The sequence below is a fragment of the Sinomicrobium weinanense genome (genome assembly GCF_018863395.1).
Taxonomy (GTDB): domain Bacteria; phylum Bacteroidota; class Bacteroidia; order Flavobacteriales; family Flavobacteriaceae; genus Sinomicrobium; species Sinomicrobium weinanense.
Map to the genome: position 1 here is coordinate 230,686 of NZ_JAHKRR010000002.1, position 429,502 is coordinate 660,187.

A 429,502-nucleotide genomic window follows, 5' to 3' on the forward strand; every position below is an offset into this window, starting at 1 on the left:
TGCCACTGTCATTGAAAAAGGGACTTCCAGGGGTACTTCTACCGACTTTGACGGTAATTTTACCATAACACCGTCCACACCTGATGCCATTTTGCAAATATCCTATATGGGATACACCACCCGGGAAGAACCCCTTAACGGCCGTACTTCCCTGACCATTGCCCTGCAATCGAACAACGAACTGCTGGACGAAGTAGTGGTTATCGGTTACGGACAACAGGAAAGGCGGGAAGTGACCAGCGCCATATCTTCCTTTAAGCCTACCGAGGAAAACGCACGCCCCGTATTGGGGCCCGACCAGATCATGCAGGGCAGGATGCCCGGTGTACATATCGGCGCCGGAGCAGGAACGCCGGGGAGTAATGTAAGGGTAAGTATACGGGGCATCGGTTCCCTGAGCGGACAGAACGAGCCCCTCTATGTCATTGATGGTATCCCCCTGGTCAAACACAACGCCGCCATGTACGACATGGGCGAAGGTATGAACCCGCTGGCCGAACTCAACCCCAACGACATTGAGTCTATTGAAGTCCTTAAAGATGCAGCCTCCGCAGCCATCTACGGCTCAAGGGCCACCAACGGAGTAGTGATCATCACCACGAAATCGGGCAAGGCGGGGCAATCCAAACTGGATATCAGCATGCGTTCCGGTGTGCAGTACCTGCCTGAGCTGGACAAATTGAAAATGGCCGATTCGGACCTTTATCTCGAAGTACTGAACGAAGCCGTGAATAACTACAACCAACAATACGGCTATGTCCCCGGAGACAACAATTTTGTGCGGTATTACGAAAATCCTTATCCCGGCCTGCCCGATACCGACTGGCTGGACCTCGTATTGCGACATGCCTTCGTAACCGATCTCAACCTCTCTTTTTCCGGCGGTACCGAAAAGACCAGGATCTACCTTTCCGGCGGATACCTCAACCAGGAAGGCGTGGTAAAGACCAACAAGTTCCGGAAATATACGGCCAAGGTCAATGTTACCCACAAACCGCTGGACTGGCTGGAAGTAGGAACAAAGTCCACCATGAGCTATACCCGGAACAACAGGATCCCCAACGGGGAATTCGGTTCGGCCATTATGCTCCGGAGTGTAGGGCAAAGGCCTTTTGACCGTCCATACAAACCCAATGGCGACTATTATGTGGGGGGTACGGAAGAACTCCGGTATCACAACAACCTGCAGATCCTCAATGAACAGGACGCGCAGCTCGATAACTACCGCTACCTGGGAAATTTCTATGCCGATTTTAAATTCAGCCCCGCCTTTCACCTGAAAAGTTCAGCAGGGGCCGACATCATCCATACGGAGGATTTTCTCTACTACACAGAAACACATCCCTATGGAGCAGGAGAAGGAAGAATACTGGACCGGAGAAGGACCATTAAAAACCTCCTCGTGGAAAACACGCTCTATTTTGACAAGACTTTCGGAAAACTGAAGGTCAACGCGCTTGCCGGGCACTCCTTTCAGAAGGTGACCTCCAGTACCTCTTATATCGACGGCCGGGGGTTCCCCTCCCCTTCTTTTGATGTGATTTCGGTAGCAAGTGAAATAGCAGATGCTTCCACAGGCTACGGGGAAAGCGCACTGGAATCTTATTACAGCCGGGTTAACCTGTCGTGGGCAGACAAATACCTCCTTTCCATGTCTATCCGGGCCGACGGTTCTTCCAAATTCTCCGCCAAAAAACGCTACGGGGCTTTCCCGTCCGTATCCGCAGGGTGGAACGTATCTGAAGAATCGTTCTGGGCATCCGAACAAACAGATCTGAAACTGAGAACCAGTTTCGGGGCTACGGGGAACCAGGACGGTATAGGAAGTTATGCGTTCCAGGCACTCATGAGCGGGGGCAGGAATTATTCCAATAACAGTGGAATTGCCATTTCTTCCTATGGAAACCCCGACCTTACCTGGGAAACTGCCGAGCAGTTCAACGCAGGTGCAGACCTTTCCTTTTTCCGTGGAAAACTCAATTTTACGGCCGATTATTTTATCAAAAACACCAAAAACCTGCTCTACAGTATGCCCATTCATGCCACCAGCGGGTTTTCCAGTATTACCAGCAATATCGGCTCCATGCGTAACAACGGGCTGGAACTCTCGTTCAACCTTAACCATTCCCTGGGCCCTGTTGAATGGACAAGTGACTTCAACATTTCCTTTATCAGGAACAAACTCACCTCGCTCCTGGGCGATGAGGCCCTTCTTATCGGTGCCAACAGAACATTGCAGGTGGGCGAAGAAGTGGGGAGTTTTTATATGTACAAGATGCTCGGTATTTTCCAGTCGGATGACGAAGTGCCCGAACAGCTTTATGAACAGGGAGTCCGCGCAGGTGATGTACGCTACGAAGACGTCAATGATGACGGTATTATTAATGTAGATGACCGCCAGATCATCGGTTCTTCCAATCCGGATTATTTCGGAGGATGGTCCAATATGTTCCGTTACCGGGGATTTGACCTGAATGTCTTTTTCACTTATTCCTACGGCAACGATGTCTATGCCACCTGGAGAAAGACAACTGACAGGATTGGCTACGGTGACCAGGGATTCCGCGAAGAAGTGGCCCTGGAACGGTGGACCGGCCCCGGAACCAGCAATAAAGTGCCCCGGGCCATACACGGCAACAATCATAACCTCGACAACTCCAGCCGCTTTCTGGAAGACGGTTCCTTTATCCGTTTAAGATCGCTAACGCTGGGCTATTCCCTGCCCAAACCCCTGCTGGAAAAGCTGAACCTGTCCCGGTTAAGGCTCTACCTTCAGGGCGACAACCTCCACCTCTGGACCAATTATTCAGGGATAGACCCCGAGGTATCCAAGAACTACGACGCGAGATTCATGTCTGATGACAACATGAACCTTCCGCAGCCCCGTACGATCAGTTTCGGTATCAATGCCACATTTTAATCCAAAGCAAAAACGATCATGAAATGCCCATTAATCAAAACGACAAACGAGTCGATAACGACCCTAAGGCATTCCATCTGACCTATTAAAACAAATAAAAAACAACAGATGAAATCATACGCAAAGCTATTCTTTATACTGACCGTCTTTTTTTCCGTTTCGTGCAGTAATGAGCTCGACCTGCATTCCAGATCTGCCGTCTCCGCAGGTACGGAATTGACGGAAAAAGACGTGGAAACCTTTTTAATAGGAGTATATAATTCCGTCCAGAACGATCCGCGACGGGAATCTTACATTCTCGGGGACCTTCTCGGAGGCGACCTCAACAGTGGCGGGTCTACCAACGGCGGAGGGACCAATGCCTTTATCAGCAATATCCTCCGGCCCGAACATTCTGCGGTAAACAATACCTGGTCCGGCTATTTTGCAGCGCTCTACCAGGTTAACACCCTTCTTCAAAGCCTTGAACTCCTTCCCATGGACGAGCGCCTCGAAGAAGTAAAGGCTACGGCACACTATTTCCGCGGTTACCTGTATTACAATCTCGTCACCAAATACGGCGGGGTACCCATTCTCCCGGAAAATACCCTCGAAAAACCGTCCAGGAATTCCGAAGCAGAGGTATGGCAATTTGTCGAAGAGGAACTCGAAGCGGCCATAGCCGGGGCACCATCATTCGGGCAGGGGCTCGGAGGGGACTTTTATTTTGTCTCTTCTGAAGCGGCCACCGCTCTTATGGCCAGGGTTAAACTGGCACAGGGAAAAATGGATGAGGCCGCATCACTGGCGGAACAACTGATCACCTCACCGATCTTTAAGCTGGATGATTTTAACAAAATATTCCGCAAGCAGGACAACTCCGAAGTGATCTTCGCCTTTGAAAACCTTACCGAAGAGTCCAGTATCACACTTTCCACCCTGTTCTACACCTATGCCCATCCTCAAAGCGGGTCTTATGTCTATAAACCCAATCCCGCGGCCATGAACATGTTTGAAAGCGGGGACCTCAGGGCAGGTATTTCGGTTGACATCTACGAAGGGCTGAACGTAGTGAACAAATATTACAGCGGACAAACGGGGACAGACCCGGTGATTATCAGCAGGCTGGGCGAACTCTACCTCATCAGTGCCGAAGCACAGGGCCTGCAAGGCATAAACAGGCTCAACGAACTCCGGGAAGCAAGGGGGCTGGGCCCGGTAAACGCCTCGTCAGAAGATGAATATCTCAATCTCATCCTCGAAGAACGCAGAAGGGAACTGTTTGCAGAGGGCTTCCGCTGGTACGACCTTGTTCGCACCGGAAAAGCACAATCCGTGATCGGCATTATGGACAGGGAAACCCTGTTGCCTCTTCCGGAAACAGAACTCCTGCTCAATGAAAATCTCACTCAAAATCCCGGTTACTAATCCAACAAATAAAAAAATATAAGTCATGAATACCAATATAAAACATTACCTCTCCTTATTCCTGGCCCTTTTCCTGATGCTGTCCACAGCAAGCTGCCAGAACGATGACGATACTTCCACGATTGTCGCCAAAGAATATGCCCCGATCACCAGGGCCCTTACGGAAAATACCGAACTGGTAAGCCAGGTGTTTACAGACACCACTTTTATTGTGGCCCCCGGTGTGGAAGAGACCGACATTCATTACCTGTCCATGAAAGGGCTTACCATGCGCCTTTTTATCCTCAAAGCAGACCTGGAACACGAAGGGGTATCGCTTGCCCCCCTCACTCCCTACGGAAGCACCGGTTATGCCATGCAGACCGTCCCCGAGATGCTGAAATGGCCGGACGAACCGGGACAAAAAGCCGTAGCGGCCGTCAATGCCGATTTCTTTAATATGGAAACAGGAGAGCCACGGGGGATTGTTCATATTAACGGAGAAGCTATCCGCACCACTCCCCTGCCCGGCAGGTCCTTTTTCGGGACAACCACAGACGGTGAGATCATTATTGCGCATACGGACGATTACCCGGAAATGCAGGATAAACTCCGGAATGCCCTGGGCGGCGGTGACCTGTTGATCAAAGATCATACCCGTACGTCCATTACCAACAAAGACGTACATCCCCGGACCGCTGTGGGCATCACGGACGACAATGTATTGTATTTCATCGCTGTGGACGGAAGGCAATTCGACTATTCCAACGGCATGACATTATCTGAAGTTACCGATATATTTGAAGCACTCGGGGCCAAAGATGCTGCCAACCTTGACGGTGGTGGCTCCACTACTTTCGTTACGCTCCATTCACGGGCCGATGTATATCACATACGCAACAGGCCATCTGACGGAACACCCCGGCCTGTGGGTAACGGATGGGCTATTACGGTCACTGAACAATAGTCTGTTAATTCCAAAAACGAGAACATGAAAAACATATATATTTTTCTCCTGGTGCTCGCCGTTATATGCAGCGCCTGCAATTCTGACGATGACACTCCGGGAAGGGACCTGTCTCCAATGGTCATGTCTGTTTCTCCCGGTCAGGGAAAGGCAAATGACGTCATAACGATCTACGGCCGCAATTTCAGCACGGCAAGGGATCACAATAAAGTTACTTTTAACGAGGTCGAAGCCACGGTACTGGAAGCCACAAAAACCCGGCTGGAAGTTGTAGTGCCCGAAGGCGAGGGACAAGGTGAGATCGGTGTTGTTGTACAAGGCCAGCCAGCTACCGGCTCCTTACCGGCATTTAACTATATCGCCCCACAGGAAGTCTATATGGTAGCTACCCTGGCCGGAAGCCTTGAATACGGCTTGGTGGACGGGCAGGGAACATCCGCCCGGTTCCGGAACCCTGAAGGCGTGGCCATGGCCCCGGACGGAAACATTGTAGTGACGGACAGGTTTAACAACAGCATCCGCCTGCTCACTCCCGAAGGTATGGTGACCACCATCACCGGGAATGGCACCAAAGGACACACAGACGGCCCGGCAGATCAGGCCCTGCTCAACTATCCCTGGCGTTCCTGTGTGGACAGGGAAGGAAATATCTATGTCGCCGACCGCGATAATCACGCCATCCGGAAAATAAGTACCGATGGTATTGTCAGTACGGTGGCCGGGGGACCCCGGGGCTTTAAGGACGGCCCCGTACCGGAAGCACAGTTTAACCAGCCCATCGATGTGGATGTCGATGACCAGGGTAATCTCTACGTGGCGGACAACAATAACCACCGTATCCGAAAGATCTCACCAGACGGCATGGTAAGCACTGTAAGCGGTTCGGTTTCCGGGTTTAAGGACGGAAACGCATCCGAAGCCCTCTTTGCCAATCCTTCCGGTATCAGTCTCGATGTTGAAGGAAATATCTATGTAGCCGACCGTTTTAATCACCGGATACGAAAAATAAGTACGAATGGTGAAGTGACCTCCATAGCCGGACAGGGAGATGTCGGGGCCCTTGACGGTGATGCTTTGAGTGCCCAGTTCAATAACCCTTATGGCCTTGATGTGGCAGAAAATGGCGATATTGTGGTCGCAGACCTGTCCAACCACAAGATACGGTTGGTCTCCGAAGGTGCGGTGACCACTATCGCCGGTACTTCTTCAGGCTTTCTTGACGGAGCCGGCTTTACTGCAAGGTTTTACAACCCCACGGATGTTGCCATTGCAGGAGAAGTCATTTACGTGGCCGACCTGGGCAATCATTTGATACGGAAAATTACCAGAGAGTAATTTTTTTAAGTAGTTACATAGCTGTCACCCCGGGTCCTTTGACAAGCTCAGGACAGCCGAAGGGCTCTCAATGACGTATTTTTATAAAATATTTAATATCAAACACATGCAATAACTGTCACGTCGATCGTAATCGAGACGCCTTAGCCAGCCCGAAACCCTTCGACTTTAGCCTGTCCTGAGCTTGTCAAAGGGTTCGGGGTGACAGTTCGATTTTAAAGATCAACTTTTAATCCCATTTTTATGAAAGTTACTCTTTTACATTTCAAAAATATTTTCAGTATTGCTCTTTTGCTATTTATAACCCCGTATTCCATGACGGGACAGGAAGAACTGGTCAAATACGTTAACGGGAATGAACTGACTGTTTCCGGAATTTCAAAAGCCGGTGACCCCGCTTCCTTTTACCGGGTGGATTCCACGCTGCTCAACGGCCTCCCTGCCACTGTAAAAAAACTGGCCAAAAACCCTGCGGGGGCCGCTATCCTGTTTAAAACAGACTCGCGGTCCATCAAAGTGAAATGGGAACTGGAAAAATATAAAATATGGTGGAACATGAGCCCGCTGACGGTTAACGGAATGGACCTGTATGGCTGGAATGGCAGTTCCTGGCAATATGTGGCTTCGGCCAGGCCCTCGGGCACGGAAAACAAAGCTACGATCATTGACCACATGGACGGGCAGATGCGCCATTATATGATGTACCTCCCGCTGTATTCCACCCTGAGATCTGTAAGCATAGGCGTTGAAAAAGATGCCACCATCCGGAAGGCTGATCCGCAGTTCCTTCCGAAGCGCAGCATAGCCATCTACGGCTCGAGCATTACCCAGGGGGCTTCGGCCTCACGTCCGGGAATGGCTTATCCGTCTATAATAGGCAGGGCAATGCAGGCCGAGGTCTATAACTTCGGTTTCAGCGGGTCGGGAAAGATGGAATTGGGTGCAGCCGATTTTGTCAGGGAATCGGATGCGGATGTTTATATTCTGGATTGTGTTCCGAACCCTTCGCCCGAACAGATCGCATTCAGAACGGTCCCTTTTGTTAAAAGGCTTCGCAAATCACATCCGGATACTCCCGTGATCATGGTGGAAAGTTTATTCCGCGAACACGGCCACTGGGACTTGAAAACCGGAAAACGCGTAACAGCACAGTGCCGCGCATTCCGGGATGCTTACAAACAGCTTGTGGAAAGCGGAGAGAAAGACATCTTCTACATTTCCAACAGCAAATTGATCGGGGACGACCACGAAGCTACGAGCGACGGAACACATCTTTCGGACATAGGACATCATCGTATAGCCCAGCGTTTGATAAAAATATTGCGGGAGTCAATACAGCTACCGGACTGATATTTCTATCGCACCGTAAGCCATGTGTATCCTCCGGGTGGAATAGTTACCCTGATACGGATATTGCCCTTGTTATCCATGTCATAGGATGCGGTCTTACCCTCTTCCATACTTATTTCAGCACTTCCCTGTAAACCGGTATAGTAAAGCGGAAGTGTAATCTCCCGGGTTATTTCCTTATTCAACGGGTTATAGAGCATCGCCAATCCTTTGACCTCCCCGTCGGGATCTACATGTAATATCCCGTCCCAGTCCCTTCCGTCGGGGCGACGCAGGTGAATAATATCCGCATTCAGTATGCTGCGGTATTTCCTGTACCAGTCAATAACTTCTATGACCGTATTTTTAGTCTTTTCGGTATCGTACAGTCTCGGGCCTCTGTAACAAGCCTGTACACCAGCCCCGTAATACTGCATCATCAATTGTCTGTAATCGGACAAATGCTCATCAAGGGGTTCCAGCACAGCTTCGGGGCCACCTCCGTGATAGGCTGTTAACGGCACAAAACCCCAGCCCATCGACGGCGTTTTTTCCCAGGTACCGTCATATATATTCTGGCGGTTCAATAGCATCTGGCGCTCACGGGGAAGAGCAAAATTTACCTCGCGGTATCCCAGGCCTATTTTATGTGAGCCATCCAGAAAATACCAGTCGGGAGCATTGATATAGATCCCTCTTTTATTCATCCAGTGATACAGTTCTTTTTGCAACTCCATCTGCACCCATTGCGAGTCTTCCAGTCCCCTGTGCCCTTCATGTGAGGTTGAGGCACAGACATCCCCCGGGTAAGGGCCGTCATTCTCAAAAATGTCAAAGCCGGTCTGTTCAAAAAAATATTTGATCTTCTTCAGGTAATCAAGTCCCCATTCGCTGGCAAGGCAGGGGGCATTGTTAAAAAAAGCCCTTCCCGGTTTTTTCGTTTCCGGATCAATGACATCCGTTTCCGGGCCGATACTCCTGCTGGAAAACAGGGAATATCCACCCAACAGCACCTCTTTGCCATGCGCATAGTCTGCCAGTTCCTTAAACTTTTTGATATTTTCGGGGGAAGTGTCTTCCATATTCAGTCCGCTGCCAAAACTGAGGATCACACCTTCATAGCCGGTTTCGGCACACTGGTCGATGATCGTTCTTACCTGTTCGGGATCGGTACTCACCAGGTGCATAAAGATCGGGTTCTGCGTGGTCCAGGGGGCCAGGGTACGGTACATCTTTCGCCGGGCAAGCCCGTTCCGTTCCCGGTCATAGCTGTCCCGGGCCAGCTCGTAGGTACGTATGGACTTAAAATCCGTTCCCGGTTCCAGGACGATGCCGATACCACGGTCCGGATAGACCTCGAGAAGAACCGGAGTTTGCAGATCGTAATTTACCTGGGAGGTATAGGTGGAATCGGTTTTCCAGTGGGCCGTCTGGTCACTGAGTTCCGCTTTCATGGCATTGTTAAAAGCATAATTGCTCTCGAGATACAGATGATGGGGCTTTTTTATTTTATCAGGGCTTCCTACCACGGCAGATTCTTCTTCGGGCATAGCCAGGATCTCATGGACCACCTGGTCGATCTTAACGGGGTCATCACTTTTATTTTCGACCGTAAGGTATTTGCCTGTCAGGGGGATGTTGTCATACAGCTCGTAGTGGATATGTACCGTTAACCCTTCAATATCGGCATGTTCGAAATCAAGTACCAGTTGTTTTCCTTTGGGGAGTTCTTTATGCCCTGTCCACACTGATGATCTCCATAGAAAATGTGGTTCAATCTCTTTTATCTTATGTCCGGTATACTGAAAATCATCTGTTCCCGGGGTCATTTTATCCAGCCATTCCGGTTTAAAATACGCTTTTTCTTCCTGTCCGTAAAGCCCTCCTATCTTATATTCTTTTCCGTTAAGGCTGATCCTGGCCTCCGGCATTACGGCCCGGACAAGCTGTTCCCCGGTAACGAGGTTTACATAATCGTAACAAGCTACGTTGGGAGAAGTCACAAAACGCCTTTGTACCAAACCATTGGACAGGGTTATTTGTCCTCCTTCCTCTTCAATGACTTCTGCGGGACGGGATATGCCATCTATGAGCCAGTCTTCGGGTTGTTGAACTTTTTTATTAGTACATGCCGAAAAAATAACCGCTACCCATACGAATATCACACTTTTTATAGCCAACGGGAACGACCTGTACTGTCTTAATTTTGCCATTATACTTTTTCTGCGTTATGCAATTATACAAATATACTGCTTTGGTACCCCATACCAGATGAAGCACCGTGATGCAAGGACTACATACAGCAACATGATGCAGCCCTGGTAAAACAAGATCAAAGGACGGTTAACGATGCGCCAACCGTCCCTTAGTTCCGGTTAAGGCAAGGCAGGGTTACAACTGACTAACCCAAACCAAATGCTGTAAAAAGATCACCACCCCGGGTTCTGGGGTTCCAATGCCGGGTTCAGGGTTAATTCCTGTGTGGGAATAGGATATAAATACATTTTATCGTCCCATTCACGGTGATTTACACCGGGATATACCCGGATATAGCCGTTTTCGTCCAGCACGATCCCACTGATCTGGCCAGGGTCATATTGTGCTTTTACATCCGGATGAAGTTTCATGCCGAGTATGGACTCCGGATCATTGATCAATTCCCCTGCTTTCCAGCGCTGCAGATCATCGAACCGCATTCCTTCGGCGGCGAGTTCTATTCTTCGCTCTCTACGTATCTCATCTATAAGCACCGGAAGATCGGGAAAAGGGGATTCGGGATCTTTTCGCAGTTGCCCCATAACCATAGGGGGCATATCTACTCTTTGGCGTATCTTATTGATGGTATTGTCTAGTACCAATTGATCGGCCTCTCCCAATTCTGCCTTGGCTTCAGCATAATTCAGCAATACTTCGGCATAGCGGAAAATAAAACGGTCGAGTGTAGACCTGTTGGCGTTCCACTGGGCAATGTCGGGCGACCGTCCCTTGATGATCTGGTAACCTGTGGTAGTAACGCTGGTCCCTATCCTGGGTAGGCCTATCACATCGGGGGTACCATCTGTTCCTACCTGGAACACAAAGCCCGGGGTGGCAATAAGCTGTTTAAACCTGGGGTCCCTGTCGGCTATTTCGGCCTGAATGGAATCGTCTTCCTGGTAAAGCGGGCTTAGCGAGGCAGGCAGGCCATCGGTACAGAGAAAAGACCTGACAAAACTCTTGCTGAAACCGGTACCGCTTTCGCCGAGTTGCCTGGTGACATTGTGCATAAGTTCGTCCTGGATATATCTCTTGGCCATAATTGTTTCGGGATTGCCCTCGAGTTCTTCCTGGATAAAGAGTTCGTAATAGTCTTTTTCAGGGTTCCCGGTGGAATAGATATCATAATTCCCGGAATTCATGACCAACTCCGATGCTTCGGCAGCTTCGCGGAGAAACCCGGCCTCATCGCCCAGGCCGTGGTATTTTCTATAGGTACCTTCCCAAAGACATATCCTCGATTTTAGGGCTGCAGCAGCATCTCTATGCAGTCGCCCCCGGGCAGCTCCTCCGGCAAGAGGCAGATGATCTACGGAAAAGTTCAGGTCCGCTAAAACGGAGTCCATGACCTGCTTATGCGGTAATTTAGTGTCGTAAAGTTCTTCGGAAGTTTCATCGAGGTCTTTGCTCAACCAGGGAATATCTCCGTATTTTTTTACCATATTCCAGTAAAACAATGCCCTGAAAAACTTCGCTTCGGCGGCATATCGGGCTTTTATCTCATCACTTTCTTCCGCTCTTTGATAGCGTTGCAAAAAGTAATTGACCGCCCTGATATTTTCCCAGTTCCAGTCTTCGCCTCCCGAAGCCACGGGCACCACGTAGGTCCCTCCCAGGAAGGTATTGATATTAGACGGTACATGATTGTCCGATCGATTGTCATCGTTAGCAGGATGCGCCACGGGCAAAACCGTGTAAAAGCGGTTTACATACAATTTCAGGTCTGCTTCATTCTTAAAGAATGTCGGTTCGCTGAGATCACTTTCCGGGAGACGTTCCAGGAAGTCGTCTTTCATACAGGAGGTCATGGCCATCCCGATTAGTATATATAATACGGGTATTCTTATTCGTTTTCTCATTTTACGCAATTTAAAGATTTACAGCCCTACTTGTATTCCGAATGAAACGCCCCGGTTTAGGGGGTACTCCCTCGGCTCGAAGATCTCGGGGTCAAAGGCCTTGTGAAGCTGTGTGATTTCAAACAGATTCTGTCCGGTTACATAGAGCCTCAGCTTATACAACCCGATCTTATCGAGTACTTCTCCTGGTAAGCTGTATCCCAGGGTGATGCTCTTTAACCTTCCGTAAGCAGCATTCTGTATGTATTTGGTTTGTGCCTCAAAGTTCCCGCCGCCTCCAAATCTCAGTCTCGGATAATAGGCATCGGGGTTTTCCGGTGTCCAGTAATCCTTGTGATGTTGCATGGGCACATGCCATTCACTGAGGAATCCCCAGAAGGTATTGTCTCCTACTACCACATCTCTTTTCCCTACTCCCTGGAACAAGAAACCGAAATCGAAATTTTTATAGTTTGAAGAGAAGTTAAGGCCAAACTGGTATCTCGGAGTTCTATTCCCTATAACAGAACGGTCTCCGGGGTTGTCCAGGGTATTGTCGCCAAAATCGATTATGCCGTCACCGTTAAGGTCCTTATATTGTATATCTCCTGCCATCCAGGTCCCGCCCCATATCCGGCTTTGGTCGGCCTGCGCGGCCGCGTCGTCGGATTGAAAGAAACCTTCGGTGGTATAGCCCCAGATCTCTCCCCGTTTTTGCCCTTCATACCGATCGCTCAGGATACTCTCAGGGTTCAGGTCATATTTTGTAATGGTAGACATATAGTCGGACAAAGCCAGACCAACGTTATATGAAAAATCTTCACCTATACCACCGCTCCACGCCACGCTGAGTTCCCAACCCTTGGTCCTCATATCGGCAGCATTCCTCACGGGAGGAGGTGTACCGAGTATGGCGGGCAAGGGGAATGCACCTATAATCATATCGCGCGTATCGCGGATAAACCAGTCGAAATTAATGTGCATCCGATTTTTAAAGGCAGAGACATCCAATCCGAAATTATGTGTCGACACTTTTTCCCAGGTAAAGCCCGAGCTTACAAGGCCGGGAGGGTTTACAAATACCTCGCGCTGGTTGTCAAAGATATGCCCCCCTCTCGACGTCCCCATAACCGGTATGTACGGATAATTGCCGAAACTGTCCTCAATATCCTGGTTTCCCAGCATGCCGTAGGAATAACGTATTTTGAGTTCATTGACCTTTTCTTTCAAGGGTTCGAAAAAGGTTTCATTAGATATTCTCCACCCCGCCGAAACGGAGGGGAAGAATACAAAACGGTTGTCTTTGGGAAAGCGGGAACTCCCGTCATACCGGCCGCTGACCTGCAGTAAATAACGTTCGTCATAAACGTAATTCGCCCGGAAAAAGGCCCCGCTTATGGCCCATTCGCTCTGCCGGCCGCCAACACCGGGGCGATCGTCATTGTTGAGATTAATGGCCGGCTTTTCCTGGTCGATCAGGTTTCTTGCCGTGGCGCTGAACGACTTGACCTGTTTCAGCTCCTGGTTGTATCCTATCATCCCTTTTACATAGTGTTTGCCAAAGGTATTTTCATATTCCATAAAGCTGTTCAGCGCGGTGTAATAATCATTGCTGTTCTCCTCCCTTACGCTGCTTGGGGTTGTCCACGGAAATGTGCCAAGGAGGATCCCGTCCACGCCATACTCCGGGTATTCCTTGTAATGCCGCATATCATTGTAGTTGTAGTTGTTCCAGGTAAAATCGGTGGTCCACCTGAAATTTTTAAAAGGTTTAAGTACAAAACCTCCCGTAAGCCACAGGTCATTTTCAGTAGTTTCCCAGCGCCCATTCAATTTTGCCATGGCTACCATATTGGTAAAGCTCCCCTGCCCGGAATAATTTCCGTCGGGGTGATATACAGGCATGATGGGCCTCAGGTCACCGCTGATCCACCCGCTGGAGGTTCCGCCATGACTGGCCGTATTGGGACGGTTATTGTCTGTATAATTCAGGGACATACTGAAGTTCAGATCCAGCCAGTCCGTAGCTTCCGTGCTTACTTTCAGGCCGGCATTATAGCGTTCGAAGTTATCATCGGCCACTTTTAAGAGCCCTTTCTGGTTCATATACCCCAGGGAGGCTATATAAGACGTTTTTTCTGACCCTCCCGATACGGACAGCTTGTGTTCCTGCATGGGGGCCGTTCCGGGGTACATGACATCTATCCAGTCGGTATTTCCCACATACCTGTAGCGTGACGGGTTTGCAGGGTCTACGTATACCGGTGAATTATTTACGGGGTCGTTAAAATAAGCGGTGGCCAGTTCAAGGTCGCGTTCCGTGAACGGTGTGGAAGCGGTAGACCCCCCGGATATCTGCCCGTTCCTGTCGGCCTCCCTGTGCATTTTTATATAATCTACGGAGTTCAGGTAATCTGGCATACGGGTGGGGCGTGTTACCGTGTAAGAGGAAGAATAATTTATCTGTACCGGGGTATTCTTCTGCCCTCTTTTTGTGGTGATCAGTATCACTCCCGAAGCTGCCCTTGCCCCGTAAATAGAGGCTGAAGCCGCATCTTTCAGTACGGTTACGCTTTCTACATCAGAAGGGTTGATCAGGTTAGGATCCATCACCACACCGTCTACCAGTACCAATGGCGAACTGGCATTAATGGAGGTGTTTCCCCTAATGTTGAAGGTGGCCCCTTCTCCCGGGCGACCGTTCTGCAGATTGACATTAAGGTTAGGGATCAGCCCCTGAAGCCCCTGCCCGAGGTTAACCAAAGGCCTGCTCTCCAGTTTTTCACTGCTGATGGTGGAGACCGCCCCGGTAAGGTCGGCTTTTTTCTGGGTGCCGTAACCTACCATGACCACCCCTTCCAGGGCCTGGGCATCTTCCCGTAAAACAATGTTATAATGTGCAGCTTCCCCTATCGCAACCTCTATAGTTTTGTATCCTATGAAACTTACTCTTATTTTCGGATGATCTGCAGTTAATTTCAGGGTGAAATTTCCGTCAAAATCAGTTGCCGTACCTGCAGAAGTCCCTATTTCTACCACATTGGCGCCGGGAACGGGGATCCCTTCCGGATCGGTCACCACTCCGGTAATGGTCCGTTCCTGGAACTCATTCCCTGTGAGGCGCACATGGTTCAACCTGATAACATTGATCACATTGTTCACCTTCCTGAATTCCAGATGAGCTGTGTTTCCGATATAATCCAGGATTTCCTCAAGTCCCACCCTGTTAAAGTTCTTATTCAGCCTTATTTTTTTGTCCAGGTCGTTCCTGTCGTACGAAAACCTCAGATCCGTATGCTTTTCAATAAGACCAAAGGCTTCTTCAATCCCCCTGTCCTTTAATTGTAAGGTGATCCCACTTTTTCTTCCCCCTGTATCGCTCCCCTGCGTTCCCGGTCCTTTGGCATAGGAAGAGAAAACAAGGAAAAATACGGCACACTTAAGAAAATGCACTGCCCGAAGGCGGTAATTCTGCGAACGTATTCTCATAATTCATTTGGTTTTGGTTAATTTTCGGTTTTATTTTTAAAAGATGATCACGGTTGTTCCTTCCAGCCTGAAATGAAATTTTTTTACCATACCGATACTTTTTAAAACATTTTCAAGGGATTCATTGTGAAAACTCCCGGAATAACTCCATCCCGCCATTGTTTCCGGGGATTTTTCCACCTGTATCTCCACGCCATACCAGCTTTCCAGTTTTTCGAATATTTCCCTGCTCTCTTCGTGTTTAAAGAATAAAACCCCGATGGTCCAGGCCAGTACTTCATTACGATCGAAATTCCGTTTTTCGGCACTAAGGCCTTCTTCGGTATCTATGATCAATTGTTCTCCGGGATCCAATATTTCATTGTAATTGAATTCCTTCTGAGCCACAGACACTTTTCCCGTAACCAGCGAAACCTGTACTTCTTTTCCCTTTTGATCAATATTAAAAGAAGTACCCAGTGCCTGGGTCACCGTGCCGTTTGCATCGACCAGGAAAGGGCGCGAAGTATCTTTGGCGACCTCAAAAAATGCCTCCCCTGTTAGATGCACCATTCTCAGGGTATTATTGAATTTTTCCTCAAAAGTGATCTCGCTGTTACTATTGAGCATCACCTTGGTTCCATCACTGAGAAAAACGGTAAGTTTTTGTCCCTTATCGGTTTTTCTTACTACAAAATCTGAAGGGGCTTCGAGCTTGTCTTTTTCTGCAAAAAAATCCGTGAGAAGAGAGCCTACCACTATAAAAGTGGCAATCATCGACGCCACCAGCCAATACTGTTTTTTGGATTTGTTCCGAGCCGCCCCCGCTGTCCTTTTGCTCAGGGAAAACACCTTGCCCTTCCTTTCTTTTGCAGAAAATTCTTCGGTTTTAAAACGGATGCGCTTTTTTAAATCTTCTATCCGGCTTTCGTCATAAGACCGCTGCTCAAACTTCAAACCCGAGATCATATTTTTTGCTTCTTCGGAAAATGGGACCAGGTGGGGGTATTTATCCAACATTCCGGCCCAGTCCGTGGTTGAAGTATTCTTTTGTACCCAGGAGATAAAGGATTCATCGGTAAGGAAGTCTTCCGTTTTATAATCTTTATATGGTTTACCGGTTTTTTTCAAAATATTTACAGGTTGTCCTTTACCTGATAAATCCCGGAAAGTGGTATTTTACTCCCGTATTTTTGAAAAAATTTTAAAAATGTACCTGAAATCGGTTGTCAGGAGCTCGTTGAAGAAATATTTTTTCTAAGAGATAACATGGCCTTCGACAAGGCATTGTAAACCGCCTTTTTATCCAGTTGCATAACCTCACTGATCTCGTCAAAACTCAACTGGTTGTAGTATTTCAGGTAAATGATCTCTTTTTGCCGGGGACTGAGCTGGGCAAAACCTCCTTTGAGCCGGTTCAGGTCCCTGAGCCTGGTCTCTTCTTCTACCATTGCTGTTTCCAGGGAAACTTCAAAACCGGGCAGGGAAGAAGGCAATATCCAGGATCTCCAGAAATTCTTCTTTTGTTCTTTTTTAAGGGCTTTAAAGAGTTCTTTGCGAAAAGCAGCCATAAGATAAAAACGGATATTATCTGTATCCTTTAATGTATCCCGTCTGACCCATATTCTGCAAAACAGTTCCTGAGCGCAGTCTTCTAACAGGTCGAGATCGCCTGTAAAACTTCTGCCATAATTTAACAGATAGGCCATATGCTCATTAAAAACCCGATCAAAAGCCTCCTTGCTTCCCCGTTTCATATCCGACCATATTCTGCTGTCTTTTTCTTTGCGGTATGAGAGTCTTAAAATAGACATGGATCAGTAATTTAGGTCGATGAAGAATTAGCTATTCTTTGGGAATCTTGTATTAAATTTTATGTTATCGAACACATTTCTATGCCTGCATTTGGGGAATTTAGGTTCAGGTCCCTTATTGACCTGCTTCAACATGACCTGTTTTTATCAAAAACTGAAGGCTAATATATGATAATTTAACATACTTCAAAAAGAGTACACATAGCTTTTCCGCCCCACTAAATGCTTTTATAACAAAAATGTATTGATTTGAAATAAAAAGAAAGCTGTCTCAAAAGCAACATTCTGTCAACCTCAACCCCTATGTATCGGGACAGACTTTGTTTCAGATTCCCATAACGATTGTAAATCTGCGTGATGGGATGCTGAAACAAATCAGCATGATGGAATATTGCCTTTGAGACAGCCTCGTAAATTCCTGTAAACGCAGGTTAATATAAATTTTATTCTATGGACTTGATCACTGCTTTCGGAGCTTCTTTCCGGCTTCCGTCAAAACCATCCACACCACTTACGGTTGTGTATTTCATCACGTATTTTTTGCCGGGGTTGACGATCTGGAAAGCGCTCTGGCACATCAGGGTGGCTTCGTGAAACCCGCACAGGATGAGTTTCAGTTTTCCCGGGTAGGTATTCACATCGCCTATGGCGAAAATTCCGGGAATATTGGTCTGGTAATCCAGGGCATTGTTCACTTTTATAGCGTTCTTTTCGATCTCGAGCCCCCAGTTTGCCATGGGGCCGAGTTTCGGTGCGAGGCCGAAGAGCGGGATAAAATGGTCGGTTTCCAGCCTTTCTTCAATCCCGTTGCGGCTTACCGTAAGGGCTTCCAGCTTTTCATCACCATGCAGTTCGGTTACTTCGGCAGGTGTAATGAGGTTGATCTTTCCGAGTTTCCTGAGTTCCTGGGCCTTTTCTACGGAATCCAATGCGCCCCGGAATTCGTTCCTTCGGTGTATCAGGGTCACTTCTGAAGCCACATCGGCCAGGTATATGGTCCAGTCCAGGGCAGAGTCTCCTCCCCCGGCAATGACCACTTTTTTATCGCGATATATTTCCGGGTTCTTGATAAAATAAGCAATTCCTTTGTCCTCGTACAGGTCTATGTTGTTTAACGGGGGTTTTCTCGGTTCAAAGCTCCCCAGTCCGCCTGCAATGGCTATGACGGGGGCGTGGTGTTTGGTCCCTTTATTGGTGGTGACGATAAAACTGCCATCGTCCAGCTTTTCGATGGTTTCTGCCCGTTCGCCCAGGGTAAAACCGGGTTCAAAAGCCTTGATCTGGTTCATCAGGTTATCCACAAGGCCCCCGGCAAGAACTTCCGGGAATCCGGGAATATCGTATATGGGTTTCTTGGGATATATTTCCGACAACTGTCCGCCGGGTTGCGGCAGGGCATCGATAATATGGCATTTGAGTTTTAGCAGGCCCGCTTCGAAGACCGCGAACAATCCCGTAGGGCCGGCACCGATGATAAGTATATCTGTTTTGATCATTTTTTTGAATTATACGCTTAGATTCTATGCTTTAAGGGCTGTTTACTTTTATGGACGCGACGAATACACTAATTATTTTCAGCCTTGTAACGCACTCCCCAATGGTGTGAAAAACAATCGGAATTTACAGGCAATACAAATCCTTTCCCCCGGTTCGCAATGAACAGGGAGAGCATCGAAAGAGCCCTATAAGACCTTAACTCACACCAACAACCTGTTCTATCTGGGGAGCGTATTTCTTGATCGTGGTCTCCACCCCTGCCTTGAGTGTCATGTGATTTACATGGCAATCCGTGCAGGCACCTTCCAGACGTACCCTGACCAGCTTGCCGTCATCTATGGAAACTAAGGATATGTTACCGCCGTCACTTTCCAGGAACGGGCGGATCTCTTCCAAGGCTTTTTCTACGTTAATTTGCAATTCTTCTTTTGTCATTTTTTCTATTGGGTTATGCATCGGACATATGGGTTAAGCATTGGCAGTGACCGGATTTCAGCCCCTATAACACTTAACACGGCTCCCGACTACTTTCTTCATTTCTTTTTAACGGCCGAACAACCGGCCATAGTGGTTATTTTTATAGCTTCGGTAGGTGGCAGGTTTTCATTCCGGTCTACCACTTCCTGTACTATATTCCTGGTAAGTTCTTCAAAGGCCTCTTCCAGCGGAGTTGCGGTTTGCAATGCTGCGGGCCGGCCTACGTCACCGGCTTCCCGGATGCTCTGTATCAGCGGTATTTCTCCCAGGAAGGGCACATCGAGGTCTTCCGAAAGGTTTTTCGCGCCTTCCTTGCCAAAAATATAATATTTGTTTTCCGGCAATTCTTCGGGGGTAAAGTAAGCCATGTTTTCTATGATACCCAGTACGGGCACCCGGATGCTTTCCTGCTGGAACATGGCCACACCTTTCCGGGCATCGGCCAGGGCCACATTTTGCGGAGTACTTACCACCACTGCCCCGGTTACGGGCAGGGATTGCATAATACTCAGGTGTATATCCCCGGTTCCCGGAGGAAGGTCTACCAGCAGAAAATCGAGCTCACCCCAGGCGGCATCGAAGATCATCTGGTTCAATGCCTTGGAAGCCATAGGCCCCCTCCATATCACGGCCTGGTTGGGCTGCGTAAAGAAACCGATAGACAGTACCTTGACCCCATAGTTTTCCACGGGTTTCATTTTCGATTTGCCATCTACTTTCACGGCCAGTGGTCTTTCCCTTTCCACATCGAGCATTATCGGCGCCGACGGACCGTAAATATCGGCATCGAGCAGGCCTACATTAAATCCCATTTTGGCCAGTGTAACGGCCAGGTTTACCGTAATGGTAGACTTTCCTACACCCCCTTTTCCCGAAGCTACCGCGATGATATTCTTTATGCCGGGAATGGCCTTTCCCTTGATCTGAGGTTTTTTCTCCGGGGCATCTACATTGATATTCACCTTTATCTTTGCCTTTTCATACACTTCGTTGTGAATGGCTTTCAGGATCTCCACCTCGGTTTTCTTCCGGGCCTGCAGGCTGGGGTTCTTTATAGTGACGTCTACCACAACTTCGTCGCCAAAGGTCATTACATTGGTGACAGCCCCGCTCTCTACCATGTTTTTGCCTTCTCCGGGTACGGTTATGGTTTCCAGTGCCTTTAATATTTCCTTTTTATCTAACTTCATGTAGTATAGATTCGTTCTAAATTAAATTCATTCTAAATTACAAAGATAAGGTTTCGCTTCCATATTTTAAAACCCTTGGATAGAAATGCTCAATCACGGGATAGGGATTCCTTATTTTCTGAGATGATGTTTTTGGGAACGGTCCCCCTCTGCCTTCGGCATCTCCCCCGAAGAGGGGGAGAAAGTTATCTTTTAAATATTGTTATCTACTTTATTTATTCTCCATTGTGGTATAAAAGAATAAAACCTCTCCCCTTAGGGGAGATGCCAAAGGCAGAGGGGACTACAATTTTATCAATCCCAGAACTACAACGCTTTGGAAGGGTCCCAGAACAGCTTGTCAAAATCGAGAATACGGTTGTCTTTTACTTTTACCCCTTCGCTTTCCAGGAGCTGCTGCATGAGGTTGGTTCCGCTGAAGTGGTGTTTTCCGGTAAGTAGTCCCTGGCGGTTGACCACGCGGTGTGCGGGTACATCTTCGCGCCCGCCGCAGGCATTCATGGCCCAACCTACCATCCGTGCGGACCGTGCTGCGCCGAGATAACGGGCTATGGCTCCGTAGGAAGTAACTCTCCCGTAGGGTATTTCCCGGGCTACGGCGTATACTTTTTCAAAAAAATTCTGATTTTCGGGTTTTGGGTTCAAAGTTTAAGATTCAAGGTTTAAAGTTTAATGTTCAAGGTTGCAGGGTTTTGGTCCCTGAGCAGAGCCGAAGGGCAGGTTTCAGTTTTTTTTGGTTTATGAACTTTTCAGCTCCCCCTAAGAGGGAAATCCTTTTTTAATAACGTAACAGCTCCCCCCTTGAGGGGGGCAGGGGGGTGTCCCTTCAACACAATTCCATCAACCTCTCCCCAATTCGCTGTAAAAGATGCGAATCAGGGTGATGATCACCAGGACCAGCATTAATGCGCTGAGTATGTAATCGGAATACTTGGTAAACCTTTCCGTTTTGTCCTGCATTTTGTTAAAATACACCACATAGATATACAGTGTGGTAAAGGTGCCGAGCCCGGCAGCGAGGATAAAGATAAGGATATCGGTCAATTCGAACTTTATCCAGCCAGAAACATTCCAGGCGGCATTGATCCCGCAAAAATACGGTATGGGCAACATATTAAGTGCGGAGAGCAGCATTCCCTTGAAAAAACTCTTTCGCTTGCTCACATAGACCGAACGCATTTTCTTTTCTTTCCTTTTTCTGCCTGCCACAAAAAAATAAATAGCAAAAAAGGCAAAGACGATCACAGCGATCTTCAGTAAAATATCGATGATGTGGGTATTTCTGTACAGGTATTTGGATATCAGCACCCCTATATAGGCCTGTCCGATCACCACCAGGGAGGCCCCAATAGCAAACAATATACCGTTTGTTCTCCCTTTCTGGGCACTGGTCTTTGCGGCCGTCATATTCACCAATCCCGGGAGCAGAACGCCCATCGTGGCTGCCGAAAAGGTGGCAAAGAACAGTATCACTACATGTGTCATTTCCGGTTGGTTATACAGGCTTACGGCCTGAATTTTATATAGGTTATCGGTTTTTGTTGCTCAAGATACTGTTTTTCGTAGAAAGTCTGGATACCTGTCACTTCTTCCGGAGAATATTCATTGCCGTATACATCGTGATGGGCATAGAGCACTTCACAACCAAGTCCGTGCAGCAATCCCAGGGTATAACCGTGCATAAACTCACTGTCGGTCTTGAGATGAACCACACCGTCTTCTTTCAGTATCTTTTTATATTTGGTGAGAAAACCGGCATTGGTAAGCCGATGTTTGGTTCTCTTGTATTTGATCTGCGGGTCGGGAAAGGTGATCCATATTTCATCAACCTCATCTTTTTCGAAAAAGAGATCGATAAGTTCTATCTGGGTACGTAAAAAGGCCACATTGTCCAGATTTTCTTCCAGGGCGGTCTTGGCCCCTCTCCAGAAACGGGCGCCCTTGATGTCTACCCCGATAAAATTTTTGTCCGGATGTTTCCGGGCCAGGTTTACGGCATATTCGCCCTTGCCACATCCGAGTTCGAGTACAACGGGGTTATTGTTCTTAAAAAAATCCGTTCTCCACCTGCCCCTGAGAATGAACCCTCCCGAAATGACTTCGTCCCGTTCCGGTTGAATAACATTGGAAAAAGTTTCGTTCTCCCGAAACCGCTTTAGCTTGTTTTTGCTACCCACAACAATTATTTAATTTTTTGGCAAAATTAAGGAAATATTTATCTGTTAAAGAAATTCTTATTTTGCAAGCATGAATTACCGGATACTCGTCGCCCCCCTGAACTGGGGCTTGGGTCATGCCACCAGGTGTATTCCTGTGATACGGGCCCTTCAGGAAAACGGCTTTAGCCCTGTTATTGCCTCCGATGGTATTGCCTTGGAACTGCTGAAAAAGGAGTTTCCCGGGGTGGAAAGCATCTACCTGCCTTCTTACCAGATCGAATATGCCAGGGAAGGAAAGTATTTCAAACTGAAAATGATATGGGACTCCCCAAAAATGATCAAGGCCATCAGGCGCGAAAAAAGGCTGATCAAAAAGATCGTAAAGGAACGGCAGATCGACGGTATTATCTCTGATAACCGGCTGGGTGTATACCACAAGAAAATACCTTCGGTATTCATTACGCATCAACTCAATGTCCTTACCGGGAGTACTTCCTGGCTCAGTTCAAAGGTTCACCGGAAATTCATCCGGAAATTCGACCAGTGCTGGATCCCCGATGCCGAAGGAAAACCCAACCTGAGCGGAAAACTGGGACACCTGAAAAAGGAAAATATTCCGGTAAAATACATCGGGCCCCTGAGCCGTTTGCAAAAAAAGGAGTTGGAAATCGTCTACGACCTGGCCATCATCCTGTCGGGGCCGGAACCGCAACGGACCCTGTTGGAAAACAAGATCTTAAAGGAAATACAAAACTACCATGGCACTATCCTTTTTGTAAGAGGAGAGATCGAAAACACCCAGAATATTCAGAAAAAAGGCAATACCACCATCTATAACTTTATGCGTTCGGAAGAACTGGAAACCGCACTGAACCAAAGTGCCCTGGTATTGTCCAGGTCGGGCTATACGACCATTATGGACCTGGTCAACCTCCGGAAAAAGGCCTTTTTTATCCCTACACCGGGACAATACGAACAGGAATACCTGGCCAAACGCCTGAAGAAAAACGGCATGTTGCCCTATGTCCCTCAGAAGGATTTTCGTATTCAGATGCTGTCGGAGGTAGAAAACTATGAGGGGCTACCGGAAATTCCGGTCAACCGGTTTAATTTTGAGGAATTGTTTGAAGTGTTCCGGGCACCACAGGAAAGTCCGGAAGTTTTATAGAAACGATCCCCCTCTGCCTTCGGCATCTCCCCCGAGGGGGGAGAAAGTTATCTTTTAAACATTATTACATTTACACTCTCCCGGTGTAAAAAGATTAAAATTCTCCCCTTTGGGGAGATGCCGCAGGCAGAGGGGACTACCTTATGGCCTCACTATCTTCCACCTTTTCCAGGGTAAAGGAAAATTCAGATCCTATGCCGTAAACGCTTTCCACATATATCTTTTCGTTATGCGCTTCTATGATGTGCTTTACGATGGAGAGTCCCAGCCCGGAGCCTCCTTCTTTTCTGCTACCGCTCTTGTCTACCCGGAAAAAGCGTTCGAACAGGCGGGAAATATGTTGTTTTTCGATGCCTTCCCCATTGTCTGTAACCCTGACAATGACCTTGTTCTTTATCAGGTTTTCGATACTAACTTCCGTAGTACCGTCCAACTTGCCGTATTTTATCGAGTTGACCACAAGGTTGGTCACTACCTGCTGTATACGTTCTTTATCGGCCCGGACCATAATGGGGGCTTCATAGGCCATATCGAAAGTTAAAGTAATGTTCTTTTTCGCGGCTTTCATTTCCAGCAGGTCAAAAGAATTTTCGACGACTTCCACGATGTTGAACTCTTCGTGGTCCAGGTGAAGGTCCCCTACTTCCAGTTTGGTGATCATATCGAGGTCGCGGACAATATAGATCAGCCTTTCCACCCCTTTAGCCGCCCGTTGCAGGTATTTTTTTCGTACGGCCTTGTCCTTGATGGCGCCGTCCAGCAGTGTAAGGATATAACCCTGCACGGTAAACAACGGGGTTTTCAGTTCGTGCGATACGTTGCCCAAAAACTCCTTCCGGTAGGTTTCCCGTACTTTCAGGGTCTCGATCTCCAGTTTTTTATCCTGGGCAAATTTCTCTATTTCACGGGTAAGTGTCGCCATATCGGTAGTGATAGGGTGCTGGTGAAAGGAAGTGGATTCCAGCAGGGAAACATCGTCATAGATCTTTTTCACCCTTTTATAGATAAACCGCTCCACACGGAACTGGATGATAAAAAAACAGAGGGCAAAATTCACCACGGCAAAGACCGGCAATACCTTCCAGTATATCTCTATCGGTGCCAGAGCGGAAAACAAATACAATAACAGTATGACAAAAGTCCCGGAAATTATGGTGATATACAGCGAAGAACGCAGTGCGAACTTATAGGATTTTTTCAGTTTTGCAGGCATCTCAAAGAATTGTTCGTTTCTTCCCCGCAAAGAAACGGAAAAAATATGGTTTAAAGCCGGTTTCGAGGGGCCTGTTCTCGGTGGGGAAAGGGGATCTCTGTGTGATGTTCAAGTAATATAAAATGTTAGTGAGACTGCCCGGAAGGTCCCCTTCTGCCTTCGGCATCTCCCCCTAAGGGGGAGAAATTATTCGTTTTTTGACTTCGATCTTTAATGCATTATGGCATTAAAATTACAGGACAAACTTATACCCCACTCCTTTTACCGTATTGAAGTGGTCGTCACCGATCTTTTCGCGGAGTTTCCGGATGTGAACGTCTATGGTACGGCCGCCTACAATGACCTCGTTCCCCCAGACCTTGTCCAGTATCTCTTCGCGCTTAAAGACCTTTCCGGGCCTGGAAGCAAGCAGGGACAACAGTTCGAATTCCTTCCGGGGCAGTATGATCTCATTGCCTTTTTGCACGATCTTATACTCGTCCCGGTTTATGGTAATATCCCCCACTTTTACCACGGTTTCTTCGGGTTCCTGCTGGTCTTTCAACCTGCGAAGAAGGGCTTTGACCTTGCTGAGAAGTACCTTGGGCTTTATGGGCTTGGTTATATAGTCGTCCGCCCCCGCATCAAAACCTGCTACCTGTGAATAGTCTTCGCCCCGGGCAGTCAAAAAGGTAATGACGGTGTTGGAGAGTTCCGGCACCTTGCGAAGTTGCTCGCAGGCCTCTATGCCGTCCATTTCGGGCATCATTACGTCGAGGATCACCAGGTGCGGACGTTCCTTTTTGGCTTTGGCAATAGCCTCTATACCGTTGCCCGCTGTAGATACGTTATACCCTTCGGCAGAAAGGTTATAGCCAACGATTTCCAGAATATCCGGTTCATCGTCTACCAATAAAATCCGGATGTCTCGTTTTTTCATCTCAATGTTAATTTATGTGGTGTTATTCATGCCAAAAGTAAAGATAATATTAAAAAGTTAAAGCGGTTAACATTCTTTTAATGTGGTAACATAAAAGTAACATCAAGGTTACGTACATTTAATTTGTAAGTAACACCATCTTTACAATGCCCCCCTTTCTTTGCGGCAGAACAAATCAAAACACATACCGAAAACAATTGTTTCGAAAAGCGCAAAAAAATCAATTAAACTAAAATTAAGATGAAGAAAATCAATTTTTTACCAATTATTGCTTTGTTAGCAGTGTTTATCACGGCATGTTCTGGTGATGACAACAATAATGGACCAATAGATGATGATAATGGAGACGATGGAAACAGCGTTGAAAAAAGTGGTATTCTTACAGAAGATGAGCACTGGACTGCCGATAAGGTATACCTGCTGGAAGGTAAAGTGGTGGTAGATGAGGGTGTAACCCTTACCATAGACCCCGGTACCATTATAAAAGGTAAGCCCGGCCAGGAATCCCAGGCCTCTGCACTGGTCGTGGACCAGGGAGGAAAACTGATGGCCGAAGGTACTGCAAACGATCCTATTATCTTCACTGCCGAAGCCGACAACATCCAGCCCGGCGAATTGAGCGGCTCCAACCTGGATCAAAACGATATAGGGCTCTGGGGTGGTGTTATCGTCCTGGGGAAAGCGCCTATTTCTTTCTCCGGTGATTCCCAAACCGGTCAGATAGAAGGTATTCCGCCTTCCGAAACTTTCGGTAAGTACGGAGGTACTGATCCCGAAGATAATTCTGGTTCACTTAAGTATATCTCCATTCGTCATGGTGGTATTACTATCGGGCAGGACAACGAAATAAACGGTCTTACCCTCGGTGGCGTAGGTAGTGGCACCACAATAGAAAACATAGAAGTAGTGGCCAACCAGGACGATGGTATCGAATGGTTCGGAGGAACTGTAAATGTAACCAATGCCCTGGTCTGGGCCCAGGGAGATGACGGTTTTGATACCGACGAAGGCTGGAGCGGAACCCTGGACAACGGAGTAGTGATCATGGGCTCCGAATCCGGAACCGGACTTGAAATGGACGGACCTGCCGGAACAACCAAGCATCCGAACCCTGCCCAACAGCACACCCTCAAAAACATTACTCTGGTAGGTGCCGGCACATCCAGCAAGTATGCAGATCTAAGAGATGGCCTGCTGGTTAATCTCGAAAATGTATTTGCTTACGGTTTTGGAGAGAGCGCTACTGTTAAGATCAACGGTGAAGACTCCCGTGACGAATTGGCCAATGACAATATTATTTTCTCTAACTGGGAAATAGTATTGCCCGAAGGAGCGGCCATAGCAGATATTATTGTAGGTAAAAAACCAGATCCCAACGATCCTGATAAGGAAATCGATATGGAAATAACCGCAGAGAAATTCACTGACAACGCCAAGGGTGTTGAAACAGGAACTGTGGGAGCCAACACTTCTGTATTTGACTGGACATATGCTTCTGGTATGGGAGTTGAGTTCTAAAAAAACAAACCGAATACTGAAAATCTAAGTGTTCAGTACGGAATGTCCAAGGGGTATATATTCTCCCTTGGGCATTTTGTTTAATTAAAGAAAAACCATAATTACCTTTTGACACGATGTTAAAGAAATTTTTTTTAGTAGTTATTATTTCTGTTACAGGGCAATTTTTATTTGCCCAATCAGATACGGGTACGGTTACCGGAAAAATAATGGATGGTGAATTTAATGATGTGCTGCCTTTTGCCAATGTTGTATTAAAGGGTACCACTAATGGAGCTACTTCCGATTTTGACGGACTTTATTCCCTGGAGATCGAAGCAGGGACCCAGACTTTGGTATTTTCATTTTTAGGCTATGAAACCAAGGAAATTACCGGGATTGAGGTAACTCCAGGCCAAACTGTGGAACTGAACATTACCCTAAAACCATCTTCGACCAGCCTGGACGAGGTGGTAGTAACCACAACAACCCGGAAAAACACCGAGGCTTCGGTGCTCAATCTTCAGAAGAACTCCGTGACCCTTTTGGACGGACTTTCCTCGGAAGGGATCAAAAAAACCGGGGCCAGCGATATTGCATCGGCCGTAAAACGGGTTCCCGGTGTATCGGTACAGGATGGTAAGTATGTATATGTACGTGGTTTGGGCGACCGTTATACGAAATCCATCCTCAACGGAATGGATATCCCCGGGCTCGACCCGGACAAAAACACGGTACAAATGGACATTTTTCCTACCAATATCCTGGAAAACCTTATCGTGTTGAAATCGGCCTCTGCCGAACTTCCGGCCGACTTTACCGGAGGAGTGGTAAACATCGTTACCAAAGATTTTCCTTCGTCCAAACAAATGTCCTTTTCCGTATCGGGCGGTTTTAATCCCGATATGCATTTTAAGGACAATTACCTGAGCTACGAAGGTGGAGGAACAGATTTTTTGGGCTTTGACGATGGTACCCGGAAATTACCCATTTCATCAACGGCCAATGTGCCGTTACCTCCTTCCGATAACGGTACTCTGGAAGGCATTACCCGCTCCTTCGATCCCAATATGGCCGCACAGCGGAAAAATTCAATGCCTAATTTTAGTCTCAGTTTCAGCTACGGGAATCAGTTTGACGTAGGAAGTAACGGCAATAAATTAGGTCTTATCGCCTCATTGGATTATAAAAACACAACTTCTTTTTATGAAGGTTTTGACGAAGGCGTATATCAAAAATGGAGCGAGCCGGATAAGTATGAATTGCGATACGACCGCAGAAGAATAGGCGACCTGGGAATAAACAATGTATTGCTTTCCGGATTGGCCGGACTTTCCTATAAAACAGAAAAGTCTAAATACCGTTTTAACATCCTGCACCTTCAAAACGGTGAAAGCCAGGCCTCTTTCTATGATCAGAGCACACAGGTTTCTAACTCCATCAATGTGTTTAAGCATTATCTGGAATACAAGCAACGTTCAGTAACCAACTTGCTGTTTTCCGGTAAGCATTCAAATGAAGATGCATCGTTTATCACCGAATGGAGCGTGTCTCCCACCCGGGCCAACGTTCAGGACAAAGACGCAAGGCTTACCACTTTTATTGTCAATAACGACGATACTTACAGTATAAGTTCTGATGCGGGTTATCCGGTACGGCTTTGGAGGGACCTGGTGGAAACAAATATTGTGGGAAAAGTGGATTTCACGAAGAACTTTTCCCTGTTCGACAGGAAGTCCGTCTTAAAGTTCGGAGGGCTTTACAGCTACAAACAGCGCGAGTACAGTATTTACAGTTATGATATCGGATTCCGGGCCATCAACACAGTTGATTTTAACGGTGACCCCGATGCCATACTGGCTCCCGAAAACATCTGGACACCCGAAACCAATTCAGGTTCTTTTATCCGGGGGAACTTTCAGCCGGCCAACACTTTTGATGCCAATCAAAACACGGCAGCTTTTTATGTTTCGGGAGAGTTTAAGCCCTTTGAAAAGCTCAGGGCCGTTATTGGGCTAAGAGGGGAATATTTTACTCATTTTTTTACCGGGGAAAACAACAATGGCACAAGGAAACTGGATGATGAAAAAGTACTGGACGCTTTTGACCTGTTCCCTTCAGCCAACCTGGTTTATGAGTTAAAGGATAATATGAACCTGCGCGGATCATATTCCAGGACTATTGCTCGTCCAAGCTTTAAGGAAAAATCGCTCGTTGAGATCTCTGACCTCCTTACAGGGTTGGTGTTTATCGGAAATTTGGATTTAGCTCCTACTGAAATAGACAACATAGACCTGAGGTGGGAGTTGTTTGGCGACGACGCCCAGATGTTTGCTGTCAGCGGGTTTTACAAGTACTTTAAAAACCCCATAGAGATCGTGGCCTACGACAATACGGCACCGACCAATTTTACTCCCCGGAACTCACCTTCTGCCGAAGTATTCGGGGTGGAACTGGAAGCCCGTAAACACCTTGGATTTATTACTGAAGGATTGAAAAACCTGTCCGTAAACCTGAATGTTACTTTGATAGATTCAAAGATCGATATGGCCCCGCAGGAATACGAAGCCCGTAATAACTTCCTGAAAGAAGGCGAGACCATCGATGAAAAAAGAGAGCTACAGGGACAGTCGCCCTATTTGATCAACGCTGGACTTAATTATAAAAGTGAAGAAACAGGCCTGGAAACCGGTCTCTTTTACAACGTTCAGGGCAAAACCCTGGAAGTGGTAGGCTCAGCCGGGCTAAATCCCGATGTTTACACAATGCCGTTCAACAGCCTTAATTTTAATTTCTCTAAGACCTTAGGCGAAGAACAACGCTCTAAAATAAGCCTTAAGGTAAACAACCTGCTGGATGACGACAGGCAAAGCCAGTACGAATCTTTCCGGGCCCAAAACCAAAACTTCTCGTTCCGTGCACCGGGAAGGGAGTTTTCTATAGGATATAGCTATAGGTTTTAACAAACAGTTTTTTACATATGAATCCGGTTTGAGGCTGTCTTCAAAAAAGGCAGCCTCTTTCTATTTACATCGTTTTGGGTATTGTTCTGAAAAAACCGCCCGGATCATACTTTTCATCGCACCGACCAACACTAAATTCTGAAAATCACATCTTCTTTACTTTACTCCTTGCCAGGATCTTCTTTTTACATTATATGTGGCTAAAAAACAGATTGAAAGTAAAATAACCCCTTACAGATAAAACGTATGAGATGTTTACTTACGTAATTGATATTTACTAAAATCACCTGGAAATTTCGTTCAATATTTCTTTAAGTAAGATTAACCTCACCTTAACTTTAATAATATTCATTAACCCTACCTTGGTAAGATCAATTTTAAAACTTACCATGAAAACAAAATTCATTATATATCTTACCATTCTTCAAATATCCCTTGGATTTGTCGGATGTTCCAATGATGATGAACCAAATGAAATTGAAGCACCTGCTTCCAACAATGAGGCTATCTTATATAAATTTGACAATCAAACATTTACCCACAAACTGAATTTGCAATTATCTGTATCCGACAAGGCAGAGGATTCTCTTAATCTACTGGACAGGCTTACTTTAGTATATTTTAACTCTACCCTGGAAGAATCGGAAATATGGTATTTTGCTTCCGGTGAAGGATCGGATAATAAGTACAGAATAAACTGGTCTCTGGGACAGAACGAAGCTGATGTCAACACATATGACTTTGAAATAGTGACTCTAAAGATTGGTAGTGACGAACCTTACGAAACTTCTGTAAGTTACAGGCAAATTAAAGTTATATCTGTTGAATTCTCGGCCATCAGGAAGTTAACTCCACAGGATTTAAATATAAGGGATTATCACGAAGTCGTAAAATATTTTGGACTAAAGGACAACTAACGGCCTGCTACCCCAAATCTTCCAAATAAAGTGTTTTTAGAATTTTCTTAATTATCTCCTACTAAACCGTCATTACCGGCCCGGTAATGACGGTTTTTTTTCAAAGCCGTTTATTCTGGCACGAAAATCGATACTTAAATCTTGTAGAAATTCACAAATTGCATCATTTTTTTGTGAATAAAATCCTATGCCATTAACAAAATATTAGTAACAGAAACATATTTTTTTAATAACTTTGTACAAACATGCGGCCAATGAAAAAATTTTACCTCCTTATTCTAGCACTTGGTTTTATATCCCTGGGATACGCCCAGGAAAAAGATTCTTCTGCCCCGAGAAATCCGAATTACAGAGCATTGGTATCCAGGCCTTCACAAAAAGTAAAACACAAAAAAGATATCGAAGACTTCCGCCTGTTCCCCAACCCGGTCACCGATGGTATCGTGGCCATACATACCCGTAAAAACCTCCCCAAGGCCATTTCCATTTATGACGTATTGGGAAAAGAAGTGCTTCGCACCAAAATAACAGGAAAAACACTCAATGTCTCCATATTGAATTCCGGCATATATATTATCAAGGTCACAGAGACCGATAATACATCCACCAGAAAACTTGTGGTCAAGTAGCCCGGAGTTATTCCGTAGACTTTCCAACAGCCTGTGCCTCCTGTTCTCGTGTAAATTTTATACACCAGCGGCTTTTGCGTACATTTTACACACTTTTTTTCTCCTTTTCTCCGACCTGTATCTTACCGTGTCTTAAATCCCTCCCTTTGAAAATTGCCGCTTTCGCAAGGATCAATTCCTGATACCAGAAATATTTTCCCATCAAACCTTCCGCATGTTTCGTATTATTTTACTACCGGATATTTTTGTTATATTTACCCTATCCCCACACCATTTTTCAAAAAAGTAACCACCGAAAACTTTAACCACAGATGAAAACACTTTTACTTCTGCTCTTCGTTCCCATAACCTTTTTACATGCACAACAAACCCTGAAGTGGCAGGAAAACACCATTCCCTCTAAAGCCGCACTGGCCGATGTGAGCTGGATTTCCGGTCACTGGAAAGGAGAAGCCCTGGGAGGAATTGCAGAAGAAATATGGAGCTCCCCGCTCGGGGATTCCATGATGGGTTCCTTTAAACTCGTAGCGGACAACAAAGTAAAATTTTACGAACTGTGCACCATAAACCAGACAGGACCTACCCTCCTCTTACGCATAAAACATTTTGACAACGACATGAAAGGCTGGGAAGAAAAAGACCAGTCCGAGGATTTCCGGTTGATAAAAATCGAAAAGAACAAAGCATTTTTTGATGGAATTACCTTTGAAAAAGTAAGTGACAACGAACTTAGCATACACGTGCTTTTTCAGGAATCGGGAGAAGAAGCGACATTCAATTACAAACGTGTAAAGTAATGGCCAGGGCTTGTTTGGAATGCAGGCAAAAAATCTCCGGCCGGGCCGATAAGAAATACTGCAGCGACCATTGCCGGAATGCCTACAACAACCGGCTGAACAAAGACAGCAAAAACCTTGTCCGCAATATCAATAACAAACTGCGGAAAAACTATCGCATACTGGCCGAACTCAATCCCAAGGGAAAAACGAAGACCACAAAGATGCGGCTACTCGAAAAAGGTTTCGATTTTGAATATATCACCCACTTATACACCACCAGGAGCGGCACCATATATTATTTTCTCTATGACCTCGGTTACCTCCCACTCGAAAATGACTCTTATATGATCGTTAAAAGAGATTAGTGTGAGAGGGCGAGAAAGTGAGAAGGTGAGATAAAGTAGAAATATTGTATCCCCATCTCTCACCTTCTCACTTTCTCACCTTATCGCCAGTGATGCCCACTGATCTTCAGGGCAGCGAGCATTACATCCTTACGGCTTATTTGCCCTATTAAAAACCCGTTTTCCACTACCGGGAAACGGCGGTGCCTTGTTTTGTAAAATCGCGTTGCAGCATCGAAAATATTGGCATCTCCATTGATGGTCAACACATCGGTTGACATATATTTTCCGACCGTCATATTGCCAATAGGCATATTGAAATAACGCCCTTCGGAGATCTGTTTCATACAATCACTGTCTGATATGATCCCGATCAACCTGCCTTTCTCATCTACCACAGGCGCTCCGGTGATCTTGTTTTTCATAAAGGTCTCCATCACTTCCAGAAGGGTCTGTTCCGCAGTGAACGTAATCAGTTTCTTCGTCATGTGGTCTGCTACGGCTATGGGGTGGTCGTAGCTTCTTTTTATTTCTTCTCTCGCCCCTTGAAAACTTTTTATTCCCATGGTTGTCTCATTTTTGGTTCTTTCTAAATTTAGTGATTTATAATTAATTAACATAATTTTGAAGGTAATTTTATCAACAAAGCCTTAAAAATAACATTTCATCAACACAGCAATATTCTCGCCCGATCCGGGAATAAAGTGCTTATTTCTCCATATCCGCGGATATTCGTATTTTGTAGCTGGAAATTCTGTACAAACTAAACCGCCAAACCCGGACTTCGGGCCTAAAAAACAAATTGATGAAACGCTATACCGTTACCCTGTCCCTCCTCTTTATTATAGGTATCGTTTACTGGTCGTTCTACGACATTATGCCGCATACCTACACCAAGGAAAATGCCCCGGAAAACACCTTCTCGGCAGAAAGAGCACTGATCCTCGTCCGTGCCATGTCCCGACAACCGCATTATGTAGGCTCGCCGGCCCATAAGGAAGTGAGGGAATACCTCCTTTCGGAACTGAAAAAACTGGGACTGGAACCCGAAGTACAGGAAGGATATACCGCCGGTAACTGGGGTAACCTGAGCAAAGCCCGAAATATTCTCGCCCGGATAAAGGGAAGCGGGGACGGAAATGCCCTGATGTTGCTTTCTCATTACGACAGCAGCCCGCACTCTTCTTTCGGTGCCAGTGATGCCGCCAGTGGAGTGGCCACTATCCTGGAGGGAATACGCGCCTTTCTGCCTGAAAATAAAACCCCGGAAAACGACATCATCATCCTGTTTTCCGATGCGGAAGAACTGGGGCTCAACGGGGCAAGACTCTTTGTCAACCAGCATCCCTGGGCGAAGGATGTTAAACTCGTTCTGAACTTCGAGGCCAGGGGCAGTGGCGGGCCTGGTTTTATGCTGGTAGAGACCAATGGCGGAAATTCCGGGCTGATACGGGAATTCACCAGGGCACAACCCCGATACCCGGTAAGCAATTCATTTATGTATAGCGTATATAAAATGCTGCCCAACGACACAGACCTCACTGTTTTTCGCGAAGACGGCAATATAGACGGTTTCAATTTTGCCTTTATCGATGATCATTACGACTATCACACAGCGCTGGACACAGAGCAGAGACTGGACCGTAATACCCTGGAACACCAGGGCAGCTACCTTATGCCCCTGCTGCACTATTTCAGCAATGCTGATATTACCAACCTCAAAAGCGACGAGGATTACGTGTTTTTCGACGGCCCGTTCACCTCGTTCATCTCCTATCCTTTTTCATGGATATGGCCCATGATGGGCATAGCGGCTGCGCTCTTCATTCTCCTCATCTTCTATGGCATCAGGAAAAAGAGCATTGTTCCGAAAGAAGTGTTCATCGGTATCATCCCTTTTGTTGTTTCTCTGCTTCTGTGCGGACTTATCGGGTATTACAGTTGGCCGGTTTTAAAAAAGGCCTATCCGGATTATGCCGATATCCTGCACGGATTTACCTATAACGGGTATTATTATATCGCAGCATTCACAGCCCTGAGCATTGCCATTTGTTTTTTTCTGTATCACAAATTCCACCATATCCGGCCGGTAAACCTGCTGATTTTTCCGGTTTTTCTATGGATCGTTATCTGTGGTTTACTGGGCGTTTACCTGAAAGGGGCTTCCTTTTTCATCATCCCGGTATATGCGGCCCTGCTCTCGCTGCTGATACTTATCCGGCAGGAAAGGCCAAACCTGTTGCTCCAGGCCATACTGACCGTTCCCGCCATCTGGATATTCGCTCCTTTTATACAGATGTTTCCCATAGGACTCGGGCTAAAAATGATGATCGCCTCTACGCTCTTTACCGTGCTCCTGTTCGGGCTGTTACTCCCCGTGTTCGGGTTTTACAGACAACAACACAAACTGGCCCTGTTTGCCGGAGTACTCACCGTGGCATTACTGATAGCGGCCCATATCCAATCCGGATTTACCGAAAACAGCCCCAAACCAGACAGCCTGTTATACGTTCTCAACACGGACACAGGCAAAGCATCCTGGGCCACATACGACCAGGTACCGGACGAATGGACCTCTGCCTATATCGGGCAGGACCCGCAAAAACCGGAAGACCTTTCCGCAACGACCATAGCCAGCAAATACAACACCGGTTTTTCCTATACGGCCGGGGCCACGGTAAAGCATATCCCACCTCCCCGGGTAGATATAGTGCACGACACTCTCAGGGGCACAGAACGGGAACTGGAAGTATGTATTACCCCGCAACGAAATGTCACCCGCCTGGAAGTGTTCTCCGATACGGAAAATATCATTTCCTGTAAAGTAAACGGCGTAGCACTTTCTCAAGAATACCTCCGGAATCCCAAAAGAAAGGACCGGCTCTTTTCTCATTACATCACGGACAATGCCTATACCGAAATACTCCTTCGTATCCCGGCAGATGAAAATCCGGAACTCACACTTTTCGAAGCCTCCAACGACCTGCTGGAAAACCCGCTGTTTACCGTTCCGCCCAGACCCAAAGACCGTATTCCCATGCCTTTTGTCCTCAACGATGCCATTGTCGTGAAAAAAACCGTTACTTTTGGAGAGGGTGAAAATGTGAGAAGGTGAGAAGGTGAGAGATTGGTATACAGTATTTCTACTTTCTCTCACTTTCTCACCTTCTCACATTCTCACTTTCTAAAAAAAGTCTATTCAAATGAAAATAGCTATTCTGGGCTGTGGATGGCTGGGATTTCCCCTGGCCAAAGCGTTGATCAAACACGGATATCAGGTACACGGTTCCACCACTTCACCGGGTAAAACCGAAGAACTTGCCTCCGCAGGTATCCGGCCTTTCCTGGTCCGGCTCGGTGAGGGTGGCATTGAAGGTAATATGAAGTCCTTCCTCAAAAATATGGAAACCGTTATTGTAAATATTCCTCCGAAATTGAGGGGCACAACCCCGGAAAGTTTTGTAAAGAAAACAGAACACCTCATCCCTGTCCTGGAAAATTCCGGCATACGCCATGTGCTCTTTATCAGCAGCACCGCCATTTATCCGGATGATAATTCCACGATCACAGAAGAAACCCTGCCCAGGCCCGAAACAGAAAGCGGAAAACAGTTGCTCGCCTCCGAAACCCTTTTACAGTCCTGCCCCGCATTCAGGACCACTATACTCCGTTTTGGCGGACTTATAGGACCTGACAGACACCCCGTGCATCACCTGGCCGGAAAGAAAGGGTTGAAGAACCCGGATGCTCCTGTAAACCTCATCCACCTGGACGACTGCATACGCATTATCCCGGAGATCATACGGCAGCAGAAATGGGGAAAAGTATACAATGCCGTCTTCCCATCCCACCCCAAAAGAAAAGTATATTACACCGAAAAAGCAGGCGAACTGGGACTGGTTCCGCCTCAATTCGTTGCACTTTCCGGTTCGAAGGGAAAAATCATTTCCCCGGAAAAACTCAGGAAAGAACTGGGATATACGTTCAAAGGCTTTATTTAAGTCTGTCCCCGTATCCCCAAACACCCGAAAACCCGAATACCGGGATACCCGGAAACCGGTTCCATTATTTAAAGTTAATTATACCATTTCTAATCCTAATTTTTTTTAGTTTTGAAAACCTTAAAAAAATACGTTCGAATAAAATGAAGAAATTTTTAATTCTGGCCATCTTCTCATCGGTGTTAACGGTGAACGGGCAAAGCGACCTTAAAAAGCACTACGAAGCATTCTACAAGCAAATGAGAACCCAGGGCGATATAAACGGTGCCATCAATGCACTTACACACCTGTATGTTATAGAGCCTTCTGCAGCCCGGAAAGATACGCTGGCTTATTTATATGCCAATTCAGGGCAATATATCCAGGCTGTAAACCTGCTGGGAACGGAAAAAGATGCTTCCGCCTCGGATATGGCAGTAGACGTCAAGGCCATTTCACTCAAATCCCTCGATCAGCCGCAACTGGCCGTACAACAATATGAGATCCTGTTCGACAGAAAACCGGATGCCCACCTTGCCTATGAGCTGGCAAACCTCAACCTTCAGATAGGGAAACTGGATGAAGCCAAAAAAAACATAGCTTACGGGCTTGAAAACGCCACAGACGAAATGAAAGTGCCTTTTTACGAAAGTAAACCTCCCTATGAAGTACCCCTGAAGGCTGCACTGACCTACGAAAAAGGCCTGCTTACCTATAACGAGGACAAAAGCAGGATAGACGAGGCCATACAACTCATCGACCAGGCCATAGTACTGGCTCCGAATTTTAACCTGGCCAAACAGATCAAACAGGCGCTTAACAATCAAAAGAAAAAAGGCGGGGAGAAAAAAGAAGAAGAAAAATAAGGTCGTATTGCTCCCGTCTTTGCCTCTCCTGCTCCCGGGGCACAAAGGGAGAGGATCGTTTTAAGCTCTGAGAGTTTCTTCTCCCGGCAGGATCATCAACCGGATTGCATAATAGTTTTTGCCGGTTGTACGTTATTAAAAAGAACCTGAGGTAAAATGGAATGTATCCGAATGAGACCAAAAACCGTTTTTTTACTACTTTTCCTCGTATTGGTTAGTTGTACCACCCCGAAGAAAACAAATTCCGATCTCATTTCCCGTATCCCCGAAAACGCTTCGGTCATTGTTAAGATCCCCAACCCGCAGGCTTTTTTTAACGCATTAAAGAACAACACTTTCTTACAGGAGAACGCCCTGCTCCCTCCCGCACTGTCCCGGAAACTGGAAGCCCTGCGATTCCTGGACAAAAAAAGCGAAGCCCTGCTTTGTGTGATCCGCACTTCCGACAGCCTTTACGATTTTACATATATCTCCCGGGATGTGGAGAACTACACCACACTCGACTCTTTAAAAGATGGTGATACGAAAAACTCGTCGCTTAACAAAACTGCCATAAAACAGTTCTCTTCCGGAAAACACAAACTCTTTAACACAGTGGTAGACAGTATGTTCATATCCTCTTCCTCCGAACCGCTTATAGAAGAGAGCATCCTTGGAAAAAGCGAGGTAGGCAGGGAAAATTTCAGAAAAATATTTGCCCTGGCCGATAAAGACAAGCAGGCATCCGTATTTTTGCGCAACCATCCGTTCCATCCCGAAGACATTACCCGTACCGACAGTACTACGGCCCGAAAGCGGAATGCCGCTCAGCAGGACCACTGGACCATGTTCGACTTATCACTGTCTCCCGGCGAGTTGCTCCTTAGCGGTATAATACCAAACACGGATTCCCTGCCCGCAAACACTTCGGCACAAATCGCCGAGAGAAAAACGATCGGGATCACCCCGGTTAATGCCCGGGGGGTACTTTCCTTTACTCCTGCTGATTTCAGCCGGGGAGACTCGCTGTCCGTATCCCCTGTGGGAGACCTTCTCGCATCTACCGACGAAGTAGGGATCATCTTCGGGGAAAAATACGATGCCGTGGTGTTTCACACTTTTGATGCCGGTGTCGCGGAAAAGGCATTTTCTTCTTCTGCCGTGCTGAACACTACATTCAGGGACCACAACATTTACCAGATCGATCCCGTAGGCCCCTTTTCGCAAACCCTGCCTCCCTTTGGGGAAGGAAAAGAACTGATGTTCTACACCGCGATAGAAAACCATATTGTCCTGGCCCATACCGTCGATGCACTTACGGATCTTATCGTACAATACCAAAGCAAGTCTACCTTGAACAAGCGCACTTCATATACAAAGATCGCAGAGGAACTCCCGGATGTTTCTTCTTTACTGGCCGTAGGGATGACTCCCGGGTTTAAGGAATTATTCCTGAAAAAACTATTCTCCGGCTACGGCAAAGACCTTTCCTTTTCGGTTTCAGACAATTTTCCGTATATGATCGTTCAGGGAGTCGCAGACCGTAATTACACTCATACCAACATCCTGCTCCGGAAACCCGGCTCCCGGAGATCGGCTTCGGGCATTTCCCAGAAATTCAATATTGCCCTCGATGCCGATGTGGCGATCCCCCCGCAACTGGTTACCAATCACCAGAACAAACAAAAGGAAGTCGTTGTGCAGGATGTAGAGCACAACCTCTACCTGATCTCCCGCGATGGAAAAGTCCTCTGGAAAAAGAAGTTGAACGGTAGGATCATAGGCCGGATAGCCCAGGTAGACATTTTCAGGAACGGAAGGCTACAACTGGCCTTTACCCTTTCCGACGGCCTTTATATTGTGGACAGGAATGGAAAAGACGTATCTCCCTTTCCGGTGAAGGTAAAAAGCCCCATTACCAAAGGTCTGGCCGTGTTTGACTATGACAAGAACAAAAAGTACCGGTTTTTCATCACTCAAAACAACATTATAGTCCCGTTCAATGCCCAGGGAAAACGGGTTAAAGGATTTGACTTCAAGGGCACTCAAAGCCCCATTATCAACCCTCCCGAGCACATCAGGACAGGTTCCCGCGATTATATTGCCGTCCAGGAAGAGAACGGCAACCTGCACCTTTTGCACCGTACAGGGAAAAAGAGGGTCAATGTCAAAGGGAAGATTGACTTTTCCGGAAACAAACTGTTCTTTTACAATGGCAAATTCACCACCTCCAACAGCTCCGGCGACCTCGTTCAGGTAGACAAACAGGGCAGGCTCAACAAAAGACAACTCGGTCTCGCCAAAGACCATCACATCGACGCTACTTCCAGGACACTGGCCACACTCTCCGACAATATCCTCACCATAAAACAAAACAAATACGAACTCGATTACGGCATTTATACCCAGCCGGAGATCTTCTATATTCACGATAAGATCTATGTGTCGGTAACAGATATACAGACCAAAAAGGTATATCTTTTTGACAGCAACGCCCTCCTGCTGGGCCATTTTCCGGTATACGGGACCTCCGCCATAGACCTGGCGGACCTGGACGGCAGAAGAAACCTCGGATTTGTAACCCAGGGGGAAAAGGATAAAGTCGTATTGTATGAAATTAAATAGGGGTTGCCGGTTGCGAGTTCGCCAGTTCTTTTACTACTTAGCGACTTGTAACCTGCAACCTGTAACTTTAAAACCATGGAACAACTATACTCCAAAATACTCGGACAGGGAAAGCCCCTTATCATCCTTCACGGATTCCTCGGAATGTCAGACAACTGGAAAACCCTGGGGAACCAATACGCTCAAAACGGTTTTGAAGTACACCTCATCGATCAGCGAAACCACGGAAGGAGCTTTCATTCCGATGCGTTCTCTTATGAACTCATGGTAGAAGACCTGCACCGGTATTGCCGGGAACATCAATTAAACCAAATAGATCTTATCGGGCATTCCATGGGAGGAAAAACCGCCATGCTGTTTGCCACCACCTACCCGGAAATGGTAGAAAAACTTATTGTTGCCGATATTTCTCCGAAGTATTATCCCGTACACCACCAAACCATACTCAACGGCCTGCTTTCTATCGATTTTAATGTGACTAAAAGTCGTAAAGAAGCCGATGAACAACTCTCCAGATATATCCCCGAGCTCGGGATACGCCAGTTCCTGCTCAAAAATATTTACTGGAAAGACAAAGAAGAACTGGCCTTCCGCTTTAACCTTACGGCACTCAATGACAATATCGAAGAAGTAGGCAAAGCACTTCCCGAAGATGCTGTCTTTAATAAAGAAACACTTTTCGTAAAGGGCGGCAAATCCGAATACATCACTCCACAGGACGAACCGCTCATTAAAAAACACTTTCCCGAAGCCGCTGTATCTACCATAGACAATGCGGGCCATTGGGTACAGGCAGAAAGCCCAAAAATGTTCTTCGAAACCACACTTCAATTCCTGAAATGTTAAATTTTAAGTCAAAAATACTATGCATGCATAATTTTTTGCTTTAAAAATTGCATATTTCATATTTTATCATAATTTTTGCTTATATCCCGGAATGACTAAAGGCCTGTATATGCTTTTACCTCATTCCCTATGTAAAATACAGGTGATATTTACCAGGACCTTCGGATGCAGAACCGGTGGAAACACAACACAGGTATCTACGCGGCAACCGAAAGCGATCGGAAAACTCCCCTACCGATGGGTACCGGGCCTGTACAATTTTAATGATTTAACAAGTAATATCGCATAAACTCTTAAATATCCGGACAACAAAAACAAAAAACAGAAATAGACAATGATGAAAAAAACTTACATTTTAGCAGTTGCGGTACTCATAACCACCTTCTCCTATGCCGGTGGTTACCGTGTTGCCTTACAGGGGCAGAAACAGCTTGCCATGGGGCATGCGGGCGTAGCGGTCATCAACAGTGCGGAATCAGTGTTCTTCAATCCCGGCGGTATAGCATTCCTGGACAAAAAGATCACCATAAGTGTGGGGGTAAGCCCCGTTTTTGCCAATATCAGCTTTCAAAACAGCGAATTTGGATGGAGTACGGAAGCAGATAACCCGGTAGCTACACCGTTTAATGTATATGCCGCCTACAAGATCAACGACTGGATGAGTGCTGGTATCGGCGTTTACACCCCTTACGGTAGCGGCGTGGAATATCCCGGGGATTGGGAAGGGTCTCATCTCGTTAATAAAATAGAACTGTCATCCATATACATCCAGCCTACCTTCTCCTTTAAAATAAATGATAAACTGAGTATTGGAGGCGGTCCCATAATCGCTATCGGAAGTGTCAACTTCAACAGGAACATTAACCGGTCCATGAGCAATGCTGCCGGCGAAAGGGCCAATGTTACCATAGACGACAGCGGTGTTACTGCCTGGGGCTATTCCCTGGGAATGGCATTCCGCCCCACCGATAAACTCACTCTCGGGCTCACTTATAAATCCGAGATGAAAATGAAAGCCAAAAACGGGGAAGCCGAATTCCGGAACCTTCCGGGCACAGCACCCGGTAACTTTGACAATGTAACCTTCAATGCCACCCTGCCCCTTCCGGCCGAGCTCGCCGTGGGAGCCTCCTATATGATCAATGACAAATGGCTTGTGGCATTCGACTACAACAGGGTATACTGGGATGCTTATGAGTCCCTGGATGTTTACTTCAGTAATGGTCAGGCTTCGCACAATCCCCGGAATTACAAGAATTCTTCCGTATACCGGTTCGGGCTGCAGTACATCGCCAGCGGGCGCTTTACACTCCGTGGAGGATATTATTACGACGAATCCCCCGTACAGGCCGGGTATTTTGCCCCGGAAACCCCGCGTAACGACTCCAATAACTTTACGGGAGGGCTTACCTTCAATATATCGGAAAGGTTTGCCATAGATGCGGCCTTCCTCTTTGTTCATTTTGACGAAGTGGATGCCTCCTATGACCACTACCAGGAGAACGGGCAGAATGTTTCCTTTGGCGGGACCTATAAGAACAATGCCTTTGTCCCCAGCCTGGGAGTATCGTATGCCTTTTAATCCGATTTGCGAACCGTATACATGAAAAACAGATGCAAGACGATAAGATGAAAGACATAAGACACAGAAGCTACATCGGCCATCCTATGTCTTATACCCTGAAATCCTGAGTCTAACCATCACAAAATATAGCGTATCATGAAAAAAAATATAAGACTTTTAGCACTTTTGGCCCTGGGCCTGGCGGCTTGCCAGCCGGAATTTGACAAACCCGTTGACGAATCCGGGTTCTATTCCGCAGGTGATGCCGATTTTTCCAATTATGTTGCCGTAGGAAACTCCCTGACCGCCGGTTTTGCCGATAATGCCCTTTACATACAGGGACAGGAGAATTCCTACCCCAATATCATGGCACAACAGTTTGCCCATGTCGGTGGGAGGGATTTCATCCAGCCTCTTATGAACGATAACATCGGTGGCCTGCTTGCAGGTGGTACTCAGATTGCCGACACCCGGATGGTCCTTAATGCCACGGATACAACTTTCGTTAACCTGGACGAACAACCGACTACCGATATAGCCAACACGCTCCAAGGCCCGTTTAACAATATGGGCGTACCGGGAGCAAAGATCTACCACCTTGTAGCTGAAGGATACGGCGATATTTCCGGAGTAGGAAGTACGGCCAATCCGTACTTTGTTCGTTTTGCTTCTTCAGCAGGCACTTCGGTCATAGCCGATGCTGCTGCCCAAACGCCTACGTTCTTTACCCTCTGGATAGGGAACAATGACATTCTGAGCTATGCCACTTCAGGAGGGGTTGGTGTTGACCGGACCGGCGATACCAATCTTGCCAATTACAGGAGCAATGACATTACCGACCCCAATGTCTTTGCAGCCGTATACGATCAGTTGTTAACAGCCCTTGCCGGCAGTGGGGCCAAAGGAGCTGTGGCCAATATCCCGGATGTTACGTCCATTCCTTACTTTACTACAGTACCCTATGCCCCGGTACCTATGGATGCCGGAACTGCGGCTTACGTAAATTCCCAATACCAGGATTACAACAATGCCATGCTTCAGTATGCAGCTTTGGGATTGATCACCCAGGAAGAAGCCCAAAGACGGCAGATAAACTTCCAGGAAGGGCAAAATCCGGTAGTTATTACTGATGAATACTTAACGGCGCTACCCAATCCTCAGGGTGGAGAAATGCCAAAAATAAGGCAAACCACACCCGAAGACCTGATTGTATTAACAGCACAGACACATATAGGGCAAGACCCGGATGATCCCTCCATCATTCATGGGGTTTCCGTACCCCTGGAAGATCAATGGGTCCTTACCCCCGAAGAACAACTACTGGTAAGCAATGCCCAGACTCAGTACAATGCAACAATAAAAGCCCTTGCAGGGCAATATGAACTGGCCTTTGTAGATGCACGGGCCATGATGGCGCAAGCTGCCGAAACCGGCATTCCCTATGACGGAGGTGTCCTCACCTCTGCCTATGCCACCGGGGGTGCATTCTCCCTCGATGGGGTCCATCCCACAGCCAAAGGATATGCCCTGGTAGCCAATGCCTTTATAGAAGCTATAAACGAAACCTATAATTCCACCATCCCCGGAGTGAATCCGGGAGCTTATCCCGATGTGTTTGTAAAATAGGTATTGTAAAAAATAAAGGAATATAAAAGGAAATATCTAAAAAGTCTTATACTCCGTCATGCTGAACTTGTTTCAGCATCCCATCGCATTGATCGGACGATCGGTATGGGACCCTGAAACAACCCTTCGACTTTAGTTTATCCTGAGCTTGCTGAAGGGCTCAGGGTGACAGTTCAGGGTGACGCTAAGACTACTTTTTAGATATTCCCTTTTTTATACAGCTAAAGATCACTCACAATCCCACCGGAAATTAGCCACCTTTCCATTGGAAGCACTGGTAAGGTTGTAATGCCACCACTCGGTGCGAATGGACCAGAAACCGTGTTTTTCCATGGTTTCCTTTAACAGTTTCCTGTTTTTTAACACCTCATCCGGATGCCCGGTATAATCGTGATGGGCTTCCTTTCCGAAAAAGTCAAACCCGGTGCCCATCTCCAGCTCATTGCCATCCGTATCCACAAGGGTAATATCTACTGCACCTCCCTTGTTGTGAATGGACCCCTTTGCCGGGTCAGCCACATATTGCGGGTTGGGAACTATTTTCCACATTTTCTTTTGTACATCGTGCGGCCGGTAACAATCAAAGAACTTGATCCGGTAGCCCTGCCCCATCAGTTCCTCATTTGCTGCGATCAGAGCCTTTGCAGTTTTGGCTCGTACATAACATTCCGCACAGTCATAAACCTTGGTCTTTAAAAAATTGTCATCCGTGGCATATTTCATATCGTATACAAAATCCCTGTTGTAATCGCGGAGCCTTACAAAAGTAGTGTCCGCTACATCATCCAGGGAGAGCAGGGCGGGTTCTTCCTCCAGGGCTTTTGTGAGCGTATCCTTTGGGGTCTCTACGGTTTTCTCCTCGGGGAAGGAGACTTCCCTTTTTTCGTTTTTCTCTTTACAGGCTGTAAAAAGAACAACCATTAATGGTAAAATGATCTTTTTCATATCACAAAATAAAAGAAAAATCCCCTAAGTTCCGGCCTGTTTTTCATATCTTGATGTCCCTGTTGCATATTGAGGTGATTTATTCTTTACATATATTTAGAGCATAAGATCAAAAAAACAGCAACCAGGTGTTCCCTGTAAAGAACATTTGCAGCCGGTCCCTGACCCCTTCGGTAAATACTATACTGAGTTTCCCCGTACTGAGCTTGCCTGCACTGAGCTTGTCAAAGTGTCAAAGTGTCGAAGTACTCAGGATAAACTAAAGCCGAAAGAAGGGAATTTTTGTGAGGTCGTTAACGTTTTTGACTTGGTTTCGTTAAATTTGCCAAAAATCCACACTGTTAATGCTTATAATAGGAATCGCCGGGGGAACGGGTTGCGGCAAAACCACCGTTGTAAACCAGATCATTGACCAATTGCCGGAAAATGAAGTAGGGGTTATTTCCCAGGACTCTTACTACAAGGACACCTCTCACCTTTCTTATGACGATCGTACCAAAATAAATTTCGATCACCCCAGGGCCATCGATTTCGACCTCCTGGTCAGTCACCTCAAAACACTCCGGGAAGGAAAGCCCGTACACCAGCCGGTATATTCGTTTGTAAAGCACAACCGTACCAGCGATACCATCCTCACCAACCCCAGGAAAGTGATGATCGTGGAAGGCATTCTTATCTTAACCCATGCGGAGATCAGGGATATGTTCGACATCAAGATATTTGTACATGCCGATTCCGATGAACGCCTTATCCGAAGGCTTAAGAGAGACATCAATGAAAGGGGCCGGGACCTGGACGAGGTGCTGACACGATACCAGACAACCCTGAAACCCATGCATCAGCAATTTATAGAACCCACAAAAGAATATGCGGATATTATTATACCGAACAATAAATATAACACCGTGGCAGTTGATATAGTGAGAACAATTATCAACGAAAAACTGGCCTGAAAAAAGCCGGAGAGCACCTTACTACCCCATAATACAACAGCAATGTCCCACCCAGGATCACGGGATATTATAAGTATGCCTTGAAAACGGGCAAAAATTTGGTAAGCAGGAAAAAAATTATTTATTCATACGGCAAAATGGGCTTCATAAAAAAAATAAGGCAGAACAAATGGTTTTCCTTCTTTAGCAATATATACGTTATAGTGCTTACGGTATTTGCGGTATGGATGATCTTTTTCGATACCAATTCGCTGATGACTCATGTGGAACTCGAAAAGGAGATCGACAAACTGCAAAAACAGAAAGAGTATTTGCGGAAAGAAATTGAAAAAGACAAGGAAATGATCCGGAACCTGGAAAATGACAATAACGTAGAAAAATTTGCCCGGGAAGAATATTACTTCAAGAAAGACAATGAAGAAATATACATCATAGAACACCAGGACAGTATAGATCAAAGTAAAAAGAAGGAGGAAAAGGAATAGCGGAAAATGATGGGGAGACCGGGGTGACGGGGTGTCCGGGAGATAATAAGAATTCCAGAACTGTAGATTGATGAAAATTGATTGAACTATCTTAAAGGGAACCAAAAAACTTTGAACTTTGAACCTGTCACCCTGAGCTTGCCTGCACTGAGCATGGCCGAAGTGTCGAAGGGTTGAACATTAAACCTGAAACCCAAAAGGTATGAGCAAACGACTATTTGACGAATTCCCTGAAGTTTCTGCGAAAATGTGGAAACAAAAGATCCAGTTCGACCTTAAGGGCGGTGATTATAACGCCCTGATATGGAACACCCCCGAAGGTATCGACGTAAAACCCTTTTATCATACAGATGAAATTGTTGCTTCTCCATCCCTCAGCCCCGGGCCGGCGCATTGGAAAATAACCCAGGCCATCTTTGCCGCCCGTGAAGAAAAGACCAATCAAAAGGTCAAAGACGTTCTGAACTGCGGAGCAGAAAGCATATGGCTGACCATCCCTTCAGAAGAAACCGGCCTCTCCCCCCTACTCGAAGGAATTGACCTCTCTTCCACGCCTTTCTATTTCGACACACATTTTCTGTCGCCCGGTTTCGTTAAAAAACTCAACCATTCCATTCCTTCCCTGAAAAACAGGCAGGTTCATATCCATACAGATATTATCGGCCATCTCGCCCGCAGTGGCAACTGGTTTTACAACCTGGAAAAAGACCACAACCTATTGCGCGAAATATGCACCCTTTCCGGGGAATTCAGCACTGTAATTTCTGTGGACCTTTCCCTCTACCAGAATGCCGGGGCCACTATGGTACAGCAACTGGCCTATGCCCTGGCCCATGCCAACGAGTACCTGAATTTTACGGAACAGGAAAAGCTGTCAACGTTGAAGCAGCAAAAGATCGTGTTCAAAACCGCAGTCGGATCCAATTACTTCTTTGAAATCGCCAAACTCCGGGCCCTGCGCCTGCTGTGGAGCACCCTGGCCAGCGAATACGATGCACTCCCCGAATGCCATATCCTGGTTCAACCCTCGCGCCGTAACAAAACCCTTTATGACTATAATGTAAATATGCTGCGCACCACCACCGAAAGCATGAGCGCCATACTGGGCGGCGCCGATGCCGTTTGCAACCTTCCGTATGATGCCATATACCACAAAGACAACGAATTTGCAGAACGCATAGCCCGTAACCAGTTGCTCATCCTGAAGCACGAAAGTTATTTTGACAAAGCCGCCAACCCGGCAGACGGAGCATACTACATAGAGGACATCACCACCCGCCTGGCCGAAAAGGCCCTCGACATCTTCAGGCAAATAGAAGCCGGCGGAGGTTTCCTGAAACAATTGAAAGACCACACCATCCAGAAAAAAATAAAAGAAAGCGCCCGTGCCGAACAACAGGAATTCGACAAAGGACAGGAAGTTCTGATAGGCACCAACAAATACCCCAACCCCGAAGACCGGATGAAAGAGAACCTTGAACTGTATCCTTTTGTCAAGACCCACACCAGGAAAACCCTTATAGAGCCTATCATCGAAAGAAGGTTGTCCGAACAGATAGAACAAGACCGACTAAAACAGGAATCCCATTAGATATATGGCCAGAAAAAATATTCAGCATATAGCCCTTCAAAATATAAAAACCGGGATTGCAGATAAAAACCCGGGGAAATTCCGGACTGCCGAAGGTATAGAGATCAAACCCGTTTTTTCCAGGAAAGACACGGAAAAAGCCGAACACCTGAATTTTGCCGCGGGCATCCCCCCCTATCTTCGGGGACCGTACAGCACCATGTACGCAACCCGCCCCTGGACCATCCGCCAGTACGCAGGCTTTTCCACGGCAGAGGAAAGCAACGCTTTCTACCGCCGTAATCTGGCTGCAGGCCAAAAGGGACTTTCCGTAGCCTTTGACCTTGCCACACACCGGGGCTATGACAGCGACCACGAACGCGTTGTCGGCGACGTAGGCAAGGCCGGAGTGGCCATCGACTCTGTGGAAGACATGAAAATACTCTTCGACCAGATACCCCTCGATAAAATGTCGGTCTCCATGACCATGAACGGGGCTGTACTTCCCGTTATGGCTTTTTATATCGTAGCTGCCAAAGAACAGGGCGTTTCTCCCGAACAACTGTCGGGTACCATACAAAACGATATCCTCAAGGAATTTATGGTAAGGAACACTTATATCTACCCGCCTACCCCTTCCATGAAGATCATTGCCGATATTTTTGCATACACCAGCAAAAACATGCCCAAGTTCAACAGCATCAGTATTTCGGGCTATCATATGCAGGAAGCCGGGGCCACAGCCGATATTGAGCTGGCCTATACCCTGGCTGACGGACTGGAATACATCAAAACAGGACTCAAGGCGGGAATGGACCTTGATAAATTTGCCCCCCGCCTCTCCTTTTTCTGGGCCATCGGAATGAACCACTTTATGGAGATCGCCAAAATGCGGGCCGGGCGTATGCTCTGGGCAAAACTGGTCAAACAATTTGGCCCTAAGAACGAAAAATCCCTGTCATTGCGTACCCATTGCCAGACCAGCGGATGGAGCCTTACGGAACAAGACCCGTTCAACAACGTGGCCCGTACCTGTATAGAAGCCGCAGCAGCAGCCTTCGGAGGTACACAGTCTTTACACACCAATGCCCTGGACGAAGCCATTGCCCTTCCCACCGATTTCTCTGCAAGGATAGCGCGTAACACCCAACTGTTCTTACAGGAAGAAACCAAAATAACCAAAACCGTCGATCCCTGGGCTGGAAGCTATTACGTAGAATACCTCACCCATGAGATCGTACAAAAAGCCTGGAAGCTCATACAGGAAGTGGAGGAGCTCGGCGGTATGACCAAAGCCATAGAAGCCGGTATCCCAAAAATGCGTATCGAAGAAGCGGCAGCCCGGAAACAGGCCCGTATCGATAGCGGACAGGACATCATCGTTGGTGTCAACAAGTATAAACTCGAAAAAGAAGATCCCCTGCAGATCCTGGAAGTCGATAACCAAAGCGTAAGAAAACAACAGATCAGGCGCCTGGAGGAGATCAAATCCCGAAGGGATGCCCAAAAAGTGGAAGAGGCGCTCCAAAAACTGTCCGAATGTGCCCGTACGGGTGAAGGAAATTTATTAGCTTTATCCGTCGAAGCTGCACGGCACAGGGCCACACTGGGTGAAATAAGCGATGCCCTCGGTGCGGTTTTCGGAAGGCATAAAGCAAAAATCCAATCATTTACCGGCGTGTATTCCAAAGAGATCAAAAACGACAAAAGTTTTGAAAAAGCCAGGCAACTGGCCGACAAATTCGCCGAGCTGGAAGGCCGCAGGCCCAGGATCATGATTGCTAAAATGGGACAGGACGGCCATGACCGCGGGGCCAAAGTAGTAGCCACAGGTTATGCCGACGTAGGCTTTGATGTAGATATAGGCCCCTTGTTCCAAACCCCGGAAGAAGCCGCCAAACAGGCTGTGGAAAACGATGTGCACATCCTTGGCGTTTCATCCCTGGCCGCCGGGCACAAAACCCTCGTTCCCCGGGTTATCGAGGCCCTGAAGGAATACGGCAGGGAAGATATCCTCGTCATTGTAGGAGGTGTTATCCCTTCACAGGATTACGAATTTCTTTTTGACGCCGGAGCTGTTGCCGTTTTTGGCCCGGGTACCAAAATCAGTGATGCAGCGATACAGATACTCGAGGTTTTGCTGGAAATTAGCGAATAAAACACAGAACGGTATCTTCAAATAACAGGTTCAATACATCCGGAACAATAAGGATAATCTTTTAACAGGACACTTATTATGCCTGCATAATATTTTATATCTTTACCAAAACAAGCATCCTATGTATACCGACAAAATGCTCCGTGACGACGCTCTTAAAGACAAAAACATTGTAGTGACCGGAGGCGGTAGCGGCCTGGGCAAGGCCATGACCCGCTACTTCCTCGAACTCGGCGCCAAAGTGGCCATTACTTCCCGTAATCTCGAAAAACTGGAAGACACGGCCAAAGAACTCGAGGATGAAACTGGAGGAACCTGTTTCCCCGTACAATGCGATGTCCGTCATTACGACCAGGTAGAAGCCATGCTCGGACAAGTGATTGATGCCTTTGGCCAAGTAGATGTACTCCTTAACAATGCCGCCGGGAACTTCATATCCCCTACCGAAAGGCTATCGGCCAACGCTTTTGATACCATCATTGATATTGTTCTCAAAGGAAGTAAAAACTGTACCCTGGCCTTTGGAAAACACTGGATTGAGAAAAAACAGCAAAATACTACCGTTTTAAATATCGTCACCACCTATGCCTGGACAGGATCTGCCTATGTGGTACCCAGTGCCACGGCAAAAGCCGGCGTATTGGCCATGACCCGAAGCCTTGCAGTAGAATGGGCCAAATACGGCATCCGCTTTAATGCCATTGCCCCCGGCCCCTTCCCTACCAAGGGCGCATGGGACAGGCTGTTGCCGGGCGACCTGAAAGAAAAGTTCGACCTGGCCAAAAAAGTACCGCTGAAACGCGTAGGCGAGCACCAGGAACTGGCCAATCTCGCCGCTTATCTCGTTTCTGATTTTTCTGCTTATCTCAATGGTGAGGTCATTACCATAGACGGCGGTGAGTGGTTGAAAGGTGCCGGGCAGTTTAACCTCCTGGAACAAATACCGGAGCAGATGTGGGATATGCTGGAAGAAATGATACGCAGTAAAAAAGGAAAGTGACGCTGATAAGGTCACGAGTCCTGAGACTCGCCATAGCGAAGTGAACTGACAAAATCGCGGGTCCCGGGCTTGCGACAACACAGGGATTCGCGATAGCGATTTGATATATATAATCCTTTTAATTCCAGGATTCCAGGACTCCAAAACCAAGAAACCCGAATACTCGCAACCCGCGCACCCGCAGGCTCGTGGCACTGTTAACAAATTTCATTTTCAAAACCCGGAAATAGTTGTATTTTTACCTGTCTAAATCCAATTAAAATTCATGGGTAAAATTATAGCAATTGCGAATCAAAAAGGCGGTGTAGGTAAGACGACTACCTCCGTAAACCTGGCTGCCTCTCTCGGTGTTCTGGAGAAGAAAGTTCTCCTCATCGATGCCGACCCGCAAGCCAATGCCACTTCCGGACTGGGACTGGATGTAGAGGAAATAGAAGTAGGCGCCTACCAGATCCTGGAGCATACCATGAAGGCCAGGGATGCCATTATCGGCACTGATTCTCCCAATGTGGATCTTATCCCTGCACATATAGACCTGGTTGCCATAGAGATCGAACTCGTGGACAAAGACAAAAGAGAATATATGCTTAAGGAGGCCCTTAGCGATCTCCGGGACGAATACGATTATATATTGATAGACTGCGCACCTTCGCTCGGACTCCTCACCCTCAACGCATTGACTGCAGCAGACTCTGTGATCATTCCGATCCAGTGCGAATATTTTGCCCTGGAAGGCCTTGGGAAACTGCTGAATACCATTAAAAGTGTACAAAAAATCCACAACCATAACCTGGATATAGAGGGATTGTTACTCACCATGTACGATTCCAGGCTGCGCCTTTCCAACCAGGTAGTGGAAGAAGTACAGAAACACTTCAACGACATGGTATTCGAAACCATTATCCAGCGGAATGTACGCCTCAGCGAGGCCCCAAGTTACGGGGAAAGTATCATTAATTACGATGCAAGCAGCAAAGGAGCTACAAATTACTTAAATTTGGCGCACGAAATCATCAAAAAGAACAAGCAAACGGTTTAATGGCAAAAGCAACAAAAAAACAAGCATTAGGACGAGGATTATCGGCATTGTTGAAAGACCCGGAGAACGACATCAAAACGGCTTCGGACAAAAATGCCGATAAAGTAGTAGGGAATATTGTTGAACTGGATATAGAATCCATCGAGGTCAATCCGTTTCAGCCACGTACCAATTTCAACGAGGATACGTTGCAGGAACTGGCCACTTCCATTAAGGAACTGGGGGTCATCCAGCCCATCACCGTACGAAAAATAGAATTTAACAAATATCAGCTCGTTTCCGGAGAGCGCCGGTTCCGGGCTTCCAGGCTCGTAGGATTAAAAACTGTCCCCGCCTATATCCGTATAGCCAATGACCAGGAATCCCTGGAAATGGCACTGGTTGAAAATATTCAGCGGCAGGACCTCGACCCCATAGAGATCGCACTTTCCTACCAGCGGCTTATCGATGAAATACAGCTCACCCAGGAGCAGCTTAGTGACCGGGTAGGTAAAAAGCGTTCTACCATAGCCAACTACCTCCGGCTCCTGAAACTGGACCCCATCATCCAGACCGGAATGCGCGACGGCTTCGTGAGTATGGGGCACGGAAGGGCCCTGATCAACCTGGACGACAAGGAAATACAACTCGCCATTTACGAAAAGATCATTTCCAGTGGCCTCTCCGTGAGGGAAACGGAAAAACTCGTGAAAAATCTCCAGGAAAAAGACAAAAAGACCACTTCAGACACTTCCAAAAACAAATTACCTTCCTATATCGATGATAAAATGGAGAACATCACCGAATACTTTTCCACTAAAGTAGACGTTAAGGTATCCAGGAACGGTAAAGGGAAGCTCATTATCCCCTTTCATTCCAGGGAAGATTTTATTCGCCTGACCAAACTCTTTAAGTAATGGTAGTCCGACTACTCCCGGTTCTTTTCGCCTGTCTCTTTTCGCTGGGATGCGGTAGCGTTTTTGCTCAGGAAAAAGAAGAACAGGATGCCGCCAGCGATTCCGCAAATGTGGAAAACCGCGTGGTCATAGATTCCATCATTCCCGAAAAACATACCATAGACCCCCTGTCTCCCAGTAAGGCTGCTTTTTATTCGGCCATACTGCCCGGACTGGGACAGATATACAACAAGAGATACTGGAAAGTCCCACTGGTTTATGGGGCCATAGGAACAGGACTTTATTTCTATGTCACCAACAAAGATCAATACCACAGGTACAGAAATGCCTATAAGCGAAGACTTGCCGGTTTTAATGATGATGAGTTTTATAATATTGACGGAACCCCCAATGAAGATGGAAGTCCCGATGTGAGTATGGATGCTCTCCGCAGGGCCCAGGAATATTACCAGCGTTACAAAGACCTCTCCCTGCTCATCACCATAGGCCTTTATGCCCTGAACATCATAGACGCCAATGTAGACGCACACCTCAAACAACATAATATAGGCGAAGACCTCACCCTCCGTCCCATGATCATCCCGAACGACTTCAATGCAAAGACTACGGTAGGCCTGTCGCTGAGTTTTGATTTTTGACCTATCTTTAGAGATGTGAGATGTGAGATGTGAGATAAAAGTAAAAAAATTCGGAAGAAAAAATTAAAAGATAAATTAAATTTCTCCCCGGAGGGATAACTTGTCCCGATGACAATGGGAATGCCAAAGGCATAGGGGCCTGAAACCTGCCCTTCGGCTTGGCTCAGGGACCAAAACCTGAAACCTGAAACCTGAAACCTGAAACCTGAAACCTGAAACCTGAAACCTGAAACCTGAAACCTGAAACCTGAAACAAAAATAAACAACAAATGAACATAGCTTTACTGGGATACGGCAAAATGGGAAAAATGATAGAACAGATAGCCCTTTCCCGGAATCATACGATCACCGCGCGGATCGATAGTGAATTTAGTGTAGAAGACCTCAAAGATACTGACGTGGCCATAGATTTCAGCATTCCTTCTGCCGCTTTTAAGAATATAACCACCTGCCTGGAAAACGACATCCCCGTAATTTCCGGTACCACCGGATGGCTGGACCGTTACGACGAAGCCGTGGAGCTTTGCAACAGGCGCAAGGGCGCCCTTATTTATGCCTCTAATTTTAGCCTGGGTGTAAATATATTTTTCCAGTTGAACGAATACCTGGCTAAAATGATGGCCAACCTCGGGGAATATGACATAAGCCTCGAAGAGATCCATCATACCCAAAAACTGGATGCTCCCAGCGGAACGGCTATTACCCTGGCCGAAGGCATTATAAAAAATAGCTCCAGGACAGGATGGAAACTGGACAATGCCGGGGAAAACGAGATCCCCATAACGGCAAAACGTATAGAGAACGTGCCCGGTACCCACAGCATACGCTATTCCGGAAATGTAGACGATATCGAGATCACCCATACCGCACACAGCCGGGAAGGATTTGCCCTCGGAGCGGTTATCGCGGCAGAATGGATCGTTGGGAAGACCGGGGTTTTCAGTATGAAAGACGTGTTAAACCTTGGTTAGCATATGGCGTTATACCCATAAAAACAACCAACATATAACCACAAAGGTTGCACAGAGGTTCACAGAGCGTAGCAAAGGCATTAAAGCAAACGATACAGAACATACAATACAATTACTATGACACTAACAGAATGGTTTATATTTTTCCTCGTCCTGCAACTGGTTCATTTTGCCGGGACCTGGAAACTGTACCAAAAAGCCGGAAGAAAAGCATGGGAAGCCTTGGTCCCCGTTTATAACGCTGTGATACTGATGAAGATCATCAACAGGCCCTGGTGGTGGATCATCCTGTTGTTTATCCCCATAGTAAACCTCATTATGTTCCCGGTGGTCTGGGTAGAAACGGCCCGGAGTTTCGGTAAAAATTCAGCAACAGACACCTGGCTTACCGTACTCACTCTCGGCCTGTACATCTATTACATCAATTATGCCCTCGATGTTACATATATAGCGGACAGGAGCCTTAAGCCCAAAACAGTCACAGGAGAATGGGTGAGCTCCATCCTTTTTGCCATCGTGGCCGCAACACTGGTACATACATACATTATGCAGCCTTATGTCATTCCCACTTCATCACTGGAAAAATCACTGCTGGTGGGCGACTTCCTCTTTGTAAGCAAGTTCCACTACGGTGCCAGGCCCCCAATGACGGCAATAGCTGCCCCCATGGTACACGACACCATCCCCGGGCTTAAGGTCAAATCCTATCTGAACAAGCCCCAGCTACCCTATTTCCGGTTCCCTGCCCTCCAAAAGATAAAACGGAATGACATTGTGGTCTTTAACTGGCCTACGGATACCGTGCGCTATTTTGGCGACTACAAAAGCCGGGGCATAAGAAAACCCATAGACAAAAAATCCAACTACGTTAAAAGATGTGTCGGCACCCCCGGGGATTCCCTGGAGATCAGGGATGGTTATGTTTATATCAACGGCAAAAGGACACAGTTACCCGACCGGGCAAAAACACAGTATTCCTATATTGTAAAAACCAACGGCGGTGAACTCACCCCTGCATATATGTACCAAAGATTTGGTGTCACCGACCCCTTCGGCAGAGCACAGGACGGTTCTTACCGTTTTACTTCACTCACCGAAGAAAGTGCTTCCCGCCTGGCCAAAACCCCTAATGTAACAAGCGTAACACGGATCATAAACCCCGGAGGGCGGCCCCATCCCGACATTTTTCCGAATATCAGGGACAACACCTGGAGCAGGGACAATTTCGGGCCGATATACATCCCGGAAGAAGGAAAAACAGTAAGTCTGACTCCCGAAACCCTCCCCTTTTACAAGCAGATCATAAAAGAATACGAAAACAATACACTTGAAGTAAAAGGAAACCAGATCCTTATCAACGGTAAACAGGCCAACTCTTACACCTTTAAGCAAAATTACTACTGGATGATGGGCGACAACCGCCACAATTCGGAAGACAGTAGGTACTGGGGCTACGTTCCGCACGACCATATCGTCGGCAAACCCGTGTTTATATGGATGAGCTGGGACAGCAACAGCGGAAAACCCCGGTGGGACCGTATCTTCACCACGGTCGGAGGTCCGGGAAAGCCCGTTTCCTATCTGAAATACTTCCTTATTGTTATCGCTGCATGGATCATTTTTAGTTTTATACGGAAGAAAAAGAAAAAATAACTAAAATTAACTACCGAAATATCCATCAGGGGTACTAACCCTCTATATTTTAAAAAGACCGGGAGCAGTATGATGAAAATCCTGGCATCGCTTAGTTTCATGGAACAAAAAATACTCATACATCCCACCTATTTCCCATCCGTAATGCATTTTGTGGCTATGGTCAGCCACCCGGTCATTATGGAAGCGGAAGACAATTTCCAGAAACAGACCTATCGCAACCGCATGTATGTCTACGGGCCGGGAGGCAAACAATTGCTTACAATCCCTGTAAAACATACAAAAACAGAGGGGCATCAGAAATATAAGGACATCAGGATAGAACACAACTTTCACTGGCGTAAACAACACTGGAAAACCCTGCAAACAGCTTACAGGACTTCCCCTTTCTTTGAATTTTACGAAGACGACCTGGGCCCGCTCTACGAGAAAAAACACAATTTTTTGATGGATCTCAACCTGGATACCATACAATTTATATTCGATATTTTACAAATAAACCCGGAGTTCGGAAAAACCCGGGCTTACGAAAAAGAAGTATCGGAATTTGCAGACTGCAGGTTTATGGTCAACGCCAAAGAAGAACCGTATTTCGCCCTTGAACCCTACACCCAGGTCTTTGGCGACAAACACGGTTTTATCGCAAACCTGAGCATCCTGGACCTGCTCTTTAACGAAGGACCCAACACCCTAGGCTATCTCGAAAGACAGGAGTTTCCCCTATGACATCCTGAAAAACAAAAGGGGCTGCCCGCATCGGGGAGAGCTTTTTGTCATAAACAAACAGAAACTCGCATTTTGTTAAACATCCGTTAACTTGCCGGAAAGCGTAACACTTTTATGTATTTTAACACGGTTAAAACATAAAACGAACCTAGCATTCCGAAAAGTATGACTCTAACAGGCTGGTTTCTCTTTTTTCTCATATTACAACTGATCCATTTTGCCGGGACCTGGAAACTGTACCAAAAAGCCGGAAGAAAAGCATGGGAGGCCCTCGTCCCCGTCTATAATGCCCTGGTCCTGATGAAGATTATCAACAGGCCCTGGTGGTGGGCGGTCCTGTTGTTCATCCCTATCGTAAACCTTATGATGCTCCTGGTGATCTGGGTAGAGACTGCCCGGAGTTTCGGTAAAAATTCCACATCAGATACCTGGTTAACGGTGTTGACCCTGGGGTTCTATATCTATTATATCAATTATGCCCTGGACGTCAAATACATCGAAAACAGAAGTCTTCATCCCAAGACCGCTTCCGGAGGATGGGTCAACTCCCTTCTTTTTGCTATCATAGCCGCAACGCTGGTGCACACCTATTTTATGCAACCTTATATCATTCCCTCCTCTTCTCTGGAAAAATCACTGCTGGTAGGCGATTTTCTCTTTGTGAGCAAGTTCCATTACGGAGCCAGGGCACCCATGACCACAATTGCCGCTCCCATGGTACACGACAGCCTTCCCGGACTGGGAATCAAATCGTATGTATTCAATGATAATATATCGAAAAAACATACTTCGTGGTTAAACAAATTCCAGCTACCCTATTTTCGCTTACCGGGACTTCAGAAGATAAAACGCAACGAGATCGTTGTTTTCGGACAGCCTGCGGACACCTTGCGGGACATGAATGATTTTCACCCCGACAGGAATTACTATAAACCCGTAGACAAAAAGACCAACCTGGTAAAACGATGTGTAGGTATTCCCGGAGATTCCCTGGAGATCAGGGATGGTTATGTTTATATCAATGGTAAAAGGCCCCAGCTGCCGGACCGGGCGGAAATACAGTATTCCTATATCGTAAAGACCAACGGCAGTGAACTCAACCGTCCGTATATGTACCAGAGGTTTGATGTTACCGATCCTTTTGGCAGAATGCAGGACGGTTCTTACCATTTTACCGCACTTACCGAAGAAAATGCCGCCCGCCTGGCAAAAACTCCCAATGTAGTAAGCGTAGAGCGGATCATAGAACCGGCAGGCAGTCCCAACCCTCGCATTTTTCCAAACACCCGGAACAACACCTGGAGCGGGGATAATTTCGGTCCCATTTACATCCCGGAAAAAGGAAAAACGGTGCCCCTTACCCCGCAAACCCTGCCGCTCTACAAAAGGATCATAAGGGAATATGAAAACAATACCCTGGAAACAAAGGAAGGGCAGATACTGATCAACGGAAAACAGGCCGATTCCTACACTTTTAAACAGGATTATTACTGGATGATGGGCGATAACCGCGACAATTCGATAGACAGCAGGTATTGGGGCTACGTTCCGTACAACCATGTTGTGGGCAAACCCGTCCTTATCTGGATGAGTTGGGACAAAGAAAGCAAAAGAATACGCTGGGACCGGGTCTTAAGCACCGTTCACGGCACAGGAAAACGGGTTTCCTACTTTCCGCATTTTGCCATTGTGCTGGCCGGATGGTTTGTTTACAGCTATATACGTAAAAGAAAAAAGAAGAAATAAATGTTACGGTTTATCGTCCATTACGGGCTGCACTTTATATTTCCGGTACTTATAGCCTATTGGTTTTATCGCCCCCAATTTATAAAGGTAAGTCTTATACTGTTATCGGGAATACTCATAGACATCGACCACCTTCTGGCCGACACGATCTTCGATGTCAATCGCTGCAGCATAGGCTTTCACCTGCTGCACGGATATATCCCCATAGTGCTGTATGTTCTCCTGTTTACCTATAAGCCCACCAGGATCATAGGCCTGGCCTTGTTACTGCACATTCTGGCAGACACGGCGGACTGCCTGCTGATGTCATTTAACTGGTGATGAAAAAGGAGAAATATCCCATAGGACGGCAATACAATACCCCGTGGGGGGGCAATGCATTACGCCCCAACATTATGTATTATCAATATGCCCTAATCCCCGGTCGGGGTTTATTTGGTCGCGAAGCCATTGTTTCAGTTGCTTGATCTCCGGAAAGCCGCCGTATTTTTTCCTGTCAAACAAAAGCTGGCCATCGACATAAATACGGTAAACCCCTGCGATTTCCCCCGGTTTAAGGCTTACACTTTCCAATTCGTCCTCGAAGGTGGACAGGAATTCCTGGGCCATATAGGCCGCCCGCAATAACCAGCGGCATTTCGGACAATATTCTATGGTAACAGACGGTTTCATCATACAGTTTAATTACATTGTTACTCCTCCTCTCCCGATCCAGGCAGTTTTAATGTGGCCATAACGGGATAGTGGTCGGACAACCTGTCTTCATAGTTCTTATGTGCCAGTATTTCTATATCCGGGTCCGTCAGGATAAAATCGATACGGAGCGGAAAATAGTCAAAATCGTAGGACCTGCCAAAACCGCTTCCCTCTTCGATAAATGTATCTTTCATTTCCCCCCTTATCCGTTTATACACATAAGAATAGGCTGTATTATTAAAATCCCCGGTCACGATAATTTTGTATTTGCACGCTTTGCGGTGGGCGTCAAATATTTCCACCTGGTCGTGCTGTAAAGCGAAAGCCTTGCCCATTCGCTTATACAGCACCTCCGGATCTTCTACTATAATGTGTTCTTTAGAAGGGACAATGTGCAGGGATTCCAGGTGAAGATTGTATATCCGCACCGTATCTTTTCCTTTGACAATATCTGCATAAAGGGCGTTGTTCCCCGTCTTCGGGAACTCCAGCGAACCCCTTGCCACTATAGGGTACCTGGAAAAAATGGCTTGTCCGGTCCTGTTGTTTTTCGTGGTATATTTTATAAACTGGTAGGGATAGTTTTTATTAAAGGCATCTTCCTGTTCGTGATAAAATTCCTGAACACAGAGCACATCCGGCGATTCTTTCTCTACAAGCGAAATGATCTTTCCGGGCACATCTTCATCCTTTAACCAGTCATAGGCATTGAATATCCGTACATTATAGGTCATGAGTTTCAATATCCCTTCTTCATCGCTTTCCGATCTGCCGGACAACCTGTACATGGCTCCGACATACTTATACCCCACCAAAAGGATAAGGAAAGACAACAGGAACTGCCGTTTAAGCTGCAGCAACCAATAGAGTATAAATACGGCATTTACAATGATAAATACGGGCACGGTAAGGCTCAGCACCGAGATCAGGGGGAATTTTCTGGGAAAAACATAGGGCAGTATATAAGACAGCAGCAGCAATACCGCAAAAAAGGTATTGATAACAAAAACAATCTTATTTATAAAACTCAGTTTTTTCACCGTTCTGAATTACCTGTGGTTAGATATTTTTTAGTTTTGGAGTTGATGAGTTTTTAAACTTAAAAAGATCTCTTTTTCTCCCCTTGAGAGGAGATGCCGCAGGCAGAGGGGTGTAACTCCCTAACTCCAGGACTCCCATACTCCTAAACTCCCCGACTACTCCTTCCCCGCCTGGAACAGGAAATCCTTTTCTTCCTTGGTAAGGCTTTCGTAGCCGCTTTTACTGATCTTGTCCAGTATATCATCGATCTTCTGCTGGTGGTCGCTTTTATCCGTATTAGGTCTCTTTACAGAAGTTGTTGCTTTTCTGTTTCTGTGCACTGTTTTCAGGGGAGCCTGGGGTTTTCTTTTAAACAGGTTTACCACAGCCGATACCATCTTTTCAAAACCGGAGCCTATGTCCTTGCCTTCATACAGTTTTCTGGCATATACATATCCCAGCAGCGCACCGCCCAGGTGAGCCAGGTGGCCTCCTGCATTGTTTATGGGGATCTGCACCAGGTCTATAAGCACCACAAATACGCCGATATACCACAGTTTTATATTGAAGAGAAAGAACAACCGCACTTCCTGGTTGGGCATATACGTGCAGATAAAGATCAGGATGGCCATAACTGCTGCGGAAGCCCCTATAAGAGAGGTGTTGATCCCGAGGAATGCCGGGAAAAGATTATAGCTCAGCATAAAAATAAACCCTCCCGCAATAGCGCCCAGGAAATAAACATTAAGGAACCGTCTTCCGCCAAACAGGTTCAGGAATATCCTGCCCGAAAAATAGAGCAGTATCATATTCCAGAAAATATGCGAAAAGCTACCGTGAAAAAAAGCATAAGTAACAATAGACCACGGCTGTACAATAAAATGATCCAGGCTTTTCGGCAATTCGAACCATCGCATAAAAAAATCGGGCGATAACTGAAACAGGAATATCAGCAATATATTGAGAATATACACCAATACATTGATCACGATCAGCTTTTCGCCTACGTTGAGCGTGGTGTATTTGTATTTTATATCGTTGCTTATACCCATTGCCTGTTTCTGGTTTACAGTTTCTGATTTGGTTGCTGGTTGCCGGTTGTAAGTTTATTTGGTGTGCTGGTTGATGAGTAAGGAATCACCATGTCTCCCCATCACCCCGCCATCTAATTCCACCGGTCATTCCTAAACTGGTTTTTCTTCCAGTACCACATCATGATAAATCCGAACAACGCCCCTCCCACATGGGCAAAATGCGCTATTCCTCCACCGAAAAGAGAATATCCCGTAAGCCCGGAAAAAAGGTCCAGTCCAATCAACACCGGGATAAAATACTTCGCCTTGATGGGGATAGGAACAAAAATAAGAAACAATTCCGCATTAGGGAACATCATAGCAAACGCTACCAGTATACCGTATATTGCCCCGGAGGCCCCCACAGCAGGCTGAATATACGAACTTAAAAAATTATCAATAGTGCTTTTGGGAGCAATCTCATACCAATAATTATTGTATTTCCCTTCCCTGAGCAGGGCAAATATATCTTCTTCCTTTATACCTGCATGCATCAACGCCTTAAGCCCTTCATTGAACTGATAATACCCTACCCCGGTATGGATCAGTGCCGCTCCGAGACCTGCGGAAAAATAGAAAAATAAAAATTTATTCCTTCCCCACATCTGTTCCAGGGGCGATCCGAAAGCCCACAGGGCATACATATTAAAGAAAATATGCATAAACCCGCCATGCATGAACATGTGCGAGACGATCTGCCACAGCCTGAAATGCTCATTCTTGGGGAACCACAACGAAAACAATTCCAGCATTTGATCGTGAAACAACTGTGTTGCCACAAAAAACAACACATTAACAATAAGCAGGTGCTTAACAGCCTCGGTTATTCTATACATCTATAAAAATTTTTTTTCAAGGTCTTCTACGGTTATGGTAATATAAGTGGGCCGGTTAAAGGGTGATCTCGTGGGTTCCTTACAGGCAAACAGGTTATTTACCAGGACTTCCTGCGAAGCTACATTGAGCGGCTCCCCGGTACGCACCGCGAGTGTTTTGCTGAGCGATTTGGCGAGCCTGTCGCTTTGTGAAAAACTGCTGTCCGGGATCTCGTCTTTAAAATCGGCTATAAGCTGCTCCAGGATCATGCTTACCTCGCTTTCCGAAATACTTGCCGGGATACCGGTGATCTCTATTTCCTCGCCTTGCAGCTTTGCAATGGCAAAACCGATAAACTCCAGCGTTTCCCGCAACTCCTTCAGCAGGGCCGTATCAGAAGGGGAATAGTGCAGCACAATAGGAAACAGCAATTGCTGGCTTATGCTTTCCTTTACGGTCATCTGCCGCAGGAACTGTTCGTACAGTACCCTCTGGTGCGCCCTGTGCTGGTCTATGATCACCATGCCAGACTTTATCGTGGTCACGATATATTTCTTGTGCAGTTGGTATGTGTTAAAAGAAGGCTCCCCGCTTTCCCTGTCGTCGAACAATCTTTCCGTCGGTTTTCCTTCTGTTCCGGCCACTTCGTCAGACTCTATTTCCACGGAACTGAAGTTATCGGGGCTATCCGGTTTATCTCCCAGCCCTACGTACAGACTCTCCCAATCGGCCCGTTTTTCCTGCCTGCTACTTCCCTGCCAGGAGGTTTTTCCTCCACGGTATGCTGTTTCTTTCTTTTCGGAACCGGAAATTTTCGTCTCTTCTTCGTCCCTGAAGGGATTGAAATCAGAATCCACCTCAATGGTCGGGACATGGATGGGCTTGTCTTTGTAGTCGTAAGGGGTTTCCAGTCCGGCATCCTTGTCGAAATCGAGGACCGGTGCTATATTGAACTGTCCCAGGCTGTGCTTTATGGCCGATCTCAATATGGCATAGAGCGTGTGCTCATCGTCGAACTTGATCTCGGTTTTAGTGGGATGGATATTGATATCTACCGTAGTAGGATCTACATCCAGATATAAAAAATACCCGGGATGGGTCTGTTCTTTGATCAGCCCTTCAAAAGCAGACAGCACGGCATGATGCAGGTAAGGGCTTTTGATAAAGCGGTTGTTCACGAAAAAGAATTGCTCTCCCCTGCTCTTCCTGGCATGCTGGGGCTTATAGACAAAACCGGACAGCTTCAGTACCTCCGTATTTTCCTCTACCGGAACCAGTTTTTCGTTGGTCTTGCTTCCGAATATGTTCACCACCCGTTGCCTGTAATTGGATGCCGGAAGCGAAAAGAGGTCATTGCCGTTGTGGTACATCTCGAACTGGATATCGGGGTGTGCCAGTGCCACGCGTTGGAACTCGTCGATCACATGACGGAGTTCCACCTGGTTAGACTTTAAAAAATTTCTTCTTGCGGGAATATTAAAAAACAGATTCTTAACAGCAATAGAGGTCCCTTCGGGGGTTACCGTCACTTCCTGGTCCACGATCTTTCCGCCTTCCATCCGTATACGGGTCCCCACTTCCTCTCCCTGTTGCCTTGTATTCATCTCCACATGGGCGATGGCGGCAATAGAAGCCAGGGCTTCCCCGCGGAATCCTTTGGTCCCCAGTCGAAAAAGGTCTTCGGCTGCGCGTATTTTGGAAGTGGCGTGGCGTTCAAAACTGAGACGGGCGTCCGTAGGGCTCATTCCTCCACCATTGTCTACTACCTGTATCAATGTTTTACCGGAATCCTTGGCGATGAGCTTTATTTCGGTCGCCCCCGCATCGACGGCGTTCTCGATCAATTCTTTCACCACAGAAGCCGGCCTTTGTACCACCTCTCCTGCCGCAATCTGGTTAGCAACATGATCCGGTAAAAGCTGTATGATATCTGCCATTATCTTTTAAAGGTGAATATACTTAGGTCAAAATCGATGATAAAAAGGAACAGGAGAAGTAAAATAATCACAATGACCAGTATAGTCCTGTTGGCGCGGCGGTCGGGGTTGGCTCTTAAATCGTCCATGGCGTTGGAAAATTTTTGCTTGATCCCCTTAGTATCCCCGCTGGCCTTACGGAATTTATCAAACCGCCTTTCCATTTGATAAGGACTACCTTCCTTGTCATTTTTGTAATAACGAGGGGTGTAATTATATCTCTTATTTTTACGTGTCTTAAATACTCCCATGATCCTTCACTCATCAAAATTACTGAAAATACTGCAAACATAGATGGAGACGGGGGGAAATTTTAATCTGGCGGGCGTTATCGGGTTATTGACAGATTGAAAGGATTGATTGAGATTGAGATCCCCTCTGCCTTTACTTCGGCTACGTTCAGCAACCGCGATATCTCCCCAAAGGGGAATTTTATCTTTTCTTTTTCTTTACCAGAATGAACTGTAAATAAGCCAAATAATAATGTTTAAAGGATAATTTTCTCCCCCTAAGGGGGAGATGCCAAAGGCAGAGGGGGACTGTCCATCAAAGTTCTATCCGACAACCAGCAGCTTGAACCTTCCCTTCAGCTCTGCTCAGGGACCAAAACCTTGAACTTTGAACATTAAACCTTACCTCCCCAGGGCTGTCATTTTTATCGCAGCTATGGCCGCTTCGGTCCCTTTATTACCGTGCTTGCCTCCACTTCGTTCTATGGCCTGCTGCATGTTGTTATCGGTAAGCACACAGAAGATCACCGGGCGGTCATATTTTACATTGAGGTCCTTAATCCCCTGTGCCGTGGCGCTGCATACAAAATCGAAGTGTTTGGTCTCTCCCTGGATAACGCTTCCTATGGCGATCACGGCATCCACCTTTTGCGTTTCCAGCATTTTTTTGCAGCCGAAAGTAAGTTCAAAACTGCCGGGTACATCCCAGCGAAGTATGTTTTCAGGGAGTGCTCCGCAATCGATCAAAGCCTCGCGGGCCCCGTTAAAAAGCCCTTCGGTGATCTCTTCGTTCCATTCAGAAACAACGATCCCAAACCGAAAGGATTTCGCATTTGGGATCGTTGTTTTATCGTAATGGGATAAATTCCTGTTTTCAGTAGCCATGCTTATTTAGAGCTTTCTATTTTCCCTATATAAATATCTATTGTCCTTCCTTCCTCAGAAGACGGGTATTCGTCCTTGATACGGTTAAAGTACTTCAGCGCCTTGTCTTTCTGGCTGAGTTCCTGGGCTGCGATCCCTGCTTTAAAGAGGAATTTGGGTGTTGTAAATTCGTTCTTGCCGAAAGCAAAGGCTTCTTCGTAATACCCCAGGGCCTCATCGGGCTGGTCGAGCTGCATAAAGGCATCGGCTATTCCCCCCTTGGCCAGGGCTCCCAGAATCGTATTTCCTGTGGAGAAATCCTGCAGGTATTTAACCGCCTCTTCGTATTTGTTCATATTCAGATAGGCCATCCCCGCACTGTAATTTGCCAGGTTGGCCGCGTCTGTCCCTTTATATTTTTCGATGATGTCCAGAAAACCGTATTTTCCTTCGGCTCCGTTGAGGGCCAGGGTATACAGTGAGTCCTTATTGGTACTGTTTACCGCTTCGTTAAAAAACTGTTGTGCAAAGAACGCCTCGTTTGAAGCCTCTATATTCTTTGGTTTTTTAACAAATTCCTGATACCCCAAAAAACCGAGCACTGCCACAACCACAACCCCGATACCCCCGAAGATGTATTTCTGGTTCTTCGCCACCCAGGCTTCTGTACGGGATGCACTCTCATCGAGCGTACCGAACACTTCGGCCGTGGTACTCTCCATTTCGTCCGCCTGCTTTTCTTCTTTCTTGTTTTTTGGTTTGTATCCTCGTTTCTTGTACGTTGCCATCTTAAGACTATGTTTGTGCCGCAAAAATAAAATTTTTATTGATATATGAAAGACTATTTATTCGATAAATTTCATTAGTTTAGGCATCTTTCAGGGTCAATCAGATCATTAAACAATGTGATTATTTGATAATTTAGCAATATTGTCATCGAATAATTTTTTATCCGTTGACCAATTTGACACATGGGCAAATTAACTCATTGGCACACTGGCGTATTGATCAATTGGCTAATTAACCAAAAAAAAGCATGTTTTTAAAAAAATTATCCTTAATAAACTATAAGAATTTCGGTTCGGGCGATTTTGAATTTGACGAGAAGATCAACTGTTTTGTAGGCCATAACGGTATTGGAAAGACCAACGTGCTGGATGCCATTTATCACCTTTCCTTCGGGAAGAGTTATTTTAACCCCATAGCGGTGCAAAACATAAAGCACGGCGAAGACTTTTTTGTGATTGACGGGGAATTTGAAAAGACAGGACATACGGAACACGTGATCTGCAGCCTGAAGAAAGGACAGAAAAAGGGGATAAAACGCAACGGCAAGACCTACGACAAGCTATCGGACCACATCGGGCTCCTGCCGCTGGTGATCATTTCACCGGCAGACCGTGACCTCATCATAGAAGGAAGTGAGACCCGGAGAAAATTTATAGACAGTGTCATTTCCCAGTCAGACAAGGAGTACCTTAACCACCTTATCCTCTACAACAGGGCACTGGTACAGCGCAATTCGCTGCTGAAATATTTTGCACTGAACTATACCTACGACCACGATACGCTTTCCATATACAACGACCAGTTGCACACACATGGCACGGAAGTGTTCAACGCGAGAAAGCAGTTCCTGGAAGAATTTATCCCCATCTTCCGCGAACGTTACCAGTCTATTGCCGCTAACGGGGAAAAGGTAGATATTACCTATAACAGCCAGCTCCTGGAGCAGCCGCTGGACGAACTGCTCAAGATAAGCGTCAACAAAGACAAGGCTGTGCAGCATACCAGTGCAGGGATACATAAGGACGACCTCAGTTTTGAGATCGAAGGGTTCCCGATCAAAAAATTCGGAAGCCAGGGACAGCAAAAATCCTTCCTCATCGCCCTGAAACTGGCACAGTTTGATTTTATCCGCCAGCAGGCCAAGGTACCGCCCATCCTTCTGCTGGATGATATTTTTGATAAGCTGGACGAAAACCGGGTGGCCCAGATCGTAAAGCTCATGGACGAAAATTTCGGGCAACTGTTCATCAGCGACACTCATCCAGACCGGACGGAAGCAGTAGTCCGGGATACACATCAATCGTATAAGATGTTTAAACTTTAGGATTTCAATGCTCAAAAATTTAGTATGAATTTATTCAGAATACGGCCTGTTTTCGCAATTTTATACCTTATCGTTTTTGCCACCTGGAGCTGTTCTACAAATCCTCCGGAGGAACAACTGCAGAATATCGCCGGCTATTGGGAGATCGAAAAAGTGGAACTACCGGACGGGCAGGTCAAAGAATATACCGTAAACACTACCGTAGACTATATAGAGGTCGGCCAGGACAGTACCGGCTTCCGGAAAAAACTGCACCCCAAACCGGACGGTAGTTTCTACGCCTCTGAAGACCAGGAAGACTTTAAGCTCTCGATACAGGGCAAACAACTTTCCCTTCAGTATCGCACTTCACTAAGCGAATGGGAGGAAAACGTAATCAAAGCGACAAAAGATCGTCTTATCCTCCGCAATACAGATAATTTAAAGTACTTTTACAAAAGATTTGAACCGGTGGATTTTGGTGATCGGTGAATGAAAACAAATCTGTTATCCTGTAATCGGGGGTTAACTAAGGTCGAAGGGTAGAAACAAAAATCACAATGGCAAAACGATACGGCGAACAGATGTCATTATCGGACGGATTAAAAGCCTTTATTGAGCAAAACAGACTACAATCCGGGATGGACAAGATCGATGTCCGGGAAGCCTGGAAACAGCTCATGGGCAACGGTATCAACACCTATACTTCAGATGTACAGTTAAAGGGCGATACTTTATATGTGAGCCTTACTTCATCTGTTCTCCGGGAAGAATTGAGTTACGGAAAACAGAAGATCATAAAAATGATCAATGACGAACTGGGGAAAGAACTGGTAAAAAACCTGATATTAAGATAACTACAATCCTGTCACATCGAGCCCTTCGATAAACTCAGGATAAACTAAAGTCGAAGGGCTCTGGGTGACAGTATAATTAGAATATCTCCCTTCCGGAAAAATGGAATGCGCTCTCTATTGCAGCATTTTCGTCGCTGTCCGAACCGTGTACGGCATTTTCTCCAATAGAAGTAGCATACAATTTACGGATAGTTCCTTCAGCTGCTTCCGCCGGATTCGTAGCTCCTATAAGTGCCCTGAAGTCGTCCACCGCATTTTCCTTTTCAAGAACGGCAGCCACGATCGGCCCCCTGGTCATAAATTCTACCAGCTCACCAAAGAAAGGGCGCTCCTTGTGAATGGCGTAAAACTCTTCAGCATCCCGCCTGCTCAGTTGCGTGTATTTCATAGCTACGATCTTAAAACCTGCGGCTGTGATCTTTTCTAAAATAGCCCCGATATGTCCGTTTTCCACTGCATCGGGTTTAATCATGGTAAATGTTCTGTTTGTTGCCATTTGCTTGTTTAAAATTTTGTGCAAATGTAGTTCTTTAGCCAGAAAGTACAAAGTTGGGGAGTTTTGGAGTTGGAGAGTCCCGGAGTCTTGGAGTTAAAAAGATTACTTCTCTCCCCTTGAGGGGAGATGCCGCAGGCAGAGGGGTGTAACTCCCCAACTCCAAAACTCCAGGGCTCCAAGACTTATTCAACCCATACTTCATCGCAGGCGATCATTGGTTTTTTCCGGTTATGATGGCGCCAGGCAGGCAGGCTTGCAGGAGGAACGGCCTTTATTTTGATAAACCGCACCGGCATTTCTTTTGGTAATGAAAAAGTGTGAGGCAGCATCCGGATGGAATAATTTTCTTCCGGACTCTCATTTTTCAATATTTTTATGTCCCGGTATGTCTTTCCGTCTTGGGAAACAGAAATTGTTACGGTCTCCGGCCGGAATATCCAGTGCCTGGGGTCTTCCAGGAAATTCATTTCCACGGAACGCACTTTTTTTGTCTTTTTTAAGTCTACAACAACCTCCATCGGCACACCGTAAAAGCACAGCCAGTTATAGCTGAAATCGTCATAGCCCGGCACTCCATCGGTCAATGTTCTCCTTTCTTTGGCGGGATATTCTTCCGCAGGCGGATATTTTATCTCCGTGATCTCTCCTCCCCTGGCCAGGTTGGGCCGTACTCCTTCTTTAAAAATAGCCGCCCACTCCTTTTTATATTCTCCAGGGCTCCGGCCTCCTTCCGAAAGCACTTCAACCCCTGCTTCTTCACAATCTTTCACAAAACGGCCTACCCGTTCCGGAAAACCGTCCCTCACTTTCCACCGGCCATTTTTATGTTCAAAAATCCCGTGCTTTTCCAGTCCGTACAAGCGGGCTTGTTGTAATACGGTATATTCATGGGTAAGGCGAAGCCTACGCACTCTTGCCTGGCGGGCGGAATCTCCTTCCACAGCCGCTTCCGCCCGGTTCATCAGGGTGCTGTAACGGTCTATTTTTTCGGGAGACAGATACGTATTATGGTCATTTACCGGGTTACCGTAAATACTCAGGTTTACCTTGTCTTTTACGATATCAGCCCGTATTTCCGCGAGGTATTTTTCTACAAGGGGGGCTGCCTGTCCGTAATAGCCTTTTAAAAAATCACGGGTCAGTTTGTCCACATCCGCCCCTGGGTTCCAGAGCAGTTTGGCCAGCAGGTAGCCCTTCAGTTCAGCCATATCGCTGTAAGTGCTTCCACTGCCTTGTGCAAAAACACCTTTTACTTCCTGATCTGAAAGGTATTGCACATTCGGCTCCAGTGTGGGAATATCAGGAAAAGGAGCCAGGTAATTGGTAAACTGGGTATAATAATCCCACACCATAATATGGCCCGTTTTCTGCTTCCAGCCCCTTAAATTATTCCGGAAACCTGCCGCTGATCTTTCAACGGAAAGGGCTTCTGTCCTGTATGCATCAATACTGCTCAACATGATATACACATTGTCTGCAGGAGCCGTATGCAGGGGTGGCCGGGCACTATAAGTATAGGCCAGCGTGGTGAATATTTTGTCGGGAAAACGCCTGGCCACCCTGTTCACAAACCGGATCAGAGAGCCCTGCGGCCCGCCCTCATGCTCATCCACGGCACGGCAACGGTCGCATTCGCAATAGCCTATGTCGTCATTCGGGCTTACGGACCAGTAAATGGCATACGGCTTTTGCTCCATGGTTTTCTTAAGCCTGTTCACGGTGATCTCCAGTACATCTTCATTGCTCAGGCAGAGTTGCACGGGTTTTCGTTCCCCGTTGACCAGGGCATAATATTCCGGGTGGTCCTTAAAATAGGCTGATGAAGGCACCAGCTTTTCGAAGGAATGCCCCCAGATCCCCCACAGGTCTGTAAAACGGTGCAGTTTATGCCATGCCAGGTATTCATCGTCCCATGAGCCCGGAAAGTACACTTCCCTGAACACAAAGGCCGGGGCTTCTTCTACCTCCGTATCTGCGGGGATTGTGAGTCTTTTTCTTTCAGGAACATACGGAGGTTCGCCTGCGTACCACTTCCGGCATCCCAGGAATTTTTCTACTAAGGTATAGACCCCGTACAGCAAGCCTTGCCCCGATCCGCCTTTTATGACAAGATCCCCGGCCTTTGCGGTAATACGAAAACTTTCCTGCCGGGGCTTTTTCAGTTCTGTTTCTCCTGCAAATCCGGTATTCCCGATGCTTATAACCCGGGACCTGCCCGTTTCTCTTTCCTTTTGTACGACAAGGCTGACCCCGGTGACCCTGTAAAAATAATCCTGAAGTACTTCGGCCGATCTCTTTTCCAGCTTTGAAGGATTTTCCGGGATAAGGATGGTATAAGCGGACCTTCCATTCTCTGCAAGGACCAAGTCTTGAGAGTATGTTTGCTGCACGGTCATAACACATAAAAGAAACAGGGGTATTCTGACTGGCGACGGATATATGAGAAGGAATTTCATAAGACAAATCCTTTGTTGCAGGCAGAGCTATTAAAAATTTCGGAACAGGGATATATACACATCATACTGGTTCAGGTAGCGGCTGTCCCCTATTTTCTGGTGATTCCAGACGGCATAGAGCGACAGGGTGGTCAGGTGCCCCAGGGTTTTCTGGTACCCCGCCCCTACGGATTGGGAAATAAAACTTCCCAGGGTATTGTACTGGAAGTTCCGGTTACGGTCGTCCGGTGAGGTCCCGGTCCCGAGGATCAGGGCTATATGGTCCTTTTTTTCATTGAGGTAATGCCGCCCTGTGAGGATATAGGCCTGATGCCAGTCATCGTCATCCTTTATGAGATACCCCCTTAAATTAAGCCAGTTATTCCCGAAATATTTTCCAACAGACCAGGTCCCGGAATAGGTGTTTATGCCTTCGGAACGCAGGTACCTCATTCCGAGTTCCCCTTCCCAGCCTTTGTTAAAGTTGCGATACAGGGAATATCCCAGCCTCCATTGCGGAAATACCTCACTGTCTGACCACCCGGCAAGGATGTAAGAATAATATTTTTTGCTGTGCATATAATAGGACTCCAGTTCGGCCTGGAACCCGTCACCGGACTGCCTGTTGGCATAGTTCAGGCGGCCCGTTAGGGTTGTTCCTCCCTGAAAATAACGCATGTATTGCAGCGAGGTGATGTTTGAGGTCCGTGTACCATTGTCGAAAAAAGACTGCAAATGGATCACTCCCAGCTGATTTTTCGATGCTTTTCTGCGAAGTGCTCCTGTATATTCCGCATACCTCTTTTCTTCCGGGTACAGGGCATCGTATTGTTTTGCACTGGCTATGGCTTCTTTGTAATGTTCCATTTTTTCCAGCGTTCCGGTCTTTTGCCTCAGGAACCAGGCATTTTCCGGGTATACATTCAGGGCTTTATCGGAGTATTTCAATACGGAGTCGTATTGTTCTTTTCTGTTATATCCGCCTACCAGCCCTTTAAGGGCCACGGTATCTCCGGGGGAGACTTCATAGACTTTCCCGTAGGTTGCCAGGGCCTCCGCCCACTGTTCTTCCTTTTCCTGTTCTTTAGCCTGGAGCAATCGCTGGTAGACATATACCTCCCTGTATTTTGCACTGTCCTTATAGGTGTCCATGAGTTGTTGGCTCAACGCCGCTGCTGCTGCATAATTACCTCCGGCTTCAAGCAGGCCTGATTTTTTAAAGAGATAGACCTGATTGTCCGGGTCCTGGTCCAGCAGTTTATCGTAAAAAGTTACAGCTTTTGAATATTCCTTTCGTTTCGTATAAATAGCAGCCAATCCTTTCAGGGCGTCCGTGTTTACCGGGGAAACGCTATTAACCTCCTTGTAGGTTTCCAGGGCCTCCGTCCATTGCCCTTCCTTTTCCTGTTCTTTAGCCTGAAGCAATCGCTGGTAGATATATACCTTCCTGTATTTTGCACTGTCCTTATAGGTGTCCATAAGCTGTTTGCTCAACGCTGCTGCTGCCGCATAATCACCTCCGGCTTCGAGCAGTCCCGATTTTTTAAAGCGGTATACCTGGTTGTCCGGGTCCTGATCCAACAGTTTATCGTAGAGGGCTATGGCCTTCGTATATTTTTCCTGGCCCGTATAGAGGGCAGCCAATCCTTTCAGAGCGGGAATATGACGGGGATCTTCAGCAAGTACGTAAGCAAACCGGTTTTCTGCTTCACCGGGCTTTCCGGTAAGCGTGTACAGCCTTCCGAGGAGCAAGTGAATGTCTATGTAGTCCGGGCTCAGCTCCAGGCCTTTCCGACAGAGTTCTATGGCTTTTTCGTAGTCCCGGTTTTCACGGGTTTCCTCCAGGGCCATCTGCAACAGTTGGTCCGAAGACAATCCACTTTTTTGCTGTGCTACGGCAACATGGAAACAAAGCAGGGTTATTACAACTATATATTTCACGTGTATATTTTTTATTTGCTTTTCAACGGTCACATGGAACACCCATATTTATGCTTATTTGTGTTAAAGGAAACTTCATCATAGGTGTTTCATCCGTTATCTACTATTTTTTCTTCTTCATTCGTTTTTCCGGGCTGGTATCGGGCCTTATCTATGCGGCCTGCCTTTTGAAGCCCCGGCGCTGCATATTGCCCCATTTATGTTTTCTTCCCAGCAAATGATTAAGGTATCCTTTTATGGAACTGAACAATATGAGGGGGTGGTACAAAAAGGGCTCGAAAAACGCCATACTGCACATCCCCAGTACTTCCTTCCAGCTCTTGTAGTGACGGAAAGTATACTGGTCCCACAAAACAGCTATGGAGGATATGAGTATGGAGTAGGTATACACAAAGATCAGGAGGATAATGGCAAAAGGCCAGTTTACCATCCCCATGACAATAAAGTAGATGTAGAGTAATATTCCCACAATTTCTACGACCGGGGCCAGCAGTTCAAAGAAAAAATTATAGGGGAATATCACCAGTCCCAGTTTTTTATATTTGGGATTGAACAATACATTGCGGTGTACGGCAAATAACTGCACAAGACCCCGCCCCCATCGAACCCGCTGGCGGGTAAACACTTTTAAGGTATGCGGGGCTTCGGTCCAGCACAGCGTCTGCGGGATATACCGAATGGCATAATCCTCTTTGGTTTCGCACATATATTTTCCCATTCGCACCAGGATGTCCATATCTTCGGCAAAGGACCTGGAATCGTATCCCCCGGCCTGAACGGCGATCTCTTTATCAAAAAGCCCTAAGCCGCCCGACACATTCGGAACCGCATTAATGGCCGACCACCCCATTTTTCCCATAATAAAGGAGCGCACATATTCCATTTCCTGGAACCGGGGCAATAATGCCCGGGGCGGCCTTACACGGGTAAGCATCCCTGCATCCACTTCGCAGGAATTGGCAATCCGCAAAGGGGCCCCCGCAGCGATAACCCGTTTTTCTTCATCCAAGAATGGCTGGATCAAAAACAACAGGGCATCATTGTCCAGGATACAATCCACATCTGTATTGAGAAAGTACGGAAAGGCTGCGGCATTGATCCCTGCATTCACGGCATCGGCCTTGGATTTTCCGTTTTCCTTATCTATAACCAGCAATTTCTTGTAGGCCTTATCGGTAGATTTGAAAAAGCGTTTCACGGGTTTTGACGGCAGGCGGGAATCATAAGCAAAATCGATCTCGGTGAGCCGGAACTCGGAAATGAGTTTTTTCAAAGTATCGTCCGTACTTCCGTCGTTTACTATGATCACCTCAAACCGGGGATAGTTCAGCGTCAACAGGGAACGGACATTGTCTATAATGGTAGCGGCCTCATTATAGGCCGGGGCTATTACCGATATTCCAGGAGTTAAAGGAGACTCTACCAGTATCTCCCTTTTCCTGAAGCTGTTTAAACGAATATTTTTACGGATGTTCCGGGCAGACAGTATCGTGAGCACGGCATACAGGGAAAATATGGTTATACAGTATATGAAAATAGCCCCTTCATAAAACCTTATCGTATAATACCAGATCGATTCTTCCATAATATCTTATTAATTTACAAGGCATTAAAGCCCTGTTCCTTTATTTTCCGGAGCCCCGGGATCATTCTCTTTCACTATCCTCATAGAGGAGTTTACCGGGAAACATACAGGGACATATATACCTTGCAGGTCTCCATCAGGTATTATGCTCCATGAGCACATCTTTGGTTGCGCTTCTTACGGAACCGGAACTAATATTTGATCAGGGGATTGGCCGCGTGTTGCAAAACGGTATGTTTGAGTCCGACGGCGCCTGCCTGCATTTCCCTTAACAGGTTTTCGGAAAGTGCACGGTGGTTTACAATAGATTTAGCAGCGTGTTTTACAAGAGGGATCTCCTGTTCTGTTTCGAACTTATCACGGAGAAAAACCAGCGAATTTCCGCTTCCTATTCTCCCCAATGCCTTCAGTATCTCCTGCTTACAGCTCCAGGGCTGATCGCAGTACATGGCAACGAGGCGGCTTTCGGCTTTTTCGACCATCAATTTTCCCAGGGCATTGATAAGCCTTGCCCGGAGTTTTTCGTTTTCTGTATCCAGCAGCTTCATCATGGCAGGTCCCGTTTCGAACTGCTGGTAATACACTGCCAGCTTTAGGCAGAAAGAAATAACAGAAGGATGGTATTCCGAAGAAATCCAGCGGGAAAAATCAGGTATTTCCACATCTTTTCTCTGGGTAATAATGCGGAACATTTCAATTTGTTCCCAATACAGCAATGGGGTGGATATTTTTTCAAGGAAAAAGAACGGCCGGTCTTCAGAAAGTTTTACGAAATAACACCTTGCTCCTTCTCTTACGTAGCGGTTTTCGTGGTCGAGCAGTGGCAACACTTTATCTTCGTTTACCGGTACTCCCATGGAGATCAACTCATTCAGGGCCGAAATGATCCCCTGAGTTCTTTTACAGGTAAGATTTTTTTCTGTAATGTGATGCAGGCCAAGGTCTGTGTACAAACGGGTTAGTAACTGTCTCGGTCTACCCGAAAAATTCCTCCTGTATTCCATGAGTTCTTCGACAAAAAACCGTCGGACATCTGCTTTACGGATACCCAGTTTCCGGAAGTCATCAAGAGGAAAGGTTACCGCTTCCAGGGGGACATCGCCTTTTGCCAGGATCACATGTTTTACAATAAGTTCGCGCATTTCGGGCAGCAACCTTGCTTTTTTCCTGTCGTTGATATATCCTTTCCTCCTCCATAACAATATAAAAAGGTATACCAATCCTCCTCCAATAACGGCTATTACCGAAACCGCAGCGGCTAATTTTATAAATACGGGCCATTGAAAATAGTCGTTGAAAATTTTGTCCATAAGCCCTCCCTATCCTAAATTTATCTTCATAATATCTGCTTTCCGGAACACTTACTTATTTATCGATAAGCCGGCTTACCCGCGACAGGAGCTCTCCCGGGGTAAAAGGCTTTTTGACATAATCATCCGCTCCGATTCCAAAACCATCCAGCACGGCTTCTTCATCATGTACGGCAGACAGAATGATCACCGGGATCTGACGTTGTTCGATATTTTCCTTGAGTTTGCCTATAATTTCGTAACCATTGGCATAAGGGAGCATCAGGTCCGTGAGTACCAGGTCGTAATGCTGTTCTTTCAGGGCCATAAGGGCCTCCTTCCCATTACGCGCCTCTACCACCTTGTAGCCTTGCTTATTAAGGATCAGGGTAAGGGTTCGCAACATCATAAGATTGTCTTCGATGACCAGTATTGTAGGTCGGGAGCCGTCAGGGCCTCCTTTTACACCTGAAAGAAGTGTGTTTTCATTGATCTCTGTCATTGCTTAAATGGTTTAGGTTATTGGATGTAGACGAGCACCGGCTCAGATCAAAATTATAACCTTATTTCCCTGTTAGTAGTATTGGGATTAAAACCTTACAAATTTTAGATCAATCGCAGATATTAACGGTAAAATGCATTTTTGTTAAAAGTACACTATATTCCGGAAGTTATTTTAATATATATTCAAATTAAAAAGATAATTTAAAAATATGATTTTTTATGTCGAACAAACGAAATAACAGGCTGGCATAATAGCTTATTCCTTGTTAACAATGATAAAAGCCGACCTCCTGTTGAGCTGGTGTTCTTCTTCGGTACAATCCACACCGTTAGCACAGTGGTTGAGCAGTTTTTTTTCACCGTAGCCGATAGCGCTTTCTATACGGTCTTTTGCAATACCCCTGGAATAGAGATAATCGCGGGTAGCTTTGGCCCTGTGATCCGAAAGTTTTTCGTTATAGGCATCATTTCCCCGTGAATCGGTATGCGATTCTATTTTGATAATCATTTCGGGATGAGCGTTCATGACGCTTACAATATGTTCCAGTTCGTATTCGGCATCGGAGCGGATATCCCACTTGTCGTAATCGAAATATATGGGTTTTATTACAATTTCATCTTCAATGATGAGTGGTGTAAGGGGCAGGTTTACTTTTGCTTCTTCTTTTCCTTTTACATCTACCTCTTTCTGATTTGAGCGGTAATCTTCCATTTCAGCCACCACGGTGTAGGAGGCATCCAGGCAATCTCCAGTAAGTTTGTACATGCCGTCTACATCCGTCAGCACATGGGCCACTACTCCGCCGCCCGGTTCTATAAGACGGACCGAAGCCTCTACCAGAGGCTCTTCCGTCCTGATGTCCGTAACTTTTCCGCTTATGATCACATTACAATCCCTGGCCGTAAAATGATAAATATCATCATCACCCTGGCCTCCCAGCCTGTTAGAGGACAGATAACCTTCGGTATTATCTTCATTTATCATAAAGGCAAAATCATCCAGGGCACTGTTGATCGGTACGCCGGGATTGGTCACATTGCCAAACTGCCCGTTTCGCAGTTCACTTTTTACAATATCCAGTCCGCCCAGGCCGGGATGGCCGTTGGACGAAAAGTAGAGTACCCCGTTCTTATCCATGAACGGAAACATCTCCCTTCCTCTTGTATTTATGGTATTTCCCAGGTTTTGCGGTGTTCCATAACTGCCATCGTCATAAATATCCACAACATAAATATCGGTCACACCATAACCTCCGGGCATATCGGACACAAAATACAGTTTTTTCTCATCCGGGCTCAGTGCCGGATGTCCAACGGAATAACTGACATCGTTAAAGGGAAGTGCCGTAATATTATCCCATTTCCCGGCATCATCAAGAGTGGCTTTATACAATTGCAAGTGGACCGTGCCCTCTTCATCTTCTTCGGATTTTTTCCCGTTGTCTGCATTATCCCGGGTAAAATACATGGTTTTACCATCTGAAGTAATGGCCAATGTGGCTTCGTGATATTTTGTGTTTACTTTTCCATCGAGTTTCTTTACCTCGTCTACCTCATTCCCTATCCTGTGCCCGGTATAAATATTCAAAAAAGGCTGTTTGTTCCAGTCATATATTTTATTCCTGCCGGCGGAAGGCCGGGTCGATGCAAAATAGAACCTGTCATCTAAAATAAATCCACCGAAATCAGAGTATTCCGTGTTTATGGCCAGGTTGTGCACATGGCCAAAAAGTTTAGCCCTGGGGTTGGTAAGCCGGGTATAATAGTCTCCTTCTTCCAGGAGTTTGAGTATTTCCGGGTCGCTTCCTCCCCTTTCGGCCGATACTTTCATCCATTTTACGGCCTCGTCATATTTCTGGTTTCCCTTTAATGCCTGCGCATAGCGAAAAAGATAATCGGGTTCTACTTCCTGTTCGTATTTGGATATCAATATACCATACCAGTTCTCAGCTTCCTTCATATCGGTATTGTAATAATAGGAATCGCCCAGACGGCTCAGTACATGCATAGAGGAATCGCCCTTCTTTACCATGTTCCTGTACAATGCTGCAGATTTCACATAGGCCAGTTTTTCAAAATACCTATCGGCAGTACTTCTTTGCTGACCATAAGCAATAGTTATTCCCAAAAAAGATAACAGTAGTAATAGTTTCCTCATAACTTCTCATTTTATCTTTCGGAATAAGACGGATAGCGGCAAATATTCTCCAAAAGACATATTTTACCCACTAATATACTACGAAAGTTTCAATTCGCGATTGATGTAAGAGGTTTTTTATAGTCGAAAAAGTCAAAACGAAAAGGGACGACAGAATAAACTACGGGGAATTAGAGTTTTAGAGGGTGGGAGGTTTAGTTGCAGGTTACAGGTTGCAGGTTGCGGGTTCCTAAGCCAAGCCGAAGGACAGGTTGCGGGTTGCCAGCTACAAATTAACTTGTAACTTTAAACCAAACAACTCCTCTTCAAAAAACAAAAGTTCAAACCAGTTTACTATTTTTGCAACCGCAATACAGAAATTTATGGATTTAGTTCAGGAGATCAGTAAAAGGAGGACTTTTGGTATCATATCGCACCCCGATGCGGGAAAAACCACGCTTACGGAAAAACTGCTGCTCTTCGGGGGGGCCATACAGGAAGCCGGCGCCGTAAAGAGCAACAAGATCAAGAAAGGGGCTACGAGCGACTTTATGGAGATCGAACGCCAGCGGGGGATATCGGTAGCCACTTCCGTACTGGCCTTTAACTATAAGGACAAAAAAATAAACATACTCGACACTCCGGGGCACAAGGACTTTGCGGAAGATACTTTCCGGACACTCACCGCGGTAGACAGCGTTATTGTGGTCATCGACGTAGCAAAAGGTGTGGAGGAACAGACGGAAAAACTGGTGGAAGTATGCCGTATGCGCAACATTCCCATGATCGTTTTTATCAACAAGCTCGACCGGGAAGGAAAAGATGCTTTTGACCTGCTGGACGAAGTGGAACAAAAACTCGGGCTGACCGTTACTCCGCTCAGCTTCCCTATCGGCATGGGATATGACTTTAAAGGCATTTACAACCTCTGGGAGAAAAACATCAATCTCTTTAGCGGGGACAGCAAAAAGAATATCGAGGAAACCATTGCTTTCGACAATATTGAGGACCCTGAACTGGATAATATCATCGGGAAGAAAGCTGCGGAAGACCTGCGGGAAAACCTGGAACTGGTACACGGTGTTTACCCGGGTTTTGACCGGGAGGCTTACCTCAGCGGAACACAGCAACCGGTCTTTTTCGGATCGGCCCTGAACAATTTCGGCGTACGCGAACTGCTGGACTGTTTTGTGGAGATAGCGCCCTTTCCCAGGCCGAAACAAAGTGAAGAACGCCTGGTCAAACCCGATGAAAGGACCTTTTCCGGTTTTGTTTTTAAGATCCACGCCAATATGGACCCAAAACACCGGGACCGCCTGGCTTTTATAAAAATAGTTTCCGGTACTTTTGAAAGAAATACGCCCTATCTGCACGTACGGAACAACAAAAAAATGAAATTCTCCAGTCCCAATGCGTTCTTTGCGGAGAAAAAGGAGATCGTGGACATTTCTTATGCCGGAGACATCGTTGGGCTTCACGATACGGGAAATTTTAAGATCGGGGACACACTTACCGAAGGAGAAATCCTCAACTTTAAAGGTATCCCCAGCTTTTCACCGGAGCATTTCCGCTATATCAACAACGCCGACCCCATGAAAGCCAAACAACTGCTCAAGGGGATCGACCAGTTGATGGACGAAGGTGTTGCCCAGTTGTTTACGCTGGAACTGAACGGCCGGAAGGTCATCGGTACGGTAGGCGCCCTGCAGTATGAAGTGATCCAGTATCGCCTGGAACACGAATACGGGGCCAAGTGCACCTATGAGAACTTCCCGGTACACAAGGCCTGCTGGGTTGAACCTGAAGACGAAAAAAGCGAGGAGTTTGCCGAATTTAAAAGGGTAAAGCAAAAGTTCTTCGCTACCGACAAACACGGCCAACTGGTATTTCTGGCAGATTCGGCCTTTTCCATACAAATGGCACAGCAGAAATACCCGTCGGTAAAACTGCATTTTTCTTCGGAATATTAGTAGCGGTGCAATGCATTGCACCGCTACTATATCATTCCGACCCGGAGCATCATGGGAAAAGTCACTTTTTTCTTTTCTCGGTTTCCCCAGCTTTCTTTTAACTCGTCACGGACAAGGTCTACAGGGTTTTCCCCGTTTTCCCGGATATAGTGGCGCATGGCAGACCAGGTTTCCAGATATCCTGTGAGTTGCTCCGACGTCCATTGGTATTCACTCTTAAAATCCGGGGCCTTTTCTTCCCGGAAAGGGAACGGAATGGTCTGGTACAATTCGTCGATATACCGTCTTTCTTTATCCCAATACCCGCCAAGAATATCTGAGTATAGCCTTTGGACAACACGATCCGTATCCGCATCTACTTTAAGCAAAGCATATCCCGTTACGGCAAATGCGCCATCTGCTTTTAATGTACGGTTCACTTCGCTGTAAAAAGCATCGAAATTAAACCAGTGAATAGCCTGTGCTACGGTAATTAAGTCAAACTGTCGATCGGAAAAACCAGATTTTTCGGCATTTTCTACTTTATAAATGACATTTTCTTTCTGCCGGGCATTCGCTATCTGATTTTTACTCAGATCCGTAGCATACACTTTTTGGAAATGCCCGGACAAAGCCACAGCGAGCTGACCGTTTCCCGTTCCGCAGTCCCACATACATTCGTGCCCGTTTGCGATAGAAGCCAGGTAAGTAATGAGTTCCGGGGGATAGCCCGGCCGGAATTGCGAATAGGCTTTGGAATGTTGAGAAAAGTTGTCTTTCATGGCAGGTTTTTAAAGTGTTTTGTTCTTAGTCTTGGAGTCCTGGAGTTTTGGAGTTCTTAGTGTTTGTTATTGCTTATTACGGCTAAAGGTCGGGAGGTATGCGGAACGGGGAGTTTAACCGGGCTCATGTCCTGGGATAATCCCTAAACTTTTGTGTTTTTCCTGTGGCTTGGGCTTTCAAACCCTCCGACCGGACTGAAGTCCGCCCACCTCCCTTCGTCTGAAGGGAGGAGTTTTTTTGGTTTCTTATGTTATAAGAACGTTGTGTTATATTTTGAATGATCCTCCAAACGATCTGTCTCCTTCCATAAAACAGAACACCCGTCTCCGGTCATCCGTCATCCATCCTCAACAACTAAACAACTCCGAACTCCAAAACTTCCTACCCCACAAAATTCTCCCTGTACCATTCCACCTGCTTCCGCAATCCTTCTTCAAAAGAAGTGGACGGATCGTATTCCAGCAATTTACGGGCCTTGTCGATAAGGGCAGTCGTACGGAGCTGGTCCCCTGGTCTGGGTGGGGTGACTTCTATTTGCGCCTTTTTCCCGATGATTTTTTCTATGAGTTCAATCCCTTCCTGTGTTGTGTATTCCTTATCCGATCCGATATTGATGATCTGGCCGTTAACGGCGTTTTCCCTGCCTATCACAGCAGAAACTCCTTTTATAATATCCCCGACATAGGTAAAACTCCGGGAATGTTTTTCACTTCCTTTGAAAAGCGGAAAAGCGGTTCCGTCAAAAATGGACTTGATCAGTTTTGTATAGAGTTTTTCAGGCCTTTCTCTGGGACCATACACCGAATACAACCGCAGGGAACAGGCGGGTAAGTTGTCTGAACGCTGCCTGCCCAGGACCAGTTGCTCGGCGGCCAGTTTTGTAGTGCCGTAAAAAGAGATCGGTTCCGGCGGGGCGGTTTCGGGTAATGTAGCTTCTTTTCCGTAAATGGAAGATGTAGCAATATTGACAAACAGTTTCAGCCCGCTGCTTTCCTGTTTCGCCCAGTCCAGGAGGTTTTGAGTGGCAAAAATGTTGTTTTGTACATATTCTTTGAGAGAGACATCCGGAGATATTCCGGGTTGGGCAGCATAGTGAAATATATAGTCCATATTCTCCGACAGCCTGCCCTGTAATCCGCCTGTCAGGTCAGCTTTCAGAAAAGTAACGCCTGCCGCTTCAATATCTTTTACATTTCTCTTTTTAAGGTCAATATCGTAATAATCCGAAAAATTGTCCACGCCATAAACTTCGTGGCCTGCTTTTGCAAAATATTCTGCGGTATGAGAACCGATAAATCCGGCTGCACCCGTGACAAGTATCCTATAATTCTCAGGCATTTTTTTCTCCTTTTACAATTCCATATGGTGTCCACGCACTTTTGCTATCTCTGGTATGTTGCCGGATCGCCTTGTTCTTGGCAATAGATTCGGGTGTCTTGTAGCCTCTGGCATGATCCAGGTGTACACAAATAGCGCTATATCGTATTTGTTTCCCTTTAATGCCATAGTTAAACAAACGTTCGCCGAGTTCCCGGTCCTGTCCGCCGTATTGCATACGTTCATCAAAACCGTTTACGGCGAGGATATCATCTTTCCATCCCGAGGAATTATGGCCGTTCCACGTAGCTCCCGTTGGTGTTACTGCATTCAGGAATTTCGCCTTTGCCCCCTTTGATGTCAGCTTATTATTCTTAAAGGAAGATTTCAGTCCGTGCTGTTTCAGCCATTTCAGGTCAAAGCAACGTCCGGATTTGATATCGTCTTTAGAGATCAGTTCAGAGATGGGCATGGAAAGTTTAAAATAACCGCCGGAAAGGAAATAGCCTTTTTCCTTATCCCTCTGATGCACTTCCAGGAAATCATTCCGGGGAATGCAATCGCCATCACTCATCACGATGTAATCTCCGGAACATTTTTCCAGTGCCTTGTTGAGTATTCTCGATTTCTGGAAACCGTCGTCCTCCTGCCATACGTGTACTATGGGATAAAAGACCTCTTTGCTCATACGGTCCAGGAGGTCCTTGGTATCCGATCCGGAGCCGTCATCGGCAATGACCATTTCAAAATCCTTAAAGGTCTGAGTATTATAGCCCCATAACACTTTTTCCAGCCAGGCTTCGGCATTGTACGTGCTTATTATTACAGAAAATGCAATTTTATCCATTCTGCTAATTTATCCAAATAAGGACAAAAGTATAAATACAGATATATATCTTTGCTTTTATTCTAAACTAAATTTTCCCGAAAGTGGCAAAACTTACCATTATCATACCCACACTCAACGAAGAAGAATTTATAGAACAAGCTATAAGATCGGCTTCTTTCGCCGATGAAATACTGATTATCGATTCTTATAGTGATGACCGGACCCTCGATATTGCAAAGGAACACCCGGTGACCATATACCAAAGACATTTCGACGATTTTTCCAGCCAGAAGAACTACGCCATAGACAAAGCCGTGAACGACTGGATCTTTATTCTCGATGCCGATGAAGTCATCTCCCCGGAGCTTCGTGAAGAGATCATAGGCGAACTGAAAAAAGACAACCCCTCCGAAGCCTATGAAGTAGGCATGACCCGTATGTTCATGGGGCAGCAAATGAAATACGGAACGGCGAGAAACGATTCCAAAACCCTGCTCTTTAACCGGAAACATTGCAGATTTGGCCAAAAACTGGTTCATGAAAACCTTGTGGTCAATGGTAAAACAGGAGTCTTGAAACACAAAGCTCTTCACTATACATACAGGGGTTTTGACCATTTTGCAGGCAAAAAGAACCACTATGCCTGGTTGCAGGCCAAAGAAAAGTTTGCCAAAGGGAAGAAACCCAACCTTTTTCATTTCCTGATAAAACCGTCATTTCGCTTCTTTAGCGAATACATTATAAAAAGAGGGTTTATGGACGGTTACCCGGGATTTTTTAATGCGTATATAAATTCCTATGGAGTAATGACCCGGTATATCAAATTGTGGTTGCTACACCATGACCAGAAATAACATGATCGAAGAAATAAACAACACCATCCCCATTCTCAAAGAAGGAGGCCTCCTCCTCTATCCTACCGATACGGTATGGGGCATAGGCTGCGACGCCACCAATGCCGATGCTGTGGCCAAAGTGTATCAATTAAAAAGGCGTCCGGATGCCAAAGCATTGATCTGCCTGGTATCTGACGTAGCCATGCTGGAAAGATATATCCCCGAAATCGCCGATGTAACTTACGATATCATAGACCTTGCCACCAAACCCACCACCATTGTTTATGACAACCCTGCCGGCATTGCCAAAAACCTGGTCGCCGAAGACAATACATTGGCCATAAGGGTAGCTTCCGATGAATTCTGCCGGAAACTCATCCGGAAATTCGGAAAACCCCTTGTTTCTACCTCTGCCAACATCAGCGGAATGCCCACTCCCCAATCTTATAAGGAAATAAGCGACGAAATTTTAAAAGGTGTAGACTATATAGTAAATTTGCACCGCGATAAAAAAGGCGGCCAGCCGTCTTCTATTATCAGGATAAGTAAAAATGGGGTTGTTAAGGTTATAAGGAAGTAATCTTGGTGATCAGTATTCAGTAAACAGTGATCGGAAGTGTTTTATCGATCAATAACAGGAAGATCAATCGAATACCGACCACTGATCACCGATTACCGATTACTGAATACCGATCACCGAATACCGAATACAGACCGCCGGAAACATCGAATACCAAAAAGCGTGGCAAAACAAAATTATAAAGAAGCATTACAACAGGATATATTCAGGATCATTTCGGAAGCTGCCAAAGAATTGGATGTCGACAGTTATGTCATAGGCGGCTTTGTCCGGGACTATCTCCTGCAACGCAATATACCAAAAGACATAGACATCGTAGCCGTAGGGAGCGGTATAGACCTTGCCCGAAAAGTGGCTGGAAAACTACCTAAAAAACCAAAGGTACAGATCTTTAAGAACTTCGGTACTGCCATGTTGCGATGGAATGATCTCGAAGTGGAATTTGTAGGCGCCCGCAAGGAAAGTTACCGCTCGGACAGCCGGAAACCCATCGTAGAGAACGGTACGCTCCAGGACGACCAGAACCGCCGTGACTTTACCATTAATGCGTTGGCCTTATCTCTCCGCCAGGAAAATTTTGGCGACCTGCTCGATCCTTTCGGCGGCGTGGACGATCTGAAACAAAAACTTATCCGCACTCCGTTGGACCCGGATATCACCTATTCAGACGACCCCTTGCGCATGCTCCGGGCCATCCGTTTTGCGGCACAGCTCAACTTTAAAATAGAACCCGCCTCCTTTGAAGCTATTTCGCGCAACAGTAACAGGATAAAGATCATTTCCAGGGAACGCACGGTCGATGAACTGCATAAAATACTGATGTGCGACAAGCCTTCGACAGGCTTCGGCCTCCTTTACAAAACAGGCTTACTGCATATTATCCTTCCGGAACTCACCAGGCTCCAGGGCATTGAGGAAAAGGAAGGGCAACGCCACAAGGACAACTTCTGGCACACCCTGGAGGTGGTAGATAATATTGCCGAAAATACCGACGACCTCTGGCTGCGTTGGGCTGCTCTCCTGCACGACATCGGGAAAGCCCCAACCAAGAGGTTCGACAAAAAAATAGGCTGGACCTTTCACGGGCACGAATTTGTAGGAAGCAAAATGGTATACAAGCTCTTTAAAAGACTGCGTATGCCCCTCAACGACAAGATGAAATTCGTACAGAAAATGGTGTTGATGAGTTCCCGCCCTATCGTCCTTGCCCAGGACATCGTTACCGACTCTGCCGTGCGCAGGCTTGTTTTCGATGCCGGGGACCATGTAGAAGACCTGATGACCCTCTGCGAGGCCGATATTACCACCAAAAATCCGAAAAAGTTTAAAAAATATCACAATAACTTTAAGGTCGTACGGCAAAAGATCGTGGAAGTCGAAGAACGCGACCACGTCCGGAATTTCCAGCCTCCCATTAGCGGTGAAGATATCATGAAAACCTTTAACCTGAAGCCTTCAAAGGAAATCGGTATCATCAAGGATGCGATAAAAGAAGCCATCCTCGAAGGAGAGATCCCGAACGAATATGAAGCTGCCCGTGAATTTATGCTGAAGAAGGGAAAAGAGCTGGGGTTGGAGTCCGGGGAGTGAGTTTTGGAGTTGAGGAGTTTTGGAGTTGAGGAGTTTGGGGGTTCGGAGTTATTGAGGGCGGGTGATGGAGGACCGGTGACGGATGTTTTCCTTATAATTGACCGAATGCAAGCAAATAAATAATTCAACCCCGAACCCAACGTTCTTATCAAACAAGAAATAAAAAAGCTCCTCCTGCTTCGACAAGCTCGGCACAGGCTTTGTGATGAAGGGAGGTGGTTCCGATCTCTGATCGGGAGCGGAGAGCCTGTCCCGAGATATCGGGAGTTAGAAAGCCCTGGCCACAGGGAAAATATAAATGTTCCGGGATTATCCCAGGACATGGGCCTGGTCAAACTCCCCGTCCCGCAAGCGGGACACCCCTACTTTGACAAGTGATATACTGAGCTTGCCGAAGTGCTCAGTACAGGCCTTCATCTGAAGAGGGGAGCCTTTAATACGGTCTGTGTAACACAAGGGAAGTTCCGGAGGAACAGCTTCAAAAAACATTAGTGTATTTGTGACTAACAAAAATTGGAACGTTTTAATCTTAAGAAGCAATAAGTTTCAATCGTTAAAACTCCAAAAACAATAAACTAAGAACTAAAAAAACCGTCATGCGTTCATGGCTTAAGAACAATTTCAGAACTATTACCAAAATAACATTGGTCCTTATCTATATGGTAATAGTAGCCGGTGCCCTCGTCCGGATGACAGGGAGCGGCATGGGCTGTCCGGACTGGCCCAAATGTTTCGGATATTACATCCCCCCTACCGAGGAATCACAGCTCCTCTGGCAGCCCGGCAGGTCATTTAAAAAAGGGCATATCATCATCCGGGAAGAAGCATTGCTGGTAGCTAAAGAAAATTTCACCACAACAGACAAATTCATCCCGGACCATTGGGAGCCCTACACCAGGCACGACTATGCCGTGTTCAATCCCTCCCACACCTGGACAGAATACATCAACCGCCTGTTCGGAGCGCTGGCCGGGTTTGCCACATTGTTTATGGCTATGGCCTCATTTACTTTCTGGAAAAAGAACAAGACTGTGACCCTGCTTTCCTGGCTGGCCGTGTTCGGCATGGGCTTCCAGGCATGGCTTGGGGCCACAGTGGTCTATTCTTTGCTAGCCCCTGTAAAGATCACTATTCACATGGTGATGGCATTGGCCATTGTGGCCCTGGTATTATACATTTTACATATCACAAGAAACAGGGAAAAAAGCTATAAGGTCAACACCCTGTTCACCAATCTCGTATGGCTGGCCCTTATCCTTACTGTGATACAAGTAGTACTGGGCACCCAGGTAAGACAGTTTGTCGACGACCAGGCCAAACTTCTGGGCGACACCGCACGTGCCATATGGCTCCATAATCCGGACCTCACATTTTACATCCACCGTTCGTTTTCCATATTGGTACTGGTCGTTAATGTATTTCTGTATATCCTCAACCGTAAAAGACAATTGCATTATTCGCGTTTAAACTGGGTGATGATCCTGATAGGAATTGAAATACTCAGCGGTATAGTCATGGCTTACTTTGATTTTCCGTTGGCTTCCCAGCCTGTTCACCTCGTTATTGCATCGGTGCTGTTCGGGGTACAGTTTTATCTGTTGCTCGATACCAGGCATGCCGCGAAATCTTTGTAACTTTACCCCCGGAAAAGGATGGGAAAAAGACACATCGCCACCCTGAACTTGTTTGGCTTCGCCGAATCTTCAATTTCAGGGCCTCATGGCGATTGTCCGATCACCGTAATGGGATGCTGAAACACTTCGATTGTACTCAGTACAGGCAAGTTCAGCATAACGTAAGGACTATTAAATACTATACAATACCAAGTAACACAATATGATTTATAAATTCCGAATAATACTGGATGCCGAGGAAGACGTCTTCAGGGATATCGAAATAGAAGCCGGGGACTCACTGGAGGAGTTTCACAATACCATCACGCAGGCCTTTGGTTTCGAAGGCTCCGAAATGGCTTCGTTCTACCTCAGTGATGACGAATGGAACCAGGGCGAAGAGATCTCTCTTTTCGACATGGGGGAAGGCCAGGACGATGCCGTACGCCTTATGAGCGAAACCACGCTCGAAGATGCCATAAACGAAGAAAGTACCAGGCTTATCTATATCTATGATTTTTTAAATATGTGGACTTTTTTCGTAGAACTGGCCGATATTGCCGAAAAAGAAGACGGCCGGGCCTATCCCAACCTGCTGTTCGCCCACGGACAGCTTCCGGAGTTCCCTCCCGAAAAGCAATTCGAAGCTGAAGAAGGTCTTTCCGAAGACTTTAATGACCTCGGAATGGACATCGACGACTACGACAATCTCGATTTTGACGAAAACTGGAATTGAGAGCGCAGTTAGTTTTGGAGTTGATGAGTTTGGGAGTTCGGAGTTATGGAGTTATTGGGGATGGATGACGGGAGACCGGGGACCGATGTTCTTTTAAATCGACTGAAATATAGTTCATAAAGATGTTTCGAAAGAACAACTCAAAACATTCGTGTATCTGTGGCAAAAGAAAACGACAAACCAACAACAAATAATTAAAAAACAACATACCACAAATACACCCACTCAAAAAACATTAGTGTATTCGTGGCCTAAAAACAGAACAAGATTTAAAACCATATGCTAAACCTTTATCCGTCACAAATAGAAAGCCTCTCTGTGCACCGTGTGGGCAACAAGAGCAGGAACGAAGACATTTTTTTATCGCGCGAGCCCTATCTCCTGAACGACGAGATCACGGCCATCCTTAAAGAATACTTCCTCAAACCCTTCCGGGAAAAGGAAGAAAACTATTTCCGCTTTGCCAACGAGGTCGATGTGGAGTTTCATCCGCTTTACGATATCATCTCAGACATGTTCACCAACCCGGCAAGCACCCATGAGAATTCTAAAAAAATCGCCACACATCTCTTCGACCAGTCCAACCATCCCCACATCAAGAGCGGAGAGGTCTACGTGACCTATTTCAGCGATATGGTCATGGACAATGAAAAGATCGATGCCATCGGTATCTTCAAAAGCGAGCTGAAGCACGATTTTCTCCAGTTCCGCGAAAGCGAGACCAACCTGGACATCGTTATCCAGCAAGGGGTGAACATTAACAAGCTGGACAAGGGTTGCCTCATCTTTAATGTACACAAAGAAGAAGGCTACAAAATACTCTCCGTAGACAGCAACCGTTACGATGCGAAATACTGGGTGGAAAACTTCCTCGGTGTGGATGCCCTTACCGATGAAAACTACTTCACCAAGAAATACCTCAAATTCTGCCAGGACTTTGCCAAGGACGTAGTGCTCCCGGCAGAAGACAAAAAACAGGAAGTGATGTTTATGAACCGCGCCGTAAACCACTTTGCCAAAAACGATGACTTCGAAGAGACCAATTTCCTCAACGAAGTAATGGACAATCCGGAACTGATCCCCGAGTTTAAGCACTACAAGGTAGAGAAAGGGCCAAAATATCATATCGAGGATGTTTCCAATTTCCCCATAGCCAACAAGGCCGTTTCCGAAGCACGGAAAAAGATCAAGAACGTCATCAACCTCGATACCAACATCCAGATCAAAATGGATTTTATAAATCCCGAATCTGCCGAGAAGTTTGTGGAAAAAGGCTGGGACGAGGAAAAACAGATGTACTATTACCTCGTATACTTCAATAAGGAAGAAAAGAGTTAGTCAGAGATGTGAGAGGGTGAGAAAGTGAGAGGGTGAGATTTTATTATTTTGATATTCCACCTCTCACCCTCTCACTTTCTCACCCCTAAGACCCGTTAAACAACCGCCTCGTACTGATATCTTCGTAATTCCGCTTTACAAAATCGAGGGCCGCTCCCAGGACCTCGCCCATGTTGCGGGCTTTTTTAAACTCTACATCCTGTACAAACTGTAAGATCTCCATCTTTAACTGCTCTACGTTTTCGGGTATGGAGATCGTATCGGTCCTGGCACAGTCCAGCAGTTCTTCCATACGTTCGTGACAACTGATCAGCCGTTTGGCCACGATAGACCGTTCCTCTACCTTGTACTGGTCTACCGAACTGCGCTGCAATTTATCGCGCACCAGGTTTACCATAATAATGTTTTCCTTAAAAAACTGCGGACGATACACTTTGAACTTTCCTTCATAACACTGCTGATCAAAATCTATGGCCCTGATCTTATAGACCACATGATCAAAATCGTGCGTAGGGACAATGACGTAGTTATACGACCGCATATCGCCCAACAGCCGTATCATACAGCGTTCGTTGAACTTTACAAACTCTTTGGCGATCTGTGATTTTTCCATTTCAGAACATATGGGCAACAATTCCTTCATAAAAACATCGCCGGGGATACCTGCTATATGTTCTTCGATCAGGGTATCCTTATAGACCAGGAAGTTCAGGTTATAGGGCGAAAGCATATGCTCCAGTTCCAGCCCGTAAATACGGGAGGCATCGGCTTTTTTGACGTAGAAATAGGTATAGTTGTCGTTTAACACGTTCCTCACCTTAATGCGGAAAGGCTTGGAATTGCCGAACGTACAGTAATCAATGGCATCTACATTGAGAAACTGCAAAATGGCATCGCTACCGTCCGAATGCAATATGGAATAGACCCTTTTCAGGCTCAGGTCTATCTCCTGGTCATCAAATTCGTTATAGTATACCCGTATCCAGAGTGTATCTTCATCATTTCTGTCATACACCACCGTAGAACCCGAAAAACGCAACAGATCATCATAAAAAATAGGGAACTTGATCGTTCGGTTATACTCTCTCAGGTACCCGTGCAGTTTTTTCGTCACCGGAAAGGCGGGTTTCTTTTTCGACATCAACTTTTCTTCTTCCATCTTCAGTGCAATAAAAGTGGTTTCTTTTTCAAACTTAAGCATTTTTTTACCGTAGCTATGAGCAGGCAGGCTAAAAATTACAACACCATACCTCGAATTCCCCTCTCCTTTGTGTATCTCTGTGAAAACTCCCGTGCACCTCTGTGGCATGACCAAAAACGCACTGTTATTAACCACAAAGGCCGCAAAGTTTTTCACAGAGGGCACAAAGCGGGCTTTCTTTAGAAGTAAATATGCGTATCACCATATACAAAAGCCTTCAGAGTTGAAAAACGAACCGCACCTCCGGGAATCGTTCAAAAAAATAATCGGCCAATTCGGCCAATAGTTTGTAACAAAATCGTATTTTTTTCGTCAGGTTATGTAAAATCGTTAAAAACGAATACTTTGGAAACCATTTTAAACATCCGGAACCTTACCAAGAAATTCGGTTACCTCACGGCAGTGAAAGACCTTTCCTTTTCCATCGAAAAAGGGAACGTTTACGGTATCCTGGGGCCTAACGGCAGCGGAAAATCCACCACACTCGGTATTGTGCTCAACGTAGTGAACAAAACCAAGGGCAGTTTTGAGTGGTTTGACGGGAAAGTCACGACCCATGACGCCCTGAAAAAAGTGGGGGCCATCATAGAACGGCCCAATTTCTACCCGTATATGTCCGCCGAAAAAAACCTGGACCTCGTATGCAAGATCAAGGGCGTACCCCGCGAAAAAATACAGGAAAAGCTGGAAGTGGTGGGCTTGTATGACCGTAAAGACAGTAAGTTCAAAAACTATTCCCTCGGAATGAAACAGCGCCTGGCCATTGCCTCTGCCCTGCTCAACGACCCCGAGATCCTGATCCTCGACGAACCCACCAACGGGCTCGACCCCCAGGGTATTCACCAGATCAGGGAGATCATCAAAAAGATCGCCTCCAACGGAACCACCATCCTCCTCGCCTCGCACCTGCTGGACGAAGTGGAGAAAGTATGCACCCATGTGGTGGTGCTCCGCAAAGGCGAAAAACTATATTCCGGAAGGGTAGACCAAATGGTGGCCAGCCACGGTTTCTTTGAACTCCGCTGCAAGGACCGCGATAAGGCCCTGTCACTGCTCCGGGAAAGCCATGCCTTTAAAGACCTCAAGGAGGAGAACAGCACCATCACCGCCTTCCTCAACGAACCCATGGAAGCGGAGGCCTTTAATAAACTGATGTTCGACAATGGCATTATACTCTCGCACCTCGTTAAGCGGAAGGAAAGCCTGGAAGAGCAGTTTTTGACGCTTACGGGGGATTGATAATGTGCCAGTTTGTTAATGAGATCATTTGATAATGAGAACACGGATCGTAGTTGAGGGAAGTCCCCTCTGCCTTCGGCATCTCCCCTTAGGGGAGAGTTTCGATCTTTTCTCTACCAAAGTGAACTAATTAACAAAGTTTAAAAGAAAACTTTCTCCCCCTCGGGGGGAGATGCCGAAGGCAGAGGGGGATCGTTCTCCAAAGCCCTATCCGGCAACCTTCGAATACAAACCTGAAACAATAAAAATATGCTTCGCTTATTACAGATAGAATCCATAAAACTGTGGAACAACCGGGCCAGTAAATTCCTTATTGTGGCCTATTTTGTACTGTTGTTGTCCATAGCGCTTATCGCCGCCGTTAGGTTCGATATCGGCCCTGTGAAATTTCACCTGGCCGAACAGGGTATTTTCAATTTTCCCTATATCTGGCACTTTAACACCTATGTCGCGGCTTTTTTTAAACTGTTCCTGGCCATAGTTATCGTATCCATGACGGCCAACGAATACAGCAACAAGACCATAAAGCAAAACCTCATCGACGGATTGAGCAAATGGGAGTTTATCTACTCCAAATTCCTTACCGTGCTCAGCTTTGCAGCCATTTCCACGGTATTTGTCTTTACGGTATCCCTGATCCTGGGGCTTTTCTATTCCGATTTTAACGAAATGTCCATTATCTTTTCGGACCTGCAATACCTCCTGGCCTTTTTTATAAAGCTGGTGAGCTTTTTCTCGTTCTGCCTGTTCCTGGGCATCCTGGTGAAACGGTCGGCCTTTGCGCTGGGCTTTCTCTTTTTGTGGCAGATCCTCGAAGGGCTGTTCTATATGGTCATCCGCTGGCAGTCAGACGGTGCTACTGCGGCAAGCATATCCCAGTTCTTCCCGCTCGATGCCATGAGCAACCTTATCAAAGAACCCTGGACACGGCTATCGGCCGTAAAGACCGTAGCAGGGCAAATAGGCGAAGACATCTCCCGCGATTATGCCGTGCATTGGTATTCCATAGCCATTGCACTCGCCTGGACCGCCCTGTTCATCTACTGGTCTTATGCGCTGCTGAAAAGGCGTGACCTGTAAAAAGAGAAGCATAAACATTACAACATACCGAAAAGGCACAAGGAAGGCTATGACCTGCGTTGTGCCTTTGTGCCTTTGTGTCTTCGTGCCCCCCTTACAAAAACAATCCGTGTTCAGGATAAAACAGGCCGTTCCCCGGTAAAAATAAGCCTCCTTCATTGTAAAATAGACGATCCCCGGTATCAAACAGGTATTCCCTGCGATAAAGCAGCCTTCCCGATACAAAGCTTTTTTCGAATATATCCGCAATATGGGCTACGACGGTAAACTATTCTATAAAAAACAGCCCCGGGGCCAAAGGCTATCCTTTACTTACCCGATGATTTACAGAATGTTGTATATTGTTGGGTGGAAATTTTTTAAACGGTCATTTATGGGCACACCTATTTAAAAACAATGATAAAAATGAAAAAACAAATATTATTTATACATGGAGGGGGCGAAGGCGGTTATAAAGCAGACACTAAATTAGCTGATTCCCTTAGAAAGGAATTGGGAGATGCCTATGAGGTATACAACCCTGAAATACATTTCAACGACACGCTTCCGGATTTCGGATGGCTTAAACAAATCGGGAAAGAGATTTCATTGACTGGTGAAAAGATCATTTTGGCGGGACACTCTTTCGGCGCTTCCATGCTTTTGAAATATTTGTCGGAAAACCGGGTACAGAAAAAAATTGACGGACTTTTTCTGGCCGCCCCACCCTATTGGAGTGGTGACGAAGATTGGAAACAAGGCATTAAGCTGCACAAGAATTTTGCAGATAGTATACCGAAGGATATTCCGATTTTTCTCTACCATTGCAAAGATGACGAAGAAGTACCGTTTACCCATCTCAAATTTTACACACAAAACCTGCCGCAGGCCACTGTTCGCAAAATAACCGGTGGAGGGCATCAATTTAATAACGACCTATCGTTTATGGCAAAAGATATGAAATCATTATAAAGATCAAAGCCCAGGCTGGCGCGAGCGGAGACATGAGAACAAAAAACAAACACTATGGACATACCGGTTTTAATAGCCAATATTCTGACTTTATTAGCCTTCTTCATTCATATGTTTACAGGTGATGGAGAACTGAAAATATTTGAGCCTGAAAATGACGAAAAGCATTTAAAACGAGAAAAATGGACCATGGTAAGATGTGGCTGGCATTGGGTTTCGTTTGACTTATTATTTGCCTCCATTGGACTTGGAATAATAAACTTTACTGACTTTTTAGAAAATGAAAAACTGCTGCTTCAAATATTAGCAATTTATTTTCTTGGTTATGGAATTGTGTTCTTAATAGTAATCACTATTTCCAGGAAATTTCCAAAGAACTATTTGAAATTGGGACAATGGATATTATTATGGCTAATAAGCGGATTACTTTATTGGGGATTAAACTAACATGAATAATGGATAAACTCTTTGAAATGAAGGCGCCTTAAACTGTAACCTTATTTGAATTTTTCTAAAAGGGTCCTCCCTTCAGACGAAGGGAGGTGGTCCCGATTGAGATCGGGATCGGAGAACCTGTCCCGAGATATCGGGAGTTTGAAAGCCCGGGCCATGGGAAAAATATAAAAATTCAGAGTTATACCTAACGTCTGGGCCCCGGTTGCTACCAGTTTCCAACTGAACGCCATCTCAAACCATTCCAAACACACAATACCTATTGTATAAACATGAAACTCCTCCTCACCTCCGCAGGCATAAGCAATACGAGCATCCAGAATGCACTTACTGACCTCCTGGGCAAACCGATTGCAGAGTCCAGTGCTCTTTTCATCCCCACCGCTATGTATGCCATAACCGATGGTGCTGACATTGCACGAAAGGTAATATGCGGAACGTTGGGCGACCCCTTTTGTAAATTGGGCTGGAAGTCGCTTGGAATATTGGAACTCACAACATTGCCCACTGTAAAGAAAGAACTTTGGGTGCCCATGCTTCAGGATACTGACGCCCTGCTGGTGGGAGGTGGCGACTGTCAATATCTGTGCTATTGGATGCAGCAGAGCGGACTGGCAAAGCTCTTTCCGTCACTGTTACACAAAACAGTCTACGTAGGCCTGAGTGCCGGGAGTATGATCATGACCCGCTATGGAACAACTTATGGCAATCATACACTCCCGGCAGAAACCGATAAATCACTGGGGTTGCTCGATTTTGCCCTGCATCCGCATCTCAATCATGAATGGTTTCCGGAAAACACTTTGGCAAACCTCGAAAAACTGGCTGCAACCCTCCCCGTGCCGTCATATGCCATTGACGACCAGACTGCCCTTAAAGTTACCGGCAATGCCATTGAAGTCGTATCAGAAGGTCAATGGAAGCTGTTTACTCCAGACAAAACAACGAATCACTAAACATTGTCACAGGATAATAACAGAAGAAAAACAATCGGATTTGGGTATAGCGAAAATTACTTGAATGAAATCCCAAAAAGACACTTCGAAATGAATAAAGAAATGTATTTAGAAAAGGGAATTGCTGAACCAAAATTATACCGAACGGAATAAACCCAGCGGGACTCGTTGCAAATAAGAGTTAGATGAGGCAGGATACTCCCGCCAACTTGGGCGTCTCTCATAAGTTTATAAAAAGTAGCTAATTTGGGACTTTGTTATTTATGAAGTGTATATAATTATAATACTAAAGGATACTAAATGAAAATACTTTTAGACACAAACATAATTATTCACAGAGAGACATCCAAAATAGTTGAATATGGTATAGGTCAACTATTTAATTTGGATAGACAATCTCCACTGGTGCTCGTTTGAGCAAAGCGGAAACGAGCACCCATCGTAAAAGCGTTTGTAACGCACTAAAAAAGACATTACAAATGTCAGAATACATTCTTATTCTTTGCAAACGAGCGCCAGATTGGAAATTTTTTATTGAAATAGATTCAATACTTCCGCACAAATGTTTTGGAACAACTTATTGGTATAATTTCTCTCCAAAAAAGTATCCGATTAATACTGAATTAAGAACAAAATGGGAATAATATAATTCCCGATCTCTACTAATCTTTTTTAAATTATGATCTAAGTACAAATCATTTAACACACCCCGCCATTAGGCGAGTGTTCCGGGATAGACAGGACATTGGAGGCGTAAGATGTCAATGGATTTTATCGATTTGGTTAAAGGGCTCCGGGGATTCGGGGCCTTTTTAGATGTTAGATATGAGGTTTTAGAGGTAGGACTGTTGATACTTTTTGAGGTTTGGGACTTATATTAAACGGAATAGGTAATTATGTATATTTATGTGTTGGCAACAAGCTGAAAAAAATCACGATAATGAACAAAATATTTGACACGTACCGACCAGAAGGATTTGGAACAGTAAGCGGATATTTATTTGTGGAAAACCCGAATGAACTGATTGATTTTCTTAAAAAAGCCTTCTATGCAGAAGAAATCAACCGATCAATGAATTCACAAAATGGTGATATTGCGAACGTAATTTTAAAAATAGGAAGTTCCTGCTTTATGATAAGTCAGGCAAGAGGACAATTTTTACATATGCGAACGGCATTTTACTTATATGTTGATGACGTTGACGAAATCCACAAAAGAGCGGCCGAATTCGGAGCCAAAGTTGAATTTGAACCAGCCGATATGGATTATCAAGACCGACAGTCAGGTATAATTGACCCGAGCGGAAATTATTGGTGGATTTCAAAACGACTTGTAGCAAAAGGTTATCATGAATAATATTGACAAAACGACAAAAATCATTTCAAGTCCCCCCATGCTGGTGCAAGCGGGAATGAATTATGATCTGATCGTAAATTTTCAGTAGCATTGTCGCGAGCATCCCGCTCCTTGCTTTAGTGGAACAGGCAGTTCTGGCCCGAAGCAAAAATACAATACGAACCACAGTACCCGCAATCAAACAATTTATAATCAGAAATCATATATTTCTCCTAATCCGGAAAACCGGTGAATAATCCGTATATTAAACCTTTTACTTTAATGACTGTTTAAAATGCTTTCCCTAAAAGATATACTGAAAAAACGGGGCAACGAAGACAGGAATACCATAGCTTTAACCCTTTAAACGGTCAAAGCCCTGATCGATTTTTTGAAGATCATATCTCAAATCATCCCTGTTATGCGGATGGATTCCGGTAAAATCAGTGATCCAGGTCACATTTTTTTATGAAACTATATGTCAAATACATGGTAAGTTTAAGATGTAAGCTCCTCGTTAAACAGGAGTTGGAAAAACTCGGGCTACATCATATCAGTATTGAGCTGGGCATGATAGAAATTAAAGAAGATATCACCGAAGCACAAAAACAGGAACTGAAATTAAACCTCGCTGCGTCGGGTCTGGAATTACTGGATGACAAAAAAAGTATTCTCGTCGATAAAATTAAGGGGGTCATTATAGAAATGATACACTATGCCGAAGAAATCCCCAAAGGGAACTATTCCGATTACATTAGTGAAAAGCTCGGCTATAATTACATCTACCTGTCCAATCTGTTTTCAGAGGTCAAAGGTATAACTATACAGCATTTTATCATTAAGCACAAAATAGAAAAAGCAAAAGAGCTTATACTTTACGACGAATTAAACCTTACCGAGATCTCGTACAGGTTACATTACAGCAGTGTGGCCCACCTGTCTAACCAATTCAAAAAAGTCACCGGGCATTCTCCTTCATTTTATAAAAGACTGGGCGAAAAAAGAAAGGATACCCTGGAAAACCTGTAACATGTGTAACCTTCCGTTTTAGTTGTGTAACATATTATATAGTATTAGTACTCACCTTTGTATCAGTACAATGAAGTACGCACAAAAACTACAATATCATGGAAAACAAGAATAAACAGGGAGAGCACAAAATGAGCGAACTTTTTAAGGTGCAGGGCGATTGGGCAAAACAATCCAATGCCTTAAAAGAAAAATACCCGAAACTTACCAGCGAAGATGTAAAGTTTGAAACCGGTAAAGAAACAGATTTATTTAAAAGAATCGAAACCCGGTTAGAAAAAAACCGCAACGAAGTGATTGACATTTTAAAAACAAACCACCAGGCTTGTTCTTAATACAGGCAAGATCAGTTAAAATCTAACTCAAATGAAAAGGACAGTCATTGAACAGGCTGTTCTTTTCTTGTTTTTCAGAACCTGTGATATATGTAAATTATAATATCAGTTCTGTAACAGAAGCCCCGCTATTTAACTTAACTTTCTCCAAAAGATCATTAACAGTTTAACAACGAAAATCATGTCAAAAGAGAGAAAAGGCAAACAAAAAGACAGTAAGACCCCGGCCTCGAAAACAGCAAAAGAAAAAAAGCAGGCCAAGGCAGAGAAAAAAAGAACTAAAAACTACGAATAAACTTCGTTCAACAAAAAGGTACAGGGGCCATGGAAAATCAAGAGTTTAAAAAATCAATTGCTTTCAGAATTACAGATAAGCTGAATTATGTATCAAACTCCATAGTCACAAAACATATTCTGAATGAAAAGACCGGGAATATCATGGCCCTGGCCATAGACTATGGCAAAGTTTATATTCCCAAGGCAACACCGTTTTCAACATTCATCCAGATCATTGAAGGAGAAGCCGAAGTCGTTATCAATGAACAATCCAAGTATTTACAAAATGGCGATTGTATGATCATTCCGGGGCACACCCCTCATAGCATAGAAGCCAATCAAAGGTTTAAAATGCTTTCCATCATTCTGAAAAGTGGTTATGATGAATTAGAGGTATAACCTAAAAACAAAAGCCATGAGCAACTTATTTAAAACAGGAGATATGGTCTGCGCCAAAGTAAACCCTACACGGCCCCTGGTCGTCAGGGTATTTGCAAGAGGAGTATACTATTGCGACGTAAAAAATCATCCTGAAGAAAAAGAACAGGTTTATTTTGAAAGGGAAATAATGACCTTCAACAAAACCGCTTAAAATTCATTGACTTGCCGCAGGCCCAAAGCCTGTCTTGTCACAGCTTATATTGAAGGGGTTAATTATGTATATTTGTATATCATCAGTAATGTGATTGATACAAAACCATGACCTTCTATCAAACAGAAATAAACCGGATCAGGGAAATTTGCTATTCCAATGACAAACAGGTTCAAACCGTCATCGCCACCAGGCGTTTTATTGACAATAATTTCGATAAAGAAGTGAACCTCGACCTGCTGTCTCACATCCGCTACACTTCAAAATTTCATCTGCTTCGGCTGTTTAAAAAATACTACGGGATCACGCCCAAGCAATACCTGACCTTCAGGCGTATTGAAGCATCAAAGCACTATTTAAAAAAGGGAATGAGCGTATCCGAAGCGTGCTACTGCGCAGGTTTTGAGACCCCCAGCTCATTCAGTACACTTTTTAAAAACAGGATAGGACTTCCCCCCGTTGAATATCAAAAAGAGCAATTTTTACAAAGTGAATTAAAAACCGATTCGGGAACTTGCACCCATTAATCTAAAAACATATAAAGATGAAAGTCAGAGTCATTAGCATTCCCGTTCTGGACCAGGACAAAGCACTGGCATTTTACACTGATAAACTGGGCTTCGTAAAAAAACACGATATCCCCCTGGGCGAAGGCGGCCGCTGGTTAACCGTAGTGGCCAAAGAAGAACAGGAAGGAACGGAGGTCTTACTGGAACCGTCCCCCCATGGTTTTGAACCGGCCAAAACCTATCAAAAAGCACTCTTCGATGCCGGAATTCCATACACACAATTCAATGTAGATGATGTCCGGGAAGAATATGAACGCCTGGTCAACCTCGGTGTAACGTTCAGTGTAAAGCCCACAGCAATGGGAACGGTGAAAATCGCCGTGTTCGATGATACCTGCGGAAATAATATTCAGATTGTAGAGCTGCTTTAAAGAACAGTTACCATAACCTTCTTCCCGGCAGTATTCCAGACTAAAACACAGAGCAACACCAATCCCATCCTGCACAGAACATCTCCTTTTTCATTAAATGGTTAATTATGTATTTTTGTGTATAAACTACAATACAAAACAGGATAGGAATGGAAAATATTGAAGTAAGAAAAGTAACCCTCCGCAATATCGAAGAATTGCAGAACATCGGAAAACAGACATTCGCTGAAACTTTTTCTTCAGGCAACAGTGAAGAAGACATGAAAGCCTATCTGGATAATTCATTTTCTATGGAAAAACTGCAAACAGAGCTATCCGACAAAAACTCCGAATTTTACTTTGCAGTGCTCGGCGATAACGTCATCGGGTATTTAAAGATCAATGTCGGGCAATCACAAACCGAAGTGAAGGACAAAAATGCCCTCGAGATTGAACGCATCTATGTGTTAAAGGAATTTCACGGAAAAAAGGTGGGGCAACTGCTTTATGAAAAGGCCATGGAGATCTCCAGACAAAAGGGCGTAGACTACGTATGGCTTGGTGTTTGGGAAGAAAACCCGAGAGCCATCCGGTTTTATAAGAAAAACGGTTTTGTAGAATTCGACAAGCATATTTTTAAACTGGGAGATGACGAACAAACGGACATCATGATGAAACTTCAGGTGAATTAAAAGAAAAAATTAAACCATGAACAACGAACTCATTGAACAAAAAAGCTGGTGGAAACGGAACCGGAAATGGTTTGTAACGATGTGCGGGATCATGGTAATTTTCATTGCCGCTTTCTTCTCATCCGGAATGGATGGAATGGCAACAGACCTGGTTCAGGCCTATGCCGATACCAAACTCTATGAAAATGCACTGGAAAAAGCAAAATCGGACGAACGGGTAACGGAATTACTTGGAGAGATCAAACCGATCGACAAAATGGCGATCATAGAAGGCCAGGTTAAATACAGCAATGATAACAGAACGGTTAACTCAACTATCCGGGTTAAAGGAACCAAAGGAAAAGCCAGAATGGATATCTCAGCCAACCGGATCAATAACACCTGGAACTACACCAGAATCAATATCCGAATTAAAAATCCGCCCGGGAAAAAACAGACCATTGAAATCGAAACAGGCATAAATTGACAGTAGCCCGTGAAACTGTAATTAAGAATTGTCCGTATCTTCATTGTTCCTTATCGATACTATCACAAACTCAAATAACTAAAAACCAGCAACCCTATAACCAATACCGTCAACAGCCATAACCATGTTTTTGATTGAAAAAACCCCGGCTGTTTTTTTGTGCTGCAAGTACCGGTACAACCCCTTGTATTTTTCGCGAAATAAGCCTTGTAATGACTATGACCTATCGATACTAAGGCCACGGTCATTAAATACGGTTTCATGGGCTGCAACCATGCCAGATAGCTCGCACTGCCAAACAGCGCGGCAATAGCCGGTGCCCAGCAACAAAGTTTCGTAGCCATCACGGCTAAGACAGAAGCACCGGCTGCCATACTGTTTTGGATGATCGACGGTTTCATCTTTGTGCTGTTTTTTTATTGACAACAGGATGATGCACCCCCGTTTTCATACTCGTCGTGGCGGCGCCAGCTTTCATTTTTGCGGCCTTGCGGAGCCATATCGAGCATCCGGAGCGTACTCATTATTTGTTCCACACCCCGGTCGTACGTAGAATAGGTATGATACACCATTCCGTCCTTAAGCGCAAAAGCGCTCATCCCCTCACGCTGTGGCTCAGGCTGCTCAACACGGCGGAAATTGTAATCCGCACCTTCCTTTTGCTGCTTCTCCGTGAAGGCGGCACCAAAATCGTACTTAAAGTCACTGCCCAGAGAGGAGATCCAGGGAAAATTCCAGCCCATTCGCCGTGCATAGGCGCGTAAAGGTTCGAGCGGAGCAATTGACTCGGCTACCAGGGTTATGTCGTGACCATTGAGGTGCTGAAGTGCCCCGTCGAAGTGATCAGCGACGAAAGAACAGCCCGTACATCCCGGATTGTCCTCATTGACCCGGAATCCGAAATCGAACATAAAGTGATAAACGAGGAGTTGTGATCGTCCGGCGAAAAGTTCTGCCAGGGTCTTTGGCCCCTTGTCGGTTTCGAAGGTATACTCTTTTTCGATACGTACCCACGGGAGTGCCAGCCTTTCCTCGGTAAGTTTGTCTCCCTGCCGCATGTGTTCTTTTTCCTTTTTGAGCAGTTGCAGTCGAGCCTTCAGCCACTCTTCCCGGGTTGCAATGTTGTGTGTACTCATAGTCTTTCTGTTTTGATTGTTAATAATTTACTCCCCAAAGATAACGTCTATACACCCCTTTTAAAAGGTGCAATTTAGACTTTATTGCGGGCTGATTTGGACAGGCATACCCTTATATACAGAATTTTCAAACAAGACGATGATATGTTTTTGTGATCTTTGGACTCAGATGACAGAAAGCTATCGTGAGATTTAAGGATTTTAAGTACTTTTAACAAGTCTTTATTGGGTTGGAAAAACATTCTCAGGAGAAAACTGATGGACATAAAACGAAACAAGACCACCAAACAAAAAAACAATCGAAAACTTTAAATCGATGAACAAAATAAAACTGTCCCTGATCTTTTTACTACTCCTTTCGCTGGAATGTTATAGTCAGCAAAACGGAGGTCCCGGCATAAAACAAACTATTACCAGGAATGGCATAGGACTCGGAAGCGCAATTGCCGTAGTTATTTCCTGGGATAGGAATAAATCGGTCCTGTATGCTGTCTTACACGGAATTTTTGGATGGCTTTACGTCATATACTTTGTAATCGTCCGGGAATATGAAAACAAAAACAAGTCCGAATGATACAGATCATAAAAGGAGATATCACCCAAATAAAAGCCGATGCCATAGTCAACGCCGCAAATAATTCACTCATGGGTGGCGGAGGCGTGGACGGAGCCATTCACAAGGCCGGGGGCCCGGCAATACTGGAAGATTGCAAAAAGATCTTAGCCAGGCAGGGAGGGTGCAGAACAGGCGAAGCCGTAATAACCACGGCCGGTAATTTACCCGCCGGATATGTAATCCATACCGTAGGGCCGGTCTGGAACGGGGGCAAAAACGGAGAACCGGAACTATTATATCATTGTTATCAGAATGCATTGAAACTGGCCCGCGACCATCAATGCAAGACCATAGCCTTTCCCAACATCAGCACGGGGGTTTACCGGTTTCCCAAACCATTGGCCGCAGAAACAGCACATAGGTCTATCCGGGATTTTCTCGAAAGTTCCGAACACCGGATCAGTGAAGTGATCATCGTTTGTTTTGACGATGAGAACTATCAGATCAACCGGGAAATAGTGTAAATCTATTCCAAATCCGGTACAATCCTACTGGTACTCGTTTGAGCAAAACGACAACGAGTAGCCATCGTAAAAAGCGTTTACTTCGATAAAGCTCAGTACAAGTGTAACGAACCCTGAAAAAACAACAATATCCTTGAAAAGGCCTAACGTTCCGGGAGAGAACAAGGAAATTAACGTTAATAAAATCAAAATGCTAATTTTCAAAACAATAGTCGGCATAAAATTTGGTTATCTTTAGTAGACGAAATCATCAGGATAATGCAATTAGCGTATTTGTGGTCTTTACGGTTAGGATTTTCTTCAAAACAAGCCGGGAAAATTAAAGAACAGGGCATTGAATCTTTTCTTCGAAGCGCTTACAATGCGCCATATCCCGATGTCGTCCCCGACTGCCTGTCCGATACCCCGAAAACACTTCCCGAACTACGGGAATTCCGAAAGCAACAAAGCGAAGCCTCTCCGGAAGAAAAACAGATGAACAGAAAAAAGGAGCGGAAAGTACATTTTCAACTCAAGGACTGGTGGATAGATCAAATGCGCCATAGCGATTTCCCCTTACGGGAAAAAATGACCTGTTTCTGGCACAATCACTTTGTTTCCACTTGGCAAAAAGTAAAGGACAACTATTGGGTCTATGAACACAGTATGATCTTGCGAAAAAATGCCTTTGGCAATTATAAAACATTGACAAAGCAGATCATCAGGTCCAATGCCATGCTCAAATACCTGGACAACAACAACAATAAAAACAAAAAGATCAACGAAAACCTGAGCCGTGAATTGCTGGAGCTGTTTGCCCTCGGCATCGGCCATTACAGTGAAGAGGATATTAAGAACGGGGCAAAGGCTTTGGCCGGGCTGAACTTCGGAGATCACGGAAAGGGAAGGTACCGAAAGAAAATTGAAAACAATGAGACGATCACCTTTTTAGGAAAAACGGGGAAATTTAAGGCCGATGACATCATTGACATCATTTTTGAACAGGAAAACACCCCCTATTTCATCACCGAAAAGATCCTGAAATGGTTTATCTATGATGAACCAGCCGATGAGCTTGTAAAATATTACGGTGATTATCTGAAAAGTGTAGATTTTGAAATAGAGCCCTTCTTTACCAAAATGGTGAAAGAGGAATACGATAAACCCAGCGCGGGAATGAAAATAAAAGACCCGCTGGTCTATATTTTACAACTCATAGAAGAACTGCATGCCGATGAAGTGAGCAATATCACTGTGGCCACGTTTATAAGCGGACAGGGCATGGACCTGTTTAACCAGCCCAATGTAAAGGGATGGGACGGCGGTAAGGCATGGCTGACCTCTCAATTATTTCTTTAGCGGAATAAAATAGCAGATGCCCTGTCTAACGGACGGTATCGTGAAGCGCATCCGATGTCCGGGAAAAAAACCGGGGTGCAAAACATTAAAGTACACCTGGACTGGAATAAGAACGATAACAACAAGCAGATCATCAAAGAGGTCACCGACCGAACGCTTTTTCAGGTCAGTGATACGCTGCAAAGTGACATGGAAAGTATTCTGACCTACGATTTTGACCCGCAGAACGCCAATGCAGAAAAGGCCGTGCTCCGCCTGTTCCGGTATATCGCAAAAACCCCGGAATATCAATTAATCTGAAAACAGGATATATCGAAAAAGGGTATATAAACTTTAAAAGTTCAAAAAAATGAATAGGCGAAATTTCTTAACGGTCACAGGAACATTAACGGGAGGCACATTACTCCTCCCCGACTTTCTCTTTTCCTACGGAGCTCAACCCCGTCTATCCATGGGAGAGCAATCCGTAGTTTTTATCCAGCTCAATGGAGGCAATGACGGCCTTAACACCTTTATTCCCATCGACGATCCCTTATACCACGAAGCAAGGCCTGCCATTGGCCTGCATAAGGATAAAGTCATCGGAAAGGACAAGGGCATGGCCTTTCATCCTGCATTAAAAGGTTTTGCCGATATCCAGCAGCAGGGAGACCTGACCGTGATCCAGAATGTAGGTTACCCACACCCCAACCGTTCACATTTCAGGAGCCGGGAGATCTGGCAAACGGCTACTCCCGAAGATCAGTATTTAAACGAAGGCTGGCTGGGCAGGTACCTGGAACTGCAATGTAAAGATCACAACCCCACAGCCGGGATTAATCTCGATAATACGGATAATCTGGCACTACTGGCCAATGAACCCAATTTTATTACCGTAAAGAACCCCAACCAGTTTAAGTATAAAAACACGAATGAACAGGCCGTAAAACTGTCCGACAACCCGCAACTGGATTTTGCCCGGAAAATCGCCAATTCGGTTACCGAAGGCTCGGAACAAATTCAGCAGGCTTTAAAAAAGGCAAAAAATTCCAATATGTACCCCAAAAGCGGGTTGGGCAGGAATTTACAGTGGATAGCCCGTTTAATAAAGGGAAACCTCAATACCAAAGTATATTATACCTCTCTCGGGGGGTTTGATACCCACAACAACCAATTGGGGCTGCACGCAAGACAACTTACCCAGCTCAACAATGTTGTGCATAGCTTTTATAAGGATCTTAAACAGGCAGGATTATTGCAAAACACCACAATAGTCATTTTTTCCGAATTCGGAAGAAGGGTGCGCGACAACGGCAAAGGCACCGACCACGGAACAGCCGCCCCGATGTTTATTATAGGAGGGAACAATAAGGGAACCGTAATAGGACAGAACCCCAACCTCGCCGACCTGGATCAGGGCGACCTGAAATACGAGACCGATTTTAGAAGTGTGTATGCCGCCCTGCTCAAAGAAAAGCTGGATTTTAACCATGCCGGTATTGGCATTAAAAACAAACCTCTGCAGGGCATCTTTTAAGATCTGTAAACCACTATCGTTCGTTGTTGCCCCACATGGGCCCGAGCGTCCGCACATAGTATAATATCCATTTGGTAAAGGTTCTGTCAGGAGCCTTTTTTCTTTTTAAGCACTTCCATACATGACACGATGATCAGATATAAGCTACGTACACACGCCATAAAATCTCATTTTAACGACCAGGAATGCCCGCATTACAATTATTTAACATATTTTTGAAGATATCAACACTCAAAATATTTATTTATGAAAAGAATATTACCATCCCTTATCCTATGTTTATGCTTTGCATACGGTTTTTCCCAGGACATCACTGTTTCCGGGAAAGTCACCGACGAATCCGGAGAACCTCTCGTAGGGGTCTCTATTACCGTTAAAGGGACCACTCAGGGAACCACAACAGATTTTGACGGAAACTATGCCATTGATGCCGCCATGGGCAATGTACTCCTGTTTTCCTATGTCGGATTTGAAAGCAAACAGGTCACCGTGAGCTCTGCCGGCCTGGATGTACAGCTCGAATCGGGTGTTGCCCTTGAGAACGTGGTAGTTGTCGGCTCCCGGAACCCGGCCAGGACCGCTACCGAAACAGCAGTGCCTGTTGACGTTATTGACATGAAGGAACTGACATCGCAGGGGCCTCAGGTCAACCTCAACCAGATACTCAATTACGTAGCCCCCTCCTTTTCTTCCAACACACAGACCATATCGGACGGAACGGACCACATAGACCCCGCTTCCCTCAGGGGACTGGGGCCGGACCAGGTACTGGTGCTCATCAACGGCAAGAGAAGGCATACTTCTTCCCTGATCAATGTCAACGGAACCTTCGGACGGGGTAACGTAGGCACCGACCTCAACGCCATTCCCGCTGCAGCCATCCAACGGATCGAAGTGCTTCGGGACGGAGCGGCCGCACAATACGGTTCTGATGCCATTGCAGGGGTAATAAACATTGTGCTCAACAAAAATGTCAATGAACTTACCGTAACCGCCACCACCGGCGCAAACTTCTCCAGAAATGCCGAAGAACAGACCGGGGGTATTGACGGTGCCACTACCAACATAAGCGCCAACTACGGGCTTGCCCTGGGAGATAAAGGTGGGTTTATAAACTTCACCGGGGACTTTGATTACCGCGACGATTATAACCGGATGAAAGAATGGGAAGGCGGTATTTTCAACGCCTATAACTCCATAGAATATGTAGCCAATGCCAACGGTTATGACATCAGTGACCTTTTTACCGATGTGGATGCCATTAAACAATACGGGGCGCAGGTTCCCTATTTTGATACGGATCTTAAAGCCCGGATCGCAGGAGCCAACAGCATAAACGATATGAGAAATGCTTTAAAAAACTACCAAAACCCCTATGATCCGGTAACAGAACAAAGCGATTACAACAGCTACTTCTATGATGTCACCGATGAAGAGCTGGCCGCCCGCGGTCTTCAAAGAACCGATTTTAACATGCGGGTGGGACAGTCCGCCCTGAGGGGAGGGCGCTTTATGGCCAATTTCTCCCTGCCGCTGGACGATAACGGCACCGAGCTCTACTCCTTTGCCGGGATCAGTTCCCGCGCCGGGAATTCTGCCGGGTTCTACCGCATGCCCGGTGAAGCAAGGACTTATACTCCGGCCTACATCAATGGCTTTTTGCCTGAGATCAACTCCAAGATCAAGGACCGCTCCCTTTCCGTGGGGATCAAGGGAAAAATAAACGAATGGAACGTAGATTTCAGCAATACTTACGGAAGGAACTCTTTTGATTATGAAATATCAAACACTTCCAACGCTTCCATGCTCAACGCTTCCCCCACCCGCTTCGATGCCGGAGGGTTCGCCTTTACGCAAAACACCACCAATCTGGACATCAACCGCTTTTACGAAGATGTTTTCGCCGGATTGAACATTGCATTCGGAGCGGAACATCGTTTTGAAAAATACGAGATCACCGAAGGCGAACAGGCTTCTTATGTTCAGTATGACGTAAACGGAATCCCCATCACCACGGATACCCAACAACCCCGGACAGATTTTTTCGGTAGCCCGAGACCGGGAGGTTCCCAGGTGTTTCCCGGTTTTTCCGAAACCAATGCCCTTGAACGCGACCGGACCAGTATAGCGGGATATTTTGACGTAGAAGCTGACTTAACCGAAAGATTCCTGGTCAGCCTGGCCTCCCGTTTCGAGAATTATTCCGATTTCGGGTCTACGATCAATTTTAAGGTAGCCACAAGAGTGAAGGCTACGGACAACCTTAACCTCCGGGCAGCACTCAATACAGGGTTCCGCGCCCCTTCCCTGCACCAGTTGTATTTCAATTCTACCTCTACTGTGTTTGACAATCAGGGCAATCCGCAGGAAGTAGGAACCTTCGCCAACGACAGTCGTGTAGCCAAATTGCTCGGCATTCCCGACCTGAAGGAAGAAACTTCAAAAAGTATAAGCGTAGGGTTTACGGCAAAACTCCCCGAGGCCAACATCACCTTTACTGTCGACGGTTACTTTGTGGCCATAGACGATCGCATTGTATATACCGGACAGTTTCAACCAGGTGATAACGAAGAACTGCAACTCCTGTTCAACCAGGCCAATGCCTCCAGGGCAGCCTTCTTCTCCAACGCTATTGATACCGAATCCAAAGGCCTGGACATGGTCATTACCCATAAAACCTACCTGAGCGATAATGTACAACTGAAAAACGACCTCTCCGCCACATTATCGCAAACCCGCAGGGTAGGCGATATCAAGGCTTCACAGGTACTGGAAGACGCCGGACTGGTAGAGACCTATTTCCCGGAAGAAAGCCGTATCTACCTCGAAGAAGCCGTGCCGAGAACAAAGGTTAACCTGACCAACAATCTGACCACGGACAGGTTTAACGTATTTCTCAGAAACGTGTTCTTCGGCAAAGTCACCGAGGCTACCAATGTTATAGAAAATCAACAGGAATTCGGTACCAAGATCGTAACCGACCTGTCGTTCGGCTATAAGGTTTCCGATGCCCTCACCCTGACCGTCGGGGCCAACAACCTGTTTGACATCTATCCCGACAGGGCATTTACAGGAGATTCTCAACCCGATGTTCCCGGTATTCAGAACAACAGGAGCAGCGGCCGTTTCGACTGGTCCAGAAGGGCACAGCAATTCGGAGTAGGCGGGCGCTTTCTCTTTGCCAGGCTGAGCTTTGTGTTAAAATAGTGAGAAGGTAAGAGTGTGAGAAAGTGAGAAGGTGAGAGAGAGAAAAAAAATCTTTCATTCACAAAATATCCATCAAAAAACTGCGTTACTCTTACATGATGCGCACAAAAAACAATGCGTATCTATTGATTTGTGTATTAAAGCAGGTTCTCATTTACTGAGATTATGTTTGATTTAGCCCCAAACTTCCACCCACTTCGGTGGGAGTTTGTTTTTTATGGCAACACATTATCAGTTCTCCGGTGATTATTACTAAAGAAAAATTCTGTTTTTTACTTCCGACTTCCGTCACCTGACTTCTAACTTTGTTTGCTATCTTTACATCATGAAATTCCAGGTAAAATCAGATTTTAAACCCACAGGAGACCAGCCCGAAGCCATACGGCAACTGGTTTCGGGGATCGTTAACGACGACAGGTATCAAACCCTTCTCGGGGTCACCGGCTCCGGAAAGACCTTTACCGTTGCCAATGTTATAGAGGAAGTGCAACGCCCCACTCTGGTGCTCGCCCATAACAAGACCCTGGCGGCACAGCTCTATTCGGAGTTTAAACAGTTTTTCCCCGACAATGCGGTAGAATACTTCGTATCCTATTACGATTACTACCAGCCCGAAGCCTATATCCCCGTAACGGGAACCTATATTGAAAAGGACCTCTCCATCAACGACGAAATAGAAAAACTCCGTCTCAGCACCACCTCTTCCCTGCTTTCGGGCCGGAGGGACGTGCTGGTAGTGGCTTCGGTATCCTGCCTCTACGGTATCGGGAACCCTTCGGAATTTCAAAAGAACGTCATCCCCATCGAGCGCGACCAGGTGATCTCCCGTACAAAATTCCTGCACAGGCTTGTACAGAGCCTCTATTCCCGGACCACAGGCGATTTTATTCGCGGAACCTTCCGGATTAAAGGCGATACTGTGGATGTGTTTCCCGGTTATGCCGATAACGCCTTCCGCATTCATTTCTTTGGTGATGAGATCGAAGATATCGAAGCCTTCGATCCGCAGACCAACCGTATCCAGGAAAAATATGAGAAACTGAACATCTATCCGGCCAATATATTCGTCACCTCTCCGGATGTCTTGCAAAATGCCATCAAACAGATCCAGGACGACCTGGTCAGGCAGGTAGACTTCTTCAAGGATGCAGGAAAGCACCTGGAAGCAAAACGCCTGGAGGAACGCACCAATTTTGACCTGGAGATGATCCGCGAGCTGGGGTACTGCTCCGGTATAGAAAACTATTCCCGCTACCTCGACGGCCGTGAGGCCGGAACAAGGCCTTTCTGCCTGCTCGACTACTTCCCGGACGACTATCTTATGGTCGTGGATGAAAGCCATGTGACCATCCCCCAGGTACACGCCATGTACGGTGGTGACCGCTCCCGGAAGGAAAACCTGGTGGAATACGGCTTCCGGCTCCCCGCAGCCATGGACAACCGTCCGCTGAAATTCGAGGAGTTCGAAGCCCTGCAAAACCAGGCGATCTACGTGAGCGCCACACCGGCAGACTACGAACTGCAAAAGAGCGACGGAATATACGTAGAACAGGTGATCCGCCCCACAGGCCTGCTCGATCCCGAGATCGAAGTACGCCCCAGCCAGAACCAGATCGATGACCTTGTAGAAGAAATACAGCTCCGGACAGATAAGGACGAACGCGTTCTGGTCACTACCCTGACCAAACGTATGGCCGAAGAACTGACCAAATACCTCAGCAGAATACAGATACGCTGCCGCTATATCCACAGTGATGTAGATACCCTGGAGCGGGTAGAGATCATGCAGGACCTTAGAAAAGGCCTGTTTGACGTACTTATCGGAGTAAACCTCCTCCGGGAAGGGCTGGACCTGCCGGAAGTATCGCTCGTGGCCATTCTCGATGCCGACAAGGAAGGCTTTCTGCGAAGTGCCCGGGCCCTCACACAAACCGTGGGAAGGGCAGCAAGGAACCTCAACGGAAAAGCCATTATGTATGCAGACAAGATCACGGACAGCATGCAGAAAACGATCGACGAGACCAATTACCGTCGGGAAAAGCAAATGGATTACAACAAGGCCAACAACATCACCCCGACGGCATTGAACAAAAAAATAGAGAGCAGCCTGGGCAAAAGCCCTATTGCCGAATATCCGTCCGGCAACGGCCTGGAAAACTATTTGAATGCCGCCGAACCGGAAATGGAATACCGCTCCAGGGATCAGGTAGAAAAAACCATCCGCGAAAAACGCAAAGCCATGGAAAAAGCTGCCAAAGACCTCGACTTTATGCAGGCTGCCAGGTTAAGGGATGAGATCAAAATGCTTCAGGAAAAGGTAAAGGAACTGTAACAGGTTCGCGCAAATCAGTCTCACACCGCCCTGATCTGAGCCCGAAGGCCCTTATTAGGATATCGAAGGATGGCCAATGATATCTTTACTTATGCAGGGCGCTCTTCTGCTTCCATAACTTTTCTGCCTTTAATGCTGAGTGCGATAAAAGCCCCGATGCCACACACCCCGCCTATAAGGACCATTGCCCATATAGGACCGGTTGTCTGTGATACGGAGCCATTCTCAACGATCAGCACCCGCAATACTTTCAGGTAATGTGTGAGGGGGATACAATTGGCTATAGCCTGTACCCATACGGGCATCTGGCTTAGGGGCCAGGTAAAACCGCTCAGGATAAAACTGGGGGTTGCCACCACCATCAACACCTCGGTAGCCTTGAGCTGACTGGGGATGAGTACACTGAACAATATACCGATAAAACTGACCGATGCGGTAAATATCCCGGTGATCAGCGTCAAGGATACCATATTCTCCTTCAACGGCATGCGAAACCACCATGCGAATAACATGTAAAGCCCCCATATACCGATACTCATCAGTAAATACGGCAGCACTTTCACCAGGATGAGTTTAAGCGTAGAAGGACATCTTTGGAGTAGTACCCGGAAGGTCCCGTTCTCATATTCCGCAGCAAATGACAGTGCCAAACCAAGCAGGAGCACCTGTTGCAATACCGTGGCCAACACCCCCGGCCATAAGAAGTACATATAATTGGTACTCCTGTTATATTTTTTAATGAATGTGGTCTGAAAAGGTTCGTACTGGGTCATGGCAATGCGTTCCGGGACTCCCTGTTTTTTTAAGGTTTCGATCTGGATCCCGGCCTTCATGGTCCCCAGGCAGAGCTGTATGGCCGTAGAAGCATAATTGGCCGTGAGTACGCTGGAAGTGTTGACTATGGTAGTAACTTCGGGGTGTTTTTTGGTAAACACCTTTTTTTCAAATCCCCTGGGAATGAGTACCACACAGGCTGCCTCATCTTCTATGGCATAAACTCCTATATTATTCTGGTCGAAGAGCAGTCGCGATACATTGAGAACCTCATTGTCTTCAAACATCTGTATGGCCTTACGGCTCAGATCGCTTTGGTCTTCGTCCACCACTATGACAGGCAGGTCGGTGACCTTTCCCTTGCTGTAGACATACCCGAGAAGCACCCCATAAAGTACGGGAGCCCCGATAAAGAGCAACCGCAACACCTTGTTCTTCCAGAACAGACGGAATTCCCGTTGCAAAAGTCCGAAAAAGTTTTTCATCTGCTTAAAAGGTTGTGGTTACGGTTGTCTGGGTAATAATATCCTCTGCTTCCTGTTCGCCAAGGGGCAATACCCTGATCTCATAGAGAGATTCCTGCATCTCATAATCGGGATAAGCAGTTGCGATATTCGCATAGCTTCCCAGTTTCTTAATTACAGAGACCTGCCCTTTTATTTCCTGTTTGTTGTAGGCCACCTGCAGCACCAGTTCCTGTCCCTTTTTCACATCGCTGAGCCTGCTTTCCGGCAATGTAAAGCGAAAATAAGTGCTTCGGGCCAGGTAACCGCTGAACAGGGCGTAACCGGGCAACGCCAGTTCCCCTTCGTTCAATGAGACCGTTTCGATACTCATATCCTGTGGCGCTATGATGTACCGCTCCTTATAGGCCGTATCCACTTCTTCGAGCGCCCCTTCCGCCCTTTCCTGCTGTCCCAATGCCATGGTCTGCTGTTCCTGTCGGGCGCCTGTTCTCGCTTCGTTCAGTTCGGCCTGAACCGCAATATACTGGGACCTTGCCCCCTGGTATTTGGTATAGGCTTCATCATAGGTCTGCTGGGGGACAAGAGAATCCTTTAGCATATTTCCGAGGCGGGTCACCGATTTTTCGGCAAATTCATATTGTTCCTTCAGAGCGTCGTGTTTGGCACGGAGTTGTTCCAGTTGTCCCCGGGTAGCTCCTTTTACGGCCATTTCGTATTGGGCCTTTGCCGAGGTCAGGGCACCCAGGGCCTGGTTTTTTTTGGCGTCTACTTCCGGGATGTCAAGAATGGCAAGAGTGTCTCCTTTTTTAACCATGTCTCCCTCGGCTACGAACACCTTAACGATCTTACCCGGGATCTTGGCCACTACGGCAAGGGATTCCCTTTCGGTCCTGCCCTGTATCACATTGTCGTATGGCCTTTTGCAGCCGGTCCATGCCAGTATGGCGCATAAAGCTATTATTCTCTTCATTGTCCTTGGTTTTATCTGGAAATAAAATGCATTAATTTTCCCGTTGCCAAAAGGGTTTCCAAAGTGGCCTGGCGCTGTTCGATGATAATGTTGACCCTGTTCATGGAAGACTTCAACAGGTCATTTTCCGACTCCAGCCTTTCCGAGATCCCGATCAGCCCTTGTTGGTACTGCTTTACCGAGATATTCACATTGTTCTGCGCTATTTTTTCCTGTTGGGAAGCGATCTCGATCTTCTCGTTCAGTACCCTGACATTGGCGTAGTTATTGTCCAGGAGCAATTGCAGTTTTTCCCTGGTGTCATCGATCTGGTCCTGCAGTTGCCGGACATTGATCTTAGCTTCCGATATCTTATGGTGCCGTTCAAACCCGCTGAAGATCTCCCACCTCAGTCCCAGGCCTATTAACCAGTTTGGTCCCAATGTTGCCTGGTTGAGCCCCAGGTTCAGGGAACGGTCCAGTAATGGAATGGTGGGCGTGGTAAAACTACCGTCAAACAAGCTCGAGTAGGTAAGCCCCCCGAATGCCCCTATGGTAGGGAAATAACTCCCTTTTTCCTTTTTAAGGAGGTACTCCTGGGCTTCCCTGAAAGATTCCAACGCCTTAATTTCCTGTTTCCCCGCTATGGAAAGTATTTTTTCGTCTGTGATCAGGTAGGGGGTTACCTTGTTTTGTACGTTTACGGCCTGTTCCCGGGAATAACCGGTCAGATAATGTATTTTTTGATAGAGCACGTCCCTTTTCCCCTTGAGTTCTGTCCTTCTCATTTTCAGTTCCAGTCTGGCCAGGCTTATTTTATCCCGGTCATACGGAATGGCGAGCCCCTGCTCTACAGCCCTTCCCACCCGGGAGGCCTCGGCAGCCAGCCGCTTTTCACTGCCATTGATAACCTTTTCCGCTTCATCCAGTAAGGTCAACTGATCGAAAGTATGGATGACTTCCCGGACGACCACATCCTTTCCGGCATCCAGCAGATGTTGCATTCCTTCCGTTTTGCGCTGTATGGCCTTAGCCCCGTTAACGATCTGAAAGCCACTGAAAATAACGGTTTTGGCCAGTATGCTCCCGTGAAAAATGTTCCCGTAGTTATCAAAACTCGTCTTTCCCTCAAAGAGCTGGATGTTTTCGGACGGTGTCGTCACTGTCGGGATATCCATGGTCAGCCTTCCGTCAAAATACGAGTATAACGCAGTCCCTTCCACTTTGGGCACATAGGTATTCCACACACTCTTTTCCTGAAGTTGAAGTTTTTCTATTTCCATCTGCCTGTGCCTGATCTCATTGCTCTTGTCCAGGGCGCTTTCGATAGCTTCGTACAATGAAGGCGAAATATCGATCTGGGCATACAGGAAGGGATAAACCGAAAATACCGCCCAGCATAAAAGTATTCTTTTTTTCACATATTTTGAGTTTTAGAACTCATCTTGAGTTCTTCATTAATATTTGAATCTTTTCCATGACCCCCAGGCAACCCCGAAAAAAATCCGCCCCTGCCTGATGGCTTTTATCACCGTCCGGATTGCCCCTTATAACCTTCCAGGTTATTAAAAATACGTTGAAATGTCTCCTTTAAATTACGGATTTTTTTTATATCCACCCTTTTAATGCAATCCCCATGGTTCCACCCAGTGTATTCATGACCTTGTCCTCCATGAACCTTCCCCGGCGGGTCAGGGTTCGGTTGAGTACCATAAAGCCCTCAACACCAAAATATTGTATAGGTCTTCCGTTTCTAATACAACGCGAGTTTCCATGACAATAGCAATTTATACAATTTCCAAATCATTTTGTTAAATAATGTTAATTCCTTATTTAAGTTGGAATAATTATATAATATTCGAAAAATTTCAATATTACCTTAATCAACTAAAACAAAATGTTTCGGAAACGAATATACGTCCCGCTCCTCATCACCGGGATTTCCATAGGGCTACTGGCCAGTATATCATGGACCTCCTACCCGCAAAAAGACAATTTTAAACCATATACTCAGAAAATATCCGGTACTTCCGTTACATTCGGTATGGCTCCCATCCCGGAAGGTACTTTTAAAATGGGAAGTGCAGCAAACAATTCCCCGCACCGGGAGGATGAAGTTCCACAACACAAAGTAAAAATAGCCCCTTTCTGGATGGGGACCCACGAAATTACATGGGATGTTTATGAAATGTTCCTGAACAAGGATTATGAGCAGTCGGTAAGTGACAGCCGGCTCACGGATGAAGTAGATGCCGTTTCACGCCCTACCACGCCCTACCTGGACATGACTTTCGGGATGGGTAAGGAAAACATGCCCGCCATCGGGATGACCCAATACAACGCTATACAATTCTGCAAATGGCTCTATGCAAAGACCGGGGTATTCTACCGCCTGCCCACCGAAGCAGAATGGGAATACGCCTGCCGTGCCGGAAGCACTTCTGACTATTTCTTCGGAAATTCCCCCGAAAAACTGGATCAATACGCGTGGTATGCCGCCAACAGCGAAGAAAAGACACATCAAACAGGGCAAAAGGAACCCAACCCCTGGGGGCTGTACGACATCCTCGGAAATGTCATGGAATGGACCATAGACCAGTACACCCCGGAAACCTACGGGCAACGCGGAAAGGTGACTGAGAACCCCGTAGTGAAAGCCACCGAGCTATACCCGAGGGCCATACGTGGCGGAAGCTATAAAAGTACCGCAGAAGACCTCCGCTCTGCCAGGCGTTTCGCCTCTACTCCGAACTGGAAAAAGATAGACCCGCAAATGCCGAAAAGCAACTGGTGGTTCCCCGAGGCCCCTTTCCTGGGAATACGGGTGGTACGCCCGCTGAACCCGCCTTCCGAAGAAGAGATCATAAGCTATTACAACCAGGAACCCATTGAAGATTATTAGAACCCGGAATACCAGATACCGGGGCCCGATACCAGGTTCCCTACTCAAAACACTAATATATAAACCTGATTTTCAACCGTTAACGTAAACATTATATAAAATATACTATTATGAAACCTTCCAATACCCGCAGAGATTTTATGAAAACAGCAAGCCTGGCGACAGCCGGTGCCACGATGTTAAGCCCTTTTTCCATTCCCGGAGCCTACGCAGCCGGGAGCGATATCATTAAAATTGCGCTTATCGGATGCGGTGGCCGGGGTACCGGGGCTACATTCCAGGCTTTTGGAACCGGGCACAACATTAAACTGGTGGCCATGGCCGATGCCTTTAAGGACCGCCTGGAAGACAGCTACTCCAAATTCCTCAAGAAGTTCGGGAAGGAAAAGGTGGATGTTCCCGAAGAACGGAAATTCACAGGGTTTGACGCTTACAAACACGCCATAAAGGAGGCTGATGTGGTGATCATCGCTACGCCCCCGGGATTCCGTCCGGATCATTTTGAAGAAGCCATCCGGCAGAACAAACAGGTATTTATGGAAAAACCCGTAGCTACGGACGCCACTGGTATCCGTAAGGTACTTGCCGTAGCCGAAAAAGCCAAGGCCAAAAAGCTGAATGTCGTTGTGGGCCTGCAAAGGAGGTATCAGGACAATTACCTGGAAACCGTAAAAAGGATACACGACGGCGCCATCGGGGATATCGTGGGCGGACAGGTTTTCTGGAACGGTGGCGGTGTATGGGTCAGGGAGCGCCAGCCCGGGCAGACGGAAATGGAATACCAGATGCGCAACTGGTATTACTTTAACTGGCTGTGTGGTGACCATATCGTAGAACAACATGTGCACAACATTGATGTAGCCAACTGGGTAAAAGGGAGCTACCCCGTAAAAGCCGAAGGCACCGGGGGGCGCATGGTAAGGACAGGAAAGGATCACGGGGAGATCTTTGACCATCACACGGTACTCTTTACCTATGATGACGGCACCGTGATACACAGCGAATGCCGGCATTTTCCCGGCTCCCACAACCGTGTTGATGAATCCTTCCAGGGCACTAAGGGGCGCTGTTTTATGCACGCCGGTAACCACGGCATGCTTTGGGACTCCAAAGGAAACGAACTTTATAAACACAACGGGGAAAACAATCCCAATCCCTACCAGAAAGAACACGATGAACTCTTTGGGGCTATCGTAAAGGGAGAATACAAATTTGCCGATGCAGAACACGCTGCCAAAAGCACCATGACAGCCATTATGGGCAGGTATGCCACCTATTCCGGGAAAGTCATTAACTGGGAAGAAGCGCTGAACTCCGAAGTAAACCTGAAGCCCGAACAGCTCAGCTGGGATGCCCAACCCAAGGTATTACCGGGTAAAGACGGATATTACCCTCATGCCGTTCCGGGAAAAACCAAGGTAATCTAACATCTCTGCGGAAATCTGCGTCATCTGCGGGAGAAGATTTTGCCCGCAGATGGTGCAGATCATCGCAGATTTAAAAACATTTAATGTAACGTGAGTTCGACGTAAGAATACGGGCACCTTAAATCAACCTACTTTTTTAGTGCAAGTTCATTCTGATAGACCTGCCTGCCCAGTTCTGCTAAAAAGGGATGTCCCGTTTCTTTATAATCGTAATTACCGTCGTTGAATATAGCGTTTTCATTGACGAGAACTGTCGCTGTCAGGATAAATTCCACCTTGTTTTCCTTGTCCTTAATATAGGCGCAATCGGTAAGGGTGCCATAGGCATATCCTACTTTATTATAGATCTCAATATGTTTCGGAATGGTAGTTGTTGTATCGCCATACATAAAAAAGCGGTCAAAACTGTCCGGGTATTCTTCCTGGTCATAACCCGCCTCGGCCGGAGTGGCTTTCATGGCGTAGAGCAAGAACTTCCGGTCCTCGTCCCTCAGGTTGAACTGCTGTTTTTTCGGGTATAATTCAGGAAAGATCAGCCTTTTCATCGTATTGTGCTGGGTTTTTACCGGGTAATAGTTTTTCAGTGAAAAATCCATAGGTCCTTCAACAAGAACACTATCCTTCATATACCCCTTACCCTTTAACACTTGTTTTATCTGAAGCGGCTGCGGTTCTTTGTTATAGCTGGAAAACAGTTGTACAAGGGTAGAGTCGTTCTTATAGGCCACTATGGGCCTGGTAGTGATATTGGCTGCATCGGTTGTAGAAAGCCGGTGCGAGAGCCTGAAAGGAACAAGCTCTTTCTCCTCCATTTTATTATTGATATAATCCGTTCCCAAAAATTCAAAAAGGCGGTTAAAGGCCACATTGTCGCTCACCGCAAATATCTTTTTTACTTCTTCGCCTACGGTGGTTACCACGGTATCTTCTTCGAAATAAAACCGGGTATTCCGGTCCATCCACTTTTTCTCCTTCAGCCGTTCCATTGCCAAAATGGCCACAGGGAACTTCACCGTACTGGCCGGATAAAAGTAAACACTGTCATTGGCATGATAATAAAAATCCTCTAAAACCGGTTCCCCCGATTCATTATAATTGACCCGGGAAAAAACAACCTGTACCCCGTGTTGGTCCGGGTGGTCCATAACCTTTCGTATTTTCGGGAGATCGGAAGAAAGTGCGGTCTCCAGGGGAGCTGTCCTGATTTTGGAAACATCCGGCCCCTGTTGCCCCTGTTTACAGGCCGTAATCAGAAAAACGAGAAAAATATACCGTATATTCTTAAACATTTCGATAAAAATTCTGTGTTTTAAGTAAAAATATAAAATATTTTAAACAGAACAGTATCTTTCAGGACAAGAATTAAAAATATCTGTCATTTCACTGAAAAAAGATACATTTTTGATAGGTAGAAATTGCCAGAATTTTATTTTTGGAAACCGAACTTGTGAGGTTCATGAACCCACCATAGCGAGTGAGAACGAAATGGTAATATTTACGCATCTTTTTCTATGCTGATAAAGGCAAGGCTAAAAAGATTGATAGAAGATTGAATCCGCTACGCGGGAAGATTGAACGAGATCGAAATGTTACTGTATTTTAACTTTTGATGTGATCCTAAGCCTCGGCGGACCTTACTTCGATCCGCCGTCATATTCTTCCCAGGGCGTGGTTTCGTAGATATTATCGCCAAAATATTTGGCCACCCGGAGGAATTTGTCCGGACCATGGTAGCCCGGTACGGGGGACAGTAACTGTTGTTTTTCGTTGAGGAAAACCCCTGTGGGATAACTGAACCTGTTTTGAAGCAAAGCCGCCGCCAACTCGTGGTATCCCCTTCTGCCTGCCGGAACGTATTTGAATGTGCGTCCGTTATACTCGATATTTTCCTTGCCTTCCCCATCCAGTTTCACCATGTAGAATTTGTTACGCATATAAGCGGCCACTTGCGGGTTGGCAAAGGTGTTCTTATCCATTTTTTTGCACCATCCGCACCAGTCCGTATAGACATCCACGAATATCTTTTTGGGAGTATCGTCATTTTGCACCTTTTCAATGGCTTCTTCCCAGCTCAGCCATGTCACCGCCTGGCCTTCTTCCTGGCCGAAGGCCATGAATATCCCCATGAGTATAAACAAAATAAAGGTCAGTATATATTTAACCCATCCCATTTTTTACGATTTTAGAGCATAAAGATAAGAAAAGTTAGTGGTCTCCTGAAATGTGTAGAGATGATTTTGGTCCCCCCGAAAGCACCCGGTCCCGGTTTTCCCTTATCATGTCCAGAGCTATGTCCATTTCCCGCAGATGGGTCCGGAAACTCACAACGGCACAACGTATCCATAATTTTTCCCCAATCGTGGTAGACGACAGGAACACCCGTCCGTCTTCGTGCAGGGCCTTTATAAACGCTTCGTTTTTACGGTTATCCGGGTCGTCCGGTATACGGAATATCGCTACGGACAGATCAGGTGTTTTTCCTGTTTCAAACCCCATCGTTCCGGCCTTTTTATGAAAATAGCGGCATAACATCAGTTTTTCTTCCAGATTTGCCCTGAACGGAGCCACTCCGTGGAGATGCAGCGGAAGCCACATCCGCAGTCCCCGGAAATGCCTGGACAGTTCCGGGCCGGAATCCGCAGGGTCGATCTCATCCAGGCCATAAGCGTCTTTCATATAGGCGGCTTTATAAGAATTGGAGGCTAGCAGTGCATTGCGGTCGCGTATCAGTACCACACCCGAGCCATAGGGCATAAACAGGGTTTTATGCGGGTCCATCACCACGGAATCGGAACGTTCCATTCCTTTAAACCTGGCTTTAGCTTCTTCGACAAGGACAAAAAATCCGCCATAGGCCGCGTCGAGATGAAACCACATCCCGTATTCATCACGGATATCGGCAATCTCATCCAGCGGGTCTATGGCCCCGGTATCGGTCGTACCTGCTGTCGCTATGATAAGAAAGGGATGCAGGCCTTCGCGTTTATCCTCTTCTATTTGCTTTCTGAGTGCTATTACATCCATCCGGTAGTTGCCGTCCACAGGGATAGACCTGAGCACCGCTTCATACAGTCCCGTGGTATGCAAAGCCTTATGTATGCAATGGTGCACCTGTTCTGTAAAATAGATGGCCATTTTTCGCACGTTCGAAGCATTGATTCCGTAACGGTCCCTCGCCGCTTTTATAGCGATAAGATTAGCTATGGACCCTCCTGAAGTAAGGTTCCCGTGGGTCTCTTCCGGATAACCGACCACCGAGGCCAGCCACCGGATCATCTGGTTCCCGATCTCCACTGCCCCGGGGCTGGAATAGGCGATCCCGGCATAGCGGTTGGCAGCAGCAGCCAGCATATCTGCCACGGCACTCGTCCAGAGTCCGCCACCCGGGATGTATCCCATATGCCGCCCGGAAGCGGAATTAATACCTGTGGCATCTACTTCATCCTTCAAAATATCGATAAGCTGCTCCAGGGATTTTCCCTCCTCGCCTATCTGAAGTGCCCTGAGTTTGTTAATTTCCCCGGTAGTGTATCCCGGAGCCCCGGGAAGGCTTTCCACGAAGTGCTCCACATAAGCATTGGCCTCTCTGACAATATCGTGCCTGGTCCCCGTATCGGGTTCGAGTTGCCGGGCTATATTTTCCAGTTCCTTTATTTTTTCCATGACAAGCATTTTTTGATCAGCGCAGCTTTTTCGCCACTGCTTCTTTCTTTATTCTGAATTCAGTTTCTAATTTACAATACTAATTTTTATTTAAACCGGAATCTACACTCCACCTGCCGGACGATGCCATACCGGCCAGCAGGAAAGCCGCAGCACTGTCCACAAAAACACTGTAATCCAACGGGTTCTTTACCCCAAACGAATAAGCCATTGTCAGCGCAAATACCAGGGTGAGTATGGCCGCCCCGTATGCTGCCAGCCTTGTTTTATAGCCGATGAGCAACAGCATACCCAAAGCCGTTTCCAGCACTGTGGCGGATATCGCCAGAAAAGGGATCATCCCGGCCGGGGCAAAGGAATTGACCTGAGCCGTATATTCCAGGAATCCATCCCATCCGGAAGATTGGCTCCCCCAAAGCCCCAGCCTGGAAAATACGGCCGAAAGGAATGTGGCAGCAAGGGCAAGCCGCAACAGGAAAATTGCAGTCGGTAATCGTCGATTTGAAGTTCCGGTGTTCTTTAAAGTTTCCATGACTTGTATCTTTTTATACAAAAATATATCTTTACTGGATGACATACTTAATCCAGAATCTATAATTAAACTCATCCAGTTATGGATTTTCTTCAGGAAATTACAACCATAGATCACAAGGCGGATACTCCCGTATACCTTCAGATCACCAATGCTTTTATTCACAACATCAGGTCCGGGCATTTCAGGAAAGGGGTCAAACTGCCGGGTTCGCGAAAAGTGGCGGCACTGTTAAAGGTCAACCGGATGACGGTGGTGGCAGCTTACGAGGAATTACAGGCCCAGGGCTGGATCGAAAAACGGCCTCAAAGCGGGACTTTTGTAAAAAATGAACTGCCTTTACTGTCCCCGGAGCGTATCGCAGAAAAAGAGGAACCCTATACGGTTCCGGAAAGCACCCATTTCAATTTTGATGAAAACCGTATTTTTCCCATCGTGTCTTCGGGGTTCCCTCCGGAAGGGAAACTGGTGTTCAATGATGGTTTTCCCGACCCCCGGCTCGCTCCCGTAGAAGCACTTCTGAGGAATATGAGAAGCCTGTCCCGCAGGGCTGTCCATAAGAAATACTTTATGTACGGCGGCTCACAAGGCACCCTGATTCTCCGTAAAACCTTGTCTGAACACCTGAGCGATACCCGTGGCCTGCCCGTAACTCCGGAAAATATCCTGATCACCAAAGGTTCGCAAATGGGCATATTTCTCGCTACATCCCTACTGATACAACCGGGGGAAGACATTATTATCGGCGAGCCCGGCTTTACCGGGGCAGAATTTGCTTTCCGGCAGTTAGAAGCCCGTATAAACCGCGTCCCGGTAGACGAGGATGGTATAGATGTAGAAGCCATTGAACGCCTTTGCCGGACAAAAACGATCCGCTTTGTATATGTTATTCCCCATCACCACAACCCTACTACGGTGACCCTCACTCCCGAAAGACGGATAAAACTGCTGGAACTGGCCCTGGCCTATAAATTCGCCATTCTGGAGGATGATTACGATTACGACTTCCACTACGCCAGTAAGCCCATGATGCCCATGGCCAGCCTGGACAGGTATGGAAGCGTTATCTATATCGGAACACTTACCAAAACCCTTGCCCCGGCGATCCGTATCGGGTTTATGGTTGCCCCGGAAAATTTTATCCGGTCGGCCACTCACCTGAGAAAATCGATCGACGTACAGGGGGACAGCCTTATGGAAAATGCCATTGCCGAACTGTACAGGGAAGGTGCCATCGCCCGGCATATCAAGAGATCCGTAAGACTTTACAGGGAGCGCAGAGACCACCTGTGCCGGCTTCTCCGGGAAGAACTCGGCAACAGTGTATCTTTTAAGATCCCCGACGGGGGAATGTCTGTCTGGACCACATTTCAGGGTGAAGATCTCACCACCATCTCCAAAAATGCCCGTGAAAAAGGCCTGATCCTCCCCGATGGCAAAGAACACGACACATCCTCTAAAAAATATAACGCTACACGGCTGGGGTTTGCTTCCCTGAATTTCGAGGAGCAGGAACAGGCTGTGGGGATATTGAAGGCTTTGATAAAAGTTTAATTACTTATTGAAAGTCCGCTTGGAAAAATTCACCCAAAGCGAGCATCCTAGGGCAAGGACGGTAAAAATAAGGGTTAGCGTATTTACCAATCCTTCATCCGGGATCCAGCCTGTAATATAGCTTATAAGAAAGCTAATGTAACTCTCCGGCAGTTTATCATAGCCCATTTGAAATAAGACCCGGTAATGCCAATCGGTTAAAAAACAATACCCGAAGCCTTTCCAGAATCCCAATATTACCCACGAAAAAAGTGTGATGAGCAGGCTGAAAAGATGCCATTTTCGCCACCTGGGCACCAGCCATCCAAAGAGGTTGAACAGGACAAGCGCCGTGTGAAAGACCAGAAAAAAATAATGGGCCGGGTATAGCATAGAAATGAGATCAAAGGTTTTCTTTATGCTTAACGGAAAATTATTACATTTACTTTTCTCAGCAGGGAAGTGTTTATCCTTTCCCTAAAGTAAATAAACAACCGTTATGAACTCAAAAACAATTGCGAACGGTATTTTAAGGGCCGTGGCCATACTGGTTGGCATTGCCATACTGCTTCTTTTCCTGTACAAGATACAATCAGTACTCGTCTACATTGCCTTTGCCGTGGTCATATCGCTTATCGGCCGGCCGATAGTCCGCTTTTTTAAATATAAGCTAAAATTTGGGAACACCATTTCAGTGGTCATTGCCATGACGCTCCTCGTGGGTATCCTGGCCGGGCTTATTGCCATGTTTATCCCGCTTCTCATTCAACAGGGGCATAACCTTTCGTTGCTCAATATAAGTGAGCTTCAAAAAAACCTGGAAAACCTATACGGACAGATCACTGACTATTTTGCCCTGAGGCAGATAGACATTTCGCAAACCATAAAGGACTCCGATATCATGTCCAGGTTCAACCTTTCCGCCATCCCGGATTTCCTCAATTCCCTGATAGGCACTTTGGGAAGTTTTAGTATAGGGCTGTTTTCCGTGATCTTCATCTCCTTCTTTTTCCTGAAAGACAGCCGGCTATTTGATGCTTCGGTGATCACCATCGTTCCCGACGGCAAGGAAGAAAGGGCCAAAAGGTCCATGGAAAAGATCAAGAATCTCCTTTCCAGATATTTTATCGGGCTGGTATTTCAGATCCTTATTCTTTTTATAATATACACGGTGGTTTTACTCATTTTCGGAATTCCGAATGCCATCGTCATTGCATTTCTCTGCGCCCTGTTGAACCTCATTCCATATATAGGTCCGCTTATCGGGGGGTTCCTGATGATCGTCCTTACCATGACCAGTAATCTGGGTGCCGATTTCAGCAGTGTAATACTCCCCAAAACCATTTATGTACTCATCGGTTTTATCATCGGTCAGCTTATCGATAATTTCTTTAGCCAGCCTTTTATTTTTTCCAACAGCGTTAAATCGCACCCCCTGGAAATCTTCCTGATCATTATCATCGGCGGGTTGCTTTTCGGGGTCACCGGAATGATCGTTGCCGTGCCCGCATACACGGCTATAAAGGTCATTTTAAAGGAATTTTTAGCAGAAAACAAGATTGTAAAGTCGCTTACCAAAAATTTATAGCATTACTTTGAATAAATTAATTTTAAATACTGGTGTACAAAATTTTATATTAAAAAATAAGAATACTGACATCGTGTCACTCCTGCTAAAAAAGAGCCCTTTTGAGGGGGTGAGCATGAAGGAGGTTGCCAATCAGGTTGAGGTCCGGAAAAAAGCCCTTAAAAAACTGCCTTTGTGGTACAACACCCCGAACATCTACTACCCTTCCAAACTGTCCATGGAGCAAACTTCTTCTGAAGTCACTGCAAAATACAAGGCGGGACTTACGGACGGAAAAAAGCTGATAGACCTCACCGGAGGTTTTGGTGTGGACTCCCTTTTTTTTGCCGAAAAGGTTGACCGTGTTTTTCATTGCGAAACCGACCCGGAACTGTCGGAGATCGCTTCCTATAATTACGAAATCTTCGGGGTAAAAAATATCACCACAATACCTGGTGACGGTGTCGATCACCTGAAAAGATCAGGCCAACAGTTCGACTGGATCTATGCCGACCCTTCCCGGAGAAATGACCGCAAGGGAAAAGTGTTTATGCTCCGGGACTGCCTGCCCGATATTCCCGCTCATCTGGACACGCTTTTCAGCCATTCGGAAAACATCCTTATCAAGACCTCCCCTATTCTCGATATTACGAGTGGCATTACCGAACTCCGGGATGTAAAAGAGGTTCATGTAGTCGCTGTAAAGAATGAAGTGAAGGAATTACTCTGGGTACTAAAAAAGGGATACCGGGGCGACATCCTCCTCCGGGCGGTAAACCTGGAAAAGGGAACAGAACAAACCTTCCGGTTTTACCGGGAAGAAGAAAACCGTGCAACCCCCGGACACATCCTGCCCCTGAAATACCTTTACGAACCGAATGCGGCCATTTTAAAAGCAGGAGGTTTTAAATCCCTTGCCGAAAAAACAGGACTGGGTAAATTACACCCTCATTCACACCTCTATACTTCGGAGGAACTTCTAGAGAACTTTCCCGGAAGGGCATTCCGCATTACGGCCGTCTATCCTTACACCAAAAAGGTTCTCAAACCTGTGTTAAACAAGGGTAAGGCCAATATCACCATCCGGAACTTTCCCGAAAGTGTAGCACAGGTACGCAAAAAATTCAGTGTGCAGGATGGCGGCGATCGCTATTTGTTTTTTACAACCGACAGGAATGATGAAAAAATCGTGATAGCATGTGATAAAAATATACTAATTTGATGATGAAGTGAAGATCAAAACGGCAATCAGCAACGGGTAACAAAAAAAACAACTATGAACATTGAATCTTAAACCTTGAACCTACCATGTTTAATTTCTTTAAAAAAAAGCAAGAGGACTACCCGGAATACTGGCAGGTCTACGAGCAAAGTTTCCGTGAAAAGGAAAAACAGGACATTGCAGACACCCGTTTTGTCGTTTTTGATACGGAAACCACCGGTTTCAATTATAAAACAGACCGGATATTGAGCATCGGTGCGGTCCCGGTAATACACAACACCATTTCTGTGCCGGATATCATGGAAATTTATATAAAACAGGATATGTTCAACCCGGAAACGGTGAAGATACATGGCTTGCTCAGGGAGGACGGGCGTGTGGAGGCGATTGACGAGGAGAAAGCCATTCAACAGTTCCTCGCCTACATCAGCAACGCCGTTCTCGTAGCCCATCACGTCCATTTCGACACCAGCATGATCAATGCCGCCCTTAAACGAATGGGACTCCCGAAATTAAAAAACAAAGTGCTCGACACTTCCGTACTCTACAACCGTACCCGGATAACATCCAACCTCATAGACCGTAACAAAAACCACTCTCTGGACGAGCTGGCAGACGCCCTTAACATCTCCAAAAGCGACCGCCATACCGCCACAGGAGATGCTTATATTACAGCCGTTGCTTTCCTTAAAATACTGAGCAGACTGGAGAAAAAGGGGATTTATAAGAGCAGCAAATTATTTTAAATTACAGATACCCTGACCTTTATCTTAAAAATCGTATTTTTACAATAAAAGAACACCGATAACAACAAAAGAAAGGCTGATAAATAAACCCCTAAAAACACTCTCCAGGCCCCCTGATGACAGGGTAAAGGAAGTGTATGATTTTGCGGGTTATATACTAAAAAAATATGAAGAAGGTATTTTGCAAAAAGGTATGGAGCAATTAATCGGTGACTCCAAGACTTTTGATTTCTTAAAGGAAGAGGAAGAGTTGTATTCCATCAAAGACCTTAAAGAAAGATTTAAATGAAAAAAGGAGACATTGCCCTTATCCCATTCCCCTTTACAGACTTAACCGGCAACAAAAACAGGCCTGCATTGGTATTGGTAAACAATGATATGGATATAACAGTGGCTTTATTTCTACCCAGACCAAGTGGAAAGCAGATACCGATATCCTATTATTCCCGTCAAAGGAAAACGGAATCAAAAAAGAATCTTTAGTCAGGTTGTCTAAATTTGCAACTATTGACAAAGATCTTGTTATTGGCCGGCTCGGAACCATCGAAGATAAAACTATACGTTTAGTCAATCAAAATCTCAAAAAAATCTTAAATATAGATGAATAGTTTTCTCCCCACCCCCCTTTTACATCTATTCAGACATAAACCCAACGCACCAAAGTCAACGCCACAATAACAAGAAAGACCACCGTAATTAAGTTCAGAAAAAAACCGGCCTTGACCATATCCGACATCTTAATATAACCGCTGGAAAACACAATGGCATTGGGCGGGGTAGATATAGGCATCATAAATGCACAGCTCGAAGCCAGCGCAACCGGGACTGCAAGGTACATAGGATTGATCTCAAGCGTCTTGGCAATTCCCAGTACAATAGGCATAAAAATAACTACCAGGGCCACATTGCTCATCAGTTCGGTGACATATAGCGTAAAGGCGGTAAGCAGGAAAATAAGCAACCATAAAGGCATGGTTCCGTCGCCTGCAATGGCGTTTCCTACAAACTCCACTATACCTGTACTTTCCAGCCCTTTGGCCAGGCATATCCCACCTCCGAAGAGCAGAAGTATGCCCCAGGGAAGTTTTTCGGTATGGCTCCAGCTCAGCACATATTCATGCCTGCGTATCTTTACCGGGAGGACAAACATTAAAAGTCCGCCGCCCATGGCTATAATGGTATCATTGAGATAATCCCCTCTCAGCAGGCCGTTGATCTGTGTTTTAAATACCCAGCAACAAGCCGTGATAAAAAACACGATGGCCACCAGTCTTTCGGCAAGGTTCATTTTGCCAAGTTCATTAAGTTTTCGCTGAACCAGTCCTCCTGACCCTTCCAGCTTTCCCAGTCCGTGGGCAAAAAGTACCCGGGTAATCATCAGGTATGTGATCAGTAACAGTATAAAACAGACCGGGATCCCGATAAGCAGCCAGCGCCCGAATTCCACTTCCTGCTGATAGAACTCTTTCATAAACCCCACAAAAACCACATTGGGCGGTGTACCGATAATGGTGGTCACTCCCCCGATATTGGCAGCATAAGCTATACTGAGCATAAGCCCCAGCTTAAACCTTCGGTATCCTTTTTCCTGCCCTTCCTGTTTTTCTTCTTCCAGGAGATCTACGATAGACAGGGCTATGGGCAACATCATTACGGCCGTAGCCGTATTGGATATCCACATGCTGAGAAAGGCCGTAGACAGCATAAACCCAAGAATAATACCGTTGGCATTGGTCCCGGTAATCTTCAATATATTCAGGGCGATACGACGATGCAGATTTTGCTTTTCCATGGCCAGGGCTATGAGAAACCCTCCCATAAAAAGAAAAACAATGGGACTGGCGTACGGGGCGGCAGCTTCTGCCATTGTGAAGATCCCGAATACCGGGTAGAGTACCAGGGGCAATAAAGCCGTTACAGGCAAAGGCACTGCATCCGTGATCCACCAGATCACCATCCAGGCGGCCAGTGCCACTACCTGCGGGGCCCCCGGTTCGAGGGTATCAAAACTCAGGGTAAGCAAGAGGATAATAAACAGTAACGGGCCGGAAATAAGCCCTATCACTTTTGCCATATGATCTTACGGGTGTGCGGGTGTACGAGTATACGGGTGTGTGCGAATTACGGGTTATTACTACCCGAATACCCACACACCCGTAAACCCGAATACCCGGTTAAACTGCATTTTCTATGATCTCAGAGACTACTTCAGGATTGAGCAGTGTAGAAGTATCGCCGAGATTACTTGTATCTTTTGAAGCGATCTTGCGGAGTATCCTCCTCATGATCTTACCGCTACGGGTCTTGGGCAGACCGCTTACAAACTGTAATTTTTCCAGTTTGGCAATGGGCCCGATGTGTTCTGAAATGTACTGGTTGATCTCCCGGGTAAGGTTTTCCCGGTTCCTGGCCTCCCCGGTTTCCTTGAGAATAATAAATCCGTATAGTGCATTCCCTTTGATCTCGTGCGGGAACCCGACTATGGCCGATTCCGCTACTGCCGGGTGCTCATTGATGGCATCTTCTATCGGGGCGGTACCGAGGTTATGGCCGGAAACGATGACCACATCGTCTACGCGCCCGGTTATACGATAATACCCTACTTCATCCCTCAGGGCGCCGTCGCCTGTAAAATATTTGCCCGGAAAAGCAGAGAAATACGTTTCTTTATACCTTCTGTGATCTCCCCAGATGGTCCTTGCCATGGCCGGCCACGGGAATTTGATGCACAGGCTTCCCACAACCTGGTTGCCTTCTATTTCGTTGCGCTTATCATCCATCAAAACGGGTTGTACCCCAGGTAGTGGCAGTGTGGCGTAAGTGGGTTTTGTAGGTGTGGAAAACGCTATGGGCGACAGCATTATTCCACCGGTTTCGGTTTGCCACCAGGTATCCACGATCGGGCATTTCTTGTTGCCTACGTGGTCGTTATACCAGTGCCACGCCTCTTCGTTGATGGGCTCCCCTACCGACCCAAGTACTTTGAGCGAAGAGAGGTCGTATTTCGTTACCCAGTCCGTGCTTTGTTTGGCCAGGGCGCGTATGGCGGTCGGAGCTGTATAGAATTGTGTTACCTTGTGCTTGTCCACCACTTCCCAGAACCTTCCATAATCCGGGTAGGAAGGTACGCCTTCGAACATTACAGTGGTAGCCCCGTTGGCCAGGGGTCCGTAGAGGATATAGGAATGCCCGGTGATCCAGCCTATATCTGCCGTACACCAGTACACATCTTTTTCTTCGTATTGGAATACATTTTTAAACGTATAGGCCGTATAAACCATATAACCTCCCGTGGTGTGCAACATCCCCTTTGGCCTTCCCGTAGACCCGGAAGTATATAAAATGAACAGGGGATCTTCGGCATCCATGACTTCCGCTACGGAAACATTGGAAACATTGTCCAGCAACGGTTGCAGCCACTGGTCCCTCCCTTCCTTCATCGATATCTCTGTATTGGTCCGTTTAGCTACCAAAACGCTCTGAATGGACGGACAATCCTCCAGTGCTTCATCCACAATCCCCTTCAGGTCGATGGTCTTGTTTCCACGATAACCACCGTCGGAAGTAATGACCATTTTACATTCGCTATCCTGTATCCTGGTTGAGAGTGCCTTTGAAGAAAAACCTGCAAAAACCACGGAATGGATGGCCCCGATCCGTGCACATGCCAGTACGGCCACGGCGAGCTCCGGGATCATGGGCAGGTAGATACACACCCTGTCTCCCTTTTCAATACCCTGCTCGCGGAGTACATTGGCCATTTTACAAACCCGTTCATACAGATCGTTATAGGTAATGTGCTGTGCAGGCTCTTCAGGGTTGTTGGGCTCAAAAATAATGGCTGTTTTATCCCCCCGTTTCGCCAGGTGACGGTCTATACAGTTCTTTGTGATGTTCAGTTTGGCATTTACAAACCATTTTACTTCAGCTTCTTCGAGCCTGTATTCCAATATCTGGTCCCATTTCTTATACCACACAAAATCCTCGGCTATTTTAGACCAGAACTTCCTTGGCTCCCTCACCGACCTCTTATATACTTTAAAATACTGCTCCAGACTTTTTACTTCATAAACGCCCATAGTTCGTTATTTTCTGTTTTTAGGTTACACCAAAACGATATGCGATAGGAATGGTCCCCTGAGCTTGCAGGGACATGCACAACCGGGGGCATTACCGGAAAATCCCTCCCGTCACTGACATCGTTTTACTGGTTTTATTTACTTTTTATCATTTTGCAGTGTAAATCTGCAAAAACGTATCAAATATATAATTAAAATATTCTTCAGACATATTTTTAACTATAATCTTCTCCACTATCCGAACAATTTGTTAACAGAAGATATTTCTCAATGCGAAGCCGCTTCTCCCGCACCGGAAGGTATCCGGATATGCTCTACAATTTCCTGGACATCTTCGGGAGGCGGGGCAGTAAACCTGCTAACCAGTAGGGATACTATAAAATTGACGATCATGGCCACCATGCCAAAGCCTTCCGGGGAAATACCGAACCACCAGTCGTCCTGAGTGCCGCCGCCGAACATGTCGAATTTGAATTTCATCATATAGAACAACATCAGCACTATGCCGACCACCATACCGGTAATGGCTCCCTCCTTGTTCATTCGTTTGTAAAAAATACCGAGGATAATCGCTGGAAAGAACGAGGCTGCTGCCAGGCCAAAAGCCAATGCCACCACAGCCGCCACAAACCCCGGGGGGTGAATACCGAAATATCCGGCCACGACCACGGCCCCCGTAGCCGATGCTCTTGCGATCCACAACTCGGTTTTGTCGGAAATGTCGGGGCGGATCTGTTTTTTTATAAGATCGTGTGCTACGGAAGTGGAAATAACCAAAAGCAATCCTGCTGCCGTGGAAAGTGCTGCTGCAAGCCCCCCGGCAGCGACCAGGGCAATAACCCAGTTAGGCAATTGTGCGATCTCGGGATTGGCCAGGACCATAATATCGTTATCTATCCGGAGTTCATTGGCTTTTTCATCGGCGAGATATTGTATACGGCCGTCGTTGTTCTTATCGGTAAATATGAGAAGGCCTGTGGTTTCCCAGTTCGTAAACCACTCGGGCATGGCTGTATACTCCTTGTCACTCACGGTTTCTATGAGATTGGTCCGGGCAAATACAGACACTGCAGGAGCAGTGGTATATAAAATAGCGATAAAGAGCAGCGCCAGTCCGGCCGATTTTCTCGCATCCTTAACCCTGGGCACCGTAAAGAACCGCACGATAACATGAGGTAATCCGGCAGTTCCTACCATAAGGGCAAGGGTTATGGCAAATACGTCTATCATACTCTTGGTGCCGTCGGTGTATTCGGCAAAGCCCAGTTCCCTGGACAATCCGTTCAGTTTGTCCAGCAGATAGGTTCCGGAACCGTCGGCCAGGGTATCTCCCATCCCCAGTTGCGGAACCGGATTGCCTGTCATCTGTATGGATATGAAGATGGCCGGGACCATAAAGGCAAAGATCAACACGCAATATTGTGCCACCTGGGTATAGGTAATCCCTTTCATTCCTCCCAGTACGGCATAAAAAAGTACGATAATCATCCCTATGATGACCCCGGTGTTGATATCCACTTCGAGAAAGCGCGAAAAGACTACGCCCACACCGCGCATTTGCCCGGCCACATAGGTAAAGGAAACGATCAGTGCACACAGCACGGCCACGGTACGGGCCGTCTTCGAATAATAACGGTCCCCAATAAAATCGGGAACGGTAAACTTGCCGAATTTCCGGAGGTATGGGGCCAGAAGCAATGCCAGGAGCACATAGCCCCCGGTCCACCCCATGAGGTATACCGCACCGTCGTATCCCATAAAGGATATGATCCCCGCCATGGATATGAAGGAAGCGGCCGACATCCAGTCTGCCGCAGTGGCCATACCGTTGGCCAGGGGAGAGACCCCGCCACCGGCCACATAAAACTCTTTGGTAGATCCTGCCCGGGACCAGATAGCTATTCCTATATATATGGCAAATGAAATGGCCACAATGACATACGTCCAGATCTGTACACTCATGGTTTTGGTTTGGTTGATTAACTTTTATTGAATTATACTCTTAACTCCTATATCGCTCTGTACTACTCTGTGCAAATCCTCTGTGCATCTCTGTGGTAAAATAAGTCCCGGGGCACCAAATGACAAGAAAACCACAAAAAGGCATAAAAAAACAGCATATCGCTGTGTCCATTTTGGCAATATCAGCAGGATTCACCGTTGTTCATTTCCTGCCCCGAAAAAATTTTTTTCCGAATACGGCTCCGGTTCATTCATTATACCCGTATTTCCTGTCCAGCTTGTTCATCAACCGGATATATACGAATACGAGGATCACAAAAACATATATAGCTCCCTGCTGAGCAAACCAGAATCCCAGCTCAAAACCGGCGATACGGATATTGTTCAGCACATCCTTTAACAATATTCCCGCTCCGTAAGAGACCAGGAACCAAATGCCGAGGAGAATAAAGAGGTATTTTATGTTCTCTTTCCAGTAAGCCGTTGCTTTTTGCCTTGGTGTCATCGGGTAAAACAGATTAGATTTCCCGATAAATATAATATTTTAACTTTGTTTTTTGTAAGCCATTATAGAAAATCAACAAAAAATAACATTATTTTAAGTTTTGTCATAAACAGAGATGATCAGGCATAAAAAAATCCTCCGCAATATCAATTACAGAGGATTAATTTTCTCAGGAATATTTTTCAGTCTACCTGCTCTCCATACCGGGAGGGTATTTTTCCAGGATACTCTTAACAAATTCATTGATTCGCTCTTCCTTTTTATCCATTCTGTGGGTCAGATAGCCTGTACCTTTACCCTGCCATACCAGTTCGTTTTTCCCGGCATCGATAAAGTCGATGAACAGGGAACCTTCGGTGGTAGTGGAAACATTCGGGTAGCTCATACCCCACCAATACGGGTTCCAGCCCCAGCCCCAGCCATAGTTATTGTAAACGTCCACCCGTTCTTTTTCGGTGGTGAAAATACTGACAAGCATATCGGGATTCTCAGATTTGGCTATCCCTTTGGCCACGAGTTCAGCTTCTATGGCACGTAATATCCTTTTCTTGTCGAGATCCGAGATCTCAGCCTTGTCTATACCGGGCTTAAAGAAGGCAAAGGACTTGTATTTGTTAAAATCGACCTGTTTGTCATAATCGGCAGCTACGCGGACCGAGGTACAAGCTCCCATAAAAAGCGCCAGTACAAATACCGGTAAAAGTTTTATTGCTTTCATCTGTTTATTTTTTATTTGTTTCTAATAGGTCATGCTTCGGCTTTATCACTTTTCCCTGATCTTCTTCCGGAACACCGGGAACGTATAGGGATCATATATAAAAGTACAAATTTTACCTCGGTCCGGCCCGAAATATTCAACGCCTTCCTGTTAAATATTTTCTAAAAGCGTATCATCTACCCGGTTAGAGAGTGTTACCTTTAGGCGTGGCTCTGCCTGCATGGCCCTGTTTACTGCAAAAACGGCCTCTTCATTTCTCGCCCAACTGCGCCTGGCTATACCGTTATTCACATCCCAGAACAACATGGATTTCAACCGGTTATCAGCTTCTTTTGAACCATCAAGAACCATGCCGAATCCTCCGTTTATCACTTCTCCCCAGCCGACTCCTCCGCCGTTGTGGATGCTTACCCAGGTAGCCCCCCGGAAACTGTCGCCGATGACATTGTGAATAGCCATATCGGCCGTAAACCGCGAACCGTCGTAAATATTAGAAGTTTCCCGGTAGGGCGAGTCTGTTCCGGACACATCGTGATGGTCCCTTCCGAGCACCACTTCGCCTATTTCTCCCCGGGCAATGGCATTGTTAAAGGCCTCGGCTATTTTCATTCGCCCTTCAGCATCGGCATACAATATCCTCGCCTGGGAGCCTACTACCAGCTTATTTTCCTGTGCCCCTTTGATCCAACGGATGTTATCGGCCATTTGCTGTTGTATTTCTTCCGGGGAGTTTTTCCGGATTTCCTCCAGGACCTCACAGGCTATGGCATCGGTACGGGCCAGGTCTTCCGGCTTACCACTGGTGCACACCCAACGGAATGGCCCGAAACCATAATCAAAACACATGGGCCCCATAATATCCTGTACATAGGACGGGTAACGGAACTCTCTTTCTTCCGGGCCTGCATTTTCACCACCGGGGCCAAACACATCGGCCCCTGCCCTGGAGGCTTCAAGCAAAAAGGCATTGCCGTAATCGAAGAAATAAGTACCTTGCTCCGTATGTTTATTTATGGCTACTGCCTGCCGTCTTAAACTTTCCTGTACACATTCCCTGAATTTTTCCGGATCGTCTGCCATCATTTTATTGGCTTCTTCAAAATCCAGTCCCGCCGGGTAGTACCCTCCGGCCCAGGGGTTGTGCAAGGAGGTCTGGTCCGATCCCAGGTCGATATGGATATTTTTGTTGTGGAAGTGTTCCCAGACATCAACCACGTTCCCCTGATAGGCTATGGATACGATTTCCTTGTTGGCTTTTGCGGTTTTTACCCGTTCCGCAAGGGTATCCGGATCATCGATCACTTCGTCTACCCAGCCCTGGGAATGACGGGTATGCACTGCTTTAGGGTTTACCTCGGCGCAGACCGTAACACAGCCTGCAATGTTCCCTGCCTTGGGCTGTGCTCCGCTCATCCCTCCGAGGCCGGAGGTCACGAACAGTGCCCCTGCCCCCTCATTCCCGGTAGAAGGGCTTTTGCCTATTTTGCGCAGGGCGTTCATTACGGTGATCGTAGTTCCGTGTACAATTCCCTGCGGGCCGATGTACATATAGCTTCCTGCTGTCATCTGGCCGTACTGGGTAACCCCAAGGGCATTGAATTTTTCCCAGTCATCCGGTTTGGAGTAGTTGGGGATCATCATACCATTAGTAACCACAACTCTTGGGGCTTCCTTATGTGAAGGGAATAATCCCAGGGGGTGCCCGGAATACATGACCAGGGTCTGTTCTTCGGTCATTTCGGCCAGATATTTCATTGTAAGCCGGTACTGTGCCCAGTTCTGAAAAACGGCTCCATTGCCTCCATACGTAATAAGTTCGTGCGGGTGCTGGGCCACAGCATGGTCCAGGTTATTCTGTATCATCAGCATAATGGCGGCTGCCTGCCTGCAACGGGCCGGATATTCGTCAATAGGACGGGCATACATCTCATAGTCCGGGCGAAAGCGGTACATATATATCCTGCCGTATTTTTCCAGCTCCCCGGCAAATTCAGGCAAAAGCGCAGCATGGTGCTTTTTGTCAAAATAACGAAGTGCATTCCGCAATGCCAGTTTTTTCTCTTTTGGCGTGAGTATTTCTTTTCGTTTCGGGGCGTGGTTTACATTGGTATTATATGGTTTTACCGGGGGTAACTCCTCCGGAATTCCCTCCAGTATCTGCTCTTGAAATGTCATAGTATTACGATTTACGGTTCGGGCCGGGTACGACAAAGCATACCTGCCAAACTCAAATTATTGTTAGAATTAAAATATGATGAATAATGTCTCTGTTCCGACAATACGAAGTCTGCTTCCCCACATCCGGGGATTTAAAGCACGAAGAAAAAGCTAGGGATACCTGATATCTACCCTGTGATGGGTATAAGCGACCTTTATTTTATATTGCATACTAACGCGATCCATCAGCGTCTTTTATTGGTTTTCCTGTCATAACCGTAAGGGCAATGCCTGCAACCACTTTCACAGCAATACCCTCTCTTCAGGTGGTATTGCCCGGTAAAAACCTTATAGCCCTCGGCCGACAGGTAATAATCTCCTTCTTCTATGGGAATGATCTTTTTTATCAAATTTATTCCTTCTTTCAAGTTTTGGTCCCTGAGCCAAGCCGAAGGGCGGTTTTTTGGTTCCTGGACGGTTCGTTACGTTAGACACCCCCTGTATCCTTCACCGATTACCAATCACCGAACACCAGCCACCAATCTCGTAATATTTTGTTAAGCCCACAAGACTTTGGTACATATCTTGTTACCTTTACAAAGGTAAATTTTTGATTTCATTCCTGAAAGCGACATATGATTTTAATTTCCAAGTACCTGTTTCCCAAACGCTACGTGGGACTGACCCTGTGGCCTGTCATATTCCTGAAAACACCAGAACTGAAAAACGACCCGGTCCTCCTCAACCACGAAAGGATACATCTCAGGCAGCAACTGGAACTTCTTATCCTTCCTTTTTATCTCATATACGGCGTGGAATGGCTCGTCGGACTGGTAAAGTACCGTAATGCCTATACCGCCTATAAGAACATCAGTTTTGAGCGGGAGGCCTACGCCAACGAAGACAATCACAACTACCTGAAAACAAGACCTCCATGGCGGTTTTTACGCTATATTTTTAACTGATATTAACACCGTAATGGCATTTTTTTTGCTGAGAAATACAGCAAAAAAACATGTAAAAATGAGACCATTTATTTTTTTATTTACAGTGCTGCTCGCCGTGATTTCCTGTAACGGGCAGGAAACCCGGGAAGACCAGGGTAAGGAACAGGCCAGGGCCGAAAGCCCGAAACCGAAAGAGAGCTGGAAAGTGGATAAAGAGGTAGACGAAAACGGTAATATCATCCGTATGGACTCTACCTATACCTGGTCGTTCTCTTCGGATGGCAAAGACATTTCACCAGAAACCATTGACAGCCTGATGGGGCATTTCCGGCAAAGATTCCGGTCCGGTTTTCCCGACATGTTTAACGAGGATCCCTTCGATCACTTTGCTTCGGATTCCGTTTTTTCTCATCCCTTTTTCAATGACAGTCTTTTTATAAAGCAATGGAAAGACCGTCATAAACAACTGGAAAACATGATGCGACAGGCAGATTCCCTTCACCGCAATTCCCTGGATGATTCCTCTAAAAAGACACACAAAATATAACCGGACAGAATAACAGTATAAGATTGTATATCAGTTATCACACAGAGGACCGCAAAGAACTTTGTGAACCTCTGTGTTTTCTTTGTGCATCTCTATGTAACAACTACGCCCCCCTTGAACACAAATATCCACACTTAAAAAACCTATACCTTTCTTCTCTATCCCCGCTTTTTTACCTTTGCACCCGTAAACAACATGTTTTGAACCAGGAAATCGTATTGAACATGCTCCGGGAGCAAGGAATAACGCTTCATGTAAAGCGCGAAGACCTCCTGCATCCTCATATTTCGGGTAACAAGTACCGAAAACTCAGGTACAACCTGGAGGAAGCTAAGGATAAACGACACAATACCCTGCTCACCTTCGGCGGGGCCTACTCCAATCATATTGCCGCCGTGGCAGCTGCCGGAAAGGAATACGGGTTCAGGACCATTGGTATTATCCGGGGCGAGGAACTCTCCGGAAAAGTGACTGAAAATCCCACCCTCCGATTCGCAGAAAAGCAGGGCATGCAGTTCAGGTTTATCTCCCGCCAGGATTTCCGCGGGAAAAATTCTCCCGAAATTACGGCCCGCTTACAGGCAGAATTCGGCTCGTTCTTCCTGCTTCCCGAAGGAGGCACGAATGCCCTGGCCGTTAAAGGCTGTGAAGAGATCCTGGGCCCGGACGATGCTGCATTCGACTATATCTGTTGCCCGGTAGGAACGGGAGGCACCATTGCCGGACTGATAAACAGTGCAAAAGATTGTCAACAAGTATTGGGTTTCCCGGCACTTAACGGCGATTTTTTAACAAATGATATTCGTAAATTTGCCAAAAAGGATAACTGGGCCTTACAAAACGGTTTCCATTTCGGGGGATATGCAAAGGTCAATACGGAACTGGTACATTTTATCAACGATTTTAAACAAAAGACCGGAATTCCCCTGGACCCCGTCTATACCGGGAAAATGATATATGGCATACTAAAACTCATAAAAGACGGTTATTTTAAAAACGGTTCAAAAATACTAGCCATTCACACCGGGGGCTTACAGGGCATTCCCGGAATGAATACCGTACTGAAAAAGAAAGGTCTGCCGTTGATACGCTGAAACAAAAGTTAATGAGTTAACAGGTTATTAAAGCCCCGATGCTGTTCTGTTTTATTCTGAAAGCAACTCCGATGATCTCGTAACTCAAACCTAATAACCAATTATTCAATGCGAAAGATATTATTTGCGCTTCTTGTTCTGGGATTGATAGCTTCTTCCTGCGGCTCCAAGAAAAAGGCGGCACGGAAAAGGGACGCTAAAAAACACAGGACAGTCAGGGTCGATCCCAAGCACGAAAGAAAACAGGACGAGAACACGGGGAAGCGGGACAACAAGGCCAAAAACGGGAGATTCAACCCCATGACGATCAGTTCTACCGAAGAGTATATAGAAATATTCGCCCCCATTGCCCAGGACGAAATGCGCGAATTTGGTATTCCGGCAAGTATTACCCTGGCCCAGGGCATCCTGGAAAGCGGTTCGGGAAGAGGCGGCCTTACGCTAAAAACCAATAATCATTTCGGGATAAAATGTCACAGAGGATGGACCGGAGGCACGGCCTATCACGATGATGACGAAAAAGGAGAATGCTTCAGGAAATACGACCATCCCATGACCTCCTATCGCGACCATTCCCTTTTCCTCACCTCCCGGAGCAGGTACGCTTCGTTGTTTGACCTTCGCGAAGACGATTACGAAGGATGGGCCAAAGGACTGCGAAAAGCAGGTTATGCCACGGACAGGAGATACCCACAAAAACTCATAGCCCTTATTGAAAGATATCACTTATACGAATACGACGAACAGGTTCTGAGTGCTTCGGGCAGAAAAAAACGACATCAGAATAAGCGGGAGAAAACACACATCGTCCGCCGCGGAGATACATTGTATTCCATTTCCAAAAGGTACAACACCACCGTGGAATCCCTGAAAAGGACTAACAGGTTGCGCAGCAATACCATTGCCGTAGGCCAGGAATTAAAAATCAGATAAATCAATTCCCCGATAGAGACGCACGGCCGTGCGTCTCAACGAGAAATCAGGAGGCCGTGCGCCTCAACGAGGAAAATAGAATCAAAAACATTTTTACATACGAATTATGATATACCAAAGAAGCAGCGCATTATTTGCAGAAGCGGAAAAATATATCCCCGGAGGGGTCAATTCACCGGTAAGGGCATTCAAGTCCGTAGGCGGCACACCGGTATTTATAGAAAAAGCCAAAGGTGCCTATTTGTATGACGAGGACGGCAACCGCCTGATCGATTATATCGCCTCCTGGGGCCCCATGATCCTGGGGCACGCCCATGACCCCGTAATTAATGCCGTTACGGAAAAAGCCAAAAAAGGGACTTCATTCGGTATGCCTACCGAAACAGAGACCGAGATAGCCAAACTGGCTGTTTCCATGGTTCCGAATATCGACAAGATACGGTTTGTAAACAGTGGTACCGAAGCCTGTATGAGTGCAGTACGGCTGGCCAGGGGATATACGGGGCGCGACAAGGTTATCAAGTTCGCCGGATGCTATCACGGCCATTCCGATGCTTTCCTGATACAGGCCGGGAGCGGCGCCATGACCTTTGGCACTCCCAACAGTCCCGGTGTTCCCCGGGGAACGGCCAAAGACACCCTCCTGGCAACATACAATGACCCGGAATCGGTAAAAACGCTGTTTGAAGCCAATAAAGACGACATTGCAGCCATTATCATAGAACCCATAGCCGGGAACATGGGGTGTATCCTGCCCGAAAAAGGATTCCTGGAAGGCTTGCGCTCCCTTTGTGACGAGTATGGTGCCCTCCTCATTTTCGACGAAGTGATGACAGGATTCCGCCTGGCCAAAGGCGGAGCACAGGAAGTCCTCGGTATCAGGGCAGACATTGTTACTTTCGGCAAGGTTATCGGCGGAGGTATGCCTGTGGGTGCTTTTGCCTCACGCAATGAGATCATGGACCACCTCGCCCCCCTCGGCCCGGTATACCAGGCCGGCACGCTGAGCGGTAACCCCCTGGCCATGAGCGCCGGGCTGGCCATGCTCACCGAACTCGATCAAAAACCGGAAACGTTTAAAAGCCTGGAAGAAAAAACACAATACCTGCACAAAGGCATAGCCAGAATATTGAACAAACACGGGGTCCCCCATCAGATCAACAGGATGGGCTCTATGATCTCTGTGCATTTTACCGAGGTGGAAGTCAGGGATTTCGACAGTTCGGCTACCGGGAATAACGACACTTTTAAAAAGTTCTTTCACGGCATGCTGAACGAAGGTATACACCTGCCACCAAGTGCGTTCGAAAGCTGGTTCCTCAACGATGCGCTCAGCTATGAGGACCTGGACTATACCATAAACGCCGTAGATAAGATAGCCCCTTCCCTGTAAATCATCAGGATAAAACCGCTGCGATAAGGACCAGTACCACGGTAAGTACCGAAACCACGGCGCGAACATGGTTCCAGCGCAGCCAGGGCTTTTCAAAAGCTATTCTGGCCCCGGAAACCTCTTCTTCGGAAGCCGTTTCCGGAGCCAGTTCAGCCAGTTTGTTATTCATCGGGACATTTTTGACTACCGTAACACCAAATACGCCTGCAAAATAGAGTACGGTAGCCGATAAAAGGAAAATAAACGGAAGGCCTCCCCCGTCACTATGCATAAAGGTAGCCAGCAGTAATAACAGTGGTGTACCGAAAAACCCCAGAAAGAACATGGGATTCAGAATTTTAGAGTTTATAGCCTGCATGGCAGAGACAAACGCCTTGTCGCCAAGCTGCTCCAGCGCCCGGTTGACCGCAATGCTAAAAGCGTAAAAAAGACCGGCCATCAAGGCTGCCGCAGTCCCCGCTGCGATAGTGACAATGTCGGAGAATATCATGCTTATTTCCTGCTGTATTTTATTTCCATTGTTTTCATCTCCTGCCCCTGATGTTCTATATACATTTCCATCATACGGGTATTCTCATCGATACGGGTAAGCACTTCGCGGACTTTCATGTCTTCCCCCGTCATCGGGTCTACCATAGTGCCTTTCATTTCCATAGTATTGCTGTCTCCTTCGGGTGCAGGTCCGCGTGCTATCATCATCCCCGTCCCCATATCGTCTATCCAGGTACTGATAAATTCCTTTTTGGCGTTGTCATATCCCGTATAACCGAGCCCTTTAAAAGGTTGCCCCATAATCTCGCTGGTAAAGGATGTTTTCAGGTAACGCCCTCCCATCACCATTTTGCAGACCTCCGTACCCTTGGCTTTTTCCGGTGGCGCCGAAGGGTCCGCCCAGTGTGTTATTTCCGCATTCCATTCTCCCTCGTCCATAGCGAGCATTTTGTGCATCTCGCCGGGGGCCTTATAAGCATTCCAGGCCTCCATCATAGCAGCCTGCTGATCTTCGGAAACAGGAGTAGCTTCCTTTTCCTGGGCTACAATAACGGTCTGCATTCCCCAAACCATTAAAACAGCCAAAACGGGTGTTAAAATTTTTGTTTTCATTTTTAAAGTTGTGATTAGTGTGCAGTTAATTTACGATTTTTACAAGCAACTGACAATCAAACAGGTGACTTTTTTTAAAAGCTGATGAATCATCAAAGACTTATACAAGGACTTGGTTTGAAAGTCAGGAGTTTTGGGGTCTGAAAACACAAAACAACAACAGGCAAACCTGCAACCGGCAACCGGTTATAATTCCGTTTACCCTACCAATAAACATTCTTACTTCCCATTATTCATAAAAAAGCAATATCTTGACAAAAATTTCCCGCTAAATCCGAAAAAGAACCACTTTGAGAAAATTACCCAACTTAAAAGAATTTGTAAAAAGACCGGATCGTGAAGAGGTCCACAACCCCATATTCTCGCAGCTGGACAAAGATATTCCCGCGGGTGTTGTACTGTTCCTCGTAGCGCTTCCCCTGTGCCTGGGCATAGCACTGGCCAGCGGAGCACCTCTTATTTCCGGGCTGATATCCGGAGTTATAGGCGGGCTGCTCATCGGTGTGGTCAGTAAATCGGGGACCAGTGTCAGCGGGCCTGCCGCCAGCGTGTCTGCCGTAGTGTTCCTGGCTATCCAGGACCTGGGTGGCTTTGATATTTTCCTGACTGCCCTGGTTATTGCAGGATTGTTTCAATTGCTTTTCGGAATACTAAGAGCAGGACTTATTGCCGACTATATCCCCACCAGTATCATTAAAGGATTACTCGCGGCCATCGGTATTATACTTATCCTGTCACAGCTCAAATACGCCGTAGGGATGGAGCTGGACCACAGTCGTTTTTCCAGTTTTTCGGAAGATTACCTGGAAAACACCTGGAAAATGGTCACCTTGTTTTTCCAATCCTTTACCCCGGGTTCCATCATTCTCACCCTGCTTTCCCTTTTTACCCTGTTGTTCTGGGATAAGACCCCGTTGAAAAATTTTAAACTGTTTCCGCCGGCACTGGTCGTCGTTATTATGGGGGTTTTGTTGAATTTTCTTTTTAAATATTTCATTCCCGGCCTGTATCTGGACAGCCACCACCTGGTCAATATCCCCAAAGTAGAAAGCCTGTCCTCATTGATCACCACCCCGGATTTTGGGGTTATAGGCCATATGGAAATATGGACCACTGCCATCACGATCGCAGTTATCGCATCGTTATCGACCCTGCTCAACATAGAAGCCACCGATAATATAGACCCTCATAAACGCAAAACTCCTCCCAACAGGGAACTGATAGCCCAGGGAATCGGCAATACCTTATCTGGTTTGATAGGCGGTATTGCCATTACTTCTGTCGTAGTACGCAGCAGCGTAAATATCGAATCCGGCGGCCAGACCAAACTCGTAACCATACTCCACGGTATCCTGCTGCTTTTGAGCGTGCTTTTTATAAGTTCGGTAATAAACCTCATTCCCCTGGCCTCACTCTCGGCCATACTGCTCGTTGTGGGGTACAAACTGGCATCTGTTTCCCTGTTCCGGAAAATGTATGCCAAGGGATGGAGCCAGTTTATCCCTTTTGTCATTACTATTATTGCCATTCTGCTTACCGATGTACTTATAGGGGTACTTATAGGCTCGGCACTAAGTGTATTTTTCCTTCTTCGAAACAACTATTACAACCCTTTCTTTATAGAAAACACAAAATTAATACAGGGAGAAGCTATCAAACTGGAACTTTCCAATGAGGTTTCCTTCCTGAACAGGGCTTCCATAAAAAATACGCTCTGGAACGTTCCGGATCACAGCAAGGTTATCATAGATGCCACCTTTTCCCATTATATAGACCTGGATGTGGTGGAGATCCTCCGGGACTTTGAAAATACTTTTGCCAAAGAACACGATATTGATGTAAATATCATAGGCCTTAAGGAAAGTTATAATATCGGGGAAGAGATCGATTTTGTGGAGAACAGTATTCAGAAAGAAATTCAAAAATCATCCCCGCAGGAGATCCTGGATTACCTGAAGGAAGGCAATAAAAACTACGCAAAGGGCAACCTGGTCTCCCGGCGGCTGAGAAACAAGGAACTTACGGATTTTCTGAGTTCTTCACCCCTGGCAGTAGTAGTGAACTGTATAGACCTCAGGGAACCTCTCAACATGCTCCTCAATACCGGTATCGGTGAGCTCATTCCTATACGGGCTGCCGGAAATGCCGTGAGCAGGCACATTATACAAAGCATAGAAATAGCCTGCCGTAACCAGGGCGCGAGGCTCATTCTTCTTATGGGAAATTCAGGCAATTCTTTTGTCTCCGAAGCCATAGAAGCTCATACCACTAAAAATCCATCGCATTTAACTCCCCTGATCAAAGATGCCCTTGCTTCCGAAACATTTAAAAACTACCAGGAAAACAATAGCCCGGAGAACATCACCGACGCCATCACCAGGTTTAACCTGGAATTTTCCAAGGAAAAGATAATACGACAAAACACTTTTATACGGGAACAGGTCATCACCGGCAATATAGGCCTCGCCTCGGCATTTTATAACCGAAAGACCGCCTCGGTAGAGTTTTCCGAATTGTTTTCTGCGGAAACCATAATGAAAAAATGACATATACCCTTAAATACAAAAACTTATGACCAATAACGATATCTTAAAAAAATTACGGGTAGCATTAAAACTGACCAATGATGACATTGTAGAGATCATGAAACTGGTAAATTTTAACGTGTCCAGATCTGAGCTCGGGGCCCTGTTCCGAAAGGAAGATCACCCGAAATACATGGAATGCGGGGACCAGTTCCTGCGAAATTTTCTGAACGGACTGATCATACATATGCGCGGACCGGCCGAAGAAAAAAAATAGAGTAAAAGACGTAGGACTTAAAGACTTAGGACATAAATCAAAAGAGATAATGTACAAACCTATTCACTGGGGCATTATAGGGTGTGGCAATGTCACCGAGAAAAAAAGTGGCCCTGCTTATCAAAAAACCGGGGGATTTGAGCTCGCTGCCGTAATGCGCCGCAATGCCGGTAAGGTCCGGGATTACGCCGAAAGACATCATGTAAAAAAATATTATACCGATGCAGACGAGCTTATCAACGACACAGAAATCGATGCTGTTTACATCGCCACCCCTCCCGATACGCACAAGTATTACGGACTAAAAGTTGCCGAAGCCGGCAAGCCCTGTTGTATAGAAAAACCCCTCGCCCCCTCCTACCGGGACGGGCTGGCCATTCAGGTTGCGTTTGAAAAAGCAAAAGTTCCGTTGTTTGTTGCCTATTACCGCCGTTCCCTGCCAAGGTTCCGCCAGGTAAAGACCTGGCTGGACCACAATGAGATCGGTGAAGTAAGGCACCTCAGCTGGCACCTGAGCAAGCCGCCCAATGACCTGGACCTTTCCGGGGAATACAACTGGCGGACCGATCCCGAAATAGCTGCAGGAGGGTATTTCGACGACCTGGCCAGCCACGGCCTGGACCTGTTTACCTTTCTTCTGGGGAACGTCAGGCAGGTACAAGGCATAAGCCTCAACCAGCAGGGCCTCTACGGTGCAAAGGACGCGATTGTTTCATGCTGGCTGCACGAAAACGGGGTTACCGGAACCGGAAGCTGGAACTTCGGATGCCATACCCGGGAAGACCGTGTGGAAATTTTCGGAAGCAAAGGGAAACTTACTTTTTCCGTTTTTGACGAAACACCCCTGTTCCTGGACAACGGGCAGGCAAAACAGGAGCTCTTTATCGATAACCCGGAAAACATACAGTTATATCATGTTAAGAACATCAAAGAACACCTGGCCGGTAATAGCATACATCCTTCTACAGGAATAACGGCGGTACACACGGCATGGATCATGGACAGTATCCTCGGGAATATCTGATCAATAACGGTATCCGGCATTCGTAAAAATTGATATAAAATATTGTCAGTTTCATTATAATTCCATTACTTTGCCCCTCATTATGATTTTAATGTCTCTTCTGTATAGAGACTTTCCCGAATATATTCGGGGCAACAGGTTCAGAAAAATATAAATGTTATCAAGAAAGGCCGAGGGAATAGACCCTGTGAAGCCTTAGCAACCCTCCCCTGTGGAGAAGGTGCTACATTCTACCCCGGAAAGGGGAAAGATAACGCCGTGCTTTTCCCGCATGGTCGCAAGGTAATTACTTTCCGTAATACGCTTTTCTTGTAACATTTATCGAATTTAATAAGAATACTATTGGAGCGCCTGTTTTAAAGCTGGCCATTGACAGTTTACAATTGGTAAAGACCTGAATTGTAAATTGTCAGCTAAACAAATAAAAAGAGACTGTCTAAAAAGTAATCTTTACGTCACCCTGAACTTTTACCCTGAGCACAGTCGAAGGGTTGTTTCAGGGTCTCATAACGATTGTCCGATCAGTGTCATGGGATGCTGGAACAATGCCTGTCCCGAGACATCGGGATTCAGCATGACGGGTATATCCTTTTTAGACGGACTCATGAATAACTAAAGACCGTTACATTGAAAAGCAACTTAAATCAGCTTGAGATCACAGATTTTGTCACCGACCTCGGTGTAAAGATCTCCCGTATTCCGCTTTCATACCAGGTTTTCGGAAAACCCCTGGGAGAAGCGCCGGTAATACAGGTGAATCACGCACTTACGGGAAATTCTGACGTTGCCGGGGAAGCCGGCTGGTGGAAAGACCTTATCGGTGAAGGTAAAGGCATAGACACCTCCGTATATACCATACTGGCCTTTAACGTGCCCGGCAATGGCTACGACGGGTTTGTCATCGACAACTACAAGGATTTTGTGGCCCGCGATATGGCCCGGATATTTCTCCTGGGGCTGGAACAGTTGCAGATAGAAAAACTCTTTGCCCTCATCGGAGGCTCCCTCGGGGGCGGGATCGCCTGGGAAATGGCCGTACTCAACCCGGACATCACGGAACACCTCATCCCCATAGCTTCTGACTGGAAATCGACAGACTGGCTTATTGCCAACTGCCAGGTCCAGGAGCAGTTTCTCGTCAATTCCAAACAACCTGTGCACGATGCGCGTATGCACGCCATGCTGTGTTATCGCACACCGGCGTCTTTCAAGACACGGTTTAACAGAACCACCAATGAAGAGCTCCAGGTCTTCAACGTGGAGAGCTGGCTCCTGCACCACGGGAACAAATTACAGGAACGTTTTCAACTCGCGGCCTATAAGCTGATGAACCAGTTGCTGAAAACCATTGATGTAACCCGGGAACGCAAAGAGCATTTTAACGTACTGGAATCTATCAATGCCAACATCCATATTGTCGGGGTAGACTCCGACCTGTTCTTTACCGCAGAGGAGAACAGGGAAACCCACAAGCAACTGGCACTGGCCCACGACAGGGTCACCTACGGGGAAATACACTCCGTACACGGGCACGACGCCTTTTTAATCGAATTTGAACAACTGGAAAAACTCATAGCAGGAATATTTCAAAAAGGAAAAAACAGCAACAGGATGAAAGTACTGAAGTTTGGCGGCAAATCGCTGGCTAATGGAGAAGGTATACACCATGCCCTTACCATTATAGAAGATAAGATCAAACAGGGCGAAAACATTACCGTAGTGGTCTCCGCAAGAGGTAATGCCACCAACGAACTGGAAGAAATACTGGCAAAAGCCGCCCGGAACGAAGACTATTCGGCACAATTCGAAGCCTTCAAGACCTATCAACAGGCAGATTTCGATTTTGTCGATTTTTCTGAAGAATTCACCAAACTGGAAAAACTCTTTGAAGGCGTAAAACTCCTCGGTGATTTCAGCTCCAAGGTCAAGGACCAGATACTCTCCAAAGGTGAGGTCATTTCGGCAAAACTGATTACCGAAGTCCTGAGAAACAAGGGGATCAATGCCGTATTTACCGATACCAGGAAACTCATCAAGACCGATGAAAAATTCGGGAATGCCCAGCCCCTGGAAAAACTGTCCAAGGATAATGTGCTGGCCCATTTTGAAGAACACAATCACGATACAGTAAACATCGTTACCGGGTTTATCGGCTCCAATGTAAAGAACGAAACCACTACCCTGGGCAGGAACGGCAGCAATTATACCGCTTCCCTTATCGCCAATTTCCTCGATGCGGGAGAACTTCAAAGTTACACCCATGTAGATGGCATATTCACTGCCAATCCCGAACTGGTCCCCGATGCGCAACGTATAGAACAGCTGTCATATAATGAGGCCAACGAAATGGCCAACTTCGGAGCCACCATCCTGCACGCCAAGACCATTATACCCCTTATTGAAAAGAATATTCCGCTCCGGATACTCAATACCTTTAACAACGATAACCAGGGAACCCTGATCACTTCCAGCCCCAACAAAGAAGGTATCAAATCGCTTTCGGTCCTGGAAGATGTAGCCCTGCTGAACCTCGAAGGGCGCGGGCTGCTCGGAAAAGCCGGAGTAGACGCACGGATATTCAGGGCGCTGGGAGAAAGCGGCATCAGTGTCAGCATTATTTCCCAGGGATCGTCCGAAAGGGGGATCGGCCTGGTGGTCGATGCCGAAAATGCCGCCAGGGCCATCATAGAACTGGAAAAGGAATTTGAGAAAGATTTTTATTCCAAAGACGTCAACAAAATATCGGCCGTAGACGATGTTTCCGTGATCTCTATCGTGGGGCAGGACCTGAGCACTTTCCACAAGCCGTATAATGCGCTGATAAGAAACCAGGTTGTTCCCCTGTTGTTCAACAATACCGTGACCGGGAAAAACGTCAGCCTCGTCGTCCGGAAATCCGACCTTCACAAGGCCCTGAACGTTATTCACGGCGAAATATTCGGTATCTCCAAAAAGGTCAACATTGCCATATTCGGCCACGGATTGGTGGGAGGAACCCTGATCGAACAGATCCTTTCTTCGGCCGATGCTATCGAAAAGCGAAAAAATATCAGGCTGAATATCTTTGCCGTAGCCAATTCCCGCAAGCTGTTGCTCGATAAGAACGGCATCCGGGAAGACTGGGCAGCTTCCATAACTTCGAGTAAACAACATTCCGAGGTGAACGCCGTGATCGACTTTGCCAAAAAGCACCACCTGGAAAACCTCGTGGCCATAGACAACACGGCCAATGTTGATTTTGTGGAAAACTACATCGAACTCGTAAACAACGGTTTTGACCTTATTTCTTCCAACAAAATAGCCAATACGCTGAGTTATAATTTTTATAAAGAACTGAGGGAAACCCTCGAAAAAAATCAAAAGCAGTACCTTTACGAAACCAATGTCGGCGCCGGACTTCCGCTGATCGACACCATTAAGCTGCTGCACCTTTCGGGAGAAAATATCACAGGGATAAAAGGAGTATTCTCCGGATCGCTGAGCTACCTTTTCAATACGTTTTCCGTGGAAGACAGGCCTTTCAGTGAGATTTTGCAGGAAGCCGTAGACAACGGTTTTACGGAACCCGACCCCAGGGAAGACCTCTCTGGCAATGATGTGGGAAGAAAACTTCTCATCCTGGCCAGGGAACTGGACCTGAAAAACGAATTTGAGGACATCGACATCCAGAACCTCATTCCCGAAGCATCGGGGTTACGGGAGGGCGAAGCCTCCGGTTTCCTGTCCAGATTACAGGAACTCGACACCACCTATGCCGGGATCAAGGCCAAACAGGAACCCGGGCATGTACTCCGTTATATCGGCGAACTCTCGGGCGACCTGCAACAGGACAAAGGGATACTCGAGGTAAAACTCGTGTCTGTACCCGAACAAAGTGCTCTCGGGCAGGTCAAAGGTTCCGATTCCATCTTTGAGATATACACCGAGTCTTATGGCGACCGCCCCCTTGTTGTTCAGGGTGCCGGAGCAGGTGCTAAAGTTACTGCCAGAGGAGTGTTCGGGGATATCCTGAGACTGGCGGACAAAGGGGAGTGAGAGGCGTGAGAAAGTGAGAGGTGTGAGATGCTAGATTTAGATTAACACTTGCTTGGCTTAGCGATGGGTTTGAACCGGATTAAGGCTAAAGAATTTTAACCCCAATTAAATCATATACAGATGTACCACCATTTACAAAAGGAACTCAACGAACTGGATACCCTGCTGGACAAGGTAAGGAAGCAAGGTGTTCATTATCTCAAAAACCTGAGGCAAAGACCTGCTTCGACCACACATCAGGTGGGCGATGCTCCCGGATTGAACGAGGAAGGACTGGGGGCCGAAGGTACTTTGGAACTGTTCAATCAAAGGCTGGAACCCCTGATGGTGTCTTCTTCGGGCCCCAGGTATCTCGGTTTTGTTATCGGCGGTTCCACGCCGGCTTCCATTGCCGGCGACTGGCTGGCTTCGATATATGATCAGAATACACAGACCGTTGAGGGGCAGGGAGATATTTCTGCTGTCATTGAACTGGAGACCATAAAACTCCTCCTCGATCTCTTTGAACTGCCTCCGGACTTTTTCGGCGGTTTTGTTACCGGGGCTACCATGTCCAATTTTACCTGCCTGGCCGTGGCCAGGCAATGGTATGGCAGGGAACTGGGAAAAGACTATGCCAAAGACGGTATCCGTGATGATGTACATATCCTTACTACAACACCCCATTCGTCTTCCGTAAAGTCCCTGGCCATGCTCGGCCTGGGCAGCAGGAACATTACAAAGGTCAACACCCTTAAAGGAAACCGGGAGGCCATGGATATCGACGAACTGGAAAATAAGATCGAAGAACTGCAGGGCAGCCCCTTTATCCTTATATCCAGTGCCGGAACCGTAAACACCGTTGATTTCGACGATTTTAAAGCCATTGCAAAGCTCAGGCAAAAACACCGTTTCTGGTGGCATATCGACGCCGCTTTTGGCGGGTTTGCCATCTGCTCCCCTGCCTATAAACACCTGATGGACGGCTGGGAACAGGCCGACAGTATTACGGTGGACTGTCATAAATGGTTGAATGTGCCCTATGAGAGTGCATTCTTCCTGGTCCGGGAAGAACATAAACTGTTACAGGCAGAGACTTTTCAGAACTCCAACGCCCCCTATCTCGGCGACCCGATGGAAAATTTCAACTACCTCAATTTCCTGCCCGAAAATTCCAGGAGACTGAAGGCGCTCCCCGTTTGGTTCTCACTGACGGCATATGGCAAAAAAGGCTATCGGGACATTGTGGAAAATGCCATCGAAATGACACAACTGTTCGGGAATTTTATCGAACAAAACCCTTATTTTGAGCTACTGGCTCCGGTAAGGCTCAATACCGTTTGTTTTACATTGGCCGGAGCGGAAAACCAGGATAAGGTAAACGCTTTTCTAACGGCATTGAACGATACGGGAAAAGTTTTTATGACACCCACGGTGTATAACAGCAAAAAAGGTGTCCGGGCGGCTTTTGTGAACTGGATGACGGACACCAGGGATATAGATATTATTACAAAGGAAATGAATCTTGTAATAAAAAAAGTATAATCCCCAGGAATAAACAAAAAGCACTAAACGTGTAAAATGAAGTACCATACGTCAAAATCGGAAGATGAGATTTTACCCAATAAACTAAGGCTTACCGATCCGAAAATAATCGGAGAGGAAGAGTACAAAGGTTTTTTAAGAGCCGAAATTCGTTATGAAATGCAATTGAACGAATTAGAGATATTCTCATGGTCTTTTATTGCTAAAGTCCATAAAGCTGCTTTAGAACATCTTTATGATTTTGCAGGTACTTTACGACAGGTAAATATATCTAAAGGAGGCTTCCTGTTCCCTGCCGCAAAATTTTTACCCGACATTATCAAGGAATTTGAAAAGGATTTTCTACTTTCTCTACCAAAAAGATATGATAGTTATGAAAATTTAATTACACACATAGCTCCACTACATGCAGAATTTCTATTTATTCATCCTTTCAGGGAAGGAAACGGAAGAACTGCAAGATTGCTGGCCAACCTGATAGCCCTGAAGCATGGTTTTAGAAGATTTTCATTTAACAAAATTACCGATAAGAATATGAAAGCCTATATAGCAGCCGTACAAGCTGCTTCGCACAAAAAATATGAGCCTATGATAGCTTTTTTCAGGAATCTGGAGTAGCGATATCTTTTCGAAGGTCATTCACGACTTCCCTACGGATTTCCTGTGCTCTTTTCTTAGATATTTTAATTCCTTCAATACGAAAAGATGCTATTTGCGACTCCATTGCGTAGTGTGAAACCGATTCTATATTTTTATATTTTTTAGAAGAACACATAAATCAAAAGTACGAAAAATACTAAACTTAAACAACAGCATAAACCTTTTATAAACAATGAAAAAACAACATTTTGAAACCGACGCTGTCCGAACCCGTATCGAAAAAACGGAATTCCTGGAACACACCAGCCCTTTATATCTCACCTCCAGTTTTGTCTTTGAAGACGCCGAGGATATGAGAGCTTCCTTTGCGGAAGAAAAGGAACGGAATATATACAGCCGCTTTACCAACCCCAATACTTCGGAATTTGTAGAAAAGATCTGTAAAATGGAAGGTGCCGAAAGCGGTTATGCCTTTGCTACCGGAATGGCGGCGGTATTTTCTACCTTTGCAGCCCTGCTGAACAGCGGCGACCACATCGTTTCGGCCCGTTCGGTCTTTGGGTCCACACATACCTTATTCACCAAGTTTTTGCCGAAGTGGAACATCAGCACTTCCTATTTTAAGGTTAGTGAGACCGAAAGAATAGAGTCGCTCATACAGCCCAATACCAAAATACTGTTCGCGGAAACCCCTACCAACCCCGCCGTGGATATCCTTGACCTCGAATTGCTCGGAAATATTGCCAAAAAGCATAACCTTATCCTGGTGATCGACAATTGTTTTGCCACACCCTACCTGCAAAACCCGATAAAGTTCGGTGCCGATCTGGTCATCCATTCCGCCACCAAGCTGATCGACGGGCAGGGCCGTGTATTGGGAGGAATTACCGTAGGAAGTAAAGACCTCATCCGGGAGATCTATCTCTTTTCCCGAAATACGGGGCCATCACTTTCCCCCTTCAACGCATGGGTACTGTCCAAAAGTCTGGAAACTCTGGCTGTACGTGTAGACAGGCACTGTGAAAATGCGATGAAAGTTGCCGAATTTTTAGAAGACCATTCCAAAGTAAACTGGGTAAAATATCCTTTCCTGAAATCACATCCGCAGTATGAAGTGGCCAAAAAACAGATGAAGGCGGGAGGCTGCGTCGTGGCCTTTGAGGTCAAAGGAGGTGTTGAAGCCGGAAGAAAATTCCTCAATGCCATAAAACTGTGTTCACTTTCGGCCAACCTGGGAGATACACGGACCATTGTAACCCACCCCGCATCGACCACGCACAGCAAGCTCAACGAGGAGGACCGCCTCGAGGTAAGCATCACCGACGGATTGGTAAGAATATCGGTAGGACTGGAAAATGTAGAGGATATCATTGCCGACCTCGACCAGGCATTACTATCCTGACAGGAAACTCCTGCCGGTCATAAAAAAATCCAAAAGTCACTGCGGGCATATCATTAATTGAAAAGGATTTTCTAATTTTGAAACCTGTCAATACGCAACCCAATTATTTATATTATGAGACATTATATCAGCTTATTCATACTTGTCACTGCCATGACATTTGCACCGGAGATCCACGCCCAAAAATTCAGCGGGCCGGACAAAAGTCCGCATGACATTGCCTATTACCGTACCGGCCGGAAGGCCCCTCCTATTGTAAAAGTAATTTACGGAAGGCCGCAAAAGAAAGGCAGGCCCGTTGCCGGAACCCTGATCCCTTTTGATGCGGTATGGCGTACCGGGGCCAATGAAGCCACGGAGATCACCTTTTTTAAGGATGTGATATTCGGAGACAAGGAAGTAAAGGCCGGGACCTATTCCCTTTTTAGCCTTCCCGGCAGGAAAGAATGGGTGATCATCCTTAACAGCGATACCGATGTCTGGGGTGCTTTCGATTACAACGAAGCTCACGATGTGGCCCGTACTACGGTACCTGCAAGCTCGGACAGCAAGTCGCTGGAATCGTTTTCCATCACTTTTGAACCCGGAGATAACGGAGCGGATATGTACCTGGGATGGGACACGGTCAGGGTAAAGATCCCGATCCGCGAAAAATAGTTTTTTAATTGTACCCAGAGAATCCGGGAATTTTCCACTGTGGAAACTTTCCGGATTTTTTTTTGCCCGGATTTTAGAAACTGTCTAAGTTTTATCCCCTTCGGCAAGTAGTTTCCGGGTTTACCGAAGTGCTCAGGCAACGCCTTCGGTTATTTTAATACACCTTCTTCCCTCCTACAAATGTCCTTTCGACTTTCATTCCGGGAATTTCTTCGAGAGAAGCCTCCATGATGTCCTTATCCAAAACGATAAAATCGGCAAACTTTCCGGGGGCTATGCTTCCTTTTTCATCTTCTTCAAAATTGGAATATGCAGCCCAGATAGTCATTCCGCGTAATGCTTCTTCCCTGCTCAGGGCATCTTCGGGCTGAAATCCTTTGTCGGGGTAACCTTCCAGGTCTTTTCTGGCCACTGCGGCGTAGAAGGTATAAAAGGGGTTTACATGTTCTACCGGGAAATCGGTGCCCAATGCAATGACCCCTGCCTTGTTCAGCAAGGTTTTATAGGCATATCCCCCTTTCAGTCGTTGTTCTCCCAGCCTGTCCCCTGCCCAGTACATATCACTCGTAGCATGTGTAGGTTGTACGGAAGGAATAATACCCTGTTCAAAACAATCGAAATCTTCCGGGCTTATGATCTGGGCATGTTCTATTTTCCACCGCCTGTCTTTCTTACCATTCAATGCCCCGGCGTAGGCCCTGAGTACGGCAACATTGGCAGAATCTCCTATGGCATGGGTATTCATCTGGTAGTCGGAGGCCGCGATCTTTTTGGCCAGGGCTTCGATATTTTTCACAGGGGTGACCATGGCTCCGTAATGCCCGTCCTGATCTGAATACGGGGTTTTCAAAGCTGCTCCCCTGGACCCCAATGCCCCGTCTGCATATACTTTTATGGAACGGACATCCAGTTTGTCGGTCTTTTGTATTCCCCTGGATAAATAATAGTTTACATCCTTTTCGCTGTTACGCACCATGGCGTATATCCGGATATCCAGGGTATTCATACGTTGCAGGCTGTCTATGAGTTCTATGGTTTCCCTCGAAAGCCCCGCATCGTTCACCGTGGTAAGTCCGTAGCCAAAGCATATTTGCTGGGCATCTTTAAGGGCATTGATCTGCATTTCCTTATCGGGCGGAGGTAATATGGCATCTACCAGGCTCATGGGGCCATCCACCAGTACTCCAGTAGGTTTTCCGTCTTTCAATACCACCTCTCCGTCATCTGCTTCGGTTTCTCCGGTAATACCTGCCATGTCCAGCATTTTCTGGTTCACCAGGTAGGCATGGCCATCTATACGCTCCAGGACCACTGGGGTATCGGGGAACAATTTGTCCAGTTTTTCCTTGTCGGGGAATGTTTTTACTTCCCAGTCGTTCTGGTCCCATCCCCTTCCCAGGATAACGCTTTGCTCTTTTTCCTGTTGAAAGGCAAGGAGCTTTTCTACGATCTCATCAAAACTTTTGGTATCTCTCAGGTCAGCATACTGCTGATTCATCCCCAAACCGTAAAAATGACAGTGGGCATCGATAAACCCGGGAATGATCGTTTTCCCGTTCGCATCTATGATCTCTGTGGCAGAAAACCTCTCGCCGATCTCATCTGAAGTACCTATGGCTACAAATTTCCCGTCTTTCACCGCAAAGGCCTCCGCTTTTTCAAAAGCGTTGTTTACGGTATATACATTAGCATTGATGACTACAATATCAACGGGTTCTTTTTTCTTACAGGAATGGACGATGAGTGCCAGCACCAAAAGGGCAAATAGAGTTTTTTTCATGGGGGTGATTATTTGTTAAGGCTTATGTAAAAATAGGAAAATACAAGTAACTCCTGAAATTTATTTGTCCGGGCTGTTTTCTTTTAAAGAAAAGCTAATGCTATATGCTTACCGATATGCCGGATAAGATTATCCATTGATGTCTACCCGTCGGAACCATATCGCCGTTCCGGATACTTCAATCAACCGGAAAGATACACCGGAAAAATCTGTCTTATCCTCACCCCTCTATGTGCCTGGAATAATTCCGCCACTTTTCCACGCAGGAGGACATATCTTCCGGCAGGGGCGAATCGAAGCTGAGGGACTCTCCCGTTACCGGGTGCTCAAACCCCAGGGTCTTGGCATGCAGAGCCTGCCTGGGCAATATTTTGAAACAGTTTTCCACAAACTGTTTATACTTGGTAAAGGTTGTCCCTTTCAGTATCTTCTCGCCTCCATAACGTTCATCGTTGAACAAAGTGTGCCCTATGTGCTTCATGTGCACACGTATCTGATGGGTACGGCCGGTCTCCAGCCTGCACGACACCAGGGTTACATACCCCAGTCGTTCCAACACCCTGTAATGCGTCACGGCCTCTTTGCCGTGCGCCCCGTCTTCAAACACGGTCATCTGCAGACGGTTTTTAGGATGCCTTCCGATATGCCCTTCTATGGTTCCTTCGTCCTCTTCTACATTTCCCCATACCAGGGCCACGTATTCCCTTTCGCTGGTCTTTTCAAAAAACTGCCGGGCGAGATGTGTCATGGCCTTCTCGGTTTTGGCAATGACCAGCAGCCCGCTGGTATCCTTATCGATACGGTGCACCAGCCCGGGGCGCTCATTGCTGTTTTGGGGAAGATGGTCAAAGTGATACACCAATGCATTGATCAGGGTTCCGCTGTAATTGCCATGACCGGGATGTACCACCATACCGGCCGGCTTGTTCACCACGAGTAGTGAATCGTCTTCATACACGATGTCGAGTGGTATGTTTTCCGGGGTCAGCAGAAATTCATATGGCGGATGTTCGAACAACACCTTCACCTCATCCCCGGCCTTTACCCTGTAATTGGATTTTACCGCTGTTCCGTTCACCCAGATATTGCCGTTCTTCGCTGCCTGTTGTATCTTGTTGCGGGTGGCATTCTCTATGAAGTTCATCAGGTATTTGTCTACCCTGAGAGGTTCCTGCCCCTTACCCGCCGTAAAATTGTAGTGTTCGTATAATTCGTCGTCCTGCTCCTGCTCTTCAATATCGTTATGCTCCGCCATTATCCTCGCTGTTAGTTTGCTCTGTTTCTGCCCCTTCGTCCCCGGACTCTTCTTCTTTTTTCTCTTCTTTACCTCCATTACCACATACCAGGTCTATTTTGGTGGTTTTCGGAAACTGATCGCCCGGCGCTATCTTTTTGCCCTGGTACTGGATATAATAGACCATGTCTTTTCCGATCTCATCTATATATTCCACCCGGCCTACTTCCAGCCCTACGGCCCGCAGCATGGACTCGGCATTACGACGGGTTACCTGTATAATGTTCGGCACACTCACTTCCCGGTAACCGGACGGGTTTATCGTAAGGTATATCTTCCTGTTTTCCTTCACCTTACTTCCTCCCGTGGGCTCCTGCTCTATTACGGAATACCTGGGATAAGAAGGGTTGAAATTCGCTGAATCCAACACCTCGAACCTCAGATCGGCCTGGTCCAGGGTCTCTTTCACCTCGTTAAGGGTCTTTTTGGAAAGGTCGGGTACAGTGACAAATTCGCCGTGGTTCGTAGTGATCTTCAACCACTGTAAAGCCAGGATTATCAACGCAATGACAACCATCCCCGCTATGATGATCTGGGCCAGGAAACTTTTACTTGCCAGGAATCTAAAAATGCTCATGTCCTTTATTTAGTTGACAAAGATATAAAAACTGTGGACTTTGATGGCAGGTGACCGGTGACGGATGACGGGTGATCAGGTATCGTACCATCGGTCATCCGTCACCGGTCACCTGTCCCCTGATACTTCATTCCGAAATTTAATCCTGAAAGTTTTTTTATCTTTTGATTTATTAATGATACTTTTGATTAAACGAATTTAAGGAACTCTTTCGTGTAGCTCATGAAAAAAAATATTGCGATCCTTATGGGAGGGTATTCCAGCGAATACGAGATCTCCCTACAAAGCGGTAATGTGGTTTACCGCCATTTGAACCAAGAGGCCTACAACCTTTTCCGCATCCATATCTTCCGGGATAAATGGGTATATGTAAACGACAATGACGAAGAGTTTCCCGTGGACAGGCACGATTTCAGCATTTCGCCAAAGGGTGAAAAGATCAATTTCGACGGGGTGTTTATTGCCATACACGGTTCTCCCGGTGAGGATGGTTATATACAGGCCTACCTGGACCTGCTGAACATTCCGCATACGTCCTGTGATTTTTACCAGGCTGCCCTTACCTTTAACAAAAGGGACTGCCTGTCGGTGCTCAGGGCTTATGGCATTCCCTGTGCTACTTCGTATTACCTGAACGAAGGAGATATTATCCGGGCAAACGAAATTACAGACAAGGTAGGGCTCCCCTGTTTTGTCAAAGCCAACAAGGCGGGGTCGAGCTTCGGTATCTCCAAGGTAAGCAGGGAAGAAGACCTTTTGCCCGCCATAGAACACGCGTTCAAGGAAGACGATGAGATCATTATAGAGTCTTTTCTGGACGGAACGGAAGTTTCCGTAGGGGTTATTCAGTATAAAGGTGAAGTCACTGTGCTGCCCCTTACGGAGATTGTATCGGAAAACGACTTTTTCGACTATAATGCCAAGTACCTCGGCCAGTCGCAGGAGATTACCCCGGCAAGGCTTAGTGAAGACATGACGGCCAAAGTATCGGACATGGCCAAAAAGGTATACGAAACACTGAAGTTAAAAGGCTTTAGCCGCAGCGAATACATCATTGTAAACGATGTGCCCCACCTGCTGGAAGTAAACACCATTCCCGGGTTTACGGCAGAAAGCATACTGCCTCAACAGGCCCGGAAAGCGGGTATTTCGCTGGAAGAGCTCTTTAATAATGCAATAGAAGCCCTTCGACTTTAGTTTATCCTGAGTATTTCGATAAACTCAGTATAGTATTTAACCGAAGGATTCAGGGTCCGATTGAACCTTCCCTTCGACTCTGCTCAGGGACCGAGTAAAATTTTGAACTTTGAACCTTGAACCTTGAACCTTGAACCTTGAACAAAAATATGAAACGAGCAATTTTTCCGGGGTCGTTTGATCCCATCACTTTAGGACATTACGATATCATCATGCGAGGGCTTACCCTGTTTGACGAACTCGTCATTGCCATAGGGATCAATGCTGAGAAAAAATACATGTTCCCCATAGAAGAAAGAAAACGCTTTATCGAGGAAGCCTTCAGCGATGTCTCGAAAATAAAGGTCATGACCTATGAAGGGCTGACCGTGGACTTCTGTAAAAAAATCGATGCCCAGTTTATCCTGAGAGGCCTGCGCAACCCGGCCGATTTTGAGTTTGAAAAGGCCATTGCGCACACCAACCGGAAGCTTTCGGAGATCGAGACGGTCTTTCTGCTCACTTCATCGGGAAAATCGTATATCAGTTCTTCCATTGTCCGGGACGTGATCCGCAACGGGGGGGATTATACCGGACTGGTCCCGGAAACCGTCCGGGTAAAATAATCAAAAAAAGCATGGGGACAGTAGATGGATCATTCAGGTTTTAGGCGGTTTGGGGGATAAGGATGTCACAAGTCCGGAGACTTGTGACGGACTTCTTCATGTGATCGTTGCCACGATCAGACTGGCATCTTAGATCAGAACCGGTTATCCCCGCTCAGGATATCTCCGAGGCCACCGAGAACACTGCCTTCTCCCTTGTCTTTGCCTCCTCCCCGGGGTGCAGCGGCCCATACCCTTCCGGCCAGGCGGCTGAACGGCAGTGATTGTACATACACTATTCCCGGTCCCCGTAAAGTGGCAAAGAAAAGGCCTTCTCCACCAAAAACGGTGTTTTTAATGCCGCCTACAAATTCTATATCGTAATCCACGTCTTTGGTAAAGCCTACAATACACCCGGTATCTACTTTAAGCACTTCTCCAGGGCCCAGTTCCTTCCTCGCCATCGTTCCCCCGGCGTGGACAAAGGCCATGCCATCGCCTTCCAGCTTTTGCATGATAAAACCTTCGCCACCAAAGAAACCGCGGCCCAGGCGTTTAGAAAACTCAATTCCCACACTTACTCCTTTGGCGGCACAGAGAAAAGCATCTTTCTGGCAGACAAACTTTCCTCCAAATTCAGTAAGGTCAACAGGAACGATCTTCCCGGGATAGGGCGAGGCAAAACTCACCTTTTTCTTTCCGTGTTCCACATTCAGAAAGGCAGTCATAAAAAGGCTTTCACCGGTCAGTAATCGCTTTCCTGCAGAGAAGAGTTTACCCAAAACCCCTTTTTCCTGGTTGGAACCGTCACCGAAAATGGTATCCATTTTTATTCCGGTATCCATCATCATAAAACTGCCTGCCTCGGCGACTACTGCTTCCTCCGGATCGAGTTCGATCTCTACATATTGCATTTCTTCCCCGTAAATGTGGTAGTCTATTTCGTGTGCTGTCATTTTATTTTGTGTTTAGGATTGATGTACCGTATTAGTATAAAAAATGATGGGTTCGTTACAGGGAAATAGTGAAAAGGGGTACGATACTCGTTGCAAACGAGCACGAGTAGATGAGTTATAGTTTAATCCATTATATCCTTTAGCTCGGTTGTTTTCCACATATTGTTCTTTTCAATAAATTCTTTGATTGTGGCTACATGGCTTGCCCCCATAAGAAGCATTACCTTTTTATTATCCGGTGTAGTATTCTTTTGAACCAGGGACCAGATGTAAAGATTCCTTCTGTACCATTCCGATATCAGGTACGCTCCTGTAAAATTATCGGTATCACCGGCCAGCAGGGGGATTTCCGTATGAAATTTGTTGCTTATCTGTCTTAGCTGAGCGGTGTTCATAAAACAGGTCATTTCTAAAAGCGAAGCTCCTTGTTCTATTTTATTGTCAAAGTCGGTTGTGAATGATCGGATCGCCTTTTCAATTTCTTTTTGTAGGTCGGATTGCTTGTTTTCTTTAATTACGGTCATCAGACTGTCAAACGGAAACCGGGTATCGGTGTAATCTACGGCATAAACCCTTTTCAGATCGTTATCCTTTGCAACCCTGAATGCCAGTTGAAAGATTTCATTTTTTAAATAAAAATCAGAAAGGTTGCTATTTAAAAAATATTTGCCTTCCCGATATAACTGAAATAACGAATCTAATTCTGCCTGTTCTTCATGCGGCCATTCCACAAAAACCCTGTCCGGGCTATACTCCTTTATTGCTTTGGATATCTGGTTTAATTCCTTCTGTGATTCCTCACTCAAAACATCGAAGGATTTTGTCTTTGCTGCATCTTTCCCGGGATTGTTATAATGAAAAGTGCCTATTAACAAAACCTCTTTTTTTTCTTCGTTGCCTTGAGCGGTCCGGGCTTGCATTGAAAAACTCTCTTTGCAACCAAAGACGATACTCAAAAATACAAGGGCCTGAATGATGTTGATTTTATACATTACGTGGTTAAATTGTGGATGGCTATATACGGAGCTTTTATTTCGCTATCGAATAAACATCATTGAATATATTGATATCAAATTACCACCATCTCATTAATTTTTAAACAAATAGTTTTTCACATTCAGACAGGAAAGGCCTAAGTAGTAGCAGAGAAAAAAGCCCGTTAAAAGGGCCCGAAACGATCCGTTTTTTTACCAACAAATGGCTTGTGCAGCAACTATCGGTGTTACCAAACGTTTGCCTTTTTTAAAACTCCAATATTTCAGAAATCAATGTTTTATATTCCTGTACTTTCCTATCAGACCTCTTCTTTAGCTCAATCCATAATACAATTCCTATTGCTAATAGTATTCCCCCGGTAATGTACATGGCAACACTGTTACTTATCCCTGAGATTGTCATAATCAGAAAGCCCAAACCAAAAAGCATATTGGTAAATATTATCAATGTCATTAAAAAGTGTTGGGTAAAGGAAATTTCTACATTGGTCTCATTTTCAGTATCTGTTTTTGATATTTTTCCATTTACAATAATGTAATTAAGGTATATCATGTACCATGCATATAGAACCCGTTTACGCACTTTAAATGTCACTGAATCATTTTTATCATCATTCATATTAAAAACAAATCCGTTAACAGATCCAAGTGCGGATTCTAATTTCTTACTAATCTCTTTAGGATTGCTTTTTACTTTAAGGTTCCATGCTTTCATATTGTCGTTTTAAATGTTTGGTAACACACAAATATACACAATTCCCTGTTTTGGCCGTAAATAAGCAACAAGTCAACAAACTTCAATATTTATCAGGAGGCGCGATAGTAATACTCGTTGCAAACAAGCACAGGTAGAGAGCGTATTACAAATTTTTGCTTTCGTGGTCCAGCAGCCATTTTTTCCGGGCTATTCCGCCACCGTAACCGGTAAGCTGTCCGTTGGCGCCTATGACCCGGTGGCAGGGAATAATAATGGAGATCCTGTTAAGTCCGTTGGCTCTTGCTACTGCCCTTACCGCACTGGGCCTGTTCATGGTTACGGCCTGTTCTCCATAGGACCGGGTAGTACCATAAGGTATTTCGGTGAGTTTTTGCCATACGAGTTGCTGGAAATCCGTTCCGGGTGTTACCAGCGGAATATCGAATTTCATCCTCCTGCCTTCAAAATATTCGCCAATTTGTTTTTCGGTGGTTTTCAGATGTGTATTACTCCCGGAGATGATCACCGCCCTGAGCCGTCGCGACAGGTCCCTGAATTCGGATTCCAGCATTCTCCGGTCCGTAAATTCTAGGAGGCAAAGCCCCTGGTCCGTGGCACAGGCATACATCGGCCCGAGAGGTGTGGTAAAACGGTGAATGTAGATCACATTCCTGTCCCGGGCATCATCCGGGGCCACGCCAAAAACATTTTTAAAGGCAGCTCCGAAGCCACTCAGGGATTCGTAACCGGAGTCGAAAGCAGAATCTGTGACCCTGGTCCCGTTTTTCAGTTCCCGGAAAGCTATGTTAACCCGTATCATACGTTGATAGGCCTGAAAGGTAAGCCCGTGGTGCTTCTTAAACCACCTCCGAATGGTTTCCGGCGTATAGCCCATTTGCCGGATATCCCCGTCGGACAACTTTCTTTCCGGCTGTGCAGATACCATCCGCATCAGTGTTTTGATCTCTTCCGGTGGTTCGTCGACATTCTCGGTAGGGCGGCACACTTTACAAGGACGGTATCCATGCCTGAGCGCGTCTTTTGAGGTGGTACAGAAAACAACATTTTCGGGCTTGGGTTTCCTGGCCCGGCATGTCGATACACAAAATACCCCGGTAGTTTTTACACATACATAAAAAACGCCTACATACTGGCTGTCCCTCTCCAGCAGGGCTGTGTAAAAGCGTTTTATTTTATCCTTTTCCGTGACCAGCATTTTTAAACAAGGTTTTAAACGAGCCTTCGGCCCGTATGTTTTTTATGGTTTCCGTAAATATATCCATTAAACCGGAATGAATGAAATTCCCCATACTTATCCGCTTCACACCACATTCTGCCAGGCTCTCAAAAGAAGGCAATTCCGGCATACACATCACATTGACAGGCAATAAAGTACCGGAGATCACTGTTCTTATATCCTGCTCTTTCACTATGCAGGGTACAAATAACCCGTCTACCCCGGCCTGTTCATACAGTTTTGCCCTTTTCACCGTTTCTTCGGTTGCCGAAGGTATACCCAGTATAAAAGTATCTGTCCTGACATTGATAAACAAGTCCTTTCCCGCTTGTTTCAAATGGTTCTTCACTTCCCCTATTACCTCGCTGAAGTCTTCGGCAGAGAGGAGTTTTCTTTCGCCCCCTACCCTGGAATCTTCAATATTTATTCCGGCCACACCGAGGTGGTAAAGTTTTTCAATATTCGCGATAATTTCCGATACGCTTTCGCCATATCCGCCTTCGATATCGACAGAAAGTGGTACACTCGTCCCGGCGGCGATCCGCTTCACTATAAAAAACAATTCGTCAAAAGGCAGGTTTTCCCCGTCTTCATAGCCCAGCATATGCGAAATTGCAGCACTCGAAGTCCCCAGGGCCTTAAAGCCCTGCTGTTCCATGACCTCAGCGCTTTTTACATCCCAAACGTTACCTAGAACAAAAGGCGTGGACTGGTGATGCAGTTCTGAAAATTCTTTGTATTTGTTCATGATCCTTTTTTAAAGCAAAATGACAAAATCCGGTTTTGCTTTACAACCGAAAAATGGACAGGTATTTTTTGGAGGACAGTTGCAGGTTGCCAGTTACAGGTTACAGGTTAAAATGGCAACTGACAACCCGCAACCGGTAACCGGCGATCGGCACCCCCAATTTCCTTAATGACTAATAATTTCCTAAATTAGTAGGACAATCACTCCCGTTACAACACAGGTTTCCCTGAAAACATCTTATGTTCATGGCAGAAAACCACATGATCGACATAGAAAAACTGACCCGCTTCCGGAGATATCTCCACCGCTATCCGGAAGTATCGGGCCGGGAATACGAAACCACGAAAAAAATCAACGCCTTTTTACAGGATTACTCCCCCGACCGGCTTATCGAAGGCCTGGGCGGAACGGGTATTGCCGCTATATACAAAGGGAGAGAAGAAGGAAAAACGGTCCTTATCCGGTGTGAACTGGACGCCCTGCCCATACCGGAAACAAACACTTTCGATCATCGTTCTGAAAGTCCCGGGGTTTCCCATAAATGCGGCCACGACGGACATATGGCCATGGTAGCCGGACTGGCAGAACTGTTACATCAACAACGCCCGGGCAAAGGCAGGGTGGTCCTGCTTTTTCAACCTTCGGAAGAAGACGGCAGTGGTGCCGGAAAAGTGCTGTCCGATCCGGGTTTTGCGGAGATCACCCCCGATTATGTATTTGCCCTGCACAATGTTCCCTCCTTTCCTAAAGGACAGATCGTTATCAAGGAAGGGGTTTTTACGCCCGCGGTAAACAGTATTGTCATTGCGCTGAAAGGAAAGACTGCCCATGCGGGCGAACCGGAAAAAGGAATTAATCCCGCTTATGCCATTGCGGAGATCGTCCGGGAATTCCGCTCCCTGGCCCATCCGGATATCAATACTGATCATTTTTGTATCGTAACCCCCATACACATCAGGATGGGCGAGATCGCTTACGGGGTATCGGCAGGAGAAGGAGAAGTACATTTTACCATCCGTTGCAAGACCAACCAAAGGATGAAGGAGATCGGGGAAACAGCCGAAAAGATCGCCCGGGAAGCTGCATACAGGCACGGCTTAAAGGAGCATATTTCATGGACCCAAAAATTTTTTGCCAATGAGAACGATGCCCGGGCAGTACAATGGATACGGGACATCGCTTCGGAACAGGGCTTCGACCTGTTCGAAAAGGAAACTCCTTTTGGCTGGGGTGAGGATTTCGGGCTGTTTACCCGGAAATTCCCCGGAGCCATGTTCGGGCTGGGGGCCGGAGAGGATACTCCTGCCCTGCACAATCCGGATTATGATTTTCCCGATAAGATCATTCCGGTAGGGGTGCGGATGTTTTACGAACTTATTAAAAAGGTGACTTCCGGAAAGATTGAATGGGATTGATGCAGATTGAAGGAAAAAGATTGAGCTAAATTAATATGGGTTCGATATAAGGTAAGAGGGTCATTGCGAGAAGCCGACCCAAGGAGGCAACGCAGCAATCTCACGGAGGCAGCCAACTAACCTCCAAAGGTAAGCGCAAACCTGTGGGGAGACTGCCGCGCTCCGCTCGCGGTGACGTTTTTTAACATAGAATCTCAAGTTACATTAAGATCAGGGTTTTTAAGTATCAATCTCCGATCAATCTATAAAACATACAGACCATGCATACAAATTCCACCATAGAACTCAGCCTTTCCGCATTGAAAAAAAACCTGTCTTTCTTAAAAAGAACTTTTGGCCGTGAGGTAAGGATATCGTCGGTAGTCAAAGGGAATGCGTATGGTCACGGTATCAGGGAATTTGTGCGGATGGCCTCCCGGTGTGGTATTGACCATTTTTCTGTTTTTGATTCCAACGAAGCCAGAAAGGTCAGGGAGGTGGCCGGGAAAAATACGGAGATCATGATCATGGGCTTTGTCGAAAACGAATCGCTCGCCTGGGCAGTGGCCAATGATGTTTCTTTTTTTGTTTTCGAAAAAGACCGGCTGCAAAAAGCGGTAAGGGTAGCTAAAAAGCTCGGAAAAAAGGCCTGTATACATGTGGAGGTCGAAACCGGGATGAACCGTACGGGGTTCGACCTCAGGGAAATTCCGGGCGTGATCAGGTATATACAAAAGGAAAAAGACCACCTTCAGCTCAAAGGACTTTGCACGCACTATGCCGGGGCGGAAAGCGTGGCCAACTATTACCGGGTTACGGAACAGATCAAAGTTTTTAAGAAGGTACACAGCCTGTTCATCAAGGAGGGGCTGCGCCCGGAAATAAGGCATACCGCATGTTCCGCAGCGGCTATGGTATACCCGGAAACACGAATGGACATGGTGCGTATAGGGATCATGCAGTACGGCCTGTGGCCCAGCCCGGAGACTTTTGTGAGCCTGCTTAACAGACGAAAGGCCAAAACCGACCCCTTGCGAAGAGTTATAGCGTGGAAAAGCAAGGTGATGAGCATCAAAAAGATCAGGGCCGGGGATTTTATCGGCTATGGCACACATTTTATGGCCAAACAGAAAATGAAGATCGCTGTGGTCCCCATAGGCTATTCGCACGGGTACAGCCGTTCGCTGAGCAACCAGGGCCGGGTGCTGATACACGGCCACCGTTGTGTTGTAGTAGGTAGCGTAGGCATGAACATGATGATCGTTGATGTTTCCGTGATCACGGACTTAAAGAAGGGAGACGAAGTAGTGATGATCGGTGCCCAGGAGCAGGACGATATGACCGTGGCCTCCTTCAGCGATTACAGTGACCAGCTCAATTACGAGCTCCTGGCCAGGCTTTCCCGCGACATCCCCAGAAAAATAGTGGACTGATTGTGTATGACTTAGCTTTTTTTTGTAACTTTTGATGTTCTTTTCAATCCCGGGATCATGAAAGAAAGGATAACATCATACAGGGAATTTTACAAATTCTACCTTACCGAACACCGTAACAAGACCAGCCGTATACTGCATTTTACCGGTACATTCCTCGTTTTTGTACTTGCCGCGGCCTTTATAATCGGCAAAGGCGGATGGCGATGGCTGCTTGTACCCGTAGTGGGCTATGGTTTTGCCTGGATGGGCCATGCCTTCTTTGAAAAGAACAAGCCTGCCACTTTCAAATACCCGTTGTGGAGCCTGTTATCGGACTTTAAACTCTTTTTTGAAATTATCCTTGGAAAGCGTTCATTTGATAGTCGAAAAGACGGTTGAAAATTTAAGGTTACAGGTCGTTGGATAGCGCTTTGACGGTCCCCCTCTGCCTTCGGCATCTCCCCCGGAGGGGAAAAAATTATCCTTTAAACACTATAATTTTATTACACTTCCATTCCGGTATAAAAAAGGTAAAAACCGTCCCCTTAGGGGAGATGCCGAAGGCAGAGGGGACATCTATTTCATTCAATCTACATCAATCTCCTACCAATCTTTATAAACAACAGCACCCCACCAACTCCCCGGCTACTTAACTCTAACCGTCCATTCGAAATTAAAGGTGGAGACCACATCGCCATTGCGGTCCATGCCTACGGATTTCATCCAGAAGGTCTGCCCTTCTCCCGTTTCGATGGTTTTTTGTATAGCCTCGTCAATAAGATGTCCGTCATTACAGGTAAACGTAATTCTTCCCCGGGCTTTTTTGGAAAAACTGGCCTTGTTATTGGCCACCAGCATGGATATCCGTTTTCCGCTGGCCCTGATCCCGGATATGACCATGGCTCCGGTAGATAATTCTGCTGCCATGCCCTGTACGGCCCAGAACATGGAGTTAAACGGATTTTGATTGATCCACCGGTGTTTTACCGAAACCACACAACTCGTTCCGTCAATACTTTTTACCCGCACACCACACAACCAGGCAGACGGTATTTTTAACATGGTAAATGTGTTCAGTTTTTTTGGGCTTATCTTCATAGGTCTGATTTTACCCCCCTAAGATATAGAAAATATTGTTGCGAGTATTCAGGTGTACGAGTGTTCGGGTATTCGGTTTCGACACCCGTCTACCCGAACACCGGGAAACTTAAAATGTTAATGTTATGTTAATTTACAGTACTATGTTTTGCATAATACCTGTTTTTAGATATATATTTGCATAAGAAAATAATAGGTTATGGAATCAACTATCACACAAAATCACAAAAACGTAGCAGCGATCATACATGCTTCTACCTTTTCCAAGTACCTTATCCCCTTCGGGAATTTTTTACTTCCGCTGGTATTGTGGATGTCCAATAAAAAAGCATCGCCTTTCGTGGAGCATCACGGCAAGCAGGCCATTAATTTTCAGGTAAGCATTTTGTTGTACAGCATTTTTCTGGGAATCCTGGCCATACCTCTTGCTTTTTTTACGACCTGGGATTTTATAGGGTTGTCCGATCTCCACGAACTCAACACACATGTTATAAATTTCAGTTTCAGAAATTTTTTCAACCTGGGGGAGCACCTGGTATTCTGGAGCGTTTTCGGTATACTGGGCCTGTCTCTTTTTCTGCTGAACGTTATCTGTACCATCATGGCTGCAATGCGTGCCCACGAGGGCATGGAATACAGGTATCCCCTGACCATTTCATTTTTAAAATAAGTTCATCATCAATCATCACACATACATCAATCAAAAAACGAACAGTTAATTAAAAAGCATTATGAACTCATGAAGATCGAAAACACAAAAGCACAGATGCGCAAGGGAGTTCTGGAATATTGCATCCTGTCTATCCTCAGGGACCAGGACAAGTATGCATCGGAGATTCTGAAAACCCTCAAGGACGCAAAAATGCTCGTCGTGGAGGGCACGATCTACCCCCTGCTTACCAGATTAAAGAATGCGGGGCTGCTCAATTATCGCTGGGAAGAATCTACTTCCGGCCCTCCGAGAAAATACTATACCCTGACGGATACGGGAAAATTGTTTTTAAACGAACTCTCTTCCACGTGGGAAGAGTTACACAACGCAGTAACTATCGTAACAAGCCAAAACACCTCAAACAATGAATAAGACGACAAATATAAACCTGGGCGGACTGTTCTTCCATATCGACGAAGATGCCTATATAAAGCTCCGCGACTACCTCGATGCCATAAAACGGTCCTTTACCGACTCTCAGGGGCGTGATGAGATCATTGCTGATATCGAGGCCCGTATTGCCGAGCTTTTCTCTGAAAAAATACAGAACGAAAAACAGGTGATCGGCATAACTGAGGTAGAAGAGGTCATTTCCATCATGGGACAGCCCGAAGACTATCTCGTAGACGAAGAGATCTTTGACGACCAGCCCGAAAAGGAAACGACTTCTACACAACAGCCTCATCAAAGAATAAGCAAAAAACTCTTCCGCGACCCGGATGACAAGTATATTGGCGGAGTTTCCTCCGGACTGGGGCATTACTTTGGTGTAGACGCCCTATGGATACGTCTTTTATGGATATTGCTGGTCGTAGCCGGGATAGGAACGGGTATTGTTATATACATCCTCCTCTGGATACTGGTCCCTGAAGCTGCCACCACTTCACAAAAACTGGCCATGAAGGGCGAGCCCGCAAACATCAGTAATATCGAAAAGAAAGTACGGGAAGGTTTCGAGGAAGTCTCCGAAAAAGTAAAAAACGTGGACTACAAGAAAATGGGCAACAAGGTAAAATCCAGCTCCCGGACCTTTTTTGACTTTGTAGGAGACACCATCCTGGTATTACTCAAGGTATTTGCCAAGTTCATAGGCATTATCCTTATTATCTGTGCGGCCTTCACCATCATCGGACTGTTCGTAAGCCTGTTCATCTTTGGTTCCGCAGGCTTTATCGAAGGCCCATGGACACATTACATAGAAGTGGTCAACACTACGGGAGTGCCCGTATGGATCGTATCGCTATTGACCTTCCTGGCCATTGCCATTCCGTTTTTCTTCCTGTTCCTGCTGGGGCTGAAAATACTGGTTAACAATCTCAAATCCATAGGAAGTACGGCCAAGTATGTATTGCTGGCCCTCTGGATCATTGCTGTCATAGGACTCACCGTAATAGGCATACGACAGGCTACGGAAAAAGCCTTTACGGCCAGTTCTACGGAAACCAGACAGCTTCCTCTTCCGTTAACCGACACCCTGCTGATAAAAGCAGAAGACTACGGCTCCTGGGACGACCGGTTTTATAACGACGATTTCGATATTGTGATGAACAACGGCACTAAAAAGTTATATCTGGAGGATGTTAAAATAATCAATTTTAACACCTCGGTAGATTCTTCTGCCACGATAAAAACACATAAAAGCGCTGAAAGCAGTAGCTATGAAAAAGCCAGGGAAAAGGCCTCTGATATCGAATATGGTTTTTCCCTGACAGACAACACCCTTATATTCCAGAACTACCTGCTCACCGACTATAAAAACAAATACCGCGAACAGGAAGTAGAGATTACCCTATCCCTGCCGGAAGGTACCGTTATTTTCCTGGATCCTTCCCTGAGGAGGATCCTGGGATATACGTTTGCCAACAATATGGGATATTCCGGTTATGATATGCAGGGACATTACTGGAAAACCAGCAGGGACGAACTCATTTGCCTGGACTGCGAAGAAAAGACCATTTTGGATGAAGGCGACGAAGACAAGGATAACGAAAAAGTAAAAATAGATTCCAACGGTATCGATATTGACATCAATGATGAGAACGGCGAAAACTTTAAGCTAAAGATCGATGAAAAAGGCATAGAGATCAAGACCGGAAGTAAAAATGACACCCTGATATAACAGTTCATCAATAAAAAAATGCAACTCAGCAACAAAACTTATCATCACAATAAAAAGTATTAAAATTTTGTAATTGCAATACATTTTATCTCAATCATTCATTCAACACACATCTATCAACCAAAAAACGAAACGTTATGACCACAGTAGTAAAATTCCTCATCGCAGCAGCACTTGCCCTCTTTCTGTCTTCCTGCCAGATAGACCGTATCATGGGAGTTACCGGAAATGGCAATGTACAGACCGAAAACAGACACTCGGTTAAGAACTTCACCGCCATTAAGGCGAGTAGCGGCCTTAACGTATATATTACCCAGGACGCGAACTATACGGTTAAAGTAGAAGCCGATGAAAACCTGATCAACCTTATCCGTACCGAAGTAAGCGGTGGTGAATTGCGTATTTATCCCGAAAAAAATATCGGCAGAGCCAAATCCAAAAAGGTTTATGTGAGTTTGCCCGAGGTCACCGCCATCACTTCTTCCAGCGGATCTGATGTCTATGTGGAGAACATCCTGAAAGCTGATAACCTGGAACTGAAGTCCACCAGCGGCAGTGCACTTCGCCTCGAAACAGAGGCAGACAATATGACCTGCCGGGCCAGCAGCGGTGCCAACATAAGAATAAAAGGGACCGCCAATACACTAAAGGCCAGGGCCAGCAGCGGCAGTGTCATCAAGGCCGAAGACCTGCAGACAGCCCGCTGTGATGCGGAGGCCAGCAGTGGCGGTAACATCTCGGTTTTCGTTACAGAAGACCTCACGGCCAGTGCCAGCAGCGGCGGGGATATCCGGTATTCCGGTAACCCGGAGTCGGTATCCACCGGGAAGTCGGTATCCGGAAGCGTAAGGAAGGACTGAACAAAATAATCCGGCCCCATGTCATTCCGACGATAGGAGGAATCTCCAAGGCAGGAGATTCTTCGCTTCGCTCAGAATGACATGGGGCCGAATCCTTAGCCTATTCCTTTCACCTTCTTCCGCCCTATGGCATACAACAGGATCAATACAGCGACCATAATGGCAAGCCTTGCTATATAATCGCCATAGGTGGCGTAAAAGGTCTTTTTTTCGTTAAGGCTTATTTTTCCTTTAAGTGCTCCCTTGCTGCCGTATGGAAGGGTTTTCAACACTTTTCCCCTTTGGTCTATAAAGGCCGATATCCCGGTATTGGCACTTCGCGCTACGCTCCTCCTCGTTTCAATGGCACGGAGCCGGGCATAACTGAGGTGCTGCTTATGCCCCTGAGAGTCGCTCCACCAGCCGTCGTTGGTAATAATGGCCAGGAAATTCGCTCCCTTGTTTATATAGCCCGTAACAAATTCGCCGTATACCGATTCGTAACAGATAATGGGAGCGGCCTTGTACTTCCCGTTTTCCGATGTAAAGACCGAGCGCTCTTTTTGTATGCCTTTGGAAGCTATCGTTCCTCCCAGGTCTATCATGATATTCCCCAAAAGCGGCTCCAGTATCTCTTTAAAGGGAAAGTTCTCCACACCTACCACCAGTTTCGATTTGATATAAAACTGCAGGCTATCGGTATTGTCTACCTGAAGTGCTGCATTATAAGCATCATACCATCCGCCCCCATTGATCCTGTTAGCGGTGGGGGTCGGTTTTTCGCCCTGCCGGTAGCGCCTGTAAAAATCGGCTCCTGTAATAACATTCAGCCCCGGATATTCTGCCGGGAGTTGTTGCAATACCGCCCTGGCCCTTGACCGTTTGAAACCGTCTATGTTTACCCCTTCCGGAAGCGCTGTTTCGGGGGCGATCACATAATCCGTATCATCATCCATAGCTCCCCTTGCTATATCTACCAGGTCCCGGGCCATCGTCATATTATTATTACCCATCTGGTATTTTTCACTGTACGGATCTATATTGGGTTGCAACACCACAACCTCAGCTTTTGGGGAAGGGATTGTATAATTGTGATATATAAACAGGGAAATAACTACCGGAATGGCGATCATCAATACATTTTTGCCTACTCCCAGAGCCAATCGTTTTTTGTCTTTGGTCAGGATAAAATGTTCAACGGTCTTGAAGAGGCCTATATTTACGATCCATATCCAGAGGTCACCGCCGAAGGTCCCGGTATATTCGTACCACTGTATCCAGGAAGGATATTCGGAAAAACCGTTGCCGAGGTTGAGCCAGGGCCAGGAAAAATCCCAATTGAGGTGAAATTTCTCGAAGGCCATCCACAGGGCCGGGAGGAATACCAGGTGTATCTTGGGTGGCAGTTTGCGGGCCACCAGGTGGAATATCCAGAAAACCAGCGTCATGAGCAGGGAGTTGACCGCTATGGCAAAAAACATCCCGAAACCTGTGGAATACCATATCCACCAGGTGGTTATGGAGTTCCATACCGCAAAGGCCAGGTAGGCATGGGCAAAGAGCCTTAATCCCCTTCTTTTTTTACCGGAGGCCCTGATATTTTTTTCGGCGAGAAGCAGTGGTACAAAAGCAATAAAAAGCAGGATCGGAACCCCGTAAACAGGCCAGCCAGCAGCCAGCAGCAAGCCAGAAACCAGGGCGAGAAGTAAGTTGTTTTTTGTCATTTTTACTGTATTAGCCCCCCTCGGCTCCCTTCGACTTCGCTCAGGGACCACCGCTTGGGGACCGGATTTTAGACTGTGTTTCAGATAACAGGAGCTTCAAACAAAACCATCCCAGTTCCCGAGCGGGCAAGTTATTAAAAGTACATTAAATATTCATATTGAATTTTCATGTAATTTTCAATGCGGAAATTTAATGGTATTTTTACCCAAACTTTCAGCCGAATGAAAAAACATATCCCGAATACCCTAACGCTTCTCAATCTCCTGTGTGGTTCCATAGCAACTATTTATGCCGTAGAAGGATTGTTTGGGATCACGGCCTTCTTTGTTTTCCTCGGTATCTTTTTCGATTTTTTTGACGGCTTTGCCGCCAGGAAGCTCAGGGTGCAGAGCGAAATCGGGCTGCAACTGGACTCTCTCGCCGATATGGTCACAAGCGGGGTGGTTCCCGGTATTGTGATGTATCAATTATTGAAAATGAGCTTAAATACTACATGGGGAGAGGTCCCTGTCATCGACATTAATATACACGACACCTATTTCGTTATAGCTTATGAATCGTTTATCCCTTTTATAGGCCTGCTTATCCCCCTGGCTTCCGCCTACCGGCTGGCCAAATTTAATATCGATGACGACCAGCAGACTTCGTTTACGGGACTTCCCACACCGGCCAATGCGCTTTTTATCCTGTCACTTCCCCTGGTGCTTATCTATCAGGATAGCGACATGGCCTTTGCCATTATACGCAATACCTGGGTGCTCATAGCCATAACCCTGGCCAGTTGCTATATGCTGAATGCCAACATTAAACTGTTTGCCCTGAAATTCAAGAACTGGGGGCTCCGGGAAAATGCGGTGAAATATGTTTTCCTGATACTCTGTGCCCTTCTGCTGGCCATGCTCCGGTTTGCTGCTATCCCGTTGATCATTATTCTTTACGTCATTATCTCACTAATAACAAATAAAAGATCATCCCTTGTCAACTAAGATAAGTGGATCGGAGCATTAAGAACTTTTCCCTGTTGAAGTGTATTTTCGCTTCCGGATAAATGTAAAGATAAAACCGGACAAAGCCAGGAGAAGCAGGGGAAATCCGAGATTTATCGCCTTCCATTGTGCATGTTGTACTGTCACTTTTTCCTTGTCGAGAAAAGGGATGGCCACTTCCTTGCTTCGTATGTAGATCAATCCGTTATCGTCCAGGAGATAGTTAACGCAGTTCTTCAGGAATTCCTTGTTGCCATAGAAATTATTGGTCCATTTGTCATAGCCCAGTTCCAGCGGGCGGCCTTTGTTCAACTGATTCTTTATCAGGTCACCATCGGAAATAACGATCATCTTGGTGGCTGTCCCTTCTTCCAGGTTATCTTCCAGCTCAAGCGGCTTTACCCGGTTTTTGTACATGGAATTGAACTTTCCTTCCAATAGGATGGCCAGGGGCTGAAGGCCGTTGTTGTAGCTTTCCTTATCAGGTTTTTCAGTAATGATGTCCAGGTTGATCTCCACAGGGGTCCCTACGGTTTTGGACAAGGGCGAACTGGTGAGCAATACGGTTTTTTGCACATTGTTTTTCAGGGTATCCATGGCATTGGCAAACTCAAACCGCAGGGCCTCGATATTATTGTTCACCGGGTGATTGTTGGGCGAAAAGACCATGGGGGAATAATACCAGGGATAAGGATCGTAGCGCGAACTGTTTCCTTCTCCCGAAGCAAGGACGATCTGGGTAAAGTACAGGTCGTTGACCAGCACGGGGTTGATACGCACTCCGTAGGAAAAGAACATATCGCGAAGGTTCAGGTCTCTCGGCAGGGCAAAGGTCCTGCCCGATGCGTTGTACAAACTGTCCATTTCCGCGCTTACCTGATCTATAAGCCACAGGGATTTTCCACCGCGCATGGTATACTGGTCCAGCACCGCTTTTTCTTCATCCGAAAAGGCCTCTGTCGGTTTTGCTACGAGGAGCATGTCGTAATTCTTTAATTCGCGGAGGGTTTTCTGCGGGGAAGCCGCTACCGAATCGAGCGTAAAGGGGGCCAGGTTATAGTAATCCCTGAGCGTGGTGAGGAAATCGGCCATGTAGATATCGTCCAGTTCCCCGTTGCCTTTCAGTACGGCTATGTTTTGTTTGTTCTCTATGGTGAGTTTGGCAAAAGCATCGGCAAAAACGTATTCCAGTTGCTGTACTGAATTCCGTACGCGTTCTTCATCGGAAGCGCCCAGCTTGTTCTTGAGCAAGGGCACCCTTACGCTTTTGTCCCCGTAATTGGCCAATGCCCAGGGGAAAAGCATTTCCTGCGATATCTTCCCGCCTTTTTCTTCCGAAAAGTTCAGCGGGGTAAGCCCCATGGACTGTAATTCCCGGATAATGGCCTCTGAATTCTCTTCATCCTCCAGGGGGTCCACAAAGTTGAAACGGATGTTTTTGTTCCTTGCGGCAAATTCTTCGAGTATCTGTCTCGTTTCGTCGTGTAGCTTTCGGAATTCGGGCGGGAGGTCACCGTCCAGGAAAACATCGACAACAAGAGGGATCTCTACCTTTTTCAATGGTTGCAACGATGCTTCCGACAGGGTATAGCGTTTGTCATGGGTAAGGTCGAACCTGCCGTAGAATGTTGTAGAGAGGTAGTGCAGCACTACGAGCAGGGCCAGAATAATAGTGATATTCAGGATATTTTTTTTATTCATTCAGATATCGTGTTTTCTGTTGGGGTTACACCCCCTCTGCCTATCCTTCGACTCTGCTCAGGAACCACGGCATCTCCCCCTCAAGGGGGAGAAATTATTCATCTTTTTATCTCAATATTCACTTGAACTCATTAGCCCCCGTTTCGGTAATCTGTCACCGGTTGCGATTGCTTTTTAGTTTAATCACAGTGATGAACAAAAAAAAGAAAGCGACGGACAGGAAATAAATAATGTCACGGGTATCGAGGACGCCGCGGCTTATGCTATCGAAATGGGCTTTCATTCCCAGTGCCGAAAAACCTTCTCCCAGGTGATATACTGAGCTTGCCGAAGTGCCCAGGGCAGAAAGGCCTTCAAAACCGTAATAAAACAGGAAACAAACAAACACGGAGACCAGGAAAGCCACGATCTGGTTTTCTGACAGGGTGGAAGCAAAGATCCCGATAGCCGTATAGGACAGGACCAGAAAAAGCAGCCCGAAATAAGAGCCTGCCGTGCTTCCTGTGTCCAGGTTACCTTCCGGGTTTCCCAGTTTCCATACGGTAAGCACATAGAGCAATGTGGGGAGCAATGCTATGATGGTCAGGGCAAATGCCCCGCCGTATTTTCCCAAAACGATCTGCCAGGTATTCAGCGGCCTGGTGAACAACAATTCGAGCGTTCCCAGCTTTTTTTCGTCTGAAAAGCTCTTCATGGTCACCGCCGGGATCAGGAACAACAAGATCCAGGGCGAAAGCCTGAAAAAAGCGGTAAGGTCGGCAAAACCGGAATTGAGTATGTTGTATTCGCTGTCAAACACCCATAGGAACAATCCGTTCAGCACGAGGAATATCGCAATGACGAGATAGCCTACTGGGGAAGCGAAAAATGAGGTTATTTCTTTCTTTAATATTGCGAACATAGGTCGGTATTCGATATTCGGTGGTCGGTGGTCGGTGGTCGGTGGTCGGTGGTCGGTGGTCGGTATTCGGTGACACTGATCACTGTATACCGATCACCGATTACCGGCATATCAGGCTTTATAAAAACCGTATCGTTACCACATCCCGGTAGTTCAATCCGAGCAGGCTCGACGCGCCACCAACGGTTTCCAGGTTACTTCGGTAAATGGCCAGTTCTACATAACCGGCAGAATTAAACACGGCCAGTCGCCTTCCATCGTCATCGCGCCGGGGTTTTTCCACGGAAAAATTGACGATATCGCTGTATTTATTATGTATTTTTTCAAACTTATAATTCCGGGCATAAAGCTCAAAATCCCTTCCTTTTCTCACATTTTCAAACAGCTGCCGGGAAATATTGGTCACCACGTTTCCATAGTTATCCACATAGATCACATGCCCGGTAATGAGGTTCTGCTCCGTATTTATGATAGGCGTAAAGATCTTCAGCGATTTCAGCTCATTTACAGGCTTGCCTACAACTTCCAGCGTTCCTCCCCGGGCAATATGGCAGGCCACCTTTACAAAAACGTCCATACAGGGAAAAATGGTATCCAGATCGTTGTAAATATTTATCTCCACTATTTTGTCCGGGTTCATCTCACCGGCCACGAGTGACATTATCCCGTTATCAGCCCCCACGAAATAATGATCGTCCAGCAATACGGCTATATGCCTGTTGTCCGGGTTCCGTTCAGAATCTACTCCAAATACATGAACGCTTCCTTTTGGAAAACTTTTATAGGCATTCTTGAGAATGTAGGCTGCTTCCTGCACATTGAACGGGTTGACGGAGTGCGATATATCCACAATTCTCACGTCTTCCGTCTCACTGTAAATCGCTCCTTTGATGGCCCCTACAAAGTGGTCTTTCTCCCCGAAATCCGTAGTTAAACTTATTATAGCCATAAAATAGTACCGACGCTTTTTTTGTGTAATTTAGCAAGAAAATGATCCCTTAACCGCATTTATATATCCAAGGGGGTATGGAAAGCACAAACCTACTAAAAAAACAGGGGATAAACCATATAGCGCAACACACTTTTTTATAGTATCTTTAGGGAAGAATAACTGAAGATTTCACCCGGTGAAAATCCGGGTATTTAAAACCGGAAAAACCAAAAGTAAACCTGGTTTTATCATTTTCCGGTGATGGCATGATGACGAACATAACTAAAAAATAATCAAACCCAACAGCTTTTGAACGAAATAGTAGTAGAACTTACCGAGATCAGCCCGAGGGAATTCTTCGGCGAGCAAAACATCAACATTGAACTTCTCAAAAAGTACTTTCCAAAACTGAAGATCGTGGCCAGGGGAAACAAGATCAAGGCCTATGGCGACGAAGAGCTCCTGGAAGAATTTGACAAACGCCTGGACCTGCTGGTCATGTATTTCGGTAAATACAACAAACTGGACGAAAATACCATAGAACGTATCCTTACCAGTGATGAAAAAGAGGCTTATGAAGCCCCTCTGGAAAACAACCAGGTACTGCTTCACGGGGTCAATGGCAGGCTCATCAAAGCGCAAACCGTCAACCAACAGCGGCTGGTAGAGCAGATGAAAAAGAAAGACATGGTCTTTGCCATAGGTCCGGCAGGTACGGGAAAAACCTATACCGGGGTGGCCCTGGCCGTAAAGGCGCTGAAGGAAAAACAGGTGAAGCGCATCATCCTCACCCGCCCCGCAGTGGAAGCCGGTGAAAACCTGGGGTTCCTCCCAGGGGACCTGAAGGAAAAGCTTGATCCGTACATGCAGCCGCTCTATGATGCTTTGCGTGATATGATCCCGGCCGAAAAATTACAGAACTACCTGGAAACCGGTATCATTCAGATCGCCCCCATGGCGTTTATGCGGGGCCGGACGCTCGACAATGCTTTCGTTATTCTCGACGAAGCCCAGAACACCACACACGCCCAGATGAAAATGTTCCTTACCCGTATGGGCAAGAATGCCAAGTTCATGATCACCGGCGACCCCGGACAGATAGACCTTCCCAGAAGGATCATATCCGGGCTTAAAGAAGCCATATTGGTCCTCAAGGACATCAAAGGCATAGGCGTGGTTTATCTCGATGAAAAAGATGTCATTCGCCACAGGCTGGTGAAAAACATTATTGATGCTTATAAAAAGATTGAGCATAATAATACGTAGTTGTGGGAGAGTTTTTGAATTTGAGAAGATCCCCCTCCGCCTGCGGCACCTCCCCCCAAGGGGGAGGAAAATATTCGGTTAATTTTCTGATTCCTAAAATAGTGGCAATTAAAAAGATAATATTCTCCCCTTCGGGGAGATGCCGAAGGCAGAGGGGATTGAACTTTTAACTTATATTTGCGGAAAAATCAGTATAGTGTAACATGAGCAACAATACCATAACTTCCACCGCCTATAATTTTCCGGGACAAAAAGATGTTTACAAAGGTAAAGTCCGCGAAGTATACTCCGTGAATGACAACCTTCTGGTGATGATAGCCACCGATCGTTTATCTGCCTTCGATGTAGTGATGCCCCGGGGCATTCCTTACAAAGGACAGATCCTGAACCAGATCGCTACCAAGATGATGAAAGCTACCGAAGACATCGTACCCAACTGGCTTATCGCAACTCCCGACCCGAATGTGGCCGTAGGGCATAAATGCACCCCTTTTAAAGTGGAGATGGTGATCCGGGGTTATCTGTCCGGTCACGCTGCCAGGGAATACAAGGCCGGAAAGCGTCAACTCTGTGGCGTGTCCATGCCGGAGGGAATGAAGGAAAACGACAAGTTTCCCGAACCTGTCATTACCCCATCTACCAAGGCCGACGGAGGTGCCCATGACGAAGACATCTCGCGCGAGGACATCCTGAAACAAGGTATTGTCTCCGAAGAAGACTACATCCAACTCGAAGCCTATACCAAAGCCCTCTTTCAGCGGGGCACGGAAATAGCTGCACAACGCGGGCTTATCCTCGTGGATACCAAATACGAGTTCGGCAAAACAAAAGACGGCAAGATCGTACTGATAGACGAAATACATACCCCCGACTCATCCCGGTATTTCTACGCCGATGGCTACCAGGAACGCCAGGACAAAGGAGAAAAACAGAAGCAGCTATCCAAGGAGTTCGTTCGCCAATGGTTGATAGAAAACGGCTTCCAGGGCAAGGAAGGCCAACAGATACCGACCATGAATGACGAGTATATCACTTCAGTATCGGACCGTTATATAGAACTCTACGAACAGATCACGGGAGAGCCGTTTGAAAAGGCTGATATCAGTGACATTGAAAGCCGGATAGAGAAAAATGTGGTGGATTACCTGGGTAACTTATCCTAATCCTGATCATTAGTTAAACTTAAAAAAAATGTGTCATTCTTCATGAGGTTCTTCGCTTCGCTCAGAATGACACATTTTTTTAGTAGATCAGGATCATGCCTTTTGTTTTTCCGAAGGGAGGAAAACCGTAAGTAACCCCAGCAACGGCAGGAAAGAACACATCTTAAACACATAGCTGATACTCGTAGCATCGGCCACATCGCCCAGCACTGCCGAACCTATTCCGGCAATGCCGAAGGCAAAACCGAAGAACAAGCCGGAAACCATACCTACTTTACCGGGAATGAGTTCCTGTGCATAGACCAGTATGGCAGAAAAGGCCGAAGACAGTATCAGGCCGATAAGAACGGTAAGTGTCCCTGTCCAGAACAGGTTTACATAAGGCAATAAAAGCGTAAAAGGCGCTATTCCCAGTATACTGAACCAGATCACGTATTTACGGCCAAACCTGTCGCCCAGCGGTCCGCCGAAAAAAGTTCCGGCAGCTATGGCAAAGAGGAACACAAACAGGTATACCTGTGAGGCCTGCACGGACACATCAAACTTGTCCATCAGGTAGAATGTATAGTAGTTCGTAAGACTGGCCATATAGATATACTTGGAAAAAATAAGGAACAGCAGGACAACTATCGACCATATCACCTGTCTCCTGGACAAACGGTGTCCCAGCGCCACCTTATCGCGCTTTACCTTTTTGGTGGGGAGCCTGTACAAATTGTTCTTATACCACTTCCCTACCCGTGACAAAACGAGGATGGCTACCAAAGCAGCCAGGGAAAACCAGATCACAGAAAACTGTCCGAACGGCACAATGATCATTGCGGCCAGCAAAGGCCCCAGTGAGCTTCCGGCATTCCCTCCCACCTGGAACAGGGACTGTGCCATTCCGTGCCTTCCGCCGGATGCCATATGGGCTATACGCGATGCTTCCGGGTGAAACACTGAAGACCCCACACCTATAAGCCCTACACTCAGAAGTACCGTACCGAAGTTTGGCGCCATAGACAGCACCACCAGCCCTATAAGTGAAAATCCCATGCCGATGGCCAGGGAATACGGTTTGGGGTATTTGTCCGTATACAATCCTACCACAGGCTGCAACAAAGAAGCCGTAAGCTGAAACGTAAGGGTAATAAGCCCTATCTGGGCAAAACTCAGTTGAAAGGACTCCTTGACCAGCGGGTAAATAGAAGGGATTAACGATTGCAGGGTATCGTTCATCAAATGTGAAAAGCTCAATGCGAACAACACCGGAAAAACTGTTTTTTCAGCCATATTTTCCGATGTTGCATAAGTGGAAGTATTCTTATGCATAGCAATTTGGATTAAGGAAACAGCAAATTTACGGTAATTCCCCATAACGGATATGCAGGCCTGCACTTTTAACAACAAAATGGACTGTTAAAATTGCACCTCTCCCATTTGTCTAATTTTAAATACTTTTGCACCAAACAGAGAGCCATGCTGCCAAACGATACGATCATAGCCTTAGCAACACCCAGTGGTGCAGGTGCCATTGCCGTTCTCCGGGTTTCCGGAAAGGAGGCCATAAACATTGTGGACGGGAAATTCCGGTCGGTAAAAGGGAAAAAACTGTCCGAGCAAAAAAGCCACACCATTCACCTCGGACATATTACAGACGGCGCCAGGGTACTCGACGAAGTATTGGTCAGCATTTTCAAGGGGCCTCACTCCTACACCGGGGAAAATGTGGTGGAAATTTCCTGTCATGGCTCCCCGTATATTCAAAGGGAGATCATACAGCTTTTTCTGCGAAATGGCTGCCGTATGGCCAATGCCGGGGAGTTTACCCTCCGCGCATTCCTAAACGGCAAGCTCGACCTCAGTCAGGCCGAAGCTGTGGCCGACCTCATCGCTTCGGATAACGAGGCGTCCCACCAGGTAGCCATACAGCAAATGCGCGGCGGTTTTTCCGGCGAAATAGAAAAATTGCGCCGGGAACTCCTCGACTTCGCTTCCCTCATAGAACTGGAACTCGATTTTGCCGAAGAAGATGTGGAATTTGCAGACCGAAGCCGGTTTGAGGAACTGCTGCAACGTATAGAACTCGTATTGAAACGGCTCATCGATTCGTTTGCAGTGGGTAATGTGATCAAAAATGGTATCCCCGTAGCTATCGTGGGAGCTCCCAATGTAGGGAAATCCACCCTGCTCAATGCCCTGCTCAATGAAGAAAGGGCCATCGTAAGCGACATCGCCGGAACTACCCGCGACACTATTGAGGATGAAATGGTCATTAACGGCATAGGCTTTCGCTTTATAGACACAGCCGGTATCCGCGAAACCGAAGATGTGGTAGAAAGTATCGGCATTAAAAAGACTTTTGAGAAGATCACCCAGGCACAGGTGGTCATTTATCTTTTCGATGCCAGCCATTTCCGGGAAAACAGCGATACGATAGTTGTAGAGATCGAAAAAATAAAGAACAAATTTCCGCAAAAACCCCTCCTTATCCTGGCCAATAAAATAGACCTGGCCGATGCAGACCAAATAAAAAGTAACCTCAACTACGAAAACCTGCTGCTCATTTCAGCCCGGGAAAACATCGGTACCGAAAACCTGAAAGACAAACTGCTTGAATTTGTAAATACCGGGGCACTTCGCAATAACGAAACCATTGTTACCAACAGCCGTCATTACGATGCCCTGCTCAAGGCTTTAGAAGAAATTCAGAAGGTGCAGCACGGGCTACAATCCGGCCTGTCGGGGGACCTTCTAGCTATTGATATCCGGGAGGCGTTGTATCACTTCGGGGAGATCACGGGGCAGGTGACCAATGATGAGTTGCTGGGGAATATATTTGCTAATTTTTGTATCGGTAAATAAATCTACTTTCTTTTAGTTTTTATTACTACATTATTAATTGAATATCAATTAAATAACTCCATTTTTATTTTCATTTCTCAATACATTTTTCTATGTTTGTTACACCTATAGTACACCTCATCGCATAAAACCCACAACGAGGTGTACCAAATTACACCTCGAAATGAAAATAAGTTTAAAAAAGAAAAAACTCAATAGCGGGAAGATCAGCCTTTATATTGAATATTATAAAGGCTCGTATATTGATAATGACGGAAGAAAAAAACACCTACGGGAATTTGAATACCTGAAACAACATTTACACCAGGACCCAAAAACTGCTGAGGAAAAAAGAGAGAACAAAGAGGCCTTAGAATTAGCCGAACAGATACTAACCTTGCGCAAAGCAGATTATATCCAGGGAAAATACAATATCAAAAATGACAGAAAAGCCAAAACTAACTTTCTGGAATACTACGACAAATTAAAAGAAGAGCGGTATGAAAGCAAAGGCAACTACGATAATTGGGATGCAGCTTTAAAGCATATCGAAAAATACTGCCCGCCAGCTATCACCTTTGCGGATATAGATGAGAATTTCGTCAAGGGTTTTAAAAGGTACTTGAACACTAAAGCCAAAACAAAAGGCGGTACTCCCCTATCGCAGAATTCCAAATACACTTATTTCAATAAATTCAAAGCCTGCCTGCGTACCGCGTTTGAAGAAGATTATCTCGATAAAAACATTATCAAGAGCGTTAAAGGTTTTGAGCAGGGAGAATCTCAGAGGGAATACCTTACTTATTCCGAATTACAGGCTTTAACCGGGGCAAAATGTAAATACCCTGTTTTGAAATCAGCATTTATTTTTAGCTGCCTTACTGGGCTAAGGTGGAGTGACATCAATAAATTAACCTGGTCCGAAATCCGGGATGAAGATGACAGCTCCCGAATTGTCTTCAGGCAGAAAAAAACCGAAGGTTTGGAGTATCTTTATATTTCCGACCAGGCAAGAGACCTGCTCGGTAAACGTGGAAATGGAAGTGAACGGGTATTTACAGGGCTTAAATACGGTGCTCATTTTAATGCGGAAATATTACGCTGGTGTATGAGAGCCGGTATTACCAAACATATTACTTTCCACAGTGCCCGGCATACGTGTGCCGTACTACTCCTGGAACACGGTGCAGACATATACACCGTATCCAAAATTCTCGGTCACCGGGAATTGAGAACTACTGAAATCTACGCCAAGATTGTTGACACCAAAATGAAGGAGGCAGCGAATATTATACCTGAACTTAAAATTTAATAATGTGTTTAATTCCTTTTATGAAAAAATACACCGGATAGAGAAAAGGATTAATTCTGTTTCAAGCAAAAGTGCTGAAAAGTTCATACTTATTTGGATTATATCAACTCTGATTCTTTTAGGTTATAGCGTTTTTAACCTGGATTTTATGTCTGTTTGGTGGAGAACCATTGTGTTACTTGTTTTACTGCTTTTTCTCTTTAGCTATTTTATCATATTAGGCTATAAGCAATACAAAAGGAAACACGCTAAAGAAGCAGTAAACCTCCCCAATACCTCCGATACCACTTTGAATATAAACCAAACGGAAATCCTCATAAACTTCCTGAAAAAATGGTTTAGTTCACCAAAGGGTTCTGATACCCTGGAAAATGACCTGAAAAATCTTTTGGAATTAAACCTGGCAAACATAGAAGATGGTGGCCTGATCTCCGAGGCCAACAAGAAAATAGACATCGGGAGAATTCTTTTTCAAATTGCCCATATCGGGATTTGGGATGAAGAGGACGTAAAAAAGATTTATAGCAAGAGTATTATTTCCCATAACCGGAGCATCAATGCTTTTAAGGACAATACTTTCAACGATCATAAAAACAGCTTAAAAGAGAAGAAAAAGCTATATGTTAAAGATAGTATTGACATCCCTAAAATATTAGGTGTCGAAAGGCCTCCCCTTTGATCTAATTGTTTTTACTTGTTTATTTTGGTTTTTAATCCTCCCTGTTATTTCATGCTATAATTTTGTTTTCAGGAATTCTACAAAAAGAAAACAAAGGCCTTTGTTCATTAGTAATTTAAATCTTTACGATAATGAACAATCTCGAATTAGAAGAGCGCCTGGAACGAATTGAAAAACTTCTTGCGTTCAACAAACGTGTCCTGACTTTTGATGAAGCCTGTGACTATACAGGTATTTCAAAGAGCTATCTCTATAAGTTAACTTCAGAGAACAGGATTCCTTTTTCCAAACCCAACGGTAAAGTGATCTTCTTTGAAAGGGAAAAGCTCGAAAACTGGCTGTTGAGAAACCACAGGAGATCCCGACAGGAAACAAAGGATGAAGCACTGTCCTACGTCCTGAAGAACAAAAAAGTCTAAAATCCCCTACCCTCTTAGACTTTGTTATTCAATTTTTAGCCTGAACCAAAACTGTATTAGATATACGGTTTTTAAATCCACTGATATGGATAAGATACCCTATAGACGCATCGGCACTACCTATTGGAAGGATATTGAACGTCCCCTCATTTCAGGGGACTTCATATCCATCATGGTGCGGTGGAACAAGGAAACAATTATTGCAGATCACGGGAAAGCCTATCTATCGAAGGTTCCGAAGTTTGACGGGTTTTGCTGCATTCCTGAACACATTAACCATCGGCAGATCATTGGCAATTCATACAATACCTATCACGAATTACCGGTACAGCCCCAACAGGGAAAATGCCCGGTCTCGTTGAGTTTTATTGCACATATTTTCGGAGAACAGGCCGAACTGGGACTGGACTATCTAAAGATCATCTATGAGAAGCCTTCACAGATACTCCCGATCCTATGCCTGGTAAGCAAGGAACGAGGTACAGGGAAAAGTACTTTTATCAAATGGCTTAAAGCAATATTCGGTCAGAATATGACCTACATCAAGGGAGATAGTTTTTCATCCCAATTCAATGCCGATTGGGTCTCGAAAGTCATTGTAGCAGTTGACGAGGTTTTCTTTGATAAAAAGGAAATCACAGAACGATTAAAATATTTGAGTACAACCGATAAGGACAAAATAGAGGCCAAAGGCAAGGACCGCGAGGAAATTGAGTTTTTTGGCAAGTTTATCCTTTGCAGCAACAACGAAGACACCTTTATTCTCATTGATTCTGACGAAATACGCTTCTGGGTTCGGAAAGTACCGCCTTTTGAAACCGAAGACACCGAATATTTACACAAACTCATCAAAGAAATACCGGCTTTTTTGCAACACCTTATCGACCGGCCCTATGCTACTAAAAAGAAAACCCGGATGTGGTTTACCCCGGAACAGATCAAGACCAGGGCACTTCAAAAGCTGGTTTGGTTAAACAACAATGCGATAGAAAGGGAAATGGTGCTCCTACTCTATGAAATGTTTGAGGCCACCGGGACTGACGAACTGAAAATCACCCCCAGGGAGATCGTGTCAAACCTGAGTAAAGTCAGGCGTAAAAACTTTGAACCGAACGACATCAGGAAAATCCTGAAAAACAAATGGGAACTGACACCTTCGGATAACTCAAATTCCTACCCGGGATATGAGTTTACCAGTTACGGTGAGTTCGCCCAAATCAGTCGTGTGGGCAGATATTTTACTGTTGAAAGAAAAAAGATTTACGGAATTTTTGATGAAATGATGAATTAAGGACTTAACAAAATGAAAATCAAAAAAATAACTCTTCATCAAAGTTTCATCAAACGTTCATCAAAATGTAAACCCGATCAAAAATGATGAAGATTTAAAATTGAGCTTGATGAATGATGAAAAAATGATGAAGCCGGGAACACCTGTAAAATCAATAATTCCGAAAGGATTCTCATCATTTCATCAAAATTTTCACCATATAAAACCCGACACATGAAAAAGCAACAAATAACCTGTGAAAGCGCCCGGAATTTTTCCTGCCTGGAAGCCCTTCGTAATCTCGGGCACTTTCCCGTACGGAAAACGGAGAAAGAAGCCTGGTTTCTGAGTCCGCTCAGGTCAGAAACCCAGGCCTCTTTCAAAGTGTCCCTGACGTTAAACAGATGGTACGACCACGGTGCCGGTATTGGCGGTAACGTGATAGATCTCGTTTGCCTTATCAACCAATGTTCAGTCAAAGAAGCTCTGGCCATACTGGATCGGGAGAATATTTCTTTTTCTTTTCGGCAGCCGGCATTTCCAGGAAAAGATCACGGAATTGCAATTATCCAAACCAAACGTATTGACCATCCAGCTTTACATCAATATTTGAGATCAAGAGGTATTACGTACCAAACAGCTCACCATTATTGTGACGAAGTACATTACACTCTTAACGGAAAAAGGTATTTTGCTATCGGTCTTAAAAATATTTCTGGCGGTTATGAGCTGAGAAATAAGTTCTATAAAAACAGTTCTTCACCAAAAGACATCACCCTAATCAAGCACGATCAAACAAACCTGATAATTTGTGAAGGTTTGTTCGACATGCTCTCCCTGTTAAGTTACAATCCTTCGCTCCGGGAAAAAGCAGATGTCCTGGTCTTGAATTCTATTTCATTTGCCAGAAAGATTGAAAAACACCTACAATCCTACACCTGTATTGAACTCTATTTAGATCGTGATGCTACAGGTATAAAAACGACTGAATTTTTATTAAAACAAAATCCAAAGTGTATTGATATGTCCCTGTTGTATAAAGGATTTACTGATGTCAACGAATGGTGGGTGACTCAACAGCAACTATCCGGCTGAGTAGGAATTTCGAGATGTGTTTTTGTTGCCACAAAAACAATCTCGCTTTGCTCCCGAAGGTCGCAAAGAGGGTTTCTGCCTTCGACATTCCGTTTGTCGAAACGACATAAATCGTAATTTATTTCATTAGGTTTTCTGTTGCAAAGTGAAAAGAAAAAGCAAACATAACAAAAGCACCTATATCAAATTTCGCTGCTCACAGTTTGAAAAAAAGCTGTTGCGTATCAAAGCCAAAAGAGCCGGGTTAAGTATAAGTGCTTATTGTAGAATGGCTGTTATGGAAGATCGTATCGTAGAGCGATTAACCGAAGAACAACTGGATGCCTACAAAATGCTGGTACAATACCACAACAATTTTAAACGAATCAGCAATATGTTCCGAAAGCGAAATCCAAAACTGGCTGATGAAGTGGTGCAATTGGCCCAAGAGATAAAAACACACCTGTATAATTTTAAAAAGTAACCATGATAGGCAAAGGCAAATCCATAGCACATACACAGGCTTCCATGCAATACGGATGGAACCAGGAGAAAGATGCCGAAATAGTCTATACCCAAAACCTTTGCGGGGAGAATCCGAAAGAAGTGACCAAAGAATTTCAAATGATACAACAGATGAATATTCGATGCGAAAAGAACACCCTGAGTTTTGTGCTTAGTCCCACTATAGAAGATGGCCGAAGCCTTAGCCGGGAAAACCTGGAGGAACTTACCGATACCTTTATAAAGGAAATGGAATTGGGAGAACGGCAAGCTATTGCCTTTGTACACCGGGACAAGGCACACACCCATATTCATTTGTATGTGAACCGGATTGATTTTCAGGGCAAGGCTTATAAAGACAATTATATTGGCAAGCGTAGCCAGAAAGCTGCCGAAAGAACCGCACAGCGGTTACAGCTTACCACAGTCAGAGAAGTGCAGCAGATCAAAGATCAATCCCTAAAACAAATCCGAAGCGAGATTAAGCAGATACACGACAACATAATGCAGCAACACAAACCGAAAAGTTTTGATCAATATATTACGCTAATGAAGCAAAAACAGATTTCGGTAATTCCGACCATCAATAAACAAAACCAGTTACAGGGGTTCCGTTTTCAATACCAATCGCATAACCTGAAAGGTAGCGAGGTTCACCGGGAGATGTCCGGTGCGAAGTTAGGAGCAGCATTATCCCGTAACCAGCGGTTTGGCCAAAAGCTGATACAAAACAACCAGGTCAACCTGATGGGCAAAGTCGTGAAACTTAGCGGAAATATGGCCGCAAAAATCACCACAGAATTAGCCAGACAAGTAGCTAAAAGAGTAAGAGATACTGGCTTTGAAATAGGATATTAAACTATAAAGTTATGGCCAAGATAGAAGAAATCGCAGAACTGTTAACCGAAGAAATCCACGGATTTAATGAATCCATTGACCGACTGGAAGAGCTGTCGGAATATCTGGGGGATATAAAAGTTAAGGCAGATGCTACGGAAGTAGAACATCTATTAAAACAACACCTTAATGAGCACCGGGAAATACAATCTCGTCACAACGAGAATTTAACGGAGGTATATAAAGAGGTAAAGGGTACTTACCGGCTTCCCCGTTGGTTGATAATTTCTTTTATTGTAGTACACGCACTTACGTTAGCCTCTATAATTTATAGTGTACATCTTCATAACAAAAAAAAGTACTGGGAGGAAAAATACGAACGTATCAGAGGGCATTATCTTTATTTTATGGAAGACCATCCGAAAGTCAGAACACAATATGAAAAATGGCTCAATGAGGAAAAATAACCGCGCAACATAGTATTAGTTCGGTAAGGATTTGGGGGCTTTTGGGTATAGCCTCACCTATGACCTGGGCAAAAAAGCTATCTATGGGACATTCCCTTTGTTTTATCTGGAAATATTAGGTATCTAAAATAAGAGAGCCCACGCGTTGTATATACTGTTCGTATTTAGTGAGTATCATTGACCTCACCTTACGGGTGTACAAGCACCCTCGATAGACCTCTTAGTCTGTGATGAGTTCAATACCTGTTTTCTCGGCTTTGTACTTTATTTTTGTCATGAGTTCATAATAACTCCAGTTCCGTAATACAAATTCTTCCTCCTTAGCTATCCCGATTTTGTCCTCCTGATTTAATAAAATGAGCGTTCCTGCCTGATGTTTAATACAAAAGTCGATCAATCTCCTGCTGTATACGTGTATGCGATAGTGCACATAATTACTTTCTGCACTGCGGAGTTTGTTCACTGCCTTTAATTTTCTTTCTGTCCCTTTGCCCGATCTGGAATAGGTCGCCCCGATTTGTGCCCTTTTAAGGGCTGCCTGTATGGCCAATCTCCTGTACAGAAACTCTTCCTTGGTGCCAATGGTGAGCATGGCGTTAACAGTCTTCACTACAATGGGATATTCAAGAGACAAAGAAGCCTCCGCTATCACTTCCGGTCTTAGGCCATGTTTTTCTTTTTCAATTTCAAAAACAGCCAGCCAGAAAATCTTACCGCCTTTTAATTTGATATGGGAAGTACAAAGTTTGATCTCCCCTTTTATTACCTGCTCCAATAGTCTTTGTTTATCGGTATGATCTTTTCCAAGGTAAGTACGAAAGGGGATTTTGAACAAACGAAAGCAAAAGACCTGTTTCTCCGCATTAAGAGATAATTTGCTAAGGCACTCGGGGCCAAAGGGAAAAGCTATGTCCCTCCTGAAGTTCTTCAGCGAGCGTTCACCTTTCCAGTATTCGGACTTATTTTTGTTAAAGGAGGTGATCAAGGTCCTGTTCAGGTTGGACAATATATTTGTAGGGATCTCCCCTTTAAAGCGATCTGATACCATGCGAAAGGTCGTATTGATACGGGAGCGTTGCAAGATACCTTGCTCGTCTTTTTTTTCATCGACCAGTTTATACTTAATTCCTTCTGAGAGATAAAAGAAATCTTTAATCATTTCCTGTATGTACAAATGGGAAACAATAAGATTAGCCGCTCTAAAACAGCGGTTCTGCCACTGGTATAGTTTATCCAGTTTCTCCTTCCGTTCTTCTTTAGTAGGCAGATCAACCAATAACTGGATTTTCCGGGTGAGTTTGAGTGTTGATTTTTCCATACTAAGCGGATTCTAATTGTTTTTCCTCCATCAGCTTATACGCGGCCACAAATTCTTTGTGAACTTCCTTTTGGGATAAGTTCAGCACTTCGGCAATCAATGCAAAGGAATACTTCTTGTTACATCTGAGTTCCAATACCCTTTCCTGTTCCTGGGACATTACATTCGGAGTCTTTACAGCACTATCAGGGGATTTTTGCTCATACGCATGTGTACTTCCGTGATGGACAATGGTTTTAATGTCCTGAATTGCCCGTTTTACTTCGTTGCTGGTTTCGGAAATACTTGCTCCCATCACTTCGGCAATCGCTTTATACCGAAAGTCGTATTTTAAGCAGAGTTCAATTAAATGCCTTCTTTTTGCATTAAGCAGGGGCAATATGCTTTTGACCCGGTCGAAGGCCTTTTGCTCTGACTCCTGGTCTTCCAGGTTTTCAGATACACTTGCCGGATCGTACCCCGCCATATAGTCCTGGTAATTGTCGTAATCCTCTAAGGAATTGATTTTCCTGAAAAATTTATTTTTAGGTTTACTATAATATGAAATACACTCCCTTTTCATCACAAACTTTAAGAAATAGAGAATGTGCTCAGGTCTTTCTATCCTATCCCTGTGAACCCATAACTTTAAAAAAGTATCCTGAACCAAAGATTCTATGACGAAATGATCATTTAGCATTCGTTTACCAACCCAAAAGATGATACCACGATATTGAGCATGAATTTGTTCTAAAGCAGAAGGATTACCATTTTTTAATAGTTCAAAATTGCAATGAAGCATAGCAGACCTCGTTTAAATAGCTGGTGCGAGCTCTTATAATATATAATGAGAAGGTAGCTTTGAAAAAGGTTGAGAAGAAGCCTATATCTAAAAATTAAAAAGGCGTGGAACTCAACTTACCGAATCGAGGTACTGGCATACCTTACCACGAATAAGTGAGCCCACGCCCGGGTCGTGAGCTACTTCACTTATTGTCTCGTGGTAAAGAAAAGTGCCAGTTTTCGATTCGAAACTCCAAGCGAATAGCTTCTAATATTTTCTATAAGAAGAATCGCAAAATTATAAAATCAGAGCTAATATAATAAATTTTATTAAAACTGGACTATAGTCCTTAGTTTTTTATTCCCCTTTTAGTTCATTTTGTATGTATGCATGAATCACTTGACGAAATAGAACGCTATTTAATAGAGAAAGTTAGAGAAATCAGAAAGTTAAAAAAGATTAGCGGACCTGATTTATCTCTAGCTATTGGAAAAGGTAATACTTTTATATCTGATATAGAAGCCCCTTCTAAAAAGGCAAAATACAATACTGTTCATCTGAATCTAATTGCCAAAGCACTTGATTGTTCTCCTAAAGATTTTTGGCCGGATAACCCCATTCTTGAAGAAAAGTATAACTTTATAAAGGTAGCAAAACCTAGAAAGAACAAGTCTAAAAAGAAATGATGTTACTTGCCAATCCAATGAGATTGGCTATTTTGTTTTATATTTAGGTATTGAAAATAGGGACCATATGGTGTTTATACATCCATTGTCAGCAATTACAATACTGTAATGGTAATATAGAATAGCAAAAAGTAGCCCGATGAATAAACTTGCAGAAATGGTTTTTTTAAGCGAGATAGTATTGCAGTCAAAGATTGCACAACGAGCAGGTGATCATCTACGAGCTACTCGTGATCATTTTGATAAACTGGAAGTTTGGTCTTCAATTCAATTGATTTTAATGGCTGCCGCGAATGTTTCAAAGATACTTTGGCCATATAAGGAATTTGAAGCAAGAGGTGAAGTATTACGTAAACTGCTAAATGTTGATCAAAATAATCTTCTTTTTGATCGGAAATTCAGGAATCATTTCGAGCATTACGACGAGCGAATCGAAAAATGGTTCAAAGAACAACCTTCTGCGGTTTACAGGGACTTGGAAATTGATCCCTTCAAATCAATTTGGGGAATAAACGATTTTAACAAAAATCGCGCCTACGATCCGCTCAAGCAAACCATAACGTTTCGTGGGGAATCATTGGACTTGGCAGCGGTATTGGATGCACTCGAAGAGATTCAACTTAAATGTAGCCCCTATACACTAACGTAAACAATTACAATAAAATGAATTAGTCAAGATACTCCTCGCCGAGGGAGGAATTTTCAACCTAAAAACCCACCAATACGGATTCCCGTAAAACCTTTCTTACTTCTTTCACTATCTTCCACGCAAATTTCTAAAAAAAACGACTTTTTAATCCGAAATCATTAATTTAGGCAATCATTATGGAATAACCTTTACTCACCATAAATAATGGCCAAAAGAACTACAAAAAGCATACAAGAAACATTCTGGGACATAACTAATAGACCTCGAGATTCTGTAGTATTGTCTCGAAATACAAGCACATAGTATTGAGCCTGATATTCCTTTGGTATATTTCAGACGTTTTTAATGAACCGCCCGAAAAGATTTTCCCGGCACATAAAATTATATTCAAAAAATAGAAAATCCATAAATGAACAACTTTAAAGAAAAAGCTGACCTAATTTGGAAAGTGGCCGATTTACTAAGAGGTGATTACAAACAATCTGATTATGGAAAAGTTATTTTACCCTTAACTGTATTAAGACGATTGGATTGCATTCTGGAACCAACCAAGCAAAAAGTACTGGACTTCCTGCCCAAAGTGCAGAACTTAAAAGACAGCGCCATAGATGTTGCTCTTAACAAGGCAGCAGGATTCAATTTTCATAACAGGAGCAAATACAATTTCAACAAACTCATTGCTGACCCCAATAACATTGCTGTCAACCTGCGTAATTATATAAACGGTTACTCGTCAAGTGCACGCGAAATTATAGAATACTTCAATTTTGACGACCAGATAGACCGTATGGACGACCCCAAGGCGGATATTCTGTTTCGAGTGGTCAAGTCCTTTCAGGAAATAGACCTGACCGATATGGATTCCATGCAAATGGGATACATCTTCGAAGACCTTATCCGAAGATTTGCAGAGCAAAGCAACGAAACCGCCGGAGAGCATTTTACCCCACGGGAAGTTATCCGCCTAATGGTAAACGTACTGTTTATTGAAGATAAAGATATTTTGACCCAGGAGGGAATCGTAAAAACACTGTACGACCCGGCCTGCGGTACCGGTGGTATGCTTTCAGTAGGCGAGCAATATGTAAAGGAACTTAATCCCAAAGCTGAACTCAAGGTATTTGGACAAGAGATCAATCCGGAATCTTACGCCATTTGTAAATCGGATATGTTGATTAAAGGGCAAAACCCCAGTAACGTGAAATTTGGAAACAGTTTTACAGCAGATGGCCTGGAAAACGAAAAATTTGATTATATGCTATCCAATCCGCCTTTTGGTGTGGACTGGAAGAAAGCTAAAAATGCTATTAAAAAAGAAGCTGACGATTTAGGGATGAGCGGCCGTTTTGGTGCCGGACTGCCAAGGATTAACGACGGTTCTTTGCTGTTTTTGCAGCACATGATGTCTAAAATGAAAGCAAACGGTAGCCGTATTGCCATTGTGTTTAACGGTTCACCCCTGTTTACGGGATCAGCCGGAAGCGGTGAAAGTAACATTCGCCAGTGGATTATTGAAAACGACTGTTTGGAAGCCGTAATAGCCCTCCCTGACCAACTCTTTTACAATACCGGTATTAGTACTTATATCTGGATTGTCACCAACCATAAAAGCAAGGAACGTAAAGGCAAAGTACAACTTATTAATGCCACCGGCGCAAAGGATGAAGAATTATTGAAGGAAGGCCAACGCGACTTTAACCGCTTTTGGCAAAAAATGGATCGTAGCCTGGGTAATAAGCGGAAGAAAATAGCTGAAAACGGCAACACTAAGGGTATTGGTTTTATCACTCAATTGTATGGTAGCTTTGAAGAAAATGAGTTTTGCAAAATATTCCCCAACGAATTCTTTGGCTATTGGCGGGTAACCGTAGAGCAACCACAAAAAGAAAACGGTAAAACGTTGCGGAACAAAAATGGCGAGCCCAAGCCCGACACCTCACTACGGGATTACGAAAACATACCGTTTCTTAAAAAAGATACCCAAGGCAAGCTCGTGCCCCAAACCATAGAAGAATATTTTAAACGCGAAGTAAAACCCCACCTACCCGAAGCCTGGATTGACCACAGCAAAACCAAGATCGGCTACGAAATAAACTTTACCAAATATTTCTATGAGTTTAAGCCATTACGACCATTGGTCGACATAAAAGCAGATATTTTGGCTTTGGAAGAAAAAACATTGGAAATGGAGAAAACAGTATTGGAATGAAAGTAAAATTAGGACAAGCAGTAAAGATGTTTTTTGGCAACTCATCTTTAGAGATGGTATATTTTGAAGCGATTGCAAATTCATTGGATGCAAAAGCTACGGAAATCCATATCAAAATTTTTGCAGAAACGTTAAGTCAACCTGAAACATTGAAAGTTGAAATATCAGACAATGGAGAAGGATTTACCGATGAACGATATAAAAAATTTTCCAACCTATTTGATGTAGAAGAAAGTTCGCATAAGGGGTTAGGGCGCTTGGTCTATTTGTGTTACTTTGAAGATATAGCTGTAACCAGTTTTTTTGAAAGAATAAAAAAACGAGAGTTTGATTTTACAGAAGGCTTTGATGAAGAGAAATTTGAATTATCTGAAATACAAGAACGACCTTCAGGCACAATATTTAGGATGTCAAATTATGTCCTTCAAAAGATTGCAAAAAGCGAATACCTTCAACCTAAAAAAATAAAACAACGAATTTTAGAGGAATTTTATTCGAGGCTATTTCAGTTAAAGAATGATGGTGTTTCGATAAAAATCACTATTGAAGCTACTATTGAGGGAAAGAAAAATAACACTACCTTGGAAAGTGCCGATATACCGGAATTCACAAAACTCGAATTAGATAGTAAAATAAACCTAATAGACAAGTTCGACCTTTATTACTCAATCAAAGAAACTGACCCGACAGAATCATCTTTGATCGCTGCAATTTCTGTTGATAATAGAACAGTAAAAGTTGATTTGGTCGCACAAGAAAATATGCCAATTGGCTACGAAATGGTTTTTTTGCTTTATTCTGATTTCTTTAAAGGAAAAATAGATGCCGCAAGACAAAATCTCAATATTTCGACACACGAGTTAAAAGAGGTTCAAACTCTTTTCAGAAAAGAAGTTGTTTCCATTATTGAATCCAAAATACCAACAATTAGGGGAAGAAATCAAAAAACAAAAAAGAGCTTGGTGAATCGGTATCCTCATTTAAGTGGCTATTTTAATACTGAAAATATTGGTTACGTTTCTCGTAGTGAAATATTAAAAGAAGCCCAGAAAGAATTTTTTAAAGAGCAAAAAGACCTTTTAGATGCCACTTCTCTTACTGATGAACAGTTTGAAAAATCCATAGAAATATCTTCAAGAGCCTTAACCGAGTATATTTTATTTAGACAGTTTACAATTGACCAACTTAAAAAATCCACTAATAATAGTAGTGAGGCTGAAATACATAAGTTATTTGCGTCAATGAGAAAGGAAGGAAAGTTTGAAAAGGATAATGCATCTGATGATATATACAGAAATAATGCTTGGCTATTGGATGATAAGTATATGACGTATGAAACAGTTCTTAGCGATAGGGAAATGGGAGAGCTTGTTAAAGTTATTACTGATGAAGAAGAAGTTCCGGATGACAACCGTCCAGATATTGCATTAATTTTTTCCAATAATCCCGATAATAAAAAGCCATTTGATGTTGTGATTGTGGAACTTAAAAAAAGAGGGATTTCCCTTGAGGAAAATTTAAAAGTTGTAACCCAGCTTGAGAAAAGAGCCAGAAAATTGATGAAACATTACAACAACCAAATTCAACGTATCTGGTTTTATGGAATTATTGAGTTTAATGAGGATGTTGAAACTCATTTAGCCGGAGAATATACTGAACTATATTCTTGTGGTAAGATGTATTATAGAGAAACGAATGTAGCCATTTCTCTAAATCCTAAAATTATTCTTCCGATTGGAGTATTTATCTGGGATTTAGATGCCGTGATTAAGGATGCGGATGCAAGAAACTCCGCTTTCTTGAACTTAATCAAGAGTAAATTTTTAAATAGCTAAATGAACAAATACGACGCATACAAACCCTCTGGCATTGAATGGATAGGTGAAATTCCAAGTCATTGGGAAGTGAGAAGATTTGGACATCTTTTTTCTTTTTCAAGAGGGTTGGGAATAACAAAACAAGATTTAAAGGATGAGGGCATTCCATGTGTAAACTATGGTGAAATCCATTCAAAATATGGTGTTTTCGTAAATCCGGAAATTCATCCGCTTAGGTACGTTGAAGAATCATATTTAGAAATAGCAGATAAATCATTATTGAACAGAGGAGATTTTGTATTTGCCGACACATCAGAGGATTTAGAAGGTTCAGGAAACTTCACCGTTCTTGACAGTGATTTGCCAACCTTTGCTGGTTATCATACTGTAATCGCCCGACATGAAAATAGGTGCAACTATAAATACTTAGCATATTGTTTTGATTCATTAGAATTTAGAAACCAAATAAGGAGTGCGGTTTCAGGGATTAAAGTTTTCAGCATTACACAAGCAATCCTCAAAAGTACAAAAGTACAATTACCAACTTACACAGAACAAATCAAAATAGCTGAATACTTAGACCGCAAAACCGCCGAGATAGACCGACTCATAGCCGACAAAGAACGCTTGCTCGAACTCTACGAAGAAGAAAAAGCCACCCTCATTAACCAAGCCGTTACCAAAGGACTTGACCCCAATGCAAAAATGAAGGACAGCGGTATTGAGTGGCTCGGGAAAATACCGGAATATTGGGAGGTGAAGAAATTAAAATATGTGTCGTTTTTAAGAAGTGGAAACAATATAGTTTCTGAACAAATAAAAGACTCAGGTGATTTCCCCGTTTTTGGAGGGAATGGATTAAGAGGGTATTTTTCTGAATTCACACATGATGGAAATTATGTGTTAATTGGAAGACAGGGCGCTTATTGTGGTAATGTAAAATACGCTAAAGGTAGATTTTGGGCTTCCGAACATGCTGTAGTAGTAGCACCCTTAATAAAGTATGAAATGGTTTATTTGGGGGAATTGTTAAAGACAATGAACCTAAATCAGTATTCTGTTTCTGCTGCTCAACCTGGTTTAGCTGTTGAAACAATAAAGAATCTACAAATACCATTTCCTCCTCTCGAAGAACAACAATCCATAGTTCGCCATATCGAAACCGAGTGTGCGCGAGTCGATGCCAAAGTGGCCAGGACCGAAAAATTAATTAGCCTTCTCGAAGAATACCGCACCGCCTTGATCAGCGAGGTGGTTACGGGGAAAGTAAAAGTGATTGATTAAAATATTGAACAAATTATTATAATGAGTAAAAATACACTAACGAACCTTCCGGATATACAAAGCTTAGTAACACTAGTTATTAAAATTTGCAAGAAATTGGGCTTAAATGATATTAAAAGCATTAATGAATCAATACTCACCGCTACTGAAGATTCGGCCTTAGGGCACAGAGATTTAAAAATAATTTGCACTTTGAGTGAATTGGGAGGAAAAGTTGAATTAATTAAAACACAACTTAAAGATTGTATTAAGGAAAATGATGAAATAATTGTGGTTAGTTCACACGGAAAGAAAATATCTAAATATTTTCAAGATTGGCTAAAAAGTGAACTTAAAACAGATAAGATTCTTTTTTGGGAAGAATCTTATTTAATTGAATTGGTCGATAAGCACCTACCTGAATATTGGGGACATAATGATGTGTTTTTAAAAAGTTTTGAAGATGCTTTTATTGAGCGTTTAGAATCAAATGGTGAACTTCAAAAAGTTTTACAACTTGATGAAAAATTTGAAGAGTTATTAAATTTCTTCATTGAACCAAAAATATATCATATAAAAGAAGATGAAAAAACAGGAAGACAAGTACATTCAAGATTTAATAAAGACAAATATTTGGATGGGAACAATTATTTTATATCAGGCGACGCAGGGACAGGTAAAACCACATTATTAAAAGAGATTGGCAAGATAGCTATTCAGCATAACCAAAACTCCACATATAAAATCTTACCAATAAAAATTAAAACAACTTTAATTGCAAATTCTGGATACCTAATTGATAAAGCCATTAGATCTGAAATTATCAATCTTGTTGGAGAAGAAGGGGTAGATAAGGTCTTTAACGACTATAAAGTGTTATTGTTAATTGATTCTATAGACGAATTAGAAAGACCTAAACAAAGAGAAATTTTTGAAGATTTAAAGGAGCTTACCGGCAATAAAAAATTAAGCTTTATTTTAGCAACAAGAAACTATGAGAGTTTAACTAAAGGATGTGAAATATGTAACCACATTAACACCCTACTTTCTAACTTTGACTTAAATCAAGTTCAGCGATATTTAACTACTTTCTTTAAAAGAGATTTAAAAAAGTCAGAAGAGTTATGGCTTAACCTTCAAGAAAATAAAATCCTTGATAAAATACCTCCAACTCCATTAACAATCTCTTTAGTATCTATTCTGTTTGAAGAAAACGGATATGAGGTTCCTGCAACAATTACAGATGTTTACGATAATTTCAACACTTTTTTATTGGGGAGATTAAATGTGAATTCAAGCTTAGACTTTCTTAAAATAGATGTTAAGGAAAAAATCCTCCAGATGTATGCCCTTAAAATAATTAAATCACAAAATAGGGTTAGATTAAAGGAAGATGACTTTGTAAAGTACATCAAAGATTATTTTAGAGAACAAAGTATAACCATTGAAGAGGGTACAATTCCTGAATTGATAAAAGGGTTAACCGACGGAACAGGCGTATTATATCTTGACGACTTAAAGTACGTTACTTATCAACACGACCATTTCATGGAATACTATGCTTCCAGAGAAATATTTAATGATGAAAACAGGAATAAACTAGAAAATGAAATTGTTGAAAATTTTTGCAAATATAATTGGCAAAATACGGCTATATTTTATGCAGGAAGAACCAAAAACATGAAAATGTTTTTGAAAAAGTTGGCTTTGCGTACTGAACAATACACTTCTTTACCTAATATTCTTTTATCTATTTCAGGTCTGGGTTATATATTACAATCTTTATGGATGACCAATTCTGAAAACCGTAAAGAAGCAATTTTAACCGCGTTAAACCTATTGATACGTGCTGATGCAAAGGTTAAGGAATTAGCCGAAAAAGGCTATCCTTTTTTTAAAGGTATTGGTGATTTTGATATAGCAATCATTAATCTTTTTTGGTTTTACACTCATTATAATTCTTTAACACTTCGCGATCCACTGCAATTAGCATTTGATGAATTGCATGACTCATTAAAACAATTTGACAACACACAATTCGAAAAAGATAAAACCACAAGATTGTATCAACTTTTTTGTATTGCAGCTACGTTAAATACAGGTAGAGTAAAAGATAACTCAAAATTGGAAACTCTTTTTGATCAAGATAAGTTACTAACCAATTCATTATTTGTTTTTTTATTTAATGAAGCTATTGATTTACTTGAATTAGGTGATAAATCACAGTTGAGAAGAGAATATAAAATTGACACTAAAAAAAGAAAATATATTCATAGTATAAGGTTTTATTTAGATCACCCCTCTAAAACTTTAAATAATACAACATACGAGTTATTAAATCCAATAAAAGAAGTTGAAATATTTACAGAAGGTAAAACGGACGCTTCAATTATAAAACATTCCTTCAATGTATTAACCATGGGAAGGGAACCTTATTGGAGTATTACTGCCATTGAAGATGGAGAAGGAGCAAAAGCAGGGGGAGCACATCAATTGACAAAATATTTAACAAGGTTGGCTAATAACATTAAAACAGATTTTGATAAGAAAAAAACTATAATCGGGATATTTGATAATGATGAAAAAGGATATTCAGAGTTTAATGGTCTTCCCGATAATTTTAAAATGGTAAATGGAATACTCAAAAAAGTAGAAGGGCTTAATATTTATGCAATGTTATTGCCAATTCCGGATAGTCAAAATTATGAGCCATATCATCAAGAAAAGCAAGCCTTTAAGTTTTTTGAAATTGAACATTACTTTCCACTAAACTTTCTTCAAGATAATAATATGGTTAAAGAAACCTCAATTCCTTCTGTTTATGAAATTATCGGTGATAAATCAAACTTTAAGGATAAGGTAATAAAGTCAAATAAGCCTGAACTATTTACTGAATTAATTAGCTTATTCAATGAAATTGATAAAGTATGTGAAAAAGAAATCAACTATATAGATTCAAAATAGATTATGAGCCTAACCACCGAAAACACCTTTGAAATCGCTTTGGTACAATCGCTTGTCGAAAACGGCGGTTATATCCAGGGCAATGCAGAAGACTACAGCCCCGAGTTGGGTTTGTTTAAATACGAGGTCATTGCCTTTTTGCAACAATCGCAACCTAAAAAATGGGATAAAATAACCGCCATACACGGCGCCGATACCCACAATAGGGTCATCAATCGGCTCTGTAAGGAAATGGATTTACGCGGCAGCCTGGACGTATTGCGCAAAGGGTTTGTAGATTATGGCGTTCGGTTTCAAATGGCGTTTTTTAAGCCGGCTTCCGGCCTTAACCCCGATGCGGTGGATTTGTACAATAAAAACAGCCTAAAGGTTTACCGTCAAATCTATTACAGCAACAAAAACAAAAACTCGGTAGATGTGGTGTTGGCCTTAAACGGGATTCCGGTGGCCACCTTGGAACTTAAAAACCAGTTTACAGGACAGAACGTGGGCAATGCCCTAAAACAATACAGCACCACCAGAGACAACCGCGAGCTGTTGTTTGCCTTTAAAAAACGGGCTTTGGTGCATTTTGCCGTAGATCAGGACGAAGTGTTTATGTGTACCAAACTGGAAGGTCACAAGACCTTTTGGCTTCCTTTCAATAAAGGTGACAACAATGGTAGAGGTAATCCGAAAAATCCGAATGGTTACCGCACGGCTTACCTGTGGGAGGATATTTTTGTTAAAGACAGTTGGATGGAAATCCTGCAACGTTTTGTACACCTGCAAACAGAAGAAATAGAAACTAACGGCAAAACCTATAAAAAAGAAAAACTCATTTTTCCGCGTTACCACCAGTTGGATGTGGTCAGAAAAATCACTGGCGATGTTTACAGTGCTGGTGCCGGTAAAAACTATTTGGTACAGCATTCGGCCGGTTCGGGAAAAAGTAATTCCATTGCTTGGTTAGCTTACCGTTTGTCGGGCTTGCACAACCAAGAAAACAAACGGGTATTCGATTCTGTAATTGTAATAACAGACCGTCGGGTACTGGACAAACAATTACAAGACACCATTTATCAGTTTGAACACAAACAAGGTGTAGTTCAAAAAATAGATAAGGACAGTACACAGTTGGCTAACGCTCTAGGTCAAGGCACCAATATTATCATCACTACTTTACAAAAATTCCCGTTTGTAATTGATAAAGTAGGTGAACTTCCCGACAGGAAATATGCGGTGTTGATAGACGAAGCTCATAGTTCGCAAGGTGGTGAAGCTAGTAAAAAGATGAAAGAAGTCTTGACTACCAAAGACCTGGCCATGGCCGCCGAAGAAGAAGCCACCTATGGTGATGCCGATTATAGTGGCGAAGATATGGTACGCGAGCAAGTAGAAAAATCTGCTGCAGCAAGAGGACAACAAGACAATATTTCTTTTTTTGCCTTTACCGCCACTCCCAAATACAAAACCTTACAGGTGTTTGGTGTAAAAGGAAAAGACGGTAAGCCTAAGCCATTTCATTTGTATTCCATGCGTCAAGCCATTGAAGAAGGGTTTATTTTAGATGTATTACAAAACTACACTACTTATGAACTCTACTTTAAACTTACAAAGGCCATAGAAGACGATCCGGAACTCAATAAGAAAAAAGCATCCAAAGCCATTGGTAAATATGTATCACTACACCCGCACAACCTGGCACAGAAAACCGAAATTATCATTGAGCATTTCAGAAATATTGTTGCAAAGAAAATAGGAGGAAAAGCCAAGGCCATGGTAGTTTGCGGTTCACGCCTGCATGCCAAGCGTTATTTTGAAGAATTTGAAAAATACATCAAAGCCAAAGGCTACAACGAGGAGATAAAAATCCTGGTAGCTTTCTCTGGTAAAGTGATAGATGATAATTCCCCTGAAGGTGTTTCAGAACCGGAATTGACCGGATTCAGCGAAAAAGAATTGCCAACAGCGTTTGAAAAAGACGAATACAAAATTTTGATTGTAGCCAACAAATATCAAACAGGGTTCGATCAGCCCTTGCTTCATACTATGTACGTAGATAAAAAGCTATCAGGGGTATTGGCCGTACAAACCCTATCTAGGCTCAATAGAACCTGTCCGGGCAAAGAAGACACCTTTGTATTGGATTTTGCTAACGACAGACAAACCATTCTGGATTCTTTCCAGCCATACTACGAAATAACCACCGTATCAGATGAAGTGGATGTAAACCACTTATATGATTTAAAAGCCCGATTGGATGAATTTCAAGTATATTGGGAGCAGGAAATAGAATCTTTTGTACAGGTGTATTTTAATCCTAACACAAAATTGAACACCCCAAAACAGCAAAAATACCTGTACCAATTTACCGATCCCGCAGTTGATCGATTTAAAGGGTTGGAGGAAGAAAAACAAGATGAATTTAAAAAAGGTTTGAGAACGTGGACAAACCTTTATGCTTTTTTGGCTCAAATTATGCCTTTTGTAGATACCGATTTTGAACGATTTTTTGCTTATGCCAAGTTATTGCAAACCCGGTTACCTAAACGGGAACTTTCGGAATCATTGCATTTGGATGACGAAGTGGCATTAGAATATTACCGCTTACAAAAAATTAAAGATGGTGCCATCGGTCTACAAAAAGATGAAGATGGCGAGCTAAGCGGTACGTCTGAAGCAGGATTGAAAAAACCAAAAGAAGAAGACGCTCGTCTTTCAGAAATCATCAACGTCTTAAACGACCGCTTCGGTACTGAATTTGAAGAAGCCGACAAGCTATTTTTTGATCAGATAGAAGCTGAACTTATGGAAGACGAAACCTTACAGGCACAGGCTAAGGTTAACAAAATGGATACTTTTAAATTTGCCTTTAACGATAAGTTTATCGATAAACTTATAGGCCGTATGGATCAAAACCAGGAGATTTTTGAAAAAATCTTAGAAGACGAGAGTTTTGGAGATTTAGTAAAAGAATGGATGATGATGAAAATTTATAAAAGATTGAATGGTTAGGAATGTCAAGTTTCCGGCACAAAAACTTGACATTATACGTATTATCTGAAAAGGTTATTTTTACATCAAATCCCCGATAATGTCTGAAACAAACCGTTTAGAATACAAAGAAAAACCGGATTTGAAAGAAAGGCTACGGAGTATTGCCGGCATTCTATACCGAGAATTAAATAATCGTATTTAACAGCATTATATAGAAAATGACCAAAGACCAACTTATAGCAAAATTAGCCGATCTGGAATGGGAAGACTTTGAGGTAAAAGCCGCTAAAGGTGGATTGCCAAAAGACACATGGGAAACCGTTTCGGCTTTTTCCAATACCTCCGGGGGATGGCTGTTGTTTGGTATTAAACAAAATGGAAAACAATTTGAAATACAAGGCCTCAACAATCCTGAAAAAGTTGAACAGGATTTTTTAAATACCATTCGTTCGGGCAAGTTTAATGTATTTGTCCCCACCCAACAGGCTAAGCATAATATAGGTAGTAAAACAGTTTTGGCCTTTTATGTGCCGGTATCAAGAGACAAGCCGGTGTATTATAATAGTCTACAAAACACTTTTATTCGTAGGGGAAGTTCAGACCAACGAGCTACCAAAGAAGAAATTGATGCCATGTTCCGCGACCAAACCTTTGGAACCAAAACATCGGAATTGGCACCCAAAACCTCTAAAGCAGACTTGCATACCACATCACTAAAGCAGTACCGCGATTATATGGCACGCTTTAACCCCGATGTTAGCTATAACCGTTATGACGAAGATGAGTTTTTAACAAAGTTACGCATTGTTGATAATGAACAATTGACCTACGCCGGTTTGCTGTTTTTAGGAAAACGTGAAAGCATTGAAAAACATTTCCCTGATTTTAGGATCGATTTGCTCGAAATCCCGGGGACTACCATCACAGATGCTACAACCAATTACACTTTTCGGCTAGACGAATATGAAAACCTTTGGGACTATTATTTTGCCTGTTTCCAGCGTTTAAAACAAAAAGTGGATGTAGCATTCCAAATAACCAATCAGGGCTTTGGCCAAGAGCTTTCTCCAGGCTTAAAAGCCATTCGGGAAGCTTTGGTCAATATGCTAATGCACGCTGATTACTTTGCACCGGCGCACTCGCGTATCCGCATTTTCACCAACCATATCGAGTTTTACAATCCGGGTGGACTGCCTAAACCTTTAGAAGAGTTAAAGGCTAAAGACTTGTCATTGCCCCGCAACCCGCTTATTTCAAAATTATTCCGCATGGTACGCTTGGCCGAAAATGCCGGCTATGGCTTTGACAAAATCGAAACCAATTGGGAACAATACAACCATACAGCACCCGAGTATGATATTAGTTTTGATGCTACGATCTTAAAACTTTATACCCAAAAAGAGGGAGCTGGAGCCAAAACTTCGGAGAAACTTCGGGGAAACTTCGGAGAAACTTCGGAGAAACTTCAGGAAGAACTTAAAAACAAACCAGCTAACATTGATTTGATTATAAGGCTATTGACTGATAACTACGAAAATTTCAAGATCTATATCACTGAAAATTTCGGAGTCAGTTCGGGAACACTTCGGAAACACTTCGGAAACACTTCGGAAACGCTTCGGAAACATTTCGGAGACAAAGAAATGGTATTGTTATTACTTATTATATTCAATAAAGATATTACAGCTAAAGAGGCCGCTAAGGTTATAGGCGTTAGTGATAGAACCATAGAAACCTATTTTACCAAACTCAAATCAAAAGATATGATCGAACGTGTCGGCAGCGCCACCTTTGGCGGTTATTGGACCTTAAAAAAAGATTAAAGTATACGATAAAGATTGTTCTAAGTTTTCTGACAATTTTTTACGGATAACCTTCTCAAAATCTACAAGTGGTGCAATAAGGTAGTGCAATAGGTGGTGCAATAGAAAGTTTAACTGAAAGACAGGTAGAAATCTTAGAATTAATAAAAGAAAACAATAAAATAGCTTACCGGGAAGTAGCCCAACGATTAGAAATAAACAATTCCGCTGTGCAAGCACACTTCGACACTCTAAAAGAAAAGGACATCATCGAAAGAATTGGAGACACCAGAGGGTATTGGAAGATTTTAAAAAGATAAAATCCATTATAAAAACAAACAAAGTATTACACCTTACAGTGCTTTTGCCATAATTTCCGCAATCCATTGTGGTGCCAATGCAATATCTTGCTTTAAATCTTTAATATCCTCTTTTTTTAACAATTGTATGATTTTTTCTTGTTCTTCTGGAGACACCTTATCACTTCCTATATCCCGAAGCGCTTGCACCACAAGTTTTGACACCTTTCCGCTAAGGGCTAAGTTTTTAGGGGAAGTTCTTTTGAACTGTATGGTTCTATTACCAACTTTTATTGTTCTTGTCTTACCATCCGTATAATAAACCAATCTTAAAGGCACTTGTGTTGACAGGCCAAGGGCGTACTGCGCATAACTGCCCGAAGGCAATAATTTGGCCTTGTCCCTTTTTGCAATAGCCTTAGCTATTTCTTCTGCAGAAGGTAATATTTCCTGATTTAGTAACTCGCTTACTTTTGGTTTAGCATATATGCCATGAGCTACCCTTGACAAAACCTTCCTCTTCTCCAGCCGATGCAGAATAGTATGTATTGTGCTCTGATTTCCTAAGTCGATAAAATCGTCGGCAAAAAAAATAGTTCCTCCTTTTGCTTTATTTATCCTGGTTTCAATTTTATTATCTATGCTCATACGTATAGTAATTGAGCAATAAATGTACAAAACATGAAAGATATAGACATACTATTCCTTTCAAAAAAATTTAAAATATCTTACAAATCAAGGATGATATCCTCTGGCAAACATTTCGCTCTATAAGGCTACCCCGGCCCGTTCTGCAAATTCTTCCCGGGTAAGATGAACTTCCTTTCTTTTCCTTTTGACAAATTCAGTTAATTGCTCCATAATTATATTCCTTTACATATAAAATAACCTAAAATTATATGTAAAAACATATAATTTTATTATGGATTTCCATAGTACTCTTCCTTTTCTTTCTTTTCTTTGACTCGAAATATGTAGATGTAATTTAAAGAGGTTTTACCTATTCCAATATCCCGTATTGCTACTTTCTATTCAAAATGTAACAAATTCTACTTATAATCGTCTTCCTTTATAAAACTTGGCAATGGCAAAAAAATTTTACCTCATCACAATCGCATTTCTTGTACTCCTTCCTATTGCACGTAGAGAAAGGAAAAAATCGAGTATCCTTTTAAACCCTGTCTCGGAAAATATCACTTTTAAAAACTCAAAAGATAATATTACATTTTCCGGAACTTTAGCTTTACCCGGTAAAGAAGGCCGGTTCCCTGCTGTTATCCTGATAAGCGGAAACGGTAAAAACAATAGAAATTCAGAATTCGGAAACCATAAACCCTTTCTGGACATTTCAAACCATTTCATTAAAAACAACATTGCCGTATTAAGGTATGATAAAAGAGGGGTCGGGAAATCTGAAGGGAATTTCGATGCGGCCAATTCTTTTGACTTTGCGGAAGATGTAAAAGCTGCCTTAAACTATCTTTTAACCAGGCAGGACATTCAAAAAAATAATATAGGTTTGGTCGGACACAGTGAGGGAGGCCTAATTGCCCCTATTGTAGCCGCAACTTCCGAAAATGTAGCATATATTGTTTCATTGGCAGGCCCCAGTATCCCGGGAAACAGGATACTACTGTCCCAGCAAAAAGCACTGGCCGAAGTACGAGGCATCGGAAAGGACAAAATCAAACGATCCCAAAAAATAAACCGGGAAGCATTTGAAATCGTAAACCGATATACAAATGACAGTATTCTAAAAGTAAAAATGTTGGCTTATATACGAGATATTTCCCAAGGTGATCCGGATAAACCAAAAGATATAACCTTTGATGAATATGTGAATGCCCAGGTCAAAAATATTCTAAGGCCCTGGATGGTTAATTTTTTAAGATATAACCCACAAGAATATATAAAACAGGTAACATGCCCCGTACTTGCACTCAATGGTTCCAAAGACCTCCAGGTATTGGCAAAAGAAAATTTACCCCGATGGAAGGCGATTTTGGAAAAGTCAGGTAACAAAAACGTAACCATTAAGGAAATATCTAATCTGAATCATCAATTTCAGACTTGTAAAACAGGTTTGCCGGAAGAATATGAAAAATTGAATGAATCGTTTTCACCGATCGTCATGGAGGAAATGGTCAAATGGATAAAAAAGCATTTAAAATAAATGGATAACGAATTAATCGAACATAAAAGTTGGTGGAAACGAAACTGGAAATGGTCTATGCCGGTTTTCGGAATGCTCCTGATTGCAGTTTATATCTTTTTCTCGTCCGGGGCACCCGGGGTTACCTCTGATATAATACAAGCCTACAACGACACTGATCTTTATGAGAATGCGATTAAAAAAGCAGCTTCAGATCCCAGGGTAAAAGATCTGTTAGGGGAAATGGAACCCATTGATAAAATGGCTATCATAGAAGGACAAGTTCAATACAGCAATAACAACAATACAGTACATTCCACCATACGGATAAGCGGGTCCAAAGGTAAAGCTCGTATGGATATTTCGGCAAACAAGGTAAGGAATACGTGGAATTACTCTAAAATAAACATCCGCATTAAAAATCCCCCCGAAAAAAGACAAACTATTGAAATTAAAACAGCAGAATAAAACGCCATACTACAACACCGAAAATCTATACCCTTAGTAAAAATTCGAGAACATTGCTAAAATTTAGTACATTACTCGAAATTTTCCGGCCAATTACCACCAGTGACGAATTGCGTTCGATTGCGAACGATTATGAACGATTGCGAACGATTAAGCCAAGAAAAAAAGACGATTCTCTTGTATTTAATGGACCATCAAGAAATATCCCGAAAAAAAGCCTCTTCCCTGATTAATTCAAAGAATACCAAAACTTATGAAGTCCTTACCGAATTAGTCAACGAAAAATTTATCGACAAACAAGGTCAGGGTCGTGCCACATTCTATACCCTGAAAAGAAAGGAGGGTGAAAACAAGAAGTGGTGAATGGAAACTTATAGAGGGTAACAAAAAAATACAGCTTTTACTTCTCCCCAAATAAATCGTCAAAAAAGGCAATTAAAGTCTTACACCAAAATTACACCTCCCCCACTCCAACCCCTGTAAATATGAGGGATGAAAGATATTGTATCGGTAAATAAAAATGTCTTCATCCCGGTTTTTATCCCCTTTCATATAAAACCTATAACCAGGCATATAAAATCACAGCTACTGAACATAGTTATCTGCATGTTAGTTATAGCCGCTCCGGTGATAATTTTTATTTATTGATCTTTCCTTGTGTTTTTTGGTTTTCGATGTATCAGTTCCCTTTTTTTGACGGATTGATCCCTGAAGGCTGGCTTCTGAATATTGCCATAAGTAAATTGCTCAACACAAAGCATAAAAAACTATTTGCATAACTGGTTGGGGGCAGTATTTCTCTTCAAAATACCAAACCTTTACTTTTCCTTCCCCGGTGATCCGGAAGCGTTTCCGGTTATGGAAACTAGCGAAATTTTTATACCCGGACAAGCCCGAATAGTCCCATTTAAGGGAATGCGTATACACCGAACCGGTTTGGGTATGCAGCAAACCAAACCCCTTAAGCGGCATACCCATCCCCTTACGCTGCAAACGTAAACCGGTTAGCCGCTTAAGCAATTGCTTATGCGGCATAAGCAACCCGGTTAGCGGTCAACGTAACTGCGTATGCAGCAAACCAAACCCCTTACGCCGCATACCCATTCCTTTACGCTGCAAACGTAAACCGGTTAGCCGCTTAAGCAATTGCTTATGCGGCATAAGCAACCCGGTTAGCGGTCAACGTAACTGCGTATGCAGCAAACCAAACCCCTTACGCCGCATACCCATTCCTTTACGCTGCAAACGTAAACCGGTTAGCTGCTAAAGCAATTGCGTATGAATTCATAAGCAACCCGGTTAGCGGTCAACGTAACTGCGTATGCGGCAAATCGGATCCCTTAAGCCGCAAACGTAAACCAGTTAGCCGCTTAAGCAACCGGGGAAGCGGTAAAAGCAATCCCTTATGCGGCAAACCCAACCCGGTTAGCAGCTCAAGGGAACGGGTTAGCCGTATACCGGACCCCTTCCGGCGCAAAAGGGTTTGCGTTTATGGGTGTTTTTCGGGCTTTAAACAAAAAGAGTTGAAGGTACGGACACTGAAGATTATGCCGGGAACAGCATGGAGAAAATACAGGGGGAGGAAGGGAAAGGGTTATCTTTACCAGGCATTTTATAGCCGAGGAAAACACCTTGCCAGGGAACATATTGTCCGGGGATAGATGGTAATCCATGGATTTATGCCGCAAGGGAAAAAATAACTATGCCGGTTAAAGTTCCTGTTCTGTCCATGGCCCGGAGGTTATAAAATAAAAACAAGGGTTCTCTTACCCGTTTATTCCAATCAAAAGGCCATATTTAAAAGACATCGGTAGCATTATAGAAAAATACAGCATACAATATACATTATACCAAAAACAGTTAACATACTTATAATTAACTGGTTGTGATTTAAGATCACTGCGGTATTTCATTGGATTTACCGCTTTTTTTACACTGTACTACAGCCTATATAACGATTTTTTCTTCTATATAAATTGTTTCGAGAGTTTACAATACTTTTTTGAACCCAAGGAGATGTAAATCGGAATAATCAGGTAAAACCGGATGGTACCTTGTTCTTCGATCTCCCCAAAGTAACACAATGATTACCACAAAAACGCATACTTTATTTTTATCCCTGCCGCTATTGTTCTGGCATCTCCGGTATAGGAATGATTTTTAGTTTTGTTGGAAGATGTAAACACCGGATTATAGATAAAATCAACAGGGCTTTCCGTATTGTAGCCTACAAGGTTATTACTTCCGGTCTTATTGACTGTATTCAGTCCATATTCCATAAAGATCCCGAGGTAAAGGGCGTTTTTTTCGTTTATGAGGTGTTTTACTCCTATTTCCGCCATCAGGCTGTAAGCATTGTCCAGGTCGAGGCCCTGGCCGTTTATAGCCTGATCACCGAAATCCCCGAAGCCCATAAACAAAGGAGCTTCCAGATGGGCGTTCCACTGCGGGTAAAATCCGCTGGTTTGCATATGATTTGCTCTTATACTGTATTCCGTATGTAGTGGTAAACCGAGTACAAATCCTCCCGTAGCATAAAAACGCATGGCATCTCCCTTCGACTGGTAGGTTACCGTCAGGGGAATGTTCAGGTAATACACGTATTGCCGTTCTTCATACCGGTCGATACTGTAATTGAACTCAAATTCATCACCCTCAATATCTATCGCAGGATAACTGTCTTTCAGTCCATTGAAAACGGCCCTGGAGTTATAGGACTGTACTTCCCCGCCCAGTCCAAGGCTCCAGTGTTTGTTAAGCGCATAGGCATAACCTATTCCTCCGCCCACATTGTCCGAACGGGTACCCTGTCCCTGCTTCATATCGTAGTGAAGAGATGAAAATACACCGGTTACATAGGCGGATAATTCATGCCGTTGTTGTCCGTAGCCCTGTGGCAAGGTAAAAACGGTGAGCAGAAACAGGAAGACAACAGCGTAGTTATGTTTTAGAGCATGTTTAAAAAGGATTGATTGTAGCGAAAAGCCCTTGCGCCGGCTGGCTCGTTCGCTAAAATAACCCCCCGGGTTATTTTTATACGCTCCGCCCTGTTCCATATAAAGGCTTTTTTGAGCTGCATAGCCACGGTTGCTGAGCGAAGCCGAAGTATAGCTATGGGGCGAGAAAAGACAGGACCGAACGTTAAGAAAACAGCCGGTGGCTGTTTTTAGTGAAGGGGCCAGGTGGTGAGCCGACAACAAAAAGGGCATTTTTTTAGCCAATTGAATTCTTTTTAAACATGCTCTTATATGAGATAAAGCTATTTTCATGGGTATGGTGGCTTTTTATTTTACAATGATCTTAAATGACTTTTGCAGGCGGTCTGTTATACATTGGAGGATATACACCCCGGGGGGCATGCCTGAAACCTTCATCGTACTATCTTCCCTATCCGTAAAGAACTGCCTGACCTGCTGACCGGAGTGGTTATACACCCGCACCTGCATGGTCTCCAGTTCTTCCCTGGGAATACTGGCCTGGATGTTAATGGTATTTCCCGTAAGTACGGGATTCGGATACACGATAATCTCCCCGCTATGCTGCAATTCTATTTTCATAGGGCAGGTACGCAATATTTCTCCGTCTGTGGTGGTCATTTCCACCTCATAGGTGGCATCGGGGTCCAGGAGATCCGTGCTGTTGTCCCCGGCAGAATAGTATTGCCCGCCACCGATAAAGGTGCCGTTTTTGTACCATTTGTAGGCCATAAAGTTGTAACCACCATTGGTCTGCGGATTGTTATTGACCAGTAAGACATTATCGAACTTCCGGATCACTATATCTTCAAAATCAAATCGTCGTTCCACCACAACTTTATAGGTTTTGGTAGCACTGCCGTCTTCGGAGGTCACAGTTATTTCTTCCGTATAAATGCCCGGTCGGGACAATTCCATGGTAAAACGATGTGCCGGACTCACCATAGCATTCGCTTCGGTCTCTATTTCTACCATTACCGAGCCGGCCATATTATCGCAATCGACCACATAACCGGTCTCCGGTCCGGGATTCTCAAAGGTTTTTTCGGCTATGCGCAGGACACGGATAGAAGCATCATCACTACTGATCCGTAAGGTGCGGTTTACGGGGGTGGCAGGCAGGAAATTATGGTTTCCTTCCTGGCTGGCGGTGATCGTTATTTCTCCTGATGAAAGCAGGGTTACCTCTCCGTCGGGTGTCACTGTTGCCGGCGGTTCGGTGCCATCATAGGTATAGGTATATACTATCGGCAACCCGGAAGTTGCGTAGGCTTCCAATAAAAATCCGGAAGTGCTTCCGAGGTTTCGGGCAGGTATGGCGTCAAATACAATTTCCTGAGCGGCCTTGTGTACGGTCAGTATAGCCGTGAGTTCCATATCCTCGTAGTTTATGCCTCCGTCTATATTGGCCGTGACTTCCTGGGTTCCCGCATCGGTCCGGCCATTGTTTTCATAGGTCACTGTTACGCCTTCCGGTAACTCACCCGTAATGGTAAGTGTGTATTCTGTACCGTCGTAGGTGAACTCGCCATCGTTGAATGCAATGTTGTCATAACCTGCTGTTGTAATGGTCAGGATACCATTTTCAAAGGTCATGGCGTAGTTGTTTCCTGCCGAAAGTGTTCCCTGCGTAATAACATACTCTCCCACCGCTTCGCCCGATTCACGTTCCGGCATACCCGTAAACATATCATCGCCAATCAGTGTCGGGCTTACTGTATAGGTCAGTTCGGGGTCGGCTATGCCATAGGCTTTTTCCTGGTTGTCGGCTGTTACGGTAACAGACAACGGAGTAACAGTCAATTCAGCGGTCAGTTCCATATCCTCATAGTTCTCCCCGCCATCAATCCGGGCTGTTACGGTTTGGGTCCCTGCATCTGTCCTACCGTTGTTTTGATAAGCCACTGATGTCCCTTCCGGTAATTCGCCTGTGATGGACAGGGTATGCTCTGTGCCGTCATAAGTGTAATCCGCATTATTAAATGTGATGTTTTCATAATCTGCCGGAACAATGGTCAATATAGCTCCTTCATAGGTGATGGTATAATTATCCCCGGCAGTCAGTGTTCCCTGTGTAATGGCGTATTCTCCTACGGCTTCTCCCGATTCACGTTCCGGGATGCCCGTAAACATATCATCGCCAATCAGTGCCGGGCTTACTGTATAGGTCAGTTCTGGGTCCGCCATGCCATAGGCTTTTTCCTGGTTGTCGGCTGTTACGGTAACAGACATTGGAATAATAGTCAATTCAGCGGTCAGTTCCATATCCTCATAGTTCTCCCCGCCATCAATCCTGGCTGTTACGGTTTGGGTCCCTGCATCTGTCCTACCGTTGTTTTGGTAAGCCACTGATGTCCCTTCGGGTAATTCGCCTGTGATGGCAAGACTGTGTTCTGTGCCGTCATAGGTGAACTCCACATTGTTAAATGTAATGTTCCCGTAGTCCGCCGGGGTAATAGCGAAGGTCCCTTCTTCAAAGGTGATCGCATAATTATTGCCGGCCGTTAATGTTCCCTGTATAATCATATATTCACCTACGGCCTCACCGGCATCACGTTCCAGCATTCCCGTAAAGCTGTCGCCACCGATCAACATGTCCGCTGTGTAGGTCAGTTCGGGATCATCCGTGCCATAGGTTTTTTGTTGGTTATCTGCCGTTACCGTAATGGATCGTGGCGTTATTGTCAGGTCGGCGGTCAGTTCCATGTCTTCGTAGTTCTCCCCGCCATCGATCTCTGCCGTTACGGTTTGTGTTCCGGCATCTGTTCTGCCATTGTTTTGGTAAGTTACCGATGTACCTTCCGGTAATTCGCCTGTAATGACAAGTGTGTGTTCTGTACCATCATAGGTAAACTCCCCGGCGTTAAATGTAATATCCTCATAATCCGCAGCTGTTATCGTGAGAGTGCCTTCCTCAAAAGTAATGGCATAATTGTTCCCGGCGGTCAGTGTACCTTGTGTGATAGTATAGGTACCTACGGTTTCACCTGTTTCACGTTCCAGGGTACCCGTAAAGGCATCGTCACCAAGCAGTGGTGGGGTTATCATATAGGTCAGTTCGGGGTCGTCTGCCCCATAGACCCTGGACTTATCTTCCGCCGTTACGGTAATGGCATAGGGTGTGACCGCAAAGGCATTATTGTCTTCCTCAAAAGTGATATCGTAGTTGGCGGCCTTCTCACCTTCAAATGTCAGGATAATATCATATGCTCCTGCATCTTCGCCTTCCCCGCGCGAGCTACCGGAAATGATTTCTGTCAGGGCATCCCCTTCCTCCAATTCAGATCCTTCGGCCAGGGCATAACCGTATTCACCCGGATCGTCTTCTCCGTAAACCTTGGCCTGACCGGGTTCCGGTACAACGGTGATCGCCCCGGGAGCTACCGAAACCGTAAAACCCAGCGTGGCCGCTTCGAAGTTATCCGTTTCTGCCTGCTGTACGGTCAGCGTAGCGGTGCCGGCCTGTTGCGCAATTACCGTTTCCAGGTCATCCAGGTTCAGTACGGGATTATCGTTCTCTCCAAAACCGTAGGTGATTTCCGCGTTGGGATCACTACTGGCAAAAACCAGTGTTCCGCCATCGCCATAGCCCAGTGAAAGTCCTGCTGCGGGATCGATATCCGTACCATTCCACGAGGCTGACAATTCCGGTACGCCTTTGGCTACCGTTACCGTTATTTCGGCCCGTAATTCATCCGGATTGAGAAAGTAGGGGTCATCACCCGGTTCCGGTAACACCAGCGGCACTGTAAATACATAGGTCCCTGCGGTTTCCCCGTCATATGTTCCGCCTTCGGGTTCCTGCAGGGTCCAGTTACCGGTATTTCCATCCAGTGCCACGGGGGCTTCTGTACTGTCACTCAGGGTGGCTGTTACTTCCGCAGGGAGGCTTCAATGGCGTTTAGCGAAGTACCATAATCCACAGTTATGGTATCCGGGGTGGAAAGGCTTACAATAACAGGCGTCGGCTCTCCCTGGAATTCGTAGCCTCCCATATCAATGGTACCGCCCGCCACCCGGGGATTACCAGCCAGGTCCATATCGTTCTCCAAATCCCCGCCCGCATCGCTATATGCATTGTTGTTGCCCCCGTTTACTGCCGGGCTGGCCGCACCCAACTGCAAGTATCCTGCCTGTCCGGGGGTTGTGCTGATAAATTCCGGGTCCATGTCAACGTTGTTGCCCCCGTCTTCACCTATGCCGACATCCCAGTTATCACTCCCTCCCGAATTGGCGACCAGGCTGTTGGACACTGTGATGCCTCCTCCACGGCTATCAATGGATGCAGACGCCGAGGTGCTGCTGCCGTTGGCCTCGTTTCCCCAGATGAGGACATTGATCAACTCCAGCGTACCATTCCAGCCGGAAGTAATTGCGCCTCCTTCCGTAGCGGCAGTATTTCCGTTGAAGGTTACGTTAATTAACTTCGGCATGGAGGCCTGGCCGAAGAAACCAGCTCCCTGATCGCTTTGGTTTCCGGTGAATACAACGTTTCTCAGTACAGATGAAGATCCACTATTAAACATCCCGCCCCCATCCTGATCTGCCCGGTTATCCCTGAAAATAAGATTGGTAAGGGTCGATGAACCTCCAAAATTGTACATTCCTCCTCCATTTTTTTCCGAACTGCCGTTTGCATGTCCCCCGGTGATCGTAAATCCGTTAAGGACTGGGGTGGTATTGGTATTTGATCCGGTAACGACATGATAAGCATTGTTTTCAATCGTTCCATCCTGATCAATGTCCCCATCGAGGACAGCGACGTTGGCGGCCCAATCGCGTTGGTTCAGTGCTGTTTCCGTGCCGGAAAAGCCTCCATAAACTTCCACGCTGTTAACCAGTTGAAAGGTAGCATTGCGGTCGTTATCTGCCTGGTTTGCCCCTTCATCGGGATAGTATATGCCGTCAGCTACCCAGATCTGCAAGGAGCCATCGGCTTCGCCATCCCAGTGGTCTGCAGCCCAGCTTAGTGCATCCTGCAATCGGGGAACAGCATTGGCCCAGCTATCGCCCGTACCGGTGTAGCCGGCAGCTTCGGTATTGACGTTGATGTCTACGTAAAGGACGTTATTGGCGTCAGGATTGAGGTTTCCGCCGCAATCTGCAGTTTGCGTGTCGCCCAAGATAGTCCAGCTGTGATTGTCGATCAGCGACTGCCGCTCACTGGCAGAGGCACAGTATTCCAGGCCGTCTGCGCCGAGTGTTATACCGTTCTGCACCGCCTGTCCGGCCCAGCCGGTCAGGACGGCGTCGTAGTTTTCCGGGGAGAGCCCGGAATTACTTAACATTTCGAACATATCGGTCACGTTGGATACATCCCAGTTACCAATGTTCACATTAAAGGCAGGGGTATTAAAAAGCATTCTTTGCATAATCGTAACCTTTGATACGTTCCACCCGCTAAGGTCCTGACTGAACCCGACTGCGTTACGAAACATACTGTTCATGTTGGTCACATTCTGCACCTGCCAGCTACTAATATCCTGATTGAATGCATAGGCATTGACAAGCATACCGTCCATATTGGTCACATTCGAGACATTCCAGCTACCTATATCCTGATTAAAGCTGTTTGCGCCGGTAAACATTCCGGACATATTCGTTACGCCGGAAACATCCCAGCTACCGATGTCCCCGTTGAACACGCTGGCGCCCTGGAACATCCGGACCAGGCTGGTGACCCCGCTCAGATCCGGTGCGTCCGTTGCATTGCCCATGAGGTTAGAGGCGCCATCGAATGCATCTTCCATAGAGCTCCACGCAATATTTCCCCATTGCTCAATGGAAAGTATTTTCTGGCGGTCTCCGCCACCATCAAAGAAGATGCGGGGGAAGTCGCCGGTGATCTCAACGGTATAGGTCCCGGGCGCGGCGTAGGTGTGGGTGAGCTCCTCCGGGTCGTCTCCATCCTGCCAGGCGGCCTGGTTTCCATCTCCCCAGGCAATGGTGAAGTTATACCCGCCGTCCTGGTGAATGGGGATGGTGATCTGGTTGTCTTCCGAGTCGCCGGGATTGTCGGTTTTCCAGGTGGTGATAAAGTTGCCCGGATCGCCGGGAGTAATGATTGTTGCCGGGAGTACTGTTATCGTTGCCGTGCCAGCGACATTCAAATTCCCGCCATTACCGGTATTGCCATTATCATCAACAGAAACCGTTAGGGTCTGGTTGTTTGTATTTCCCGACGGATTGAGAAAAGTCACATTCGATCCCGAAAGGAAAGCATTGAGATTGATAAGTGTTCCGGCAATGGTCAGAGTCCCTGTTCCGCTCCCTGTAGTGGTCACTCCGCCTCCGGAAGTAGCAGTTAAAGTTCCGGCAGCTACACTAAATGTTGCAATCAGGGTTCCCGATTCGGCATCCACATCGGCAAAACTGATACCGGTCAGGGCCGAATCCGTGTTTTCTGTAACCTGGATAGTTGCCGGAAGTGACACTTCTGGAGCATCGTTTATGGGGGTGATGTCTACATTAACCGTTCCGATAAAGACATCGTTTCCACCCCCGGTGCCGGTATTTCCATTATCATTTATGAATACTTCCACCACAGCGGCATTATCACCGTAGAGGTTCTCATCGGGCCTGAACCAAATGTTACTGGGGATATCGATATAATGATTTAAATCAGCCAAATTCCCGGTGAGGGTCAGATGACTGCTAGCATGGCCTGTAATTGTAATACCAGTTCCTGCGGCTATATCAAAAATTCCCCCCGTTGCGTTCAATATCAACGTAAGTTCTCCCGATCCCGCATCACTGTCATTTATAGTAGCAGAGGAAATATCAAACACATTATCCTGGGAATCTTCTTCCACCGTAATATCCGAAGGTAGGCCTGAAATGGTCGGGTCGGTATTGGTTTGGGCCCTCCCTTCAGTAATCGTCCAAGGTAGTGTACACACCAAGAATAAAAAAGAAACGGAAATAAGGTAGTTTTTCTCCATAGCGTATAATCTTTCAAAAAAGAGCGTTTTTTACACTATGAACTTATACCAAACCCTATAACCACAAAAATAAAGGCAGTATTTTACAGAATTTTGGGAAATAAATATCACTTTTTGTGAAGTAATGTCTTTTTGTAGGTCAAATACACAGTGTTTATCTTTATATATTCTCGTTTTCAGAATTTTATAGCTATATTCTTAACCATAAAAATGACGGGGTTTGAAACAGTTCTTATATCTTATATGCTTTTTTTATACGGGCATACTTGCAGCACAGGGCGAACAATTGGTCCGGAAAGTAACGGGCCTCTATCCGGTTGAAAATGCAGAGCAATTTGTAGTTTTAGGATCTGCCGTTAAACAACTTTTAACCCCGGGGGGAGATGAAATAACCTGGCCTCCCCCTTTTCATAAAACATTGAAAAGTGCACAAGACTGGGCTTCCCGCCACGGAACCTTCAGGCAAAAGTTATTAGCCGATTATTATTTATTGATGTTTTACAACAACAACCTGGCAGATGGGAAAGCCATCCCGTTGGGAAAAAAGCTGCTCCAGGAACCGGAATTCCTGGAATTACCGGAAAGTGCCTTCGCCCTGGCCGCCATGAACTCGAGTTACAGGCGTAAAGGATATTATCAGCAACAACTGGCTGTCCTGGAGAAATTGATAGTGCTCAACAAAAAATTCGGATATATTATCTGGCCAGAAACTTATGCGTATTACAATGAGATGGGATTGATCTATTACCGGTTGGGACAATACGGACCTGCCCGTAGTAATTTCAGGAAGCAGGCCGAACTCTTCCGGGAAAACGGAGCACTCTTCCGCACCAGCAGCACGATCAACAATATAGGATTGACCTTTGAGCATCAGCAACAACCGGACAGTGCATTGGTTTATTATAAAAAGGCCCTGGAATTAATTGAAAACAAGAATATAAAGGATGATTATTATTCCGGGGAATACATAGCACATTTTCAGAATGTGATCCGGTCCAATATTGCAGAAAACCGTATGAACCGGGGGGTGTATGACCAGGCCGAAGCTATTTTTAAACAAGAGCTGGCCTCCAGCAAGTCTGTAAAGGAATTCAGTACTGCTGCATTCACCTATCAAAAACTGTCCCGTTTATATTACTTAACCGGCCGTTATCAACTGGCTGGTATTTATAATGACAGTACCCTGTATTTTGAAAAAAAATTCCGCAATCCTGCCAATCGTCAGAAAGCACTGCAATTAAAGGTTAAGATCCTCCTTAAAGAGCAGAAAAGCGACAGTGCTTTGATCTTTACAGAACTTGCCAATAAGCTGAGGGATTCCCTTATCCGTGATGAGAAACATAAAAATTATTCCGAAGCAGCGTCTAAATTCAACTTCATCCAGTCCGAAGAAGCCCTGAAGGTCAATCGGGAGTTGCTGGAACAAAAGGAAAAAAATTCCCGGTTGCAATGGTTTATAACGGGGATCATCATTTGTATCCTGGTTTTGATGATATGGCTCTTTTATAAGACCAAAAAGTCCAACAGGATCATCACTTCTCAAAAAAAGGCACTGACCAAGGGGCTCAAGGAAAAAGAGATCATGCTCGACGAGATCCAGCACCGTATCAAGAATAACCTGCAGGTAATCTCGGGTATCCTGGAATTTCAAAAGCACAAGACGGAAACCACCGAAGCCGAAGTGTTGCAGGAATCGCAGGAATATTTACAGAGCATGTTTATGATACACGAACTCCTGTATGAGCAGGAGAAAGGGCTGGATATGCTGGACATACAGGTGTACTTTGAAAAAATGGCCGATTTTATGATCAACAATTACCCCGGATTGAAAGTGAACTGGGACATCCATGCCAGGATATCCCTCAACGTAAAAACAGCTACGCCCCTGGGCCTGATGGTCTGCGAGCTGATGATGAACTCGTTGAAACACGCTTTTACAGAAACCGGGGAAATCGGTATCACCGTGACCCGCTTTGGCGAAAATTACCGCCTGTTGTATGCCGATAACGGCAAGGGATACGAGAAGAAAGCAGATTCCCTATCCTATGGTACGGGAATGAACCTTATCTTTATGCTGGCCGAAGACCTTTCCGGGGAGATCAATTTTCCGAATAGTGATGGTTTTTCACTACAGCTCGATTTTGAGGCTTCGTGAACATGTTTTTTACAGGGAGAGGCGACCGGTGACGGAAGACTGAGGGATTCATCTGTCACCGGGCATCGGCCACCCGTCCAAATAACGCATATGAAAAAATACAACATCTATATCGTTGAAGACATGGCAGTGACCCGGGCGGCTATTGCTTCTGTACTGAAACAAAAGGAATACACGATCTGCGGAAGTGCGGTCACGGCCGAAAAAGCCTGGGTAGAGATCCGGGAACTTCCGGTGGATCTGGTCCTCCTGGACCTCAACCTGAAAGGCAACAAAAACGGGTTGTGGCTGGCCCGCAGGATCAGGGAATCGGCCAACTGTGCCATTGTCTATCTCACCGCCTATGGAAGCGACGGTATCTTGTCCCAGATACACGAAACCGAACCGGACGGCTATATCATGAAACCTTTTAACAACCCTACACTGATCTCGACGGTTAAAGTGGCCTTGCGGAATTTTAACAGGCAACATGCCCTTCTCAAAAAATCCGATTCGGAAGTTCAATATGCTTTTGTGAGATGTAAAAAAGGCCTGGTGCAAATTAACAGTAATGACGTATTGTATTTAAAATCCGAAGGTAATTATGTCTCCATTTTTAATGAAAATAACACCTGTCATACCACGCGGGATAAACTGATTTCAGTTCTCGAGCACCTATCCTTCGACAACCTGTTCCGGGTACACCGGAGGTATGCGGTTAACGCCAAAAAGGTTGCCGCCATAAGAAAAGAGGCCATTGAAATGAAAGGTATGGAAATTCCTGTTTCCGGATCGTTTGAAGCCGATCTGCTGAGAGAACAGTTTCTCAAATAAACAACAGGCTATTCTTCCTTAAGTGCTGCGATGGTACCTTCATACCTTATGGGATTCCGCTGTGAACTATTTACCATAAGAACGGTTTTTTTGTTGCCGTAGACCTCTAAAACGACATTAAAAGATTCGCTGTCCTTACGGGCCTTAAATGTCATCCGGTACAATTCTTTCGCTTTTACATATTTTATATCCATATCGGTAGCCTCCTGATCAAACTGTATGGCTTCGCCATCAGTGTTATAACCACCACCCATCTGCCGTTCCCCGAAATACGGAAGATAGGCTTTCACCGAATCTCCTTTCATTTCAAAATAATTGGAATTTCCTATCAGATTAATTCGTTGCGCATTATGCTGCGGCCCTAAAAGACCAATTACATTCATCATAGCCGTGGTTACCATGGGATTGGCCCAGTCGTTTACCACCCTGAATTTCTTTTGCTGAATAAGCGTATCCAATGCCCCCATGTCCTGAGCACCTGAAACGGCATTTTTAGCCCCGCTACAACTGCAGAATACGGCAAGCAGGATCAAACCGGAAAAATAATGAAGATGTTTCATCTGTTAATATTTATTGTTTTTTAGTGGTCATGCTCCGACAAGTGATATACTGAGCTTGCCGAAGTGCTCAGCACAGGCACGGAATGCCCTATGATCATATCGGCCGGTGTCCGGAAATTTAGTCATGAGCATTTCATAATTCAACATTTTAAATGCTATACAATTTAAAAAATAATCCCCTACTAACCTATAAGAAATACTGCTATATTTAGGAACTGTCCATGTATGTTTCTAAAACAGCTGCGATTAAAATCAGAAAAACTGTAACTTTAGCAACATGAAAATATGCTCTACCTTCTTTATATTAGTGTCATTATTGTGGTACAGTCCTTCTTTAAAAGCACAGTCAAATAATAAGGAAACAGGCGATAGCCTTTCTTATTTTAACAAATTCCTGGTGCCTTCGGAAATGCAGGCAGACCTTAACCTCTTCCGCGAAATCCGTGAAAAAATGAATTCGGGCCTGTACCGGTACCGCACAAAAGAGCAGATAGACAGTATCTACCACCAGGCATCACAAAGCATCAAGGAACCACTACCTGTTACGGAGTTTTACAAGATCATACTGCGGCTTACTGACTTTGAAGGCAGTGTTCATAATTATACAGAACCCGGCACCGCGCTGATGGATTTTCTCAAACGGCAGAAAGCCTTTTTCCCTTATAAGCTGACTTACATAAACGGCCAGATCATCTTTGACGGCCAAACCGACCGGGTTCCTGCGGGATCAAGGATTATCAGCATCAATGGAATAAAGGATACGGTACTAATGCGGTCTTTTTATAAATACTTCCCGTCCGATGGCTATACCATTACGGAAAAGCTATCGGCCAGTGTCGATAAGGTATTTGACTGGCGTTATTTACTGGAATATGGCCTCACGGATAATTACACCCTGCAATATATCGCTCCCGGAGCTTCGATAACACAAAAAATAACCCTTCCGGCCGTGTCCCTGGACGAGCGTAAGAAAAACCTGAAGAACAGGTATAGTGCCGTGGTCACTGATTTAACCGACCCTAAAACACAACCGGCTTATGGCTTTAAAATGGTGAAGCCATCGACAGGTTTGCTGAGTCTCCGGTCTTTCGGAATGGCGACAGGAAAAGATGACCCCGCATTTGACACCTATGTTCGCTTCATAGATAGCGTTTTTACCGTACTGGACGAAAAGAATATTCCCAATCTTATTATCGATATCCGGAACAATCCGGGGGGTAGTGACCCTACATTTGAACAACCGATGATGTACCTGACCGATAAGCCGTTTAAAGAAAATATACATGCCCATATCATTTTTGACCCGGATTCGATCCCTTACGAAAAATATTTTTGGGGTACTTCCACATCAGAACGTATAGACAGTATGGCCCTGGAAAATGGCAGGAAATTCCTGAAGGACTATTTTTTTGAATTTAAGGAAGGAAAGAGCATGCAGGATACAAAACACAATCCGGTATATTACCCGAAATCACCGGCATTTAAAGGCAACCTGTATTTGTTGATCAATGAAAATGTAGCATCGGCGGCTTCCCATTTCGCATCATTGGTAAAGGCCTATGCCAGGAATGTAACGATAGTAGGAGTGGAAACAGTAGGAGGATATTATGTTCACAACGGGCATATCCCTTTGGTATATGAACTGCCGAACTCAAAAATAAAAACAAAATTTTCGATCGTATATGTGGTACAGGATGCACCAAAGAAACCTGATCAGCCGGATGGAAGGGGTATTATCCCGGATTATGAAGTCTGGCCTGAACTCGATGATTTTTTGAAGCACAGGGATACACAAATGGAGTTTGTGTTGAAATTAATCGAATAAGGACCAAAACACTATGGATTTAAAGTCCGTAGATGGTAGGGAAATTATTTTACGCTCCGAAATCCGGATTTTATACGAAGCTATTCAAAAAAGTGCAACAACCGGCTTCCCGCTAAAAGGAAATATCCCATTGCAGCCTGAACCGGACTTTGTCGTCGATCTGCGCATCTGTATCTACCAGTTCATAGTCGAAATGGCTGACTTCAAGGGTCAACTTGTTCTTGTGTCCCTTAAAAAACCAGTTAAAGGCCAGGGTCGCTTCTTCCTGGAAGTGGTCCCTGATATCATTATCCGGGGTAAACCTGGCATAGCGCCCGGCAATTTCCAGTTCTATCGGCCACCATTCGAATGTGGAATTGGCCAGGTATCCGGCCTGAAGATAAAATCCTTCCATGGTGGTGGATGCATCAGTTGCTGCAAGTTTATCGGTAATATTCTTATGATGCCATTCCGACTGCCAGCTAAAGCCATTGTAGACAAAAGCCGTTTCGAGGTTGTACTGGTTGACGCGGTACTGTCCGTCCAGGCCGTCCTCAAACCCGCTTAAATATCCGCCGCCCGACTGGGAAAACCGGGTATAAGGGCTACGGTTGCTTACCCCGGCAAGGGCGATAATAGCTTCGGGTTTGGAATGAAATTCAAGGTCACTGCTTTTAAAACCCAGATCCTCTCCCAGTACATTCCACTGCACTCTTCCGAAATACATGAGGTTGCCGTCGTCGTTGGTGGCACTGCCCCTTCCGGTACCGGTAAAGAGCCCCATCCAGTAACTGAAGTCCAGCATTCTGCCATTTTTGAGCCTTCCATAGAGCTCCACCCCCTGCTGCCTGTCTACCGTAAAAGGCCTGTTGATAATGGACCGGTCCATCATGCCCTGTTCACCACTACTAATACGGCGCTCCCTGGAATATTCCACTTTCCATTGCCCTACCTTGAGTTTCAGCCAGTCCCATTTTTCGACCATAACCCTGAAATCGAGCAGGTTTGATTTTCCCAGTTCATACTCCCAGTAATATTTGAGCCAGGGCTGATAGACATTCCCGCCCACTTTTAAACGGGAGCGGTTTACCTTGAACAGGCTGGAATGCTCCGTATCGTAATCGTCAAAAGTGATGGGGTCCTGATCGTCCGGGGTGGCAAAACGGAACTGTATACGTCCTTGTATCTGGAGCAGGTATCGATCGTCTGAAGATTTTAATTCGAAGCCACGTTTTCCGTAACCTATTTTAAATTCGGGAACTGTATCCTTTTCGATCTGCTGAGCGGAAACCTGATAAACGAAAAACAGGGAGAATACCCCAAAAAGACATACGCAAAAAAGATGACTGTTGACCATTCCTGAAACAAAATTTTAAGCAAGATTTATGTGTCCCTTCAATCGTATTTCCCATCACAGGCAAACCACAGGTAAAAATTTATTTTGTTCATTGTTAATCCCGTGTTTTACAATGAAATGAAAAAACAAAAATGACAGGATCACTGCGGGCAAAAATATGTGTTTTTTCACAAAAAGAAATGATTTCACCAAATAATCTGCTTGACGCCGTAACTTTACGGTAACAATTTGGTAATATTTACAAAAAGCGACGATACCTTTATTCCGGATGTCCGTAAGGCTAACGTTTAATATCTATTTCATAGGTAAAACTGTCGGCGCGATAATACCCCAGGTTGTACTCAATAGGCCGGTCTCCCGGGTCGCACACCAGCCTCTTCCGGAAGAGCAAGGGGCTCCCTGTTTTTACATTCAGTAGTTCTGCCAGGCTTTTGGTAGCCGGAATGGCATTGATCCGTTCTTTGGATACCGATGGTATGGTAGCGTAATCCCTTTCCAGTATTTCGTAGAGGTGCCGGGAAAAATCCTCTTTTCCCGTAAGGCCTATCCGCGGATGAAAATAGGAGATAAAATTGACGAACGGGCCTTTGTCCAGGCCCCGTAACCGCTCCATTTTCAATACCTCCCTGCCTTCTTCGACCTGCAGGGCGGCAGCTACTTCCCGGTCGGCCTTTACCCATTCCACATCGATGCGGTAATTGACAAACTCCACACCTTTACTGTGCATTTCTTCACTGAAACTGGCCCAGTTGCTCAACCGGGTACTCAGGGTTTGCCTCACTACACGTGTCCCTACCCCTTTTTTGCGTACCAGCAGCTTTTCATGCTCCAGCTTATTCGTGGCCTGCCGCACTGTATTACGGGATATTCCCAGTATTTTGGCCAGCTCCACTTCTTTGGGAAGCAGTTTTCCCTCCCTGTATTCAGGCCTCTCGATAATTGTTCTCAACAATTGCTCTACCTGCAGGTGCAAAGGCACTCCGCTGTGATGATCAACTTTAAATTCAATCGGTTTTTCTTCTTGCATTATTGCGCTTTTCCCCTCTGGATCTGTAAAAAGGCAAAGGTACTAATTTTACATATCCAAATGTTCTTACATAGACCGTTTTTACCCCTGTTTATACGCTTCGGTCAGAAGCGGGAGGCTTTACCCGTAAATACCTTCCCTTTTGTACTCAGCTCCCGATTATCACTTCGGAAAGGTTCCGCAGGAAGCCCGTTTTGATCTGTCAGGTCCAGAGGCCCGGGATTATCACTCCACGCATACCGCAATGCCGCCGGGTCTTTAAGGTCCGGATGGTAAACTACCACGGTATTTCCGCGGAGAAAGGCTTTCGCCCACCGGAATGGCCCGTTTTTCCCGGCAATCTGGAATCCTCTTATATACCCGTGTTTATCTGAGGTCTTCAAAGCGTCCGTGGCAAAGTGAAAACGGACAAGCAGGCTGTCCCCGCTTTTTTCCATCGCCTTAAACCGCGGGCCGGGAGCGGGCTGCTTTCCGCGATAACAAAGGTTCCCTGCGAGAGCACCGAGCCTCCGCCCTACTTCTTCCTTGTTTTTCGGGTGAATATCCCCGGCCTCCCCGATATCGATGGTCACTGCCATCCCGGTCTTCGGAAGTTTCAGGGCGAGGTCCTGTGCTTCCCGGAGTTCTGCCCAGGGGGAAGGGCCGGGCTGTCCGGGTTCCTCGCCGTAATTGGCGAGCTGTACCCACAAAAACGGCATATCCTGCCCGAATTTATCTCTCCAGTCCCGGATCAGGGCCGGGAAAAGGTCCCTGTATTCTGCCGCCCTCTCCGCATTGGATTCTCCCTGGTACCAGATCACTCCTTTGACCCGCAATGCGGTGAGCGGGGCTACATTGGCATTGTAGAGCACTCCCGGTGAAGAGAATGGAGAGACATTGACCAGTTCCTGTTCCGGGAATTTTTCCGGATCGATCTCCAGTCCTTTTTTGTAATACCAGTTTCCCCGGAGGATATCATTCCCCCAAAAGGCGGAGGTGGTGAACCCTCCCGGGCCTCCCGTATCAAAAACCCGTACTACCAGTATATTGTCCTTCTCTTTTAAAATTTCCGAAGGAACCTGATAATTCCTGTGGTTATGCCTTCCGAAAGTTTCGCCGATCCGATGGCCGTTTACCCATGTAATATCGTAATCGTCGATCTGCAACAATTGCAGGTGGAGGGAATCTCCTTTAAAACCTTCAGGCAGGTCAAAACTGGTCCGGAACCAGACCGCACCGTCGAAATCCCGGAGGTCTTTTTCGGATTCCCAGGTATTCCCGGCCACTTTTATACTGTCCCAGGTGGCCGTGTCCGTTTCCGGAAGGAACCATTGTTCTTCAATCCCCTTTCCGGTGTAATAATACTGTTCGTACCATTTGTCCTTACTTTTTTCAAAGGCTTTCTTCACCTCTGCAAAACTCCCGGTATGATCTATTTCTTTCCGGAACTGTGGAAATTTTCCCAGGGCCTCATTGCTCATCCAGGTCTCGATCGCCGTAGCCCCGAGATTGACACTGATAAGGCCTATCGGAACATCGCTTTGCCGTTGTATGAATTTGCCGAAATGATATCCTACTGCGGAAAAATGGGCTATATCTTCCAGGCCTGGTGTTATCCAGCCCCGGGAATTGACATCTTCCCGCGGGCGGTAATCCGTTTCCGGGTTTACTTTTAAAAACCGTAGCTGCCGTTTTTTCAGCCATACCGTATCGGTTTCCTTATAAGGGGTCTGTCTTACCGGCCATTCCATATTAGACTGGCCGCTGCAGATCCACACATCGCCCATCAATATATTGCTCAGTGTTTTCACTTCCGGGCCTGCACTGATCTTTATGGTATAAGGCCCTCCCGCAGGAAAGGCAGGCAACCGTATCTCCCATTTTCCGTTACGGCCCGTTTTTGTGCTTATACGATGCCTGGAAATCTCCACTTTTACGGACTGCCCCGGAGCACTCCAGCCCCAAAGCACAGTGGGAACATCCCGCTGGAGCACCATATGATCCGTAAAATACGCCGGTAACCGGAGTTCCTGTGCATGACCCGTAAAAAAGATCCCCAGGATAAATTGTAATGTCAATATTAGTTTCATCATCCTTTTTTGAAAATTTCCAATCATTAAACCGTTTCAGTTACCCTGAATAGCTATCGCAATTTATAGTGATCTGCCTGTTGTTTATAAAACTTTACCACATCCCCAAATCCCTCTTCACCCCATCTCCCTATCTCCCAGTCTCCTCGTCTCCCGGTCACCCAGTCTCCCCATCACCTCATCTCCCTGACAAATGCCTTCAGCGTAGCACATTTTTTCCCTGCCGACTCCCCGGCCGGCCGTATCGTATAGTCTCCCACGGCAGCGGGGACGATAAAGGTCTCTGCATAGTGCACTACAAAAGGGTCGAATTTCCCTTCCGGGCTTTCCACGATCGCTTCCCGGCCTTCGACCAGGTTGATCACATTCACACTTCCCCCGGTATGGTGTGTAACTTTCCCGGTAAACCAATGCCTGTGCGTTTCGATAAAGCCGGAAGGGTGCAGGCCTGTTTTTTCTTCGGTCCAGCCTTCTCCGCGAGCTGTTTCTTCTATCTGATTGACCAGGTTTTCCCGGGTCCATTGCTTCCTGCGGCTCCAGTCGATCACATGCTCGCCGTGTTCTATATGAATGGGGCGCGGTTTTCCGTCGAGCCCCAGGCGCCCCCAGTCCCAGAGTTTAAACGTAAAGATATAAGGTGTGGCGCTGATCTCCAGTACTACGCTGTTGGCCCCGGAGCAATGGATGGTTCCGGAAGGGATCAGGTAGTGGTCGTGTTTTTTTACAGGCCATTTATTGATATAAACGTCGGCATTAAAATTACCGCCATTGCTCCGGGCTTTCTTAAGATTATCGAGCATTTCTTCCGGAACGGTCTCGTCTTTTATTCCGAGATATACTTCCGCATCTTCACCCGCATCGAGTATATAGTAGCTTTCGTCCTGCGTATATGGCATTCCGAACTGTTCCCTGATGTATTCTTTGGTGGGGTGCACCTGCAGACTGAGATTTCCGCCTTTCATCGTATCGAGAAAATCGAAACGTATCGGGAACTCGGCCCCGAATTTTTCAAATACGCGTTGGCCGAGCAATGACAAAGGCCTGGTCAGTACCAGGTTGATGGCGGGAGTTTCAAAATTCACCCCTCCGAATTCGAAAAGCAGGCTGTTTTCTTCGGGTACACAGTCAAAGCCCCAGGCAAAATTAACCGCATTGCGGTCCAGGTCTATAACCTCCTTCAGCCACTGCCCCCCCCAGGGGCCGGGGTCAAAGAACGGCACTACGCGGAAAGGTTGCCGGCTGGCCACTTCGAGGGCGCGGTTGAGGCTTTCACCGGAAAGCATTTTCGGATTTGAAGCCTCGACAGTGTCGACAAAGAAATCGATCCTGTCAAAAAGGTTTAGTTTATGCCGGTCCAATACTCTCCAATCTACAAAAAAAGACTGTTTTACACGCAGGGCAAATTCTTCGTGTTTATTGTCTGTTCCGAGATTGCTCACTTCGTTTTTCCGCATCCTCAACTGCAATTCCCAGCGAGGCATATCCATATACACCAGCAGATCGGCATCGGGACAACAAAAAACAGCCCCGGGCCCCAGTATTATTTGTAGCCCGTTTGCTCCGGCGCCTACTTCTGCTTTCAGTTTCTTACAACTTTCCGGGTCAAAAAAATCCTTTAAACCGAGGTCTGTCATATATCCGAAGACCCTGTCGTCAGTAACATAGGGATATACCATTTTCTTTATTTCGCCTTCGGGTTTCAACGCGTCGGAGCTGTAATATATCCGGCCCGGGTTTAAGATCTTTTTAAAGGCTGTTCCGGCTTCTTTCATATCCACCCCCTGGTAGGTTTCCACGGCGATAAGCCTCCCGTTTTTTGCGGAGATTTTGTCTTTTATAGCCTTTGCGATAGCTTCCCAGCCCCGGATGCATTCTTCTTTGTTTTCGCTGACGTGTATTTTCGGATACTTGTCGTAATTAGATCTCATTCTTTATCCTTGCTTTATTTAATAAGTAATTTGTTCCTAATATGCCTGCTGTTTCTTTTCTGCTGGCAGCCACTACCGGCAGGCTGCCGGCGGGGATCCAGCTGTGTTTTTCGATCATTTTTTCTATTCCCGGCAGTATTTCGTCCTTACTTTTCATGATCCCTCCTCCGATAACTATTTTTTCGGGATCATAGGCGTGAATAAGGTTAATAATACCCGTTCCCCAGGCCCGGATGCTATTTTCCCTGAGTTCTTTTGCAACCGGATCTCCTTTCCGGGCATAGCGAAAAAGGCTTTCATAATCCGGGTCCTTATCGCGGTTCAGAGGACTTGCTGCGTATGCCCCGCTTTTTTTGAGGTCGGATTTCAGGACCCAGGTAGATGCCGTGCTTTCCACACAGCCTATATTTCCACAGTTGCACACCCTTCCTTTGTAATCTATACTCATATGGCCGCCCAGATTCCCGGCCAGGAAATTTTTACCGCGTAGCAGTTTTCCGTCGATCAGAACGGCTGTCCCTACCCCGGTCCCAAGAGTGATCATCACCAGGTTATCGCATCCCTTTCCGGCCCCGAACTGCCACTCCCCGATGAGTGCGGCCCTGGCGTCGTTTTCAAGGGCCAGCGGCACACCCCAGTTTTTCCCGGCCCATGCCTCAAAATCGGTTTTTCCGGCCCCGGGATATTTCACATAATCGGAAAGTACACGTTTATTTACAGGATCGACAATACCGGGAAAGGCGATCCCTATCCCTTTTACCTGCTCATTTCCGTTCAAAAGCTCATTTACAGGGGCGACCAGGTCTTCCAGCACCTGTGCCATGCCCAGACCCGACCGGGCTTTCAGGGATCTTGTTTCCAGTATATTTCCGGCTACATCGATCAGCCCCATTTTGATACGGGTACCTCCCATGTCGATGCCTATATTTACATTTTTCATGTGTAAATAATTTGATTTACATTCTTGACTAATTAGACTTAGGACTTCAGGACTTAAGACTTAGGACAAAAAACAAGATGTCCGGAATTGCAATACCTGCCTCTGAATCTTACGTCTTAGGTCTATTTTCATCTGTTTACTTTTTGGTCGGATGCTTCGACTTTGTTCGGCAACCAATGCAGATACATCTGTCACCGGTCTTCGGTCCTCCGTCATCGATCATCTGTCACTTTTATATATCAATCGTCCTCTGTTTTTGTCCAGCTTCTTTCTATCTGCTCCAGGCTACGTCCCCGTGTTTCCGGGACATACTTCAGGGTAAAGAGCAGGAGGATCACGGCATTGCACATAAAGATCCAAAAGGTAGAGGCTCCTCCCAGGACATCGAGCATCACCGGGGTGAGCTGTGTAATGAGGATAACCCCTATCCACAGGACCAGGGTACAGAACGACATGGCGATCCCCCGTATTTTTGTGGGGAATATCTCTGAGATCATCACCCAGGGAACCGGCCCCAGTGAAGAGGCAAAACAGGCGATAAAGCCGAGTACGAACAATATCAGCCAGGGGCCCGTGGTCATTTCAAAATAAAAACATATCCCTATGGCACAAAGGCATAGTATCATTCCCGAAACGCCCCAGACGAGCAGTTTTTTACGCCCTGCCCGGTCAATAAGCCAAAGGGCCACAAAGGTGAAAATGGTATTGATCACCCCGATAAAAATGGTCTGGTAAAAGGCCGATTCTACCCCGAAGCCTATACTTTTGAATATTTCCGGGGCAAAATAGATCACGGCATTGATCCCGGTGATCTGTGAAAACAGTGCCAGGACAATCCCCACTACAAATGCCAGGCGCAAGCCTTTGCCGAAGAGATCACCGGGTCTCCCGGACTCCAGCTTCAGGGTGTCCTGTATTTCCTGTTTTATGGCACCGGCCTTATCCCCGTTTATCTTTTGCAATATGTCTCCGGCTTTTTCGTCCCTGCCATTCTTCAGCAACCACCGCGGACTTTCCGGAACGCTGAAGAGCAGTACAAAAAATATGACGGCCGGGATTGCTTCAGACCCTATCATATAGCGCCAGCCATAATCCACATTCCACGAATTGCTTCCGGAGACGGAGATCAGGTAATTAACGATATAGATGATATTGATCCCGAAAACAATGGCCAGTTGGTAGATACTTACCAGCCGTCCCCGGTGTTTTGCAGGGGCGACTTCCGAAATATACAGCGGGGACAACATGGAAGCCGCCCCGACGCCTATCCCTCCTACAAGGCGGGCGATGACAAAACTGCTCAGGTCAACTGCTACGGCCGATCCGAGAGCCGATATCAAAAATAACACCCCTGTTGCGATGAGTATTTTTTTTCTTCCGAAACGGTCGCTGACATACCCTGCCATAGCTGCCCCGAGAATACATCCCCAAATGGCACTGCTGGCTGCCCAGCCCACCAGGACAGGGCTCAGGACAAACTTTTCCTGGAGATAGCCTATGGCTCCTGCTATAACGGCGGTATCGTAACCAAAGAGCAATCCCCCGAGCGCTGCTACTACCGTAATGCGGATAATGTAATTCCGGGGGGCAACTGTTTTGTTTTTTTGCTGATCCATGGGCTGTTCTTAATTTCCGGGTTGGAATTTTACCCGGATAAACCTGGGCCTGTACAGATTGGGCATGTCCCCGATGACATCGAAGAACTTAAAGCTGTTTACATTATAGCTTACCAGGAGCTCCCCTTCCTCCGAAATGGCAGGATGGGCCTTGGCATTATACGTAAACAGGTCGGGGTGGTTTATGTCTTTTGTGGTATCCCAGAGCTCTATCTTTTCTCCGAAAGGACCGTAAGGGGTAGCTCCTATCTTCATATAGATCTTGGGAAAAATGCCTCCATATTGATAAATAAGCGCATATTTTCCTCCGGGTATCCGGGATACACTGAGTTCGTTGGAAACACTGTCGGCCAGGCTTGCTATCTGTTCCCGCTCGCGGGTCCAACCATTCTCTTTGCGAAATTCCCAGGACCGGAAATTTTTAACCTCTCCGCGTGCTACCCTCGCACATACCAGGTTTTTACGCTGTCCGCGTACCCCGTATATATACACATAATTGTCTTCCTCCGGATCCGTATAGACCCCTACCCCAAAAGAGATTTTCCGGGAACCGTAGTCAGGTTGGAAAAAGGGAATGGGAAAGGCTTTCACATCTTTAAAGGGCGGCCGGTCTTTGTCGTTGATCATTAAAAGGTCATTTCCGGTTTCTTCGAACGGCAAAAGGTCGTCTGTGTCCGTATTGCGGATACGATAGGCAAAAATATAGAGTGCATTGTCTGCTCCTATGTTGACGAAACCATCTCCGAGCCAGTAATATTCTTCATTATTACTCCGGGGTGTTAACATGGTAGTCACCTCGCCTTTATCATCTTTAGCCAAAATAAACCTGGTACTTTCGGGGGAAGTGTTTTTATTGTAGAGCGCCATGGAATTGTTGACCATTTTCCAGCCGGGGACTAAAGAATCTCCTGTGATCTCTCCGACCATGGTATCGCTGAACAGAAAGATAATACTGTCTGCCTCCTGGCGGGTATCTTCTCCGGAATACGGGATCGCGAAAATGCCGTCCCCGCCAAACCAGCCCGAATCCCTTTTGAATACGCGGGTCCATTCGGGAGCCCTCTCCACACTGAATTTGACGGTTTCCGTTTGTTTTTCATCATCCGGGGAATCTTTGTCCTCCGCGTTATCTTTACAGGCGATGAGGAACAGGCCCGCAAACAGCGAGAGGGACATGAGGTATTTTATTTTTTTAACAGACATGATCTCAATGGTTTTGGTGAATTCGTTTGAATTAGTTGTCCCTGGGGGCGGCTTCGAACATGTAGAGGAATATCTCTTCTTCCCGGAGCCCGAGGTCCGAAAGGTCCACGGTCAGTTCCAGTGCCAGCTTGTCCACCGTAAGGGTCTCTATCCGGAAAGTATCGGCCACGATGACATCAGGGGTAAAGACATTGTGCTTTTCCATGATAAAGTGCTGTTCATCTTCCGTGATATACCACCGGGTAAATTCGTTAAGGCCGTCAAAAGCACAGGCCCCTGCCCCGGTATCGGTACCATAGTCCAGGTTCATACTGTCGTCCTGGTTAAACAGGTAGGCATTGTCCCTTTCGCAATCTTCTATGACCTCAGAATTGGGATTGTCTTCGTTGTTTACGTGCAGGATGGAGCTCCATTCCCATTTCCGGCGGGGCAGATTGTCCCGGGGACTGAGGCTGATACTTGCCGTAAGGTCGCTGGTGGTTTCCCTTCCACCGGCAGTAACAGCCTTAAAAGTGAAGCCCACCAACTGGTCTACATCATCAACAGAAGGGATATACGTAAAATCGTAATCAAACGCAGTGCCCGAAGCGTCTACCCGCAATACTCCGTCCTCTCCGAATGAGGTATCAACCTGTAAATTAACGGTTTTTATGACTTCCAGGCCTTCCAATGCTTCCGTAGACTCAATATTTACCCTCAGGGTCAGCGTATCGCCGGATTCCAGGCGACTGCGGTACTGCCCTTTTCCGGGGATCTTCTCCGCATTCATCGTAATGCGAAAATCTCCCTGGTCATAGTAGTCCCCGGGGCCTTGTTCGTCTTCGTCGCAGTTGGCCAGTACCAATCCCAGGATCACGGGAAGCAGCCAACGGTATGTTTTTGTTTTCATATGCTGTGTTTTTCAGTTAGAACATTTCAGAAGCCCGGGTTTTGCGGCAGATTTGGGTTGACATCCCTTTCGCGCTGGGGAATGGGGAATAAGCGATACTGGTCGCCCACAGTGATCCCCTTTACCTGCTGTACGGTTTGCTGCAATCTTCCGAGCCGGGTAAGGTCGAACCATCTTTGGCCCTCGGCTACAAACTCCCTTCCCCGCTCCTCTGCCAGGAGGTCGATAAAACCTTCGATAGTATCGGCCCGGGCTTCGTCGAGGCCTGCTCTTTTGCGTATCCTGTTCAGGTATTCATTGGCTTCGCCAAAATTCCCCAGCCCGGCCTGTGCTTCGGCATAGGTAAGCAATACATCGGCATAACGGATAACCGGAAAATCATTAAAGGAATCCCCGGCTGTCGGGTTTGCTTCCCGGTCCCAGTATTTATCAATGTATACATGGTCCAGGTTTACGGTAGAACTGTCCGAGGCTGTAAAACTGGTCATAAATGTATCTTCCCTGCGTTCGTCGGAAGTACCCAAGCCTTCGTACATCTGCGGATTGGCAACCTGCCATCCCTGGGTATTGGTAACTCCGTCCACTTCCCGGCTCAGTTCGGGCGGCAGCAGCCTTACATTGAACTGGCCCACTTCCCAGAAAGAGATGGCTCCGCCCCCATCTCCGAACCCCACGGAGAAAACCGCTTCCTTACCTCCCCGGTTTTCGATGCGAAAGGCGTCCTTAAACCTGTCCCATAATCCGTACAGACCGGAATCCATAACCTCGCGGGCTTTCCCGGATGCGAGTTGATATTCCCCTCTCCTGAGATATACTTTGGACAACAATGCTTTGGCAGCGCCGCGGGTGGCACGCCCTTCCTGTATATCTCCGTCGCGGGGAAGGGCTTCGGCCTGGCCCAGGTCTTCAATGATCTGGTTATAAACTTCGGCTTCCGGTGATGCTTCGGGATTTAACGGGGCGTCTTCGGAAATGATAAGAGGAATATCCCCGAACATCCGGACCAGGTTAAAATAAAGCAATCCCCGCAAAAACCTGGCTTCATTGACCAAACGGCTTCTGAGGGTTCCGTCCATATCGATCAGCGGAATACGCTCTATGGCAATATTGGAAAGATAAATGGCCTTGTAGTGTATTTGCCATATTTCCAGGAGTGCTGTGTTATCGGCATTGTGGGTAAATGTCCCCAATTGATCGAACTGGGGGGCCCCGAGCTGGTTATTGTCCATTTCGTCAGATGCCAGGCCCTGGGTTACCCAGAAGGTACTGTGATATATTCCTGCGGTGTTCCCCCTGGAGGCATCATAAGAACCGAGATAGGCATAAACGGAGTTCACTGCGGATATGGCATCCTGCTCTGTGGTATAGTAATTCCCCGTGCTGACCTGGTTCTTGGGATCTTCTTCCAGGAAGTCGCTGCAGGAAATAAACAGCAACACAAGCAGGATGCTGCTCAGTGTCTTTACCGGATCGTTATTTATTGGTGTCATCGTTTTTCTTTTTGCGTTAAAATCCAAGGTTAATTCCGAAAGTATAGGTCCTGGTCTGTGGATAGTTTCCATCGTCCACCCCCACGATATTGGTCGTTCCGCCATAGGCGTTGCCCTCGGGATCGTAACCGCTGTAATCGGTCCAGGTGAACAAATTGGTTGCCGAAGCGTAGATACGAAGATTGCTCATCCCGATACGATCCATAAGTTTCTGCGGCAGGTTATAGCCCAGTGTTATATTCTTTACCCGAACATAGGAAGCATCTTCGACAAAACGGGACGAAAAAACACTGCTAAAGGAATCGTCTGCCGCTGCCCTGGGATAGACATTTCCGGGATTTTCCGGGGTCCAGCGGTTACGGCCTGCTTTGGCCAGTACGTTTTGTTGTCCGTTCAGGTTTTCGAGGTTGACCAGGTTCATATTCACCATATCGTTCCCCTGGCTGCCCTGTATAAAAACATTCAGGGTAAAATTCTTATAGGAGAATTCGTTGTTGAGCCCCCAGGTAAAATCGGGTTCGGCAGTTCCTATGATGGTCCTGTCGTATTCATCGATAAATCCGTCGGGGGTGCCTTCGGGACCGCTGAGATCCTTGTATTTACGGTCACCGGCAACAGGTGTCTGGCCGCGGAGTGCCGGGCCGGAAGCGGCTTCCTCGTCCGATTGGTATATGCCGTCGAAAACATAGCCTTCAAAAGTGCCTATCGGGTGGCCTTCCCGGAGAATGCTCCCCGCCACCAGGAGATTAATGTCTTCATCCCTGGCCAGGTTGGTCACCTTGTTCCGGTTGACTGAAAAATTGCCCGAAGTGTTCCAGGAAAATGTTCCGGTGAGAATGTCCGCTCCCAGTTCCAGGCCGAAACCGCGGTTCTGAACATTCCCTACATTGAGCAATGTGGTCTGAAACCCGGTTGTAAAGGGGATCGGGGTTCCCAACAGCAGGTCTGAGGTCTTTTTGTCATAGACTTCTGCCGTAAGCCGTAATTTTCCGTTCAAGAATGCCATATCCAGCCCCAGGTTGGCCTGGCGCGTGGTTTCCCATTTCAGGTCACGGTTGGGAAAACTGCCCGGCTCCCGTCCGTAAAATACTTCCGGGGCTCCCGGTCCGTTGTTAAACACCCCTTCGCCAAAAGGAGCTATCAGGGCCAGGGAATTATAGGGGCCGATGGACTGATTTCCCAGCACCCCGTAGCTCAACCTCAGCTTCAGGTCGCTGAAAAGTTCTGAATCTTTCATAAAATCCTCATTGATAACCCTCCAGGCAAATGCCCCGGAAGGGAAAAAGCCGTATTGATTTCCTTTGGAAAATTTGGAAGAGCCATCTACCCTACCGGAAAGGGTGAACAGGTATTTATTGTCCAGGGCATAATTTACCCGGGCCAGATAAGAGACCAGTGCCCATCTCGATTCGTCATTGACCGGGGGCTGGGGGTTTTCTGCGGCAGCAAGGTTGTGATATCCTGTTCTGCCATCGGGAAAACCGAAAGCAATGGCAGACAGGGATTCGTTCTCAAATTCCTGCAGGGTAAACCCGAGAAGAGCGGTGAGATTATTCCCGTTTTCAAAGGTCTTGTTATAGGTCAGTGTATTTTCATTGAGCCAGGTCAGGGCATTCAATGTAGAGACCGAGGCTTCCCCACGGCTGTTCTCGGTTCGTTTCAGAAAATTGGGACCGAAAGTACTGCTTTTGGTATTGAGCAGGTCTATACCGAAACTGGTGCGAAAGTCCAGGTTTTCGGTCAGGGAATATTCGGCGAATACATTGCCCAGCAACCTCGATGTCACGGTCTTCGATTCGTATTCCCGGGCTTCGGCTACCGGGTTGGCCACGGCATCCTTGCGGTCGTGCTGAAACGTATACCCGCCGGGTTCATCGGGATTGTAAACGGTAAGTACGGGGTTGATCTGCAATGCATTGGCTATAACCCCCGGAACGATCTGACCGGGCCCGGTCAGGACCCCGTTGGAAATGATCCTGGCATAGGAAAGGTTGTTCCCTATTTTTAACCTGTCGCTTATTTTGCGTTCCAGGTTAGCCCGGAAAGAATACCTTTTGAAATCTGACCCGACAACAATTCCGTCCTGGGTAAACAATCCTCCGGAAAGGGAATAACTGGTCTTTGCATCCCCACCGCTGAAGCTGAGCTGGTAGTCGGCAATGGGGGCCGCCCTGAACAGTTCTTCCTGCCAGTCGGTCCCTTTTCCCAGGGATCCCGGATTTACATATACCGGGTTTCTCCCGGCATTGATCTCCGCATCATTGACCAGTTCGGCATATTCCCGGGCATTGAGAAGGTCGAGTTTACGGGATACTTCCTGCACGCCGTAATAGGCGTTGAAACTGATCGTTTCCCTTCCTTCCTTTCCCTTTTTGGTTGTTACCAGAACCACCCCGTTGGCTCCTCTTGAACCATATATCGCTGTTGCAGAAGCATCTTTCAGTATTTCAATGGACTCTATGTCATTGGGGTTAATCGTAGCCAGCGGCCCTATTCCGGGGCCCCTGCCGCCGATAGAAGTTTCATTGCCATCGCTGTTGACCAGCATTCCGTCGATGACATAAAGAGGTTCGCTGCTGGCGTTCACGGAGCTTGTTCCCCGTATACGGATATTGGTCCCACCACCGGGTACTCCGGATGTCTGGGTAACCTGTACCCCCGCAGCCCTGCCCTGCAAGGCCTGCTCAAAACTGGGTGCCGGTACGGCCCGGAGTTCTTCAGCACTTACGGAAGAGACCGAACCGGTCAGGTCCGATTTGCGCTGACTGCCGTAACCGATAACGACGACCTCAGAGAGACGGCCCAGGTCTGGCTCCAGCGCTACCTCCATTACGGTCTGCAATCCTACTGCGACCTCTTTTGGGGTAAATCCCACATAACTGAATACCAATATGGCATCCCGGTCGGGGACCTCGATCTCAAAGTTTCCGTCAAAATCGGCGATCGTACCGGTATTCGTTCCTTTGATCACAATATTACTTCCTGCAAGGACCTCTCCTTCGGTGGAGCGGACGGTTCCGGAAATCACTATGGGCTCCTGCCAGGGAAGTGCAAAAGCCTGAAGGGACAGTCCGAGGCAAAGCAGGGGCAGATACCGGACACGGGCCCTCAAAAATTGAAATATTTCCATGAGAAACAGATTTTTGGTTGATATTAAATTTTCGGTCTAATCCTTAATTCCCCATTGCATATTGGGTTCAGGTCCGAGATAGAGTTCGAGGCTTCCACCCTTTTGAAATGTTTTGTGACGGAACCAGAAGCGGGTATGGTCCTCCCCGTTCAGGAGGGCTTTTTGGATATACATATTTTCCGGGCTGTTGTTATGGGTGATGATCTTAAATTCCTTCCCGGCGTAATAATTCCGGTCCAGTTTTATGGCAATTTCATCAAAAACCGGACTGGTTATATCATATTTGGGGTTTTCAGAGACATTTCCGTCCAGGCTAAAAAGTCCTATGGCCATCAGGGCGCTTACTGCTCCCATCTGCCCCTGGTCTTCATCGTGACCGCCATATCCCAGATCCGGGGTGATACCCCCGTAGGCGCGTTCTTTGACCTTTCGTACCCAATACTGTGTAAGCCAGGGTTTCCCGGCATGGTTAAAAACATGGGCATTGGAACAGCCGGGCTGATTGGCATAACTGATATACCCCTCGTTGTAGGCAAAGACAAAGTCGTCCGGTGCTGCCATCTCAAAAGCGTAATTGAGTTTGTCGCAAAGCACTTCTTCCCCGCCCATTAATGCGGCCAGGCCGTCTATCTGGTGCGAAACGGACCAGGTGGCCTGCCAGGCATTGGCCTCGATCCAGCCTTCGCCGGAAAGCGGATCATTGTACAGAAAGTTCCCTTTACGGTCTTTGGGAAAGATCAACTTCTGTTCGGGGTTAAAAAGTGTTTTCCAACCGCCTGCGCGTTTGGAAAAGAAACGGTGATCTTCTTCCCGGCCCATGACTTTAGCCATCCGGGAAAGGGCATAATCCTGGAATGCCGCTTCGAGGGTGATCCCCGCATTGCCGGGCCAGTAACCGTTTTCGGTATAAAATTCGATGTCTTCCTTCGCTCCCAGCATACCGCCGGGCAACAGGTTCTGTTTTACTTTTTCATAGGCCAGGCCATGGTCTGCTTTGGTCAAAAGGCCTTTTTGAAAAGCGGAGGCAATGAGATTGGTAGCCGGGGATCCTGTCATGATATAGGAATAACCGCCGCCGCAAGGCCCTCTGGGAAGAAGGCCTCCGTTGACCGCATACTGCACCATGGAAGCCGACATTTCGTCCATGACTTCGGGCCACGCGAGCCCCCACAGTACATTGAGGTTCCATTGGGTCAGCCACCAGGCATCGGAATTGTACATGTTGAATTTCAACTTTCCGTTCTTGCCTTCGGGCAGTTTTTTTATTGTAAATTCTGCATCTGTAAACGTTCCTTCGCGATGTCCTGCGGTTCTGTCCGGGTAATCACCGGATATATCATTGATCTTTTGCCTGCCGAGAAGTACATGCCACAGGTCGGTGTAGAACTTTATCTTCTGCGCCCGGCTGCCGCCTTTGACTTCTATTTTCCCCAGCCAGTCGTTCCACGTATTCCTGGAATCCTTATGCACCTGGTCAAAATCCCAGTGCGGGCATTCCTCCCGGAGGTTATTCTTCGCATTTTCGATACTGGTATAAGAGATAGCGATCTTCATTTTCAGCATATCGCCTGCCTTGACATCATACATGGCCGCACTTCCGGTACTGTCGCCCGATATTTCACGTATATCCCTGTGCCGTTCCTTCCCTTTCCAGCCGTCGAGCCTTTTAAAGGGGCGATCGAATTCGGCAGCAAAAAAGACCTTAACGTCGCGGGGGCCTCCCCAGAAACGGCCGGTAGTACTGAAATAGCCTTCGATTGCGTTTTTCCCACTCCTGAGAATACGGGCGTTTTCCATATTGATATTGCTTACATATCCGCCTAGGTTAAGGAGTATCTGTGCCTCCATATCCCGCGTAAAGCGAAACCTGTAAAAACTAACCCGTTCGGTAGATGTAAGCTCTGCCCAGGTATGATGGTCCTTTAAATAAACCCGTTGATAGCCGGGTTGCACTATTTCGTCTTCGTGACTAAAGGCTGACTTCCATTCCTGTTGCCCTTTTGCCGGGTTTACGGTGGAAGTGGCCGGCATAATTTCCAGCCCTCCGAGCATCCAGCTATGAATCTGTTCGAACCCCAGGATGTATCCGTCATTATAATTATATCCGCCGCCGTTCTGGTTTTTGTTCCGGGTCAGCGGTGCTGCACCGACCATGCCGAAAGGACGGGAGCCGGTAATAAAGAACAGGTACCTGCCGCGGTTGGTCTCAATGTAGGGATCGACCCAGGAAACAAAATCATTGTTTTCTTCCGGTGCGGCAAAGACCTCTATTTCTGAAAAGCCGAGGTCGCTGCCATTGCCGTCCGTCACCCGGAATTCCACCCATTCAACGGTTTTGGCATCAAACTTTATCTCTTTTCCTTCTCCATTGTTCGGTATACGGTTTACCCAAATTATACTCCCGTCGCTGAATACCAGTTTTCCCCCGGCCGTAAATTCCTTTTCCGAAGGCCGGTCATACAACACCACCCTGTCTATGGTCCTTGGCTGTTCCCATTCCAGTTTTATCCACGGGAAACGAATGTATCCCCAATCGGTAGTCACCCCTTCACAGGCCCATTCCCCTATACCGGGGACACCGATCACCCCGTCCGCCACATGAGCGGGGCGGAATGTTTCGGACAGGGAAGTGGAAGCCGATATTTTAGCTTCACCTGCTATATTACCTGTTTGTGCATGTATAACGGCCAGCGGAAAAAAAAGACCTGTGATCCAAAGCCTGATCTTGTGTAACATTGGGTATTAGTTTTGGTTGGTTTTTATATGTTCATACATATGAACATTTAACAAATGTATATAAAAAAGAATACAATTATTACTAATCCGTCATATTTTTTGACATTTTATTATGGTATCATCTCTTTTATCCTCCTTTTGTTCCTCTCTGAAAAAACATTATTTTTATCGCCTTAAACTGTCTTTTATCAGATGATAAGGCAGTAAAATGCTATGAAAGGGAATGCTAACCCTAAAACAACAATGCATTTACAGACCATCCAGGACCGGATCTATGACATACGGGGACAAAAAGTAATGCTGGATTTTGACCTTGCCCGGCTTTATGAAACAGAGACCAGAACATTAAAACAAGCCGTACGGCGAAACATAGACCGTTTTCCGGACGATTTTATGTTTGAACTTACGCAAGAGGAGTATAATTCTTTAAGATCACAAGTTGTGACCTTAAAGAATACCGGGAGAGGAAAACACAGCAAATACTTACCTTTTGCCTTTACGGAGCAAGGTGTGGCTATGCTCTCCAGTGTATTGAGCAGCTCCAAGGCCATTGAAATCAATATCCAGATCGTAAGGGCTTTTGTGTTTCTCAGGCAATATGCGCTTTCTCATAAAGACATTACCGACAAACTGCAGGAGCTGGAAAGCAAATACGATCAGCAATTCAAAGATGTTTATGAGGCCATAAACTACCTCCTGGAAAAAGACCACAGGGAAACAACTCAAAAAGAGCGGCAACGCATAGGATATAAAAGAGCATAACTAAAACCATCATGTCGAAAAATAAAACACAATGGACACTTTTTCTTATCGGACTGGCCATTACTATCATAGGCCTTGTTACCCGTAAATTTCTGTTTATTTTTCTATTGCTGCCTCTGGGATTTCTCTTCAACAAAAAGGAAGACAAGGACAGGAAACCATAGGTCTCTCAGGTATCCCGGCCTAACGCCTTCTCCTGAACTCACTTAAAAGTACGGCCGTGGCAGTAGCCACATTAAGGCTTTCTGTCTGCTGCACCCTTCCGAAACGCGGAATCGAAATAAGGTGGTCTGCCAGTGACCTTATTTCCGCGGATATTCCATTGGCCTCATTACCCATCACCAGGATGCCCTTTTCGGGCAGCGAAGCGGTATATACATCGACTCCCTCCATATCTGCAACAAACGAGGGCAGTTCTGCATTTTTTATAAATTCCGGAAGGTCCCTGTACACCACATTTACCCGGGCCAGCGACCCCATGGTAGCCTGTACCACTTTGGCATTGTAGCAATCTACCGTTGTGGTACTGCACACCAGGTCTTCTATACCAAACCAGTCGCACAGCCGGATAATGGTTCCCAGGTTCCCGGGGTCGCGTACATCGTCGAGAGCAACGATAAGACCGGAATATCCCGTTTTCCGCTCTTCCGGAATGTCAAACAGGGCAAGTGCCTTGTTGGGAGTCTTCAATTGGCTCACCTTTTTCAGTATACTTTCCGATATTTCCCGTGACCGTTGTGCTGCAAAGGGAAACAATCCGCTATCGGTGGTGTACAGTTCCCGGAGTTCCATTCCCGCGTTGTGGAGCTCGGTGATGACCTTGACCCCTTCGGCAATAAACATTCCGTGCCGGTTCCGGTACTTTTTTTGGTGTAAACCCGTTATTAGTTTAATTTCGTTCCTGCTAACCATCCGTATCGTGTATTTTTTCCCTGTAAAATCTTAACATATTTTTCGAAATAAGATTGTAACCTCATTTTCAGGGAGGAATTCACACAAAATTTTTTCATCTTTGTTTTGCATAATTGTTGATAAGTAGTGGTTACAGGTCTCAGGTTACAGGTTAAAACACATCAGAATTAAATTTAAACTTGCAACCTGAAACCTATAACTTGCAACCTAAAACCTTAATAATTTAAAAACCTGTCTTTTTTCCATTGAAAACGCTGACCACAAAAATAGCGGTAATCTTTTTAATACTGTCTATGGCTTCCTGTAATACGGTAAAAAGGGTGAATGACGACAAGCTGCTTTTAACCAAAAACAACATTTATGTGAACGGGGAAAAAGAACAGAGAGAAACCGTGCGCAATCTCATATCCCAGCATCCCAACAGCTCCCTGCTTGGTTTTAACCTCAAACTCCATATCTACAACCTGGCAACTCCAAAGCCCGATTCTTCTTTCCAGGCCTGGCTGTACCGTAAGGAAAAAAGGGAACAACGCCTCAACCGTCTGCTGTCCAGGAAACAGGTTATCGAACTGGGCAAGTCCGTAGCGGGTTTTAACAAATGGCTGAAGGAAACGGGAGAGGCTCCTGTCGTTATCAATAAATCCAAGGCAGAAAAGTCCAGGGAACGCCTCAACCTGTACTACAACAGCAAGGGTTATTTTAACAACACGGTCACATATTCCGTAGATACCGTTCCGAAAAAGAAAAAACGCGGAGAAGTGAACTATGAGGTCACTACGGGAAAACCCTATTTCCTGGACAGTATCACCACAAAAATCGAATCTGAAGATATCGACTCCATCTATTCCCGTTACAATTCCCGCATGCTGATAAAGGAAGGTGAACAGTTCGACCTCTCCCATTTCGAAGGCGAAAGGGAGCGTATCAATTCCATTCTCATCAATTCCGGAATATATCAGTTTCAACCCAATTCCTCGATACGTTTCAACGTTTTAAGGGATACCCTGACTGCCAATGAAGATTACAAGATGCCGGTAGAAATAGAAATTGACAACCGTCATGAAAGGGTCGGCGATTCCTTACAGGAAATGCCCTATAAAATACACCGTATTAATAAGGTAAACATTTTTGCCGACTATACCTTTGGTTTGGACAAGGAAGCCCTCGACTCTGTGACCTACGATAATTTTACCATCTATTACAAAGACAAGCTGCGTTACAAACCCAAGGCGCTGACCGATGCCGTGGCCATTACCCCGGAAAACATCTATCGCGAAATAGACCGGACCCGGACCTATCGGCAGATCAGCAGCCTCAATACCTTTAAATACCCGAACATCGAATACCTCTATGCCAACGATAGTGACGACCGGCTCAATACCAACATATACCTTACGCACAGGCCAAAATTTTCCCTGGGGCTCAACACCGACATATCGCACTCCAATATCCAGGATATCGGTATTTCCTTCAGTACATCCCTGATAAGCAGAAACGTTTTCCGGGGGGCGGAGACCCTGGAAGTCTCGGTCCGGGGGACCGTAGGGTCGTCACGGGATGCCAGCAATCCGAAAGACAGATTTTTCAATATTTCAGAATTCGGGGGAGACATCAGGCTCAATTTTCCCCGTATATTCTTCTTTTTTGATACGCGTAAATACATCCCCAAATACATGCTGCCCGAGACACGGATGTCCGTGGGAAGCTCATTTCAGAAAAACATAGGCCTGGACAAGCAGAGTTTCAATACCATCCTGAGGTATAACTGGACACCTTCTTACCAGAAAAAGCATACCTTCGAACTGATGAACATTGAGTTTATCCGGAATTTGAACGTCGACAGATACTTCACGGTATACCAAAACAGCTACGGAAGATTAAACGATATAGCACAGGAATACGATGTGGACCCCTCCTATTTTAACGAGGACGGCAACCTGCTTATTCCGGAAGGCACAAATCAGTTTATCCGGGAAGCCCGGGAAGGGGGCATCAGCGGATTAACCCCCGGTACGGACGACTTCCGGACCGTATCGAGTATAGAAGAACGCCGTAGGAGGCTCAGTGCCAACAACCTTATTTTCGCTTCCAACTTTACCTTTACAAAAAACACCCGGCGGGGGGCCAGTGACAATACCTTTTCTCAATTCAAGGCTAAACTGGAAACCGCTGGTAATTTCCTGTCTGCCGTTTCCAATTTCATCGAGTTCGACAAAAATGAGGACGGTAAGAAAATGATCTTTGACGTGCAGTATTCCCAATATGTAAAAACCGAGCTCGACTTTATAAAACACTGGGCAGTATCGCGCCGGAACATTATTGCTTTCCGCAGCTTTTTCGGTTTTGCTATTCCGTATGGAAATGCTTCCAACATTCCCTTCTCCAGAAGTTATTTTGCCGGGGGAACCAATGACAACCGGGCCTGGCAGGCTTATTCCCTGGGCCCCGGAAGAACCGACGCCCGGAACGATTTTAACGAAGCCAACCTGAAGATAGCCCTGAACCTGGAATATCGCTTTAACATTATGGGTAGCCTCAACGGCGCGTTCTTTGCCGACGCCGGAAATATATGGAACGCCCTCGACGATGTTACGGACGAAGATGCTACTTTCACCGGTTTTTCGTCCCTGAAAGATATTGCACTGGGTACAGGCTTCGGGATACGTTACGATTTCGGGTTCTTTGTTATCCGGGTCGATACCGGCTTCAAGACCTATGATCCCGCCGAAAGGATGTCCAGACGCTGGTTTCATGACTATAATTTTAGTAACGCAGTATATAATATAGGTATCAACTATCCTTTTTAAAGGAGTTTGGGAGTTGAGGAGTTATTGAGGCGCCGGATAAGTTGAAGATATCGTGAGTCTCCAGACTTGCGGCAGCTAACACTCAAAACTTATATTTTTCAACTCCAGGACTCCAGAACTTCAGGACTCCAGGACTTCCCTACTCTAAGGACCACTAATTTACATCCATAATTTGGGAATTAGCCGTCTAATTTTATTACTTTTGCTCTTTACTAACTTTCAAATTCTGGAAAACTTAAAACTATGAGTCACAACATTAAGCCCGGGGTAGCCACCGGAGATGAAGTACAGGAGATCTTTGCATATGCAAAAAGCAAGGGGTTCGCCCTGCCAGCTGTAAATGTAATTGGTTCGGACAGTATTAATGGTGTATTGGAAACGGCAGCAGCATTGAATTCTCCGGTTATCCTTCAATTTTCGAACGGAGGTGCCCAGTTCAATGCCGGCAAGGGGCTTTCCAACGACGGACAGAAAGCCGCCATACTCGGCGCCGTTGCAGGGGCTAAACATGTTCATGAACTGGCAGAAGCATATGGCGCTACCGTGATCCTGCATACAGACCACTGTGCCAAAAAACTACTGCCGTGGATAGACGGGCTGCTGGATGCCAGCGAAAAGCACTATGCAGAAACCGGAAAACCACTGTTCAGCTCGCATATGATAGACCTCTCGGAAGAGCCGATAGAAGAAAATATAGAGATCAGCAAAAAATATCTCGCCCGTATGAGCAAAATGGGAATGACTCTCGAAATAGAACTGGGAGTTACCGGAGGTGAAGAAGACGGTGTGGACAATACCGATATAGATTCGTCCAAACTTTACACCCAACCCGAAGAAGTGGCCTATGCATATGAAGAGCTGATGAAGATCAGCCCTAAATTTACCATAGCTGCCGCTTTCGGTAACGTACATGGTGTTTACAAACCAGGAAACGTAAAGCTCACTCCCAAAATACTGAAAAATTCCCAGGAATACGTATCCGGCAAATACAATGTACCGGAGAACAGCATCGATTTTGTTTTCCACGGAGGGTCGGGTTCCACACTGGAAGAGATCAGGGAGGCCATAGGTTATGGTGTAATAAAAATGAATATAGACACCGACCTCCAATACGCTTTCCTCGAAGGAGTAAGGGATTATGTTCAGGGTAAAAAAGACTATCTCCAGGCACAGATCGGAAATCCCGAAGGCGCAGACCAGCCCAACAAAAAATATTACGACCCCAGGGTATGGCTTCGCGAAGGAGAAAAGACCTTTGGTGCCAGGCTGAAAAAAGCGTTTGAAGATCTGAATAACATCAACACTTTATAGCAAATTAAGTTATCAGGGTATTCAGTTATTGGCCCCCGTTGCGGGGAATGCTGTTATAAAGCAACGCAATAATCGAATACCCCGGTAACCTTGATGATCCAGTAACCAAAAAATAAAATATGGCTTGGTTTAAACGAAAAGAAAAAGGTATCCAAACCTCTACGGAAGAAAAGAAAGACACTCCCAAAGGACTTTGGTATAAGTCTCCCACAGGGAAAATTGTCGGGGCGGAAGAACTGGAAAAAAATTTTTACGTCAGTCCGGAAGACGACTACCACGTGAGGATAGGAAGCAAGGAATACTTCTCCATTCTTTTTGACGACAACAAGTTCGAAGAACTCAACCCCAACCTTACCTCCAAAGATCCGCTGAAGTTTGTAGATACCAAAAAATATACAGACCGTCTCAAGGAAGCCCAGGAAAAGACCAAACTCAAAGACGCCGTTCGTACGGCTGTCGGTAAGTCCATGGGAAAAGAACTGGTCATTGCTTCTATGGACTTTGCCTTTATCGGAGGATCCATGGGAAGCGTGGTAGGAGAAAAGATCGCCAGGGCCATTGATCATTCCATAAAAAAGAAGATCCCCTTCCTGATGATCTCCAAATCGGGAGGAGCCAGGATGATGGAAGCCGCCCTGTCCCTGATGCAACTGGCCAAGACCTCCGCCAAACTGGCGCAACTGGCCGAAGCGCGTATCCCCTATATTTCCCTGTGTACCGATCCCACCACGGGAGGTACTACCGCTTCTTATGCCATGCTCGGTGATATCAACATCGCCGAACCCGGTGCATTGATCGGATTTGCAGGGCCAAGGGTAGTTAAAGAAGCTACCGGACAGGACCTGCCCGAAGGATTTCAGACTTCCGAATTTTTGCAGGAACACGGGTTCCTGGATTTTATTTCCCACCGAAAAGACCTTAAAAAGAACATAAACCTCTACCTGGACCTGATCCAGAACCAGGAGGTGCGAAATTAGGCAGGCCCATAGGGGTGCCATGCATCGCACCCCTACCCTGTCCGAACCTTTTTTGCATAAAAAACAGATATTACAACTATTTACATTATATTTGCGCCCTGGTTGTAGGGTTACAATGCATTGCAACCCTACGGCAATACATAATAATCATTTAAACAATATTGGCATGTATTTAACAAAAGAAGTTAAAGAGGACATTTTTAAAAAACACGGAGGATCTGAGAAGAACACCGGTTCTGCCGAAGGCCAGATCGCATTGTTCACGCACAGAATCTCTCACCTGACCGAGCACCTGAAAAGGAACCGCAAGGATTTCAATACCGAGCGTTCCCTGGTGAAACTGGTTGGGAAAAGAAGAAGCCTGCTCGATTATCTGAAGAAAAAAGACATCGAAAGATATCGTGCAATTGTAAAAGAATTAGGACTTAGAAAATAATTCTGAAAGAGGCCTCTGTGCCTCTTTTTTTGTTTTATTTTGTCTGGTTTTGCACCGGACACATAATGTGGCAATAGACCAATTGGCACATTGTATAATCAGGGCGAAGTAATTTTCATTGGGTTAACTGCAACAACACAACAACCCCGTCAAAACAAGACGGAACCCTTTGTATAATTAATTAAAAAGAATTTATGATTCCTGAAGTAAAAAAAGAAGTTATTGATTTGGGTGATGGCAGGACCATCTCCATAGAAACAGGAAAGCTGGCAAAACAAGCCCACGGGTCTGTTGTTGTACAAATGGGCAATGCAATGTTACTTTGTACCGTTGTATCGTCTTATAATGAAAGTACAATGGACTTCTTTCCATTGACCGTAGACTACAGAGAAAAATTTGCTGCTGCCGGCCGTTACCCGGGCGGGTTCTTTAAAAGAGAAGCCAGGCCCAGTGACAGGGAGATCTTAACGATGCGGATCGTGGATCGTGTATTGCGGCCGCTATTCCCGTCCGATTATAAGACGGAAACCCAGGTAATGATCCAGTTGATGTCTCACGATGATGACGTTATGCCCGATGCCTTAGCCGGCCTGGCGGCATCAACAGCCATTCAATTATCTGATATCCCTTTCGAATGTGCCATTTCTGAGGTACGTGTAGGTAGAATAAACGGTGAGTTTGTCCTCAACCCCAGCCGCGAACAATTATCAGAGTCTGATATTGACATGATCATTGGTGCTTCTGCAGATTCTGTAATGATGGTAGAAGGTGAAATGAAAGAAATCTCCGAAGAAGAAATGGCAGATGCCATTCAGTTCGCTCACGAGGCCATCAAGGTTCAGTGTGAGGCCCAGTTACGACTGGCGGAGGCTTTCGGTAAAAAACCTACAAGGGAATACAACCCTGCAAAAACGGACGAGGCCATCGCTGATAAAGTACGCGAAGCGGCATACCAGAAAATATACGATATCGCAAAAAGCGGTTACAGCAAAAAGGAACGCGGCGAAGCATTTTCTGCAGTAAAAGACGAAGTATTGGCCCTCTTTAGTGAAGAAGAACTGGAAGAGAACGAAGGCCTTATCGTAGATTACTTCAAAAAGACCGAAAAAGAAGCCGTAAGAGAACTTACCCTTTCTGAAGGCATTCGTTTAGACGGAAGAAAGACCAATGAGATCCGTCCCATCTGGTGTGAAGTAAATTACCTGCCCTCTGTTCACGGTTCTGCGATCTTTACCAGGGGAGAAACACAGGCACTTGCAACGGTAACACTGGGAACTTCCAGAGAAGCCAATATTATCGACCTGCCGACACACCAGGGCGAAGAGAACTTCTACCTGCACTATAACTTCCCTCCTTTCTGTACCGGTGAAGCCTACCCGATAAGAGGTACTTCCCGTCGTGAGATCGGTCACGGAAACCTGGCACAACGTGCATTAAAAGGGATGATCCCCGAAGAAAATCCTTACACCGTCCGCGTAGTTTCGGAAGTACTGGAATCTAACGGTTCTTCTTCCATGGCCACAGTGTGTGCCGGAACTATGGCTCTTATGGATGCAGGTATCCAGATGAAAAAACCGGTATCCGGTATAGCCATGGGACTTATTTCCGACGGAGAACGCCATGCGGTATTGTCCGATATCCTGGGAGACGAAGACCACCTGGGAGACATGGACTTTAAAGTAACCGGAACTGCCGATGGAATTACGGCCTGCCAGATGGATATAAAAGTAAAAGGACTGCCTTATGATATATTGGTACAGGCCTTAAAACAAGCCCGTGAAGGCCGTTTGCATATCCTTGGAAAACTTACGGATGCCATTGCTCAGCCCAATGCAGAAGTAAAACCTCACGCTCCAAAAATTGTTACCAGAACAATTCCGGGAGAATTTATCGGCGCCCTGATCGGCCCTGGTGGAAAAGTGATCCAGGAATTACAGAAAGCTACGGACACGACCATTGTTATCAACGAAGTCGATGAAGAAGGTATTGTTGAAATCCTGGGAACCAATCAGGATGGTATCGATGCTGTTTTAGCAAAAATAGATGCTTTACTGTTCAAACCGGAAGTCGGTAAGGTATATGAAGTAAAAGTGATTAAAATGCTCGATTTCGGTGCTGTTGTAGAATTTACCGCGGCTCCAGGAAACGAGGTATTGCTGCATGTATCTGAACTGGCCTGGGAACGTACGGAAAACGTATCTGATGTAGTTAATATGGGAGATGTCTTTGAAGTAAAATACTTCGGACTCGACCCCAGAACAAAAAAACCAAAAGTTTCCAAAAAAGCTCTCCTTCCAAGGCCTCAAAGACCGGAGAAGAAAGAAGCAAGACACAGGTCCTAACTTAGTACCTGGATATTGGTATATAATTTACACCCCCGGTTACAAATCGGGGGTGTTTTTTTGTATATAATGACGTTATTTTGCCACAAAGCAGGTACAGAATTTCACAGAGCCTTGTTTAGAAATTAAAAGTATAACCCGATTTTTTTATTTCCTCCTACCGGGGGGAGTGTGATTGCTGTACAAGACATAAATAAACGTGAATAATGGATAAGCTCCAGGGAGCACAAACACTTCAAAATTACAACCTATGTTTGAGATTTTTAAAAAGCTCCTCCCTTGAGACAAAGGGAGGTGGTCCCGATTTCAATCGGGATCGGAGGGTTTGAAAGCCCAGGCCACTGGAAAAATACAAAAGTTGGGGGTATGCCCAAGGTTTGGGCTTGGTCAAACTCCCCGTCCCGCAAGCGGGACACCCCTCTTCGTCTGAAGAGGGGAGCCCTTATCCATTATTCACGTTAAATAACGTTAATTTCAATATTTGCTATTGCATTTATAAAAGTACTTTCATAAATTTATGAAACAACTTTTGTAAATACAATATTATGCCGGACATTTTAGAACAACTTGGTTATTTAGCAGGTGCTTCAAGATTTAGAAGGATCAGTGAAAAACTTCATATAGACGGGGATAAAATATATAAGGATGCAGGAATTGACTTTAAAGCCAGCTGGTTTTCCGTATATTATGTACTAGCCAAAAGCAATGAACCGAAAACGGTTATGGAAATAACTTCTCAAATTGCTTTTTCGCATATAACCGTAAAAAACATCGTCAGGGAACTGGACAAAAAGGGCCTTATTGAAATTGCGGCCAATTCCAATGACAAGCGATCCAAACTTATTTCATTGTCTGACAGAGGGATTCTTTTATTAAATACATTACAGCCCCTATGGTTATCTTTCTCCGGGGCACTAGAAAAGGTCATGACCTCAGGGCATCCCGATATCACCAATATTCTGAAAAGAATTGATACTGCGATCAACCTTACGCCGATCCACAAAATTGTATCCGATCCAAAATCACCATCTATAACTGTTATAGACTACAAACCCGGTCTTAAAGAATATTTTTACAAACTTGCCGGTCCCTGGCTGCTGGGGGTTTTAAATGGTCAACTGGAAGAAGAGGACGAATTTACGCTAAAGAACCCGGACCTTGCCTATCTCAGTAACGGGGGTTTCGTTTTCTATGCAAAATACGGCAATGAAATTGTGGGCTGTGTGGCATTAAAACGCCTTGACGACCATACTTTTGAATTTGCAAAACTTTATATAGACCCCAATTACAGGAAATCGGGGATCGCCACAAAATTGATCGAAAGATGTATAACGAGGTGTGTGGAAAATGAGGCCACACAACTTTGGCTTCAAACTACATTAAGCATGCCCCAGGCTCATAAACTCTATTACAAACTCGGATTCCTTGATAAAAAGGCCCCGGCACAGATGGCAGTGCTTAAACGGACAGAAAAGATCATGTGCCTTGACTTTTGAGGAATGTTATCCTGCAAAGCTTCAACCCGGTGGTTTGCCGAACCCGGCTTATATTACAGCTATTCCGCCACCAGCTCAAACGAATGGGTAAAAGGCATATCGGAATTCCCGGCAACAAATAGCTCAAATTCACCGGGTTCGTATTTCCATTCCAGATCAGGGCCATAAAACTTCAGGTCTTCCGCAGAAAGCTCAAATTTAACTGTCGCGGTCTCCCCTTTTCTGATAAATACCTTTTCAAACCCTTTCAACTGTTTTACCGGAGGGGTTATAGAGGCTACCTTGTCGTGCAGGTAAAGCTGAACCACTTCCTCCCCGTCCCTGTTGCCCGTGTTGGTCACTTTGGCCGTGACGGTCAGGGTATCCGCGGGAGTTATCCGTTCCTTATCTACGGCTACTTCATAAGAAAAATCGGTATAGCTCAATCCGTATCCGAACGGGAAAAGCGGGGTATTGGGTGTATTGAGATACCTGGACACGTATTTCTGATCCGGGTCGCCGGGGTTTACCGGCCTTCCTGTATTTTTATGATTATAGAACAGCGGCAACTGCCCTACTGTTCTCGGAAAACTCACCGTCAGCTTTCCGGAAGGGTTATAATCGCCATACAGCACATCGGTTACGGCATGCCCGCCCATGGTTCCCGGCCACCAGGCTTCGAGAATGGCATCGACGGTATTGTTTTCCCATTCCAGGGTAAGCGGCCGGCCGTTCATCAGTACCAGGACCACGGGTTTTCCCGTATTTTTTACGGCTTCGATCAGTGCTTTCTGCTTACCGGGTATATTAATGTCGGTCCGGCTGGCTGCTTCGCCCGTCATACCTTCCAGTTCTCCTACGACCATGACCACGACGTCGGCCTTTTTTGCTGTGGCAACAGCTTCTGCAAAACCCGAAATATCATCCCCGGTAAGTTTACATCCTTCGGCATACAGGAAATTGCCTTTTCCCACTCTTTCTTCAAAACCTTCAAAGACACTCACGGCAGTTCCGCCCCGGTCTCCGGCAGCAGCCCAGTTGCCTATAATATTCTTTTCATCCTTTACCAGAGGGCCTATCAGCGCCACTTTCCGGTCCGGGGAAAGCGGCAGTACTTTGTTTTTGTTCTTCAGCAATACCATGGACTTCCTCGCTGCATCCCGGGCGATCTCCAGGTGTTCATCGTTGAGTATGTCTTCCTTTTCCCTTTTCTCGTCCAGGTAACGATAGGGATCGTCAAAAAGGCCGAGGCGGAACTTCATCTCCAGTATCCTGCGGACGGCATCGTCCAGGTCGGCTTCACTTACTTTTCCCTCTTCTATCGATTTTTTCAGGTATTTCATATAGATCCCTCCCTGCATATCCATGTCCACTCCTGCGTTCATCGCTATTTCCCCGGCCTGTTTTTCATCTTTGGCATAACCGTGGGGGACCATTTCGTTCAAGGAAGTGTAATCGGTGACGACAAAGCCGTTAAATGCCCATTCTCCCTTGAGGATATCCCGCAAAAGAAATTCATTTCCCGTGGCGGGCACGCCGTTCAGGTCGTTAAAGGAATTCATAAAAGTGGCCACTCCGGCATCGAGTGCAGCTTTAAACGGTGGCAGATAGGTGGTGCGCAATTCGTTTTCCGACATGTCTACGGTATTGTAGTCCCTCCCCGCCATAGCAGCGCCATATGCCGCATAGTGTTTGGCACAGGCCAGTATGGTGTTGTTTGCCGAAAGGTCATCGCCCTGGAATCCTTTTACCCTTGCTCCGGCTATCAGTGACCCGAGGTAGGTATCTTCTCCCGCCCCCTCGGCTATTCTGCCCCACCGGGCGTCCCTTGCTACGTCGACCATCGGGGCGAAGGTCCAGTTAATACCTTCTGCCGATGCTTCGATTGCGGCTACCCGTGCTGTCTTTTCCATCAGTTCCAGGTCCCAGCTTGCCGATTCGCCAAGGGGAATGGGAAAAATGGTCCGGTGCCCGTGGATAACGTCATACCCAAACAGCAGGGGAATGCCCAGCCGGGTATCTTCTACCGCGATCTCTTGCAGTTCCCGGTTGTATTTTGTGGTAAAAGCATTGAAAACTGCTCCCAGACTACCCTTTTTTAAGTACTCCTTATAGTTATCATCCATAGAGGGGCCTGTGACATCCCAGCCACTGGTAAAGAGGACGGTCTGCCCTATTTTTTCTTCCAGGGTCATCAGGTTTAGAACGGAGTCAGCTTTTTGTGTGTAAGCACTGTCCTTTTCATTATTCTGCCCCACCGGTTTCTCCGAGCAGGAGATCAGGACTGACACAAGCACGGATAACGCGGAAATTCTTTTCATCGTTGTTTTCATAGTTCTTTTTTTGGGACCGAGGACGGATGACCGGTGCATACACCCGTCACCTGTCATCCGTCTTCGCTCCTCCGTCTCATAAATATTCTGTTAAAAAGCAATCACAAGGGATTCTTTTCACCTTTAATTTTTCAAGGTCTTGGAGAACAGCCAGGGCAAGAGATCGGGTTCTGCAAAGGCAGGGTCCCAGCTGTTGTGATTGGCATTTTCGTAGAGGGTAAACCTCGGGTTACCCCCTTCCTGAAGCAGCCTTTCTACCATATGCACCGAAAATACCGGGTTTACCACATTGTCTTTGGCCCCGTGAAATATCCACAGGGGCAAACGGGATGCGTATTTTTTTACGGACTTGGGTTTGCCTCCTCCACAAATGGGGATAGCAGCAGCAAACATTTCCGGTTTCCGGTACAGGAGCTCAAAAGTACCCATGCCTCCCATGGACAATCCCAGAACGTAAACCTGGTCTTGTTTTACATAAGGTTCTGCCGTTATACTATCCATCAGTTGTATCACCAGGCTAAGCGGTTTTGTAGGTTTGCGCCCGTAGCGGAATTTTATGGTGAGCGGCGTTTTGTTCCGCCTTACTTTTGCATTGGCCCAATAGTCTTCTTTGGGACATTGCGGAAAGATGACTATGGCCGGAAAATTCTCCCGGATGGAGTCTTGCAGGAACATCTTACTGCCGTGGACCAACTGCGCCTCATTGTCATTCCCCCGCTCCCCTGCCCCGTGAAGAAAGAGTATTACCGGGTATTTTTTATTCGGGGAAAAATCTTCCGGGTACAGGACCCGGTATAAAAGGGTATCGTTTTCGGAAACAAGTTCCTTTTTTTGATACAGACTGTCCGTTTGTGCAAAAGACAGTAGGGTATATAACATAAGGCATAAAACTGGAAAAACTGTTCGGTTGTTCATGGTTGTCTTTTTGCTTTCAAGGTAGTAAAACAAATCCTTACTGCTCCGCGGGCTCAAAAAACGCATTTTGTATCCGGAAATGATGTGCCGGGTCTTCCATATGCTTCCCGAGGTAAGGGGAATAAGTATTTACTTCTATACTATTTTCCCGGAGGTCCATATCTAAAATACGAAGCCAGCCATTCCCCCCTTTTTCCGCCCCTTTAACACCTTCCTGATAATTGGCCAGCATCTGGTAAACCGGGTATCCCCCGTCATTTATGCTAACCAGTGTCCCCACCCCGGAATGCAGGACATGCCCGGAAAAGACAAACCTTACATTAGGGTATCGTTTTATCAGTTTTTGCCAGATATCTTCTCCATCGTTCACTGCATCTTCTCCGGTATCCTTCCCTATGCCGTAGACTTGCGGGCGCCAGTCGTCCCCTTCACCCTGACGGGTGTTATCGGCGTACATATAGCTGTGTGTATTGACAATGACCAGATGGTCGGGGTGTTCTTCGATGATCTTTCCCGCCCAGGCCAGTACTTTGTTCCGGGGGCCGAATTCCAGGGAGAGTACCAGCCACTTTATTTTTCCGGTTTTGACGGTATACCAGGCATTGTCCATGGTATCCGGTTCAAAACTACCACCAAAGCCCGGAAGCCCGGACATTTCGGAGTAGGGAAAATAGCGGTTGAACAATGTGGTATTCCTGGTATCTGCAAATTTTCCCGGGGCACTGCCCATATCGTGATTGCCTACCGCAAGCACATAAGGGACTTTACCGTCCAGTTTACGGAATGCCTGCCGTACGGTTTCCCATTCTTCTTTACTGTTGTTCTGGGTGAGGTCTCCCTGCTGTATGACCAGGTCTGTTTCCCTGGCATTATCGGCGATCCACTGTATCTGTGTACGGAGTATTTCGGGATATTTTTCCGTATAGGTCTGGGTATCGGGCACTAATACAATACGCATATTATGGTCAACTGATTTACAAGATATTACCAGAATAACAAATGTACTAAAAACCCCATATTTCATCATCGTTTTCATTGTATATCCGGACTTGTAAATCCTAATTTTTTTAATCCGTTCTGTATATCTTCGTTCTGCATGAACAGTTCCCATATCAGGCCACTGCGATGGTTCTCTATCATAACGACCATCGGCCCCTGGTCTATGGCCAGATATTTATCGGCTACCCAGGGTTCACCATCCAGGCTAAAGGCATCGTAAAAACCGGCCGGCCCCCAGACCAGGTCGTTTAAATCCGTATAAAAATAGCGAATGGCCCGCAAGGATTCTTCTGGTGTGTACGGTATGGAACTCACTGCTGCGGTAGGAGAAACCACGCCTTTATCGTTATCGGGAGAATGAGCCGTATAGCCAATGCTGTTATCTTCATTTCTGGAATAACTGGCCGTTAATCCCCAGGATTTCGGGCCATATGTCTCAGACTGATTCGGATTTTCCACGCAATAATTATAATTGATCCTGGAGTGGTTTACATTCAGATCCCAGTAATCGGCATATTTATCCTGAAGGTTTTTCGGGTTTAACCCCAAATAAGAATAATGTGCCCAGAAAAGCGGCCCGCCTTTATCACCGACCGTGTTGTGTTTCAGGATAAGCGGTAAGTCATAAGCCGTTTTATCGGTAGTAATGTTTCCGCTTCTGGCCCAGCCCTTGTGATAAACTTCCGGATCAATGGCATGGTCCGGAGAAGAGGCGGCCATAATATAAGTGATCAAACATTCGTTGTAACCTTCGATTTTAAAATTTTTCTCAAACTCATATTCGGGAGACCAATGCCAAAAAATACCGCCCTTGCCATTGGTGTACCAATTCCAGTCGATCCCTTTCCAGAGCTGCTCATATTTCTGAGCTACTGCTTTTTCCTGTTCGTTTCCGTTTTTAAGGTATTCCCGGACCACGATAAAACCCTGTGCCAAAAAAGAGGTTTCTACAATGTCCCCACCGTTATCTTTATTGCTAAAAGATTGTGTTTCGCCGGTCTCACCATTGATCCAATGGGGCCAGGCCCCGTGATAGCGTTCTGTTTCTGCCAGGAACCCGGCAATTTTATGCAGGCGCTCTACCCCTTTATCACGCGGAATAAAACCTCTTTCAATACCGGCCACAATAGCCATGAGCCCAAAACCGGAACCTCCTGTGGTAACAATATGTGCGTCATTTTTAGGGTAATTCCCGTCAGGGTGATAGCGCTCACGGGCCATTCCGGAATTGGGCTCTGCGTAATCCCAGAAATATTTGAGGGTCTGCTCCTGGACAATATCCAGCAATTCCTCGTCACTTAATGGTTCATTATTATGCTCCTCTTCATTTTGTTGTGATGTATTATCTGAAGTGTTTTTTGTTGATTTCTGGTTGTTATTACAACCGATAAAGAAAAATATGCCCAGGGCAAAAATTAAAATTCGCATGTTTTACTGGCTTATATCCTGTTTATAATTTACTATACTCCGGTCCCTCAATCATATGTTATTTACCATCCCGGGTTTTGGGTCATTTCGGGGGTTTGATTGATCTGGTCGTTAGGAACGGGAAACAATTCGTGTTTTCCATCCTCGAACGGTTTTCCAAGGGTTCTCATTACGTTACCGGCCTGCCCGGTACGGATAAGGTCGAACCAGCGGTCGTGTTCAAAAGCCAGTTCCAGTCGTCGTTCTTTCCAGATTAACTGTCTCAGTTGTCCCTGATCTGTGGTTGTCACTTCCGGGAGATTTACCCTGCTCCTTACCTGGTTGAGGGAAGATAAGGCTGTACTGGCATTGCCCAGTTCATTAGCTGCTTCGGCATGGATCAATAAAACTTCTGCCAAACGGAGAATACGGACATTTTTATCGCCGTCACTATCTCCGAGATTTGCACTGGAATACGCTTTTTCATTATACATTGCGTTTTCTACACTTCCGGATACCTCCCTGCCATCCCACAGGGTTTCGCCCCTGAAGATGATCGTGGCATCTCTTCTTATGGTATCTCCTTCGGCATTAAAGGCATTTAACAGATCCTCGGAAGGGATATTAAAGCCCCAGCCCCAGCCACCTGTTCCCCGGGGAGCCTGGGTCTGGGAATATTGTTGCACCCCATGGGCTATTTGCTCTCCCCGGGCCTGTACTTCAAAAATAGATTCCACACCATTTTCACTGTATTTTCTCCAGATATCCTCATAATTGGGTTCCAAACTGTATTCTCCGGAAGTCATGACCATATTGGCATAATTTAAAGCATCTTCCCATTGTTCTTTATACAGATATACTTTAGCCAACAAGGCCTGTGCGGCTCCTTTTGTAGCCCGGCCTAGATCTCCCGAAGCATATTCGCTTTTATTGGGAAGCGCTGCTATGGCATCTGACAAATCCTGTTCTATAAAGTCATATACTTCTTCCTTAGGTGCCCTGTTCAACAGGTCTACATGTTGCAGAGGAACATCTCCAAACGCCCTGACCAGCCAGAAGTAATGCAAAGCCCTTAAGAATTTTGCTTCTGCGATGAGCCTGTTCTTATAATTTTCATCGGACAGACCGTACTCTTCTGTATACTCAATAGCATATGATGCCCTGCCTATACTTTTATACCAGTGTTCCCATACTGCACGGATAGACGGTGTTGTTGCAGTATGGGTCAATCCGTCTAAAAAATGTTTGTCTGTACCCGTACTCGTGGGCGTACTTCCTTTATCGGCATTGTCCGAAATGATCTCTGTAACTCCCAGATAGGAAAATGCGTAAGTCCAATCCGTTAACATTCCATAACTACTAATAATGAAATGATCGGGTTCGAATACTTCATCACTGTCCTCGGCCTCAATCCTTTCCCTGGACTCAACATCCAGGAAATCTTCGCTGCATCCGTAAAATAAGATAATCGGGAGTAAGAAAATGTATATTTTCTTTATTGTTAGTGATTTCATGATCTTTACGTTTATATTATTGTTTCTTATAACTCCAGGTTTATCCCAAAAATAAATGTCTTTGTATTCGGATATGCCGACAGTTCAACCCCTGCCGTTCTATAAGGATTCCCTCCCTCGCCACCTATAATTTCGGGAGTGAAACCGGAATAGTCGGTAAACATAAAAGGGTTTTGCGCTGTGAAATAGAACCGAAGTTTGGAAACATATCTTGAAAAATCGGGTAAGGTATACCCCAAAGTAATATTGTTTATTCTGAAAAATGCTCCGTTTTCCAGGTAATAATCAGAAGCCTCGATATCTCTGTCTGCTCCCGGATGAACATTCGTAGAACCTTCACCTGTCCATCGGGTATTATAGGTATCTGCGGTTATATTCTCATTATCTGTCCTGGTATTTTTAAGTCCGTTATACACCTTATTCCCCCCTACACCAAAACCATCTACACTAAAATCTATGTTTTTGTAGTTTAAGCCGAGGTGAACTCCGTAATTGTATTTCGGAATATAGGAACCGAAGAATTTTTTATCCCTGTCGTCTATAACTCCATCTTCATTCTGATCTTTATAACGCAAATGTCCCGGTGCAGCTCCTTCGATAGACGGATTGCTATCTATTTCACCCTGATTTTGCCAAACCCCTTCTGTTTCCCACATCCACCAGGCTCCGAGGGGTTGTCCTTCTTCCAGCCTTTTGGTGATCCTTCCATTGCTTAAACTTCCTCCCAGCATACCATCATAAGCCGGTTTTACATTTTCCACCATGTTTTTGTTGAATGAAAAATTACCTCCAATAGTATAAGACCAATCTTCAGATATATTGTCCTTCCACTCTAAAGTAAACTCCATCCCCTTATTGGAAACCTCCGCTCCGTGGTCATAGAAATCTTCGGCAAACTGAGAATCGAGAAGTGGTTGAACCAGGAGAATCATGTTCTTGGTCGTTTTATCATAATAATCAACGCTACCCGACAGGCGATAATCCAGGAGGTTAAAGTCCAGCCCAACGCCCCACTCTTCTACAATTTCCCAGGTCAGGTCTTTGACCGGGCTCGCTACCGATGCACCAAACATCAGCTCCTGATTGGGGCCTAAAACATAGTTTTGGCCAGCACTCCCGGTACTTGTGTGTATTTGATTTACATTTAACGGCACATTCTGATTACCAAGCCTACCCCAGCCCCCTCTTATTTTCAGGAAGTTGATGCTTTTGGAATCCTTCAAAAAGTCTTCGTTGGAAACGGTCCAGCCAAGGCCGAATGAAGGAAAGTTTTCCCAAAAGTTTTCTCCCGTTCTAAATACACTGGACCCGTCTCTTCTAATGGTAGCTGTGATATAGTATTTATTATCAAAATTGTATTGGGTACGGGCAAAGTAAGACATTAATGTCCGGGGGGTATAATATACGTTCTCGGATACATTGTCAAAAAGTCCGCTCGCGTGCTGAATACTCCAGTACTGTTCTTTCTCAGGGACTTCATACGCCTTTCCATACAGCCTTTTACCTACATTTGTCTTTTCCTTGGATCCACCAAGGACAACATTGAGATGATGTTTGTCAAAAGTTTTATCGAAAGTCAGAAAACCATCCCAGTTCCACCTAAAGGTTTCTTTATCTTCGATGTACAAAGAGTTATATGCCCAACTGGTAGGTATAACCCCCGTTTCTTCATTAGTGGCATTGCTTCGGCTCTCTTCAAATTCTTCGTAGGTCCTTGTAGGGTCACTGGCTATCCACCGTTCTCTGGTTGGATTGAAAACCCTTTTATCAAAAAAGTACTTGGTGGCCCCAAACCTGGAGGTTGCCTTTAAATAATCAGTAATGGAAAATTCTGCCGTAAAACCTCCCTGTAATGTTGTGGTGTGTATCTTTTCATTCTGAAAAAACACGTCGGCCATGGGATTTCCGTGGGAATACAACCTACCGACAGATTCTCCCGGCCCTGCCTGGTAGGTAACTATCCCGGTAGTCTGATTCACAAAGGCCTGCCCCCATCTTCCATTTTCATAACGTACGGGTACCAGCGGTGACTGGCGATACGCATTGTTAAAGGCTCCTAATGGTTTCGGGTTTTCATTAGTGAAAGAGATATTGAGATTTTGTGTAAGTTTAAGTTTGTCATCGAACAGTTTGTATACATTGTTGTTCTTTATAGTTCCCCTTCGGTACTTGTGGTCTTCTATGACCCCCTCTTCCTCATAATGGTTATAACTAAAATAATAATCTATATGGTCACTGCCGCCGGACACTGCGAAGGTATTGTTGTTAATACTTCCCACCTGCGCCAGTTCATTATACCAATCCGTATTATACAATTGCTGTTGTTGTAGTGTATAACCTCCAATGGCAGCAGCCCCTTCATTAAAATAATTGATATACTGGTCAGGGTTGGCCATTTTTACGGGATTAAGTATACTTTTGGCCCCGTAAAAAGAATCAAAACTAAACCTGGCCTTTCCTTTCTTTCCCTGTTTAGTCGTAACAATAACTACTCCGTTTGCAGCCCGTAAACCATAAATAGAGGCCGAAGACGCGTCTTTCAGGACATCCACTTTCAGAATATCAGAAGGGCTAATGGTTTTGATATTGTCCACGGGCATACCGTCTACGATATACAGCGGGTCCCTTCCGGAAAGTGCTGTACCAAGTCCCCGGATAATTACCGTCGGCGTGGCTCCCGGTTGGTCGCTGTTAATGATGTTGATTCCCGGAACTTTTCCCTGGATAGCCTGGGTTGCCGTCAGCGCAGGTTGCCTTACAATATCTTCAGCTTCTATACTGCTTATAGAGCCGGTCAGGTCAGCTTTTTTCTGGGTACCATATCCTACAACAACCACTTCGTCCAATTCTGAGGTGTCTTCCTGCAAGACAATATTCAGGGTGGTTTCGTCCCCCACCGTAACCTGCCGGTCCTTAAAACCTACATAAGTCACCTCGAGGACTTCCCCGGGGGAGGCTTCAATACTAAAGTTTCCGTCGAAATCAGTTACTGCATACCTGTTGGTCCCCTGTACTAAAATATTGGTACCGGGCAACGGCTGGTTATCCGCATCCGTCACTTTCCCCGTGATCGTATTTTGCGCATAAACGCCTGCGGGAAATATGGCAAGACAACATAGCAGCCAAAACAATTTTACCTTCATAACAAAAGATTTGAATTTAGTCGAAGATAAAATTAGAGACTCCCCGTGTTTTAAGATGTAGTAGTAGCACTACAAGAAAAGCGAAAAGCAAAAAAACATTCACAATTAATTAACAATCAACATATTAAAAAAACGAAAAAATTAAGCACTTCCTAAAATTTTAACATGTTGATGTAGGAATGATGAGTTGTTTTATCGCAAAACCCGAGACGTTTTTTTGTCGAAACATCAAATAACAGGTGTAAATTTTACCAGATATTGATGTTATATCCAAAATGATCCTGATCCCAGCCTTTTTTTATTAACATTTAACACCTCAATTCGCCCGGAAGGTTTTTGTTGTTCTCGGATTGACCGTAGCATTATCGTGATCATTATACTTCAGGAACTTTTGATGAAGCCGTGCAACCGTTTCTTTATATGCTTCCTCTCCGATCAGGTTGTTTTCCTGCCCCAGGTCTTTGGAAAGGTCGTACAGTTCGGTAGCCTTATTATCCCTGTCTACCACAAGCACCAGGCTCCCTTCGCGGATGGCCCCGTCGTAGGCAAAGCCTGCCTGGTATAGAATAAACTCGTGCAGGGGATCGTCTTCCGCCTGCTGCCCTGTAAAAACGGGGAGCAGCGATGCGCTGTCCATAGCCTGGTCTTCTTCCATTTGTTGTTGGGTGAGTTCGTACATGGTGGCCACCCAGTCGTGCCCTACGATCAACTGATCGGACACTGTACCCGGTGGGATCACCGAACCTGTTTCTGAACCGTCTCCCCATTTCGCGATAAAAGGGACCCTGTGCCCCCCTTCGTAAACAGAGGCCTTATAATCGCGTAACGGGCCGTTGTTATCGTGTTCAGGATCGCCATAGTGCGTTACATTAGGCCAGAGTGCCCCGTTGTCGCTTGTAAAGATGATCAGGGTATTATCTGCTATACCTTCTTCCTCGAGTTTATCCATGATCTTGCCGACCTGGAGGTCCAGTTCGTAAAGGACATCGGAAGTCATCGCCCCGGTAACTCCGTATACCTGTTCGTCAATAGTAGAAGGATCACCGTCAAAATCAAAGGGCGGCGAATGCGGCACGTGGATGGCCTGGGACGAGAAGTAGAGCATAAAAGGCTGATCTTTCCCCGTCTCCTCATTTTTCCGGAGATGTTTGTCTATAAAGCCTACGGCGCCTTCGGTAAGTATAATACCTGCCTGGCTGGAATCGTAATCGACATCGCCCCGGGCCGGGATCCTTCCTGCTTCCACGATCTCAGACAAGCCGTTGTCGCTGACCCGGTAAAATCCGTTATTGAGCAAACGGGTGCTGGAATTGTCGGCAGGATTACCGGGATTGACCGGGCGGAACTTTCCGTTCTCAAAATACGCATAAGGTTCGTGCTGAATACCGCTGAGAAGGCCGAGCCAGTAATCGAAACCATGATCATTGAGGTTATCGCCGACGCCACGGCTGTAATCCATGGTATTCAGTTTTGCCTTTTCCCGGATCACTTTGCCTTCTTTGTCATAAACGTCACCGCCCAAATGCATTTTTCCGAAAAATGCAGTCCGGTATCCCGCTTCTTGCATAACCTCACCCACGGTTATATGGCGACCGGCCTTTGTCCTGTCCCCATTATGACTAAAGCCTGAACTGTTGTTAACATCCCAGGACCCGCCGGGCCTGCCATTCCGGTAGGGATAACTCCCGGTTAACAGACTGAAACGCGAAGGGGCACACAGGGCTGCCGGCGCATGGGCATCGGTAAAGCGCATACCCTGCGCTGCAAGGCTATCGATATTTGGCGTGGGTACCTTTCCGCCATATACCCCGAGGTCTGCATATCCGACGTCATCGGCAAGGATAAATACCACATTCGGAAGCTGTTTGTCCCCGGCCCGGGTCTGAGCACTGATATTTGCACTTGTTATGGACAACAGCAATAACACCGCTTTTACTTTTATCAGACCGTATGAATTTCTGTAAGTTCCGGTCAATTTCCGTATATTTTTGTAGTTCATAAAAATTTTGATTAGTATGTTTTGAAATTAATTCTTTTAAAAAAATCGTCGGTCAGAGGTGATTTTGCGTCCGCCAGATTTTTCCGAAAGCTCCTTTGCCTATATTATTTTAGCATGCAATACCTGTGCTAAAACCTAAGTTCCGTAGAAGATAAAATTAAGGACTCCTTCGCTTTATGTGTTGGCCGTAATGTTATAAAGAAGTTTGAATATTACAATATACTAAAAACCAATCAATTACAAACAGGATATGTAATCAACTCTTCACGATTTTAACATAATGATGTAATAATGATGAGGCTGTTTTTACTGAAAATCCACTTTTATTTTTGACAGATATCTAAGAAACTGTTTAAATTTTATCCTCCGGTTCTTTTATTCGTCTTTTTCCGCCATGCTTCGGCTTCACTCAGCAACCGTACTTCAGCTATTTTTCGACACGTAGCTTAGGCTATGTGTCTCAAAATATCTTCGCCTGACGAAAAAATACACTATAAAATATTCCAAAAACAAATTTTAAACAGTTTCTAAATAACCATTAAAAATTTCACCAGATCCTGATCTTTGTCCAGCCCGAGCTTCTTGCGGAGGCGATACCGGTGTATTTCCACCCCTCTCAGTGTAATCCCCATAAGCGGGGCGATTTCTTTGGAAGTAAGGTTCATTTTCAGGTATCCGCACAGTTTCATGTCTTTGGTGGTCAGCTTCGGATAACGCTGGACGAGTCTTTTGAAGAAGTCGTCGTGAAGTTCGTTAAAATTGGTCTCGAAAACCTGCCAGTCCTCCTGGTTGTGTATGGCTTCCGTCGTCTTGCTTATCAGGCTCTTTACCCGGTATTCGTTGACATTGTTGTTCCTTATTCTGCGAAGTTCATTCTGTATTTCCAGGATCAGCTCGTTCTTTTTACTGATCATCAGGGTAGAGTTCATCAGCTCTTTCTGCTTCATCTTCACTTCTTTCTCCAGGTTTTCCCGTTCCAGGATCTCCAGCTTTCGCTGTTTTTCCTGGTACATACGCCGGGTGAGTTTTCTTTGATGGTCCCTGATCAGCTTCTTGTTCCACCAGAAGAGGAAGTAGACCCCGGCCAGGAAGATCAGAAGATATACGATTTTCATAGGAACAGACAAATACCAGGGGGGATGGATCCGGAAACTATAACGTAGGGCCGCCGGGCTTTCCGGGCCGAGGGAAACCGGCCAGACCTCAAGATCATACGTTCCATAGGTGAGGTTTTGCAGGAGAAGTGTTCCGTTCTCTACCCTGCCTTCCTGGGCCATGGAACCGGACAACCGGTAACTGAAATCCTGCCGGAAATGATTGGGGTAATACATGGAAAACCGGATACTACGGGCATTCTTAAAAGGTATGCCCGGGTTTTGCGAAAAAGCATAGGGCGTATAATTGGTCTCAACCCTGGTTATCTGTACGGTATCTGTAAGCGGCCTGTTCTGCCTTTTCCTGTATTTGTAGAGATTAAACTCGGCAAAACCGTCGTTCAGGGTAAAATAGTAGAGGGAATCGTTCTTTTTAACCACCTTTTCAAACAAAGGGGTCAGCCGCCGTACCAGTTCTTTCTGGGCAATGACCGTATCCCTGGCCAGATCTGTATAAATGATCCCGTTTTTCCCGGTATCCGTAAACCAATAGTGCCCCTGGTCCTGAAAAAGCAGTTTTTTTCCGGTATATTTTTCAAAGGGTATAAACTCTTCCAGGTGGTCCTTTACGGGATTATAGGTATACCAGTTCCCCGAATTGTACAGGGCTATGTCATTGCCCACACGGAACACCTGCGTCCTGAAATCCTTTAATTTACTGTTGCTGAACTCTCTTTCTACGGTGGCATTCCTGTAATCGTTACTCAGCTTTATACGGAAAAACCCCTTGTAGGGATGCGACGCCCATATGGAGTGGCGGTTCTCAAAAACTATATTGTCTATCGGGAAACCTATGCCCTTAACCGGGCTTACTTCCCATTTTCCACCCCGGTAAACGAACAGGGTCAGGCCTATATAGGTACACTGAATATAAGTGTTTTCCTTTCCGGGCACTTTACGGATACGATACCCTCCGGAAAAACTGGAGATCTTTTCAAAGGAATTGTTACTGATATCGTACGTCCCCGTGTTATGTCCGCAGAGCAGCCTTCCGCCCACCACCTCAAGGTCCCATACATGCCCCTGGGAATTTTCGAGGAATACCAGCTCATCTCCCCTGAAATAATACACCCCGGTATTACTCCCCATATAGATGGTGTTATTGTAAAAGGCAATATCATAAACCGTACCCAGCTCTCCACTGCCCTCCTTATAAAAGGAAAATTCCGAGTTTACTTTTATCGCATCCACTCCCATGTCCAGGGCCAGCCACAGGTTATCTCCGCGAATATCAAGGCCGAGTACCGTATTGTTCTGGAGCCCGAGATGCCTGTTGATATACTTCGTGGCACCCGTTTCTCTATGATATATGATAACCCCGTTCTTTATAGTGCCAAATACAACCCGGTTTTTCCCGAGGAGATGTATTTTATTCAGTTCATAGGCCTTGAGGGAACCGTTTATGGCATCGTCCCATTTTTTAAGACCCGGATACCGGAAATCATAACTGAAACACCCCTGTGACTTGGTTCCGATGATAAGTTCGTCCCCATTAACCACCAGATCTGCAATGGGGTCGTCAATTTCATCCGTACCTTCCAGGAGTGCGATATTGCCCTGTTCGGTATACCGGTAAACTTCCCCGTTATTTTTTCCGAGGATAAGTTCCTGTTGATAGGACGCGATCTTGGTAATGATGAATCCCGGGTTTAATACGGTTATTTTTTCCCCGTTATAAATATAGACCGTACTAAAGGAACGGAACACAATGTTTTTCCCCCACCTGATGATCTCCCAGAACTCCTCATTCTTAAACTTATGTGCGGGATCTATATGCGAGGTCAGGGACGTATATTCATAATCCCCGAAATCATTTTTTTCCCAGTACCCGAATTCTTCGTAAGACCCGGTATACACCCTGTTGCCATCACAAAATACCGACCTGATGATGGTCCTGTTCGGCAAAGTATAAAGTTTCCAGTGCTGTCCGTTGAACACCAGTAACCCCTGGTGATTGGCCACGAATGTCAACCCCTGGTCATTAGTGGCAATATCCCAGTTCTGGTTGGCTGCTTCGTAATCGTTTACGGAAAAATTGGTAACGGGAAGAACGGCCTGCTGCGAACAGACTTTTCCTATACCCAGGACAAGCCAGGCAAAAAATAAAAAATATGCTGTAACATGCTGCAACATTTCTGGTCTATATGGTTGGTGGCACCCGGCAAATACGGACCGGATCGTAAAGAGGCCGTGAATTTAAGGTGAAACCGGTAAAAAACAGCTCCCGGGGCTAAAATATTTCAAATTTGATTAAACTTTTTGTAACATTTAAGGTCAATAATACGTATAACCACTAGCATAAGCAATTATACACTTTAAAAAAATTCAAGGAGACGATTAGATGAGACAGCTGAAAATTACGAAGCAGGTAACCAACAGGGAAACTGCTTCCCTGGATAAGTACCTTCAGGAAATAGGGAAAGTTGACTTAATTACTGCAGATGAAGAGGTGGAATTGGCACAACGCATCAAGGCCGGGGACCAGAGAGCCCTGGAAAAACTGACAAAAGCCAATTTGCGTTTCGTTGTATCTGTTGCCAAGCAGTATCAAAATCAAGGGTTAACACTTCCCGACCTGATCAATGAAGGTAATCTGGGACTTATTAAAGCCGCGCAGCGTTTTGACGAAACCCGTGGTTTTAAATTCATTTCGTATGCGGTTTGGTGGATACGCCAGTCTATATTACAGGCACTGGCAGAGCAGTCGCGTATTGTGCGCCTGCCCTTGAACAAGATTGGTTCCATAAACAAGATCAATAAGACCTATGCATTCCTGGAGCAGGCCCATGAGCGTGTTCCCTCGGCCGAAGAAATAGCCAAGGAACTGGATATGACGGTAAACGACGTTAAAGAGTCCATGAAGAACTCCGGACGTCACGTTTCTATGGATGCCCCCCTGGTGGAAGGCGAAGATTCCAACCTGTATGACGTTTTGCGCAGTGGAGAATCGCCCAACCCGGACAAGGACCTCCTGCACGAATCCCTTCGTACGGAGATCGAAAGGGCCCTGGAAACCCTTACGCCGCGTGAAGCCGACGTGATCCGCCTGTATTTCGGCCTGGGCGACCAGCATCCGATGACACTGGAAGAAATAGGCGAAACCTTTGACCTGACCCGCGAACGCGTACGCCAGATCAAGGAAAAAGCTATCAGAAGGTTGAAACATACCTCACGTAGTAAAATATTAAAAACCTATCTGGGCTAACAACCCCGATAGAGACGCACGGCCGCGCGTCTCAACGAGAAAAGAACCGTTAGGTTAAATTTATATGATACCCGGATCCCCTCCCTTCGGGAAACACGGACGGGAACAGCAACAACAGTTTATCATAACTGTTCGTTTTTTGATTGATGGATGAACTCCGGTTGATTACCGGAGTTTTTCTTTCCCCCTATCCCATCCCCAAGTCAAAGATTTCCCCTATTTTTACCCCCGTAAAACAACACAACACTTCAACATGGACCAAAAACTGATAGCCCCTTCCGTACTGGCAGCCGATTTTGCCAACCTGCAACGCGATATCGAAATGGTAAACCAAAGTGAGGCCGACTGGTTTCACATCGACATCATGGACGGGGTTTTCGTTCCCAATATCTCTTTCGGTATGCCTGTGCTCGAAGCCATAAAAAGGCATGCTCAAAAAACCATAGATGTCCACCTCATGATCGTCGATCCCGATCGCTACATCAAGACTTTTGCTGCCCTGGGAGCCAATAACCTTACCGTACATTACGAGGCTTGTACCCACCTTCACAGAACCTTGCAGGCTATCAAGGCCGAAGGGATGAAAGCCGGTGTTGCGCTGAACCCGCATACCAACGTAGCGCTTCTCGAAGATGTTATCAATGATATTGACCTGGTCTGCGTAATGAGTGTCAACCCCGGGTTCGGCGGGCAGTCTTTTATCGAAAATACCTATAAAAAAGTATCACAACTCAAAGAACTGATCCTGAAAAACAATGCCAGGACCCTTATTGAGATCGATGGTGGAGTATCTTCAAAAAATGCCAGGCAACTGGTCGATGCAGGAGCCGATGTTCTTGTAGCGGGAAGTTTCGTCTTTAAAAGCGATGCGCCTCAGCAAACCATCAGGGACCTCAGCGCACTGGCCAATAGCTGATATTACTATTCTGTCGGATTTCCTTTTCCGATAATACCCTAATAATATATAATTCCACCGATAGAGACGCACGGCCGTGCGTCTCAACGAGGACAGCCCAAGAATCAGGACAAGGCCGTGGGTCTCAACGAGGACAGCCCCGAAAATATTGAGGTAGGCTGCACGTTTTAAACCTGAAAATGAAAAAAGCCCGTCCATCATTGATTTTTTGTTATTCAGTAGTAAAATTCTGTTATACGTAGAAAAATATTTACACGTATAATAAATTTTCCTACTTTTAAATGATTTACCAGACGTTTATTCGGTCCGTCCCGAAAGCGGACCTTTCTTATCACTCCTTTTTTGACGAAAAGGCCCTATGATCAAAGTCCGTCCCCCTTTTCCGGGAGACGGACTTTTCTTTGATCTTCTCCCAAAATGCAAAGAATACCCTCTTTATTTATCATTTTAGCCGCAAAAAAGCCCGGTTTTTATCAATAATATCATACATCATCACCACATCAATATGTTAAAACAAAGCGATATAAGACATGTAGCAAAAGCACATAACACACTTAAAAACAACCGATTAAATCAAATTGAATTCTAAAGATCATCTGTATTCCTCCTGCTCACTTCAAAGATATGGGCATTGATCTTTAATTTTATGCGAGATTAACCGGAACGTGTAATTATGAATATAAAAGCAACTACTTTCTTTCTGTGTTTTGTCCTTGTTTTGTCTTCCTGCAAGAACGGGAATCCCAATACGGAGGAAAAACCTACCGAAGTAAAACAACCGAACATTATTTTTATCATGGCCGACGACCATGCGCAACAAGCCATAAGTGCTTATGGGCATCCCATCGGCCAGATCGCACCTACACCAAACATAGACCGTATAGCCCGTAACGGGGCCATTTTTCGGAATAATTTCTGTACCAATTCCATTTGCGGCCCCAGTCGTGCAGTGATCCTTACGGGGAAACACAGCCATAAGAATGGTTTCCGTATGAACGGGGAAAAATTTGACGGCAGCCAGCCCACTTTGCCGAAATACCTGAAAAAAGAAGGCTACAAGACTGCCATGATCGGTAAATGGCACCTCAATGGAGCGCCAACCGGATTTGATTACTGGGATATTCTCAAGGACCAGGGCAATTATTACAATCCGGAATTCATACACGACGGAGATACAGTAGTTACTCCCGGTTATGCCACTGATCTCACCACAGAAAAGACTATTAAATGGCTCGAAGAAAACAGCAAGGGAGATCAGCCATTCTTTGTAATGATGCACCATAAAGCCCCGCATCGCAACTGGATGCCGGCCCTTCGCCATGCGGCGCTGTACGACTCTGTAAAATTTCCCCTTCCCGATAACTATTTTTCCAAACACGAGGGACAGCTCGCAGCACAGCAACAGCTCATGACCGTCTATAAAGATATGTATGAAGGCCACGACCTGAAAATGACCGTAGCAGAAGGCAGCACGGAACTGGCCAGCAACCCCTGGACCAATGATTTCGACCGTATGTCGCCCGAACAACGCAAAACCTGGGACAGCATTTATCAACCTAAAAATGATGCCATGCACCGGGCCCACCTTACGGGAAAGGCCATGGCCGAGTGGAAAGCGCAACGCTATCTGCAGGATTATATGGCCACTATTGCCTCCGTAGACGAAAGCGTAGGGCAGGTATTGGACTATCTCGAAGAAAAAGGCCTTGATGAGAACACCATTGTGGTCTATACCTCCGACCAGGGCTTCTATCTGGGCGAGCACGGCTGGTTCGACAAGCGTTTTATGTATGAAGAATCCCTGCGGATGCCCCTGCTTATCCAGTATCCCGGCCATATCAGGAAAAGGACACAGATAAACGCCCTGACCCAGAACCTCGACTTTGCCGCAACCTTCCTCGATTTTGCGGGAGCCGAAATTCCCGATGATTTCCAGGGCAAGTCTTTCAAGCCTCTCCTGGAACAGAAAGAAGGCCAGGAAGAGTTCAGGAATGCCATTTACTATCACTATTATGGCTATCCCGACTTTCACATGGTAAAAAGACATTACGGCGTACGTACCAAACGATACAAACTCATGCATTTCTACGACGATGTCGATAGCTGGGAAATGTACGACCTGGAAACCGATCCCGGAGAAAACAAAAACATCTACGGAGATCCCAAATACAGTGATATACAGCAACGGCTACTCGTTACCCTCGATTCCCTGCAAAAGGCTTATGGTATTACAGAAAAGGAATTTGAACATGCAGACAAGAAAAAAACAGAACGCGCATATGAGGTATTCCAAAGCATGAGAGGAGAGCCCATGGAATAGATGCCCTCTTCGTTAAAATAACAGGGTAATATTTTTAAGCAGACACTTTTTGGTATCTTTATTCTCTGAAAAAAGAGAATCCTATGTACGCCATTGTCGATGTGGAAACCACCGGTCTCGGGGGAGATGCCAACAGGATCACCGAAATAGCCATTGCGGTACACGATGGCAATGTGCTGCTGGAAGAATTTCACAGCCTTGTCAACCCCGGCACTCATATCTCCCCCTATGTTACAGGACTTACGGGGATAGATAACGACATGGTGATGGATGCCCCTGCATTCGAAGATATTGCCGATACCATTCAGAACCTTACCGAGGATAAGGTTTTTGTAGCCCATAGCGTCAATTTCGATTATAACGTTATCCGTAAGGAATTTCAAAGGATCGGACAGGATTTCAGGAGGAAAAAATTGTGTACGGTACGGCTTTCCCGGCAAATATTTCCCGGGTTGAGATCTTACAGCCTGGGGCGCTTGTGCAGGCATCTCGATATAGAAATACAGGACAGGCACCGGGCAAAGGGCGATACAGATGCCACCGTGATCTTGTTTGAAAAACTGTTGAAAAACGACGCCAAAGATGTTTTTGCCCGCCAGCTTCACCAACGATCACGGGAGTTCACCCTCCCTCCCCTGTTGTCCAAAGAGGTGTTTGACAAACTTCCCGCAACCCCGGGGGTTTATTATTTTCTCGATGAAAAAGGCAAGGTCATCTACGTGGGCAAAGCCATCAATATCAAAAAAAGGGTACTTGGTCACTTTTATGACAAAACCTCCAAAGAAATTGCACTGGCCCGGGAAACCGCACATATCGACTGCGAAGAAACCGGAAACGAACTACTGGCCCTGATCCGGGAATCTACGCAGATAAAGCACCTCTTTCCGAAGTATAACACAGCCCAGAAAAGACCGGTTAAAGGTTACGGCATTGTCTGTTATACCGATCGCCAGGGTATTCTTCATCTCGGTTATAACAGGCTCAGGCATACCCCCGACCCGCTAAAAATATATTACACGACTACCGAATGCATCTCTTTCCTGGAACAGGTCTGTGAAGCCTATGAACTATGCCCCAAATACACCCAGTTACAAACCAATGTTCTGCATTGTTCTCACTATAAACTGAAGAGTTGTAAAGGAATTTGCAGGGGAACGGAAGAAACGGGAACATACAACAAACGGGTGAAAGAAGCCATAAACCATATACAGGCTGTCCAGGACAATTTTATTATTGTAGAACGCGGAAGGACCCCCGAAGAAAACGCCCTTATACAAATAACCGGCGGAAACTACGCAGGCTATGGTTATATCTCCAAAGAGGAGACCATTGACAGCTACCGGGAGTTCCAGGATTTTATCTCCCCGCAAAAGCACAATCCGGACATCAAGCAGATCATCACTTCCTACCTGGCCAAAAGCCACAACCACCGGATCATAACCGAAGGCGATACTGCAATGTCATTACATAGGTAAATCTCTCTGCTAAAAACCCATACGGAAGCTGAAAATTGCATCAAAAAAATACTTATCTCAGGACCCGCTCCACCCCGTCAGATATTGCGGGCCCCTCGATAAGTATCACCAACTAACTATTCAAAACTGAACAGATAAACTATTTTAGTAACCCGGGTTATTGGGCTGCAGGTTGGGGTTCCTGGCCAGTTCATCTCCCGGAAGCGGGAACAGGTAATCCCGTCCGGGATCAAAATCAGCGTGTGGCTCCAAACCGTCCGGCCCAAAGGATTCTTCCCCGGTTTGCAATCTTTTGATATCGTACCACCTTTTAAATTCAAAGGCCAGCTCTATGCGTCGTTCCCGGATCACCATATCCCTGAACCCGCTTTGCGAAAGGCCGGCCGGAACGTCTTCCGGAAAAGCGGCCATTTCTCCTGCGCGGTTTCTCGCCCTTTGCCTCAACCGGTTAATGTATCCGGCCGCTTCGGCAGAACCCGGCGTTATTTCATTTAATGCTTCGGCCGCTATCAATAATACCTCGGCATAACGCATGGTTATATAATTATGGCTGGACTGCCTGCCATTGCTTCCGGCCAGGCCGGGATACCGGTAGTACTTGGCTATATGCGGGCGGTTTACCCCTCTGTCGGAATAATTGGCAAAATCCGTATAAGGCACCGTCTGCCCGTTAAATACGGCTATGGTATCAAAACTGACGGCCCTTCTGTAATCCCTTTCGTTCCATTCTTCAAACACCCGGATATGGGGTACGGCCACCGTCCATCCGCCGCCGTTTACCCTCCCGGTCTCGTCTTCGCGTATGCCTGTAACAGAAGGAAGATAGTCCGTTCCCAGGTTTCCGTCAGCAGACTGTCCTATAAAATCAATAGTAAAGAGAGGCTCTTTTAACCCGGCGGTTTTATCGGCATCGAACAGATCCTGGAAATCGGCTTCAAGGGACAGGCCGAATGTGCCTTCGTTGTCTATGACATATCTGGCTTCGGTATACGCTTTCTGATACTCGCCCAGGGTGAGGTATACCGATGCCAGATAGGCTGCCGCAGTAGCTTTTGACGGCAATGACCTTACGGGTTGCCGGTCTGGCAGCCACTGCTTTGCAAATTCGAGATCGGCAATGATACCCTCATAGACTTCGGCTTCCGGGGTTTTGGATATGTCGTTCACTTCTTCCGCATCAGATACGGCAAAGTCGATATACGGAATATCCCCGAACAACCGGACGAGGTGATAATAGGCAAAAGCCCGCGAAAAATAGGCCTGTGCAGCAATGGGGTTGACCTTTTCCGGACCGTCCTCCAGCAGCCCGGCCCCGGCAATGGCCTGGTTGGCCGCTCCTATAACGGCATAAGACCGGGGCCAGAAACTGGCCACCATACCATTGGCATCATTCATGTTAAAATCGTTCACTTCCACCCGCATGGCCGATGTGCCCCGGTCGCCGATATCGGCAAGGTCTCCCCGTAATAACAGGGCAAGTGTTAATTTTCTTCCCCAGTACTGCTCCGAAGCCATATAGGCAAAGCTGCCGTTTACCGCTGCCTGGAGGTCGTCCGTATTCCTGAAGAAGGTTTCCGGGGCCAGGATCCCTACCGGCTTTTCCTCCAGGTCGGAACATCCGAACGCCAGAAGAACCAGGCCGGTGTACAATGCTATCTTATGTATTTTTGTCCTCATGGTTGTATTCCTTTTAGTCCGTTAAAATTTTAAGTTCACTCCCATCGTCAACGACCGTACATTCGGATAGCTCCCGTAATCCAGGCCAAGGAACGTATTGCTCCTTTCGTCATTGTCGTTCCTGTAGTTCACTTCGGGGTCGGCACCGGGATAGTCCGTAAAGGTGAGCAGGTTCTGCCCGCTGATATAAAACCGGATCTTCTCGAAACCGAGTTTTTCGAGCACCTTTTCGGGCAGGGAATATCCGAGGGAAAGGTTTTTGAGGCGTACATAACTACCGTCATAGACAAACCTGGAAGTGATCCTCTTTTCCCTGACTGCCGCTGCCGGGACATCGGTGTCCGTATTTCCCGGAGTCCATGCATCGAGCACTTCGGTAGTGGCGTTGGAATCGCCCGAAGCGAGTTCCAGCAGGGTATAGTTGAGTATATCCCCGCCCACCGAAGCCAGGAAAAATACGTTAAGGTCAAAATCTTTATAGGCAAAGGTGTTGTTAAGGCTGGTGATGAAATCCGGGTTGGGGTCGCCGATAATGGTCTTGTCGTCCGAATTTATCATCCCATCCGGCATACCGGTGAGTTCGCCGTTGGCATCCCTTCCGTCAATATCGCGAAACAACTCGCCCCCGGGCTGGTCTTCAAACCCCTCGGGGACATTCTGCCCTTCCCGGATCACCCCGTCATAAACATATCCGTAGAACGCACCGACGGGCTCTCCTTCGCGAAGTATCTGGGAATTGGGCTGGAGGAAATGTCCCGGTGACGAATTGATAAAAATATCTTCTCCGTCCGGCAGTTTCTTTACCTTGTTCTTATTGGTGGAAAAGTTGAAGTCGGTATTCCACGTAAAATTCTCAGCTGAAATATTCCGGGAAGATATGGTGACTTCTACCCCTTTATTTTCCAGCACTCCTATATTTTGTATCTGAACGGGATTGGCCAGCCCTATATATTCGGGCAGGGGCCTTGCAAACAGAAGGTCGCGCGTTTCTATGTTGTAGTAGTCCACCGTCAGGTTCAGCCTGTTGTCAAAAAGGCCGATATCCACCCCGAAATTGGCCTGATAGGAGGACTCCCATTTCAGGTTGTCATTGGCCAGTACCGTGATAGCGACCCCATTGGTAAGAGCATCCCCTATTACGGAATAGATCTCCGAAAACCTTGCCAAAGTACCATAGGCCGGGATCGAGGGATTCCCCGTCACCCCGTAGCTGGCCCGCCATTTCCAGTTGGAGATCGTTCTGCTCTCTTTTAAAAATTCCTCATTCCCCATATTCCAGCCAATGGCACCGGAAGGGAAAAATGCGTATTTGTTATTTTTACTGAATGCGGAAGAACCATCGCGACGGCCGGTGAGGGTAAGCAGGTACCTGTCGTCATATTCAAAATTGATACGGCCGAAAACGGATATCAGTTCCCTCTCCGTAAGCGAAGATTCCGGGGGCAGGAAAACCGATCCCCCGTCCAGGTTCCTGTAAGATACGGAATTGGACACAAAGCCCCGGGCTCCGGCAAAAGTGCTTTCAGATTTGTTCTTTTGATAGGAATACCCCCCCATAACGGTCAGGGCACCTTTTCCGATATCCCTTTTGTAGGTCAGGTAGTTTTCTGATAGCAGATTAGTGGATTTCGAGGTTCTTATTGTGGCTTCTCCGCCTACCCCCGCCCCGGCGATCAGGGTGGTGGGACGGAATGTCCCCGTGGTATTATTGGAAGTACTGTACCCGAAAGTCGTCTTAAAGGACAAGCCTTCCAGGATGGTATAGTCTGCGTAGAAATTGGTACGGTACAGGTCGGAAACCCGTTCGTTTACATTTTCCCGGGCCGTGGCCACCGGGTTATCGATATCGTCGCCCAGGGAATTTATGGTATAATCCCCGTTTTGGTCATAGATGCCCAGGTCCGGGGCAAACCTGTATGCCGATGATACCACCCCGGCCGCACCGGCTCCTCCCGATCCTACCTGGCTGATGATCCCGTTGACCGAATTTCTTCTTCCGAACATGTTAAGGCCTACCTTCAGTTTTTCGGTAACGTCCAGGTCTATATTGCTCAGAAAGGAAAAACGTTCCATATCGGAATTGATGATCACCCCTTCCTGGTCGTAAAACGTCCCGGAAATATAGTAGCGGGCTGTTTCTCCCCCGCCGGAAAAGGAAAGCTGATGACTGGATATACTCCCCGTGTGATATATCCTGTCCTGCCAGTCGGTATTTGCAGGCCCTTGTGTATAATTTTCACTGTAAGAAGCCCGGTACGCCGCAAACTGACCGGCATCCAGGAGGTCCAGGCTGTTGTTCACCTCCTGTACGGAATAGGAAGAGTTCAGCTCTATGGTCGCTTTGCCGGGCCTTCCCTTTTTGGTAGTGACGAGAATGACCCCGTTAGAACCCCGGGAACCGTAAATAGCGGTGGCAGAGGCATCTTTCAGGATCTCCATGGAAGCGATATCTTCGGGAGGGGGCATGGATGCCCCCACAAATCCGTCCACGACGATAAGGGCATCACTGCTGGCGTTGATGGAAGTCCCGCCACGTATCCTGACCTTGATAGGTGCTCCGGGTTCTCCCCCGTTGTTGGACTGTACGGCTACCCCGGCAGCACGCCCCTGTAATGCCTGTTCCGCGCTAAGGGCCGGGTAGGCCGCCAACTCTTCCGATTTTACGGAAGATACGGATCCCGTAATATCACTCTTCTTCTGAGAGCCGTAGCCGATGACCACAACCTCATCCAGTTTGCTTACATCTTCTTCCAGGGCCACATTGACCTCCTGCTGGTCCCCAACAGTGATCTTTTTCGTTATAAACCCGATATAACTGAACTTAAGGACCGCATTCCCGTCGGGAACTGTAATTTCATAAAGGCCGTCCCAATCTGTGGTGACCCCGGTTGTAGTTCCGTCGATCACTACATTTACTCCGGGAAGCCCCAAACCATCCGAAGCCCCGGTCACTTTACCGGATACTTTCCGTTCCTGGGCATTTACAACTGTACATATAAGCACGAAAAATCCCAAAAGAAACTTTCGACAGGGTTTCTTCCTATTCTGTTTTATCATAATTTTGGTTTTGATCGGTTAAACCAGGCAACAGGATCATTATGGCAGTGCTCTTAAAAATTTAATAGCTCCAAACGACCTTGTCCCTTTAGTTTTCGGTTTTCACTCTTCAAAATTAGTCAGCAAAACAGATGTAAAAGTTCGAACATGGGTATACAAAAATTCAATATGATTGATTGTCACCGGATATTGTAGGGAAAAAATTACGGACAGCGACATATTTCTTTCACTGTCCATACGGCTTTTTATCGCCGGGTGTATTTTGTAAACGGAAATTAAGCTGGGCTTCAAAAAGAGAAACGGGACTTACCGTTTTTCCGGGAAGCTGATTGAGCCCTTCATCTTCTATGATGATCTTTCGATCGGCCCGGAACCCTACGAACACCGGCCTGGCAAAAGTGTGGTTTTTTCTTTTTTCCGTATTCCAGAACTTATAATGGAAGTCGAATGTGGAGCTATGCCTGAAATTCCAGAATACAAGGTATTTTCCGTGATGCGGGAACCCGGGGTGCGGCCCCCCGATATTTTTAAAAATACCTCCCTGTACATCGTCGAACAGGGTGGCATAGGGCTGCCCGGAATGACTGTCTATATTCTGATCGGTCTGCATGCTGCACTGTGTGACCACCGTCCCTACACCTCCGTACCCGGTACCGGGGCCGTGATGCGTGCCGGCATTGAAATTGCAGTGCTTTATCAACACCCCATACCCGCCGCGGGCATGTACCGTACTATGCCCCTTTTTACCGGAAAACGTAACATTCTGAACCGTTGTTTTATATGCGGCACGCATAAAAATACCTTCGTTTATATCCCTGAATATACAATTCCGTACCCAACTGTCTTCCACATATTCCATGGAAACGGCACACCATCCGCTATCGTGTATGCCATCCTTATGGTGTTTAAATTCCTCGGGATAAGAGTTCCAGTTACCGGAGAACAGGATATCTTCGATTCCGCATTGTTTTATACTGGTATGGGAATAAAGCTCAAAATCTGTCCCGGGTATGGTCTTCAGGTCAAAATGCAGAGGGTTTTTAAACCTCACCCGGTTGCCTTCTATTTTTTCAATGGTATGTATCTCTGCGATATTCATCCCCCCTTTTTCTCCAAACAACCTTGTCCATTCCGGGACCAGTTTCAGCGAATCGAAATACATCCGGGTAAACTGTTCACTTTGATGGCGTATAACGACATTCTGCCCTTTTTTTAGAACCGAAGCGTCCGCCACCTGCACCCAGAAGGTTTCCCGGGGTACATTTCCGGTAATAACGGTGAGTTTCGCTTCCTCCCGCAAATCCGGCCGGAAATGAAACTGCCTTTTACCGATACGCATACTGTCCTGGAAGATCTCCGTTCCTCCTGCTCCCACTCCGCTTCCCTTCAACACAATATTGCTTTTTGATATCCGTATGCCCTTGTTCCTGTCCCTGTCCGGTGCGATCTTGTACCTTCCGGGAGGAAAATAGACAACCCCGCCACCGTAATTGGCCTCCGCCGCATTGACGGCTTTTTGGATGGCCTCATCGTCATAGCCTTCATCGTCCGGGACCGCTCCGTAATCGGTCACATTAAAATGCTTCCACCCGGACACATCCGGTATCTCCTCTTCGGAAAAACGATAGCCTGCAAATGAAAAATCGGGCAGGTACGTTGTTTTTCCTTCTTGTTTGGCCTTTACGTAGTCTTCCCATAACGGGGCTACCGACTGACCGTATACTGGCAAGATACTTAACAGTAATAATGCATTCTTAAAAATGGTTTTCATATATCAAATTTTGGTATGGTCTAATCTACAGGCCGGAGGATAACTTTCCGCAACCAGAACAATTCCCTGCTCCCTTCCTTCACCGGTTTGACGGACAGGCGGCGTTTCCCTGTTTCGGAAACATGAATTACTCCAACAGCATGCCGGATAAACAACAACGGGCGGTGCGAATCATAACTCCCGGTTGGCAGGGACCGGAAAAACAATTCCTCTCCTTTACCTGTCCGGACCGTTCCTTCCCGGCCCTCGCTACCTGCTATACAAGCATAATCCAGTATCACCTTATAATCTCCTGTCTGCCTTATGTCCAGTTCAAATACCAGTTCGTCCTCCGGGGCATATATGTCGTAGGCGAGGTTCTCGTGTTTCCAGTCTCCGAAATGATGCGAAAATGTAAACAACTTGTTTTTTGTGTTGCCTTTGTATTCAGCTGTTATTGCCGGTATTTCTATCGAAGGGAAATCCCTGCTTATTGTCTGGACAAGTTTTGACGAAAGATCGGGCTGAGGCCCGTTATACTCCATCACCAGCACCGTATTACGACTATCCGGGATTTCGTGGGGCAGCTGAATATCGATCCCTCCGGGAACATCCTGCCATTTTAAGGTGGTGTTGTTTTCCAATATATATATACGCTTCACTTCAGCTTCTATTCCCGGCACGAAAATGGTATTTCGGGATGATGGCGGGTTTAGCACATGCAGGAATAATTTTCCCGGTCCGGATGTAGTTACTCCCCAGGGTTGTGCAGGTACCAGTCCGTGGGTGGTGCCGTAAATGCTCTCGCCATTCTTTTCAAGCCATTTTCCCACTTCCCTGAGATATTTTACGGAATAGGGAGGTAATTCTCCGTTGCCGTCGGGGCCGACGTTCAGCATAAGGTTTCCTCCTTTAGAAGCGATATTGGCCAGCAGGTGGATGATCTTCCTGGGGGATTTAAAGTTTTTATCATGGGCGATGTACCCCCAGGAATCGTTGTGTGTATAAATGGATTCCCAGGCCCCTTTTATGGGGACGGGCGGCACTTCAGAGTCGCCGAAATCGCGGTAATCCCCCAATCCGTGCCCTACCCTGCTGCTGAACAGGGTTTCCGGTTGCAATCCCCTGAGGTCATCGATCATCTGCCGGGTCTCTTCTTTAGTCAGTCCGCCGGGGGTATCAAACCAGATCATGCCAAGGGGTCCGTAATTGCGGAGGAGTTCTTTTAATTGCGGGATGGCCTTTTCGCGGTAGTATTTGCGGTAGTCCTTTTGTTCTTTATCAAAATCCCGGGTGTTTCCACCGCCGTCGGGTTCGTGCCAGTCCTGGAACTGAGAATAATAAAAACCGAATTTTATCCCTCTTTTCCGCGTGGCACGGGCAAGGGCCTTCATCGGGTCTTTTCCGTAGGGAGAAGCGTCCACAATATCAAAATCCGTCACTTTGGAATCGTACATGGCAAACCCTTCGTGATGCTTGGCCGTGATCACCATATACTTCATACCTGCATCTTTGGCCACCTGCGCCCATTCTTCGGCATTAAAGCCAACCGGATTGAATGTTGCGGCCAGCCCGGCATATTCGTCTGCCGATATCTTTGCCCGCTTCATGATCCATTCGCCGCTGCCGTAATAGGTACTGTCTTTCCAGGTCCCGGCAATTTTCGAATACAACCCCCAGTGGATGAACATCCCGAATTTGGCCTCCTTGAACCACTGTATATTCGGGTGTTCTTTTCCTCCTCCTGCTTCTTTTGTCCACATATTCTGCATTTCCTGGGAAAAGGACTGTACGCAACAGCATAGACACAGCAACATGATTAAAAATTTTGATCTGATTATTTTTCCCGGATCATATTTCATAATATCAATTATAGAAAACACTAATTAGCACTGACTATCAACGAAGAAACCTCATCATTAAAACCATCATCGATCAGGCAACTGTCGTCCGAGGTAAATACCCTGGAACCTCCCTGAAAATTATTGTCTTCATACAGGGTAACTTTTAATCCATCGGGAACCCTGATGGCGGAGGCATCGTCATTGATCCCTCCCATATTCTGAATGTCCTGCATGGTATATTGGCCTATACCGAATCCTACAGACCATCCGCCGTAATTACAGTTTTGATGCAATGTTACTTCATCTTCGACGGTTTCCCCGGGGCAGACCTCATCTCCTTTAGCCAGGCAGAAATCTGCAAAACGAACTTCTTCGTCCCTCAAATACGAGGCTTTGTCCAAACTCCGGTAAATGCCCCATTTAGGCCTGCAAAAGGTCATTCCCTCCCTCCATAAATAGACATCCGGGGAGGAATACGACAGTAATACTGCCCCGTCACTCACTCTTTTGATCAGTATTTCATAAGTTCCGTTATAATCGAATGTGGCTTTTTCATAAACTTCCACCCATTCTCCCTTGAAACCGGAAAGGTCTACTATTCTTGGTTTGGTAACGGAGCCGGATTCGTCATAAATGATCAGTTCCATCCTGTCCCCTGCGCTGTTGTATCTCGGGGTCAATTGTACCAGCAGAGGGGTGCCTGCAGTACCTCCTCCGGAAATGATCTGGTGGATATGCGTAAAACTGGGGGAAGGCTGAAACCCTTCGTCCAGTTTAAACTTCCATCGATAGGTCACCTCGTCTCCTTCAAATATCTTGAGGTTACTAGGAGACGGGCCGTAAGTCTTTATCTCGCAACGCTGCCTGCCGTCATTGGGGTCACAGAGGTTTCCGTCGTGATCTACGTGCATGTGGAACACAAAGACATTTTTGTTCAGTTCGTTGTCAAATTCTTCCGTAATATGCCGTCCGAATCCCGGATGTGCACAATCGGGGACTTCCGCAGCATTTCCCCCGAGTACGCTGTTGATCAGTTCGTAGGTATTTCCGGGGCCATCGGCAGACAAGGTCGTGCCTGTGGCCGCTATCGAGAATTCTTCTGACGGGGCTGCCATCGCATCCGTTTCACCGGAAAACTCTTCTTTTTCTTCGCAACTGTTGAATACCAACATGCAGGAAGCCAGCAGGGCCGGTGTCATGGTTTTTGTAAGTTTCATAATTTTGGGTTTTTAGTGATTGATTAAAATTTTCGTTGGGTGTTATTTATTTTTTTACGGGTATAAACTGTATTTCAAATAATTTCATCAATTCCTCACCTTCTATTTTCAATGGTTTCAGGGTGAGTTTGTGCTCCCCTTCGGGTATACTGACCGTTCCGATCTCCTTCGTAATTATTTCCCCATCTGACGGATCTACTTCTTTTTCGATACGGGTATCGCCCAGGGTCAGGGAATACCTTCCTCCTCCATCCGTAGTATATTTGACCTCTATCCTGTATTCCGCAGCCTGGTGGAGACGAAAATCCCAGCTCAGAGACTGGTTCTTATCCTGCCATCCGTATACGTAATAGCGGTGGGGCTTTCCGTCACCGAACTTAAATCCGTCGCCGTGCAATCCGGCATCGAAAGCCAGTAAACGGTTTGGTGCGGCGGCAGAAAGCAAACGGGGCACCTTTTTTATCGTTGTATTTTCTCCTGTTTCCAGGACAATGACCGTATTCACCTTATCCGGCATAGCGGCGGGGGTTTTTACGATCATGTCCGTAGCCCCGGATGTTTCGGTCGTCAGTTTTTTTGAGGGCGAAGCCAGCAGGCGTGCCTTCCGGATCTTTCCCCCCAGTCCTCCCACTACGAGTTTTCCGTCACGGGGCCAGCGGAATACGTGCAGGTATATCTTATCGCCTTTTTGTGTGGTCACTCCCCAGTTTTGCAGTGGTAAACCGGAAGGGGCGGCCCCGTAAATGCTCTCCCCGTTTTTGTGCATCCACTTTCCTATGCTGTCCAGGATGACTTTATCTCTTGGATCAAAAGCACCGTTGCCCATAGGGCCGATATTCATCAGTAAATTTCCTCCTTCGGACACGGCTTTGGCCAGTAAACGGATAAAAAAGCCTGCCGGTTTGTGGCTGGTGTCGTACTTAGAATAGCCATAGGATTCATTGGTGGTGGGAATGGCTTCCCAATCGCCTTCAACGGGGAAGAACTCCGCCGGCCGGTCTGCGGTGTTCTTATAGTCGCCGAAATTGGTTTGGGCACTCCTCACCAGGCGGCCGTTGACCACCACATCCGGATCGGTTTCCCGAATAGCCCGGAGTATCCTGATATTTTCGGACAGGGGCAGCTTATGCGGGGTGTCAAACCAGAGGATGTCCGGGTGATATTTTTTGATAAGCTCTTTGATCTGGGGGATCGCTTTTTCATTGACATATTTAACGGCTTTCGGCACCAGTTCCGGGTGTTCGTCATACCAGTAACGCCCGCCGTATAGGTTCTTGTCCCCCCCGGGGTTTTGATATTCCCAGTCATTGCCCGGGGCGTCGGGATGTTCCCAGTCAAAGGCATGGGAATAATAGAAACCGAACTTTATACCGTTTTTTTTACAGGCTGCCGCCAGCTCCGCAAGAGGATCGCGTTTAAAAGGGGTACGATCTGTAATATTAAAATCCGATACCTCCGAGCTGTACATGGCAAAACCGTCGTGATGCTTGGCGGTGATGACAAAATATTTCATTCCTGCACGCTTTGCGGTTTTTATCCAGGTTTCGGCATCGAACGCTACGGGATTAAAACGCCCTGCAAGCTCCTGGTATTCGGCCCTGGATATCTTTTCCTTTCGCATCAGGTGTTCGGCATAACCGCCTACTTTCTTTCCTTTCCATTCCCCGCCGGGAAGGGAATACACTCCCCAGTGAATAAACATTCCGAAACGGGCTTCGCGCCACCATTTTATACGGTCGTTCCGGGTTTCCATGGATTGGGCCCACCAGCCGTTTACAGCCCTATTTATGGCCGTCCGGTCTCGGATTTTAGGGTCGTTGTACATTTGACCGTCTTCATCTCCGGCCGTTCCCTGATCCTGTTGGGCCGATAACGGGCAAAGACAACCGAGCATTATAAAAATGACGAATGTGATATATGGGTTTTTCTTTTTTCTCATGCCTAAATTCTCTGATTACCCGTGCTTATTCATCCATATCAGCGGATGGCGTACAGGAAGGTTACGGATCACTTCTTCTACCTGCGGATCATGGTCCAGTTCCTTCCAGGTACCCAACCAATCCCGGTTATTGAATTCCATGGCCCCGAAAACCAGGAAAGGGTGCGCTACGGGCCATTCGTCCCAATACATGGCATCGGGCTTAAAATACCAGCGCGACTTATCGGCCACATAGGGGTACAGGTATTCTATCCCTTTTTTTATCGACCTGCCGTCCGGGGTCCTGTAATGCCAGAGATCCTCCCCGGGTTCTGACAATATGAGACATACCATGACCATGGCATCCAGGTTAAAGAGGGAATACCCGTAGGCCTTTGTCCTCCCTATTTCGCAGGGAAAACTCCCGTCTTCCGCCATCTGTTCGGGCAACAATACCTTTTTATACCGCTCCCTGCAGAAGTCCAGTATCTCTTTATTGCCGGTAAGCCTGGCAAAAGATGCAGCCTGCATGACCCAACAGGTCCCGTGGTTGTTCTCCTTGTTCATTTCCTCTTTGCCATAAGGATGGGTAGTAAGCCATTCGAGATAATCCGAAAACCATTTTTTCACCCCGGCCAGTGTTTCCTTATCCAGCGTTCCGGCACCTTCCATGCACCTGACCCCCTGGGCCACTTCCATCAACTGGATGGCATCGATAATGCCTATGCCCCGCCCGGTTACCCTTCCATGGATGGCCTGGGAACATTTCAGGTGCGGATTCATCCTGGTAGCGGGATCTGTAAACCATGCCTTAAGGTGTACAACGGCCTGCGCTACATATTTTTCGTTCCCCGTGATCTTGTAGGCCGAAGCCAGGGCACCTATGATCTTGCTAAAGCGGATCATCGCCTGCCTGTGGGCCACAAAATTGTCCGGATTGGTCATTCCGTCCTTTTGTATGTAGGGACCGTCCGGGTTTTCCGGGTCGGGCCACCAGTAATCCCCTTCCGAATAAAAATCGTGTTTGCTGCCTGCACTCCTGGGAGAAGTTTCGGCAGTTACCGTTACCGGTTCTTCTTCCATTGCCCATCGGGCTTCTTTCAGTACCTGTCCGTGTAACACCTCTTCGGCTTCCCTGTACCAGGAAGCCTGCTTTTCTTTCCGGGAACAGGCAAGGGTCATTATAATTGTTGCGATCAGTATTGTACTTTTTTTTATTTTCACCTTAATTCTGAGATTTATGCTCCAATGCCTGTCCTGAACCTGCCTGCGCTGAGTGCAGTCGAAGTGTCGAAAGGCTTGCATCGGAAATGCACTTATCATTTGTTTTATTTGAATACCTCATGTTCCGATAGTTATCGGTATGCCCTGAGGTCTTTAGCTATCAATTTTTATTTTTTGTTTCTCCCGTCATAAACCGCCAGCTTACTTTGCCTATGGTATTCGGTTTTCCTCTTTCGGGTCGGGAAATGCTTCCTTTCCATTTTCCATTGGTTTGTTTCCGGGTACGTATTTCCCGGAAGGTGTATGCTCCTTTTTCATAATCAAAGGTCTCCCCGTCATCGTCATACAGTAAATAATATCCCTGTTTTTCGCCGTAGTGGCGTATTTCGATATCGGTCTTTTCACCTGTGGCCGGGGCGTGTAGCCTGGCAGGCATCATCGGGATGATCCCGCCATCCTTCACATATACCGGGATCCTTTCCAGTCCCGGAGCCACCGTGATCACTTCTCCGTTCCCGGCATATTCACCGGTATAAAAGTCGTACCAGTTTCCCCGGGGCAGGATGATTTTCCTGGATGTTTGTCCCGTAAACATCGGGGCCACCAAAAGGTACTCACCGGCCATATATTGGTCTTTCACTTCCTTTTTTACAGCTTCGGCATAAGGGTTTTCTTCGAGGTCGACTTCACTATCGGACAAGGTCAGCGCTTTAGGTTGCTGCTGAAAACCTTCTTCAAGGTCCATGGCACGGAACGGCGGGGTCCCGTTAAAGTGATATTTGGCAAATTCTGTGTACCAATAGGGCATCATCCGCATTCTGAGCAAGGCCATTTGTTTTACCTCATCTGCGACCTCCGGAAAAGACCAGGGCTTGGTTCCGCTGGACCATGCATTGATCATGGCCATGGGCGAAAACACTACCGACTGTATCCTTCTTAACCATTCTTCGGCTGTTTTGGAAGCACGGGCCTCAGGGGTCCACAAAACACCACTGAAACCACTGTTTATCAAGGCGGTTATAAAATCTTCGTGATTGTAATAATCGTTGTAAATGACATAAGGGAATGAAGTCCCGCCTCCGTTGGAAGCTCTTACCAGGCCGTAGGTACGGGTATTCTTTTCGCGAAAAAGCGCTGCACTCTGTTTTTGTACCAGCAAACCATAGGTCTGACGCATCTGTTCTGCACTGTGCCCTGAAGGAAACCGGGTTACATCGGGCCAGAGGTAACGGTCATAGCCATCCACTTCATCTATTTTGTACCCGCTGACCCCGATATCCACATGCTTTTTCCGGAACTGTCCCCAAAAGACCTTCCCTGCTTCCGGGATACTGAGATCGGGGACTATCCCCGCCCATACGGTATGGGAGGCCGTATAGGGCAGAATATCTTTATAAACCGGGGATTCGGGAGATACATAAGGGTTTACCCATAAATTCACCTTTACGCCCTTGTCGCTCAATTCCCGGACAAATTTTTCCGGTTGCGGGAACCTTTCCCTATCCCATTCAAAAGTATTGGGATAGGCTTTGCTCTGCCAGCCCGGTTCCAGGCCTATAAAATCCAGCGGGAAACCTTTTTTTTCAAAGGCATTTGCTTCATCGGTCACCTGCCGGTCCGTATAGAGTTTGTGCACGCGCTGGGTAAACCCGAGTCCCCAGCGGGGAGGCAAAGGCCCTCCGCCGGTAAAGAGATTATACCTGCGTACTGCATCAAGGGGTGTAGGCCCGGCAAAGAGATAAACTTCCACTCCTGCGGAGGGGACCAGTATTTCCACCGCATCGGAGTACGGTCTGGAAGTCCAGTTTTCATCCGTATTCCTGTCTCTGGCCACAGGGGCATTCTTACTGTCCTTTCTGGCGGCCGACCCGGCATAGACCTCTATATACCTGGCGGAATTAACAAACACGCCATAGCCTTCGGAGGACACATAAAAAGGTACCGGGGCATGGGTCCTGCCGTCATCCCTGCCACCATAATGGTCCACGTGCAAACGAAGTATCTGTCCCCGTTGGTGTACCGTTTTGAACTGCAGGCCGAAACCGTATACCTGCTCTTCCTTTTCCAGCGGAAACCGCAAAGAAGTTTTTCCATCGGCGACATTGCCGTTTATTTCTTCCCTGTTCAGCGGAAAGACCGTTTTATCCATTTGTGACAAAGCCCCTTTCTTAGGAAGGCAACCGGCTGCTTTTAACAGGTCGTAATCTTCAGGGTTCCCCACGACAGTTTTCCATACCCCGGGGGCCACTTCCGTCCATTGCGGGGACTGTCCCTTTAACACGGCAGCGTGCCCGAAGAACAATACGGCAAGTACCCATATTTTCAAATGCTTTTTTCCGTTCATCAGTTTCGGTTGTTATTTGGCATTTCAGTCTCAGTCAACAGAGCCTGTTTTCATCTTTTTCTTTCCTCCCCGGTTGACATTCTCCACTTTTCCTTTCACCCTGACTTCGATCACCGAGGCAATGGCGTCCGGGGCCTGACGGGGTATTTCTACGATTAAGCCATTTTCCCCGTTCTTTGTTTTGAGCGGTTCCCCATCGGCCAGTAAGCTGGCGGAACCAACAGGGTTCTTTAATCCCGGTATCTCCAGTTTTCCCGTATCCGGCCAATCAAAGACCGTAGCATAAATCACGGTTTCCCCTTGATTCTCTTTAACCGTATAGCGCCCCCAGTCGACTGCAGGCAAGGGGCTGGCTTTTGTTGCGTAAACCGCTTCTCCGTTTGTGTCCATCCATTTTCCTATAGTCTTCAAACGTTCCACGCTTGCCACAGGAAAGGTACCATCGGGTTTGGGCCCGATGTTCAACAGGTAATTCCCTCCTTTGGAAGCGATATCTACCAGGTTACGGATCAAGGTCTCTGCAGATTTCCAATCCGTATCCGACGTCCTGTACCCCCAGGTGTGGTTCATGGTCATACAGGTTTCCCAGTCCCTGCCGTCCAGTTCTTCGGCACCGGGGATTTTTTGTTCCGGAGTTCCGGTATCTCCGGGGAAGTTTGGTCTTTTTAACCTGTCGTTGGTAATAATCTGTGGCTGGAGTTTCAGGAGTTCCTGTAATTTCAGTGCGGTTTCGTCGGTCATACCCACCGGGGTATCCCACCAGAGTACGGCTATGTCCCCGTAATTGGTAAGCAACTCCCTTACCTGTGGTATGGCAACCCTGTCTATGTATTGTTCAAAAGTGGCTTCTTCCTGTCTTGGGTCCCAATGCCCTTTATGGGCTTTTGTATAGGTGTCGATCCTGGTACTATCGGGATTAGGCCAGCCTTCCTTCATCTTTTTCCGGGCTACTGTACCTCCCGGATTGTTCCAGTCCTGTGCCTGGGAATAGTAGAACCCGAGTTTTATGCCATATTTCCGGCAGGCATCCGCGAGGGGTTTCAGCACATCTTTTCCATAAGTGGTCCAGTCTGCAATATTGAACGGGCTCGCTTCCGATTTGAACATGGCAAAACCGTCGTGGTGTTTGGCAGTAATGACAATATATTTCATCCCGGCATCCCTGGCCGTTCGCACCCATTCGTCCGCGTTGTAATTAACAGGGTTGAACCCTCTTGCCCTTTCCTGGTATTCCGCAACGGGAATTTTGCAGCGGTTCATGATCCATTCGGCCCCGCCCCTGGCCTGTTCATGTCCTTTATAGACCCCGCCCCACTGGGAATATACACCCCAGTGGATAAACATGCCGAAACGGGCTTCGCGCCACCATTGCATACGTTCGTCTTTCGGGATTTCCTGGGCAAAAAGGTTCGGAGCCATAAGTGCCATACATATCCCCAGAAGAATTTTTTGTTTTATTTTCATATGGTTTGTTTTTGAGGTCCGAAGTCCGGCGTCCGGTGTCCGAAGTATATTTACTTCTGACTTCGGGCTTCCGACTTCCGACTATTTCATCGTTTTCCGGTTTGCAAACTATCGATCTGTTCTTTTTTATTTGTTAGTTCGACAGGCTCACTATAAATTTTAATAGGTCAGCACTTGTCCCGATAACATCGGGATGCAATGCCCAAAGAACATTTTCGGTTGGTTTGAAAATTTTGTTAACGGGTATTTCATGTTCGGTTATTTTGTCGGTTAATTTACTCGTCTTTTATTGGTATTACAGTATATGTCTTTCCGGCCCGGGTCATAAAATCGATGGTATATCCTTCGGGCATTTCCATACTTGTCCGTTCCGTTTTTGAATTGTTTACAAATTCCGGGGGGCTATCCGTCTGAAGCAGGGGATTGGAATTGGGACCGGTGGCTTCCCAATATTCCGTTTCCTTTATTTTTACGGGAACAGCGGTGTGCAACCTGCAATTACCCCCCAGCCCCGAGCGGATCTTTGCTTCCCGGAGCATACCGTCCTGCCAGGCCATATCCACTTCAAAATTACCACGGGCCTTAATTCCCCTGATATATCCGGATTTCCACATACCGGGTAAGGCCGGCAACAAACTTATTTCTCCTTCATGGCTTTGCATCAGCATTTCGGTTATTCCGGAGGTCACCCCAAAATTACCGTCTATCTGAAACGGCGGATGTGCGTCAAATAAGTTGGGATATGAGCCACCACTGTTGTCTTCGACGCTAATTTCTTTTTCCCTCGTAAGGAACAACTGCTTATTCAACATGGTGCAGGCATGGTCCCCGTCCTTGAGGCGGGCCCACCAGTTGATCTTCCATGCCTTTGACCAGCCCGTACCCCCGTCGCCCCGCATGAGCAGGCTTTTTCTGGCCGCCGCCGCAAGTTCGGGTGTATGCCGGGGGGAAATAAGCGCGGCAGGATGTAGCGCATAGAGGTGGGACAGGTGCCTGTGGGCGTCATCCGGGTCGTCCCAGTCCTTATACCACTCCTGTAACTGGCCGTATTTTCCTATTTGAAAGGGATATAACTGCTGTAAAGCGGACTTTAATTCTCCGGCAAAGGCTTCGTCCCCGCGCAATACCTCTGCCGCACGTATGGTATTGTTGAACAGGTCACGGATAATTCCCATATCCATGGTAGATGCCACACTTACGGAACCTGTCCTTTCCCCGTTTACCCGGAAAGCGTTCTCCGGGGATGTGGAGGGATTGGTCACCAGCCGTCCCTGCGCATCTTTCACGAGCCAGTCCAGCATAAACCGTGCAGCACCTTTCATAAGGGGATATGCTTTTTCTTCCAGAAAGGCCTTATCACCGGTATACAGGTAATGTTCCCATAAATGACGGGAAAACCATCCACCGCTCATAGGCCATATGGCCCACCGGGGCTGGGCCCTGGGATCTCCCCAATCGGCACCGCCGGCAGGTGAGGAAATGGCCCATATGTCGGAATTGTGATGGGCTGTCCATCCTCCTGCCCCGTAATTGACCGCCGCCGTTTCCCTGCCATTTTCCGCAAGCTCTTCTATAAAATCGAACAAGGGGGAACCGCATTCGCCCAGATTGGCCGGTTCGGAAGGCCAGTAATTCATTTCCGTATTGATATTCACCGTGTAATTGGAGCCCCAGGGCGGTTGCATCTTGTCGTTCCATATGCCCTGCAGGTTAGCCGGAGGCCCTCCTTTTCTTGATGAGGCTATCAGCAGATAACGTCCGTACTGGTACAACAATGTGGTCAACTGGGGATCAATGTGCCCTCCTGTCTCCGTATATCGTTTTAACCTTACATCCGTAGGATCGTAAGCAAGGGAGTCCATCCCCAGGTACAGTTCTACCCTGTTAAAAAGGCCCTGATAATCTTTGAGGTGTTCCTGCAATAACTGTGCATATGTTTTTCCTTTGGCCAGTTCCAGGTGTTTTTCCGCTTCTGCTCCCGGCTCTTTTCCTTCCGTAACAGGGGATTTATGAGGTCCGTTAAAACTGGTCCCTACGGAAAGGAGCAATACTACTTCCGAAGCATCATGTATCCGGATACCCGTACTGTCCGATCTTACTTCCCCGTCCTCGGCCCTTGCCTGCAAATGGACCTCATAACTTATGGCTTCCTCCCCATCATCATATACTACCTGCTTTTCTTCATAAGGCCTATGGGCCACAAAAGAGGGACACCTGCCTTTAAGGACAATATGATTATCCTCTTTTGCAAAAATCGTATGCGGCATGGGGTTGTCAAAACGTGTGGAGAACGAAATACTTCCCGGTTTGTCGGCTTTTATCCGCATGACCAGTAATTGTCCCGGGTAGCTACTGAAAACCTCTCTTGTATACGTCACATCCCCCTGGGTGTACGTAGTTCTGGCAACAGCGGTATTCAGGTCCAGTTCGCGGCTGTAATCCGTAGTTTCCCCTACGGGCTTATTGTCCAGAAAAAGATTGCCCAGGGTAAGATAGCGGGCACTGTAAGGGCCCATCATTTTCCTGGCCAGTTCATCTCCTTTTACATAGTCTTCTTCAAAAAGCGCCTTTCGTATCTCCGGAAGGGTTTCTTTTGCCCCGGGGTTATTGGTGTCCCGGGGGCCACCGGACCAGAGTGTGGCTTCGTTGAGCTGTAATTGTACGGTGTCCGTACCGCCAAAGGCCATCGCCCCGATACGGCCGTTTCCTACCGGGAGTGCTTCTTCCCAGGCTTCTGCGGGATGATCGTACCACAGCCTTAGAGGAGGTGTTTCCATACCTTCTCCTTTTCTCTGGCAGGACAGGCAGAGGCACAAGATGATTCCTGTTATGTATATTCCAGTTGCTCTCATCATTCCGTATGTATACCTTTTAATATGTCTTTTTTATCTCCGAGGTAAAGGAAAGCCGAAGGTATTTTTTCCGACCGGACACCAATAACGCTCGATCCCCCATTGGTGCGGACCTTTATCATCGCTCTTCCGTTATATAACTGTACTTTACGCGAACCGGAAGATGTGCCCTGGTTATCCATCAACTCCCCGTCTCCCGTAAGGGAAAACCGTATAAACTCATCTGCATCCGGGCAGAACACCCCGTTTTTATCATATGCCCTGGCGCAAACGGTGACCACACCATTTTCTTCTTTTTCCTTTTGCAGTTCAAAATGGTCGGGGGCTCCCCATTTTTCGGTCTGATATTCAAAGGAGATATGGTCTGTCACCACTTCCTTTCCTTTTTTGGCAATTACCTTTACTTCGTTCTTCCCTGTCACGGGTTCGACCATCCATCTCAGGCCTGCAGCGGGAAAATCCCGGCTGTCCCTTTTTTTAACGCCGTAGCTCTTTCCGTTGAAGAACAGTTCGGCTTTATCGCAGTTGGAATAGACTTTAATCATTTTCCGCTCTCCTTCATCCCCCCATCTTACGGGCCAGGTATGCCCGTAAATATGTGCCATAGGCTTATCGGTCCAGTAGGACTGGAAAACGAAATAGGATTCTTTTTTCTCAAAATCGCGTTCCACCACACCTTTCTGGTTTACGTAAGGAACGGGATTATCCGGCCGGACCGGGGTGGAAAAATCTTTGAACGGCCAGTATGCCGTCCCTGTCAGCCAGGGCATGGTTTCCTGTTCTTTCAAATGCCAGTCTATGAGGTTGCAGATATAGCTTTCGCTCCAGTCACCGTCCTTCGACACCCGGGCAGCCCCGCCATACAGGGAAGCATCGCCCTCCCTTTCATCTGCTCCTTTGCCGGTGGGGATCTCACTCAACACCTTATCGGGGGTTTCGGAATGTCTTCGCGCATGGCTGTCCCCTCCCCACTCCACATGGAGAAAGTGATCTACTTTTTCAAATTCTTCACGCGATACTTTTTTGTATTCGGTATAAATGCCCCGGTACCACCCGGCCCAGATGGAAGGCGAATAAACATCGACAATATCCTTGCAGAAGTCACACCGGCGTATGGCCGTTTTTCGCGACGGGTCGAGCGTATGGGAAAGATCGTTAAGTTCTGTCATAAACGCCCTGATCTTTGCCTTGTCGAATTCCGGGAAATCCCCGGGCCAGTCGTTTTCATTACCCAACCCCCAGATAATTACGGAAGGGTGATTGTAATGCTGTTCTATCATATTGGTAAGCATTCGCCTGGCCTGTTGTTTATAAATTTCTCCTCCCAGGCCGCCCCGGCACCAGGGGATCTCTTCCCAGACCAGGATCCCGAGGCTGTCGCACAGGTTGAGAATGGTACGGGACTGCTGGTAATGCCCGAGGCGGATAAAATTAACGCCCATTTCTTTCATCAGCAGCATTTCTTCACGCATTTGTTCGTCGGTCATGGCATTGGCCACCCCGGCATGGTCTTCGTGGCGGTGTGTTCCCCGAAGCAGCAGTCTTTCCCCGTTTAATCTGAACGGCCCGTTTTTTACAAATTCAAAGTGGCGAAAACCTATTTTTTCGGTATGGCGTGAAGTTCCTCCCGGGGACTTTACCTCTATTTTTACCGTATACAGGGCGGGGGTTCCGGGCGACCACAATTCGGGCTTTTTTACCGCGGTTTCCCACAGCGGTGTTCTTTCATCCGAAGATCGCAGGTCCCCTTCATGGCTGCCTATCAATTTTCCTTGCGGGTCCAGCAGTTGTATATGAAATTTTGCACCCCCAATGGCCGACGGGTCATAGAACCTGGCCCGAATACTGAGTTTTCCTTCCCTTCCCTTTTCATCCACTCCGGCAGATGCAAAAACCCGGTCAACGGATATTCCGGGGACATATACCAGGTTCAGGTACCTGTATATTCCGCCGTAAAGGTTAAAGTCTGACAGGTCCGAAGGGATCAATTCCACGTCCCTGGAATTGTCGCACCGGATGATCAGGGGGATTTTTCCATCAAACCGCGTTCGGAATTCTTCTGTTTGCTTAAATGCTTCTACGGCTTCGGTGATATCTACCGTCCACTCATCATACCCTCCGACATGTTCCCCTACTTTGGTCATGTTTATATATACTTCGGTTTTCTGACCCGCTCCTTCAAAATGAAGCAATGTACGCCCTTTCTCAAACGGGTTGGCTATATCCAACGCTGTCCTGTACCAACCGGGGCCCTGGTAATAGTTTACGTCCGGGTCTACGGCATCTTCCGCATTAAAACTATGCGGTAACGAGACCGGCTCCCAAAAGGGAACTGTTTCGGGCCTTCCTTTTTCCGCAGGCCTCACAGCTTCCCATATACCGCCGAGGTCGGATCTCAGGAATTCCCATCCCTCATTTAACCTGACCTTATTATCCTGCTGGGCCATACCGGGGATACCGAAAAAAATAGTCACGATTACAAAAATGTACAATAAGCGGGTCATGAATCTAAATTTAAAGATTAAACATCTCAGGTTCCGTTTTTTCTGCAAAGGGTCTATGGTACAGGTTCAATGAAACCATTAAACACGTGTATTATACCGTTAGTGGATTGGATGTTACTGGTCCTGGCTTCAATAAACCGGGGGGTAAAAGGAATGTCGTTTACCCTGAGCTTGGAGTTCCTGGCATTCATGATCTTCATATATGCCTTATTATTCTCACTGTTCAGCAGGGTTGCGACCTCCGTATTTTCCGGTGTCAGGTTATCATAGGAATACGATCCTTCTATAATATGGTACAGAAAAAAATCCCTTACGTCCTCTACAGCGTAATCTTCCCATCCTGCCGCCGGTTCCCCGTTCACTTTATGGTATCCGAAATAACAGTCCTCGTTAACCGTGCCATCTACATTATACCGGAGAATGGCTTCGTTGGCCAGGAACAGGAAAGTCCTGTCCGGTTTACTGTATTCTTCCGTAAGCCCGGCATATTCTATACCTTGTTGCATAAGCTGAAACAGGGTGTCCTGCCTGGACAAATAGAGAAATTCCGAGGCGGTCATGTCTATTTCAGGGTCCAGGACATGATAATCATAAGGTTCGTCTTCCTGCAGGTCGAGGCCGGCCACTTCACAGCCGGTGAATATTGTAATACTTGCTATAACAAGTATTCCCTGGAGTATATACAGATATTTTTTCATCGTTCTAAATTTTATCTTGAATAGGGTGGATTCTGTTCCAAATTGGGATTTTCGTTCAGGGCATCCCTGCTAATGGGAAATAAAATGAAACCGGGATCTCCGAAACCGATCACATTTATCTGTCTGTCTTCCTGCCTTTGACGAAGCAGGGGGTCCATCACTTCCACAACTTTCCCGGTCCTCCTGAGATCGAACCATCTTTTTCCTTCGGCAAACAGCTCGAACTGTCTTTCCTTGAGAATAGCGTTTTCCAGTTCTTCTTTATTGGCAAACATATCTGCCGTTACCGGGTCCAGGCCTGCTCTTATCCGGATATCATTCAACAGGGAGACCGCTTCGGAAGTATTGTCCAACTGGTTAAAAGCCTCCGCGCGTAACAGCATCATATCCGAGAGCCTGTAAAGGGAGTTCCTCACTTCGGCCTGGTTAGCCGGAGGTAATGCAGAGGCCACCAGGCCGTCGGGGGCGGGGGGGTAATATTTCCAGATGTCCTGCACTGCCCCGGTAGACACTGCTTCCAGGGTGTCGTAGGTGAGATACCTCCTGAAATCGTTTTCCTGTTGCTGCCATTCACTGAGCAGGTTCAGGTCCAGAATAAAAGGGCTTGTATTGGTTGACGAACCAATCCTGGCTGCCAGGGCGTTAGACCCGTCTTCTTCAAAAGACCAATACATACTCCATATCGCCTCATCCGAATTGGCAGGGTCCGTAAAGACCATTTTCCACTCATCGGGCCCCTGGGCCAGGGAGTACCGGTCCAAAGCCAGTAACCGGTCCGAACTTTCCAGGGCTTCCTGATAGTTTTGCTGCCACATATAGGCCTCGGTAAGCATGCATAAAATACCACCGGTATTTATTTCGTATACATTGATATTGTTCGGGTCTACGAGTTCCAACGCGATGTTGAGGTCTTCAATTACACTTTGTAGCACTTCTTCCGCGGCGGTGCGTTGCGGCTTAAAGTCCCTGTCGGTGACCGGTTCTAACATGAGAGGTATTCCGCCCCATACCTTTGTTCCCAGAAAATGGCTGTAAGCCCTCATAGCATAGGCCTGTCCCAGAAAGTTGTTCTTTGCAGCCTCGCTAATCTCCCCCCCGGTAATAAGGGGCAGGTTCTTAATAGCCAGATTAGCCCTGTTGATGGTAGCATACAATTGATCCCAATTGACCTCTCCCATATCTGCCGTAAGGCCGTTCAGTGCAAAATTGATGGATGTAATACCGGTTCCGCCATTGGTAAAATTATCGGACCTGGCCTCTCCCCATTCTATATACCTGGAACTTATAACGCCCTGTATACCGTCGTACATACCTGCTATTCCGGCACGAATATCATCTTCTGTCTGCCAGAAATTGTCTGCGGAGAGTTCGGATTCCGGCTGCTGGTCCAAAAAACTTTCACAGGATGCCGCAACTAAAGCTGCCGTACACACTAAAAACAGAAATATTTTTTTCATGTCTAAATGCTTTTAAAAGTTAATATTCAAACCTAACCCCATTTGCCTGCTCCTCGGATAACGTCCGTTATCTTCCCCCATAGAGAGAGGGCTTCCCATCGGGATCTCCGGATCGTACCACAGATAATTTGTCCAGGTCAGCAAATTATTTCCGTACAGATACACGCTCAATCCGTCCATTTTCAGTTTCTCGGCAATAACGGGATTGAGTTTATAGGTGAGCTTAACGTTTCTCAGCCTTATGAAAGACCCGTCTTCCAGGAAATAGCTGTTAAGCTCCTGCATATTCCCCATTCTGCTGGCATCAGGAACCTTCGGCACACGTGTAATATCCCCGGGATTCTCCCAGGCATCACGGATTATATATTTATCGGGGGTGAGGTTTGTGCCGTTAAATGTGCTCTGATTCCTTCTTCCCCGGTTGTAGATGGTGTTGCCCCATTGTACATAGACATTAAAAGAGAAGCTGAAACTTTTATAATCAAACTGATTATAAATGCCTGCAATAAATTTCGGTTGGGCATTGGCCAGCACTACCCTGTCCTTATCATCGATAATATCGTCTTCACCGTTCGTATTCTGCCAGATAACATCTCCTCCCCCCGATACTCCCCCGGGCGTTCTGAGCTGTTTTATTTCTCCGCCATAAGGCTGGCCGTCGAGCAGGTACTGCCCCGAAAATTCCCCGTTGTTAAAGACTGGTTCCAGCATCTGCCAGTCCGGGGTATAGGCATTGGATTCATCATACCGGTACACTCCCAGATTCTTCCATCCGTAGAAATCGCCTAATCTGCCTCCCTCTTCGAGATACCATCTGCCGTTGGGTGTCAAAGGGATGCCATCATAAAGTTTCAAGACCTTATCCTTATTGAATGACATATTATAGGAAAGGTTCCAGGTAAATTTCTCATTCCTTACGGGATACGTATTTATGGCAAATTCAAATCCTTCATTCTGAATGGAACCTATATTGACCCTTGTAGAGGTATAACCGACCTCTCCGGGCAATGGAGCGCTGTAAAGGAGATCTTCGGTGGTCTTTTTATAATAATCGGCCACAAAATTGATACGGTTCTTCAAAAAGGTCAGGTCAATCCCCACATTAAATTGCTTTGTGGTCTCCCAACTCAGTTCGCTGTTCCCTAAAGAACTGGAGGGTACGATACCCAATACGCCGTTGTAATAATTATTTCCGAAGGTATACCTGTCCAGGGCATCGTAATTGCCTATCCTCTCATTTCCCGTTTCCCCGTAACTGGCCCTTAATTTACCATCATCGAGTATATTGGAAAGCCCCTGCATAAAGGACTCGTCCGAAAACCTCCATCCTACGGATGCGGAGGGAAATGTTCCCCAGCGATTTTCCTTACCGAACCTGGAAGAACCGTCGCGCCGGATATTGGCGTTAAAAATATACTTGCCCTTGTAACTGTATCCCAGCCTCGCGAAAATCCCTACGAGGGTGTGGGTAGACCTGTCGTTGTATATATCGGAGAGTATCTTGTCCTGGATGGCATTGGTCGTTAAAATGGATTCCGAAACATAGGTATTCCCTTCTATCTGGGCCCCGTTATCCACCCATTTTTCGGCGCTCATTCCCAGTACGGCATTGATGGTGTGATCTTCATTTATGGTTTTGTCATAATTCAGGTAATTTTGCTGCATCCAGTAAATGTCGAAGCTATTGCTGTACCCTCCTGAGTTCTGCTGTAGGTCATTGCTCAGTAATTTAGGGGAAAAAAACGTATGTTCTCCATACTGTGCCCGGACATTAAAATCGGAAGTGATCTTCAGATCATCGGTAATATTAAAGGTGAGGTAATTATATACATTCGCTTCATAATATTTAAATTCATTGACATATAACAACGCCCAGGCAACAGGGTTCCTTCTCCCGCCGAGGGTCGGCGCCAGGCTTCCATCGGGAAAATAAACCTGGAAAGTAGGCGGGCGTTGCATGGCCTGCGACAGGGTCATACCTTCGTTGATCCTGTTTTCCGACTGAAAAGAGAAATTCATCCGGTTGCCGAAGGTAAGCCTGGGCGAGAGTTTAAAATCGAGATTGATCCTCGAGCGGGCACGCCTGGACCAACTGTTGATAATAATACCTTCATCACTCAAATACCCCAGGTTGGCATAATAGTTCATCTTATCGCTGGCGCCACTTACGGACAGGTCCAGCTGATGTCTCACCGCTGTACGGGTCAACATGGACTGCAGGTCGTTATCCGCATTAAAGGAAGGGTTTAAGGAGTCTGAATTCAACGATGGGATCTCTTCGCTACTGGTCCTTTTCCGATCGTATAGCCTTCTGTCGTCGGCAGTGGCCTGCGGTAATTTATGCGACAATTCACTAAACATCACATTATAGCGTACATCTATCCGTGGCTTCCCCTCCACGCCCTTTTTTGTGGTGATGATAACTACCCCGTTGGCCGAACGCGAGCCGTATATGGCTCCGGAAGCGGCGTCTTTCAGGATTTCCATAGATTGAATGTCGTTGGGATTGATCCCGTTAATATTGTCCATCGGCACTCCGTCCACCACATACAAAGGGTCCTGTCCGCCCTGGAGTGTTGCCGTACCCCTGATACGGATAGATGCTCCTCCTCCCGGCCGGGAATCCGTATTGATCTGCACTCCGGCAGCCTGTCCCTGCAGGGCATCGAATACATCTACCGGCTGGCGTTCCACTATCGATTCTTCACTGACCGAGGATATTGCCCCGGTGACATCACGTTTTTTCTGGGTACCGTAACCTATAACCACAACTTCATCCAGGTTCTGACTATCGGACTTCAGCACAACGTTTATCTCGGGCCTGTTATTTATCGGTATTTCCTGGGTTTCAAAACCCATAAAGGAAAAGACCAGCACCTCCGAACCATCCGGAACAGACAGAGCGTAATCGCCATCCGGTCCGGTCACGGTGCCTACTGCTTTTCCTTTTACTACGATATTGACCCCCATAAGAGGTATGCCGTCCTCTTCGGCGGTAATGATGCCTGAAATATTTTTCTGCTGGGCGGTCAGCGTGGTCCCGGACAGAAGGAACCAGGCCAGTACCGGAAACAGGAATAACCGCTTTAAATGGTTTCCTGTTATGCGCTCCCTCCAAACTCCCGGAGAGCGGGGTTGCATTTCGGTTGCATTTCTTCCAAACCCTATTTTCCTGGAAGAAACGGGCGATCTGTTAATCATAATGTTCTGGTTTTGGTTAAATAAGAATATTGTCCTGTATTACGAGGTATGATTTTCCTGAGGTCGAGAACCCGGTCCCTTGCCGTTCATTGGATTGTCAATAGCTGAAATATATGATCAGTAATCCCATAACGATGATCAGCGTTACCAGGAATATCTCTACCAGCCTGGTTTTTGGCTTTCTGTTTTTCATGCCTCAAATGTAGAGACAAGGGAGGTTGCAAAAGTTCGAAAATGGGTGTACAAACATCCGTTTTCACTGCTAAAGTGTAGTATCTCAGGGGAAAGAAAGGATTATTCGACGTAGTTTGCAGAAAATTTGTCGACGTACTCAGACGGGGTCAGCCCGTATTTTTTCCGGAAACACCTGGCAAAGTATTTCGGGTTGCGAAAACCAACCTTATAACTTACCTGGGATACATTGAGCTTATCCTGTTCCAGCAATTGGACAGCGCGTTTCATACGGATCTCGCGGATAAATTCGTTGGGGGTGAAATTGGTCCAGGCTTTTATCTTGGTAAAAAGCATGGTGCGGCTTACCCCGAGTTCGGTACAGAAAGCGGGGATATCGAACTGCTCGTCCGAAATGTTGTCTTCCACGATCTTCAGGGCTTTTTTTAACAGCTTTTCGTCCATGGAAGAAACAGTTATTTCCGACGGGGAAAGATGGTCTTCGCTGGAAAATTTACTTTTCAGGCGTTCCGTAGATTCGAGGAGGTTCCGTACCCGGAGGCAGAACTCCTTGACATTAAAAGGTTTGCTGATATAATCGTCGGCCCCGCTTTCCAGGCCTTCGAACTTATATACCAGTGAGGTCCGGGAGGTAAGCAATATTACAGGGATATGACTGGTCTTTAAATGGCCCTTGATGCTCGCACAGAGTTCTGTACCTACCATTTCCGGCATAATAACGTCGCTTATAACCAGGTCGGGAATGTATTTCAGGGCTTTTTTCATCGCTGTTTTTCCGTCACCGGCCTCCAGCACATTGTAATCTTTTTGCAACAGGTTTTTTATAAACAAACGCAACGGCCCATTGTCTTCCACGATCAATACGGTATTTTTATTCTCGTCAAAGACCAGGTCGTGCACTTCCTCTTCTACCATATGCCCTGTTTTTTCCAGTTGTGCAGTATAGAGAGAGACATCATCGCTAAACCGGAAGTCTTTCAGTATATCATCTTCGGTGAGGTGCTCCCTGCCAAGCGGCAGTTTTACCTTAAATGCGGCACCTCCGGATTTTCTGTTCCGGGCTTTTATGCTGCCCTGGTGCAATTCCACATTGCTCTTGGCCAGGAAAAGGCCTATCCCGGTGCCTTTGTGATGTACTTCCCGCGATTTGCTGCCACCACCTATTTCAAAAAAGCGGTCGAAGATCCTATCTATATGTTCTTCGGGTATCCCTACTCCGGAGTCCCGGACCTCGACAATAACATTTCTCTTGCCTTTCCGCACCTTTACAATCACCCCGCCCCCGTTGGGCGTATAGCGGAAAGCGTTTGAGATCAGGTTGTAAAAAACGTGTTCCAGCTTGTTCCGGTCGTAATACACGGGGATCTCTTCGGGGGTGGCATCAAAGGTATAGCTGTATTTTCCGGCTTTCGCAAATTCCGTAAAGGACAGGTATATCTCCCTGAGAAACTTCACCATATTGCCTTCCGCAGATTGAAGCCTGGACTGGCTGTTCTCCAGTTTCCTGAAATCCATCAGCCTGTTGATAAGTTGCAGCAGATGGTTGGCACTACTCTCTATGACCAGCAGCTTTTTATACATCTTATTACTGCCTTTGTAATTGGCAAGAAGCTGTTGTAACGGTCCGAGGATCAAGGTTAAAGGCGTTCTGAATTCGTGTGAAATATTGGTAAAGAACTGCAATTTGGCCTGGTTGACCTCTTTTACTCTTTTCCGTTCCAGGTGTTCCAGTTCCAGTTCGTGCTTCAGCCTGGCCTTGGACTTCATGATCCATATAAGCCCGTACAGGGCAAGGCCGATGAACATGGCATAAAGGGAAAACGCCCACCAGCTCCGCCAGGGCGCAGGCCTTACGGTAATCTCCAGCGTGGTGGGGGTATCGTTCCATACCCCGTCGTTGTTAGCGCCTTTTACTTCAAACCGGTAGGTCCCGGGGTTTTGAATGGTATATGTGGCTTCTGTACCGGAAGCGGTGTTCCACCGGTCGTCCAGGCCTATCAGGCGATAGGCATACTGGTTGTTCGCAGGATTCAGGTAACTGGGAATGGCAAAATTTATAGAGAAATTTGCCTTGTCGTAACTCAGGGTCACGGCCCTGGTATAGGTGATGCTGCTGTCCAGGATATTGCCCTCTTTTCTTACATCTACAGATTCGTCCCTGACTTTCAGATCGGTAAGGATCACCGGCGGGGCATAGGAATTGACAACGATGTTTTGCGGATCAAAAGAAGACACGCCCATGGGGCCGCCGAAACATATCCTGCCGGAATTTAATTTCAGGCAGGCGTTGTCGTTGAACTCATTGCTTATCAATCCATCCTTCTGACTGTAAAGCCGGGCCATACCTGTACCAGGATCGTACCTGACAATACCCTGGTTGGAACCGAGCCACAGATTGCCCCTGTTGTCTTCCACAATGGCATGTATGGCAGTTATAATATCATTATCGGGCCGGATCTCCATATTTCTGAAAGTATTTCCCTCCCTTAAAAACAACCCTCTTGATTTTGTACCTACCCATAGCTGCCCGTTACTATCTTCGAATACCGTTAGTATATCATCGCCGGAAAGGGTTTCCGGATCGTAGAAAAAGTGTTTTACCCGTACCTCATCAGGAGCTTTCCCATGAAAGATTATACGGCTCAAACCTCGTTGTGTCCCGGCCCATACGGCGTTTTTCGAATCGACCAGGACCGTCCTGATCTGGTCGCTGGACAAGGTATTCGGGTCTCCCGGATCATGTTTCAGCACGGTAAATGTATCGTCTTTATCGCTATATCTCACCAGTCCCCTGCCAAAGGTGCCCAACCAGAAAACCCCGGGTTCCTTTTCCGCTATGGCATAAATGCTGGTATGCTCTAGAAACTTCCTGAGGGAATCGGGTAGCTGCCTGTCCGAGAATTTGCCATCCCGTATATCATAGACCGCAATCCCTGCGTTGAACATACCTATCCAGAGTTTTTCGGCGGCAGTGAGGTGCATGGACTTGATATTATTACTTGGCAGCCCGTTACGGGTATTGATGTATCTTGACTGTCCTGTCTCCCGGTTGTGTACTGTGATCCCTCCTCCTTCGGTCCCGAAATACAGGTTTTTCCTGCGATCGGATGCCATAGAGCTGACCACGTCATAGCTCAGGGAATTATGGTCTGTGGAATGGCTGTAATTGGTAAAGTTCACATTGGCATTGTCCCATATGTTGATCCCCCCGTAGTAGGTACCGATCCACACAGATCCTTTTTTATCGGCAAACACTGACTTCACCGTATTTTTGCTCAGGCTGGAAGGCCTGTTCGGCCTGTTCAGTACTTTTCTCACTTTTCCGTCCGGGCTTATGGTGTTTATTCCGTGATAGGTGCCTACCCACAGTATTCCTTCCCCGTCTATGGCGAGGCTCCGTACATCTTTGTCTATCCCGGTATTTTTGTCCCTGTTCAGAAAAGGGTGGAGTTTACCACTATCCGTATCCAGTTTATAGAGCCCCCTGTTCTTGCTGCCCACCCACAGGTTGCCTTTGCCATCTTCTATGATGTCCTGGACAAAGAGTGGTGTTGCCGGCCGGGCCGAAACAGGATATGAGCGAAAACTAAACCTGCCTTCCTTTCTCTGCAAAAACCGGCATATTCCTCCGGATGTGCCTATCCAGACTTCACCTTTCCGGGTTTCCCGTATGGAGGAAATAAAATTGTCTGGCAGGCTATTAGCTTCTTCCCTCTTCCGGGTAACGGTGGTGAAGGTATCGCTCTCTCGGTCATAAACGGAAAGCCCGTTTGCCGTGCCTGCCCATATCTCCCCGTTTTGCAGTTGCCTGATACACAAAATCGTATTGTGGTTGAGAGCACCGGGAGCATTGGTATGAAAATATCTTTTAAATGTGTTTGTACGCGGATCGAAACGGTTCAACCCATTGTAGGTCCCTACCCAGATATAACCGTCGCTGTCCTCTTCAATGGCCAGGATGTCGCTGTTGCTGATGGAAAGGGAGTCGCCGGGGTCGTTCCGGTAAACGGTAAAACTGGTCCCGTCATATTTATTGAGCCCGTCCCTGGTACCGAACCACATCTGTCCCAGGTGGTCCTGCCGGATAGCGATCACGGAACTTTGCGAAAGCCCGTCTGCAGTAGACAACCTCCGGAACGTATAGGCCTCATTCTGGGCTATACCCATTACGGGTAAAAAAAACACCAGGAAAACAAACTGAAAAATACGACACATCATATCCATTCCCGTACAATATTCACTATCGTGAAATAAGAATCTGTCCTGTTGCGGACAGTGACATTCAAATTCAATATTACACAAAAAAGTTGTTAATTATCCGTGTTTTTTATACTTTTTGCACATATAATTTTCCATTTGACATTTAACGGAGCACGGATCCGGGTAAATATATCAATTCCCCGGGGTACTGAAGTCCGAAAAAGGGTGTATTATAGTACGGAACCGGCATGATATGCTAAGAGAAACAGCCATATCAGGAATTTAGCCGGGCAATTACCAAAAAATTCCTTTGCTTGTCCCGATTTTGTCCGTTTTCGGTTTTAGCTGTGTATTATTTTATCTCTATGCTATTGAAAAATAATAGCTATATTCGATATTGTTAACCCACAAAACAGGTCAATTATGAAAATCACCAACTACCACTCCCTGAACACCGATGTTGCCACCTTGCTGCTGAGGCTAATCTTCGGGGGACTGTTTGTCTATTACGGATATATGAAGTTAGTATCGTTTGACCAGATGTTATCCATGTTTCAGGATATTATCGGGATCGGGATAAAGCCATCGCTTATCCTGGTCATCTTTGCAGAGTTCTTTTGCGGTATCCTGGTAGCGATAGGGCTGTTTACACGGCTGGCGGTCATCCCTATCTTCATTACGATGTTTGTGGCTTATTTTATCGCCCACGCAAACGATGGCTTCGATGTCAAGGCCCTGGCCTTTGTATTCCTGCTACTGAGTATAGTGATCTTTATCCTGGGCGGCGGAAAGTATTCGGTAGACCGGTTATTGTCCCGTAAGGACTAACATAAACCGTCCCGATAGTATTTATTTTCCACATCTGTCACCCGGAGCACCGGCAGGAGGCCCCGAAAACAATGGCCATGTCATTTACAGGATGTCCCGGTCCGGAACAGCACCTTCGACTTTAGTTTATCTTGAGCAAAGCCGAAGGGCCCGGGCTGACAGATAAGTCATTACCAATTTATGCGGTTGCCAAAACGTTAGTTCCCGGGGTGACAGGTTTCAGAAATCAAATGTTGTCGGGTGCCTGGGATTATGGTTCCAGGTCGTACCGCTGTTCTACAAGATGCTTGCCAAAAGTTTCGGACGGTACTTCTTCCGTAAGCCGGAAGCCGTATCTCTCATACAGCCCTATGGCAGCTTCCTGCTCGCGGGTGGTCCAGAGGTAGGCTTTGAAGCACCCCGTTTCTTTCATAAAACCGATAAAGGATTGCATCAGTTCTTTGCCCAGCCCGAGCCCCCGGTAATCCGGAAGCAGGATAAAATAGCGAAGCTGTATAGCATCCCCGTGACGGGCTGCCAGGAGAAAACCAACCATCTCCGACCGGTCTTCGCATATCCACACCCGGTCTTTTGCCGGGTCGTAATCCCTTAAAAATTCTGCCAGCCCCTCCAGGACATAGCTTTCAAATCCCCGGCCGTAACCGCATTCCTGGTCGTAAATTTTTCCGTGCAGCCAGGCTACATATCCCAGGTCTCCCGGGCGTAATTCCGTTCTTATTTTTACATCAGTTGTTCTCATTCCTATTATTTTCAGGGGTTAAGATCCGTATGATATTCTGCATATGCCTGACCAGGGTCTCTTTTTTCTTTTCCGTGAGGGGGGCAAGCAAAGTGGTGACCTGTTCATTGGAAGCCTTGTTTAACCATTGAAATTCGGTATTCCCTTTTTCCGTAAGGGACAAGAGAAAAGCCCGGGCATCTTCCTCAGACCGTTCACGCAAAAGGAGGCCGTCCTTTTCGAGTTTTTTCAGGATACGGCTCAGGTAGCTCTTGTCTATATGCATAATCTCCATGATCTGTGACGCCCTGATCCCCTTGTGATGAAAGATCTCATAGACCACCCTTATTTCCGCCAGTGAGTAGGGGCTATCGAGAAAATTCCGGTTCAACAGGCCGATAATATCCGTATAGAAACGGTTAAATGCCCTTACTTCATCAATTAAACCTTGTTTCATGGTATCGTTTTTAAAGCCGGGACAAGATACTAAAAATAGTTGACTATATCAACTATTATTATACTATTAATATCCCTGAATGATACCGTGCACACCTTTCCCCATCCTGTAAATTTTCATATATTTACCATGTTCCCGGAGATAGCTGAAAAGATCATCCTTCTCCCTTCCAATTCAAATACCTGAAAAATTCATGAAAATCAAAACTACTGTCCTGTCAGCTTTATTTCTACTTATGTTCAGTATATCTTCCGCACAAGGGCCCGACAATGCTATATCGAGGAAAATTTTTGCATACGGAGGCCAGGTCAACAAGGAATTTATCAAATATACCGCACAGCTAACGGGCAAGAAGAAACCGAAAATCTGTTTTTTACCCACAGCAACGGGAGATAATGAATGGTATATAAACTATTGGTATGAGCTATGTCACGATCTGGAGGTTGAGCCTCATGTGTTAAAGGTTTGGATCAGTTCGTACACTCAAAAGGAATCTTTTGAGGAGATCCTCACCCGAATGGACGCCATAATTGTCGGAGGTGGGAACACCCTTAATATGCTGGCTATCTGGAAAGCCCAGAATATTGACCGGGCCCTGGAAAAAGCATATGAAAAGGGCATTATACTGGCTGGTGGCAGTGCAGGGTCGCTCTGCTGGTTTAACGGAGGCACTACCGATTCCAGGCCCGGGAAATTAAGCATTGTAAGGGGACTGGGATTATTGGATTACAGCCATTGTCCGCATTACAGTGCAGAAAAATCCAGAAGGCCACTCTATCACGACAATATTTCAAGTGATGAACTGGCGGACGGATATGCCTGTGATGACAAATCGGGCATATTGTTTGTCAATGGCAAAGCTGAAAAAGCGGTGTCCCTCGATAAAGACAATCACTCTTATTATGTTTATAAGAAAGATGGAAAAGTTGTCGAAGAGAAAATGCATTCTGAAATCCTTCCATAAAATTAAATGTTGACATAACTTATACCGCTTTTGCCCCGGACTGTGTTCAAAAGAGCGACCCGGCCATGAGATCCCTGAAGTCCACAGGTCCTGACAAGTGGTGAATTTCTCTCCGGATTATTGCATTGTTGTTTATGCGTATTGCCCAATAACCTAAACTAATCCCAAAACCCATCAAGTATGAGAATCTGGTCCCTGCACCCCAAATACCTCGACACCAGGGGGCTCGTTGCCCTGTGGCGCGAAACCCTTCTGGCCAAACACGTCCTGGAAGGCAAGACCCGGGGGTATAAAAATCATCCGCAACTGAACAGGTTCAGAAAAACGGAAGACCCGGTAAATGCCATAAACCAATATCTTGCAGAGGTATTCCGGGAAGCACTCCGCAGGAAATATAATTTCAACAGGGAAAAAATCCAATGGAACTTTACCCCGGTTATCATAAAAGTCACGTCCGGACAAATGGCCTATGAAACGGAACACCTGCTACGCAAGTTAAAACTACGGGACCTCGAAAAATTCCATATGCTCAAAAGATCAACTTCCCCGCCCGATCCCCATCCCATTTTTAAAATTACAGCAGGTGGCATAGAGGATTGGGAAATCCTCTGAATCCCCGGGAAACAGGACCTTTTTCCTTCGGTTTTCGATGAAACGGAGATTATTTTCACAAAAAATACGTATTTAGTATTTATAAATTAAGTATAAATACTTATATTTGGATTTTAAATACGTATTCTATGAAAAAGATTGTAGTTATCGGAAATGGTATGGTGGGGTACAAATTTTGTGAAAAACTGGCAGCACATCCCAGGAGACAAGAGTTTCACATCACCGTCTTCGGAGAAGAGCCCAAGCCGGCCTACGACCGTGTTCATCTCAGTGAATACTTTGCAGGAAAGACGGCGGACGACCTGCTCCTGGCCCCTACCGGGTGGTACGAAAAGAACGGGATAACACTCCGCACTTCCGAACTTATTTCCGCAATAGACAGGAAAAATAAAAAAGTAACTACGTATAAAGAAAAGACATATACGTATGATTATCTAATACTGGCCACAGGCTCCACACCTTTCGTCCCCCCGATCCCCGGTGTGGACAGGAAAGGCGTGTTTGTTTACCGCACCCTGGAAGACCTGGATGCCATTAAAGACTACGCTTCCGGAATAAAACAGCAAGGCAGAACAAGTGCTGCCGTGCTAGGCGGCGGGCTACTGGGGCTGGAAGCTGCCAAGGCCGTAAAAGACCTCGGGTTAAAAGCCCATGTGGTGGAATTTGCCCCCCGCCTGATGCCCCGGCAGCTGGACGATAAGGCGGCCGATATGTTGAAAACCGAAATGGAAGACCTCGGCATAAGTATCCACCTCAACAAAAGAACAGACAACATCCTCGGAGAAGACCGCATTACAGGTATGCAGTTTGCCGGCGAGGAGGTCCTCCACACCGATATGCTTATTATCTCAGCAGGTATCCGCCCCCGTGACGAACTTGCCCGGAATTGCGGACTGGAAACCGGAGAACGCGGGGGTATTACCGTAGACAACCGTATGCGTACCAGTGACCCTTTCATTTATGCTATCGGAGAAGCCACCCTTTACAACAACGGTATATACGGGTTAGTTGCCCCGGGCTATGATATGGCTACCGTAGCCGTGGAACAGATCACCGGGGGAGACAAAGTCATGGCAGAAAGTATCGACATGTCTACCAAGCTAAAACTTATAGGTGTGGAAGTAGCCAGCTTCGGCGATCCGTTCATAGAGAACGCTGAAGTGGTGGCCGTGACCTATGAGAATAAATTCAGCCGGATATACAAAAGGATAAACGTCACCAAAGACGGTACAAGGCTCCTGGGCGGCATCCTCGTAGGTGATGCCTCCGATTACAACAGCCTCTTTCAAATATACCTCAACGGACTGCCGCTACCCGAAAATCCCGAAGACCTTATCCTGGGAACCCGTGGTGAAGGCAATACTTCTGCACTCGGAAGTGCCCTGGATCTTCCGGACACTGCACAGATATGTTCCTGTGAAAGTATTTCCAAAGGCGATATCTGCCACGCTATCACGGAAAAAGGGTGTACTTCTGTGGGCGATGTCATAGGCTGTACAAGAGCAGCTACCGGTTGCGGAGGCTGTAAGCCCATGGTGGCCGACCTGGTGAAAGAAACCCTGAAATCGCAAGGAATAGAAGCCAAAGAAGTGATCTGCGAACACTTCGGCTATTCCCGGCAGGAACTTTACGACCTCATCCGGGTCAACAATATTACCACATATAACGAAGCCCTCTATACATTAGGGAAAGGCGATGGTTGTGAGGTATGCAAACCCGCCCTGGCTTCCCTTTTTGCCAGTATTTACAACGAAACTGCTAACAAGCAGGCCACCATCCAGGATTCTAACGACCGTTTCCTGGCCAATATACAACGTAACGGATCTTATTCCGTAGTGCCCCGTGTTCCCGGTGGAGAGATCACTGCCAAAAAACTCATTGCCCTGGGCAAAGTGGCCCGGAAATACGACCTCTACACCAAGATCACCGGAGGACAGCGTATAGACCTGTTCGGCGCACGTCTCGATGAACTCCCTCATATTTGGAAAGACCTTATCGACCACGGTTTCGAAAGCGGTCATGCTTACGGAAAAGCACTGCGAACGGTAAAAAGTTGTGTCGGTTCTACCTGGTGCCGGTACGGGATGCACGAAAGCGTCAGCTTTGCTATCCGGATAGAAGAAAGGTACAAAGGTATCCGTTCTCCCCACAAGCTGAAAGGCGGGGTCTCCGGCTGTATCCGGGAATGTGCCGAAGCGCGGAGCAAGGATTTCGGGATCATCGCCGTGGAAGGCGGCTGGAACCTCTACATATGCGGTAATGGCGGTGCCAATCCCAAACACGCCATCCTCTTTGCCGAACAACTGGACGACGAGACCTGTATAAAATACCTCGACAGGTTCCTGATGTTCTACATCAAAACAGCAGCCCCCCTTACCAGGACAGCAAAATGGCTGGACGAGCTCGAAGGCGGAATAGCATACCTGAAACAGGTGATCATTGAAGACAGCCTTGGAATAGCAGAAGACCTGGAAAAAGAAATGCAACAGCTCGTAGACACTTACGAATGCGAATGGAAACAAGCCATAAACAACCCGGAAATGCGAAAGCGCTTTTCCCATTTTATCAATTCCGACGACACGGACGATAATATGGCCTTTGTACCCATGCGCGACCAGAAAATGCCTAAACCATGGTTGTGAGAAAGTGAGAGGTGAGAAATTATTATGATAAAAGCTCAAAAAGCCATTATTTTAGACATACGACTAAAACGTGGTCAAATTTTACAATTTTTGAAATCACTCATTTAATTTTAATCCCCCCTCACTTTCTCACTTTCTCACCTCTATAAAACGAACAAAAATGCAACAAACATTAGAACAATACCAAACCATTACCCCCAAAGACGTTAAAACCTGGGTCAGGGTGGGCCGTGTACACGATTTTCCGGAAGACGGGGGTGTCTGTGTAAAACACGGTACGAAGCAGATCGCAGTATTTAATTTTGCCCGCCGGATGGCGTGGTATGCCTGCCAGAACCTTTGTCCGCACAAGCTCGAAATGGTGCTGTCCCGCGGATTAACGGGCGACCTCGACAACGAGCCCAAAGTGGCCTGCCCATTGCACAAAAAGACCTTTTCCCTTAAAAGCGGAAAAAATTTAAACGGTGACGATCTGAAAATTGCCACCTATCCTGTAAAAATTGAACGAGAAAATGTGTATATTGGTTTTTCAGATTGAATTCGTTTAAACGAGTTTATTAAATAACCCCGATTTTGAAAAACCAGAAAATGGAACGCGTGTCAAAATTTGAAATGGCCATAGCGCAGATCGATGCGGAAAATGCCGAAGACCCCAATGTAGAGACCATAAACGGTGTAGCATTTCCCAAGGAGTTACTCTACGCCAGGCGAATGACAGAAAAATTGCTCGACTTCTACCCCGAAGCCTCCCGCGAGCTGCAGATAGCTGTCAGGGCACAGCATATATGCCGATGGAAAATAGACCGGAAACAATACCCAATGGATCGGGTGGGCTACCTGAAATGGCGGGAAGCCCTGAAAAAATTCCATGCCGAAAAGACCTCCGGAATACTCGAAGACCTGGGATTTGAAAACAATTTCACGGCAAGAGTATCATTTCTTATCCGGAAAAAGCAACTCAAAAAAGATGATGAGACCCAAATACTGGAAGACGTGGTATGCCTGGTCTTTTTACAGTATTATTTTGACGACTTCGCCTCCAAGCACTCCGAAGAAAAAGTGATCGATATCATACAAAAGACCTGGGCCAAGATGTCCGAAGGAGGACAGGAAGCGGCGCTGGGGTTAAAGCTGTCTCCCACGGCATTTAACCTGATAAAAAAGGCATTGCAGGAACGATCTTAAAAAGATTGATAGAAGATTGAATCCCGATGATCATCGGGATTCAATCTTCTATCAATCTTTTTCAATCTCTTTAAAAACTCCATCCAAAATAAACCTTGTCTTGTATCAATCGAGTTTTACTAAATGAGCAAAACGAACCGCAAATATCCTTTAGACCAGCAGGCCTTTAAAAAACTGAGCAGGCTGTATCTCATAGCCCTTGCGGCCATTGCCCTGGCTGTGGTGATCAGTCAGGCGCTTATCCAAAAATACCTGCGTGGCCAGGAAAACGATTCCCGTATCGTGAATATTGCAGGAAGGCAGCGCATGCTCAGCCAGAAGCTGGCCAAGGAAGTACTTTCGTTCTCCCCGGAAAACAGCGATAAAGAAAACCGGGAGATCAATACCAGGCTCAAAAACACCGTACGGGAATGGAGTATCTTCCACCGGAGCCTTCAGGAAGGTAACGACAGTATAGGGCTCCCGGCAGGGAACAGCGAAAAGATAACCCTGCTTTTTCAACAACTCTCCCCTCATTTCGAAACTATCCGCGAAGCAGCACTACGGGCCGGTGCGCATATAGATTCCGGTTCCGCGGTTAACATGGAAAAACTGCAAAAGGAAACCGCCGTGATCCTCCGCAACGAACCGGAGTTCCTCTCTCTTATGGATACCATTGTATACCAATACGATAAAGAAGCCAGTGAAAAGGTAAAACAGCTCAGTAAAATAGAATACCTTATCCTTTTCATTACCCTCACCATTCTTTTGCTGGAATTCCTGTTTATCTTCCGCCCTGCGGCCGTATTTGTCAAAAAGACGATTGCCCGTTTGCTCATTGCCGAGAGAAATGCCCAAAAAATGGCCCGCAACGCCGACCAGTTGAGCGAGGCTAAGGAACGCACGGTAAAAGAACTGAAAATACTGAATTACGCCATAGATCAGACCCTGATGTTTGCCCGTATAACCGTTGACGGGAAGATCGTATATATGGGCGAAAAGTTTACCCGGCGCTTTATGCCATCGGGGGGCGATCCGGAACATATGAAGCTGTCCGGGATCCTGACTCCCGTACGACAGGAACAGGCCCTGGTAGACAATATCCTCTCCGAGCATTGGAAAAAGGGATGGCAGGGCGAAATAAAACTCACTTCGGAAGAAGACCGCCCCCTATGGCTGGAACTTTACCTGATCCCCATAGATATCCCTCAGGACAAATCGGAATTGCTCGTTATCTGTTTTGATATTACCAGGCAAAAAGAAGCCCTGGTTGAGATCGAACGGCTCAATGCCAGGCATCTATCCGAACAGATCGGCAGGCAGAAGATCATTTCCAGCAAGATCATAGAAAACCAGGAAAACGAACAAAAACGGATCGCGAAGGACATCCACGACGGTATCGGGCAAATGTTGACCGGGCTGAAATTCAACATAGAAAGTATTGACCCGAAAGACCCTGAAAAAGCTGCTATAAAAATTGAGCACCTCAAAAACCTCACCTCCGATATTATCAAAGGAGTACGCACTGCCACATTCAACCTCACCCCTCCCGAGCTTACCGATCACGGTATAATCCCGGCCATGACCAAGCTGGTACAGGAGCTGTCGCGCCTCACCGGGAAAGATATTCTGCTGATCAACAAGACCGGGTTCAACAGCCGTCTCCACTCGCTTGCGGAGATCAATATCTATCGCATCGTTCAGGAGGCCATCAATAACGCCATAAAATATGCAGATTCCTCTCATATCGTAGTGAGCCTCTCCCATAGCGAGGAAATGCTGAGCATTACCATAGATGATAACGGAAAAGGCTTTGATATGGATAAGCTCAGCAAGAAAAACAACGGCGCGTCCGGTATGGGTATGACTTTTATGAAAGAAAGAATGGAATATATTAACGGGCGCCTCTTTATCCATTCCGTTCCGGAAGAGGGGACGCGGGTTACGTTGAATATCCCTGTTTAGGGTCGGGCATGTTGAATGGTTATATCCCTCTCTATCTCATATCTAAAATCTCACATCTAAAGTCTACCCTTATTACTTCAAAATACGTATTTTTGTAGAAACATCATTTTGAAATGAGCGAACAAAAAATACGTATTATCCTCGCAGACGACCACGTACTGGTAAGGGATGGTATAAAAGCATTGCTCGAAGACCAGGAAGACCTCGAAGTTGTCAATGAGGCTTCCGATGGCCTGGAAGCCTTGAAAATACTGGAAAAGAAAGCCCCGGACCTTCTTATTGTAGACATCCGTATGCCCGAGATGAACGGTATAGAAGTGGTCAGGGCCATAAAAAAACAGGGGCTTGCCGTAAAAACCCTTGTCCTTTCCATGCACGACTCCGAAGAATACGTATTGCAGTCCGTAGAAGCGGGAGCAGACGGCTACCTGCTCAAGGGGTCCAGCAAAGATGAATTTCTAAAGGCCCTGCATACCGTATATTCCGGTGGAAAATACTTCAGCGGGGATGTATCCTCCATACTGGTGGAAAATTTTATCTCCAGGGCCAAATCGCCCGGGACGGTCGCCGAAGACAAGTTTTCACTGACCAAAAGGGAAAGACAGATCCTTTCTCACGTACTCAAAGGAAAAAGCAACAAGCAAATTGCCGAAGAGCTGAATATCAGCAAACGCACCGCCGAAGTGCATCGCTTTAACCTGATGAAAAAGCTCCAGGTAAAAAACCTTATCGAGCTGGCCAACAAGGCCAAGGAATATGGTTTGTCGTAACTTTTAGAAGCCACGGATACACGAATATTTCTTAAGAAAAGCCTCCGGCTTTTCCGGAGTATCGTTTGTTACTACAAAAATATTCGTGTATTAGTGGCTAAAAACTTCCCCCTGTTTAGCCCAGATCCTGTTTGACAATACCTTAAAAACAGCCTTCCCGTTTTGTTATAATTCCAATATTTTTATTTTTTATTGAGCTCGCCGTAATTCTTTCCGTATACGTAATTATTTTAAGTATAAATACTTATATTTACTACGTAAAACTTTCCAAAAAAAATTGTTATGAAAGAATTCATTTCACGAAAAGCCACAAAGATCCGCTTACTGGACTTTAAGAGCTTGCCCATGAGGACATTCCACATCACCTGGTTCTCTTTTTTTATCTGTTTTTTCGGATGGTTCGGCATTGCCCCGCTCATGGCAGTGGTCCGGGAAGAACTGCAGCTCACCAAAGAACAGATAGGAAGTACTATCATTGCATCGGTCGCCATCACGGTACTGGCCCGGCTGGCCATAGGATGGCTATGTGACAGGATAGGCCCACGTATTACTTATACTTATCTTCTTATCCTGGGAGCCATCCCCGTGATGTGCATAGGGCTCAGCAACAGCTTTGAGGCATTTCTGCTGTTTCGCCTGGTTATCGGGGTTACGGGGGCCTCTTTCGTTATCACCCAGTATCACGCTTCCGCGATGTTTGCTCCGAACGTGGTAGGAACAGCCAATGCCACTACGGCCGGGTGGGGGAATCTGGGCGGAGGGGTGACCCAGATGATCATGCCACTGCTGTTCTCCGGTTTTATCGCCCTCGGTTTTTCAGACAATCTTTCCTGGAGATATGCCATGATCCTGCCCGGGATCGTTATGATCGTTATGGGTATCATATATTACAGATATACCAAGGACACTCCGGAAGGTAATTTTAAAACCCTGAAAAAGGAAAAAGATATTGAAGCATCGGCTTCAAAAACATCCCACAAAAGGGAAAACACTTTCCTGTTGGCTGTAAAAGACATACGTGTTTGGGCCCTATTCCTTATTTACGGGGCCTGTTTCGGCATAGAGCTCACCATAAATAATATCGGAGCCATTTATTACAAGGACCTTTTTGACCTCGACCTGAAAACTGCCGGGCTTATAGCCGGCCTCTTCGGATTGATGAACCTCTTTGCCAGGAGCCTGGGAGGGTATTTCGGTGACAAATCCGGAATAAAATGGGGGCTGAAAGGACGCATCCTTTTTCTTTTTACTGTACTTCTTCTCGAAGGTATTACGCTTATGGCCTTTTCCCAAATACGTATGTTACCCATGGCCATAGTTGTTATGGTATTGTTCAGCCTCTGCGTACAGATGGCAGAAGGGGCCACTTTTTCCATCGTTCCCTTTATCCATAAAAAAGCAGTGGGCGCCGTGAGCGGTATTGTGGGGGCCGGGGGCAACGTAGGGGCCGTCCTGGCCGGGTTCCTTTTCAGATCCGAAGGGATCAGTTACTCCTATGCATTGCTGATACTTGGAATATGTGTGACCGTAATTTCATTATTTTCATTTTTGGTCCGTTTTTCTGAAAAAGAAGAAAAAATAGCCCGCAGGGAGATAAAAGCCTCCCTGGAAACCCTGCTCCCTGTAAAAAATTAAGTATTTTTACGTAAATTTAATATGAGCTTTGACTAAGCTAAAACGTCATTGCAAACCCTGCCGTAAGCAGCTCGAGCCCGGGCTGAGTCCTAGGGTGGCAATCTCATGAAGGCCGGCAGCATACTCTCAATGGCATGTGCATACCTGCCCGGAGATTGCCGCGCTTTAGCCTGTCCTGAGTTTGTCGAAGGGCTCACAATGACGTTCGAGCTTATATTATTACAGGAAACCGAAACAAAGCAAATACAACATGGCAGATGTGTTGAAAACAACCTGCTCCTACTGTGGCGTAGGTTGCGGAATAAAGGTAAAGAAAGATGCCAGGAACCGGGTTTATGTGGAAGGTGACCCGGACCATCCCGTAAACAGGGGAATGTTGTGCTCCAAGGGCATGAACCTTCACCACGTGGTCAACAATACCTCCGACCGTATCCTCTACCCCGAAATGCGATGGAGCCGTTCCCATCCCAGGGAGCGGACCGATTGGGATACCGCACTGGACAGGGCCGCTGCCGTCTTTAAGTCCATCATTAAAAGACACGGGCCGGACAGCGTAGGGTTTTATATTTCCGGGCAATGCCTTACCGAAGAATATTACATCGCCAATAAACTCACCAAAGGTTTTTTAAAGACCAATAACATAGATACCAACTCCCGGCTGTGTATGAGCTCGGCCGTAATCGGCTATAAAAAGACCTTCGGAGAAGACAGCGTTCCCGTGTCTTATGACGACATCGAACTGGCAGACTGTTTTCTCATTGCCGGGGCCAATCCCGCATGGTGCCATCCCATACTGTTCCGCAGGCTCGAAAAGCACAAGGAGAACAATCCCCACATCAAGATCATCGTCGTCGACCCCCGCAAAACCGATTCGGCCAATTTTGCCGACCTGCACCTCCAGATCATCCCCGGTACGGATGTAGTGCTCTACAACGCCATCGGAAGGAGGCTGCTAGACCGCAAACAGATAGATCACGACTTTATAAAAAAACATACCGAGGGCTTTGAAAAATATCGCGACCTCATCAAATCAACCTCCCTCAAAAACGCAGCTAAAATATGCGGCATTACGGTAGATGAGATCAAGGATGCCGCCGATATGATCGGTGCTTCCCAGGGATTTATCACCATGTGGGCCATGGGGCTCAACCAGAGCGTCATCGGTTCCAACAAAAATTTTTCGTTACTGAACCTCTCCCTGATCACCGGCCATGTAGGCAAACCCGGTTCGGGTCCTTTTTCTCTTACCGGGCAGCCCAATGCCATGGGAGGCCGGGAGGTAGGCGGTATGGCCAGCCTGCTCGCCGTGCACAAGGACCTGGGGAACCCCGAACACCGGAAAGAAGTGGCTGATTTCTGGGGGGTGGACGAAATTTCCCCGAAACCAGGGTATACAGCCACAGAAATGTTCGAAGCCCTGGAAAAAGGAAAACTGAAGGCCATCTGGATCGTCTGTACCAATCCGCTGGTGAGCATGCCCGATGTATGCCGCGCAGAAAAAGCCCTTCAACAGGCCAAATTCGTCGTAGTTCAGGATATTTCCCATAGATCTGACACCGTCAAACATGCCGACCTCTTGCTCCCGGCCGCGGGATGGCTGGAAAAAGAAGGGACCATGACCAATTCCGAACGGCGGATATCCTACCTGCCCAAAGGCATCAATGCCCCGGGTGAAGCGATTCCCGACGTGGAAATACTGTGCAGGTTTGCCCGGAAAATGGGGTTCCGGGGGTTCGATTATGCCACAACAGAAGATATTTACAGGGAATATAGCCAAATGACCAAAGGCACCAACATCGATATTTCCTACCTCGGCTACGACCGCCTGAAAAACGAAGGCAGCTTTCAATGGCCTATTCCCGATTACCGCCATCCCGGGACACCGAGGCTTTTTACCGACCGGAAGTTCCATACCCCGTCCCAAAAAGCCGTGTTCAACACCCCGTATAGTACGGAAAATGCCTCCATAAAACCGGATAGCAATTACCCGCTTATACTTACTACGGGACGTATACGCGACCAATGGCATACCATGACCCGCACCGGAAAAGTATCCCGCCTCAAAACCCACTATCCCGAACCCGTACTGGAAATAAACCCGGTAGATGCTTATATCTGCAAGATAAAGGACGGTGACGTAACAGAAATAAAAAGCAGGAACGGCACCGTAAGGGTTCGTGCCAGGGTAACCGACAGCATCCGGGAACAGGTGGTGTTCCTGCCCATGCACTGGGGCAAACAGCTGCAAAACGATCACAGCCGGGCCAACAACCTCACCAATAATATCGTAGACCCTCTTTCCAAGGAACCCGATTTTAAATACACCGCCGTATCGGTTTCCAGGTACCAAAAGCCCGTACAGAAAATATGTGTTATCGGAGCCGGGGCTGCAGCCTTCCGGTTTGTACAGAATTACAGGGAACACAACGAAGAAGACGAAATACATGTATTTTCCAGGGAACCGAACCCGTTTTATAACCGGGTGCTCCTTCCCGAATATATCACCGAGGAACTCACCTGGGAACAGCTTCAGAAAATAAAGAAGGACGAGCTGGACAAACTAGGGGTAACCCTCCATTCCGAAAAACAGGTCCGGCAAATAGACCGGGAGAAAAAACAGCTACGGGACAATACGGAGCAATGGCACAGTTATGACCTGCTCATCCTGGCTACGGGCAGCAGTCCCTTCGTTCCCGGTGACGTTCCCCTCCACCTCCCCGGGAGGTTTACCATACGGAGCAAGGAAGATGCCGACGGATTAAAAAAATATCTGAAAGATACGGGCATTCCGGCCGAAAAACAGCACGTAGTGATCGTGGGGGGAGGCCTCCTCGGACTGGAACTGGCCGCAGCATTAAAACACAACAATCTGCAGATCACCATCATACAGCGGGGTTCCCGCCTTATGGAAAGACAACTGGACACCATTTCCAGCAGGCTCCTCGCACAGGATGTACAGGAAAGAGGCGTACAAATATACTTCGACAACGAGGTAAGTACCGTATTTGAGGAAGAAGATACCCGGGAACTGAACATTACCCTGAAAAGCGGGAAAATAATTAATGCCAACGCCATTGTTTATGCCATAGGCACCACACCCAATATAAAAATAGCCAGGGAATGCGGCCTGCAATGCGGCAGGGGGGTCAAGGTAAGCCCATACCTGCAGACGTCTGATCCCGATATCTTTGCCATCGGTGAAATCGCTGAGTTCAGGAACAACCTCTACGGTATCACCTCTGCGGCAGAAGAACAAGCCGATGTACTGGCCAATTACCTGGCGGGCGATACAGGCAGCACTTATAAAGGCTCTGTACTGATGAATATCCTCAAGTTCCAGGACCTCGATCTGTGCAGCATAGGCACGATCCGCATACCGGAAAACGATGAAGATTACGAAGAGATCGTCTTTACGGATGTAAGCAAACGCTATTACAAAAAATGCATCGTAAAGAACGATCTGCTCATCGGGGCCATTCTGATGGGGGATAAAAACGAATTTGCCGAGTTCAAAGCCATGATAGAGAACAAAACAGAACTCCTGGACAAACGCGAAACTCTTTTACGAGGCTCTTCGGATGCCAAACCCGTGCTGGGTAAGCTGATATGCTCCTGCAGCCAGGTTGGCGAAGGGAACCTGGTCGCTGCCATTGAAAGCGGTTGCAGTGATTTTACCGAACTGTGCAAGCAGACCGGGGCCGGGCTCGGTTGCGGAAGTTGCAAGACCGAAGTCCGGGAAATCCTGAAAAAACAGGGAAGCCTGGTATCTTAACGGGTATACGAGTGTACGGGTTTTATGTAGAAGATTAAGAACATGAAGAAAAAACTATCGAGACTTACGGTTAAAGGAGGCGTACTCAGCCCCAGGGAACTGAAGACCATCATCGAAACCGCCGAAGAGGCCGGGCTCGACAGTATTTCCTTTGGTTCCCGGCAGGATATCCTTTTTCCGGAGATCGTAAACCCCGGTATGCTAAAGGCGCTCCGGGGTATGGAGGTGGTAACGTCTGTTTCCGACAAAAAGGAAAATATCGTTTCTTCCTATGTCTCGGCCGATATATTCCCAGGAACAGGCTGGCTTACAGGGGATCGCTACCTTTACATTCTCGAACAATTCAAACGAACCCCGAGCCTCAAAGTCAACATTACTGATCCCGCACAGCGGCTGGTCCCCCTGTTTACGGGCCACCTCAACTTTATTGCATCGGGCATTGAGGATTACTGGTACCTGCACATCCGTTTGCCGGACTGGGAAAAGAAAGCGGAATATCCTGCCCTGATCAATAGCTGGGACATCGAAAAGGTGGCATCGGCCATTGAGGATATCCTTCCGGAAGAACCGGAATCCGTAATGACGGTCTTTCACCTTCTCAATGACAGTATAGATACCAACAACCGTACGTTAGACTCCCCTCTGGAGGTCCCCTTCCATCCTTTTCCCTATTACGAAGGGATGAACAGGCTAGGGTCTGGGAAATACTGGCTCGGGCTTTACTGGCGCAATAACCTCTACGACATCCGGTTCCTGAAGACCATGTGCGACCTTTGTATGGAGTGCAAGATCGGAAAGGTATGCATCACTCCCTGGAAATCCTTTATCGTAAAGGGTATCCCCGTGGAATTCAAACTGGACTGGGAAAAGTTTCTGGGGATAAACGGCATCAATGTCCGTCATTCCATGCTGGAACTCAACTGGCACGTTCCTGTAGGGGAAGACTGGGCCAGGGAACTCAAAAAATACCTGGTCGGGGAATTTGACAAAAATGACATCAGCACCTACGGGCTTACATTCGGTATTACGGGATACCGGAAAAAAGTATATTATTTTACCTCGGTGGTCATTGAAAGGAATACTTTTCCCCGGGACATCGGGGGCATAAGCATCCCGGACACCTACAATCTGCTCTATGCCAGAGATTTTGACCCCAACACCCTCGAATATGTCGTATACGCCCAGGACATCGACCGCCGGGAACTGCCCGGCCTCCTTATGGAGCTCAGCAGGATGTATTTCAAAGAATTGGGTCACGTCAAAGAAGAAGTTAAGCCGAAAACGCGTAAAAAAGACAAAAAGACTTATACGGTCTACCAGTGCGGGGACTGTCTTACCGTTTACAACCCCGAATACGGGGACACCACACAAAACATCCTTCCCGGGACTGCCTTCGGGGACCTCCCGGAAGGCTACTGCTGTCCCTTGTGCGAAGCACCGAAAAGCAACTATGCCCAACGGGAATTCATAAAAGAGTAAGCCCTTTTTATTTAAATCATAAAACTTTGTGGCCTGGTGCCTTTGTGGCTATTTATCGGGGCCACGAAATCACAAAGGCACTAAGGGTTTTAGTCGTGCTGCCCTCCCTTTACTACTTTAAAAATATGCAATACGTGCGGAAATATGGCATCCATGGATTCGCGGGCCCCGTTGGTAGACCCCGGCAGGGCCAGTACCAGGCAATTACCCGTCATCCCCGCCACACTACGGGATAGTGCAGCATAAGGCATACGTTGCTGGCCATAGCTCCTGATCGCTTCTTCTATTCCCGGTATCTTCCGGTCGATGAGCGGGGCCAGGGCTTCGGGGGTGACATCCCGTTCCGAGAGCCCGGTACCCCCGGTAAAGACCAGCAGATGATTGTTTTGCGTATATTGAAGCGTCTTGTTCTTAATGACCTCCGCCTCATCGGGAATGATGTCGTAGGCCGTAACCTCTACATTGCACTGGTTCAGTTTGTCTATAATGGCTTTCCCGGCACGGTCTTCTTTCTTTCCTGCGGATATGGTATCGGAACAAACGATCACGGCAGCCTTAAGGGGAGATGGAAAGGTGTTTATAAAAGACGACTTCCCTCCTTTTTTGTGCAGTAGTTTAATGTTTTTTATTTCAATCTCCTTGTCTATCGGTTTCAACATGTCGTACATGGTCAGTGCCACGACCGAAGCTCCGTGCATGGCCTCTACCTCCACCCCGGTCTTGTATACCGTCTTTACCGTAAAGGTTATACAGACCTCCAGGCCTTCGATCTCGTAATCCACCGAAGTGTATTCTACCGGAAGCGGATGGCAGTCCGGGATAACCTGGTAAGTGTTCTTTACGGCAAAAAGCCCTGCGGTCTTTGCCATTTCCAGGACATTCCCCTTGGGCACAAGATCGTTCCGGATCGCTGTGATTGTTTCATTTTTTCCTACTTTCACCACAGCCTGAGCTGTGGCAACACGAAGGGTGGTTATCTTATGGGTGATATCGACCATGGTCTTGTTTTTTATTCTATTATCGAATCCATTCGCAATGGCCTTCAAAATACAAAAATAAAAAGGTTTCGAAGTAGCTGCCCGAACTTTTATATTAACGATTGCAACGGCCCATACCTGATGCTCGTTTGCAATAAGTACCGTCTTATCCCCTCTTCAAAAACGGCAAAAGATTCAGGTTCTGGAACAGAAATTCGTCTTCAAGAAATTCCTCTTCATAATATCCGGCAAGTGCGGAAGCATATTTTACCACTTCTCCTGTAACGATCACTGCGGGTGATGAAAGCCCTTCTTTCCGAACTACTTCTTCTATGGTATCAATGGTGCCATAACCGGCCCTTTCCGTCATGGTAGTTCCGTTCTGTATTACGGCTACGGGAAGGTCGTTTTTACCGCATTCCCGGTATACGGAAACGATTTCCCGCAATTTGCCCATCCCCATCAATATGATCACGGTAGCGGTCGATTGTGCGGCAAGCCTGATGTCACCGGACAATGCTCCCGCGGAGGTCGTTCCGGTAACCACCCAGAAACTTTCCGCCACCCTGCGGCGCGTCACCGGAATGCCCTGGCCGGCCGGAACGGCAATAGCCGATATGATCCCGGGAATAATACTGGTCATAACACCAAAATTCTCCGCATACTCCACTTCTTCCGCCCCCCTGCCAAAGACATTGGGGTCTCCCCCTTTTAACCGGACCACATGGCCATTGTTGAGCGCCTTGTCCACAATAAGCCGGTTGATCTCTTCCTGTGAGAACTGGTGTGCCCCTTTTCGTTTCCCTACAAAGACCTTTTCGGCCTGCGGTGCATGCGACAGCAATTCCGGATCTACCAGGGCATCGTACAGGACCACATCGGCCAGGGCCAGGGCCTTTACGGCTTTCAGGGTAATGAGTTCCGGATCTCCCGGGCCTGCTCCTATCAGGGTCAGTTTGGGCTGTTTTTTCATGGGTATGCTGTTTTTAATGTTTTTACCGGGGCCGAAAAAGGTTTGACCAAAAGATGGCAATGGTCGGCCCTTTTCAACCCCGGCCCCTATTGTAACATGAGATTCAAGAGTATGGACATCCATTAATATGTCAGTTGCTAAATTACGTAATGACCGCCAATTGTTGCGAAAAGTGAGCCATAAAATTTCCGGTACCCTCTTCACCTTACATCTTCTGAAAAGACCTCTCCCGCCCCCGGTATCCCGGGGACGATCGAGGAACACTTCATTGTTGACACAACATGGTCAGTAAAAAGCTAATACGGATCAAATATAAAAAAAACAAATAAAAATACGTATATAAAGTAAGTATTTTTACTTAGATTTGATTTCTAAAAAAGATATTGCTATGAAAATCAAATTCTTTTGGGTCCTGGTCATCCTGGCCTTCCCTTATTCGTATTCCCAGAATTTTAATGTCAGCACGGATATACGTCCCCGTTTCGAATACCGTCACGGTTTCGGCAATCTGTTCCCGGACGATGCCGAACCCGGGGCAGGTGTCATCCAGCGTTCCCGCCTGAACCTGGATTACGGTACCGAAAAACTGAAAATCACCCTGAAACTGCAGGATGTCAGTGTATGGGGCGATACACCCCAGCTATCGGCCACGGATGGGAATCATTCCTTTTCCATTTTCGAAGCCTGGGCCGAGTTGTTTTTTCACGAAAACTGGTCGGTAAAGGCCGGAAGACAGGCTATCGCCTATGACAACGAGCGCATCCTGGGCGAGGTAGACTGGGCCATGCAGGGGAGATCGCACGACGCAGCCCTGCTCCGTTATACCAAAAACCGTTGGAAAGCAGACTTCGGATTTGCCTTTAACCAGGAAAATCTCGCTGCCGAAGGTACCGCATATTCACCCACGGCCTTTTTCAGTTACAAAACCATGCAATACGCCTACCTCCACAGGGACTGGAACAAGCTCTCGGGCAGTTTCCTGTTTCTCAACAACGGCTTTCAGAAGTTTGATGAAAAAGAAAATCCGGACGGTGTGTTTTATCGCCACACCGCAGGGACCTACCTTCAACTTTCTTTCGGGAAAGCTAAAATAACCGGTAGCGCCTATTACCAGTTCGGCAAGGCCGATCCCACCCGGGACCTGAGCGCCTACCTGCTATCCCTGGAAGGTTTGTACAAGACGGGAAAGGTTTCCCTGGGACTCGGCCTTGAAATTCTGAGCGGTACCGGCCAGGACAGCGACGGGGACAACCGTTCTTTTTTTCCGCTCTACGGAACCAATCACAAATTTAACGGTTTTATGGACTATTTTTACGTAGGGAACCACGCCAACAGTACAGGATTAAACGATTATTTCGGCAAGGTGAATTTCGTCCTGGGCAAAAAATCCGTGTTGCAGCTCCAGGGACATTATTTCTCTTCCAATGCCGCCCTCTTCGACGATTCAGGCAATGAAGCAGATCGATACCTGGGCACGGAAATAGACCTGGTGTACTCAAAAAATCTCATAAAAAGCGTAAAGCTGGCCGCCGGATATTCCCATATGTTCGCCGCAGACGGCATGGGCTACCTAAAGGGGAGGACACCTGATAATACCAACCATTGGGCATGGGTAATGCTCATCGTAAAACCGGAATTGTTTTCACATACATTTTAACCGGAGCAGGGAACCGGACGACCTCAATTAAAAATGTGATTATTCAGGGTGTAACAATCTCCTGTCCGGCTATGTTTTTGCCTTTATACCGATTAATAATTTAAAATTTTGCGAATAAACATACTAAGATCATTCATTTTGCGTATATATTAGCGTATGCAAAAGATTAGATCGAAATGGCTGAGATGGGCCTTATGGGGCGCAGGTGGACTGGTAGTGGCTTTTATCCTGTTTTACTGGAGCGTATATTTTGGGTTATGGGGGCCTATTCCTTCCCGGGGAGAGCTGAAGGAAATCGTTCAGAACGAAGCCTCGGAAGTTTACGGGCTGGAAGATAAACTTATCGGCAAATACTATTTGTTCGACAGGCAATCTATTCCCTATGAAGACATTCCCCAAAACCTGATCGACGCCCTGGTCGCCACGGAAGACTTCCGGTATTACGACCATAACGGCATTGATTACAGGAGTTTTTTCAGGGTATTCTTTAAAAGTATCCTGCTTATGGACGACTCGTCCGGGGGCGGAAGCACCATTACCCAACAACTGGCCAAAAACCTCTACAAGCGGAAAAACTATGGCAGGCTGGGCATTGCTGTGAACAAATTGCGGGAAATGATCATTGCCAAACGTATAGAAAAGGTATATACTAAAGAAGAGATACTGACACTTTACCTCAACACGGTCCCCTTTAGCGACAACACCTTCGGCATAGAAAGCGCTTCCTATAAATTCTTTAACAAGAGAGCCAGGCGGCTTAAAACTGAAGAAGCTGCCACCCTGGTGGGAATGCTCAAAGCCAATTATTACTACAACCCCCGGTTGTTCCCGGAAAAAAGTACAAAACGGCGGAACACGGTGCTCCGTCAAATGGAAAAATACCACTACCTGGAAGAAGCACAATACGACAGCCTGAAAGCGCTGCCCACAGAACTTCGGTACACCGCTTATTCCCATGACGAGGGGATCGCCCCCTACTTCCGTGAACAGGTAAAAAAGGAAGTGGAAGCCTGGTGTGCCGCCAACCCGCGCGAAGATGGCGAGACCTACGACATCTATCGCGACGGGCTACGGATATACACTACACTCGATGCCAAAATGCAACAGCTTGCCGAAGAAGCCATGCGGGAACACCTTACCTCACTACAACAACAGTTCGAAAAAAGCTATGGAAAAAGGGCTCCCTGGATCACCAATACGAAAATGATCGAAGAGGCCGTAAAGAGCTCCGAGCCTTACCTTTCCCTGAAACAAAAGGGCTGGGAAGAGAAAAAGATCATGGACTCCCTGAACAAATCCCGTAAAATAGAACTGTTTGACTGGGAGGAAAACAAAATTGTCAACGCCAGTACCATAGACAGTATCCGGCACTACCTGAAGTTCCTCAACACGGGGATGGTCAGTATAGACCCGCATACCGGAGCTGTGCGCACCTGGATAGGAGGCATTAACTACAAGTATTTTAAATACGACCACGTCCGTCAGAGCAAAAGGCAGGTAGGGTCTACTTTTAAACCCATTGTATACACCACAGCCATTGAGAACGGGCTGTTTCCCTGTACTTATTTTTCACCGAGAAAGGTGGTTTATGAAGAATATGACGGGTGGAGCCCTTCCAATGCCACGGATAAGGAGGAAGAAGAGTTTGTAAACTATTCCCTGAAATACGCCCTGAGCCATTCCATCAACACCGTAGCAGTAAAAGTGCTAGATTTTGCCGGGATAGACAACACCATAGCCATGGCGAAGAAAATGGGGATCGTTTCTCCCCTTCCTAAAGTACCTTCACTGGCACTTGGCACAGCCGGGATCAGTGTGGAAGAGATGGCAGGGGCTTATGCCTCTTATGTAAACAACAGCCGGCCTGTAAAGCCGTTTTTCATTACCCGTATTGAAGACGATAAGGGAAATGTTCTGGCCGAATTCCAGCCCGAAAATAAGGCCAGGCCCGCTTTTTCCGAACATACCCGGCAGGTAATGCTGGAAATGATGAAAGCCACGGTAAACGAAGGTACGGCTGTCCGGCTACGGTATGCCTATAAGCTGAACAATGCCATTGCAGGCAAGACCGGGACCACACAGTCCAACAAAGACGGCTGGTTTGTAGGCATTACCCCCAATCTCGTCACCGTGACCTGGGTAGGCTCTGACGATCACCGGATAGGTTTCCGCAGTACCCGTATAGGGCAGGGAGCCAATTCCGCCCTCCCGGTCTTTGCCCGGTTTATACAAAAAATGAACAAGGACACCATTTATAACCGGTATACGGCTGCCCGATTTGCACCGGTCTCTCCCTTCGTTATGGAAGAACTGAACTGTGACCCTAAACGGGAAGATACCTTCCTGGAGCGTTTCTTCGGCAATCCGGACAAGGTTCGCAGAAAAGAGACCCGCGAAAAAAGGAAAATGGAAAGGATAGAGCGAAGGGAACAAAAAAAGAAGAAAAAAAAGAAAGGCTTCTTTAAACGGCTTTTCGGTAAGAAGGATAAAAATTAATAGTTTGTCCGCTTACAAATTTTATAGCGTGCTGTTCAGTACCGAGAGTTTCTGAAAAACTATAACTTCAACAATTTTCCATCAGCCACCGCATATACCGGCTTGCCGTCCCTGGCCAGGAAAAAATGGCCGTTGCGGCCAATGAAGAGTTCCGGAGAAATTTCTTCTTTGCCCTGAAGCAGCAATACCGGGAGATCTGCCGGCCTGTCTTCTCCCGGCAGGGAACTTACACGGACAGCGGCATATCCCTTTTTGAGTATTGAAATCGCTTCATCCGGATATACGTCTGCAGGAGAGGGATATATTTTTTCATAGACTTTCCCGGGCATCCAGGTATAACCCGTAGCATCAAATTCTTCATAACCATAAAAAACAGACAGGTCACCGAGATCGGAAACACGTGCAGGGCCATCTCCTTTTTTAAGGCTGATATCCGTCATATAAGTTTTTCCGGCTCTTTCTACCGTTATATTTTTGATGAGGAGGCCGGTCAGTTTGGAGTCATTATCAGGAATACTGAAATATTCTTCTGTATCGTATTTGGTGTAATTCCCAGAGGCTATTTCCGAAAGGGCATTGAGAATGGCCACAAAGTTCAGTTTGCGGATATACTGCTTTTCCGGGTCATCCCGGTAGCCTCCGGATTCGATGAGAATGGTGCTGGTACCCCATTTCTGAAAATTATCGCCAAAGGCACGGGGTTCAAAGGCATCGTTATATTTCCCCACACCCTGCGGTATATATTGTTGCAGCAAATGGTCCATCCCCACAATGACCTGCATGGCCCGCTTCCGCACATCGTTCACCTCCCGGGCTTCGTTAAACGCAGGAGCAAGTACAGAGATCGTTGCCGGATTGGAGGTCCCGGACACGTTATAGTAAATACTCTGGTCGTGAAGGTTAAAGCCAAAATCGGGGTTTTCCCTTTCCCGGGCCCCGCGAAGGATCCCGGATTCGGGAGCAGCCGTACGTACGGCATCCCGGTTCAGGTCAAAGTCATAACTGTTCCTCCGCCGGAACTTTTCTGCTCCGTCGGGATTGAGCATAGGGATAAAATACAGGCTTGTATTTTCCAGGATACGGTTTCTCAGATCGTCAAAACCATCATTTTGGCCTTCCAGGAAATTAAAAATATCGAACAGGGCCATCGTAGCGGTACTTTCGTCGCCGTGCATCTGCGACCACAACATCACCCTGGTCTTTCCTTTTCCGCAGGTCAGTTGATAGATACTGCGCCCTTCTACGGATGTGCCGAGTTCTTTTACAGAAAGCCCCCCTTTTGCCTTTCTTTTTCGTATGAGCGGTACAATGTCCTTGTGTTTGAATCTCCGGTCAGTGATCTGCTTTTCCCTGTACGTTTCAAAAGCCCGGTCGAGTATTTCCTTTTCCGGAACGGTTTTTCCGGTTGCATCTCCCTGCCCGGAACAATTCCATCCGGATATTATAAGGAAGAGCAGGATATAAAACAGCTTTTTCATGGTCCTGGGTTTTGAATAAATATAAAACAAGCCCTTCAGAGGTATGTTCCGTTACCGCATCCGGTAAATATCAGGCTATGGTAAACGCCTTCTGGTAAATTTCCTCATAGAGCGGAACGATCTTTTCGATATCGAATTTTTCTGCTTCTTCCCTGGCATTCTGTTTGAATTGTTTCAACATTTTCTCATCAGAAAGCAGTTTCAGGGCGTTTCGGGACATCTCTTCCACATCGCCTACCTTACTCAGAAATCCGGTTATTCCCTGTTTGTTCACTTCCGGTATTCCCCCCGTATCACTGGAGATCACCGGGGCACTATTGGCCATGGCTTCCAGCGCCACCAGGCCAAAACTCTCTGTTTCTGACGGGAGCAGGAAAAGGTCGGAAAAGCAGAGTATCCTGTCTATTTCATTACTGTTACCGAGATAGAGTACCTTTTCTGCTATTCCGAGTTCTTTACACAAAAGCTCAGCCCCTTCTTTCTCCGGCCCTTCCCCTATCATAAGCAGCTTGGCAGGGATCTTTTTCTGCACTTCGTTAAATATACGGATCACATCCTTTATGCGCTTTACTTTCCTGAAATTACTGATATGGGTGATGATCTTTTCATCTTCATCGGCCATCATGCTGCGCTGGCAATCGGTGAATTTCGATTTGTATTTGCTCATATCGATGAAGTTGGGCACCACATGAATATCATTCTTCACATCGAAAAGGCGCAGTGTATCCTCCTTCAGGCTTTGGGAAACCGAGGTCACCACATCCGATTTATTGATGCTGAAGGTCACTGCCGGCTTGTAAAACGGATGGCTCCCTACCAGGGTAATGTCCGTGCCGTGCAGGGTAGTGACCATCGGAATGGAGATCCCTTCTTCGGCCAGCATCTGTTTGGCCATATACCCGGCATAGGCATGGGGAATGGCATAGTGTACATGAAGCAATTCTATTTTATGCAGCTTCACCATGTCTACCAGCTTGCTGGACAAGGCCAGTTCATAGGGCTGATAGTGAAAAAGCGGATAGGTGGGCACGTGAACCTCGTGAAAGTGGATATTGCTGCTCAGCAAGGCCAGCCGAACGGGTTGCTTATAGGTAATAAAATGTACTTCATGCCCCCTGTTGCCCAAGGCAATACCGAGTTCGGTGGCTACTACACCACTCCCGCCAAAGGTGGGATAACATACGATTCCTATTTTCATGTGTGTTGTTTTTGAGTTGGGTGTCCGGAGTCCGACTTATTTTTTATCTTCGATCGCGTCGTAAATAACACGAAGCACCTCGGTCCTTGTTCCCTTGGTGATCAGTTTCCGGTTACTTGCCGTCGGATAGGTCCGGTTAGACAAAAATACGTATACTATTTCATTTTCCGGGTCTGCCCAGGCATATGTACCGGTAAAACCGGAATGGCAAAAACAACTGGAGGGAACCTTTTCATACATTTCTTTTCCGAGGCTTTCCGGGCGGGGTTTGTCAAAGCCCAGACCGCGCCTTACCTTCCGGTCGCAGTAGTAACAGGTATTAAACTTATCTAATGTTCCTTCTTTAAAGTAGCGTTTTCCTCCGTAATACCCTTTTTGCATGTACATCTGCATGATCTTGGCAATATCGCCGGCATTTGAGAACAGGCCCGCATGCCCGGAGACCCCTCCTTTCATTGCCGCCCCCATATCGTGTACATAACCGTGAATGACCTGGTGCCTGAAATAGTCATCAGCTTCCGAAGGCACTATCTTTTCCTTACTCACCCCTCTATCCAGGGGATTGAACATGGTCCTGTCCGCACCGAGGGAGGCATAAAAATACTTTTCGTCAAGAGAGTCCAGGGAACTGCCGTAAGAGCTCTCAATAAATTTTTGCAGCATATAGTAACCGAGGTCACTGTACCTGTATCCTTTTCTGGACAACAGATCGCTCTTCTTTATTTCTCCGAAAATGGAATCCCTGTAATCTTCGCGCATATACAGGTGTTCCGCCACTTTTACGGTAAAATTCCCCTGCGGGCTTTTCCGATAATACTTTTCCAGGGGTTTGCGGGTGTCCTTATCTACCGTATGACGATAAAAAGGTATCCACGGCTTTATTCTCCCGTAGTGAAGCAAAACGTCTTTAATGCTTATTTTTTCCTTGTTGGTACCTTTGAGCCCCGGTAGAATGTCTCCGAGGCCGGAATTCATGGTGATCTTTTCTTCATCGTTCATTTTCATGATCATGGGGAGTGTAGCCAGTATTTTGGTCAGGGATGCCACATCGTAGATATCGTCATTGTTCACTTCCCGGTTGCCAGTGTAGGTATGTCTTCCGAAGCTCTTGTTGTAGATCACTTTCCCTTTCCTGGCCACGAGTATTTGCGCGCCGGGCATAACGAGGGTCTTTATGGCTTCTTTTGCGATGGAATCTATTTTTTTGAGGGTTCCGGAGTTCATGCCCACACTTTCGGGAATGCCGTATTGCAGCCTCCCGAGGGGTTTCGTTTCTATCCCGGTATTGACCGGGAGTTCTTTATTGGCCGTCACAGGGAGCGCTCCCCTGGCCCCGATAGCCCCGAATATAACCTCGGCTGCCTTTCGTTGTGCTACCTGGGTGTTCTGGTATCCTACAACGATACTTTCTATGTTTTCGAGCGTACTTAATTTAAGAAGGTTATAGGGTTTAACAAAAGTGGTCAGTACCACCTTCTTCTCTTTTGCGATCTCATAAAGCCAGGTCAGTTCTTTAACCGTAAAATCGTGAGGTTTCCAGGCAGAACCATTAGACCTGTGATGACCTATGATCACGGTGTTATAAGAGGCCAGTCCTTTGAGAAGCTCATCCAGCTTATTTCCTTTTACTTCATCCACCCGGGCATAGTGGTTCAGGGCCTTCAGAAATTCATCACCCTTGTCGTCCCCAAAGTGTACATAGGCTATCTTTTTCTCTTCCAGTCGGGTAAGCGGCACCAGGCTGTCCTGGTTCCTGGCCACGGTAATGGCATTGGCATATATTTCTTCTTCCAACAGGCTGTCCCTTTGCGTATTCAGGTCCCGGTACAGGTTTTCGGTCTTTATGGGCGTGTACTTCGCCAGCCCCACCTTGAACTTGGCTTTTAGGATCTTTTTTACGGAATATTCGAGCCTTTCCTCGGCTATTTGTCCTTTTTCATAGGCTTCTGTAAGTTTTTGACTGGCTTTGGGCACATCGATAGACATAACCAGCATATCGTTACCGGCCTGGAAGGCGGCGAGGTCTATATCGCCCGGGGCGGTAAAATTGGATGCCCCTTTCATATTCAGGGCATCGGTGAATATCAAGCCTTTAAAGCCCAGTTCTTCTTTAAGCAGCCCGGTAATGATACTTCTGGAAATCGAGGAGGGATATCCGTCCCGGCTTTCCAGGGCGGGCACATTGAGGTGGCCTACCATAACGCTTTCGAGATTTTCGGAAATCAGGCGGTTATAGGGATATAGCTCCACATGGTTCAACCTGCTCCGGCTAAAGGAGATGGTGGGCAGGGTTTTGTGCGAATCGGTCTGTGTGTCTCCGTGCCCCGGAAAGTGTTTACCACTGGCCAGCACACGGGCATTACGCATACCCCGGGCAAAAGCAGCTCCTTTTTCGGCTACATTGTGCTTGTCCTCACCGAAAGACCGGTTGCCGATAATGGGGTTTTCGGGATTGGTATTGATATCGATATCCGGCGCAAAATTAATATGCACTCCCAGGCGGCGGGCATGTCTTCCTATCTGGTAGCCTACCTGCTCTATGAGTTTGTTGTTCTTTACGGCCCCCAGGGTCATGTTCCACGGGTAGGCGAAAGTGGAGTCGAGCCGCATGGCCAGCCCCCATTCGGCATCCATTCCAACGAGTAGCGGCACCTTGGACATCGCCTGGTATTTATTGGTAAGTACGGCCTGTTGATGGGGATTGCCCTTGAAGAAGATCACCCCTCCTACATGATATTCCCGGATGAGTTCTTCGGCGCGTTTTATTTTTTGTTCGCCCTGTTCGGGGAAGACATCGATCATAAAGAGCTGTCCGATCTTTTCTTTCAGGCTCATTTGCCCATAAATACTGTCCACCCATTTTTGCTGTAAATATTCGTTTCCGCTCAGTAGCGGATCGGTTTGCTGGGCCATGCCCCACACCGGAACCGCAAGCAGCAGTGCCAAAATCTTCTTCATAGAGTTCCTTACTTTTCAGAAAAACAGAGGCAAGATACGGTTATCCGGGGAAATTAAAAAGTCTAAGTTGCTGACAATATTATTAACAAGCGGGGATTGGTGTGTTCATGCACGGTTGCAGGTTGTAGGTTGTAGGTTGTAGGTTGTAGATTGTAGGTTGTAGGTTGTAGGTTGTAGGTTGTAGGTTGTAGGTTGTAGGTTGTAGGTTGTAGGTTGTAGGTAAAAATAGCAATGGGATTTTACAGGGGGCATGTATTATGTAAGGGCGCAAAGTATTGCACCCCCTGTGGGATTATGATTTTATAAATCGGGAATGCCAGCTTTCGGCGGCGGGGACTTCCCAGTGTTCTTCGTATTCCTGTTTGTTGGCCACGAGGTTATTGAAGACGATGGTCTTTCCGGAAACAGCCTTGTTTTTGGCCATTTCCCTGAATTCGGTCAGGGTTTTATAGGCTACGAATTCCCCTTGTTTATAGGACACGTTCATCTTGTCCAGCAGGTCTACTTCATAATTCTTTTCCAATTGCTGGATAAAGTGTACAGAGGCATCTATGGAGCATCCGGATGCTGCATTGGCTTCCTGGTTAAGGCCTATAATGATAAAACGTTTGTAGCGTATTTCAAAGCCGGCCTGAAGGGCTGCTCCGTGAACTGTCCACTCCTTTAAAAATGCTTCTGTTCTGGCCTTTATCTCCTCCAGCTCTTCTTCGGTAAAACTCCTGTTGGCCTGATATATCCATATTCTAGATGTATCAGGGAGCTCTTTGAACGGAATATACATGGTTAATTTTTGATTTACAATTTACGACTTAAGGACTTAGAACAACAGAAAAGGTCCTATGTCTTAGGTCCTATCGTTATAAGTCTCTCCCTTTATAATTCTTCTGCATTGGCTATAAGCTCTGCCACATCCATAACGGCTATTTCAGCCTCTTTTTCTTTGTTTTTCACACCATCTGTCATCATGGTATTGCAAAAGGGGCATCCGGCAGCTACAATATCAGGGCGGGTTTCCAGGGCCTGTTCGGTCCTTTCGATGTTGACGTCCTTATTCCCTTTTTCGGGTTCCTTGAACATCTGGGCACCTCCGGCCCCGCAGCAAAGTCCGGCTTTTTTGCATTTGCGCATTTCCACCAGTTCCACATCGAGTTTCCGGATAAGTTCCCGCGGGGCTTCGTAAACCCCGTTAGCCCTTCCGAGATAGCAGGGATCGTGATAGGTAACGCGCTTCCCCTTGAACTTGCCGCCTTCTATGGCGAGCCTGCCTTCTTCGAGCAGGGATTTCAGGAACTGGGTATGGTGCATTACCTTATAATCTCCTCCCAGGGAAGGATATTCGTTTTTCAGGGTATTAAAACAATGGGGGCATGCGGTAACGATCTTTTTTACCTCATAGCCGTTGAGTACCTCTATATTGGTCACCGCCTGCATCTGAAAGAGAAATTCATTCCCGGCCCTTTTGGCAGGGTCTCCGGTGCAACTCTCCTCCGTTCCCAGTACAGCAAATTCCACGTTGGCCTTGTTGAGCAACTTTACGAATGCTTTGGTGATCTTTTTGGCCCTGTCGTCAAAGCTCCCGGCACAGCCTACCCAGAACAATACTTCGGGTTGCCTGCCTTCGGCCATCATTTCGGCCATGGTAGGTACTTTCATAAAAATTACGATTTATGACTCAGGACTTACGATTTATGACTTACGACGTATGGCCCCTGATTTCTACCTGCAACAGGCAAAGTTAGCCCTATGTCTTATGTCCTGTAATCGTAAATCCCGATAGTTTAGTCGTGTTTTCCGTCGTCGAACACCTCGATGGTGACTTCCTTTTCTATAAGATCGGTAAACTTGCCATTGTATCTTGTGGCTCTTACCAGGTGATTGTCTACCCAGTGATAGTTACCTCCCCTGGGTTTTCCCATCAGGAGTCCATGGTATTTAAAGCCGTGCCTGTCCAGCCATTCTTCGGTCACCTCTCTGTGATCTTCCGTACGGGAGGTGAAAAAAGTAATGATATGCCCTTCTTCGTACCATTTGTTCAGTGTAGCCAGGGCATCGGGAAAAGGCTTGCATGTGGCCATCCGTTCCGGTTCTTCATTAGGGACGTCCTCTGTTACGGTACCGTCAATATCTATCAGGTAGTTCTTAATCCCTTCCGGCAATACAGGGCTTATGTGTTCTCCGGCCTCTACTTTGTCGTGTAACAGCTTTTCTACTTCTTCCTTTTTCATAGCTTCTGTGTCCTTTCACGGACATCATTTTGGATTGGTTATACTTGATTTTTGTTGTTTTTTGTCGGAGGACCGATGACCGGTGACAGATGTTTACTTCAGTCATCGGTCATCAGTCACCTGTCCCTGTTTATCCTTCGTTCTTCCAGTTCAACCTGTCCATCTGGTTATACGGCCACGGGGCGCCGTTGTTTTCAATATTGGTCATCATGTTATTCAACTCGGCAGGGGCTGCGGACTGTTCCATGACCAGGTAACGCCTCATGTCCAGTATAATAGACAGGGGATCAATACTCACCGGGCAGGCTTCCACACAGGCATTACACGAAGTGCAGGCCCAGAGTTCTTCCCGGGTGATATAATTGTCTAACAATGACTTGTTATCCTCTGCAAAAGTACCATTATTATCTATATTTTTCCCAACTTCTTCCAGGCGATCCCTGGTATCCATCATAATTTTTCTCGGGGATAGTTTTTTCCCGGTCTGGTTTGCCGGGCATTCACTGGTACAACGCCCACATTCGGTACAGGTATAGGCATTGAGCAGCTGCACCCAGTTCAGGTCGGTAACATCGGATGCACCGAATTTTTCGGGCGGGGCATCGTCCTCACCCTCCGGCGGAGCAGCGAACGGGTCGGCATTGGGGTCCATCATCAGTTTTACTTCATTGGTCACAGCTTCCAGATTATTGAACTGCCCTTTAGGGTTGAGGCTGGCAAAATAGGTGTTCGGAAATGCCAGCAGTATATGCAGGTGTTTGGAATAGTAGAGGTAATTGAGAAAGACCAGTATCCCGACTATGTGCAACCACCATGCACTCCGTTCGACAACATGCACTGTCGATGCCGGCAGTCCGTCAAACCACGGTGCGATGAACCGGCTTATTACATTTCCCGCCTGCATCTGCTGAAACGGGGCATCGGTGGCGTTCATAACGAGGAACAGGACCATCAGCACCATTTCGAAATAAAGGATCAGGTTTCCGTCGTTCCTTGGCCATCCTTTCATCTCGGGGTTCCAGAAGCGTTGGAGCCGGATGATATTTCTTCGTATCCAGAATACGGTCACGGCCACCAGCACCAGTATGGCGAGGATCTCAAACCCACCGATAAGCACGGTGTAGAAACCGCCCAGAAAGGAAAATATGCGGTGTGTACCTAAAAGTCCGTCTATAATGATCTCCAGGACCTCGATATTGATAATGAGAAACCCGAGGTATACAATAATATGCATAATACCCGCTACGGGGCGCACTACCATTTTTTGCTGTCCCAATGCAATACGGGCCATGTTCTTAAAGCGCTGTGACCTGTTGTCTGACCTGTCTGTTGATTTCCCAAGCCGGATATTGCGGGCCAGTTTCCGGACATTCCTTGCAAAGAAACCTATTCCTGCAATGAGGACAACGGCAAAAATTATATTTGGTATGATAGCCATGTTATCTCTTCTAGATTATAATCTCTAAACTATTCCTTCAATTATGAGTATGTTCTTTTGTGCCTGTTGACACCCCCCGGTGGTCTCCGGACTTTCAATCCAAAGTGGTTTATTTCTCTTTCTCTTCCCCGGGGGCCTCATATTGTTTAGCCCTTTTGCCGAACAGGGAAAAATGCACATATCTTTTGGGATTGAGCTTCATGTCCTGCAGCAACTCCTCCAGTTGAAGGGATGCCCCGGTGAGGTTATCGTACAATTCCTCGTCCTTGAGCAGCTTGCCGATAGAGCCTTCTCCCTGGTCTATTTTTGCAATGACATTGTTAAAACCGTTTATCGTTTGCTGCAATTCGGCCATGGTCTGTTCCAGGTCAGCCTCTGCCAGGGCGCCGGAAACGTCTTTAAGATTACCTGTAAGCCCTTCTATATTTTCGATAGAACTGTCGAGTTTTTCCTTGTTGTCCCGCAGCAGGGCGTTCAGGGTTACGGAGCTGCTCTTAAAATTGGTTGTGATGTCTTTGAGATTGGCTATACTGGCTTTAAGGTCTGTTCTGGACTGTTCGTCGAGTATGCTGTTTACTCCGGAAAGTACGGAATCGGCATGCTGGATCATACTTCCCAGCTGAGCCTGCAAAGGGGTGAGTTTTTGCGTTACCAGTTCCGTGAGTCCGGGCTTTATGGAAGACGGCAGGGTATCTCCCGAAACCGATCTTTCGCTCCCGTCAAAGACCGGAACGATCTGAATGGCCTTTCCGCCAATGATCCCGGTGTCGTAGAGCTCTGCCTTACTGCTCCTGGAGAACCCGAAATCGTTTTCCACGGAAAATGTTACCAGCAGCTTGCCTTTTTCATCCAGAAACCGGATGCCCAATATCTTCCCCACCGGGAAACCGTTAATGGTTACCGAAGTCCCTGTGGTCAATCCTCCGACGTGGTTGTACACTGCGTAATAGGTCCTGTAGGATTTAAAAAGAGGGTTGGATTTCAAATAGCTAAAACCCAGTATAAATAACAGTATACCGCCTAAAACTATGATAGCTGTCTTAAATTCTCTTGATATCTTCAAATGTTCCTGCTTTTTGGGTTGTGAACAAATTTAGAAATAATTTTCTTAAGACGCTTTTTAGATTTGAGATATTAGATGTTAGATTTGAGATTCAGATATTGAAGGTTACATATAGGAATATTGTAAGTCGTTAATTCTGCAACACTTTATCCACTGCAATGCGCTCTCCGTTCTTATACGCGACGATATAGGCGGAATCATACCCCTTGTCTTTGGCTTGCCTTTGCAGTTCCCGGGCATCGTCATAGCTGGGGGTTTCTCCATACATGTAACGATATGCGCTGCCAAATGTTTCCATCGATATGGGTTCAAGCCCGCGGAAATTATAGCGTTTGGGTTCGATTTTAGTATGCCCTGCCGCAATTTGCACCTTAAACACCACACCGGGTGATACATTTTCTTTTTCAGGAGTTACCGGGATATCGTCAACTGCAATATTGTCTGTAATGTTTTTTTTGTAGTGAATAACAGCTTCTGCAATATTTTCAGCCACTTCTGATTTTCCTTTTTTGGAAGCCAGGTAATTTTTCTCATTCCTATTGGTTATAAAACCTGTCTCTATGAGCACACTGGGCATAAAGGTCTGATGAAGCACTATAAACCCGGCCTGCTTCACTCCCCGGTTCTTTCGCTTTAGTTTTACCGTGAAATTATCCTGTAACAATTTTGCCAACTGAATGCTCTGGGTAAGAAATTCTTCCTGCATTATGGTAAGACCTATAATAGACTCGGGCGAATTAATATTGTAGCCTGCATAATTGGTCTCGTGATCTTCTTCCAGGTAGATCACTTCGTTCTCCGTCTTGGCCACCTCAAAATTCTGACGGTTTGCATGCAATCCCAACACATATGTCTCACTACCATGAGCATTAGAGTTATGAGCATTACAATGGACAGAAACGAAAAGATCGGCGTTAGCTTCGTTGGCTATTTTCCCTCTTACATAAAGGTTGATGAACTTGTCGGTCTTACGCGTGTAAACGACCTTGATGTCATCGTGCTTTTCCAGTTCCTTTCCTATTAAAAGCACAATATCCAGGGCTATATCCTTTTCCTTTACTCCATTAGCAACTTTCCCGGGGTCACGCCCCCCGTGTCCCGCATCGAGCACCACGGTAAAAACTTTTTTTGCTTCTTCTTTCTCTCCCCCTTCTCCGAAAGAACACAACCATAAAAAACCTGCCAGCAATACAGGCCACAACCAAACCTTTCTTATCATGTATCTTTATTTTACAGAGGCAATAAACCTGACACTAATTCACTCCTTATTATTAATTTAACGTCTTGTATTGAAAATATTGTTAAAAAGGAGCACGTTATTTATCTCAATCGCCATATTTTTACACCCGGAGGTTTCCGGGAAACTCGTCTCCGGTGTATCAAAAAAATATAAAATCAAAACCTGCAACGAGGAAATCGCATATTTTTTTCACATCTTTGCCTGTACGAAACTCAGGACAGGAAATTTATGCCCGGCCCGCAGGCGGAACACCGGGCCATATTTTTACAAAAATAGGATTTAAAGCATTGCAAGCAAAAATCACTTACATACTTTTAATGCTTATTTTGTTGTTTTGCCATCCCTTCCTTTTTGCACAGGAAACCCCGGTAAAACAACCATTAAACATTGAAGCCCGGAAAGATTCTTCGCAAGTCTCTATAAAAGAGGCCCTGCCTGAGCTGAAGATCAATGATTCTATCATAGCAAATGATATTCTGCTAGACACTACACAAATAAGCACGGTCCAGGACAGCATTAAAAAAGACAGTGTACCCCCGAAAAAACAATTTATTGACGACCAGATCAAGTACAAGGCCAAGGACTACCAGAAAACCGTACGCAGCGAAAACAAGATATACCTTTATAATGAAGCGGAAGTCTATTATCAGGACACGGAATTAAAATCTGGTGTCATTGTTATCGATTATGAAAAAAAGGAGGTTTATGCCGGGCGTATCAAGGATTCTACGGGAACCCTGACACAAGCGCCTTATTTTAAACAGGGCAACAATATTGTAGAGCCGGATTCCATACGATACAATTTCGACACCCAGAGGGCCCTGATATGGAATTCGAGATCTGAGCAGACCGTGGGAGGTGAGATGAACGTATTTGCCGAGGTCACCAAAAAGGAGAACGACTCGGTATACTTTCTTCACGAAGGAAAACTTACTACTTCGAAAAACCTGGACGACCCGGAATATTACATCCGGGTGCGAAAAGCAAAATTCGTCCCCAAGAAAAAGGTGATCGCCGGATTCAGCAATATGTACATTGCCGATGTCCCCACCCCCATCGCAGTACCGTTCGCCTATTTTCCCATGTCGGAAAAAAGCAGTGAATCGGGCCTGATATTCCCTTCTTTCGGCGAGGTGAACGACCGGGGGTATTTTTTACAGAACGGAGGGTATTATTTTGCCGTCAACGACCACCTGGACCTGGCCGTGCTGGGCGATTATTACACCAACGGAAGTTATGGGTTTCGCACCGAGACCAACTACGCCGTTCGTTACAAGTTTCGCGGGAATTTCAATTTCAGGTTTGAGAACCTCGTCAACAGCCAGAAGGGGTTTCCCGATTACAGCAGGCAAACCCAGTACAACATCCAATGGTCTCACAACCAGGATGCAAAGGCAAATCCCAATTCGCGTTTTTCAGCCAGCCTTAACCTCGGTAGCAGCCGGTATTACAAGGATTCCTACAACCAGGTCAATACAGGGAACCATATGCAGAACACCCTGACATCATCCATTTCCTATTCGAAATCCTTCCCCGGATACCCGGCAGTAAACCTGAGTCTTACTGCTACACACTCACAAAACACCAATACCGAGGTCATCAATATGACATTGCCTACGCTGCAGGCCAGTATGGAACGTATTTATCCCTTTGCCCCGAAATCGGGCATTAAGAAAGGTTTTTTCCAGAATATCAACTTTCAGTACAACCTGAGAGCGGAAAACAGGTTTCAGACCACGGATTCCCTGTTCTTTAAAAAGGAAATGTTCGAAGATGCCAAAACGGGATTCAGGCACAGCATTCCCCTCAGTACGAACTTTAAGATATTCAAATACCTGAGTACTTCGGTCAGTGTCAACTATGACGATGTATGGCAACTAAAAACCATCCGAAGGCACGATTACGACCCTGAACTGGAGGAAGCTCCTATTGACACCATAAACGGATTTGACCGTTTTGGCCAGTACAATTTCAGCGCCAGCCTGGGTACTACGCTCTACGGCATGTTCACTTTTAAAGAGGGCAAAAAGATACAGGCCATACGCCATACCATGCGGCCGTCCATAAGTTATGGTTACACTCCCGGGTTTGACCAGTACTACGATGAATACATTGCCAATGAAGAGGGCGAGACCAGGGAATACACCCGGTTCGAGGGTGGTATTTACGGCACGCCCAGCAGGGGAAATTCCAACAACATCGGGATCTCCATCAGCAACACCCTGGAGGCCAAAGTCACTGACAAGGACACCACAGCCACAGAGCCGAAAAAGATAACCCTGCTCAATAACCTCAACTTTTCTACCAGCTACAATATCGCTGCAGATTCCCTGCCGTGGAGCCCCTTGCGGGTTACAGGAGGTGTGCCGTTGTTTGACAACAAGATGACCATCAATTTCGGGGCAACGCTCGACCCCTATGCCATAGACAACAGCGGCCGCAGAATTGAAAAGTTCAATATCGACAACGGGGGAAGCCTGTTCCGGCTGACCAATGCCAATCTTACTACGAGCTATACCATATCGAGCAAGACTTTCAAAGACAGTAGCATTGACCGGAAAAACGACAATACGCGTAGCGGGGGAAGGGACGACGACCTGTTTGGTGTACAACAGGATTTCAGCGACGGCAGGATGTTCCCGGACGACGAAGATGAAGACGAAGAAGAGGAAGATACCAAGTTCTACGGAGCTACCCTACCCTGGGACCTGCGACTGGCCTATTCCATGACCTACTCCAACTCCAACAGGCAAAACGAAATAAGCAACAATTCGCTGATGTTCTCGGGAAATGTGGAACTGTCGCCCAAATGGCGTATGGGAATATCCTCGGGCTATGACTTTAAGAACAGGGGATTCACCTATACCCAGCTCCGTTTTGAAAGAGACCTGGAAAGCTGGCGTATGAACTTCAGCTGGACCCCATTCGGAAACCGTACTTCCTGGTATTTCTTTATCGGGATAAAGAGCTCCATGCTCAGCGACATCAAATGGGAAAAAAGACGGAACCCGGACAGGCAGTTGTAAGTTGTCGGTTGCCAGTTGCAGGTTTAAAGTTATTATAAGTGATGTGGCTGTGATGGAATATTTCAATTTTTAACTCGACTATAAAAACCGAAAAATATGAAAAAGATCATTAACACCGACCAGGCGCCTGCTCCGATAGGGCCATACAACCAAGCCGTGCTATCCGGGAACACGCTTTATATTTCCGGGCAGATATCCCTGGACCCGAAGACGGGGGAACTGGTGCAAAATTCCATTGAAGAGGAGACCACACAGGTGATGCAAAACCTGAAAGCCATTCTCAGTGCTGCCGGTATGGATTTTGGCCATGTGATAAAGTCGTCCATCTTTATCAGCGACATGAATAATTTCGGAAAGATCAATGAGGTCTACGGAACGTATTTCAGCGAAGACACTGCCCCTGCAAGGGAAACGGTAGAAGTGGCCAATTTGCCCAAATTTGTGAATGTGGAGATCTCTATGATCGCTGTAAATCCTGATCAGGAATAAAAATAATATAATGTAGAGACGCACGGTCGTGCGTCTCTACATTATATTTCCTTATTTATTAAACACGATAGCCTTGTGGTATTCCACGAGGTTGTCGATAGGGCGCCGCAATATATTTCCAACCTTAAGGTTGTTCTCCGCCATAACTTCGTTCAGTTCTTTCTGAAGATAGAAAGCTATGCTGCCTATGAAATGAACGGGTACAGACTCTGCCTGTTCGTACTGCCGGATAGCATTGTCTATAAACAACTGCATGCCTTCCTTAATGAGGTTCTGGCAGTATTCCTGTTCCCGGTTTTCAATAACAAACCTCGCAAAGGTGGCCAGGTAGGTATTCGGGTTAGGTTGCTTATAAAGATTGTTTTTTATGACATCGGCTTCGAGGTCATAAGTTCCGGAAAATTTATGAGCCAGGTTCTGGGGCATCCTGTGATAATAGTAATCGCGAAGCAACTGGCGGCCGAAATAGTTACCGCTGCAGTCATCCATGAGTATATATCCCAGCGATGTTACTTTCTGAAAAACCTCGCTGCCATCGTAATAACTGCAGTTCGATCCCGTTCCCAGGATACACACTATGGCGTGCTCTCCCGGTTGGGCAGTGGCGTGTATGGCCGCATAGGTATCTTCCTGGATAAATATCCTGGCATTGACGAAAAAGTTCTTGAAGATCTTCGTCAGGTAGTTCTTCATACGATCGGTGCCGCAACCGGCTCCGTAGAAATACAGCTGGGTAACTTTTGCTCTGTTATCGCTCAGTTCAAAATTGTTGGCCAGACGTTCATCAATGATCTCCCGGGTCAGTACTTCCGGACTCAGTCCGAGTGTCTTTGTTATAAACAGCTGGTTTCCTTCTTCATCCAGGGCTATCCAGTCAGATTTTGTAGCTCCACTATCAACAATTAATATCATATTCTCAATTTTATTACTAAAGAATGGACAAATGGAGGTTATTTGGGGTTGTTTCAGGTTGTAAGTTCCAGGTTGCAGGTTACAACAATTATTCAGGAACAATGAAAACCTGCAACCTGCAACCAAAAATACAAACTATTTCCTCTATTTATCCTCTTTTATACCATCTTATTACAATGAAGATACGTGAAGCGCCAGGTCTACGAGTTTACTTGAATAACCTGCTTCATTGTCGTACCATGCTATTATTTTAAAGAATTTGGAGTTGAGCTCTATACCGGCTCCGGCATCAAAGATACTGGTACGGGTATCTCCTACAAAGTCCTGTGATACTACCGGTTCTTCGGTATATCCCAGAATACCTTTCAGCTCTCCTTCTGAAGCCTCTTTTACAACTTTTTTGATGTCTTCATAAGAAGTTTCCTTTTCCAGCCTTACAGTGAGGTCTACTACGGATACATCTGGTGTAGGTACACGGAATGCCATTCCGGTAAGTTTACCTTCCAGTGCAGGGATCACTTTGGTCACGGCTTTGGCTGCCCCGGTAGATGCGGGTATAACGTTGGCCATGGCGCTTCTACCTCCGCGGTAATCTTTTTTAGACGGGCCATCAACGGTAAGTTGTGTTGCTGTGGTAGCGTGTACAGTGGTCATCAGGCCTTCTTCGATACCGAATTTGTCGTTCAGCACTTTGGAGATCGGTGCCAGACAGTTGGTCGTACAGGAAGCGTTAGACACGATGTTATCGGTAGATTTTACTTCTTTGTGGTTTACACCCATTACAAACATAGGAGCGTCTTTTGAAGGTGCAGAGATCACCACTTTTTTGGCTCCTGCCTCGATGTGCTGCTGCGCTGTATCGAGCGTGGTGAAAATTCCGGTACACTCGGCCACTACATCAGCTCCTACGGCATCCCACTTCAGGTTTTTCGGATCTCTTTCTGCAGTGATCCTTACTGTATTTCCGTTAACCACCAGGTTTCCGTCTTTTACTTCAACAGTACCGTTGAACGTACCGTGAACAGAATCGTATTTTAAAAGGTATGCCAGGTGCTCTACGTCTAACAGGTCATTTATTGCTACTACATCTACATTGTCCCTTTTTACGGTTTCTCTGAAAACTAACCTTCCTATTCTCCCGAAACCGTTAATACCAATTTTTAAGTTTGACATGATCTTAATTATTTATGTGATTTATTGTGATTTGCTGTTGTCGGTTACCGATTACCGGTTGCCAGTTTCCGGTTACCAGTTGCGGGGTGCTTTCTTAAGTGGTCATAATGTCTGACACTCTCAGGAGCTCCCTGTCTATTTCGGACTTTCCTTTTACGGCCTTGTCCAGCGGGGTGAGGCTTATCTTATCCTGAATAAACCCTACCATATAATTGGACTTTCCTTCCAGCAGGCTTTCCACAGCTTTTACCCCCATGCGGCTGGCGAGGACCCTGTCAAAACAGGTAGGCCTTCCGCCACGTTGTATATGCCCGAGAACAGTGACCCGTACATCATAATCGGGCAGGTTCTCCTCTACGTATTCCTTGAGCTCAAAAACACTCTTTCCTATCTTGTCGCCTTCGGCCACCAGTACAATACTGGAAGATTTCCCGGAAAGGCGGCTCCTTTCGAGAGATTCCAGCAAACGGTCCAGGCCGAGGTCTTCCTCCGGGATAAGTATTTCTTCGGCACCTGCTCCAACACCGGTGTTCAGAGCAATGTGCCCGGCATCTCTCCCCATGACTTCTACAAAGAACAGCCTGTTGTGGGAAATGGCCGTATCCCTTATTTTATCAATAGCCTCTACCACAGTGTTGAGCGCAGTATCGTAACCCAGTGTAAAACTCGTACCGTAGATATCATTGTCTATGGTTCCGGGAATACCCATTACTGGGAAATTAAATTCTTCACTGAATATCATCGCCCCGGTAAAGGAACCATCGCCTCCTATAACCACAAACGCTTCTATTCCCTCTGCCTTTAATTGCTCATAGGCTTTTTTTCTGCCTTCTTCTGTCCGGAATTCTTTCGACCTTGCAGATTTGAGGATCGTTCCTCCCCTGTTGATGATATTGTTCACACTCCGGGCATTCATATGCTTAAAGTCTCCTTCTATCATCCCCTCGTACCCTCGATAGATCCCTACACATTCTATATTGTAATAGGCACAGGTACGCACTACAGACCGGATAGCCGCATTCATCCCGGGAGCATCTCCCCCGGAGGTCAAAACAGCGATCTTTTTTATATTGTTTGACATGAGTTTTATTTTAAAAGCTACCAAAGATATTTAATAATTCTATTCCTGAAAATCTAATTGCGAATGTTTAAGTATTTCTAACGTTTTCGTTAAAAACTTTTAACTCCAAGCTGTTATAATTTAACACCAGGAACTCATTCTGACCTTATTTATGCTATTTCAGCATTTTATTTATTCTGCAGTGCCCGTATCCCTTTCCGGTTTTTTCCGGAAAAAACACTGTTTACGCTACTGCCCATAATTCAAAATCCGCCTGCTGAAACAGACAGGCGGATCCGAACGTAATGATTGATAGTTGCCAATTATCAGTTGCCGGTTACCGGTTTTCAGACCTGGCATCCGGACAATCCATAACTGGCAACCGGTAAAAACACTAAAAATGATATCTCTTAAATGCTTCGATAGCTTCGTAATCTGCTAGTCCCAGGGCATCATACAGTTTTGCAGTGGCTTTGTTCCGCTCTTCAGCCCGCATCCAAAACTCCCTGGAATCGTCTCCCTGGAACATTACCCGGTCTTTTTGTGACTGGTGGAACAGGATGGCATTCCGTTTCTGAACCACTTGTCCCGGGCTCATGGGTACCGCCATTTCTATTTCGTCCAGTCCCCATTCGTGCCATGCTCCGCGGTAAAGCCATACCCAGCAATCGTTCATATAAGGCTTGGTCTTTAACAGCTTCAGAGCCTCGAATATCCCGTCCAGGCACACTTTGTGCGTTCCGTGGGGGTCGGCCAGGTCGCCGGCAGCATATATCTGGTGTGGTTTTATCTGCTCTATGATATCCACAATGATCTGTATGTCTTCTTCTCCGAGAGGGTTTTTCTTTACCTCCCCGGTTTCATAGAAGGGCAGGTTAAGGAAATGCACGTTCTTGTCGTCCAAACCGATGTAGCGCGTAGCTCCATAGGATTCCCTTCTTCGTATAAGCCCTTTCAGCTTCCTTACATCTAAAGAATCGATCTGGTCTTCCCTCTTATTCGTCAGGAATTCGACCGCCTCTTCGAAAACCGAGGGGGTATCGGCGGTCATATCCTTGGCCACTTCGGCAAACTTAAGGGCCTCGGCGTCGGTTACCGCAATATTACCGGAGGTCTGATATACCACGTGCACCTCGTGCCCCTGGTCAATGAGGCGGCAGAATGTTCCACCCATGGAGATCACATCGTCATCGGGGTGCGGGCTGAATATGATAACCCTTTTCCTGGCGGGTTCCGCCCTTTCAGGCCTGTTGGTGTCATCGGCATTAGGCTTACCTCCCGGCCATCCGGTAATGGTGTGCTGCAATACGTTGAACATCTGAATATTCAGCTCGTAAGCCGAACCTTCCTGGGCGAGCAGCCCGGACATACCATTGTCGTTGTAATCCCTGTCGGTGAGCTTCAGTATGGGCTTATTAGCCTTGAGGCTGAGCCACACCATCGCTTTGCGTTTCAGCTCATCCGTCCACACACATTGCCCCACAAGCCAGGGGGTTTTGAACCTGGTGAGCTCCGAAGCGGCTTCGTAATCCAGTATAAAGGTGGTGTTCTTGTGTTGTTGCAGATAGGTTGCCGGTACATTGGAAGTGATCTCTCCTTCTACGGTATCTTTGATAATCTCTGCTTTCTTATGTCCCCAGCCCAGCAGCACAATCCGCTTTGCTTTGAGAATGGTGCCGATCCCCATGGTGATGGCCCTTTTGGGCACATTTTCTATACCGTTAAAATCAGATGCAGCATCGCTCCTCGTCAGGTGGTCGAGGGTAATGATCCGCGTTCCGGAGTTGTAGTGCGATCCCGGCTCGTTAAACCCTACGTGTCCCGTACGGCCTATACCCAGCAACTGGAAATCCAGTCCGCCGTGCTCCTTGATCTTCATCTCGTAATCTATACAATATTGATGCACTTCATCCAGGAGAACTTTACCGTCGGGTATATGCACATTTTCCGGCTTTATATCAATGTGGTCGAACAAATGCTGATGCATAAAGTAATGATAACTCTGATGATTATCCTTACTCATCGGGTAGTATTCATCCAAATTAAAGGTGATCACATTAGAAAAGCTCAGGCCTTCTTCCCTGTGCATACGAACCAGTTCTTCGTATACCTTAATGGGCGAAGAACCCGTAGCCAGCCCCAGCACGCAGTTCTCCCCTTTTTCCTGTTTATCCTTTATAAGCTGCGCTATCTCTTCGGCAACAAGGGCAGACGCCTGATAGGAGTTTTCAAAGACTTCGTTGTGAAGTTTTTCGTACCGGGTCTCTTCAAACTTCCCTACTTCCTTATGACTAATATCATTAGCCTGTACTAAATATCGATGCATAACTAACGGTGTGAAATGATTATTTTCTCGAAACTAAATTATTTAATATGGTCCAAATGTTAAAATTTTTTCGACCAGCGCACCCAACTACATCACGAATAGCACTATTTTACGGACATAAAGGTGTTGGTTTCACGTTTCAGGTTTTGGCTCCTGATCTAAGCCTAAGGGCAGATTTCAGGCTCGATCCTTAAGCGGAGTCGAAGGGCAAAAATTTAGAAATTAATACCCCACCGGTAAAAAAAATTAGCTAAACAGCACTAAAAAACTCATCAACTGCATTATTTTGCATATTAGTAAATATCAATATTTTACATGGATAAAAAATTGTTTTAAAATATTTTGTTATTAGTAAAAATACATCTATTTTTTGGCTCTTTTTGAGATGTTTTTATCAATTTTTCAATCACCTGGGCATAAATCAGGTAGCAGAATGGCGCCGGCTGAATATGGTGTTTTTTAAATCTGGGACAGATGAAAATTAAGTGTATCATTATAGATGACGAGCCTCTGGCCATAAGTGTACTGCAGTCTCACTCCAGGGAGTTTCAGAATCTTGAGATCATCGCCTGCCACAACAACCCCATAGAAGCCATGGCTACACTGGAAAACCGCGATGTCGACGTCATCTTCCTGGATATCAACATGCCCAAAATGAGCGGACTGGACTTTATCAAGAACATCAACCACGACGCATTCATCGTCATCACCACCGCATACCGGGAGTATGCTGTGGAAAGTTACGAGCTCGATGTCTTTGACTACCTGGTAAAACCCATCCCTTTTCACCGTTTTGCAAAAACTGTTAACAAACTCGCTAAGGACATCTCTATAAAACGTAGTGGGTTCGTAAACATAAAAGCACAGCAGGAACCGCACATGTTCCTAAAGGTAGATAAAAAAATGGTAAAAATCAACCTCAATGATATCCTTTTTATCGAAAGCCTGAAGGATTATATAAAAGTGGTGACAGCCATAGACGAATATATCGTGCACAAATCCCTGACCAATATAACCGAAGAGTTACCGGCTTCCCAGTTTATCAGGGTACACCGTTCTTATACTATTGCAATAGACAAGGTAAAGGCTGTTGAAGGCAATATTCTGGAAATAAACAATAAAAGAATACCCATAGGGCGAAATTATACTAAACAGGCCAAGGACAGCATTTTTAAAGACAACCAGGACCTTATATGATGTACATATTACATTTTATGAATTACCTTTTTGGGTATACTATCAAAGATTTTCGGTTCCCGGGCGGAGCCAAGGAATATGATTTATTAATTATTAATTTCGGTTCCCGAGCCCTTCGACTTAGCTCAGGGCAGGCTGGACCGAGGGACTAACCACAACATTTCATGAAACTATCATTATTAGATTACTCTATTATTTTCGGTTTTTTTGCCTTAACCTTAATTGTCGGTATTGTTGTTTCCAAGAGATCCGGAAAGAATACCACAGAATACTTTCTGTCGGGCCGAAGCATGCCCTGGTGGCTCCTTGGTTTTTCTATGGTTGCCACGACCTTCTCGACAGATACTCCCAACCTGGTCACAGATTTTGTCCGTTCCGATGGTGTGTCCAAAAACTGGGAATGGTGGGCATTCTTACTCACAGGCCTATCTACGGTATTCATCTACGCTAAATTATGGCGAAAATCCAACGTGCTCACCGATATGGAGTTTTACGAGCTGCGATACGGAGGCAAGCCCGCACGTTTTTTACGCGGGTTCCGGTCCCTTTATCTCGGACTCTTTTTTAACATCATTACCCTGGCCGCAGTGAACCTCGCAGCGATAAAAATAGGAGGCATTATGCTGGGGCTTTCTCCCTTACAAACGGTTCTTATAGGTGGGATCATTACGGTAATATTCAGTGCCATCGGCGGGTTCCGCGGTGTGGTATATACCGATTTTATCCTTTTCTTTACAGCCATTGTAGGGGCCGTAGGTGCAGCGTACTACCTGGTAAACCTGCCGGAAGTTGGAGGTATCTCAAAAATGATAACTCATGAAAATGTAGCTGGAAAGCTGTCTATTTTACCCGACTTCTCAGATACGGAAGCCCTGATCTCCATCCTTATCATACCGCTCGCGGTGCAGTGGTGGAGCTCCTGGTACCCGGGGTCAGAGCCCGGCGGAGGCGGATACATTGCCCAGCGTATGCTGGCTGCAAAAAATGAAAATCACGCCATAGCCTCTACGTTCTTTTTTAATATTCTGCACTACGGCCTGCGCCCCTGGCCCTGGATATTGGTAGCCCTCGCCTCATTGGTGGTCTTTCCGGATATTGCCAGCATACACGAAGCCTTCCCTAATATAGAGGAAAGCAAACTCGGGCACGACCTGGCCTACTCTGCCATGCTTACCAAATTACCCAGCGGACTCCTCGGCCTCGTACTGGCATCGCTAGGAGCGGCCTATATGAGCACCATTTCAACACAGCTCAACTGGGGCTCTTCTTATATTGTCAACGATTTTTACAAACAAACGATACGCAAGAACGCATCAGAAAAAGAATTGGTAAATATCGGCAGGCTCTCCACCGTATTGCTTATGGTAGCCAGTGCAATAATGGCCCTGCTGCTGACCAATGCTGCCCAATTATTTGGTATTCTCCTTATGTTCGGTGCGGGAACGGGACTGGTTTACATCCTGCGCTGGTTCTGGTGGCGCATCAACGCGTGGAGCGAAATATCCGTGATGTTCGCCGCAGCCATCAGCAGCCTTGTACTGACCCTTTCTCCCCTGGGCGATTATCTCTTTGGCTATACAGACACAAGCGGCACAGAGGTGGCTGGCGTATTCCCCGGATGGGCCAACCTCCCCTCCATTGTCCTGGTCACTACCATCGTATGGCTCGTGGTTACGTTTATGACCAAACCGGAGAAAAAGGAAGTTCTCTATGATTTCTATAAAAAGACACAACCCGGCGGACCAGGCTGGAAAAGTATTATTGACCAGGCAAGGGCCGAAAATGTGAATATTGTGGACGGCAAACAAAAGTGGTCCGTCCCCTCAGGCATACTGGCCATGATACTGGGATGTATCCTTGTCTATTGCTGCATGTTCGCCACAGGAAACTGGATATACGGCAATTATCCCCTGGCCATAGGGCTGACCATTGTTATGATTATTTCGGGAATTTTACTGGCCGTGGTCTGGAACCGTATGAAAGACGATATTTTATAAAGTTAGAAGTACGAAGTTAGAGGTACGAAGTTTTTAGCTTTTACTTCTAACTTCGTACTTCTAACTTTTTTTCTGGCCGAAATGTATTAAACCGCCTCCCATGGTATCTTCTCCTGTGGAGGCTTCTTTTTTGGCTTCTGTTTCGACATCAGGTTTTTCGGTATTTTTCTCCCTGGCCTTAAATATTTTTCTCAGCAGTTCCCGGAAGGTGTTAAAATCTACCTGGTAAGACAGACCGGCACCCTGGGTATAACCGATACGGTCGGCCAGCCATTGTTGTATTTCGTTTTCCCGGTTGAATATCCTTGCTCTCAGGGTCCCGTCTTCATTGAGCAGTATCTGTACCTCTACGTCACCGGCCACAGCGGTTTCGGCCACTCCTCCTATCGGCACCCCGATCTTTCCGTTAATAAGTATCCTTTCGCTGATCTGGGTAGATACCGTAACGCCAAACCTGTCCTGGGTCTCAAAATCCAGGTTGGGGTCTCTTGTGCCCAGTTCATAGGAAAGGCCTACATCGAACTTGCCGTCCCCGGAGTTGAGAATATCATTGAGCATACTGAAACCGGATTCGATAAAGTTCCCGGCCACTCCACCCCTGGTTATATTGATCTCATTATTGATAAACGCTCCCTGGGACAGCAGGGAGAGGGCCTGTAATTCCCTTTTGCTCTTATCATCCAGCTTGTACTGCAACTCGGAGTTGATCACAGCATTGGTCCCGGGAAACTGTATATCAAAGTCAATATCCGGTTTCAGGAGTTCGCCGTTAAGTTTTATGATCAGGTCGGTCGCTATCTTGCGGGTCACTGAATTATTGTCCAGCAATACGGCCGGGTTGGCGTTGAGGCTGTACACGGCTTCCAGGTCAACATTGGCCCTGTCGGGGTCACCGTTCCAACTCATAAAGCCCCCGGGTTTTACTTTGAATTTCTTTTCTATGATACCGCCGTATTTAAAATTGTAGTCCCCGCTATACGTGGTAAAGTCTCCCCACATCCGGAATTTTCCGTTGGTGTTGATCTCCATCAGGATGTTTCCTGCCCCCCTGCCCTTCAGCGAACTTCCGAGTTCCTTGTCGATCACGATCTCCACTTCGGCATCGGGGTTGATGTCCAGGTCAAATTCGAGTTCCAGTCCCTTGTAATCCGCCAGGCCCCTCTCATGGGCATCAAAAGAGGCCTCTGCATTCTTGTCTATAAAATTGATAAAAGACGTATCGCCCACCGTTACTTCATTGTCCAGGGGGATCTTCAGTGAGGTCCCTTTTCCCGTAGTGGCGAACATTTTAATGGTCAGTTCATCCGTAAGCCCGTAGATCTGTGCCTCTCCATTGATAAAGCCGGTACCGTAGAAGAGTTCTTCCTCGGTTTCGGGGGTGTTCAGGGCCAGAAAACGTTTTCCCTGTGTGTCCAGGGACATATCGAGATACCAATCTGAAAATCCGGTATGGGTTATTGTGCCGTTAAAGAGGGCCCGGGTCTTGTATTCCGTATCGGTAAGTGTTACATCTTTAAATTGAAATGTCTGCCCGAAAAGGTCTACCGTGGTTTCGGGGTTGAAATCCAGGTTTACATTAAGGTAGGGTATCCGTAGCCCGGCATCCTGCAGTGTAAGCTGCCCGTTAAGGTCCGGTTTGGCAAAGGTTCCGGTAAGTCTCGCCTCTCCGGATATCAGTCCCCGGATGTCGGATATCACGTCTTCACCGAGGAGACTAAAAGCGGCCATATTCAGCTCGTTCAGGGACATTCTCAAATCCAGGGAAGAAGCATCGTTCTCAAAGGCCACGTTCCCCACTATGTCCAGTACTTTTTTACTGTCTTTTTCTATAACAGCGTCGATCCCGTAGCTGGAAAAGTCCTGGCTCCCTACGATCCCCATGTCAAAATTACCGAGATTGGTCTCGTTGACGGTAAAATCATCTATACGCAGATTGGACGAGGGATAATAATTTTTCCTCCGCTGAAGCACATAAAATTCTCCGTTGATCACTCCTTTCAGGTCGAGGTTTTCGACACTCGGGGTCACCTTGTCCAGAGAAACATTCTTAAACTGGACCGAAAGGTCTTTATAAGTGGAGTCTATCAGCTTACCCTGAAGATTGATCTGTTCATCTTCGTAGTTCATCACTACTTCCTCTATGCTGATAGTGTCCAGGGTCTTGTTGAACACCACCCGGTTCTGGTGGTTGTTGTCCTTGTTCAACAGCCATTTATTTCCCTTGAAGCCCACTTCAGATCGCTTGAGGCCTACGACCGATTTGTTGTCCGGCGTTATGGTATGATAAAAATTCAGGTTGTATGCATCCTTAAAACCGTCCCCTCCCTTAAACTCTGTCCGGAAAAAGAGCGTGTCCTTGATCGTGGTATTGATAAGGTTAAAACCGGAAATATCATAGAATCCCGTATTTATTTCCCCGATTTCCACATAAGTATTGAACAGGGGGTTTTTATTGTCGATCTGAAGATCTATTCCTTTCAGGGCATTACCGAACGCGTCGATATCGGGCGACCGGAAATTGAACTTAAAGTCCCCCTCATCCGCAACCATCTCTCCTTTAACATATGTATTCTTACCTATCTTGACCTGGGGAAAGAATACTTCAATGATCTTGCTGTTGATAAAAAAATTGAATTCCACATACTGATCGGGCTGTATTTCGTACGGATTGTAGTTGGCGTAGATGCTCCCCACAGAATTCTGCACTATTTTACCCAGTTCGCGAAAGGAAAAATTACCTTTCATAAACCCGTTGATGATCTCCGGAGAATCGACTGTGATCACCCTTTCTGTAGTGTCTATGACCGATATGATCTTAAAGTCCTCGAAATAATAGTTATCGTTCTGGTTCTTGTAGCTGGTCCGGGCAAAGCTGACCTCCCCTTTAAGGTTATCTACATCATTCCCTGTGATATTCATATTAATATCACCGGAAAAAACAGAAATACTGTCCCTCGACACAAAATGAAGTGCATGAAGGTCGGCATGAGTAATGGATGCACGAAAATCGAACTGATTCTCTTCACGGGCAAAGTCGGCCAGGCCGTCGAAGCTCATCGTAAAATTCTCGTCGTTGGAAACCAGGGAGCCGTCGAACAATTGGTCTTTGACAATACCGGAAACGGTCACATCTTTATAATTGTATCCATTATATACTATGTTGTCTACTGTCCCTCTTATTTCGGTATTGAGCGTTTCTTCGGTGAAACCCTTACCGTCCACATCCAGGCGCAGGGAGGTTTTTCCGAAATTGTCGTCTTCGATAAACTGCCCCAGGTCAAACTCTGTCGTAGTGATAGTCCCGACATAGGAAGCATTGTCTATGTCATTGATTTCCGTGAGTTCCAGGTTGGACACACTGCTTCCCAGATCGGTTTCGAGCTCCAGGTCGGTCCTGATCGCAGTCTCAGTGAGCACCGCCTTTCCGCGTGCACGAAGCTGCCCAAGCCTGGCCAGGGACGACGGGAGCGAATTTCCGAGGATATTGGGCAACAACCCTCTCAACTGATGGTAGTTGGAGGAGAGATACCCGATATTGGCATCCATTTTAAAGGGTATATTCGAAGAGAACAAGCCCTTAAAATTAAAATTACCGCTTATACTGGTATTTTCGGTAGTTACCCTCAGGTTACCGGCATTCAGGTTGTTGAGCACACCGTCCACTTTCGAAGTGAACGTCACCCGTTTACCCCTTCCAAATTCATTATAAAAAGTGTTTATTTCATCAAAGGCAATAGTGGCGTCTTCAAACATACCCTGCACTTTTACCTTGTTCAGAAAATCTGAAAAGTCTTCCCGGTTATAAAAAAAGGACAGGTTGCCCTGTATATTCGATTCAGAGGTTTCAATAGAAAGATCGTCGAAATGCATGGCTTCCAGGCCATATGAAAAGTCTGTTTCCAGCTTTTCTACCTCAATGCCCCTTTCAGCGACAAAACCGAGTTGTCTTATTGCCGCAGTCACTTCGGGGCCTTCTATCTTAAAGTCATGCAGGCTTGCTTTTATCTGTTGGAAATCTAGAATTTCGGGAGTTTCTGTATTTTCGTCTATCAGTTTAAACCGGGCATCTTCCAGGTCGATCCGGGAAGTGGTGAGCAAAAAGGGTTCCGAGCTGGAAGTGGTGTCCGGGCTTTCGAGCTTTTCGACAAACACGTCGAGATTGGTATCTTCCTCGTCTTTGTATGTCTTTAAATTAAAAAGTACTCCTTCCAGGTCTATATCTCCGAAATTCAGTTTTCCGTCTACCATGCTCTTTACATTGCGAACGCTGAGCAGGGAGGTATTGAGCCGCTTTACGGAGATCAGGGTATCTCTGTGATGGTCCGCTATATAGATGCCGCGAAGGCTTACACTGCCAAAAAACGATATATACACCCTCTTAACCTGGATATTGGTACCGAAATCCTCGTTAAGGGCACGGGTTACACGATTGGCAATATTCGTCTGTACCGGGGGCAATGCCAGAAAAATGCTGACCATGACCAGTAACAAAACCAGGATCAAAAAGGTCCTGACCACTATTTTCCTGAGTTTTCTGATACGCCCTTTTTGGATTTACAGGTTATAACTTATCGGTTTGTAATCGGGTTGGTCGGTGGAAACAACAAAACAAATTGCCTACCTTTGCGGAGAACAATTTTTATTCCAAAAGTGTTGATGAAGGAGCAAAAAACATACACCCTCGCCATAGAATCTTCCTGTGATGACACTTCGGCCGCTGTTCTCCTTAACGGGAAAGTCCTGAGCAATGTTGTGGCTACCCAGAAAATCCACGAGGAATACGGCGGTGTTGTTCCGGAACTGGCTTCCAGGGCACACCAGCAAAATATCGTTCCGGTGGTACACATGGCCCTGGACAAAGCAAATATCGGTAAAAAAGAGTTATCTGCCATAGCTTTTACCAGTGGCCCCGGATTATTGGGGTCTCTGCTCGTAGGAACTTCTTTTGCCAAGTCGCTTGCACTGGGGCTGAACATTCCCCTGATCGAGGTCAATCATATGCAGGCACATATCCTGGCCCACTTTATCGAGGAAGAGGGCTATGACAAACCTTCGTTCCCGTTCCTGGCCATGACCATAAGCGGTGGCCATACCCAGATCATCCGGGTTGACCATTATTTTGACATGAGCGTTATAGGTGAGACTATCGACGATGCCGTGGGCGAGGCTTTTGACAAAAGCGCCAAGATACTGGGACTGCCCTACCCCGGCGGACCACTTATCGATAAATACGCCCGGGAAGGAGACCCCAAAGCCTTTAAATTCCCGAAACCCAGGGTAGACGGCCTGGATTTCAGCTTCAGCGGGCTCAAAACCTCCATTCTCTACTTTATACAAAAACACGCAGCCGAAAACCCGGAGTTTATCAAAGAAAACCTGAAAGACATCTGCGCTTCCATCCAATACACCATTGTCAATATCCTGATGGACAAGCTCCGTAAAGCCGTCAAGGAGACCGGAATAAAACAAATTGCCATAGGCGGCGGGGTCTCTGCCAATTCGGGGATACGCGAAGCCCTGAAAGCAGCCGAAAAAAAATATGGCTGGAAGACCTTTATCCCCAAATTTGAATATACGACCGACAATGCCGCCATGATAGGCATTACGGGTTACCTTAAGTACCTGGAAAAAGACTTTTCTGCCCATTCGGTTACGGCCAAGGCGAGGTTTAAGGTTTAAGGTTTGGTCCCTGAGCAAAGCCGAAGGGAAGGTTCAAGGTTCAAGGTTCAAGGTTCAAGGTTCAAGGTTCAAGGTTCAAGGTTTTGGTCCCTGAGAAAGCCGAAGGGAAGGTTTAACAAAATTATCTGGATTCACAATATGATATCTGTTCTCTATTTGTATTTCTTCACAAATTCCGAGGGCGTTAAACCGGTTTTCTGCTTGAACAGGCGGGAAAAATAAGCGTAGTCCTCATAGCCGAGTTGTCTTGCAATATCAGAAAAGGCATTTGGCGAATGTACCAGCAAGCGTTTGGCTTCCAGCATCACCCGCTCGATGATAAGGTCGGAAGTGGTTTTTTGAAGTGAAGTTTTGACCATGCGATTAAGGTGCTTGGGACTAACATGCATCATCTCCGCATAGGCCGAAGCTAATTTTTCTGTGGTATAATGCCTTTCGATCAACTTCTCCAGTTGCCTTATTTTTCGTGTATAGGCTACGGGAACGGCCGTTTTTTCCGCACCACTTTGAAGGTACAGACGGCTCAGATCTATATATAACAGGTCCAGCAGGCTTACTATTCGCTGCATCTTGCGCAGGTTCTCCTCCCGGTATTCGGACAAGATCTCTTCGAAATAACGGGTCATTTCAGAGGTTTCGGCAGTGTTCAGCAGCAGGTATGGCGGGTTCTGCGTCGAAAAATAGAAGGGAAAATTGTTTACGGGCCGGTTGATATAGTGCATTTCGTAAAATTCCTGGGTATGGAAGAGTACATAACCATCGGTATCTTCTGTAAATTGCCAGTGGTGGACCTGCCCCGGATACATCAAAAAAACACTGCCGGGTTTGATCTCATACGAATTAAAATCAATTTCATGGGTGCCCCTCCCCTGCGTAAAGAGCACGACGACAAAAAAGTTGTGTTTGTGAGGGATGGTAATGGTTTTGTGAAAATTGTCTGAATGCCTGCGAAAAGTGTCTATATAGAAATAGGGGTAGGACTTCTCCTGTTCGAATTCGCCGATATGTAATACCTGGATATTTTTCATCTCCTTTATCGTGTCTCAAAAGTACAAATTAAAGCGAGAAAAGTGTAATGGTGTTTTTTTATTTTCTTCTCAAATTTGTACCGTAAAAACATTGCAACTCATGACAGATCTCATCAACCTTATTCGGGGAAAATGTCCAAATTGTGAAAAGGGGAATATTTTTTCTTCCAGGGGAAACGTTTTTCTTTTCCGCATGCCCAGAATGCATCGCAAATGCGAAAACTGCGGGTATAATTTTGTGCAGGAACCCGGGTATTTTTTCGGTGCCATGTATGTGAGTTATGTGCTCACCATAGCCGAAATGATAGCTATCATGGTTATCGTTAAGTTTATGCTGGGACTGGGAAATCTTTATGTGTTCTTTATCGTTGCAGTAGTAGCCGTGGCACTCAGCACCTTTAATTTCCGCATGTCCCGTACGATCTGGATGTATATATTCCGGAAAAAGAAGGCCCCGGAACAGACCTAAGTCGAACCCTGTTAAAAAATTCATCAATATGCCTGTAACTGTAAAATATATTGTCCTGACCGAAGATCACGCCCACTGGATCATTGACAACACCAAGGCGCAATACCGAAGGCTGTTTGAAGATCATCCGGAATATGCAGCGATCAAGGCTCATATCGACAACACGTATGTACTGGAACCCCTTGTAAAAAGCCATAACGATTTCTCCAAACAGATGCTGATGGCCTTTGAGGATGCCACTCCCCTTGCTTCGGCAGAACTGCTTTCTTCCCTGCCTGACGAAAAAAAGCCGGAAGGAAGCTCAAAGCCGCTTCTCTTTCACAAGATCGTTCACAATTCCACGGAAAAAGGACTGCCTGAACTCCTGCATCGGGCAGAAGAGATCGCCAGGCAGCGGAAACACGATGCTTTGGTGGTAAAACTATGGGACATAGAGAAAAACCATCAAAAAACAATCCTCGATGCCGGGTTTGAAACACTCGGAACAGAAACCGTAACCATGGGAGGAGCCACCGTAGAACAGTTGTCATTCCAAAAGAAGGTCGGGTAGTTAAACAAAAGTAAAATTATTTATATTCCCCAAAAAACCAACACCAACTATTGCTTCTGAATTGTCAATGGCATGCTGGTTACTTGAAACAATTATTTATATATTCGCACAAACCAGCAGAGTTTGTGCCCATGAACCTATTTTACAGTCCGGACATCAGCGAGGAAGAATCCCGGTTTGTCTTTGACCGGGAAGAAAGCCGGCATATCGCAAAGGTATTGCGAAAAAAGGAAGGAGACCACATACACCTTACCAATGGCAAAGGGTGGATATTCGAGGCGGAGATCATCCTGGCCGACATCAAGCACTGTACTGCCCGTATCACCGGAAAAACACAACAGCCTCCACGAACATATGGCCTGCACCTTGCCGTGGCCCCTACCAAAATGAACGACCGTTACGAATGGTTCCTTGAAAAAGCCACGGAAATAGGTATTGACGAGATCACCCCGGTGATCTGTGACCATTCCGAAAGGACAAAAATAAAACCCGAAAGACTGGAAAGAATCATACAATCGGCCATGAAACAATCCCTCTCGGCCTATCTGCCCAAAGTGAACCCGGCCATGCCGCTGCACAAATTTCTGCAACGGCAAACAGAAGGCCAGGTTTTTATAGCGCATTGCGAAGAAGAAGAACGGTTTCTCCTCAAACAAAAGATAACCCCCGGGCAAAACATCACAGTTCTTATAGGCCCGGAAGGCGATTTTTCCGGAAAAGAGATCGCCCTGGCCAAAGACAAAGGATATATTCCCGTATCTTTGGGGAATACCCGGTTGAGGACAGAGACAGCGGCCATAGTTGCCTGCCATACGGTTGCGCTGATGAACCAGAAAATATAATCCCTGTAAAGATGCGCAGCCTGCCCCGATTTTTCGGGGGCCATGCGTTTCTATCGGGTATGGTGTTATATTACGAAAAACAAACAGCAGAATCATTCATCATATAATGCGTAAGATCATATTCATCCCTATTTTTTTCCTGAGCAGTTTCCTACACGCCCAGGAGGTCGCCCTATTGAAATATGGCGGCGGGGGCGACTGGTATGCCAATCCTACTGCCCTGCCCAACCTCATCGCGTTCTGCAATAGTGAACTGGGCACGGGTATCAGCAAAAACTTTCAAACGGTGGAAGCCGGCAGCATGGATATTTTCCAGTATCCCTTTCTCCACATGACCGGGCATGGCAACGTCTTTTTCACCCGGGAGGAGGCAGAAAACCTCCACACTTACCTTCTTTCCGGCGGTTTTCTGCATATCGACGACAATTACGGAATGAAGCCTTACCTGGAAAAAGAACTCCTCAAGATCTTCCCGGATAAAGAATGGGAGGAACTTCCTGCCAATCACCCTATATTCCACCAAAAATTCCGGTTTCCAAACGGACTCCCTAAAATACACGAGCACGACAACAAGCCCCCTCAGGCTTTCGGGTATTTCCACGAGGGAAGACTGATACTCCTCTTTACCCACGAAACCGACCTGGGCGACGGCTGGGAAGACCCCGAAGTACATAATGATCCCGAGGAAATCCGGCAAAAAGCCCTGAGAATGGGTGCCAATATTATCCAGTTTGTCTTTGAGAATTGATCTTCCGGTTGCCGGTTACGGGTTACGGGTTTAAAATTCAACTGGCAACTGGCAACCGGCACCTGTCATTTTAACAAAACCAGTGCCCCAAAAATACTACGATTGCTTACTTTTGCCCTGTGAAACACAGCTTTCTCATACTGGCCCTTGTGATCTGCTTCAGACCTGCATTTCCTTTCCTGGAATATGCAGCTAACTACGATTATATCAGCAAGGTGCTCTGTATAAACAAAGACAGGCCGGAAGTGCATTGTTACGGCAAATGTTACCTGATGAAAGCCGTAAAGAAAGAGAGCCAAAACGACCACGGAGACAAGCCCGCCACAAAATTCGAATACCAGTTACTCTATGTCCATGACAGGGAAGAGCCTACCCCGGTTCATTTCAGTTATGTCCATACGATCCACACGCCTTATCCTCCGGAAAATTACACTTCCCGCTTCGGGAAAAGCCCGCTTAAACCTCCGATCGTATTGCTTTAAATTACCGGTTTTCCTTGTTTCTCTTTCTGGCCTTCAGAAAGACTGCCTTATAATTATATTCAAAACCAAAAATAATTTTTGCAATGAAATTTTTCAATAGCCCTGTAATACTGATCGCAATATTTACCGTAACCACTGCGTGTACCACAAAACCATCTAAAGAAGCCCGGGAGTTCCAAACCCTGTTTGACGAGGTGATCGTTATCCATGACGAAGTTATGCCCCAAATGGGCAAACTGAACACGCTGGGACAACAACTGAAAAAAGAAGCAGACACTACAACCGCTGCTTATACCGAAGCCGCGGAAGGCCTCAAAAAATCTCACAAGGTCATGATGGACTGGATGAAAGACTTCAGCGAAAAATTCCCTTATGACGATGCGCCCCTGAAGGACAAGACCCCGGAGGAGATCACTCAAAAGATCGCCCTTCTAAAGTCTGAAAAAGAAGAAATGAGCGAACTCAGGGATCTCGTCAACCAGAGCATCGAAAAGGCCGAAAGGCTTCTGGAAAAGAAATAGCTTATAAAACCATAGTCACCAAAAACACACAAAGCACATAAGCAGGAACAATAGCTCTGTTCGTTTCTGCTTATGTGCTTTGCAATGCTGTTATTTCGGTATATTTCTATTATTTGTCTTTTATCATCACAGCCTCTTCCCCTACCTTATTGCTCTCCGGAAGCAGCACGTCTACCTCTACCTGATTCCTGACCAGGTCTTCAAAGGTTTCCCTTTTTCGTATGAGGTGAGCTTCGCCTTTATACCACAACACCTCGGCAGGCCTGAAGCGCGAATTATAATTGCTCGCCATGGTAAAGCAATAGGCCCCGGCATTCTTAAAGCACAGGATATCCCCTTCGGTGATCTGGGCGATCCGGCGGTTGTTGGCAAAGGTATCTGTCTCACAGATATATCCTACTACCGAATAAAAACGGTCCCTGCCACCGGGGTTGGAAATATTGACGATCTCGTGCTGTGCCCCGTAGAGCATAGGCCGGATCAAATGGTTGAATCCGGTATCCACTCCCGCAAAAACCGTGGAAGTGGTTTGTTTCACCACGTTGACCTCGGCCAGGAAATACCCCGCTTCACTGACCAGGAATTTACCGGGCTCGAAGGCAAGGGCCAGGTCTTTGCCATATTCCTTGCAGAAGTCGTTAAACCTTTTGGTGAGCTTTTTACCCAGTTCTTCAATATTGGTCTCGATATCCCCTTCTTTGTAGGGCACCTTGAACCCGCTTCCGAAATCGATAAAATCGAGGTCTTTAAACTGTTTTGCAGTTTCAAAGAGAATTTCCGAAGCGTAGAGGAACACCTCTATATCCAGAATATCGCTCCCGGTATGCATATGGATACCGTTAATGTGCATATTCGTGTTTTCGGCAATACGCAGAAGATGCGGTATCTGGTGTATACTTATCCCGAACTTGGAATCGATATGCCCTACGGAAATATTTGTATTCCCTCCGGCCATCACATGAGGATTGATACGGATACACACAGGAATATCGGGATGTTTGGTACCGAATTGTTCCAGTATGGAAAGATTGTCTATATTGATCTGCACGCCCAGTGCAGCCACCTCCTCGATCTCCTCGAGAGAAACCCCGTTGGGCGTAAAAATAATGTCTTCCGGCTTAAACCCGGCCTGCAATCCCAACTGTACTTCCTGCACGGAAACCGTATCCAGGCCGCTCCCAAGATTGTTCAGCAGCTTTAAAACGGAAATATTGGAAAGTGCCTTGGCTGCATAATTCACTCTCAGGTTTTTCACCTTGCCGAAAGCCCCGGTCAGTCTCTGGTATTGCGATATGATCTTTTCTGCATCATATACGTAGACCGGATTTCCAAACTCACGGGCTATATGCAATAAGTCTTGATTGTTCATATCTAAAAAATAGTGTTAGTGTCTTGTTTCGTCTGTTTAAGCCCACAAATATAAGGCATTAGACCTGTTCCCGGGAAAAAATAGCAATCAAAAACATAAAAAACGAACATTTTGTTAAAAAACAAACAACTCATTTTATAAGACCATCCTTTTAAAAACCCGTTTTTTACATCTGGAACATTCACTTCTGAAGATCAATATTTTATCTTCCGAAAGACAAAATACAGCAATTTTTGCGTCAATTCAAAAAAATACATTTAAGCTGGCGTAATTATACCAGGTTTCCTATTTTTGTCACTCGTTAAAAAGTTAGAAGTCGGAAGTCAGAAATCGGAAGTAGAATTGATCTGCCTACAAAACTTCGGACTCCGGACATCGGATTCAGACCCAAAAAACAAACATATTTGAAGTTATGAATTTACACGAATATCAGGGAAAAGAAATATTAGCCAGTTTCGGCGTCAGGGTACAACGGGGCATTGTGGCCCACAACCCGCAGGAAGCCGTTACTGCTGCCAAGCAGCTCACTCAGGAAACAGGAACCGGATGGCACGTTATCAAGGCCCAGGTACATGCAGGAGGCCGTGGTAAGGGTGGCGGTGTAAAACTGGCCAAGGACCTGAAACAGGTAGAAGAACTGGCAGAACAGATCATAGGGATGAACCTGGTCACCCCCCAGACGTCTGCCGAAGGAAAAAAAGTACATCAGGTATTGGTTGCAGAAGATGTGTACTACCCGGGAGACAGTGAAACTTCTGAGTTCTATATGTCAGTACTCCTCGACCGTGCCAAGGGAAAGAACATGATCATGTACTCTACCGAAGGAGGGATGGACATTGAGCAGGTGGCCGAAAAGACACCTCACCTCATCTTTACGGAAGAGGTCGACCCATCGGTAGGCATACTGCCTTTCCAGGCCAGAAGAGTAGCTTTTAACCTCGGACTTAGCGGAAACGCCTTTAAGGAAATGGTAAAATTCGTAAGCGCGCTCTATACTGCTTACACCAAATCCGATGCTTCCCTGTTTGAGATCAACCCGGTATTAAAGACCTCCGACGATAAGATCATGGCTGTCGATGCCAAGGTTACCCTGGACGACAACGCCCTGTTCCGTCATAAAAATTACGCGGAAATGCGCGACCTCCGCGAAGAAAACCCCATCGAAGTGGAAGCCAAGGCCGTAGGGCTGAACTACGTGGACCTGGACGGTAACGTAGGATGTATGGTAAACGGCGCCGGATTGGCCATGGCCACGATGGACCTGATCAAACAGGCCGGTGGGGAGCCTGCTAACTTCCTCGATGTTGGAGGTACTGCAGATGCCAAACGCGTGGAAACTGCTTTCCGTATTATCCTGAAAGACCCGAACGTAAAAGCCATCCTGATCAACATCTTCGGTGGTATTGTTCGTTGCGACCGTGTGGCCCAGGGTATCGTAGATGCCTATAAGAACATGGGAGATGCCATCCAGGTGCCGATCATCGTTCGCCTTCAGGGGACCAATGCAGAGATCGCCAAGGAACTTATCGACAATTCCGGACTGGCCGTACACTCTGCCGTACAGTTCCAGGAAGCTGCCGACAAGGTTAAAGAAGTATTGAACTAAGCCTCTTCAGGTCATAAAATAAATTCGGACTCCCGGGAAAATAATTTCCGGGAGTTTTTGTTTTACATATATAGATCATGTGCCAATTTAACTACATCAACCTAATCTCAAAAGAGAAAAATTTAAATCATTTTAAAACAACCTATCGCAATTCCAACCTTCCATGAACACCAAAAAAGAAAAACTGAGCCTGCTCGCGGATATGATCGCCCTGGCCAGGACCGATGGTGACATCAAAGACATCGAATACCGTTTTCTCCTTACCGTAGCCGAACAGTTGGGCATAGCAAAAAAGACCCTTGACAGCCTCTTCACCCAAAAAGTAGAACAGGTGCCCCTGAAACCCGAGTCCGAACGCATTTTACAGTTTCACCGGTTGGTTCTGCTCATGAATGTAGACCAGTCGTCCAGCCCAGGTGAGATTGACAAGATCAAGGACCTCGGCATCCATATGGGGCTTAATCCCCAGGCTACGGACAAAATACTGGAAATTATGCACCGGTACCCGAACAAGGTAGTCCCTCCGGATGTACTTATCCGGATCTTTAAAACACACTACAATTGATTCGAAACTGACATTATGACACTAAAATTTGATACATCTATGTCATAATGTCCTGAAATCAGGATTGGAACTGCATTTGCTATTTACCGGTTGAAACAACAAATAAAAAGTGTCGAACCTTAAAAAAACAATAGCATTATGAAACTGGTAAAAAGAAATAACGATGTTTGGTTCCCTTCTTTCTTCGACGAATTCCTCAAGCCTGACTGGCTAGGCGGAATACAAAATTTCAATTCACATGTTCCGGCCGTGAACATCAGGGAAACCGATAAAGATTTTGTCCTGGAATTAGTAGTTCCGGGCAAGAGCAAGGAAGATTTCAACATTGAAGTGGACGACAAGGTACTGACCGTTTCTTCCGAACACAAAGAAGAAAAGAAAGATGAAAATGACAAATACACCCGCAGGGAGTTCAGTCACTTCGCTTTTCAAAGGTCATTCAACCTGCCGGACAGTGTAAACGAAGAAGACATCAACGCTGCTTACGAGAACGGAATACTTAAACTCACCCTTCCGAAGCGCGACGAAGCATTGCCCAAACCCAAAAAAGTCATCGAGATTTCATAACTTTAATTGAGTTGGTTAGTTAATTGGTTTTTAGATCCCCTGCCGCTTATTTCCGGCAGGGGATTTTTTTATTAAGCTAAACTCATTATTAACGTGAATAATGCTTAAACTCTCTGGATCAAAAACATTTAAAAATTACAACCTTTATTTGAGATTTAAAAAAGGCTCCCCTCTTCAGATGAAGGGAGGTGGTCCCGATTTCAATCGGGATCGGAGGGTTTGAAGGCCCAAGCCATTGGATAAATACAAAAGTTGGGGATATACCCAGGATTTGGGCCTTCAAACTCCCCGTCCCGCAAGCGAGACACCCCTCTTCATCTGAAGAGGGGAGCCTTTTTTCTTATCCATTATTCACATTATTATCAACAAAATTCCAGTATTCGTTTATTTTCGTCCCGGAGGATATTTACCGAACACTTTTTGCACCACTTTACGGTACATCTGTTCCCTGGCTTCCGGGCTGGAATTGTTACCTATTTTGGCTTCATAGACGCCTTGCCAGAAAAGGTCGTCCTTTTGAGCGTCGATAAGATCGAAAGTGATTTCCTGGGTCGTAGAGTTTGAACGGATGGGAATACCTCCCGAAATACCAAAACCTCCACGCCTTCCACCACTTCCTATACCAATCCCTACGGAACTGTTATACGGGGTTTCGTATTGCCTGGTAAAAATATTGATATACATATCCGGATTGTCCGACCGTACAAAGCCCCTGCTTCTGAGCAATGCTTCGGTTTGGGCAATAATACGTTTTTCATCGAGCTGGTTCAGCCCGGAGTTCATTTCCGGATAAAAGCTAAACGTTTTATAAGCCGAAAAATCCGCGCCCCGGTCGTAATCGATCCTTGCCGTAGAACAAGCTACAAACAGAACAGACAAAAAGAAGATCTTAAGAAATCGCATAACACATCGCTTTTCTCAAAATTACGGAAAAATTGCCACTTTCACCTCCGGAAAATATAAGTTGCAGACTATCTACTCCGGAAGTTTCACTTTGTTAATGGTAAACTCCATATCGTCAATACTCCCTTCTACTTCATGTATCCTCGAATTGGTATAGTACAAATAGCCATCGTAAACACCAAAAGTGTCCGCCCATCGGACATCTTCTCCTTCCACCAGGGTCTCAATGGTTTTACGGTCCGGCGCCAGATATTGGATCTTATTGTTTTCAAGGTCGGCAAAATAGAGGTTCCCCCTTTTGTCTATGATCATTCCGTCGGGTGCAGCAGTCTTTATTTTAAAAGGTTTTACGGTCTTCAACTTTTCCGGATCCAGCAGGTCTTCGGTCTTTATCCCGTAAAGCGTATATCCCGTCAATGCATGGAAATAGAGTACATCATTTTTAGTGTCCAGTGCAATCCCATCCGAATGCACTTCAGCCTTCAAGGGTTTATCACCAAAAGTAAGATGGTCCGCTTCTGCCGTTGTAAACCGATGTCCGTCCAGCACCCTGGTAAAAGTACGGTTCCGTTTATCTACGATGATCAGCCCCGGCCTTTTGGAATCTGTTAGATATATCTTATCCTTTTTGACATCTACCCTCAGGTCATTTACATAGGAATCTTCTTTTACCACGCCGTCCGGCAGTACATAAGTATCTTTTAAGGTATCGTTCCCGAGATCATATACATAGATTTTTGGCGAAGTAATAATCCCGGAAAACATGGGATTGGCAGTTTCCAAAACATACAGCTCCTCCCCGCTGGCCACTACGGACTGTATACCAATAAATTTTTCACCTGCCGGATCGCCCACCTCCCAGGAATTTACAGTTTTATCCGGATAGGGTTTATAGTTTCCATCGGGAAAAACCTCTACAATTGAAAAGGGCACACCTTTCCTCCACCTGGGGAAATTAGCAAAAATCCTTCCGCTTTCGGTTACGGTAACGCCGGTTACCTGAACTCCTTTAAAGGAAGCCACTCCAATAACACTGCTTTGTGCTTTTAAAATAACAGGAAAAATAAGGACTAAAACGATAAATGATCTTTTCATTTTTTATACTATAAAAATTATAGTTGCAAAACTAAATACAGTTAAATAGCTTTGCAATAACTATCCAAAAGGATAGGTGGTAAAAAATGGGACTGATCTGCGAAACAGAGTTATATAAGATAGGAGACAAACTGTACCCGTGTGGCACCAGTATCACCATGGCATTTATAGGTGGAAAGTGGAAAACGGTGATCCTGTCTCACCTGAAACAAGGGACTATGCGGTATAGCGAGCTTCGGAAAAAACTCCCGGTCATCACGGAAAGGACACTCAGCATTCAGCTAAAACAGATGGAGGAGGACGGTATTGTAAACCGTAAAGTATACACCTCAAAACCCCCGTTAAAGGTAGAATATTCGCTTACGGATTTTGGCAGAACACTTATCCCCGTACTGGAAGTTATTGCAGGCTGGGGAGATCAATTTGCCGAAAAAAACGCCCGGATAGTGAAAAACGACAGGCTATAACCTGTGTTTTTTTCTTTTCTCGAACCCCAATATAACCCGCTCACACTTCCTCTTTATTCAGCATCTCCCACAGCTTGTCTTTCAGTTCCTGCATCCCCTGCTGGGCTACGGAAGAAATGAACATATAGGACACACCATCAAAAGCATCGGTGAGCTCCTTTTGGACCTCGGCTTTCAGCTCATCGTCGAGCATATCCGATTTGGAGATGGCAATAAAACGGTCCTTGTCGAGCATTTCGGGATTGTAACGGCGGAGTTCGTCCAGTAATATCCCGTATTCTTTTTTAATATCCTTACTGTCCGCCGGAATCAGGAACAACAGGGTTGAATTTCTTTCTATATGGCGCAGAAAATAATGCCCGAGGCCTTTCCCTTCGGCAGCACCTTCTATGATCCCGGGAATATCTGCCATGACAAAGGTCTGAAAATCCCGGTGCTGTACGATGCCCAGGTTGGGCTTTAGCGTAGTAAATTCGTAATCGGCGATCTTGGGCCTGGCTGCGGTCATTACAGAAAGGAGGGTTGATTTTCCCGCATTCGGAAAGCCTACAAGACCGACATCGGCCAGGACCTTCAGTTCCAGGGTTATATTCTTTTCTTCTCCTTCCAGTCCGGGTTGCGCATAGCGGGGAGTCTGGTTGGTAGCACTTTTGAAATGCCAGTTACCCAGTCCGCCCTTACCTCCCCGGGCTATCACTTTTTCTTCACCGTCCCCGGTAATTTCCAAAAGGGTCTTTCCCGTCTCGGTATCCTTGACCACCGTTCCCAGGGGAACATCCATATAGGTATCCTCTCCATCTGCCCCCGTACTGCGGTTTTTACTTCCGTCTCCCCCGTGGCCTGCCTTGAAGTGTTTCTTGAACTTAAAATTAAAAAGTGTCCAGAGGTTTTTATTTCCCCGGATAATAACGTGTCCGCCCCGCCCGCCGTCACCGCCATCGGGACCTCCCTTGGCTACGTACTTTTCCCGGTGCAAATGGGCAGACCCCTTGCCTCCTTTTCCGGAGGACACATATATTTTTACATAATCTACAAAATTCCCCTCCGTCATCTTCTTGCCGTGGCTTTTTTAAATAAAATTAATGCAAAGGTACAAAGTCCTGTACCCCTACCCTTTGACCACCTCCAGGTTTTCGATAACCCCGGAAAGACGTGTGGTGATCTCTTCTATGGAACCGATGCCGTTAACACTGAAAAACTTGCCCTGTTCCTTGTAATAATTCATCAAAGGCGCTGTTTTTTTGTTGTACTCTTCGAAACGGTTCCTTATTTTTTCTTCGTCCTGGTCGTCGCTTCTCCCGCTTATTTTTCCCCTTTCGAGCAGGCGGTTGATCAGCACCTCGTCATCAGCTTCCAGGGCTATGGTAGCATTGACCTCCATTCCTTCGGTGTGCAACAGGTTGTCCAGGGCTTCGGCCTGGGCGGTTGTTCTTGGAAAACCATCAAAAATAAACCCTCGGGCACCTATGTTTTTTTCCACTTCGGCCTGTAACATATTTATGGTCACCTCATCGGGCACCAATCCTCCCGCATCGATATAGGTCTTGGCCAGTTTGCCAAGCTCGGTTTCGTTCTTGATGTTGTAGCGAAACACCTCTCCGGTAGAAATGTGTACCAGATTATATTTTTCCTTTAAAAAAGCTGCCTGTGTTCCTTTTCCCGCTCCGGGTTTTCCAAAGAGCACTAAATTTATCATGTCTTTTTCTTTTAATTGATATATTTCGGGCAGGTTCCTTCCCAGGCCGTCGTAGTCCAGTCCGTAACCTACGATAAACCTGTTGGGAAGCTCCATCCCTATGTAATCTATTTTTAATTGCTGTTTATATGCTTCGGGTTTGTAAAACAATGTAGCTACTCTCAGGCCCTTGATCTTCATGCCCGAAAATATGCGGTGTATCTCCACCAGGGTGTTCCCTGTATCCACGATATCTTCCAGCACTACAACCGTCCTGCCTTCCAGGTTTTCACTCAGGCCTACGAGCTGTTGTACCCGCCCGGAAGAAGAGGTGCCGCTGTAAGAAGCTAATTTAACAAAAGATATTTCACAGTCTTCCGGATATTGTTTTAAAAAATCGGCCGCGAACATAAAAGCGCCGTTGAGGATGGCCACAAATACAGGTACCTCGCCCTTCAGGTCTGCGCAGACGTCTTGCGTCAGGCGTCCTATAGCCGCGTCGATCTCTGCGGAAGATATAAAAGGTTCAAAGTATTTGTCGTGAAGTTTTATAATTCCCATTCAAAAAATATCTTCAAAAAACCAGCTTGTTACGTTTATAAAGGGACAAATATACTATATTTTTCAGACGGAGGATGGGTGACCGGTGACCGAAGTTTTTATAACTGTGTTTTTTAAACAAACGAAAGCTGTCATGTGATCTTTGACAGGCTTTATTACATCAAAACAAATGCCTTACGGCTCCTTTTTGATGGAAAGCGCACCGGAAGGGCATTTTCCTACCTGCTCCACGATCTTATCCACAGGAGCGCCATCCATGTTCACCCACGGATGTTTTTTGGGATTGAACACCGAATACAGCCCGCGCCAGCACTTTTCCGAATGGATGCACAGATTGGGCTTCCAGACCACGGTAGTACCTTCTTTGGTATATTCCTTAACGATGCCTTCGTCCAGTTTATCCACTTTTTCCAGGGTCATTTCCACGTTTTGCTTCAGCATAAGGCTTACAGGGCATTTTTCACCGATCTCCATGAGGCGGTCTTCCTGCTCTTTCGGAAGCTCTTTTTCAAAGACCACTTCTTTCTTTATTTTCTGTCGTATCCCGTCATTACCCATCACGGACAACCGGGAGGCGTGCACCTTTATCTTCCCTACGTCCCATCCCTTGCGTTGGGCATACATTCGCATGGTTATCGCAGTACAGGAAGCCAAAGCCCCCAGCAAATAATCGGTAGGTGAAGGTTGTTTGTCCTTGCCGCCCGCACTCACAGGTTCGTCCACATAAAACACATGTTTACTGGTAATTACCTGTGTAAAATAATCATCCAGGCCGTTACTGGCCACCGCTTCGTTCTTTTTTGCCATGATTTTTTGTGTTTGATATTCTTTGGTTGCTGTATTTTACAAGATACGATAAAATTTGAAGGGAGGGGGAGAGTTTTGGAGTTGGGGAGTTTTTGGGTGCAATATAACAAGGGGAGCCCCCTCTGCCCTGGTATCCCTTACTTCGGCTTTAGTTTATCCTCAGCTCGCCTGCACTGAGCTTGTCGAAGTGCCGAAGGGCTCAGCACAGGTAAAGGGAGAATACGTATCTTTTAAACCTTATTTTTTTATTCCTGCATTACAATATTGGACACTCAGTCTCCATGTCACCCGGTCCCCTTGTCGCCAAGTCAATAAAATTGACGGACTTTACCTAAAAACAACTCCTAATTCCATAAGAATCCATATTTTTATATCGCCAAACACAGCACTGAAAAACACAACACATGGCACCCAAACCCTTAGTGGACAAAAAATACCTGCTGGAAAAATTTCCGGGTAAAGGCGGATGGACCTACGCAGCCCTCCCCGAGATTAACCAGCAAAGGGACAAATATTTCGGAATGCTCCGGGTATATGGCGAAATAGACGGGCATCCGCTTACCGGAAAGACCCTGATGCCCAAAGGAAACGGTATAATGTTCCTGCCCGTAAATGCATCTGTCCGTAAGGCCATCGGCAAAGGTGAAGGCGATCATGTACACCTGAAATTATATCCGGAAAAACCCTTTGCTGAGGAAAAGGCCGTAGATTTTTCTTCAGGCACCCCTCTTAAAATCCCGGAAGACATCATGGATTGTTTTAAAACAGAACCCCCTGAAGCCTATCGGAACTTTCAGCATTTGCCGGAAGATCAAAAACGACACTGGTTGCAATGGATATATGAGGTAAAGCAGGAAGACAGCCGTGCCGAAAGGATTGTAAAAATGATGGACAACCTTTTATACAGCACCAGATGAGCCGTAAACTGACTTATACTGCCGCCACACCGGAAGACCACGAACTCCTTACCCGGACCGCCAGGACCTCCAAGCAATACTGGGGCTATGCCGATCATCTGATGAAGTTATGGCAGGAAGAATTGACCATAAGCCCGGACTATATCACCCGAAATGATGTGATAAAAATAGAAGGGACACAGGGTTTTATCGGTTTTTATGCCCTGGTAGACAAAGAAAAGGGGCACTGGGAAGTAGACCATTTCTGGTTACTGCCCGATTACATCAGGAAAGGATATGGCACACGGATATTTGAGCATATCCTGAAACACATCAAGGAAAAGGGCGGCAGATCCGTATCACTGGCCTCCGACCCTCATGCCAAAGGGTTTTACGACAAAATGGGCGGCTCCGTCATTCAGCGCGAACCGAGTAAGGTTCCCGGTCGCTTCCTCGATGTTTACGAATTCCGGGTAAAAAAGAAGGACAGATCTTTCAAGGAATAGCACTAACGGCAAAAGGACACCAATAACAATATGGAACAACTGCTCAAAGATATCAGGAGCTGTCAGGTATGTGCCCCGCACCTGGAGCTGGGCCCCAACCCCGTACTGACCGCACATCCCGACAGCAAAATTGTGATCATCGGCCAGGCTCCCGGTGCCATCGTGCACAAAAGCGGCATTCCGTGGGATGACAAAAGCGGGGACAACCTCCGGCAATGGATGCAGATCGACAGGGACACTTTTTACAATGCCGAAGAAGTGGCGTTGATCCCCATGGGTTTCTGCTATCCGGGCAAAGGAAAATCGGGTGACCTTCCGCCCCGGAAGGAATGTGCCCCGCTGTGGCACCCTGCCCTCTGGAAGCAGATGAAACAGGTAAAACTCATCCTGCTTATCGGCGCCTATGCCCAGGGATACTATTTGCAGGACCTGAAAAAAAAGACCCTCACCGAAACCGTAAAGAACTTCGAGGAATACCTTCCGAAATACTTTGTACTGCCCCATCCCTCTCCGAGAAATAACATATGGAGGGCCAAAAATCCGTGGTTTGACAAAGAGGTAATCCCCCGGTTAAGAAGTAAAATCAAGGAATGCCTGTAAACAGTATGTGACACGTACTTTCCTGTTTTTATAAGATCGGCTTTTCCCCTCAACAAAATATCACCGGCAGACTAACTTTAAGGGATTGTTCCCGGTTCAGCCTTCAGCATTATTTTGCTCTGGTCATTATCGGCTCCTTTTTCGATCTTCCCCAGGCAATGAACACAGCTATAATACCAAAACAGATGTTTATGCCGATCTGAGAGGCCTCTCCCCTTAAAATATGAAAAACACCTGCTGCCATCATCAGGGCTACCACTCCATAGGCGGCAAAAACAGTGAGCCGGGGCCGGATGCGAAACAGTGCCGGAAAGACCAATCCCACCGCGGCCGATAGATCCAGTATTCCTGTCAGGATGACCAACCCGGAATTATCGGCCGTCCAGGGCCACATTTCAACTAATTTATCAGCAGGCTGAAATAGCTTCATCACTCCTGCCCAGATAAGCACAGCAGCTAAAATCACTTGTGCTATCCAAAGGATAATGTGCATTGTTCCCCATGTTTTTTGTTCATTTGTCATGGTCGTATATCTTTTAGATTTTATAAAAACAAAATTATCTATATTTGCTTTCCATCAGATAGTACTTTCCCCATGGATAGCACTATCCAATGAGAAAGTAATGTAATCCAAAACAGAAGTTATGCTGTCAAAAGGCGGTTGCCCGAAAACCATGCTTTCCATCAGGGATGCACTCGAAACACTGGAAGGAAAGTGGAAACTGCTTATCCTGTTTTCCCTGTCGGAAGGCCCGAAGCGGTTTAAACAGATATCCAGGGATGTCCCCGGAATAACAGACAAAACACTTTCCAAAGAGCTGAAAAGACTCGAAACCCACCAACTCATCCTAAGAGAAGTCTTCAACACTTTTCCCCCGACCGTTCAATATTCCATTACAGCACACGGAATGTCACTCGAAAAACTATTGGATGAATTGCATTACTGGGGACTGTTACATCGAAAAGAGATCATAGGAAAGTAACATTCTTTTCAAACGCAAAGCGATCTGCCTGCCCCCTCTAATAATGCACAAATGACCATTTGCTTCTATGGGTATAAAAAAATTTAACATTCCGTAAGGATTTCATTATCAATCGATCATAATACACTATTCGAATTTATTCTAAATAAAGTTTACTCTTCCGCGAATACACCCTATTTTTGCCAGCAATTTATAATGAGTCTAAGTAAGGATCTATGAAAAAAGCATTATTTATTGCGCTCTTATGTTGTTTGGGCACAACCTATGCACAGCAATCAGGAACCGTAAAGGGACAAGTAACCACGGCAGACAACGAGCCTATCCCTTATGCCAGTGTTTTTATTAATAAAATTCAGAAAGGTGTTTCGGCTGATGAGCAGGGGTATTTCAGCATTTATAATGTCCCCTATGGAAACTGGATTTTACAGGCCAGTGCCGTGGGCTTTGTAAGTGCCTCCACAACCATATCGGTCGATCGACAGGAGCTTTCGGGCGTTACGTTCAGCCTGGACTTAGACAACCATCTGAATGCGGTAGAAGTTTTCGGTAACCGCTACCAGCATCCCGATAAGATCGAAGCCCTGACCCGGCTACCGCTGGAACCTTACGAGCAAATACAAAGTATTTCGGTCATCGGTGAAAAACTGATTGAAGACCAGGGAGCCCTGACCATTTCCGAAGCCACCAAAAACGTACCGGGGGTATATACTTTTGCTACCTACGGCAACAAAAGAGAAAGTATGTCTTCCCGCGGATTCAGGGGTATTCCCATTCTGAAGAACGGGGTGCGTGTACACTCGGATTTCAGGGGCGTGGGTATCCTGACCGACATGCAGGGCGTGGACAATATCCAGGTCCTTAAGGGAGCAGCATCCATCACCCAGGGGGTGGCCACCGACCTGGGAAGCCCCGGGGGGATTATCAATATCGTTACCAAAACCCCTAAATATCGCTTTGGCGGACAGGCCTCCCTCCGGGTGGGCAGCTACGGACAGGTACGCCCTACCTTTGATGTTTACGGCCCGCTTAACGAGAAAAAGAACGTGGCCTTCAGGATCAACGGAGCACTGGAACGTGCAGACAGCTATCGCCGCGGCATTTCTTCCGAACGTTTTTACATCAATCCTTCATTGCAATGGCGTATTGACGACAAGACCAAGGTAACCCTGGAAATGGATTATTTTGACGACAGCCGGACCCCTGATATGGGAACAGTAAACCTGAACGAAAACGATGTCAATGCCATTTACGACCTGCCCCATAACCAGTTTTTAGGGTTTAAGAACGATAAATCCATTACCAAGAACAGTTCTTACAGTATCCGTTTCGACCGGGCCTTAAGCGACAAACTTACCTTAAAAGGAGCTTTTTATAAATCGCACCTCGACCTGAACGATAAGGGGGCCGGTTTCGGAAGAGGCTCCATTGAAGCAGGAGGGGAAACACAATACAATCTCAGGCAGAGAAGTTACTCCACATCAACCCGGAAAGACGACAACAGCGTATTGCAGTTCGACCTGATCGGCGATGATATTTATACCGGGAGCATTAAACACACCTTCCAGGTAGGCTTCGATTACAGGGCTTCGAAATACGCCACCCGCAGCCAGTCTTCCGGCACCATCGACACTATTGATGTATTTGCCCAAAATACCAACAGGCTTCCAGGCGGACTGGAGTTAGGAGAAGCAAGCACCAACGGAGGCGAAACAAAATCCATCGGTTTTGTAGCCCAGGACGTCATCACCTGGACCGACTGGTTTAAAACTTTCATAGGTTTACGTTACAGCTCTACCGAAACCATTGCCGAAGTAGAGAACACCACCAGCGAAGCCTTTAACCCGTTGGCAGGAGTTATCTTCTCACCCATTAAGAACATCAACATTTTTGCTTCATACACTAACAGTTCCTACCCCAGAACTGCCGCACGCCTCGGGAAAAACGGGGAAGAACTGGGCAACGAACGCTATGACCAGCTCGAAGCCGGGGTAAAGACCACCTGGCTGGACGACCGTTTACGTTTTAACCTCACCCTGTTTAAGATCAACAACAAAGACATTAACCTCGCGGTTTATGACGAAACCTGGACCAATATCCTTTACTACGAAAAAGGAGGAAATGACCAGCGACAGGGGATAGAAGCAGAACTTACCGGAAGGCCCCTGGAAAACCTGGAAGTCATTGCCGGATACTCCTATATCGATGCCCGGTATAAGGAACACAACGCCTATGTTTATGGTTCAGCCCCTCTAAACACTCCGAAACATACCGCCAATCTGTATGCCAACTATTTGTTCAAAGGAAACCTGGAAGGACTTTCTGTGGGCGCAGGAGCATATTATACCGGAAAAAGGCCCATTAACGACTGGAGTTCGGGAGCGGTGACTCACGAAGGTATCGTACCCAATCAAAAACCTTTCGATGTTAAAGAATATACCCTGGTTAACTTCCAGGCAGGATACAAGATCGACGACAACTGGGGGGTGCGCTTCCTCGTTAACAACCTGTTCAATGAAATAGGTTATAATGCATACAGGACAAGTTTCATCAACCAGACAGATCCGAGAACATTTGCCGGAGTGGTGACCTATACCTTTTAATATTATTTTTTGAATTTCTTATCCATAAGGTGTGGTATCATTTGGCCACACCTTATTCTGGTTTTATCGTATAACCGTTTGGCAACAACTAATCCATGGAACTATGAAGAAGAAAAAGAAAAAATACACCTTCAGGAAGTTTATCAATGATGTGCACTTATGGCTCGGCCTTATAAGCGGTATCATCCTGTTTTTAGTTTGCCTGAGCGGAACGATCTTAACTTTTGAAGAGGAGATCAAGGCGGCATTTACGGAAGAGATAACCGTAGCCCCCGACCAGGAACAAACCCTGCCCGTGGCCGTACTAAACGAAAAAGTAAAGGACAAAGGAACATTATTGAGTGTCAGTATTTCTCCCGAAAAAACGACTCCGTACGCGTTCAGAATAAAAACTTCCGAAAAAGACCGGCGGGGCACCACTTTTTATGTGGATCAATATACCGGAAAGGTCTATGACCAGCCCACTTCTTCCCTGGACGAATTTTTCTGGTCCATGTTCAGGCTTCACCGTTGGTTGTTGCTGGATTCGAGCATAGGAAGGCCCATTGTAGGGATTGCCACGCTTATCTTTGTTGTACTTTCCATCTCAGGTATTGTGCTTTGGTTTCCCAAAAGGCTCAGGTGGAAAAACATTAAACCGGGCTTTAAGATCAAATGGTCTGCCAACTGGAAACGCATCAACCACGACCTGCACAATACCCTGGGTTTTTATGCCTGTATTTTTATTGTTATCATGGCGCTTACCGGCCTGTGCTGGTCTTTTGCGTGGTACAGGGATGCAGGAAGCGCCGTGCTGGGAGCCAAAATATTTGGCGGCCGCGGTGGTGGCCCCAAAGTAGAATCGGTGGCCAAACCTGCTTCGGAGGAAAAAACTTTTGAAGATATTTATCGTATCACCGGTGAAGAGTTGCCTTTTGAAGGTGAGACCACAGTCTCTGTTCCCAATGGCCCGAAAGACACCTATGCCATAACGAAATATCACACTTCCGGTTTTACTCCCGTTGCTGCCGACAAGCTGGTTATCGACAGGGATGGCAGCATTCTGAAAAAGGAAATTTTTGCCGATAAACCCCTTAATGTACGAATTGTATCGTTGATCAGGCCCATACATATGGGAACAGTGTTCGGCACATTCTCCAAGATCATTTATTTTATCACCTGCCTCATTGCCACCAGCCTGCCCATTACCGGTACCATTATCTGGATCAATAAAATGAAGAAGAAAAAATAAGTAAAAACCACTCCAGAAAAAACGCTGAAACACTAAATACTTTCTTTACCTCTCAGCACCTATACAAGACACTGGCACGAGCCTCCGGACTCGTGCCCTATCCTTTCCAAAACTCCCTCCTATCTACTGTTAAAAACTGTTAAACCCATCTTTCTTTTGTAACACTTTCCTCCTTTCTTCGTCTTTTCATCACATGCCGGACAAGAAAACGGTATAACAATCATCATCAATCAAAAAACTAAAATCAACCCATGAGACACGTATTCACATGGTGTGCATTGCTCATTTCCTATGCACTCAGCGCACAAGCATCCGCAGAACCCACTTCTCTTTCAAGATCGGGGACCATTACGGGTAAGATCATTGACAAGGTCTTACAAGACCCCATCCCCTATGCATCGGTAGTGGCACGGTCTGCCAAAGACAACGAAATACTGACCGGGGGCATCACCCGGGACGACGGAACATTTCTGCTCAAAGGCCTGCCGGATGGGCCGATAGTCTTCGAAGTACAGTATATAGGCTACCAGACCTATCACCGCCAGCTAACCATTCCTTCCAACAGCCACAAGATAAACCTGGGCACCATAGCCCTGGAAGAGAACGTCGCCGAGCTGGAAGGCGTGGACGTAGTGGCCGAACGCTCCACCATAGAACAAAAGATCGACCGAAAGGTTATCAATGTAGGGAAAGACCTTACCACCACGGGCGCAACGGCTTCGGAGATCATGAATAACCTTCCGTCGGTAAATGTAGACCAGGACGGCAACCTCTCCCTCAGGGGCAATGAGAATGTCAGGGTTATGGTAGACGGCAAGCTCTCTAATGTTCCGGTAGCCCAGCTCTTAAAACAGATCCCGTCCACTTCTATCAAGAAGATCGAGCTTATTACCAACCCTTCGGCCAAGTACAATCCGGAAGGAATGAGCGGTATTATCAATATTGTATTGCACAAAAACGCCAATATCGGGTTTAACGGAAACGTCAACCTGGGGCTTACCAAGGCAAACAGGGCCAAATTCAACTCATCCGTAGACCTCAACTACCGTAACGGAAAATTTAATCTCTACGGTAGCTATGGCAACAACATCGGGAAGTACAAAAACAAGGGCAGGCTCTTCCGCAACGAGGAAAACCTGGAGCAGAAGTTCTCCTTTCTCAACAATCGCAAATCGCATCTCTATAAAGTGGGGTTGGATTTTTACCTGAACGACAAGAACACCATTTCTGTTTTTACCAACCAGAACACTTTTGACGGTAAGGGCGCCGGGGAAACGAACATCTTCTATCACGACAACGAAGCCAACAATCTTTTCCAATCCATGGATGAAGAAAACTCCAACCGCAGCCAGCAATACAATTTCGATTATAAACGGGACTTTGCCAAGGAAGGGCATAACATAGAACTGGAAGTGGACTATAACCGCTTTAAGGACGATCAAACCATGGACAACCGTTTCAGAGGCCCCTCACAGTTCCCGGATTATATAGACAATACAGATACAAAAAGAGAACAGACCACGGTAAATCTCGATTATGTAAACCCCTTGTCGGAAAAATCCAAACTGGAACTGGGTACGGAAGCCAGGTTATTTGAAACCAACCTGGGCTTTAACTCCAACGGAATGTCTTTCAATGCCGATGGTGAACTGATCCCCACCCCCAGCACGATTTTCGATTACAGCATGGACATTTATTCTGCTTATGCCACTTTCGGGCAGAATTTCGATAAATGGTCGTACCAGGTGGGTGCGCGTGTTGAAAATGTAGAGGTAAAAGCAGATACAAACACCGTCAGGGCCTTTACCGATAAATACACCCAGCTATATCCTTCGGCCTACGTAACCTATTCGCCGAGCGAAAAGAACCAGTACCAGGTGAGCTTTAGCCGCAGGGTGGACCGTCCCGGTATAGGCCAGGTAAACCCCATACGGAAATGGAGCACCCCGCTGATTTCCGAATTCGGTAACGAAAGCCTCAAACCCCAGTTTACCAATTCCATAGAAGCCAATTATACAAGGCGACTGAAAAACGGAAGTATCACCGGCGGGGTTTTCTACCGAAAAATCGAAGACGAAATAAACCACGCCCTGTACATAGACCCGCTGGACGAAAACAAGCTGATCGTCTCCTATGACAATTTTGACGACAATTCGTCCTATGGCCTGGAAATATCCGGGAACTACAAACCCGTAAAATGGTGGAACTTCAATACCAGTTTCGACCTGTTCTCCCAGACACAGAAAGGATATGTAGGCACGGAATATGTTGAAGTGGACAACACGGCCTACAACTTCCGTATGAACAACAATTTTACAGTGACCAAGAAACTGACCCTTTCCGTTTTCGGATTCTACCGGGGCAAGAACAAATCGCTCCAGTTCGACGCCAAATCCATGTATTTCGTAAATACCGGGGCACGATATAGCTTTGCCGATGGCAAGGGAACCTTAAGCCTCAACATCAACGATATCTTCAATACCATGCGGTTTGCCTTTGACAGTGAACGGCCTTTTGTACAGACCGGAAGATTCAACTGGGAAAGCAATTCGGCTTACCTCGGGCTGTCTTACCGCTTCGGAAGCGGCAAAAACAGGCAGGTTGAACGCAAGAACAGAGATGACAACACCAAGGACGACGGCGGAGGGCTTATGTAGTATTAAAATGGTGTGATAAAAAAAATGCCTGAAAAGTTTTGAACCCCGTCATGCTGGACTTGTTTCAGCATCCCATCCCGCTCATCGGACGATTGGGATGAGAACCTGAAACAACCCTTTGACCGTGCTCAGGGTAACAGTTCAGGTTGACGTATAGGCTACTTTTCAGGCATTCTTTTTTTATCCCTAATCAAAATAAGGCACATTATCTCCGGAAACCACTTTTTCGTACAGCATTTCGATCTGGTTTTTCAGTATACGGTCGCCCGAGAGTTCGGGGAGTTCATCTATTTTAAAGTAACCTACATCCAGGACATCAAAACTTTTCTTCAGCTCTCCCGACAGTATCTTACAATAGAATACGATCTTGTACACATAAAAAGGTTGCGGCGGATGCGGATGTTTCTTTTTGTCCATCACAGCCAGCAGCCTTTCCGTTTTCACATCAAGGCCTGTTTCTTCCTTAAATTCCTTCACCGCGGTTTCCGAAGCCGTATAGCCCACATCTGCCCAGCCGCCGGGCAATGACCATTTACCATCGGCACTCTCCTTTACCAGTAATATTTTATGGTCGGCAGAAAGCGCCAGTCCGCGTACATCCACCTTGGCGGTAGGATAATCCTTTGCCGGGGGAAACATCTGCTGCAGGTCTTCTTTCCCGTGACCTGTATACAGCTCTAATAGTTCCATATTAATATCCCTGAGTTCTTCATACCGTTCTATATCGTAGTTATCTTTGGCGTACAGTAGCCCCGTATCTGAAATAGCCTGTACCCTTTTTAATAGATTCAGAAATTTGTCCTGCATTATTTTATGATTTTGTTATTTTCTCAAATTACCCTATTTCTTACAAAACATCCAAGTAAATCTATCGTTAATCGAATGCCCCCCATGTCGGGCCGCTAAATTTTAAATTTATACCTAATAATAGTACTTTCGTAAAAAATATCGCCACATGCAAGACATTATAGACCGATTTATCAGCTATGTAACCATCGACACCCAATCCGATCCCGAATCCAGCACCACTCCGAGTACGGCCAAACAATGGATACTGGCCAACCGCCTTGTGGAAGAACTGAAAGGCATAGGCATGCAGGACGTTTCCGTGGATGAGAACGGTTATGTCATGGCCACACTACCCTCCAATGTAGACCACGAAGTCCCGGTGATCGGTTTTGTTTCGCATATGGACACCTCACCCGATTTTAACGGCACCAACGTAAAGCCAAGGGTCATCGAAAAATACAACGGTAAAGACATTGTTCTGAATGAAGAAGAAAATATTATCCTTTCTTCCCGTTATTTTGAAGACCTGCTACAATACAAAGGGCAAACACTGATCGTCACAGACGGCAAAACCCTTCTGGGAGCGGATGACAAGGCCGGGATCACCGAAATAGTCACGGCGATGGAATACCTTGTCCGGAATCCTGAAATAAAACACGGAAAAATACGTATTTGTTTTACGCCCGACGAGGAGATAGGCCGCGGAGCCAGTAAATTCAATGTGGAAAAATTCGGCGCGGAGTGGGCCTACACCATGGATGGCAGCCAGATCGGCGAACTGGAATACGAGAACTTCAATGCGGCTGGCGTGAAGATCACCATTAAAGGGAAAAGTGTACACCCCGGCTATGCCAAGGGAAAAATGGTCAATTCCCTGCTTATTGCCAATCAGTTTGCCAATATGCTCCCTCCCGCAGAGACTCCGCAACACACGGAAGGTACGGAAGGTTTTTTCCACTTTTACAGCATACGGGGCGATGTGGAGAACACGACATTGGAAGGCATTGTCCGCGACCATGATTTCGACAAGTTCGAGGCCCGGAAAGAATTGTTGCAAAAGATCACCAACGAGCTGAACTTTAAAAACGGCAATGCCATTACACTGGAGATCAAGGACCAGTATTACAATATGCGGGAAAAGATAGAGCCCGTTTTTCACATCGTAGAGATCGCAGAACAGGCTATGAAGGATGTGGGCATCTCACCCATCATCAAACCCATACGGGGCGGTACGGACGGCTCACAACTGTCTTATATGGGGCTCCCCTGTCCCAATATCTTTGCGGGCGGGCATAATTTTCACGGTAAATACGAATATGTCCCTGTGCAGAGTATGCAGAAAGCTGTGGAAGTCATCGTCAAAATTGCCGAACTCACTTCAAATAAATATCAGGAGTAGATGTAGCCACGAAGGCACTAAAAACCACCCTCCACCAACCAAAACACAAAAAAATGGAAAAGACAACATCTGCAGAAGCCTACCTGCAAAAGCACCAAAAGCGGTATAAGGAACTCGAAACACTAAGGAATATCCTTAAGAACTCCGAATTGCAGGAAACCATCAAATGGGGGTGCCCCACCTATACCATAAACGGGAAGAACGTTGTGGGTTTTGCTGCCTTTAAAGAACATATAGCCCTGTGGTTCTACAATGGTGCCCTCCTTAAAGACAAATACAAGGTCTTGATAAACGCCCAGGAAGGTAAAACCAAAGCCCTGCGCCAATGGCGGTTTACTGCCGGGGAGGAAATGGAAGAAGATAAAATAAGGCAATATGTAGAAGAAGCCATTGCCAATCAAAAACAGGGAAAGGAAATAAAACCGGAAAAAAAGGAGCTGACCATTCCCCCGGAACTCCTTCAAAAATTACAGGAAGACAAAAACTTTCACGAAAAATTTAACACCCTTACTCCCTACAAACAACGGGAATATGCCGAATACATACAGGAAGCCAAAAGAGAAGCCACCAGATACAGCCGCCTGGAAAAAATAATACCGCTTATCCTTGAAGGCAAAGGGTTACATGATAAATACAGATGATCCCTCTTCTAAAATGCAAAAAGCCACTTTCGAAAAAGTGGCTTTTAACCTTATAAAAGTCCTTAAAGATTACTTCTTATTGTCTTTCGCTGCCGGTTTGGTTTTGTCCGATGCCGGGGCATTTAATTTTGCACTCATTTCCATAGAAATGGCAGAACGTTCGAACTTGATCTTCCCGGCCAGGGTTTCTATGATACATGAATTGTCACTGTCATTCAGGTCTATGACCTTTCCGTGCATACCGCTTTTGGTGACCACTTTATCCCCTTTCTTCAGTTCAGCTGCAAATTTCTTTTCCTGTTTCTGACGTTTGATCTGTGGCCGGATCATAAAAAAATAGATCACCACAAACATCAGTAAAAAGGGGGCTAATGAATTAATTGATTCCATATAGTTGTTTAAAATTTTTCATTTGGAGGGCCTTACTTACCCGGTTCTTCTACAAAGGCCTTGATCTTCACCAGTTCACTTCCTTTTTCCGTGTTGGTAGTTACCGTAACGGTCTTGGAGACCTGGTTTATGCCGGAACCGTTATATTTTACCACTAATTCACCCGTCTCTCCCGGAGCGATCGGCTCGTCTTTGTGAAATTCCGGGACCGTACACCCGCAGCTACTGCTCGCATTAGTGATGATCAGGGGGGCATTACCGGTATTGGTGAATTTAAATACGGTTTCCACGGCAGTTCCCCGTTGGATGGTACCAAAATCGTGTTCCTTTTTTTCAAATTCTATCACGGGTAACTTCTTGGCGGCTTCGTCCCTTACAGCAGCCTGTGCTACATTTTCGGCTTTTATTTTGCTGGTGGCATCTTTTTTACAGGATGTAAAGACCGTTGCTACAAGTGCTATGGTCAACAAAACTCTTTTCATATCACTCTTTATTTTTCAGATTAACAGATTATTTTTTTGATTACGGGCATAAAAATAAGGATTATTACATTAATCCTCTCCCTACTTTGTTCAATTTATTCCGGGCTCCGAAATCTTTTACGATCTTGTCAAGTATACCGTTTATGAATATACTGCTCTTCGGGGTGGAGTATTCCTTGGCTATTTCCAGATATTCATTGATCGTTACCTTGACAGGAATGGACGGGAATTTCAGAAACTCACAGATGGCCATTTTCAGCAGAACCTCGTCTACCTCCGCGATCCTGTCGGTATCCCAGTTCGGGGTTTTGCCGGATAGTTCTTTTTGCAGCATTTCTTCGTTGAGCACGGTTTTCCTGAAAAGTTCCCTGGAATACTTCCGGTCTTCCTCATCCTTGTACAGGCGAGGTAGGAAATAGCCTTCGTTGTCCTTTGGCTTTACTTTCCGTAACAACTTCAGGATAAATGTATTGATCAGGGGGAGGTCGTCTACCCAGGTGAGGTTGTAATCCTCAATATAGTCGTACAGCTTTTCGTTGGGTGCGATGATCTCCTTGTACAGGTCCTGTAAAAACTCCTTGTCTTCCTGAAAGGAGGAATCCCTGGTAGACATGTATTTCTTATACAGGTCACTCTCTTCCATGGCCACACACAGCACCTTCACGTATTCCTCGTCCAGATACCAGTTATTGACTTTCCTCGACTCCAGTTCATCAGTCAGAAGGAGATTGTTGACCAGCAGGGCCATTACCTTATTATCCACAAATTTCCGGTTGGGATTTTTTTCTTCTTCCGTAGCGAGGTATTTTTTCTCAGAAGCGGTAAGTCTGTAAGCAGCCATTTTCTGCATCTCCACCATCAGGCTTATGAGCACCAGGTAGAGGTTGTACATATTCTCCATACTTGTGGAAAGGAATTTCTCCTCCTTGTCCAGATCCGTTTTTTCGGATTGAGTCAACGCGTAAATCGACTGCATTACTTTAACGCGAATATGTCGTCTTGTTAACATATCTAAAGAACCTACCATTAAAAAATTAAGGCGAAAGAGGTATTCTTCCGCCTTGCAAAAATAAGGGTTTCCATTTTCAAATTCCAAGTTTTTTCTGTTACTAAATTGAAATCTGACGTATTACTGTCAAATTCAGATACTGTCTAAGTTTTCTTTTTGGAATATTTTTACAGTATATTTTTCATCAGAACCTGTCCCGGAGTACCGAAACCAGGGTGTTTTTCGGTATCCTGGCAGGATGATCTGAGATTGATGAAAAATTAAATAAGATTGATCTTAAATCTTCCATCAATCCCCCTCAATCTTACGGTATAACCGGATCAATCTCCCATCAATCTGTTCCTTATGCTCCTTTTTCCTTCTTCCGGGCATCGATCCTGCCTTGTGCTACCTGTAAGGCAGACTCGTGTGTGGTGCATCCGTTTTTCTCGGAATGGGCAAAGATCTCCCCGGTCGTATTATAGATATTTTCGGTTTTTCGTATGATCTCTTCTTTACCATAGCCCTCGAGCTCGGCATAAACATTGATAATCCCTCCCGCATTGATCAGGAAATCCGGGGCATAGGCAATCCCCCTCTCTTTAAGGATGGCGCCGTGTTTGGTTTCATCCGCAAGCTGGTTATTGGCCGCTCCTGCTATAACCCTGGCATTTATTTTGTGTACGGTATTGTCATTTATGGTGGCCCCGAGTGCACAGGGGGCATAAATATCCACTTCGGCAGCATACAGGTCATCTCCTGCATATACCACAGCGCCGTATTTATCGCTCACTTCCTGCAAACGGGCTTCGTTGATATCGGAAATAAATACCCTGGCCCCCTCTTGTGTAAGGTGGTCTACAAGAGATTCGCCTACGTGGCCTATGCCCTGTACAAGTACTTTTTTACCTTCCAGTTTGTCCGTACCGAATTTGAAGCCAGCAGCGGCTTTCATTCCCATATACACTCCGTATGCCGTGATGGGCGAAGGGTTTCCGGCCCCTCCTTTGGATTCAGACACTCCGGTAACATAAGGTGTTACTTCTTTTACGATGTCCATATCGGCAGTTTCCATGCCCACATCTTCTGCCGTGATATATTTACCTCCAAGAGAATCTACGAATGCTCCGAATTTCCGCATCAGCCCGGGCGTTTTCTGGGTTTTGGCATCACCTATGATCACCGCTTTTCCGCCACCGAGGTTCAACCCGGTAACTGCAGATTTATAGGTCATTCCCCTGGACAGCCGAAGCACGTCGTTCAAGGCTTCCCATTCGTTGTTGTACCGCCACATCCTGGTTCCACCCAGTGCCGGACCTAATACTGTATTGTGAATACCAATAATTGCTTTTAATCCTGTATCTTTGTCGTTACAGAACACAATTTGCTCATGATCGTCAAAGGAAAGTTGACCAAAGACCGGGTCAACTTTTTTAAGTTCATCAGAACGTAACATATCTGTCGTCATTACTCTTTGGAATTAGATGATTTCGATTTTTGATAATTTGATAAAATTATCATACAAAAATACGAAAAAATTGATGATTTATAAAAAACAAAAGGGTTTGAGTGTCGATTTGTCAAAATAACCTTTCTTTTCGGATTTTTATGAAGGAATTAAAATACATTAACAAATACTTTAAAAAATATAAGGTAAAACTCCTTATCGGCGTAATAATCACCATCATAGCCCGGATCTTCTCATTGGTAATGCCTCCTTATGTCAGCAAATCCATCGCTGCGGTAGAAGATTTCCTCTCCACCCCGGGTGCGGACAAGGCCGCCCTGCAGTCCACCCTGCTGACCTATATTCTCATCATAGTAGGGTCTACCCTGTTATCGGCTTTCTTTACCTTTCTGATGAGACAGACCATTATCAATGTTTCCCGCTACATTGAATTTGACCTTAAAAACGAGATATTCCGGCATTACGAAAAGCTGTCGCTGAACTTTTACAAAAAGAACCGCACGGGTGACCTGATGAACCGGATCAGCGAGGATGTAAACCAGGTGCGTATGTATGCGGGGCCCGCCGTAATGTACAGTATACAAACCCTGACCCTGTTCGTATGTGTCGTACCCATTATGTTCTACAAGTCACCTTCCATGGCCTTTTACAGCCTTATTCCCCTGCCTTTTCTCTCCTATCTTATCTACCGGATTAGCAAGGTCATCCATAAAAGGAGTACGGTGGTACAGCAATACCTTTCCACCCTGTCTACCTTTTCTCAGGAGACCTTTTCGGGAATCTTTGTGATCAAGGCCTACAATATAGAACCCCGTATAAACAGGGAAACCGAGGTCATTGCCGAGGACGGGAGAAGGAAGAGCATGTCCCTGGCCCGCGTGGATGCCTGGTTTATGCCGTTAATGACCCTGCTCATAGGGATTAGCAGTACCATAGCCATTTATGTAGGAGGTAACCAGTATATCAAAGGAGAGATAGAAACCGTGGGGATCATCGCAGAATTCATTATCTATATTACCATGCTCACCTGGCCCGTGGTCATCGTGGGATGGCTGACCTCTACGGTGCAAAGGGCGGAAGCCTCTCAAAAACGGATCAATGAGTTTCTGAACACCGTGCCCCAGATTCAGAATCACAACCCGGAACCTACCCCGATCGGCGGAAAAATAGAATTCAGGAATGTTTCCTTTACTTATGAAGACACCAACATCACCGCCATCAACAAGCTGTCTTTCACACTCAACCGCGGGGAGACCCTGGCCATCATCGGTAAGACCGGGTCCGGGAAATCCACGGTACTCGACCTCATCGGCAGGCTGTATGATGTTTCGGAGGGAGAGATCCTCATTGACGATGTACCCCTGAAACAACTGAACCTGTACGATGTACGAAAAGCCCTGGGCACAGTTCCCCAAGAAGCCTTCCTGTTCTCTGACAGCATAAAGAACAACATCAGGTTCGGCAAGGCAGATGCCACAGACCAGGAAGTCATCGATGCAGCCAAACGGGCCGAAGTGCATAAAAACATTGTGAAGTTCACCAAAAAATACGATACGGTACTCGGAGAAAGGGGCATTACCCTCAGCGGTGGGCAAAAACAGCGGGTATCTATTGCCAGGGCCCTGCTCAAAGACCCGGAGATCTTCCTGTTTGACGACTGCCTCTCCGCGGTAGATACCGAAACCGAAGAAAAGATATTGAAACACCTCAACAAGGTATCGAAGGAGAAAACCACCATTATTGTGAGCCACAGGATCTCCTCGGCCCGGAATGCCGATAAGATCATCGTTCTGGAGGATGGTTCCATTGCCCAGCAAGGCACTCATAATCAACTTATAAATACAGAAGGGCAATACAAAGATCTGTACCTGACCCAGCTTTCGGAAAAAGAAATGTAAGTTTTTTGTTGCTTCATTTCATTTTTTTTCACATTTTTGGTTCTGTTTAACTATACAACTAATTTTTAAGATTAGAGGGATTATGAGTGAAAAAGGTTTACTAGAGAAAGATGAAATATTCTCGAAAGTACTACGAGCCGGACGGAGAACTTATTTCTTTGATGTAAGGGAGACCAAAGCTGGAGATTACTACCTCACCATTACTGAGAGTAAAAAATTCACACATGATGACGGTTCTTTCCATTACAAAAAGCACAAGATCTACCTATACAAAGAAGATTTTGATGCTTTTAAAGATATTTTAGTGGAAATGACTGATTATGTTATAGAAGAAAAAGGAGAAGAAGTAATTTCCGAACGTCATCAAAAAGACTTTAAGAAGGAACCCGTAGACTCCAACGGAGAATCCTCATCTGAAAATTTTACAGACCTTAGTTTTGACGACATATAAGCGTTAAAACTTTTCTAAAATGACCAACCGCTTCCTTAAAAAGAAGCGGTTTTTTTATATTTACTTTTCGCTAACTAACATAATCATGAAAAAATTACTACTTCTGCTTTTTACCGTAACGCAATGTGTGCGTGCACAGGCTCCTGAGGACCTCAGCTATTATTTACCTCAGAACATTTCATACAATACCGATATCCCCACCCCGAAAAGTGTTATAGGCCATGAAGTGGGCGAATGGCACGTCACCCACGACAAACTGGTGGAATACATGAAAACACTGGCAGAGGCCTCAGACCGGATCAGCATAGAAGACCGGGGTACTACCTACGAAGGCCGTCCGCTCCTTCTCCTGACCATCACCTCCCCGGAAAACCACCGCAATATCGAAAACATCCGCCGGGAACACCTAAAATTATCGGAACCGGGGAGCGGAAGCCTCAGCACGGGCGATATGCCCGTTGTTGTTTATCAGGGTTTTTCCATTCATGGCAATGAACCCAGCGGTTCCAATGCCGCACTGGTCGCAGCATACTACCTTGCAGCAGGCGAAAGCCCGGAGATCGACGAAATACTGGACCACACCGTGATCCTGTTCGACCCCTGTTTCAATCCCGACGGACTGCAACGTTTTGCATACTGGGCCAACACCAACAAGAGCAGGAACCTGAACCCGGACAAAAACGAAAGGGAATACCATGAAGTATGGCCCGGCGGGAGAACCAATCACTATTGGTTTGACATGAACCGCGACTGGCTGCCCGTACAACTTCCGGAAAGCAGGGCCAGGATAGCAACCTACCATCGCTGGCTGCCCAATATTCTTACCGATCATCACGAAATGGGCACCAATTCCACCTTCTTCTTTCAACCCGGAGAACCCAACAGGGTACACCCGCTTACTCCCCAAATGAACCAGGAACTCACCAAACAGATCGGCAAATTCCATATAAAAGCGCTGAACAACATCGGTTCGCTTTACTATTCCGAAGAAAACTACGATGACTTTTTCTATGGCAAGGGATCCACTTTTCCCGACATCAATGGAGGGATCGGCATACTGTTCGAACAAGGCAGCTCCAGGGGGCATATACAGGAAAGCGACAACGGCCTCCTCACCTTCCCCTTTACCATAAGAAATCAGTTCACTACTGCTCTTTCTACTTTAGAAGCCGCCAGCAATATGCGAAAACAATTGCTCGACTATCAGCGCAGCTTCTATACCGACACCCGTAGCCAGGCCTCCAAAGGCAAAGGAAAAGCCCTGGTGTTCGGCGATGAAAAAGACGCGGCAAAAGCCTATCACCTTGCAGAGATACTGAAACGGCAGCAGATAAAGGTCTATGACCTGGCCGGCGATTTTACCGAGAACAAAAAACACTATAAGGAAGGCTTCGCCTATATGGTACCTAAAAACCAGAAAAACATCAAACTCATCGAAGCCATGTTTGAGACCCGTACGGAGTTTACAGACAGCCTTTTTTACGACATTTCTTCCTGGACCTTCCCCCTGGCCTTTGACCTGGATTACGGAGAAACAGCCCTTTCTCATGCGGGTCAGGAAATCTCCGATCTCCGGTTAAGAGAGGGAAAAATAAACCGTCAAAGCAATTATGCCTACCTGTTGGAATGGCATGAATACTATACTCCAAAAGCACTCTACCAGATACTTCGCAAAGGGATCAGGGCTAAGGTCGGAAAAACCCCTTTTACGATCGAAGACAGGGAATATGATTACGGTACCATAATGATCCCCGTACAAAACCAGAAAATGGACAGCGGGGCACTCTATGTGTTTTTACAGAAAGTTGCGGAAGAAAGCCATCTGGAAATAGATGGTGTCTCCACCGGTCATGCCGTGGGAAGCGACCTGGGCAGCAACCAGTTCAAAACCCTCGAAATGCCCCAGGTGGCCATGCTTACGGGCAATGGGATCTCTCCGTATGATGCAGGAGAAATATGGCATCTTTTCGACCAGCGCTATGATATACCCATTACCAAGATCGACGAAAGTTATTTTAACCGGGTGAATCTCGACAAATACAATGTTTTAATCCTTACCAGCACCCGGGGAAGCCTCAATACCGATATCAAAGAAAAACTTCAGACCTGGGTAAAAAACGGCGGTGTATTAATCGGTTACAGACAGGCCGTTAACTGGTTAAAAAACAATGAATTTATAGATCCTGAACTGAGAAAAAAAGAGATCACGGCCAAAGATGTAACCTACGAACAGCAACAGGACTTCCGCGGTGCCCAGGTAACGGGAGGTGCCATTTTTGAAGCGGATGTCGACAGGTCGCATCCCATAAATTTCGGGTACAAAAACGATAAGATCGCCTTGTTCAGAAACACCAATATCTTTATGGAGCCGGATGAACAAAGCTATAACAACCCCATAATATATACCGACGATCCCCTGCTCAGCGGATACATCTCTGAAGAGAACCTGGAGCAACTCAAAGGCTCTGTCCCTTTTAAAGTCTTCAGGTCGGGAAAAGGCAAGGTAATCATCTTTACGGATAACACCAATTTCAGGGCATTCTGGTATGGCACCAACAAGCTCTTGATGAATGCCATTTTCTTCAATAAGCTGATGTAATTGTGAGTTTTTATATGGGCCGGGATCGCATCAGGCGATCCTGAGCCCGTTTTTTACCTTGAAATCCGGGGATAACAATACCACATCGCCTTCCTCGCCTACTGCTCCAACCACCAGGCATTCGCTCATAAAGTTGGCGATCTGTTTTTTAGGAAAGTTTACCACAGCGACTATCTGCCTGTTCAGCAGATTCTCTTTTTTATATCGTTGGGTGATCTGTGCCGAAGATTTTCTGATACCGATCTCATCACCAAAATCGATGACTATTTGATATGCAGGTTTCCGGGCTTTTGGGAAGTCGTTCACTTCCACGATAGTCCCCACCCGTATATCTACTTTTTCAAAATCGTTCCAGGATATTTCCATAGTAAGCAAGTTTTAGAAAAACATCAAACTTAGCATAAGAAATATCCAAATCCAAATAATTTAATCAGGAAAAAAAGGTATAGCGATAAGTATGGAACTTATTTCCTTTTATTGTTAAATTGTCCCGTCCTGTTGGTCTCAGGAAGATTTTTTATCCCCTCCCCAATCCTCCCCCAGGGGGAGGGAGTATATTTAGAAAAGAAAAACTATGTAAACAGAGATTTGGTTCCTCCCCTTAGGGGAGGTTAGGAGGAGATAAATCAGTGAATACGGAGCTTATCCATCATTTCCCGGGATATATTTCCCGAATATACGCCATAAGCATCCAGCAAAAGACCTTTTTCTCCTTTGGCCGTTTCGATGGCATAGAGTACCGAATTGTCATCCGGGTTGGTACTGCCTTCAAAGCGGTACATCATTAACACATTGAGGTCTTCGGCAGGGATATGACTGTCCTTCTGCCTGTTCTTTACTCCTTTGTCCTGGAGATTGTAGTCTTGTGTAAAGCCTTCTTTTTTGAGCTCGTCGATGGCTTCTGACAAAGTATCATAAGCATTTTTCATGGGTTCCGGATTTACAGATTATTCTGAATATCAGTCTCTTTAAAGTTACAAACAAAAAAGCTCAAAAGCCAGCCTTTTCATCCCTTTTTAAAAATATTGTCCATGACCCAGGCCGGGCCGATGAGCAAAAACTGTATATCCTTCAAAAAAGAAGGCTTTTTGCCTTCGATCTTATGTCCGTAAAACTGTCCTATCCAGGCCAGGGCAAAGATAAGTAGCGACACCAGCCACAAGGGAGCCACCCGGGCAATAAGGGTATTGAGCACAACGCAAAGCGAAGCAAAGACCAGTATTTTAAGCGCCATGGCAAAGGACAGCCGGGCATAAAAGACAAGCACAAAGACCAGTACTACCACAGCCCAGTTCTCTATATACGGATAAACTCCGGGCAGTATGTACTGCAAAGGCCCTGCCGGAATACTCATCAGCAGGCCTACAATAGAAAAGAAGATCGCCGGTACGCAAATGTAGTGTATCTTCTTATTGGTCCTGTTCTGGTGGCTCACAGCATAATCGTCGAACCATTGCTGAAGCGTTTTCATGAGAAAATGTTTTAAATATAGATTTCTACCTATACAATTTACGATTTTTTCAATAAACTCATTTAAACTTTTTGAATTACACACATAAATACCGGAAACCGGTAAAACCAAACAATTTTAAAATTCACCTATTCCACTCCCCCGCCCGGTCCGTTTGCTGCAAACCACACAAATTCGTACCTTAGTGCTTCTTTATTTTCCGCACTGTTATGGAATGACCGGTCCGGAAAAAGATAATACGATCAACACTTATAATAAGAAATGGCAAGAACACCCAGTAATATGCTCCCGTTGGGCACCAAGGCCCCGGATTTTGACCTGTCGGACACGGTTTCCGGAAAAAACGTATCCTTATCCGCTATTCAGGGCAAAACAGGTACCGTAATTATGTTTATCTGTAATCACTGTCCGTTTGTAAAACACGTCAACCCGGAGATCTCCAGGCTTGCCCGGGATTATGCTTCCAGGGGTATCGGCTTTGCTGCCATTTCCAGCAATGATGTGGAAAACTATCCGGACGATGCTCCTGAACTCATGACAAAAAATGCCGAAGAGCAAGGCTTTATCTTTCCTTACCTGTATGACGAATCCCAGGAAGTAGCCAGGGCCTATGACGCAGCCTGCACTCCTGATTTTTACCTTTTCGACCGTGACCTGAAACTCGTTTACCGCGGCCAACTGGACGACTCCAGGCCGGAAAACGGCATTCCTGTAACAGGCAAAGACCTCAGGGCAGCGCTCGATGCCCTTATTCTCGAAGAAAAGGTTTCCGAACACCAGAAACCGAGCATAGGATGTAATATCAAATGGAAAAACCAGATGAGCGGGAAGTGAATTCCGGGATAAAGGTTGTTCCGTGCACACCCGCAGATATCGATACCATAATACAAACGGGCCGCCTTTCTTATAAACAACATTATCTCCATATCTGGAAAGACAAAGGGTCGTTTTATATGAAAAAGAGCTTTTCCCGGAAGACGGTTGAAAGCGAGTTCGAAAACCCCAACTTCAGGTATTTTTTAATCCGGCGCCGGGGAAAGCCCGTTGGTATCCTCAAATTGGTCAGGGACAACGCCCTGGCAGGGTATTCCGCATCCGAGGCTCTGGAAGTAGAGAAAATATACATCATCCGCGAAGCTGCCGGCAAAGGTACAGGTACAAAAGTGATGGAGTTTGTGAAAGACTACGCCCGCATGTCCGGTAAAAAGGTGATCTGGCTCAATGTCATGGATACCAGCCCAGCCCAGGCATTTTATAAAAAGGCGGGATTCGAACCCGCTTTCTGCTACACCATAAATGTCCTGGATTTCCCTCCCATTAAGGAAGAATACCGTGCTATGACCCGAATGAAACTTCGGCTTTAGACCCAGTTGTTCCTTTTCAGCAGATTGCTGATATGGGCATAATGATGGTCGCAGTGCCATGCATATATGCCTATATTCTCTGCCAATGATACTTCTTTCTGTCCCGCGGGATGTATAAATACCCGTTGCAACTCTTCCCCGGACACCCCCTTCAGAAGGTACACCCATTTGGCATGCAATGCCTCCAGGGCCCGGAGAGACAACACTATGGGAGCGGCCATATCGGGAAGCTCCGCCCAGCGGTCTTCATAATATGCCTTTATCATTGGGGTGTCTTCCGTCAATGTCCATTTGAACCTTACATAGCTGTTAGTATGACTGTCATACAGGTGATGAACCACCTGTCGCACGGTCCATCCCCCTGGGCGGTAAGGTGTATCCAGTTGCTCCTCTGTAAGATCGGCAACCAATCTTTCCAGACGTAGGGGAAAAGTCTTTAAGGCCTCTGTCCAGTTTTCTATATGGTCCCTGGTCATGGTCTCCGGCGCAGTAAACTTCCCTATCGGGTATTGCAGTTCTTCTAGGGTGGGTGTATTCATATATCAAAAATAGAAAAGTTATTGTACTTGCCTGTCTTTCTTCCCCGGTATTTTTCTCCTTTTTTCCAGCATTTTCTTCCCGTTTTCGTGTTAACAAATATTTTACAGCTAAATATTTCTTTATTCCATTTTAGTCTAGTAATTTTATAGGCTAAATAGTTTAATAAAAAGAGAGAAAACATGAGTACAATACGACTGGGGGATACAGCCCCGAATTTTAAAGCACAGACTTCCGAAGGAGAGATCGATTTTCACGAATACCTGGGAGACGGATGGGGAATCTTATTTTCTCACCCGGCAGACTACACCCCCGTATGCACCACCGAGCTGGGCGCCGTGGCCAAATACAAAGATGAATTTGACAAGCGCAACGTAAAAGTACTGGCCCTCAGCGTTGACGGGCTGGAATCGCACAAAGGATGGATCAATGACATCAATGAAACGCAGAACACTACGGTAAACTTTCCGATCATTGCAGACGAGGACCGCAAGGTATCTACCCTGTACGACATGATCCACCCCAATGCAAATGCCACAGCTACCGTACGTTCCGTTTATGTCATAGGACCGGACAAGACCATAAAGCTCATCATCACCTACCCGGCATCGACAGGGAGGAACTTCGACGAGTTACTGCGTGTCATCGACTCCCTTCAGCTTACCCAATATCACAAGGTTGCCACACCTGCCAACTGGAAGCACGGAGAAGAAGTGGTGATCGTACCTGCGGTTTCCAGCGAAGAAGCCACCGGGATATTCACCAAAGGGTTCCGCGAAGTGAAACCCTACCTGAGAATGACACCACAGCCGAATCTTGATTAGATTGATAGGAGATTGATCCCGCTATGCGGGAAAGATTGAAGGAGATTGATTTAAAGGATGTTTCAATCTCCTTCAATCTTTATCAATCTCCTATCAATCTTTTTAATACTTACTTCACGTTTACCAACTCCACATCAAATACGAGAGTGGCATTGGGCGGGATCACTCCCCCGGCACCACGGCTTCCGTAAGCCAATTGCGGCGGGATGACCAGGCGAGCCTTGCCTCCGGTGTTCAGCAGCCCTATTCCTTCTTCCCATCCGGGAATTACCTGTCCTACACCGAGCTGAAAATCTATCGGTTGGTTTCTTTTATAAGAAGAGTCGAATACACTGCCATCCGTAAGCATACCTTCGTAGTGTACGGAAACGGTCTTGCCCTTTACGGCCTTGTCTCCCTGTCCCGGTTCCAGTATCTTGTACCACAGGCCACTTTCGGTCCGGTCAAAGCCTTCTGTAAGTGATTTAAGGGCATCTTCCTGTTTTTGTTTTTCTTCGGCGAGGCGTTCCTCTTTAGAAGCTTCGAATTTCCGGAAAGCCCCAACGGCATCCCAGTTTTCCGCTTCTTCACCTACCCGTACGATCTCGAGGCTTTCGATAACATCGCCCTGTGCTACCGCATCCACGACATCCTGGCCGTTTTCCACAAAACCGAATACGGTGTGTTTATTGTCCAGCCATGCAGTTTCTACATGAGTGATAAAGAATTGGCTGCCGTTGGTCCCGGGGCCGGCATTGGCCATAGAGAGCACCCCGGGGCCGGTGTGTTTCAGGTCCGGGTGGAACTCGTCATCGAACTGATAGCCGGGTCCGCCTACACCGGTTCCCTGGGGGCACCCTCCCTGTATCATAAAATCGGGGATAACACGGTGAAAAGTAAGTCCGTCATAATAAGGTTGTCCCTCGGGCTTTGCATCGTTCTTCAGTTTACCTTCTGCCAGGCCCACAAAGTTCCCCACAGTTCCCGGGGTTTTATCGTGGGTGAGCTTTACCAGGATCTCTCCCCTGGAAGTATTGAATTTTGCGTAAATACCGTTTTGCATGATCGTCTGTTTTTAATGCGGGCAAAGATACATATATTTTGATAGCTCTCCCGGTACCTGGAGGGGTTCAAAGTTCAAAGTTTAAAGTTCAAGGTTTAAGGTTGCAGGTTGATCGGTCAGGTTTATCTATCATCCTGAAAATTCCATATCATCATTATTTTTATGTAAATTCATCACAACTTTTTGACATCCAAATAAAAAACCATGAAAAACATCCTTTTCCTACTCTTGTTCCTGTCATTTGTTCCGGTCCTGTTTGCCCAGGAAACCATTATACGGAACATTAGCCTTATTGATGTTAATACCGGAAAGACCAGTAACCGTACGGTAGTGATCTCCGGGGATAAAATAGAACAGATTGCCAAACCCGGGAAAATAAAATATTCCGAAAAGGACAGTATCATAGACGGAACCGGAAAATACCTGATGCCTGGCCTTGTGGACAGTCACATCCATTTTTTCCAGTCTGGCGGGCTGTATACCCGTCCCGATGCCATAGATCTCCGGAACATGTTTTCATATGAAAAGGAAAGGGAACAAGGCCTGAAAAACACCAAAGACTACCTGAAACGCTATCTCCGGCTGGGCATCACTACTGTTGTGGATGTCGGTGGCCCCTTTTCCAATTTTGCCATACGGGATTCCGTAAGCAAGGAGCTCATTGCTCCCGACATACTGGTCACCGGGCCTTTGTTTTCCATCGTGGCCAGGCCCAAACTGGCACTGGATGATCCGCCCATCGTTAAAGTATCTTCTGCAAAAGACATCGATTCCCTTTTTACCAAAATGCTTCCTTACAAACCAGATTTTATCAAGGTCTGGTATATTGCCAACGACGAGTATCCTGCGAAAAAGTCTTTCCCCCTGGTGGAACACGTCGGCAAACTCGCTGCTGCGAACGGATTAAAACTCGCCGTGCACTCCACCCAGCTACAAACTGCCCGGCTTGCCGTACAGGCAGGAGCTTCGATCCTGGTGCACAGCGTAGATGACCATGTTATACCGGACGATTTTATTAAGGTCCTGAAAAAGAAAAACGTCACATATATCCCCACGCTTATCGTATCCCGGAACTACTACAAAGCCTTTTCAGGAACTCCCGGCGACCACCCCCAGGACCTGAAATGGGCCAATCCCCATGCCTACGGGTCCTTAAAGGACCTCGAAACCGTGGAACAGGAAAAATGGCCTTCTGTGGTCAAATGGTTAAAGGAAAACGGTATTCCTGAGGTGATCTCCCGAAACGACTCGATCATGGCGGTAAACCTCCGTAAACTCATTAAAACGGGGGTAAATATTGCCACGGGAACGGATGCAGGAAATATAGGTACCCAACACGCTTCTTCTTATATCCAGGAATTACGGGCCATGCAGGATGCAGGGCTCACCACTGCCGAGATCCTGAAGGCCTCCACTGTAAATCCCGCTTCGGCATTCGGATTGGAAAACAGCACGGGCATTGTGGAAGAAGGCAAACAAGCTGACCTCTTGTTGCTGAATAAAAATCCCCTGGAGTCGCTGGATAACCTGAATTCCATATACCGGGTCATAAAAAAAGGGCAAGTCATACAACCCGATTCGATTCTAACAGAAAGCCCTGAAATGGTAGTGCAACGACAGGTCAATGCCTACAATGCCCGGAATATGGATGCCTTCCTGGACACCTATTCCGGCAATGTGGAAATATTCGACGCCGACGGAAAACGGATCATGCAGGGAAAGGAAATGATGCGGGCCAATTACCAGAAACTTTTTGACCGTACCTCTAACCTGCATTGTGAGATTGAAAACCGCATTATAATAAATAATAAGGTGATCGACAAGGAAAAAGTGAGGGCCGGAGAGCGGACCTTTCATGCCGTAGCCATGTATAAAGTGGAAAACGGCAAGATAACCCAGGTTGATTTTATAAAATAGCGAGGTTCCCGTACCCTGTCTCCATATCACAGGATAAATGTGTCACAATCCCCCCGCTAAAACGTCACTTATCCCCCCTGAAACTGTAACTCTCTGATCGTATATTTGTTACACATACTTTTAACCGGTTACGGTTAATATTGTCCAAACCAAAAACAAAATAAAAATGGAGACGAACAGCACCCAAAAGATCATTCCGAACCTCTGGTTCGACATGGAGGCAGAAGAAGCTGCCCGGTTCTATACTTCCCTGTTCAAAAACTCAGGGATAGGCCTGATTACAAGATATGGCAAAGAAGGTTTTGAATTTCACCAAAAACCGGTCGGAACGGTGATGACCATGGAATTTGAGATCGAAGGCTATAAATTCGTAGCCCTGAACGGAGGGCCTCAATTCAAACTCAATCCTTCAGTGTCGTTTTTTGTTACCTGTGAGACCGAAGCGGAAACAGACAGGCTATGGAAAAGCCTCTCCGACAAGGGAGCTGTCCTGATGCCACTGGACAAATATCCGTGGAGTGGAAAATACGGTTTTGTACAGGACCGTTATGGCCTTACCTGGCAGATAAGCCTCGGAAAAATATCGGATGTAGGCCAGAAAATCACGCCCTGCCTGCTATTTGTCAACAAACACCTGGGACAGGCGGAAGCGGCATTACAACAATACACCAAAATTTTCGATTCTTCGGTCGTGGATGGTATTCTCAAATACGGCCCCGGAGAAGAGGCCTCTGAAGGTATGGTAAGACATGCGCAATTCAGCCTCCTGGGCGAAAAGTTCATGGTAATGGACGGTGCAGGAGAACATCCTTTTGTCTTTAACGAAGCCATTTCCTTTATCGTAAACTGTAAAGACCAGGAAGAAATAGATTATTACTGGGACAGACTTTCCGAAGGAGGTGACGAAAAAGCACAGGTATGCGGATGGCTCAAGGACAGGTTCGGGGTCTCCTGGCAGGTTATACCCGAAATACTTCCCCAAATGTTCGGAGGAGACGATCCGAAAAGGGTCAACCGGATGACACAGGCCCTCTTTCAAATGAAAAAGCTGGATATCCGGAAATTAAAGGAGGCATATGATTATGACGAAAGTCACGTATAAATAAACAAAGTTATGCCCGGGACAAATTTTAAAACAGTAGACGAATATCTCGATACCTTTCCGCAACGCACACGGAAAATCCTGGAAAAAGTACGGGAAGCCATCCGGGAAACCGCCCCCGAAGCAGAAGAGGTGATCAGCTACCAGATGCCCACGTATAAACTCGGCAAAAACCTGGTACATTTTGCAGGCTATGCAAACCATATCGGTTTTTACCCCACGCCCTCGGCCATTACAGCATTTGCAGATGAGCTAAAGGGATACAAGACCTCCAAGGGAGCCGTACAGTTTCCGCTGGACCATCCGCTGCCACTGGAACTCATAACCCGGATAGTACAGTTCAGGATAAAGGAAAACGCAAAAAAACAGTCTTAGCCGTTCTGAAAAATGTAGACTTCCGTAGCGCCCAAGCCATATTTCCTGAAATCTGCGGCGTAGAATTTTACATTGTCATATCGCCCGAACAAATATTCGAGTTCCGTCTTGAGCACACCTTCGCCCACCCCGTGGATAAAGACCACCTTTTGTATGCGCTTGCGGATAGCGAATTCTAGCTGCCTTCTCGCGGTATCGAGTTGAATGGTGAGCATATCGTGGCTGGTCATACCCCTGGTAGAGGGAACTAATTGATGAATATGCAGATCTACCTCCATCCTGGGGGCGTCCCGCTCCTTGGGTTTAAAGGTGGCCTTTCGCCTGCGTCGTCCCCCTTCCTTTTCGGGCAGGTGTTTGTCCACATCCAGAGGGGCCTTTTGCAGTAAGGAAGGATCGTTGATCTTAACGACCTCTCCCTGGGATAACTCCAGTTCAAACCCGTCATCCGTAAGGATATAGAGCACGCCCTCCCGTATGGCAGTCACTTTACCTGCCAGCGAATCGTCTATGGTCTCCACCCTGTCTCCAACCTTTATGCTCATGATCTTATGTTGTCTTGTCTTTTTCCCTGTCTTCCCCGTTGCTTTTCCATCTGTCATTTCCGGTTTCTTCTTCCCCGCCGGGATCATTGGAACTGTTTTCTTTAGGATTGTCCCTCACCCAACGGGTGGTTGCTTTGTACAGGCCGAACATAAGCAATACAAAACCGAGTATCAGCAAATACGGATCTTCCCTGTTTTCTTTACCCTGCTCTGTAAATACCAGTGCTCCACCGATGAGTATCAGGATAAAATACAATATGCGTTGATTTTTGGCGCTCATCCTTACTTTTTCTCAAAAATAATACTAATTTAGGTTTGTCAAAGCTAAATACCACACTGATTTTGGATGTTGAAAAATACATGCTCCCCTGCATAAACAAGCAATTGTTCGGTTTTGAGTGCCCCGGATGCGGACTGCAACGTGCTGCAGCCCTGCTCTTCAAAGGGGATTTTGCCGGGGCGTTTGAGATGTATCCTGCGATCTACCCCCTCTGCTTCCTCTTTGTATTCCTGTTTCTGGACGTTCTCTGGAAAAAAAGGAATTTTTCCGGGATTACCGCAGGCCTGGCCACTATTAGCACTGTATTTATTTTATGTAATTATATCCTTAAATTCTTATAACCATTAAATTATGGAAAAACAACAATTACCCAATGCTACGCTCATCCTTGTTTTAAGTATCGCTTCTATCCTGTGTTGTTGTGCATACGGAGCGGGTATTATCCCCGCAGTGATCTCCCTGGTACTGGCCAACAAATCGGTAAAACTATATAAGGCAGACCCTGAGCTCTACGATAATTTCAGCAATATAAAAACAGGAAGGATCATTGCCATTATTGGTATTGTACTCAATGCTGTCTACATCGTTTATTCAATAGCAATGATCGCCATATTCGGTATTGATGGCCTTATGGAGCGATACCAGCTCATTCAAGAACAATACCAGTAATAAGTATGAAGTTGGGAGTACGAAGTGGAATGCTAACAATCTCTTTCTAACTTCGTACTTCACACTATATTCTTAAATCCCCATAACCTGATTTTATGCAGGAGAAGCCTGCCGGGCATCGAGGAAAGCAAAGACATGGGCGCTGATCTCTATCGGTTCTGTTCTTGTGGCTTCAATACTCATGTTCATGCTGGCATTACTGTCGCATATAATACCATTATCCTTGAGCTGTACGCACCTGCTTAAAAAAACACTATTCCCCCAGCCCCTCGCGTATATTCCTTAGCAATTGCTCCAGGCCGTTAACTTTAATTTCGAGCATGGCCTGCAGTTGTTTGCCCAGGGTTCCGCGGGGAAAACCCTTTTGCCGGAACCAAACGAGATAGGGTTCGGGAAGGTCCGTGATATAAACGTCCTTGTATTTACCAAAGGGCATTCTGGTTGTGGCTAGTTTTACCAGGAACTCCCGGTTATATTGCATTTCCATAGTCATTGTATGATGGTAACCGCACAAAGTTAACTTTTTCCCTCCCGAAAATATATCCGCAGATACAGGGATATGAAATTTATCTTCATTTTTATACTTTTCATCCTGAGGTAAGAAAAATTTTTCAAATAATTAACATTATATCCTAAAAAAACATAAATTTGATATAACCTGGTTTACAGCTAAGTAAGTTCACATTTTATTTTTTTGCAATAATCGTAATACGCATGATTTTTCAGTAATGTCCGGAAAAGAGAGCGAGCTCCCGGGACAGTACAGGTCATGCCAAACACTATTTATCAACCAGGGTTGTTACCCGTAAAACACAATTTTATGAAAAAATTTTTAGCAGAGTTTATCGGAACTTTCTGGCTGGTGCTGGGAGGTTGTGGAAGTGCGGTCCTGGCCGCGGCATTCCCGGAACTGGGTATCGGGCTACTCGGTGTGGCCCTGGCCTTCGGGCTTACGGTACTGACCATGATCTATGGCCTGGGACATATTTCGGGAGGCCATTTTAATCCGGCAGTCTCTGTCGGTTTGTGGGTAGGCGGGCGTTTCAGTGCCAAAGAACTGCTTCCTTATATCGTGGCCCAGATACTCGGCGGACTGGTAGCTGCCGGAATACTCTATGTCATTGCTACGGGAAACGGCAGTGAAATAGGTAGTTTTGCCGCCAACGGTTATGGAGAGCATTCCCCTGGCGGATACAATATGAATGCAGCCCTGGTCTCTGAGATTGTAATGACCTGCATGTTTCTTATCGTCATTCTGGGCGCCACTGATAAAAGGGCCCCGGCGGGTTTTGCCGGTATCGCCATTGGCCTTGCCCTTACCCTAATACACCTCATCAGTATCCCGGTTACCAATACTTCGGTAAACCCTGCACGCAGTATAAGCCAGGCCATATTTGTGGGCGACTGGGCCCTGCAACAATTGTGGCTATTCATTATTGCCCCGATCGCCGGTGCCATACTTGCAGGAATAATATACCGTTTCTTCGCAGAAAAGAACAACGAATAAACAGATACAAAAAAAACCTGTCCCCGGGAGATGTCGGAAAACAAGTGGTCTCTCCGGGGACTCTTTCCTTTCTTACCGGGAAATAATCATTCAAAAAATATTATGATAAATCAAGAGATTGTCTAAGTTCGTTTTTTTTTTCGATCTTCAGAAGAATTACAATAGTGAAGCGATGATCTCTTCTACGGAAATGTTTTCGGCTTCAGCCTTGTAGTTTTTAATAACCCGATGTCTCAAAATACCATTGGCCACAGCCTTTATATTTTCTATATCGGGCGAGAACTTTCCGTTTACCGCTGCGTGTGCTTTGGCAGCAAGTACCAGGTTTTGCGAGGCCCGGGGGCCTGCACCCCAGTCTACATATTCGTCTACCATCTTTATGGACTTCCCGTTATTCGGCCTGGTTTTGCCCACCAGCCCTACCGCATATTCCACAACATTATCTGCTACGGGGATCCTCCGGACCAGGTGTTGAATATCCACAATTTCCTTCGCCGTAAAAAGAGGTGTTACCTTTACCTGTTTATCTACGGTTGTAGATTTCACCACATCTACTTCTTCCTCAAAAGAAGGATAGTTGAGTTCTATGGCAAACATAAACCTGTCCAGCTGTGCTTCCGGAAGGGGGTAGGTCCCCTCCTGCTCTATGGGATTCTGGGTGGCCAGGACAAAGTACGGCAGATCCAGTTTGTAGTTATACCCGGCAACGGTTATGGCCCTTTCCTGCATAGCCTCAAGCAGGGCCGCCTGTGTTTTGGGCGGTGTCCGGTTGATCTCATCGGCAAGGATGATATTGGCAAATACAGGGCCTTTTATAAATTTGAACTCCCTGTTGGCGTCCAGTATCTCACTTCCCAGAATATCGCTGGGCATAAGATCGGGAGTAAACTGTATACGTTTAAAGTCCAGTCCTAATGTATCTGCGATAGTATGGATCATCAGGGTCTTGGCAAGTCCCGGAACACCGATAAGCAGGGCGTGCCCCCCGGAATATATGGCGAGCAGTATTTCCTCTATCACCGCCTCCTGCCCGATAATGACTTTGGCAATTTCCTGTTTTAATACTCGATGTTTTTCTACCAGTTTTTTGAGAGCGGAAACGTCAGACATAAAATTTTGGATTTGAGGTGCTTTTGGAGATATTAGATTTTAGATGTGTTTTTAAGGCCCGGGCCCGGTATCAGCTACCGGGCCTATGTTTATTTTTTGACCCATTTATTGGAAAAGTCACAATCCCTGTAGTCGGAATTTACCATGATGTAGGTGTCCTCTATAGTTTTTTCCATCCACTCTCTTATGGCCTTTATCTGTTTTTCCTTGAGGGCAAGTTCTTTTATTTTCAGATAATCCTGTACATAATCGGCCTTATGTTCATCATACCTGTTGGTTACCCTCAGTATTTTATACATTACTCTTCCCGGTTGCCTCGGGTCTTCTTCTTTATACACCCTGGATATTTCGTCGGTTTTCAGATCTCTTACCTGGCTGTACAACGAAGGGTCGAGATTGGTGAGCTCAAAACGGGTATCCATATTCTCCGGGTTTCGCAACTGCCCGCCTTCGAACTTGGTTTCTTTTTCATCGGAATATTCCCTGGCGGCATCGCCAAAAGATACTTCTCCGTTTATTATTTTTTCCCGCACTTCCTCCAGTTCCTTTTTGGTTTTTTCCAGGGTTTTTTCCGGGATATCCGGTATGAGGATTATATGCCTTAAATCGAGTTCCTGCCCCTTGATCTTGTCTATTTTTATAATGTGCCATCCGAAGTTACTCTCAAAGGGTTCGGATATCTCCCCTTCCCTCAGGCTGTATGCCACATCCATAAACTCCTTGGCAAACCCGGTCTGCTTGGTTACATGATAAAAACCGCCCTTGGTACTGGATCCGGGGTCTTTGGAATACAAAATAGCCTTGGTGGCAAAACTGGCTCCGTTCTCTTCGATATCCCGTTTCATTTCTTTAAGCCTGTTCACCACTTTTTGCTTTTCTTCCTCCGGCACTTCCGGTGTCTTAACGATCTGGGCAACTTCGAGTTCTGCCCCGAAAACCGGACGTTCATCTTCCGGAATATCATTAAACCACTGGCGCACTTCTTCGGGGGTGACCTCTATTTCGTCTACCACTTTGCTTTGCATATTCTCAGCAAGGGAACGTATCTTATTGATCTGGAACAATTCTTCCCGGAAACTCTCTTCATCCGATTTTTTGTAATAGGCCAGGAGGTTTTCCATCGTACCTACCTGGCTCACCAGGTAATTGAGCTGCTGTTCGGTCTGTGCCGTAACCTGCTTGTCAGACACCTCCAGGCTGTCCTGTACGGCCTGATGTGCATAAAGTTTATCTTCCATAAGTTTGCCCAGCAACTGGCAACGGGGAATATCCTTGATCGGCATTCCCTGGTTTTGAAGATCTATATAACTTTTATCGATGTCCGATTCGAGGATAATATAATCGCCTACTACGGCTACAACACCGTCTACTTTGGTCCTTTCAACGGATGTGGTGACCTTTTCTGCAACATCTTCCTGAACCTCACTATCGGTTTCCTGCGCTACGGCTGTACTGTCTTGCTGTACGTCGATATTGGTTCTCTGCACCACGGTTGTGCTGTCTTGCTGTACTTCGGTACTCTCTGTTGCAGTAGTTTCAACCTTTGTATTTTCCGCACCTTCTTTTTCCTGTGCCCATCCCGTTTGCAGCATACAAATGGCTATGCCTACAACGAGCTTACTTATCCGACTCCTCATAAATTTCAAATTTCTTTGTTCTGACTGCTTCATCCATAATTTCTTTTTCCAGCTTCCGGATAAATTCCAGTTTTTTCCGGTTTAGCAATATTTGCTTTATGGTAGGTTTTACATATGACATCGGGGCGGTGTCGTTTCGATGCAAAATATCATTAATATACACCAAATATACCCCTAAAGAGTCTGTCAATTCAATAAAATGCGATTTTTTTATGTTTTTTTCGTTTTTTTCCAGGGCCAGGATGGGTAATTTCTGAAATATCTGGGAGGTACTCACCCAAATCGAGTCTTCCAGGGAGTAAGACCTGAACTGTATGGCCATTTCTTCCAGCCCGGCCCTGTCGGTTTCTTCATACTTTTTAAACTTCTCCCGGACTTCATCTACCTTATCAAAGTCCTTGCTCATTTCTATATACCGGAATCTCCACAATTCTTCATTGAGCTTGAAATTGTCTTCGGTATTGTTGTAAAACGACTTTATTTCGGCCTCTGAAACTGCCGTATCCATGGTGCTGTTTACCAGGGCTTCCTTGTATGTTGTGGTATAGAGGTCCGTTCTGTATTCTGCAATGAGCTTTTCGAACTCGGCGACCTGCTCTTCCGGGAGATTGATCCTGGCCTTTTCCATGAACAACTGTTTTGCAGCCCATGCATTTATAAAATTGGCCTGGACTACCATACTGTCCTCCCGGGACATATTCTCTCCGTAAATACCGGAAAGGTCCTTTTTATACAGGTAATTATCGCCGACCCTGGCTACAACATCTGCCGTTTCTTCCTTTTGGAAATAGGAGCAGGCTCCCAGGCTTAACAAGACGACAAAACCAATGATACTTTTTCTAAACATCTAACCTCTTTTTAATTTCCCGAAATCCTTTGCCAATAGGACAAAACGCATAAATCGGTCTTTCCGGGTCTTATTCGAGGGCTAACAAAAATAATAATTCGGTAAAATATCGCAAGTGAGAGATTTGACGTTTAACAAAGATTTATGTAGTTGGTGGTTATAAGTTACAGGTTGCAGGTTGTCCGTTGTTAAAAACCTGTAACCCGCAACCTGCAACTACGACTATCTCCTGCTGTAATTCGGTGCTTCCTTGGTAATGGCTACATCGTGGGGATGGCTCTCATTGATCCCGGACGCGGTAATTTTCACAAAACGACCGTTCTCTTTGAGTGTTTCAATATCTTTTGCTCCACAATACCCCATACCTGCGCGGAGTCCACCGATGAACTGATGCATGCTTTCCACGAGTTCGCCTTTATATGGCACGCGGCCCACAATACCTTCGGGCACCAGCTTCTTTATATCGTCTTCAACATCCTGGAAATAACGGTCCTTGCTTCCCTGTTTCATCGCTTCTACGGACCCCATTCCCCGGTAGCTCTTGAACTTCCGTCCTTCATAAATGATGGTCTCTCCGGGAGACTCTTTGGTCCCTGCCAGCAGGGAACCGAGCATTACACTATCTGCTCCTGCTGCGATGGCTTTGGGAATATCTCCCGTATAACGGACACCTCCGTCGGCTATTACGGGAATACCCGATCCTTTTATGGCTGCAGCTACTTCGAGTACGGCAGAAAATTGCGGAAATCCTACTCCTGCCACAACCCTGGTGGTACAGATAGATCCAGGGCCTATCCCTACTTTTACGGCATCTGCCCCGTTTTCAACCAGATATCTGGCTGCTTCGCCTGTTGCAATGTTCCCTACAATCACATCCAGTTCCGGAAATGCTTTCTTCACTTCTTTCAGGATACTCACCACACCCCGGGTATGGCCGTGAGCCGTATCTATGATGATGGCATCGATCCCGGCATTCACCAGGGCCTCGGCACGTTCTACCGCATCGCCTGTAACACCTATGGCCGCAGCTACCCTGAGCCTTCCGTACTTGTCTTTATTGGCAATGGGTTTTTGTGTGAGTTTGGTAATATCCCGGAAAGTAATAAGGCCTACCAGTTTGTTTTCGCCATTGACCACCGGTAATTTTTCTATCTTGTTTTCCTGCAAAATCTCTTCGGCATCCCCCAGGGATGTTCCTTCGCCGGCGGTAACGAGGTTTTCAGCCGTCATAACTTCAATGATGGGCCTGTTATTGTTCTTTTCGAAACGCAGGTCCCGGTTGGTTACAATTCCTTTGAGGAAGCCACCTTCATCCACAATAGGGATCCCTCCAATGCTGTGCTCGGCCATATTTTTCTTGGCATCGGCCACCCTGGCGGTGAGCGGCAGGGTTACAGGATCTATGATCATACCGCTTTCAGCACGTTTTACCCTACGCACTTCCAGGGCCTGATCCTTGATTGTCATATTCTTGTGCAGCACACCTATACCTCCTTCCCTGGCTATCGCAATAGCCATGGCCGATTCGGTAACGGTATCCATCGCCGCCGAGACAATGGGCACATTGATCGTTATGTTTCTGGTAAATTTGGTTTGAATATTGACCTCTCTGGGTAAGACTTCCGAATAGGCCGGAACGAGAAGGACATCATCATACGTCAACCCTTCTCCTACAATTTTTGAACTATGAGCTTTCATGGCGCAACTTATAAATTAGTTGCACGCAAATATACGTCAATTTTAGAGATTAGTGGTTATTTTTTACTATTTAGTTTATCTTCTCCCGGTCGCAGTACGATCATCTCTTAAAAATATGCCCCGAAGATCTTTGTCGCTTCGTTATAAGCACTTTCAAAACTCATAGCGGACAGCCCGGTATCTGCTTTTTCGGTGGTAAAATAAGAGATCATTTTTTCCGTAGGCATATTCCCGGTCAGTTCGTCCTTGGCCATGGGACAGCCGCCGAATCCTTGTATGGCACCATCAAACCTCCGGCATCCGGATGCATAGGCAGCATCTATCTTTTCATGCCAGGACGATGGTGTGGTATGCAGGTGTGCGCCGAACTCTATTTCCGGATAGGCAGGAATAAGGTGGCCAAACAAATAACGGATGACCTCCGGAGTGGAACTGCCTACGGTATCGGACAACGACAGTATTTTTACACCCATGGCCGAAAGTTTTTCCGTCCACTCCCCCACTATTTCCACATTCCACGGGTCGCCATACGGATTTCCGAAGCCCATAGACAGATAGGCTACCACTTCCTTACCCGTCTTGTCGGCTATATTCAGTATTTCCCGGAGGATCCCCGTAGATTCTGCAATGGTCTTGTGGGTGTTCCGCATCTGGAAATTTTCGGATATGGAAAAAGGATAGCCCAGATATTGAATTTCGGGGTGCACCGAAGCATCCTGTGCGCCTCTTACATTGGCCACAATGGCCAGCAATTTGCTTCTGGTTTCCGAAAGGTCCAGTCCGCTCAACACTTTTGCCGTATCTGCCATTTGGGGTATGGCCTTGGGAGAGACAAAGCTGCCAAAGTCTATGGTGTCGAACCCCACACGGAGCAAAGACTGAATATACGCTACTTTCTTTTCAGTAGGTATAAACGCCTTGATACCCTGCATGGCATCCCTGGGACATTCTATGAGTTTGATCTTATTCATTAAGGCAATAGAGCATATCTATTTTTTCGGTGGGGAGTTCGCCGAAATCACTTATAATGAGGTCGGCAGCAGACAGGTCCTGGTTACCGGAATTTGCGTTCCTGTATCCTATACATTGCATTCCGGCAGCTTTGGCAGCCTTAACTCCATTTCTGCTGTCTTCGATCACCACAAAATTATCGGGCGAAATAGTATACAGTTCAGATATTTTCAGAAAAATATCGGGAAAGGGTTTTCCGTTGGCCACATGTTCACTGCTGACCATATAATCGAAATATTTCCTGAGACTGACCTTTTCCATAAAGATATCGATGAGCTTCACCGGAGAAGACGATCCCAGGGAGAGATTATAGCCAGCATCTTTTAAGCGGCTGAGCAGGTCGGTAATACCATCGGTGAGCGGAATTTCCCTGTCGCCGATAACCCGGAAAAAATGGGCTTTATGAGCGTCGAGAAGGTCTGCGGGGTTTCCTTCCAGGCTAAAATCCTTTTTTAATTTGTCCCATATCATCAGGGCACCCATGCCCACCAGAGAAAAGTGGTATTCCCGGGTAAGGGTCACTCCCATTTTATTCAGCACTTCGCCCAGTATTTGCATATGAATAGGTTCGCTGTCCACCAGGACCCCATCCATATCAAAAATAACATGTTTTTGCATATATCTTTATTTTATTCAAATGTAAACATTTTGGACGGTATTATCATTGGCTCGGGAAGGGGTTGATTGGATGTAAGGTTCAAAGTTCAAGGTTTAAGGCGAAGATTATTTCGTACCGATACCGACCATCGAATACTGATCACCGATCAAGGAGCGCCTTGTTTATCCGTTTCACCAGCCCGGGGCCTTCGTATATGAATCCGGTATAAACCTGTACGAGACTGGCTCCGGCCTCCAGTTTTTCCAGGGCGTCTTCCGGGGAATGGACACCTCCGACCCCGATAATGGGAAAACTTCCCCCACTTTCCCTATGCAGGAACCGGATCACTTCAGTGGAGCGGTCTTTCAGCGGTTTTCCACTAAGGCCGCCTGTTTCTTTTTTTACCGGAGAGGCGAGCCCTTCCCTGGATATGGTAGTGTTGGTGGCTATGATCCCGGCTATCCCGGTGTCTTTTACGATCCGTACAATATCGCGTAGTTGCCCCTCGGTAAGGTCCGGCGCGATCTTCAACATTATGGGCTTGTGGTTTGCTGTCTGCAGTTTGTGGTTTTGCAGCCCGCTCAAAAGTTTTGTCAGGGGTTCTTTATCCTGGAGCGCTCTCAGGTTCGGAGTGTTGGGTGAACTGACATTCACTACAAAATAATCTACATGACTGTGGAGCGCTTCAAAACACTTCCTGTAATCGTCTGTTGCATTTTCATTAGGGGTTACCTTGTTTTTTCCGATATTGCCCCCTATCAGAATTCCCCTTGCCCTGAGCGAAGCCGAAGGTTTTTTTAAACGCTTTACAGCCTCTTCCACTCCGCCGTTATTAAACCCCATACGGTTTACAATGGCTGTGTCTTCCTTTAGCCGGAACAACCTCTTGCGCGGGTTTCCGGGCTGAGGTTTCGGAGTCAGTGTCCCTATCTCGATAAAGCCGAAACCAAAACCGGAAAGTTCATTAAACAACCTCGCATCTTTGTCAAACCCGGCTGCAAGGCCTACGGGGTTCTTAAATTTCAACCCGAGTACTTCGCGTTCCAGGCGGGGATCGTTAACGGTATACATACGCCTTATCAAAGCGGAGATACCCGGTATTTTGTTTGCGGCCTTGATGAAAGCAAAAGTAAAATGATGCACCTTTTCCGGATCGAACTGAAAAAGTATGGGACGGATGAGCGTTTTATACATAGAGCGTTATTCTTGTACTGCAAAAATATGGGAAAAGATGGAAAAAAAGGGCACTCGTTATAAACGAGCGCCAGTACCGGTCATTACAGGGAGGAATTCATAGAGGCACTCCTGATTTTTTTACCGCCGGTTCCCGGATGTAAGCAGCTTAACCTCAAGAATCAAGTATTAACCAAACATTCCTGACATCTTATGAACCCTGTAAACAGGCTTGGAATCATCTCATTTTATTTTAGATTTGCGTCCCTGAAAAAACAAGGAAAAGAAACGAAAAAATTAAAACCTGAAGATCAGTTATGGGAATGTTCGTCATCAGCAAGCGACCTAACGGAAGTTATCAATTTGTGTTTACATCCAGAAAAGGCAAACCTGTGCTTACCAGTATCAGTTGTAAACAAAAGTCGGATTGCGAACAGATCATAAACGCTATCAGAGATCATATTGAAGCATTTACGTTTACAAAGAAAAGTACGGCTTCAGGCAAGTTTTTTTTCAGATTATCAAAAGGCGGGCTGGTACTGGCCGCCAGCCGAAAATTTTCGACGCAACTGAGACTGGACAAAGGGATCGAAGACACTATAAAGTATATCCGGGAAGCGGAAACCCTGGATTTTTCCGAAAATGAGTCTGTATTTCCGGATACAGAAGCCATTTCGGCGGGGATATAAAGATTTTTTCGGATTGATCCGTTTTTTGCTGGTCAAAGGTAGGCACTCGTTATAAACGAGCACCAGGCCAGTTCCTCTATTTTAGTTTATCCCGAGTACAATTGAAAGGCTCAGGGTAAACTTCTCATCCCTCTGGGCTAAACCAGAGTAAAATTTGCTGAATAAAAAAACCCTCCATTCCTGGAGGGCTTGTCTTTTGAGCCGGCAGAGGGATTCGAACCCACGACCCCGAGATTACAAATCACGTGCTCTGGCCAACTGAGCTATGCCGGCCTCATCTACGCCTTAAAAGCGGCAGCAAATATAAAATGGATTTTATTTTCTGCCAATCTTTTTTTAAAAAAATTTAAGACAGCTTATTCACTTTTTCGATCAGCTGATTGGCTTTTTCTTCCAATTCCCTGTTAACTGTCTTTAAATGAGCCTTTCGGTTTTCCACACTTCGATCATTTATTTTGGCTACCAGATCGTCAAAAGTTTCTATAGCTTCATCAATGATCGCATTCCCTTCTTTGGAGTTGTTGTTTTCCGTTGCGGCTTCCCATATGTATACCGCCTCAATGATATCTCCCAGAACGGAATTGATCTCTTTCTTCAGTTCCTTAATACTTGCCATGATTTATTATTTTTTGCAAATTTAGATTTTTTAAAGCAATTTACCCGATATAAACCTCCAATAGTTTGGCTTTATCAGCTATTAGGTTAACAATGTCGGTCCCGGCAGGGATCAATATGGTCTCTCCTTTTTGTATTTTTTCCTTTCCTTCCCCGGTCGCTATTTCGGCTTCTCCGTCCACACACATGTATATACTGAAAGAATCCCTGGCAGCTATACGGTGTTCCAGGTGCCCTTCGACATCTATATAATTGGTAGTGAAATAAGGGCACTCTACCATGGTATTGGGTACATTTTTCTCCCGGGTATACTTTACCTTAAAGTCGTCTTTCTTTTCATAGTCTATGGCATCCAATGCCAGATCGGTATGAAGTTCCCGGGTATTGCCGTTCTTGTCCTTACGGTTAAAATCGTAGATCCTGTAAGTAATATCGGAGGTTTGCTGTATCTCTGCCAAAAGTATCCCTGCTCCGATGGCGTGCACTTTTCCGGTGTTGATAAAGAAGGTATCTCCTTCTTTTACTTTTTCATAATTAAGAATATCGGTCAGGGTATTTTTTTCGAGGTTCCCGGTATATTCTTCCTTGGTGACGTTCTTGTTAAAGCCAACAATAAGTTCTGAGCCTTCGTCCGCCTGCATGATATACCACATTTCTGTCTTCCCGAAAGAATTGTGCCTTTCCCTGGCCAGTTCGTCATTGGGGTGCAACTGGATGGAAAGGTCTTGTTTGGCATCGATAAACTTGATGAGAATAGGAAATTCCGTGCCAAAACGTTCTGCAACACTTTTACCGAGGAGCTCCGCTCCATAGGTATCTATAAGCTCCTGGAGGCCTTTTCCTTTGTATTCTCCGTTCGCTACAACAGATACATCGCCTTTTACGGCTGAAAGTTCCCAGCTTTCTCCGGTAATGTCATTATCTATATCCTTTTCGAGGACATCTTTTAACTTGGTACCTCCCCAAAGGCGTTCTTTAAGAATGGGGATAAATTTTATCGGATAGGACTTCATATTTGTTGCTTTTATGTTTTTTATTGTTTTTGCTTCGGGTATGTGCTTGCCGAACGATTCCCCCCCTGTCCCCCCTCAGGGGGCTTTCTCTTTTTCAATCTCCCTTGTAGGTCACAAAATTACGAGGGGTCTCGTAAAGAGTAACTTCGAGGTCGTGAGTGGGATTTATGTGCGATCGTAACTTATTCCATATGGTCACTGCGATGTTCTCTGCTGTGGGGTTAAGGTCTTTAAATTCGGGAACGTCTAGGTTGAGGTTCTTATGGTCAAAAGCGTTTTCTATTTCTTTTTCTATAAGCTCTTTCAGGTCCTTAATATCCATGACAAAGCCGGTTTCCGGATCAATTTTACCGGTAACACTCACGGTGAGCCCGTAATTGTGCCCATGATAGTTGGGGCTGTTACATTTGCCGTAGACCACCCTGTTCTTTTCTTCGCTCCATTCGGGGTTATGCAACCTGTGGGCGGCATTGAAGTGAGCTTTTCTGCTTACCGTGACCTTCATTATGATGCGTTTTGCATTAAGTGATCGTAAAATTTGTTGAAAATGATCTTAAACCACGCTGTGTATAACTCCGGGCTTTGTTCCATATCTTTTTTCACTTCTTCCGGATATACCCATTTCCAGTCTACTACTTCGTCGGGATTGGGTTGGGGCTCTTTATTGTACTTTCCTATAAGCACATGGTCGAATTCGTGTTCCGTGAGCCCGTTGTCAAAAGGTGCTTTATAAACAAAGGAGAAGATCTCTTCGAGATCGGTAGTAAATCCCATTTCTTCCATCAGCCTTCTTTTTCCGGCATTGACGGAGGACTCCCCTTCTCTTTGATGACTACAACAGGTATTGGTCCACAATCCCGGGGAATGGTATTTGCTCTTTGCCCTCTGCTGTATCATGGTCTGTCCCTTGTCGTTCATCACGAAGACAGAGAACGCACGGTGCAATAGTCCTTTTTCATGGGCTTCCATTTTGGGCATCAACCCTTGTGGCTCGTCTTTTTCGTTTACCAATATAACTCTTTCTTCCTGCATATGTTCCTTTTGTTCTGTTTCAACAAGGGTTCAAAAATACAAAACCCGTGCCAGCCGTCATAGTAAATCGGTTTTACTTTTTTGGCCCGGTTCGCCGAAAGAGCCTACACCCCGTATAAACATACAACTATCCCGAAGGCATGTACAAAGCAGACTTCAAGACATGAGATATTAGATTTATGATTTATGGTTGGTTTCACTTGAATGCCTCACGTCTCTGTCCGGTTTATTATACACGGGCACGGGGTTCTTCTGCCTTGTAACAACCTTGTTTCTCCATATAACAAGTTTATTCCTTAACGAAACCTTTTCAAAGTGCAACATTTGCTAACCCTTCTCTCCCATAATAATCTTGTTTCACTGCTACACAATTCTATTCCCTATCGAAACCATTTCAAAGTACGGCACTTGTTAACCCACCTCCCGCATAACAATAAAAGGGCACGGGGGGTCTGTTTCGCCCCTCTGTGCTTTGGTCTGCATCCTGCGTATCGGGAAACCCATCCCGCGTACTTTCAGCCTTAATCCACCCGGCTTCCGGGCTGCCTTACCTCATGATATACAACCACCCGGAGACCGGTTTACTCCCGTCTCCCAGATCCAGTACATAATAGTAGGTTCCTACGGGAAGCATCCCGTTACGGCTTATGGTGTTTTTTATATTGGAACTCCCTTTCCAGGAATTGTCGTATCCTTTTTGTTTAAACACGAGATTACCGTAACGGTTATACACCCGGAGCTGGTTCTCCGGATAGTTTTCTATACAATCGATACGGAAAGTATCATTATTACCGTCTTCATTAGGTGAGAATAGGTTGTACACGGTGAGACACCGGGGAGATGTAGCTGCTTCTGCACGGTTGTTGGTTTCATCGGTATCCCGGGGATCGGAAGTACTGAGCCGGGCTACATTTACATAATCCTCACGGAAAAGCACGGTTGCCCTGACCTGTAACTCCCCGGTCTCATCGCCGGGCAGAACCGGAATGACCCAGGTACCCGAGGAAGCATTATATGTTCCCTTATCCGACCAGTGCGAAATATAGGCATACCCGGACGGCAGCCGGTCGACAATAACAATATCCCGTATAGCAATGGGGGTTTTATTCGCCACCCTGACCGTAAAATTAACCGGCCGGTCTATCAGAGGCCTGGGATCGTCCACCTCCTTGGTAACGGCCAGGTCCGGACACACATCCGGGAATACGGTTACGGCCAGCCGTTCTCCACTTTCGTTCCCGCCTGCCTCCGGAGATTGCGAGGCATAATAGGTAACCCCTTCTTCCAGGGGGTGGTTCCCCGGGAGCACATGACCTTCCCGGGGAGCATCATACCAGGTGATATTAATCCCGGTAACCTTTATATCGGCAATAACAGGATGGTAGAGCATACAGAAATACTGATCGCTTTCCCCGTCGGGAGGAGGAGATGAATCATCCGAAAACCGGACTTCAACCTCATTGGAGATTTCAGAGCTACATCCGTCAACATTAAAAGAGACCACCGTATATATCCCTTCCAGGACTACAGCATAGGTGTCCCCGGTAGCATCATTCACGGCTTCCCCGTTCCGGAACCACTGGTAGTAGAAAGCTCCCCGGGAAGAAGCATGCAGGTTCACCGTACTCCCCGGCGGGATTACAATGATTTCATCGTTTCCCTGCGCACCGGCGTATTGCCAGAAACAGAGGAAAATAAAAAAGAGTTTCCTGATCCGCATCATATTGAACAAAGGAGATAACTCCCGTAAACGGGATGGTAACGGGCAACTGTACTGCCCGGTTTCCCCGTATAATTTTTGAAGAGATTGTCCGGATATACAATTAATCCGTTACAGTACCGATAGTAATTGTCGGTGCTCCCGGCGTCGGGGATACCACAATCTGAAGGTCAGCAGCACCATCCTGCACCGTAGTTGTATAGGTTACATAATCCCTGCTCCCTTTATCTTTTACAACATATTCCACTTCTACATAAAAAGTATAGGTTCCGGGATCGGTAAGGGTAACGGCATAAGTATCCGCAGAAGTAGCCAGGTCAATGGGATTGGCAGTATCAGCATCCTTTACGGCGAACCATGTATAGGTTACTTCAAAATCATTCCCGTCCGGGTTGGGATACCCGTTGGTATTGGCCGTATAATCCACATTCAGGGAGGTCACGGACAACTCTATCGGTGTTGCCGGCACATCTGTAGAACAGTATGCCAGCGGGTTACCGTTAGCATTAAAGGTGGTTTCCACGGTAAGCGGTGACAGTACAAAAAGAATAATATCCTCAAAATCTCCGGACTGACAGATTACACTGCCATCGTCCACAAGCCCGTAAACCCGGTATTTATGATATCCGGGGGTGAGTTGGGTCAGGGTCAGGTTCTGTGTGGCTTCCCCTGTGATAAGATTTTCCGTTTCGGTCGTACCATCAGTAGTGATGATGGTATGCCATTGATAGGCGGTAAAGGTATTTCCCAGGCCATCATCCAGACTGGCTGTCAGGGTAAGCGAAGGGCCGGAAGTTGCAGGGTTATAGAACAATACCGCATCGTTTATTGTAGTCACGGGTAAGGTATTGTTGGTAATACTACCCACGGTAAGATCCCCCGGGATACCGATGGGTGTGACAGGTGACGGCGCCACAATCTGGGCAAATGCCGGGACGGAGCAAACTAAGAACAGGGTAACAAGACCGTTTTTCAGGAGTTTTTCAAATCGTTTCATTTTAATTGGTTTTAGGTTGTTATTGGATATTAATTGGTCGTATTTTCTATGCTGATATCAGGATTACTGTAATACGGATGTACAACGACCTGTACAGGGGTGCGTCCGGATTCGTCCGTACACCCGGGCCTGGTTTCCGACACATAGAAATAATGGGTTCCGGAAACAGTAAAATCGGGCGTATACGAGATACCGGAAAAAACAGGAGATCCTCCCGTGGCGGTCGTATACCAGTAGTAAGTAGCATTTATTAAGGGCTGATCTACCTGCAGGGTGGCTTCTTCGCCAAAACAGGTATAGACCATATCATTTATCAGGTCCGGAGCTGTAGGTATTCTTTCCATTTCATATACATGGAGGCTGCTCAATGCATTTAAAAGCCCCTCTCCTACACTTACCTCTATACGGTTAAAGGCTACATCTACCGGGTAGGTCAACACCTGTAAATCACTGCTTCCGGGCAGGAGAGACAGGGACAACAGGTTCTCGTCCAGAGCCAGGACCCCGTTATCCATATCGTTATGGTATGTTCTTATGGTAAAGCTACTGGCCAGCAGGGAAGCGTCCAGAAGCCCTCCTCCCGGGTTCTTAAAAACTACCCGGACCGAATCTCCCGGCTGTGAGGATGTATTGTATAAGGTCTTGATAAAGGTCTTGTCTGTGACGCTGATATTTGAACGAAGGATACTATTTGTCGATACGTTACCGTCAATGGCATTCTGCGGATCTTCAATGGTATTCAGTCCTCCCACTAATCCGCTGGTAGAGCCATACAGAACCTCGACAGGCGAATTACAGACAATATCATTAACGAAATCCTGCAAATAGTAAGCATAATACACATCAAGATTCAGTCCCAGGCTCACTAATCCTGTCAAAGTGATCCTGACAGCGTCATAAGCCACAGGTACTCCGTTTTCGTCTGATGGCACAAATATTATCTCATTTACAAAAGCCCCGTTGAGCAGGGATAGCAAACCTCCCATACCCTTTTCCTCACCAACAACAACTCCGTTTCTGTATGCCTGAATGCTAACCCCGGAAGCTACATTTAAGAGCCCCATATTATTTCCGAATTTGATATGCACCGGTTTTCCGGTCGGGGGGACATCAAGGAAATTCATTCTTATCCATGCAGTTCCAGCAATGTTAACGCTAAGATTGGCCTTTGTTCCTATATTTCCGTCAACCGCATTACCGGCATCAGATACATTTCCGGTCAGGAAACTGCTTCCATGATCTTCCGTATCGGCATACACCCGTTCCTGTGCCTGCTGCGCCCGGAGGCTATCAAAGCCACACAGGAAAGCGAGGATTACAAGAACACACAGTACAACTACTGCTTTTTTTTCTAATTCCGGGTGCATAGGGGTAGTTTGGATTAATATAAAAAAGATGATGTATTGACCACAACACATCATCTTTTACAAACGTAGATTAGGAAAATTATTTATCGATTATGATATCACTTCTCTATGATAATAAAATCTGACCTCCGGTTTTCGGAGTGTTGTTCTTCGGTACACAGACTACAGGTTTCACACACAATTTTGGGACGGTCTTCTCCATAACCAACGGCGCTTTCTATCCGTGATGAATCGATCTTCCCGACATCCAGGATATATTTCTGCGTCGATTTGGCCCTTCTGTCGGTCAGTCCACGGTTGTATTTTGCATTTCCTCTGCAATCGGCATGCGATTCTATTTTTATTTTCACGTCGGAGAACTGGTTCATTACATAAATCACCTTATCGAGTTCTTCTGCGGCCTGGGGGGTTATATCTGCCTTATCGAACTCAAAGTAAATAGGGTTTACATCTATTTTTTCCTGGTTGTCCTCTTTTACGATCAGGTCGTCGAAATTGGTCAGTTCAAAGTTGATATCGGTTATTTTGTCTCCGTTTTCTTCTGTGGTGATCACTTCGCGTTCTTCGGTCGTATAATTCGGTTTTGAGGCTTGGAATTTATAGGTATTCTCACAGGGCACTTCTACTTCATACATCCCGTCTGCCCCGGTTGTGGTCTGGGTTACGAGATCACCGAATTCATCAAATACTTTGACCGTAGCTCCTTCCAGCGCCAGTTTGGTGTTCTTATTGGTCACCTTACCGGATACCAACTGGTCACAAGGTTCTTTTTCCTTCGTATAATAATAGATATCATCGTCTCCCATGCCTTCGAGCCTGTTAGAGGAGAAATAACCGTGGGTTTCCGTAGAATCTATAACAAAGGAGAAATCGTCTTTATTGCTGTTCACCGGATTGCCCAGGTTTTTCGGTTCTCCAAATTCGGGTTTACCTTCTTCCTTTTGTTCGCTTTTAAAAACATCCAACCGGCCCAGGCCGTAATGACCGTCGGAAGAGAAATACAATATTCCTTCCCTGAAGTAAGGGAACATTTCCTTGCCACCGGTATTGATAACGGGCCCTAGATTCTGTGGTTCGGACACTACACTGCCGTCTTCGGACATTTCCGCAACGTATATATCAGTATCGCCATATCCGCCAGGCATATCAGAAACAAAGAACAACCATTTTCCGTCCGGGCTCATACAGGGGTGTCCTACGGAATAATCCACACTGTTAAAAGGAAGGCTTTCTGTTTTTATGATCTTACCGTCCTCGATGGTTCCCTTGATAATATGAAAGTTATTGGTTCCGGAATCGTCCTTGACCAATTTATTCTTGTTCTTTAAGATATTGGTCGTATAGTATATGCTGGAAAGGTCGGGAGAAAAGGTAATAGTAGCATCATGATATTTTGAACGGATATTGGAAAGGAACAGATCTACATTAAACAATTCCCCGTCGGTGGCATTCCGTTCGCCCATATAAAGATCCAGGAAGGGTTGCTGGTTCCATACGTAGAGGGTGTAGCTCTTTTTTCTGGTTGAAGAAAACACAACTTTATCTCCATAGAAGGTAGCTCCGAAATCAGATCTGGGTGTATTGCTTTCCAAGTCGTATACTGTGAAAAGGGATTCTGTTTGTTCAAGGCTGTCCAGATAGCTTTTCTCCCGAGCATACCTGGATATTTCATTTTCATCCCCTTTTCGCTTCAGGTATGTTTTCATCAATTTATCGGCCCCCTCATAATCCCGTGTACCTCTCAATGCCTGGATATAGCGGTGGAAGTGTGTTTCGGACATGGCGTCCTTTTGCAATTCGTACACTTTTTTATAATACCTGACCGCACTTGAGTCATTACTGACAAAATAATAAGAATCGGCCACATTACCCAAAGTTTCCACAGAAGGCGAGCTTTCTCTTTCCAGGTAGGCTTCATACGCTTTAGCCGCTTCTATATAGGCCAAGTCGCGAAACAACCGGTCTGCTTTCTTCGGTTGCTGTGCAAAAACCACGGTGGCACAACATATAAAACCAAGGGTATATAATATCTTTCTTCTCATGATGAATCGTTTTAGAAAAATCTCGGGGATTTTATACGGCTGGATCTGAATGGCATCTGATACCTCAGGATAATCTCATGTGTTCCGTCATTATAACGGTTAAAGTCGGTAGTTGTATAATCGTATGCATATCCTATGAAAAAGCTTGGAGATATCTGAAAACCGGCCAGTGCACTTACAGAGTCGTCCCACCGGTAAGAGGCTCCCAGTGTAAATCTTTCCTGTATCATGAAATTGGCAGAAATGTCTACGGATACGGGGGCTCCTCTCACTATTTTCACCATGGTAGCCGGCTTGAACATCAATGTTGGTGAAAGTTCAAACACGTAACCACCGGTAATAAAATAGTGAAGCCTGTCTGACAGTACTCCTCCACTTTCCCTGTCGTCGTAATAGTCATAACGCAGGAAGCTGGGCACGGAAAAGCCTATATACCACTTATCGGTATAATAGAATGCGCCGGCACCGGCTATAAAATGGGTTTTGTTGACATTTTCAGCAAATACGGGGTCTTCATCCTTATGCCTTCCCTTGGTCCAATCTACATCAAGTATACTGACCCCGGCTTTGACCCCAAAGGCCAATTTGGAAAAATAGCCTGTTTGTATGGTATAGGAAAAATTTCCATCGAGGAATACTTCACGTGAAGGCCCCAGTTTGTCATGTGCGGCATTAAAACCCAACCCCACCTTTTCGTTTCTCAATGGAGAGTGCACACTAAAAGACTGGGTTTGCGGAGCTCCGTCCAGGCCGGTCCATTGCGAACGATGTAACAGGTTTGCTTCTAGGGTCCCTACTGATCCGGTATAGGCAGGGTTAAAGCTCATCATGTTATACATGTATTGTGTATATTCAGGATCCTGCTGTGCCTTCACCGTGATCATAGCAAGCATACATATAAACAAAATGCAATTGCTTTTTTTGACTGTTATACTTTTCATCTGCTTATATTTTATCTGTTTTATATGGGTTTAATGTAATTAAAGAGGGATGGGGCCATCCCTCTTTAATCTGCTTTATCTGGCGATGTAGAGCCATCCGCTTTTTCTTATTCCTGTTCCGGTATCCATCACATAGAAGTAAGTTCCTACCGGAAGTTTATCATTTTTCTTAATAGCGCCGCTCTTATTGGCAATACCCTCCCAATCGTTATTATATCCTGAAGTTTTGAACACCAGGTTTCCATAACGGTTGTATACTTGTATTGTATTGTTGGGATAGAGTTGTATGCCATCTATGACAAAGGTGTCATTAAACCCGTCTCCGTTCGGAGAGAACTCATTATACACAACCAGCAATAACGGTTCTACAGCGATCTGTGCAGTGTTATTATCCGGATTCACGTCAGCCGGAGATGATTCTGCAATGGTTACTACATTCAGGTAATCTGCTCCTGCCACGGCAACTACTTTGGCTATTATTGTCAGGGTTGCCGTTCCTTCTGCGTCTATGTGACCAATGGTCCATTTTTCTGTCAGGTCATCGTAATCCCCGTCTGGAGACTCTCCCCTGACAAACTCATATCCGGAAGGCAGGGCTTCATCTACAATAATATTGGAGAACACCTGGTCACCGTCGTTGGTTACCGTAATGGTAAACTCTACATTACTGTCTATAGCCGGTTGCAATTCGTCTACTGTGATACTTATGGCCAGGTCGGAATCTGTAGTTACATCTACAGTAACCGTAGCCACATTTGAAACCCTTCCTTCTTCATCCTTTACGGTGTACTGGAAACTGTCCTCCCCTATGAAGCCGGCATCCGGGATATAATCCACTGTTCCGTCATCATTTATTGCTATTCCCCCATTCTCCGGTCCTGTAACTTCTTCTACAGTAGCCGGATCGATCGGAGCACTGCCTTCTGCATCGTTATCCAATACAGCAATTGTCACAAAACTGTTGGGATTTACGTGAGCTGCATCGTCATTAGCGATCGGACCAGTTGGTTCCGGATCTATAGTAATAGTTACTGTAGCCACATTGGAAGTATATCCATCTTCATCATCGACTGTATAGGTGAAGGTATCTTCTCCTATAAATCCGGCATTAGGCACATACTCTACCACACCTGTATTATCGTATACATTTGCTGTACCATTTTCCGGAAGATCCACCAGGGCAACAGTGACCGGATCGATATCGGCATTACCTGCCTGGTCATTCGCAACTACATCTATATCCACCGGAGTATCTACAAGTGTAGTTACACTATCATCATTGGCCATCAGGCCTCCGTTATTTCCGCCTACGATTATGGTTACCGTGGCTTCATTGGTGGTATAACCATCGTCGTCTTTTACCGTGTAGGTAAAGGTATCCTCTCCTGTAAATCCGGCATCGGGCGTATACGTCGCAACTCCGCTTACGGGGTCTACTTCTGCCATACCGTCGCCGGCCTGGCTCATTATAGTCACCGTTGTCGGATCGATCGGTACATTTCCGGCTTCATCATTGGCAAGAATGTCTATGTCTACCGGAGTATCCAAAGGCGTTACCGCACTATCGTCATTCGCCATCAGGCCACCGTTGTTTCCGCCTACGGTTATGGTTACCGTGGCTTCATTGGTGGTATAGCCATCGTCGTCTTTTACCGTGTAGGTAAAGGTATCCTCTCCTGTAAATCCGGCATCGGGCGTATACGTCGCCACTCCACTTACGGGGTCTACTTCTGCCATACCGTCGCCGGCCTGGCTCATTATAGTTACCGTTGCAGGGTCGATAGCGGCGTTACCTGCCACATCATTGGCAAGAATGTCTATGTCTACCGGAGTATCCAAAGGCGTTACCGCACTATCGTCATTCGCCATCAGGCCACCGTTGTTTCCGCCTACGGTTATGGTTACCGTGGCTTCATTGGTGGTATAGCCATCGTCGTCTTTTACCGTGTAGGTAAAGGTATCCTCTCCTGTAAATCCGGTATCGGGCGTATACGTCGCAACTCCGCTTACGGGGTCTACTTCTGCCATACCGTCGCCGGGCTGGCTCATTATAGTTACCGTTGCAGGGTCGATAGCGGCGTTACCTGCCACATCATTGGCAAGAATGTCTATGTCTACCGGGGTATCCAAAGGCGTTACCGCACTATCGTCATTCGCCATCAGACCACCGTTATCTCCGCCTATGGTTATTGTTACCGTAGCCTCATTGGAGATATAGCCTTCGTCGTCTTTCACCGTATAAGTAAAGCTGTCTTCGCCCTCATAACCGGTATTTGGTGTATATTCTACCGTACCATCAGGATTCACAACTGGTGTACCATTTGCAGGTGCTGTACCTATAGTTACCGTTGCAGGATCGATCGGAGCGTTGCCCGCTACATCATTATCCAGCACAGGAATGGTTACCGGTATATCTACAGGCGTACTGGCTTCATCGTCATTCGCCATCAGGCCGCCGTTGTTTCCGCCTACGGTTATGGTTACCGTGGCTTCATTGGTGGTATAACCATCGTCGTCTTTTACCGTGTAGGTGAAACTGTCTTCGCCTTCGAATCCGGTATCGGGCGTATACGTCGCCACTCCGCTTACGGGGTCTACTTCTGCCATACCGTTGCCGGGCTGGCTCATTATAGTTACCGTTGCAGGGTCGATAGCGGCGTTACCTGCCACATCATTGGCAAGAATGTCTATGTCTACCGGAGTATCCAGAGGTGTTACCGCACTATCGTCATTGGCCATCAGGCCGCCGTTGTTCCCGCCAACTGTCACGGTTACCGTAGCTACATTGCTGGTGTAACCGTCTTCGTCTTTCATCGTATAGGTAAAGGTATCGTCGCCTTCGAAACCGGCATCCGGGGTATAGGTTACCATTCCGGTCGCCGGATCTACGTCTGCAGTTCCCTGCGTCGGCATATCCGCGAGCATTACCGCTGTCGGGTCGATAGCTGCATTACCAGGGGTAT

The 429,502-nt window shown here is 46.0% G+C and carries 347 protein-coding genes, 1 tRNA gene and 1 riboswitch (1 of these 349 cut by a window edge); of the genes, 181 read left to right on the forward strand and 167 right to left on the reverse strand.

The window, feature by feature from the left end:
* From KN811_RS06635 to KN811_RS06655, 5 genes are all read left to right on the forward strand, one after another.
* On the forward strand, positions 1-2,920 hold the 3' portion of the coding sequence (locus KN811_RS06635; RefSeq protein ID WP_187966564.1) for a SusC/RagA family TonB-linked outer membrane protein. It extends 434 nt beyond the left edge of the window; the window shows 2,920 of its 3,354 coding nt (coding positions 435-3,354); the start codon falls outside the window, past its left edge; the stop codon is at positions 2,918-2,920.
* A 108-nt stretch (positions 2,921-3,028) separates the two neighbouring features.
* Positions 3,029-4,327: a RagB/SusD family nutrient uptake outer membrane protein gene (locus KN811_RS06640; RefSeq protein WP_187966563.1), complete on the forward strand. Its 1,299-nt coding sequence runs from the start codon at positions 3,029-3,031 to the stop codon at positions 4,325-4,327.
* 25 nt (positions 4,328-4,352) lie between these two features.
* On the forward strand, positions 4,353-5,273 hold the full coding sequence (locus KN811_RS06645) for a phosphodiester glycosidase family protein (protein ID WP_187966562.1): 921 nt from the start codon (positions 4,353-4,355) through the stop codon (positions 5,271-5,273).
* A 24-nt stretch (positions 5,274-5,297) separates the two neighbouring features.
* Positions 5,298-6,608, forward strand: a complete 1,311-nt coding sequence (locus KN811_RS06650) for an IPT/TIG domain-containing protein (RefSeq protein WP_187966561.1) — start codon at positions 5,298-5,300, stop codon at positions 6,606-6,608.
* A gap of 243 nt (positions 6,609-6,851) precedes the next feature.
* Positions 6,852-7,958, forward strand: coding sequence for an SGNH/GDSL hydrolase family protein (locus KN811_RS06655; protein WP_187966560.1), 1,107 nt, complete (start codon positions 6,852-6,854; stop codon positions 7,956-7,958).
* Positions 7,959-7,963: 5 nt separating this feature from the next.
* Here the strand turns inward: KN811_RS06655 and KN811_RS06660 are convergent, their stop codons facing one another.
* From KN811_RS06660 to trmB, 11 genes are all read right to left on the reverse strand, one after another.
* Positions 7,964-10,150, reverse strand: coding sequence for an alpha-galactosidase (locus KN811_RS06660; protein ID WP_216334735.1), 2,187 nt, complete (start codon positions 10,148-10,150; stop codon positions 7,964-7,966).
* Positions 10,151-10,366: 216 nt separating this feature from the next.
* Positions 10,367-12,052: a RagB/SusD family nutrient uptake outer membrane protein gene (locus KN811_RS06665; protein WP_187966559.1), complete on the reverse strand. Its 1,686-nt coding sequence runs from the start codon at positions 12,050-12,052 to the stop codon at positions 10,367-10,369.
* An 18-nt stretch (positions 12,053-12,070) separates the two neighbouring features.
* On the reverse strand, positions 12,071-15,520 hold the full coding sequence (locus KN811_RS06670) for a SusC/RagA family TonB-linked outer membrane protein (RefSeq protein ID WP_187966558.1): 3,450 nt from the start codon (positions 15,518-15,520) through the stop codon (positions 12,071-12,073).
* Positions 15,521-15,556: 36 nt separating this feature from the next.
* Positions 15,557-16,630, reverse strand: coding sequence for a FecR family protein (locus tag KN811_RS06675; RefSeq protein WP_187966557.1), 1,074 nt, complete (start codon positions 16,628-16,630; stop codon positions 15,557-15,559).
* 98 nt (positions 16,631-16,728) lie between these two features.
* Positions 16,729-17,313 (reverse strand): RNA polymerase sigma factor, encoded by a 585-nt coding sequence (locus KN811_RS06680; RefSeq protein WP_187966556.1) that lies wholly within the window; start codon positions 17,311-17,313, stop codon positions 16,729-16,731.
* Between the two features lie 443 nt (positions 17,314-17,756).
* Positions 17,757-18,809, reverse strand: coding sequence for an NAD(P)/FAD-dependent oxidoreductase (locus tag KN811_RS06685; protein WP_187966555.1), 1,053 nt, complete (start codon positions 18,807-18,809; stop codon positions 17,757-17,759).
* 196 nt (positions 18,810-19,005) lie between these two features.
* A complete protein-coding gene (locus tag KN811_RS06690; RefSeq protein WP_187966566.1) occupies positions 19,006-19,245 on the reverse strand; it encodes a NifU family protein in 240 nt (79 codons plus the stop codon).
* 98 nt (positions 19,246-19,343) lie between these two features.
* Positions 19,344-20,477, reverse strand: a complete 1,134-nt coding sequence (locus KN811_RS06695) for an Mrp/NBP35 family ATP-binding protein (protein ID WP_187966554.1) — start codon at positions 20,475-20,477, stop codon at positions 19,344-19,346.
* Positions 20,478-20,783: 306 nt separating this feature from the next.
* Positions 20,784-21,122 (reverse strand): MGMT family protein, encoded by a 339-nt coding sequence (locus tag KN811_RS06700; protein ID WP_187966553.1) that lies wholly within the window; start codon positions 21,120-21,122, stop codon positions 20,784-20,786.
* 195 nt (positions 21,123-21,317) lie between these two features.
* Positions 21,318-21,962: a LysE family transporter gene (locus KN811_RS06705; protein ID WP_187966552.1), complete on the reverse strand. Its 645-nt coding sequence runs from the start codon at positions 21,960-21,962 to the stop codon at positions 21,318-21,320.
* Positions 21,963-21,982: 20 nt separating this feature from the next.
* Positions 21,983-22,654 (reverse strand): tRNA (guanosine(46)-N7)-methyltransferase TrmB, encoded by a 672-nt coding sequence (gene trmB, locus KN811_RS06710; RefSeq protein WP_187966551.1) that lies wholly within the window; start codon positions 22,652-22,654, stop codon positions 21,983-21,985.
* A gap of 70 nt (positions 22,655-22,724) precedes the next feature.
* On the opposite strand from trmB, the gene KN811_RS06715 reads away from it, so the two are divergent.
* Entirely contained in the window at positions 22,725-23,804 is a 1,080-nt protein-coding gene (locus tag KN811_RS06715; protein WP_187966550.1) for a glycosyltransferase, read from the forward strand.
* Between the two features lie 136 nt (positions 23,805-23,940).
* Here the strand turns inward: KN811_RS06715 and KN811_RS06720 are convergent, their stop codons facing one another.
* Both KN811_RS06720 and KN811_RS06725 read right to left on the reverse strand, forming a co-directional pair.
* Positions 23,941-25,017, reverse strand: coding sequence for a sensor histidine kinase (locus KN811_RS06720; RefSeq protein ID WP_187966549.1), 1,077 nt, complete (start codon positions 25,015-25,017; stop codon positions 23,941-23,943).
* Between the two features lie 232 nt (positions 25,018-25,249).
* A complete protein-coding gene (locus tag KN811_RS06725; protein ID WP_187966548.1) occupies positions 25,250-25,936 on the reverse strand; it encodes a response regulator transcription factor in 687 nt (228 codons plus the stop codon).
* Positions 25,937-26,176: 240 nt separating this feature from the next.
* Between KN811_RS06725 and KN811_RS06730 the strand changes: the two genes are divergently transcribed.
* From KN811_RS06730 to KN811_RS06755, 6 genes are all read left to right on the forward strand, one after another.
* Complete coding sequence (locus KN811_RS06730; protein ID WP_187966547.1) at positions 26,177-27,454, forward strand: hypothetical protein; 1,278 nt, start codon at positions 26,177-26,179, stop codon at positions 27,452-27,454.
* A gap of 116 nt (positions 27,455-27,570) precedes the next feature.
* Entirely contained in the window at positions 27,571-30,396 is a 2,826-nt protein-coding gene (locus KN811_RS06735) for a TonB-dependent receptor (protein WP_216334737.1), read from the forward strand.
* A gap of 389 nt (positions 30,397-30,785) precedes the next feature.
* Positions 30,786-31,313: a hypothetical protein gene (locus tag KN811_RS06740; protein WP_187967093.1), complete on the forward strand. Its 528-nt coding sequence runs from the start codon at positions 30,786-30,788 to the stop codon at positions 31,311-31,313.
* Between the two features lie 254 nt (positions 31,314-31,567).
* Positions 31,568-31,942, forward strand: a complete 375-nt coding sequence (locus KN811_RS06745; protein ID WP_187967092.1) for a T9SS type A sorting domain-containing protein — start codon at positions 31,568-31,570, stop codon at positions 31,940-31,942.
* Between the two features lie 311 nt (positions 31,943-32,253).
* Positions 32,254-32,739, forward strand: a complete 486-nt coding sequence (locus KN811_RS06750) for a DUF6265 family protein (RefSeq protein WP_187967091.1) — start codon at positions 32,254-32,256, stop codon at positions 32,737-32,739.
* Positions 32,739-33,086, forward strand: coding sequence for a hypothetical protein (locus KN811_RS06755; RefSeq protein ID WP_187967090.1), 348 nt, complete (start codon positions 32,739-32,741; stop codon positions 33,084-33,086). Before KN811_RS06750 ends, KN811_RS06755 begins: the two co-directional genes overlap by 1 nt.
* An 80-nt stretch (positions 33,087-33,166) precedes the next feature.
* On the opposite strand, the gene KN811_RS06760 is transcribed toward KN811_RS06755, so the two are convergent.
* Entirely contained in the window at positions 33,167-33,631 is a 465-nt protein-coding gene (locus KN811_RS06760) for a CBS domain-containing protein (protein ID WP_187967089.1), read from the reverse strand.
* 239 nt (positions 33,632-33,870) lie between these two features.
* Between KN811_RS06760 and KN811_RS06765 the strand changes: the two genes are divergently transcribed.
* From KN811_RS06765 to KN811_RS06795, 7 genes are all read left to right on the forward strand, one after another.
* Positions 33,871-36,180 (forward strand): M28 family peptidase, encoded by a 2,310-nt coding sequence (locus KN811_RS06765; RefSeq protein ID WP_187967088.1) that lies wholly within the window; start codon positions 33,871-33,873, stop codon positions 36,178-36,180.
* Between the two features lie 88 nt (positions 36,181-36,268).
* Positions 36,269-37,066 (forward strand): SDR family oxidoreductase, encoded by a 798-nt coding sequence (locus KN811_RS06770; protein ID WP_187967087.1) that lies wholly within the window; start codon positions 36,269-36,271, stop codon positions 37,064-37,066.
* 143 nt (positions 37,067-37,209) lie between these two features.
* A complete protein-coding gene (locus KN811_RS06775; RefSeq protein ID WP_187967086.1) occupies positions 37,210-37,911 on the forward strand; it encodes a tetratricopeptide repeat protein in 702 nt (233 codons plus the stop codon).
* Positions 37,912-38,082: 171 nt separating this feature from the next.
* Positions 38,083-40,515: a hypothetical protein gene (locus KN811_RS06780; protein WP_187967085.1), complete on the forward strand. Its 2,433-nt coding sequence runs from the start codon at positions 38,083-38,085 to the stop codon at positions 40,513-40,515.
* A gap of 75 nt (positions 40,516-40,590) precedes the next feature.
* Positions 40,591-41,361, forward strand: coding sequence for an alpha/beta fold hydrolase (locus KN811_RS06785; RefSeq protein ID WP_187967084.1), 771 nt, complete (start codon positions 40,591-40,593; stop codon positions 41,359-41,361).
* A 337-nt stretch (positions 41,362-41,698) separates the two neighbouring features.
* Positions 41,699-42,943 (forward strand): OmpP1/FadL family transporter, encoded by a 1,245-nt coding sequence (locus tag KN811_RS06790; RefSeq protein WP_187967095.1) that lies wholly within the window; start codon positions 41,699-41,701, stop codon positions 42,941-42,943.
* Positions 42,944-43,081: 138 nt separating this feature from the next.
* Positions 43,082-44,551, forward strand: coding sequence for an SGNH/GDSL hydrolase family protein (locus tag KN811_RS06795; RefSeq protein ID WP_187967083.1), 1,470 nt, complete (start codon positions 43,082-43,084; stop codon positions 44,549-44,551).
* Between the two features lie 228 nt (positions 44,552-44,779).
* Here the strand turns inward: KN811_RS06795 and KN811_RS06800 are convergent, their stop codons facing one another.
* Positions 44,780-45,496 (reverse strand): M15 family metallopeptidase, encoded by a 717-nt coding sequence (locus tag KN811_RS06800; RefSeq protein WP_187967082.1) that lies wholly within the window; start codon positions 45,494-45,496, stop codon positions 44,780-44,782.
* A gap of 344 nt (positions 45,497-45,840) precedes the next feature.
* Between KN811_RS06800 and udk the strand changes: the two genes are divergently transcribed.
* The 13 genes from udk (at position 45,841) to KN811_RS06865 (ending at position 59,652) form a co-directional block, all read left to right on the forward strand.
* The gene (gene udk / locus KN811_RS06805) at positions 45,841-46,449 is read left to right on the forward strand and encodes a uridine kinase (RefSeq protein WP_187967081.1); all 609 of its coding nucleotides are present in this window, start codon (positions 45,841-45,843) and stop codon (positions 46,447-46,449) included.
* A gap of 137 nt (positions 46,450-46,586) precedes the next feature.
* Entirely contained in the window at positions 46,587-46,934 is a 348-nt protein-coding gene (locus KN811_RS06810; protein ID WP_187967080.1) for an FtsB family cell division protein, read from the forward strand.
* A gap of 202 nt (positions 46,935-47,136) precedes the next feature.
* The gene (locus tag KN811_RS06815) at positions 47,137-48,525 is read left to right on the forward strand and encodes a methylmalonyl-CoA mutase subunit beta (protein WP_187967079.1); all 1,389 of its coding nucleotides are present in this window, start codon (positions 47,137-47,139) and stop codon (positions 48,523-48,525) included.
* Positions 48,526-48,529: 4 nt separating this feature from the next.
* Entirely contained in the window at positions 48,530-50,662 is a 2,133-nt protein-coding gene (gene scpA / locus KN811_RS06820; protein ID WP_187967078.1) for a methylmalonyl-CoA mutase, read from the forward strand.
* A 121-nt stretch (positions 50,663-50,783) separates the two neighbouring features.
* A complete protein-coding gene (locus KN811_RS06825; RefSeq protein WP_187967077.1) occupies positions 50,784-51,662 on the forward strand; it encodes an SDR family oxidoreductase in 879 nt (292 codons plus the stop codon).
* A gap of 265 nt (positions 51,663-51,927) precedes the next feature.
* Positions 51,928-52,701, forward strand: coding sequence for a ParA family protein (locus tag KN811_RS06830; protein ID WP_187967076.1), 774 nt, complete (start codon positions 51,928-51,930; stop codon positions 52,699-52,701).
* Positions 52,701-53,597 (forward strand): ParB/RepB/Spo0J family partition protein, encoded by an 897-nt coding sequence (locus tag KN811_RS06835; protein ID WP_216334739.1) that lies wholly within the window; start codon positions 52,701-52,703, stop codon positions 53,595-53,597. Before KN811_RS06830 ends, KN811_RS06835 begins: the two co-directional genes overlap by 1 nt.
* Positions 53,597-54,235 carry a DUF5683 domain-containing protein gene (locus KN811_RS06840; protein ID WP_187965210.1) on the forward strand — a complete coding sequence of 213 codons (639 nt, stop codon included), beginning with the start codon at positions 53,597-53,599 and terminating at the stop codon, positions 54,233-54,235. The genes KN811_RS06835 and KN811_RS06840 overlap by 1 nt, the downstream gene beginning before the upstream one ends.
* A gap of 269 nt (positions 54,236-54,504) precedes the next feature.
* The gene (dapB, locus tag KN811_RS06845) at positions 54,505-55,206 is read left to right on the forward strand and encodes a 4-hydroxy-tetrahydrodipicolinate reductase (protein ID WP_187965209.1); all 702 of its coding nucleotides are present in this window, start codon (positions 54,505-54,507) and stop codon (positions 55,204-55,206) included.
* Between the two features lie 117 nt (positions 55,207-55,323).
* Positions 55,324-56,859, forward strand: coding sequence for a signal peptidase I (lepB, locus tag KN811_RS06850; RefSeq protein ID WP_187965208.1), 1,536 nt, complete (start codon positions 55,324-55,326; stop codon positions 56,857-56,859).
* Positions 56,860-56,928: 69 nt separating this feature from the next.
* A complete protein-coding gene (locus tag KN811_RS06855; protein ID WP_247716423.1) occupies positions 56,929-57,585 on the forward strand; it encodes a WbqC family protein in 657 nt (218 codons plus the stop codon).
* Between the two features lie 165 nt (positions 57,586-57,750).
* Positions 57,751-59,331, forward strand: coding sequence for a signal peptidase I (gene lepB / locus KN811_RS06860; protein WP_187965207.1), 1,581 nt, complete (start codon positions 57,751-57,753; stop codon positions 59,329-59,331).
* On the forward strand, positions 59,332-59,652 hold the full coding sequence (locus tag KN811_RS06865) for a DUF6122 family protein (RefSeq protein WP_187965206.1): 321 nt from the start codon (positions 59,332-59,334) through the stop codon (positions 59,650-59,652).
* 72 nt (positions 59,653-59,724) lie between these two features.
* On the opposite strand, the gene KN811_RS06870 is transcribed toward KN811_RS06865, so the two are convergent.
* The 8 genes from KN811_RS06870 to KN811_RS06905 form a co-directional block, all read right to left on the reverse strand.
* Positions 59,725-60,006, reverse strand: a complete 282-nt coding sequence (locus tag KN811_RS06870; RefSeq protein WP_216334741.1) for an Rdx family protein — start codon at positions 60,004-60,006, stop codon at positions 59,725-59,727.
* Between the two features lie 17 nt (positions 60,007-60,023).
* The gene (locus KN811_RS06875) at positions 60,024-61,067 is read right to left on the reverse strand and encodes an endonuclease/exonuclease/phosphatase family protein (RefSeq protein WP_187965205.1); all 1,044 of its coding nucleotides are present in this window, start codon (positions 61,065-61,067) and stop codon (positions 60,024-60,026) included.
* Between the two features lie 156 nt (positions 61,068-61,223).
* On the reverse strand, positions 61,224-62,099 hold the full coding sequence (locus tag KN811_RS06880) for a rhomboid family intramembrane serine protease (protein ID WP_187965204.1): 876 nt from the start codon (positions 62,097-62,099) through the stop codon (positions 61,224-61,226).
* A gap of 113 nt (positions 62,100-62,212) precedes the next feature.
* A complete protein-coding gene (locus KN811_RS06885; protein WP_187965203.1) occupies positions 62,213-62,956 on the reverse strand; it encodes a rhomboid family intramembrane serine protease in 744 nt (247 codons plus the stop codon).
* Positions 62,957-64,873 carry a DNA mismatch repair endonuclease MutL gene (gene mutL, locus KN811_RS06890; RefSeq protein ID WP_187965202.1) on the reverse strand — a complete coding sequence of 639 codons (1,917 nt, stop codon included), beginning with the start codon at positions 64,871-64,873 and terminating at the stop codon, positions 62,957-62,959.
* Positions 64,873-65,163: a riboflavin synthase subunit beta gene (locus KN811_RS06895; RefSeq protein WP_187965201.1), complete on the reverse strand. Its 291-nt coding sequence runs from the start codon at positions 65,161-65,163 to the stop codon at positions 64,873-64,875. Before KN811_RS06895 ends, mutL begins: the two co-directional genes overlap by 1 nt.
* Positions 65,164-65,544: 381 nt before the next feature.
* Positions 65,545-66,027, reverse strand: coding sequence for a 6,7-dimethyl-8-ribityllumazine synthase (ribH, locus tag KN811_RS06900; protein WP_187965200.1), 483 nt, complete (start codon positions 66,025-66,027; stop codon positions 65,545-65,547).
* Between the two features lie 2 nt (positions 66,028-66,029).
* Positions 66,030-66,794 carry a tetratricopeptide repeat protein gene (locus tag KN811_RS06905; RefSeq protein WP_187965199.1) on the reverse strand — a complete coding sequence of 255 codons (765 nt, stop codon included), beginning with the start codon at positions 66,792-66,794 and terminating at the stop codon, positions 66,030-66,032.
* Between the two features lie 248 nt (positions 66,795-67,042).
* On the opposite strand from KN811_RS06905, the gene recF reads away from it, so the two are divergent.
* From recF to KN811_RS06920, 3 genes are all read left to right on the forward strand, one after another.
* Entirely contained in the window at positions 67,043-68,119 is a 1,077-nt protein-coding gene (recF, locus tag KN811_RS06910; protein ID WP_187965198.1) for a DNA replication/repair protein RecF, read from the forward strand.
* Positions 68,120-68,143: 24 nt separating this feature from the next.
* Positions 68,144-68,590, forward strand: a complete 447-nt coding sequence (locus tag KN811_RS06915; RefSeq protein ID WP_187965197.1) for a lipocalin family protein — start codon at positions 68,144-68,146, stop codon at positions 68,588-68,590.
* 68 nt (positions 68,591-68,658) lie between these two features.
* Entirely contained in the window at positions 68,659-68,955 is a 297-nt protein-coding gene (locus KN811_RS06920) for a DciA family protein (protein ID WP_187965196.1), read from the forward strand.
* A gap of 76 nt (positions 68,956-69,031) precedes the next feature.
* On the opposite strand, the gene KN811_RS06925 is transcribed toward KN811_RS06920, so the two are convergent.
* From KN811_RS06925 to KN811_RS06955, 7 genes are all read right to left on the reverse strand, one after another.
* A complete protein-coding gene (locus tag KN811_RS06925; protein ID WP_187965195.1) occupies positions 69,032-69,451 on the reverse strand; it encodes a nucleoside-diphosphate kinase in 420 nt (139 codons plus the stop codon).
* Positions 69,452-69,633: 182 nt separating this feature from the next.
* On the reverse strand, positions 69,634-71,817 hold the full coding sequence (locus KN811_RS06930) for a DUF4838 domain-containing protein (RefSeq protein ID WP_187965194.1): 2,184 nt from the start codon (positions 71,815-71,817) through the stop codon (positions 69,634-69,636).
* 120 nt (positions 71,818-71,937) lie between these two features.
* Positions 71,938-73,827, reverse strand: a complete 1,890-nt coding sequence (locus KN811_RS06935) for a YaiO family outer membrane beta-barrel protein (RefSeq protein WP_187965193.1) — start codon at positions 73,825-73,827, stop codon at positions 71,938-71,940.
* 151 nt (positions 73,828-73,978) lie between these two features.
* Positions 73,979-75,412, reverse strand: a complete 1,434-nt coding sequence (locus tag KN811_RS06940; protein WP_187965192.1) for a glycosyltransferase family 2 protein — start codon at positions 75,410-75,412, stop codon at positions 73,979-73,981.
* Between the two features lie 191 nt (positions 75,413-75,603).
* Positions 75,604-76,722 carry a HEAT repeat domain-containing protein gene (locus tag KN811_RS06945; RefSeq protein WP_187965191.1) on the reverse strand — a complete coding sequence of 373 codons (1,119 nt, stop codon included), beginning with the start codon at positions 76,720-76,722 and terminating at the stop codon, positions 75,604-75,606.
* A 55-nt stretch (positions 76,723-76,777) separates the two neighbouring features.
* Complete coding sequence (locus KN811_RS06950) at positions 76,778-77,203, reverse strand: response regulator (RefSeq protein WP_187965190.1); 426 nt, start codon at positions 77,201-77,203, stop codon at positions 76,778-76,780.
* Positions 77,204-77,461: 258 nt separating this feature from the next.
* Positions 77,462-79,363 carry an OmpA family protein gene (locus KN811_RS06955; RefSeq protein ID WP_187965189.1) on the reverse strand — a complete coding sequence of 634 codons (1,902 nt, stop codon included), beginning with the start codon at positions 79,361-79,363 and terminating at the stop codon, positions 77,462-77,464.
* 362 nt (positions 79,364-79,725) lie between these two features.
* On the opposite strand from KN811_RS06955, the gene KN811_RS06960 reads away from it, so the two are divergent.
* A complete protein-coding gene (locus KN811_RS06960) occupies positions 79,726-81,312 on the forward strand; it encodes a peptide chain release factor 3 (protein ID WP_187965188.1) in 1,587 nt (528 codons plus the stop codon).
* Positions 81,313-81,338: 26 nt separating this feature from the next.
* Here the strand turns inward: KN811_RS06960 and KN811_RS06965 are convergent, their stop codons facing one another.
* From KN811_RS06965 to KN811_RS06975, 3 genes are all read right to left on the reverse strand, one after another.
* The gene (locus KN811_RS06965) at positions 81,339-82,073 is read right to left on the reverse strand and encodes a class I SAM-dependent methyltransferase (RefSeq protein ID WP_187965187.1); all 735 of its coding nucleotides are present in this window, start codon (positions 82,071-82,073) and stop codon (positions 81,339-81,341) included.
* Positions 82,074-82,455: 382 nt separating this feature from the next.
* Positions 82,456-83,412 carry an NAD-dependent epimerase/dehydratase family protein gene (locus KN811_RS06970; RefSeq protein WP_187965186.1) on the reverse strand — a complete coding sequence of 319 codons (957 nt, stop codon included), beginning with the start codon at positions 83,410-83,412 and terminating at the stop codon, positions 82,456-82,458.
* The gene (locus KN811_RS06975) at positions 83,405-84,238 is read right to left on the reverse strand and encodes a glycosyltransferase family 2 protein (protein ID WP_187965185.1); all 834 of its coding nucleotides are present in this window, start codon (positions 84,236-84,238) and stop codon (positions 83,405-83,407) included. Before KN811_RS06975 ends, KN811_RS06970 begins: the two co-directional genes overlap by 8 nt.
* An 83-nt stretch (positions 84,239-84,321) precedes the next feature.
* Between KN811_RS06975 and KN811_RS06980 the strand changes: the two genes are divergently transcribed.
* The 3 genes from KN811_RS06980 (at position 84,322) to KN811_RS06990 (ending at position 87,226) form a co-directional block, all read left to right on the forward strand.
* Positions 84,322-85,074, forward strand: coding sequence for a glycosyltransferase (locus tag KN811_RS06980; protein ID WP_187965184.1), 753 nt, complete (start codon positions 84,322-84,324; stop codon positions 85,072-85,074).
* A gap of 1 nt (position 85,075) precedes the next feature.
* Positions 85,076-85,636, forward strand: a complete 561-nt coding sequence (locus KN811_RS06985; protein WP_187965214.1) for an L-threonylcarbamoyladenylate synthase — start codon at positions 85,076-85,078, stop codon at positions 85,634-85,636.
* A 162-nt stretch (positions 85,637-85,798) separates the two neighbouring features.
* Positions 85,799-87,226 (forward strand): tRNA nucleotidyltransferase/poly(A) polymerase-related protein, encoded by a 1,428-nt coding sequence (locus KN811_RS06990; RefSeq protein WP_187965183.1) that lies wholly within the window; start codon positions 85,799-85,801, stop codon positions 87,224-87,226.
* 309 nt (positions 87,227-87,535) lie between these two features.
* Here the strand turns inward: KN811_RS06990 and KN811_RS06995 are convergent, their stop codons facing one another.
* Positions 87,536-87,736 (reverse strand): hypothetical protein, encoded by a 201-nt coding sequence (locus tag KN811_RS06995; RefSeq protein WP_187965182.1) that lies wholly within the window; start codon positions 87,734-87,736, stop codon positions 87,536-87,538.
* Positions 87,737-87,822: 86 nt separating this feature from the next.
* Here KN811_RS06995 and KN811_RS07000 point away from each other — a divergent pair, with 86 nt between their 5' ends.
* The 3 genes from KN811_RS07000 (at position 87,823) to KN811_RS07010 (ending at position 90,913) form a co-directional block, all read left to right on the forward strand.
* Positions 87,823-88,860: a COX15/CtaA family protein gene (locus KN811_RS07000; protein WP_187965181.1), complete on the forward strand. Its 1,038-nt coding sequence runs from the start codon at positions 87,823-87,825 to the stop codon at positions 88,858-88,860.
* Positions 88,861-89,062: 202 nt separating this feature from the next.
* Positions 89,063-89,575, forward strand: coding sequence for an IS1096 element passenger TnpR family protein (locus KN811_RS07005; protein ID WP_187965180.1), 513 nt, complete (start codon positions 89,063-89,065; stop codon positions 89,573-89,575).
* 279 nt (positions 89,576-89,854) lie between these two features.
* Positions 89,855-90,913 carry a nucleoid-associated protein gene (locus KN811_RS07010; RefSeq protein ID WP_187965179.1) on the forward strand — a complete coding sequence of 353 codons (1,059 nt, stop codon included), beginning with the start codon at positions 89,855-89,857 and terminating at the stop codon, positions 90,911-90,913.
* 85 nt (positions 90,914-90,998) lie between these two features.
* Here the strand turns inward: KN811_RS07010 and KN811_RS07015 are convergent, their stop codons facing one another.
* On the reverse strand, positions 90,999-92,072 hold the full coding sequence (locus tag KN811_RS07015) for a hypothetical protein (protein ID WP_187965213.1): 1,074 nt from the start codon (positions 92,070-92,072) through the stop codon (positions 90,999-91,001).
* A 387-nt stretch (positions 92,073-92,459) separates the two neighbouring features.
* On the opposite strand from KN811_RS07015, the gene KN811_RS07020 reads away from it, so the two are divergent.
* From KN811_RS07020 to KN811_RS07085, 14 genes are all read left to right on the forward strand, one after another.
* Positions 92,460-93,353: an ABC transporter ATP-binding protein gene (locus tag KN811_RS07020; protein WP_187965178.1), complete on the forward strand. Its 894-nt coding sequence runs from the start codon at positions 92,460-92,462 to the stop codon at positions 93,351-93,353.
* A gap of 249 nt (positions 93,354-93,602) precedes the next feature.
* Positions 93,603-94,433: an ABC transporter permease gene (locus tag KN811_RS07025; protein WP_187965177.1), complete on the forward strand. Its 831-nt coding sequence runs from the start codon at positions 93,603-93,605 to the stop codon at positions 94,431-94,433.
* A 405-nt stretch (positions 94,434-94,838) separates the two neighbouring features.
* Positions 94,839-95,384, forward strand: a complete 546-nt coding sequence (locus tag KN811_RS07030) for an alpha/beta hydrolase (RefSeq protein WP_187965176.1) — start codon at positions 94,839-94,841, stop codon at positions 95,382-95,384.
* A gap of 54 nt (positions 95,385-95,438) precedes the next feature.
* On the forward strand, positions 95,439-95,831 hold the full coding sequence (locus KN811_RS07035) for a hypothetical protein (protein ID WP_187965175.1): 393 nt from the start codon (positions 95,439-95,441) through the stop codon (positions 95,829-95,831).
* Positions 95,832-96,109: 278 nt separating this feature from the next.
* On the forward strand, positions 96,110-96,793 hold the full coding sequence (locus KN811_RS07040) for a Type 1 glutamine amidotransferase-like domain-containing protein (RefSeq protein ID WP_187965174.1): 684 nt from the start codon (positions 96,110-96,112) through the stop codon (positions 96,791-96,793).
* Between the two features lie 940 nt (positions 96,794-97,733).
* Positions 97,734-98,150, forward strand: a complete 417-nt coding sequence (locus KN811_RS07045; protein ID WP_187965173.1) for a VOC family protein — start codon at positions 97,734-97,736, stop codon at positions 98,148-98,150.
* Between the two features lie 468 nt (positions 98,151-98,618).
* Positions 98,619-99,158, forward strand: coding sequence for a helix-turn-helix domain-containing protein (locus tag KN811_RS07050; protein ID WP_247716425.1), 540 nt, complete (start codon positions 98,619-98,621; stop codon positions 99,156-99,158).
* Between the two features lie 98 nt (positions 99,159-99,256).
* Positions 99,257-99,493 carry a hypothetical protein gene (locus KN811_RS07055; protein ID WP_216334743.1) on the forward strand — a complete coding sequence of 79 codons (237 nt, stop codon included), beginning with the start codon at positions 99,257-99,259 and terminating at the stop codon, positions 99,491-99,493.
* A gap of 324 nt (positions 99,494-99,817) precedes the next feature.
* Positions 99,818-100,168 (forward strand): cupin domain-containing protein, encoded by a 351-nt coding sequence (locus tag KN811_RS07060; RefSeq protein ID WP_187965171.1) that lies wholly within the window; start codon positions 99,818-99,820, stop codon positions 100,166-100,168.
* Between the two features lie 16 nt (positions 100,169-100,184).
* A complete protein-coding gene (locus KN811_RS07065; RefSeq protein WP_187965170.1) occupies positions 100,185-100,361 on the forward strand; it encodes a hypothetical protein in 177 nt (58 codons plus the stop codon).
* Positions 100,362-100,468: 107 nt separating this feature from the next.
* Positions 100,469-100,888: a helix-turn-helix domain-containing protein gene (locus KN811_RS07070; RefSeq protein ID WP_187965169.1), complete on the forward strand. Its 420-nt coding sequence runs from the start codon at positions 100,469-100,471 to the stop codon at positions 100,886-100,888.
* A 17-nt stretch (positions 100,889-100,905) separates the two neighbouring features.
* Positions 100,906-101,301, forward strand: coding sequence for a VOC family protein (locus KN811_RS07075; protein WP_187965168.1), 396 nt, complete (start codon positions 100,906-100,908; stop codon positions 101,299-101,301).
* 149 nt (positions 101,302-101,450) lie between these two features.
* Complete coding sequence (locus tag KN811_RS07080; protein WP_187965167.1) at positions 101,451-101,972, forward strand: GNAT family N-acetyltransferase; 522 nt, start codon at positions 101,451-101,453, stop codon at positions 101,970-101,972.
* A gap of 16 nt (positions 101,973-101,988) precedes the next feature.
* Positions 101,989-102,438, forward strand: coding sequence for a cytochrome c oxidase assembly factor Coa1 family protein (locus KN811_RS07085; protein ID WP_187965166.1), 450 nt, complete (start codon positions 101,989-101,991; stop codon positions 102,436-102,438).
* Between the two features lie 62 nt (positions 102,439-102,500).
* Here KN811_RS07085 and KN811_RS07090 read toward each other — a convergent pair whose 3' ends face one another.
* Positions 102,501-102,839, reverse strand: coding sequence for a hypothetical protein (locus KN811_RS07090; RefSeq protein WP_187965165.1), 339 nt, complete (start codon positions 102,837-102,839; stop codon positions 102,501-102,503).
* A gap of 15 nt (positions 102,840-102,854) precedes the next feature.
* Positions 102,855-103,574, reverse strand: a complete 720-nt coding sequence (locus KN811_RS07095; protein WP_187965164.1) for a DUF899 domain-containing protein — start codon at positions 103,572-103,574, stop codon at positions 102,855-102,857.
* 316 nt (positions 103,575-103,890) lie between these two features.
* Here KN811_RS07095 and KN811_RS07100 point away from each other — a divergent pair, with 316 nt between their 5' ends.
* From KN811_RS07100 to uvrB, 7 genes are all read left to right on the forward strand, one after another.
* Complete coding sequence (locus KN811_RS07100; RefSeq protein ID WP_187965163.1) at positions 103,891-104,148, forward strand: hypothetical protein; 258 nt, start codon at positions 103,891-103,893, stop codon at positions 104,146-104,148.
* The gene (locus tag KN811_RS07105) at positions 104,145-104,654 is read left to right on the forward strand and encodes an O-acetyl-ADP-ribose deacetylase (protein ID WP_187965162.1); all 510 of its coding nucleotides are present in this window, start codon (positions 104,145-104,147) and stop codon (positions 104,652-104,654) included. The genes KN811_RS07100 and KN811_RS07105 overlap by 4 nt, the downstream gene beginning before the upstream one ends.
* 258 nt (positions 104,655-104,912) lie before the next feature.
* Positions 104,913-105,992 (forward strand): DUF1800 family protein, encoded by a 1,080-nt coding sequence (locus KN811_RS07110; protein WP_247716426.1) that lies wholly within the window; start codon positions 104,913-104,915, stop codon positions 105,990-105,992.
* A gap of 54 nt (positions 105,993-106,046) precedes the next feature.
* The gene (locus KN811_RS21800; protein WP_247716427.1) at positions 106,047-106,292 is read left to right on the forward strand and encodes a hypothetical protein; all 246 of its coding nucleotides are present in this window, start codon (positions 106,047-106,049) and stop codon (positions 106,290-106,292) included.
* 49 nt (positions 106,293-106,341) lie between these two features.
* Positions 106,342-107,508 carry a DUF1501 domain-containing protein gene (locus KN811_RS07115; RefSeq protein WP_187965161.1) on the forward strand — a complete coding sequence of 389 codons (1,167 nt, stop codon included), beginning with the start codon at positions 106,342-106,344 and terminating at the stop codon, positions 107,506-107,508.
* A 246-nt stretch (positions 107,509-107,754) separates the two neighbouring features.
* Positions 107,755-110,715: a TonB-dependent receptor gene (locus KN811_RS07120; RefSeq protein WP_187965160.1), complete on the forward strand. Its 2,961-nt coding sequence runs from the start codon at positions 107,755-107,757 to the stop codon at positions 110,713-110,715.
* 325 nt (positions 110,716-111,040) lie between these two features.
* Entirely contained in the window at positions 111,041-113,047 is a 2,007-nt protein-coding gene (gene uvrB, locus KN811_RS07125) for an excinuclease ABC subunit UvrB (RefSeq protein WP_187965159.1), read from the forward strand.
* Positions 113,048-113,136: 89 nt separating this feature from the next.
* Here uvrB and KN811_RS07130 read toward each other — a convergent pair whose 3' ends face one another.
* From KN811_RS07130 to KN811_RS07140, 3 genes are read right to left on the reverse strand one after another with little or no spacing between them, the layout of a single operon-like run.
* Positions 113,137-114,306, reverse strand: coding sequence for an ABC transporter permease (locus KN811_RS07130; protein WP_187965158.1), 1,170 nt, complete (start codon positions 114,304-114,306; stop codon positions 113,137-113,139).
* A gap of 4 nt (positions 114,307-114,310) precedes the next feature.
* On the reverse strand, positions 114,311-115,258 hold the full coding sequence (locus KN811_RS07135) for an HlyD family secretion protein (RefSeq protein WP_187965157.1): 948 nt from the start codon (positions 115,256-115,258) through the stop codon (positions 114,311-114,313).
* Positions 115,259-115,269: 11 nt separating this feature from the next.
* On the reverse strand, positions 115,270-116,658 hold the full coding sequence (locus KN811_RS07140; RefSeq protein WP_345725277.1) for a TolC family protein: 1,389 nt from the start codon (positions 116,656-116,658) through the stop codon (positions 115,270-115,272).
* A 476-nt stretch (positions 116,659-117,134) separates the two neighbouring features.
* Between KN811_RS07140 and KN811_RS07145 the strand changes: the two genes are divergently transcribed.
* The gene (locus KN811_RS07145; RefSeq protein WP_187965156.1) at positions 117,135-118,139 is read left to right on the forward strand and encodes a formylglycine-generating enzyme family protein; all 1,005 of its coding nucleotides are present in this window, start codon (positions 117,135-117,137) and stop codon (positions 118,137-118,139) included.
* A 110-nt stretch (positions 118,140-118,249) separates the two neighbouring features.
* Positions 118,250-119,566, forward strand: a complete 1,317-nt coding sequence (locus KN811_RS07150) for a Gfo/Idh/MocA family protein (RefSeq protein ID WP_216334744.1) — start codon at positions 118,250-118,252, stop codon at positions 119,564-119,566.
* A gap of 128 nt (positions 119,567-119,694) precedes the next feature.
* Here KN811_RS07150 and KN811_RS07155 read toward each other — a convergent pair whose 3' ends face one another.
* The 4 genes from KN811_RS07155 to KN811_RS07170 form a co-directional block, all read right to left on the reverse strand.
* Positions 119,695-120,855 (reverse strand): serine hydrolase, encoded by a 1,161-nt coding sequence (locus tag KN811_RS07155; RefSeq protein WP_187967057.1) that lies wholly within the window; start codon positions 120,853-120,855, stop codon positions 119,695-119,697.
* Between the two features lie 345 nt (positions 120,856-121,200).
* Positions 121,201-121,737 (reverse strand): thioredoxin family protein, encoded by a 537-nt coding sequence (locus tag KN811_RS07160; RefSeq protein WP_425596682.1) that lies wholly within the window; start codon positions 121,735-121,737, stop codon positions 121,201-121,203.
* Positions 121,738-121,771: 34 nt separating this feature from the next.
* Positions 121,772-123,229, reverse strand: a complete 1,458-nt coding sequence (locus tag KN811_RS07165; RefSeq protein ID WP_247716428.1) for a pyridoxal phosphate-dependent decarboxylase family protein — start codon at positions 123,227-123,229, stop codon at positions 121,772-121,774.
* Between the two features lie 79 nt (positions 123,230-123,308).
* Positions 123,309-123,761, reverse strand: coding sequence for a DoxX family protein (locus KN811_RS07170; protein ID WP_187967055.1), 453 nt, complete (start codon positions 123,759-123,761; stop codon positions 123,309-123,311).
* Positions 123,762-123,842: 81 nt separating this feature from the next.
* Here KN811_RS07170 and pdxR point away from each other — a divergent pair, with 81 nt between their 5' ends.
* Positions 123,843-125,315: a MocR-like pyridoxine biosynthesis transcription factor PdxR gene (pdxR, locus tag KN811_RS07175; protein WP_187967054.1), complete on the forward strand. Its 1,473-nt coding sequence runs from the start codon at positions 123,843-123,845 to the stop codon at positions 125,313-125,315.
* Here the strand turns inward: pdxR and KN811_RS07180 are convergent, their stop codons facing one another.
* Entirely contained in the window at positions 125,316-125,687 is a 372-nt protein-coding gene (locus KN811_RS07180) for a DUF2784 domain-containing protein (protein ID WP_187967053.1), read from the reverse strand. It lies immediately after the preceding gene.
* 106 nt (positions 125,688-125,793) lie between these two features.
* Here KN811_RS07180 and KN811_RS07185 point away from each other — a divergent pair, with 106 nt between their 5' ends.
* The 5 genes from KN811_RS07185 to KN811_RS22100 all read left to right on the forward strand — a co-directional run bounded on the left by KN811_RS07185 (position 125,794) and on the right by KN811_RS22100 (position 129,437).
* Positions 125,794-126,882 carry an AI-2E family transporter gene (locus KN811_RS07185; protein ID WP_187967052.1) on the forward strand — a complete coding sequence of 363 codons (1,089 nt, stop codon included), beginning with the start codon at positions 125,794-125,796 and terminating at the stop codon, positions 126,880-126,882.
* 73 nt (positions 126,883-126,955) lie between these two features.
* A complete protein-coding gene (locus KN811_RS07190) occupies positions 126,956-128,083 on the forward strand; it encodes a class I SAM-dependent methyltransferase (RefSeq protein WP_345725300.1) in 1,128 nt (375 codons plus the stop codon).
* A gap of 86 nt (positions 128,084-128,169) precedes the next feature.
* Complete coding sequence (locus tag KN811_RS07195; protein ID WP_187967050.1) at positions 128,170-128,829, forward strand: 3'-5' exonuclease; 660 nt, start codon at positions 128,170-128,172, stop codon at positions 128,827-128,829.
* A gap of 285 nt (positions 128,830-129,114) precedes the next feature.
* Entirely contained in the window at positions 129,115-129,312 is a 198-nt protein-coding gene (locus KN811_RS07200; RefSeq protein ID WP_216334746.1) for a hypothetical protein, read from the forward strand.
* Positions 129,264-129,437, forward strand: coding sequence for a type II toxin-antitoxin system PemK/MazF family toxin (locus tag KN811_RS22100; protein WP_425596707.1), 174 nt, complete (start codon positions 129,264-129,266; stop codon positions 129,435-129,437). The genes KN811_RS07200 and KN811_RS22100 overlap by 49 nt, the downstream gene beginning before the upstream one ends.
* Before the next feature lie 29 nt (positions 129,438-129,466).
* Here KN811_RS22100 and KN811_RS07210 read toward each other — a convergent pair whose 3' ends face one another.
* The 7 genes from KN811_RS07210 to KN811_RS07240 all read right to left on the reverse strand — a co-directional run bounded on the left by KN811_RS07210 (position 129,467) and on the right by KN811_RS07240 (position 138,657).
* The gene (locus KN811_RS07210) at positions 129,467-130,903 is read right to left on the reverse strand and encodes an SLC13 family permease (protein WP_187967049.1); all 1,437 of its coding nucleotides are present in this window, start codon (positions 130,901-130,903) and stop codon (positions 129,467-129,469) included.
* Between the two features lie 100 nt (positions 130,904-131,003).
* Positions 131,004-132,908, reverse strand: coding sequence for an acetate--CoA ligase (gene acs / locus KN811_RS07215; RefSeq protein WP_187967048.1), 1,905 nt, complete (start codon positions 132,906-132,908; stop codon positions 131,004-131,006).
* Positions 132,909-133,175: 267 nt separating this feature from the next.
* Complete coding sequence (locus KN811_RS07220; protein ID WP_187967047.1) at positions 133,176-134,870, reverse strand: sodium:solute symporter family protein; 1,695 nt, start codon at positions 134,868-134,870, stop codon at positions 133,176-133,178.
* Between the two features lie 247 nt (positions 134,871-135,117).
* Complete coding sequence (locus tag KN811_RS07225; protein ID WP_187967046.1) at positions 135,118-135,375, reverse strand: DUF4212 domain-containing protein; 258 nt, start codon at positions 135,373-135,375, stop codon at positions 135,118-135,120.
* A gap of 187 nt (positions 135,376-135,562) precedes the next feature.
* Entirely contained in the window at positions 135,563-136,093 is a 531-nt protein-coding gene (locus KN811_RS07230) for a DUF4136 domain-containing protein (protein ID WP_187967045.1), read from the reverse strand.
* A 150-nt stretch (positions 136,094-136,243) separates the two neighbouring features.
* Positions 136,244-138,268, reverse strand: a complete 2,025-nt coding sequence (gene hutU / locus KN811_RS07235) for a urocanate hydratase (protein ID WP_187967044.1) — start codon at positions 138,266-138,268, stop codon at positions 136,244-136,246.
* Between the two features lie 227 nt (positions 138,269-138,495).
* Positions 138,496-138,657 (reverse strand): DUF5522 domain-containing protein, encoded by a 162-nt coding sequence (locus KN811_RS07240; RefSeq protein WP_187967060.1) that lies wholly within the window; start codon positions 138,655-138,657, stop codon positions 138,496-138,498.
* A 228-nt stretch (positions 138,658-138,885) separates the two neighbouring features.
* Here KN811_RS07240 and KN811_RS07245 point away from each other — a divergent pair, with 228 nt between their 5' ends.
* From KN811_RS07245 to hemL, 5 genes are all read left to right on the forward strand, one after another.
* Positions 138,886-139,215 (forward strand): hypothetical protein, encoded by a 330-nt coding sequence (locus KN811_RS07245; protein ID WP_187967043.1) that lies wholly within the window; start codon positions 138,886-138,888, stop codon positions 139,213-139,215.
* Between the two features lie 58 nt (positions 139,216-139,273).
* The gene (locus KN811_RS07250) at positions 139,274-139,744 is read left to right on the forward strand and encodes a hypothetical protein (RefSeq protein ID WP_187967042.1); all 471 of its coding nucleotides are present in this window, start codon (positions 139,274-139,276) and stop codon (positions 139,742-139,744) included.
* 224 nt (positions 139,745-139,968) lie between these two features.
* Entirely contained in the window at positions 139,969-140,838 is an 870-nt protein-coding gene (locus KN811_RS07255; protein WP_187967059.1) for a 1-aminocyclopropane-1-carboxylate deaminase/D-cysteine desulfhydrase, read from the forward strand.
* A gap of 108 nt (positions 140,839-140,946) precedes the next feature.
* Positions 140,947-141,771: a glucosaminidase domain-containing protein gene (locus KN811_RS07260; RefSeq protein ID WP_187967041.1), complete on the forward strand. Its 825-nt coding sequence runs from the start codon at positions 140,947-140,949 to the stop codon at positions 141,769-141,771.
* Positions 141,772-141,877: 106 nt separating this feature from the next.
* Entirely contained in the window at positions 141,878-143,164 is a 1,287-nt protein-coding gene (gene hemL, locus KN811_RS07265) for a glutamate-1-semialdehyde 2,1-aminomutase (RefSeq protein WP_187965465.1), read from the forward strand.
* Between the two features lie 4 nt (positions 143,165-143,168).
* Here hemL and KN811_RS07270 read toward each other — a convergent pair whose 3' ends face one another.
* Positions 143,169-143,654, reverse strand: a complete 486-nt coding sequence (locus tag KN811_RS07270) for an anthrone oxygenase family protein (RefSeq protein WP_187965464.1) — start codon at positions 143,652-143,654, stop codon at positions 143,169-143,171.
* 2 nt (positions 143,655-143,656) lie between these two features.
* Positions 143,657-144,268, reverse strand: coding sequence for a DUF1579 domain-containing protein (locus KN811_RS07275; RefSeq protein WP_187965463.1), 612 nt, complete (start codon positions 144,266-144,268; stop codon positions 143,657-143,659).
* Between the two features lie 290 nt (positions 144,269-144,558).
* Here KN811_RS07275 and KN811_RS07280 point away from each other — a divergent pair, with 290 nt between their 5' ends.
* The 8 genes from KN811_RS07280 to KN811_RS07315 all read left to right on the forward strand — a co-directional run bounded on the left by KN811_RS07280 (position 144,559) and on the right by KN811_RS07315 (position 156,312).
* Positions 144,559-146,814 carry a bifunctional SulP family inorganic anion transporter/carbonic anhydrase gene (locus KN811_RS07280; RefSeq protein ID WP_216334748.1) on the forward strand — a complete coding sequence of 752 codons (2,256 nt, stop codon included), beginning with the start codon at positions 144,559-144,561 and terminating at the stop codon, positions 146,812-146,814.
* A gap of 25 nt (positions 146,815-146,839) precedes the next feature.
* Positions 146,840-147,070 (forward strand): DUF1456 family protein, encoded by a 231-nt coding sequence (locus KN811_RS07285; protein WP_187965462.1) that lies wholly within the window; start codon positions 146,840-146,842, stop codon positions 147,068-147,070.
* 49 nt (positions 147,071-147,119) lie between these two features.
* Complete coding sequence (locus KN811_RS07290) at positions 147,120-148,094, forward strand: Gfo/Idh/MocA family protein (protein ID WP_187965461.1); 975 nt, start codon at positions 147,120-147,122, stop codon at positions 148,092-148,094.
* 154 nt (positions 148,095-148,248) lie between these two features.
* Positions 148,249-148,351, forward strand: a riboswitch (SAM riboswitch).
* Between the two features lie 370 nt (positions 148,352-148,721).
* The gene (gene thrA, locus KN811_RS07295; protein WP_187965460.1) at positions 148,722-152,129 is read left to right on the forward strand and encodes a bifunctional aspartate kinase/homoserine dehydrogenase I; all 3,408 of its coding nucleotides are present in this window, start codon (positions 148,722-148,724) and stop codon (positions 152,127-152,129) included.
* 120 nt (positions 152,130-152,249) lie between these two features.
* The gene (locus KN811_RS07300) at positions 152,250-153,653 is read left to right on the forward strand and encodes a pyridoxal phosphate-dependent decarboxylase family protein (RefSeq protein WP_187965459.1); all 1,404 of its coding nucleotides are present in this window, start codon (positions 152,250-152,252) and stop codon (positions 153,651-153,653) included.
* A 36-nt stretch (positions 153,654-153,689) separates the two neighbouring features.
* Positions 153,690-154,271 (forward strand): Fic/DOC family protein, encoded by a 582-nt coding sequence (locus KN811_RS07305; protein ID WP_187965458.1) that lies wholly within the window; start codon positions 153,690-153,692, stop codon positions 154,269-154,271.
* 214 nt (positions 154,272-154,485) lie between these two features.
* Positions 154,486-155,655, forward strand: coding sequence for a trans-sulfuration enzyme family protein (locus KN811_RS07310; protein ID WP_187965457.1), 1,170 nt, complete (start codon positions 154,486-154,488; stop codon positions 155,653-155,655).
* A gap of 114 nt (positions 155,656-155,769) precedes the next feature.
* Positions 155,770-156,312: a DUF2911 domain-containing protein gene (locus KN811_RS07315; protein WP_187965456.1), complete on the forward strand. Its 543-nt coding sequence runs from the start codon at positions 155,770-155,772 to the stop codon at positions 156,310-156,312.
* A gap of 154 nt (positions 156,313-156,466) precedes the next feature.
* On the opposite strand, the gene KN811_RS07320 is transcribed toward KN811_RS07315, so the two are convergent.
* The 3 genes from KN811_RS07320 to KN811_RS07330 all read right to left on the reverse strand — a co-directional run bounded on the left by KN811_RS07320 (position 156,467) and on the right by KN811_RS07330 (position 159,963).
* On the reverse strand, positions 156,467-158,092 hold the full coding sequence (locus KN811_RS07320) for an amidohydrolase (protein WP_187965455.1): 1,626 nt from the start codon (positions 158,090-158,092) through the stop codon (positions 156,467-156,469).
* A 220-nt stretch (positions 158,093-158,312) separates the two neighbouring features.
* Positions 158,313-159,347, reverse strand: a complete 1,035-nt coding sequence (locus tag KN811_RS07325; protein ID WP_187965454.1) for an RluA family pseudouridine synthase — start codon at positions 159,345-159,347, stop codon at positions 158,313-158,315.
* Positions 159,334-159,963: a PASTA domain-containing protein gene (locus KN811_RS07330; RefSeq protein WP_187965453.1), complete on the reverse strand. Its 630-nt coding sequence runs from the start codon at positions 159,961-159,963 to the stop codon at positions 159,334-159,336. Before KN811_RS07330 ends, KN811_RS07325 begins: the two co-directional genes overlap by 14 nt.
* Before the next feature lie 222 nt (positions 159,964-160,185).
* On the opposite strand from KN811_RS07330, the gene KN811_RS07335 reads away from it, so the two are divergent.
* Together KN811_RS07335 and coaD are read left to right on the forward strand one after the other, a co-directional pair.
* A complete protein-coding gene (locus tag KN811_RS07335; protein WP_187965452.1) occupies positions 160,186-161,160 on the forward strand; it encodes a D-alanine--D-alanine ligase in 975 nt (324 codons plus the stop codon).
* Between the two features lie 149 nt (positions 161,161-161,309).
* Complete coding sequence (gene coaD / locus KN811_RS07340) at positions 161,310-161,765, forward strand: pantetheine-phosphate adenylyltransferase (protein WP_187965451.1); 456 nt, start codon at positions 161,310-161,312, stop codon at positions 161,763-161,765.
* Between the two features lie 134 nt (positions 161,766-161,899).
* Here the strand turns inward: coaD and KN811_RS07345 are convergent, their stop codons facing one another.
* The 5 genes from KN811_RS07345 to KN811_RS07365 all read right to left on the reverse strand — a co-directional run bounded on the left by KN811_RS07345 (position 161,900) and on the right by KN811_RS07365 (position 166,377).
* Positions 161,900-162,700, reverse strand: coding sequence for a TIGR00266 family protein (locus tag KN811_RS07345; protein WP_187965450.1), 801 nt, complete (start codon positions 162,698-162,700; stop codon positions 161,900-161,902).
* A gap of 122 nt (positions 162,701-162,822) precedes the next feature.
* Positions 162,823-163,692, reverse strand: a complete 870-nt coding sequence (locus tag KN811_RS07350; protein WP_187965449.1) for a DUF5694 domain-containing protein — start codon at positions 163,690-163,692, stop codon at positions 162,823-162,825.
* A 250-nt stretch (positions 163,693-163,942) separates the two neighbouring features.
* Positions 163,943-164,410 (reverse strand): DUF423 domain-containing protein, encoded by a 468-nt coding sequence (locus tag KN811_RS07355; RefSeq protein WP_187965448.1) that lies wholly within the window; start codon positions 164,408-164,410, stop codon positions 163,943-163,945.
* 145 nt (positions 164,411-164,555) lie between these two features.
* Positions 164,556-165,608 carry a bifunctional transcriptional activator/DNA repair enzyme AdaA gene (locus KN811_RS07360; protein ID WP_187965447.1) on the reverse strand — a complete coding sequence of 351 codons (1,053 nt, stop codon included), beginning with the start codon at positions 165,606-165,608 and terminating at the stop codon, positions 164,556-164,558.
* The gene (locus KN811_RS07365; RefSeq protein ID WP_187965446.1) at positions 165,586-166,377 is read right to left on the reverse strand and encodes an isocitrate lyase/PEP mutase family protein; all 792 of its coding nucleotides are present in this window, start codon (positions 166,375-166,377) and stop codon (positions 165,586-165,588) included. The genes KN811_RS07360 and KN811_RS07365 overlap by 23 nt, the downstream gene beginning before the upstream one ends.
* Positions 166,378-166,622: 245 nt before the next feature.
* On the opposite strand from KN811_RS07365, the gene KN811_RS07370 reads away from it, so the two are divergent.
* From KN811_RS07370 to KN811_RS07380, 3 genes are all read left to right on the forward strand, one after another.
* Positions 166,623-167,792 (forward strand): amidohydrolase, encoded by a 1,170-nt coding sequence (locus KN811_RS07370; RefSeq protein ID WP_247716429.1) that lies wholly within the window; start codon positions 166,623-166,625, stop codon positions 167,790-167,792.
* A 260-nt stretch (positions 167,793-168,052) separates the two neighbouring features.
* A complete protein-coding gene (gene alr / locus KN811_RS07375; RefSeq protein ID WP_187965445.1) occupies positions 168,053-169,204 on the forward strand; it encodes an alanine racemase in 1,152 nt (383 codons plus the stop codon).
* A 57-nt stretch (positions 169,205-169,261) separates the two neighbouring features.
* Complete coding sequence (locus KN811_RS07380) at positions 169,262-169,585, forward strand: Mpo1-like protein (protein WP_187965444.1); 324 nt, start codon at positions 169,262-169,264, stop codon at positions 169,583-169,585.
* Positions 169,586-169,831: 246 nt separating this feature from the next.
* On the opposite strand, the gene KN811_RS07385 is transcribed toward KN811_RS07380, so the two are convergent.
* On the reverse strand, positions 169,832-170,284 hold the full coding sequence (locus KN811_RS07385) for a DUF4442 domain-containing protein (protein WP_187965443.1): 453 nt from the start codon (positions 170,282-170,284) through the stop codon (positions 169,832-169,834).
* 199 nt (positions 170,285-170,483) lie between these two features.
* Between KN811_RS07385 and KN811_RS07390 the strand changes: the two genes are divergently transcribed.
* The 4 genes from KN811_RS07390 to KN811_RS07405 all read left to right on the forward strand — a co-directional run bounded on the left by KN811_RS07390 (position 170,484) and on the right by KN811_RS07405 (position 173,975).
* A complete protein-coding gene (locus tag KN811_RS07390) occupies positions 170,484-170,954 on the forward strand; it encodes a DUF4870 domain-containing protein (RefSeq protein WP_187965442.1) in 471 nt (156 codons plus the stop codon).
* Positions 170,955-171,023: 69 nt separating this feature from the next.
* Positions 171,024-171,368, forward strand: a complete 345-nt coding sequence (locus KN811_RS07395; RefSeq protein ID WP_187965441.1) for a PadR family transcriptional regulator — start codon at positions 171,024-171,026, stop codon at positions 171,366-171,368.
* Positions 171,361-173,115 (forward strand): PspC domain-containing protein, encoded by a 1,755-nt coding sequence (locus KN811_RS07400; RefSeq protein ID WP_187965440.1) that lies wholly within the window; start codon positions 171,361-171,363, stop codon positions 173,113-173,115. The genes KN811_RS07395 and KN811_RS07400 overlap by 8 nt, the downstream gene beginning before the upstream one ends.
* Before the next feature lie 137 nt (positions 173,116-173,252).
* Positions 173,253-173,975 (forward strand): head GIN domain-containing protein, encoded by a 723-nt coding sequence (locus tag KN811_RS07405; RefSeq protein WP_187965439.1) that lies wholly within the window; start codon positions 173,253-173,255, stop codon positions 173,973-173,975.
* Positions 173,976-174,070: 95 nt separating this feature from the next.
* Here the strand turns inward: KN811_RS07405 and lnt are convergent, their stop codons facing one another.
* The gene (gene lnt, locus KN811_RS07410; RefSeq protein ID WP_187965438.1) at positions 174,071-175,678 is read right to left on the reverse strand and encodes an apolipoprotein N-acyltransferase; all 1,608 of its coding nucleotides are present in this window, start codon (positions 175,676-175,678) and stop codon (positions 174,071-174,073) included.
* A 222-nt stretch (positions 175,679-175,900) separates the two neighbouring features.
* Here lnt and KN811_RS07415 point away from each other — a divergent pair, with 222 nt between their 5' ends.
* Entirely contained in the window at positions 175,901-176,665 is a 765-nt protein-coding gene (locus KN811_RS07415; protein WP_187965437.1) for a CDP-alcohol phosphatidyltransferase family protein, read from the forward strand.
* Positions 176,666-176,683: 18 nt separating this feature from the next.
* On the opposite strand, the gene gldG is transcribed toward KN811_RS07415, so the two are convergent.
* From gldG to KN811_RS07430, 3 genes are all read right to left on the reverse strand, one after another.
* Positions 176,684-178,366 carry a gliding motility-associated ABC transporter substrate-binding protein GldG gene (gene gldG / locus KN811_RS07420; RefSeq protein ID WP_187965436.1) on the reverse strand — a complete coding sequence of 561 codons (1,683 nt, stop codon included), beginning with the start codon at positions 178,364-178,366 and terminating at the stop codon, positions 176,684-176,686.
* 154 nt (positions 178,367-178,520) lie between these two features.
* The gene (gene gldF / locus KN811_RS07425) at positions 178,521-179,267 is read right to left on the reverse strand and encodes a gliding motility-associated ABC transporter permease subunit GldF (protein WP_187965435.1); all 747 of its coding nucleotides are present in this window, start codon (positions 179,265-179,267) and stop codon (positions 178,521-178,523) included.
* Between the two features lie 118 nt (positions 179,268-179,385).
* Positions 179,386-180,216, reverse strand: a complete 831-nt coding sequence (locus KN811_RS07430; protein WP_187965434.1) for an SAM hydrolase/SAM-dependent halogenase family protein — start codon at positions 180,214-180,216, stop codon at positions 179,386-179,388.
* Between the two features lie 291 nt (positions 180,217-180,507).
* On the opposite strand from KN811_RS07430, the gene KN811_RS07435 reads away from it, so the two are divergent.
* Positions 180,508-181,464, forward strand: a complete 957-nt coding sequence (locus KN811_RS07435) for a PhoH family protein (protein ID WP_187965433.1) — start codon at positions 180,508-180,510, stop codon at positions 181,462-181,464.
* A gap of 203 nt (positions 181,465-181,667) precedes the next feature.
* The gene (locus tag KN811_RS07440; protein ID WP_187965432.1) at positions 181,668-182,627 is read left to right on the forward strand and encodes a phosphoribosylaminoimidazolesuccinocarboxamide synthase; all 960 of its coding nucleotides are present in this window, start codon (positions 181,668-181,670) and stop codon (positions 182,625-182,627) included.
* 93 nt (positions 182,628-182,720) lie between these two features.
* Here KN811_RS07440 and KN811_RS07445 read toward each other — a convergent pair whose 3' ends face one another.
* Positions 182,721-183,941, reverse strand: coding sequence for an MFS transporter (locus KN811_RS07445; RefSeq protein WP_187965431.1), 1,221 nt, complete (start codon positions 183,939-183,941; stop codon positions 182,721-182,723).
* A 147-nt stretch (positions 183,942-184,088) separates the two neighbouring features.
* On the opposite strand from KN811_RS07445, the gene mnmE reads away from it, so the two are divergent.
* The 9 genes from mnmE (at position 184,089) to KN811_RS07490 (ending at position 192,015) form a co-directional block, all read left to right on the forward strand.
* Positions 184,089-185,474, forward strand: coding sequence for a tRNA uridine-5-carboxymethylaminomethyl(34) synthesis GTPase MnmE (gene mnmE / locus KN811_RS07450; protein ID WP_187965430.1), 1,386 nt, complete (start codon positions 184,089-184,091; stop codon positions 185,472-185,474).
* A 163-nt stretch (positions 185,475-185,637) separates the two neighbouring features.
* On the forward strand, positions 185,638-186,765 hold the full coding sequence (locus KN811_RS07455; RefSeq protein ID WP_187965429.1) for a tyrosine-type recombinase/integrase: 1,128 nt from the start codon (positions 185,638-185,640) through the stop codon (positions 186,763-186,765).
* Positions 186,766-186,913: 148 nt separating this feature from the next.
* Entirely contained in the window at positions 186,914-187,444 is a 531-nt protein-coding gene (locus KN811_RS07460; protein WP_187965428.1) for a hypothetical protein, read from the forward strand.
* A gap of 131 nt (positions 187,445-187,575) precedes the next feature.
* The gene (locus tag KN811_RS07465; RefSeq protein ID WP_187965427.1) at positions 187,576-187,863 is read left to right on the forward strand and encodes a helix-turn-helix transcriptional regulator; all 288 of its coding nucleotides are present in this window, start codon (positions 187,576-187,578) and stop codon (positions 187,861-187,863) included.
* Between the two features lie 85 nt (positions 187,864-187,948).
* Entirely contained in the window at positions 187,949-189,154 is a 1,206-nt protein-coding gene (locus KN811_RS07470) for a primase-helicase family protein (protein ID WP_187965426.1), read from the forward strand.
* Positions 189,155-189,367: 213 nt separating this feature from the next.
* The gene (locus tag KN811_RS07475) at positions 189,368-190,228 is read left to right on the forward strand and encodes a toprim domain-containing protein (RefSeq protein WP_187965425.1); all 861 of its coding nucleotides are present in this window, start codon (positions 189,368-189,370) and stop codon (positions 190,226-190,228) included.
* A gap of 145 nt (positions 190,229-190,373) precedes the next feature.
* A complete protein-coding gene (gene mbpA / locus KN811_RS21810) occupies positions 190,374-190,691 on the forward strand; it encodes a mobilization protein MbpA (RefSeq protein WP_187965424.1) in 318 nt (105 codons plus the stop codon).
* Between the two features lie 2 nt (positions 190,692-190,693).
* Positions 190,694-191,569, forward strand: a complete 876-nt coding sequence (locus tag KN811_RS07485) for a relaxase/mobilization nuclease domain-containing protein (protein WP_187965423.1) — start codon at positions 190,694-190,696, stop codon at positions 191,567-191,569.
* 11 nt (positions 191,570-191,580) lie between these two features.
* A complete protein-coding gene (locus tag KN811_RS07490) occupies positions 191,581-192,015 on the forward strand; it encodes a DUF6730 family protein (protein WP_187965422.1) in 435 nt (144 codons plus the stop codon).
* Between the two features lie 220 nt (positions 192,016-192,235).
* On the opposite strand, the gene KN811_RS07495 is transcribed toward KN811_RS07490, so the two are convergent.
* Complete coding sequence (locus KN811_RS07495; RefSeq protein ID WP_187965421.1) at positions 192,236-193,333, reverse strand: hypothetical protein; 1,098 nt, start codon at positions 193,331-193,333, stop codon at positions 192,236-192,238.
* Between the two features lies 1 nt (position 193,334).
* A complete protein-coding gene (locus KN811_RS07500) occupies positions 193,335-194,114 on the reverse strand; it encodes an RNA polymerase sigma factor (RefSeq protein WP_187965420.1) in 780 nt (259 codons plus the stop codon).
* A gap of 368 nt (positions 194,115-194,482) precedes the next feature.
* Here KN811_RS07500 and KN811_RS07505 point away from each other — a divergent pair, with 368 nt between their 5' ends.
* From KN811_RS07505 to KN811_RS22105, 9 genes are all read left to right on the forward strand, one after another.
* Positions 194,483-194,782, forward strand: coding sequence for a helix-turn-helix domain-containing protein (locus KN811_RS07505; RefSeq protein WP_187965419.1), 300 nt, complete (start codon positions 194,483-194,485; stop codon positions 194,780-194,782).
* A 139-nt stretch (positions 194,783-194,921) separates the two neighbouring features.
* Positions 194,922-195,431, forward strand: a complete 510-nt coding sequence (locus KN811_RS07510; RefSeq protein ID WP_187965418.1) for a hypothetical protein — start codon at positions 194,922-194,924, stop codon at positions 195,429-195,431.
* 409 nt (positions 195,432-195,840) lie between these two features.
* Positions 195,841-197,640: a type I restriction-modification system subunit M gene (locus KN811_RS07515; RefSeq protein ID WP_187967370.1), complete on the forward strand. Its 1,800-nt coding sequence runs from the start codon at positions 195,841-195,843 to the stop codon at positions 197,638-197,640.
* Positions 197,637-199,475 carry an ATP-binding protein gene (locus tag KN811_RS07520; RefSeq protein ID WP_187967369.1) on the forward strand — a complete coding sequence of 613 codons (1,839 nt, stop codon included), beginning with the start codon at positions 197,637-197,639 and terminating at the stop codon, positions 199,473-199,475. Before KN811_RS07515 ends, KN811_RS07520 begins: the two co-directional genes overlap by 4 nt.
* The gene (locus KN811_RS07525; protein WP_187967368.1) at positions 199,476-200,741 is read left to right on the forward strand and encodes a restriction endonuclease subunit S; all 1,266 of its coding nucleotides are present in this window, start codon (positions 199,476-199,478) and stop codon (positions 200,739-200,741) included.
* 21 nt (positions 200,742-200,762) lie between these two features.
* Positions 200,763-203,684 (forward strand): NACHT domain-containing protein, encoded by a 2,922-nt coding sequence (locus tag KN811_RS07530; protein WP_187967367.1) that lies wholly within the window; start codon positions 200,763-200,765, stop codon positions 203,682-203,684.
* Between the two features lie 3 nt (positions 203,685-203,687).
* Positions 203,688-206,681 (forward strand): type I restriction endonuclease subunit R, encoded by a 2,994-nt coding sequence (locus KN811_RS07535; RefSeq protein ID WP_187967366.1) that lies wholly within the window; start codon positions 203,688-203,690, stop codon positions 206,679-206,681.
* A gap of 200 nt (positions 206,682-206,881) precedes the next feature.
* Positions 206,882-208,486 carry an RNA-binding domain-containing protein gene (locus KN811_RS07540; protein ID WP_187967365.1) on the forward strand — a complete coding sequence of 535 codons (1,605 nt, stop codon included), beginning with the start codon at positions 206,882-206,884 and terminating at the stop codon, positions 208,484-208,486.
* Between the two features lie 101 nt (positions 208,487-208,587).
* The gene (locus tag KN811_RS22105; RefSeq protein ID WP_425596708.1) at positions 208,588-208,785 is read left to right on the forward strand and encodes a winged helix-turn-helix transcriptional regulator; all 198 of its coding nucleotides are present in this window, start codon (positions 208,588-208,590) and stop codon (positions 208,783-208,785) included.
* Positions 208,786-208,818: 33 nt separating this feature from the next.
* On the opposite strand, the gene KN811_RS07550 is transcribed toward KN811_RS22105, so the two are convergent.
* A complete protein-coding gene (locus KN811_RS07550) occupies positions 208,819-209,412 on the reverse strand; it encodes a DUF6088 family protein (RefSeq protein WP_187967364.1) in 594 nt (197 codons plus the stop codon).
* A gap of 436 nt (positions 209,413-209,848) precedes the next feature.
* On the opposite strand from KN811_RS07550, the gene KN811_RS07555 reads away from it, so the two are divergent.
* Positions 209,849-210,937, forward strand: coding sequence for an alpha/beta hydrolase family protein (locus KN811_RS07555; protein WP_187967363.1), 1,089 nt, complete (start codon positions 209,849-209,851; stop codon positions 210,935-210,937).
* Entirely contained in the window at positions 210,938-211,384 is a 447-nt protein-coding gene (locus KN811_RS07560; RefSeq protein WP_187967790.1) for a cytochrome c oxidase assembly factor Coa1 family protein, read from the forward strand.
* A 2,087-nt stretch (positions 211,385-213,471) separates the two neighbouring features.
* Here the strand turns inward: KN811_RS07560 and KN811_RS07565 are convergent.
* The 3 genes from KN811_RS07565 to KN811_RS07575 all read right to left on the reverse strand — a co-directional run bounded on the left by KN811_RS07565 (position 213,472) and on the right by KN811_RS07575 (position 221,300).
* Positions 213,472-214,605 carry a hypothetical protein gene (locus KN811_RS07565; protein ID WP_187967073.1) on the reverse strand — a complete coding sequence of 378 codons (1,134 nt, stop codon included), beginning with the start codon at positions 214,603-214,605 and terminating at the stop codon, positions 213,472-213,474.
* A gap of 63 nt (positions 214,606-214,668) precedes the next feature.
* On the reverse strand, positions 214,669-218,199 hold the full coding sequence (locus tag KN811_RS07570) for an MBG domain-containing protein (RefSeq protein ID WP_187967072.1): 3,531 nt from the start codon (positions 218,197-218,199) through the stop codon (positions 214,669-214,671).
* 32 nt (positions 218,200-218,231) lie between these two features.
* Complete coding sequence (locus tag KN811_RS07575) at positions 218,232-221,300, reverse strand: BspA family leucine-rich repeat surface protein (protein ID WP_187967071.1); 3,069 nt, start codon at positions 221,298-221,300, stop codon at positions 218,232-218,234.
* Positions 221,301-221,520: 220 nt separating this feature from the next.
* On the opposite strand from KN811_RS07575, the gene KN811_RS07580 reads away from it, so the two are divergent.
* Both KN811_RS07580 and KN811_RS07585 read left to right on the forward strand, forming a co-directional pair.
* Positions 221,521-223,455 (forward strand): tetratricopeptide repeat-containing sensor histidine kinase, encoded by a 1,935-nt coding sequence (locus KN811_RS07580; protein WP_187967070.1) that lies wholly within the window; start codon positions 221,521-221,523, stop codon positions 223,453-223,455.
* A gap of 90 nt (positions 223,456-223,545) precedes the next feature.
* Positions 223,546-224,268, forward strand: coding sequence for a LytR/AlgR family response regulator transcription factor (locus tag KN811_RS07585; protein ID WP_187967069.1), 723 nt, complete (start codon positions 223,546-223,548; stop codon positions 224,266-224,268).
* 8 nt (positions 224,269-224,276) lie between these two features.
* Here the strand turns inward: KN811_RS07585 and KN811_RS07590 are convergent, their stop codons facing one another.
* The gene (locus KN811_RS07590) at positions 224,277-224,828 is read right to left on the reverse strand and encodes a DUF4251 domain-containing protein (protein WP_187967068.1); all 552 of its coding nucleotides are present in this window, start codon (positions 224,826-224,828) and stop codon (positions 224,277-224,279) included.
* Positions 224,829-225,105: 277 nt separating this feature from the next.
* Here KN811_RS07590 and KN811_RS07595 point away from each other — a divergent pair, with 277 nt between their 5' ends.
* Complete coding sequence (locus KN811_RS07595; RefSeq protein ID WP_187967067.1) at positions 225,106-226,653, forward strand: S41 family peptidase; 1,548 nt, start codon at positions 225,106-225,108, stop codon at positions 226,651-226,653.
* Between the two features lie 112 nt (positions 226,654-226,765).
* Here KN811_RS07595 and KN811_RS07600 read toward each other — a convergent pair whose 3' ends face one another.
* From KN811_RS07600 to KN811_RS07650, 11 genes are all read right to left on the reverse strand, one after another.
* Positions 226,766-227,989, reverse strand: coding sequence for an OprO/OprP family phosphate-selective porin (locus KN811_RS07600; RefSeq protein ID WP_187967066.1), 1,224 nt, complete (start codon positions 227,987-227,989; stop codon positions 226,766-226,768).
* A gap of 280 nt (positions 227,990-228,269) precedes the next feature.
* The gene (locus tag KN811_RS07605) at positions 228,270-229,016 is read right to left on the reverse strand and encodes a GntR family transcriptional regulator (protein ID WP_216334750.1); all 747 of its coding nucleotides are present in this window, start codon (positions 229,014-229,016) and stop codon (positions 228,270-228,272) included.
* A gap of 104 nt (positions 229,017-229,120) precedes the next feature.
* Complete coding sequence (locus tag KN811_RS07610) at positions 229,121-231,088, reverse strand: sialate O-acetylesterase (protein ID WP_187967065.1); 1,968 nt, start codon at positions 231,086-231,088, stop codon at positions 229,121-229,123.
* Between the two features lie 170 nt (positions 231,089-231,258).
* Positions 231,259-233,013: a class I mannose-6-phosphate isomerase gene (locus KN811_RS07615; protein WP_187967064.1), complete on the reverse strand. Its 1,755-nt coding sequence runs from the start codon at positions 233,011-233,013 to the stop codon at positions 231,259-231,261.
* The gene (locus KN811_RS07620; protein WP_187967063.1) at positions 233,003-233,953 is read right to left on the reverse strand and encodes an ROK family protein; all 951 of its coding nucleotides are present in this window, start codon (positions 233,951-233,953) and stop codon (positions 233,003-233,005) included. The genes KN811_RS07615 and KN811_RS07620 overlap by 11 nt, the downstream gene beginning before the upstream one ends.
* A gap of 239 nt (positions 233,954-234,192) precedes the next feature.
* Positions 234,193-235,569 (reverse strand): sugar porter family MFS transporter, encoded by a 1,377-nt coding sequence (locus KN811_RS07625; protein WP_187967062.1) that lies wholly within the window; start codon positions 235,567-235,569, stop codon positions 234,193-234,195.
* Between the two features lie 9 nt (positions 235,570-235,578).
* Complete coding sequence (locus tag KN811_RS07630; protein WP_216334752.1) at positions 235,579-236,772, reverse strand: glycoside hydrolase family 183 protein; 1,194 nt, start codon at positions 236,770-236,772, stop codon at positions 235,579-235,581.
* A gap of 31 nt (positions 236,773-236,803) precedes the next feature.
* On the reverse strand, positions 236,804-237,661 hold the full coding sequence (locus tag KN811_RS07635) for a hypothetical protein (RefSeq protein ID WP_187967782.1): 858 nt from the start codon (positions 237,659-237,661) through the stop codon (positions 236,804-236,806).
* Between the two features lie 26 nt (positions 237,662-237,687).
* Entirely contained in the window at positions 237,688-239,151 is a 1,464-nt protein-coding gene (locus KN811_RS07640) for a RagB/SusD family nutrient uptake outer membrane protein (protein WP_216334754.1), read from the reverse strand.
* A gap of 16 nt (positions 239,152-239,167) precedes the next feature.
* Entirely contained in the window at positions 239,168-242,281 is a 3,114-nt protein-coding gene (locus KN811_RS07645) for a SusC/RagA family TonB-linked outer membrane protein (protein ID WP_187966164.1), read from the reverse strand.
* Between the two features lie 36 nt (positions 242,282-242,317).
* The gene (locus KN811_RS07650; RefSeq protein ID WP_187966163.1) at positions 242,318-245,017 is read right to left on the reverse strand and encodes a GH92 family glycosyl hydrolase; all 2,700 of its coding nucleotides are present in this window, start codon (positions 245,015-245,017) and stop codon (positions 242,318-242,320) included.
* A gap of 243 nt (positions 245,018-245,260) precedes the next feature.
* Here KN811_RS07650 and KN811_RS07655 point away from each other — a divergent pair, with 243 nt between their 5' ends.
* Complete coding sequence (locus KN811_RS07655) at positions 245,261-245,779, forward strand: ORF6N domain-containing protein (RefSeq protein WP_187966162.1); 519 nt, start codon at positions 245,261-245,263, stop codon at positions 245,777-245,779.
* A gap of 11 nt (positions 245,780-245,790) precedes the next feature.
* On the forward strand, positions 245,791-245,943 hold the full coding sequence (locus KN811_RS07660) for a hypothetical protein (protein WP_187966161.1): 153 nt from the start codon (positions 245,791-245,793) through the stop codon (positions 245,941-245,943).
* 19 nt (positions 245,944-245,962) lie between these two features.
* Here the strand turns inward: KN811_RS07660 and KN811_RS07665 are convergent, their stop codons facing one another.
* Positions 245,963-246,691 carry a TrmH family RNA methyltransferase gene (locus tag KN811_RS07665; protein ID WP_187966160.1) on the reverse strand — a complete coding sequence of 243 codons (729 nt, stop codon included), beginning with the start codon at positions 246,689-246,691 and terminating at the stop codon, positions 245,963-245,965.
* A gap of 245 nt (positions 246,692-246,936) precedes the next feature.
* On the opposite strand from KN811_RS07665, the gene tamL reads away from it, so the two are divergent.
* The 6 genes from tamL to KN811_RS07695 all read left to right on the forward strand — a co-directional run bounded on the left by tamL (position 246,937) and on the right by KN811_RS07695 (position 256,060).
* Positions 246,937-249,498, forward strand: a complete 2,562-nt coding sequence (gene tamL, locus KN811_RS07670; RefSeq protein WP_345725290.1) for a translocation and assembly module lipoprotein TamL — start codon at positions 246,937-246,939, stop codon at positions 249,496-249,498.
* 243 nt (positions 249,499-249,741) lie between these two features.
* Entirely contained in the window at positions 249,742-250,809 is a 1,068-nt protein-coding gene (gene fbaA / locus KN811_RS07675; RefSeq protein WP_187966159.1) for a class II fructose-bisphosphate aldolase, read from the forward strand.
* Between the two features lie 119 nt (positions 250,810-250,928).
* Positions 250,929-251,786 carry an acetyl-CoA carboxylase, carboxyltransferase subunit beta gene (gene accD / locus KN811_RS07680; protein WP_187966158.1) on the forward strand — a complete coding sequence of 286 codons (858 nt, stop codon included), beginning with the start codon at positions 250,929-250,931 and terminating at the stop codon, positions 251,784-251,786.
* A 166-nt stretch (positions 251,787-251,952) separates the two neighbouring features.
* Positions 251,953-252,222: a 30S ribosomal protein S15 gene (gene rpsO / locus KN811_RS07685; RefSeq protein ID WP_187966157.1), complete on the forward strand. Its 270-nt coding sequence runs from the start codon at positions 251,953-251,955 to the stop codon at positions 252,220-252,222.
* Positions 252,223-252,416: 194 nt separating this feature from the next.
* Positions 252,417-254,564: a polyribonucleotide nucleotidyltransferase gene (locus tag KN811_RS07690; RefSeq protein WP_187966156.1), complete on the forward strand. Its 2,148-nt coding sequence runs from the start codon at positions 252,417-252,419 to the stop codon at positions 254,562-254,564.
* A gap of 545 nt (positions 254,565-255,109) precedes the next feature.
* The gene (locus tag KN811_RS07695) at positions 255,110-256,060 is read left to right on the forward strand and encodes a bifunctional helix-turn-helix transcriptional regulator/GNAT family N-acetyltransferase (RefSeq protein ID WP_187966155.1); all 951 of its coding nucleotides are present in this window, start codon (positions 255,110-255,112) and stop codon (positions 256,058-256,060) included.
* A gap of 59 nt (positions 256,061-256,119) precedes the next feature.
* Here KN811_RS07695 and bglX read toward each other — a convergent pair whose 3' ends face one another.
* From bglX to KN811_RS07735, 8 genes are all read right to left on the reverse strand, one after another.
* Positions 256,120-258,360, reverse strand: a complete 2,241-nt coding sequence (bglX, locus tag KN811_RS07700; protein ID WP_187966166.1) for a beta-glucosidase BglX — start codon at positions 258,358-258,360, stop codon at positions 256,120-256,122.
* A gap of 135 nt (positions 258,361-258,495) precedes the next feature.
* Positions 258,496-259,287 (reverse strand): carboxylesterase family protein, encoded by a 792-nt coding sequence (locus KN811_RS07705; RefSeq protein WP_187966154.1) that lies wholly within the window; start codon positions 259,285-259,287, stop codon positions 258,496-258,498.
* Between the two features lie 37 nt (positions 259,288-259,324).
* Positions 259,325-260,245: a metallophosphoesterase gene (locus tag KN811_RS07710; RefSeq protein ID WP_247716432.1), complete on the reverse strand. Its 921-nt coding sequence runs from the start codon at positions 260,243-260,245 to the stop codon at positions 259,325-259,327.
* A gap of 74 nt (positions 260,246-260,319) precedes the next feature.
* On the reverse strand, positions 260,320-261,714 hold the full coding sequence (locus tag KN811_RS07715; RefSeq protein ID WP_187966152.1) for a glucoamylase family protein: 1,395 nt from the start codon (positions 261,712-261,714) through the stop codon (positions 260,320-260,322).
* Positions 261,715-261,776: 62 nt separating this feature from the next.
* Complete coding sequence (locus tag KN811_RS07720) at positions 261,777-263,207, reverse strand: RagB/SusD family nutrient uptake outer membrane protein (protein ID WP_187966151.1); 1,431 nt, start codon at positions 263,205-263,207, stop codon at positions 261,777-261,779.
* Between the two features lie 26 nt (positions 263,208-263,233).
* A complete protein-coding gene (locus tag KN811_RS07725) occupies positions 263,234-266,350 on the reverse strand; it encodes a SusC/RagA family TonB-linked outer membrane protein (RefSeq protein WP_187966150.1) in 3,117 nt (1,038 codons plus the stop codon).
* A 316-nt stretch (positions 266,351-266,666) separates the two neighbouring features.
* Positions 266,667-268,349 (reverse strand): sulfatase family protein, encoded by a 1,683-nt coding sequence (locus KN811_RS07730; RefSeq protein ID WP_187966149.1) that lies wholly within the window; start codon positions 268,347-268,349, stop codon positions 266,667-266,669.
* Positions 268,350-268,876: 527 nt separating this feature from the next.
* Entirely contained in the window at positions 268,877-271,636 is a 2,760-nt protein-coding gene (locus tag KN811_RS07735) for a helix-turn-helix and ligand-binding sensor domain-containing protein (RefSeq protein WP_187966148.1), read from the reverse strand.
* Between the two features lie 208 nt (positions 271,637-271,844).
* Here KN811_RS07735 and KN811_RS07740 point away from each other — a divergent pair, with 208 nt between their 5' ends.
* From KN811_RS07740 to KN811_RS07755, 4 genes are all read left to right on the forward strand, one after another.
* On the forward strand, positions 271,845-272,708 hold the full coding sequence (locus KN811_RS07740) for a sigma-70 family RNA polymerase sigma factor (protein ID WP_072317189.1): 864 nt from the start codon (positions 271,845-271,847) through the stop codon (positions 272,706-272,708).
* A gap of 253 nt (positions 272,709-272,961) precedes the next feature.
* Positions 272,962-273,624, forward strand: a complete 663-nt coding sequence (gene rpe, locus KN811_RS07745) for a ribulose-phosphate 3-epimerase (protein WP_187966147.1) — start codon at positions 272,962-272,964, stop codon at positions 273,622-273,624.
* Between the two features lie 673 nt (positions 273,625-274,297).
* The gene (locus KN811_RS07750; RefSeq protein ID WP_187966146.1) at positions 274,298-275,944 is read left to right on the forward strand and encodes a sulfatase family protein; all 1,647 of its coding nucleotides are present in this window, start codon (positions 274,298-274,300) and stop codon (positions 275,942-275,944) included.
* An 83-nt stretch (positions 275,945-276,027) separates the two neighbouring features.
* Positions 276,028-277,419, forward strand: a complete 1,392-nt coding sequence (locus tag KN811_RS07755; protein WP_187966145.1) for an exonuclease domain-containing protein — start codon at positions 276,028-276,030, stop codon at positions 277,417-277,419.
* Between the two features lie 144 nt (positions 277,420-277,563).
* Here KN811_RS07755 and KN811_RS07760 read toward each other — a convergent pair whose 3' ends face one another.
* The 15 genes from KN811_RS07760 to KN811_RS07830 form a co-directional block, all read right to left on the reverse strand.
* Positions 277,564-279,096, reverse strand: a complete 1,533-nt coding sequence (locus tag KN811_RS07760) for a RagB/SusD family nutrient uptake outer membrane protein (RefSeq protein WP_216334756.1) — start codon at positions 279,094-279,096, stop codon at positions 277,564-277,566.
* Between the two features lie 21 nt (positions 279,097-279,117).
* The gene (locus tag KN811_RS07765) at positions 279,118-282,153 is read right to left on the reverse strand and encodes a SusC/RagA family TonB-linked outer membrane protein (protein WP_216334758.1); all 3,036 of its coding nucleotides are present in this window, start codon (positions 282,151-282,153) and stop codon (positions 279,118-279,120) included.
* Between the two features lie 226 nt (positions 282,154-282,379).
* A complete protein-coding gene (locus tag KN811_RS07770) occupies positions 282,380-283,924 on the reverse strand; it encodes a DUF4955 domain-containing protein (RefSeq protein ID WP_187967327.1) in 1,545 nt (514 codons plus the stop codon).
* A 20-nt stretch (positions 283,925-283,944) separates the two neighbouring features.
* Positions 283,945-285,720 carry an alpha-L-fucosidase gene (locus tag KN811_RS07775; RefSeq protein WP_187967326.1) on the reverse strand — a complete coding sequence of 592 codons (1,776 nt, stop codon included), beginning with the start codon at positions 285,718-285,720 and terminating at the stop codon, positions 283,945-283,947.
* A 65-nt stretch (positions 285,721-285,785) separates the two neighbouring features.
* Positions 285,786-286,964, reverse strand: coding sequence for a hypothetical protein (locus tag KN811_RS07780; protein WP_187967325.1), 1,179 nt, complete (start codon positions 286,962-286,964; stop codon positions 285,786-285,788).
* A gap of 46 nt (positions 286,965-287,010) precedes the next feature.
* A complete protein-coding gene (locus KN811_RS07785) occupies positions 287,011-288,903 on the reverse strand; it encodes an alpha-L-fucosidase (protein ID WP_216334759.1) in 1,893 nt (630 codons plus the stop codon).
* A 15-nt stretch (positions 288,904-288,918) separates the two neighbouring features.
* Complete coding sequence (locus tag KN811_RS07790; RefSeq protein ID WP_216334761.1) at positions 288,919-290,106, reverse strand: alginate lyase family protein; 1,188 nt, start codon at positions 290,104-290,106, stop codon at positions 288,919-288,921.
* Positions 290,107-290,266: 160 nt separating this feature from the next.
* The gene (locus KN811_RS07795) at positions 290,267-292,450 is read right to left on the reverse strand and encodes a glycoside hydrolase family 31 protein (RefSeq protein WP_187967324.1); all 2,184 of its coding nucleotides are present in this window, start codon (positions 292,448-292,450) and stop codon (positions 290,267-290,269) included.
* 30 nt (positions 292,451-292,480) lie between these two features.
* Positions 292,481-293,914 (reverse strand): alpha-L-fucosidase, encoded by a 1,434-nt coding sequence (locus tag KN811_RS07800; RefSeq protein ID WP_187967323.1) that lies wholly within the window; start codon positions 293,912-293,914, stop codon positions 292,481-292,483.
* A 275-nt stretch (positions 293,915-294,189) separates the two neighbouring features.
* The gene (locus KN811_RS07805; protein WP_216334763.1) at positions 294,190-296,769 is read right to left on the reverse strand and encodes a glycoside hydrolase family 95 protein; all 2,580 of its coding nucleotides are present in this window, start codon (positions 296,767-296,769) and stop codon (positions 294,190-294,192) included.
* Positions 296,766-299,270 (reverse strand): glycoside hydrolase family 2 TIM barrel-domain containing protein, encoded by a 2,505-nt coding sequence (locus tag KN811_RS07810; RefSeq protein ID WP_187967322.1) that lies wholly within the window; start codon positions 299,268-299,270, stop codon positions 296,766-296,768. The genes KN811_RS07805 and KN811_RS07810 overlap by 4 nt, the downstream gene beginning before the upstream one ends.
* 53 nt (positions 299,271-299,323) lie before the next feature.
* The gene (locus KN811_RS07815; protein ID WP_216334765.1) at positions 299,324-299,968 is read right to left on the reverse strand and encodes a fasciclin domain-containing protein; all 645 of its coding nucleotides are present in this window, start codon (positions 299,966-299,968) and stop codon (positions 299,324-299,326) included.
* A gap of 11 nt (positions 299,969-299,979) precedes the next feature.
* The gene (locus KN811_RS07820; protein WP_187964693.1) at positions 299,980-301,425 is read right to left on the reverse strand and encodes a RagB/SusD family nutrient uptake outer membrane protein; all 1,446 of its coding nucleotides are present in this window, start codon (positions 301,423-301,425) and stop codon (positions 299,980-299,982) included.
* Positions 301,426-301,437: 12 nt separating this feature from the next.
* A complete protein-coding gene (locus KN811_RS07825; RefSeq protein WP_187964692.1) occupies positions 301,438-304,626 on the reverse strand; it encodes a SusC/RagA family TonB-linked outer membrane protein in 3,189 nt (1,062 codons plus the stop codon).
* Positions 304,627-304,920: 294 nt separating this feature from the next.
* Positions 304,921-309,042: a hybrid sensor histidine kinase/response regulator transcription factor gene (locus KN811_RS07830; RefSeq protein ID WP_247716433.1), complete on the reverse strand. Its 4,122-nt coding sequence runs from the start codon at positions 309,040-309,042 to the stop codon at positions 304,921-304,923.
* 399 nt (positions 309,043-309,441) lie between these two features.
* Here KN811_RS07830 and KN811_RS07835 point away from each other — a divergent pair, with 399 nt between their 5' ends.
* The gene (locus tag KN811_RS07835; RefSeq protein ID WP_187964691.1) at positions 309,442-309,846 is read left to right on the forward strand and encodes a DoxX family protein; all 405 of its coding nucleotides are present in this window, start codon (positions 309,442-309,444) and stop codon (positions 309,844-309,846) included.
* Positions 309,847-310,096: 250 nt separating this feature from the next.
* Here KN811_RS07835 and KN811_RS07840 read toward each other — a convergent pair whose 3' ends face one another.
* Positions 310,097-310,585 carry a GNAT family N-acetyltransferase gene (locus KN811_RS07840; protein ID WP_187964690.1) on the reverse strand — a complete coding sequence of 163 codons (489 nt, stop codon included), beginning with the start codon at positions 310,583-310,585 and terminating at the stop codon, positions 310,097-310,099.
* Positions 310,572-311,021, reverse strand: a complete 450-nt coding sequence (locus KN811_RS07845; RefSeq protein ID WP_187964689.1) for a MarR family winged helix-turn-helix transcriptional regulator — start codon at positions 311,019-311,021, stop codon at positions 310,572-310,574. Before KN811_RS07845 ends, KN811_RS07840 begins: the two co-directional genes overlap by 14 nt.
* A gap of 193 nt (positions 311,022-311,214) precedes the next feature.
* Between KN811_RS07845 and KN811_RS07850 the strand changes: the two genes are divergently transcribed.
* The 10 genes from KN811_RS07850 to KN811_RS07895 all read left to right on the forward strand — a co-directional run bounded on the left by KN811_RS07850 (position 311,215) and on the right by KN811_RS07895 (position 326,024).
* Complete coding sequence (locus KN811_RS07850) at positions 311,215-311,985, forward strand: Type 1 glutamine amidotransferase-like domain-containing protein (protein WP_187964688.1); 771 nt, start codon at positions 311,215-311,217, stop codon at positions 311,983-311,985.
* Positions 311,986-312,165: 180 nt separating this feature from the next.
* A complete protein-coding gene (locus KN811_RS07855; protein ID WP_187964687.1) occupies positions 312,166-312,597 on the forward strand; it encodes a pyrimidine dimer DNA glycosylase/endonuclease V in 432 nt (143 codons plus the stop codon).
* A 128-nt stretch (positions 312,598-312,725) separates the two neighbouring features.
* Entirely contained in the window at positions 312,726-315,239 is a 2,514-nt protein-coding gene (gene nirB, locus KN811_RS07860; protein WP_187964686.1) for a nitrite reductase large subunit NirB, read from the forward strand.
* A 160-nt stretch (positions 315,240-315,399) separates the two neighbouring features.
* Positions 315,400-315,777, forward strand: coding sequence for a nitrite reductase small subunit NirD (gene nirD, locus KN811_RS07865; RefSeq protein WP_187964685.1), 378 nt, complete (start codon positions 315,400-315,402; stop codon positions 315,775-315,777).
* Positions 315,778-315,827: 50 nt separating this feature from the next.
* Positions 315,828-316,424 carry a DUF4202 domain-containing protein gene (locus tag KN811_RS07870; RefSeq protein ID WP_187964697.1) on the forward strand — a complete coding sequence of 199 codons (597 nt, stop codon included), beginning with the start codon at positions 315,828-315,830 and terminating at the stop codon, positions 316,422-316,424.
* Between the two features lie 123 nt (positions 316,425-316,547).
* Positions 316,548-318,368, forward strand: coding sequence for a sensor histidine kinase (locus KN811_RS07875; protein WP_187964684.1), 1,821 nt, complete (start codon positions 316,548-316,550; stop codon positions 318,366-318,368).
* A gap of 113 nt (positions 318,369-318,481) precedes the next feature.
* The gene (locus KN811_RS07880) at positions 318,482-319,138 is read left to right on the forward strand and encodes a response regulator transcription factor (protein ID WP_187964683.1); all 657 of its coding nucleotides are present in this window, start codon (positions 318,482-318,484) and stop codon (positions 319,136-319,138) included.
* Between the two features lie 282 nt (positions 319,139-319,420).
* Positions 319,421-320,773, forward strand: coding sequence for a NarK family nitrate/nitrite MFS transporter (locus KN811_RS07885; protein ID WP_187964682.1), 1,353 nt, complete (start codon positions 319,421-319,423; stop codon positions 320,771-320,773).
* Positions 320,774-321,023: 250 nt separating this feature from the next.
* Positions 321,024-324,545: a nitrate reductase gene (locus tag KN811_RS07890; protein WP_187964681.1), complete on the forward strand. Its 3,522-nt coding sequence runs from the start codon at positions 321,024-321,026 to the stop codon at positions 324,543-324,545.
* Positions 324,546-324,587: 42 nt separating this feature from the next.
* On the forward strand, positions 324,588-326,024 hold the full coding sequence (locus tag KN811_RS07895) for a rubredoxin (protein ID WP_187964680.1): 1,437 nt from the start codon (positions 324,588-324,590) through the stop codon (positions 326,022-326,024).
* A gap of 89 nt (positions 326,025-326,113) precedes the next feature.
* On the opposite strand, the gene moaCB is transcribed toward KN811_RS07895, so the two are convergent.
* Positions 326,114-327,022, reverse strand: a complete 909-nt coding sequence (moaCB, locus tag KN811_RS07900; RefSeq protein WP_187964679.1) for a bifunctional molybdenum cofactor biosynthesis protein MoaC/MoaB — start codon at positions 327,020-327,022, stop codon at positions 326,114-326,116.
* Positions 327,023-327,167: 145 nt separating this feature from the next.
* Positions 327,168-327,974, reverse strand: a complete 807-nt coding sequence (gene cobA / locus KN811_RS07905; RefSeq protein WP_187964678.1) for a uroporphyrinogen-III C-methyltransferase — start codon at positions 327,972-327,974, stop codon at positions 327,168-327,170.
* A gap of 388 nt (positions 327,975-328,362) precedes the next feature.
* Here cobA and KN811_RS07910 point away from each other — a divergent pair, with 388 nt between their 5' ends.
* Entirely contained in the window at positions 328,363-329,631 is a 1,269-nt protein-coding gene (locus KN811_RS07910; protein ID WP_187964677.1) for an alginate export family protein, read from the forward strand.
* A 156-nt stretch (positions 329,632-329,787) separates the two neighbouring features.
* Positions 329,788-332,127, forward strand: a complete 2,340-nt coding sequence (locus KN811_RS07915; RefSeq protein ID WP_187964676.1) for a transglycosylase domain-containing protein — start codon at positions 329,788-329,790, stop codon at positions 332,125-332,127.
* A gap of 59 nt (positions 332,128-332,186) precedes the next feature.
* Here the strand turns inward: KN811_RS07915 and KN811_RS07920 are convergent, their stop codons facing one another.
* The 9 genes from KN811_RS07920 to KN811_RS07960 form a co-directional block, all read right to left on the reverse strand.
* A complete protein-coding gene (locus KN811_RS07920) occupies positions 332,187-333,605 on the reverse strand; it encodes a M14 family zinc carboxypeptidase (protein ID WP_187964675.1) in 1,419 nt (472 codons plus the stop codon).
* Between the two features lie 70 nt (positions 333,606-333,675).
* Entirely contained in the window at positions 333,676-334,803 is a 1,128-nt protein-coding gene (gene bshA / locus KN811_RS07925; RefSeq protein ID WP_187964674.1) for an N-acetyl-alpha-D-glucosaminyl L-malate synthase BshA, read from the reverse strand.
* A gap of 36 nt (positions 334,804-334,839) precedes the next feature.
* Positions 334,840-337,761, reverse strand: a complete 2,922-nt coding sequence (locus tag KN811_RS07930; RefSeq protein ID WP_187964673.1) for a serine hydrolase domain-containing protein — start codon at positions 337,759-337,761, stop codon at positions 334,840-334,842.
* Positions 337,762-338,053: 292 nt separating this feature from the next.
* Positions 338,054-338,542, reverse strand: a complete 489-nt coding sequence (locus KN811_RS07935; protein ID WP_187964672.1) for an ABC transporter ATPase — start codon at positions 338,540-338,542, stop codon at positions 338,054-338,056.
* 92 nt (positions 338,543-338,634) lie between these two features.
* Complete coding sequence (locus tag KN811_RS07940; RefSeq protein ID WP_223129359.1) at positions 338,635-339,414, reverse strand: (Fe-S)-binding protein; 780 nt, start codon at positions 339,412-339,414, stop codon at positions 338,635-338,637.
* 125 nt (positions 339,415-339,539) lie between these two features.
* Entirely contained in the window at positions 339,540-339,986 is a 447-nt protein-coding gene (locus KN811_RS07945) for an LNS2 domain-containing protein (protein WP_187964671.1), read from the reverse strand.
* A gap of 130 nt (positions 339,987-340,116) precedes the next feature.
* Entirely contained in the window at positions 340,117-341,424 is a 1,308-nt protein-coding gene (locus KN811_RS07950; RefSeq protein ID WP_187964670.1) for a 4Fe-4S dicluster domain-containing protein, read from the reverse strand.
* A 109-nt stretch (positions 341,425-341,533) separates the two neighbouring features.
* Positions 341,534-342,487, reverse strand: coding sequence for an MlaD family protein (locus KN811_RS07955; protein ID WP_187964669.1), 954 nt, complete (start codon positions 342,485-342,487; stop codon positions 341,534-341,536).
* A gap of 130 nt (positions 342,488-342,617) precedes the next feature.
* Positions 342,618-343,706: an N-acetylmuramoyl-L-alanine amidase family protein gene (locus KN811_RS07960; RefSeq protein WP_187964668.1), complete on the reverse strand. Its 1,089-nt coding sequence runs from the start codon at positions 343,704-343,706 to the stop codon at positions 342,618-342,620.
* Between the two features lie 338 nt (positions 343,707-344,044).
* On the opposite strand from KN811_RS07960, the gene KN811_RS07965 reads away from it, so the two are divergent.
* Complete coding sequence (locus KN811_RS07965) at positions 344,045-346,753, forward strand: putative LPS assembly protein LptD (RefSeq protein ID WP_223129358.1); 2,709 nt, start codon at positions 344,045-344,047, stop codon at positions 346,751-346,753.
* 96 nt (positions 346,754-346,849) lie between these two features.
* Positions 346,850-347,242 carry a RidA family protein gene (locus tag KN811_RS07970; protein ID WP_187964667.1) on the forward strand — a complete coding sequence of 131 codons (393 nt, stop codon included), beginning with the start codon at positions 346,850-346,852 and terminating at the stop codon, positions 347,240-347,242.
* Positions 347,243-347,293: 51 nt separating this feature from the next.
* On the opposite strand, the gene KN811_RS07975 is transcribed toward KN811_RS07970, so the two are convergent.
* The 4 genes from KN811_RS07975 to nagB all read right to left on the reverse strand — a co-directional run bounded on the left by KN811_RS07975 (position 347,294) and on the right by nagB (position 352,713).
* On the reverse strand, positions 347,294-348,154 hold the full coding sequence (locus KN811_RS07975) for an N-acetylglucosamine kinase (RefSeq protein WP_187964666.1): 861 nt from the start codon (positions 348,152-348,154) through the stop codon (positions 347,294-347,296).
* A gap of 171 nt (positions 348,155-348,325) precedes the next feature.
* A complete protein-coding gene (gene gap / locus KN811_RS07980; protein ID WP_187964665.1) occupies positions 348,326-349,327 on the reverse strand; it encodes a type I glyceraldehyde-3-phosphate dehydrogenase in 1,002 nt (333 codons plus the stop codon).
* A gap of 94 nt (positions 349,328-349,421) precedes the next feature.
* Positions 349,422-350,408 carry a 6-phosphofructokinase gene (gene pfkA / locus KN811_RS07985; RefSeq protein ID WP_187964664.1) on the reverse strand — a complete coding sequence of 329 codons (987 nt, stop codon included), beginning with the start codon at positions 350,406-350,408 and terminating at the stop codon, positions 349,422-349,424.
* A gap of 373 nt (positions 350,409-350,781) precedes the next feature.
* Complete coding sequence (gene nagB, locus KN811_RS07990; protein ID WP_187964663.1) at positions 350,782-352,713, reverse strand: glucosamine-6-phosphate deaminase; 1,932 nt, start codon at positions 352,711-352,713, stop codon at positions 350,782-350,784.
* A 474-nt stretch (positions 352,714-353,187) separates the two neighbouring features.
* On the opposite strand from nagB, the gene KN811_RS07995 reads away from it, so the two are divergent.
* Together KN811_RS07995 and KN811_RS08000 are read left to right on the forward strand one after the other, a co-directional pair.
* Positions 353,188-353,910, forward strand: coding sequence for a LytR/AlgR family response regulator transcription factor (locus KN811_RS07995; protein ID WP_187964662.1), 723 nt, complete (start codon positions 353,188-353,190; stop codon positions 353,908-353,910).
* A gap of 164 nt (positions 353,911-354,074) precedes the next feature.
* Entirely contained in the window at positions 354,075-355,907 is a 1,833-nt protein-coding gene (locus tag KN811_RS08000; RefSeq protein ID WP_187964661.1) for a sodium:solute symporter family protein, read from the forward strand.
* Between the two features lie 60 nt (positions 355,908-355,967).
* Here KN811_RS08000 and KN811_RS08005 read toward each other — a convergent pair whose 3' ends face one another.
* On the reverse strand, positions 355,968-360,461 hold the full coding sequence (locus tag KN811_RS08005) for a translocation/assembly module TamB domain-containing protein (protein ID WP_486669425.1): 4,494 nt from the start codon (positions 360,459-360,461) through the stop codon (positions 355,968-355,970).
* 102 nt (positions 360,462-360,563) lie between these two features.
* Between KN811_RS08005 and tsaD the strand changes: the two genes are divergently transcribed.
* Complete coding sequence (tsaD, locus tag KN811_RS08010) at positions 360,564-361,586, forward strand: tRNA (adenosine(37)-N6)-threonylcarbamoyltransferase complex transferase subunit TsaD (protein WP_187964660.1); 1,023 nt, start codon at positions 360,564-360,566, stop codon at positions 361,584-361,586.
* Between the two features lie 152 nt (positions 361,587-361,738).
* Here the strand turns inward: tsaD and KN811_RS08015 are convergent, their stop codons facing one another.
* A complete protein-coding gene (locus KN811_RS08015; protein ID WP_187964659.1) occupies positions 361,739-362,614 on the reverse strand; it encodes an AraC family transcriptional regulator in 876 nt (291 codons plus the stop codon).
* 100 nt (positions 362,615-362,714) lie between these two features.
* Between KN811_RS08015 and KN811_RS08020 the strand changes: the two genes are divergently transcribed.
* The 6 genes from KN811_RS08020 (at position 362,715) to KN811_RS08045 (ending at position 366,226) form a co-directional block, all read left to right on the forward strand.
* On the forward strand, positions 362,715-363,083 hold the full coding sequence (locus tag KN811_RS08020; protein ID WP_187964658.1) for a DUF983 domain-containing protein: 369 nt from the start codon (positions 362,715-362,717) through the stop codon (positions 363,081-363,083).
* 28 nt (positions 363,084-363,111) lie between these two features.
* Complete coding sequence (locus KN811_RS08025) at positions 363,112-363,633, forward strand: hypothetical protein (protein ID WP_187964657.1); 522 nt, start codon at positions 363,112-363,114, stop codon at positions 363,631-363,633.
* 131 nt (positions 363,634-363,764) lie between these two features.
* Positions 363,765-364,475, forward strand: a complete 711-nt coding sequence (locus KN811_RS08030; RefSeq protein WP_187964656.1) for a 16S rRNA (uracil(1498)-N(3))-methyltransferase — start codon at positions 363,765-363,767, stop codon at positions 364,473-364,475.
* 106 nt (positions 364,476-364,581) lie between these two features.
* Positions 364,582-365,223: a DUF4159 domain-containing protein gene (locus KN811_RS08035; protein ID WP_187964655.1), complete on the forward strand. Its 642-nt coding sequence runs from the start codon at positions 364,582-364,584 to the stop codon at positions 365,221-365,223.
* A 119-nt stretch (positions 365,224-365,342) separates the two neighbouring features.
* Positions 365,343-365,705: a hypothetical protein gene (locus tag KN811_RS08040; RefSeq protein WP_187964654.1), complete on the forward strand. Its 363-nt coding sequence runs from the start codon at positions 365,343-365,345 to the stop codon at positions 365,703-365,705.
* An 83-nt stretch (positions 365,706-365,788) separates the two neighbouring features.
* On the forward strand, positions 365,789-366,226 hold the full coding sequence (locus tag KN811_RS08045; protein WP_187964653.1) for a hypothetical protein: 438 nt from the start codon (positions 365,789-365,791) through the stop codon (positions 366,224-366,226).
* A 109-nt stretch (positions 366,227-366,335) separates the two neighbouring features.
* Here the strand turns inward: KN811_RS08045 and lysA are convergent, their stop codons facing one another.
* Complete coding sequence (lysA, locus tag KN811_RS08050) at positions 366,336-367,595, reverse strand: diaminopimelate decarboxylase (RefSeq protein WP_187964652.1); 1,260 nt, start codon at positions 367,593-367,595, stop codon at positions 366,336-366,338.
* A gap of 412 nt (positions 367,596-368,007) precedes the next feature.
* On the opposite strand from lysA, the gene sucC reads away from it, so the two are divergent.
* The 3 genes from sucC (at position 368,008) to KN811_RS08065 (ending at position 370,333) form a co-directional block, all read left to right on the forward strand.
* The gene (gene sucC, locus KN811_RS08055) at positions 368,008-369,201 is read left to right on the forward strand and encodes an ADP-forming succinate--CoA ligase subunit beta (protein ID WP_187964651.1); all 1,194 of its coding nucleotides are present in this window, start codon (positions 368,008-368,010) and stop codon (positions 369,199-369,201) included.
* 163 nt (positions 369,202-369,364) lie between these two features.
* The gene (locus tag KN811_RS08060; RefSeq protein WP_187964650.1) at positions 369,365-369,766 is read left to right on the forward strand and encodes a TerB family tellurite resistance protein; all 402 of its coding nucleotides are present in this window, start codon (positions 369,365-369,367) and stop codon (positions 369,764-369,766) included.
* Between the two features lie 138 nt (positions 369,767-369,904).
* On the forward strand, positions 369,905-370,333 hold the full coding sequence (locus tag KN811_RS08065; RefSeq protein ID WP_187964649.1) for an Hsp20/alpha crystallin family protein: 429 nt from the start codon (positions 369,905-369,907) through the stop codon (positions 370,331-370,333).
* A gap of 384 nt (positions 370,334-370,717) precedes the next feature.
* Here KN811_RS08065 and KN811_RS08070 read toward each other — a convergent pair whose 3' ends face one another.
* The gene (locus KN811_RS08070; protein WP_187964648.1) at positions 370,718-371,236 is read right to left on the reverse strand and encodes a DUF4136 domain-containing protein; all 519 of its coding nucleotides are present in this window, start codon (positions 371,234-371,236) and stop codon (positions 370,718-370,720) included.
* Positions 371,237-371,308: 72 nt separating this feature from the next.
* Positions 371,309-372,331, reverse strand: a complete 1,023-nt coding sequence (locus KN811_RS08075) for an L-dopachrome tautomerase-related protein (protein ID WP_187964647.1) — start codon at positions 372,329-372,331, stop codon at positions 371,309-371,311.
* Between the two features lie 86 nt (positions 372,332-372,417).
* On the opposite strand from KN811_RS08075, the gene KN811_RS08080 reads away from it, so the two are divergent.
* Positions 372,418-372,798, forward strand: a complete 381-nt coding sequence (locus KN811_RS08080) for a winged helix-turn-helix transcriptional regulator (RefSeq protein WP_187964646.1) — start codon at positions 372,418-372,420, stop codon at positions 372,796-372,798.
* 40 nt (positions 372,799-372,838) lie between these two features.
* Here the strand turns inward: KN811_RS08080 and obgE are convergent, their stop codons facing one another.
* The 3 genes from obgE to KN811_RS08095 all read right to left on the reverse strand — a co-directional run bounded on the left by obgE (position 372,839) and on the right by KN811_RS08095 (position 375,841).
* Positions 372,839-373,849 (reverse strand): GTPase ObgE, encoded by a 1,011-nt coding sequence (gene obgE, locus KN811_RS08085; RefSeq protein WP_187964645.1) that lies wholly within the window; start codon positions 373,847-373,849, stop codon positions 372,839-372,841.
* Positions 373,850-373,906: 57 nt separating this feature from the next.
* Entirely contained in the window at positions 373,907-375,034 is a 1,128-nt protein-coding gene (locus tag KN811_RS08090; RefSeq protein ID WP_187964644.1) for an adenylate kinase, read from the reverse strand.
* A 174-nt stretch (positions 375,035-375,208) separates the two neighbouring features.
* Positions 375,209-375,841, reverse strand: a complete 633-nt coding sequence (locus KN811_RS08095) for a (4Fe-4S)-binding protein (protein ID WP_187964643.1) — start codon at positions 375,839-375,841, stop codon at positions 375,209-375,211.
* Positions 375,842-376,245: 404 nt separating this feature from the next.
* Here KN811_RS08095 and KN811_RS08100 point away from each other — a divergent pair, with 404 nt between their 5' ends.
* From KN811_RS08100 to KN811_RS08110, 3 genes are read left to right on the forward strand one after another with little or no spacing between them, the layout of a single operon-like run.
* Positions 376,246-376,758, forward strand: coding sequence for a YdeI/OmpD-associated family protein (locus KN811_RS08100; protein WP_187964642.1), 513 nt, complete (start codon positions 376,246-376,248; stop codon positions 376,756-376,758).
* Positions 376,755-377,243, forward strand: a complete 489-nt coding sequence (locus KN811_RS08105; protein WP_187964641.1) for a GNAT family N-acetyltransferase — start codon at positions 376,755-376,757, stop codon at positions 377,241-377,243. Before KN811_RS08100 ends, KN811_RS08105 begins: the two co-directional genes overlap by 4 nt.
* A gap of 30 nt (positions 377,244-377,273) precedes the next feature.
* Positions 377,274-377,843, forward strand: coding sequence for a uracil-DNA glycosylase family protein (locus KN811_RS08110; RefSeq protein ID WP_187964640.1), 570 nt, complete (start codon positions 377,274-377,276; stop codon positions 377,841-377,843).
* 109 nt (positions 377,844-377,952) lie between these two features.
* Here the strand turns inward: KN811_RS08110 and KN811_RS08115 are convergent, their stop codons facing one another.
* The gene (locus KN811_RS08115) at positions 377,953-378,366 is read right to left on the reverse strand and encodes a DoxX family protein (RefSeq protein ID WP_187964639.1); all 414 of its coding nucleotides are present in this window, start codon (positions 378,364-378,366) and stop codon (positions 377,953-377,955) included.
* Positions 378,367-378,487: 121 nt separating this feature from the next.
* Here KN811_RS08115 and KN811_RS08120 point away from each other — a divergent pair, with 121 nt between their 5' ends.
* The 4 genes from KN811_RS08120 (at position 378,488) to KN811_RS08135 (ending at position 385,314) form a co-directional block, all read left to right on the forward strand.
* A complete protein-coding gene (locus tag KN811_RS08120) occupies positions 378,488-378,826 on the forward strand; it encodes a winged helix-turn-helix transcriptional regulator (protein WP_187964638.1) in 339 nt (112 codons plus the stop codon).
* A gap of 215 nt (positions 378,827-379,041) precedes the next feature.
* Positions 379,042-381,426, forward strand: coding sequence for a TonB-dependent receptor (locus KN811_RS08125; RefSeq protein ID WP_187964637.1), 2,385 nt, complete (start codon positions 379,042-379,044; stop codon positions 381,424-381,426).
* A 103-nt stretch (positions 381,427-381,529) separates the two neighbouring features.
* Complete coding sequence (locus tag KN811_RS08130) at positions 381,530-382,657, forward strand: PepSY-associated TM helix domain-containing protein (RefSeq protein WP_187964636.1); 1,128 nt, start codon at positions 381,530-381,532, stop codon at positions 382,655-382,657.
* A gap of 251 nt (positions 382,658-382,908) precedes the next feature.
* The gene (locus KN811_RS08135; RefSeq protein ID WP_187964635.1) at positions 382,909-385,314 is read left to right on the forward strand and encodes a TonB-dependent receptor; all 2,406 of its coding nucleotides are present in this window, start codon (positions 382,909-382,911) and stop codon (positions 385,312-385,314) included.
* Positions 385,315-385,500: 186 nt separating this feature from the next.
* On the opposite strand, the gene KN811_RS08140 is transcribed toward KN811_RS08135, so the two are convergent.
* Entirely contained in the window at positions 385,501-386,121 is a 621-nt protein-coding gene (locus tag KN811_RS08140) for an NUDIX hydrolase (protein ID WP_187964634.1), read from the reverse strand.
* A 148-nt stretch (positions 386,122-386,269) separates the two neighbouring features.
* Here KN811_RS08140 and pepT point away from each other — a divergent pair, with 148 nt between their 5' ends.
* On the forward strand, positions 386,270-387,502 hold the full coding sequence (gene pepT / locus KN811_RS08145) for a peptidase T (protein ID WP_187964633.1): 1,233 nt from the start codon (positions 386,270-386,272) through the stop codon (positions 387,500-387,502).
* A gap of 53 nt (positions 387,503-387,555) precedes the next feature.
* On the forward strand, positions 387,556-388,143 hold the full coding sequence (locus KN811_RS08150) for a YdeI/OmpD-associated family protein (protein WP_187964632.1): 588 nt from the start codon (positions 387,556-387,558) through the stop codon (positions 388,141-388,143).
* A 69-nt stretch (positions 388,144-388,212) separates the two neighbouring features.
* Here KN811_RS08150 and yajC read toward each other — a convergent pair whose 3' ends face one another.
* From yajC to KN811_RS08170, 4 genes are all read right to left on the reverse strand, one after another.
* Positions 388,213-388,533 carry a preprotein translocase subunit YajC gene (gene yajC / locus KN811_RS08155; RefSeq protein ID WP_187964631.1) on the reverse strand — a complete coding sequence of 107 codons (321 nt, stop codon included), beginning with the start codon at positions 388,531-388,533 and terminating at the stop codon, positions 388,213-388,215.
* A 32-nt stretch (positions 388,534-388,565) separates the two neighbouring features.
* Positions 388,566-389,015, reverse strand: a complete 450-nt coding sequence (locus KN811_RS08160) for a DUF1573 domain-containing protein (RefSeq protein ID WP_187964630.1) — start codon at positions 389,013-389,015, stop codon at positions 388,566-388,568.
* Positions 389,016-389,079: 64 nt separating this feature from the next.
* Entirely contained in the window at positions 389,080-389,991 is a 912-nt protein-coding gene (gene nusB, locus KN811_RS08165) for a transcription antitermination factor NusB (RefSeq protein WP_247716434.1), read from the reverse strand.
* A gap of 376 nt (positions 389,992-390,367) precedes the next feature.
* Positions 390,368-391,471: a Glu/Leu/Phe/Val family dehydrogenase gene (locus KN811_RS08170; protein ID WP_187966521.1), complete on the reverse strand. Its 1,104-nt coding sequence runs from the start codon at positions 391,469-391,471 to the stop codon at positions 390,368-390,370.
* A 140-nt stretch (positions 391,472-391,611) separates the two neighbouring features.
* Here KN811_RS08170 and KN811_RS08175 point away from each other — a divergent pair, with 140 nt between their 5' ends.
* The 3 genes from KN811_RS08175 (at position 391,612) to KN811_RS08185 (ending at position 396,419) form a co-directional block, all read left to right on the forward strand.
* Positions 391,612-393,369: an ABC transporter ATP-binding protein gene (locus KN811_RS08175; RefSeq protein ID WP_187966520.1), complete on the forward strand. Its 1,758-nt coding sequence runs from the start codon at positions 391,612-391,614 to the stop codon at positions 393,367-393,369.
* Between the two features lie 82 nt (positions 393,370-393,451).
* Complete coding sequence (locus KN811_RS08180; protein ID WP_187966519.1) at positions 393,452-393,820, forward strand: PUR family DNA/RNA-binding protein; 369 nt, start codon at positions 393,452-393,454, stop codon at positions 393,818-393,820.
* An 85-nt stretch (positions 393,821-393,905) separates the two neighbouring features.
* Positions 393,906-396,419 carry a M14 family zinc carboxypeptidase gene (locus tag KN811_RS08185; RefSeq protein WP_187966518.1) on the forward strand — a complete coding sequence of 838 codons (2,514 nt, stop codon included), beginning with the start codon at positions 393,906-393,908 and terminating at the stop codon, positions 396,417-396,419.
* A 30-nt stretch (positions 396,420-396,449) separates the two neighbouring features.
* Here KN811_RS08185 and KN811_RS08190 read toward each other — a convergent pair whose 3' ends face one another.
* From KN811_RS08190 to KN811_RS08200, 3 genes are all read right to left on the reverse strand, one after another.
* Positions 396,450-396,785: a tRNA-binding protein gene (locus KN811_RS08190; protein WP_187966517.1), complete on the reverse strand. Its 336-nt coding sequence runs from the start codon at positions 396,783-396,785 to the stop codon at positions 396,450-396,452.
* A gap of 260 nt (positions 396,786-397,045) precedes the next feature.
* A complete protein-coding gene (locus tag KN811_RS08195; protein ID WP_187966516.1) occupies positions 397,046-397,348 on the reverse strand; it encodes a phosphoribosylpyrophosphate synthetase in 303 nt (100 codons plus the stop codon).
* 77 nt (positions 397,349-397,425) lie between these two features.
* Complete coding sequence (locus KN811_RS08200) at positions 397,426-397,890, reverse strand: Mpo1 family 2-hydroxy fatty acid dioxygenase (RefSeq protein WP_187966515.1); 465 nt, start codon at positions 397,888-397,890, stop codon at positions 397,426-397,428.
* 261 nt (positions 397,891-398,151) lie between these two features.
* Between KN811_RS08200 and KN811_RS08205 the strand changes: the two genes are divergently transcribed.
* Together KN811_RS08205 and KN811_RS08210 are read left to right on the forward strand one after the other, a co-directional pair.
* Positions 398,152-398,724, forward strand: a complete 573-nt coding sequence (locus KN811_RS08205; protein WP_187966514.1) for a thioredoxin family protein — start codon at positions 398,152-398,154, stop codon at positions 398,722-398,724.
* The gene (locus tag KN811_RS08210; protein WP_187966513.1) at positions 398,697-399,254 is read left to right on the forward strand and encodes a GNAT family N-acetyltransferase; all 558 of its coding nucleotides are present in this window, start codon (positions 398,697-398,699) and stop codon (positions 399,252-399,254) included. Before KN811_RS08205 ends, KN811_RS08210 begins: the two co-directional genes overlap by 28 nt.
* On the opposite strand, the gene KN811_RS08215 is transcribed toward KN811_RS08210, so the two are convergent.
* A complete protein-coding gene (locus tag KN811_RS08215) occupies positions 399,251-399,793 on the reverse strand; it encodes a YfiT family bacillithiol transferase (RefSeq protein ID WP_187966512.1) in 543 nt (180 codons plus the stop codon). The two genes, KN811_RS08210 and KN811_RS08215, sit on opposite strands and share 4 nt — an antisense overlap.
* A 180-nt stretch (positions 399,794-399,973) precedes the next feature.
* On the opposite strand from KN811_RS08215, the gene KN811_RS08220 reads away from it, so the two are divergent.
* Positions 399,974-400,615, forward strand: a complete 642-nt coding sequence (locus KN811_RS08220) for a peroxiredoxin (protein WP_187966511.1) — start codon at positions 399,974-399,976, stop codon at positions 400,613-400,615.
* A 109-nt stretch (positions 400,616-400,724) separates the two neighbouring features.
* Here KN811_RS08220 and KN811_RS08225 read toward each other — a convergent pair whose 3' ends face one another.
* Positions 400,725-401,657, reverse strand: coding sequence for a peptidylprolyl isomerase (locus tag KN811_RS08225; RefSeq protein ID WP_187966510.1), 933 nt, complete (start codon positions 401,655-401,657; stop codon positions 400,725-400,727).
* 204 nt (positions 401,658-401,861) lie between these two features.
* On the opposite strand from KN811_RS08225, the gene KN811_RS08230 reads away from it, so the two are divergent.
* The 3 genes from KN811_RS08230 to KN811_RS08240 all read left to right on the forward strand — a co-directional run bounded on the left by KN811_RS08230 (position 401,862) and on the right by KN811_RS08240 (position 405,051).
* On the forward strand, positions 401,862-403,574 hold the full coding sequence (locus KN811_RS08230) for an amidohydrolase family protein (RefSeq protein WP_187966509.1): 1,713 nt from the start codon (positions 401,862-401,864) through the stop codon (positions 403,572-403,574).
* Between the two features lie 166 nt (positions 403,575-403,740).
* On the forward strand, positions 403,741-404,676 hold the full coding sequence (locus KN811_RS08235) for a VOC family protein (RefSeq protein WP_187966508.1): 936 nt from the start codon (positions 403,741-403,743) through the stop codon (positions 404,674-404,676).
* Between the two features lie 12 nt (positions 404,677-404,688).
* Positions 404,689-405,051 carry an iron chaperone gene (locus tag KN811_RS08240; RefSeq protein ID WP_187966507.1) on the forward strand — a complete coding sequence of 121 codons (363 nt, stop codon included), beginning with the start codon at positions 404,689-404,691 and terminating at the stop codon, positions 405,049-405,051.
* Here KN811_RS08240 and KN811_RS08245 read toward each other — a convergent pair.
* Both KN811_RS08245 and KN811_RS08250 read right to left on the reverse strand, forming a co-directional pair.
* Complete coding sequence (locus KN811_RS08245) at positions 405,048-405,593, reverse strand: Smr/MutS family protein (protein ID WP_187966506.1); 546 nt, start codon at positions 405,591-405,593, stop codon at positions 405,048-405,050. The genes KN811_RS08240 and KN811_RS08245 overlap by 4 nt on opposite strands.
* A 4-nt stretch (positions 405,594-405,597) precedes the next feature.
* Entirely contained in the window at positions 405,598-405,873 is a 276-nt protein-coding gene (locus KN811_RS08250; RefSeq protein ID WP_187966505.1) for a hypothetical protein, read from the reverse strand.
* A gap of 35 nt (positions 405,874-405,908) precedes the next feature.
* On the opposite strand from KN811_RS08250, the gene KN811_RS08255 reads away from it, so the two are divergent.
* Complete coding sequence (locus tag KN811_RS08255; protein ID WP_247716435.1) at positions 405,909-406,214, forward strand: DUF2752 domain-containing protein; 306 nt, start codon at positions 405,909-405,911, stop codon at positions 406,212-406,214.
* 10 nt (positions 406,215-406,224) lie between these two features.
* On the forward strand, positions 406,225-406,542 hold the full coding sequence (locus KN811_RS08260) for a CCC motif membrane protein (RefSeq protein ID WP_187966504.1): 318 nt from the start codon (positions 406,225-406,227) through the stop codon (positions 406,540-406,542).
* 253 nt (positions 406,543-406,795) lie between these two features.
* On the opposite strand, the gene KN811_RS08265 is transcribed toward KN811_RS08260, so the two are convergent.
* A complete protein-coding gene (locus KN811_RS08265; RefSeq protein WP_425596678.1) occupies positions 406,796-407,029 on the reverse strand; it encodes a DUF3820 family protein in 234 nt (77 codons plus the stop codon).
* Between the two features lie 333 nt (positions 407,030-407,362).
* Between KN811_RS08265 and aqpZ the strand changes: the two genes are divergently transcribed.
* The gene (aqpZ, locus tag KN811_RS08270; RefSeq protein WP_187966503.1) at positions 407,363-408,049 is read left to right on the forward strand and encodes an aquaporin Z; all 687 of its coding nucleotides are present in this window, start codon (positions 407,363-407,365) and stop codon (positions 408,047-408,049) included.
* A gap of 156 nt (positions 408,050-408,205) precedes the next feature.
* Here the strand turns inward: aqpZ and KN811_RS08275 are convergent, their stop codons facing one another.
* From KN811_RS08275 to KN811_RS08305, 7 genes are all read right to left on the reverse strand, one after another.
* Positions 408,206-409,159, reverse strand: coding sequence for an AAA family ATPase (locus tag KN811_RS08275; RefSeq protein ID WP_187966502.1), 954 nt, complete (start codon positions 409,157-409,159; stop codon positions 408,206-408,208).
* Between the two features lie 89 nt (positions 409,160-409,248).
* Entirely contained in the window at positions 409,249-410,796 is a 1,548-nt protein-coding gene (locus KN811_RS08280; protein ID WP_247716436.1) for a peptidylprolyl isomerase, read from the reverse strand.
* Complete coding sequence (locus tag KN811_RS08285) at positions 410,777-411,643, reverse strand: peptidyl-prolyl cis-trans isomerase (protein WP_187966501.1); 867 nt, start codon at positions 411,641-411,643, stop codon at positions 410,777-410,779. The genes KN811_RS08280 and KN811_RS08285 overlap by 20 nt, the downstream gene beginning before the upstream one ends.
* 222 nt (positions 411,644-411,865) lie before the next feature.
* On the reverse strand, positions 411,866-413,341 hold the full coding sequence (gene guaB / locus KN811_RS08290; RefSeq protein ID WP_187966500.1) for an IMP dehydrogenase: 1,476 nt from the start codon (positions 413,339-413,341) through the stop codon (positions 411,866-411,868).
* A gap of 107 nt (positions 413,342-413,448) precedes the next feature.
* Positions 413,449-414,312 (reverse strand): hydroxymethylglutaryl-CoA lyase, encoded by an 864-nt coding sequence (locus KN811_RS08295; RefSeq protein WP_187966499.1) that lies wholly within the window; start codon positions 414,310-414,312, stop codon positions 413,449-413,451.
* A complete protein-coding gene (locus KN811_RS08300; RefSeq protein WP_187966498.1) occupies positions 414,305-414,970 on the reverse strand; it encodes an HAD family hydrolase in 666 nt (221 codons plus the stop codon). Before KN811_RS08300 ends, KN811_RS08295 begins: the two co-directional genes overlap by 8 nt.
* Before the next feature lie 139 nt (positions 414,971-415,109).
* On the reverse strand, positions 415,110-416,144 hold the full coding sequence (locus tag KN811_RS08305; RefSeq protein ID WP_187966497.1) for a quinone-dependent dihydroorotate dehydrogenase: 1,035 nt from the start codon (positions 416,142-416,144) through the stop codon (positions 415,110-415,112).
* A gap of 296 nt (positions 416,145-416,440) precedes the next feature.
* Here KN811_RS08305 and KN811_RS08310 point away from each other — a divergent pair, with 296 nt between their 5' ends.
* On the forward strand, positions 416,441-416,812 hold the full coding sequence (locus KN811_RS08310; RefSeq protein ID WP_187966496.1) for a DUF1508 domain-containing protein: 372 nt from the start codon (positions 416,441-416,443) through the stop codon (positions 416,810-416,812).
* 199 nt (positions 416,813-417,011) lie between these two features.
* On the opposite strand, the gene KN811_RS08315 is transcribed toward KN811_RS08310, so the two are convergent.
* The 11 genes from KN811_RS08315 to KN811_RS08365 form a co-directional block, all read right to left on the reverse strand.
* A tRNA-Thr gene (locus KN811_RS08315) sits at positions 417,012-417,085 on the reverse strand.
* Positions 417,086-417,158: 73 nt separating this feature from the next.
* Positions 417,159-417,428 (reverse strand): hypothetical protein, encoded by a 270-nt coding sequence (locus KN811_RS08320; RefSeq protein WP_187966495.1) that lies wholly within the window; start codon positions 417,426-417,428, stop codon positions 417,159-417,161.
* A 40-nt stretch (positions 417,429-417,468) separates the two neighbouring features.
* Positions 417,469-418,440, reverse strand: a complete 972-nt coding sequence (locus KN811_RS08325) for a type I phosphomannose isomerase catalytic subunit (RefSeq protein ID WP_187966494.1) — start codon at positions 418,438-418,440, stop codon at positions 417,469-417,471.
* Positions 418,441-418,534: 94 nt separating this feature from the next.
* Complete coding sequence (locus tag KN811_RS08330) at positions 418,535-418,945, reverse strand: 6-pyruvoyl trahydropterin synthase family protein (RefSeq protein WP_187966493.1); 411 nt, start codon at positions 418,943-418,945, stop codon at positions 418,535-418,537.
* On the reverse strand, positions 418,945-419,472 hold the full coding sequence (idi, locus tag KN811_RS08335; RefSeq protein ID WP_187966492.1) for an isopentenyl-diphosphate Delta-isomerase: 528 nt from the start codon (positions 419,470-419,472) through the stop codon (positions 418,945-418,947). Before idi ends, KN811_RS08330 begins: the two co-directional genes overlap by 1 nt.
* Before the next feature lie 547 nt (positions 419,473-420,019).
* Positions 420,020-421,195: a T9SS type B sorting domain-containing protein gene (locus tag KN811_RS08340; RefSeq protein WP_187966491.1), complete on the reverse strand. Its 1,176-nt coding sequence runs from the start codon at positions 421,193-421,195 to the stop codon at positions 420,020-420,022.
* A gap of 100 nt (positions 421,196-421,295) precedes the next feature.
* Positions 421,296-422,189: a hypothetical protein gene (locus KN811_RS08345; RefSeq protein WP_187966490.1), complete on the reverse strand. Its 894-nt coding sequence runs from the start codon at positions 422,187-422,189 to the stop codon at positions 421,296-421,298.
* Positions 422,190-422,218: 29 nt separating this feature from the next.
* The gene (locus tag KN811_RS08350) at positions 422,219-423,556 is read right to left on the reverse strand and encodes an immunoglobulin domain-containing protein (RefSeq protein ID WP_216334767.1); all 1,338 of its coding nucleotides are present in this window, start codon (positions 423,554-423,556) and stop codon (positions 422,219-422,221) included.
* A 98-nt stretch (positions 423,557-423,654) separates the two neighbouring features.
* A complete protein-coding gene (locus KN811_RS08355) occupies positions 423,655-425,598 on the reverse strand; it encodes an OmpA family protein (protein WP_216334769.1) in 1,944 nt (647 codons plus the stop codon).
* A gap of 11 nt (positions 425,599-425,609) precedes the next feature.
* A complete protein-coding gene (locus KN811_RS08360; RefSeq protein ID WP_187967760.1) occupies positions 425,610-426,539 on the reverse strand; it encodes a PorP/SprF family type IX secretion system membrane protein in 930 nt (309 codons plus the stop codon).
* 75 nt (positions 426,540-426,614) lie between these two features.
* Positions 426,615-429,502, reverse strand: a 2,888-nt coding sequence (locus tag KN811_RS08365) for an Ig-like domain-containing protein (RefSeq protein WP_216334771.1), incomplete at its 5' end; no start/stop codon positions are given.

What these genes read in the sequence shown, in the direction of transcription:
- KN811_RS06640 (WP_187966563.1), top strand. Translation starts at nt 3,029, where the DNA reads ATGAAATCATACGCAAAGCTATTCTTTATACTGACCGTCTTTTTTTCC.
- KN811_RS06645 (WP_187966562.1), top strand. Translation starts at nt 4,353, where the DNA reads ATGAATACCAATATAAAACATTACCTCTCCTTATTCCTGGCCCTTTTC.
- KN811_RS06650 (WP_187966561.1), top strand. Translation starts at nt 5,298, where the DNA reads ATGAAAAACATATATATTTTTCTCCTGGTGCTCGCCGTTATATGCAGC.
- KN811_RS06655 (WP_187966560.1), top strand. Translation starts at nt 6,852, where the DNA reads ATGAAAGTTACTCTTTTACATTTCAAAAATATTTTCAGTATTGCTCTT.
- KN811_RS06660 (WP_216334735.1), bottom strand. Translation starts at nt 10,150, where the DNA reads ATGGCAAAATTAAGACAGTACAGGTCGTTCCCGTTGGCTATAAAAAGT.
- KN811_RS06665 (WP_187966559.1), bottom strand. Translation starts at nt 12,052, where the DNA reads ATGAGAAAACGAATAAGAATACCCGTATTATATATACTAATCGGGATG.
- KN811_RS06670 (WP_187966558.1), bottom strand. Translation starts at nt 15,520, where the DNA reads ATGAGAATACGTTCGCAGAATTACCGCCTTCGGGCAGTGCATTTTCTT.
- KN811_RS06680 (WP_187966556.1), bottom strand. Translation starts at nt 17,313, where the DNA reads ATGTCTATTTTAAGACTCTCATACCGCAAAGAAAAAGACAGCAGAATA.
- KN811_RS06685 (WP_187966555.1), bottom strand. Translation starts at nt 18,809, where the DNA reads ATGATCAAAACAGATATACTTATCATCGGTGCCGGCCCTACGGGATTG.
- KN811_RS06690 (WP_187966566.1), bottom strand. Translation starts at nt 19,245, where the DNA reads ATGACAAAAGAAGAATTGCAAATTAACGTAGAAAAAGCCTTGGAAGAG.
- KN811_RS06695 (WP_187966554.1), bottom strand. Translation starts at nt 20,477, where the DNA reads ATGAAGTTAGATAAAAAGGAAATATTAAAGGCACTGGAAACCATAACC.
- KN811_RS06705 (WP_187966552.1), bottom strand. Translation starts at nt 21,962, where the DNA reads ATGACACATGTAGTGATACTGTTCTTTGCCACCTTTTCGGCAGCCACG.
- KN811_RS06715 (WP_187966550.1), top strand. Translation starts at nt 22,725, where the DNA reads ATGAATTACCGGATACTCGTCGCCCCCCTGAACTGGGGCTTGGGTCAT.
- KN811_RS06720 (WP_187966549.1), bottom strand. Translation starts at nt 25,017, where the DNA reads ATGCCTGCAAAACTGAAAAAATCCTATAAGTTCGCACTGCGTTCTTCG.
- KN811_RS06725 (WP_187966548.1), bottom strand. Translation starts at nt 25,936, where the DNA reads ATGAAAAAACGAGACATCCGGATTTTATTGGTAGACGATGAACCGGAT.
- KN811_RS06730 (WP_187966547.1), top strand. Translation starts at nt 26,177, where the DNA reads ATGAAGAAAATCAATTTTTTACCAATTATTGCTTTGTTAGCAGTGTTT.
- KN811_RS06735 (WP_216334737.1), top strand. Translation starts at nt 27,571, where the DNA reads ATGTTAAAGAAATTTTTTTTAGTAGTTATTATTTCTGTTACAGGGCAA.
- KN811_RS06740 (WP_187967093.1), top strand. Translation starts at nt 30,786, where the DNA reads ATGAAAACAAAATTCATTATATATCTTACCATTCTTCAAATATCCCTT.
- KN811_RS06745 (WP_187967092.1), top strand. Translation starts at nt 31,568, where the DNA reads ATGAAAAAATTTTACCTCCTTATTCTAGCACTTGGTTTTATATCCCTG.
- KN811_RS06750 (WP_187967091.1), top strand. Translation starts at nt 32,254, where the DNA reads ATGAAAACACTTTTACTTCTGCTCTTCGTTCCCATAACCTTTTTACAT.
- KN811_RS06755 (WP_187967090.1), top strand. Translation starts at nt 32,739, where the DNA reads ATGGCCAGGGCTTGTTTGGAATGCAGGCAAAAAATCTCCGGCCGGGCC.
- KN811_RS06760 (WP_187967089.1), bottom strand. Translation starts at nt 33,631, where the DNA reads ATGGGAATAAAAAGTTTTCAAGGGGCGAGAGAAGAAATAAAAAGAAGC.
- KN811_RS06765 (WP_187967088.1), top strand. Translation starts at nt 33,871, where the DNA reads ATGAAACGCTATACCGTTACCCTGTCCCTCCTCTTTATTATAGGTATC.
- KN811_RS06770 (WP_187967087.1), top strand. Translation starts at nt 36,269, where the DNA reads ATGAAAATAGCTATTCTGGGCTGTGGATGGCTGGGATTTCCCCTGGCC.
- KN811_RS06775 (WP_187967086.1), top strand. Translation starts at nt 37,210, where the DNA reads ATGAAGAAATTTTTAATTCTGGCCATCTTCTCATCGGTGTTAACGGTG.
- KN811_RS06780 (WP_187967085.1), top strand. Translation starts at nt 38,083, where the DNA reads ATGAGACCAAAAACCGTTTTTTTACTACTTTTCCTCGTATTGGTTAGT.
- KN811_RS06785 (WP_187967084.1), top strand. Translation starts at nt 40,591, where the DNA reads ATGGAACAACTATACTCCAAAATACTCGGACAGGGAAAGCCCCTTATC.
- KN811_RS06790 (WP_187967095.1), top strand. Translation starts at nt 41,699, where the DNA reads ATGAAAAAAACTTACATTTTAGCAGTTGCGGTACTCATAACCACCTTC.
- KN811_RS06795 (WP_187967083.1), top strand. Translation starts at nt 43,082, where the DNA reads ATGAAAAAAAATATAAGACTTTTAGCACTTTTGGCCCTGGGCCTGGCG.
- KN811_RS06800 (WP_187967082.1), bottom strand. Translation starts at nt 45,496, where the DNA reads ATGAAAAAGATCATTTTACCATTAATGGTTGTTCTTTTTACAGCCTGT.
- udk (WP_187967081.1), top strand. Translation starts at nt 45,841, where the DNA reads ATGCTTATAATAGGAATCGCCGGGGGAACGGGTTGCGGCAAAACCACC.
- KN811_RS06810 (WP_187967080.1), top strand. Translation starts at nt 46,587, where the DNA reads ATGGGCTTCATAAAAAAAATAAGGCAGAACAAATGGTTTTCCTTCTTT.
- KN811_RS06815 (WP_187967079.1), top strand. Translation starts at nt 47,137, where the DNA reads ATGAGCAAACGACTATTTGACGAATTCCCTGAAGTTTCTGCGAAAATG.
- scpA (WP_187967078.1), top strand. Translation starts at nt 48,530, where the DNA reads ATGGCCAGAAAAAATATTCAGCATATAGCCCTTCAAAATATAAAAACC.
- KN811_RS06825 (WP_187967077.1), top strand. Translation starts at nt 50,784, where the DNA reads ATGTATACCGACAAAATGCTCCGTGACGACGCTCTTAAAGACAAAAAC.
- KN811_RS06830 (WP_187967076.1), top strand. Translation starts at nt 51,928, where the DNA reads ATGGGTAAAATTATAGCAATTGCGAATCAAAAAGGCGGTGTAGGTAAG.
- KN811_RS06835 (WP_216334739.1), top strand. Translation starts at nt 52,701, where the DNA reads ATGGCAAAAGCAACAAAAAAACAAGCATTAGGACGAGGATTATCGGCA.
- KN811_RS06840 (WP_187965210.1), top strand. Translation starts at nt 53,597, where the DNA reads ATGGTAGTCCGACTACTCCCGGTTCTTTTCGCCTGTCTCTTTTCGCTG.
- dapB (WP_187965209.1), top strand. Translation starts at nt 54,505, where the DNA reads ATGAACATAGCTTTACTGGGATACGGCAAAATGGGAAAAATGATAGAA.
- lepB (WP_187965208.1), top strand. Translation starts at nt 55,324, where the DNA reads ATGACACTAACAGAATGGTTTATATTTTTCCTCGTCCTGCAACTGGTT.
- KN811_RS06855 (WP_247716423.1), top strand. Translation starts at nt 56,929, where the DNA reads ATGATGAAAATCCTGGCATCGCTTAGTTTCATGGAACAAAAAATACTC.
- lepB (WP_187965207.1), top strand. Translation starts at nt 57,751, where the DNA reads ATGACTCTAACAGGCTGGTTTCTCTTTTTTCTCATATTACAACTGATC.
- KN811_RS06865 (WP_187965206.1), top strand. Translation starts at nt 59,332, where the DNA reads ATGTTACGGTTTATCGTCCATTACGGGCTGCACTTTATATTTCCGGTA.
- KN811_RS06870 (WP_216334741.1), bottom strand. Translation starts at nt 60,006, where the DNA reads ATGATGAAACCGTCTGTTACCATAGAATATTGTCCGAAATGCCGCTGG.
- KN811_RS06880 (WP_187965204.1), bottom strand. Translation starts at nt 62,099, where the DNA reads ATGGGTATAAGCAACGATATAAAATACAAATACACCACGCTCAACGTA.
- KN811_RS06885 (WP_187965203.1), bottom strand. Translation starts at nt 62,956, where the DNA reads ATGTATAGAATAACCGAGGCTGTTAAGCACCTGCTTATTGTTAATGTG.
- mutL (WP_187965202.1), bottom strand. Translation starts at nt 64,873, where the DNA reads ATGGCAGATATCATACAGCTTTTACCGGATCATGTTGCTAACCAGATT.
- KN811_RS06895 (WP_187965201.1), bottom strand. Translation starts at nt 65,163, where the DNA reads ATGGGAGTATTTAAGACACGTAAAAATAAGAGATATAATTACACCCCT.
- ribH (WP_187965200.1), bottom strand. Translation starts at nt 66,027, where the DNA reads ATGGCTACTGAAAACAGGAATTTATCCCATTACGATAAAACAACGATC.
- KN811_RS06905 (WP_187965199.1), bottom strand. Translation starts at nt 66,794, where the DNA reads ATGGCAACGTACAAGAAACGAGGATACAAACCAAAAAACAAGAAAGAA.
- recF (WP_187965198.1), top strand. Translation starts at nt 67,043, where the DNA reads ATGTTTTTAAAAAAATTATCCTTAATAAACTATAAGAATTTCGGTTCG.
- KN811_RS06915 (WP_187965197.1), top strand. Translation starts at nt 68,144, where the DNA reads ATGAATTTATTCAGAATACGGCCTGTTTTCGCAATTTTATACCTTATC.
- KN811_RS06920 (WP_187965196.1), top strand. Translation starts at nt 68,659, where the DNA reads ATGGCAAAACGATACGGCGAACAGATGTCATTATCGGACGGATTAAAA.
- KN811_RS06925 (WP_187965195.1), bottom strand. Translation starts at nt 69,451, where the DNA reads ATGGCAACAAACAGAACATTTACCATGATTAAACCCGATGCAGTGGAA.
- KN811_RS06940 (WP_187965192.1), bottom strand. Translation starts at nt 75,412, where the DNA reads ATGGAAGAATCGATCTGGTATTATACGATAAGGTTTTATGAAGGGGCT.
- KN811_RS06945 (WP_187965191.1), bottom strand. Translation starts at nt 76,722, where the DNA reads ATGGACAAAATTTTCAACGACTATTTTCAATGGCCCGTATTTATAAAA.
- KN811_RS06950 (WP_187965190.1), bottom strand. Translation starts at nt 77,203, where the DNA reads ATGACAGAGATCAATGAAAACACACTTCTTTCAGGTGTAAAAGGAGGC.
- KN811_RS06955 (WP_187965189.1), bottom strand. Translation starts at nt 79,363, where the DNA reads ATGAGGAAACTATTACTACTGTTATCTTTTTTGGGAATAACTATTGCT.
- KN811_RS06960 (WP_187965188.1), top strand. Translation starts at nt 79,726, where the DNA reads ATGGATTTAGTTCAGGAGATCAGTAAAAGGAGGACTTTTGGTATCATA.
- KN811_RS06965 (WP_187965187.1), bottom strand. Translation starts at nt 82,073, where the DNA reads ATGAAAGACAACTTTTCTCAACATTCCAAAGCCTATTCGCAATTCCGG.
- KN811_RS06970 (WP_187965186.1), bottom strand. Translation starts at nt 83,412, where the DNA reads ATGCCTGAGAATTATAGGATACTTGTCACGGGTGCAGCCGGATTTATC.
- KN811_RS06975 (WP_187965185.1), bottom strand. Translation starts at nt 84,238, where the DNA reads ATGGATAAAATTGCATTTTCTGTAATAATAAGCACGTACAATGCCGAA.
- KN811_RS06985 (WP_187965214.1), top strand. Translation starts at nt 85,076, where the DNA reads ATGATCGAAGAAATAAACAACACCATCCCCATTCTCAAAGAAGGAGGC.
- KN811_RS07000 (WP_187965181.1), top strand. Translation starts at nt 87,823, where the DNA reads ATGCGTTCATGGCTTAAGAACAATTTCAGAACTATTACCAAAATAACA.
- KN811_RS07005 (WP_187965180.1), top strand. Translation starts at nt 89,063, where the DNA reads ATGATTTATAAATTCCGAATAATACTGGATGCCGAGGAAGACGTCTTC.
- KN811_RS07010 (WP_187965179.1), top strand. Translation starts at nt 89,855, where the DNA reads ATGCTAAACCTTTATCCGTCACAAATAGAAAGCCTCTCTGTGCACCGT.
- KN811_RS07015 (WP_187965213.1), bottom strand. Translation starts at nt 92,072, where the DNA reads ATGGAAGAAGAAAAGTTGATGTCGAAAAAGAAACCCGCCTTTCCGGTG.
- KN811_RS07025 (WP_187965177.1), top strand. Translation starts at nt 93,603, where the DNA reads ATGCTTCGCTTATTACAGATAGAATCCATAAAACTGTGGAACAACCGG.
- KN811_RS07030 (WP_187965176.1), top strand. Translation starts at nt 94,839, where the DNA reads ATGAAAAAACAAATATTATTTATACATGGAGGGGGCGAAGGCGGTTAT.
- KN811_RS07035 (WP_187965175.1), top strand. Translation starts at nt 95,439, where the DNA reads ATGGACATACCGGTTTTAATAGCCAATATTCTGACTTTATTAGCCTTC.
- KN811_RS07040 (WP_187965174.1), top strand. Translation starts at nt 96,110, where the DNA reads ATGAAACTCCTCCTCACCTCCGCAGGCATAAGCAATACGAGCATCCAG.
- KN811_RS07045 (WP_187965173.1), top strand. Translation starts at nt 97,734, where the DNA reads ATGAACAAAATATTTGACACGTACCGACCAGAAGGATTTGGAACAGTA.
- KN811_RS07050 (WP_247716425.1), top strand. Translation starts at nt 98,619, where the DNA reads ATGGTAAGTTTAAGATGTAAGCTCCTCGTTAAACAGGAGTTGGAAAAA.
- KN811_RS07055 (WP_216334743.1), top strand. Translation starts at nt 99,257, where the DNA reads ATGGAAAACAAGAATAAACAGGGAGAGCACAAAATGAGCGAACTTTTT.
- KN811_RS07060 (WP_187965171.1), top strand. Translation starts at nt 99,818, where the DNA reads ATGGAAAATCAAGAGTTTAAAAAATCAATTGCTTTCAGAATTACAGAT.
- KN811_RS07065 (WP_187965170.1), top strand. Translation starts at nt 100,185, where the DNA reads ATGAGCAACTTATTTAAAACAGGAGATATGGTCTGCGCCAAAGTAAAC.
- KN811_RS07070 (WP_187965169.1), top strand. Translation starts at nt 100,469, where the DNA reads ATGACCTTCTATCAAACAGAAATAAACCGGATCAGGGAAATTTGCTAT.
- KN811_RS07075 (WP_187965168.1), top strand. Translation starts at nt 100,906, where the DNA reads ATGAAAGTCAGAGTCATTAGCATTCCCGTTCTGGACCAGGACAAAGCA.
- KN811_RS07080 (WP_187965167.1), top strand. Translation starts at nt 101,451, where the DNA reads ATGGAAAATATTGAAGTAAGAAAAGTAACCCTCCGCAATATCGAAGAA.
- KN811_RS07085 (WP_187965166.1), top strand. Translation starts at nt 101,989, where the DNA reads ATGAACAACGAACTCATTGAACAAAAAAGCTGGTGGAAACGGAACCGG.
- KN811_RS07090 (WP_187965165.1), bottom strand. Translation starts at nt 102,839, where the DNA reads ATGAAACCGTCGATCATCCAAAACAGTATGGCAGCCGGTGCTTCTGTC.
- KN811_RS07095 (WP_187965164.1), bottom strand. Translation starts at nt 103,574, where the DNA reads ATGAGTACACACAACATTGCAACCCGGGAAGAGTGGCTGAAGGCTCGA.
- KN811_RS07100 (WP_187965163.1), top strand. Translation starts at nt 103,891, where the DNA reads ATGAACAAAATAAAACTGTCCCTGATCTTTTTACTACTCCTTTCGCTG.
- KN811_RS07105 (WP_187965162.1), top strand. Translation starts at nt 104,145, where the DNA reads ATGATACAGATCATAAAAGGAGATATCACCCAAATAAAAGCCGATGCC.
- KN811_RS07110 (WP_247716426.1), top strand. Translation starts at nt 104,913, where the DNA reads ATGCAATTAGCGTATTTGTGGTCTTTACGGTTAGGATTTTCTTCAAAA.
- KN811_RS21800 (WP_247716427.1), top strand. Translation starts at nt 106,047, where the DNA reads ATGTCCGGGAAAAAAACCGGGGTGCAAAACATTAAAGTACACCTGGAC.
- KN811_RS07115 (WP_187965161.1), top strand. Translation starts at nt 106,342, where the DNA reads ATGAATAGGCGAAATTTCTTAACGGTCACAGGAACATTAACGGGAGGC.
- KN811_RS07120 (WP_187965160.1), top strand. Translation starts at nt 107,755, where the DNA reads ATGAAAAGAATATTACCATCCCTTATCCTATGTTTATGCTTTGCATAC.
- uvrB (WP_187965159.1), top strand. Translation starts at nt 111,041, where the DNA reads ATGAAATTCCAGGTAAAATCAGATTTTAAACCCACAGGAGACCAGCCC.
- KN811_RS07130 (WP_187965158.1), bottom strand. Translation starts at nt 114,306, where the DNA reads ATGAAAAACTTTTTCGGACTTTTGCAACGGGAATTCCGTCTGTTCTGG.
- KN811_RS07135 (WP_187965157.1), bottom strand. Translation starts at nt 115,258, where the DNA reads ATGAAGAGAATAATAGCTTTATGCGCCATACTGGCATGGACCGGCTGC.
- KN811_RS07145 (WP_187965156.1), top strand. Translation starts at nt 117,135, where the DNA reads ATGTTTCGGAAACGAATATACGTCCCGCTCCTCATCACCGGGATTTCC.
- KN811_RS07150 (WP_216334744.1), top strand. Translation starts at nt 118,250, where the DNA reads ATGAAACCTTCCAATACCCGCAGAGATTTTATGAAAACAGCAAGCCTG.
- KN811_RS07155 (WP_187967057.1), bottom strand. Translation starts at nt 120,855, where the DNA reads ATGTTTAAGAATATACGGTATATTTTTCTCGTTTTTCTGATTACGGCC.
- KN811_RS07160 (WP_425596682.1), bottom strand. Translation starts at nt 121,737, where the DNA reads ATGGGATGGGTTAAATATATACTGACCTTTATTTTGTTTATACTCATG.
- KN811_RS07165 (WP_247716428.1), bottom strand. Translation starts at nt 123,229, where the DNA reads ATGGAAAAAATAAAGGAACTGGAAAATATAGCCCGGCAACTCGAACCC.
- KN811_RS07170 (WP_187967055.1), bottom strand. Translation starts at nt 123,761, where the DNA reads ATGGAAACTTTAAAGAACACCGGAACTTCAAATCGACGATTACCGACT.
- pdxR (WP_187967054.1), top strand. Translation starts at nt 123,843, where the DNA reads ATGGATTTTCTTCAGGAAATTACAACCATAGATCACAAGGCGGATACT.
- KN811_RS07180 (WP_187967053.1), bottom strand. Translation starts at nt 125,687, where the DNA reads ATGCTATACCCGGCCCATTATTTTTTTCTGGTCTTTCACACGGCGCTT.
- KN811_RS07185 (WP_187967052.1), top strand. Translation starts at nt 125,794, where the DNA reads ATGAACTCAAAAACAATTGCGAACGGTATTTTAAGGGCCGTGGCCATA.
- KN811_RS07195 (WP_187967050.1), top strand. Translation starts at nt 128,170, where the DNA reads ATGTTTAATTTCTTTAAAAAAAAGCAAGAGGACTACCCGGAATACTGG.
- KN811_RS07200 (WP_216334746.1), top strand. Translation starts at nt 129,115, where the DNA reads ATGAAAAAAGGAGACATTGCCCTTATCCCATTCCCCTTTACAGACTTA.
- KN811_RS07210 (WP_187967049.1), bottom strand. Translation starts at nt 130,903, where the DNA reads ATGGCAAAAGTGATAGGGCTTATTTCCGGCCCGTTACTGTTTATTATC.
- acs (WP_187967048.1), bottom strand. Translation starts at nt 132,908, where the DNA reads ATGGGCGTTTATGAAGTAAAAAGTCTGGAGCAGTATTTTAAAGTATAT.
- KN811_RS07220 (WP_187967047.1), bottom strand. Translation starts at nt 134,870, where the DNA reads ATGAGTGTACAGATCTGGACGTATGTCATTGTGGCCATTTCATTTGCC.
- KN811_RS07225 (WP_187967046.1), bottom strand. Translation starts at nt 135,375, where the DNA reads ATGACACCAAGGCAAAAAGCAACGGCTTACTGGAAAGAGAACATAAAA.
- KN811_RS07230 (WP_187967045.1), bottom strand. Translation starts at nt 136,093, where the DNA reads ATGAAAGCAATAAAACTTTTACCGGTATTTGTACTGGCGCTTTTTATG.
- hutU (WP_187967044.1), bottom strand. Translation starts at nt 138,268, where the DNA reads ATGACATTTCAAGAGCAGATACTGGAGGGAATTCCGGAGGAGTTACCC.
- KN811_RS07245 (WP_187967043.1), top strand. Translation starts at nt 138,886, where the DNA reads ATGATTTTAATTTCCAAGTACCTGTTTCCCAAACGCTACGTGGGACTG.
- KN811_RS07250 (WP_187967042.1), top strand. Translation starts at nt 139,274, where the DNA reads ATGAGACCATTTATTTTTTTATTTACAGTGCTGCTCGCCGTGATTTCC.
- KN811_RS07255 (WP_187967059.1), top strand. Translation starts at nt 139,969, where the DNA reads ATGCTCCGGGAGCAAGGAATAACGCTTCATGTAAAGCGCGAAGACCTC.
- KN811_RS07260 (WP_187967041.1), top strand. Translation starts at nt 140,947, where the DNA reads ATGCGAAAGATATTATTTGCGCTTCTTGTTCTGGGATTGATAGCTTCT.
- hemL (WP_187965465.1), top strand. Translation starts at nt 141,878, where the DNA reads ATGATATACCAAAGAAGCAGCGCATTATTTGCAGAAGCGGAAAAATAT.
- KN811_RS07270 (WP_187965464.1), bottom strand. Translation starts at nt 143,654, where the DNA reads ATGATATTCTCCGACATTGTCACTATCGCAGCGGGGACTGCGGCAGCC.
- KN811_RS07275 (WP_187965463.1), bottom strand. Translation starts at nt 144,268, where the DNA reads ATGAAAACAAAAATTTTAACACCCGTTTTGGCTGTTTTAATGGTTTGG.
- KN811_RS07285 (WP_187965462.1), top strand. Translation starts at nt 146,840, where the DNA reads ATGACCAATAACGATATCTTAAAAAAATTACGGGTAGCATTAAAACTG.
- KN811_RS07290 (WP_187965461.1), top strand. Translation starts at nt 147,120, where the DNA reads ATGTACAAACCTATTCACTGGGGCATTATAGGGTGTGGCAATGTCACC.
- KN811_RS07300 (WP_187965459.1), top strand. Translation starts at nt 152,250, where the DNA reads ATGTACCACCATTTACAAAAGGAACTCAACGAACTGGATACCCTGCTG.
- KN811_RS07305 (WP_187965458.1), top strand. Translation starts at nt 153,690, where the DNA reads ATGAAGTACCATACGTCAAAATCGGAAGATGAGATTTTACCCAATAAA.
- KN811_RS07310 (WP_187965457.1), top strand. Translation starts at nt 154,486, where the DNA reads ATGAAAAAACAACATTTTGAAACCGACGCTGTCCGAACCCGTATCGAA.
- KN811_RS07315 (WP_187965456.1), top strand. Translation starts at nt 155,770, where the DNA reads ATGAGACATTATATCAGCTTATTCATACTTGTCACTGCCATGACATTT.
- KN811_RS07320 (WP_187965455.1), bottom strand. Translation starts at nt 158,092, where the DNA reads ATGAAAAAAACTCTATTTGCCCTTTTGGTGCTGGCACTCATCGTCCAT.
- KN811_RS07325 (WP_187965454.1), bottom strand. Translation starts at nt 159,347, where the DNA reads ATGGCGGAGCATAACGATATTGAAGAGCAGGAGCAGGACGACGAATTA.
- KN811_RS07330 (WP_187965453.1), bottom strand. Translation starts at nt 159,963, where the DNA reads ATGAGCATTTTTAGATTCCTGGCAAGTAAAAGTTTCCTGGCCCAGATC.
- KN811_RS07335 (WP_187965452.1), top strand. Translation starts at nt 160,186, where the DNA reads ATGAAAAAAAATATTGCGATCCTTATGGGAGGGTATTCCAGCGAATAC.
- coaD (WP_187965451.1), top strand. Translation starts at nt 161,310, where the DNA reads ATGAAACGAGCAATTTTTCCGGGGTCGTTTGATCCCATCACTTTAGGA.
- KN811_RS07345 (WP_187965450.1), bottom strand. Translation starts at nt 162,700, where the DNA reads ATGACAGCACACGAAATAGACTACCACATTTACGGGGAAGAAATGCAA.
- KN811_RS07350 (WP_187965449.1), bottom strand. Translation starts at nt 163,692, where the DNA reads ATGTATAAAATCAACATCATTCAGGCCCTTGTATTTTTGAGTATCGTC.
- KN811_RS07355 (WP_187965448.1), bottom strand. Translation starts at nt 164,410, where the DNA reads ATGAAAGCATGGAACCTTAAAGTAAAAAGCAATCCTAAAGAGATTAGT.
- KN811_RS07360 (WP_187965447.1), bottom strand. Translation starts at nt 165,608, where the DNA reads ATGCTGGTCACGGAAAAGGATAAAATAAAACGCTTTTACACAGCCCTG.
- KN811_RS07365 (WP_187965446.1), bottom strand. Translation starts at nt 166,377, where the DNA reads ATGAACAAATACAAAGAATTTTCAGAACTGCATCACCAGTCCACGCCT.
- KN811_RS07370 (WP_247716429.1), top strand. Translation starts at nt 166,623, where the DNA reads ATGGCAGAAAACCACATGATCGACATAGAAAAACTGACCCGCTTCCGG.
- alr (WP_187965445.1), top strand. Translation starts at nt 168,053, where the DNA reads ATGCATACAAATTCCACCATAGAACTCAGCCTTTCCGCATTGAAAAAA.
- KN811_RS07380 (WP_187965444.1), top strand. Translation starts at nt 169,262, where the DNA reads ATGAAAGAAAGGATAACATCATACAGGGAATTTTACAAATTCTACCTT.
- KN811_RS07385 (WP_187965443.1), bottom strand. Translation starts at nt 170,284, where the DNA reads ATGAAGATAAGCCCAAAAAAACTGAACACATTTACCATGTTAAAAATA.
- KN811_RS07390 (WP_187965442.1), top strand. Translation starts at nt 170,484, where the DNA reads ATGGAATCAACTATCACACAAAATCACAAAAACGTAGCAGCGATCATA.
- KN811_RS07395 (WP_187965441.1), top strand. Translation starts at nt 171,024, where the DNA reads ATGAAGATCGAAAACACAAAAGCACAGATGCGCAAGGGAGTTCTGGAA.
- KN811_RS07400 (WP_187965440.1), top strand. Translation starts at nt 171,361, where the DNA reads ATGAATAAGACGACAAATATAAACCTGGGCGGACTGTTCTTCCATATC.
- KN811_RS07405 (WP_187965439.1), top strand. Translation starts at nt 173,253, where the DNA reads ATGACCACAGTAGTAAAATTCCTCATCGCAGCAGCACTTGCCCTCTTT.
- lnt (WP_187965438.1), bottom strand. Translation starts at nt 175,678, where the DNA reads ATGACAAAAAACAACTTACTTCTCGCCCTGGTTTCTGGCTTGCTGCTG.
- KN811_RS07415 (WP_187965437.1), top strand. Translation starts at nt 175,901, where the DNA reads ATGAAAAAACATATCCCGAATACCCTAACGCTTCTCAATCTCCTGTGT.
- gldG (WP_187965436.1), bottom strand. Translation starts at nt 178,366, where the DNA reads ATGAATAAAAAAAATATCCTGAATATCACTATTATTCTGGCCCTGCTC.
- gldF (WP_187965435.1), bottom strand. Translation starts at nt 179,267, where the DNA reads ATGTTCGCAATATTAAAGAAAGAAATAACCTCATTTTTCGCTTCCCCA.
- KN811_RS07430 (WP_187965434.1), bottom strand. Translation starts at nt 180,216, where the DNA reads ATGGCTATAATAAGTTTAACTACGGATTTCGGGGAGAAAGACCACTTT.
- KN811_RS07440 (WP_187965432.1), top strand. Translation starts at nt 181,668, where the DNA reads ATGAGCAACAATACCATAACTTCCACCGCCTATAATTTTCCGGGACAA.
- KN811_RS07445 (WP_187965431.1), bottom strand. Translation starts at nt 183,941, where the DNA reads ATGCATAAGAATACTTCCACTTATGCAACATCGGAAAATATGGCTGAA.
- mnmE (WP_187965430.1), top strand. Translation starts at nt 184,089, where the DNA reads ATGCTGCCAAACGATACGATCATAGCCTTAGCAACACCCAGTGGTGCA.
- KN811_RS07455 (WP_187965429.1), top strand. Translation starts at nt 185,638, where the DNA reads ATGAAAATAAGTTTAAAAAAGAAAAAACTCAATAGCGGGAAGATCAGC.
- KN811_RS07460 (WP_187965428.1), top strand. Translation starts at nt 186,914, where the DNA reads ATGTCTGTTTGGTGGAGAACCATTGTGTTACTTGTTTTACTGCTTTTT.
- KN811_RS07465 (WP_187965427.1), top strand. Translation starts at nt 187,576, where the DNA reads ATGAACAATCTCGAATTAGAAGAGCGCCTGGAACGAATTGAAAAACTT.
- KN811_RS07470 (WP_187965426.1), top strand. Translation starts at nt 187,949, where the DNA reads ATGGATAAGATACCCTATAGACGCATCGGCACTACCTATTGGAAGGAT.
- KN811_RS07475 (WP_187965425.1), top strand. Translation starts at nt 189,368, where the DNA reads ATGAAAAAGCAACAAATAACCTGTGAAAGCGCCCGGAATTTTTCCTGC.
- KN811_RS07485 (WP_187965423.1), top strand. Translation starts at nt 190,694, where the DNA reads ATGATAGGCAAAGGCAAATCCATAGCACATACACAGGCTTCCATGCAA.
- KN811_RS07490 (WP_187965422.1), top strand. Translation starts at nt 191,581, where the DNA reads ATGGCCAAGATAGAAGAAATCGCAGAACTGTTAACCGAAGAAATCCAC.
- KN811_RS07495 (WP_187965421.1), bottom strand. Translation starts at nt 193,333, where the DNA reads ATGGAAAAATCAACACTCAAACTCACCCGGAAAATCCAGTTATTGGTT.
- KN811_RS07500 (WP_187965420.1), bottom strand. Translation starts at nt 194,114, where the DNA reads ATGCTTCATTGCAATTTTGAACTATTAAAAAATGGTAATCCTTCTGCT.
- KN811_RS07505 (WP_187965419.1), top strand. Translation starts at nt 194,483, where the DNA reads ATGCATGAATCACTTGACGAAATAGAACGCTATTTAATAGAGAAAGTT.
- KN811_RS07510 (WP_187965418.1), top strand. Translation starts at nt 194,922, where the DNA reads ATGAATAAACTTGCAGAAATGGTTTTTTTAAGCGAGATAGTATTGCAG.
- KN811_RS07515 (WP_187967370.1), top strand. Translation starts at nt 195,841, where the DNA reads ATGAACAACTTTAAAGAAAAAGCTGACCTAATTTGGAAAGTGGCCGAT.
- KN811_RS07520 (WP_187967369.1), top strand. Translation starts at nt 197,637, where the DNA reads ATGAAAGTAAAATTAGGACAAGCAGTAAAGATGTTTTTTGGCAACTCA.
- KN811_RS07525 (WP_187967368.1), top strand. Translation starts at nt 199,476, where the DNA reads ATGAACAAATACGACGCATACAAACCCTCTGGCATTGAATGGATAGGT.
- KN811_RS07530 (WP_187967367.1), top strand. Translation starts at nt 200,763, where the DNA reads ATGAGTAAAAATACACTAACGAACCTTCCGGATATACAAAGCTTAGTA.
- KN811_RS07535 (WP_187967366.1), top strand. Translation starts at nt 203,688, where the DNA reads ATGAGCCTAACCACCGAAAACACCTTTGAAATCGCTTTGGTACAATCG.
- KN811_RS07540 (WP_187967365.1), top strand. Translation starts at nt 206,882, where the DNA reads ATGACCAAAGACCAACTTATAGCAAAATTAGCCGATCTGGAATGGGAA.
- KN811_RS07550 (WP_187967364.1), bottom strand. Translation starts at nt 209,412, where the DNA reads ATGAGCATAGATAATAAAATTGAAACCAGGATAAATAAAGCAAAAGGA.
- KN811_RS07555 (WP_187967363.1), top strand. Translation starts at nt 209,849, where the DNA reads ATGGCAAAAAAATTTTACCTCATCACAATCGCATTTCTTGTACTCCTT.
- KN811_RS07560 (WP_187967790.1), top strand. Translation starts at nt 210,938, where the DNA reads ATGGATAACGAATTAATCGAACATAAAAGTTGGTGGAAACGAAACTGG.
- KN811_RS07575 (WP_187967071.1), bottom strand. Translation starts at nt 221,300, where the DNA reads ATGGAGAAAAACTACCTTATTTCCGTTTCTTTTTTATTCTTGGTGTGT.
- KN811_RS07585 (WP_187967069.1), top strand. Translation starts at nt 223,546, where the DNA reads ATGAAAAAATACAACATCTATATCGTTGAAGACATGGCAGTGACCCGG.
- KN811_RS07590 (WP_187967068.1), bottom strand. Translation starts at nt 224,828, where the DNA reads ATGAAACATCTTCATTATTTTTCCGGTTTGATCCTGCTTGCCGTATTC.
- KN811_RS07595 (WP_187967067.1), top strand. Translation starts at nt 225,106, where the DNA reads ATGAAAATATGCTCTACCTTCTTTATATTAGTGTCATTATTGTGGTAC.
- KN811_RS07600 (WP_187967066.1), bottom strand. Translation starts at nt 227,989, where the DNA reads ATGGTCAACAGTCATCTTTTTTGCGTATGTCTTTTTGGGGTATTCTCC.
- KN811_RS07605 (WP_216334750.1), bottom strand. Translation starts at nt 229,016, where the DNA reads ATGCAAGAAGAAAAACCGATTGAATTTAAAGTTGATCATCACAGCGGA.
- KN811_RS07610 (WP_187967065.1), bottom strand. Translation starts at nt 231,088, where the DNA reads ATGATGAAACTAATATTGACATTACAATTTATCCTGGGGATCTTTTTT.
- KN811_RS07615 (WP_187967064.1), bottom strand. Translation starts at nt 233,013, where the DNA reads ATGAGATCTAATTACGACAAGTATCCGAAAATACACGTCAGCGAAAAC.
- KN811_RS07620 (WP_187967063.1), bottom strand. Translation starts at nt 233,953, where the DNA reads ATGAAAAATGTAAATATAGGCATCGACATGGGAGGTACCCGTATCAAA.
- KN811_RS07625 (WP_187967062.1), bottom strand. Translation starts at nt 235,569, where the DNA reads ATGGATCAGCAAAAAAACAAAACAGTTGCCCCCCGGAATTACATTATC.
- KN811_RS07630 (WP_216334752.1), bottom strand. Translation starts at nt 236,772, where the DNA reads ATGTCTGTTAAAAAAATAAAATACCTCATGTCCCTCTCGCTGTTTGCG.
- KN811_RS07635 (WP_187967782.1), bottom strand. Translation starts at nt 237,661, where the DNA reads ATGAAAACAAAAACATACCGTTGGCTGCTTCCCGTGATCCTGGGATTG.
- KN811_RS07640 (WP_216334754.1), bottom strand. Translation starts at nt 239,151, where the DNA reads ATGACACCAATAAATAACGATCCGGTAAAGACACTGAGCAGCATCCTG.
- KN811_RS07645 (WP_187966164.1), bottom strand. Translation starts at nt 242,281, where the DNA reads ATGGAAATATTTCAATTTTTGAGGGCCCGTGTCCGGTATCTGCCCCTG.
- KN811_RS07650 (WP_187966163.1), bottom strand. Translation starts at nt 245,017, where the DNA reads ATGTTACACAAGATCAGGCTTTGGATCACAGGTCTTTTTTTTCCGCTG.
- KN811_RS07655 (WP_187966162.1), top strand. Translation starts at nt 245,261, where the DNA reads ATGCATTTACAGACCATCCAGGACCGGATCTATGACATACGGGGACAA.
- KN811_RS07660 (WP_187966161.1), top strand. Translation starts at nt 245,791, where the DNA reads ATGTCGAAAAATAAAACACAATGGACACTTTTTCTTATCGGACTGGCC.
- KN811_RS07665 (WP_187966160.1), bottom strand. Translation starts at nt 246,691, where the DNA reads ATGGTTAGCAGGAACGAAATTAAACTAATAACGGGTTTACACCAAAAA.
- fbaA (WP_187966159.1), top strand. Translation starts at nt 249,742, where the DNA reads ATGAGTCACAACATTAAGCCCGGGGTAGCCACCGGAGATGAAGTACAG.
- accD (WP_187966158.1), top strand. Translation starts at nt 250,929, where the DNA reads ATGGCTTGGTTTAAACGAAAAGAAAAAGGTATCCAAACCTCTACGGAA.
- rpsO (WP_187966157.1), top strand. Translation starts at nt 251,953, where the DNA reads ATGTATTTAACAAAAGAAGTTAAAGAGGACATTTTTAAAAAACACGGA.
- KN811_RS07690 (WP_187966156.1), top strand. Translation starts at nt 252,417, where the DNA reads ATGATTCCTGAAGTAAAAAAAGAAGTTATTGATTTGGGTGATGGCAGG.
- KN811_RS07695 (WP_187966155.1), top strand. Translation starts at nt 255,110, where the DNA reads ATGCCGGACATTTTAGAACAACTTGGTTATTTAGCAGGTGCTTCAAGA.
- bglX (WP_187966166.1), bottom strand. Translation starts at nt 258,360, where the DNA reads ATGAAAAGAATTTCCGCGTTATCCGTGCTTGTGTCAGTCCTGATCTCC.
- KN811_RS07705 (WP_187966154.1), bottom strand. Translation starts at nt 259,287, where the DNA reads ATGAACAACCGAACAGTTTTTCCAGTTTTATGCCTTATGTTATATACC.
- KN811_RS07710 (WP_247716432.1), bottom strand. Translation starts at nt 260,245, where the DNA reads ATGCGTATTGTATTAGTGCCCGATACCCAGACCTATACGGAAAAATAT.
- KN811_RS07715 (WP_187966152.1), bottom strand. Translation starts at nt 261,714, where the DNA reads ATGCGAATTTTAATTTTTGCCCTGGGCATATTTTTCTTTATCGGTTGT.
- KN811_RS07720 (WP_187966151.1), bottom strand. Translation starts at nt 263,207, where the DNA reads ATGAAATCACTAACAATAAAGAAAATATACATTTTCTTACTCCCGATT.
- KN811_RS07725 (WP_187966150.1), bottom strand. Translation starts at nt 266,350, where the DNA reads ATGAAGGTAAAATTGTTTTGGCTGCTATGTTGTCTTGCCATATTTCCC.
- KN811_RS07730 (WP_187966149.1), bottom strand. Translation starts at nt 268,349, where the DNA reads ATGAACTACAAAAATATACGGAAATTGACCGGAACTTACAGAAATTCA.
- KN811_RS07735 (WP_187966148.1), bottom strand. Translation starts at nt 271,636, where the DNA reads ATGTTGCAGCATGTTACAGCATATTTTTTATTTTTTGCCTGGCTTGTC.
- KN811_RS07740 (WP_072317189.1), top strand. Translation starts at nt 271,845, where the DNA reads ATGAGACAGCTGAAAATTACGAAGCAGGTAACCAACAGGGAAACTGCT.
- rpe (WP_187966147.1), top strand. Translation starts at nt 272,962, where the DNA reads ATGGACCAAAAACTGATAGCCCCTTCCGTACTGGCAGCCGATTTTGCC.
- KN811_RS07750 (WP_187966146.1), top strand. Translation starts at nt 274,298, where the DNA reads ATGAATATAAAAGCAACTACTTTCTTTCTGTGTTTTGTCCTTGTTTTG.
- KN811_RS07755 (WP_187966145.1), top strand. Translation starts at nt 276,028, where the DNA reads ATGTACGCCATTGTCGATGTGGAAACCACCGGTCTCGGGGGAGATGCC.
- KN811_RS07760 (WP_216334756.1), bottom strand. Translation starts at nt 279,096, where the DNA reads ATGAGGACAAAAATACATAAGATAGCATTGTACACCGGCCTGGTTCTT.
- KN811_RS07765 (WP_216334758.1), bottom strand. Translation starts at nt 282,153, where the DNA reads ATGATAAAACAGAATAGGAAGAAACCCTGTCGAAAGTTTCTTTTGGGA.
- KN811_RS07770 (WP_187967327.1), bottom strand. Translation starts at nt 283,924, where the DNA reads ATGAAAACCATTTTTAAGAATGCATTATTACTGTTAAGTATCTTGCCA.
- KN811_RS07775 (WP_187967326.1), bottom strand. Translation starts at nt 285,720, where the DNA reads ATGTTGCTGTGTCTATGCTGTTGCGTACAGTCCTTTTCCCAGGAAATG.
- KN811_RS07780 (WP_187967325.1), bottom strand. Translation starts at nt 286,964, where the DNA reads ATGAAACTTACAAAAACCATGACACCGGCCCTGCTGGCTTCCTGCATG.
- KN811_RS07785 (WP_216334759.1), bottom strand. Translation starts at nt 288,903, where the DNA reads ATGAGAAAAAAGAAAAACCCATATATCACATTCGTCATTTTTATAATG.
- KN811_RS07795 (WP_187967324.1), bottom strand. Translation starts at nt 292,450, where the DNA reads ATGAACGGAAAAAAGCATTTGAAAATATGGGTACTTGCCGTATTGTTC.
- KN811_RS07800 (WP_187967323.1), bottom strand. Translation starts at nt 293,914, where the DNA reads ATGAAAATAAAACAAAAAATTCTTCTGGGGATATGTATGGCACTTATG.
- KN811_RS07805 (WP_216334763.1), bottom strand. Translation starts at nt 296,769, where the DNA reads ATGATGAGAGCAACTGGAATATACATAACAGGAATCATCTTGTGCCTC.
- KN811_RS07810 (WP_187967322.1), bottom strand. Translation starts at nt 299,270, where the DNA reads ATGACCCGCTTATTGTACATTTTTGTAATCGTGACTATTTTTTTCGGT.
- KN811_RS07815 (WP_216334765.1), bottom strand. Translation starts at nt 299,968, where the DNA reads ATGAAAAAATATCTGTATATACTCCAGGGAATACTTGTTATAGCAAGT.
- KN811_RS07820 (WP_187964693.1), bottom strand. Translation starts at nt 301,425, where the DNA reads ATGAAAAAAATATTTCTGTTTTTAGTGTGTACGGCAGCTTTAGTTGCG.
- KN811_RS07825 (WP_187964692.1), bottom strand. Translation starts at nt 304,626, where the DNA reads ATGATTAACAGATCGCCCGTTTCTTCCAGGAAAATAGGGTTTGGAAGA.
- KN811_RS07830 (WP_247716433.1), bottom strand. Translation starts at nt 309,042, where the DNA reads ATGGATATGATGTGTCGTATTTTTCAGTTTGTTTTCCTGGTGTTTTTT.
- KN811_RS07835 (WP_187964691.1), top strand. Translation starts at nt 309,442, where the DNA reads ATGAAAATCACCAACTACCACTCCCTGAACACCGATGTTGCCACCTTG.
- KN811_RS07840 (WP_187964690.1), bottom strand. Translation starts at nt 310,585, where the DNA reads ATGAGAACAACTGATGTAAAAATAAGAACGGAATTACGCCCGGGAGAC.
- KN811_RS07845 (WP_187964689.1), bottom strand. Translation starts at nt 311,021, where the DNA reads ATGAAACAAGGTTTAATTGATGAAGTAAGGGCATTTAACCGTTTCTAT.
- KN811_RS07850 (WP_187964688.1), top strand. Translation starts at nt 311,215, where the DNA reads ATGAAAATCAAAACTACTGTCCTGTCAGCTTTATTTCTACTTATGTTC.
- KN811_RS07855 (WP_187964687.1), top strand. Translation starts at nt 312,166, where the DNA reads ATGAGAATCTGGTCCCTGCACCCCAAATACCTCGACACCAGGGGGCTC.
- nirB (WP_187964686.1), top strand. Translation starts at nt 312,726, where the DNA reads ATGAAAAAGATTGTAGTTATCGGAAATGGTATGGTGGGGTACAAATTT.
- nirD (WP_187964685.1), top strand. Translation starts at nt 315,400, where the DNA reads ATGCAACAAACATTAGAACAATACCAAACCATTACCCCCAAAGACGTT.
- KN811_RS07870 (WP_187964697.1), top strand. Translation starts at nt 315,828, where the DNA reads ATGGAACGCGTGTCAAAATTTGAAATGGCCATAGCGCAGATCGATGCG.
- KN811_RS07875 (WP_187964684.1), top strand. Translation starts at nt 316,548, where the DNA reads ATGAGCAAAACGAACCGCAAATATCCTTTAGACCAGCAGGCCTTTAAA.
- KN811_RS07880 (WP_187964683.1), top strand. Translation starts at nt 318,482, where the DNA reads ATGAGCGAACAAAAAATACGTATTATCCTCGCAGACGACCACGTACTG.
- KN811_RS07885 (WP_187964682.1), top strand. Translation starts at nt 319,421, where the DNA reads ATGAAAGAATTCATTTCACGAAAAGCCACAAAGATCCGCTTACTGGAC.
- KN811_RS07890 (WP_187964681.1), top strand. Translation starts at nt 321,024, where the DNA reads ATGGCAGATGTGTTGAAAACAACCTGCTCCTACTGTGGCGTAGGTTGC.
- KN811_RS07895 (WP_187964680.1), top strand. Translation starts at nt 324,588, where the DNA reads ATGAAGAAAAAACTATCGAGACTTACGGTTAAAGGAGGCGTACTCAGC.
- moaCB (WP_187964679.1), bottom strand. Translation starts at nt 327,022, where the DNA reads ATGGTCGATATCACCCATAAGATAACCACCCTTCGTGTTGCCACAGCT.
- cobA (WP_187964678.1), bottom strand. Translation starts at nt 327,974, where the DNA reads ATGAAAAAACAGCCCAAACTGACCCTGATAGGAGCAGGCCCGGGAGAT.
- KN811_RS07910 (WP_187964677.1), top strand. Translation starts at nt 328,363, where the DNA reads ATGAAAATCAAATTCTTTTGGGTCCTGGTCATCCTGGCCTTCCCTTAT.
- KN811_RS07915 (WP_187964676.1), top strand. Translation starts at nt 329,788, where the DNA reads ATGCAAAAGATTAGATCGAAATGGCTGAGATGGGCCTTATGGGGCGCA.
- KN811_RS07920 (WP_187964675.1), bottom strand. Translation starts at nt 333,605, where the DNA reads ATGAAAAAGCTGTTTTATATCCTGCTCTTCCTTATAATATCCGGATGG.
- bshA (WP_187964674.1), bottom strand. Translation starts at nt 334,803, where the DNA reads ATGAAAATAGGAATCGTATGTTATCCCACCTTTGGCGGGAGTGGTGTA.
- KN811_RS07930 (WP_187964673.1), bottom strand. Translation starts at nt 337,761, where the DNA reads ATGAAGAAGATTTTGGCACTGCTGCTTGCGGTTCCGGTGTGGGGCATG.
- KN811_RS07935 (WP_187964672.1), bottom strand. Translation starts at nt 338,542, where the DNA reads ATGTATATTCCGTTCAAAGAGCTCCCTGATACATCTAGAATATGGATA.
- KN811_RS07940 (WP_223129359.1), bottom strand. Translation starts at nt 339,414, where the DNA reads ATGAAAGTACCTACCATGGCCGAAATGATGGCCGAAGGCAGGCAACCC.
- KN811_RS07945 (WP_187964671.1), bottom strand. Translation starts at nt 339,986, where the DNA reads ATGAAAAAGGAAGAAGTAGAAAAGCTGTTACACGACAAAGTAGAGGCC.
- KN811_RS07950 (WP_187964670.1), bottom strand. Translation starts at nt 341,424, where the DNA reads ATGGCTATCATACCAAATATAATTTTTGCCGTTGTCCTCATTGCAGGA.
- KN811_RS07960 (WP_187964668.1), bottom strand. Translation starts at nt 343,706, where the DNA reads ATGATAAGAAAGGTTTGGTTGTGGCCTGTATTGCTGGCAGGTTTTTTA.
- KN811_RS07965 (WP_223129358.1), top strand. Translation starts at nt 344,045, where the DNA reads ATGCTTATTTTGTTGTTTTGCCATCCCTTCCTTTTTGCACAGGAAACC.
- KN811_RS07970 (WP_187964667.1), top strand. Translation starts at nt 346,850, where the DNA reads ATGAAAAAGATCATTAACACCGACCAGGCGCCTGCTCCGATAGGGCCA.
- KN811_RS07975 (WP_187964666.1), bottom strand. Translation starts at nt 348,154, where the DNA reads ATGATATTAATTGTTGATAGTGGAGCTACAAAATCTGACTGGATAGCC.
- gap (WP_187964665.1), bottom strand. Translation starts at nt 349,327, where the DNA reads ATGTCAAACTTAAAAATTGGTATTAACGGTTTCGGGAGAATAGGAAGG.
- pfkA (WP_187964664.1), bottom strand. Translation starts at nt 350,408, where the DNA reads ATGTCAAACAATATAAAAAAGATCGCTGTTTTGACCTCCGGGGGAGAT.
- nagB (WP_187964663.1), bottom strand. Translation starts at nt 352,713, where the DNA reads ATGCATCGATATTTAGTACAGGCTAATGATATTAGTCATAAGGAAGTA.
- KN811_RS07995 (WP_187964662.1), top strand. Translation starts at nt 353,188, where the DNA reads ATGAAAATTAAGTGTATCATTATAGATGACGAGCCTCTGGCCATAAGT.
- KN811_RS08000 (WP_187964661.1), top strand. Translation starts at nt 354,075, where the DNA reads ATGAAACTATCATTATTAGATTACTCTATTATTTTCGGTTTTTTTGCC.
- tsaD (WP_187964660.1), top strand. Translation starts at nt 360,564, where the DNA reads ATGAAGGAGCAAAAAACATACACCCTCGCCATAGAATCTTCCTGTGAT.
- KN811_RS08015 (WP_187964659.1), bottom strand. Translation starts at nt 362,614, where the DNA reads ATGAAAAATATCCAGGTATTACATATCGGCGAATTCGAACAGGAGAAG.
- KN811_RS08020 (WP_187964658.1), top strand. Translation starts at nt 362,715, where the DNA reads ATGACAGATCTCATCAACCTTATTCGGGGAAAATGTCCAAATTGTGAA.
- KN811_RS08025 (WP_187964657.1), top strand. Translation starts at nt 363,112, where the DNA reads ATGCCTGTAACTGTAAAATATATTGTCCTGACCGAAGATCACGCCCAC.
- KN811_RS08030 (WP_187964656.1), top strand. Translation starts at nt 363,765, where the DNA reads ATGAACCTATTTTACAGTCCGGACATCAGCGAGGAAGAATCCCGGTTT.
- KN811_RS08035 (WP_187964655.1), top strand. Translation starts at nt 364,582, where the DNA reads ATGCGTAAGATCATATTCATCCCTATTTTTTTCCTGAGCAGTTTCCTA.
- KN811_RS08045 (WP_187964653.1), top strand. Translation starts at nt 365,789, where the DNA reads ATGAAATTTTTCAATAGCCCTGTAATACTGATCGCAATATTTACCGTA.
- lysA (WP_187964652.1), bottom strand. Translation starts at nt 367,595, where the DNA reads ATGAACAATCAAGACTTATTGCATATAGCCCGTGAGTTTGGAAATCCG.
- sucC (WP_187964651.1), top strand. Translation starts at nt 368,008, where the DNA reads ATGAATTTACACGAATATCAGGGAAAAGAAATATTAGCCAGTTTCGGC.
- KN811_RS08060 (WP_187964650.1), top strand. Translation starts at nt 369,365, where the DNA reads ATGAACACCAAAAAAGAAAAACTGAGCCTGCTCGCGGATATGATCGCC.
- KN811_RS08065 (WP_187964649.1), top strand. Translation starts at nt 369,905, where the DNA reads ATGAAACTGGTAAAAAGAAATAACGATGTTTGGTTCCCTTCTTTCTTC.
- KN811_RS08070 (WP_187964648.1), bottom strand. Translation starts at nt 371,236, where the DNA reads ATGCGATTTCTTAAGATCTTCTTTTTGTCTGTTCTGTTTGTAGCTTGT.
- KN811_RS08075 (WP_187964647.1), bottom strand. Translation starts at nt 372,331, where the DNA reads ATGAAAAGATCATTTATCGTTTTAGTCCTTATTTTTCCTGTTATTTTA.
- KN811_RS08080 (WP_187964646.1), top strand. Translation starts at nt 372,418, where the DNA reads ATGGGACTGATCTGCGAAACAGAGTTATATAAGATAGGAGACAAACTG.
- obgE (WP_187964645.1), bottom strand. Translation starts at nt 373,849, where the DNA reads ATGACGGAGGGGAATTTTGTAGATTATGTAAAAATATATGTGTCCTCC.
- KN811_RS08090 (WP_187964644.1), bottom strand. Translation starts at nt 375,034, where the DNA reads ATGGGAATTATAAAACTTCACGACAAATACTTTGAACCTTTTATATCT.
- KN811_RS08095 (WP_187964643.1), bottom strand. Translation starts at nt 375,841, where the DNA reads ATGGCAAAAAAGAACGAAGCGGTGGCCAGTAACGGCCTGGATGATTAT.
- KN811_RS08100 (WP_187964642.1), top strand. Translation starts at nt 376,246, where the DNA reads ATGGCACCCAAACCCTTAGTGGACAAAAAATACCTGCTGGAAAAATTT.
- KN811_RS08105 (WP_187964641.1), top strand. Translation starts at nt 376,755, where the DNA reads ATGAGCCGTAAACTGACTTATACTGCCGCCACACCGGAAGACCACGAA.
- KN811_RS08110 (WP_187964640.1), top strand. Translation starts at nt 377,274, where the DNA reads ATGGAACAACTGCTCAAAGATATCAGGAGCTGTCAGGTATGTGCCCCG.
- KN811_RS08115 (WP_187964639.1), bottom strand. Translation starts at nt 378,366, where the DNA reads ATGACAAATGAACAAAAAACATGGGGAACAATGCACATTATCCTTTGG.
- KN811_RS08120 (WP_187964638.1), top strand. Translation starts at nt 378,488, where the DNA reads ATGCTGTCAAAAGGCGGTTGCCCGAAAACCATGCTTTCCATCAGGGAT.
- KN811_RS08125 (WP_187964637.1), top strand. Translation starts at nt 379,042, where the DNA reads ATGAAAAAAGCATTATTTATTGCGCTCTTATGTTGTTTGGGCACAACC.
- KN811_RS08130 (WP_187964636.1), top strand. Translation starts at nt 381,530, where the DNA reads ATGAAGAAGAAAAAGAAAAAATACACCTTCAGGAAGTTTATCAATGAT.
- KN811_RS08135 (WP_187964635.1), top strand. Translation starts at nt 382,909, where the DNA reads ATGAGACACGTATTCACATGGTGTGCATTGCTCATTTCCTATGCACTC.
- KN811_RS08140 (WP_187964634.1), bottom strand. Translation starts at nt 386,121, where the DNA reads ATGCAGGACAAATTTCTGAATCTATTAAAAAGGGTACAGGCTATTTCA.
- pepT (WP_187964633.1), top strand. Translation starts at nt 386,270, where the DNA reads ATGCAAGACATTATAGACCGATTTATCAGCTATGTAACCATCGACACC.
- KN811_RS08150 (WP_187964632.1), top strand. Translation starts at nt 387,556, where the DNA reads ATGGAAAAGACAACATCTGCAGAAGCCTACCTGCAAAAGCACCAAAAG.
- yajC (WP_187964631.1), bottom strand. Translation starts at nt 388,533, where the DNA reads ATGGAATCAATTAATTCATTAGCCCCCTTTTTACTGATGTTTGTGGTG.
- KN811_RS08160 (WP_187964630.1), bottom strand. Translation starts at nt 389,015, where the DNA reads ATGAAAAGAGTTTTGTTGACCATAGCACTTGTAGCAACGGTCTTTACA.
- nusB (WP_247716434.1), bottom strand. Translation starts at nt 389,991, where the DNA reads ATGCAGTCGATTTACGCGTTGACTCAATCCGAAAAAACGGATCTGGAC.
- KN811_RS08170 (WP_187966521.1), bottom strand. Translation starts at nt 391,471, where the DNA reads ATGACGACAGATATGTTACGTTCTGATGAACTTAAAAAAGTTGACCCG.
- KN811_RS08175 (WP_187966520.1), top strand. Translation starts at nt 391,612, where the DNA reads ATGAAGGAATTAAAATACATTAACAAATACTTTAAAAAATATAAGGTA.
- KN811_RS08180 (WP_187966519.1), top strand. Translation starts at nt 393,452, where the DNA reads ATGAGTGAAAAAGGTTTACTAGAGAAAGATGAAATATTCTCGAAAGTA.
- KN811_RS08185 (WP_187966518.1), top strand. Translation starts at nt 393,906, where the DNA reads ATGAAAAAATTACTACTTCTGCTTTTTACCGTAACGCAATGTGTGCGT.
- KN811_RS08190 (WP_187966517.1), bottom strand. Translation starts at nt 396,785, where the DNA reads ATGGAAATATCCTGGAACGATTTTGAAAAAGTAGATATACGGGTGGGG.
- KN811_RS08195 (WP_187966516.1), bottom strand. Translation starts at nt 397,348, where the DNA reads ATGAAAAATGCTTATGATACTTTGTCAGAAGCCATCGACGAGCTCAAA.
- KN811_RS08200 (WP_187966515.1), bottom strand. Translation starts at nt 397,890, where the DNA reads ATGAAAACGCTTCAGCAATGGTTCGACGATTATGCTGTGAGCCACCAG.
- KN811_RS08205 (WP_187966514.1), top strand. Translation starts at nt 398,152, where the DNA reads ATGGCAAGAACACCCAGTAATATGCTCCCGTTGGGCACCAAGGCCCCG.
- KN811_RS08210 (WP_187966513.1), top strand. Translation starts at nt 398,697, where the DNA reads ATGGAAAAACCAGATGAGCGGGAAGTGAATTCCGGGATAAAGGTTGTT.
- KN811_RS08215 (WP_187966512.1), bottom strand. Translation starts at nt 399,793, where the DNA reads ATGAATACACCCACCCTAGAAGAACTGCAATACCCGATAGGGAAGTTT.
- KN811_RS08220 (WP_187966511.1), top strand. Translation starts at nt 399,974, where the DNA reads ATGAGTACAATACGACTGGGGGATACAGCCCCGAATTTTAAAGCACAG.
- KN811_RS08225 (WP_187966510.1), bottom strand. Translation starts at nt 401,657, where the DNA reads ATGCAAAACGGTATTTACGCAAAATTCAATACTTCCAGGGGAGAGATC.
- KN811_RS08230 (WP_187966509.1), top strand. Translation starts at nt 401,862, where the DNA reads ATGAAAAACATCCTTTTCCTACTCTTGTTCCTGTCATTTGTTCCGGTC.
- KN811_RS08235 (WP_187966508.1), top strand. Translation starts at nt 403,741, where the DNA reads ATGGAGACGAACAGCACCCAAAAGATCATTCCGAACCTCTGGTTCGAC.
- KN811_RS08240 (WP_187966507.1), top strand. Translation starts at nt 404,689, where the DNA reads ATGCCCGGGACAAATTTTAAAACAGTAGACGAATATCTCGATACCTTT.
- KN811_RS08245 (WP_187966506.1), bottom strand. Translation starts at nt 405,593, where the DNA reads ATGAGCATAAAGGTTGGAGACAGGGTGGAGACCATAGACGATTCGCTG.
- KN811_RS08250 (WP_187966505.1), bottom strand. Translation starts at nt 405,873, where the DNA reads ATGAGCGCCAAAAATCAACGCATATTGTATTTTATCCTGATACTCATC.
- KN811_RS08260 (WP_187966504.1), top strand. Translation starts at nt 406,225, where the DNA reads ATGGAAAAACAACAATTACCCAATGCTACGCTCATCCTTGTTTTAAGT.
- KN811_RS08265 (WP_425596678.1), bottom strand. Translation starts at nt 407,029, where the DNA reads ATGGAAATGCAATATAACCGGGAGTTCCTGGTAAAACTAGCCACAACC.
- aqpZ (WP_187966503.1), top strand. Translation starts at nt 407,363, where the DNA reads ATGAAAAAATTTTTAGCAGAGTTTATCGGAACTTTCTGGCTGGTGCTG.
- KN811_RS08275 (WP_187966502.1), bottom strand. Translation starts at nt 409,159, where the DNA reads ATGTCTGACGTTTCCGCTCTCAAAAAACTGGTAGAAAAACATCGAGTA.
- KN811_RS08280 (WP_247716436.1), bottom strand. Translation starts at nt 410,796, where the DNA reads ATGAGGAGTCGGATAAGTAAGCTCGTTGTAGGCATAGCCATTTGTATG.
- KN811_RS08285 (WP_187966501.1), bottom strand. Translation starts at nt 411,643, where the DNA reads ATGTTTAGAAAAAGTATCATTGGTTTTGTCGTCTTGTTAAGCCTGGGA.
- guaB (WP_187966500.1), bottom strand. Translation starts at nt 413,341, where the DNA reads ATGAAAGCTCATAGTTCAAAAATTGTAGGAGAAGGGTTGACGTATGAT.
- KN811_RS08295 (WP_187966499.1), bottom strand. Translation starts at nt 414,312, where the DNA reads ATGAATAAGATCAAACTCATAGAATGTCCCAGGGATGCCATGCAGGGT.
- KN811_RS08300 (WP_187966498.1), bottom strand. Translation starts at nt 414,970, where the DNA reads ATGCAAAAACATGTTATTTTTGATATGGATGGGGTCCTGGTGGACAGC.
- KN811_RS08305 (WP_187966497.1), bottom strand. Translation starts at nt 416,144, where the DNA reads ATGTATAAAACGCTCATCCGTCCCATACTTTTTCAGTTCGATCCGGAA.
- KN811_RS08310 (WP_187966496.1), top strand. Translation starts at nt 416,441, where the DNA reads ATGGGAATGTTCGTCATCAGCAAGCGACCTAACGGAAGTTATCAATTT.
- KN811_RS08320 (WP_187966495.1), bottom strand. Translation starts at nt 417,428, where the DNA reads ATGGCAAGTATTAAGGAACTGAAGAAAGAGATCAATTCCGTTCTGGGA.
- KN811_RS08325 (WP_187966494.1), bottom strand. Translation starts at nt 418,440, where the DNA reads ATGAAGTCCTATCCGATAAAATTTATCCCCATTCTTAAAGAACGCCTT.
- KN811_RS08330 (WP_187966493.1), bottom strand. Translation starts at nt 418,945, where the DNA reads ATGAAGGTCACGGTAAGCAGAAAAGCTCACTTCAATGCCGCCCACAGG.
- idi (WP_187966492.1), bottom strand. Translation starts at nt 419,472, where the DNA reads ATGCAGGAAGAAAGAGTTATATTGGTAAACGAAAAAGACGAGCCACAA.
- KN811_RS08340 (WP_187966491.1), bottom strand. Translation starts at nt 421,195, where the DNA reads ATGATGCGGATCAGGAAACTCTTTTTTATTTTCCTCTGTTTCTGGCAA.
- KN811_RS08345 (WP_187966490.1), bottom strand. Translation starts at nt 422,189, where the DNA reads ATGAAACGATTTGAAAAACTCCTGAAAAACGGTCTTGTTACCCTGTTC.
- KN811_RS08350 (WP_216334767.1), bottom strand. Translation starts at nt 423,556, where the DNA reads ATGCACCCGGAATTAGAAAAAAAAGCAGTAGTTGTACTGTGTGTTCTT.
- KN811_RS08355 (WP_216334769.1), bottom strand. Translation starts at nt 425,598, where the DNA reads ATGAGAAGAAAGATATTATATACCCTTGGTTTTATATGTTGTGCCACC.
- KN811_RS08360 (WP_187967760.1), bottom strand. Translation starts at nt 426,539, where the DNA reads ATGAAAAGTATAACAGTCAAAAAAAGCAATTGCATTTTGTTTATATGT.